The following is a 461,373-nucleotide window of genomic DNA, read 5'->3' as shown; positions in this document are numbered from 1 at the left end:
CGACAACACCTGCTAGAACAGCAAGATGTCCGCCTTTTGGTGACATCAGCATGAGAGCGATAATACTTCCTGGTGACGGCACAGCCTTTAAGCCTGCATTTAACAGGGTAAAGGTCAGAACGCCGCTCGCTCCCCCTGCAATCACCGCCAAAATGAGCTTTGGTTTCATTAAGATGTACGGGAAGTAAATCTCATGAATTCCTCCTAAAAATTGAATGACAATCGCACCCGGTGCAGACTGCTTTGCATTCCCTCTTCCGAAGAACATGTATGCAAGTAGAACACCTAAACCTGGCCCTGGGTTTGTTTCAAGCAAGAACAGAACGGACTGCCCTGTCTTCGCCGCTTGCTCTACTCCTAAAGGACCTAAAATTCCTTGGTTAATCGCATTGTTTAAGAACAAGACTTTCGCTGGTTCAATGAAAATACTTGCTAGCGGAAGCAAATGTGCATTCACAATGATATCTACACCTGCCGCAAGGGCTTTATTTAGACCAAGTACCACTGGTCCGATGGCGTAGAAGGCAATCGCGACAAGAATGGCACCTAAAATCCCTGCCGTAAAGTTATTCACAAGCATTTCAAAGCCCGATTTGATTCGATCTTTGAAGAGCTGATCAATTTTCTTAATCAAGTAACCGCCAAGTGGTCCCATGATCATGGCACCTAAAAACATTGGAATGTCCGAACCGACAATGACCCCAATCGTCGCAGTTGCACCGAGTACCCCGCCTCGATGGTCGTATACGAGTTTACCGCCTGTGTAACCAATTAAGAGCGGCAGTAAGTAGTTGATCATTGGGCCAACAAGTGAAGCTAATTGTTCATTTGGCCAATAGCCACTCGGAATGAATAAGGCCGTAATGAGTCCCCAAGCGATAAATGCTCCAATATTCGGCATAATCATGCCGCTTAAATAGCTTCCAAAGCGCTGTACTTTTACGCGGAATCCGCTTTTTTCCTGCATCTATGAAAACTCCTTTCTTCTTTCCCTTTATTTAGGGCTTTATAGGTCAAAAGATATAAGAACAAGTGTCAGTGAAGCCCTTAACCTTATCGTAAAACGCTTTCACTTTCCCTTCAATTGAAACTAAATGTCACTTTGTCACTTAGTGTGTGACAAAATTGAAATATGATGTGAATTCTCTGTCAGAGCATAGGACAAATAGAGTAAAAAAGTTGATGTGCCGTGGTTTTGACGCAAAATTCATTGGAATTTCACAACTTTCAAATCGTCACTTCTTGTTTCCTCTTCTTAAATCGAATAGGCTTATACATGATCAAACCTATTCAATCAAGAAATGTCTGCGCAGACATGACACAGAAAAAGTGAACCATCTTGCTGTTTGTTTCGTTTACCTTTTAGAGTGAGCGGTACAATAGGAGGAGCGGTTTTTTCTGTGACTCACAGTTTACTGCCGCTTTCTTTCTGATACATGAGACATTTTCATAGGTAGAAAGGCGGTTATACACTTGTTGAAACATAGTAAGTGGCTTCTGCTCCTTATCGTTACGTTTGCTTTTTTCATTCCAAAGGAAGCATTTGCCCATGCATACGTCGTCAGCTCGAATCCAGCAGCAAATGAAGAGCTGGAGAAGCAGCCTCCTTCGGTCTCTATCACATTTAGTGAAGGAATTGAAAGTGGATTTCATGCCATTAAGGTGCTAAATGCAAAAGGGGATCGTGTGGATCAAGGTGATACGGTCATCAAAGATCAAAAAATCATGGAAGCTGCTTTAAAAAAGGGTTTACCAAAGGGAATTTACACCATTCAATGGAATGCGGTATCAGCAGACGGGCACTCTGTCTCTGGCATGATCCCGTTTAGTATTGGCAAAGCGGATGGCGGTTTTGACCAATTAGATCAAGGTCAAACGAATGAATCCATCGATGTTGCCTCAACCATTGACAAAGCCTTTCTTTATACGTCGTTTAGCTTATTTCTCGGGACCATTTTGTTTGGACTGTTTTGGTTTAAAGCAGCCATTTCACCTGTATTAGCGAAACGAATGAAATGGCTTTTGACATTGTCACTGGTCATGATGGGCGGTGCACTCGTGTTCCAGCTGCCGATTCAAACAAAATCAGCAGCAGACGTGTCTTTTTGGGGAGCATTTCAGCCAGCGCTTTTACAAGAAACCATTGCATCGACTTCTGGCGGTAGTTTGTGGATGATGCTCATGGTGTCATTTGTGCTTCTAACCATTTGGAGCCTAGTTGCGATGAAAAAAGGGGATTTCACTTCTTTTCGGGTATGGTTGTTTCCACTGCTCCTATTCGCAGTACTTCTCTGGCTGAAGGCACAAATCGGACATCCAGCAGCAACGGATAATAAAATACTGACAACGTCACTTGATTTCATCCATCTCGTTTCTGCATCAATCTGGGTCGGTGGTTTAACAGCCATTGTGCTTTTATTGTTGAAGAAGTTGCCAAATGAAGATCAGCCGCTCTTACGGAATACGTTAACAGCGTTTCACCCTTGGGCACTGCTCTCTGTTGGACTCATTGTGTTTTCAGGATTTGTAAATGCGATCTTTATTTTGCAATCGTTTGATGCTCTTTTCGAATCAGCATACGGACGAACCTTTTTAATCAAGCTTGGCTTATTTATCTTGATGGGCCTTCTTGGGCTTGTCCATTACTTGATGCTAAGATGGGAAAAGAAACAGAAACAAAACGTTTCGTTACGAGCTGAGTGGATCATCGGAATCGCTATCTTGTTATTAACAGCTGTATTCACCAATATCCCGAGCCCTCCTCCGCCTGCACCTGAGCCGTTCTTCGGCGCAAACCAAGTGGAGCATCGTGACATTGTGTCCATGAGCATTACCCCTAATGCCCCGGGCAAAAACACATTCGAGGTCGCATTTACGAAGAAGGATGGACAAACGATTACTGATATTCAATCTGTGTCAGCCAAGATCCATAAAGTCACCTTATTCGGTGAAGAGAAACCGAGTGAATTTCAGCTGAAACGATTAAAAAATGGTCATTACTCTGCTGAAAACCTCTTGTTAAATGAAAAAGGTACTTGGAAAATTGACATCCATGCGTTAACTGGTTCTTTTGAAAATATTGATACCACATTTATTAGAAGAAACTAAAAGGAGTTCATACCATATGAAAAAATACGTTAAAGCTTTATTACCAATGCTTCTCGCTTCATTTTTATTGGCGATTCCTGTAAGTGCTCACGTCACAGTCAAACCTGATACGTCTGCGACAAATGCGTGGGAAACCTATACGTTAAAAGTTCCTTCTGAGAGTGACAGTCCAACGACTAAGGTAGTCTTGACAATACCTAAAGGCGTCGAATTCCAACAATATGAGCCAGTCTCTGGATGGAAAACGTCAACTGAAGAAAAAGATGGCAAGGTAACAAGAGTGACTTGGGAAGCAACGGGTAAAGGCGTGCTTGCCGGACAGTTCCAGCAATTCGTTTTTGTAGCGAAAAACCCTGAAAAAGCAGGCGAAGCTGCATGGGATGCGTATCAATATTATAAGGATGGAACGGTCGTTGAATGGACTGGCGATCAAGATGCTGATAAGCCGCATTCGATCACAAACATTGTCGCATCTAATACGGTAACGGATTCACATGGTCAAGAAAAACCAAAAGAAGAAAAGGCATCTGAAACAGCCTCCAATTCTTCTTCACCACTTGTGCTAGGGTTGTCCATTGCTGCTCTAGTCGTAGCACTGATTGCGCTTGTGCTTGCTTTTAGAAAGAAATAATTGATTCGTAAGCGATCGTTTTCACGGAAACGATCGCTTTGTTTCTTTCCACCTTGCCTGAACACGAGATGCAAGGCTTTGCCTGCAAGCTTGGACGATCAACCTCCATTTTCCCAACCTATTATTACCAATATAGGATTGAATAGGATGATGATGCATGCCATAATGAGACACATGACCACCTAGGAGGCTATAAGATGAACCATCTAATTATATTTGCTCATCCCCAGCAAAGCTTAAATCAAACCTTATTAGATCTTGTTGTCAGCACTCTTTTGAACAATGGTCATAAAGTGACTGTTCGTGATGTTTATGCTCTTGGTTTTTCACCAGAACTAAGCATCTTGGAAAAGGCTGCGATCAAACGGGGAGATGTCCCAATTGCCATTCAAACAGAGCAGAAGCTAATTCAGCAAGCAGATGTCCTAACGTTTATTTTCCCCATTTGGTGGACAGGCTTACCCGCTATGCTAAAGGGCTATGTAGAACGCGTTTTTTCTGAGGGCTTCGCTTATCAAATCAATGAGCATGGGGCTATTGAAAACCTGCTTCGGCACAAAAAAGGGGTCATTATCAACACGCACGATGCTCCAAGGACCTTTCTTGACTCTAACCGGATCGTTTCCGCTTCTCACCGAATGACATCAGATACAGAAGTCTTCAATTTTATTGGTGTTGAGCCTGTTGAACGACTTTTGTTCAGCAGCATGGAGCAGGCACCAGCAGATTACATCCACGACATTCTGAAAGAAACAAAAGAAACGGTGGAGCAGCTTTTTCCGCCGGCTGTTTAACATAAAAAAGACTGCCGAGATTCCTTATTCGGACAGTCTTTTTCACGTCTATTCGTCTAAACCAATGGATACATATTTGGTTTCTAAATAAGGTTCGATCCCTTCGATGCCGCCTTCACGGCCAATTCCGCTTTCTTTCATTCCTCCGAATGGTGCTTGAACAGCCGATGGGCCGCCATCATTCCAGCCAATAATCCCGTAATCAAGATTCTCTGAGATGTAGAGGCCGTTTCGATAATTTTCTGTAAAGAAATAAGCTGCAAGACCAAAAGGTGTATCGTTCGCTAATTCAATCGCTTCATCTAGCGTTTTGAACGTCGTAATCGGTGCCACTGGTCCAAAGGTTTCTTCATGCATGATGTTCATGGAAGGGTCCACATGTGTGAGAACCGTTGGCTGGACAAAATAATACGACTTGTCATCATCGAAATGCGTATCTCCGCCGACAAGGATTTTCGCCCCTTTATCGACTGCATCTTGAATTTGGCTGACAATTTTATCAAAGCCACGCTTGTTGATAATTGGGCCGATGGATGAGCCCTCTTCAAAGCCATTTCCCACTTTCAGCTTTTCGACCTCTTTGCTAAAGACTTGAGCAAATGCTTCATGAATGTCTTCATGCACAATTAAGCGGTTGGCACAGACACAGGTTTGTCCTGCATTACGGAATTTAGATGCCACTGCTTGTTTGATAGCTAGTTCAAGATTGGCATCTTTGTCTACGATGAGCGGGGCATGACCGCCAAGCTCCATTGATACGTGCTTGACTGTACTTGCACTGTTTTTGATCAAATGCTTTCCGACTGGCGTTGAGCCTGTGAACGTGATTTTGCGAATCAATGGACTATCTGTGAATATTTCACCGACTTCTTTTCCATCTCCAACCACCCATTGCAGGGCATCCTCTGGAATTCCGGCTTCGTGGCCTAATTTCACAAGTTCAATAGCCGTCAGCGGCGTATCTTCGGCAGGCTTCACAATAAAGGTACAGCCCGCTGCAAGTGCTGGTGCTGCCTTTCTCGTGATCATGGCTGCTGGGAAATTCCACGGTGTAATGGCCGCAACAGGTCCAACTGGCTGCTTTGTGACAAAAAGGCGTTTGTTCGTCGTATGTGACGGAATGGTTCTGCCGTAGATTCGTTTGGCTTCCTCTGCGTACCATTCAATATATCCAGCCGCATAAACGATTTCGCCTAATGCTTCTTGATACGGCTTCCCGTTTTCTTCCGTGATGATTTTTGCGAGCCTTTCTTTATGTTCAATCATGAGATCAAACCACTTGCGAATGATATTGGCACGTTCATGCGCTGACGTTTTTGCCCATGCTTTGAATGCTTGATGTGAGCGCGAAATGGCGTCTTCGATCTGTTCTTTTGTATGCTGAGCAACTGAAGCAATTTCTTCTCCTGTTGCAGGATTATACACTTTGAGTTCGTTTGTCATGCTCTACCGTCTCCTTCGTTCTTGGATTCATTACATATAGTATATACCCAATGAGTGCCCAACCTAAAAGCAATATCCATTCAGCTGGCCATGATAAGGAGGCCGGCATCCCTGGAAAATAAAATGAAAGAAACAGGAGACTCAGCCCGATGGCTAAAACGCCTGTCGTTCGCCAATACTTAATGCGGTACGGACGCTCAAGCTCTGGTTCTACTTTGCGAAGTCTCATAAAGGCAATGGACACAATTAAGTACCCGACGATGATCCCGACACCGCCTGCATTGACAATCCATACGAGAGCAGGGCGCCCTAATAATGGAGCGAAAAAGGCCAAAGCACCAAGAAATAAAATAGCATTTGTCGGCGTTTTATACTTTGGATGAATATACGCAAACCATTTGGAAATCATGCCTCTTTCCGCCATCGCGTATAGAATACGGCTTGCACCGATAATAAAAGCATTCCAGCTCGTCACAATCCCTGCTACACCGCCAATGACAAGCACTGTCCCAAATGCTTGATGACCGAGAAGCTGCACCATGGCATCTGCTGTCGCCAAGGAAGAGGCTTCAAGCTGTCCTTTTGATAGCCCCGCAGCTACCCCAAAGACAATTAGCAGATAAAATACGACCGCACTCACGATGGAGATAATTAGAATCCTCCCAATGATTTTCTTCGGCGCATTGATCTCTGCTGCTACTTGCGGAATCACATCAAACCCAACGAATAAAAAGGGGATCATGACTAAAACTGCCATGAGACCGCCAACCCCACCTTGAAACATTGGCTCAAGGTTTGCAAAATCTCCATTAAATGTCGCGCCACCTAAAAGAAGAAAGCCTGTTAGAATAATCGCTACAGTGAACACAGACTGAAAAATGGCCGCAGGCTTTGCCCCAATGTAATTCAGTGCAGTTAAAAACAATGCACCGCCAGATCCAATCAATACCCATGTAAAATAAACGTCCCATCCCCCTATATTCCATAGGAAACCAACATGCTGTGTTGGAATCACATAATCAATAACTGTCGGCAAGGCAACAGCCTCAAACGTAATGACGGACACATAACCAAACAATACGCCCCATGCTGAGACGAACGCTGATTTCATCCCAAATGCCCGCTGGACAAAGACGAGCCCTCCGCCTGTCTCTGGAATCGCAGACGAAAGCTCAGCATACGTCAGTCCAATAAAAATGACGAGAATACCGCCTATAACGAAGGCAATCACACTGCCTAAAAATCCAGCTGTTAAAATCCAATCCCCCGAAAGTACAACCCAGCCCCATCCAAGCATTGCACCTATGGATAAAAACAGTACGTCAGACTGCGACATGGTTTTTGCCATTTGTTGTTTTTGCATACAACCATCCCCCTTTGTTGTTTAGCGTGCTTTGAAGGCGTCCTCGATGATCCCTAGTCCTTCATGAAGCAGCTCATCTGTGATGACAAGTGGTGTTAAAAAGCGAATAATATTCCCATTAATCCCTGCCGTTAATAAGAGTAGTCCGTGCTTGTTTGCATAGGCTGCAATCGCTGCGGCTGTTTTCTTATCTGGTGTACGCGTTGTTTGATCTTCCACAATTTCAATGGCCGCCATTGCCCCTAACCGGCGGACTTCCCCAATGAATGGATATTTTGTTCTCCAATCATTTGCTTTGTCCTCAATAACTTGTCCAATGTGTTCAGATCGTTGATTGAGTTGTTCTGTTTCAATAATATCAAGAACCGCTAGTGCTGCCACACATCCTAATGGACTTCCTGCATATGTTCCCCCTAGCTCCCCTGGATCTGCCGCATCAAGCAGTTCTTTTCTGCCGACGACACCGCTCAGCGGCAGGCCAGCTGCAAGTGATTTTGACACCGTGATTAAGTCAGGCACCACATCAAAGTGCTCAATCGCAAAATATTTCCCTGTTCTCGCAAAGCCTGTTTGGATCTCATCTGCAACAAAGACAATCCCGTGCTGCTGACAGAATGAAGCGACATGCTGAACAAAACGCTTCGATGGTACAATGAATCCGCCCTCCCCTTGGACTGGCTCCATGACCACACACGCAACGGTTTCTGGTGCAACGGCAGCGACGAAGAATTGATTGAATTGATCAATGATGTACTCATCGTAGGCTGCATCGCTTAACCCTTCTGGCTTCTGATAGTAATACGGGTATGGCGCTTGATACACCTCTGACGCAAATGGTCCGAACCCAAATTTATATGGCTTGACCTTACTCGTCATGCTCATCGTCATATTCGTTCTGCCGTGGAAGCCTCTTGTAAACGAGACAACGGCCTGTCTTTTCGTATATTTACGTGCAATTTTCACCGCATTTTCAACGGCTTCTGCGCCTGAATTGAGAAAAATGGCTTTCTTGTCATGATCGCCTGGTGTGAGGCGGCATAGCTTTTCAGCTAATTCAATATACGATTCGTACATCATCACGTTGAATCCTGGGTGAATCAGACTGTCTGCCTGTGCTTTGACGGCTTCCACAACCTTTGGATGTGAATGGCCTACATTTAACGTACCGATAGCACCGGCAAAATCGATAAAACGTTTCCCATCGATATCGAACAGCTCGGCTCCCTTCCCTTTTGCTGCAAGATGACGGTTGCCATTACTCACGCCTCTTGCGACATATTGATCTCTTTTCCCCTGCCATTCCTCTGTTGAAAAACGGTTTGTTGTCGTTTGACTCATTGTCATCCATCCCCTTTATGTCTTTTTTATTATTCTGAATATTTTTTGGTATGATAGAAAGTACCAATATCATTTTTTTCATGGTACCAGAGAGGAAGGAATGACAAGATGCTGACAATTCAACTAGACCAAACAGGGGCAAACGGATTTATTTATCATCAAATTTACACGAAAATTAAAGGTGAAATTTTAAATCGAAATCTTCAGCCGCATGATCAATTACCTTCCAAACGAGAGTTAGCCGATACTTTAAATGTCAGCGTCAATTCAGTGAATGGCGCATATCAGCAGCTGCTTGCCGAGGGATATTTATATTCGGTTGAACGCAAAGGTTTTTTCGTGGAATCACTAGAAACGTTTCATGAATCAGGTCAGCTGAAATCCTCTACACTCCCAGCAGATTTAAAGGAAGAGCCGATTGCACGGGACGATTGGTATTCCTTTTCACATATCTCAGTCGATACCACTCATTTTCCCTTTAAAAGCTGGTTGAAAAGTGAACAAAAGGCGATCAGCCTCCACCAAGAAGCGTTTGGCGAGCTTCCACATCCACAAGGTGTGTACGAGCTTCGGGAAACGATTGCCCGGTTAATCGGGCTGGCAAGAGGAGTCAAATGCTATCCAGAACAGCTCATTTTAAGTGCAGGCACGCAGTCGCTTATCCATTCGTTATCAAGTATTCTTCCAGCCGATCAAGTATACGGGTTAGAAAACCCTGGCTATCGCCGGCTCTATCAAATGCTAAAAAACAATCATCACCGAATTGAAACGATAGGCATTGATCAAAAAGGAGTGCGGATGAGTGACATTCAGAAGAAAGAGCCGAATGTGTTGATCATTACCCCTTCACATCAATTCCCAACTGGGGTGATTATGCCAATTTCCCGGCGGATTCAGCTCTTAAACTGGGCAGCCGATGAGCATGACCGTTATATCATTGAGGATGATTATGACAGTGAATTCAAGTATGGGACTGACAGCATTCCAGCGCTGCAAAGTTTGGATCGATATGACAAAGTCATTTATATGGGGACCTTTTCAAAATCATTGCTGCCAGGCTTAAGGCTAAGCTACATGGTGCTCCCGCAGCATTTATTAAGACGCTATAAGGAAGAACAGCACTTTTTCATTCAAACGGCCAACCTTTTTACACAATACACCCTTCTTCATTTTATAAAGGATGGGGCGTATCAGCGGCATATTAAAAGAATGAATGGTTTATATGAGGAAAAGCGGAAGCAGCTCATTGAAGAGCTCGACACGGTTTTTGCTGACAATGTACGGATTATTGGGGAAAATGCTGGACTTCATTTTATCGCAGAGTTCCGCTCAAACCGCACGCAGCATGAGATTTTACAGCGTGCCAAAGAAAGAAAGCTGAAAATGTACGGGATGGACCGTTTTACCCTTGATGAGCAATTACCGGGGCATCAGGAAGGCTTTGTTCCACTCGTCCTCGGCTTCTCTCATATGCGGCCAGAGGATATTGAGCCGGCGGTAAAACGACTGTATGAGTCGATTTATGGGAAATAAAACAGCCAGCTGCTTTACTAGACAGCTGGCTTACCACCGCTCTTTATCTACGGCTAAAATGGATGACACGAGCCCAGGAAAAGCGGTCTCGATGTCTTGTTTTCTTAAAGAATAGTAGCGGTGTTTTCCATCAATTCTCACTTTCACAATGCCTGCCTCCCTCAGCACTTTGAAGTGATGTGACAGCGTGGATTTGGCAATATTTATCTCATACGTGCCGCATGTCCTCTCCCCCGTTTCCGCTAAACAGCGGACAATTTCTAAACGGACAGGATCAGCCAAAGCGTGCAGCACAGAAATCAGTCTCATGTCTTCTTGGGTTGGATAGATTGGATTATTCATACGATAAATGTATCGTATTTTGTGCCAACATACAATCTTCCTCACATAGTAACGATACATCCTTCGGAAACGACTATGACCATATACAAGCTTTCTTGTGAAGGGAAGGATCTCATTTGACACGAAAGAGATGGACTGACTTATGTATAATGTTACTCGCCATGTGCTTATATGGATGCCAATCCGTCCAGCATTCCGAATCTAAACCACCTAGTGCAGAAGAGATATTAGCTCTCGATGAACAGGCAGATTTATTTCAATGGGAAAAAACTGTCTATGAAGCAAATGTAGATTGGACCCATCAACTAACCGTCACTAAAGATCAGCAATTAGGTGTGATTCAGAAAACAGCTGCCGAACATTTTAATCACGGCACAGCTTCCCAGCTGAAAAAAGGGACAGCGATTTACTCTGTAAAGGAGCGAAAAGACCTTTTGATCGCTGAACTTAACGGACAGATCATCATATATGCCGCACATGCAGAAGGATAAAACACCTGTCATAAGATAGGTGTTTTTTAAGTTTCTTTTCTTGTCATAGGTCATTGGTTTTGTTATCATTGCAAAAGTGACCACTCGGTTTCCATTGTGACCATATGGTTTTGCCGATTCGGAAAGGACTTATGAAGATGAATGAAAAGCAAGAAGAGATTTTGCGGGTTTCGAAGAAATTATTTTCTCAAAAAGGCTATATGAGTGTCTCCATGCAGTCAATTGCCGATGCCTGTAAAATATCAAAAGCGTCTATTTATAAGCTGTTTGATTCAAAGGAAGCTCTTCTATTAGAACTGATTAAATACAATCAGTGCAAAATGAGAGAGATTTCTCAGATCATTCATTCAGAAACGACGCTGTCCAAAAAGGAAAAATTCACAAAGAAGATCAAGCTTGAGCTTGAAGAGTTTAAAGAGAATCATAAATTTTTGAATATGCTGTCCTTTGAAGCTTTTTCACAGCATTCGCCCATTGTGATTAAGCATTTACGTGAGACACGCTCCATTATCATGCAGCGGCACAGAGACATTATTTTAAGCACATATGGTGAATCTGTTGCGCCTTACGTCTGGGATCTTGTCATTGTCCTCAACGGATTAATGAGAGAATTCATTTTAATGCTGGCGATTGAGCGCAAGAACATCCAATTAGAAAATGCCGCCGAAATGATTATCGGCGTGATGGACCGTGTGTCGAAAAAGCCTTGCTCTATTGAGCCTGTGCTAACAGATCAGCTGATGGACTCTTATTTGCTTTCCACACAGGACGAATACGATGAAGAAAAGCTTGTCATCTCGTACTTAACGAAGATTAAACAAGAGCTTCACACACTGGTAAACGGGGAAGAAAAGGACGATTTCCTCTCTGCGTTTGAACTGCTAAGTGAAGAATTATCAAAGGACCAACCGAGAACCTTTTTAATCAGCTCACTACTCGATTATTTAGGCAAAAATAGCATTTTATCACAAAACGTGTCACAGCTGAAAAGCATCATCTTATAGATAAAGAAGGGATAACATGAACCAATCTACAACATCGTATAATCGATCTGTGATTGTGGGGATTTTCCTCGTTGGGGCATTCGTGGCGATTTTAAACCAAACGCTGCTCATACCAGCGATCCCACATATCATGGAGGAATTCAATATTGATGTCAGCAAAGGACAGTGGCTCACCACAGCCTTTATGCTGACAAACGGGATTCTCATCCCGATCACGGCTTTCTTAATCGAGAAATTTTCAAGCCGTTCTTTAGTTTTAACAGCGCTTAGCATCTTTACAGCCGGTACCATTCTTGCGTCATTTGCAACGAATTTCCCTGTATTACTTGCAGCGCGTATTGTGCAGGCAGCTGGCGCAGGGATTTTAATGCCGCTGATGCAAACGATCTTTTTAACCATTTTCCCGAAAGAAAAGCGCGGGCAGGCAATGGGCATGGTCGGACTTGTCATATCTTTCGCACCAGCTCTTGGACCGACACTTGGCGGCTGGATTGTTGATTCCTTCAGCTGGAAGTTCTTGTTCTATATTGTTCTGCCAATCGGTATCATTGATCTCATTCTTGCTTTCTTCTTAATGAAAAATGTAACGCAGCAAAGAGAGACACGTATTGATGTTTTATCTGTCATCTTGTCGTCCTTCGGTTTCGGCGGACTGCTTTACGGATTTTCTAGTGTTGGCACATACGGCTGGACAAGTGCCACTGTCCTCATTTCGTTGATTGTCGGCGCTGTGAGCTTGTTCTTCTTTATTCTGCGCCAGTCGAATTTGACAAGACCGATGCTTGAATTTGGTGTCTTTAAGTTTGCCATCTTTAGCTTAACGACCTTCCTTGGGATGCTTGTCTTTGCCTTATTGATTGGGACAGAGACGATTCTGCCGCTCTATACGCAGAATGTCAGAGGGTTGTCTGCTCTTGATACAGGACTGATCTTATTGCCTGGTGCTCTCTTTATGGGGCTCCTCTCACCGATTATTGGACGGATTTTTGATAAAGTCGGCGGAAAAGGGCTGGCTTTAGGCGGGTTTACGATACTTACCGTGACGACCTTGCCATTTATGCTGCTCACCCTTGATTCATCCATCGCCCTCATTACGGTCGCTTACACGCTTCGCTTAATCGGGGTTGGGATGATCATGATGCCGCTGACAACAGCAGGTATTAACTCTTTACCACCTCATTTGATCCCGCATGGGACAGCGATGAATAACACGATGAGACAAATGGGCGGTTCCATTGGGACAGCAGTGCTTGTCTCCATCATGAGCAGCTCTGCTGCAAATGCAGAATTGGCCAGCCCATTAAAATCAGCCGTTCATGGAATGAATACGTCATTCTTCATTTCTGGTCTGATTGCGGTCATTGGGCTTGTCCTCTCCTTTTTCTTAAAGGAAAAACGCAATAATAAAGTGATGAAGCAGGAGCTATCTTCCTCCTCATCTTCTTCATAAGAAAAAGAGCTCGGCATATTGCCGGCTCTTTTTTCATATACTCACGCTATACCGTCCTCTCAGAAAATACATTTGTATTTCTAGTGAAGAAAAACCTTGATAATTTGAAGAAAAGAGTTGATAATAGGAACTATTCAATTTGTGAGAAAATTTTTACTATAGGAGATGTATGCATTGAAGGTCGTTAAATTTGGTGGCAGTTCACTTGCATCTGGCAAGCAGCTGCAAAAGGTATTTGACATTGTAACAGCAGATCCAGCTCGAAAAGTAGTCGTTGTTTCCGCACCAGGAAAACGGCATTCAACGGATACGAAGGTCACCGATCTATTAATTAGCTGTGGTGAGTCATATTTACGTTTCGGCGAAGCACACGATTTACAGGAAGCCGTCATCAAGCGGTATGCCTCGATTGCGGATGAACTCGGGTTAAGTCATAACGTGATTGACACCATCCGGCAAGATCTAGATACCCTCTTACAGGCAGATACGTCTCATCCTGAGCGATATCTTGATGCCATCAAAGCTAGCGGTGAAGACAATAACGCAAAACTCATTGCCGCCTATTTCCGCTATCAAGGTGTCGAAGCTCACTATGTGAATCCAAAGGAAGCTGGTTTATTTGTGAGCGATGAGCCTGGTCAAGCGCAAGTTTTACCGGAGTCATATGATCATTTGTATAAATTAAGAGAGCGCTCTGGCATCATCATATTCCCTGGCTTTTTTGGCTTTAGTCTATCGGGAGACATTGTCACCTTTTCTCGCAGCGGCTCCGATATTACCGGTTCCATTTTGGCAAACGGTTTGAAGGCAGATGTGTATGAAAACTTTACAGATGTGGATGCTGTCTACGCTGTCAATCCAACGATCGTTCATGAGCCGAAGGAGATTACAGAGCTAACGTACCGGGAAATGCGCGAGCTGTCCTATGCTGGTTTTTCTGTGTTCCATGATGAAGCACTCATTCCGGCCTTCCGTGCAGGCATTCCTGTGCAGATTAAAAACACCAATAATCCCTCGGCAAAAGGCACAAAAATTGTGAACCAGCGGGATCATACAAATGGACCCGTTGTCGGAATCGCTTCAGACAGCGGATTTTGCAGCATTTATATTAGCAAATATTTGATGAACCGAGAAGTCGGATTTGGGCGTAAGGTGCTGCAAACGTTAGAGGAATATGGGCTTACGTATGAGCACGTCCCTTCTGGCATTGATGATATGAACATTATTTTAAGGCAGGATCAGCTGGAGGAGCAGCATATTGAACAAGAGCTACTCGATCGCTTAAAGCTCGTGCTTGATGCAGATGAGGTCGTGTTAGAGCCGAATCTCTCCCTCATTATGATTGTAGGAGAGGCGATGCGTCACAATGTTGGCACCACCGCAAGAGCAGCAAAGGCGCTGTCAAAAGCGAAGGTCAATATTGAAATGATCAATCAAGGATCTTCAGAGGTCAGCATGATGTTTGGCGTCAAAGCGGCTCAAGAAAAAGAAGCCGTTCAAGCGTTGTATGAGGAATTTTTCTCTATGTCTACCGTCCCGGTCTCTCTTTAATCAGCAGGCTGTCAGATCTCAGGGTCGGCAGTCTTTTTTGTTCTCACCTGATTCACATGGATTTGCGCATTAAAATGTATCTATTTCTCGTTTGATTTTGTATGATAGAGACAAACCAACTATTGTTCCGGCCTATGATCGGAGCTACAAGGAGTCCTAAAACAATGCCTCGTCAACAACTATTAAAACAGTTTCGCAATTTTCATGATGCTTCTACGAGTATTCTAAATATGATGAGTCAATTCACTGATGTGAATACACTGTTTATTGCTAAAAACGATCAAACCACCAATCAGATTGTCAAGGTGCTAAATCATGACGAGCAGCTTCTTGAAGAAGGAGAAGAAATTCCTTACGAGAAGACATTTTGCAAGCTGGCGGTTGATCATCAGGATACGCTTGTGATCCCTGATATATCATTGGATGATCGTTCTAAATACTTAGAAGTTACGAAACGTCTTCAAGGCGGATCATTCATCGGCGTGCCGATTGATTTTACAGATGGTACGAACTACGGAACGATTTGCGGGCTTGATTTAAGACCGCAGCAATTCACAGAAGAGCATGTGCATATGTTTGAAACGATGGCTTCTCTATTAAGCTACGTCCTCGAACTAGACCGTGCCAACCGGCAGATTCAGCAATTATCTGTACCGATCGTCCCAGTTGTTGACGGTGTCGCCGTGCTTCCTCTACTTGGTGATATCGAGGAGACACGTGCTCAGCATATATTAGAAACCATTTTACAGGAAAGCTATAGGCTGTCGCTCTCTCATTTGGTCATTGATGTATCGGGAACAAAACGCCTGAATGAACAGAGCATTCAATATCTGGTCAGCTATGCACAAACGCTGAGACTTTTAGGGATTTCGGCTGTTTTAACAGGGATTAAACAAGACCTTGCTTTAAGTGCGATTCAATCGAATATTTCATTTAAAGACATCACCATTCGGAAAGACTTGCCGCAGGCACTTGCTCATATTGGCTTGACGTTTACCAAAATGGATTAAGAAATGATATATACAAAAAGGGCTAAAATGATGTTTATTTTAGCCCTTTTTCTTCTTTTTCAATCATGCCAACAGCTGCAAATAAGAAGAATCGTTTCCGTCTTCAATAACTTGTACAATCTTCTGTGCATGTGAATCGTCAGTGACACTGTTTAATTTTTGCATGATGTCTTCTTTCGATAATGCATGGCCTGGTGCGCCCCGCGGAATATCGACTCGTTCGCTAATGATGGTGCCATCAGATAAGGTAAGCTTCACAATCGTAAAGCGACCTTTTGGGACTGCGTCTGGATGGGGTTCTATCGTTTGATCATATCCTCTGCTCACCCGCTTCATCCATGTGCGCATGTGTGATGGAATGGATTTTTTCGTAAAGTGATCCAGCGTGAGCGTCTGTCCAAACACGGCAAGTGCGATCACGTATTCGGCACTGAATCGTCCTTCTTCTCCAGTCGAAGGTGCCCGCTCAATAAGCGCTGCATCTCCGCCAGGCGGGAATAGGACCTCTACTTGTTTCACCTGCTCCGGTAAGAAAGGATGCTCTTTCATTAAGGATTGGATCGCATCGGCTGCATGATGCGCAGCTGAACAGAACGGGTATACTTTGAACCACAGCCCCGGCGAGACAATACGCCACGCTATACCATACCCCTCTAGTAAACGACTTTCCGCACGCTCCTGATCTCCATAGAGAGAAAAGAAACCAAGCGTGCCATCAAGAACCGTTTCATTCCCGCCGAAACCTGAACAAGCTAAATCCATAGACCAGACAGCTGTTTTAGCCGCTAAGCCGGCTTGTAATGGCTTCATATCAGAGCCGAACTGCTTTCGCATTCCGGCCGATTGCGCTCCAGCAAAGCCGATTGCCTTCGTCAGCTCTTCCTGCGAGACTTGTTTTAAATATCCAATGGCACATACTGCCGCAATGGCTCCAAGGGTTCCGGTATTATGCCAGCCCCGCTCATAATGCGCCTTGCCGATGGATTCGCCAAGCCTTGCCATCACTTCAACACCTGTGATGTAGGCTGCTAAAAATCGATCGCCAAACCCTTTGCCGTCTGATAGCTGTGATAGCAATGCTGGAATGATGACTGCACTTGGGTGTCCTCTCACATCTGAATGCACATCATCATAATCAAGGGCATGGATCAGGTAGCCGTTCAGCATGGCTGCGGATTGACGGCTGACCTTCTTCCCTTGTCCAATGACAGGAATTTGAGCTGCTCCGCCTTCTTGTTCCACCAGTGCCATGAGCTTTTGAATTCCTTCATCCTCTTTCGCAGCAAGCGCTGCTGCCGCAGCATCTAACAAACCATTTCGAGCCATTTCTACCGCCCTCTGGTCTTGAAGTGGATGAGCAGACAGTACAGCCTCTGCCAGTTGTTTTGTTAGTTCCATGATCGTGACTCCAATGCCCGAACAGCAAGCTCAGCAAAGAAGGCAGCGGCAACAGGAAGTGCGCCTTCATTTAATGTAAAGGCAGGGTGATGCCATTCCTCGGTACCGCTTGTCCCCATCCATACGAAAAAGCCTGGAATGTGTTCTTGATAAAGGGCAAAATCTTCTCCGCCCGGTGACTGCTCTGCCTGAACTACTGTGAGATCCAGTGCACTTGCCGTTTCTTCGACCACCTTTGTCAAACGATCGTCATTCAACACAGAAGGCAAATACGGATGCCATTTCACTTCACCTTTCGCCCCAAATCCCTCGGCAATCCCACTCACGATTTGTTTCATAAGCTCTGGAATCATCGCTCTTACTTCAGGCTCAAACGTCCGAACGGTTCCTTCCATCTCAACACGATCAGGAATCACATTCCATGAAGTACCACCTTGAATGCGTGTGATACTGACAACTGCATGATGCAATGAGCTGATGCGGCGGCTAACGATTTGCTGAAGAGCACTTGTGATCTGCCCGCTGATGGCAATCGGGTCCACCGTATGATTCGGAATACCGGCATGACCACCCGTTCCTTTTATATTGATTTCAAACCGGTCTACACTTGCCATCAACGCTTTTTCTCTAATGCCTATAGTGCCAACTGGCAGGTCAGGTTTGTTGTGCATACCAAAAATCGCATCCACTCCATCTAAAACGCCTGCCTCTATGACATGTTTCGCTCCTTGCGCGACTTCCTCAGCCGGCTGGAACAAAATGCGGACCGTTCCTTTGATCTCGTGTTTCCGTTCTTTTAATAAAAGAGCCGCTCCAAAGATAGAAGCTGTATGGAAATCATGACCACAAGCATGCATTTTCCCCGGTACCTTTGAAGAAAATGGTTCGCCAGATGCTTCTTCAATCGGAAGTGCATCAATATCGGCTCTCAGGGCAATTGTTGGTCCCTCTTGTTCTCCTTTGATTTCACAGACAACACCTGTTTGAAGAGCTGGAAAATCGAGTACGGTGATCCCTTCTTCTTTTAACCAGCTGCGCAGTTTTTTAGTCGTTTCATGTTCTTCAAATGCCAGCTCTGGATGCTCATGAAGCGCTCGGCGAATGTTAATTAAACGTTTGTTTAATGCTTCATTTCCTATTGATTTCACTGATACTCACCCCTCTAAAGAGTAAAAAGCAGCTTATGCTTCTTCAGCCGCTGCTTCTTTTTGGATAAATCGTTTTGTCCGTTCATTCTTCGTTTCATCAAATAGCTCAGTTGGTGTGCCCTGTTCAATAATATGACCATCCGCCATGAAAATCACATGGTCTGCCACTTCTCTTGCAAACGCCATTTCATGTGTGACGATGATCATCGTTGTTTCTTGAATCGCAATGGATTTAATGACTTGAAGCACACCTGAGACAAGCTCTGGATCAAGTGCTGACGTTGGTTCATCGAGTAGAATCGCATGTGGATCAACCGCTAATGCGCGGGCAATCCCAATTCGCTGCTGCTGTCCGCCAGATAACGTGACTGGATAGCTGTCAGCCTTTTGCTCTAACCCTACCTGCTTCAGCAGCTTCATTCCAATCTCATTTGCCTGCTGCTTCGTCATTTTTTTCGTCACAAGCAGTGATTCTGTGATGTTTTGCAGTGCTGTCTTGTTTTTAAATAGATTATAGTTTTGAAACACCATGGCCGTTTGTTGACGCAGGTGATGGGCTTCTTTTCGTGTATATTTAGACGCATCGAGCTTCGCATCGCCAATTTCAATCGTGCCTTCATCTGGTATTTCTAATAAATTTAAGCAGCGCAGCAAGGTGGATTTACCGGAGCCAGAAGGTCCGATAATGGCCACAACCTGCCCTTTTTGCACGTCGAGATTGATTCCGTCTAAGACGACAAGTTCGCCGAATGATTTCTTCAAATTGCTGAGCTTGATCATGTCCACACCTCCTTAATTCCGGTAAGGTTTGCTGATTTTTCGTTCAAATAGGTCTTGAAGGAAGCTATAAATGATGGTCATCACCCAATACACAATCCCTACGGCTAAATAGGTTTCAAAGTATTTATAGTTCGCCGATGCAATCATCTTCCCTTGTGCAAACATTTCTGCCACACCAATCGTAAAGGCAAGAGATGTTTCTTTTAAAAGACCGATAAAGGTATTCCCCGTCGCTGGAATCGCATTTCTAATTGCCTGCGGGAAAATAATTCTGACGTAAGACTGCCATCTTGTCATGCCGACAGATAGACAAGCTTCCAGTTGCCCTTCATCTACAGAATTGAGGGCCGCTCTGAAAATTTCTGCTAAGTATGCTGAGTTTTTAATACTTAATCCGATAATGACCGCTGTTAGGGCATCCATTGAGGTCATCGCAGGGAATAGCTGCGGAAGACCAAAATAAATGAGAAAGAGCTGAACCAAGGTTGGAACCGCTCTGAAAAAAGAAATATACAGCTTGGCAAATTGGTATAAAACAGGTATCCGGTTTTTCGTAATGAGCGCGAATACCACACCAATGATAATGGCAAATACCATGGAGACAATCGCCATGAAGATCGTTATCGGCAAGTATTGGATCAATGTCGGAAAAACGGTCACCATATACTGCCAATCAATTTTGTTCATGTCTGCTCTTCACCGCCGCTGTCGTTATTTTTTAATTGGCACTGTGACATCGTCTTTGAAATACTTCTCAGACAATTTCTTAAGTGTCCCGTCTTCTCTTAATTCTTTAATCGCTTTGTTAAATTCTTCTCTTAGCTTGTCATGCTTTTTATCTTTGGCAAATGGGTAGCCTACTTCTTCATACACAATTGGGTTGCCAACGATTTTGAGTGGCAGACCTGTTTTTTCAATTTGAGCAAGTAATACACTGCGTCCGTTGACATAAGCATCTACGCGGCCATTTGCCACTTCATTTAAGACACCGTCTTGCGTTTCATATGTTTTAATATTGATTTTTTTGTCCGGGTCTTTGCTTTCTAAGTTTTTGGCGTGGTTAGAGCCAAGAACCGCCGCCACTGTTTTTCCTTTTAAATCATCAAGACCTTTGATGTCGTTGTTGTCCTTTTTCACGATGATTTGTGTTCCTGCATAAGCGTACGTATCAGTGAAATTAAACGTTTGTTTACGCTCATCTGTGACTGCGACTTGGTTTGACACTGTATCCAGCTTACCAGATGTCAGCTGTCCCATGAGTCCGCTGAATTCACTCAGCTGCCAGTCTAGTTTGTAGCCGAGCTTTTTCGCAACCGCTTCAGTTACTTCGACATCGAAGCCAACAAGCTTACCATTGTCTTTATAGGCAAACGGATAGCTTTGTCCTGTGGCACCTACCTTTAATACTTTTTCATCTTTGCCTTCACCCTGATCGCCCCCGCCGCAAGCTGCTAAAACTGCCAGCATTGCTGCAAATAGAACGACTAGCCACTTTTTGTTTTTCATGTTCGTATACCCTTCTTTCCTTTTATGGTTGTGTGATATCTGATCTTAGTTGTTTTTTAAAATAAACCGTGATGTGCCCCTTGCCTAAATCCTTTTCTCCTGCTCTGACGTAGCCTTTGCGCTCATACATGTCGATGAGCCACGGATGCTTATCAGCTGTACCTAGAGATACGTATGGCACCTTCAAGGTATCCCTTAACACTTCGGTTTCCACCCATTCCAGCAAGACAGAGCCTGTCCCTTTTTTGGCGGATGGTTCTGAGGCAAACCACCAAATATGAGGGACGCCGAACGGGCCTGGCTGTTCTCCCCAAGGCATACGGAGCGACAAGGTGGATAGAAGCTCTCCGTTTTCTTCCATCACATAGCAAAGATTCTTTTGTACATTTTTCTGAACGAGAGCAAAATCAGCATGTGCTGCTTGGAACTGGATGCCGAGCTCACGAATTGGCTCATAGGCTCTTGTTGTCAGTTCAAGCAGTGCCTCTATATCTGCCTCTGTTGCCAGACGAAACGTGTATCCCAACGTTAGTCACCTCACCCTTATGTCGTGTAGCGATTTTTTGGCTCAGTTAATCCTAGATTTTCTCGTAAAGTTTGTCCTGTATATTCTGTTTTGAATAAGCCTCTTTCCTGAAGGATTGGGACGACGCGGTCTACGAACATATCCAGCCCTTCTGGCAATAGCGGCGGCATGACGTTAAAGCCGTCTGCTGCTTCTTCATTGATCCATGTCTCCATCACATCTGCGAGCTGCTGCGGTGTACCTATGAAAATATTATGACCACGAGAGCCGGCAACCGATTGATAGAGCTGGCGAATGGTCAGGTGATCCTTTCTCGCCATATTCATCACGAGATCAAAACGGCTTTTTACCGCATTTGACGTGCTTGGATCAATCTCTGGAAGCGGTCCGTCTAAAGGATACTGAGACAGATCAATCCCACCTAAGTAGTTTTGCAGAATGCTCAGCCCAATCTCAGGAACAATCAGCTCCTGTAATTCTTCATATTTCGCTTTGGCTTCTTCCTCTGTATCAGCAATAATCGGGAAGATGCCCGGCATGATGCTGACGTCCTCTCTAGCACGACCAGCAGCCTCTACTTTCTCCTTTAAGCTTTGATAAAATTCCTTCGCTTTTTTGAGATCGTTTTGTGCTGTGAAAATGAGTTCAGCTGTTTTTGCTGCAAGCTTTTGACCATCTTCGGATGATCCTGCTTGAATGATCACTGGCTGCCCTTGAGGCATGCGTGATACATTGAGAGGACCTCGTACTGAGAAGAACTCTCCTTTATGCTGGAGCTCATGAAGCTTACTAGATTCAAAGAATTCTCCCGTTTCCTTGTTTCTGACAAGGGCGTCTTCCTCCCAAGAATCCCAAAGACCTTTCACGACCTCGACGAACTCTTCTGCTCGCTCGTATCGTTTATGGTGGGCTAAATGCTCTTCTCCGCTAAAGTTTTTCGCTGTTTCTTCAATAGAAGATGTGACCACATTCCATGCCGCTCTTCCGCCTGATAAATGATCAAGGGAAGCAAACTGTCTTGCAATATGGAAAGGCTCACTGTATGTAGTGGATGCTGTTGCTGCTAAACCAATTGATGAAGTAGATTCAGCAATGGACGAAAGCAGGGTAAGCGGTTCAAATCTCGTCAGTACATTCGGATGAGAGGTCTGATTAATGGATAAGCTGTCGGCTAAAAAGAGTAAATCTAGCTTTCCTTCCTCTGCTTTTTTCGCTAATTGTTTAAAATAATCCAGGTTCATGGCTGCATCTGATACGGCATTCGGATGTCTCCAAGAGGCAACATGATGTCCAGTTCCTGCGATGAATACGCCTAGCTTGAGCTTCCTTTTCGGCTGTGACACTTGTTCTTCATCCTTTCTATATCCTGATGTATCAAACTGAAGTCCTCGTAAGATACATTTTTCTGATTGAATTAATCGGTTTTATCAATAAAAAAAGGGCAAATGTTGCGAAAAATGAAAAATAATTATTACTATATGCCCTTTTTACAGGATTGTCAACCGCCTTCTGAACCTCCAAAATTAGGGATTTCACCCGTTTATCACGGTGTATCGATTTCAATATTCCCAATGAGCCGATCTGTAGTATGTGTCATCAATTGGCTGCGTTCCAGCATGTTATGGGCGATCACGGAATGAGTGGAAGATATGGTGCGGACGGCAATCGCTTTTTGAGGAGATAAATTAATGATGTTATTCCGCAGCACACGGGCTGAGGCGGCTTGATCGATAAAGATCGCCGTCGGCTGTCCGATCGAACGATTTAAATAAAAGCGGTTATCTCCGATTTGTGGTGAACCGTTCTTAATATACATCACGACATATAAAGATGATTCTTCAAAGGAATTGTCTTTGATTTCTAATGGACCCGTCGTGCTGCTGTATACGGCGTAGTTTTGGTAGTGCTTAAAGCGATTTTGCCAAATGAAAGCCTTTGCATTTCCAGTGACACTGATCGTATACGAAGACCCTAGCTCTGGGTGTCCTTCTTGAATAAAGAGGTTGCCGTTAACTCCAGCTTCTCCTTCCTGCACCCAGATCCCTCTGCTGAAATCTTTAAATTGATTGTGCTGGATCAGGATATTCGTTCCTCTCACCATCGCTCCATCAATCACCGAGTAAATCGTATTGTTTGAAAAGACGACGCTATCCGACTGATAGATACGCAGCGCTGCGCTTCTTTGCCCTATATTCGTCCCCGATTCAATATGATTTCCTTCTATTAGAATACGGTTCGCCATATAAACGGACAAAGCCGCATCTTCAAATAGACTGATCTTATTCCCTGTAATGTGAACACTATCGCCCCTCACATCAATCCCTTTTTCAAATCCCTCAATCATATTGCCAATAATGATCACATTGTTTTCCGTTTGACCAAAAGAGACTCCTAAGCTCGTAATCCCAGCTTTTGTGACGCCTCCTCCTACTGCACGGATCAAATTGTTGGCAATGATGGTTTCGGTGGCAAAGCCATAGGAGATACTGCTGTCTGTGTGATTGCCTTCAATGATGACACCATAGCCGTTGAAGTTATAAATGGAGCTTGCGGCACCACCTCTTACAATGTTGTTTCGAATTTGAATATTCAGTGGTTCCTCCATATTAACCGCATTTTCTCCGTAGCCTTCAATATCAATGCCCATTCTCGGCTCGACTCCGTCAACTCCTGCTCTCTCCAGCAGGCAGTCCTCCACAATGACTCCATCACAGCCTGTAATCGAGATATTGTTTCGTCTTGAATCTGTGATGTGGCAGCCAGAAATGTGAATAGATGAAGCAGGCGAGTACGATTCAGCTTGTGATAATAAACCGTGGGGACTGACAATGATGCCGTCTCCCGTACAATTCTTGATTTGTACACGATTCACTTCCACATCAGAGGCCCCTTCAATACATATCCCAAAGCCCCATTCATGGGTTTTTCGTTCAGGGGGAAGCGACTTGTACACATGCTCATGGCGATCCCCTTCGATTCGCCCACCCCGGATGGTCACATGCTGAACCTTTCCTATATAAAAGGCCGCATACCCCCACGAATCATTTGGCCTCACCTTAATGACGGCATCCGGCGCCATCTCAATGGTCATATGACTTGGCACACGTATACCCGCACCCCGAAAAGGAAAAAATTGATCACCTCTGTACACAGCATCGATGACATACGTGCCGCTCGGCAGCCAGATATGGGAATACCCCTGCGCTTTCGTCCATTCTAAGCATTCATTGAGCCTCGCTGTACAGTCCGTTTTCCCATCCGCCACTACACCAAAATCTTGAACATTGACAACAGGTTTTTTTAGATCAGATTCATTCAATTCCCCCAATCTAAACCCCTCCTTTTCACACATGTCCTCTTGTCATCCTATGCATGTGTAAAAGTTTTGCTTGTACAATCCTTCAAATTTTAAATAAATTCTCCCAATATAACTTTCTGACCATTCTTACTTGAAAGAATTTTTCGTTTTTTGAGTCTTTACGCCTATTTAACTAACATTTTCCTGTTTTAGAATAGTTTTATATTGACACAAGAACTATACAAGAATATCATTTTTCTCATATCTCTTTTTTTAAGAAAGGATCTATGCCATGTCAACAATTGACCACGATAAAATTGTTAAAAGTGTTCCTCAAAAAGGTTTTTTTGGACATCCTAAAGGACTTTACACACTGTTTTTCACTGAATTTTGGGAGCGTTTCTCTTATTACGGCATGCGTGCACTGCTTATTTACTATATGTACACAGAGGTGACAAAGGGCGGTCTTGGTTTTGATCAGACGACAGCCAATTCGATCATGTCTGTCTACGGTGCGCTTGTCTATATGTCAGGCATTATTGGCGGATGGCTCGCCGACCGAGTATTCGGTTCGTCCAGTACGGTCTTTTATGGCGGGGTTTTCATTATGCTTGGACATGTCATTTTGGCTTTGCCAAGCGGTGCAACAGCGCTCTTTATTAGTATGGGGCTGATTATTATTGGGACAGGTCTTCTGAAGCCGAATGTTTCAAACATTGTTGGCGACTTGTATTCCAAAACAGACCCACGCAGGGATTCTGGCTTTAGTATTTTCTACATGGGGATCAACATGGGCGGTTTTATTGCCCCATTAATTGTCGGAACACTCGGTCAAAAAGTGAACTTCCACCTCGGATTCTCACTTGCTGCCGTTGGGATGCTTGTTGGTCTGATTACATTTGTGATCACGAAAAAACCGAATCTTGGTCTTGCCGGTACTTATGTAACAAATCCGTTATCAGCTACTGAACGCAAGAACTTCAAAATTTTCGGAACATTAATTGCCATTGTGCTCGCTGTTTTTGTCGTCATTGGCATTCAAACAGGCGCACTCACGATTAATCTATTCACTTGGTTTGTCAGTGTCCTTGGTGTGCTCATTCCGATTGTGTATTTCATCGTCATGTATTTCAGTAAAAAGACGAGCCCAGTGGAGCAATCCAGGGTTCTCGCTTATATTCCCTTGTTCCTTGCTGCGGTGATGTTCTGGGCGATTCAAGAACAAGGCTCAAACATTCTAGCCACATATGCAGATCAACGAACAAACTTGAATTTCCTTGGGATGACACTTGCCTCTTCGTGGTTTCAATCATTGAACCCAATCTTTATTGTGCTGCTGTCTCCTGTGTTTGCTTGGTTGTGGATTAGACTTGGAAAGAAACAGCCGTCTACCCCGATTAAGTTCTCACTTGGCCTTCTGTTTGCAGGATTATCCTTTATCATTATGATTATTCCTGCTTACATGTCTGGTCCGAATACACTTGTGAGTCCATTATGGCTCGTTCTGAGCTTCTTCCTCGTCGTGATCGGAGAGCTCTGCTTATCACCTGTTGGGCTGTCAGCGACAACAAAGCTTGCACCTGCTGCCTTCTCAGCGCAAACAATGAGCCTTTGGTTCCTTTCAAATGCGATGGCACAGGCGATCAATGCCCAAGTGGTCAAACTGTTTGATAAAGTGCCAGAAACCGTCTATTTCGGTATCATTGGATTGCTCGCCATCGTTTTATGCGGTGTGATGCTGCTCTTAACACCAGTGATTAAGAAAGCGATGAAAGGTATTCATTAAATAAAAAAAGAAGCCTCCCCATTGGGTTGGCTTCTTTTTTCTAGTTTAAAACCGGATCTCATCATCTCCATGAATTTGCAGCTTAAGCGGTTCACTTTTCGCCTGATGCTTTTTCACATAGCGGTGATAGACGACATACCCAATGATCATGAGAGGGACGCCGACATATAACCCGATGCGCTGCTCCTGATCAAAGGCAAGGCTGACCAAAACAATGGTGTTGAGTGTGATCGCAATAATCGGCAGCACCGGATAAAGAGGGGTTTTAAATTTTAAGTTTTCCAGCTTTCCACCTGCTTTAAGATATCTTCTGCGGAAAAGCATTTGTGATAAGGTAATGGTGATCCAGCCAGTCTGGGCACTCATGCCGGCAATGGACACGATCCAGGCAAAAACTGTTTTCTCTGCAAAGAACCCGGATAATAGCGAAATCCCTGTAAACAGGAACGTGAGCAGTAAGGCATTCATCGGAATACCGCGCTGATTCACGCGTCTAAATGCTTTTCCTGCCATTCCTTCTTTCGATAAGGAATAGAGCATTCTCGTCGATGCGTACAAGCCAGAGTTGGCAACAGATAATAAAGCGATGATAATGACAAAGTTCATGATATCTGCCGCAAAAGGAATGCCCGTTCTCTCAAATACAGTAACAAACGGACTTTGCAGCACACTCGCTTCCTTCCAAGGCACCATACCCGCTAAGACGAAAATAGATAGGACGAAAAAGACGAGTGTACGCCAAACAGTCTGATGAATTGAGCGAGGAACGGTTTTCTCAGGGTTTTCACTTTCTCCTGCCGCAATCCCGATCAGCTCTGTTCCTTGGAATGAAAAATTCACGGTGATCATCGTGACCACAACGGCAAGCAATCCATTTGGAAACAGCCCATCACTCACAAAATGACTGAAGTAAGGGGCAGGTTCACCGCTCGTTGTTTCAATAAAACCAAACATCGCCGCTCCGCCTACACCTATAAAAAGTAAAATCGCAATAATTTTAATGGTTGAAAAGAAAAACTCCGACTCCCCGAACGCTTTCGCCGACCGGGCGTTTAATAAGAAAAGACACAGTCCAAATATGAGACACCAAATCCACACATCCACTTGCGGAAGCCAGCGCCTCATCAGCTGTCCTGCTGATAAAAATTCTAGGGCGACCGTTGCTGCCCAGCCAAGCCAATAAATCCAGCCAACCGCAAAACCCGCTGCAGGGCTGACAAATTTCGTCGCATACGTATGAAAAGACCCCGACACAGGAAGTGCGACCGACAGCTCTCCAAGACACAGCATGGTTAAATACATAATCAATCCGCCCACAATATAAGAAAGAACGGCTCCAACTGGCCCTGCTTGTCCAATCGTATAGCCCGTTCCTAAGAAAAAGCCTGTCCCAATGACACCGCCAAGTGAAATCATAAATAAATGGCGGGAGGTCATCGCCCTTTTCAATTGCTCAGGCTGATTTTGTCCAACATCCACAATGATGCCCTCCTTCTTCTAAGATGATAACTTATCAAAACATGTCTCCATGTGATTCATTCCATTTTCAAAACAACCTACTAATTATACATCTTTTATAATAAATATGCTTCCTTCTATGGTCACTGTCTCAAAGTCTTTATTTTAATAATGTTCGCACAAATAAAAGATGAAAGGCTTTGTAGACGTGAGAGGTTTGAAAGAAACGGGTTGCGGGCATAAAGTTGGTGAGATTCGCTCAAGCTAGTTTCAAATGCTTTACTTTTAGGTTGCTTCTCTGTAAGATCATATGTTGTAAATACCAACAAGAAAAGTGGGGAATAAAATGAAAAAAATGTTCTTTGCCATTATGTTAGGCGCTTGTGTTGCATTGATCACGGCATGTGGATCTGGTGCAAGCGACAACGCGAATAAACAATCTGGGTCTAAGGAATCAGGTGACCTTTGGAAATCCATTCAGGATAAAGGTGTTCTGACGATCGGAACAGAGGGAACTTATGCTCCTTTCACATTCCATGACAAAAAGACAGATAAATTAACTGGCTACGATGTAGAAGTCATCACAGAAGTAGCAAAACGTCTTGACTTAAAACCTGAATTCAAAGAAACACAATGGGACAGCATGTTTGCTGGACTGAATTCAAAACGTTTTGACGTGGTAGCGAACCAAGTTGGTAAAACTGGACGTGAAAATCAATACGAGTTCTCTGATAAATACACAACGTCTCAAGCCATTGTTGTGACAAAATCAGATAACAACGACATCAAGAAACTATCTGATGTAAAAGGCAAAAAAGCAGCACAATCATTAACAAGTAACTACAATAAACTAGCTACAGATGCTGGTGCTAAAATTGAAGGCGTTGAAGGTCTTGCACAATCGATTCAATTGATTCAGCAAGGACGTGCTGATCTGACGTTCAATGACAAGCTGGCTGTATTGAATTACTTGAAAACAAGCGGGAACAAAAACCTAAAAGTTGCATTTGAAACAGGAGATCCTCAAGAAACTTACTTTGCGTTCAGAAAAGGCAGCGGCGAAGTCGTTGACAAAGTGAATGGCGCATTAAAAGAAATGAAAAAAGACGGTACACTTGCTAAGATTTCTAAGAAATGGTTTGGTGAAGATGTTACAAAGTAATACCCTAGGAGTCGTCATTCCTTGGGATCTTCTTCAGCAATCTTTTTGGCCAATGGTGATGCAGGGGATTTATTACACAATCCCCCTCGCCATCATTGCTTTTATTATTGGTATTTTTATCGCGCTTGTGACAGCACTTGCTAGAATGTCTAAAATCAAAGCCCTCAGATGGATTTTTTCCATCTATGTGTCGGCCGTTCGCGGAACGCCGCTTTTTGTGCAATTGTTTATTATTTTCTATTTCTTTCCGACATTTAATATCACACTGGATCCATATCCAAGTGCCATTATCGCTTTTTCATTAAACGTAGGTGCGTATGCATCGGAAATTATCCGTGCATCCGTCCTATCTGTTCCTAAAGGACAATGGGAAGCTGGTTATTCAATTGGGATGACGCATCGTAAAACGCTCGTCCGCGTGATTTTACCGCAGGCTGTGCGTGTATCGATTCCACCGCTATCTAATTCATTCATTAGCTTGGTGAAGGATACATCTCTTGCCTCCCAAATCCTCGTAGCAGAGCTTTTCCGTAAATCACAGGAAATTGCTGCGGCGAACTTGGATCAGATCTTGTTCATTTATATGGAGGCAGCCCTGATCTATTGGGTATTCTGCTTCATTCTATCGCTCGTTCAGCATCAAATTGAAAAACGACTTGATCGATATGTCGCAAGGTAAGGAGGGAACGACATGCTAACAGTCAAAGGTCTCAAAAAATCCTTTGGTGAAAATGAGATTTTAAAGTCAATAGATTTTACGATCAACAAAGGGCAGGTTGTAGCCATTCTTGGTCCATCAGGTTCAGGAAAAACAACGATGCTTCGCTGTTTAAATGCACTTGAAACACCAAATGGCGGCTCCTTTACCTTCGATGATTTCTCGATTGATTTTTCGAAAAAAAATAAATCAGCTGATCTACTGAAGCTTCGCCGGAAATCGGGAATGGTGTTTCAAGATTATCACCTGTTTCCACACCGCACCGTGCTTGAAAATGTGATGGAAGGTCCTGTTCAGGTGCAGCGCCGTCCAAAGGAAATGGTTCGAAAAGAAGCCATCCAGCTCTTGCAAAAGGTCGGTCTGGAAGATAAAAAGGATCTGTATCCATTCCAGCTCTCAGGCGGTCAAAAGCAGCGTGTCGGGATTGCCCGTGCACTTGCCATTCAGCCAGAGCTCATGCTTTTTGATGAGCCCACCTCTGCACTTGACCCTGAGCTTGTCGGGGAAGTCTTGAAGGTCATGAAGGATTTAGCGAAAGAAGGCTGGACCATGGCAGTTGTCACACATGAAATCAAGTTTGCCCAAGAAGTGGCAGACGAAGTGATTTTTATTGATGGCGGCGTCATCGTCGAACAAGGTCCTCCAGAGGAAATCTTCAAACGACCAAAGGAAGAACGAACAAAACAATTCTTAAACCGGATTTTGAATCCAGTATGATGAAAAAAGGCTGTTCTCACGTGATGAGAACAGCCTTTTTTTATATTTCCTTTTGCAGGCGAAGCGCCAGTAAATCTTGCAGGAGCAGTCTCGCTCCCTCTGGACTGATAACGACTCCACCCGATAGCACTTTGTTGGAGCCTGTCACTTCCCCTGTGACGATACAAGGTTTATCCTGCCAATACGGCTTCATGACAATTTGGTCTTCTTCTCGATAAATCTCCATAAAATCGCGCGGATGAATTTTCAACCGTTTTCTTATATCTGTCGGAAGAACAATTCTTCCAAAGTTATCTATATATCTTACATAGTCTTGATTTAACAAATTGACCCCCTCCTGCATCTCTAGATATAGGCGATTCCCTTTTTATCAAGGAATGAAGCGCTCTAATCGGTTAGTGAAAGGATAAGTTGCAGGCTGATCCAGTGGCTAAACACGCTTCCCATATATGATATATCTGTTTGGTGCAGGACCAATGAAAGAAAAAGGATAACATGTGGTGAGGATAAGTTCTTCCTTTTCCTGTTGCAATGTAATAATACTTTGATCATCTTTTTTCACAATCTTTGTTTTCTCAATTTCATAGGTAAATCGTCCATATGAAAGCTCAATGACGAGTTGATCCCCTTTCACCAGTTCTCCTGTTCGTCTAAACACAGTATCACGATGCCCAGATAAAACGATTTGTCCTTGTTCATTAGGTAAATAGCTTTCGTGATAATGACCAACGCCCTTTGCTAAATCCTCCGCTTCTGTTCCTTCTACAATTGGTAACTCAGCATTTAACTTTGGAATGTGCAAGAGCCCAATGATTTCACCAGCCTTCGGGACAAAAGGGGAATCTGTTTGCCCCTTTTGCTGGATGGCTGCTTGTGCAGACTGGAAAGATTGATCTACTTGCCTTTGCCCATCAACGATCCTCATATATCCTATCATCACAAGACAAATACCTGCTGTGATCAATAGAGTTGAGATGATTTTTTGAAACATGGACAATTATTCGTTTCTTTTTCTTCTTTTCCATACAATAAGGGAGGCACCTATTAGCACAAGTGCAAATCCTGCTAGTAAAAGGTTGTACATCGCTGTTGCAGTGTTCGGAAGATGATGACCAGGTGTATCCGGTTCTGAATGAGAAGGCTGTTCTGGATTCCCTGGCACCTCTGGCACATGCGGCGGTTCTACCGTTGTGGAGTTTTCAGGTTTGTCTGGTTCGTCCACATTCTCACCCTTCACAACTGCGATATTTTGAATGGTTTTACCTTCATATCCTTTAGCGATCTTCGCTTCAAAAGTAATCGTATGCCAGTCCGTATCTTTGATATCGCCAAATTGACCGGTTACTGTGCCTTTTGTGTAGTCTCCGTTGTCGTCATCTTTTGCATCTGTGACACCTTGTGCATCTACTTTTAATGACCCTTCGACATACTCAAGACCTTCTGGCAGTTGATCTGCGATGACTAGATCTTTGATGACACTATCTTCTACACTATTTTTTGTTTTGATGGTGTAAAGAAGGGTGTCGCCTACTTGAACTTGTTTTTCATCTGTATTACCTTTTGCTTTTTGAGAGATCTCAGATGTTTTTTCTGATTCAAGCTTTGGATCCTTTGGATCAATTTTTGTTTCGGTTGACGGCTCATCTGGCGGTGTGTTTTCGCCTGTTACTTTCGCTGTGTTTTGAATACTTTTACCTGATTGGCCTTTAGCGATCTTCGCTTCAAAAGTAACCGTATGCCAGTCCGTGTCTTTGATATCGCCAAATTGACCGGTTACTGTGCCTTTTGTGTAGTCTCCGTTGTCGTCATCTTTTGCATCTGTGACGGCTTGGTCATCTACTTTTAATGACCCTTCGACGTATTCAATACCTTCTGGCAGTTGATCTGTGATGACTAGATCTTTGATGACACTGTCTTCTACACTATTTTTTGCTTTGATGGTATAAAGAAGGGTGTCGCCTACTTGAACTTGTTTTTCATCTTTATTCCCTTCTGCTTTTTGAGAAATCTTAGATGTTTTTTCTGATTCAAGCTTTGGATCCTTTGGATCAATTTTTGTTTCGGTTGACGGCTCATCTGGTGGTGTGTTTTCGCCTGTTACTTTCGCTGTGTTTTGAATGCTTTTACCTGATTGGCCTTTAGCAACCTTCGCTTCAAAAGTAATCGTATGCCAGTCCGTGTCTTTGATATCGCCAAATTGACCAGTTACTGTGCCTTTTGTGTAGTCTCCGTTGTCGTCATCTTTTGCATCTGTGACGGCTTGATCATCTACTTTTAATGATCCTTCGACGTATTCAAGACCTTCTGGCAGTTGATCTGCGATGACTAAATTTTTAACGATGCTGTCTTCTTCAAGATTCTTTGTTTTGATCGTATAAAGAAGGGTATCTCCTACCTGAGGTGTCTTTTCATCTGTGTTACCTTCAGCTTTTTTCTGAATGCTTGCATCCTTTTCTGATGCTAGTTTTGGTTCACGAGGGTAAATTTCTGTTTTCGTTGTTGGATCATCTGGCGGCGTGTTTTCACCTGTTACTTCGGCTGTGTTTTGAATGTCTTGACCAGCCTGTCCCTTTTCAACTGTCACTTCAAACGTCACAGTGTGCCAGTCCGTGTCCTTCACATCGCCAAAATACCCCGTGACCTTTCCATCTGTGTAGTCACCGCTATCGTCATCTTTCACATCTGTGACGGATTCTCCATCAATCTCAAGAGAACCAGCGACATACTCCAACCCTTTTGGTAATTGATCTGAGATCACTAGATTTTCAACAAGACTGTCTTCTATCGTGTTCTTTGTTTTAATCGTATAAAGAAGGGTGTCCCCTACTTCTGGATGTTTCTCATCTTTGTTACCTTCTGCTTTTTTCTGCAAAACCGCTGATTTTTCTGATTCAAGCTTTGGATCACGCGGATAGATTTCTGTTTTTGTTGTTGGATCGTCTGGTGGTGTATTTTCACCTGTGACACTCGCTGTATTTTGAATGTCTTTACCAGACTGTCCTTTTTCAACCGTCACTTCAAACGTCACGGTATGCCAATCTGTATCCTGAATGTCACCGAATTGTCCTGATACGGTTCTGTTTGTGACATCCCCATTGTCTTGATCTTGCTCATCTGTCACCGCTTGTCCGTCTACTTCAAGTGAATTTGGCACATATGCTAATCCTTCTGGCAGTTCATCTGAGATCACTAAGTTTTTAACGAGACTGTCTTCTATCGTATTCTTTGTTTTAATCGTATAAAGAAGGGTATCACCGACCTCTGGATGCTTCTCATCTGTATTACCATCTGCTTTTTTCTGCAAGACGGCTGATTTTTCAGAAGTCAACTTCGGGTCACGAGGATAGATTTCTACATTCGTTGTCGGCTCGTCTGGCGGTGTGTTGCCGGTTGTGACACTCGCTGTATTTTGAATGTCTTTGCCTGCCTGACCTTTTTCAACTGTGACTTCAAATGTCACGGTATGCCATTTCGCATCTTTCACTTCACCGAACGTTCCAGTGACAGTTCCACCTGTCATATCACCGTTGTCGTCATCTTTTGTATCTGTAACTGGATTCCCATCTATCTGAAGAGAATTTGGTACATAAGATAATCCTTGAGGTAACTTGTCAGAAATCACAAGGTCTTCAATCACACTATCTTCAACAGCGTTACGGGCTTGAATGGTATACAGTAATGTGTCACCTACTTCTGGGTGCTTCTCATCTGTATTACCATCTGCTTTTTTCTGTAAGACCGCTGATTTTTCTGATTCAAGCTTTGGATCACGAGGATAAATTTCTATGTTTGTTGTTGGTTTGTCTGGCGGTGTGTTTTCCCCTTTGACATTGGCTGTATTTTGAATATCTTTGCCAGCTTGACCTTTTGCTACTTTCGCTTCAAATGTCACGGTGTGCCAATCGGTGTCTTTCACATCACCTATTTGACCTGTAACAGTACCGTTTGTAAAATCACCTTTGTCTTGGTCTTTTGCATCTGTTACGCCTGCGCCATCCACCTTAAGTGAGCCTGGCACATAGGCTAAGCTGCTCGGAAGATTATCTGATATGGTCAGATTTTTAAGAATACCGTATTGCACCGTATTTTTTGCTCTAATTGTATAAAGCAATGTGTCGCCTACTTCTGGATTCTTTTCATCTGTGTTGCCTTCTGCTTTTTTCTGTAAAGCAACCGATTTTTCTGATTCAAGGTTAGGTGGATATGGATCGAATTCGGGCTTCACACGTGAAGCTAAGTCGTAAGATAATGAATCACCTGCAGTGCCCATATATGTTGTACTTAATGTTTTCGCATCAAGTGTAAAAAGAGTAGAATGACCGATAGAGTCATCTTTTCCTGATTGTAATAGCATTTGTCCATTTGGCAAAAAGCTAATTCCTCGTACTCCTCCCTCAATAGGTTTACCATCTGCATTTGTGATTGGAATCACTCGAATGACTTCAGCTGTTTCAGGATTCATTTGCGCAATGGACCCACTGGTATTAGATGCGAACCAAAGATAGCCATCCTTATCGACTACAAGGTCTCCGCCAATGTCTCCGCCGATGCCAGGGCCAACGTCATAACCGGCAATTTTCTTGGCCGTTTTTTGACCAGTTGCTAAGTCGTACGTTGCAAGGTAGGGTTCTCCACCAACCGTATACGAATGAATATATTTACCGTTATAAACAACGGCATTAGGCGCTTTTCCGCCTAAAACACCTACACGCTCTGCTTGTCCAGTGGTCGCATTTATTTTATAAAGAACTGGCTCTCCACTTGCTGTCGTAGTTGCATACACTGTGTTTTCTTGATCATTCACAGCAACACCGTTCACTACAGACGAATTAATTCCCTTCACCTGTACACTAGCCTTTACGTTTGTTGGGTTTTGCCCATCAAGCTGATAAAGAACTAACTTCCCATTTCCAATCATGTAGGAATCTGTGTTATTGACAACCACCGTCCCAGCGGCTTTCGTAACAGGTGGTGAGACTGTTAATAAATTTCCAGCAATCAACACCAATATAAGAAATAATTGACTCGTTCTTTTTAATATATTCATTTTTTGACATCCCCTTTTCCCTGCTTTAATCATAATGGTATGTACCAGTTCACCTCCCACACTTTGGTAAAGAATATCAGTAAGATTTCAAAAGCCTCAACAGGACTAAATGACTATTTTCGACAAAAATAGACATTTTGAACTAAATACCTCCCGATGATTGATTTGCTTATGTTTTTCCAATAAAATAACCTTTTTCCATCCCGAAATTCCTCATCTATCTATTTTCCAAACAGGTCTTATGATGTGATTTACATACAATCCTTTCTATTTAAAGATAAATATTCTTTAATTGGGTGATGATTATTTTTTTGTCAGTATATATTGAATTTTTTTCATTTTATCTTAAAAAAAGGGAATGATTGGTTCACTTTGTTAAAAAAAACAAGTCGAAAGTCTTGCTCTTGTTTTGACCTTTTACGATGCGAAAAATTCTTTTTGTAAGTAAGCGATTACAATTGAGCAAAGCCATTTAAAGGGGCGTGGGAGTATGTTACGATTGAATTCGAGTGTTTAAGAAAGAAGGGAAAGCTTTTGAAGCGGGAACATCTTTTACGTTGGTTTTTTTATTTTGTTGGATTGATCGTACTAGCTTTTGGACTATCGCTGACAGTGAAAGGAAAGATTCTAGGCATTGGTCCTTGGGACGCTTTCCACTACGGACTGTTTCAGCACTTTGGACTCACGATTGGACAGTGGTCCATCATTATTGGTGCACTCATTGTGACACTAACATCTGTTTTTACGAAATCATTTCCAAAGATCGGCGCATTACTGAACATGGTGCTGATTGGTATGTTTATAGATTTCTTTAATGCGGTATTGCCTGCACCACATGGGTATTTACCCGCTTTATATGTGTTTATTACGGGCGTTGTGGTTTCAGGTTATGGTGTTGGCATTTATGTCTCAGCGAATCTTGGCGCCGGGCCAAGGGATTCATTAATGCTGCTCATCTCAGCGAAAACAGGATTGAACGTGCAGTGGGTGCGAAATGGCATTGAGCTAACAGTGCTTTTATTTGCATGGATGCTCGGCGGGCCGATTGGTGTTGGCACGATTCTGACGGCTATTTTTACAGGTCTCGTCCTTCGATTCTCCTTACCGCAATCGACACGGCTCCTGCAGCTGCTTATTACAAAAACAGCAGAGAAACCTGTTCAGACGCTTATCCGATAAGAACAAGCCATTCTACAAAAAGAATGGCTTTTCTTGTGTCAAAATAAATAAACAGATTTTTCTTATATTCATAAGAGGAAATCAACCCAACCCTTCCACTTCCTGTCATTTTGAGCTTTCGCTGAAAAGGAGGTCTGTTTCCCTTTTGTACGGCGCTCTCCAATGGTACAATCAATGTAAAAAATTAGAGGTTCATTATGAAGATTTTCGCTATCCAATTACAGCATTTAGATGACATCCATGCACGAAAACAAATCGATCAATTGAAACCCTTTGTTTCAGCTGAAAAACGTGCTGCGGCTGAGCGCTTTCGCTTTTTGGTCGATGCAAGAAGGACCTTGTTAGGTGAGGTTCTGGTTCGTCAGATGATCCATGATATGTACGATCTGCCTTTTGATGAGATCGTTTTTGAAACAGAGGGCAATGGCAAGCCTGTCGTCCGGCACATTCCTTCTTTTCATTTTAATCTTTCTCACTCTGGTGATTGGGTCGTATGCGCAATAGATGATGCACCTGTAGGTATTGATATTGAGGAGATCAAACCGATTGATCTAGCGATTGCTAAACGATTTTTTTCAGCAGATGAGTATGAGGATTTACTTTCACAACCGGCAGAACGGCAGGAAGCCTACTTCTTTCATTTATGGTCAATGAAGGAGGCCTTTATCAAGCTGACTGGAAAGGGATTATCTTATGGTCTTTCGTCCTTTACAGCCCGCCTGTCAGAGGATGGACAGGCGACGCTTGCATTACCTGATCATGAAGCGCCCTGCTTTGTTCAAACATACTCACTTGATCCTACCTACCAAATGGCGGTGTGTACACGAAAGCCTTCTGCGGCTGAACGTGTTGAGATACTCTCTTGTAGTGATGTACTGTCTCGTCTTTAATATCGCCCAATTTGCTGAAATGCTGTCTTTATCAAATCGACTCCACGTGTGATTTGCTCTTCTTTCACATGCCAAATGTTCAACTGAAGAATGGGGTCTTTTTGATAAGTCGACAGATAATGGCGGTCGATTGACTGAATGGAAACAGATGCCTTTTTCAGCTGCTGAATGAGCTGGTTCATCGGAATTGACCGATCGAAACGTACATGTGTATGAGTAGCTGGCTCCTCTTCTCCCAGTTGATAAGCGATTTGATCGCTTTTCAGGCATGTCACTAGTTGTTTGGATCGGTTGCGATAGGTCGCCCGCATTCTGTCTCGATGCCGTTCAAACATCCCGCTTTTTAAATATATTTCTAAGGCTGCCTGTGACAGCATGGAGCTGTCGATGTCAATGAGCCGTTTGTGTTCGCTAAAAGGTCTAATCAGTTCCTCAGGTAAGACGACCGCTCCTGTTCGAAGTCCTGGAAAGATGATTTTGGAGAAGCTTTTTAAATAAATGACCTTCCCCGCCTGATCGTACGAATAGATCGGGTCTCTTTTTGCGTCGAATTCTAAATCGGCTATGTAATCATCTTCAACGATATAGACGTCATATGTCTCGGCAAGAGCTGCAATCGCTCTTTTCTCCTGCTTTGACAAGCTCGTTCCAAGCGGGTTTTGAAACCTTGGCATCGTATAGAAAAAACGAATCTCCTCTTCTCGAAAGATGCGCTCCAATTCCTGAAGGTCAATTCCCTTTTCCGTCCGCTGAATCCCCCGTACAGGCAGTTGATTTTTTTCTAAATATTGAAGGTATAGATGATAGCCTGGCTGTTCGACTAATATGGTCTGTTTGCCATTCGGAAAAGGGATGGTGCTTAAAATGGATAACGCCAGCTGAATACCAGAAGTCATAACGATCTGTTCTGGATTTGCAAACACTTGATAATCCATTAATCGCTTAGAAATGATTGGCAGCAGCGAGGGTAATCCGTTGGCTGTGCCGTATATAAACAAGTCATTTTGATACAAATCGATGGCTTGGTTGATGCAGTGCTGGAAATCAACATATGGAAACACGACGGGATCAGGTGCAGATGAAGCAAAATCAATCCATGTGCTATCCTGTTTCCCCGCTGACTGCTTTGTTTTCACGACATAATAGCCACTTCTTTCTACAGAATACAGCAGATGTTCACGTTCTAATGTGTCTAGTGCTTTGATGACAGTGCTTTTACTCACTGCATATTGAGCCGCCAAATGGCGAATGGAGGGGATCTTCATGCCTGCATGGTATTCACCAGACGTCATCTTCTCTTTTAAGCTGAGAACAAGCTGATCATATTTCCTCACACCACTTCCTCCTTGTACCGGTACAGATATCATGTTCTCTTATTGTACACCTTAGATGATCCGATTACGATAGAAGAACAGAACCGGTCAATTCAACTGAAGCATGCATGCTCGTATAAGGAGTCAAATTGTGGACATTTCAAAACAAAAAGCGTATGCTGCCGCGATAGGCTACGCCACGATCATTGGTTTTTCATTTTTGTTTGTCAAAATTGCATTAGAATCAGCAAACCCGATTGATTTATTAGCACACCGCTTTACAGTTTCTTTTGCAGCCGCACTATCGCTTTATCCATTTTTACGAAAGAAGATCCGCCTCTCCATTCAATGGCGTGATCTTCTCTACATCGTACCGTTTTCCTTGCTTTATCCTGTGTTGTTTTTTGCTTTTCAAGTATGGGGGCTGATGTATACCTCTTCATCAGAGGCTGGTATTATTCAGGCAACGATCCCCATTCTGACGATGGTGCTTGCCGCGTGGTTTTTAAAGGAACGCGCGACATGGATCCAAGTGCTGTTTACCATTCTTTCTGTGTGCGGGGTGATGCTTCTCTTTGTCATGAAGGGAATTGATGTGAAGCATTCACACATGATCGGCTATGGACTGATATTACTTTCAGCCTTATCCTCCAGTGCATACAGTGTATTTGCCCGAGTGATTACACGGCGCTTCCATGTGATTGAACTCACTTTCGTGATGACATTCTTTGGATTTGTCTTCTTCAATGCCGCTGCGCTCATCCAGCATTCAGCAAACGGGACAATGCCGCAATTTTTCAGCCCATTTACACAACCATCCTTTGTATGGTCAATGCTCTTTTTAGGCATTCTTTCATCACTTCTCACGGCATATTTATCAAACTATGCCCTTTCTCAGCTTGAAGCGGCAAAGGTCAGCATCTTTAACAATTTATCTGCGTTTATTACAGTTGCCGCTGGGGTTCTCATTTTACATGAAACAATCGATTGGTATCATCTCATCGGAGGTGTGCTGGTCATTGGCGGAGTGATTGGCGGGAATGTGGTGAAAAAGCGGAATTCATAAGAAAAAGCGGTCCCTTTAAGGAGGACCGCTTTCTTTTAAAGTTTCATTAATTGTTGTTTGCTTGCAACGTCAATCACATGTCTCATCTGTTCTGCGAAGGGCTCGAGGTGTGTGTTGATATACATGTGCCCTCCTTCGAAATTGGTGCGTTCGATGGTTTTTGCCCATGGCAGCCAGCCATTTGCATCTTTCATGCATTTTTCATCTTTTGTTCCATTGAATAAATAAACGGGTGTTTCGATGATGGATTGATCTTTGTGCTGGAAGGTTTCCAGCGCCTGATAGTCTGCACGTAAGGACGGCGTAAAGTAATCCATCATTGGTTTGTTCTCTAATAATTCCTTTGGAATCCCGCCCATTTCGGCAATATGCTGAACAAATGCTTCATTCGATAAATGGGTCAGGATCTGTCGTTTTGTTTGCGGCGGCTGAATAGCCGAGATCACGACTGCTGCAGGATCGATTCCTTCCTTTTCTAGCAGCTGAGCCAGTCTATACACAACAAGTCCTCCCATGGAATGTCCGAACAGGATAAATGGGCGGTTCAAGTTACCCATGAGCCCTTCTTTGTATAGCTCAGCCAATCGGTCAATGCTCGTTTCGAGCGGCATGAGATTGGTTCCATGACCTGGGGGCTCTGCTGCTGTTACTTCGGCAGTGCCTTTTAGCTGTTCAAAAAGCGGGCGGTACGAGGCGGAATAACCGCCTGCAAAAGGAAAACAAATAAGTTGAATAAGGTCTGATTTTTTTTCAAAGGTTTTAAATAAATGGTTCATATGTTCTTACCCCTTTATCATCGTTTGAAGAATCCGTGCCAGTTCATCTGCCTGCGGCCTTTTCATCATGGTGACATGGTCTCCTTTGATGTGATAATACGAGCATGATCCTTTCGTATAAGCCTCCCAGTCTGAGAACTTCTTCTGAAAATCAATGGCGTGATCACTGCTTTGTACAATATAAAACGGCACATCGAATGGTTCTTTTTCTAATTCAATGGCTTGTGACATGATTGTATTATGCGTTTGCATTTGCAAATATTTATCTAAATACTGATCATTCATAAATTGATGAACCACTTCATCCTTTTCTGCCTCTTTGAGTATTTTTTGCTTCACTTCTTGGAAGCTCAGCCCTTGTAATGCTTCTGGCTGGATGCCGACAAGATTCCCCATTCCAAGGACAAGCGCAAGCATTTTCACTTCTTCTTCGTTCATATCCGCATGGAGCGCCTGATCTGCCTCATCTCTTAACACAGGGACGGTATCTAAAATGATGAGTCCTTTCGGCGCTTTTCCTGCATGGCAGAGCCGCTGATTCATTCCGTAGGCAAGGTGCCCGCCCATTGAATGCCCTGCTAGATAGTCAACACCAGGTCGATAGAAGGTCTCAATGGCTTCAACAAATATGGACACAAGCTCTGTGTAATGGAGGAATTGCGGTTCTTCATCCTCATATAAGCCAGGAGACTGCAAGGCGTACACAGCGCCTTGATGTGTCATCAGCTTAGCCACATCGATATAGCCCATCACCGTTCCACCGGCAGGCGGTGCAAAGAAAATCCTCGGTACGGCTGGATCGCCTTTTTTCAGCTCAATCACGTAGTCCTTTGGAGACCTTTCGACGTGCTCTCCGGCCTCTGGCATTGCGTCCACATGTGCGGCTAGCTGAGCCGGCGCTGGATGCATGAAAATCCATTTTGGATCCACACGAATCCCCTGTTCTTTTAATTTGGCAACAGCTTGGATACTCATAATTGAATCGCCGCCTAAATCAAAAAATGAGTCATGTATGCCTACTTGTTTGACACCAAGCACGTCCTTGAAAGCTGTGACAATCAACTGCTGTGTTTCGGTGACTGGTTTGTCATCCCCCTGAGAAAGAGAGATCGTTTCTGCTGGGTCTGGCAGTGCTTTTTGATCAACCTTTCCGTTTGTTGTAACTGGCATTTCGTCCATTACAATAAAGTAACTTGGAATCATGTAGCCTGGCAGGCTTTCCTGTAAAAATGCTTTCCAGCCTGGAACAGGATTCGCTCCGTCTGTGACAAGGTAGGCCGCCAGCCGTTTTGAGCTGCCATACGTTTTGGCGATGACTGTACATTCTTTTACTTGTGGATGCTTGAGGAGAGCTGTCTCTATTTCTCCACATTCAATCCGGTAGCCTCTAATTTTCACGAGATTGTCTTTTCGGCCGAGATATTCAATGGTGCCATCTGAACGCCATGTACCAAGATCACCTGAACGATACAGCCTGTCTCCCCCTAGTTCAGGGAATGGATTGTCTATAAACCGTTCATTCGTCCGCTCTGGATCATGAAGGTAGCCTTGTGCCAGCCCTGTGCCGCCGATATAAATTTCTCCTTTGACGCCTGCTGGCACTGGGTTGAGCGCATCATCTAGTATGACGACAGTTGAATTCGATACTGGGACACCAATCGGAACTGACCTTGCTCCCTCTGGCATGTGCGTGACTTGATGTGTTGTGGCTAAGGTCGTGTTTTCTGTAGGACCGTAAGCATTGATGAGTACACCCTCCATATGTGGCAGTGCCTTTCGTGCATGCTCACTAGACATCGCTTCTCCACCAACGAGTAATGTACGGTAGCCTGCTACACTTTTTGGATCGTGTTCCACCAGCCGATTGAATAAAGCGGTTGGCAGACAGTTGGCTGTCACTTGATGCACTTTGATCAGCCGTGATAATTCATCCATATTCAGTGCGGCATATTTCGGAATCAGAATGAGCTGACCGCCATTCAGCAGCATGCCCCACAACTCAAATGTAAAGGCATCAAAAGCATAGTTTGAGAGCTGAAGCATCTTATCATCTGGACCTAGTTTTATATAGTTTGTTTTTCGAACCAGACGGACAACTCCTGCATGGGGGAGCATGACGCCTTTTGGTGTACCTGTTGAGCCTGATGTGTAGTTGACATAGGCTAACTGGTCTTCTCCAATGATTGATTGTTCTCTTTGATACACTGCATCTGTTACTGGTAATGGCTTGTCCATCTCAATCTTTGTACCTGTAAAGTCTACTAGACGCTCTATTAAATGAGACTGAGTGATGATCACATCACTTTGCGTATCGCGAACAATGAGGCGGATTCGCGCATCTGGATATTCTGGTGACATTGGAACATATGCAGCACCAGATTTGACAATGCCTAGCACTGAGACAATCATGTCAAAGGAACGATCAAAAAGCATCGGTACAAGTGAACCTGGTCCAACTCCTTTTGATTGCAAGTAAGCAGCAAGCTGTGTTGCCTTCTCATCCAACTCTTGATACGTCATGTGCTCTTCCAAATAAGACAAGGCAATGCGGTGCGGATCACGCTGCACCTGTTCTTCAAACAGCTCTTGAATGGTGCGCTTTGGATATGGCGTAGCCGTTTGGTTTTTCCCTATGATCATCGCAGCCTGTTCCGCTTTGTCCATTAAGCAATAATCAGAAAATGTACGTTCAGGCTGAGCTGTCATACCATCTAGCAGATGAAGATAATAATTCATATAACGATGAATGGTCTCTTGATCAAATAAATCTGTATTGTATTCCACTTGGATCGACAGCTGATCCCCCTGTTCAAATACATGTAAGGTGAGATCAAATTTAGACACTGTATGATGAACCATCACATGTTCACTTGTCAGCCCTTTGAGATTGACATGGAGCGAATCTGTTACATAACCCATCGCCACTTGGAAAATAGGCGATCGACTTAAATCTCTATCTAATGAAAGATCATCGACAAGCTTATCAAATGGATAACGCTGATGCTCGAAGGCTTTTAATGTCATCTCCTTCACGTTTTCCATGACATCAGCAAACGTATCTGCTGTGGAGATATCCTGTCTCAGCGCGAGTGTATTCACAAACATTCCAACAAGCTTCTCTGATTGCTTGGCACCTCGCCCTGCGATCGGCGAACCAATGATGATATCTGTCTGTCCTGACAGCTTGTGAAGCAGGACGTAGTACGCTGACAGCATCGTCATGAACAGCGTTGTGCCCTGCTGCTTGGACAAAGCCTGCAAACGGCGGATAAGCGTATCTTCCAAGACGATTTGCTCTGTAGCGCCGTTAAATGTTTGAACTGGCGGGCGAGGACGGTCAAACGGCAGCTCTAACACCGGAAGATCACCTTGTAAATGATCGAGCCAATAGGCTTGGTCTACTTGATGATGCATTACTTGCTCATTTTCCCAATGGACATAATCTGTCCATTCGATTTCTAGCGCTGGGAGCTGCGGCGCTTCATCTGCAAGCAGCCCGTCATATGCCACTTCTAATTCCTGAATGAGCAGACTGAGCGACCATGCATCTGAAATGATATGGTGCTGCGCGCAAAGAAGATAAAATTCTTCATTGCCCATATCCACAATCGTCCACTGCGCAAGAGGCCCTCTTTCTAAATCATAAATGCGGTTCGCTTCTTGCTGAATAAGCTGCTTGAGTCTTCTCGTTCTTGTTTTTTCATTAAATAATGAGAAGTTCGCAACTGTGACAGATGGTGGAAGGTCTTCACGTATCATGTGAACCGGCTTGCCGCCAAGCGATTGAAAAGTTGCGCGTAGTGCTTCATGACGTTTCGTTAAGAGACCAATCGCTTTTGTTAACGCTTGAATGTGCAATTGTCCTGTCAGCTTCCAAGCACCTAATATATTGTAATGATGGCTCTTTTCCAATGTGGATAAGAACCAAATACGCTTCTGAGCATGTGACAGCTCATAGCTTGTTCGCTTTTCCAGCTTTGAAATATTGGCTTCCTGAACAGCAGGTGCCTCTTTGATGTCATCAACCATTTGCGCCAAATGTGCCAGATGCTTGCTTTCAAATAATATTTTTAAAGGCGCCTTGATTGAAAACTCATGATTGATCCGAGAAATGGTTTGAGTCGCCTTTAATGAATGTCCGCCAAGGTCAAAGAATTGATCCTCTTTGTACACACGATCAACGTCTAAAATGTCCTCCCATATGGCAGCAAGCATTTGCTCTGTTTTCGTTTCTGGCAATTGTTTTTCAAGGGGTTGTCCATTTTTGTGATGATTCAGCTTAACGGCTTCATGATCAATAGAGCCATCTAGTTTTTTCGGTATTTCCTGTACTTGCTGAATATCCCAGTCACCTTTTGTTCCGCCTGCGATATCTTCCACATGCACTTCTTTGCCAGGCTGAACTGTGTAAAAAAGCTTTTTCTCAAAAGTCGGTATTGGCGCTGGCTGAAGATACGCTGCGATTTCTGGATTGGCTCCATCTAGTCCGATAAATAGATGCGCTTCATTCAGCCGAGCACCTAGACATAATGAATGGAGACCTTGCTTCTTTCCAATCAATTGAAATCCCTTGCGGACGGTAAGGGCTGCGCCGGTATGCCCCTTAGACAAACCGAGATTATCCCACATACTAAAGTTTAAAGAGATCGCCCGTCTTCCTTCTTGAAAGGTGAGCGTGTGCGCAAGCCCATCTAAAAAGCTGTTGGCCGCAGAGTAAGCCCCGAATGTTGTACCGCCAAAAAAGCCATTTACTGATCCAAAAAAGACGAGTGGTACTGCCGGATCATGCTTGAAGGCTTCCTGCAGGACAAACGCTCCGTCTGCTTTCCCTGACAGTTCCTTTGTAAAATCCTCTTCTGACGTATGCGCCAATGTATACTTATCTGTATGCTGAAAATGCTCTGATACATTGCCAGCACCGGCTAAATGCAGCACACCCCGGATGGTTTGACCAAAATGTTTTTCTGCTTTGTAAATCGACCGCTCCACGTCAGCTAAATCGGTCACATCCGCTTGTACATAGATAACGTCACCGAGACTTTTTAGCTGTAAGAACGCTTCTTTCTTTTCCAAGCTGTCTTCCAAAGATGTCCTTCCAATCAATACAAGCTTTAGGCCAAATTGGAGCATCTGCTTAGACAGTTCAAATCCAATACCGCCGAGTCCTCCGGTCAGCAAATAAAGTCCTTCATATTCTAAAAATCCTTCTGTTTGAGGTGCGTTCATCATATTGACTTTTTCCAGCTTTGGTACGAGCCTGTGCCCTTTTCGGTATGCCACCTCTGCTTTTATATGAATCGCCGACAGCTCATCAGCAATGTGCTTTGCATCCTGCTCCACTTGCTCCGCTTCAATATCAATATGGGACACCTCTGCTCCTTCCCATTCTTGCGGGATGGTTTTTAATAAACCAACGAGCGACGTTTTCTCCACATGAAGATCGTCTTCAGGGCTTACAAATTGACCACCCTTTGTCACCACAACAAGCCGGACAGGCTCTTTGTTTTCTTGCCTCCATGCTTGATACAAGTACAAAATCGATTGATTGGACCTCGCATGCATTTCTGTGAACTGCGCAGGCTCAACAATGGCTTCTTTGTCTGCCACATTCCACAAATGGAGTATGCACCCTGTCTTTAATTCATCTGCTTCAAGTGCTGCAACGAGCCTGACATAATCCCCCTTGATTCTCGGGTTCATCTGGTACATCCCTTTGGACAGACGCAAAAATTCATGTCCTTTTTTCACAGAAACATAGGGCTGATTTCTTTTTTCAAAATGGGCGTAAAGTGATTGGTAAAGCCCTTTTTCATCCTCGAAAACGAGTACATGATCAGCAGCAGGCTGAGACGGACCAATATGCTCCTTTACCCAAGTGCGTTTGAAAAACCAATCTGGCAGTGTTTGTTCATTTTCAGAAGCAAGGTCCAGTGCCCTTTCAATGTCACGGAATATCCCTTCTTTTAGCGCCGCGCCTAACTGAGCACGTTGGATCTTTCCACTTTCTGTTTTCGGAAATTGGTCTTTTTTCACTGGAATGATGTGATCGGGCTCTATGCCAATTTTACGAATGATGGCCTCTCTGATCTGCTGAATCATCGTGATTTGTTCCTCTAGCGAATCCTTTTGTGTCACAAAGAAGACGGCAAGCGTGTCGTTGCTTGATTCGGGATTGTAGATGCCGTACGCAGCGGCAAAGGTGACTTCCACCCCGTCCACCTCTTCCACAACTGCTTCAATTTCGTAATTCAAATAGTTGGCTCCGTTGATGACGATGATATCCTTTTCCCGGCCTGTTAGAACAAGACGCCCTTCGTGGATAAATCCTAAATCCCCCGTGTGAAACCAGCCATTTTCCACAAATACCTCTTGATTGGCTTCCTCATTTTGATCATAGCCCATCATAATCGTCGGACTCTTCACCTGCAAGCGCCCGACCTGATCTTCTGGCAGCACATGATGATGCTCGTCTACAATCCGAATCCATACAGACGGAATCGGTGCACCGACTTCGGTAAACGTCATTTTGTGCGGATGATCTTGCGCCACGTATTGAATTTCACCTGTTAACGAAGTCTGATCAATCGTCAGCTGTCCATCCTGATCACCATGCCGCATGAATTTCTTTGATTGAACAATGGCTGAGGATGTTTCAGACATGCCGTACGCCGGCACCATCGCATGACGGCTTAATCCGTGCTGACCCATCATATGCATGAAGCGCTGCGTTACTTTTGGCACAACCGCTTCGGCTGCATTCATGATATAAGTCAGTGTGGAGAGATCCCAGCTCCCCTTGCGAATGTCGTCCTCATATTCATTCATCATCGCAAAAGCAAAATTCGGTGCCCATGTCCTTGTGACGCCGTATGTTTCTACCCAATCCAGCCACACCATCGGCCGCTCGATAAATTGATCAATGGATGGACTAATCTGCTGGCAGCCAAAGTAGACGTCATGCACATGAAACATGACAATGCCTCCTACATGATCAAGCGGCATCCAGTTAAGCGACACATCCTCATGCGTAAAGCCATTTGTCTGCTCAAAGGAGATGATTCGAGATAAAATACTTTGATGGTTGTGACGGATACACTTTGGCACACCCGTACTACCTGAAGAGAGCAGCTGAAGCACAGGCTCATCTGGCTCTGGCTCATAATGCTGTTCATCAGGTTCACACGAGAGCAATGTTTCGATTGTTAAAATAGGTATGTCTTTTGCCTCAAATGACTCACGCAGCCCAGCAATGTCCTCAGCACTTGCTTCATTCGTCATAATAAACGGTTCATTTTGCAGCCGAAACACGCCTTTCAGCTTGTTCACAGCTTGATTCGTTTCATCATAAACAGGCGGTACAGAAACCGGAGTCGGAATGATACCACCGAGAATACAGCCCCAAAACGCAGTGATGAAATCTTGATGATCTTTCAATTGTAGTAACACTTGATCGCCGTTTGTCAGGCCTGCTTTCCTTAAACCAGACAGAACCCGTTCTGCGTTTGTGAGTAACTCAGGATAGGATTGGGTCAACGTGCGCCCGCCTTCTTTGATGTAGGTCACCCCGCGGTCAGGTGACATAAAGGCTGATCGAATCAACACCTCTGTCAGTGTGACAGGTGTGCCTGGTTTTTTGATGACATCCCCGCCATACACAAGTGCAGGCGGCTTTTCATGAGAAGATGCTTGCTTTGTTTCGCCCTCTTCATCCTTCGAGATCGATTCGTTCCCTTGCGCACGCTGCCGATTAGGAAACAGATCATCTAGGTGATAAGGCGTTTGTTTTTCTGTCTGACTTTCAATGAGAGCAGCCGCTTCCTCTACTCCATCTATAGCTTTCGTACGATCTTCTATCTTTCTCAAACTCTCTTCATCAATGATGTCAATCGAAAGCAGTGCTTCTGTATCGACCGCTCCACTTTCTGTCCTTGGCAAGGAAGGCAATAAGACGAGAGCGGCTGGCACTTCATCAGGGTGAAGCGCGCCTGTCATTAGATCCTCTCTTGCTAGCGAAGGGTCCTTCGCCTGTGCAAATAGCACAAGCGAGAGGCTACCTTCTTCATTTTTCTTCGGGATGAATGCACATTCCTTTAACGGAAAATGAAGCATCACGACCTGTTCTAATGCTTTGAGATCGATTCGTTTTCCGTTGATTCTGACGATATGATTTGCTGCATGTCCTTTTCTTCTACTCATTAACATCGTTCTTCTCCTCCTACACCCAATCCAAAATCTGAATCTTGTTTTTTTCAGTCCAAACGCCGACATCCCCTGTCGGATAGAGGTATTCGCCTGTTTGATGTTTGAATGGATGCGGAATTTTATGCGTCTCCATCCAATCGGCAAGCTCTCCGCAAAGTGCCTTGATATCCTTTGCACCGATAAAAATATCTCCAGGAAATCCTACCGGCATGAGCTGATGCTCTTCGCTCAGAACATAGATTTCCGTCTCACACGAAGGATCATGAATAACTGAATAGACCTCTTCTTGATCTGGGTACAGCACGCTGACTTGTGCATTTTTCGCCCAATCGGTGATCATCCGCTCTTTTTCTTTATTTGTCACGATCGTGAAGGAAGAGAGTGGTGTCTCCACTTGTTCTGTCATGGCTTCAAGTGTATGGACCAGCTGCTGCATCAGCGATTGTATTTGTTTTTCTTTATATTGATTGAAGCGGTATGTGACCCGAAGCTCCAGCGTATCTCCCGGGACAGCCACAAGGGTCAGGTCATAGTTGGTTTCTTCATGACTAGCTATGTCTAAGATCCGTACACCATACGGCTCTACAGATTCAATCGGGTAGTTTTCAAACACGACAATGCTGTTAAACAATGATTCTCCATTCGAAATTTGGGTCATCTGCTGAATATCTGGGAGTACGGTATACTCGAATTCTCGCATGTGAAAAACCGTTTCCTGCGTCTGCGTAAGCAGTTCGGCAATGGTCCTGTCTGGTGTGATCGGCAAACGAAGCGGCAAGGTGTTAATAAAGAGCCCTGTCATGCTTTCAACCTCTGGTAAGTCCGCCGGCCGGCCAGATACTGTGACACCGAACATGACATCCTCTGAGCCTGAATGAAGGTGCAAGAGCAGACCCCATGCCGCCTGAATCAGTGTGCTCATCGTGACCTTCTGTGTCCCTGTCATTTTCTCCAGCTTCTGCTGCATTTCAGGCGTCAGTTTGATACTAATTTGATCAATACCTGCTCCTTCATCCGAGGCTTGCTCTCCGTCTCCTGGAAGTGGTGTGGCTTCCTCTACTCCTGACATATAATGTTTCCAGAACTCTTGTGCCTTCTCTTGATCCTGCTTTTGCAGCCACTCAATAAAATCTTTGTATGGACGCACAGCAGGAAGGTTCATCTCTCGTTCATCCACAAGCGAGCGATACATTGAAAAGGATTCCTCAATCAAGCCGAACAGGCTCCAGCCATCAATTAAAATATGATGAAAGCTAAAAACAAACGTGCAAGTTTTCTCGTCACGATGGAACAAAGCGATACGAATGAGCGGTTCAGCCGTATTTTCCAAATCAAAATCCTTTGAACGATCGGATTGTAAATAACGCTCAATAGTTTTCTTCTGATCCATTTCACTCAGGTGGCGCACATCGTGCTGAGTGAGGTGAATGCTTCCTTCTGATTGAATCAATTGGACAGGCTCCTTTAGCCCCTCCCAAGCAAATCTTGTCCGTAAAATCGAATGACGTTCCACAAGCAGATTCCATGCTTTTTCATAGGCTTCGCCGTCCGTTAAGCCTTCGAGTGTCATATGCACCTGACCAAAATACGCCTGTGATGCTTGATCTAACAGTGCATGAAACAGCATCCCTTGCTGCATCGGAGATAATGGATACACATCTACCACATTGTCTGGAAGCTCATCTATTTGCTTTTGCGTCAGCTGGACCATTGGAAAATCAGATGGCGTAAAGCCGCCTTTTGCCTCTACACAATGCGTCAAAATGCCCTCCATTTTTTCTTTAAATCGTTCAGGTAACTGACGCACCTCTTCCTCCTGAAGCAGTTCACGATTGATCATAAAATTCATCTGAAGCTGACCACTGACAACGTATCCGTACACATCGATCAAATGCTGTCTTTCTGCTTTTGGGTCATGTACATGTCCATTTCGTTCATCTGCTATATACAGATTTGCCTCACCATCTATTTGATCTAATTGTCCAAGGTAATTAAAGCTCACCTGCGGCGCTGCCGTTTTAAGTAAACGTGATGCGGTCATGTATTGAAGTAAGCCATAGCCGATCCCCTTTTGCGGCACAGCTCTTAAGGTTTCTTTGACATCTTTAATTTGTCTCTCAACATCGGTTTGAATAAAAGGAATAAAAATAGGATAAGAGCTTGTAAACCAGCCGACTGTCCGTGACAAATCCATCTGTTCAAATAAATCCTCGCGTCCGTGTCCTTCTAACGTAATCAGTAGTGGCTTTCCAACAGCTTGCGCAAGTGCTGACAGGAGTAAATCGTTGACCTCTGTTCGGTACGCTTGTGATGCGTGCCTTAGTAAAATGTCTGTTTGATCCTTCGTCAATTGAATAGTCAGGATCTCTGCATGTTCTTCTATATTGAAAAGCGCAGGTGGTTGAAAAGGAGAACCTTCTTCCTCTTGATTCATGATCTTTTCCCAAAAAGGAACCTGCTCTTGTAATTGATCGGTTTGTGCATATTCATAGAGTGCCTCTGCCCACTGCTGATAGGAAGCGGTTTTCTTTGCAAGCGTGATCTCCTGCCCTGCCGCAACCTGCTTTAACCCATTTAATACATCTTCCTGTATGATGCGCCACGATATTCCATCCATCACAAGATGGTGGGCTGCGATAAAGAGTTCAGACGTACGATCACTTGTCTGAAAAAGAATGGCTTTGATCACTTCTCCCCGCTCTAATGACAATGTTCCTTGACAAGCGCTTGTCTCCAAGCGAATTTGCTCTAGTGCTTCCTCGTGAGAAACATCCGTCAAATCAAAGAAAGTGAAACAAGGGATAATGCCAGGCGCACGAATGGTTTGAATCCATGTACCGTCTGCTGCTTTTGTATAAATGGCTCTCAGCATATCGTGATGATCGACAAGCTTTGAAAGAACTTGTGTTAACTGCTCGGGTTGTATCGATTGCTTGAATTCAATATGCGCTGATAGATTCCAATAATCTTGGTTTGTCATCGATTGTTCAAGGAACCAAGATTGGATTGGAAGCAGACGAACATTTCCTGTAACAGGTGATTGATCATAGGACACAGATACATCTGCTTTTTTCATAGCGCGTGCCAGCTGTGAAATGGTCTGTTTTTCAAATACATCTCTCGGCTGTATGATGTAGCCTTCCTGTGCTAGGCGTGCCACCATTTGTATGACAATAATAGAATCTCCGCCAAGCTCAAAGTAGTTATCATGAACACCGATTGAAGGAGTGCCAAGAAGCTGAGTCCACACCTTTTCCAGCACTCGTTCTTCCTCACTGAGTGCCTGATCTGCTGGTTTGTCTGCTTCTTCCTGTCTCCACACTGGCGGCGGGAGATGCTTTTGATCTACCTTGCCGTTTGGCGTGAGCGGCAGTTCCTCGAGCTCTATGAATAGGCTCGGTACCATATAATCTGGCAGTCTATCTTTTAACTTGCGGCGAAGGTCTTGCTGAGTCGATGCACCTTTTTGGACAAAGTAACCGATCAGGCGCTTATGACCACTCTCGTGCTGATGCGGAATAACCGCACATTCTACGATGTCTTCAACACTCAGCATAGCGGCTTCAATTTCTCCGCATTCGACGCGATGTCCGCGTATTTTCACTTGATGATCCATTCTTCCAAGGCAGTCGATGATGCCATTTGGGAGCCAGCGGCCCATATCACCTGTTTTATATAAACGCTCTCCTTTATGGAAAGGATGCGGGATAAATGATTGCGATGTTTTTTCTTCATCTCCAAGGTAGCCGAGTGCCAGCCCTGTTCCGCCAACGTAGATTTCTCCAATGACACCCTGCGGAACCGGCTGCAGCTGGTCGTCTAATACATAGGCTTGTGAATAAGCAATTGGCTGACCGATAGGAACGGTCGTCTGCCCTTCGTCTAATGAACGAATGTGATGCACACAGGAGAACGTCGTATTCTCAGTTGGTCCATAGCCGTTTAAAAGCCCTTCCGGTAAATACGGCAGTGCCTTGCGGATATGAGCAGCTGAGAGCGCATCACCACCGACCAATAATGCATCGAATCCAGATAAAGCTTCTGGATGTTCCTCTGTCAATCGGTTGAACAGCGGCACCGTCAGAAATCCTGTTGTGATCTTGTATGATGTCAGTGTATCAGCCAGTGTATCCATTGATAAAATCGTATTTCGATCGGTCAGGATCAGTCTTCCCCCGTTTAGCAGGGCTCCCCATATTTCATACGTAAAGGCATCAAAGGAGAAGCTGGCAATTTGTAAAATACGTGTATGTTCATCAAGGGTGACATAATCTGTTTCACAGACAAGCCGGATGACTGCTTGATGCGGGATCAATACCCCTTTTGGCTGTCCAGTTGATCCTGAGGTGTAATTGATATAAGCGAGTCCATCAGGTTTTAAGGCAGCAGGTATGAGTTCTGCTTCTGATAAAAATTCTTCATATCCTTCATCAAGACAAATGAGTTCGGTTTGACTGATGGACACCTTTTTCAGCCATTTATTTTTTGTCAGTAACAGCTGAATACCTGTATCCCTCAGCATATAATCAATGCGGGCATCTGGATATTCAGGATCAATTGGCACATAGGCGCCTCCTGCTTTCACAATCGCCAGCACCCCAAGAATCATTTCAGGCGACCTGTCGATAAGCAGCCCTACTGGTTCATGCGGCGTCACACCTCGCTGCTGCAGAGAAGCCGCAAGCCGGTCGACTTTCTCTTGTAACACACGATACGTCCACTGCTCTTCCCCGAATTCGAGAGCGATGGCATCGGGTGACTTTCTCACCTGCGCTTCAAACCGTTCAGTGATGAGAAGCGGGCCTGCAGGCTGATCTGTTTTGCCGCTCCATTCATAGAGCAGCTGATGCTTCTCTTTTTCTGGCAGGTAATTCATTTGTCTAATCGGCTGTGCTGGATTTTCACAAATACGCTCAAGCAGCTGCTCGTAGTACCGAAGGAACCGGTCCATCGTATCTTCAGAAAATAAGTCCACATCATACTCCAGTTTTAGTTGAAGACCCTCCGCTCCTTCAAAAACAAACAGGGATAGATCGAATTTGGCGGTATCGTTATCTTCAATGGCTAAAACAGATGTCGCCTCCCCCATCGGAGAAGCCTCAAGAGGCAGATTTTGCAAAACGAACATGACCTGAAACAGCGGCTGTTTGCCAGCCTCACGTACAATATTCAGCTCATCTACGACCATCTCAAACGGCACATCCTGATGCGCATAAGCGCCCATTGTTGTTTCTTTCACCCGTTCTAATAGGTCAGTGAAAGCAGGATTCCCGCTATGATCGATCCGAAGTGCCAGCGTATTGACGAAAAATCCGATGAGCTGCTCCATCTCCGTCCGATTTCTCCCAGCAATGACTGATCCAATCACAAACTCATCCTGTGAAGACAAACGGTGCAGCAAGGTAGAAAAGGCGGTCAGTAGCGTCATATAAAGGGTGCTGTCTGTTTTTTTAGAAAGAGCTGCCAGCTGCTCAGACAGCGACTTCGACAGGTGGTATTTTTTCGTTTTTCCCTTGTAGGATTGAACGGCTGGCCGCGGATAGTCATACGGCAAAACCAAATCTTCTACAGGGACCGCAAATTGCTCCTTCCAATAGGAAACCTGCTTTTGCAGCGTCTCTCCAGTCAAATACTCCTTCTGCCATAGGGCGTAATCCGCATATTGTATTGGCAGCGGCGAAAGATCAGGCTCTCTCTTGTCAATCATCGCTGTATACCATTCAGACAGCTCTCTTGCGGCAATCCCAACCGACCAGCCATCTGACACAATGTGGTGAATGGACATCAGCAGCAAATGATCTGTTTCCGACAGGCGAATCATTTTTACCCGAAAGAGCGGATCATCCTCTAAGCGGAAAGCTGTGCTTGCCTCTCTTTTTGCCCACTCAGCCACTTTTTGTTCTTTTTCTTCCTGTGACGTCAGATCTGATAGATCCACCACTTCAAGCTCTGGAAGGGTCATATGCTCATGGATGATCTGCACCGGTTCATCGCCGCTCATGGTAAAGGAAGTTCTAAGCGCCTCATGCCTTTGCACCATTTGCTGGAGACTGCGCTGAAGTACCTTCACATCTAAAGATCCAGTCACCCGAAAGGAAATTGTATTATTGTAAAATGGCAGATCAGGCTGTAATTGATAGAGAAACCACTGTCTTTGCTGGGCATAGGACATCGGAATCTTCTGACCCTTTGCCATTTTCCGCACCTGTACCGCTTCATCCACTTTTGCATGCGAATCGATCCATGCCGCTAATTCCCCAAGTCTCGTATGCTCAAAAAGAACAGCGAGAGGCACATCAAACCCCATTTTTTGTCTCACCGCAGACAGCATTTGCGTCGCCTTGAGTGAATGACCCCCGAGTAGAAAGAAATGATCACCACAGCTGATATTTGAGACATCAAGCAGTTCGGACCAAATGCTTGCCAAAAGTTTCTCCGTCTCCGTTTGAGGCGCTCTGTCCTCGGCTTCCTGGCCACTTTCCTCAATGAGTGCTTTAAAATACGGTTCATCCGGCATGCCATCCTCTGATTCTTTCCAATATTCCTCAGGAAATAGATGGACGGAATATTCACCAGATAGATGAGACTGCAAAGACGTATAAATGGACTGATACAGCCGTTCTTCAATGGCTTTTGTTTTGTCGGTTTTGAAAAAGACATACACGGCTTTCTCTGTTCGGCTCTTCGCATGGAGCATCTCTTGAATGTCCTGCTTCGACCGATCTAATCCCATATAAATGAGAGGTGCATCTGTCATCAAACATGCCAGCATCGTCTGCAAGCCCGCCCGCTTCGGAATCGGAAGATAGCCTCTTTCTTTTAACATGCCTTTGATCATCGAACCCTCGCTCATGCCGATCTCATCCCACATGCTAAAGCTAAAGCAGTAAGGCTTCACGGTAGATGTCAGCCTCTGATAATGAGCAAATTGTTCAACGAACTCATTGGCAGCGCAATAAGCGCCTACGGTCATCCCGCCCTTTAACGTTCGAGCTGATGAGCTAGAAAGAAATAAGACATTCTGACGTTTAGAAGCCGCTTCATGAAGCGCAATCGTGCCATATACCTTTGCTTCGTACATCGCATGTAAGGACGCAGACGACATGTCCGCAAGCAGCTCTTCTTGAATGATGCCAGCGAAATGAATCACACCATGCAGCCTTTTTCCATGAGCCACCTCTTGTCTCGAGATAAGGGCTTCAAGGGCTTTTGCATCCGTCAAGTCCACTTCTTCATAATGAACAGTGCCGCCGCGTTTTTCCGCTTGTTTCTCAAGTGAGGTCAATACGTCTTGCTGCTCCGCACTTAAAGCCTCTCGTGCCTTTCTTCCAAGCAGCACAAGATGCGCGTGATAGGATGTTAGAAGATGTTCACTTAGCATCCGTCCTATTCCGCCAAGCCCGCCTGTCATCACGTAAAGCCCCGATGATTCAAATGGCGGTTTTTTCCTCTTTTGTTCCCTTTCCAGATGAAGCGGCGCTATAAGAGGAATATAACGAACACCTTCGCGATAAGCAGCGACATGCTGACTTGTGCCATGGATGAGCTCTGTCATGATCGCCGATACATGAGAATGACCAACCGATTCTGTGAGAGAAAAATCAAGACATCGCACCTTGATAAACGGCCATTCATGCTGAACAGCTGTCATCAATCCCACTGTTGTTGCTTTTTCCACATGATGTACTTTGTCTTCTGGCAAATTCATCGCATGAGCGGAGACAAAGGTCATCTCTACAGGTTCCTCATAGGCGGCGATCGCTTTTGTTACATACAATGCACTCATGCTGCCAGCTTTCTGCGCTTCCTTCGCCATTGCCGCTTGAAGTGTGTCTTTCTTGTTTGTGTAGTTCCAAAGGTGAATGATTTGTTTCACCGAAACGCCATACGAACGGAGCGTCTCAAAGAGTTGTTCGTAGTCTGACGGCCGATTCGGGTGGATGATGAAGTGAGTGGGTGTGAGTTGTGTGAATGCTTGACCCGGTTCAACCGTGATATAGGTTTGTTCATGGTTTGAGAGGAATTTCAATTGATCTGCCAGCCCTAACTCATCTGCAAAGATCACCATGTCCCCTTCTGTTTGCTTTTCCGTTTCATGAAGCGGAGCGGGTGTCCACTTCTTTTGATAACTCCAATCAGGCAAGGTATGTTCATTTTCAAGTCTGATGTCCAGTTCCTTGATGATTTCGTCAAATTCACCTTCCTGCCACCTTGTCTTGAGCTGTGCCCTTTCTATTTTTCCAGAGCTTGTTTTCGGAAAGGCATGCTTCTGGACAGGAATAATCCTTGATGCATAAAGACCCATTTTTGTCGCAATATGGGTTTTAATGTGCTGGCTAGCCCTCATGATATAAGCAGGCTCATACAGCTTCGGTGTAAAAAAGAGAATCAGTTCATCGGATGCAGATGCCTCCATCCGCACGGAGCAAGCTGCCACAAAGCTTGTTTCTACGCCGGGTACTTCCTCTGCCATGGCTTCAATTTCATAGTTGTGATAATTTTTCCCGTTGATGATGATCATGTCTTTTTCTCTACCGGTTAATGTCAGTCTTCCTTCATGCAGAAAACCTAAATCACCCGTGTGGAACCAGCCCTCTGTTTGAAAAACCTCTTGATTCGCTTCGTCATTCTTGTAATAGCCCTTCATTGTCGTCGGCCCTTTGATTTGCACGCTGCCAATATGATCTTCGGGAAGAAGCTCATGCTCATGGTTAACGATACGAATCGTGATACCCGGAATCGGTTTCCCGAGCTCTGTAAAGCTGACGGTTCCAGTTTCGCGTGCCTCTGCTGGTCTTAGCTGCTCTGTCAGCGATGTTTCCTCAAAGGTCAGTACCCCGCTGTTTTCATCTCCCCGCTCAATCGCAAAAGAGAAGACCACGGCTGATGAGATTTCTGACATGCCGAAAGCTGGTCTGATGACGTCTCCTTTTAAGCCGTGCGGAGCGAGCAGGTGTAAAAACCGGTGAATCGTCTTCGGTACGACCGCTTCTGCCCCATTGATCATACAAGTCATAGCAGAAAGATCCCACGATCCCGAAGAGATTTCTTTCTCATAATCATTGATCATCGCAAATGCGAAGTTAGGTGCCCATGTCTTCGTTGCACGATAACGGTCCATCCAGTCAAGCCAGCGCAGCGGCTGAGCGATGAAGTCATCTGTTCTTGCTCGAATTTGCTCACAGCCTGTGTACACATTGACAAGATGGAACATGACAATGCCGCCAATATGATCTAATGGCATCCAGTCTAACGAGACATCCTCTTGTGTAAACCCATTGGCTGCCACTGTTCCTTTGACATTCGCCAGCACACTTCTATGAGAATGCTCTACGCATTTGGGCATCCCCGTACTTCCAGACGTTAAGATAAAAAAGACGGAATCATCGGGCGTGACTGGGTGTGCTTCTAGATCTCTTTCTAAAGTAAGCATTGGTTCAACGGATGCCACACGTAATTGATCTGTATGCCACAGTAAAGCCAAGCCTTGCACCTCATCAATCAGCGAGTCATCCGTGAGAATGAGCGGATGCTCCAGCAGGTCCCAAGCGTGATGAAGCTTCTTCACTGAGGCATTCATTTCCCGATAGGTCGGGGCTGCCGACACAAGTGTTGGGACAAATCCGCCTAACACACATGCCCAAAAAGCCGTGACCATCGCATGATTCGATGAAAATTGAAAGAACACAGGATCTCCTGGCTCAAGCCCTAGTGCCCTTAAACCCGTCAACACCCGCTCGGCATCCTCCTTTAACTGCGCGTAGGATTGCGTGAGCTCGTTTTCACTGTTGATGATATAAGTCAGCCCATTTGTTGTTTTGGCTGCCTCAGTTAGAGCGTCCTGCAAGGTTTGTGCTCCTGCACGAACATCTATATCCCCTCCATAGGAAATGGCTGGGGGCATGTCCGCTAAAGCAGGTGAAGCCATTTGCGTTTGTATCCATTCAGCTGCGGCCTCCTGCTCCATGTGTTGGTCTAGAAATAAATGAGAGAGGTGATATGGCCGTGGTCGAATGGTTTTTTCACGAGAAAAAACAGCGAAGCGTTCGATTTCGTTGGTTTGTAAAATGGTTTTCTGTACATCTTGTAAAATCGTATCCATTGATTCATGTACATTCGATTGGTTAATGGTTGATGGTTTCATATGAGTTCCTTCCCTTTTTTGTCAGGCAGGGCTGCCAGTGTGCACCCCTGCCTCATCTAAAGTTTACAAGACTGTTTCTCTATTTTTATGATGGACTATTTCTTTAATTAGCTGTGCATTTCGGGCGGCACATTCTTTGTTTTTGAACATGTCGGCGTGCTGACCATAGCCTTGAAATTGTCGATAAGCGCCGGTCGTTGCAGTTTCCCAATGTTCCATCCATTCTGGTATCGCAATGTGCTCTTCGGATTGGATAAAGTCAATGTTTGCTTGTATCTCTCCTTGGTTCACCCCCTTAACAAAAGTTTCATAGTAAGCCCTCGTTTTTTGAGCAAGCGCGTCTTGAATGAGCTCCGCTTGGGCAAGTTCACTTTGCTTCGACTGATGGACGATCGCTGCAATATCGTCATCAATGGATCGTCCTTCTAAATCACTTTCTCCTATTTTCTTATAGGAATCGATCATGATGACTTTTTCGACGGTCCGCCCTGCTTGTTCGAGCGATTGAACAAGCTCAAAGGCTAGGTAACACCCGCCAGAGTAACCCATCAAAGTCAGCGGTCCTTCAGGCTGAAGGTGCTGGATATGTTGAACGTATTGCGTGATTCGGTGATCAGCTTCAATAAAGTCAAAGGCGATCAAACGAACACCATCGAGCGTTTTTGCGGCTTCCTGATAGATAAAGCCATAGCCTGGTAATGGCGGTAGAGCAAAGACTGTTGGCGTTTGAGATTCATTGAATACAAGATAGCCGGCGGCTTCCTGATCCTGCTGTTGAATATAACGGCTGATTGCTTCAATGGTAGGCGCCTCAAACAGCAAATGAATAGGCATCTGAACATCGAATTCCTTTGACATCTTGGATAAAAGCGACATCGCTTTTAATGAATGCCCGCCAAGCTCAAAGAAATGGTCATCTGTGCTGATATCTTCTCGTTCAAGCACTTCCCGCCACATCACAAGTAGCTTTTGTTCTACCTCATTTACCGGAAGCTTCACATGACGGTTTCCTTGAGGCAACGCTGGCTTTGGCAGCTGACGTTTATCAACCTTTCCATTTGGCGTAAGTGGTATTTTCTCAAGTCTGATCAGGTCATGAGGCTGCATGTAAGCCGGAAGTTTTTCCTTCAACCCTGATTTGATCACATCCAGTTTATCCTTCCACTCCTCCTCACACGTCATATAGGCGAGCAGCCTTGTATGCTGCGTGTTATGCTGATCAGCTATAAGAGCCGCTTGTTTTACACCTGGATGCATGAGAAGGTGGGCTTCAATTTCTGTCAGCTCAATTCGGTGACCGCGAATTTTCACCTGCTCATCCACTCTGCCTGCATACTCAATCAAACCGTCCGTTCGAAAATAAGCCAAGTCTCCTGTACGATACAGCCTTTCTCCCGCAGCAAATGGATGCGCGATAAAGGCTTGTTTTGTCAGATCAGGACGATTCAAATACCCCTTCGCAAGCCCTTTACCACTCAGACAAAGCTCTCCGACCATACCAATCGGCTGAAGCTGCCTGTGCTGACTCAATATATAAGCACCCGTCTGGTTGAGCGGCTTTCCGATTGGAATCGAACGCGATTCCATCGGCAGAGCCTTATCGACTGGATAATAAGTGGCGAATACTGTTGATTCGGTTGGGCCGTAGACATTGATGAGTCTGCCTTTCCCCATGACAGCAAAGGCTTTCCTCACATGCTGTACCGATGCTCGCTCTCCTCCGAATAGCACCTTGCGCACACTACGCATCCAGTCGGTTTCTTCATCAACAAGGAGATTAAATAATGCCGTTGGAACAAACATGACAGAAATGTTTTCCCTTTTAATCAATCCCGTCAGCTCGCCCATGTTTAAAATGGTCTCTTTGTTCGGCAAGACAAGCTTCGCTCCGTTTAAAAGTGCGCCATACACATCAAATGTAAAGCCATCAAATACGCTGTTGGATAATGACAGCAGTGTATCTGTTTCTGAAATGGTTAAGTAGTTTGTATTTTTGACCACCCGGGCAATATTGGAATGGGTCGTCATGATGCCTTTTGGCTGACCTGTTGTACCAGACGTATACATGATGTAAGCCGTATCGTGTAAGCCTGCTTCAAGCGGCAGATTCTCTGAGCTCATCAGTGAAATTTCTTGATCATCTGCAAACAGATACTTTCCATCAAACGCAAGTCCCTTCACTTGACCGATAAAGGATGAGTGAGTCAGTAGATGCGTTGCCCCGCTGTCTTTAAGCATGTATTGAATGCGGCTTTCTGGATAATCGGGATCAATTGGCACATAGATTGCACCTGCTTTTAAGACAGCAAGTAGACTGACAATCAGTTCAGGCGTGCGGCCCGCTAAAATGGCGATGACCGTTTGATGCGTGACCCCATTTTTTTGCAAATGTCTTGCCAATCGGTTAGCTTGTTCATTCAGCTCCGCATATGTCATCGTGTGCTCACCTGCTGATAATGCGACCGCATTCGGCTGTTTGCGGACATTATGCTCAAACCATTTCGACAAATATAGCTGGTCATGCTCAAGCTCGGGCGCATTCCATTCCTCAAGAATCAGCTGCTTTTCCTGTTTCGTGACAAGTGTAAGTGTATGAACCGATTGATCAGGATGCTTGATCGCCTCGCTCATCAATAAACTCAGCTGCTCCTTTAACCGTTGAACAAATTGAGGATCAAATGCTTTTTTGTTAAAGGCCAGCTTCAATTGCAATTGTTCTCCTGGTGATGCCAGCAAATTGAGATCATAGTTCGATTTTTCATACACATTCATGTTTTCCACAGTAAATCCTAACCGCGCCTCTTGCTCGTCCTTCTTTGCGGCTGGGACATTTTCAAACACGACAATATGATCAATGAGTGGCTGATGCCCTGTCTTTGCCTGAATATCATAAATCGGAATATATTGATGCGGCTCGGCTGCAAGGGACTGCTGCTGCGTTTCTGACAGAAGAGAATGGAATGTCATGTCATCTGTCAGCTGAATTCTTCTTGGGATGACATTGATGAACAAGCCAACCATTCTGTCAACACCAGCCAAATCTGCCGGACGCCCCGACACAACCGTGCCAAACAGCACATCATTTGAACGCTGATATCTGCTCAGCAGAATTGACCAGACCGATTGCAGCACACTGCTTAACGTTGCATTTTGCTGGAACGCTAACTCTGATAAAGCAGCTGTTTCTCCCTTGCTCATCGACCATTCCAATTCGCCTAATTCATGTTCATTCGTTTGCTTTCTCTGTTCTTTAAAGGTAGATTGTCCATCAAACCCGGCTAATGATTGCTGCCAATATTGAAGTGATGCTTTTTTATCTTGTTTTTCAAGCCATTGAATATATTCTTTGTACGGTTTAACCGGTTCCAGTTTGTAAGGGATGTCATGTAAAAGGGCATGATAAATCGCAAATAACTCCTGCACCACAAGCCCAAAGCACCAGCCATCAAGAAGGATATGATGATAGCTCCATATCCAGCGATAGCTGGCAGGGCCCGTTTGGAAAACTGTTGCCCGCATGAGAGCATCCTTCGAAAGGTCAAATCCTCTCAGGCGATCCTGTTGTTTAAATGTCTCAAGACGTACAAGCTGTTCGTCTTCAGAAAGATTCTGCATGTCCACCACATCAAGCGTAAAAGGACGTTTCTTCAGCACAACTTGGACAGGGCGCTTCACTTTTTCGTGGAGAAATACGGTACGAAAAATATCGTACCGCTCCACGATGACGTTCATGCTTTTCTCAAGTAAGTCATGACGCAGTGTGCCCTTTACGTTCATATCCATTTGCTCTACATAAAAGCCCTTTTCTTGGTGATGGAGGGTATGAAACAGCATGCCTTCTTGCATCGGTGACAGATAATACATGTCTTGAACTTGATCCCTTTTAAATGAACTCATCTATTTCATCCTCCCTTCCCGTTTTTATGACTGATCTCATGTTGTTAGGTCAATTTCTCCTCAAGCATGTCAAATATATCGTCCATTTCATCCATTTCAAGGTCACCAGCAGAGAAATCACTTGGCGTAAATTCTCGTTCGTGCTGCGCTAAACAATGAGTCATGATGGATTGGATTTTTTCTTTTAGCAATGCCATGAACTGCTGTATCGTTTGTTCTTCATATTCATCTGTACAATAGGAACACGACATCATGAATCGATTATGTTGAACAAGACCACTGAGATTCAGCTTATAGACAGCTTCTGAATCAGGGCTTGCTTGTCGTCCCATATCATAGGCGGACGGTCTAAAGAGTTCTGTCGTCACTTCTTGATCAATCTGCCCCAGATAGTTCAAGCTGATTTCAGGTTGTACATGCTGTCCTGACGATTCAGTGGCTGTGAGGTATTTTAAAATCCCGTAGCCGATCCCTTTATTCGGGACACGCCGCAGCATCTCTTTCGTTCCTTTAATAGCCTCAGCTACGGTCTGATCCGGCTTTGCTTTCAGTACGACTGGGTACATACTCGTAAACCATCCAACCGTGCGGGAGACATCCAGCCCTGATAAAATATCCTCTCTTCCATGACCTTCAAGCTGCACATGTACATGGGATTCACCTGTCCACTCCTGAACGGCAAGACCGAGCGCACATAGAAGAATATCGTTCATTTCCGTTGTGTACGGTAGATGAATGTCTGTTAAAAGATGCTCGGTTTCAGACTCTGAAAGCTGCATCTGTACTGCTTTTGTTTGAGCAACTTTTCTTTTCGTTACTTCATGATCAACAGGTAAAGTGGTCATTGGCGTCCTGTCAATCTCATTCCAGTACTCACTTTGGCTTTTTAACGGCTTGGACTGTGCGTATCGTTCGATCGCCTCTGCCCATTCTTTAAAGGAGTGGGTTTTAGGCGGTAGGACGAGCGTTTGTCCTTGGGCTGCCTGTTGATAAAGAGACATAAAGTCCTCTAGTAAAATTCGGCATGAGACACCATCAATCACAAGATGGTGTGTCACGATAAGTAAGTGATCGCCATCTTTTGCACGGAAACAGATCACTTTCATGAGCGGACCTGTTTCGAGGTTCAGCTGACGCTGATACTCGTTGGCATAGGTGGAAATGGCTTTTTTCACGTCGTGCTCTTTAGAGACATCATGAGAAATAACCGCAATCGGTTCAGTGAGCTCCCGCTGATTGTATTGCAGGATGCCGCCATCCTCTTGCCTGTATACCATGCGCAGTGCATCATGATGTGAAAGTAATTTCTGCATCACTTGTTCTGTCATCAAAAGGTCAAATCCATTTGGCGCATGAAGCATCATCGAGAGATTCCAATGATGCTGGTCAGTGAATGTTCGTTCAAAGAACCAGCGTTGAATTGGAATCAACATGACTTCCCCTTCAACCGATGATTGGTCGGCTGTCAGTTGATCAGCTTCTTCGATATATGGGCGCAGCTCGGCAATGGTTGGGTACTGGAATAATAGCTTCATATCAAGCTTCCAGCCCGCTTGTGTGAGCCTGCTTGCCATTTGAATGCCTTTAATCGAATCTCCGCCAAGGAAGAAGAAGTGATCGTGAATGCCGACTTGGCTGACGCCAAGCACGTCTTCCCAAATGCCGCATAGTAGTGTTTCCACTTCGTCTCTTGGCGCTTCGTATGCTGTTTGGTTCGCTTCCATATCAGGTGCTGGCAATGCTTTCAGATCGACCTTGCCATTTGCCGTCATCGGCAGTTGGTCAAGCTTAATGATCCATGAAGGTACCATATAGTCTGGCAACGTTCGTGTTAGACTTTCTTTTAGGTCGGTCGTTTCTTCATCTGTGATGACGTAAGCGGCAAGGGCATCCTGTTCGCTGGCATCTTTGACCGTTGTCACAACTGCTTCTTTGACTTCTGCCAGCGCAAGGAGCTGCGCCTCAATTTCTGACAGCTCAATCCGGAAGCCGCGGATGTTGACCTGATGATCTTTTCTGCCGAGGTAGATCAGCTCGCCATCCTCTGTCCATTTCACTAAATCGCCTGTCAGGTACATGCGCTCACCTGGATAAAATGGATCTGGGACAAATCGTTTGTTGGTTTCCTCTGGAAGATTCCAGTACCCTCTTGCCAGTCCTTTTCCTGCGATCACAAGCTCACCCGGTACGCCTGGCGGCGAGAGATCATATAACGAACCCATAATGTAAAAACGGGTATTGGCAATCGCTGTTCCAATCGGAAGCGTGCCTTGATCTGGATCGATGATCCCGCTTGTCGCCACGACGGTGTTTTCTGTCGGACCGTAGTTATTCACGAGTTGATACGGAACTGGTTTTACCTGTTTCAGCTTGTCTCCGCCTGTTAGTAAGTAACGCAAGGAGTGATTGTCCATCGACATAAACTGCTCGCATAGCTGTGTCGGCAGGAATGCAATGGTGATATTTTCGTCATTGAAATACGCATTGAGCTTGATCATATCGAGACGAATCGCTTCATCAATGATGTGCAGCTCTGCGCCGGCAATCCATGTCGGGAACATTTCCCAAATGGAGGCGTCAAAGCCAAAGCCGGCATATTTAGCGATTCGATCCGCATTTGTCACTTGGAAGGCATCATTGTGCCAGAACGCAAGATTCACAAGGGACTGGTGCTCGACCATGACACCTTTCGGCTGTCCTGTCGTTCCCGATGTGTAAATCATATAGACGAGATCTGTTGGTTTGACATGAACCTGAATTTCTTGCGCTTCGCCTTCTACGGTATCTTCTATCAACAGGACATGACCTGCAAAGGAAGTTGGTGCAGTTAATCCTTTTTGCATGAGAAGAACCTCTGCCCCGCAGTCTTCCAGCATGTAGGCAATACGCTGATCCGGATAATCCGCATCAATTGGAACGAATGTCGCACCTGTCTTGAGGACGCCAAGGACGGCTGCCGTCATGTCAAGGGACGGACGGGTGAGAATGCCGACGCGGTCTCCTCTTTTTATGCCGTTTGAGATAAGCCTTGAAGCGACTGTATTTGCCCGATTGTTCAGTTCCTCATACGTCCAGCTCGTTCCGCGGAAGGTCGCCGCTTTTTGATGAGGTGTCTGGTATGCCTTAGCCTCAATCAGTGCATGAACCGTTTGATCTGACGGTACATGTAGCACAGGGCCTGACCATTCATTGATCAGCTCTTGTTTTTCCTCTTCATTTAAAATCGAAAGCGATGAAATTGGTTCATTTAGCTTCGCCAGCATCTCGTCTATGATTTGTTCATAATATCGACTCCAACGCTGAATGGTCTTCTTTTTAAACAGCGCCGTTGCATATTCAAAGCGTAAGCCCACTTTGTTCTTTTCTTCGAATATACCGAGCGTTACATCAAATTTTGCATGAACTGTCTCTTGCTGTTTTTGCGAAAGCTTGAGTCCATTTAGTTTCGGTAACGTCATATCACGGTCATCCGTTGTCAGCATGACACTAAACAATGGGTTGCGGCTAGTGTCTTTCGGAAGATCTAACTGTGCTACCAATTCCTCAAACGGAAATTCTTGATGTTCATAGGCTGATAGACTTCGATCTTTCATTTTTTCAAGCAATTGTGCTGTGGTTTCCTCGAGCTGCACTTCATGTCGAAGAGCCAGTGTATTCACAAACATGCCTGGAACCCGTTCGATTGAAGCATGTGTACGTCCTGCTGTGACAGCGCCTATGACGATATCTGTCTGCCCAGTTAATTTGGAAAGGAAAATAGCAAATGCCGTTTGCATGACCATGTTCATGCTTACACCTTTTTCAGCCATGAGTGCTTTAATGGTCTGCACCTTCTCAAGAGATAACCATCTATCGACTCGGTCTCCTTCAAATGACTGGACATGAGGGCGCGGAAAATCAAGTGGCAGTGCCAAATCTTCAGGTGGCTCTGCGTATTGCTCCAGCCAATATTGACGCTGTTTCTGGAGCAGCGCTTGCTGCTTTTCTTCCTGCTGCCACACCGCATAATCCTTGTAGTGCAGCTGAACTGGCGGTAACGTCTTTTTCTCATACAGCTCTGCCAATTCTTGAATGAGCAGACTGCGTGTGACACCATCTGCGATGATATGGTGCATATCCATCATGAACACATATTTTTCTTCAGAAAGCTTCGCCACCTTTGCCCTCATTAATGGTGCTTGATGTAATGAGAATGGGATGATGAATGCGTCTATGACAGGTTGCTCATGACCTTTCTCTACTTCAACAACCTCTAACGTAAACGGCACTCGGCGATACACTTTTTGAACGGGTACGCCGTCAATTTCTACAAAGGCTGTCCGCAATGATTCATGTCGTTCGATCAAGGCTTGCAGCGCTTCTTCTAGCTGCTTTACATCTAGACTGCCTTCCATCATCAATACGGCAGGCATATGGTAAGTCACTGCTTCTGGATGCAGCTGCTGCAACACATACATCCGCTTTTGAGCAGAAGAGACAGGATAGAAATCTTGCTTCTCCGCCGGCTGAATGGATGTCATGTCCGAGGAACCCACTTCTTCTAAATAAGCTGCCATCGCGCGTATCGTTGGCTTTTCAAAAAGGGCTTTGAGCGGCACATGCTTGTTCAGCTTGGCTTGCATTTTTGAAATGAGCACCATGCCTTTGAGGGAATGACCTCCCAATTCAAAGAAGTGATCATGCACACCTATTTGTTCAACCGCAAGTACTTCTGACCAAATATCGCAAAGTGTCTGCTCAAGTGCCGTTTTTGGTGCTACATGCACCGCGCGATTCATATGCACCTCGTGCGGAAGCGGCAGAGACTTCGCATCTACCTTTCCGTTTTGCGCGAGCGGGATGTGGTCGACTTTGACAAAGTACGTTGGGATCATATAATCCGGCAGTGTCTCCGCAAGCTTTTCTCTAAACGTCAGTGTTCCAATCGGTTCAGGCGACGTGTAATAAAGTGCAAGCTCTGGTAAACGGGACATATGAAGTACTTTGACATACACCTCTTGAATGGATAATCGTGCACGTGCGGCATGCTCAATTTCCTGCTTCTCAATACGATAGCCGCGGATTTTTACTTGATCATCTATTCTTCCGAGAAACTCTATGTCTCCATTTGCATGCTGTCTGACCAAATCTCCTGTACGATACATCCGTTCTTCAGAAAAATACGGATTTTCTAGAAAACGCTCTGCCGTTAATTCAGGCTGATTCAAATACCCTCTCGATACACCTTCCCCTGATATATAAAGCTCTCCAGGTGCGCCATAAGGAACGAGGCGCTGCTGACGATTGAGTACGAGCGCTCTTGTATGAGCAATTGGCTGCCCGATCACAGAGCGATCCTTGAGTGTGCCTAGCTCTTGCTTTGTGATCAGCTTGGTCACAGTTCCAATGGTTGTCTCTGTCGGGCCGTAGTGGTTCATCACAGCCACACATGGATGCTGCTCCATAAATGTCTCAACGTCCTCAGAGACAATCGGTTCTCCTCCAAGTATGACAAGGCGTAAAGCGTTAAATGCATGATCCTCCGAATCTGCCATCATATGAAATAAGGATGGTGTCATTTTGATATAAGTCAGCTCTTGTTCATCAATTAAACGCATGAGTCGTACCGGGTCTGTATACACATCTTCACGAGGCACATACAGGGTTCCTCCTGCCTTTAAGACAGGGAAAATGCTTGTGTAACCAAGATCGTATGCATAAGAAGAAAGAAGTGCCGTCCGATCGCATTCTTGCAATGTCACCTCATTTGTCAGCCAGTTAACGTAGTGTGATAGATTACGATGCGTGAGCTGAACACCCTTCGGTTTTCCTGTTGTCCCAGATGTGTAAATCACATACGAAAGTTGATTGGCTGATGCTTCCGGTAAATCTAACATGCGGCTTTGAAGTACTGCTTTTTCAACCTGCACGACCTGAATCGACTTGTGATGTTGATAGGACCCTGCAAGAGACTCATTTGTTACGATCACTTGTGCACCTGAATCTTCTAACGTGTAATTGATACGTTCCGCAGGGAAGGCCGGATCAATTGGCACAAATGCACCTCCTGCTTTCATCACACCAAGCATTGAAACGATGACATAGACAGAGCGATCAAGAATCAGCGCTACAGTCTTTTCTTTCTCGACGCCACGTATCTTCAGTTCACTGCCAAGCGCATTTGACATGTCTTCCAGCTCGCCGTAAGTGAGCTTCCGTTGATCATCCATCACCGCAATGGCATCTGGTGTTTCCTTTGCCTGACGTGAAAATTGGACGTGGAAAGGCTCATGATGATTTGTTTGCACTTCGTCTTTTTTCTCCAACCGCTCTATTTGCTCATGCTGTTCAAGAATAGGGAGCAAGCCGATCTGTTCCTCCGGGTGTTGGACCGCTTCATGAATAATCGCCAGAAGATGCGTTCCGAATCTGCGGACCGTCTCTTCTTTAAATAACGCCGCTGCATAGTCAAAGCTCAGCTTTAATGCTCCCTCTCGTTCAAATGCTTCTAGAGACAAATCAAATTTGACTGAGTGATGCTGTATGGCATAAGGCGAAATGTGCAGGTCGCCGAGCTTTAGCGCGGGAACCTCCATGTTCTGCATGTTAAATGACACGCTAAAGAGCGGGCTTCGGGTTGTATCACGATCTAACGGAAGACGTGCAATTAACTCTTCAAGCGGATAGCTTTGATGAGCAAAAGCATCAACACTCGTTTCTTTTATTTCTTCAAGCAGCTGTAAAAATGTTTTCGTTTGCTCTGGTTTTCCGCGCATCGCAACGGTGTTGATAAACATCCCCGGCATGTCCTGTATATCAGGATGTGTCCGTCCTGCAAAAGGGGAACCAACGATGATATCTTCCTGACCGCTATAGGTGGCAAGCAGCACCTGAAAAGCAGATAACAAGAACATGTACATGGTCGTATCTGTTTTCTGAAGCAGGTCATGAATCCGCTGAGTCGTCGCTTGATCACAGCCAAACATGAATCGTTCTCCTGAAAAATCACGTTCCGCTGGACGCGAGAAATCAGTTGGCAGCTCTAATACTGGCAAGTCTCCTTCGAATTGCTTCAGCCAATAGGCTTCATGCTCCTTCTGTTTCTCCGTCTCTTCTTCACTTAACTGCCAGACAGCGTAATCTTTATAATGAATGGCTCTTTCTGCAAGAGCTTCGCCATCATAGGCCTTCGCCAAATCTTGTATGAACGTCTTCATGGAGCTGCCATCTGTAATGAGATGATGTGCTTCCAAGACGAGAAGATGACGGTTTTCACTGACCTTCAACAACTGGGCTCGTAATAAAGGCGCAGCTGTTAAATCAAATGGTGATTGATGTTCAGAAAGAAATGCCTCCGCCTCTTCTTCCTTGATATCATGAACAGGAAGGTCAAATGCCGTCCATTCATTCACTCTTTGAACAATGTCTTCTCCATTCATATGAAAACTCGTTCTTAGAATTTCGTGCGTTTGGATCAACTGATCGAACGCCGATTTGAGCCGCTGATATTCGAGTGTTCCTTCAAGCGTTAAGACGATTGGAATATGATAATTTGTGCTGTCTGGTTCAAGTGTCTGCAAAATGTATAAACGGCGCTGAGCTGGTGATACCGGATATTCGGCCGCTTGCTCTGCTGGTAAAATCGGATGCCCCATTTCTTCTTGACCACCCTGATCGATATATGCCGCTAATGAACGAATCGTCGGCTTCTCAAAAATCACTTGAATCGGCATTTCCTTTTGAAACACCTCTTGAATCTTCGCAGACATCATCATCGCTTTAAGAGAGTGCCCGCCAGCCATGAAGAAATGTTCATCTACTCCTACCGTTTTTCCAAGAAGCTCCTCCCAAATTTGAGCGAGTGCCTTTTCTGTCTCCGTCTCAGGCGGAATGATTTCCTTTTTCTCCTGATACGCTTCGCCCGGCTTTGGTAAAGCTTTTCGATCTACCTTGCCGTTCGATGTGAGCGTAAAAGCCTCCAGTTTCATCACATGGTGCGGCACCATATAAGCTGGCAGCTCTTGATTAAATAAATCTCGCACTTCTTCTTCTGTCATTGTCCCTGTGAAGTAAGCGGTGATTTCCTTTTCATTTGAGGAAAACGAATGGACAAGCACAACCGCATCATCTATGCCCGCTTTTTGCTGAAGCACTGATTCAATTTCACCAAGCTCAATACGGAAGCCTCGAATTTTCACCTGATCATCTGTCCGGCCGAGGAATTCGATTTGGCCATCCGCGCCATACCGAGCCAAATCCCCTGTTCGATACAAACGGCCTGACGGCTTAAAAGGATTTGCCATGAATACTTGATTGGTCAAATCTGGACGATGGAGATACCCTCTTGCGACACCATCCCCGCCAACATACAGCTCTCCTGGCGCTCCAATTGGCTGCAATCGTTGATCATCATCTAAAATATAAGCCGACGAATGGTTAATCGGCTGGCCAATTGGAATTGGACCCGTTTCATCTCCTCTTACTTCGTAAATGGTCGAGATGGTTGTATTTTCTGTTGGACCATAGGCATTCAGCAAAACAAGTGCTGGATGATGCTGTTTCACAAGCTCCGCACTCTTCACATTGATCACGTCACCGCCTGTAATTAATGTGGTTAATCCTTTGAACATTTGTGGCCGCTGCTGAGCGAGCTGATTAAATAATCCAGTCGTTAAAAAGAGCGTCGTGATCTGATGTGTTTGGATAAATTGTTCAAATCGATGAATATCCAATAAAGTATCGCGGTCAACAGGATACAGCGTCGCCCCACCCAGCAGCGTGGTAAAGATTTCAAAGGTAATGGCGTCAAAGCTGACGGCCCCTGTATGAGCCATACGATCCGACTTATTCAAGCCTAATTTCTCCTGAGAGCAAGCCAATCTCACAATATGCTGATGCTCAATTTGAACCCCTTTTGGCTGTCCAGTTGATCCCGATGTATACATGATATACGCCAAGTGAGATGGAGACGTCTGGACTGATACATCCATGTGTGAGTGATGAGGCTGACTCGTCACATGTACAGCCTTGATCTGTTCATCAACTGGCGGCTGACTATCAGCATGAAGCAAAATAGATACGCCACTGTCCTCAAGCATAAATCGGATTCTTTCTTCAGGCTGCGAAGGATCAATCGGCACATAAGCTGCCCCTGCGTGCAGAACTGCTAAAATGGCAATCACCGCATCAGCTGATCGGTTCATATACACTGCAACAGCATCTCCTGGCTGTACGCCTTTCTCAATAAGACTGCCAGCTAAACGACTGATTTCTTGTCCGAGCTCCTCGTACGTGAATGTTTGATCGCCTTCAACTAATGCCAGATGGTCAGGCTGCGCCTTCACACGTTCATTGAGCAGCTCAGGAATAGACAGATGCTTCGGATAATCTCGCTCCGTCTGATTCCACGCTTTGATCTGCTGCTTCTCCTCTTCCGTGATACACGTCACGTCCTGAAGGCGTACTTCAGGGTTTTGGATGATTTGCTTCATGAGATTGGTTAGATGTTTCGATATGTTTTCAATGATCTTTTCTTCAAAAGCTATGGCGTTGTATTTGATTTTCAATGTCCATGTTTCACCTGGATACACAAGGATATTTAGGTCAAAATTCGTTTGTTCAAATCCGTCCTTTACATCAATGGAAAAACCAAGACGTGCAGACATGGTGTCACCAGACAGCTCCTGATCTAAAGGATAGTTCTCAAACCCAACCAAATGATCAAAGAGCTGCCCTCCAGCAGCTGTCTTCTGCTGAATGTCATAAAGCGGCATAAAATCATAGTTTTCCGCTTCCAGTGCATGCTGCTGAACCTTTTGAAACAGCTGTTTAAACGTCTGTTTCTGATCTAATGTCACTCGAACGGGTATCGTATTGATAAACAGCCCTGCCATGCGCTCAATTCCAGATACACTTGGAGGTCTGCCCGATACAACGGTGCCGAATGTGACATCATCAGCTGCATGATAGGTGCCTAAAAGAACAGACCAGACAGCCTGAAACAGGTTCGGGGCTGTCACTTGGCATTGTCTTGCTACATTTTGAATGGCTTGTACCGTTTGAGCATCCCATGTAAACGTCCATTCCTGATGGTCGTATTGTCCGTTCGCTTCTTTTTGCTGCAGCAGCCCTTGATGCTGAACCGCTCCATCTAGACGCTTCTGCCAATAGCTTTCCGCTTCTTGTTTATTTTGCTTTCCAAGCCACTGGATATAATCTGCATAAGGCTTACCCTGTGAGCGATCCGGCGTTCGACCGTTCCGAAAAGATTCATAGTAATGAAACAGTTTTTTCATTAAAACACCCATGGACCAACCATCCATGATGATGTGATGGTTGCTCCAAATTAGATGCCAATTTGTTTCATTTAGTTGAAAAACAGCGACCTTCAATAACAGATCATTTGTTAAATGAAATCCTTGCTTTCTCACTTGTTTTTTATATTGATCCAATACCTTTTGCTGCTCTTGATGATTCAAATGTGATAGATCCTCTCGATACACATCGAGATGACGTTCAGCAAGTACAACCTGACGAGGCTTTTGTAATTGTTGATAAACAAAGGCTGTACGGAGAATGTCATATGTCCGTATGAGCTCATTGAGACTTTTTTCAAAAAGAGCGTGATCAAATTCTCCGCTTATTCCAAGCTCAAGCTGTGTGAAATAAGAGGAGGAATTAGGGTCTAGCATGGCATGATACAGCATGCCATCCTGCATGGGTGTTAAAGGATATACCTTTTGAATCTTCTGCTTGCTCATATGTCCACCTCTTCGTTTGCTTAAAATATATCCATTAGCTTTTCAAGTTCATCCATCGTGAGATCTTCATCCCCTACATCACTAGGTGTCATCTGGGTTTCCTCCTGTGATACGCAATGTGAGATCAGCGCCTTCACATTCTTTTCAAGAAGGTCCTTGAATTGTTCCATCGTACGTTCTTCAAATTCAAGATGATGATAAGAAATCGTCACATGGAGCATGGCTTGTTCGACGAAACCAACAATATCAATTGCATGAGGTTTCTCTGATTCAGGACTCAGCGATTGTCCTGGATGCCACGTTGAGCGGCTTAACTCACCGCTGATCTGTTCATCAAACTGACCAAGATAGTTAAAGCTGATATGTGGCGCGAGCTCAAATGAGATATCGTCCTTCATCTTGTCAGGGGTTAAATATTTTAATATGCCATAGCCGACTCCCTTGTTCGGGATGTGCCTGAGTTCCTCTTTTAAATGCTTGATCTGATAAGAAAGATCGTCTGCATGCGACATATCCAGTAACACAGGATACATACTTGTAAACCAGCCAATCGTCCGTGATACATTGACCGCAGGGAGGATGTTCTCTCTTCCGTGTCCTTCAAGATGAATAAAGTGTCTGTCTTCACCAGTCCACTCTTTCATGGACAATCCGAGTGCTGTCAGCAAAATATCATTGATGTCTGTTTGATATGCTTCATGTACATCTGTCAGCAGACTGCGCGTTTCCTCCTCAGACAATGTAAAACGAATGGTCTGTGTATGAAGCATCCGCTGATCCTCCGTCACATGATCCTTTTGAAGCGGTGTAACAGAATGCGCAAGTACCTTTTTCCAATAAGCTCTTTCCGACAGCAACTCATCTGACATCGCGTATTCCGTAAGCTTCTGGGCATATTCTTGGAAAGAGTGTGTTTTTTCAGGAAGTGTCAGGATTTCCCCGCGCTTCGACTGTTCATAAAGAGCCATAAAATCTTCAAGGAAAATACGCCATGACACACCATCGATGACAAGATGATGTACAGCGAGCAGTAAATGATCCCCTTGATCCGTTCGGAAAATGGCTGGCTTTACTAAAGGTCCTTCCGCTAGCGATATACTCGCCTGCACTTCATTTGCCAGGTTTTCTACCTGCTGGATTTGCTGCGACAGTTCCCCTTGTACTTCTACCACATCAACAGCCACCAAATTTTCTTCGATTTTTCGATGACGCTGGATTACGCGTCCTTCTTCAAGCGGATACACCATTCGCAATGCATCATGATGGATCATGAGCTGCTCCAACACTTGCTGAACGATGGTTTCATCCAAGCCATTTGGCGCTTGGAGCATAACCGATTGGTTCCAATGGTGCTGATTCGTAAAGTTCCGTTCAAAGAACCAGCGCTGAATTGGTGTGAAAATAACTTCTCCTTCGACAGGTGATTGGTCGGCTGTCAGTTGATCAGCTTCTTCGATATATGGGCGCAGCTCGGCAATGGTTGGGTACTGAAATAATAGCTTCATATCAAGCTTCCAGCCCGCTTGTGTGAGCCTGCTTGCCATTTGAATGCCTTTAATCGAGTCTCCGCCAAGGAAGAAGAAGTGATCGTGAATGCCGACTTGGCTGACGCCAAGCACGTCTTCCCAAATGCCGCATAGTAGTGTTTCCACTTCGTCTCTTGGCGCTTCGTATGCTGTTTGGTTCGCTTCCATATCAGGTGCTGGCAATGCTTTTAGATCGACTTTGCCATTTGCCGTCATCGGCAGTTGGTCAAGCTTAATGATCCAAGAAGGCACCATATAGTCTGGCAACGTGCGTTTTAAGCTTTCTTTTAAGTCTTCTGTTTCATTCTCCGTGATGACATATGCGGCAAGGGCATCCTGTTCACTGGCATCTTTGACCGTTGTCACGACTGCTTCTTTGACTGAATTCAGTTCAAGAAGCTGAGCTTCAATTTCTGACAGCTCAATCCGGAAGCCGCGGATGTTGACCTGATGATCTTTTCTGCCGAGATAAATCAGCTCGCCATCCTCTGTCCATTTCACTAAATCGCCTGTCAGGTACATGCGCTCACCTAAATAAAATGGATCTGGGACAAATCGTTTGTTGGTTTCCTCTGGAAGATTCCAGTACCCTCTTGCCAGTCCTTTTCCTGCGATCACAAGCTCACCCGGTACGCCTGGCGGCGAGAGGTCATATAACGAACCCATAATGTAAAAACGGGTATTGGCAATCGCTGTTCCAATCGGAAGCGTGCCTTGATCTGGATCGATGATCCCGCTTGTCGCCACGACGGTGTTTTCTGTCGGACCGTAGTTATTAACGAGTTGATATGGAACTGGTTTTACCTGTTTCAGCTTGTCTCCTCCTGTTAGTAAGTAACGCAAGGAGTGATTGTCCATCGACATAAACTGCTCGCATAGCTGAGTTGGCAGGAATGCAATGGTGATATTTTCGTCATTGAAATACGCATTGAGCTTGATCATATCGAGACGAATCGCTTCATCAATGATGTGCAGCTCTGCGCCGGCAATCCATGTCGGGAACATTTCCCAAATAGAGGCATCAAAGCCAAAGCCGGCATATTTGGCGGTTCGGTCCGCGTTTGTCACTTGGAAGGCATCATTGTGCCAGAACGCAAGATTGACAAGAGAATGGTGCTCAACCATGACACCTTTCGGCTGTCCTGTCGTTCCAGATGTGTAAATCATATAGGCGAGATCTGTTGGTTTGACATGAACCTGAATTTCTTGCGCTTCGCCTTCTAACGCATCCTCTATCAACAGGACATGACCTGCAAAGGAAGTTGGTGCAGTTAATCCTTTTTGCATGAGAAGCACCTCTGCCCCGCAGTCTTCCAGCATGTAGGCAATACGCTGATCCGGATAATCCGCATCAATTGGAACGAATGCCGCACCTGACTTCAGGACGCCAAGGACGGCTGCCGTCATATCAAGGGACGGGCGAGTCAGAATACCGACACGATCTCCTCGTTTTATGCCCCTTGAGATAAGTCTTGAAGCGACTCTATTCGCCCGATTGTTCAGCTCTTCATACGTCCAGCTCGTTCCGCAGAAGGTCGCCGCTTTTTGATGAGGTGCTTCAAATGCCTTAGCCTCGATCAGTTCATGAACCGTTTGATCTGACGGAACGTCTAGGACAGGACCTGACCATTCGTTGAGCATTTTTTGCTGCTGCTTCGGTGATAATAGCTGCATTTGATCTAGCGATTGTTCTGGCGCTGATACCATTTGTTCTAATAAATGAAGGAAAAACTCCTTCCACTTTTCAATCGACGACTGTTGAAAGATAGAAGTATTAAAATCGAACACAAGCTCAATGTGATCAGCCGATTCGTTTCCAGTTAAGGTCAAATCAAATTTGGCGATATTCTCTTCGAATGGCTCCGGAACAATATGAAGTCCATCCATCGTTAAATTACGGATATCCGCATTTTCCATCGAGAACACCACATCAAAGATTGGATGACGGCTAGTGTCTCGAACCGCTTGTACTCGGTCTACCAATTCTTCAAATGGGTACAACTGATGCTCATTTGCCTCTAACACAAGCTGATGAACATTTGACGCAAATTCTGCGGCTGTCAGATGTCCTGCTGGCTTTGTTCTAAGTGCCAGCGTGTTCACAAACATACCAATGACAGATTGAATATCAGGATGAGTTCTGCCTACAATCGGCGAACCGATGATGATATCTTCTTGTCTTGATAGCTTGCTTAAAAGGGTACTGTAGCAAGTGAGTAGCACTGTATACGTCGTACTGTTGAGTGCTCTGACCAGCTCATCCAATTTCGCTTTAAGCGGCCCATTGATTGTAAATGAGACACGATCTCCTGCGAATGTTTGCACTTTTGGTCTTGGCAGATCTTCTGGGAGTGCCAGTACAGGCAGTTCTCCTTCTAATTGCTCCAGCCAAAACGCCTCTTCAGCTCTTTTTTGTGCAGCAAACGTCTCGCTTTTTGACCAAACCGCATAATCCTTATATTGAACAGGTAATTCCTCTAGCTTGTCTCCTCGATACAAGGCTGAAAGCTCTTCAATTAAAATGCCCACAGATGCACCATCTGAAATGATATGATGCATATCAATCAGTAAATAATGGACATTTACGGAAGCAGAAACTAGACCTACTCTGAGTAGAGGCGCCTTTTCTATATCAAAAGGACGGATAAAATCATTCATCAATTCCTGTATGTCTCTTCCGTTCCCTTCGATTGTCTCAATGTCTACGGAGATGTTTGGTTCAATCCGTTGAACAGGTTCATTCTGAACAAAATCAAAGCTCGTTCGGAATGCTTCATGACGATGGACAAGCTGTTCAATCGCTTTTTTAAATCGTTTTTCATCAAAAGCACCTTCTAGCTTTAAAGCAGCCGGCATATGATAGCTTTGCTCCGCATCGGTCATTTTCTCCAATACAAACAGTCTTTTCTGAGCAGATGTCACTGGATAATAGGCCGCTTCTTCTGCGATATCCACTCGCTTGATCTCCGTTTGATCCGCTTGATCAACCGCCAAGGCAAACGCCTCTAATGTCGGGGATTCAAATAAAGACTTCAAAGTGAGCTCCACATGCATCTCTTCATACAGCTTGTTCAGCATTTTCATGCCGCGTAGCGAATGGCCGCCGCATTCAAAGAAATGATCGTTCCTGCCGATTCGCGGCACTTCAAGAACTTCCTCCCAAATGCGCGCTACGTGATGCTCTGTTTCGGTTTGAGGAGGGAAATACTCATTTATCCCCTGCTCACTTAGGTCAGGCACCGGCAACGCTCGCCTATCTACCTTGCCGTTATTCGTAAGCGGAAGCTCGTCTAATTGCATGAAGAATGACGGCATCATATACACAGGCAGTTCACGTCCTGCTTGCTCGCGCAAATCAGTTAATGAGACGGATCCTTCGGCTGTAAAATATGCACATAATGTGTCATTTGGGGCTGCAATGACGACGGCTTCCTTTAATTGCGGATGGCGCAGCAGCTGATGCTCAATTTCTCCAAGTTCAATACGCTGACCACGAATCTTCACTTGATGATCGATTCGTCCAATGAATTCAATCTCTCCATTTGACAGCCAGCGGGCAAGATCACCCGTTTTATACATGACCTCACCAGGGCAGAATGGATTTTCCACGAATTTTTCACTTGTGAGTTTTGGCTGCCCATAATATCCTTTTACCAGTCCATCACCAGCGACACATAGCTCTCCTGCTACACCTGGCGGTTGCAGCTGTCCAAATTCATCTACAATATAAACAGCCGTTTGACTCACTGGCTTTCCGATTGGAATGGATAACGCCTGCTCCTCAATGTGATTCACTGGATAATACGTAGTGAAAATCGTACTTTCAGAAGGACCGTACATATGAACAAGCTTGCCTTCCCCTACCGTTTCAAGTGCAGTCATGACATGAGGTACGGAAGCACGTTCTCCGCCAAATAGAACTTTTCTGACGTTCTTTAGGCTGTCTTTTTTCATATCGATAAGTAAGTGAAAAAGAGCTGTCGTGATCATTAAAATACTGACTTTCTCCTTCTCAATCGCTCCAGAAAGCTCATTCATGTTTAAGATATGATCCTTTGGCAGAACAATCAGTTTCGCACCGTTTAATAAAGCACCAAACACATCGAACATAAATGCATCAAATACATAGTTTGATAGGCTCATCACCGTGTCTTCATGATGAATGGCAAGATAATTTGATTGCTTCACTGTTCTCAAAATGTTCCGGTGTGTCACCATATTTCCTTTAGGTTTTCCAGTTGTACCAGATGTATAGGTCAAATTCGCCAAATCCTCTGGCAATACCCGAATGTCTATATTGCTGTCTGATTGCTGAACAATTCCACGATCTTCTGTTTCGATGATGGTTCCCTCGAAAGAAGCAAGCACCAAACGATGGCGCAGCACTTGATGTGTCAGTAAGAATTGTGCACCGCTGTCTGTTAAAAAGTGCTTCACGCGTTCATCAGGGAAATCAGGATCAATTGGTACATAGACGCCGCCCGCCTTAAGTACAGCTAGAACAGAGAGTACCATCTCATTAGACCGTTCAAAGAATAAGGCTGCTTTCATCCCTCTTTCAAACCCATGTTCACGTAAATAATGAGCCAGCTGATTCACACGGTCATTTAGTTCTTGGTAAGAAAGAATCACACCTTCACATTGGAGGGCAGACTTATGACCGTGCGCCTGCACCTGTGCTTCAAACTGCGTCACAATGGTTTCTTCTGACGGATAAGGCGTCGGTAACGGATTCCACAGATTCAGTTGAGCTTCTGCTTCTTGTTCAGACAGTAATCGATAAGATCGAATTGCCTCCTCCGGCGCTTGAACCATCTGCTTCAGCAAATACATATAATGATGAAGCATCTGCTCGGCTGTACTTCGTTTAAATAGCGCCGTACTGTAATCGAGGACAAAGGATAACCCTTGATCTGACTCCATCGCTTGCAGCGTTAAATCAAACTTTGCAATATGGAAATTGGTTTCTTCGATTTCAACTTGCATTTCTCCTATATGCTGGGCTGATTCATGATCTGGCATGAGTGTAAAAACGGTATCGAATAATGGATGACGGCTAAAATCCCTTGGCACATTCAGTTTTTCAAGCAGTCGTTCAAATGGATATTGCTGATGCTCAAATGCATGCATCGTCTTTTCCTTCACTTGCTCGATCAACTGCGACATGGTTCCATTCGGATCAACCTCGGACCGCAAAGCAAGTGTCTGGACAAACATGCCAATCATGTCATCCAAGTCTGCATGCACACGCCCCGCCGCCGGTGTTCCAACCACGAATTCCTTTTGACCCGTGTACTTCGCAAGCAATGTATAGTAAGCAGAAAGCAGAACCGTATACAGTGTCGTATGGTGTTTTGCCGCTAGCTCCTGTAATTGCCGCTTTAACGTTTCATTGATTTCTTTGATCACACGATCCCCTGCAAACGACTGGACCGCTGGGCGCTGATAATCGGTCAGCAGCTGTAAAGCAGGAAGATCACCCGAAAATTCCTGCAGCCAGAATGCTTCTTCTTTTTGAAAATCTTGTTGTTCTTGCCAAACAGCATAGTCCTGATATTGAAGCTTCAATGGGTCTTTGACCGATCCCTCGTAAGCATCTGACAGCTCACGCAGCATCAAATCAATCGAAAGACCATCTGAGATCAGGTGATGCATATCGAAAAAGAGCAGGTGCTCCTGATCATCTAATGACTTCAGGCCAATGCGAAGAAGTGGTGCACACCCAAGGTCAAAGGGTCTGACAAATTGCTGCATATTTTCTTCCATCGTACCGCCTGTTAGCTGCTCTATTTGAAAAGGCACGGATGGAGCTACCCGTTGACGCGGAACACCTTTCAACGTATGAAAAGACGTACGCAGCATATCATGACGTGTGATGAGTTTTTCAAAGGCTTCCGTCAGCTTCTCTTGATGCAGCGTTCCTTTTAACCTCACAACAGCTGGCATATGGTATGCAGTGCTTTGCTCTAATTGACTCACCATATAAACGCGCTGCTGTGGAGGTGACAATGGGTAATGGTCTAAGGCAGGTGCTTTAGGTATCACCGTTTCAGAAGATGTTTCCGCTTGCTCAATGTAGGCAGCCAAAGCGGCAATGGTCTGCTGTTCAAATAAAACGGACAGCGGCACCTCCACCTGAAAATCTCGCTGCACATGTGTGAGTACAGTCATTGCTTTCAGTGAATGCCCCCCTCGTTCGAAGAAGGAATCATATATACCAATCTTCTCTTGACCAAGAATTTCTTCCCACAAACGTACAAGCTTCGTTTCGAGACCGTTTCTAGGCGCAGCATAAACAGCTTGAACGGCTTTATCACCTTTTAAGGCAGCAAGCGCACGACGATCAACTTTGCCGCTGACTGTGAGTGGAAATGCATCGAGCTCTTTGAAATAGAGCGGCATCATGTAAGCTGGTAGCTGATGTTTGATAGCGGCTTGAAGTATGTCAACTGACACATTTTCATGACGAGCTTGATAGTAAGCACTTAACGCCTTTCCCCCGTCCGCTTCTTCGACAACAAGTACGACAGCTTGATCCACTCCATCTACCTGCTCCATCACTGCTTCAATTTCGCCTGTTTCTATGCGGTAACCCCTTATTTTCACTTGATCATCCATTCTGCCAAGATAATCAATTGTGCCATCAGGAAGCCATCTGACTAGATCCCCTGTTCGATACATCTGCTCATCTGGAGAAAATGGATCTGCCGTAAATACTTTCTCCGTCAATTCAGGCTGATTCACATAGCCTCGTCCAACACCTATCCCTGCAACGCACAGTTCTCCAGCAGCCCCCTGTACCTGTAATTGATCATGGTCATTTAAAATGTAAAGACGGTGATGACCGAGCGGCTTTCCGATTGACACATAACGCTGCTGTTCAGAGGATTCGCGCAGCTCACTTAGTTCTAGGCGATGAACCGCCGCATCGACACACGTCTCAGTCGGACCATACACATTCCACAAAGTAAAATCAGGCTCACTCATCCGAACCGCTTCGATAAGAGAATATGCTGCTTTCGCAGGCAATGCTTCTCCCCCAACTAACATATGCCTCAAGGACAGCCCATCTAATTCCGCTGCAAGTAAAAGCTGCACATGCGCCGGTGTTCCGTCCGCTGCCTCAATTTGATGTTTTTTATAATAAGCCGCTAATTGAACACCATTTCTCGTTGTTTCTCGCGGGATGATATGAAGCGTATGCCCAAATAATAGCGCAGCAAAGATTTGTTTCACCGATGCATCAAAATGGAATGGTGCAAGAAGCGCCATTTGAAGCTCACTCGCCTCTTCATAAATCTCATGATGCAAGGCATGGACCAAATGATGCAGCTGAAGATGCTCAATCATGACGCCCTTCGGCTTTCCAGTCGTCCCCGATGTATAAATCATATAAGCCAAATCCTCTGGTACCGACTGATCTACAAGCTGAGGCAACAGTTCATCATCTAATGCGATTTGCTGCTGCACGACCATTTTTTCCGAGAGAGCACGGTATGTTGAAACGAACGATTCCTCTGTTAACACAATGGAAGCACCAGAATCCTCCACAATATATTGAATACGCTCCTCAGGTAATGCCGGATCAATCGGTACATACGCCCCGCCAGCCTTTAATATGCCGAAGATCGCCACCATAGCCTCTGCCTTTCGATCCATTAGAACAGCAACAGGCACATCACGCGAGACACCTTTCATTTGTAAAAAACGCGCCAGCTTTTCTGCCTTTTGAAACAGTTCTCCATAAGTAAATGCTCCATTTTCTGCTACAACAGCTGTTCGCTTTGCATACTTATTGGCTGTCTCATCAAACAGATGGTGAACCGGCTTTTCAGCTGGCTTTTCAAAAGGTTTTCTCTCAGATAATTGAAGCAGTTCCTTTTGTTCATCTGGTGGAAGTAAAGGGAGTTTCCCGATCAGTTGATCAGGCTGGGAGACCGCCGCTTCTAGTATGATTAAGAATCGATCAAACATCTGACTGATTTCTTCTTCGGTGAATACATCTGTACGGTAGTCCAAATCAATGGTCAATGTATCTGTATCCCAGCGGTCCTTTACATGAATGGAAATATCATTCATTCCGCTCCCGCTAAAAATCGGTTCAGTAATAAAAGACAGATTCTCTTTTTTCTGCCACTGCATGACCTGGTATTCTAAAGAAATATCAAAAAGGCGTCCTGTAAACCCTTCTCTTTCTCGCAAATCATTCATGAGAAGATTGTAAGGGTACTTTTGGTGACGCAAGATCTTCATTTGATCCGCCATGACCTGTTTGACGAAATCAAGAAATGATTGCGACCCCTGAACAGATGCACGCATCGGAATGGTGGAAACAAACATACCAATCATCTTCTTTTCTTTGGCGTTTGTTCGGTTGCCCATAAAGGTTCCAAGAACAACATCCCCCATGCCGCTAAAACGATGTAAATATACATAAACAGTGGACATAAACATCGAGAGCATACTGACTTTCTGCTCCTCACAAAACGCACGAAGTTTCTCCTTCAAAGAATCTGGAATATCCCCTGAAAATCGCTCCGCATGTAAACTCATCTCGTATCCCTTATGCGGTTTTAAAGAAGCGAAATCTGGAATATTGGCAAATTGCTCATTCCAAAAAGCTTGGTCTTTTTGAAATCGTTTAGAAGTTTCATAGCTTTGCTCACTCATGATATGGTCAACGAAGGAAATCTCCTCAACCGGTGAGATGTCTACCCCGTGCAGCATGTCCTGGTATAAGTCGATGATGCGATTTCCCATTAAGATAATGGAGATGCCATCCGCCACAATATGATGTGCTTTACAAAACAGCCAGCACTCTTGATCACTGATTTGAAAGACTGTAAATTCAATCAAGGGGCTGTCAATCAACGGCATCGGCTCACGGATTTGCTCATTCGCCCAAGCCCTCACTTTTTCTTCACCCCAGCCCTTTTCCATGCGAATCGGCTGTTCTTCATAAGGCTTGATATATTGAACAGGCTCCTCCTGCTCATGTCGATACACCAGCCTCAACCGAAGGGAGTCAGTTTGGCGAATGTACGCTTGAAGCACGTCAACGACCAAAGATGGATCTAAACCTGATACCGATCTCAATCTGGCGAATCCACCCAAATTAGAAATACTTGTACCTGGATAAAATCTTTCCGTGTAGAATACTCGCTTTTGCGCATGTGTTAAGGGGTAATATACTGTATTCATTTTCATCCTCCGCCTCTTCTATGTTTTCTCCACCAATGTGACACCCAGCACCCTCTATATCAAAAGAACCAAGTCTATTTCATTAAAATAGACAGAATACGGAAAGAAGCCCACCCCGAATAAAACGGAGGGACTCCCATTTTGATTCGGTAACCTGGCGACCTTAGTAAAAAAGCAACATTTACCTTAGGACATGGCTTTGCGTCTCTACGTTTCCATAGATTTGCCTTTTTCTTCTTTTCTTTTTAAATATTTTCTATATTACGTCCACTTTATATGAAATTATTGTTTTTTTCACCGAAAAATGGGTGTAAAGATTCATGCGTTATGCCGAATGAATCACATAATAATTTACGATATTTACCGAAAATAACTAATAATAGTTGCGTTCAACCGAAAAGAATCGACTAAATACCGCAAAAATTTCATGTTTTCCCTTAAATTTTGCAAATATGACCGAAAATGTAGGATAGAGGTCTCCTTCCACCCTCCACAATTTCTTAAATCTTAAGAACTATATTCCCTAAAAAATTGAAAATATTTACCGTAAAAACAACACAAAAAGAGCTGCCATTTCAAATGACAGCTCCCTTGTTTCTTCATTATATTTACATCACCTTAGACAGGCCAATTGTTTTTTCAATAATGAGCAACGCAATGATAGAAATGATAATAAATATGACAGATATCGCATTGACACTCGGATCAAAGGTTTGCTCAATGTAATTAAACGTCCTGACGGGAATCGTAATCGTTTGGGGAGAGGAAACGAACAAACTGATCGATATTTCCCCAAATGACGTCACGGCAGAAAATACCCCACCTGCAATAATTCCTGGCTTTATCAAAGGCAGCGTCACTCGAAAGAATGTGCGAATGGGTCCTGCGCCAAGATTCATTGAAGCTAGCTCAAGCCGCGGATCCAAATTCGAGACACTGACACCTACTGTTCGAACCACATAGGGAAAGCCAATGATGACATGACCTATGACAAGCGCCCACAAAGATCCCGTAAACCCCATAGCCGTAAACAAATAGAGCATGGCAATCCCTAACACTACTTGAGGAATCATAAGAGGTGACAAAATGAAGGCTTGAATCGCCTCTTTTCCCTTAAAGGAAAGCCTTGCTAAAGCATACGAAGCCATCGTGCCTAAAAGAACCGTGAGAGGCGTTACGATGAATAGCAAAATCACACTGATACGCAGAGACTCCATCCATTCTGGATTCGACACGACCTCTTGAAACCAACGAACAGAGAACGAAGTCGGCGGAAATTCAGGAAAGGCATTTGGACTAAAAGCAGATAGGACAATGACAAGAACAGGTATGGTCAAAAAGAGATAAACCAATGACCCAGCAGTCCAAATCAGGATGGAAAGCAAGCGATCACCTAATGATTTTTTACGCATGCATCCTCGCCTCCCAGCGCTTCAATAGATAGCTTAATAAACTGACCACCACAAGCACACAAACCAATAACGTAAAGGACATCGCTGCAGCAAGAGGCAAGTTATATACCTGCATGACCTGCTGATAAATAGACAGCGGTAGCAGCGGCTGCATTCTTCCGCCGACTAAGAGCGGAGTGATATAGCTCCCAGCCGCCAGCGAAAAGACAATAATAGCCCCAGTCACCATCCCTGGAATGGTCAATGGAAAGGTCACATGAAAGAAGGTTCGAATTCGTCCAGCTCCTAGACTCATAGAAGCCGATCGTAAATGACGGTCAATATCAGTTAAGCTCGTCGCGATAGGCAGCACTGCAAAAGGCAGCATGACCTGAACATAAGCAATAATCACCGCATTCATATTCCACAGCATAGAGAGCGGCTTCTCAATCACATGTAAATCTAATAACATGCCATTGATCAGACCATTTTGTGAAAGAAGGACAATCCATGCAAATGTCCGAATCACAACGCTTGTCAAAAGCGGCGAGACAAGTAAGATATAGAAAAATGCCCGCAGACGCGGATGAGGTGCCTTGACGAGCACGTATGCCGCAGGGTATGCCATCAATAAACAAATCACCGTTGTCTGTAAGGCTACCCACACTGTACTTCCAATCGCCTTCACATACGCATCTGTCGTGAACACATGAATATATTGAGAAAAGCTATACGTTTGTAATGTGTTCATCATTGAATCCACATCACGAAAACTGAGCACGAACATCATCACAAGCGGCGCTAGAAGAAATACAACAAGAAACAAACACGCCGGCAGCAGCATGAACCAATGAAATCGCTGATTCTTTTTCTTGATACGCATCACGTATGCACCTTCGAATCTAGGAAAACGATATCTTCAGGCTGCCAATTGATATGAATAGCTTCTCCAGCTTTCGGCAGCTCTGGAAATGCTGCATCAGAAGCATGAACAATCATTTCACCGCTATCGAGCCCCACCACCAAACGTAATGAGTGACCAATATAACTGACATCAGTCAGCACACCTGATACATGGTTGGACTGAATGTCTTCCCGCTCAGAAGATATGTTGATTCTTTCCGGACGGAGCATGAGTAAATGCTTCTCCTTCTTCTCTTGGTGTGCCGCTGCCTTTAATTGAACTTCCTGCCCGTTTGACTGGATTAAATGAGGAACGATAAATGCAGCTTTCGCTTCATCATAGACCGCCTCAAATAGGTTCACTTGTCCGATAAATTCAGCAACAAATCGATTGTTCGGCTGGCGGTACACCTCTAAAGGCGTCCCAATCTGCTGGATTTTCCCCTCTCCTAAAATCCCAACCCGATCAGAAAGACTTAATGCTTCCTCTTGATCATGGGTCACGAGAATGGTGGTAATTCCGACATTCCTTTGAATATTTCGAAGCTCTGTCTGCATATTTTTTCTTAGTTTTGCATCTAGGTTGCTGAGCGGTTCATCAAGAAGAAGAACAGATGGCTGAATCGCAAGCGCCCTTGCAATCGCTACCCGCTGCTGCTGTCCACCACTTAATTGATGCGGCATACGTTTCGCAAACGCTTCTAATTGCACAAGAGACAAACTCTCCATTACCTTCTCTTTAATTTCTGCCTTCTTTTTCTTTTGAACCTTTAACCCATACGCCACATTATCAAATACAGTCAGATGCGGAAAGAGTGCATAGCTTTGAAAAACCATACCCGTTTTTCTTTGATAAGGCGGTAAATTCGTCACATTCTGATCACCAACATAGACGACACCTTTTGTTGGCTCTAAAAAACCGCCAATGATGTTTAATAACGTTGATTTCCCGCAGCCACTAGGACCAAGAAGGGAGAAAAACTCTCCCTCATTCACCGTAAGACTGACATCGTTAAGAGCAATCTGCTCGCCGAAATGCTGGCTAATATGTTCTAAATGGATTCCACTCATACGATCACCTATTTTCCTCCGCCTAATACTTCGTTCCATCGATTTGTCCAATTGCCCAGCTCCGAAGTTGCTGTTTCGTAATCTACCCAAGTCAGCTTGCTATAATAATTCTCTCCAACCTTGACCTTCCCCTTAATCTTGTCACCGTATTTCACATCAGAATTCGACATGCCATAATAAGATACTGCCGAGAAAGCCTCTTGAGCTTCTTTTCCACTTAAATAGTTTAATAGTTTGTAAGCCGCTTCTTCATGCTGACTTCCCTTCGTTAAAGCCCAGCTCGCAACTGCTGCAACAGCGCCTTCTTTCGGATATGAGAAACCAATATTCATTCCTTCTTCTTCAAGTGCAAATGCTCGTCCATCCCAATATGGAACTGCTGCGACGTCACCACGTTCTAACAAGGTTTGAATAGACCCTGGATTGTCTGGAAAAGCAGCTACATGCCCTTTTAATTGCGAAAGGCTTTTAAAGGCTTTATCAATATCCTTAGGATTTGATTCTGTCCCCCCTTGAGCATGGACAAGCGCAGAGAAAAATTGCAGCCCGGCTGAATAAGTCGGGGATGAAATCGCTACCTTCCCTTTTAGCTGACTGCTCCATAGGTCTGTCCAGCTGTTTGGTTCCTGCTTTACGAGGTCTTTTCTATAAGCAATTCCAAGCTGACCCATACTAAAGCCTGCTGCATATTGTTTTCCATCAACAGTGAGCTTCTTTTGGACAGAACGGTAAAGTTTTTTGACATTTGGTGCTTGATCTTCATCGATAGGTGCAAGAACGTTTGCTGCAATGCCTCTTTGAATCGTATCAGGCTGTAAAATAAGCAGGTCATACGGTGGATTTTTACCATTTGACGCTTTTAATTTTGTAAACCATTCAGAATCCGCACCAGAGACGGTTTGGACTTTAATTCCCGTATCTTTTTCAAACTTTTCGAGGATCGGTTTGATATTCTTTTCCCAATCGCCTCCGTATACGCCAACGATTACAGTCTGCTGCTGTTTACCTTGATCCTGTCCATTCCCACCACAAGCTGTCAGCAGTAGAATCATTGACAGAACACCTGCAAAAATAGTGATTAATCTTCTTTTCATGATTCATTTCCCCCTTTTTGTCCATCCATATGACGAAGTGCTTGAATAATATCTTTCTTTGTTAACGGCTCATTTCTATGACTGAAATATTGATGAACTGCATGTTTATAATGTGTACGTTCATTGGCTGGGTAGGAACGCAGCCGCACAGCAAGCTCGCTGCTGGCTTCATCCGTCCATACTTTCTCATAAGCTTCTCTGTGTTCTCCAACATCCCACATGATATTAGCAGGATGATTACCCTTTTCACGAAGCAGATTCGTTTGCTCCTCATCAATCTTCCATTCATTTTGGTCTACATACACTTTAACGCCATATTGCTGCAGCGCTCTTTCTTCACTTAATAAACCTGCTTCCACTTCATGAAGGACTTTTTCTTTCTCTCTTGCAAATGGATTTCCCCAGCCGCCTCCACTTGGTGATATCAATTGCACAATTTCGCCTTTTTCAAGACGTAGAACATCTATTTTCGGCTGGTCTTGTTTTTCACCTTTTGCTGTGACTAGCTTGACCTCACCGATAGCTCCCGCGCGGCCGCCCATTAGCCCCCAAGGCTGAAACTTCATCCGTTCCATCCCTCGTGCGGTCACCATGGATTCAGGCTTGATCATTTCAAATTCCAAACCAATCGCATGTCCGCCTCTGTTTTCTCCTACTCCGCCTGTGTTTGGCAAAAGCTCATATCGGTGAACATGAATATCAATATGCTGTTCTAAACTCTCAATGGGTGTATTTTTCAAAAAGCCAGACGAATGATCAATACCATCTACTCCATCCGTTCCATTTTGAGCACCGCCGCCTCCGCCTAATGGTTCGACAACAGACATTTTCCTGCCACCTGTTTGATTATCAGGAACGGAGAGAACAACAATAGCTGATTGACCTGCACCTGCTGCCGGCACCGCCTCAGGTAACAGCTTACCAATGGCGCCTAGCACGACATTGAACAGCCGCATCGTAATTGAATGCCGAATACCAACAGAAGCCGGGTATTCTGGATGCACTAACGTCCCTTTAGGTGAAATCACTTCAATCGGATATGTGATTCCGCCATTAATCGGTATAAAGGGATCTTTACTAATAATGTAATTAATCAATCCTTGATATAGGAAGGAATGCTTCTGACCATTGGTGACAAGGTTAAAAGCTGTTTTCACTTGCGGGTCACACTCAGAAAAATCAAGTGTCAGCCGCTTTCCTTTCACCGTTAACTTGATTTTCAACCGGATCGGCACATCCGAGATCATATCATCATCTAAATAATCAGCGAATTCACTCGTTCCGTCCGGAATGGCTTCAATGACCTTTCCTGCACGAACCTCAGATTGTTTCAGGAGGTCCATCATTCCTTGTTTCACTTCATTTATTCCAAATTTCCCGATCATTTCTTTTAACCGAATTTCTGCTGTATTTACTGCAGCAATCATTGCATTGATATCCCCATCATTTAAATGACTGGCTCGGCTGTTGGCTCTTAAAAAAGTACGAACGACCTGATTCTCTTTTCCGCCTTCATAAATTTTCACTGGCGGTATTCTTAATCCTTCTTGATGAACATCTGTCGCTGTCGGTGAAATACTTGAGGGCACAAGTCCGCCCACATCACTTACATGAACAAAAGACCAAGCATAGCTGACAATTTCACCATCTACGAAAATCGGCTTAATGATATGGACATCTGGCAGGTGAGTTGCTAAACCATCTGTCGTATAAGGGTCATTTGTGATGATAATATCTCCTGGCTGCATCGGTCCGCTCTCTTCAATCGCCTTTTTAAGACTCAGCCCTAAAAAGATCGTGACACCCACTGTCTTCGGATAAACAAAGAAATCTCCAGAAGGCGTGGCTAACGCTGTCGCAAAGTCAGCTGATTCTTTGACGAAAGTCGTAAAAGACGTCCGCTCAATGACATGTCCCATGCCAGATGCAATTGCATTAAAATAACTACGCATCATCTCAAGCTTTGCTGGATCAGTTCTCATGTAAAGCCGCCTCCCTTGAAATCACCAAGTTCCCTGATTGATCAATGCTGCCTGCCCAATTTGGCAGAATCAATGTTGTCGTATCATCCTGCTCAATGATGGCAGGTCCATTAATGACAGAGCCTACTGACAAAGTATCTCTGTAATAAATAGCTGCTTCATATTCTTTTTCTTCCATAAAGATTCGCCTAAATTCATGTGGCTTCAAAGATTGTCCGCTGCTTTCATGAACAGTTGTGAAAGGCAGCGGCGGCGTCTCGCCTATGACTCGAACTCGTAAATGAGTAAACTCGATGTTCGCCTGATCATCTCTATGACCATATTGACGCTGATGTAGTTTGTGAAAGGCTTCAATGAGTTGATGGATATCTTGTTCTTGCTTCAGCCATTCAGCTGATAATGGTAATTCAATCTCAAAGGCTTGTCCTTGATAACGTGCATCTGCCAATAATAGAGTGGATGTCTGTTTAATATGCTGAATGTTCTGCTGACTGAACCAATCAGTCGCTTTTCGAGAAAGCATCTCATAATCTTTTTTTAGTTGATCTATCGAGTAGTCTTGTAAACATATTTTCTTCGACAGTACCGCATCATGAATAAAGTCTGCGTTCAGGGCACCTAATGCACATAATGTTCCTGGACTTGGAGGAACGACCACGTTTTTCGCATGAATTTCTCGCGCAAGGAAATTCGCTACAACCGGTCCTGCTCCGCCAAACGCTAGTAAACTAAAATCTCTTGGGTCAAACCCTTGCTGCTCCATGACATTGCTTAATTCTGTGTACATATTGGCGACAGCTACTTGAATCAGCTGGTCAGCCGCTTCTTCTACCGTTTTGTTGAGCTGATCAGCAATTGGCTGAAAGGCCTTTTCCGCCGCGGACAGCTGTAGTTGTAAATGTCCTCCGGCAAAACGCTCTTGATTGAGATAACCACATATGAGGAACGCGTCAGTTAAGGCGGCTTTCATTCCCTTTCCATACGAAGCTGGTCCCGGCTGTGAGCCAACTGATTCTGGTCCTGCTTTGAGAAGCCCTCCCTGATCAATCCATGCAACAGAACCCCCGCCTGCCCCTATTGAATACATCGCAACAGATGGAAGAATGATCGGAAAACCTGAAAGCTGATTTGACTGAGCCATTGTAGGCTGTCCATTTTGAATAATGGAGATATCTGCACTCGTCCCCCCCACATCAAACGTGATCAGATTGGATTCGTTTGCAGCGGCTGCAATTCTTGCCGCACCAATGACACCAGCTGCCGGACCAGAAAAAAGTGTTTTAACAGGTGAAGTTGCTGCACTTTCTGCATCCATTAAACCACCATTTGATTGTGTAATGTATGGAGAAATTGGTACACCTTCTTCTTTCAAACGGCTTTTCAATGTTTGTAAATACTGTTTCACCCTTGGTTGGATATACAAATTGACAACAGACATCACAGTACGCTCGTATTCTCTCATTTGGGGCCATAATTCAGATGAAGTAAGGACTTCTAATTGCGGATAATGGTGTTTGATATAGGCTTTTGCCTGTAATTCATGAACTGGATTTTGATAGCTATGTAAAAAAGAAATGACAATACCTGCTAGCCCTTTAGACATGACCTGCTGGACAGCCTGATCTAATTGCTGCAGATGGAGAGGTTTTTTGATCGTACCATCGTGTATCAATCTTTCAGAGATTGGATATACATGCTTTCGTGGTATCAATGGTTCTGGCAAACGAGAATTGAAGTCATAAGGAATGGGTAATCGTAAACGCTGTAGTGACAATATGTCTTGAAAGCCTTCCGTCACAAAAAGGGCCAAATCTGCTCCTTTTCTCTGCAATAATGTATTAAGACCGATTGTCATGCCATGTACGAGATATTGGATTTTAGCTAAATCAACACCTCTCTCTTTTAGAAGTTTTAGCCCATTGATAATTCCCTGAGCTGGGTCGTCAGTCACTGTGGGTGTTTTGAGTTCAGTTAGCGCCCCTGTTGCTTCATTCATCAGCGATAAGTCAGTAAATGTTCCGCCTATGTCTATGCCAAGCCGATAAGAGACATCCGCCATTTGTACTTCCCTCCTACAATGTAAATAGAACGATATTTTGATAAATTACGACATTTTTTGATATTTGACTCCATATTATTAAAGCATATCGGTCTAGTCAATTTTATTTTTTTAAAATTTCTGTGTGTTAAATTCTTGAAATTAGCCCAAAAAGCAGTGATAAAGCCATTTTGATAAAGCATAATCTTTTTATGAACTGAAAAATTAAAATTTTTATGAATTTTTACAAATGTGAAAAGCAAGAAAACGGATAAAAACCGTTTTTCGAACTTTAAAAGGCGTTTTTTCAAAACCAGGAGAAATTGGTAAGTAATTCTGCTATACTTCTGTTTACAAAATACGCAAACAAGAAAGAGAGCTAGCATCTATGAAACTTCTTAAAATCATTCTCTTGCTTTTACTGATCGTCGTTGGTGTAGCAACAGGCTATATTCAGCTGGAGCAAAGTAAACAAGAGACGACGAATTCATCTTATGACAAGACCATTCACTTCCCATCAGAACGTTACCCTGAAACCGCGAAGCACATAGAAGAGGCAATTGATGAAGGGCATTCATCCGTATGCACGATTGACCGTAAACATAGCGATGAACAAAGAGAACAATCACTTCATGGCATCCCAACAAAGCGCGGGTATGATCGGGACGAATGGCCGATGGCGATGTGTAAGGAAGGAGGAACAGGAGCTTCAGTCAAATATATTAGTCCTTCAGATAATAGAGGAGCCGGCTCATGGGTCGGTCATCAATTATCGGATGATCCTGACGGCACAAGAATACAATTTATCATCGATTAACGCCATTTCCCTTTTCTATCTAAAAAAATTTCCTCGTAACTGCATTCAGGTATTTCAAACATTTTTTTCATGCCGATAATCCTTAAGGAGGTTTATCCTACCTTATACCTAAAGGAGTCAAAAAGCATGAAGAAAAAGGGAAAACTGAGGCTTGGTGCCAAAATTTTGCTGATCTTTTTAAGTGTCATCATCATCTTTTCAGCAATTGTTGGTTATGTGGTGAATCGCGAAATGACAGAAAACATCAAGCACATGGCCACTGAAAAAGCAAAAGGTGATTTAAAGCTAGGCTATGCCTACCTAGATGAAAAAGTAGCAGGCTCGTGGCAGATAAAAGATGGAAAGCTTTACAAAGGGAATACCCAAATCAATGATCATGATACATTGGTCGACCATTTAGCAGAATACACTGATGATACCGTCACAATTTTCCAAGGAAATACCCGTGTCGCAACAAATGTCATGTTAAACGGAAAACGAGCTGTCGGTACACAAGTTTCACCAGAAGTGAAGGCCACTGTATTAGATAAAGGTGAAAACTATTACGGCACAGCAAATGTTGCAGGGAAAGACTACCAAACGGCTTATATGCCGATCAAAAATGATGCAGGCGAAACGATCGGTATTTTTTATACTGGCGCCAACCAAAGCATGATTTCACAAATGCTTCAGTCATTCTACATTCAATTTTTCATAGTTCTGTTGTTAAGCCTAATCGTTGCTGTGATCATTATTTCTATTTTCACAAAGCGGATTCAAACCCGTCTCAAGCGTATGGCTTCTGCCATTAAAAGTGCAGGTGAAGGAAATTTAACCATCAATGTGACAGATACAGCAGGCGACGAACTGTCTGATCTGGCTGATCATTTCAATAAAATGCGGGAAAAACTAAATCACACCATTCTTAATGTGATGAACACGTCTGAATTAGTGGCAACCTCATCTGAACAGCTGTCAGCTAGTGCAGAAGAAACAAGTGCAGCATCCGAAAAAATCACCCATAGTATTCAGGAAGTCGCTCAATCATCAGAAGAACAGTCAGCTCAAATGACAACAAGTGAGCACACGATGATTCAAGTATCTAACGAGTTGGCAAACATCACGGAAAATGCGGGGCAAATGGCTTCAAGAAGTCAATTTGCACAAGAAATCGCCCTAAAAGGTGTACAGAATATTGGGGAAGTAAACTCACAAATGACATCTATTGCAAAATCAATAGAGGAAAATGGGACAGCCATTCAAGCATTAGAAACACGTTCGGCTGAAATTGATCATATTTCCCATGTTATTACAGACATCGCTAACCAGACCAACCTGCTTGCTCTTAACGCAGCAATTGAAGCAGCACGAGCAGGCGAGCATGGGAAAGGATTTGCAGTTGTCGCAGACGAAGTAAGAAAGCTCGCTGAAGAATCTCAATCATCATCAAATATGATTTCCCATCTCATTTCTGAAATCCAAAAAGAGATGACTCATTCAACTAATGCGATTAAACAAGTAAAAGAGGAAGCGGCTCAAGGGACTGTACTTATTTCTCATACAGAAGAATCATTTATTGATATTCAGCAGTCAATGAGAGAAATGGCAGATGGTATCAAGCATTTATCTAGTGCATCACAAAAAATCGCAGCTTATACAAACGATGCGAAACGATCCTTTGCCACTATTACAGAAGGGGTTAAACTAACAAGTGAACATTCACAGCAAGTAGCCGGTTTAACAGAAGAACAATTTGCCGCAATGGAAGAAGTAACTGCTTCATCAGAAGCTCTTGCCCATTTAGCAGGAGATTTAAAAGCAATGGTTTCACAATTTCACATCTAGATTCCTCATATAGAAGCGCAAGACGGCGACAATCGTCTTGCTGCCTAACATTCTCTTCAAGAATCACTCTTTCAACCATTCACATTCCAACGAAAATCTATATATAAAGGAGTTTTTTAAATGAATAACTTAAACCAAGCCTATTCCCTATCTATCTCCTATCACCAAATCACCGTATACACCGGAAGCAAAACACCACCTGTGATTGACTGGTCAGATGATGACATTCTTCAAGGTTTCGCCATAGGAGATCACGGTGTATCCTTTGAAGGGGTCAACAACGGAAAAGCATCTGTTACCGTAACTTTAAATAGCAATATGCCCCCAGCTTCGGCTGATGGAACGATCACAGTGCCTTTTACGCATGCAAGCGATCAAGTTTATATCACAAGCGTCATGGCTCAGGTGCTGTCTTTCCCTATTCCAAAGGGAGACTATCAGCTCACCTGCTATACTTCACAGCAGGCTGATCAAGACCTTTATCATATGAATTTCCAAACGGTATAGGTCACGACTGATCGTACAAATCAAGCCACTTTTCCGCAAAGTCTACCGATTCTCTCACCGGTAATAAATATGAACTGGCAAGCCCGATTTGACCGTGATGATGAGTGCCTCCTGATAGAAGAAAGTCACGGCCGATCTGCTCAAATAGTTCTTCTCTTGTGATAATATCTTGGTATTCTTTCCATACCCTCCATCCATTTTCTAAGATGGGAGCTCCTCTTGTCATGAGGTCTTGCTGAGGGATGCGATATTCAGCCAGATGGAAAGCTGTCAGACTTTCAAAAGACGTACCAATCAGCAGCACCTGAGCCTGAACATCATACATGCGGGCTAGAGGCGAATGTTCTCCTAATCCAAAAGAAAGTGCGTGGTGTTTCAGAAGCTCATGTTTCTTTTTCCCCCAGGCCGTGAATGAAAAATGAGGATGATTGCTTCTCGCCACGCCCGGGTATTTCCAAAACGTTTCCGCTACCTTTCCCATTGCTGTTGGCATCGAGTAAGCTGGATCAAATGCAGGCATCGTGTCTTTGATTGATTTCCACCATGAAAAAGGAACAGGCGGATCGATCCAATCAGCGGGCTCAGAAAGCTCTAACGTTTGTGCCGGCATGATTAGTGTCCCCTCTTCTGTTAAGGTTTCCATCAATGCTTGTATGAGGGCAACAGCGCCTCCGTTTACCCATCCAATAGATGATAAAGATGAGTGAACACATAAAATCATGCCTTTTTTCACACCAAGTTGAACCAAGTCTGCTTTGATTTTTTCCTTTGTCACCGGTTCAGCTTGATTTTCGATTAATTTTTTCATCGTTTCCTTATCCTCCTGCGTCTCTTTTCTTACTGCTGAATGAGACGCTTAACCGCAATAGACAGTTTATAATTTGCGTAATTTGTCAGCTCCGTTAAAAACAGATCCAGTTCATCATGACTGGAGAAATGACCTTCAGCCATATAACAGCCCTCACCACTTATTTTAAATAAATTCTTGATCTCTTCCTGTCGGTCGAGAAAGGACAGAAGCGGTTCGTGATGATGACTGCGGGTATAGAGCTGCATAAATGTTTGAATGGTCTTTTGCGTCCGCCAGTCAATCGAAATGGTATATGCTTCAATCACACCCTCTTCTTCAAGCTTTAACACACGATTTGCAACAGCTTGACCCGTTAAATGAACTTTTTCACCTAGCGCTTTCATAGTTAATCGGCTGTTTTTTGAGAGCTCTTTTAATATATCCAAATCGGTTTGGTCTAACATTGGCTCACCTCTTTCAAAAATCAAGTCCTTCTGATGAAAGACTTTCATTACCCTCTGTCACATGGAACTCTTTTAATATACTGTAAACTTAAGCAGAAAAAAAGGAGGCCTTTTCATGAAAATCACACTCATTCGGAATGCTACTTTCTACCTTGAATATGGTCAGGCAACTTTCTTCATTGATCCCTTTTTAGCAGCAAAAGGAACATATCCACCGTTTCCTCATACAGCCAATCAACATTTGAACAATCCGATTGTTGATTTGCCTGTAAACATTGACATAGACAACATGCTACACCCAGATGCTGTCTTACTCACTCATTTGCACGTGGATCACTTTGATGACGAGGCGAAACAAAAATTAGACCAAGACCAACCCATTTATACGCAATCGGATAATGACAAAAAAGAAGTTGAAGAGGCTGGTTTCCAGCATGTCACATGCATTGAAGATGAAATAGACATTTATGGTGTTCATATTCAGCGGACAGGTGGACAGCATGGGACAGGAGAAATTGCAAAGCAGATGGGACAGGTCAGCGGTTTTATTTTCTCTCACCCTGATGAACCTACCCTTTACATTGCAGGTGATACCATTTGGTGTGATGAGCCGAAGGAGGTTATCAATACTTGCAAGCCAGATGTTATTGTGGTCAATAGCGGAGCTGCTCAATTTTTAGAAGGCGATCCGATTACGATGACGAAGGAAGACATTTTAGACGTTCACCGTTCTCACCCAACTGCACAAATTGTCGCTACTCACCTTGAGGCAGTGAATCATTGCTTACTAACAAGAGCCTCTTTACAAGCTTACATTCAGGAGCATCAAGCAGCACAAGCCATTTTTGTCCCAAACGATGGTGAAAGTCTCTCCTTCTGAATAGATTGATAAACAATAAAAAACCGGCACCTCGCTGCCGGTTTCATCCTTATGGTCGATGGTGCTGTGGTTTTTTCAGCAATGGCACAAATCCGTTGTTTTTCAAATGATTGTAATGCTCATCCATCCGTTTCGTAATATGTGTACCTTGTTCCTTTGTTAACACACCATATTGGACGTACTTCTCAATCACTTCTTTTCGTTTAGAAAGAATTTGCTGCTCAAGCGTTTCAATTTGTTTTTGTTGTTCTGTCGTTAGTTTTACTTGATGCGTTACTGGACGCTTTTCCATTTGGGGTGTTTCTCCATGAGCTGTTTCCATATAAAAACCAGACAACAGCATCATCGATAATATGATCAATCCACTTATTCTTTTCATCATTTTATTCCCTCCTTTATTCGCATTTATTTTGTGCGCACTTTCCTTTTTTATACATATTCCATCACACAAATTGCACATAATATTCTTACTTTTTCGCTTTTCTTCTGAAAACGTTGTCCTAACAGAAAAAGCGTGCTATGTTTTGTTTTGTATAAAAAATAGAGGAGGATTCTTAAATGAGTCGTTTTTATCATAGAAAATCGATCTGGGTAATGCTTGTTGTGTCTGCTTTCATACTTGTCTTGTCTGCTTGCAGTCAATCAGGCTCTTCTCAGTCTGGAGATTCAAAGTGGGATGAGATTCAAAAGAAAGGGAAAATCGTGGTTGCTACTTCAGGCACCCTTTATCCAACGTCATATCATGATACCGCTAATGGCAAGGATCAATTGACTGGTTATGAAGTGGAAGTGGTCAAAGAAGCATTTAAACGCCTTGATGTGAAAGTAGAATTTAAAGAAATGGGCTATGATGGCATGCTGAGCGCCATTAATTCTGGTCAAGTGGATGCCGCTGCAAATGACATTGACATCACAGATGACAGAAAAGATAAGTTCGCCTTTTCAACTCCTTATAAATATTCTTATGGCACGGCGATCGTAAGAAAAGATGATTTGTCTGGCATTAAAACGTTAAAAGATTTAAAAGGAAAGAAAGCAGCTGGTGCTGCCACAACGATTTACATGGATGTCGCTCGCAAGTACGGTGCGAAGGAAGTCATTTATGATAATGCGACAAACGAGCAATACTTAAAGGATGTCGCTAACGGTCGTACAGATGTCATTCTAAATGATTATTACTTGCAGACACTAGCTCTAGCTGCATTCCCGAAATTAAATATTACGATTCACCCTGACTTAAAATACATGCCAAACGAACAAGGGTTTGTGATGAAGAAAGACAACACAGAGCTTCAAAAAGAATTAAATCGTGTCTTAAAAGAAATGAAAAAAGACGGAACCATGAAAAAGATTTCCGAAAAATTCTTTAATCATGCAGACGTCTCAAAGAAAATAAATGCTGATGTCGAAGATGTCGACATTTCTAAATAAGGAGCCGCAAGCGTGGGAGATATTCATTTAGAATATATATTTAATCCTGCACTGGCAAAGGCGTCATTTCCATTTGTCATGAAAGGCATCTGGCTGACGCTGCTCATTTCCTTTGTGAGCATGTTTTTTGGCACCATTCTTGGCTTTTTTATTGCGCTTGCCAGAATGGCGAATACGTGGATGCTTTGGCTGCCTGCACGGCTGTATATCTCATTCATGCGTGGCGTGCCCATTCTGGTGATTTTGTTTATTCTTTATTTTGGATTTCCTTATATCGGCATTGAGTTTACAGCGGTCACTGCTGCCATTATTGGATTCAGCTTCAATAGCGCTGCCTATATTGCAGAAATCAATCGGGCGGCCCTCTCATCTGTTCCAAGTGGACAGGTGGAAGCTGCCAAATCACTAGGTCTCAGCTATTGGCAAACGATGCGCGGTGTCATTTTGCCTCAATCCGTCCGCATCGCACTGCCACCATTGACCAATGTCATGCTCGATTTAATCAAAGCCTCCTCACTGGCTGCGATGATTACTGTACCCGAGCTTTTCCAGCAAGCAAAGATCGTAGGTGGGCGCGAATTCGATTATATGACCATGTATATTTTGGTCGCCCTCATTTACTGGGGCATTTGCAGCGTAGTCTCATTGCTTCAGGACTTTTTAGAAAAACACTATGCAAAATATCTGTAACAAAAAAGAGCAGATCCAATCGACCTGCTCTTTTTTAGATTCAGCTTTAATGTATTAGCCATAACCACGCATATAACCCCAGTAAAGTAAGGATCAAGGTTGGGATGGTCAGGATGATTCCGGCTTTCATGTATGCACCCCAAGAGATATGGACGCCTTTTTTCTTAAGAACATGAAGCCACAGCAATGTCGCCAATGAGCCGATAGGGGTCATTTTCGGACCAAGGTTGGAGCCGATGACATTGGCATAAATCAGTCCGTCTCTCATGACGCCTGCTGTATCTGTATGACCGATTGCTATCGCATCAATCAATACGGTAGGCAGATTGTTCATGACAGAGGACAGCACTGCGGCAAGCACGCCCATAAACATCGTTCCCGCAAGCAAGCCATGCGATGCTCCTTGTTCGATCCATGCCGCCAATATTTCTGTGAGACCGACATTCTTCAGTCCATATACGACGACATACATGCCGATTGAGAAAAAGACAATGGACCACGGTGCTTCTTTTACGACACGTTTTGTCGCCACTTGCGGACTTCTTCTCGCCAGCCACAAGAAGACAAGGGCAATACCGCCCACAATGATGGAGACCGGAACCCCAATGAGTTCCCCTGCAAAATAACCGACAAGCAAACAGCCAAGCACATACCAAGACAAGCGGAACATGCGGATATCCCGGATTGCTGATGCCGGTTCCTTCGCCTGTGATACATCGTATGTTTTTGGGATAAGCTTTCGGTAAAACACATAAAGCACTAGCATGCTTGCTCCAAGCGACACAAGGTTTGGCACGAACATGTTTGCTGTATATTCTAGAAACCCAATATGAAAATAGTCGGCTGATACGATATTGACCAAGTTACTAATAACAAATGGCAAAGAGGTTGTATCTGCAATAAAGCCGCTCGCCATCACAAAAGGCAGGATCATCCGCTCATCCAGCTTTAACGCTCTCACTACAGACAAGACGATCGGGGTCAAAATCAGTGCCGCTCCATCATTCGCAAAAAAAGCAGCCACGACAGCGCCGAGCAATGTTAAATAAATAAACATGCGGACACCGTTCCCTCTTGCGGCTTTTGCCATATGCAGTGCAGCCCATTCGAAAAACCCAATTTCATCTAAAATTAACGAAATAATAATGATGCCAATAAACGCAAATGTTGCGTTCCATACTATCTGCGTCACTTCCCACACATCGCCCAGATGAACGACACCAAAGGCAAGTGCAAGAATGGCGCCTCCACATGCTGACCATCCAATGGTTAAACGTCCTGGCTGCCAAATGACAAGGATGAGGGTCAGGATGAAAATCAAAATGGCCAAGGTGACTGCTCCCAAAGGTGGCCCCCCTTTCATAAAATCCTTATCTATCATACAACGAAACACAGCCGTTGTATGCCATTTTCACATGAAAACCCGCAGGTGATCCCGGGCACCTGCGGATTCGATGACTATTGATCTTTTTTCATCAGCATTAATTCAATAAATAACTCACATCGCTGGCTGAAGTGACTTAAATCGATTGAGGTCATATCAAAGATTTGTTTCATTCGATAATTTAATGTATTTTGATGAATAAACAACTGCTCCGCGGCTGGCTTTAGCTTGCAGTTATTCAATAAGTAGACTTCAAGCGTTTTTAAAAATGAGGTTTGGCTGTCACGGTCTTTTTCTTTCAAACGTAATAAATCTGGATTGAAGTCATTTTTCTTTTTTTGATGACTGTAAATTGAGTCTAAGAACCGGAAAACCCCCAGATTCTCGTAATCATATGGAATCAGCTCTTGTCCCCCCACAATTTTCACAGCCTTCACGACCTCTATCGCTTCAAATCGACTTGTGCTCATTTTCATGACATCTCGATATTCTCTTCCCATTCCAATATACAATGGAGAAGGATGGGCATGCGCTTTCGATTGTAGATGAGCGATGACGTCAGCCGCAGTGGCTTTCGGTGAGTGCCGGTCTGACAAGCTGCCCAATATCACGACAATGTCGGCTTGAACGGAGTATACGTGATTCACCTTGTCTTCTAGCTGCAAATACGTCCGAATGACGTCCTTTACATCTTCTGCCGTCTCACTTTTGTTATCGGCAGCGTGTACGACCATGACAGTAAATACCGCTGGCAGCGGGATGCTTAAATTCTCAGCCTCCCACTTCAGTTCTTCTTCTGTATAAAAATGATCATCCATGACCTTTTTGAAAAATTCTTCAATCTTGCCTTCCTTTTTTTCCAGCTGTTTCTTATTCTTATAAATCACTTTTCCCACTTGAAAGGAAGCTTCATGCAAAAATTGCAGCTCCTCCTGCGTGAGAGAATCCTCAATGTCCTGCACCCAAATAAAGCCCACAACCTCTTGTTTGTGCTTGGCGCTCACAGCCACCCGCCGATTAAACCCGAGCTCGTCATGACCGCTCACATAAAAAGGCTTTGACTCCTTGTGAAGCCGCTCGATGACCCCTGTTTTCTTTAACCAATCGACTACAGACCCCGGACATTCCTTTGAGAAAATCGTTTGCTGATTGACTGGGTCAAACTGCTGAATGCTGTAAGAATTATAAGCAAGGAGCTGACACTCTGTGCTTTCTAAAATGACTGGTTTTTTTAAATACCCGCTAATAAATGCAATTAATTTATCGACATCAAAAAATGTATGAAGCTTTTCTAATATCTCTTCCATCCCGATTGCTCCCTGATTAAGTAATACATTTATCATACTTCTTTCCGGACAGATTTGCATAGAAACAAGTCGTAGACAAGCAAAAAAAGCATGAACCCGTGTGCACAGGTTCATGCTTTTCCAACTTAAAACATTTCACTAATCGTTTTTGCCTGCATGTGTAGAGCTAGGTAATCTGGACCGCCTGCTTTTGAATCGGTTCCTGACATTTTGAATCCGCCGAATGGGTGGTATCCCACGATGGCTCCTGTGCAGTTACGGTTAAAGTAGAGGTTCCCTACGTGGAACTCCTGCTTCGCACGGTTGATATGATCACGATTATTGGTAATGACAGCACCTGTCAAACCATATTCCGTGTTGTTGGCTACTTCAAGTGCCTCATCAAAGCTAGATACTTTCGAGAAGGCCAAGACAGGTCCAAAGATTTCTTCTTGCATCAAGCGAGATGTTGGCTCAAGATCCGCAAAAATGGTTGGATGAATGAAATATCCTTCCGAATCATCACTCGTTCCGCCAGTGACTAAGCGGCCTTCCTGTTTGCCAACCTCGATATAATCCGTGATCTTGTCAAAGGACGCTTGATCAATGACAGGTCCCATGTAGACATCCGCAGAAAGAGGATTCGCTGTTGTTTTCGTTTCTGTGATTTCCTTCACTCGCTCGATCACTTGGTCATACAGCTTCTCGTGGACGACTGCCCGAGATCCAGCTGAACATTTCTGACCTGAAAAACCGAAGGCTGATGTGAAAATGGCATTAGCCGCTAATTCGACGTCTGCATCCTCATCTACAACCACTGTATCCTTACCACCCATTTCAGCAATGACACGCTTTAAATGCTGCTGACCTGGCTGTACTTTTGCCGCACGTTCAAAGATACGTGTCCCTACTTCTCTTGAGCCAGTGAATGTAATCAGGCTTGTTTTCGGGTGATCGACTAAGTAATCTCCAACTTCAGCTCCGCTTCCTGGTACAAAGTTCACCACACCCTTTGGAAGACCTGCTTGCTCAAGCTCTTCCACAAAACGTGCCGCAATGACAGGAGTTGCACTTGCAGGTTTTAAGACAACTGTGTTCCCTGTAACGATTGGTGCTACTGTTGTTCCTGCCATAATGGCAAACAAGAAGTTCCACGGTGGAATGACGAGCGTCACGCCAGTTGGTGTGTATACGTATTGATTGTGTTCCCCTTCGCGGCTGTTCACTGGTTTGCCTTTCGCCAGCTCCAGCATTTGACGAGCATAATATTCAAGGAAGTCGATCGCTTCTGCTGTATCTGCGTCCGCCTCGTTCCAAGGCTTACCTGCTTCTTTGACAAGAAGGGCTGAATACTCATGCTTTTTACGGCGAATGCTTGCCGCAGCACGGAATATAACGCTGGCTCTTTCTTCTGGAGACGTATAGCGCCAAGTTTCAAATGCTTTCGCCGCAGCCTGAACCGCTTGTTCTGCCTCTTCTTTCCCGGCCTTTGATACGGTTCCAACAACTTCATCCTTTTTCGCTGGATTGATCGAGACAATTTGGTCTTTCGTTTCGATTCTTTCGCCATTAATCACGAGCGGATAGGTTTGACCCAGTGATTCTGTTACCTTTGCTAATGCTTGTTCAAACGCTTTACGGTTTTCTTCCTGGCTAAAATCCGTGAATGGTTCATGTTTGTAAGGTGTTGTCATCTTTGTCACGCTCCAGTTTCAAATTATTTTTTCGTCATTCCTTTTAAAGCAAAGGCAATGTTTGCCGGCCGTTCTGCAAGACGTCTCATGTAGTAGCCATACCACTCTCGTCCATACGGGGTATAGACCCTCATTTGATAGCCTTCCTTCACAAGTGCCTGCTGCGTTTCTGATCTCATGCCATACAACATTTGAAATTCGAATTGACTTGTCGGTATATTGTGTTTTTTCACAATATTTTTCGTGAACTCGATCATTTGATCGTCATGTGTCGCAATGGCTGTATAGTTCCCTGTGAGTAATTGCTTTTCGATCAGTTTCTTGTAATTCTGATCAACGTCTTTTTTGTTCGGATACGCCACTTCGGCGGATTCCTTATAGGCACCCTTTACAAGTCGTAAAAATGGTTGCAGCTCATTGAGGTCATCAAGATCCTTTTCTGTTCTGTACAAATACGCCTGCAGGACCGTACTAACATACTCATATTGAGATTTCATCTCTTTAAAAATGTCCAGCGTTTTTTGACAGCGCTGTTCATCCTCCATATCGATTGTCACCATGATACGGTGTTTTTCTGCCGTATCTAAAATACGTTTCATATTGCGATACACAAGGTCATCGTCAATATCCAGGCCGAGTGATGTCATTTTGAGTGACACATGGGAATTGAGTCCCGCCTCAGCAATCCGCTGAATGGTTTGAATACACTCATCCGTCCGCTCATTTGCAATCTCTGCCTTTGTGACAAACTCACCAAGGTGATCGACTGTTACAGCCATTCCTTGATCATTTAATCGTTTAATGACAGAGATAGCGCTCTCAAAATCTTTCCCACCGATGATTTTCTTAGATGCAACAGCACTTCCCCAATTACGAGCAATATGGTTCAAGAGACTGCTTTTTGACAAAAACAAGAAGAAATTTCTTGTGACCGACTCCATAAAGGGCACCTCCCACTCTTTGTAAGCTATGTCTTTATTGTAAGGCTCATAAGCTGTCCGCTACAATATTTGAAGATGACAAAAATTCTGACTTTTTTTGTGGTTTTATCACAATAAGAGATAAAAAAGAGCCTGCCGCTATCCGGCTGGCTCTTCCCTCCTACGCCCACACCTCATCAAGGGTAGACTGCAGCAGCTCATTTAATTCTTGCATCAGATTGTCTTTCGGTTGATTGTAGCTTTTCACCAATTCATCAAAACGCGCCAGCTCTTGATCAATAAATGGATGGACATGAGCGAGACGGTTCTCTACATCCATTTCTTCTCCGTCCATTTTACGTTTGAGCAGTTCGTGAATTTCTGCTAAAAGCGGGCCTTCCTCCACTAGCTCCTCGAGCAATTCATGAAAGTCCATCGGTGGAACTGTCCGGTAACGCTCAATCCACTGACAGGCAAGCAGCGGACGAAGCACATAGAAATACTTCTTGATTCGCACCTGCTCTCCTCGTAAATGCCGACTCTCATTCCGCTTCGCCATATTGAGGTAATGATACATCAAAGCCGCAGGGTAAAACGCTCGATCTTTTAATTCTCTTAGCTGCTTTGCCAAAGAGAAAGATTCAGCATAGATGATATCAGAAGACAGCCATTCCATAATGGACGGATTTGATTTATTGAATAGGCGCAGTGCCTTTCTAAGCTCCCAGCCGCTGATATCAAGCATGTCATCAATCGGCCGTTCAATGACATCACGATGCTCTTCCATCGCCCAATACCATTCTTTCCGGGGAACATATAAAAAACGAACATCATAATCACTATCGGTCGAGGGAAAACCCCATGCCCTGCTGCCTGATTCGACGGCAAGGCAAATCTTTACGTCATACGTTTTTTCAATGATTTTCAGCTCTTCCTTAATTCTCTCTCTCAAGCGTCCATCAACTCTTTCTATAGAATTCTGCATGACTTCTTCACGTTTTGGGAAAATACGAATAAGACATATATGAAAAAGGAGTTGGATCTAATGTCTATATCTCGCATTATGAAATGGATCACTGGGATTTTTGAAGCCTGCCTTGCCATCCCTGTGATCGGAGGTCTATTCGTTATCAGTAATGGCTATACACCGCTCATGGTCATGCTTATCCTGCATATTATCACACTCGTCTTATCGAAGCGAGACCAGGGACCAATGATTGGAAGCATCATCGGAATTGTCACATCCTGTCTTGCCTGGATTCCGATTCTCGGATTCATTCTTCATATCATCACTGCCCTTGCTCTCATTATCACCGCGTTAGTGCCTGATGAAAAAACGAGACAGAATACGAGCTATTAAAAAAGAGGCCCTCCTAGAGAGTGGCCTCTTTTCTTTTAATTCGTTAAATGCTTTTGTAAGAAGGCAAGCTTCTCTGTTTGAAAAGCCGGGATGTACTCGTGTCCAAAATAGCGGTACACCTTTAAATCTTTATCTGTTTCTAAATGGTTGTATACCGCAAACACAGTAGATGGGGGGGTGATTTGGTCGATCAAACCGATTGCCATCAACGTGGGCTGTTTCACCCATCCGGCTAAATTGATTAAATCAAAATAGCTTAACGTCTCAAATACCTTTTCTTCCGCTTCTGGATCGCTGTTTCTGCGAAAGTATGAATTGATTTCTAAATAAGGCTGCTCCAATGCCACATCCACTGCACGCTCGAAATTTGATAAGTACGGATAATCTGCCACGACGACCTTCGGAATGTCTGAAAGTGCTGCAGCTGCAACCGCTAGTGCACCACCCTGGCTGCCGCCCACCACGCCGATTCGGTGTTCATCCACTTCTGGGAAGGACTGAATCACGTCGAGCGCTCGAACCGCATCTAAATAAACACCACGATAATAGTAGGTCTCTTTCGATAAAATACCTTTTGTCATCCATCCCAGAGACTGCCCTGCTGGTGTCACTGTCTTATCTTCACTGCGGCCTTGACCGCGGACGAGCATGCCAAATGTCGCATAGCCATGCAGTGCCCAATTGACGATGTCATGAATGTCGCCGTCATAGCTTGCATTATAGCCATGAAAACGAACGAGTGCTGGATGCGGACCTGTTTGATCTGGTACCGCATACCAGCCTTCAATTTGAGATTGACCAAAGCTTTGAAACGTCAGGCGGTACACCTTAACGCCCTTTACTGGATAATCATAAGGTTCAAGTGCTGGCTCTGCCTCCACTTGGTTCAGTTCTTCAAGCGACGCCTTCCAAAAGTCTGAGAAATCAGGACGTGCTGTTTTCTTCGGTTTATACTTTTTTAGCTCATCTAACGGTAAATCAAACAATTGCATATCCTACTATCCCCCTTTGTTTTATTAGTTGTGTGTATCATATCACTGTTTTCTTGACGAAGAAAGACATTTTCATTACAAAAGACAAAACCTTCTGACATTTCTATTGGCAAAGAAGATTGAAACCTTTATGATAAAGAAACTGGCTTGAAAACTAGAGATTCTCAGTCAAAAAAATCGATCGATCCATTCATGGATTTCACATTCGTAATCATGAATAAAGGAGGAACCTGTATGAAAATCGCCCTTGTCCAGATGGACGTACAAATTGGAGAACCTGATGTGAACTTTCAAAAAGCAGAAGCATTTTTAGAAGAAGCGATCCGCGAGCAGCCTGATCTGATCATTTTACCCGAAATGTGGAATACTGGTTACGCTCTTGAAAAAGCCGATCAGCTGGCGGATGTAAACGGTGAACGAACAAAACAGCTTTTCTCTTCCTTTGCCCGTAAGCACCAAGTCGTTCTCATTGCAGGAAGTGTATTGAACAAGCGTACAGAAGATGAGAGGATCACCAACACGATGTATGGATTTAACCGCCAAGGTGAGCTTTTAGTCGATTATGACAAAATTCATTTGTTCCGCTTAATGGATGAGCACAACTATTTAACCGCTGGTGATCAGCTTGGTTTATTTGACTATGATGAGGATGTGAAGATCGGGGCGATGATTTGCTACGACCTTCGCTTTCCGCAGCTTTCCAGAACACTTGTCAACAAAGGGGCGAAGGTGCTTATCAATACGGCGCAATGGCCGTCAGCAAGAGTGGATCATTGGCGCAGCTTGCTTATCGCAAGAGCGATTGAAAATCAGTCATTTATGATTGCTGTTAACAGAACAGGCACAAGCAGAGACACTGAATTCCCTGGACACTCCATGGTGATTGATCCACTTGGCCGTATTCTGCTTGAAACAAGTCATGAGGAAGACATTTATTATGCGGACATTGACCTTCAGCTAGTGGATGAAGTGAGACAGCAGATTCCTGTGATGACAGATCAGCGTCTGGATATTTATTAAAAAGCAGGGTGCTCCCCTGCTTTTTGCATTTAATTAAACGTTTGTTTAAGCTTTTTGATAAAGGTCCATTAGGGCTTGAGCTGCATTCGTTAAATACCTTTCTTCCACATATGCAAACACAAGAGTGCGGGTTGGGCATGAATCAATTTTCAAATAAGTGACTTCGTTCCTGTCCTCTTGTGCCACCATTTTCGGCACAACTGTCACACCTAGTCCATTTTTGACCAATGCCTGCGCTGTTTGAATATGACTTGTTTCAAAGGTAATCTTCGGCTGAAAACCATGTTGAAGACATAGTTCCGTGACCACTTGCCGAAAGCCGTATCCCTCTTTCAGCATAATGAATGCTGCGTCTTCCAGAAGGCGAAACGGAACAGCCCCTTTCTGATTTGCTTGATTGATGATATCGTTCAATTCCGCCTGTAACCAAGGTTGAGCAGATGGCGGTACTGCAAGAAGAAGCGGCTCTGTCAGCATGTGTTTCGTTTTCAATGATTCATGCTCGACCGGCATAGATAAAATAGCCAAATCCAGCTGACCAGCCAATAGAAGTTTTTCTAGCTCACGAGGTGATTCTTCTATTAGTTGAACGTGAACATGGGGATACGTTTGACAAAAGGTTTTTAATAAACCAGGCAAGACATATCCCCCTGTGACAGCTGGCGCTCCAATGTTCAGCTCTTTCCCCACCTCATAAGCTGCTTCTCCCATTTCACGCAGCAAATCATCTCTTTCCTTCAAAATGTTCTCAGCCCTTTTAATGAACCGACTCCCTTGAGGGGTGGGTGTGACTTGTCCATACTTTCGAATAAATAGGGGGGTGTCTAATTCCTCTTCCAGTTTCTTTATTTGTTGGCTTAAAGAAGGCTGTGCAATGTGAAGCTGGTCCGCTGCTTTTGTAAAACTTTTCTGCCGGTACACTTCCATGACATATTCCATCATTCGTATATCCACTTACATCACCTCATAGGTTTTAACTATTCATGTCATATCTTTTATGTCTTAGACAAATAACAAAAGGAATTTTACGATAAAGAGACAACAAAGGGGGAGAAGAAATGAATCCATATGCTAAAGCTGAAAACCAATTCTCACAAAATGCCGAGAACTATCGAGATTCACCTATATTTTCAGCCGGAGAAGAACTGGAATGGATGAAAGCGACAGCAAATGCGAAGGGTCATGAGCATTTACTTGATATCGGCTGCGGAGCAGGGCATACCGTTTTTTCCTTTTCAGACATTATTTCTAAAGGGATCGGCATTGATGTCACGCAAAAAATGATCGAGGTTGCAGCAGCACTTGCAAAAGAACGCCAGCAGCTGGAACATATTACTTTTGAACGGGCAGCCGCAGAAGCATTGCCATTCGCTGATGAATCATTTGATATCGTGACGTGCCGGTTTGCCGCTCACCACTTTCCAAACCTTCCCGCAGCCATGTCCGAAATCAGCCGGGTCTTAAAAAAAGGCGGCGCATTTCTGCTCGTCGACCATTATGCACCTGAGAATGCGGCACAGGATTCATTCATTAATCAATTAAACAGACTCAGAGATCCTTCTCATGTGCGAGAAAGCTCTTTATCAGAATGGGAAGAGCTTTTCGCTGCCAACAAACTGACTCAAAAAGAGGTTCGTTACTGGGATCTGCAAATTGATTATCAGGACTGGATCACACGTGGACGCACACCAGAAAATGTCCAACAGGAGATCGTTTCCCATCTTCAAGCCGCAGACCCTGATACAAAGCAGCTATTTCAGCTTCAATTCGATGCACAGCAGCAGCCTATTTCCTTCTGCTTAAAAGCTGCACTCATTCAAGGAATCAAGAATTGAACTGATAGAAAAAGTCTACCTTCATCGGTAGACTTTTTTATTTCGAATATACATCTTCACTGTCTCACAGGTATTGCTTTTCATGTTCGTGACACGTCCCTCCTCACAACAAGGAGTGCTACATCGTGTTTCTATTATTATAAGATAAAAGAACGGAGATAGGTTAGGCATTTTAAAAATTGTACGTAGATCCTCTGAATAAAAAAAGAACCTACCCTCTTTGGAATAAGTTCTTCACTGCGTGCGTCAATCACGGTGCAATATCCTCTAATACTTTCTCACGCGTTTCGATCATTTTAAAAGCAAGAATTGCTCCCACTACAGTCACACTTGCGAAAAGAATAAAAATAGTTGAAACACCGCTCACCTCTAAAATAAAGCCTATCATAATAGGAGCAATCGCTGAGGCCAACCTAAGCCAAGCAGTAGCAAATGCCGTTCCAATCACCCTCATACGTGTTGGATAAATTTCAGGTGTATATAAATAGAGAAGAACTGTAATTGTCCCCATCATTCCGTAAGCAGCGGACCCTAAATAGATCACACTTTCTGGAGAACTCGCTCCGCTGATCCATAAAGCTGTTAATAAAGCACCTGTTACGATAAATGCAATGGTTGCCCAGCGCTTTCGTCCTACTTTATCAATTAAAAATGCACAAGCGAATACACCTACGGTCTGTAAAATATTTGTCAGAGAGGCTGCCCTTAATGAATCTCCAACTGGCAAATTGTAAACCGTATTATAAAGACTTGGTAACCAGTTATTTAAACCATTCGATACAAAGTAGGCAGAAAACCATAGTCCCCATACGATCAATGTTCTTTTACGGTAAAAAGTTGAAAAAAGCTCTTTCCAATCGCCCTTTTCAGTACTATTATATACTTGTTTTACAGGCATTCGTTTGTCAGTACTAGCTTCAATTTCTTCAATAATTCTTTCGGCCTCATCTAATCTGCCTTTCGAAATAAGCCATCTTGGAGATTCACGTAACATAAAAAAGAATACAAAGACGATTAGACCTCCAATGCCTCCAATTAAAAACATCCACTTCCACCCAAAGCTAGGTACAACAAATGCGCCGATTTGAGCTGAGATCATTAACCCTAAAGGAAAAATCATCTCATAAAGCATAAAAAATCTGCCTCTCCCTTGAGCCCGGGATAGCTCATTGATATATGAGGCTGCTACCGGCACCTCTCCCCCTACCCCAATTCCTTGTATAAAACGAAAAATAAACAGTGCCATAAAATTACCTGAAAACACACATGCAATACTCATGACAGACATGAGGAGTATAGTCCACTTTGCACTAAAAACACGGCCACGCCTTTCTGCTAACCATCCAAAGAAAATGGCACCAATCGCTTGTCCTATATAACCAGACCCAATAAGAAGACCAATTTGAGCAGGTGATAAACTCCACATGCCGATGAGAACTGGGAGAACAAACGCTAAAGACAGAGCATCAAAAGCATCAAAAAAGGTGGCAGATCCCATAATGATACGAGGCTTTAAATGCCATCTAGAAAAAGGTACACTTTCCATTCTCGTCAATAGTTGTGAAGCTCTATCAACAACTTGCCCATCATGAGAATTTGAATTTCCGCTGACTTCTAACGTCATGATATCTCCTCCTTATTAGAGGAAATGATGCAAAAGTACATGCCGAAGAGCGCTAAAGAAATCGCTTACATTTTAAATCAAGAGACATTCTAGAGCGTTCATACGAGTTTTCAGCATCTATCATTTCTTTTTTGGCGTTCCCGTGGTGCCCCGATCTATGTAGTACATAGGGAAGATATGTTCCATCGCCTCTAACTGTTCTCCTTCTAATACCTGTGTTAATAAAGAAACAGCTTTTCTCCCCATTCCAACTAAATCTACATGAACTGAAGATAAAGAAGGGGTTAGAAAACTTGCAATGGGCACATCATCGGCACCAACGACTGACAAGTCATGAGGTATGGACACATTTGCGTGATCTGCAGCTTTCATGACCCCCATCGCCAAAAAATCTGAAGAGCAAACAACTCCAGTCATGTGCTGGTTTCCTTGGAGAAATTGAGAAACCACTTCTACTACTTTTCCCCCATCAAATTCATCTAGCTCAAACACAAGTTCTTTGTTCATTGTTAACCCTAAATTTTTAAGTGTGCGCTCATATCCCTTGTAGTACCTCACACTATGCATCGAACTCATTGGACCATTGACCAGCCCAATGGTTCGATGACCTTTCTCAAATAAGGCCGTTACGGATTGACACACACCTTCTTCATCATCTGGCCTGACACATGGGAAAGGAGAATCCTCTAAGTAACTTCCAACAACAATAATGGGAATAGCTAAACTTTTTAACCAATCCATACTCAATTCTTCATTTCTTGGAGAAAATAAAATGGCACCATCTACAGCCTGTGTTTCAAGTAATCGCTGCTGCTGTATAGATGTAAATGACATCAACATATTGAATTCAGTTTCATCTAATTCCTTCGCAATACCATCTAAAATCGTCGAAAAAAATGGATTATTCAAAATATATGAACCACGCGGAACCACGACAGCTATATTGCCAGTCTTTCTTTTAACGAGCCCTCTAGCTCCTAAATTAGGGCGATAGCCTAACTCATCAATCACTTGTTTGATTCTTTCAGCCGTTTGAGCACCTACTCCTGGTTTACCACTTAATACTCTGGAAACAGAGGCGATAGACACTCCAGCTTTCAATGCGACATCTTTAATACTTACTGACACATTTCATACCTCCGGGAGTCTGTTGTTTTATACACTATTATAACCTGACTCACCTTCATCATGAAATCAATGGTCTGTTATCTACCGACGTTTTCCTTAAGCAAACCAACACTTTGAAGGCCCTGGCGAATTTCTTCTTTTTCCTCATCAGTTAAAGGTAATACCGGCTTCCTAGCAAGCGAGCTACTGATCAAACCTCGCTGATACATCGCTTCCTTCATGCGCAGATGAGAAGTAGATGAAGGTTCATCCATTTTATACACAGCATGCTTTAATTCAAAGATTCTATCGTAAACTTTATTAGCCGCTACAAGGTCTTTTTCTTCTACACATTTCACAAGTTCAGCGATCAAATCTGGCACGAAACAGCCGAAACCTACAAGTGCTCCATCAATGCCTTGAACCAATGTTGGCAATAAATATTCATCATGACATGTGAGTAACGATACATCTGGTGCATGTTTTTTCAATGCCCGTACATCGACCTCGTATTGTGCCATGTCTCTTTGACCAATTTTAAACGAAACAACATTCTCAATTTCCGACATTTCTAGTAATTGACTGGTTGTATATGAGGTTTTTGTCCATGTTGGATATTGATGGACAATGATTGAAATATCAATCGCTTCTGCAACATCTTTAAAGAATTGGACAGGTGATTCAGGCTGCATACCGAATCTTAGCCATGAATGTGGCGGCATGAGAAGTATACCTTCACCACCAGCTTCTTCAACGGCTTTTGCATGCTGGATCGCTTCAATTGTCCCTTCTGCAGAAACCCCAGAAATGACAGGTACTTCCCCTTTTAATTCGTCGGCTGCAATGCGCACTGCTTCAGCTCGTTCATGTGGCAGTAAAGTCATAATCTCGCCAGTATGTCCATTGACAACGATCCCGTTAATCCCTTTGTGATCCGCCACCCAACGGACAAGCTTACGAAAAGCAGGTTCATCAATTGAATAGTCATCTTTAAAAGGAATTAAGACAGCCGGGAATACACCGCTCCATTTTTCTTTATTTTTCATAAACAAATTCCTCCCCATTCGTTATAGTAAACGTTTACGGTAAGCGTTTACGTAAACTATCATAGAATGATATTGCCGGAGGTGTCAACATTATTTTTTAAAAATTATAATAATTCAAAAAACTATTGTTGAATTTTAGATACTATTTTATTTTTCCAAAAAATAAAATAAGGGATAAATTTTGTTTACCATATCAACCAAAAAAACCCTCATCTTCATGAACTGGTTGAAGTATGATACCTCTTTTTCCAAACGTCAACACACCAAAAAAAGGATAAATATATTTTACTGTCAAAACATCATCCTATCTACGAAGAAAAAGACATCAATAGAAAAAAGTCTACCCTAAATGGTAGACTTTTTTTATTTCGAATATAAATCCCAGCCAAGCTTGAGTGTGTCCACAATATAATTGGCGACTTCCTCAGCCTCTAAATGATCTGTTTCCACCCTGGAGTTATGAAGAGAATAAATCTCCCGGCGTTCTTCAAACAGCTCTTTCATTTCATCAAGCGTCCGGTTGTGAAGAACAGGGCGGTTTTCAATTAAAATATCAAGCCGCTGCTTCCAATTCTCCCAAGATAGGTCAAGGAAAAGAACCGTACAATGCTTCAAGCAGGCACGTTTGATTTCTTCCTGTTTGAATGCACCGCCTCCAAGTGAGACGATCTTGAGTTGTGTATGTTCGCATAAATCGACGATATAATCCTTTTCAGCCTGTCTGAAGAATGCTTCTCCTTTTTGCTGAAACATCTCTGGAATCGTCATGTTGTATTTTTTCTCAATCTCCTGATCGACATCAATAAAATCTCGATATAGCTTTTTGGCAACTAGCTGACCAATGGTTGTTTTCCCAACACCCATAAAGCCAATGAGAACAATATTCCGCTGTCTTACAGGGATTTCTCTATTGATTTTCATGATCGTGACACGTCCTCCTTACGACAAGGAATGCTACATAATGTTTCTATTATATGATAAATGGAGCGCGAAAAGATAGGCAATCTTAAAAATTGTGTTTGACGACGTAGCCGAGCTGTTCAGAAAGCCTCTGTGCCTGTTCTTTCACTTTTTGCTGCAGCTGGGGAATGACTTCTTCAGTAAACCGTTGGGTTGGACCAGATATGGATAAACAAGCCTTCACTTCCCCATGAATGTTAAAGACTGGTGCCGCTACTGCCGCAGAGCCTACCTCTCGTTCATCGATGCTGCAAGAAGTATACGTGTCAAGAATATGTTTACATTCCTTTTGCCAGTCATCTCTCATCACATGATCAGCCTCAGACGCTAATACTTTTTGTTGAAATTCTTCACTTTGAAATGCCAATAATACCTTTCCGCCTGCACCTGCGTATAACGGCAGCTTCTCACCAATTTTGACAAGATGCCGAATCGATTGCAGCCCTTCCGCTTGTTCAATACAAACCCTACTTGTTGCATCCAGTACATACAGGTTGACGGTTTCTTTTGTTTCATCACGAAGTGCGTACATGAGTGGTTTAGCCAGTTCTCTCAATTTAATGGACTTCCCTGCAATGTATCCAAGGAGATAAAGTCTTTGACCCAATCGATATTTCATTGTGTCTGGATTCTTTTCCACAAAATGATTCATTTCAAGTGCCTTGAGCAGTCTCGTTGTAGTAGACATTGCTAAATTCATCTCTTTTGAAATTTCCGTTAGCGTCAGCTCTTGACGTTCTTCACTAAAACAATAAAGAATATCCAAAGCGCGTTGAACCGTACGCAGTCCTGATTCTTCTTTTGACTTCTTATCAGCCATGTTCACTTTCTCCTTTTCCCCTTTGATTTCTTATCGACATAAACGATCGATTTTGCTATAATCCATTTTAAACGTTCCACTAAAAGAAAACAAATTCCACCAGTCGGAATAAAAACGATTGGAGAGGTTTGATGGAGGAGATATTTGAATGTACCTGCTCGTTTTTACACTTCTTATTAGCCTATATATTGTTCATCAACTATTTCCCGCTCCCATACTCTCCTATTTTGTTGGTCTGCTGGCCGCTGCTTCGCTCATCATTTCTTTTAAGAAAGCAAGTGGGCTTTATTTGAAAACAGGTGCTATGTTTCTCATGATTGGCTTGTTCTTATTTTTCTTATCCGACGAGCCATTGCACACGTTTTTTCTTCACTTTCATTCCATGCTAGGCTTGCTTTCTCTATTTTTCATGCTGCCTTTTATTCATTCTCTCATACATGTTGGACATTTCGATACACAATTAAATAAACTGCTCACACTGCATACAACGAGCACAAACCAGCTTTATCGCAAGAGTTCATTTGTCACTCATATTCTTGGCATGTTTTTAAATATCGCGACGATCCCCTTACTATATACATCGCTCAAACCGTCGCTGGATTCCCTAAAAGAACAAGTGAGACAACATCTTTATACACGTAACCTTTTAAGGTCATATGCATTATGTTTAAGCTGGAGTCCTGTTGAAGTGCTCGTAAGCGTCACCATTGATGCAACCAAACTCAAATATTATCAAATCGCACCCGTTACTTTTGGTTTAATGGTCATCGTGCTGGCGACAGATTGGATGCTCTTCTCTCGTCAAAGCAAACGATTCCCAAACATGGTTCAGTCCGCAGAAACAAACTCCAATCCTCGTCGAATTAAGCGAAAAACCCTTCAGCTTGCTTTCATGCTGCTGAGTTTTATGACAGCCGTCTCACTTGTCGATGCATGGATTGTGAAAGGCTATTTATTCGCTGTTGTGCTAACCATTATTCCATTTGCTCTATTATTCTCTTCTGTCATCAAAAAAAGAAAACAATATATCGCCGTCTCTGTCCCTCATTGGAAAGAAAGAACCCGTCAGCTCTCCAACTATATGTGTCTATTTTTAAGTGCTGGCTTCTTTGTCGATATGCTGCTTGCCACAAACAGTATGCAGCCGATTCAAGCATTTATTGTCAGTATATCAGACGATGCCATTTTGGTTTATTGTGTCATTGGGTTATATTTTCTGATCACCGCTCTTTGCGGTTTTCACCCGCTCGTCTCGCTTGCTTTGTTAGTCAGCATGATGGCACCTGTCATCCAAGAACTTCCTGCTCTTCCCATTGCCATCATGCTTATCGTTGCTGGAACATCAACTGTCATGTTTAGTCCTTTTAATGTTTCTGTCTCCCTGTTAGCTGATTTGATGAAGGTCAACCCTTACCGTATCACTCGCTGGAATATATGGTTTGCTGGCTTTTATATCAGCATGGGTATCGCATGTGCAACGATCATCACTATTATCTTTTATTCATAAAAAAGAGAACTCAACTTGGTTTGAGTTCTCTTTTGCTTTCTCACTCTGGTTTTAATTGAATACGTTCAATTTTCCCTACGATAAAAATGTACGACAATGCCCCGCCTAATGCGACTAAACTGACGAATAAAATACCCCCGTTGTATGAGCCTGTCGCCGACACGATGAATCCGATAATAAGCGGAGTGATGATCCCAGCTAAATTAGCAAAAAAGTTAAATACACCGCCAGCCAGACCAACCATTTCCCTTGGTGCCACTTCAGACAGCATCGTCCAAGAGATATTAGACAGTCCTTGTGCAAATGAAGCGATGGATAAAATGGTCAGCACAAGCGGAATATTCGTTGTAAAGTTCGCTAAAACAATGGTACTCGTCAGAAGCAAGCCAATCACTACCGGCAGCTTCCTCGCTACATTAACGGATACGCCCTTTTTAAGCAGCCAATCAGACACATAACCTCCAAACAATACCCCAAAGAATGCAGCAATATAAGGAAGAGAAGCCGCAAAACCTACCTTAAGAAATGCCATATTTTTCGCCTCTGCTAAATAGGTCGGAAACCATGTTAAAAAGAAAAACAGTGTAGACGCTACAGAGAATTGGCCAATATAGAGTCCAATCAATTTACGGTATTTTAGAAGGGCGGCAAAGTCTGCCCATTTCAGCTTCCCCTGTGATGCTACTGTCAGTCCATCGCCTTGCCGAATCAATTCTAACTCCTCTTCATTCATCTTCGGATGCTCTTTCGGTTCGTGATAATACTTGTACCAAAAGAAAGCAAATATGATACCGAGCGCACCTGCTGTAATAAAGACGGTTCTCCAATCGAAAGTCGTCATGATCCAAAAAAGAAGAGGTGTCGCAAATGCAAGACCCACATACTCTCCAGCAGTATAAACACCTGTCGCAAAAGCCCGTTCCCGCCTTGGAAACCATGTGGTGACAATGCGGTTATTCGCAGGAAATGCGGGAGATTCTGTAATCCCAATAAACAAACGACAGCCGAATAAAAAGGCAAAGCTGTTCGCAAACGCCTGCAGGCCTGTGAAAATAGACCAAGTAATGAGTGATATCCCATACGTTACCTTTGAGCCAAATTTATCGAGAATAAAACCGCCTGGTATTTGCATCGCTGTATATGTCCAGCTAAATGCTGAAAAAATGAGGCCTAATAAGGCAGGATTTAATTGCAATGAAGATTGAATAGCAGGTGCAACAATAGATACACTGGCTCGATCAATATAATTAATGGCGGTAATAAAAAACAACAGAATCAATATGCCAAAACGGGCTTTCGTTGGCTTCATATAAGCGGGCCGCAATTCATTCCCCTTCAGTTCTGAATGCACTTTCATAACCATCCTCCTTTGTTTCCGCAGCGTGCGGTTCGGTTGAGCGCCTTAAATAACCCCTTTTTCCTCCAATTGTTTACACTCTTCTTCTGTTAAGCCAAGCATATTTGTTAAAATCTCATAATTATGTTCGCCTAAATCAGGTGCAATGTGCCGGATACTTCCGGGTGTTTTTTCAAACTTTGGAATGATCCCAGGCACCTTTACTTTTCCAAGACGGGGGTGATGCACCTCGACGATATTCTCTCGTGCTTTAAATTGCGGATGCTCGAAAATATCCTGAATACTTAAAATTGGGCTCACAGGAACGCCATGAGTATCTAGAATTTCTAATACGTCATCCCTTGTTTTCGACGCGATCCATTGAGAGACGATCGCATCCATCTCTTTGTTATGCTTCAGCCTAGATGCATTGACCGCGAATTTTTCATTCTCTAATAAATCTAATCGATTCATCGCCTCTGCCAATCGATTGAAGGTCGAATCCGTACTCGTCACAAGAACCAAATAATGCCCATCCTTTGTCACATAGGTGCCGGCAGGGCTTGAATGACCGCTTAACCCCGGTGAACGCTCACGCACCTTCCCAAGCTTGTCATATTCTGCAACCAAAAATTCTAACATACGAAACACAGATTCATAGAGGGCCAAATCCACCATTTGCCCAGTTCCTTCTGAATGTGTATCTCTGTAATACATCGCTGTCACAGTAGCAAACGCCACATATATGCCTGCAATATAATCTGTTAAAGAAAAGGAAGGACTGACTGGATGCCGGTCTGGAAACCCTTGAATATATGTAAATCCGCTAAACGCCGTCGCAGGTGTTCCAAATCCGGCCTTGTCCTTAAACGGACCCGTTTGTCCATAACCCGATACACGAATCATAATTAATTGAGGGTTGATTTCTTTTAATACGTCGTAACCCACGCCCCATTTTTCGAGAGTTCCAGGGCGAAAATTTTCAATCAACACATCGACCTGACCTGCAAGCTTTTTAAAAATGTCTTTTGCTTCGTCTTTGTGCAGATCCAGTGTTAGAGATTTCTTATTCCGTGAGAGACCTGACCATCTAAGTGGTTCACCTTCTGCAAAAGGGCCAACATGCCGCAGCGTATCGCCTTTACCAGGAATCTCGACTTTGATGACCTCTGCACCAAAATCCCCTAGAAGCACCGCGCCATAGGGGGCAGCGATCATCGTAGAGACGTCTAATATTTTCATTCCTTCGAGCGGTGTATTCATATTCATTGCTTGACTCCCTTTCATTCAAGTGATGAAGGGCTAAATAACTTTCTATTTTAGCCCTTGTCATCTTTCTGATTGACCCGGAAGACCCTGATGATTCAAAAGGAGGGCTTACCGGAGCAGTTTGTTAATCCTTCGGAAGCTGCCCTTGCGGTGTGTAAAGCCAAATCAGCCATAAAGGTTCATCTCCTGTATTTACATGCTGGTGCGAGACACCGTCTGGAATGAACATGAAATCATTTTGTTTAAAGGACTGCCTTTCTCCATCACAAATGACTTCGCCAGATCCTTTAATCACATAATCAAATTCCTCTGAACCTGGGTGATTGTGCACTGAACTTGCTTCTCCCGGTTCAAAAATGGTGAGACCTGCCATCATATGCTCGGACCCAACAGTATCTGGTGTAATGGTTTGAAATACCTTTCGAATCATTTGCTCCTCTGGATGATCTAAACCTAACCATAATGGGTTCCCATCTTGAAACGGATTCAATACTTTAATTTTCATTGTTACTTCCTCCTCGTTATGTTTAATTCACGCTGACATGTGAGCGCTTTGAATTTGGTGAATAAATATCATTAATATTCCAATGTCCATCCGTAGGGACAGGATCATTTTTCATTGCTACATCGATGACGCAAGGCTCTTGAGATGCAATTGCTTCAGCTAAAGCTTCTTTGAATTCAGAAGCAGAGGTGATTTTAATCCCCTTCATCCCATAACCTCTTGCAATGGCAGCAAAATCCGGAGAATAGCTTTCTCCACCTTTTCTGAAAACAGTACCGTACGTCGTTTCATAGTGCGCCATTTGCAAGCCAGCTATTGTTCCAAACGCACTGTTATTCATCACAATCCACACAACAGGAATGTTCTCTTCAACGGCTGTTGCGAGAACGGATGGATTTTGACCGAATCCGCCGTCCCCAACGAGTGACACAACGACACGGTCAGGCTGGGCAATCTTTGCCCCAAGTGCGGCAGGTGCTCCAAATCCCATCGTTGCAAAGCCGCCTGGTGTTAGAATGGTCCCTGGCGTGAGCACAGGAAATTGCTGTCCGACCCCATTTTTATTCCAGCCAACATCCGTTGTAATAAAAGCATCTGGCGGTAATACTTCTCGCACTTCCTGCAAAATACGCTGCGGCTTCATTGGGAAGGATTCATCTTGAATGTTCTTCAGGTTGCTCGCCTGAAACTCCTTACGATATGCCGCAATTTCCTTTTTCAATTCAGGTCGATTTAGCACTTCTGGCAGTCTTTCTCTCGCCACTCGATTGAGTACAGTCAAGGCCTGCTTCAGATCAGCTACTGCTCCAATGTCAACAGGATAGTTACGTCCAATTTCATTCGGATCAATGTCAATATGAATGAGCTTGGTTGATGGGAAACGGAACGTATATTCTGATTCCCACGAACTCGCATCAGCTTCAGCAAAACGGGTGCCTAAAGCCAATATATAGTCCGCCGCTTTGCACTGATCATTGATAAATTTTGTCCCCCAAAATCCTGTCATTCCAAGGGTCATTGGGTGATCATCTGGCATGGCTCCTTTCCCCATCAAAGAATGGGCGACAGGGATACTTAGATGATCAGAGAATGCCTTTAATTCTTCAGCTGCGTCAGCTAGTAAAATGCCTCCCCCTACATATAAAAGCGGCCTTTCTGCCTGCAGCAATCGATCTAATATCCGATTGGCCGTTTGATCATCAATTGAAGGTTTTTCAATGGTCTGTGTATGATGGTTGATTTGTTCAAACAGGGACACATCTAGGTCTTTTGAGAACACATCCATTGGAACAGATATCAGCACTGGGCCAGGACGGCCGCTTTCAGCTAACTGAAATGCTTTTGATAAAATCTCTGGAAATAATTCTGGAATATCGACTCGCCATGCTCTTTTCACAAACGGCCGGTAAATTTCGTATTGAGAGGCATCGGAATGAAGATTGATCTCTTGATGTGGGTGCTTTCCGTAGTAATGACTCGGGACATCTCCTGCAATGACAACCATTGGAATGGAATCAAGTGCTGCATTCGCTACCCCTGTTGCCGCATTGGTGAGTCCAGGACCTAGATGACTGAGAACAACAGCTGTCTGTTTCTTTGCTCGCGCATAACCATCTGCTGCATGTGCCGCTATCTGTTCATGTCTGACATTTACAAATTGAATCGAGCTTTTTTCAAGCGCTGATAAAAAAGCAATATTCGTATGACCGCAGAGACCAAAAATATGCTCGACTCCCCGATTCTCTAAATACTGAATAACCTGTGTAGAAATATTCTTCTTCATGTTTCTCTCCTCTCACGGTGCAGCTATGAATCTGCTACTCTCTTATTCTTTGAAAAACAATAGATAGAACGCTGTTCAAATCCTGTATTGCCACTTGCCCGGGAGCTGAGCTTTCTTTCCCTACAGCAAAGGTCATGACAGATCCAAAAAGTCCACCAACCATTCTTGTAAAAGCCCCATATTCCCCCATTGCCATCGAAATAACGGGAATCGACAGCTGCTTGTTCGCATGGCTGGTCGCAGAGAGCAGTGTTAATGCATCCTCATAGGAATGCGGCATCACTGCAATCTTTGCGATGTCGGCGCCGACTGATTCTGCATTGACGAAGAGCTGCACGAGACGATCCAACTCAGGGGTACGCTGGAAATCGTGATACGACACAATCAAGGTGACCCCATTACTTTTAGCCGCCTGACTGACTTGCTGTAAATGTGTCACATCATGCATCAATTCATAATCAACGGCGTCCACAAGCTGTGTGGAACAAAGCTCGACAAGCAGAGAAACCTTCTCATTTTCTGAGAGTGATATACTTTCGCCGCCCTCCTTTTCAGAGCGGATGGTGAATAAAAATGGTATGCCCTTTGCCTTTTCTACCATTCCCTTAAGGGTTTCTATGACTTGTTCCTTGTCATGAAGGTGATGAAAAAAATCCGCCCGCCACTCTATCACATCAGGCTTCTTCTCAGTTAATACCTCGACCTCATGAAACAATTCTTCCTTTGTTTGCCCGATGAGCGGCGTACAAATCATTGGCTGACCGCCTGTCTGCACACTTTTTACCTTTTGCTGAAATGCATTCACATCCAAACGCCCCTTTCACAGACCCTGTGGAAGCACGATCATTTTGGTTTCGGTCATCTCCTCAATAGCGAAACGCGGACCTTCTCTTCCAAGACCACTTCGCTTAATTCCTCCATAAGGCCAATGATCCAGTCTAAAATTTGATGTCCCATTGATGACAACACCGCCAGTTTCAAGCTCTTTTGCTGCGTGTAACGCAACATCCAGCTGATTCGTAAAGATCCCTGCCTGCAAACCATATCGACTATCATTTGCTTCTTGAATTGCCTCCTCCAGCTCCGCATAAGGAAGAATGCTGACAACTGGGCCGAATACTTCCTCACAGACGACCTTGGCCTGTTTCGGAGGGTTCAGCAAAATAGCCGGTGTGATGCTCGCTCCATTTCTTTTTCCCCCACATAAAAGCTGTGCCCCCATACTCTCTGCCTCTTGTATCCATGTCTCAACACGCTGCGCGGCCTGTGCATCGACCATACAACCGATATCACTCTCACTGGACAGCGGATCTCCAACGACAAGCTGCTCTACTTTTTGTTTTAATACCTCAGTAAACGACGGCATTATTTCCTGATGGACATAAATTCTTTGAACAGAAATACAGCTTTGACCAGAATTACTAAAGCCTGTCTTGGCACAAAGGGATGCGGCTTGTTCAATATCAGCATCGTGATGAACAATCGTCGCGCCATTCCCTCCGAGTTCGAGCAATACTTTTTTTAATCCCGCAGAGGTTGTAATATGCTCTCCTCCGGCAGCCCCACCGGTAAAAGAGATGAGATTCGTTCTTTCATCAGTGACTAACTGTTTCCCAGCCTCGACCCCGCCAATCACAAGCTGCAAACTTGCCTCAGGGAACCCTGCTTCGAGAAGGAGTTTGACAAACGCTGTAGCAACAGCTGATGTTTGCGGTGCAGGCTTCAAAATAATGACATTCCCTCCCGCAAAAGCTGGACCAACTTTGTGACAAATTAAGTTGAGCGGTGCATTAAAAGGAGTAATCGCCAGCACAACTCCGACTGGTATTTTAAATGTCATGGCCATTGCTCCCTGCCCACGCGATGATACATTGCCTGGAATGGTCTCACCTACTAATCGATTCGCTTCTTCCGCCGACTGCGCTAGCGTCTCGATTGATCGTGAGACTTCATCTCTTGTATTTTTAAGCGGTTTGCCTAATTCTAACGAAATCAGTTTTGCGAAATGGTCTTTTTGTTCTTCAAGCAAGGTGGCTGCTTTCGTTAGAAGCTTTGAGCGTTCGATTGCCGATATTCCCGCTATTTGTTTTTTAGCATGCTGCGCAATAGAAAGTGCCTGTTCTATGTCTTCTGATGAGGCGAGATATGATGTACCGATCCTTTCTCCTGAGTAAGGATTGATGATATCTGTTTTCACACGATCGGTATCCATCCACTCGCCGCTTATATATGATAACGCTTTCAAACTGCTCAAATTTTCTCTCCCTCCTTCAAGTGCCGCGTTCCATGTCCTGCATAACGAACTAATCTTTCTTCGTTTGGACAAGGTCCCTTCACGAGGGCTCCCTTTGTCAGCTCCTCATATGCATGCGCCACGATGCCCATTCCTCTGGATAAGGAAAAAATGCCTTTTGCTGCTTCTGCTGGAATGTTTAATTCACATTGGATTGCAGCAGATACACCGTCTATATTCATCGTGATTTTCTTCCCTTTCAGGTGTTCAAGCTCATGTCTAATCGCTTCGGCTAACCGTAAATATATCCCACTGATAAGACCTTGCTGGACATATGTGTGACTTAGCTCATATAGACGTCTAACCCTCGGATCATCATCATGAAGCTGATGGCCGATCCCCGGGATTTTTTCCTTGCGAGTTAACCATGTGTGACATACTTGCTTGGCCGCAGACTGTATATCCTTTTGATCATCGTAGATCGCTTTGGCTTCGTATAACATACGCATGGCCTTCTCTCCGGCTCCGCCATGAATATCACCTAATAAATTCACCCCTGTTGCAACAGAGGAATTAAACGAAATGCCGCAAGTCACCGCCATTCTGGCAGCTGCAATAGATGGCGCTCTTGGTCCATGGTCCGCGCCTGCGACAAGAACACTTTCAAAAAGAGCTGCTTTTGAATCATCCAATAATTCACCAACAAGCAGTAAATAAAGCATTTGTGGATACGACAGTTCGCCAATCAGTTCTTCAATCGGATAACCTCGAAGTTCAATTGAATTTTTTTGAATATGACTAATCTCAGTTTCCCACCAAGCGCCTCCCTCTTTGTAGATTTCCAGTGCACTTCGATTTTTCATTGTGTCAATCATTCCTTTAGCTTCTTATTTGGAGGTGAACCACCTCTTTATTCCATTCAGTGGAATCTAATTTCACTTTTCGGAATGTGGTTTCATTGTAAGCGTATTCTTTTTCTTCGTCAATCGTTTTTTCTGAAAATACTGTAAATAGCAGTGAAATTAAGTGAATCGAACTAATTATGATTGTTTTTTTTGATCAAAAAAATCTTTATTTAGTTAAATGGACTTGAGTAGATCGTTCTACTAATTTAATGAATTTTTGGTTATTTTGTCAAACCCATTTAAAAATTCAACATAAAAAAACCTCTCCGTCTACTGGAGAGGTCGCTTTTTTATTTCCACCAGTCATCAAACATGGAAGCGGGTACTTGGCGTTTATGCTCTGATTGAACATAGCGCTTTTCAATCGCTTCTGCTGCTTGTTCTGACACGGGCTTACCTTCTAAGTAATCATCAATTTCATTGTACGTAATGCCTAGTTCTGTTTCATCCGTTTGCTGAGGTTTGTCATCAAGCAGATCGGCTGTCGGTTTCTTTAAGTATAGGCGCTCTGGTGCTTGCAGCGCTTCTAGCAGTGTCCGGCCTTGGCGTTTCGTCAGACCTGTGAGCGGGAGAACGTCTGCACCGCCGTCACCATATTTCGTGAAAAACCCAGTGACTGCTTCGGCTGCATGATCTGTACCAATGACAAGTAATCCTTCTTCTCCTCCGACAGCATATTGCGCGATCATTCGCATGCGTGCTTTGACATTCCCTTTATTAAAGTCAGACAACGGTCCGCCTGTGTCTTTTTGATATTGTTCACTGAATGCCGTCACGGCAGGCGCAATATCATATTTCCACGACTTGTCCGGCTGAATAAATGATAAAGCGAGCTGGGCATCATCTTCATCCTGCTGCACGCCATGCGGGAGACGAACCGCAATAAAGACTGCCTCTTCCTTTCCTTCTTGACGCAGTTCAGATGCAGCGAGCTGTGCAAGACGGCCAGCGAGCGTTGAATCCTGTCCGCCGCTAATCCCGAGAACGAATCCTTTCGCGCCGGTTTTTTTCAAGTAGTCCTTTAAAAATCCAACCCGTTTTTCGATCTCCTGCTTCGGGTCAATTGAGGGCTGCACATGCAACTCTTGGCTGATCTTTTTTTGCAAACTCATACACTTTTCCTCCTAAGCATCCTCTACATGAAGAGAACAGGTTTTACTCTAAATTCATTGATTTGACAACGTTTTTTGAATCTTCATTATACCATGTTTTCAGGAAGAACATTTTGTAAGACGTTCCCCTATTTCATCAATGATCAAACATTCACAAATGAAAAAGACCCCGTCTATACGGACTTGCCTTTTTTTCAATCAATTTCTACCCGTATAGATGTACAGCTTGCGCCATTACACTTCCCAATATCAGCAGGGCATGCGGATACGGCCACAATGAGATCCATTTCGGCTCGCAGACGAATGTAATCACCAGGAAGCGATTTTGGCTGCTCCACAGACAGCTTTCCTTTTTCATCAATGACTGTATTCATAAAGGCATTAAAAGGATAGTACATATCCTCCTTCGGAATCCCAAATGATTCGAAGGCAGTCCTTAAATTATCGTAGCATGTATGCATGACCTCTAAATGCGTCCGTCCGTATAAAAGCTGGTACATTTCTTGCCGGCAGGCGGGCATATATAAATCATGGCACCCGACTGTATCTTCAATGACCGTAAACATCGGTTTGTATAAATTAGAATAGAGCTTATCGCCTTTTTTCACTTTGGACGAAAATAGGCTGTCCATTGTCGCGCCTTGGTCAAATTTTTCATAAAAATCCTTTTCGTGATAGGCCATGACATCTGCTACTTGCTGGCCTTCAACATCAACCACCCGCATACATTGGCCTTTTCCTAAACGAAAGCCATGTCCATCCTTTGGTAAAATCACGTATTCTCCGTTCAACACCTGCACTCCTTTCCTTGACAGTATGCCCAAAACGTCCCCTTGATCATGTATAAAAAAAGGAGCCGGTCACAAGCTAATGTCATTGAAACAGAAAGGTGTTGCACATGCATTGAAAGAAGAACAATCTTTATCTTGGTGGCAGCTTTCTCTCATCGGAGTAGGCTGTACAATTGGCACCGGTTTCTTCCTTGGTTCCAGCATCGCCATTACAAAGTCCGGTTATTCCGTCTGCATTTCTTTTTTGCTTGCTGCGATCGGAACCTATCTTGTCTTTAAGCATTTGGCTGCAATGACAGCCGATAATCCTGATAAAGGGTCATTTTGTTCCTATGCTCGTAAAGCATATGGACGCTGGGCAGGGTTTAGCAATGGCTGGGTGTATTGGTTTGCAGAAATGCTGATTACAGGAAGTCAGTTAACAGCAATTTCTCTTTTTACCCGCCACTGGTTTCCATCTGTTCCGCTTTGGGTGTTTTCTGCGATTTATTCCGCTCTTGCTCTACTCGTGATTATCATAGGGCTTTCTTCTTTTCAAAAGACAGAAAATGTCCTTGCGGTACTGAAGACAGCGGCGATTTTTCTATTTATGATCCTTGCTGTGCTTGTGTTATTCGGTATTCTGACAGATCATAAACCAACCCTTCACCTCCCAAACAAAGATCACGAATGGATGCCGCTCGGTCCGCTTGGTCTTTGGAATGGATTGATTTACGCGTTTTATGCATTTGGGGGAATAGAAGTCATGGGGCTGATGGCGGTTCATTTAAAGGACCCGAAGGATGCAGCAAAGTCTGGACGCGTCATGCTGATCATTCTAGCGGTGATCTATATCGTCTCAATTGGTCTTGCTCTCTTGCTTGTCCCGGTGACAGCCTTTAATGAAAACAGCAGTCCATTTATTACATCATTAGAGCCATTTCATTTATCGATCTTTCTTCATATCTTTAATGGCATTTTCATTATTGCCGGCTTTTCGACATTGGTTGCCTCACTCTATGCAGTCACGACGCTGCTTGGCACGATGTCGGAGCATCAAGATGCACCTGCTTGTTTTAAACAAAAAGACCCATCTCATGTCAGATGGTCTTCAATTATCTTAACTGCTGCTGGATTAATTGTCTCGATTTTGCTTGCGCTCTTTTTGTCCAAACACATCTACGAGCATCTCACAACAGCAGCCGGCCTTACCCTTCTGTACACATGGGTATTCATTCTATTCTCAAGTAAAAAGCTATCAAAGCCATCCACTCGCCAAACGTGCGAAATGATTCTTGCACTGCTCCTGATTGGAGCCGCCGTTTCAGGCACATTAACTGAGGCAAGCGGAAGACCTGGCTTTTTTATCAGTCTTGGGATCATTGCAGTGATTGCCATCATGGTGCTATTTATGAGGAAAAAGTGGAAGCAGCAGGATCAGACCGCATCATAATTTCATCATGTTTTTTAATGCAGTAAATGGACATTTGGCGGAGGCTGGTTTCTCCGCCTCATCATCTGAGAGGAAATATTGTTTCCATTCCAGATTTTTCTGATCACCATACCACTTTAACGCTGGATGAACATCTACTTGATCATATGCCTTGAGCCTTTTCCGAACAAGTTTGCTCATTTTTTGCCCGAATGTGGTGGATCCGTTCATCTTCTCAAACACCCATCTTGGTTGAAATGCCCACATCACATAAGGAAAGTGACGACTTTTTCTGAGTTTGTGAGCCGGTGTTGCGCATAAAATAAAATAGGGTTCCCCATGAAAACAAAATTCCCATTCATGATTCTCAGGATCTGTCGGAATGTCCTTTGGCCATTTCATTTCATCCTTTTCATGCAATTGCTGAACGAGCGACCAAAACTGTTCCTCATACTCTTCGAGCGAATATTCCCTCAAATCCTGCGGTGTCTCAAAAAAGCAAACAAATGAGGCATATTGACCCGTTTCTTTCGAACAACTTTGATATTCTCTCAAGAGCTGGGCCAATTCATCAACCGCATCCTCTTCCCTCGGGTCACCAACAAACCCATACCGTAAATGATCAAGAAAAAACCCCTGTCTTCCGGGTACACATGGGAATGTATCTGCCTCATCCCCTACCATCTCTCCAAATTGCGTAAAAGCGTCCTGCTTCCATTCTTCTAGTGATCGTAGATTTTGATCAAGGCAACTTTTTGCATACAACTGGGCCATTTCCTTCCACCTCGTTTTAGCGTCTTCTCCATAGCCTATGAGAAAAAAAGGCTGTGGTGACTGTCCCTAAGCGACTTTCCTTGCGCATTCCAGAGGTGGATATTCTCATTCGAATTCAGCATGTATGTGCGTCTTTCACTCCATGCTGCATCTTTTAATAGAGCGCTTTTGTATCTTCCCTATGATCGGTTCTTCATCAAAAAGACAGAATCGAGCACCCAATAAATGAAGGCTGAGCAAAAGCTAAACAGATAGACTTTGTAGCTAATGAACACGACCAGTCCATAATCAATCCATAACGCTAACGCAGAACAAACCACCCACGCCGCAAGAAAATAAATAAGTAAGTCTCGGCCTCGGAACCTTCTAGGATACCGGTGTAAAACAAGCTGAATCGGTGTAGCAAACACCACATAAGCAATCAAAATGAGCAGACTCGTCATTTCCACATAACCAAAGCCTGATTCAGTCGGGATAAATAGCATGGTATATACGAATGTTGCTGTGATGACTGATAAGATCAGCATGCACACATAGTTGAAAACTGGAAGAAAAATACGCATGGCAAAGCTCCTTAAATCCATTTTATATCTCACCATTATTCAAGAATGTGTTATGTCTGTCAATCCTTACAAAAAAACAGACTGAATGTATCAGTCTGTTTTAGATTGTTGACAAAGGGCTAAAATGATCTTTATTTTAGCCCTTTGTCTTCTTTTCAGCGTGATAGAAAACCTTTGAAGTCTAGGAAGGACGAGTACCGGAGTGGAGCGAATTGAAGATTCGTGAGCACCGGCACGCAGGACTGACACCGAATGCGAGGGTTTGTCTACACGCTGAAACAGACTGAATGTATCAGTCTGTTTTTCCTACCCAATCAATGCCAGGATCCCTTGATAACCAAAATAGACGCCGAAACCAAGTAAAGATAAGCCTGCAAGCACGGATAAGCCATGTAAGACACGTTCACTTAAATAACGCCGAAACGAACTAGCAAGCAGTGCCATACTGAAATCCCAAATCAGCATGCCGATAAAAATAGCCATACTATACATGAGCAATTGGGATGTCCCATACTTTTCGATCGTATTGGCCAAAATACTGCCATAGATGCCAAGCCAAAATAAAATACTGAGCGGATTGGAAAGAGAAATGAAAAACCCCGTCATAAATGACTGACCCACCGAAGTGTTTCCTCCATCCTTTTTCGGACTCTCCTGCAAATTGATTTTACGCAGGCTCTCAATGCCGGTATAGGTCAGAACAAAAAAGCCGAACAGCCACAAAAAGGTTTTCACAAGAGGTGCGGTCAAAAGCTGGGCGACACCAAAATAAATGAGGAGCATATAGACAATATCCGCAGCCATTGCCCCCACACCAAAAATCCACGCGTGCCAAAATCCACTTTTAATCCCTCTGTCGATTTGAGCTGCATTGACTGGCCCAACAGGCGCTGAAAGTGACAACCCTAAAAAGATATAACCAAAAAACACCGCCACATAGACGTCCTCCTTTTGATGCTGACTTGTACATATTATTCAAACGTTCTATGGTTTAGTACAAGTCCTTTGCCATCTTTTCAGGTGGATTCAAGGAGACATTGGATATTGCTTAACGATCGGCTTTCAGCGCCGATTGTTGCGGCAGGACCGTTTCCTTTTTCGTAGCACGTTTCATTTGAATCGCAGCTGCAAACAGAAGAACAGCTAAGAAGGCGAAAACAAAGACGGCACTTGCTGCTCCTGCCCATTCAAGACTAAAGCCGATCAAGAAGGACAAGCAGGCTCCGCCTAAACTTGCGGCTGCAATAAAGTAACTCGTCGCCTCGTCGATCGCATTTTCAATCATTAATGCAGATGCAGTCAGTGCGATTGGGAACATACCAGCTGCACACAGACCGATGAAAAAGATGAGAAGCAGCTGCGCGGCGATGTGGGTTGTCAGGGCAAATACAACGAGCAGCAGAATCATGAGTGCTGCGCTTAGCTTTAAAAAACGCAGCGGGTGCAACTTATCAGCTTTTCTCGCAATGACAGTTCTGCCAATGACGATCGCTGTCCAAAAGGTAGAGACCGCAAAGAGACCCCAATTGTCTCCTCCCTTCTCCAGCATGATCGACGGTAAAAAGTTCGCAAAGTTCGTTTCAATCCCTGCGTAGAAAAAGGCAAAGCAAATCATGATCACCACAATGATTCGATTGTTTCGATCAACAAGTAAGGACGGTTTTCTTACCCCATTGGAAGGAGCAGTCATCTGTCCACTAGGCAATTTGTTCATGAAGGTAAGCCAGAGCATAAGGAAGAATGTCAGTGCACCGACTTGAAATAAAAACACATAGTGCCACGTCTGTTCATTGACAGTTAGTAAAATCACAAGTGGAAATAACAGTGCTCCTAACCCAAAGAAGACCTCCATGATGCTGATTCGCTTCGCACTGTTTGCCATCGAAATCACATACGCTCCGGCTGTTGTCTCAAGACTGCCTGCCCCGCTCCCAAGAAAAAAACCTGCCAGCACAAGTGTTGACCAGCCAGGAACCAAAAGCCCAAGCAGAAGTGACCCGATCATCAGCAAAAGACCCATGGTCAGAACAGCGCCGTAGCCTTTTTTCCTCACAAGGATGGGGGATAACAGAACCCCTGTCAAAAAACCAATAAACTGAAAAAAGATTAAAGAAGATAATTCCCCAGGACCCTTATCGTAACTAGACAGTAAATAAGGAGTTAAGCTGCCAAAAAACACATGAATGGTCCCAATAAAAAAATAAAAGACACAGCCAAAATAAAATACTTTTTTCATCTTTTCACTTCCTCTAAAAAGGAGCGGAGTTTTGACATCCTCCGCTCCACCTCTTTAATATGTCTGGGCAGACTCGACAGCCTCTTCCCTCTCGAAGCACGTATTAAGCGCTGCTTGCGCGCGATACCCGTCTACAAAATCAGCGACTTTCATATGAGATGGATATGGATCTGTATTCACCCAGTGCATCAGCTGATCACGGAACGTATCAGACCATCCGTAAAATTCGTTTGGCGGATCTGTCAGCAAGGTTTGCGGCATTTGATGACGCTCCACACACAAGCCATCGCTGATCTCATATTCGTTTTTCATGTTCGTATGGTATTTGAATACCTTGTCATGACCAACGACTTCTACACTAAATCCGCATTCCTCCGGCTGCGTACTTTTGGATGTGACCAAATGAAAGAACACTTGATTCTCCATCTGACCGAAAATTTCGGTATGATCATCCACCTGTACCTTTTTCTCTTCCTTTTCCTTTACATGCGTCAGCATCTTGGTATTTAAGGAGTCTTTCTTCATGTCACTGCCAAATAAGTACCAAAGCATATCAATTAAATGAATGCCAAGATCTCCTAATGCACCGCTCGTACGCAGACTCTCCCCGCTGTCTCTCCATGAAAATGTCTTTCTTCTGAGGGCACTGTTTTTCTTAAAATGAGTCCTGACAGTTAAAATCCGACCTAATTCACCATTGGCAATCAAATTCTTCAAAATATTCACAAAGGATAAGTAACGATAGTTAAAGCCCATACTGGCTTGAACCTGGAACTGTTTGGCTGTCTCCACCATTTCCTTCGCTTCCTTCAGCGACACAGCCATCGGCTTTTCACATAAAATGGGCTGTCCTGCTCTTAGTGCCTGAAGGGCATGGTCTTTGTGACAAAAATTCGGGGAAGCAATGATCAACCCATCAGATGCATCTGCTAAAGTTTCGATACTTGAATACACGCGTCCGCCATACTGTTTAATGAATCCCTGTGCAACTGACTCGTGTAAATCATAAACACCTGATAACTCTGCACCTTTGATCGTTGATAATGCTCTTGCATGTGCTTTTGCAATATTCCCTGCTCCAACAATTCCAATTTTCTTCATGAATGTGCCTCCTCATGTTTATACATCACTGTTTTCAGTGTTTCATAGATTCCTTTTGCATACCCATGATGACAAATTTGATGATGGTGCCGCTTGGCTTCGGCCGTCGCATTTTGGACGAGGAAACCGTGCGTGACGGATTGAAGCATCCGCAAATCGTTCCCACTATCTCCAAAGGCAAAGCCTTGACCTTTCGATAAATCATATTGCTTCAGCATAAAGCGGACAATTTCATCCTTCCCTGTGCCGACTGGTAAAAAATCGACATCATAGCAGTCAGCAGGGTCTCCTGCGAGCGGATTGCATTTGTTGATGTTGACCGCCACCCCGCGCTCTTTGGCAAGTGTTTGGATGAATGATAGATGATGAAGATCTGTCCGTTCATCCTGCTCCTGATAATAGAAATTCTTCTTATACCCTGAGCTGCCCAGCTGCGTTTGCGGTCTGAGATGAATTCCCTTTTCATGTATGGTTTCGAGGATGTCTTCAATTTTTTCATCTGAGAAGCCCTGTGCATCCAGCCGCTTCATCCACTCCGCATCTGGCTGTCCAAAACGAGCATCCGATGTATACACAATCTCAGTCCCTAAGTTCGACGCAATAAAATGCGGGAATTGATAAAAACCGCCTGTTTTCATTTTACTTGTGACAGAATCGAGGCTACTTCCCGTGACCCAGCCAAGCATGAGCTGTCCTGCTTCACTCTTTTCTGCCACAAAGGCTTCCAGCCGCTTGACATCCTCTCTCTGCTCCTCTGTCATTTCGTGAGAATAATAGGTTTCATCAAAGTCACAGAAGACGATCCACTTCGGATTATCCGGCTGATTCAGCAGCTTTTTATTGAATGGAAGACTTGATAACATGATGAACCCCCTCGATGACCTTCTCCTGATCTTGCAGCGGCATGCCTGGATACAACGGCAAGTGAAGTAATTCCTGTGCTGCTTTTTCCGTTTGTGGAAGTGTCGTTTGTTTATACTTTTGAGAAACAAGTTTTGTTTGATGCTGATGCGATAGAATCGGGTAATAAACATCCGTTTCTATGCCCATTTTCAGCAATTTTGCTGCAAGCTCATCTCGCTCTCCCTTCAGCACTCTAATCGGGAACAGATGCCAGACGTGGTCATCCGTTAGCTTCGGAAGCTTCAAGTATCCTTCTTCCTCAAGCGTTTGCAGCTGGTCAATGTATCGCTTTGCTAAGTAGAAACGTTTAAAGTTTTGTAATCCTAAATACTTCATACGTTCGAGTCCGATCGCTGCCTGCAAATTATCAATTTTCGAATTAAAGCCATAGTCACTGCGTTTGACATTTTTCTTTCCTACTTCAAAGCCGTGATAGCTGATCTCCATGCATTTCTCCGCTAAGGCTTCATCATTTGTCGCGATGGCTCCTGCCTTGCCGCAGACACCAAGATTTTTGTATGGATTAAAGCTGAGAACAAGCCCATCTCCATATGCTCCAAGGCCCGTGCTGCCGATCGCCTGACAGCCATCTTCAATGATTTTCAGCCCATGCTTTTTCGCAATCGCCGAAATGGCCTTCATATCCGCTTGTTTTCCATATAAATGAACCGGAAGAATGCATGCCGTTTGATCTGTGATATGCTTCTCTATTTCACTCGGTGCCAAGCAGTAAGTATCTGGATCAATATCGGCATAGACTGGAACAGCCCCAATCGCAAGCACTGCATTTTCTGTTGCAGCAAAGCTATTCGCTGGCAAAATGACCTCATCTCCTGGAGTGACGCCTGCTGATATAAGGCTGATCATTAGGGCATCTGTTCCACTTGACGTGGCAATGACATATTTCTTCCCTAAGTACTCAGCGAGCTGCTTTTCAAACGCCGGGATATATGGCCCTGAAGTAAAACGGCCAGAACTCAATACTTCTTTCAGCACCTGCATAATGTCATCGATCTCATCCTCTGAAATCAGTTTATCGACTGGCAGGAACGGTATCTTTTTTTCCTTATTTTGTTTATAATGGAAGAGAATTTTTTCCAATCCTGTGTGCCCTATATCTTGCTCGAGGAACGTCACCAGCTTTTCATTTGCTAGGTGCTTTTCAACTGAATCAGACTTTACTTGAACACCTTGATTGATCATATCCAGCAAAGGAAGATAATCCTTGCTTTTACCTGATATCTTCGTCAATATTTGCATTCCATTCCCTCCAATTAATCAATTCCATTTGTTAATATTTAACTTGTTTCACATTGTAAATGATGTTATCGATTTCAGAACAATAACTTTGTGTAAAGGATTTGTTAATATGTGTACAATTTATGAAATTGCCAAACGCTGCGGGGTTTCAACCACCACCGTTTCCAGAGTGCTGAATCATCATCCATATGTGTCAGAGGAAAAGCGCCAGCTCATTTTACAGGTGATGAAAGAAATGGAATATACACCGAGTTCAGCGGCTCGCACCCTTCGTTCACATCAGACAAAAACCATTGCTGTGTCTGTCCCGGCTGTGGACCATCCTTTTTTTGCACAATTCATTAAAGGAATTTCAAAAGAAGCACTGGATCAAGGCTATAAAGCCATCGTGCTTCAGACGTTTTATCAGGAATCATTAGAGCTTGAAGGGCTTCAATTATTAAAAAGAAGAGAAGTAGATGGGGTCATATTAGGGGCATTAGAAAATCCGTGGGAAAAGATCGAGCCATTTTTAACGAACGGCCCTATTGTCATGGCGAATGAATATCATCAAACAGCAGACATCCCGATTATTGGATACGATGAGCGGGAAGCTGCCTATAAAGCAGTTGACTACTTGATTCAGTCGGGGCGGAAATCGATCGGGTTTTGCTTTGATACAGAAAGCAGTGAAGCACAGAAACAAAGGAAACAGGGCTATCTCGATGCTCTTTCTGCACACGGCTTGCCGCTGCATGACGATTGGCTGTTCGGCGAGGCCTTCACCATTGAAGACGGTTTTCGCTTAATGGATGTCATCCATGACATGAAGAATGCACCTGATGCCATTTTCACCGGTAATGATCAAGTCGCAGCAGGACTCATTAAACAGGCCATTTCATATGGTTATCAAATTCCTCAGGATCTAGCGGTGATTGGCTATGACAATCAAGACATTTGCGAGGTGACGGCTCCAACGATCACCACAATCGACATCCCGATCGTAGAGCTTGGCCAGCGGTCTGTGCAGCAAATAATCGAGATCCTGCAAGACCAAAAACCATTACAGCGTGAACATATCCAGCTGCCTACCCGGCTCGTGACAAGGGAATCGACATAAACAAAAAAGACTAAGAGCTGTCTCAGTCTTTTTTGGTGACAAAGGGCTAAAATGATCTTTATTTTAGCCCTTTGTTTTCCTTTTTTCAGCGTGATAGAAAACCTTTGCAGTCTAGGAAGGACGAGCAACGGAGCGGAGCGAATTTGACATTCGTGAGCACCGGAGCACAGGCCTGACAAAGAATGCGAAGGCTTGTCTACACGCTGTGACTGAGAGCTGTCTCAGTCTTTTTTTAAACCTATATAAATTGAGCAAGAATGAATGTCCATACACACACTATGCCGAGCAGGATGAAGCTGTACTTCACAGTCTTTTGGAAGAGCTCAGATTCTTTACCTGTTTCTCCAACTGCTGCTGTAGCAATGGCGATAGATTGTGGAGAAATTAATTTCGCCATGACCCCGCCTGTTGTATTTGCTCCGATTAACAAACCTGCTTGAGAGCCGATTTGAGAAGCAGTAACTGCTTGAAGGTTACCGAATAAGGCGTTGTTACTCACGACAGATCCTGTAATAAACACCCCGATCCAGCCAAGCACTGGGCTGACAAGCGGGAACAAATCGCCTGTTTTGGCAAGTGCAAGCCCAATGGCTGAACTTAGTCCAGCGAAGTTCGCCAAGTTGGCAAAGCCCATGACAAAACAAATAGTGAGAACTGGCACCCAAAGCTCTTTCACTGATGCTTTTAAGCAAGCAGCGCCTTCTGTTAATGTAATATGTCTGCTAAACAAACCTGTCAGCATCACCGCAATCAGAATGGCAGTACCCGTTGCACTGATCACATCAATTTTAAAGATCGCATCAATAGGTGTTGCTGTTTGTGCAATTGGTGGTAATTTCACAATTTGCTGATGCAAAAATGGCATTTTTACTAAAATGGTTGTCCAGTTGAACGGGCCTCCTACAGCAAACAATGCTTTAAATGCTGGTAGACTCCATACCGTAATCACGGCAGTTAAAATATAGAATGGAGACCATGCTTTCAGCACTTCAACGCCGCGATACGTTTGTTTCTGTTCAATGTCTGGTGCCCCTTCTTCACGATAAATATGTTTCGGCTGCCATTTTCGAAGAAATAAAGCCAAAATCCCCATACTTGCTAAAGCTGAAATAATATTGGCAAGCTCAGGACCCATTGTCACCATTGTGACAGCTTGCAAAATGGCATAGCTTCCACTCACAACAAGCAAGGCAGGGAGCGTTTCTTTAATCCCTTTGAATCCGTCCACAATGAGAATGAGTAGGAACGGAATACAGAATGAAATAAACGGAATCGTAAACACAAGGGTTTGAGATAATGCAAGCGGCGTCATATTGCCCATTTGCGCCCCTGTAATGACTGGGATACCCACAGCACCAAATGCGCCAGACGCAGCATTGGCAATTAAGCAGAGCATCGCAGCTTTCAGCGGTTTAAACCCAAGCTCTGTTAAGAGAGCGGCACTAATCGCAATCGGTACACCAAACCCAGCGGCTCCCTCTAAAAATGCGTTAAAACTAAAACCAATTAATAAGAGCTGAAGACGTTGATCTTGAGAGATTCCTGCAATACTAGAACGAATAACATCGAATTTACCAGATTTCACAGCAATTTTATAGAGCCACACCGCCATGATGACGATATATCCAATAGGCCACAGCCCATTAGATATACCGAGCAGCACAGCAGATAATGCTTTTTCAATTGGCATATGAAAGAAGAAAACCGCTGTTACAAAACTGACGATTAAGGTAAAACAAGCGGCTAAAACACCTTTTAACTTAAATACGGTTAATGCAAGTAGGAAAAACAAAATTGGAAGCATTGCTACCAATGCACTCACGAACTCATTACCAAACGGATTATATATTTGCTGCCACATAGTGATTCATCCTTTTCTGCTCAGATAGGTTGCTTTTGATTAAAAATGAGGAGCCAAAATCTCTTTTAACACATTCACACTGTGCGCGAATTGTTCTTTTTCTGTATCATTCAGTGCAAGCTCTATCACTTCTGTTGCGCCATTTCGATTCACAAGGGCAGGTACACCAATGTAGACATCTTCTGCTCCGTACTCTCCATCTAAGTAAGTGCTGACAGTCAAAATACTGTTTTCATTGTGCAAAATCGCTCTTGTTATGCGGGCCAAACTCATCGCTACGCCGTAGTAAGTAGCGCCTTTTTTCTCAATGATTTGATAAGCGGCATGACGGACATTTTCCATCATCTCATCTAAATCTTCTTGTTTGTATTGATCATTTTTCTTCATTAATTCTGTAATCGGTACACTTCCGATATTCGCATGACTCCAAACAGCAAGCTCTGTATCCCCATGCTCTCCAATGATGTACGCATGCACATTGTGTGCCGCTGCGTCAAAGTACTCACTAAGCATGTATCTAAATCTTGCAGTATCAAGTGTAGTTCCACTGCCAATCACTCGCTCTTTTGGCAGTCCACTGAATTTCCAAGTCGCATATGTTAAAATATCAACAGGGTTTGTGGCGACTAAGAAAATACCATCGAATCCACTTTTCATCACATTGTCTACAATGCCTTTAAATATATTTAAGTTTTTTTCAACAAGGTCAAGTCTCGTTTCACCTGGCTTTTGGTTCGCTCCAGCACAGATACACACAATGTCCGCATCCTTACAATCCTCATAATCTCCATACCATGTGTTCACCGGATGCGGAGCAAATGCTTTCCCGTGGTTTAAATCCATGACGTCACCCATTGCTTTATCTTGATTCAAATCGATGACAACCAATTCATCTGTGATCACTTGATTTATTAATGTAAAGGCATAACTGCTACCTACAAAACCTGCTCCAATAAGTGCTACTTTGTTTACTTTTTCGTTTGTCATTTATCTCATCCTCCAGAGTAAAACTAGGTTGTTTTTCGTATGTGAAGTATTTCACATTCTTATTGTGCAACACTTCACAAACTTTTTCAAGGGGGTTTCTGAAAAAAAATATGTTGCGAATTTGTGAACACACTTATTGTGCTTTCAAAGCGCTGTCTCCATGCATATTTCCACAAGAAAAAAGCTGCCAAGCCATTGTCAGCAGCTTTATACATGTTAATAAGGTCCCCAATTGATCATCACGCCGATGCAAATAAAGACAAGGCCAATGACAAACCAAATGAGCGCAAGAGGCACCATAAAACGAAGCCACTTCACATAAGGAATACCACTAGCAGCAAGCACAGCCATGAGCACACCTGACGTCGGATTGATACAGTTAACCACCCCTTCACCAAGCATCACCGCTTCTACAGCGACCTGTCTTGTGATGCCCATTAAGTCAGCCAGCGGCGCAAGAATTGGAATAAAGACAACCGCTTCTCCTGATCCTGATGAAATCAAAAAGTGAAGAAGTGCACTCGCAATATACATCCCGATCGCACCAGCAATTGGACTAAATCCTGTCAGCATACTCGCCAAGCCATTAACCACAGTATCAAGCAGCTTACCGTTTTCCAAAATGACAGAAATGCAGCGTGCCATCCCAACAATGAGTGCGCCGTAAACAAGGCTTTGACAGCCGACAATAAACGTTTTCGCAATATCATTAGCTGCTAATCCGCCAAGCAATCCAGCAGCAATGGCCATGAAAATGAAGACTCCTGCCATTTCCTTATCGGTCCAGCCAAGCTGAAGCGCGCCATATAAGAAGCCCCCAAGAGACAATCCACACACTGCTAAAATCAGCTTATGCCTGCCCGTAAATGCAGGCTTGTCCACAGATTCTGCATCAGATCCGCCAAGTCCCTTCGCAGGAAACCATTCATCTCCAAGAAGACTTCCCTTCTCTTTATTCTTTAGGCGTCTTGTATATAAATAGATGTACACAATACTAGATATAAGAAAACAAAGATAAATAATGACACGCAGGCCAATGCCAGAAAAAATCGGCAGCTCTGCAATCGTCTGAGATAACCCCAGTGGAGATGGAGACAATATGGTTGCGTTAAACCCGGCATAACAGCCGATATAAATGACCGCAGCTCCTGCCACAGCATCCCATTTCAAGGATCTTGCCACAATGATCCCGATTGGAATAAATCCTATAACAGAGTTCACGACAATTCCGGTCGTTCCAAGCACTGAAAATAATCCTCCAACAATGCAAATAAACAATAATTGCTTTGTTTGAAATCTGCTGATGACATGGTGAATCATTCCGTTAATGGCACCTGTTTTCTCCAAAATGGCTATGGTTCCACCAGTAAATAGAATGAGAAAAATAATAGAAGAAGACCCTACCATCCCTTCCTGAATGGCTGTAAAAAAGCCCACTGGACTTACGGGTGATTGATCAATGCGGTGATAACTGCCAGGAACAGCTGTTGTAATTTCCCCTGACGTCTTTCGGTCAAATTCACCTGCTGGCACAAAATACGTTGCAACGGTACAAATGAGCGCAATGATAAATAAGAGAACATACGCATCCGGCATTTGAAGTTTTCTTTTTTGTTTCTCTGGTGGTAATACTGCTGCTGTTTTCATGTGTCAAAACCCCTTTGTCCCGATTGGAATTTCACTTAATTTTCTGAATAATCAAATGATGTGTTATATTATAAACACTGATGATATTTAAGATCAATATTATTTCACTAAAAGAATATTTTGACAGATTTTCTGTCAGCAAGGAGGCTATTCATGACAACTTTGACAAACGACATGCAGCAAACGGTGAAAGACATCTTTGATCACCTGCACGCCCACCCTGAAATCAGCTGGGAAGAAACGAATACGACGGCTTATCTTGAGGACTTATTAAAGAAAATGGGCTGTCAAACTCGAACATTTGACGACTGTACAGGAGTGATCGGTGAAATGGGAGAAGGTTCACCAGTGGTCGCTGTGAGAGCCGATATTGATGCACTTTGGCAGGAAGTAGATGGTGAGTTTCAAGCCAATCATTCATGTGGTCACGATGCACACATGACAATGGCACTCGGTACCTTCATGGCATTAAAAGAAAAGGAGCTCCCAAACGGCACCATCCGCTTCATTTTTCAGCCTGCTGAGGAAAAAGGCGGCGGTGCGCTGAAAATGATTGAAAAAGGTGTGCTAGCAGACGTTGATTACTTATACGGAGTGCATGTGCGCCCAATTCAAGAAACATTAAACGGACGCTGCGCACCTGCGATCTTACATGGATCGAGTAATCATTACATCGGCACAATTATTGGTGAGGAAGCCCACGGTGCACGCCCGCATCTAGGGGTCAACGTCATTGAAGTGGCTTCTACCCTCGTGCAAAGACTCGCGCATATTCATGTCGACCCAAGAGTTGCACATTCTGTGAAAATGACCAACCTACATGCTGGCGGAGGTAGTTCAAACATCATCCCCGGCAAAGCTTCTTTTACATTAGATGTCAGAGCACAAACAAATGAAGTGATGGATGAACTAGAAAAAGAAATTGAAAGAGCCGTACATGCTGTAGCGGATGCCTTTGGCGCTTCCATTACCCTTTCAACAGATCATCGTCTGCCTGCCGCTACCTTAAATGAGGAAGCCGTTCAGATGATGTCTCAAGCCATTGAAAAGATTTTAGGGAAAGAACAGCTTGATCCTCCGATCGTAACGACAGGCGGAGAGGATTTTCACTTTTATGCAGCAAAGGTTCCGCATATCAAATCCACGATGCTTGGTTTAGGCTGTGATCTAAAGCCGGGTCTACATCATCCGTATATGACATTCGACCGCTCTGCTATTTTTACCGGCATTGAAATTTTGACTGAAGCTGTTTATCAAACCCTTCAGCAGCATTCATCATAAAATCAAAAAACCACCCGTCTTTTCTTTAAACGGGTGGTCTGATTGTTTTACGCATTCAAATCTGTCATGGCTGGGACGTTGATTTCTTTTACACAGGATACCCTTGATAAATGAATCACACATCTCGCAAGCTCTACTATATCCTGTACAGGAATTCTCGTTTCATCATATAGAGCGATGGCTTTTTCGGCACCATCTTCATATGGTACCTCTGCCGCCAGCTCTCCTGGATTAATACAGGTGACAGATATTTTATCTTTTCTCACATGCTCTCTTAGTGCATTCACAATTCCGCGCAGGCCAAATTTAGATGCAACAAAAGAAACTTGCGGTAGGTTTGTATGATCAAGTCCCGCCGTCGAACCAATCACGATGATTTTTCCATTCTCCGATTTTCTTACGTGCGGAAGCAGTGCTTGGATGTAAGTAATCGTAGACGTGACGTTCACATTGATTAAATGAGCGATATCCTCTGTCTGATCGTGATCAAATGAATAATCATCTTCAAAGCCTCGTTTTTCCCATAAGCCGACGTTATAGATCAGGACATCAATGGTTTTGTCCCCCAATGCTTCGATCATGTATGGGATATGAGATTGGCTTGATAAATCAATTTTCAGCCAAATTCTATGTACACCGTCATCTAATTTCAAACTGCTCGGTTCACTTCGAGACACAATCCAAACTGTATCTCCGCTTGAAGGAAGACCTTTAACAAAAGCATCCCCTAATCCTTGACTTGCACCGAATATGATATAGTTTTTACTCATAGCTCCTCCTTCTACGTCTCATGAGCTTTCAGTCAGACAGTAGCTCATCTGTAAGCGTTTTATACCTCTATCATATAGGTTCTAAGATTTGGCTGCCTCTTTTATGCCTGTCTTTACTTTCGGTTACTTGATTTCCTTTAATTCCACTGGTAATGCGCGTTCCTCTATAAAGCATTGAACCATATCCATAAACAGTTCTTTCTTCTCAAACGTAAATGTATGTCCAATAGCGGGAACGACGACACCTGCTGCCTGCGGATGTGAATTCGTTATTTTCTTTGCTGATCGTTTCATGATGCCTTTTTCCTTTTCCCCCACTGTGACAAGAATTCGTGCCTTCGCTTGTTGAAACGTGTCTGGGAGCTTGTAATGGAGATTTTCTTGAAACATCGTCAGAAGGGTTTTCTTCTGCAAATTCTTCGAATCCGCCACATAGTGATTGAGTACATCGTTTGGAAGCCCCATTTTTTCAGCTTGGAGCTCGATAAACCAATCTTTCTTTAATAATGGATACGTAAGAGGTAAAAGAGGTCTCACCATCAAGTAAAGCCATGGCAGCGGCATTACAAGAGCACTATTGATGACGGCTATGTCTACGATGTCAGGCTCTTTTGATAACACCTCAACGGCAACCTGTGCACCTAGAGAGAAGCCAACGAGTATTACTTTATGTCCGTGCGTATGCTGCTTGATCCATGAGATGATTTCAAGAGCACTTTCTCGCATGGAAAAGGACTGTTCATCTGCTCTAGTCCCGTGACCAATGAGGTCAGGCGTATAGCATTCATACGCTTCTTTGAATGTTTTTATCTGCTCCTGCCACATCCAGCTACTTACTCCTCCGCCATGCAGGAAAATCATGATTGGCTTAACCATCATCGACAACTCGTCCACCTTCCTTATATATAAGAAAAAAGCAGCCGCTTTTTGAGCAGACTGCTTTTTCATATGCTCCCTTCTATTATAAGGGAACCTCATCATAATTGGCTATTTTTTCAAATCCTCAATCGAGTTGACGTTCTTCATATATGTCGGAACAACTAGACCCATGCGAAGACCTTTCATACTTGTGCCTAGATCATCATATTTCCCTTTAAACTTCGCTGCATACGTTTTATGCGTATTTGGCAGCCAAGCAGATAACGAGGCATCCGCACTTCCAGTTGCAATTGCTGTCCACATTGGACCTGCTTCCACCTGAGTCAAGGTCACTTTAAATCCGAGCTCACGCAGTACTTCTGCAGCAACATTGGTACTTGCAATCTCACTATCCCACGCAACGTAGGCAAGATTGACTTTGTCACCATTCGACTTTTTCACGCCTTTTGTCCATTTCGCTACTTGGTCTTTATGTTTCTTCACATATTTAACGGCGGCATCCTTTGGATTGATACCATCTTGGATATCCATCATGACTTCGCCCATGTCATCTTGAGACCATTTAAACTGACCAAGCATTTTGGCGGCATCTGGCTGATCTTTTGCAAACCCTTTACGTGAAATCGTATGAATCTCTTCCGCTTCACCGTAAGATTTCTTTGGGTCCTCTAAATATTTTAAATCATATCGAGAAAACATCCAGTGTGGATTCCAGCCAGTGATGATGATTGGCTTTTTACGGTCGTAAGATTTCTTGAGCGTTGCAGTCATGGCTGCACTTGATGCAGACACAACCGTCCAATCCTCTAAGCCGTAATCCTTTTTGGCTTGATCCGTTAGCGCCATAATTCCTGAACCGGGATCAATGCCGATAATGGTTTTATTCACCTGCTGTGCTGCACTCGCATTTGAGTCCGACTTTGCGCCACAAGCGGCTAGTAAAAAGACAAGCAGGGCGGTCATCCCAATGTAGAGAGACTTTTTCCACATTAAGCATTCCCCCTGGTTTTTTTCGTTTTAATGTTTTGTGTAATACGGTCAAGTGTAATTGCCACAATGACAATGGCAATACCTGCTTCAAATCCAATTCCTGTTTTCAGCTGCGTTACCGCACTATATACTTCTGAACCAAGTCCTGGTGCACCTACCATTGCCGCAATGACGACCATTGATAGAGCAAGCATGATACTTTGGTTAATACCAGCTAGGATGGTTTTTGTTGCAAGTGGAAGCTGAACTTTGAACAAACGCTGGAATGTCGTTGAACCAAATGCTTCTGTTGCTTCAATTAAATCAGCTGGTACTTGTTTAATACCGAGAATCGTCATACGAATCGTTGGCGGCATAGAGAAAATAACCGATGCCACAACTCCAGGCACAACGCCAATGTTAAAGAAGAAGATGGCTGGTAATAGATAAACGAATGCAGGCATTGTCTGCATTAAATCTAAAATCGGTGTCACAATTTTACGCACAGTTTCCTTCTGTGATGCCCAAATACCGATCGGAACCCCGATTACGATGGAAATGACCACAGCTGTTAAAACGAGCGCAAGGGTTTGAAGCATTGGATGCCAGTAGCCTAAATAGTCAATCAGCAAGAATCCAATAAGTGTGAAAAGAGCAATTCCTCTTGTACTGATCCACCAAGCAATGCCGGCAAAAATAAGGGTTAAAATAATGGATGGAATCACACCAAGTACTGCCACAATTCCATTTACTGTACCTGCTAATCCATTTGTGATGCCATCAAAGAAACCGCCAAACGTTAATGTTAACCAGTCAACAAATTGATCGATGTAATCCGCGAACGGAATTCTAGGTAAATCACTCATACTAAACATCTTATTCTACCTCCTGTGCAGAAGGCTCTTGTGTTTTAATTTCCTCAAGCTTGTTAGAAGACATGTTGATATACTCATCATTACCTGATAACGCACCAATTAATGCACCTCTGACCACAATACCCTTCATTCTGTTTTTCTCATCGACAACGGCAATTGGAATGTTTGCCGCATCAGACACTGCATCAAAGATTTCTGTCAAATACGTAGATTCCAATACTGTCGTGAATTCTTTATCAAGAACAGTTTCAAGCGATGCTCCCATTTCTGCCGCCTTTTTCGCTGCTTGTGCAGAAATAACACCTAATAAATGCTTTTTCTTATCAACTGCATAGATTGACGAAATTCCAAGGTTTTTCATGAGCGTGAGCGCAACACGTGCCCCTTTGTCGAGCTGGACTGTTTCTGCACGTTTCATAATATGACCAGCGGTTAATACTTTAGAAAGGTCGACATCTTCAACGAAACGTTCAACATATTCATTCGATGGGTTCATCAAAATTTCTTCTGGTGTTCCGATTTGGACGATATTCCCGTCCTTCATGAGCACAATGCGGTCGCCAATCCGAAGCGCCTCATCTAAATCATGGGTAATGAAAATGATCGTTTTTCCTACAGATGTGTGAAGCTCAAGCAATTCATCCTGCATGTCTTTACGAATTAATGGATCGAGTGCGCTGAATGCTTCATCCATCAATAAGATGTCAGGGTCATTTGCTAATGCACGTGCCAATCCAACACGCTGCTGCATCCCACCACTTAATTGGTTTGGATATTGCTCTTCAAAGCCTTCAAGTCCAACAAGCTTTAAAGATTCAAGCGCTTTTGAGTGGCGCTCTTCTTTGTCTACACCTTGTAATTCAAGACCATACTCTGTGTTCTCAAGAATGGTGCGGTGCGGGAACAATGCGAAGTTTTGGAAGACCATGCTGATCTTTTTCCGTCTGACTTCACGCAATTGATCCTTTGACATATTTGTTATCATATCCCCATCAATATATATTTCGCCGGAGGTTGGTTCGATTAACCTATTTAGCAGCCGCACAAGTGTGGACTTTCCGCTCCCTGATAGCCCCATGATGACAAATATCTCGCCGTCATACACATCAAAATTTGCTCGATTGACACCAACTGTTGCGCCGGTCTCTTTTAGGATCTCTCTTTTTGTTTTTCCTTTTTCAAGCATTTGAGTTGCTTTTTTAGCATTTTTACCGAAAATTTTAGATACATTATTTATCTTGATTTTGATATTTCTCTCTTCAGAATTCATATTTTCCCTCCAAATTAGCATCTTTATAACCGTAACATAAGCGTTATGATGCGAACAATCTTTAGAATTCGCTTATTTCCGCACAATATGTATGAATTCCATATAAGAGGTCTGGTGATTAGAGTTTATACGCCGTATTACTCGTAAATCCTATAGAATGCTTCATAAACAACATATTTTACGGGGTATTTCCTCTCATCAGACAATATTTTACTTGAAATTCCTAATTGTGCTAAAAAATAACTCAAATCCTCACCATAGCGGACTTTTTCAAACATGGGTGAACCATTCCCCTGAACAGGATTTACCCGAAAATGGTCACATAGAAACCTTTTTCATTCAAATTTTAATTAAAATATTAAAAAAACTGCCTGCAACTTTAGTTACAGACAGCTTATTTTTTAGGACTCTAGGGCAGCTCGCTTAATATTATCTTGCAATTCAAGCATACGCTTTGTTCCATCTTCGCGTAATCGTTTGTTTTCTTCTTCGATCTGTTTTGTCTCTTTCATCCCTTGTACAATCGTATTAAAGGAAGATTCGATCGTTTCAATGTCGATACTTGGACGTCCAGACAATTTGGCAATCTCTACACTTTGGCTTGAGATGTTTTCAGCATTTCGTTTCAGCATTTCATTTGTTCTTCTATCCAGCTCACTCATTGAATCAGCCACAAGCTTTTGTCTTTTCGCTGTCACAGCTTGAATGATGCCATTTTTAAAGATCGGAATCGTGATAATGAACGCTGAGTTGATTTTACCGATTAGTTTCGTATTCCCACGCTGCAGCAAACGAATTTGCGGTGCTGTTTGAAGAGCCACCATCCGTGCCATATCAAGGTCATATACACGCTCTTCCAACGCTTGAATGCCGTTACGAAGTGTATCAAGCTCCATTTGTGCGAGCTGGTTTCCACTAGCTGCTTTTTCTTCATAAGAAGGAACCAATTGCTTTAATTCCTCGATTTTCATTTGACCTGCAACGACATACTTTTCAAGCTCCATATAGTATTGAATGTTATGCTCATACATTTCTTCAAGCGTCACAGTCGATTTGGTCATTTCGTCTTTATATTTACTGATCTCTACATTAATTTTTTCAATCTCTGCACCGAGCGTTTGATATTTACTGAAAATCTTTTCAATCATGCTGCCGCCGCGTTTAAAGATTTTTGACAGTAAACCACCCTTTGGCTCGTCAAAATCATTTTTATCAAAACGATCCATAATTTTTCCAAGCTGCGTCAGCATCGTTCCTGAGTCAGTGACACTAGTTGAACGCATCATCGAAAGAATACGATCAGAGAACTTAGAGATTTCAACGGCCGGCTGTTTTCCGTATTCAAGCAGCTCCAGCTGATTTTTCGCATCGATCTGTCTCGCAATATTTTGCACTTCTGGTTCATTTCGAAGCTGAACGCGAATATCGTCTGCCTTCTCAATGGAGATTTCCTCTTTATCAATTGAAATGATGTCATTTCCGTTTGTATTTGTCATAAGCTTTGATCTCCTTATCTGTTTTTAATGGATTGAAATAATTTTCTAACGATGGACGGCTCTTTAAACTCCTGGTTCATAACCATCTCATCAAGCCAATGGGTATCAAATAATTGGTCATCTATATACCGCTCAATACACTGGTATCCCGCCGGATGATACACGAAGAGATCCACACCCATTTCATTTAGAAAAATCAGGGCAGCCGCATCAGAACGAGTCAGCTCACCATTATATTCCGTATGATATAAAATCACTTTCGGTACGGTTTGTGCATAATCAAAGGTTTGAATGAGTTCAATGAGCTCCTGGCCGATATGCAGTACCTGTTTGAATAAATAAATACGGACATCTAATTCAGTCTCATTGCCTTCTTTTAATAGCTTCGGATGCTGACAGATTCGAGATATCGCCTCTGCTATCGCACGCTGCGTCCCCTCATATAGATGAGAAAACTGCCACACGTTGCTTTTCATTAATAATTCAGGATCAATCTCTCCAGCAGACGAAAGGGCATGCTGATAATGAAATTGATAATTCGAAGACACTTCTTTCGTAAAAGGAAAATGGCGAATGGTCTTCGTCTCTTTCCATTCCATTAACGTGTGGATACGATCCCAGTATTCACGCTTGTCTCGTGTGACTCCCATCATTTTCGCAAAGAGGTTCGGAATCTGTATCGTGTCGCGGTCTGCTTGAAAATTAGGGCGGATAAAGGAACGTTCCTTTGCAATTAAAAACAGCTCATCATACGTTGTCTTCAGCGTAATAGAATGAGGAGTATGATCTCTGAATTGCCAAGGCTTATACAGCATTGAATCTTCCGTGTGGAGCACCTCTTCAAGCTCTCTTGTCGAGCGGTACGCCACCGTTGACTTCCTCTCAGGCTTTTCAGTAGGGAACGGTTCCAGCTTTGAAGTCCCCGGATACTGATCAATAAAAGTCAGCTTTTCTTCTGGATCTAGTTCGCGGAACGAATCCTCGCCCTCTGGATGAAATAGCACAACATCACAGCCAATCAGCATGACATAGTAAAGAAAATAAAGCTGACTTTTATTCGCCTCTCCATACCAAATGACAGCCGGCATTTTTTCTTCTATATTGACTTCCTTCAGCCATGGACCTAGATGATTATTTGAAAACTTCACTACATCCAGGAGTACCCGGCGGAAATCGGGATGCTGAAATCCCCCTTCATGCAGCTGTTTGAAATGCTCAAACACCTTGATCAATGAAAGGCGGATATGCCGGTTCATCACAGGGTTTGGATGGCGTACAATCAGCTGTTCACCATCTAAGAAAGCCACAAAGCGATTCACAGATAATCCCTTTTCTTCTTGGTTAATCAAATGAATGCGTTGAAGCGCTTGAAAATGCTCCGGCTCAATATGACGATTGAGCGTTTCACTTAAAATGTGAACGCCATCTGTTTCATATAATTCATGTAAATAAATAAAATAATCGGTTGCATCATGCGGAGTTCCAAGGACCCGGGCGGCGAGACGCGGCAAGGACAATGTATGCTCGTCCTTTACATAACCGTCTCTTTCAGGGAGCGGCTTTTTCAGCACGTTTTTCCAGGCTTCCTGCTCCGCCCGTGTTTGGTTAACATTGATTTCTTTATAACTCACGCCGCTCCTTCCTTTCTCCTATATTTTCTCGAAAGCTACTACTATCATATCATTCACCCTTCTACTTCTGCTATCGAATCGAAGGCTTTTTTGCGGTCGTCATCTGGTTCATGACACAAGCGGTGATTTCATCTGCTGCTGCCATGCCAGATGCTGCTGTCGGCTCAAGCAATGGATCAAAGTCGAGCACTTCTCCATGCCTTGGGGCAAAGCCCATATCTGCCTGACGAATGAGACCTGCATCTAAGAGGGAATCACCCGCACCGTATACATATTCAAGCTCCAGCCGCTCCTTTAGAAAAGCAACAGCATCCCACTTATTGAGCGGTGACGGAATAAAGTAAAGCTTCCGTCCTTGTAGAGACACCTGCCAGCCTCTCTCCTCGCCCCACTGCTTCAATTCAGCAAGTGGAATGCGAGACAGATACTCATCTTTCATAATCAAATAAAGAAATCTTCCCTCTGCTGTCCGGGTACGCTTCACCCATGCGGCAACTGGAAGTTCGGAGATGGCTCTTAGCATCTCTCTGACTGACATACACGCTTTGAGCCTCTCATCAACGATGACCTGCCAATTCTCAAGCGGCTTGCCGTGATGAAGGATACAGCCCCCATTTGTCGTGATGGCATACTCCGGTTTGAGCTCTTGCTGAAAGAAGGTGATCCGTTCATACTGAGCGGTCGTTCTTGTCGTCACTGGAATGAACCAGCCTAACTGATGAATCATCTGCAAAGACTTCTTCGTTTCAACCGACATATAGGAAAGCGGACGTTCATCCAGCATCTCAACTAAATCATAATCTCCTTCATACTCATACTGATCCAGCACTCGGTGTGAGTAAATCAGTGTCCGGTCTAAATCGCTGGCAAACGCACTTGTCTTCATGACGTCTGCTCCAGCGGACGAATGAGTCCACAGCACGTATAGGACATATTGGCATATTCAATGACAGGAACGCCTCTGTCCTCTGCCAAAAGCAAAATATGCTTTAGCTTCTCCTGAGACCCAGGCTGAATCAAGATTTTCCAAGGGATTCTTCTCAGCAGCACACGAGTCGTCTCACCAACACCCGGCTTAATCAAATGGGTGTTTTCAATTTGAAACTCCTGACCGATCGCTTCAATGGACGCCATCCCTCGCCAATCCGCAGGCATTCCGTGCGTGAGGATGGTTTCTGCTTTCTCTTCTACATTCGGTTCGAGGCTAGAAAATGCTTCTTCGATTGTATCCACATACAGATTGGATACATCCTCTTCAAGCAGCTCTTCATAATATTTTGCCCCATGGAAATCATCGGCATTGATCCAGCGGTTGTTTAGTACCGTACGACTAACAAGTCCAGATACAGTCGAATTCAGGCAAGCACTTGGAATGAGAAAATCCTCTCTCGTTCCGTAGACATGTGTACAATAGCCAGGATCAGCGAGTACAGCTAGTTCACTAGAAAGACGAATACCGTACTTTCTTTCAAAATCAATCACCGCTTTTTGGAGCTCTCTCGAAATCGCACCTTTTCCGGTCCATCCATCAATAAAGGCAATCTCATAGCCCGGATGTTCCTTGAGCATATAATGTAGCGCATTCTCATCTATTCCTCGATCACGAATAATCGAGATGCTGTAATGAGGCAGTTCAAGACCATATGTCTTTCGAATATATCGTTTGATAAGTACCCCGATCGGCGTTCCCGCTCTAGCCAAACTGCAAAGCACCGTTTGGAAGCCTCGCTTTTTCACAATCTGTTCTGCTACAACAGCTACTGCTTCTGCTACCTTCTCCTTACTTTCTTTCAGAGATTCATAGAATAAATCCATATAAGATTCGGTTGGTTTATATTCAATCGGCAGCATTTCTGAATAATGCGCACCACTCTGAATCGAACGTTCCCGCTCCTCTGTACTTTTCTCCATCTCAATGGATGATAAATCTTTGAGTAAGAAGGTTACATCCTGCTCTGGATAGCTTCCCATCTTTGTATACACATTAGCCATTCACCTTCACCTCGTCTGATAAAGTCACAATATGCACATGCTTCACATGCCGCTCGGCAAATAAATGAACAAGCGGAAGCAATGCCTCCTGAGAGACCTTTTTCTCAAAGAAGAGAAATACATCATCGTATTGACCTTTTGGTATGTTGTACACGTAATGCTGGATTCGAGCATCCTCTGGACTCACAAAGGTGAACCCGTTTTGAACAGCGTATCCATCCTTTTCAACCGGATGAATTGGGCTTCTCGTCGTTGAATGAAAGAGAACGCCCTCTCCCATATGTGCAGCCACTCTCATCGGCACATACATCAGCTCACCTGTTCCTAAACAAAGTGTCTGTTTTCCTTTGCGATCCTGCTTTAGTTGAAGCCCAGCCTCTGCAGCTGCTTGGTCGATGGCTGCCGTATCTGCTGCGTTTAAACCAAAACGACCCGTTTCATGTATATATGGCGAATGACCAGCCGAATTGGTTGCATGAGAACGTGCATATGGCTCTTGCTGAAAGAAAGATTGAAGGGAGTGAACAGAGAGACTTGGCAGATCCTTTTGCTCAGCTATCTCATACGAATAAGCTGGTTCATCGAGCGTTTTGCCTCGAAAAACCATTTGCCCTTTTAATAAAGACAATGAGGTGATGTGAATACCAAGCTCCTTTTCAAGCTCACACATGGCTTTCTCGTGCTCCTCTGTCCGCCAGTCTAAAATAGAAAGAATCGTGTAAGAATGCCGCGGATGCTTTGCATGAAGGTCCCGAATGATATTGATATTCGTACGGCCTGTCGTGACTTCATCATCTACTAGCACGATGGGACGGTTTGTGCGAAGTAATGCTTCGTCTGCATAACAAAGCTGATCCGTTGCATGCGAATGCTCTTCTTCAAATACCAATGAAGGATCAAGATCCAGCAGCTGTTCACGTGTCGTATGAATGTAAGATGCTCCTTCTAATACGTCATACACACCGTGACCAAGAGCTGTGGCTGTTTCTGCAAAGCCGATCACGATCGGCTGTTTTCCTGTTGAAAGCTTCTCTTTTTTGAGCGCTTCGTAGGCTTTAGTTAATACCGTGTGGTCATCCGTCTTGAGTGCTTCTACTAAAAGCTCTTGATATGGAGACGTCTTGCCTGTTTGCTCTTTGGCATACGCCATGGCTAAAAGTCCCGAGACAAGGAGCGGTTTTACTGGATGAACAGGAATGTGCTTACCGAGCACCTTACTAACGAATAAAAAGGCTCTTTTTTTGTTCACCCTTGCAGCCATGTCAAAAAGATGCTCTTTTTCTAGCTGAAGCGCACCTTCTTTGAGAACAAGCTCAACTTCCATATGTTCCAAGATGCTCAGCGTATGCGGCTTCTGTTTCTGTGAGTATGTCGATATAGCTTCTATTTTCATGAAACACCCCGTAAATATCTGACTTCATTAAAATGTGCTCTGCCCATCTGTAATGGGGCTTCGTTTCATTCATTTTATTAGAGAAGGTACTCTTTATTACGCCAACTGTGCCGTCTGCATGTTCAAGAATGCTTAATGCATCCATATACTCTTCCTTCGTCACAACATACATGCTTTGAACCGGCTTGAGATGTGTTGGATGAATGACCGTCTTTCCATGAATGCCGTTAGCCACATCGAGTTTTGTCTCCTTGAGTAAACCTTGTACGTCATCAAATTCAGATGAAGACGATTCACCACTCTTATGAGAAAGTGCCCGGATGAATGGCTTTTGTTCCTTTCGTGCAGGGCCAAAATGCTCCCACACAGCACCTGATACCACAAAGGAACGGCCAAAATAATTGATGATATCTGTGATCAGATCAGCAATCAAATTAATTTCATAAATGGTCGTGTCACGATCACGGCGAATCCCGTACAAACCGCAAAGATCTGTTGCCCCAATGCGAATATTCAAAATATATTCCTCGTCATTCAGCAAGATCTGCTTTAACTCTGACAACACCGTATATCTTGTTTCTTTTTCTAGTAAATCAGGTGTTTCCAAAATGGGCATCCCATAAAGTGTTGTCTGCGTTTGGGACGATGCCTGTTTCAGACTGTCCAAATAATCCTTCGCATTATGAACCGAGTACTTCGGGAACACAAAACCGGTAAGTAATTGAAGAGAGGAACCGAGCAAGTCTGCCATTTTGAGCAGCTGTTTCGGCGAACGAACGCGAATAAATATAAGAGGCAAATGTTCAGCCGTTTCAGGCGCATGCGTGACTTTCTCTTTGAGACTGGCCAGTTGTGCCACTAGATTCTGTTCAGCCATGTCCACTTCTTGATCACCGATGGCATCCTCCAAGCAAAATACAACAGAGCAAAGCGCTTCATATTTCTGCGACAGCAGCATATCTGCTATATCTTGTCTTGTCGCAGGCATATACAAAGTAGCACCTAATGCATGCGCAAGTACATGCCTCGGTGTCAGTGAATGCATCGCCCCCGGCCGCTTGAAAAAAAGATCGTGCTGCCTCGCCTCTGATAAAAAACGGAAATACCGCATGCTGTGCCACCTCCTGTTGTTTAGAGAAAATCAATAACCTGATGATTCAAAAAAGGATGGAGCCGCTAGTTCAACTCCATTCCTTTTTGATCGTCCTATTCTTCTTTTGAAGCCGCAGCTTCATTTGTCACATCTTGATGTTTCTTCTTATTGATTTTATGAACAATAAACGTTCCGATAAACGCTAGAATAATAATCGCAAAGAATGCAAGATGCGGAATTTCAATATGTGCAGCACTTAAGCCCATTTTGATAGCAATAATCCCGATGAGAATAAACGCGGTATTCTCAAGCTCTGGGATACGGTCAATGAGGACAAGGAATAACTGTGCTACTGTACGCATCATGAGAATGCCAAGCATTCCGCCTAATAGAAGAATCCATACTTCCTCAGATACAGCGAATGCCGCAAGAATACTGTCCACCGAGAAGGCAAGGTCCATAATTTCCACAGAAATAACGGTTGCCCAGAACACGCCAAATACGCGAATCATCCAGCCTTCTTTTTTCAATTCCTTCGCTTCGTCATCGCCGTCACCTAACCAGAAGTGCTTAATGACAAGCCATGCTAAATATGCAGCTCCGAGAACCTTAATCCACCAGAACTTAATAAGCAGCATCCCCACGCCAATGAATAGAAAACGGAAGAAATAAGCGCCAATTAATCCGTAGGTTAATGCCTTTTTACGCTGCTTTTCTGGTAAATGTTTCACCATGACAGCTAATACAAGTGCGTTATCTGCTGATAACAATCCTTCAAGCACAACAAGGGTCCCAATGAGCCCCCAAGAGACAGGGTTTGTTAATACCTCTGCCCACATATGCCAATCAAAAAACGAGGCATACGTGTCCAACATATGTTTCAAAATGTCCAACTGGTTTTCCTCCTATAAGTGTAGAAGCATCAGCAGGCTTTCGCCTGCTGTTATTCTTGATCGCTGTTTCTTTCTCACTTTGGAAAAGGCCCTCATATGAGTCATTGGCAGCGCCTCTTGAATTTTGTTTCTCTCGTTTATACTTCTAACCCATAATTTTGACAAAGAGCTGCAAGTCCGCCAGAGAATCCGCTTCCGATCGCGTTAAACTTCCAATCGCTTTCGTGTCGGTACAATTCACACACTACGACAGCCGTTTCAATTGAGAAGTCTTCCCCTAAATCAAAGCGAATCAATTCTTCCCCGCCCTCTTCATTTACAACACGAACAAATGCATTTGAGACTTGTCCAAAATTCTGGCTGCGCGTCTCTGCATCATGAATCGTCACTGTAATTCCGATACGATCAATGTTAGCAGGAATTTTTGAGAAATCAACGAGAATTTGCTCGTCATCTCCATCTCCTTCACCCGTCCGGTTATCACCTGTATGAGTGACACTGCCGCTTGGGTGCTGAAGGTTATTATAGAAAACAAAGTCTGTGTCTTGCTGACAACGATTGTTTGCATCCACTAAGAATGCCGAAGCGTCCAAATCAAATTCGGCTCCGCCAGAATATTTATTCGTATCCCAGCCAAGACCGATCATCACTTTCGTCAGTCCTGGGTTGGTTTTTGTTAAATCGACACGTTGTCCTTTTGAAAGCTGAATCGCCATATTCGTATCTCTCCTGTCTCCTGAAAATATGAAAACGGGTCGTTACCCGATATCTAAACCGAAGTCTGTTGCAATGCGGGCAAGTCCGCCTTGATAGCCCGATCCAACAGCCGAGAATTTCCATTCTCCGCCATGACGGTATAATTCACCTACAATAATCGCTGTTTCAATTGAAAAGTCCTCCGCCAAATCATAGCGAATGAGCTCTTCATTTGATGCTGCATTTAAAATGCGCACATATGCGTTCGTGACTTGTCCGAAATTTTGACTGCGCGCTTCTGCATCATGAATCGTGATGACAAATGAAATCTTCTCAATACTCGCTGGTACAGCTGATAAGTCGATGTTGACCTGCTCGTCATCTCCGTCACCTTCACCAGTGCGGTTATCGCCTGTATGTACGACACTGCCGCCACCGCCAGTTGTTTGATTGTAAAAGACAAAATCAGATGGTGAGCTTGCCTTACCTGCCGCATCTAAAAGAAATACACTTGCGTCTAGATCAAAGTCTTGTCCACCGTCATACTTATTGACATCCCAGCCAAGACCAACGACCACTTTTGTTAAACCTGGATTTGTTTTTGTTAAATCAATTTTTTGACCTTTCGCTAAAGAAATTCCCACTAGGAACCTCTCCCTTCTAATTAAATGTAGTTTCTCGTAATATCGGCAAGCTTCGCATCATTTGTACCGTCCCCAACAGCCGCAAACTTCCACTCATTCTCGTGACGATAAAGCTCTCCGACGATTAATGATGTTTTCCCTGCATACTCATCTTTTAAATTATATTTCACTAATTCTTGATTGTTTGAACGATCCACGATGCGAATGTACGCATTTTGAATCATACCAAAGTGTTGATTTCTTCTTAGTGCATCATAGATGTTCACAACAAACACCAATTTATTCACATTGCCCGGCACCTTGCTCAAGTTGACGAGGACTTGTTCATCATCTCCGTCTCCTTCACCAGTCAGGTTGTCACCTGTATGCTCGACACTGCCGCATTTGCTTTTCAAGTTGCCAAAATAAATCAAATCTTTATTTTCCGTAAACTTATCATTTTTCAGCATGAGCACTGAAGCATCACAATCAATATCAGCGCCGCCTCCGCCGCCAAACAGCTTTCCTAAAAATCCGCCGCCTTGTGATACAGGGTCCCAGCCAAGTCCAACTAGGATATTCGTTAGTCCTGCCTTCCCTTTTGTTAAATCAATACGTTGACCTTTTTCTAATGTAATCGCCAAATCAATCACTCCTCCAGCATAATAAAAATCTATTTATTAAGCGATGGACCCTATTAAAATCATCATACATGAAAATTCGACAAAATTCATGAAATGACATTGGAGCCTCTTACTCTTTTTTCTATTTACTAGTATATACGATCTACGTTCAAGATAGGTTTCAAACAGATGATATTTTTTTAACGAAAGATCCATGTTGAAAATGGTTCATGTCGTAAATGAAGTGTTTCATGTGAAACATTGTCGAAAATTCTTGTCCACAGCTCTTGCTGATAAATAGCGTATTGAAGTGGTTTCATATGTTGATATAGAAAAGATAAAGCATGAGATCAAAGGATAAACCCTTTCGTTTCCTTCCATCCGTGGATTTCTTTATACTTATATCCAACGTATTATCGAAAGGATGTTGATGATGCCATCACTTCACATATTAGATCAAGTCGCTATTCCCAAAGGTCAGACAGCGCAAGAGACATTGATTCACACAACGCAGCTGGCTCAGCTTGCGGAAACGCTTGGGTATGAGCGTTATTGGTTTGCTGAACACCACAGCACAAGAGGGCTCGCTAGTACAGCACCTGAAATATTAATGGCACATATTGCCGCTCATACATCGACCTTACGTACCGGGTCTGGCGGCATTTTACTTCCGCAGTACAGCCCCTTGAAAGTAGCAGAGGTCACGCGGCAGCTTGAGGCTCTGTATCCTGGACGAATTGAAATCGGTGTCGGTAAATCTCCGGGCGGGATTGAAAGGACGAGACTGGCTTTGACAGACGGCGTGCATAAAGACCTGTCTCAGTTTGACCGCCAGCTGAAGGATCTTCTATTTTTCTTATCAGACAGCCTGCCTTCTGGGCACCCGCATGCAGGGGTCAAGGCTTCTCCGCTTGTTGATGCTCGTCCGCCAGTTTGGCTGCTTGGTCTAGGAGAAAATAGTGCCGTGCAGGCAGCGGAACTTGGGATCAACTATATTTTTGGTCACTTTATCCACCCTGCACGTGGCAAACAAGCATTTGAGACGTATCGGTCTCACTTTTCTCCATCTGTCTTTTCCACCCATCCGCACGCTATGTTTGCCGTGTTTGTCATTTGTGGTGAAACCGATGAAGAGGCCGAACGGATCGCCAGCAGTACAGATTTATGGCTGCTGCGTGTTGAAAAAGGACTAGACAGCCGCGTACCTTCTATAGAAGAAGCCAGTACCTATCACTACACCTCGCAGGAAAAGAAAAAAGTGTTACTAAACCGCCAGCGGATGATCGTCGGCTCAAAGGCAACGGTGAAAGAGCAATTACTTAGCTTGATGGACCGCTATCAAACGGATGACATCATGATTTTAAACAATTCATTTGATCCGATCGAAAAACAACGCTCCTTCAAACGAATTGCCGAATTATTTTGAAGACAAAGGGCTGAAATAAAATCATTTTAGCCCTTTGTCAACGATCTGAAATGGGAAATGTAACATCAAGATGTCAAAATCCTTCCGCCTGTCATCTGATCGCAAATGTGTCTTCTAATCGTTAGCGAACTGTAAACGCATAAGGGGTGTACCTTTTATATAGTAGAGGTACATATGAAAGACACGTTTACGACGCTAGAAGGAAGGAGATGACAGGCCATGAATAAGAGACTCGAATGGGTCGATGCAGCTAAGGGGATTGGTATTCTGCTCGTAGTCATGGCACATGTGCCCATTCTAGATCCGCTCAAGCAATTCATTTACTCTTTTCATATGCCGCTTTTCTTTTTACTATCAGGCATGATGTTTCGATCATCCTCACGCCCTGCTCTGTCATTTATTCAGAAGAAAGCCAAGAGCTTACTCTTGCCCTATCTCTATTTCTCCATCATTACGTATGTTTTCTGGTTCACCGTTACTCGTTTTTTTGCCTTTAAGGGACAAACGGATATTGACCCTTTCGTTCCGTTTACAGGTATTTTTATATCCAATGCAGATGAAGCTAGACTCACGCATAACCCAGCCATCTGGTTTTTAACGACGCTCTTTTTAGTGGAAATGATCTTTTTCTTTATGTACCGTCTGACAAAAGGGAAACCTGCTGTCTTGATTTTACTGACCGTCCTTTGCGGAGGTGCTGGATATGCCTCAACCTTGCTTTTAGACCAAAGTCTGCCGTGGAATGCCAATGTCGCCTTGACGGCTGTTGTGTTTTATTCAATCGGATTTTTGACAAAGCAATGGTTTGTGGAATTAAAAACAGACCCAACCCTTCTTCTTTGTACAGGTCTGCTTGTACTGACGGCTTATATGCAAAGCTTTAATTCGCGGATTGATATGCGCGTGAATGACTATGGTGATCTTTTTCTTTTCTATGCATGTGCGTTGCTCGGTTCAGCTGCTGTGATTTATTTAAGTTTCAAATTCAAAACGTCCCCTATTTTGACGTATCTCGGTCGAAATTCCATTGTTATTCTTGTCTTGCAGTTTGCCGGCATCGATATCATGAAAGCATTTGTTTATTATGGACTTGGTATCAATATTGCAGATACAGCGCAGCTCTCTTGGACTCTCTTTTACACGATTGGGACATTGCTGCTTATGGTGCCGTGTATCTCCTTCCTGAGCAAGTACCCGATGCTGCTCGGCAAACCAGCCAAAGCCGCACACCGCTACGAACAAAAAACATCCGCCGGCTAATTGGGCGGATGTTTTTTTGGATTAATCATTGATTTGAGAAGGGTAAAGCGTCATTCCTCCATCTACAAATAAAGTGGTGCCTGTGATATACGAAGCTTCCTTAGATACGAGGAATGCAGCAGCGGACCCAATCTCCTTCGGTTCGCCAAATGCTCTCATCGGAATCTTTTCAAGCTGCTTTTGTTTTTTCTGTTCATCCTGCAAATCATCATTTGATTCGGTCGCCATTGTACCTGGTGCAATTGCATTGATCCGAATCCCTGCTTCTGCATAATCAAGAGCCAGCGTTTTTGTCATCATGTTCATTCCGCCTTTGGAAGTGGAATAATGAACATTGAACGGGCGCGGTATTTCCTGATGGACACTGGATATATTTAAAATAGACCCTTTGATTTCATGCTCCATCATATAGGCAATTGCGGCCTTTGCCCCTAAAAAGGCGCCTGTGATATTCACATCAATGACTTTTTGCCATTGCTTGAGCGTCATCTCATGCGGCATCGCTTCTTCACCATTAAAGCCTGAATTATTGACGAACACATCGACTGTTCCGAAATGCTCCAGTGCTGTATCCATGATGGATTGAATTCCTTCCTCTTTGGAGACATCTGCGTGTACTTTCACCGCCCTACCTCCGCGCTGCTGAATGGCTTGGACCGTTTCTTCAGCACCCTCTTCATCACCTTTATAGTTCACAACCACATTCATCTGCTCTTGTCCAAATCGTAATGCGATGGCTTGTCCGATTCCTTTTGAAGAACCTGTGACAATGGCTGTTTTCCCTTTTAAATCTTGATACATCTGTATTTCCTCCTATCACGTGCTTCATCTTGTTGATACACAATGGTTACCCATTTTGAAAAAAAGAAAAACACAATCCTCTGCAATCTTTGACTAAGAGGATTGTGCTGTTCATCAAGCTAAAAGGTGTTATAGACATTTTCACAAGTTTCAGCGGTTGGCTGATAAAAGCAATGAGACTTATACCTTGCCACAAACGGCTGATTGTACCATGTCGGTGGACAATTACCAGGCGGCTTAAAATACCAAAGGCTGAATTTTGCTGGCCAAAATCGTTCTCCGTTAATATTCCTCCGTGCAAGTGTTTTTTCTGTTTCTCGTGCTCGTTGATAAAAATAACCATGCGTGACTGCTTCAAATGCATGCTCCTGATAAATCATTTGTGGAATCGTACGCAGCCCTTTAAAGTCAGAGCAGTTGGCACGCAACCGGTTGATGCCCACATTTCCTACAAGCAGCATTCCTTGCTTCCCTTCACCTTCTGCCTCCGCTCTCAGCAGTCTGGCCATGAGGTCAATATCAGAGCTTGTCGCTCTTACCACTGCCATACATCCACCTCCATTCGTTTCTCTTTTATTTTATGTAGGGTTTCTGTGTAGATGACTGCCATTTTGAAGGGAAAAGGCACATTCCGTGTCGAGAGCCTGTCTAAACACCTCAACATTTTGCTGGACATATGTCTCTCTGCCAACAACACACAAACCTAGTGATCATGCACATTACAGGAAAAAATATTCATTACTATAGACTCACTTACAAGTCATAAAAATCCTTCTAATTGCGACACCAGCATCAAAAACAGTCATTTGAACCTATTCAACAATCCGACTCAAAACCTTAAAATATAAAATATTGAGTTTTTACAGGAGACATCAAATCATATTTTACAAGTTTCTCCTTTCAACTTAGTGTCATTTTTACTACTTGAAGCTGTGCGACCTTAGAAACGCACTGAAGTATTGACAGTACTTTCGCTTCATTCTACAGTAAAAAACATACAGTATTTTTCTTTTTGTGCAAAAAGAATGATATGAACTAAAGCTTTTCAATAAAATTCATCATAAACCCGAGGAGGAAAACACGTCATGTTTAAAAAGAAATTATCCCTGTTTCTTCTGATCTTATGTGTCACTGTTGTCGCTGCTGCTTGTAGTGGTGGAAAAGAAAAGTCAGCTGCAAAGGAAAAAGATACAAAATCTCTTGATGCAGCAGAGGTAAAGGTAGAAAGTGCTGAGTACACATTACCACCTCAATACGATACATCTGTACAGGATGATCAGTATGTACTAAAAGTGAACGTATCTGTAAAAAATATCAGCAAAGAGCCTCTAAATGTTGATAAAAGCAACTTTACGCTTTACCAAGATGACTCACAGGTGTCTACGATCTCTCCAGATGACTACAATGAAGTATTATCTTCAAGCTCTCTAAATGCAGACAAAGTATCAAAAGGCGGTCTTTTCTTTGTTGTTGATAAAGACAAAGACTATCAGCTTGTGTACAATGAGCCAGGTAGTGGTTCTAAAAAAGATGACAAAACACTAGAATTCGATATTAAAGGTAAGGACTTAATGAAAAAAGCAGATACACTTCAAGCATCTGCAAAAGCCCTTTCTTCTTATATTGATGTCATGATTTTCGGTAAGAATAACGACGAGTTCGAAAAACTAACAGGTGATAACAAATCAACTGTTGTCAACCAATTTGATAAATCATTCAAACAAGGCTACATCACGTCATCAGGTATTTCTTCTAGCTCAGCGAAGGACGAAAACCTTGATAAGCTTCTAAAAGCTGTGAAAGAAACATTAGCTGAAAAATCAAAAGTATCAACAAAAACAAAAGCGATCAGTGGTGATAAAGCTGTTGTGACTGTAACTCTTACACCAATTGATGCAAGCCCGCTTGTCGATCGTTTAAAAGAAAAAGCGACTGAGTTCTACAGCAAAAACCGTTCAGCTTCTTACGATGAAGCTCAAAAATACCTACTCTCGATCTACCCAGAAGAGTTCAAAAAATTAGGACCATCATCTTCTGAAGAAACAGTAGAAGTCAACATGAAGAAAAATGACATCGACCAATGGAAACTTGATTTGAACGATTACAAAACAAGCTCATTAGTTGAAAAGTTCATCAAGAACTAAGGAAAAACCCCCGATGCCGGGGGTTTTTTCTTATCGTTTTTCGTTTGATAATTACAGCCAAGAAAGTAAGATACGGTCTATTACGAGGGATTTTCTTTTGCTGCTTCATACTCTTTTATCACCTCAACCGGATCAACCGCATCCTCCTCTTGTGCGTATTCCTCTACATAAGGATCCATTAATTTCTCAAACTTTTGCTCATCGTCTACTAAAGCAACATACGTTTCATATCCTTCAAAATCAGATGGATATAAATGTGCAACGGAACTACCCGTTTCTAATGCCTTATCTATCGCTTTTCTTAATTCCAATAACCCTTTCCTGTTTCCCAAAATAAAAGCTTCAAAATGGTGTGTTTGTTGAGCATATATATTACATAGCTCTAGCACATCATCGTCTTCTGTTTGATAAGACATAAACGAATCACCTCTTTAAATAAATTAGGATAATAATGTAAGTTCCCCCTTCCATTATGCCATTCCTTTCACCCGATCGTGAATCTCTTTTATATAAATCTCTGGATATAAAAAACTTGCAGATAAAATCTACAAGTTTTTACTTTCTTTATTTCGCAAGCATCCATTTCTCTTGCATAAACAAGCTTCTCACGATGACAAACAAGATGACGACTGCGAGGGCTGAGGAGCCGAGTGTCAGAGTGACGGCCATCGGATCAATGATTCCAAACATCAATTGCTTACAGAGCGCATGAATATTGAGGAATGGGACAGCAAAGTAATACGTATCTAGCTGCGTAGCACCTGCTCTCATGGTAAAGAACATTGGGATCACACCTAATGTAATGATCATGGACATGTACGATTGCGCTTCTTTCACTGAGCTTGAAACGACACTGAGTAGCAGTTCAATCATTGATACCATGAAAGAGAAGATGATAAGCGCCGCAAACATGACGGCGATAATGCTCCACATTTGATCACCAAAGTTCAGTGCTTGTTTTAGCTTTTCTGTAAAGAGCAGCGTGGATAAAAGCAGCATGCCGATCGCCACAATTCCACTTAAAATCCCGAACATGGAGACAGCCAGCCATTTTCCGATGAGAATTTGGAGTCTGCTGGCAGGTGTCAGGAACAACGCTTCAATGGATTTTCGGTCTTTTTCACCCGCTACAATATCAAGCGCAGCTGGCAAAGCACCTGAGATGACGGAGGTCACCAAAATCATTGGAAGAAGAATCGACAAAAGCATAGAGGTCATGCCATTTTCTCCTTCATCGCCCTCTTCTACATCAACAGCCTGCACCTGAAATGGATGAACAACAGACGTATTGATTTGATCAGCGGCTAAACGCTTTTCTACGACTTGGTTTTGATACTGCTCCAGTAAGGATTGCAGCATTTGAACCGTTATCACCGAATCATCATCTGTTGTGTACCCATGAATTTTAATCGCAAATGATTGTTGATGCTGAAGCATGTCGTCTGCCTCTTTCGGCATTTCCAGATAAGCATTCGCCTTTCCATCTTTGACAGCTTGCTGCGGGTCATCAAATGTTTCAAGTGTGAGGTTTTTGACCTCTTTGATCATTTGATTCATTTCAGTTGGAAGCTTTTCATTCACTGCGACCGTATACGTTTTATCTCCTGGATCTGCAATCATGCTTTCATAAAAGAACACCAGTCCAAGCATCGTCAAAAGAGGTATCAGCACTGTTAAGAGTAGTGTTTTTCGGTCTCTTAGCGCATCTGTCATTTCTTTTAAAAATACGGTTTTCCACATTATGAAATCCCCCTAGCGAGCTTCGACATAAAGATATAGTTCAAGTCATCACTTTGTTCCTGTGTATATAATTCTGGAAGTGTCCCTTTATACACAAGCTCTCCTTGATGAATCATCATGACACTGTCACAAAGCTGGCTGACTTCTTCCATGATGTGGCTTGAAAAAAGGATGGTTTTATTTTGCTGCTTGAGCTGATGAATAAAGTCTCTGAAAATATTACTTGATGTAATATCCAAGCCTGTTGTCGGCTCATCAAATAAAATAATGTCAGGATCATGAATCAAGGTTCTGGCAATCGCCACCTTTTGTTTCATTCCTCTTGAGAATCCTTTCACCTTGCGATCCATGTATTGTCTCATCCCAAAACGCTTTGCCAAATCCTCTATTCTTGCTTTGATTTCATGCTGATCTAAGCCATACAATTTGCCAAAGTATTCAAGATTTTCTCGTGCCGTCAAACGATCGTAAAGCCCTGTCTCACCGCCAAACAAGACACCAATTCGCTTTTTCACTTCCGTTGATTCTTTCACCGTATCAAAGCCTGCGACAGTGACTGATCCGTGCGTAGGTTCTAATAATGTGGCTACAGCGCGTAATAATGTGGTTTTCCCTGCACCATTTTCTCCTAGGATGCCAACGACTTCCCCTTCCTTCACGGAGAACGTCATATGTTTCATCGCCTTCACGACTTTTTTCTTATCTTTAAACCAGCAGCTGCAATCGCTGAGAGTAATCATGTGGTTCGCCCCTTTCAACTTTCTAAGTCTATGATAGAAAAAATAACGCTTCCCTGACATAAAAATGTCGCGAAACGTCCTTTTTCTGTCTTGAAATGATCTATTTTAAAAAACAAATGATAAAATAGACAAATAATACGATGAGTCATAGGTGATTTTTATGATAAAAGTAGGTCTCGTTGACGATTACCGAGTAGATTTAGAAAAACTGCATGCCATTGTAGGCAGAATGGAGACTGTGGAGATTGTCTTTGTCACGCAGTCAGCAGAGGATGCTTACGAGAAGGTCAAAAAAGGAGATATTGATCTGTTGTTCGCAGACATTGAAATGCCCGGAATGTCCGGTTATGAATTAGCGGATCTCATTCACTCTCATGCACTGAATGTCGATGTTGTCTTTGTGACAGGAAACAGCGGATATGCGGTCCATGCGTTTGATTTAAATGTTCACGATTATATTATGAAGCCCTACCAAGCCGATCGAATTGCCAAATCCTTAGAACGCTACATGTCCACCAAGCAGGAGAAAAGCATTCATGGACGGCTTCTCATTAAACAGCAGTCAGATATTCATGTGCTGCAAAAGAAGGATGTCATTTTTGTTGAGCGAACAGGCCGGTCAACCACCATTGTCACAACAACAGGAGATATCCAAACATATCAGACATTAAACGAGTTAAAGGGCGATCTAGCTGAAAAAGATTTTATCCGCTCCCACCGATCGTTTATCATCAATATTCATTACATTAAGAACTTCTCGGCGTATGCCAAAAATTCATTTATCGTGTCTTTTGAAGGTACAGATAAAAAAGCCATGATAACCAAGCAGCAATTAGAATACTTTAAGAAATACTATTTTTAAGGAGAACGAACGTGAACGCTTTCTATCTTGGATTCCGCATGTATGCTCTCATATGGCTAGGTCTTGCGTTTCATGCAGCTGCTGAAGCTATTCTGCCGCTATCATCAGGAGTGCTGTGGCTCCTCACTTTTTGTGTGATTTGTCTTTATACATTTTTCATATACAAAAGGTTTTTGCCTCATGTGAGTGGTTATGTGATGTTGGGCGCTTTTGTGCTCTTTACCTGTGCAAGTCTTTCCCTTTTTCTGACGCAAGGAAATGGATGGAGCTCTCTTTTAGTTTTGATCATCATCATGACAACAGATATCCTTTCATTGAAGATGATGCAGACGGAGAAACGATTAAACGGGCGGCTTCAAGAGCTGATCAATGCAGAATCAAGAACCAATGAATTGCTGCTTGAGCTGCGCAGTAAACATCATGAAACAGCTAGACATTTAAATGCCTTTTCCGCGTCGAACGACGAGCACGAGATCAAGGATTTGATTCAGCAATACGTAAAACATTTCCCTTGGATGAAAGGAGAAAATGCCTATTTGGCCTCAACCCTGCATTCCTTTTTTCAACGGGCTGAAAAAGAGGACATTGCCCTTTCTCTAGACCTTCAAGCACCTTTTTCATCGCTTCCCTTTTCTAAGGCGGATCAGGTTAGTTTCACTGGAAACTTGCTTGATAATGCCCTAGACGCAGCGATTGAAGCGAAGCAAGCCGGGAAAGAGGGCAGCATCTCGATTGCGACCTCTATTCGGAGCGGGCTCTTTTTAATCCATTGTGAGAACAGCACAAAAGGAATGGAAAAACACGTGTTAGACCATTTGTTTAAAAACTTTGGCCGCTCGACAAAAGGCGGGGATCATCAAGGAATGGGGACGTATATCATTCATCAGCTTGTTGAAAAGGCAGACGGTACTCTTGATTTCACTTACCGGTCTCCACATTTGCGGCTTGTCATCAAAATCCCTCTCACGATGTCATAAAAAAAAGGTGCAGCTAAGCACCTTTTTTGATTAAGAGAAAATGTGGTCAATTTGATTGATTTCCTCTTTTGTTAATTGAACTTCGTTTGTTTTTAGGTTTTGCTGAACTTGCTCAGCTCGTTTTGCACCTGGAATAATGGCGTCGATGCCGTCCTGTGCTAAAAGCCAAGCGAGTGCAACGTGTGCCGTTTCGGCGTTCTTTGATTGTGCAATTGCCTTCAGCTTGTCTACTTTTTCGAGGTTTTGAAGGAACGCCTCGCCTTGGAAAAGCGGATCTTTTGCTCGAATATCATCAAATGTCGCATCCTTCGTAAATTTACCAGTCAACAAACCTGACGCCAACGGGAAATAAGGAATAAAGGAAATACGATGCTCGACGCAGTATGGGAGAAGATCCTTCTCTGCCTCACGTTTCAGCAAAGAATACTCTGACTGAAGCACATCTAAGTAGCCATCTCGATTAAAGGCTTGAAGCTGTTCAAAATCAAGGTTAGATGCACCAATGGCCCTAATTTTCCCTTCATCCTTCAATTCCTTTAATGTGCCTGCTACTTCTTCCAGCGGCGTCCGGCCGTCTGGGAAATGCATATAGTATAAATCAATATAATCTGTTTGCAGTCGTTTCAGGCTATGTTCGACCTGCTCTCTTAAAAAGTCCCGGCTGTTATCCAGCTCAATTTGTCCGTTTACTTCTTTATGAGCCCCCTTTGTCGCAAGGACAAGGTTTTCTCTACCGCCTCTTTTGGCAATAATCTCACCGATCAATTCCTCTGAACGGCCCAGCCCATAAATAAAAGCAGAATCTAAGAAATTGACACCTTGATCAAGAGCTGTCTCCACAAGCTCTCGTCCGGCATCTTCACTCAGGTTCGGGAACAAATTATGTCCACCTACCGCATTCGTACCAAGCCCTATCGGATTCACCTGTAAATTAGTTCGTCCAAGCGTTACCTTTTTCAAAAGCTCATCTCCCTTATCTGCTTAATCATCCTTATTTTCCCATGAATCCTTTACAACATTCAAGTATCCTGCTCTCTGAAGCAGCAACACCCTCATTTCAAGATTTTTACCTAAAAAACATTTAAAACTGATAATAAATCTATAAATTAATTCTTATTGACCGGTATATTAGACTTACGCATTTCCTTTTATTATTGGCTTTTGTGTAAATTCCTTTCAAAGATAGGGACTAAAACCTATTCCTCATCATGATTGAATTTCGATAGAATGAAAAGTGCAAATCGTCATAAGGAGATTTTCCCCTGTAACACCCGAATATACCATCCTATCTGTTTCTTTTTTCATAGTCAGATAGCGGGAATGAAATGACGAAAGAAAAGCAAAGGAGCATCAACTGTGAATCTTAAAAAAATAAGTGCACTCCTCATGATTTCGTTCGTGATGATCATCTCTGCAGCTTGCCAGAGCTCAGCAAAATCAAGTAACGCTGATCAAAAATCAACAAAAACAGCAGAGGTAAAAGTCGATAGCTACGAATATACGTTACCAGAAGACTCAACAACTACGCTAAGAGACAATGAATTGGTGCTAAAAGTCAACCTGACGATTACAAACAAAGGTGACAAAGCTCTATCATTATATAGCTCTGACTTCTCCCTTTATCAGGACGATGCAAAAGTATCTGATTTAAAATTTTACGGCAGTAAAGACCGTCTTGACCTCGGTTCATTGAACAAAGGAAAATCTCAAACAGGTGCTCTTTATTTCCTAGTAGACAAAGGGAAAAAATATCAGTTCGTGTACCAAGACAGCATCAAGAAAAACAGTGATTCGATTGAAATCAACCTAGATGGAAACAAAATATTGGATACAGCGAAAAAGCTGGATAACCCTGCAAAAGCGCTATCCGCTTATACGGATATCATTGTATTTGACAAAAAGAACGATCAATTTGCAGATTTAACAGGTGACAACCAATCCGATGTCGTGAATAAATACCACGATATGTTCGTAAAAGACTTCAAAAGAACTGCCGGCATGTACGGCAATGAAGTAAGTGACCGTGATATTCTGTCGATGTACAAACGGATTCAAGACACCATGAAGGATAAAACCAAAGTAGAAACAAGTGTAAAAACCATCTCTAATGACGAGGCGAAGGTTGTCGCTCAAGTAACAGGTATTGATGCCTCTAACTTAAAAGACAAGCTAGACAAGCAAAGAGATGAGTTTTACAACGGCAAGATCCGCTCTAAAGAAGAATTGTATAAGAAAAGCTTAAACTTGTACGCATCTGAATTCGAAAAGCTTCCCCCAGTCTCCAGCCCGGCTGAATACGAAGTGAAAATGAAACGTAATGGGGATGGTCAGTGGAAAATTGACCTTAACGATTATAATACATCACAGTACATGAGCGGTTTTATTAAAACAAGATAATCTTGAACTAAAAAAAGACGCTGGCCCAATGAAGGTGCCGCGTCTTTTCTTATGCTATACCGTCGCCTCTTGTTCTTCTTTCACCGCTTTTTCAATATCTTTAAAACGGCTCGATACAGTAGACGCACTAATGCCATACTTTTTCGCTATTTGTGCTTGAGAAAGCGGGGCATCGCTTGCAAGTGAATGAATGTAATATTCGATTCCCGCAGCAAATGATGCTGCTTTACGGATCACAGGTGATTTCTGATCACAATAGGCTTTCCACACAGTTAAAGCGCCATCAGTCAAGCTTTGGTCCCCGTGTTCCTTCATTCCGTCTTCAATCAGCTTAGCTGTTTCCAGTTGAACGTCACTCGCCCAGTCCATGCGATCTGCTGTTAGACCTGTATCGCCTTCTGTTTGAGCAGATGTTTCTGATTCTTCTACTTCTTGCTTTGCAAACATGCACTTCAACACGTCAGGGAATGATTCTCTCATAAATGTGTTGCGCGTTCCTCCATTTGCTTCAAATGCTTCAACAAGCTGACGAACTTGAAGAAGAAGCGTATCTGTAAACTCTTTCGCAAACATCGTATATTGAATGAAAAACTCTGCTTTTTCTTCAAATTGAACAGGGAATCCAAGCACGAGACTTCCCTTTTCAGGCAGCACTGTTTGATCCGGTTTTACATCTACTTCAACCTTTTCAGCTGTCACCATATTCTCAAAGTAAAGAGACTCGTCCGTTTTTTCATTTAATAAAAGCAAAGATGGCTCCATGTCTGTCCATGATTGAACCACTTGTTTTGTTTTCGGACGGGTAATATCCTCCGCTTTCTTTGTCAGGAATTCTTGGAAGATGGTTTCTTTCTGATCCGTTAATGGACGGAAGAAGATGCCCCATACACTCAAATGAAAGACTGAGATTTGTTGCGTTTCTTTATCCATATCTGCAAGAAAAGAAAACTCATTAATGAATTGATTGATGGCTCTCTGATGTTTAGAGAATGCGTAATTCATTAAATCCTTTTGAACTTGTACAGCTTCCTTAAACACAAGCTCAGACGTTTGTTCTCCGCCTGACTTTTGACCACAGCAATGTTTATATTTTTTTCCGCTTCCGCAAGGGCAGAGCGCATTTCGTTTAATTTTTCCCAAAATAAAACCTCCGACATTCTAGTCTAACCTCACTATTTTAACAAACGATTGCACAAGAGAGTTTTATTTTCAAGAAAAAAGAAAAATCAGAATGATCAGTTAAATAATAAAGATACTTGAAGATCACGACAGATCATAGGAATAGCGGTCTTTTTCTGTTTATTTTCTCCAATCATTCCAATAGATTTTCTTCAGCTCATTCCCTCAAATAACTGTTTTGCTTCAAAATAAAAGATTTGAACAAACTTCTTCGTATTGACTCTGCCAGTTGATCCTGCGGATGAAGAGGTTTTCTGCATTTCTTTCATTCTTTGGCTGACATCGGTAAAGTCAAAAAACTTCGACGCATAGTGCTCAAACTTAGGATTCGAGAAATCTGTTAATCCTAGTGAAGCAAAATGATTCAAGGAATGATGAATAGCGCGTCTAATCCGCTGCTCTGCCGCTTTCACTTCCCTCATCACTTCTACATCGGTCGCCCCATGATCCAGCTTCCTCTCCGCTGTTTTGATAAAGAGCTGCTTTAGCGGCGGGAAATTGACCTCATGAGAATTGGCTGACTGTGTTTCATATAAGTAGATCAGGATCTCTAGTAAATCCTTAGATCCGCTCTCTCCAACAATTCCTAGTTCGGATAAGAGAAATTCCCCCGCCTCTTTCATCGTCCTTTTCTTCAACCCAGCACCCGTTGTGCTATGAGAAGTCACTGGCTCTAACGGCAGCACATGGCGAAGGGAAGCTTGAATATCGTAAATCGATTTCTCCAGCTTGATCCGCTCTATGACTTTTCGAATCACACTGACGATCTCAATTCGATTGACAGGTTTATGAATATAATATTCGATCCCTAATTCATAGGCTTCTGCCATCATCTCTTTCGCCTCTACTTGGGAAATCATCATGATTTTACCTTTGAATTCAGGGTGAATATGACGAATCGTTTGAATGCCATCTCTAGCAGGCATTAAAAGGTCTATCAGAAGGATGTCTATTTTTTTTAGGTTCAATGAATGTGCTTCTAATCCCACTCCGTCATCGGCTTCATCCACGACCTCTCCCAAATCTTCATCTTCTATGATTTGACCTAAAATCGAGCGTATTGCACGATCATCATCTGCAATGAAAAATCGCATACACTCACCCTCTCTGTATTAAATTTTGTATAGGAAGGAGTAGCTGAAAAGCCGTTCCCTTTGTTTCTCTTTGTTCGATTTTAATTGTACCGCCAAGCTCTTTAACCAGCTCTTTCACATAGGATAAGCCAATCCCAGTTGATGGTGTTCCATATGCATCAAATTTAGAAGTATAGCCTGGATCAAATACTATTTCTCTCATTTTTTCAGGAATCCCCGGGCCATCATCTTCAATCCGAATCTCTATTTTATCATGATTTCCTTTCAATACGAGTGAGATCATTCCGTCATCCTTTATGGCTTCAACCGCATTTGCCATTAAATTATTAATGAGCGATAAGAAAATGAACACATGATAATCATGCAAATGAATGCCTCTTATATCAGATGTAAAGGAGATGTTTTTCCCTAGAGAGAGCGCATACTTTTCTTGAATGCGAAGGACAATTTGAACGAGCTCTTCCGCCTTCATATAGTCTTGCATATTTTCCTTAGAAATCAGCTTCGAAAGCCCAGCATAAATACGTTGATTGTCCTTTTTCACCTCATGGATTTCTCCTGCGAGCTTCAACAGCTCCTGACTCACTTTCTTCCCTGCTTCGTGTTCATGCAAGAGACGATAAAGCCTGTATGATTCTTGCGTAATATGCTCTGTATGTTTTAACGTTTTCTTTAAATGAACCGTTTCTTCATATAAATTTGAAATGACCATCATCATATGCTCATTTTGTTTCATGATCTGCTTCTCTCTTGATTGTGCCTCATACAGCTTCATCATATTAAAAAAGCTGATTACGACAAAGCTGTGAGCAAACGCAATGAGAAACATATCACTCAGCTTTGATAGCGTCATCGTCGTATCAAACACTAAAAATTGTACAAACAGTTCAACAAAATCAGCCACTAATTCAATCATGAGACCAATGATCCCAATAAAAATAGAACGCTGTTTAAAACGTCCCGTACGGACGGCAAAGAACAGGAATGCATATGTAAAATAGAAAAAGAAACTTGGGAATTGCTGATAAAATGATGCAGCGAGATCAGCATGATGCTGCATCAGATCTAAACCTACTCGAAAAAGCACAATGGCTGCGCCTGTTAAAAACCCGGGCAAGAACGGTCTAGATTTCCTTAAGAGTAATAAACAAAAGAAAAACGCAGGTGCCCCAAAGCTGATCCGGAACGTTTCATTCACAGGATAAAACTTCAGTTCTCCTGCAAGCGGCACAATAACCACCATAAAAATTAATATGAATGCGTCTTTTTTAACAAGCTGGTTTAAACTCAAATGACTGACATCCCTTCCCTTTTTGCATAGCCACAGTATACAAGGAGACTCTTTTCTTCACAACGTACAAAAAAATAATTTTCACTGCTCCTTCTTTCCTCAAAATCCTTTTTTATGACTATTCACCGAGGCGCCATGGTGACCTTTCAGCTATTCAGCATTTTGGTGATTGTCTACAATAATGGGAATTGTTTAGACAATGATCGACAAACCGATTTTTATTTGTAAGTTTTTCTGTAGATTTTCGTCAGATTGTGTAGTTTCCAAGATAAATTGAATGAACAATTTTAGTGAAACTATATGTAAGCGTTTTCTGAATTTTCACTAAAAACCCTTTTTGTTTTTTCGCCGCCAAAGCCTTCATTGAACATATATTTAGGTGTAAAGGAGTGGTACAAGCAGCGCATGACAAGTTCTTTGAAGATGTGTAACATGTTTTCGTGCCTATTTGATCGCATTTTTTGTCATCCGCCAATTCAATAGGGTACTTTTTGATTTTTGATTGGAGGAATCGTATGAAAACAGCAATTTCTAATAATACACAACACGCATGCCAGTCTTCTGTTGATCAATGGGCAGAAGAAATACGTCCGTATTACAAAAATGGACAGAATGCTGGCTACATTCCAGCACTCGGAAAAGTGAATTCCTCTCAACTTGGTATCAGCGTGATAGGCCCAGATGGATCATCTGTACGATATGGTGATTGGGACGTTCCCTTTACCCTGCAAAGTATCTCAAAAGTCATCAGCTTTATAGCTGCCTGTTTAGGAAGAGGCGTACCATACGTCTTGGACCGGGTAGATGTAGAGCCAACTGGTGATGCATTTAATTCCATCTACCGTCTTGAGATGCATAAACCAGGGAAGCCCTTTAATCCAATGATTAATGCTGGAGCTATTACCGTATCCTCCATCCTTCCCGGAAAGACTTCTACAGAAAAGCTAGCATATATTTTCGATTTAATCGAAAACTTAATAGGTAAGCGTCCCTCTGTTAATGAAGAGGTTTATCAATCAGAATGGGCAACTGCGCATCGCAACCGGGCACTTGCTTATTATTTAAAAGAAACCAATTACTTAGAATCAGATGTCGAGGACACATTAGAAGTGTACTTAAAGCAATGTTCCATCGAGGTTACAACAGAGGACATCGCCTTGATTGGACTGATTATATCAAGTGATGGCTATCATCCCTTTAAACAGGTCCAAGTCATTCCAAAGGATATCGCAAGACTAACAAAGGCATTGATGCTGACATGCGGCATGTATAATGCGTCTGGTAATTTTGCTGCTTTCGTAGGCGTTCCAGCCAAAAGTGGTGTGTCTGGAGGAATTATGGCTTGCGTTCCGCCAAGCGCAAGAAGAGAATTCCCATTTCAGACAGGCTGCGGAATCGGTATTTATGGTCCCGCCATTGACGATTGCGGAAATAGTATTACCGGTGTCATGATGCTGAAAAAGCTCGCAAAAGAGTGGGATCTCAGTATTTTTTAAAATGAACAGTCATGAATTCGAAGAGGTGATGTTATGAACGAAAAAGCTTTGCTATCTTATTTAACACATACAAATGATTTTATTTGGACTTATATTGTCATTGCTCTGTTACTTGGAGTTGGTGTCTACTTCACATATAGAACACGCTTCCTGCAAGTGAGAATGATTAAAGAAATGGTGCGTGTCCTGAAAGAAGGAAGAAAAGAAAAAGAAGGGATATCACCGTTCCAAGCATTTGCCATCAGTATGGCGGCACGTGTAGGAACAGGGAATATCACAGGGATTGCCATCGCCATTGCAATTGGTGGACCTGGCGCAATCTTCTGGATGTGGATCGTAGCCATTATCGGTTCTGCCTCAAGCTTTGTTGAAAGTACATTAGCCCAAGTGTATAAAGTGAAAGATAAAACAGGATTCCGCGGTGGACCTGCTTATTACATGGAAAAAGGGTTAAACAAGCGCTGGATGGGAATTTTATTTGCGATTCTGATTACAATTTCTTTTGGAATCGTCTTTAATGCGGTGCAATCAAATACAATTACTGTCGCTTTTGAAAACTCCTTTGGATTAGACCGTTTAACAGTCGGTATTGTGATGGCTGTTATTTTTGCAGCAATTATTTTCAAGGGAATCCAAGCCATTGCAAAAGCTTCTGAATACATTGTCGTTGTGCTGGCTCTAGCCTATATCGGAATTGCATTCTTTGTTATTGTGACAAATATCACTGAACTTCCTGGTGTCATCAGTACGATTGTGAAACACGCCTTCGGGTTTGAACAGTTTGCTGGCGGAACATTAGGCGGCGCATTATTACAAGGGATTAAACGCGGTCTTTTCTCGAATGAGGCTGGTATGGGTAGTGCACCTAACGCAGCAGCAACAGCTGTGACAAGTCACCCTGTAAAACAAGGATTAATTCAGGCGTTTGGCGTGTTAACAGATACATTAATTATTTGTACAAGCACAGCCTTCCTTGTCCTGTTCTCTGATGCATACAAAACAACGAACCTGCAAGGAATTGAATTAACACAGGCTTCACTCAGTCAGCACATTGGACCATGGGCCTCTGGATTCCTTGCTATCATGATTTTCCTATTCGCCTTTAGTACATTAATCGGTAACTATTACTACGGCGAAACGAACATTGAATTCCTTGGAGCCAACAAAGTTTGGCTTAACATTTATCGAATTGCCGTTATTGGAATGGTTCTTTTCGGTGCAGTTGCTACTGTTCCTCTCGTGTGGGGTCTAGCCGATCTCTTCATGGGACTCATGGTCATCGTCAACCTCATCGCCATCACCATGCTGTCTAAGGTCGCCTTTGCAGCATTGAAGGATTATACGAGACAGAAAAAAGAAGGCAAGGATCCTGTCTTTTATAAAAATGTCGTTCCAAACAATGAGAAAATTGAATGCTGGGACGACGAACCTGCTTCGTTGAAAAAGAATCGAATCGGTTAAATCAAAAAAGCTCTGGTCCTCTTGGGACTGACCCCATAAGATGAGACAAATAAAAAACACCTTCAAGTTTGAAAACGGATCGTTGTGATCCGAAAAAACATGGAGGTGTTTTTTCTATGGGGACAAGAGTGAGTTTCCCCTCTGATCAGAGCTTTTTTCTTTAGTTCAAAAATTCGAGTATGAGTTTGTTCACCACTTCTGGTTTTTCATGATTGATCCAATGAGAAGCATCATCGACAAAAATTAGTTGTCCATTTGGGCAAATCTTCATCGTTTCCTTCGCCAGCTTTCTGCTTAAAAACTTGTCCTCCATCCCCCAGATCATGCGAACAGGTACTAAAATGCGCTTTGATATCGGCTTTTCAAAGCCGCCCTTTTTGATGGCGCGGTACCAATTCAGCATTGAGGTCATGGCACCTGGCTGCGTCCAAGCCAGCTTATAGCTTGATACATCTTCCTTCGTGAACAAATGGGGTCTTGCAGTCAGCCCAATGGCTTCATCCAGCTTTTGAAAGTGATTTTCCTGAAGAGCTGCCTCTGGCACATTCGGAAGCTGAAAGAATGCGATATAGGAGCTCTTCTTCCACTGCGGGGGATAAAATGGAAGAACCTTCATCATCACCCGCGGATGCGGCATGTTGACAATGATTAGTTTCTCTACATATTGAGAACGTGTGGATGCCAAATGCCAAGCAACTGCTCCGCCCCAATCATGACCACACACAATCGCCTTTTGATTCGGACTAAGCGTCTTAATCAGCCCTACGATATCATCTCTCAGTTGATCTAATACATAGGATTCAATTCCTTCTGGCTTATCACTTAGATGGTAGCCCCTTTGATCAGGAACGACGACACGATAACCTGCCTCGGCTAGGGGCATAATTTGATTCTTCCAGCCGTACCAGAACTCAGGAAATCCATGTAGCAGTATAAGCAGCGGGCCATCCTCAGGTCCAGCCATTGCTGTGTGAAGTGTTACACCATTTGTTTGGATTGATTGAAATTCAATTTGCTCCATCCCTTTGCCACCTTTCTCCTTGTTCTTTATTCTTCCAACATAGCATATTTCCCATTTTTCAGAAAATAAAAGCACTCCCAAAAAAACCTTCACGAAGGTGAAGGTCTTGGTTTATTTCATATAATTCAGCACCCAGATCAACCCATTTTTGCGGTCCTGTACTTGCCCGTGAAGTGCGCCAAAGAACGTATCCTGTAATTCGACCAGTACATCTCCATCAGCTTCTAGCGCTTCATATACAGCCTTTAGTTCTTCTTCATTGTCAAACTGCATAATCAATCTGAGATTCTCGGGCTTTGGTGTGCGGTCAAACGTATCTGAAAAGTGAAGCAGCGATTCTCCAAGGTGCAGTTCTGCATGCAGCACACGGTCTTGATGTTCATTTAAAATATGAATATCACCGCCAAAAATCCCTTGATAATATTGAAGAGATTCCTTCACATCGTCTACCACAATATAAGGACTAACACTAATCATACCCCTCATCCTCCTCTTGTTCCGTCCATCTTCTCTTTTATAGCTTATCCCAAATCGTATGAAAAAAGGCACAAATCGTCAACGGATTTGCACCTTTTTCTCATGAAGATTTCGCTAATTCACTATGTTTGTTTGAATACGCTGCGTACATGACAACACCGATTAACAGCCAAACACCAAAGTAAAGCCACGTCCGGCCTGGTAAGTTGAACATAAGGAACAAGCAGCAGCCCATTGAAATAATCGGCAAGACCGGCACAAATGGAACCCGGAATCCCCTCTCAAGCTGCTGATGTGTCTTTCTCAAAATGAGGACAGATAAACTCACCATTGCAAACGTCAATAAAGCACCGATATTCGCTAAATTGGACAAGTCCTTTAAATCAATAAACCCTGAAATAACAGCTGTCATGCCGCCAATCATCCATATGCTTGCAACAGGCGTATCACTTTTGTTTGTTTTCGAAAACACTTTCGGCAAAAGACCATCTCGTCCCATCGCATAGGCAATTCGAGTTGCTGCATAATTATTGGCGAAAATCACAGCCATCAATCCAATGACCGCACCGACAGAAATAATACCGGCTACACTATTTTGATGTACACTTTGCAAGACATAGGACATCGCCTCTGTGACATTCAGTTTTGTATAGTGCACCATACCTGTCATAATCAAACAAACGACAATGTAAATGATCGTGCAAATGAGTAATGAGCCAATAATGCCAATTGGCAGGTTCCGCTGCGGATTTTTCACCTCTTCTGCAGAAGCAGAAATCGCATCAAATCCTAAGAAGGCAAAAAACACAGCAGCAGCACCAGCAATGACGCCTTCTGCACCAAACGGCATGAACGGCTGCCAATTGGATGGCTGTACATAAAACCCGCCTACTACAATGAAAAGAACAATAATACCGAGTTTCACAAACACCATGATATTATTAAATTTTTTACTTTCCTTCGTTCCTCTAGATAAGATCCACGCAATCAGTAAGGCAATGATAATGGCTGGCAGATTCATATATCCGCCTTGTTCCGGTCCCGCTAAAAATTGATGGGGGATTGAAATCCCAAACCCCTCAAGCAAGCTGTTGAAATAGCTCGACCAGCCACTGGCGACAGCTGAAGCAGTCAGCATATAAACGGACAATAACGTCCATCCCATTAGATGTCCGACAAGCTCACCCATCGTTGTATATGAATAAATGTACGCACTGCCGAATACAGGCAGTGCTGAAGCCATTTCTGCATAGCAAAGTGCTGCCAAACTGCACACAATCGCTGCGATGGCAAAGGAAAAAATGACAGCCGGCCCTGCATCATTAGCCGCTGTAATTCCGGTTAACACCATGACCCCCGTGCCGATCACTGCCCCTATACCAAGGAGCGTGAGATCGAGCCCGCCTAGCGTTTTCTTTACCTTTTGCTGCCTGCTCTGTTCTAACAAATCGTGAATGTGTTTCTTACGTAGAATATGTCGCAAACCCTTTCCCTCCAAAACGTTAGCAAAACAAAAAATCATTCAAATTTCATTATAGCAGAATAGGTACTACGCATTCACAACCAATTCACGTAAATCTTTCTTCATGATTTTACCAAGCTTGTTTTTTGGCAGCTCCTGTGTGAAATGAATGGAGGGCACTTTGTAATCTGCCAAACGTTCCTGGCAATAGTTCACCACATCTTCTTCGCAAAAATCGACAGAATCGTCTTTTACGATATACGCACTTGGCACTTCACCATATAATTCGTCTGGTACCCCAATGACAGCTGATTCAATCACACCTGGAATTTGATCAATGACCTCTTCTACTTGGTCAGGGTAGATATTATCCCCACCGTACAGAATCACATCTTTGTATCTCCCTGTGATGAAAAGAAAACCGTCTTCATCTAGATAGCCTGCATCTCCCATATGGAACCAGCCATCTTTCAGCACCTTCTCTGTAGCGTCAGGCTGATGATAGTAGCCTAGAAAATAGAATGGGCTTCTCATAACGACTTCGCCAATTTCTCCAGCTGGCAATGTCTCCTCTGTCTCAGGGTGCATGATTTTCACTTCTACATCCGGATCCACTTTACCTGCAGAGCCCATTTTATCCTCGCCCATCGCTGGATGCCACGCACTCACAACCCATGCTTCGGTACTTCCATAGCCATGCATCATCTGAATGCCTACTTCTTTGTAATCTTTAATTAAGCGTACCGGCACCTTCGTACCGCCAGAAATCGCAATTTCAAAAGATGAGAGATCGTACGAACCGCGTTTCATTTCTTCTAGCATGTACGTGTAAGCTGATGGGAAAGCCATCATGAACGTAATTCTTTCTTTCTCAATCGTTTCTAAAATGCGCTTCGGTGTTGCATCATGTAAGAAGACAAGCGTATATCCTTCAATCGCAGCTGCGATCAGGTGATTAATCGAACTCATATGATACAGAGGGTGACTCGCCAAGTACCGTTTTCCTTTCAGATCGAATCCTCGATTCCCATGTCTTGTTAAAAATTGATAGATTCGTCCATGTCCGACCATACAGCCCTTTGGATTTCCCGTTGTCCCAGAGGTGAATAAAATCATCGCTAGATCCTCTTCTGATACCTCTTCAGCAAGGTTACTTCCATCATTTGAAGCCAACATGTCTTCAAACAGCTGTGTTGTATTCGCATTGGCACCGGATTCCACCATCAGACAATCTTCTAAAGACACATTCACTGCCGCAATGATGTCACGGAATTCACGGTCAAAAAATAAAGCCTTTGGCTCTGCTTTTTTCAAAATACCTTCCAGCTCAAAAGAAGTAAGCTGCCAGCTAAGCGGAACTGCGACTGCACCTGCTTTAATGGCTGCCAGCATAATCGTTGAAAAGTGATGATGGTTTTGACAAATAAAGCAAACACGGTCCCCTTTTCGAATCCCCTTTTGATGTAAGTAATGAGCGAGCTGGTCAATACGCTTTGCATATTCTTCAAATGTATAAGACACACCCCCGCCAGTTACCGCTTCAATTTGTGAAGAGCGTTCCATTCTGTCGTTAAGTAATGCCTGTAATGTATTCAATATCTTCATCTCCAAACGTTTGTTTTACAATAGCCAATTTCCAGTGAATGGGTTGGCAGATTTTATCTCATTCACATTCTAAAATAAAACCAGCTGAAAGTAAAATCATTTCAATTTGGAATTGTTCTTTATATTAATTGATAATATAGGTAATTTTATAGCCGTCTTCCATTTTGGTTTAAATGATGATAACTATTATGATAAGATAGACCTAGTAATTGATCGGAAAATGCGAATGCAATAGGAAAAGAGGTATGGAGAATGCAACATTTCGAGCTAGAGGCAAGTTTATTAGACCATGCGCTGACAAAGTATTTAAAGGCGACGAAACAAATAGATGAAGAGAACATTCCGAAAAACGTCACGAATGTGAAAGGGTTTATTTTACGCATCATTTATCGTCATCAATCATGTACTGTGAAAAATATTCTGCAGGAAGTTTCATTATCTCCCTCTGCAACAACAACCGCTCTCAATCACTTAGAAGATGAAGGGATGATTATCCGCTCTCGAAATAATAATGACCGCCGCACTGTATGGATTGAACTCTCTGAATCAGGTGAACAAATTGCAAAACAAATGATCGACAACCGCCAGCTGCTTGTCAATCAGCTGTTCAACCACCTTTCAGAAGAAGATAAAAAAACATTTTTTGAATTAATCGAAAAAATGATGGACGAACCATTAAAGGCTTAGGAACATTCCTAAGCCTTTGTCCTCTTTTCAACCTTTGCAGTCTAGGAAGGACGAGTACCGGAGCGGAGCGAATTTAGATTCGTGAGCACCGGCACGCAGACCTGACACCGAATGCGAGGGTTTGTCTACACGCTGAGGCTTAGGAGGATTCCTAAGCCTTCTTTTTTATGGCTTTAAGATGACCTTTATACAATCATCCTTCTTATCATTAAATATGTGATATGCATGAGCGGCATCATCTAACGGCAATTGGTGTGTGATGATCGCTTTAGGATCAATTTCACCGGTTGTCACTTTTTGATAGAGCTTTGACATGTAGCCTCTCGCCGGGGCCTGTCCCATTTTCAGGGTGACGTTTCTTGCGAAAAAGGCACCTAATGGGAACATATTATATAGGCCGCCGTACACACCCGTCATCTGCACCGTTCCACATTTACGTACGGCTTTTGTGGCAATTTGAATCGGTCCGATCGTTCCACCTTGTAGCTTAAGTTTCTGCTCAATTTTTTCAAGCGGCGACTTCTTCCCGTCCATTCCCACACAATCGATCACAACATCGGCTCCACCTTTGGTCAGCTCCTTTAACGTTTCTCCCATGTCGGGATCTTCTGTAAAATCAAATACTTCTACGCCGCTCATCCGTTTTGCATGTCGCAGACGGTAATCAATGTAATCGACCGCAATCACACGGTCTGCCCCTTTTTGCCATGCAAATTGCTGTGCCATTAACCCAACAGGTCCACAGCCTAACACAATGACCGTATCACCTTTTTTCACACCGGCGTGCTCCACGCTCCAATAAGCAGTTGGAAGAACATCCGATAAGAACAGCAATTGTTCATCCTCCAGCTCACAATCATCTGGGATCTTAAACGGAGTGTAGTTCCCAAAAGGCACGCGTAAATATTCTGCCTGTCCTCCAGGGTAGTTCCCATATTTCTCACTATATCCAAAAAGTCCACCCGAATCGTAGTGCGGGTTTGAGTTGTCGCATTGGCTTTCTAAGTGGTGATGACAATATTGGCATTGACCACATGCAACGGTAAATGGAATAACGACACGGTCTCCCTTTTTTACTGCCGTGACATCCGGGCCAACTTCCTCCACAATCCCCATTGGCTCATGCCCAATCACATAGCCGATTGGGAGCGGGAAATTCCCCTGATACAAATGTAAATCAGATCCACAAATTGCTGTTGATGTAATTCGGATGATCACATCTTCCCGATCTTGAATAGATGGCGCATCTACTTTCTTCACTGCAATGCTATTTTTCCCCTGATAAGTAACAGCTCTCACATGCATTTCCTCCTTTAGCGAAAATCATCTGTACATAGCTTCACCTTGAATGGATGGTTCATGCATCAGATCAGGATTATTAAAAAACAAAAAAGCCCGTCGATCGGTTCGACAGGCACTTATACAATCATGTGTAACGCGTTACCTATTTATCCTTTTTCGATAAAGACCAAATCATATTGAGAGGAAGTCTCTCGATCAATCATCAAGTTCCCTTCTTGAATAAAATAAGGACATATACTCGGGCTTTGTGATTCTTCAAACTGCTCATACAACTGCTCAATCTTTCCAGGAAGCAGCAATAGCAAAAATTTATTAGAATGGGACACGAGTTCAGAAGAGTGAATTGTATCCGGCGGTATATAGGCAAAGTCACCCGGCATCAGGCATATATCTTCTCCGTTCAATTGCAGATTCATTTTTCCCTCAACGCAATAGAGTGCTTCTGTATGTACTTGATGATAATGCGGAGGAAAATACTTTCCCTTCGCGCCTTCAATCACAAAATGACTGAACCTGCCTCCAGTTGTTTCTGTTGTTGCGATCAGCTCATGAAGCTGACCATCAATAATGTATTGCTTCCCTTCACCAGCCTCTAATACGTAGGGCTGCACCGCCTGAGGGAGCTGACTATGAAATAAAACGGAGGGCTTAGTTGTATTTGACAGCTGCCGGATACCATGCATCAATATGATATCGCTTTCTTTTTCAGCTTGTTCAAAGCTGTCTGCATCGAAAGCATGATCGGTCATCGGCCATTCGTTCCGCTGAAGCCTTTTCCCAATTTGCTGATAGACATCTGTCATTTGTCCGCCCAATGTATATGAAATAAATCTTGTTTTGTGACTATGCATTCTGTAGCCATGGATCGTTTTGGGTGGGATATGAATATAATCGAAGGCTGTGACCATATATTTTTTACCGTCCAAGATCACTTCAAGCTTTCCTTCCAGCACAAAAATGGTTTCAAATAAGTGCTCATGACAGTGAAGTGGAAAATAAGCTCCTTTCCCACCTGTGATTAAGACAAGCTCAAACAGCTGATTCGTTTGATTTACTTCTGCCAGCACATGAACAAGCTGATTTTCCAGCCCATACAGCTTCCCTGAACCAGACACGGTATAAAAAGAGGTTCCTTCGGATTGCTTGATCGATTGCGGTTGCTCCGACATCCCATCACTCCTCATGACTAATTGACTATCTTTATTATATAGACCAATTGATATAATAGATAGACAATATGCGAGAGATTTTACTCTTCTCGCATAAATAAGTGTCTAAGGTAACATTTCACATGTTCTAACGGGGTCGTTTGTTTGAGTGCGGTGGTCATCGATAGACCCCCAATCACCATTGAATGAAGGAGCGAAGCCAGCTCATCCGCTTTGTTTTCTTCATATCCGCTGTTCATGAGCTTTTCTTTCACAAGCTTTTGCCAGCGGATCATTTCTTGCTTACATGCAGTATGAAGCTGCGTATGTTCTGGCTTGGATTCTGCCGCCAGCAAGACAATCGGAATGCCTCTTTCATTTTCTTGCTCCGCAAATCCCCGGATGATGTTTGTCATAAAGCGGTCGATGGCGATATAAGGATCATCCGAATAGGCAAAGCTTTCTTCAATTCGATTGATGACCTTTTGACTAATATATTCAACGGCTGCTATGGCTAGCTCTTCTTTTCCGTTTGGAAAATAATAATAAAGAGATCCTTTAGGCGTGCCGCTCTCTCTAATGATTTGATTCAATCCTGTCGCATGATACCCCTGTTTGCGTAAAAGAAGTGCGGCCGTTTGAATAATTCTATCCTTCGTACTCACGTGTGACACTCCTTTCCCTCCATAGACAAATGTCGTTTCAACGTATGAGTTGATTTGTTCCTTTCCAAATCGAGGATGTCTCCATCCCTGCTGCAAGCCGAAGCAGCCAATCCTCTTTCCCCTTAGGTGCTGTGACCTGTACCCCTAAAGGCATGCCCGCCTTAGTGAGATGAACAGGAACGCTCATAGAAGGCTGACCCGTTAAGTTGGCAAGCTGTGTAAATGGTGTGTAGGTCAGACTCTTTAAGAACATGTCATAAATGAGATCCTGCTGCGCTTGCATTGAGAGAGATGACACTCGTAAAAGTTCTGTGATTTCTTCTTTCGAATGCATCAACTCACCAACCTTAGGAGCTGAATAGGCAGTCGCTGGTGTCACAAAGAGATCATAGGTTTGATGAAATGACGCCATTTGTGCAGCCGCCATATCCCATGCATCAAGACTTTCTGTGTAAGCAGCAGCGGTTACATTCTTGCCAGCCTCTGCCAACACCCATGCCACGATGTCTGTTTCCTCCGGATTGACTGGACGTCCTAATGAACGATTCAAGGACGTGAATAGTGCAGACATTTCTCCGCTGTTCATGACGTAGTATTGCTGCATCAGATGAATTCCATCGATTGCAGGCCCTGCTTCTTCTACTTGGTGCCCTTGATCACTCAGCCATTTCACTGTTTGCTGCACCGCCTGCTTCGCTTCCTCACTGACCTTCGTACCAACTGGAGATTCTACACTGTAAGCAATTCGCATAGAAGATGTACGTTTCTCTAGATCTTCTTGATAGCTGCCGTCGTATAATGGCGTTTGAAAAGCCGCTTCAGGCTGAATGACTTGAAGTAGATCAAGAAGGGCTGCACTGTCCCGCACTGTTTTTGTAAGTGTAAAGTCAATGGATGCCCCTTGCCACTGCCTTCCTGCGCCTGGTCCTACCGGCGTTCTTCCTCTTGTTGGTTTGAGACCGAACAAACCTGTAAAGGATGCTGGAATCCGAATGGACCCTCCACCATCACTTGCTCCACCAGCAGGTACGATGCCGCTCGCAACAGCTGCTGCCGTCCCGCCGCTTGAACCGCCAGGAGAATAGTCAGGATGCCAAGGGTTCCTCGTTGGACCATGTAAAGCAGGTTCTGTTACATTTCTTAATCCGAATTCTGGTGTGTTTGTATGTCCCATCATGAGAAATCCAGCCTGCTTCAATCGCTGGACAAAGTGGGAGTCCGTTTTTGCCTTTACATCCTTTAATAATGCAGCTCCTGCTGTCAGCGGTTCATTTTCCAGCCCTTGCGATATATTTTTCAGTACAAATGGAACGCCCGCAAACGGCTGATTCATATGTAATGTCTTGATTTCTTTTAATAATTGATCTTGTCTTGTCTGAATCAACGCATTTAGTTCAGGATTGACCTCATTCAATCTAGCAAATGCAGCTTGTACAAGCTCGTCTGGCGTTACCTGCTTATTCCGTACAAGTGCCGCCAAGCCAATCGCATCATACGTCATATACTCTTTTACGTTCATCAGCATATCCTACTTTCTCTTATTATGTTCTCTCTATTGTCTACTAGATTTGTATGAATTTCAATTTCAGGTTACTTGTAAAAAAACTTTCTGACAAACAATATGATTCTTCTAACCATCCTTCTCATTTCTCCGATATAATAGAGAAAAAAAGACGGAGGTCATCGTATGCAAGGGGCTATCGCCTTGAAAAAGAAAATATTCGTAGTCATCGCGTTTCTTCTTGCGTTGACAACTGCCTTGCCTTACCATTCGCAGGCAGCTGCACCGCCAAAAGAAACAGATGTCATCATCGTCTATAAAAACCAAAAAGGAAAGCAAACAGCGATTGAAGAAAGTGAAAAAGTGAACGCACAGTACATACATCTTCCCGCTGTCGCTGTGACAGCAGATGAACAAGCGGTCACGTCACTCAAAAAAGACCCTAACATCGCGTATGTCTCAAAAAACATAAAGGTCAAACTCGCTTCTTCTACGATGAAAAAAACCGCTGCCTCTACGAATCAGGATGCATTGGTTCAAAAATCTTACAACCTGCAAAAGCTGAATGTAAAGCAAGCGATAAAAGAAGGCGTCACGGGGAAAAATGTGAAGGTAGCCGTTTTGGATACTGGTATTTCTCCCCATGAGGATTTAAAGATATCCGGCGGTAAATCATTCGTGAACTACACTTCCTCCTATAAAGATGATGAAGGACACGGCACACATGTCGCAGGAACGATTGGTGCCCTCAATAACGATTACGGCACAGTCGGCGTCGCTTCTGGCGCGAAGCTGTATGCTGTGAAAGTGTTAGATAAAAAGGGAGAAGGCGACTTGTACAGTCTGCTTCGAGGAATCGATTGGGCCATTAGCAACAAGATGGATATTATGAATTTAAGTCTAGGTTTTGAAGACAATATCCCTATTTTGCGTTCAGCAGTGGATGAAGCATACAAAAGAGGACTGCTTGTGGTCGCTGCAAGCGGGAATGATGGGAAGAAGAATCATATCAGCTATCCTGCCGCCTACAATAGCGTCATTGCCGTTTCTGCAACGACGGACAAAGACAAACTCGCTTCTATCTCAAATACAGGGAAAGGTATTGAATTTTCTGCCCCTGGTCAGAACGTCATCAGCACTTATTTAAAAAATGAATATTGGTATGCAACAGGTACATCACAAGCCGCACCGCATGTCACAGGCATGCTGGCACTGTTGAAGCAGCTTCATCCGAAGAAAACAAATGTTCAGCTTCGCACCTTATTGCGCAGCTATACAGTGGATCTTGGCGCAAAAGGAAAAGATCCACAATTCGGCTATGGCCGCGTGCAATATATACCACAATCAAGCTTTTTGAAGGCTGCGACTAGCGCTGTCAAAACAGCCGAAACTTCTAAAAAGCAGGCAGATGTCAATCAAGCCAAAACGAGAATTGGCCGACTCACTGCAAGTAAGCAAAAAACAGCACTCACTGAACGGGTGAAAAAGGTACAAGGAACCATTGATATCCGCTTGGCACGTGCAAAGGTTCAAACAGCCGAAAAAAGCAAAACACAAGGCGCCATTAAAAGCGCACAAGCGGCCATCAAAAAGTTAAACAAAGGCAAAGAAAAAACAAGCCTGCAAAATCGGCTCGACAAAGTCAAAAAACAGGTCGCCTATCAAAAGAAAGTGACAGACGCCAAACAAAAGGTCAAAAAAGCGGAAACCAAACGAACGAAGAAAACAAAAGCAGTAGCGCAAACCGCTGTCAAACAGCTAAAAGCTTCTAAAACGAAAACCAGTTTACAAAAACGATTAAACCGTATCAAGGTGTAACAGAAAAAACGATTCCTCGCTGAAAGGAATCGTTTTTTTCTATTTTAACAGCGGTGCAAACAAGCTGTGATGATATTTTCCATCAACATCTGCCCTCACTTGATCAAGTATGTTTTCTAACGAAGCCATCACACTCTCTAATGCTCGGTGCACTGAACCTTGTTCAAAATCCACTAAACTCTCTGGCAACTCATCTTCATCCAATACAAAAAAATCACCATTCGGAAGAACGAGAAGATCAACAATGAGGTCTTCAAACATGACCAGCTGGCCGTTGAACGATGTATTCCCCACAATATTAAAATAAGAACCTAGTTCCTTCCCTTGATCATCTCTCCAGAAATACATATTGTAAGGACGATCCTTCCAATAATAAGCGGTCGTATAGCTCCCTTTTGGAATCGTCAGAGCACCATCACCTGCCCTCATCGTAAACGTGTCTTCAATCTTGTGAAACAGCACAGCCTGCTGTCCCTGTGCGTCTAACAGCTGACACGTATGTTCCACAATCTTCTGATCGTATTTGATTTTTCTCTCGATTACTTCATCCCACCGATCCGCATGTAGCGAAAACACCATGTCACAACTCCCTCTTGCATCTAGATTCTCTCTTTCCAGTATACACCGATTTTTTTTGAAAAAATAAAGGGTTGCTGCATTCACATATGGAAGACCTATTGATGAGGTGAAATAAATGAACGGAATCACGATTCTTGAAAACCTTACACAGCTTGGACAAATCATCCTCATTTTTTGCGGCTATGCCCTTTATTGGCGGCTGGTGAAAACGAAGAGAGAACGAAAGCTTTCTCCTTATGAGCGCATGTTAAAATTCTTTGTTATGTTCGGTTTAATCTCGTGGGGGATATCATATTGGGCGCTTATACTGTGGGCGTAAATAAAAAAAGAAGAGCTGTCCATCGAGGACGTGCTCTTCCTTTTATTATGCGTGATGTGATGAACCAGCTGGTTGTTCTTTCTGGATGACATATTGATAGCTTTTAACATGCGTCCCATTTTGATTCACAAATTCTTTATCTAGTGCACGCTCAAAGCCCATTCTTTCATAAAGACGAATGGCAGCCTGCATTTTATCAGAGGTATGAAGGTACAGAACATTTTCGCCCCATGATTGCGTGAGCTCAATACTTTTACGTAACAATGACTCTGCAATTCCTTTTCCTCTGACATCGGGATCTACTCCTAAAAACCGGACGATGGCTGATGTAATGCCCATTTCGGGTTTGTCATACGCTTGCTCTGATGATCGGAACATTTGAAGCGTCCCTACGACCTGACCTTCAAGCTCCGCCACAAGCATCAGCTCCATGTTTGGATTATCTACAGCTGCTGCAAGCGCAGCAGAATAATTTTGCCAGCCTTCCTCTGTAAATTGAGGCTCATACTGTGAATAGGATTTGATTAGTACGTGTCTAATGGCCTCATGATCTTCTTTGACTGCTTGACGAATGATCAGCTCTTGCTGCTCCATGTCAGCACCTCCTGTTGTTTAATTGCCAGATATACGTATCATGCAAATACTGCATGTCGATGACCTTGTTCTTTTCTCTACTCATTCAATGTAAAGAGTCTCCTTCGAAAGATCAATTATTTTGCACGGAATCCTCTTTGAAAATTTCCATTGAAAAGGGACGCTCGATTCATTATGCTGTTTTGAGGAAGTATACGAGGAGTGTAATGTCATATGAGTTCTTTATCTTATCCCCAAGAATCGAAAAAAAACCGATTTCTCCTTGCTGCATTGCTTGGTTCTTTAACCGCCCTTGCACCGCTTGCAATGGATATGTATTTACCTGCATTGCCTCATATTGCACGAGATTTTGAAGCAAGCACTGCTTTGTCCCAATTAAGTCTGATGGCTTGTCTGATTGGACTCGCGCTTGGACAACTGATTGCAGGTCCTATTAGTGATACGATCGGCAGAAGAAAACCGCTGATGATCGGCTTAATCATTTTTATCGCCGCCTCTCTTTTATGTACGGTGGTCTCGTCGATTTGGATGTTCATTCTCTTAAGATTGATTCAAGGACTCGCTGGTTCAGCAGGCATTGTCATTGCACGAGCCATTGTGCGAGATCATTATGAAGGATCAGAAATGACGAAATTCTTTGCACTGCTCATGTTGGTCAACGGGGTTGCTCCGGCAGCGGCACCTATTGTGGGCGGACAGATGTTACGCTTTACCACATGGCAGGGTGTATTTGTTCTATTAGGCATTCTCGGGACCTTGATGCTGCTGAGATCTATTTTTTCACTTCAAGAAAGTTTACCTGCGGAGCGCAGACAGACAGGAGGCTTTCAACAGATTGTAAGTGCCATGAAAATTTTAGCGAGTGATCGTCTCTTTGTTGGGTATGCCCTCTCGCAAGGTCTTGTATTCGCAGCGATGTTTGCTTATATTTCTGGCTCACCGTTTGTGCTTCAGGAGCTTTTTCACCTTTCTCCACAAGGATTCAGTGCTGCCTTTGCAGTGAATAGTCTTGGGATCATCACAGCTGGACAAGTATTTGCCCGCGTCGCTGCTAAAATCGGCGAAGAGAAGGTTCTTCGCATTGGGTTGCTGACAGCTGCCTTAGGCGGCATCACCTTATTTTTGATGATCTCCATTGATGCTGGATTATATGGCATTCTCATTCCGCTCTTTTTTGTGGTCTCAAGCGTTGGAATTGTCGGCACCTCTGCCCCGTCTCTTGCGATGCAGCATCACGGCGCACATGCAGGAAGTGCAGCTGCCCTGATCGGTGTGGCACAAATGCTGCTAGGCGCCTGCATGACACCTCTTGTCGGACTAGCCGGAAGCCAAACAGCCTTTCCAATGGGCCTGATCATTATGCTTTGTGAACTAGGTGCACTTTGCTGTTATTTCTTCTTTGTAGCCAGAGCAAAAAAACCCGCATAAGCGGGTTTTTCAGATTGTCGACAAAGGGCTAAAATGATCTTTATTTTAGCCCTTTGTCTTCTTTTCAGCGTGATAGAAAACCTTTGAAGTCTAGGAAGGACGAGTACTGGCGCGGAGCGAATTTGACATTCGTGAGCACCAGCACGCAGGACTGACACCGAATGCGAGGGTTTGTCTACACGCTGAACCCGCATAAGCGGTTTTTCATTTATGGCTTGCTCCAATTGATAGTGCGGAACACATTGTTCTGGTCATTGTTGTGATATGCATCTAGGTCAAAGCCCGATAGTCCAAAACCAATTGCCATGATCATTCCTCCGGCAACGGTGAAGATGATCCCCCATTTGATGCATTGCTTTTTTAAATCATTCACATTCATATTCTCACGACCTTCTTTTTAAACATTCCCATGAATGCCTTAGTGGTTTGAACAGTCATTTGAACAAATAGCTTTGTCAAATACACCGTGGCCATGCCGCATAATAATCCGACACCTAATAGAAGAATACCAACGCCAATTTGCGTCACCACCACATGCAAACCGTCCTGAAAGATAAATGGAGAACCAATGATGCTCCAAAAACCTCCGAGCAGACCAACTAGCGTCACTGTACCTGTCACGAGCGGAATGCACCAAATCACCATATACACAGAAAGAATTAGTAGGAAGACTGTTGCTAGAATACTGCCCCATAATGGAAAGCCTAAAATGAGGATGGAGAGCCTTGTGGCTTTTTCTCCAAACGTCGGCACCTGAACGGTTTTAATTCCTTGTTCCTTCAAAATCCCTTCAGCGATGATGGCAGGCTGCCCGACTTGATCGACCGCTTCCTGTTCACTGTATCCATCTTCTTGATAATCCTCGATCATTTCATCGTAATACTCGATGAACCGGTCACTTTCTTTTTCGCCTAGACGATGCAGGTGCTTCTCTAAGCTGGCTAAAAATTCTTTTTTATTCATTGCCCTGTCCTCCAGAAATAAAGTCGTAAATCGCCATCACTTGATCCCATTCCGCTAAAAACTGCGCCATATGCTCACGGCCGCTTTGTGTCATCCGGTAGTATTTTCTTAATCGACTATTATGTTCCTGGGAATAGGTCTCCACATAATTGTTTTGCTCTAATCGCTTTAATATCGGATATAATGTCGATTCTGAAATCTCAATACAATGGGACATATCTTTAATCATTTGATAACCATAGGAATCGCCTTTCTTTAATACCGCCAGTACACAGAATTCCAGTAAACCTTTTTTTAATTGTGCATTCATGATTACAACTCCTAACCATTTATACTATACATTACATAGTATCATGTGACAAGAGGTATAAATATAAAAAAAAGACCCTTTTGGGGTCCTTTCGTTTTTATATATTCACAAATCCTTCTCCGAACACATCACGCACGTCATGGACAACAACGAATGCGTCTCGATCAATTTTCTTAATGATTTTCTTTAGACGCATAAGCTCTTGTTTTTGAATGACTGCATAGAGAATTTCCTTCGATTCCTTTGAATAATGACCGCGTCCGTTTAAAATCGTCACGCCTCGATCCAAGGTGTGATTGATTTCTTCGGCAATATCATCTTTGCATGAAGAAATGATCGTCACTGCCTTTTTCGTGTTAAGCCCTTCTATCACGAAGTCCATCACCTTTGTCGCCACGTACAGCATCACAATCGTGAACATTAATTTTTCCGCACCAATAATAAAGTAGGAAGCAAATACGACGATCAGATCAAAGAACAAGATGGCGTAGCTCACGTTCCAGTCTAAATACTTGTTGGCAATTCTTCCGAGTATGGCAGAACCCGCCGTTGTACCGCCTGCTCTTAGCACAAGACCAATCCCAATTCCGATAATGATTCCTGCGAAAATGGCCCCAATGATCAATTCGTGAACATTCACGACCCATGTTGTGGTCAGGTGTAAAAATAGGGAGTTACTTGCGACGGCAACCACAGTATAAATCGTCGTCTTCTTGTCCAAATATTTATACCCCACAAGTAGCAGAATGGCATTAAACACTAGGTTCGTCAGCCATGGTGCAATTTCAAACAAATAATAGAAAATGATGGACAGCCCCGTTACACCGCCTTCACCAAATTCAAGCGGAATGACAAACATGTTCACTGCGGCGGCAAATAAAAAAGAACCAATTAGAATCATTGCGATATCTTTTACACATTTTTTCAATTTCTTCTTTCCTCCTTTTTTAAGCATATAAAAAACCCTCTTTCTGCACGAAAGAAGACAGTCGTTGAACAAAAAAAATCAAAAGACAGGGCCTTTTGACGAAGCTTTCTGAAATGAACCTTTCCATAATATATATCTCTTTTTAGAGGCTGTCAATGACTTGGTTTTCTATTATTTTGACTGCATGTTTATGCATGGAAACCCGCATGTTTTCAGGGTTTTTCCGCGGTCACATGCTTTTTCCTCTCCTTGACAAAAACACTTTAGTCATTTAAACTACTGCCTCATATCATATCCATCATTTCCGACTAAAAAGGAGGGTGTTCCATTCGATGAATCCTATTCAAAGCCGTTTACAGGCTCACGCACCTTTAATTTTAGACGGTGCACTTGCAACAGAGCTTGAACGAAAGGGCTGCAATTTAAACGACAGTTTATGGTCAGCCAAAATACTGATTGAACAGCCAGAATTGATTCAGCAAGTACACTTGGATTACTTCCAAGCCGGAGCTGACTGTGCCACAACAGCGAGCTACCAAACAACGATTGATGGCTTCGCTGAAAAAGGCTATTCAAAAGAAGAAGCCATTGAACTAATGAAACGATCTGTCACTTTAGCAAAAGAGGCACGCGATCTTTTTTGGCAGGATGAAGCGCGTCGTAAAGGGCGGACAAAACCATTTGTCGCAGGATCTGTGGGGCCATTCGGCGCTTATTTATCTGATGGTTCAGAATATAAAGGAAATTACGGACTCACAGAGCAGGCACTCATTGATTTTCATAGACCAAGGATTCAGGCATTAGTAGAAGCTGGTGCAGATATTCTTGCGTGTGAAACGATCCCTTGTCTCATTGAAGCAACGGCCATTGCTAAGCTGCTGCAAGATGAATTCAGTGGTGTATCTGCTTGGATTACATTCAGCGCGAAGGACGACCTTCATATTAGTGAAGGAGATTTGCTCAGAGAATGTGTACAAGCACTGGAACCTTATGAACAGATCGCTGCTGTGGGTGTAAACTGTACGCCGCCGCAATTTATCTCTTCTCTCATTCAAGAGATGAAAAAGGGGACGAGCAAACCGATTGTCGTGTATCCAAACTCAGGGGAATTATATGATCCTGAAGAAAAGGTATGGAGCGGAGATACGCTTCAGCATACATTTGGTGAATGTGCGCATCAATGGTATCAAGACGGCGCGCATATCATCGGCGGCTGCTGCAGGACAACCCCAGAAGATATCACGGACATCTTAAAACTTACCACAGCATAGCACCATGAATCATCACACATACTTCTAAGCAAAAGGGCGGGAAGACATGGAACAAGCAAAAGATCAGTCACAACAATATCAACGAAAAATGACGAGCCGCCACCTGTTCATGCTTTCTCTAGGCGGCGTCATTGGAACAGGGCTCTTTTTAAGCTCTGGGTATACCATCAATCAAGCAGGACCCGCGGGAACGATCCTTGCCTATCTTGTCGGGGCATTAATTGTGTACCTCGTGATGCTCTGTTTAGGTGAGCTGTCTGTGGCAATGCCGGTTACAGGGGCCTTTCATACGTATGCAACAAAGTATATTGGACCCGGCACAGGCTATACAGTCGCTTGGCTCTACTGGCTGACATGGACAGTCGCGCTCGGATCGGAATTTACAGCGGCAGGGCTTTTAATGCAGCGCTGGTTCCCGGACACATCGGTTTGGATGTGGAGCGGTGTCTTTGCTCTTCTTATCTTTTTACTCAATGCGTTTACAGTGAAATTTTTTGCAGAATCAGAGTTTTGGTTTTCCAGCATTAAAGTAATGGCTATTATTCTCTTTATTATTCTTGGCGGAGCTGCGATGTTTGGCTTGATTCCGTTAAAAGGCGGTGAGGCCGCTCCGTTCCTTTCTAACTTCACCGGGGAAGGCGGTCTTTTCCCAAACGGCTTTTTACCGATTTTAATGACGATGCTTGCCGTCAATTTCGCTTTTTCAGGTACGGAGTTAATTGGGATTGCTGCGGGTGAAAGCGTCAATCCTGATGAGACCATTCCAAGAGCGATTCGCACAACCGTACTGCGTCTTGTCTTGTTTTTCGTTGGAACGATCGTGGTCTTAGCCGGCTTGATCCCAGTGGAAGAAGCCGGGGTGATCAAAAGTCCATTTGTTGTGGTGTTTGATCGCATCGGGATTCCATATGCCGCAGATTTCATGAATTTTGTCATTTTGACAGCGATCTTATCTGCCGCAAACTCTGGACTATACGCGTCATCCCGTATGCTCTGGTCACTTTCTGAGGAACGGACACTGCCTAAGAAACTGGCGAAGCTGACATCTAAAGGAATTCCTTTGAACGCACTGATTTTAAGTATGATCGGTGGGATTCTTTCTTTGTTCTCAAGTGTCATCGCACCAGAAACGGTATACCTTGTCCTTGTTTCGATCTCTGGACTGGCCGTTGTGATCGTGTGGATGGGGATTGCTGCCTCACAATTTATGTTTCGGAAACGTTTTTTACAGGAAGGCGGACAGCTCCATGATCTTTCCTTTCGAACCCCGCTCTATCCAGTGGTTCCGATTGCTGCCTTCTTCCTGTGTCTTGCCTCTGTGATTGGCATTGCCTTTGATCCAAATCAGCGGATTGCCCTTATCTGCGGCATTCCTTTCATCGCGCTCTGCTATGCTGCCTATTATGTGACAGCTTGGATTCAGAAAAAACGTGAAGAACCTGGTGTATAACGCCAGGTTTTTTTCTATCGTAAACAATTTGACAAAAAAGGATATCGCTAGTAAAAGAAGCGCACTTTGGTATATGATAGGAATCTATGATTTTCAGGATGAATCAAGGGAGTTGTCACTAATATGGAAATGACCATTACAAGAGCATTAAGTGAACTGAAAATGTTAGATAAGAGAATCAACCGAACCGTTGATGAAGCCGTACTTGGTGGATTGATGATCGGGAAACATATACAGCACGGGTTTCAACATCAAGAAGACATCGAAAAGAAGGCGAAGGCTGATGACCAATCGATTCAAGCATTAATCAAGCGCCGGAATGCCATCAAATCAGCCATCGTTGTGTCGAATGCGACGACAACGATTGATGTTGCGGGTGTCAGCATGACGGTGGCAGAAGCGATTGAACGGAAGACGTCGATAGAATACGATATTCGTTATTTACGGAAATTGAAAAAGGTGTACACAGAGCTAGTAGACAAAGCAGAACAAACCAATGAAGATGTGAAGAAGAGGCTCGACCAGCATTTAGAAACCTTGTTTGGAAAAGACGGAAAAACACAAGCGGCTGCCAACCAAGAGATCGTCAAGTCGTTCCTCGCTGAAAATGAGGCGACGATCATCGATCCGCTTCGTCTTCGAGTGAAGATTGAAAAGCTTTCGACCGAGATTGAGGATTTTCAAATGGAAGTTGATTTTTCCTTGTCAGAAAGCAATACACTAACGAAAATACAGATCGATTAATCAATTTTGTTAGTGAGCCGAAAATCGATAGAACTAAACACCTCCGAGGGAAAGGTCATTCCCTCCTCATCTGATCATCTCTGGATGATCCTTGATAAAAGCTCAAAGCTGAACGTTCAAGGATCAACGTTCAAGTGTAAAAGTTCTTATCCATCAAAGCTCAGAATTAAAAGGTAAACGCTCGATCGAATCTGGGAGTCACGGCTCATGAGTGTTTGTTTATCGACTCTTTCGGTTGCCGCCCAGCAGGTTTGCTAACAAAAAGAAAAGGATGTCACATGAAGACATCCTTTTTTCTATGAAAAAAAACGACAAGGCTTTCGCCAAGTCGCTTCTTCCAGCAGATTAGTAACGGGATGTATATGCCAAATGGTACACACTTGTGACATTTGAAGATAGCTTGATGTCGTTTGAAGTGAACGTCACTGGAACGATATCGTAGTAATGTGTAGACCAGCCTGCATTATTGTATGTTTGGTAGCCTGCACCTGCAGGAACTTGAAACGTCAGTGAAAATTGTCCATTTACGTCTGTTGTGCCTGTCGCTGTTTGGGCATATGATTTAATTGCTGCTTCAAAATAAAGCTGAATCGGCTGATTAGGCATGAGATTTCCACTTGTATCTTTTAGTGTTCCTTTAAACGTAGCTGGATAATAAGAACCCACGCGATATTTACTGCCATAGCCGTAATTCACTAATCCACTATCGGCTGCGGTGACACTTGTTACTTGAACGGAAGCTGGTACTGCCCCTGTTTCCTCTGCATGTGCAAAGGTTGGGAATACGAGAAGCAATGATAGAAAGAAAGCAAACATGATTTTTTTCATCGATAAATCCTCCTTTTTTTCCTGCTATTTTACTATCGACATTAATTGGTATTTTTCCAGTAACAAGCAAAAAAACTTCCCTTTTTTAGAAAGGGAAGCTCTCCTCTTACTTTTTCACAACAACAACCTTCACCGCTTTGCTTTCTCTTTTTCTCACATCAGAAGCGGTCACATACAAGACTGTTTTGGCTTTTTGCGGTTTTATTTGGGCAGTAAATGCGCCCTTGTTATTTGTTTTTACCGTTTTGATGACTTTCTTTGATTTATTTTTCACTTTAATGGTCAATCCTGCACCCGCAGTCCCTTTGACCGTTTTACTTTTAACCGTTACTTTGCCCACTTTCGGCTTAGCTGGTGCTTTGCCTTTTTTGACGACTGTTTTGAGCGTTGTAGCGGCCTTTCCTTTTGAAATCTTAATGTGAAGGACTTTGTTTTTGTTCTGATGCTTGATCTTCACGCTAAAGGTTCCATTTTTGCCTGCTGTGCCTTTTCCAAGCAGTGTTTTGCCTCTATACACAGAAATAGCAGCGCCAGCCTTTGCTTTACCTGTCACCTTTTGATGCTGATCCTCCACTTTGCTCACAGATGCGTTCAGTTCGACAGCACTTAAAGCAGCAAATGCATTCAGTCTGCCATGTCCTGTCATCCAATCGATCCCTGGAATTTTCGGATCGACAATTGGCTCATCGTTTTCATCATAGAAAACGTCATCTGTTCCATCAACAGAAGTAAAGGAGATGTTATCGGCTGTGCTTTGCAAGATATTCCTTACTTGATTCGGCTTCAAGGTTGGATTTTTAGAAAGAAGTAATCCTGCTGCCGCGGCCACATATGGTGTCGCCATTGATGTCCCGCTCAGGTATGAGACATTCCCATCTGGCATTAAGCTTGGAATATCAGATCCTGGTGCAGACATGCTCAGTCCTTTACCAAAGCTTGAGAATTCAGCGGCAATATCCATACGGTTGCTTGCGCCAATGGCCATTGCGTATTTTGATGTCGCAGGATAGCCCATTTCTGGAACGCCATCATTTCCACTCGCCACAACCACTAGTACATTTCTTTGAGCCGCATAGTTCATTGCATATTCAATTACCCGGCTGTAGTAGCCACCAAGGCTCATGTTGATGATCTTTGCGCCTTTATCTACTGCATGCTTAATTCCAAGTGCAATATGCTCTGTATCTCCAAAGCCATAGGCATCCAGCACCTTCACAGGAATGATGCCCGTATGTTGGTTAAGACCTGCCATCGAGTAATGATTATCGGCTTTTGCGGCAATGATGCCCGCCACATGCGTACCGTGTCCATTGTCATCAATCGCATCTTTGTTTCTTCCAATGAGATTCGCACCTAAGTCCGTACGAACAGTCCCGCTTAAATCAGTCAAACGGCTGTCTACACCTGTATCCACAACTGCAATTAATGTTTGCTTCATTTTGCTTGTGCCAATCAGTGTATTCATTTGTTCAAATTTGACGTCAGCGCCTTTTTTCCCGCTGTTTTGTGCACTGTTTTTCAGCGGCCACTGATAACCATACTGCGCGTCATTGCTCAGTGCACGATACGTTTGAACAGGCTCCGCAAATTCAACATTCGGCATGCTGGACAGCTTTCTTGCAGTGCTTTTGATGACAGCTTTGCCTGCTTTTAAAGTCTTTCCAGCTGATTCTTGCCCTGCTGGCACATCATAGACATACATTCCTTTAAATAAAGGACTGACTGACTGTGATGTCACACGGTTTTCTTGGATGCCATAGCTTTTCATCTTCTTTTTCGCAGATTGAAGTGTTTGGCCATCCTTTAATTTAAAAATGATCTTATTCGTTTTAACCTTCTCTTCTTTTACAAGCTTTTGTTTCTCTAATACATAACCAACTGATTTTCCTTCAAGCTGATTGATGCCAATTTTTTGACTGACGGCTTCTAATTCCTTTTTTAAATAAGCCGGACTTGCTTCTTTGAGCATATCAAAAAGGGACCTGATCGCCTGTTGTTCTTTTTCTGTTACGATATGACCACTAAATGCACCATTTTTCTCTACGTCATTTAGCAGTGACTTTAATGTCAGCAGATGATTGTATACCTTTTGCTGCTCATTTTTTTGTTTGATGAGTTTCGATTTGAGAAATGGCTTTGTTTTTTGAAGCACACGGCTCAGCTTCTGACCATTTGGTGTTTCATTAAAACGTTTATCTTCGATTGTACGAATCGATTGGAGAATTTCTCGCCCGTACTTTTTCTCAATAATAATGATGACAGGCTCATCGTCTTCAGGGAAAACGGGTTCAGAAGGCGGAAGGTTAGCTCCTTTAAACCCGATTGTATAAGCCGCATCCTCTTCCTCATCACGGCTGTCTTCCTCCGACCCTAAATAGAGCACTTTGACAAAGTAAGGACCTGCCCATGCATGCGGGAAGTCGATCTCTGTCTCTCCACTTGCAGTGTCCACACGATATCTCGAATAAGTGTCATCCTTCATCGCTCTGTCTTTACTTGGATAGACCGATACGGATAATACTTGTTTACTTTTCACAGAAATTTTCATATGTGTATGTTTTGCCACCTCTTGTGCTGATGGCGTGATTTGGTACCATGACTCTTCCATTTCATTCTGTAATGTCCCTGAGATGACTTCACCATTTTTTAACCCAATGGCTTCATTGACATTTGTTCCTTTACTGGCAGCTGCTGCCTCGTATCCAGGTAATGCCGCCATACAGAGAATGATGGCCATGAGTACGATCACACAGGATTTGACCTGCTTTTTGAACATGAAAAGACCCCCTTATCTTTTGTAATACCTTGGAAGAATATCACAGAAATGCATTTAGTAGAATCTGTTTTTTACATAATTAAACTCGTTTTAAGCTAGGATTTGAGATATACAGACAGCAAGACGAATAGCTTCATAAACTTTTTGCCATTTCAAACGGAAAATGATGCTATTTAACCATGTCGAAAAGTACATTACAATCAACTTGTAAGCGCTTAACAAACAAGAGAGAAGGGATCAGCTTGTTCCAAAAAGATCATGTTTTCACACAAGTAGACGGACGATCAAAGAATGAGATTTTACAATACATTGCCGAGAAAGCTGAAGACCTTCAGATTACAAACGATCAGGCGGGGTTATTATCAGATTTGTTGACTCGCGAAGACGAAGTCTCAACAGGACTTCAGCAAGGCTTCGCCATTCCTCATACAAAAAGCTCCGCTGTACAAACGGCTTCACTTCTTTTTTTAGAATTAGAACAACCGATTGAATGGGGCAGCTTTGACGATTTGCCCACAAGCTATTTATTTACACTGCTCGTTCCATTAGAAGAAGCAAACATCACACACCTGAAATTACTGTCAGGCATTGCGACAAGCCTCATGGAACCTGCTTTCATCGAAAAGATTCAACCAGGTCAAACCGCTGACTATTATTACGAAGTCATTGAACAACAATTGAAAGAGGGGATTACACAATGAAAATTGTCGGTGTCACTTCATGTCCAGCAGGGTTAGCTCATACACCAATGGCAGCAAAAGCGTTAGAAAATGCGGGTAAACAGCTCGGACACGAGATCAAAATCGAGCAACAAGGAATTATGGGACAGGTGAATGGCATTACACCAGAGGAAGCAAGACAGGCAGACCTTTGTATCATTGCCTCCAATCAGCATATCAACGATGCGGAACGTTTTTCAGGCATTCCCACAGTACGTGTCGAGATCGGACGCGCCTTAAAAAATGCCGAGCAAATCATCACAAAAGCTGTAGCACTTGTTGAAAAGAAAAAATCTGAATCTCAATAAACGTGAGCAATGCCATATAGAAAGGAGCAAAGCAAAATGAAAGCAAAATTAAAAGTCATTGAAGGCCATCTCATGACTGGTATTTCTTATATTCTTCCTGTAATCATTGGTGCCTCCCTTATCGTTGGTTTAGCAAAACTAGTCGGATTAGGGTTTGGTGTTTCAGATTTAAACGCCTATAAAGATGCTGGCGGCATACTGCACGGCGCCTATTTAATGGAGCAGGTTGGTTGGACAGGGATTGGCTTAATGAACGTCCTGCTCGCTGGATTTATCGCCTATTCGATTGCGGATAAATCAGGGCTTTCGGCCGGTTTCATCGGTGGTGCCCTTGCCAGCTCAACGAATGCTGGATTTATCGGTGCCGTTATTGCAGGCTTCTTCGCAGGATATGTCGCTCTTTTTGTGAAACGAAAAATTCAAATTAAAGGCTCCGCAGCCGGACTTGTTCCTCTGCTCATCTTACCGCTCATTACCGTTGGCTTAACTGGACTTCTCATGTCCGTTCTGCTGGGCGGGCCATTAGGTGCTTTGAACACAGCATTAATTGAATGGATCAAAGGCATGGTCGCTGACGGGACAAGCACACTCGCACTCGCTCTCATTCTAGGTGCGATGATTGGCTTTGACCTTGGCGGCCCAGTGAATAAATCTGCTTGGATGGCAGGTAACGCGCTCTTCCTATCAGGCGTCTACCTCCCTGCCATTCTCGTCAATATTGCGATTGTCATTCCGCCGCTTGGATACGGGCTTGCGACATTGATTCGAAAACGCAATTTCTCTCCAACCTTTAGAGAAGCAGGACGTGGCGGCCTTGTCATGGGCATTATCGGTATTACGGAAGGGGCGATTCCTTTTACCCTCGTCAATCCATTGAAATTGATTCCGCTCAATGTTGTCGCATGTGCTGCTGGTAGCGGGGTTGCTGCATTATTAGGTGTCCATGACATCATGCCGCCAATTGGCGGGCTATACGGCTTCTTCTCAGTCGGAAACTGGTGGGCTTATTTAATTGGAGCTCTCACTGGCGCACTCGTCATCGGTATTGGCGCCAACCTGCTTGTCAATTTCTCTGAGAAAAAAGAACCAAAAACGCCGGAACATGATCAGAAGCAGAAAGAAGAAGACGATTTTGACCTTGTACTAGAAGGATAATTTGAACAAAGAAAGGTGTCGTTACTCAATGACTGTTAATGTACATGTGATTCCACATACTCACTGGGACCGGGAATGGTATTTCACCACCTCCCGCTCCCGTATCTACTTAATGAAAAGCGTAATGGACATTTTAGACACTCTTGAAACAGATGAAAGGTTCCATTACTTCATGCTCGATGCCCAGGCCTCCTTACTGGATGATTACCTCAAATGGCGTCCAGAGGATGAGAATCGAATCAAAAAGCTCGTCACAGCCAAACGTCTCATCATCGGCCCGTGGTATACCCAAACCGACCAGCTCGTCATTTCAGGTGAATCCATTGTACGGAACCTGCAATATGGAATTGAACGCTGTCAGCAGTTTGGTCATGTGATGAAAGTCGGTTATGTCCCTGATTCCTTTGGTCAATCCGCACAAATGCCTCAAATTTACCGCGGCTTCGGCATTGTGGATACAGCTTTTTGGCGCGGCGTTTCAGACCATATGACGAATCACACTGAATTCAATTGGCAAGGGGCTGACGGCAGTGAAGTCTTTGCGGTGAACCTGCCATTTGGCTACTACTACGGTGGAAATATTCCCGAAAAAGATGAGGACTTACAAGTCTTTTTATCTGAAAAAATCGGTGCGCTGCAAGCAAAGGCAACCACAAAGAATGTCTATTTCCCAAATGGATTTGACCAGGCACCGATCCGCAAAAACCTGCCTGACTTATTAGAAAAAGCCAATGAACTGGACGAGCACCACTATCAAATCAGCAGTTTAGAAGATTACATTGCAGCAGTGAAAAAAGAGCGGACGTCTTTTGAAACTTTAAAAGGAGAGCTCATTCATGCGAAGCATATGCGGATTCACAAATCTATTTTTTCAACACGAGCTGATTTAAAAATCTTAAACAATCAAATTGAAAACTATCTCGTCAATGTGATGGAGCCTATCCTCACGATTAGCTATTCACTCGGACACGACTATCCGCATGATACGGTTCGTGATATTTGGTACCTCATGTTTGAAAATGCAGCACATGACAGCATTGGCGGCTGTAATAGTGATACGACGAATCAAGATGTCTTCTTCCGCTACAAGCAGGCAAAGGAAATTGCTGAGAACCTTGTGGACTTACACATGCGCCTCATCGCCATTCGACTGCAAACAGAGCAAGAAATCACGTTTACTTTATTTAATACACTGCCTTCAAAGCGTTCTGAAGTTATTGAAGTTGAAACCTTTATCACAGAACGTCCTTTTACACTAAAAGATGCCAATGGAAAAACGCTTCACTACACAGTAAAAAGCAAAACTGATGTCACAGATTATGTGCTGGCACAGCAAATTTCTCTTAACCCAAGTAAAGATGTGTACATGCCAAAACAAGTATGGAAAGCCGTTCTGCTGATTGAAGCCGCCGACTTACCGTCCGTTGGTTATACACAAGTCAGCATGGTTTTCGATGAATCAAGCGAATCTGTATGGGAACAAACAGAAGAACACGCGATTGAAAATACGTATTACCGCATTGCGGCAAATGACAATGGATCGCTGGAGATCACAGATAAACAAACTGGCCGGACATTCTCTGAGCAAATGATCTTTGAAGACAATGGAGACGATGGGGATTCTTACAACTATTCACCGCCGCGTGAGGATCTGTATGTGTCATCCAAGGACCTTTCTTCAGCAGACATCACAGTATCTAAAAGCGGCTTGCAAGAAGAGCTCACCGTCCAGCTTACTCTTACTGTCCCTTATGACTTAGAAGAGCGCTCTCAGCAATCAGTCACGACTTCACTCCCGATTACAGCGAAGGTAGCATTAAATAAAGATGAGCCTGTCATCCGTTTTCATGTCGATGTCGACAATCATGCGTTAGACCATCGTCTGCGTGTCCTCTTTGATACAGGCATCGCATCAAAGGTATCACTGAGCGATCAGCAGTTTGGAACCATCGAACGCCCAACAGAGCTCACGCAAGAGCTTGAATGGTGGAGCAATGAGCATTGGGAAGAAAAACCGATCACCATTGAACCGATGCAATCCTTTACTGCACTTCGTGATGAAGCATATGGTGTCGCTCTATTGACGGACTGCGTGAGAGAATATCAGATCACAGGAGAAGGCTACACAACAATTGCGTATACGCTTTTCCGCTGTTTCGGAAAAATGGGGAAAGAAAATCTTCTTTACCGTCCAGGACGCGCATCTGGTGAAAAAATTGTTGAGACACCTGACGCTCAGCTACAAGGTGCACTGTCGTTCTCATTTGGCATGCACTATAGCAAGGATGCTGTCAGCGAGGGGCACTTAGCGCAGCTTGCCAAGCGGTATACAACCCCAGTTCAATGCTACGAACGGGCAGACTTTTTAAACGGTCGTTTAATTTTCTCTTTCCGAGATGAAAAAGAAGACTTACAATCTACTTATAGCCTGCTTGACATTGAGACAGACGGAGCCATTCTAAGCGCTCTGAAAAAAGAAGAGCATGGAACAGGCATTGTCATCCGTCTCTTCAATCCATTTTTAACGCGTCAAACAGCCGCTTCAATCAATAGTTCATCTCTACAGCACGGAGAAACAGCGAATTTAGGCGAAACACCTGAAGGACATATACTCAAAGCACAACATGGATCATTACACATTGAACCGCTCACACCTTGTCAGGTACAAACCTACATTGTAAAGAAAAAATGAACATGTAGGGGCGGGGTCCATTTGGATTCCGCCCCTCTTTAATGGAGGGCATTGATCATGCGAATTGGAGGCATTGAAGCAGGCGGAACAAAATTTGTCTGCGGCTACGGAACAACAGATGGAACGATTGAACACACGACTTCCTTTGCAACAGGTAATCCAGATGAAACATGCCGGCAAGTAATCGATTACTTTACAAAGCATCCTGTCGATGCCATTGGCATTGGGGCATTCGGGCCTGTCGATGTAAAAGAACAAAGCCCAAGCTATGGGACGATTTTAGAGACACCCAAAACAGCCTGGCGCCAATTCCCTTTCCTTTCTACTTTAAAACAAGCCCTTGGACTCCCTATGAAGCTTGATACAGACGTGAACTGTGCAGCACTCGGGGAAGCCCGCTTTTCGGTTGAAGCAGAAAAGCCTGCTTCTTTGGTCTATATCACTGTTGGAACCGGAATAGGCGGCGGTGCCTATATTGAACACCGCCTCATTCACGGGTTGCTGCATCCAGAAATGGGTCATATCACAGTGCAGCGGCACCCTCATGATTCCTACGGTGGCTGCTGCCCTATACACCATGACTGTTTAGAGGGACTGGCATCAGGACCTGCCATAGAAGGGCGCTATCATACACTGGCACAAATACTGCCAGAGGATCATCCTGCCTGGTCACTTCATGCCTACTATCTCGGACAGATGACCGCCAATTTATTACTCACCCTTTCGCCAGAGCGCATCATTCTCGGTGGAGGTGTGATGAAACAGCCCGCTATGCTGCCGCTCATTCTTGATGAAACAGAAAAGCGGCTTCATGGGTATTTACAACTGCCAAAGCCTTTAAATAAAATTATCACCAAGCCATCCTTTGATGGATTATCAGGTTTAATGGGCGCCATCGCTCTTGGTACTGATGCCTTACAGGCGCAAGGAGCCGCGCAATGATGATGACGGCAGATCCTCGAACCTATCAGCTGATTCAGCAGCTATTTGAAACGAAGGGGTTCGTGAAGCTGGAGGAGCTCACTGCCTCTTTTCGCTTATCTGACCGCTCCATCCGTCATTTAATCAAAGAAGCAAATGAGCAATTAAAGGAAGCTGGAGCCAAGATTAAAACGATCCGCGGAAAGGGATACACCCTATTAACGAGTGACCAAGATGCCTTCCTGCTTTGGCTTCATCAACAAAAGCTTCCTGCCCGCTCTCTCGTCCCCGTCATGCCAGAAGAGCGTGTACGATTTATCATGAGGAAGCTATTGCTTCAACAGGATTACTTAAAAATTGACCAGCTGGCTGAAGAACTGTTCATCAGCCGCATGACGGTCAGCAGTGATTTGAAAAAAGGACGAGAGCTGTTAGCCCGTTACGGTATGACCCTTGTGTCAAAGCCTGGATTTGGCTTAAAAATTGAGGGAGACGAATTGCAAAAAAGAACATGCTATGCAGACTTACTCCTTGAAGAAGAGCCTGCACTTTCTCATATCACCGAGCGGGAGCAGCACCATTTTCCCGATATTTCTCTTGAAACCATTCGATCGATTGTCCTGACGAACCTGCATCAAGAGTCATTGCTCATTAAAGACATTGCCTTAAAAAACTTAGTCATTCACTTAGCAATTGCGATTCAGCAAACACGAAAAAACCAGCGGATACCCGCCAGTACCACTCGTACACAACGATCACCCGTCTTGATGAGAATTGCCCAAAAGATCATACAGCAGGTGAGTGACACCTTTCATGTCACCTTATCAGAGGATGAAACAGATTACTTAGTCATGCATCTATTGGCAAATCAAACGTGGAAAGAAGCCGCCCAGCATCAGACGACAGTGGAAGTTCAGCAGGCGGTTGCGGTCTTTCTACAGCACATTGAGAAAATGAGCGGACACCACTTTGCAGATGACAACATCCTGCAGCAAGACTTGATGCTTCATATGAAGCCATTATTAAATCGAATCCAATATGGCGTATCCTTACAAAATCCGCTGTTGCATGAAATCAAAACGTCCTATCCATACCCGTTTGATTTGGCTGTCAGCGGACTGAATGCCTTACAGCTGGTGCGGACGCCAAATGAAGATGAGGCGGCATATGTTGCCCTGCATATCGCTGCTTCTTTTGAAAGAAGTCAGCTCGATACCTCGCAAAAAAAGAAAGCCATTATCGTGTGCGGGTCTGGACTAGGGACGGCAAGACTGCTTGAAATTAAATTGAAGGCAGCCTTTCAGCACGAACTGGACATCGTCGAGCTTTATTCCTATCAGGATTATCTCATGAGCACCACCCTTCCCTGTGACGTCATCATTACAACCGTACCGATCGCATCAAAGGGAAAACCAGTGATACAGGTTAGCGCCTTTTTTGAACAACATGATGTACAGCGGGTGAATGAGGTCATTCATTTATTAAATGGACACGGGACTCCCTCGCAAGAACTGATGGCGTTTTTTCAAGAACGATTAACCTTATTGAACGCTGACCTATCCAGTAAGGACGAGGTATTAGACACACTATGCAGCCATTTAGAAACGTATCAGCTAGTATCGTCATCTTTTCGGTCCTCGGTGCTTGAGCGGGAGCAAATGTCGTCTACCTACCTTGGAAAAGGGATTGCCATGCCGCACCCGCTCATCACAAATGAAGGCACATCCTGCGTAGCCATCGCACACTTAAAACAGCCGATTGACTGGCAGGGAAACCAAGTATCACTTGTCTTTTTATTAGCCATTCATAAAGATGACGCAGCCTGCATGAATCAATTCTTTGAACAAGCCGTTGATTTACTGGATAATCCAAACCGCATTCACTCTCTGAATCAATCAAAAACATTCGATGAGCTGATGAATGCGTTGTTTCAATAAGATCAAACAAAAGGCCGCCCAGCTGTTGATGAGGCGGCCTTCGTGTGATTGAGAATCATCAATCGTATATGACATTTTTCCCTTCTTCACTTAATTTCTTTAAAGAGCTCAGCATATGATCGATTTCTTCATCGGAATGTCTTTCCCATGAACCTAATTCTGCGACGATTTTCAAAGGGGATTTCGACCGATAAGAACGTGTTGGGTTACCCGGAAATTTTTTGTCAGTCAAATTCGGATCATTTTCAAACTCGCCTAACGGTTCTACAACATAAATTCTCTCTTTCGCATCAGATCTTGCTAACTCAGCACCCCATTTGGCTGCGTTTAATGTTCCGGTGAAATAGATATGATTTGATTTTTGATCCTGATAATTCGATAAGTACTGCGGTTCAAGCAGATCTCCAATCTTCAATTCTGCTTTCGTCCCATGAAAAAATGGACCAGGGTCTAAAACTTGTTGCTTCTCGTTCATACAGCCACACCCCTTATCGTTTTTGACTTGCGTATAACAGTATACGGCCTGATCTGGGTAGAAAACAGTCTATAAATGAGATAACATTCGGGGTATAATGATAGTAGAGAGTAAGATGGGATTTGTAACCTCCAGAAAGTTAAAAAACAGCAAGAATACATACAAAGCAGTCTTATTAAAAGAGATAAAAAGCTATTAGAAGCCATAAGAGAAACAAGAAACTAAAAAATTAATTGCGACAACGGAGCAGAAGGAAAAAAGGGCAAAAAAATGTTGGTGACAGTTTTGGAAATAGCGTATTGATGCCTAGGAAGAATCTCTGAGCAGGATTGAAGAAGATGAGGATAAAGTAGCCAATGAGACGTTTGATGTTATAGCTGGTTGGCGTGTTGGCACATAATCAATTAAATTTTTCAGGAAGGGTGTAATGAGATGATGAAAGATAGAGATAAGATTTGTCATATATATGCTCAAAAAAGTTGGCATATGGATTCTTATATTATTGGTAATCGTGAGGGTTTAATAGAATTAAAGAGTGCTATTGACCAAGCATTGAAAAGTAATGTTGGTCAAGCTGAATTGTTTCCATCAGATTTAGAGGATTATACAACTTACGTTGCTTTAGTTGATGATAAAGAAGAGTTGGATTCACTTATTATGCCTTACATTGATGAGGATAATGATGATGAAAACTTGATACATCCAGTTGATATAGTTACAAGTCTTGAAGAGAAAAAAACCCCTGAAAATTAGGGGTTTTTTAGTGTAATATTGTTTCTCCTGGACTTGCTTTGTATTTCTTTGGTACTGATGCTCTGAGAGCATGGTGTATTTTATCTTTTGGAGCTACATGGAAATGCCAATACCAAGTTGAGGTTTTTGGTATTAAAGGGATTTTTCCATTGTCTACAGCAAATACTCTTGTTGTTTTTTTCTTTCCTTTGTGTAGGACGACAACTAAACTTCTAAGTTGTCCTTTATCATTTCTTACATCCCATTTAATTTTGTAATTTTTACCGAATCCTTTTATTCGATTTTTTAGATATTTAAGTGCAGTTCTTGCGCCTTTTGATCTGATAGCCATTAAAGCAACTCTTCCTACGGTCATTGCGATAGGTATGAAGAATACTGGTAGTGCTTGTGTTGTGATTTCACTCTGATTACTTTTGGAGTCAAGTTGTTTCATTCGGTTTTCTATAGCTAAAAATTCTTCATTGTTGAAATATTGATCGATCACTTTATTTTGTTCTGTCTCTGACATGTTTTCGAATTCTTTTTCTGTAAATGGAAGGTTTTCTATGTATTCCCCCATTTTCATTTCAAGTTCGTCTAATTCTTTGTTAGCTTGTTCATTTTGTAGAACTGTTGGTGTTACTAACGCTTCTAATTCTTGTGAATTGATAGAGTGTGTTTTTGCTGATGCTTCTGATGAAAATGGAGTCCATATCGATATGACAAGAGCTAGGGTAATTAGGGTTAAAAGTGTTTTTTTGAACATTTTGTTTATATTCCTCCTTTTGTATTAAATTCCAAAATCAAGGTTATCAAATCAAAATGAGTGTATCAATGGATTTAAGTTAGATTTAAGAGAATTACTTTTTGGTTGCGGTGTCCGCAATCATTTTTTTATTTTTTAAGACTTCGTTTTGATGAAAATTTCTGTAGTAGAATTCGTTCACTGTGGAGGTGAACATGATGACCATTGAAATTCATGTGATGGATGGACAAATGACACAAGCCGAAATGGATATGTTCCTAAACAATGGTGCACGATATTCCCACCACAATCTAAAGAAGCCCAAACTAAAAATATCGTCACTACAATAGCAAAAAAACTTGCTGTTCAGGCTCTTCACAAGTCAGGCACATATTTAGAAAAACCCTTTATTGAAAGTAATAGACAAGAAATATGCAAAGAAAGCTAAATCAGGTTTTTACAAAGTAGCGCAATTTTTATACAGGCAGGCCTTCCACCTGATGTAGCATTCGAAACAGCAAAATTTCTTTGGATTATAAAAGAAAGTAGTTTATTAGGCTGTTAAAATCAGGCTATCTTTTTAAAACAATTCGAACAATATAATCTTGCCAATAGAGTGAACGAAAAAAAGCCAACCACCCGCATAAGGTGATTGGCTTTTTTATTTGTTACTCCCCGATCTTCTCTCCATTTTGCTGAATTAATGTTTCATACCAGTAAGAGCTCTTTTTACGAATTCTCTTCAGGTCTTTTAGGTCAAATTCATCGCGATTCACGTAAATGAATCCGTAGCGCTTGGAGCATCCTTGGTGTGTGCTGATTAAATCGATTGCAGACCACGGGCAGTATCCGAAGACCTCGACGCCGTCTGTGATCGCCCATTTGATTTGTTCGATATGTTTTTCTAAATAATCAATTCGATAATCATCTTGAATCGATCCATCTTCTTCTAACTTGTCGAAAGCACCCAATCCGTTTTCCGTGATAATAAGAGGCAACTGATAACGGTCGTAAATCTCACGCATCGTTGATCGGAAGCCGACAGGGTCAATCTCCCAGCCAAACGCATTTTTACTTAGGAACGGGTTGTTGCCGCCTTTGTATACGCCATCTTCACCAGATTTCAAATGCTGGTCTCCGCCGCGCGCAAATTCATCCTTGCCATCTCCTTTACTCGCTTCAACCGTTTGAGATGTGTAGTAGTTAAAGGCAATGAAGTCCGGCTTCGCACTTTTCAAAATATCCATATCTCCCTCTTCAATCACAGGAAGAATGTCTTTTTCTTTCATGTACGCCCAAGCAAGGTTGTTATAACGGCCGAAGACTGCCATATCAAGATACAGCCAGTTGCGGATCGCATTGTAATTCGCCGCAGCAAGCACATCCTCAGGCTTTGGAGATGCCGGATAAATGAGCGCAATGTTTGGCGCTGGTCCAATTTTCGCTTCAGGCAACATTTGATGACAAAGCGTCATGGCTTTCGCCTGAGCGACGAGCATATGATGGTTCTGCTGATACAGTTCTTTTTTCGGATTTTCTAAATTTGGATCAAGTGTACCAAGCGCTGATCCATGTAAGATCATCATGTTTTGTTCATTAATGGTCAGCCAATAGTTTACCTTCTCGCCATACTCCTGAAATAGAACCTTTGCATACCGTTCAAACGCATCTACTGTCGCACGATTTGACCAACCGCCTTTTACTTGCAGTGCATGAGGCAGATCAAAATGATACATCGTCACGATTGGTTCAATATCATAGCGGCGCAATTCATCGATGAGAGAATGATAGAATTCAATCCCCTTTTGATTGATCTCCCCATCTCCATTTGGAATGATCCGTGTCCATGCAATAGAGAAGCGATAAGCCTTCAAACCCATTTCTGCAAACATCTTCACATCCTCTTTATAGCGGTGATAGTGATCGCTTGCGACTTTAAAATCTGTTGTTCCTTCAGGGTAACTTGCTCTCATATCAATGACAGATGGTCCTTTGCCATCCTCGTTCCACGCACCTTCTACTTGATAGGCGGATGTAGATCCGCCCCAGAAAAAGTCCTTTGGAAATGGTGCTAGTGTTGAATATCTCATAGTTTCTTCCTCCTCTTGATTAAACGAGATGTAAAAATGATTGTCCTGGTGTGATTTGTTTCTCTTCTGTTTCTATGATATCGCTAAACTCACCTGAATTGGTAATAATCACTGGTGTTGTGACGGACAGGCCGGAAGCTTGGATGGCTTCAATATCAAACTCCGCAAGCAATTCGCCCTCAGTGATGGTTTGCCCCTGTACGACCTTCGGGGTAAAATGCTGACCGCCTAATTGTACGGTATCCAGTCCAATGTGAATGAGCACTTCTGCTCCGCTTTCAGAAGTAAGACCGTACGCATGACCTGTTGGGAACACCGTTGTCACGACTCCTGATACTGGTGCAAACAGCTTGCCTTCTGATGGAATGATGGCTGCGCCCTTTCCTAGTGCACCAGATGAGAATGCCTTATCCTGTACTTTCTCCAGCTTGATTACCTCACCCTTTAAAGGACTTTTCACATGAGCTGCTTTGACCCCATGTTCGTTTTCCATTGTTGGTGCGGCAACCGGTGCTGGGGTTTCATCTTCATCTACTGGATCCTTAAATCCAATCAAATAAGTCAAGACGATGGATAGAACAAATGAGACCGAGATTCCGATGATGAACCCTGTAAACCCTTGTCCGTAGAAAATCGGAAGTGTCAGTAAACTTGGAAGCCCTGACGCAATCGCAATACTTTGTGAATAACCAATGATCGCACCGCCGACTCCAGCAGAGATAACGGCTGCAATAAATGGTTTTTTCAAACGAAGCGTGACCCCGTATACAGCTGGCTCTGTGATCCCAAACACGGCAGAAACCGCTGTCGATCCAGCCAATGATTTCAGCTTTTTATTCTTTGTTTTCAGCATAACACCGATGGAAGCACCGGCTTGTGAAAATACAGCTGGCGCAGTCGCCGGCTTGATATGATCTTTTCCGTGGACGGCAATATTATTTAAAATCACTGGCACTAGACCCCAGTGGATACCGAAGATCACAAGAACCTGCCATGCCATCGCAATTAAAGCACCTGCAAGTGTAGGACTAAAGGAGAATACTTTCAGCAAGACAGCGGCAATGCCGTTCCCTGCATACACACCAAATGGTCCGAATACAATGAGTGTCAGCGGAACAACCGTGACAAGTAAAATCAGTGGAGTAATAAAGTTTTTGACACTTTCATGAATGACTTTGTTAAAGAAACGTTCGATATATCCCATGACAAACACTGCCAAAATGATTGGAATAACCGTTGATGTATAAGACATTAAGACGACTGGAATACCGAAGAAGGTCACATCTCCGCCGCCTTTTGACAATTCTTGAATGGTTGGGTAAATGAGTGCACCAGCAATCGTCACAGCGACAAATGGATTTGCTTTAAACTTCCTCGCCGAAGTGAATGCGAGCAGTAATGGCAGGAAGTAGAACAAGCTGTCCGACGCAGCAAATAAAATTTGATACGACGTATCTTCAGGTGATAACCATTTTGCATTGATACAGATACCTAATAGACCTTTTAAAATACCAGCACCTGCCATGACACCGAGAAGTGGTGTAAAAATACCAGAGACAATGTCGACAAATTTTCCGAAAAGGCTCGTGCTCTCTCCACCTGATTTTTCAGATGAAGAAGTGGAATCCTCTAATAGATTTGTAAACTCCCCAATCTCTCGATAAACCTCTGGTACAGTATTTCCAATGACTACTTGAAATTGGCCGCCGCTTTCCATAACGGTCACAACGCCATTTAATTTTTCAATGGCTGCTTTGTCTGCTTTTGATCGGTCATTTAATGTGAAGCGAAGTCTTGTAGCGCAATGGACCAGTGAATGAACGTTTTTCTCTGTGCCAATGTGTTTGATAATGTCTTCTGCTAATTGACGATAACTCATACAAAAACCCCCTTTTTTTCAAAAAAATACGTTTTTGGGCAAAATAAAAACCTAAACGGGCACCAAAAATAGTCGCAACTTGCTATTGCGCTTTTTCAGTGAACGTTTAGGTTTTGCCTGCCGAACAGTCACAATCCTCTAAGACGATCATTGTGAAACCGTATTCTTTTATGTTTATGAGCAAATAGTACCACTCAGCTTTTCTCATGTCAACGCTTTCTTTTGAAAACTACCTTTATTTTTCTCGTTTGATCAATCGATTCAAATGAATGGATAGATACAGCATCTCCTCTGATGTGAGATCTCGGTGATAGGTTTGATAGACGTATTCTGCGATTTTCTTTGCACATTCGTATGCCTTCGGATATTTTACCTTGATCAGCTGATACAAATCCTGATCTTCGCTGACAAGCATTGTTTCGTTTATCAGACGCTGGACGAAAAAGCGTAAATGTGTGAGAAAACGATAAAAGTTGAGTGAGTCTTCATCAAATTCCATATTGAGATGATATTTCACAATGGTGAGGATGGCGTTTACTTCTTTTGTAATATTGACCGTTGTATTCATGTCCTCATTGAGCTCTGCATTAATGATATGCATGGCAATAAAGCCTGCTTCATCCTCAGGCAGTTCAATATGAAGACGCTCTTCAATCATTTCAAGACAATCCTTTGCCACAAGAAATTCATCTTTGTATAAGCGTTTAATCTCCCAAATGAGCGAATTCTCAATGAGATGATTTTTCTTCAGTCGTTCGATGGCGTAATGAATATGGTCTGCGAGCGATACATGCAGACTTTCGTTTAATCTTCGGTTCAGCTTTGTATGTGCATATTGAATCATTTCTTCGGTTACCTTGACCACATCATACGGAACCTCCAGAAGCAGCATTTTCATCCGCTCATGAACGGAATGATCCTCCAGGCGGAAAACTTTATCGATTAACGATTCGTCTACCGGATCCCCGGGCCGCCGCTGGAAGGCGATACCTCTTCCCATGACGACGATTTCTTTTCCTTGTTCATCTATCACACTAATGACATTATTGTTTAGAACTTTTTGTATCTGCAACCCCAAACACCTCCGTCTATGAACCACAATCTTCACTCAAAATATGCTCTCATCTTAACACAACTGTCAAATCACTTGGTGTTTTTATCTGACTTTTGCAATAGATTTCACCATAATTCTACCCCGTCATAGCTGGTCTGATCCTTCAATTGCCTGCATACAATACTCCAAGGAGGTGACCTTCAGTGAAGGCTTTTTTCTGGTCTGCATCATTTTTATTCATGCTTCTATTCACACTCGTCTTTCTAGGAATCGTGTTTTTGCTTAGTGGACAAGGTATGAATCTGCTTTGGAAGTATGTGCTCATCTCATTTGTCACAGCAGCCGTTTTGCGCGGTGTCACCACTTGGCTGAGGCAGCACGTGATGCATCATTTATCAAAATAAAACGGCTGCCCATAATATTCAGGCAGCCGTTCCTTTATTCTTTGGATGATGCGGCTTCTTGCGAAGAAGTACGCAGCTCATCATTGATTTTTTTCGCATCCTCTAGAAATTCTGTTTCAAATCCACTTTTGAGTGCCCACATATAAAATAGCAAGGAAACCACTGTAATAAGAGCCATATCCCAGCCATAATGAATGACGTTATAGCCGCCGAATTTGTCACTGCCCAGGCAGGAAATCGTCATCATCACAAGCAAGTACACGACCATCCAAGCACCCGCCTTGAAGTTGCGGCTGAAGCCTTTCCATTTCGCTTTTGCTTGATAGTAAAAATAGATCGGAAGACCGATGAGAATAATGAATAGCACCTGACCTGTTAACGGCCATCTCGCCCAATACAGCGTCAATGACGCAAAGACAAAGCCGAGAGGAGCAATGATGCTGAGTCCTTTTATTCGCAGCGGACGATATAAATCTGTCCCTGTCTTTCTCAGTGTCATGACAGTTACTGGGCCTGTCAGATAAGAAATAAGTGTCGCAACAGAAATGATTTCCGCAAGTACACCCCAGCCTCTAAATAAAAACAGAAAGATAAACGATACGGCTAAGTTAAAAAACATCGCTGGACGAGGCACGCCATAAATAGGGTGCAGACGACCAAGTACACTTGGCATGTATTTGTTTTTTTCCATTCCATAAATCATACGGGATGTCGTCGCCGTATACGTAATCCCTGTACCAGAAGGTGATACAAACGCATCTGCATATAAAATCAGAACCAGCCAGTTAATCCCAAGCGCAATGGCAAGGTCGGCAAATGGCGAATTAAAATTCAAATGACCCCATCCATTCACAATCATGGACGGATCGACAGCACCGATAAAGGCGATTTGTAAAAGCACATAAATCACAGTCGCAATCAAAATAGATCCAACAATAGCAATCGGAATGGATCTGCCTGGATTTTTCGCCTCACCCGCCATATTAATCGGGCTTTGGAAGCCATTGAAGGCAAACACAATTCCTGATGTCGCAACAGCTGTCAGCACACTCGCCCAGCCGTTAGGAGCAATACTTGTTCCAGAAGTAAAATTCTCACTATGAAAACCTACGAATAAGAGCGCACCAATTGTTAATCCTGGAATGACAATTTTAAACACGGTAATGAATGTATTCGCTTTTGAAAATAACCCAACGGTCCAATAATTGAGCAGAAAGTAAATCACAAGAAGCACACTGGCGACCATGAGCCCTTCTGTCGTCAACACCCCTTTTGTGACCAAATGGGTTGTCCACTTTGCCCATTCCCAAGGCCATGAGCTCATATACTGGACAGAAGCCACCGCCTCAACCGGAATGACGGAGACAATGGCGATCCAGTTTGCCCAAGCGGCAATAAACCCGATAAAAGAGCCGTGTGAATATTGCGTATATTTCACCATTCCGCCTGCCTCTGGAAACATCGATCCGAGTTCACTATAAGACAAAGCGATAAATAAAATCACGACCATCCCAATCAACCAGGATAAAATAGCAGCAGGGCCGGCAATTTGAGCGGCACGCCAAGCACCGAATAGCCAACCTGAACCAATGATTGAGCCAAGACCTACCATCATTAAAGCGAAAGTTCCCATTCTACGATGTAAATGATTCATGTTCATAACACCTTTCGATTAAATTACAAAGCATGTGCCTAAGTAAGCACCTTTCTTTCATTGCAGCTCACTTTTCATTCAATTGACAAATATTTCTTCAACTGAATCTTTACCCTTGTTCATTTTTTCGCCTGTTTTATTATCTCTCAATTCTCCATTTTCTGAAATAGTCGAACATGCTTATTTCTTAAGAAAGCGCTTTTTCAATGATTCAATCTATTAGACTGAATAACTACCTTTACCCTTATTTTGAAAAAAACTAAACAAAAAAGAAAGAGGAAATGAATCCCTCTTCCTTCTGAGCCCTATCATGAATAAAAAAAAGGATAAAGGGGGGTTCCCTCTATCCTTGTGAGATCGCTTGTTCTTGTTCAATCACAGCTAGTCTTTCTTGCACTTCTTCTTCAGACAGATTGTGCTGTTTCACATAAAGGTTACGTTCACTCGTACGACATTCATGGCTGCAGCTGCGCATATATTTATGCTCGCTTTCTTCTGTTGCAATCATTTTGCGGTTACATGCAGGATTTGCACAGTTCACATAACGCTCGCAAGGCTCACCAGTGAAGAAATCTTTTCCGACAACCACATGCTCTGTTTGATTCACGGGCACTGTTAAACGAGTATCAAACACATAGCATTGACCATCCCAAAGCTTCCCTTGAACTTCTGGATCTTTTCCATACGTGACTATTCCGCCGTCAAGCTGAGAGACATCTTCAAAGCCTTCACGCTTTAACCAGCCTGAGAATTTCTCACAGCGTACGCCGCCTGTGCAATACGTCAGGATTTTTTTCCCTTCAAGAATCTCTTTATTGTCACGAATCCACTCCGGTAATTCGCGGAATGTCTCAATATCAGGACGAACTGCCCCTCTAAAGTGGCCGACATCAAACTCGTAATCATTACGTGCATCTATCACAACGGTATCAGGTGATTGCATTTGCTCGTAAAATTCAACCGGGCTAAGATGCTTACCTGTTAATTCTAACGGGTTCACATCATCTTCAAGGCTCAGATTCACTAGTTCATTTCGATGGCGGACGTGCATTTTTTTAAACGCATGACCGTCTGCTTCGTCAATTTTGATCGGCATAGACGCAAAGCGCGGATCTTCCTTTAATGCTTGCATGTACTTGTCCGTTTGCTCAATGGTACCAGAAACAGTTCCGTTTATGCCTTCTGCTGAGATAAGGATACGGCCTAACAAACCAAGCTCCTTACAGAATGCTAGATGCTCTGCTGTAAACGTCTCTGGGTCCTCGATGGGGACATATTGATAGTAAAGTAAGACACGATATTGTTTTTCCATATATATAAACACCTCTTAAATTTAATCAAAACATACCGTTCTTTATCATACAGGAAATACATACCTAAAGGCAATGACAGCGGCTTAATTCCATAAAACGGAAGGGTCTTTCTTCTCATATTTGACAGAACTTTCTGTAAAATGAGATGATTTATCAAATATGATGTTGTAAAGGAGCAGAACGCAATGATACAGCCAGAAGATATCGTCAGAAGCGGTCCAAACCAATTTATTTCTCAAAAAGGCATTTATCATGAACTCGATTCACTTGTTTCTCCATCCTTCCGGTCACCCGCTGTCGTGACGGGATATGATTCATTTCATGCTTTTTCACAGTACACAAAGCTTCCGTCTCATTGGCCTGTTGTCCAGCACAAAGGATACAGTACACCCAATGCAATCACTCGAATTGCAGAAGAACTGAAAGAGGCAGATGTGGTGATTGGGATTGGAGGCGGCACGATTTTAGACACCGCCAAGTCAGTAGCAGAGGCTCTTCAAATTGAAGTGATCATGGTTCCAACCATCCCGGGGACATGTGCTGCATCTACACCGCTTAGCGTCATTTATGATGACAAGGGGAATTTCATGAGAGTCGATTACCATAAACGGTCCAGCTACCTCACGCTCATTGATCATACATTTTTGCTCTCTTCTCCTCTTTCCTACCTTCAAAGTGGGATTGGAGATACGCTGGCCAAATGGTATGAAGCGGAAGCCATTATTCGAAATGCAAAGGATTCCTTGCCGCTCATGGTGCATGCAGCACTAAAACAGGCGGTATACGTGAGAGATATTCTTGTTTCCCATAGCGAAGAAGCTGTCCACAGCTTGCAAACGGGTCAGCTTTCGCAAGCATTTGCAGATGTAACGGATACCATTATTACATTAGCTGGCACGGTCGGCGGCTACGGAGGACGCTACGGAAGAATGGCAGGAGCCCACGCCATCCATAACGGATTGACGTTTATTGAGGAAACGCACCATATGTTACATGGTCAAAAAGTGGCATACGGCATTCTTGTTCAGCTTGCCACAGAAAATCGAATGGGCGAAGTAGAAGAATTACTTGAGCTTTATGAAACACTCGGATTACCTAGAAATATGCGTGAGCTTGGCATCACAGCTCAGCTAGAAGAAGCCGCAAAAACAGTGGCAAGCCATGCTGCACGTATAGATGAAACTTTTTGCTTGATTGGAGACTATTCCAAAGAGCAAATGGTCGACGCCATTCAAGTCATTGAAACCGTATCAGCCTCGTAAAATCGTTCAATAAAAAGCACAGGCTTGCCACCTGTGCTTTTCTTTCGATTAAAAATCAAAGTTATCTGGATCTGGACCTGTGCGCTCATCTTCATTGAGTTGATCGATGACACCCATCTCATGTGCGGACAGCTCGAAATCGAAGACTTGTGTGTTTTCGATGATTCGGCTCTTCGTCACAGATTTTGGAATGGTGATAATGCCATGCTGCAAGTCCCAGCGAAGAATGACTTGAGCCACGGATTTGTCATGTTTTTTCGCAATATCCTGAAGAACAGGATGGTTCAGCAGCTTCCCGCTGCCTAATGGTGACCACGCTTCTACATGAATCCCTTTCTCCTTGCAGTAGTCTCGTAAAGGCTCCTGCGTCAGCTTTGGATGCAGCTCGATTTGATTGACCATTGGCACAACTTCTGCTTCTTCTAATAGATCATCTAGATGGTGCTGATGGAAGTTACACACACCGATGGCTCGAACGCGTCCATCCTTATACAGCTTCTCTAGTGCTTTCCAAGTTTCTTTATATTTGCCTTCAACTGGCCAATGAATTAAATAAAGGTCTAATACATCTAGCCCTAGCTTGTTCATACTTGTTTCAAAGGCTTCAAGTGTTGATTCATAGCCTTGATCACGATTCCACACCTTTGTCGTAATAAACAGATCATCGCGAGAGATGCCTGATTGCTGAATGGCTTTGCCTACCCCTTCTTCATTTTGATAGGCTGCTGCTGTATCGATGCTGCGGTAGCCCGCTTCAAGAGCGTCTGTGACTGCATTTACAGCCTCATCCCCATCTTTTACTTGCCATACACCGAAGCCTAGCTTCGGCATTTTTACTCCGTTTGCTAATGTGACTGTATCTGTTAATCCACTCATCAAACAAACCTCCGCTTCATTTTTGCTTACCAAGCACTATACCCGAATTTTCTATTGATCATGCATGAATTTTCGCTTGTGTTATTTGATATATTGTCCTATATCGACTTGATTGGCGTCAACGATTTGGTATTCGCTTGTTTGATCTTTCTTTTTAGAAAAATCATATGTCTCTAAAAAGCTTTGGTCATAAAAAGTCAGACCATAAGTTTCCTGTTCATTCTCGTACACTCTGATCCAATAAGATTCTTTTGAAGCTTTTTTGGCTTCGTTCATTTTCTTTAATTTCACATCTGAAAGTTCCTTCAACAGCTTTTGAATGTCTTCTTTTTTCTTCAAAACAGCACGTTCATTATCATGCTCAATTTGTATGGATGTCACTTTGTTTCGATCAATCGAGACCACATCATCAAAAGAGTATGTTTTAGCATGGATCATAAAATAAATACCCATTCCGATTAAAATAACGACAACTACACCAATGATCCACTTTTTCAACCTAACTCCTCCTTCTAATCACGCCACGCCTATTGAAACACCGAAGTCCAATCATCCTCCTCAGAGAACACTTGAATCCCGTGTTGTTTTAGCAAGGCGGACGTCACACCATCTCCAGCTTTTGTCTTGCCGTTAAACTCTCCCAAGTAAATCAGCTGGCTCCCGCAAGAAGGACTGTACTCTTTTAGCACAACCGCTGTTGCTTTCAGAGACTGAACCTGTTCCAGTGTCGCTTTTGCACCTTTTACATACATCTCTGTGACGTCAGTTCCATGAACATCGACAACAGAAGCTTGCCCTCGTAATACATTATGTCCATCTCCGCCAATGATTTCTGCCGGAGGTCTTGGCGTAGAAAAGCCGCCAAGCAGTTCAGGACAAACTGTCACAGCCTTTCCTTCCTGCACAAGCTCTTCGATTCGCTGATCTAATCGATGGCTACCATTATACCGGACCTTCAACCCAGCAAGACAAGCGCTGACCACTATCATGAATGTTCCTCACTATTTTTGCTGACTTTAAAATAAATACATAATGGCAAAAAATATATCGTGTTCACCAAAAAGGGCAGAGCACAATACAAAGCAGCAGCCCAAATCGACCCTTCAACTCCTGTGATACCAAAAAAATAAACAAATAATAGCAAGCTGACAAACAATCCCACGAACGGCATGATGAATACGTACTTTTTAAAATTTTCCATCATTTCTTTCCCCAAAGAAGCTCCCTCCCTTTTAACATGATCACGAATAACGTCAATATATGTTAATTTTACCATATAAAAAACCGAAATCATCTCATTTTCTACGATGGTTTCGGTTTTTTTAATCTATATTTTTTCTTTCCATGCCTTCAAAAAGCGCTCAATGACTTGTAATTCATCTTCATGAAACTGCTGGAGAAATTCTAAGTAGGACGCGACAGCTTTCTCATGTAATTCATCATGCAGTGCCGCCAATTGCGTGCCTTTCTCTGTCAATGAATAGTAGACAGATTTTTTATCCCCTTGCCGGTGGCAATAGCCCACCATGCCTTTATCAATTAGTTTTTTCACAGCCTTTGTAATAGCGGGCTTTGATAGTTTCAGTTGTTGAGAAAGAAATGTATTATTTGATTCGTTTGGATTGGCTTGAATCATCGATAAAATGTGAAGCTGTGTGAGTGTCCAATCTTGCTTGAGTGTATCAGTCGTGGTAATCAGTGGATCTGTTGGATCATTCCTTCTCTTTTCTCTATGAATAATCAGATCTTGAATCGCTTTTAATACAATCTGCTCTTTAGTCTCCATCTGAACCTCCACTCTTAACTGGTTAATAAAATGGTACTAATAATTAAGATAGGAGTCAAAAGAAATGTCAGTGTGATAAAAATAATAGGCCATCAGACCTGAAAATGGTATATGTACTTTTCTACTAGATGATCTATGATGTCACAGCTCCTCTTTCTTTTATTTGCTATAATTCATAGGGGATGACATCCAATTTTTGATGAAAAAGGTGAGCTAATGAAAACCGAACAACACATCGCCATTCGCCAATTAGAAGAAAAGATCCACCTGTTTTCTTCAGCTGTGGACGGAACCTTCCTCGCAACGGACGATTTCGTACTATCCAATACTCACATATCGACAGACACATTCAATTTGCTATTACCGACATCAGCGCAAATTAAAGATCCGCAAAAAGTGAAAGCAACCATCGAATACTTGCAGTCACAGAAACTATTATTTAGCACATGGGTGGATCACCGCTTGCTTCATCCTGATTGGACTGATTTACTAAAGGAATATCAGCTTGAAGAGGTTGAACGCAATACCATCATGATGCTTGAACAGACAGAAGGCATTGACCCAGCTACATCTTCACCACTTACAATCAAAGAAGTACTTGATGACCAGACACTGCTTGATTACAAAAATATCTTTATCGAGCTATTCAAAGAGTCACCGGAGGCTATCGCCTTAGAGGACTATTTCCAGCGTTTTTCGCTTGAAGCTATACAATCACGCGCTCGCATGTTCGTCGGATATGCAGACCACAAACCGGTCACAACAGGCTTATTACTCGAAGCAACCGATAGCTACGGTATTTATGATGTCATCACAAAGGCAGATCACCGCGGAAAGGGACTTGGCAGTGACATGTTTCATTACCTTCTGACCCAGACAGACAACAAACAGAAGCGCGTCCTGTTACAAGCATCGGCGGACGGCAAAAATATTTACCAACGTGCCGGCTTCCAACCAATCGGAGAAATGGTTGTTTTTGAATAGAGTAAAATAGAACATAAAAAAAAGCTGCCTATCATAGGCAGCTACAGATTGTTGACAAAGGGCTAAAATGATTTTTATTTTAGCCCTTTGTCTTCTTTTCAGCGTGATAGAAAACCTTTGAAGTCTAGGAAGGACGAGTACTGGCGCGGAGCGAATTTGACATTCGTGAGCACCAGCACGCAGGACTGACAACGAATGCGAGGGTTTGTCTACACGCTGAAGCTGCCTATCATTAGGCAGCTATTCAGCACGATGCTGACGATCCATATAAAGTGGTGGTCTCTTCAACGAAATCACCGCACAGCTAAAGGCAATCAGTACAAACACTGCACCGAACTTCGCCAGATCAACAGATGAACCGGTCATCGTAAATAGGACACCGCCAACCGCTGATCCAATTGAGATACCAATTTGCAAGGCCGATGTATTTAAGCTTTGCTGAATATCAGACGTCACAGGATCTGTTTGAATCAAATAGCTCTGCAAGGCAGGCGTTAATGCCCAGCTAAGAGCTCCCCATAGGACAACCATGATCATAAAGAGGACAAACACACCCGCTGTATAAGGAATGATAAACAACACAACCGCAAACGCAATTGTCACCAGCAAAATGGCTTTCCCTGAACCCAGCTTGTCACTAAGCCAACCGCCTAACCCATTCCCGCCAATAGATGCAAGCCCGAAGACCAAATAACAAATACTAATCCAGAACGGGGTCATATGCAGAACTTCCATTAAAAACGGAGTGAAATAAGAATAAAGCATATAATGACCTGCAAGCATAAACAAACTGATCAAGTGTGCACTAAAAATTTTCGGATGCCCTAAAGCACGAATTTGCTCTCTAAGAGGTGTCACTTTTTCAACAGGCATTTTCTCTAATAGGAAATAAATTAGCACCATCGATATCGCTGATAAAATACTGATTCCTAAAAACATCACTCTCCAGCCAAAGCTCTCTGTAATAAAAATACCGATCGGTACACCGAGAACAAGTGAAGAACTAATCCCAATAAAAATCAGACCTAATGCCTTCGCACGATGCGCTGGCTCCACCAACTTAGCAGTGATCGTCAATGACAACACCACCACTAGCGCTGTACTCATTGCGATCAATACCCTAGAGATCATGACAAGAGCAAAGGTCGAACTAAAATATGTGAATACATTCCCTATTGTAAACACCAATAACGCGATTAAATAAAGACGCTTTCGTTCAATTTTAGCTGTGGCAGTCAGCAGCACAGGTGCTGAAATGGCATACACAATGGCAAATACGGTGATAAGCTGCCCAGCTGTCGCAAGAGATACATTCAAATCCTCTGCAAGGCTTGGCAAAATGCCCCCGACCACAAGCTCAACTAATCCAACCGCAAAAGTAGAAACGGCTAATAAATATACTCTCCAGTTCATGTCTAACATCCCTTCTCTATATCATCGCTTTCACTTTTGATACAGGGTGAAGACAAACAAAAAAACCCTGATTACAAAAAAGGAAAGCACGCTTTTGTAATCAGGATTTATCGGATCCTGGTAGAAACCCTCAAACCATATTATTGAGGTTATACAAGTCTATTTTTTTCTTCAAATATAGTAGCATATGCTTACATAACTGGCAAGCTATAAAAATAGGAAATGACTGCAAATTCACGATCAAACAAAGCACTCAGAACAGCTTGAAAAGAAACCCCAGTACAACTTGCTTTCTCCTGCATTTACAGGTAAACTGATGAAAAATCAACGAACATTGATCAACGTAGATCTGGAATAGTAGCTTGAATTGACCTTTAACAGAGAGGGAACGGTGCTGAGAAGTTCCTACTGACATCTTCAAGTGAACCTGCCGATTTAGTTCTGTTTCATACAGCGGTTCATACCGTTATCATGATCGAGTGTAAAGCTGTGCTTTAAATTAGGGTGGTACCACCAGGAATGGTCCCTAACTTAAAGCACAGCTTTTTTGTTTTTTAAAAGGAGGAATATGCAATGTCAAAGAAACAATTTGTTGAAAAAATCACAAGCATGGAAGACGACTTTGCCCAGTGGTATACAGATGTTGTCACAAAGGCACGCCTCGTCGATTATTCAAGCGTCAGAGGCAGTATGATCATTCAGCCATACGGCTTTAAAATTTGGGAGAATATTCGGGACGAACTGGACCGCCAAATCAAAGAAACAGGGCATGAGAATGTGTATATGCCGCTCTTTATCCCAGAAAGTCTGCTGCAGCAGGAAAAAGACCATATCGAAGGCTTCGCTCCTGAAGTGGCGTGGGTCACACATGGCGGTGAATCCGAATTACAGGAAAGGCTCTGCGTCAGACCGACCTCTGAAGTACTGTTCGCTGAGCATTACAAAAACATCATTCATTCCTACCGTGATTTACCGAAGCTTTATAACCAATGGGCGAATGTCGTCCGCTGGGAAAAGACCACACGTCCATTCCTTAGAACGCTTGAATTCCTATGGCAGGAAGGACACACATGTCATGAGACGGAGCAAGAAGCGATTGAGGAGACAGAAAGAATGCTTCACATTTACGCTTCTCTTTGCGAAGAGCTCCTTGCCATTCCTGTCATTAAAGGGAGAAAAACAGAGAAGGAAAAATTCGCTGGTGCCCGCTTCACCTATACAGTTGAAAGCCTGATGCATGATGGAAAAGCGCTGCAAACGGCCACTTCTCACTTCTTCGGAAACGGATTTGCCAAAGCATTTGGCATTGAATTCTTAAACCGCGAAGGAAAGCTAGAGCATGTCCAGCAAACCTCTTGGGGCTTCACCACAAGAATCATCGGTGCCATGATCATGGTGCACGGCGATGACAGAGGACTCGTCCTTCCGCCAAACATTGCGCCAACCCAAGTGCGGATCGTGCCAATCGCCTCTCATAAAGAAGGTGTACTCGATCATGCCTACGAGTTGAAAGAACGACTCACCCGCATCGCACGTGCTGACATTGATGCAAGCGATAAACAGCCAGGCTGGAAATTCAACGAATGTGAAATGCAGGGCATTCCTCTACGTGTCGAAGTGGGACCAAAGGACATCGAAAAAGGACAGGTGATGCTCGCAAGACGAGACACTGGTGAAAAGCAAGCTGTCACATTAGATGCACTTGAACAAACCATCACATCCACGCTTGAAGATATTCAACGGACGATGTACGAAAAAGCGAAAGAACGATTACATGAAAAAACATCAAAAGCTCACACCATCGAAGACATTGAGCACATTCTTTCAGAAGAAAACCGATTGATTAAAGCCATGTGGTGCGGTGACGAAGCCTGTGAGAACGACATTAAAGAAAGAACAGGGGCGACCTCACGCTGTATCCCATTTGAACAGGAATCTGTCTCTGATACATGTGTCTGCTGCGGAAAGCCAGCATCTGATATGGTTTTCTGGGCAAAAGCTTATTGAGAATAGAAACGAAAGAGAAGCATCCCTCACGATGCTCAGGCTGTCGAGAAAATCTCGACAGCTTTATTTTTTCCCTTAAAGTTTCCATTCCCCCGTTTTATAATAGAGAAAAGCATACTAAAGGAAGGTGTTTTTTCTCATGTTCCACACTAGAAATTCTTCTCAGCACGAAGCCGAATTTGTATTGCTAGATCAACTGGTCGAAGAGGATCACCTGCTTCGTAAAATTGATCAGTACATTGATTTTTCATTTATCGTAGATAAAGTAAAACCGTATTATAGCGAGAATAAAGGTCGTCCTTCTCTTGATCCACTTATTTTGTTCAAAATGATGTTTATCGGATACCTGTACGGTATCCGTTCTGAAAGACAACTTGAAAAAGAAATTTACTATAACATGGCGTATAGATGGTTTTTAGGTTTAAACATCAATGACCCCGTTCCACATCACTCGACCATTAGTTGGAATCGTCGTACTCGATTTAAAGATACAACGATTTTTCAAGATATTTTTGACGAGATTGTGCTTCAAGCCATCAATCACGATATGATTGGAGGGCGCGTCCTTTTTACTGATTCAACCCATCTTAAAGCGAATGCAAATAAACATAAATATACAAGAAAAACGATCGAACAAGATACTCAGAACTATATGAAAGAATTAGATGTTGAATCACTCATTTTCCTCTTAAAGTAGGCTTGATTTTGCGGTATACCGAAAATTTACATATAGAGCGCATATGTTCGATTTTAGAATAGTTAGACATGTTAAAATATTGTATATAAATGGTTTTATAGGAATTTGAAGGGGGAATATATATGGGTGCTTCTATCACTTATGACGAAGTGGCGATCAAACTGAATGAATGGTATTCAACCATCAAAAAAGATCAAATAACTGATGCAGAATTTTTAAAAGCAGATGTTCAACGACTCTTTGACAGTATGGAAGAAAATCAAACCGTATTATTATATTTTAGTCTGCTGGATTTTCGACATGACTTAATGCTAAGTTACCTCAAACCTAAGTTATCTAGCCGAGAATTAGATGAATATATGGTTCAGATCAATGAGCAGAAACATAAGATTGATCAATCACTTCATGAAGACAAAGATCAAATTGAAAAGATGTTAGATTTTTATTTTTGGTTTTTTAAAGGAATGCACGAATTTAGGAAAAAGCAATTTGACGAGGCGATCAGTTCTTATAAATCTGCTGAAAAAGTTCTCCTGGATATTGAAGACCCTACTGAAAAGGCTGAATTTTACTACAAATTATCAGAAGTGTACTACCACATAGATCAGTATCAAATTTCTGTCATGTATGCACATAAAGCATTGAGTCTATTTACAGAGCAACCATTAATGCAAGAAAAAATAGCCTGGTGTTATTCAGTCATCGCTGGAAATTATCTGTCTAAACTACAATACGCTGATGCACTTACTTACTTTGAAAAATCCCATTCTTTTGCACAGCAGACGAAAAACGAATACCTTATATCCTCTACGATCTTTAACTTAGGCAAGTGTTATTTCCACTTAGAAAAATATACAGATGCCCTGTCCCACTTTGATACTTCTTGTGAACTTTTTGAAAAGAATGAAACATCACATGTTCCAAAAGCCTATTTTAACAAGCTATACACCCTCTTGAAATTAGGACAGGTTGTTCCAGCAGCCGAAACATATGAGAAAGGAGTCTCGGCAGCCCAACAACTGAATGACAAAATTTATGAAGAAGAAATGAAATTTTTATATTGCCTTTATTTTCAATCTAAGACACCAAATGCGATCACAGAGTTAAAACGTTGTCTTGACAATATACAAAGCAAAAATCTTTACGAAGATGTGTACCAACTAGCTTTTGAAGCTGCGCAATACTATAATAAAAGTAGGCAGTTGGAAATTGCTGTCGTTTTTTATGAAAGAGCACTTGAAGCAAAGTCGTTAATTCAAGGAGGGGAATTGTTAAATGTTGAAGAGTAGAATTTTTGTTCCCATCATGCTTGTAACTGTAGCATTAGCGTTACCAATTTTTCATTCTGCTGCTGTCTCACATGAAGTGGCTGACAAAGTGATTACATCGAGTGTAGGGAAAGAAGCTGGAAATACAATATAAGATCAAAGAAACGGTTCTGTGACATCCATTGTCATAGAACCGTTTTTTTAACTAACTGCTTTTGTAAACAACTTAAATCAGTGGTACGATACTGAAAAACATATAATTATTCATTAGGGTTCTTCTTTCAAGGGGGCAAGACAAATGTCTTTCTGGCTACTCACAACCATCCTTACAGTTATTATACTAGGTGTTTCTTTAATCTTTAAAAAAAAGAAGTCATCTTTCCAGTATGGATTTCCATCAGTTTTAATGCTGGTAAGTATCATCTTATTGCTCATAAGCTTTTTTGTGGGAGGATGGGAAGGTTTAGGGTTAGGAGCGATCAGCGTTTCTTTGCTGATTGCGTCAGTTATCGCTTTAATTATTACAAGCATTTTGAGTTATTTTAGTGGTATGAAACAAAAATAAAGCTCATGTTCGGGAACACAAGCTTTGACTGGTTATTATGCTCTTTTATAGCGATAATACATATATCGAATGATTTTTGTGATGACAGTGGTACACATGCATAAAAAGGTCATAGCCACTACCCAATACATATTCGACAGGTCGAATCCAGTATAGGCAAATATGAAGATGGTTGAAGTTATAAATGTGATAATTAGCACCACATGAATCTTCTTAAAGATTAAATACCCAATAATCCCCCAAACTAAATACAACAACGGCAATGTGAATAACACAAGACCCATGGGTTGAAGATAATGTAAGTTAATTTACTCCACTCTCCTCTACAGTTATCTTATAACTTCCATGCTGGTCATTTCCCAGTCTCTATCAGATTTTAGGGATATCTCCTTAGAGTCTTTGCTTTCAATATTATATTCAATAATTCTGCCAATAACTCCATCCTTATCTCTATCAAACATTCTTACCAATGCATAAATCTTGCCGTCTAAAATCTTGACCTCTTCTAAACGTTCGTCATCTGATTTAAAATTAAGTGGAATTTTTTCAGAAGATATCTCTTTGAGCTCTCTGTTGAAAGTCTTGACTTCTCCTTCATAGGAGACTATCGTGACTCTATCATTGTCTATATTTGTCTTGTAGATAGTGAATCTATCATCCATGACAATCTTTCTTTTCGTATCGAGAGTTTTCTTGTCGAGTACAACCAACATAGAATTTTTCTTACTATCAACATTATCGTTTACAGCAACCAACAATTCCTTATCGCTCAATGACTTCAAAGAATCATTGTTGTCAGGGAAGAAAACTGAGTCCATGTCTATCTCTTTTCGTTTTTCTTTATGATTTTTGGGGTCTATCGAGGAGGCTATAACGCTATCATTATTATTATTAATAATGGCATAAATTCTCCCATCTTCAAATACTGCCGAGGTCAACGACCCTTCAAGTTCAACCTGCTTCTTATTGTTGTCATCTTCATTCCAGTATACTAATTCTCCTACTAAGCCATCCTCTGTAAAGCCAACGTTAATGTCGTGTAGAACATACCCATTAGAGTAGTTAATAAAGAATGCACCCTCGTCTTCTGTAGATTTTGAAAGTGATTTTGTTTGTATATGTTTTACCTTTCCATTATTCTTATCTATCGATACATGATAATTAGACCTATTAGATGAGAAGTACATATTATTATCACTCTGAGTAGACGAAGTGAATCCCACGCAGTCTTTTAATGACACGCTTGATAGCTTACTCCCTGTATCGTTATAGTTTACTATCTCGCATCCCCTATCCATCGTCTTTGAATGAATTACAGCAAATTTACTATCTTTCATATTGCTCAGCTCTCCCTTAGAAGAGTCTCCCACAGCCTCTTCTTTCTTTGAACATGCTGTACATATTAATGCTATGGCACAAGCTGATAAAAAAAACTTAAAGTATTTCATTCAATCATCTCCTTTTAATCTTAAACAAGCAAAGCAATCGAGGGAATTCCCCGACTGCTTTCAACTTACTTTTTTTTATGATAAAAAATCTTCGTGTTGTTAGAGTTTACTAATTCCATTGGGGACACGACTAAATCGTTTTTATAATGGTCAATATCGTGACCTTGATTTTTCCAAGCTCTCCAAGCTAATTGAGAGCAATAGAATTTTTTTGTAGTTTTCTTGTCAAGCCAGTTCAAATTGTATGGCTTCTTTTGATTAGCTTGTTTTTCTGCATACTTAGCTGCATTTACATATTTGGTATTATTAGACTTCTTCACCCACAGCCCATATACCTTTTTTCTATTTCCCCAAGTATTATTATAGAATCTAACTCCATGCTGTTTAATAGGACTCCAAGCTTTGTGCCAAGATTCTACGGTATTTGTCTTAGTTCTCGACACAACAGCCGCATGTCCAAAGCCAATCGCCGAACTACCTGAGTCCAAGTCGTAGCTAACCAACACATCTCCTTTAGTTCCTAATGCCTTGGACTTTTTTGCATTGACGTTCATCTTATCTTTCTCTTCATTGTACTTAGGTAGATACTCGTCGATCACTCCATCTTTGATGTATTGATCGATATCTTTCTGCGACTCTTCGAATATAGCTTCTGCTTTTGCTTCCGTAGATACAGAGTCATACTCCTTTTTGCTCATCTCATAAAGCTCATTAATCTGTTCAGAGGTCATTCCCTCTGCTTTCATTTCTTCTATTTCTTGCTTGGCTCTTTCATTGTTCATAGAAGGGTATACCTCTTTCGCTTGCGCATTTCCCTCCAATCCAAACCCAGTGAATAATACAGATGCTGACAACAAGGATGTGACAATAACGTTTCGTTTTTTCATATTATTACCTCCAATTCCTTTTTTAGCGTGGTCCACATTTACCATAATAATGGTTAATATGGATCATGTAAACATTACTAGAATTTTAAGGATATTTTAATATCTGATCAATTGACATGTTAAATTTGAGTGAATTTTTACATTAAAAAAGAGACTACTCGTAATAGTCTCCCTTTGAACATAAAGGACGCTTTTTCTTGTCTTGATACCGAAATGTATGAGAAATTAAACATATATCCATTAATCACTGTGATTTCATTGACGATTACATAATTTGAAAAGTAAGAGGTGAATAATTATAACTTTACAAAAAATAACTTTTCTTAAAGATAAAGTGGCGTCCTATAATGAATATCCTTTTTGTGTTCCGGTAATAAAAAATTTAGATGAAATCAAAATCACAAACAATGTAACATTTTTTGTTGGTGAAAACGGATCAGGAAAGTCAACTTTACTAGAGTCTATTGCAGATAGTTGTGGTTTTAATATAAATGGTGGTGGCAGAAATAATTTGTATACTAATAATATAGATGAGACTACACTAGGTTCCTATTTGCGTTTATCTTGGCAACCTAAATTAACAAACGGTTTCTTTTTAAGAGCTGAATCTTTCTATAACTTCGCTGCATATTTAGATACTTTAAATCAAGAAAGCGGTGAAGATGTTTATGCTCCTTACGGAGGTACACCACTGCATAAGCAGTCTCATGGAGAATCCTTTTTATCTTTGTTTAATAATCGTTTTAACGGAAAAAGTGCTCTTTATTTACTTGATGAACCAGAATCTCCACTTTCTCCAGCAAGGCAGTTAGGATTATTGAAGATTATTCATGACCTTTCTACAAAGAGTAACTCTCAATTTATAATAGCTACCCACTCTCCAATTTTGTTAGGATATCCGGAAGCAACCATTTTAAATTTTGATGGAAAGAAAATAGAGGAAATACGCTATGAAATGACTGAGCATTATCAAATTACCAAATATTTTTTAGAAAACCGTACAGCTATGTTAGACCATTTGTTAAATGAAGATTGAATTTTTCAATTATTGCTTTAATTATTACCAGCCTTTTAAGAAATAAACCCCATTCTTAAAATGAGAATGGGGTTTATTTCTATTATACTCGCACTGATGTTGCAGGCTGTTCATCCCTTTTATCTACTCGATCCAGCATCTTGATGACTCGCTTGTAATAGCGCCCCGTTTCCTCTAGCTCTTCCCTTGAAACGTCAATTACTAGGACAGGTTTCTTTTTGTCTTGAGATTCAACCAAGACAATGTCACCTTGTTGTATCTGTCCTCTTAGTCTTTTGGGAATATGCCACTTGAAAGGCCTTGGTTTAACCTTCAATTCACCGTTCCTTCTCCAACAATGGAACGCTGTAATTGTATTTTTTTCATTGGTCATGTACACACACTCCCTCTGCGCTTTTACACTAAGGATAATAGAAATTCACACGCGAAACAAACAAGAATTACGCAAGTAGTTATAAATTTCAATTAATGTTACTATGTTGCAAATGTTAGTCGACATTAAATGATTGCCCAATTGGCTTTAGGAGGGATTTGTTATTTGTGGGCATTGAGATTCTCATTGTGATCTGTATTTCAAGTTCCACGATCGAAAAGAGATTACAAAACATTGAGAAACATAACGACATCATCATAGAACTTTTAAAAGCAAATGAGCAATAGAAAATATTCAAAATAAAAAAGCAGGCTAGCTCTCCCTGCTTCTTTTTCGTTCCTCATTTGCTTTAATTAACATTAAAGCGGATACCCCTAGAATGAGTAATCCTATTTCTTACAGATTGATTACTACCTCTACAAACAAATGATTCACCTCATTTCTTTTTTTTTGTGTTACCTATTGTTGCAAAGTCATATTCTACATACGCTTTGGCTTGATTCAAAGTTTCATAACCCTAATCAACAACAAACAATACGGCCGTTCCATCTTCGTATTCACTTAGTTGATGAGATACCCAAGATCCCGCACCTCGATTATCTGCTGGAGATATGTATTCTATATCGGCTCCTGCGCCGCCTTCTTCACACATTGCCATAGGGAACTCGTCTCGGTCATATCCTCTTTTTGTTGGTATGTTTTTCAGTGATTCTTCTCTATTTTCATCGGCACCTTCTCTATCAATCGTGCAGACATCTGAAGCTCCCTTCTTTATAGCATTTTTTTATGTGTCGTGCTGTTTCTGGATACTTATCAGCCGGAAACTTCAATTTCACATCATACTGAGCATCCTTCACGGTGCTTCTTTTTTGTTAAAAAGACCCAAACACCCATTGACCTAACCAGCACGATCCCCTATAATTCATATTAATATAATAGGTTTTTAAGACTTTAACTGGAGTGGTGATATATGAAGCGCTGGCCCTCACTGTTTGCCGAACGCTGCCCTAAATGTAAAACAGCATTAGAAGTCTCTAAGTCCAATGCCCTGCAAGGCAAAGTCGTGAAAACATGCCCCAACCTTCATTATCAAAAAGAGTTTCACCCAGCCCTTGAAACATATATCGAGCACGATGATGTCAAATAAAAAAGACCAACACGTTTGCTGGTCATTTCTTTATAATAAATCCAGCCAAATTTTGACCGCTGTCGCTGTAATCATCACAGCAAGTACCCATTGCAAGTAGACGGCATTGATTTTCTGACCGACCTTAGCACCAATCGGAGCGGCTATTAAACTTGCCAGCATCAGCACAACCGCAGGAAGAAGCATGACTTGACCCGTCAATATCTTTCCAGTCGATGCGCCTATCGCAGATAGAAACGTAATCGCAAGTGAGGACGCAATCGTCATCCGGACAGGAATTTTTAAAATAGACAGCATCACCGGTACCAATATAAATGCTCCACCCGCGCCTAGCACCCCGGAAACACTGCCAATCACAAAGGCTATACCTGCCGCAAGTCCTTTATGAAAAGTGACTTCTCCCTCTGCATCTGCACGCTGTCCCTTTTTTGGAATCAGCATGAGGACCACAGCCACAATTGCAAGCAATCCATAGACGAGATTCATCCCATTCTCTGGCATAAAGTGAGAGACATAACTGCCTAATAAGCTGCCCGCCAATATACTGCTCCCCATATATAAAATCAAAGTCCGATGTAAAAATCCGCTTTTACGATAGGCCAATACCCCACCTAGCGTCGAAAAAAGCACTTGGATGGCGCCAATCCCTGATACCTCGTGTGCCGATAGTGCCATCACACCGACCAGTGGCGGGATATATAGCAGCATAGGATAGTTGATCACAGATCCCCCGATCCCCACCATTCCTGATAAGAAGGAACCAATACATCCGATGATAAAAAGTGTAATCAAAAATGCAAAATCCACGCTGGTCTCCTCCTTTGCAAAAGGAAAAGGGGATCTTCAGCAGATACCCCTACATCCTTTAGGACCCTTTTCTCACCCAGAACTTCAGCACATGTCCTTCTTCCGTCTGCGTGATCAATTCATGTCCGCTTGACTTCGCCCATGCTGCTAAGTCAGCTTTAGCCCCTTTATCTGTTGCATGTATTTCTAACACTTGACCCTCCGTCAAGTCATTCATTTTTTTCTTCGTCCGAATAATCGGCATTGGGCATGCAAGCCCTGTGACGTCTAATATTTGATCTGATGTCATTTGATTGTTCCTCTCTTCTTATTTTATTGGACATTACCGAATCGCACAACGGTTTGGACCAATTTCCATTTCACGCTGCGCTTCATCATCTGGACTCAGCTTCCCCATATTGGTTTGACGAATGTCTTGATAGGCGTTTGGCTGTGCAGGCAGATTCTTCGTGACCATTTGTCTAAATACGTCATCATCTTCAATATTCAGTCCATGATTTTCTTCAAATAGAACGCCTAGCTCCTTCCAAACGCTTCCGTCTTCATTGACTTCATCCATGATCATAAAATGCGCTGGTAGCACAATCAATTCTTTCGAAAGTGCTCCATATCGGTCATAAAGTGTTTCTCTCAAATCACCTACCCAGTCCTCCGCCATTCCAGCGAGGTCAGGTCTTCCAATCGAATCAACGAACAAAATATCACCTGAAAGAAGATATTGATGATCCACGATAAAGGATGTTGACCCAATCGTATGCCCCGGTGAGTAAAGGGGATGAATGTCAATGGTAGCCGCTCCAATCGTTATGCGCTGCCCTTCTTCAAGTCGGTGATACTCAAAGATCACTTCTTCTGCATCTTTTGGCGGCAGCCAGTAGCTAGCACCAGTCTGTTCAGCCAGTTTCTTCCCGCCAGAAATATGATCTGCATGAAGATGAGTATCCAACACTTGGGTTATAGAGACATGATGTTTTTTAGCAAAACGGGTATAGACATCCGTCATTCTAGCTGCATCTACAATTGCGGCTTCTCCATTCGACATGATCATATAAGACAAACATCCCTTGCCCATTCGCACAAATTGATACAGCTCTCCACCGCCGCTTAAATCACCGATCTTCACTGGCTCTAGATGCTCACTCCACGCCTTCATACCGCCTTCTAAATAATGGACCGTTCTGCCCGCCTCTGACAGCATCTCCGCGATCATAATAGAGGAGCCTTCCTTGGCACAAACCACCAACACTTCACGATCATGAGGAATGTCATGCAAAATGCCCTCTACTCCTTCAAGGAGATCAAAATAAGGCACATTCATATGAACGATTGCTTCCCCTTCGATCTTCCAATCCTGAACATCCGCTTGATTTCGCACATCTAGCAAAAAGAGCGGTTCCTTGCTCACGATCTTTTTTGTTAACTGCTCTGCGTTCATCGCTGTTACCGTCATGTTTCATTCAGCTCCTATTTTTCAATCGCTCCTGTCCAGCTATTCATGCCTGGCACGATATTCATCAATTGATGAAATCCTTGTTCTTTTAACTTTTGCGCAGCTAATTCACTTCTTCTGCCTGAATGACAGATCAGGTAAATGTCCGTCTCCCGGCTCAATTCCTCCGCACGTTGTTCAACCTCACCAAGAGGAATATGAACAGCTCCTGGAATATGCCCCGCCTCGTATTCATCCAGCTCTCGCACATCTAAAATAAACAAAGATGGATCTTCTTTTACTTTCTGTTGAAAAGTCTCCAAAGACATTTCCGAAATCATGGACTTCCCTTCTTTCTCTTGTTCTCCGCCCTTACGAATCAAATGATGAAGCACCTGGCCTTCTACTTTTGTTCCTAAAAATTCGTGACCGGCACTTTTTGACCATGCCGCTAGATCCGCTGATGATCCTTTATCAGTAGCCTGCACTTCAAGTACGTCTCCTGGTAAGAGCTCATTCATTTGTTTTTTTGTTTTCACAATCGGCATCGGGCATGCCAGTCCTTTTGCATCTAAAATGACAGTTGGTTGCTGCATGTCATGTCCTCCTTCATATAGGGGTGGGGGTATATTTTGTTGCGCATTTAATACCAAGCATTCATGCCACCCTTGATGTTTGTAATCTGAGTAAATCCTTGCTTCTTCAATATTTTCGCTGCCTGCATACTTCTCATCCCGCTTTGACATATCACATAGACCTCTTCATTTTTCTCAAGCTGAGAAGCTCGATCCTTCAAATGAGGCAATGGAATGTTTTGAAAGCCTTTGATATGATTTGTTTGAAATTCACTAGGAGAGCGCACATCAATGAGCTGTTGACCTCTGCTTTTCAGCTTCTTTTTCATATGAGCTGCATCCATTTGCTTCACACCTCGAACCGGCAGAAAGCGGCTCACGAGTAATCCAATTACGATGATGAGTAAAATCGTCTGCACCATCCTGCTTCACCTCACTAGATAAATAAATTCACACGTCCAATTTCAGCCTCTGCTAAATATGCCGCTACACCAGCATATTGAATGTCATCTAATAATTCTTTCTCCTGTAATCCTAAAAGATCCATCGTCATTGTACATGCCACGAGGTTAATATCCTGCTCCTTCGCCATCTCAATGAGCTGCGGCAAGGTCATGGCATTGTGCTTTTTGATCACATGCTTAATCATTTTCGGTCCCATTCCCGCAAAATTCATCTTGGAAATCCCCATGCGATCAGCCCCGCGCGGCATCATCTTGCCGAACATTTTTTCTAAAAATCCTTTTTTCATCGGTACCATCTCATCCTTACGCAAGGCATTCAGTCCCCAAAACGTATGGAAAATGGTCACCTCATGATCATAAGCTGCTGCACCATTGGCAATAATGTAAGCTGCCATCGCTTTATCATAATCTCCACTGAATAACACAATCGTCGTGCGTTTTTTCTGTTCTTCCATTCTGCTCCTCCTTCAACAATTACCTATGGGGGTATATAAAAATAAAAAATATATACATATACCGGTAAGGGTATATTACATCAAGTAAAAAAATCCGTCAACCTCCAAAGGCTGAGGAATTTCTTACCGGCTTTTCACCAATAGCTCAACTGCCTCTTTCACAAGACCTTCCGTATCTTTGCCTTGTTCAAGACTTTCACGAACACATTGCTCAAGGTTTGTACTCACAATCACACCCATTGCCCGATCAATGGCATTACGTGATGCAGACAGCTGCGTGACCACCTCGCGGCAATCCTTGCCCTGCTCCATCATCGCAAGAACCCCTTTAATCTGCCCTTCAATCCGGCGAAGACGATTCTTCATCTGCTGATTATATTCCAATTTAATCACTCCTTTCTATTCTTTCTATGACAGATAGTATACCCTAAGAGGTATTTAGTCAAACGACTTATCCTTTTCTTTTATAGAAAACGAATGTGAAAAGAATTGCACATTCCACCATTTATTGATAAAAAGTAATTAATCAACGAATAAGAAATCATTGAAGAAAAGAGGGCAACCCATGACTTTACAGCATTATATTGGATCAGGCAAAGAACTGCCGCTTGGTACCATTGGTCAAAATCCTACCTATAAACCACTCTCTGAACTCAATATCGAATTGTTTGATAAAATACAAAAAAAGCACAAAACCTATCAAAAAGAAGATCCTTTGATAGAAGTATTTGAAACAGAAGAGGATTTCGAAGGCATTCACATTGATTATCTAGATCCTGTCTATGAAGCGGTAAGAAACAAATTCACGCATCCTTTTGTTTATGAATTGGACATCATTCATTCTCTTCGTGCACTTTTTCAATTCATTAAAAAAGAGCTGTCAACAGGAGAAACCATCGAAATCTATTCTTGTCTAAATGAGCTCGAAACGAAAGAAAAGGATGATCAATTGGATGTAGAAATTGACCTAAGCAAAAAACGGTTTGGAAAACACATCAATTTTAAAGGGATCGATGAACTGATTGATATGTTTGAATTAGAAAACCTACAATATGTACTGGTGAAGAAGTAGAGGAGAATTGACAAGTTACATCAAAATGCTGTGTTATTAGAGATTGTAGAAGCGTAACCTTGGTTAAGCAAAGATCATTTGAAGTTATTAATAGAAAAGCGAATATAATTGTAACAGGTAGTTGAAGGAACCAAAATCCCCTCAATTACCTCTTTGCAGATCATCGTAAACTTTTTCAAAAATCTCTATTGGTATTGAATACTTCGTTGTTTTATCATTACGGTAATTAACCACTATATCAATGTGATGTTGCTTTTTTTCAAATTCAATAATTGAATTCTCCCATCTATCTCGAACGGATATGACACAATTACCGTTTTTCTTTTCCTTTTTCTGATAAACATAGTCCATTTTATCTCTCCATTCTTATTATTTAGTATTAGATAGGTGAATTGACGTCACGTTTTAAATCAGTGATACCCAAGAAACATGAAGATAAAGAAGCTAAATGTGGTGAGTAAGTTTAAAAACGTATAAAGATAATTTCTACTATAAATACTTAATATAATACCAACTGGACCTAATAGATAATTCAATAACCATAATCCACTTCCATATCCAAATATCAAATTTGGGCTCCATAGTAGAACACCTATTACAAAGCATAGAAGTGATAACCGTCTCATTATTTTTTTAGACATTAGAACTCCTTCGAATTTTAAAATTGTAGGATGTTTATTCAGTTTCCAAATATATAAATAACCTATATTTTAACAAAATGATACACTTAAATAATGACTTAGTCTCTACTCCTTAAGAAATTTAAGATGAAATTAAACTAATGATGAAAAAGCAGGTGACCCATGCCAAACAACCAAACACCCAACCCACTCATCACTGAAAAATCGCCATACCTCCTTCAGCACGCCCACAACCCAGTTCACTGGTACCCGTGGGGGCAAGAAGCCTTCAACAAAGCCAAGCGTGAAAATAAACCAGTGCTTGTCAGCATCGGTTACGCCACTTGTCACTGGTGCCATGTCATGGCACACGAAAGCTTCGAAGATCAGCAAGTCGCTGACATCTTAAATGAGCATTTCATTTCGATTAAAGTCGATCGTGAGGAGCGTCCAGATATCGACTCGATGTATATGTCTGTTTGTCAGATGATGACGGGGCAAGGCGGCTGGCCGCTCAACGTATTTGTCACGCCTGATCAAAAGCCTTTTTATGCGGGGACGTATTTTCCAAAGAGAAGTGCTTACGGGCGTCCTGGCTTCATCGAGGCACTGACACAATTGCTGGACGCATATCACAACGATCGCGATCATATCGAATCATTGGCCGAGAAGGCGACAAATAATCTGCGGATCAAAGCAGCAGGGCAGACAGAAAGTACGCTCACTCAAGAGGCGATCCACAAAGCCTATTATCAGCTCATGAGCAGCTTTGATACGCTGCACGGCGGATTCGGCTCCGCGCCAAAATTCCCTGCACCTCATATGCTTTCATTCTTGATGCGCTATTACGAATGGACCGGGCAGGAAAATGCGCTATATGCAGTCATGAAAACGTTAGATGGAATGGCAAATGGCGGTATATACGACCATGTCGGTTCAGGCTTTTCTCGTTATTCAACAGACGAAAAATGGCTTGTGCCTCATTTTGAAAAAATGCTGTATGATAACGCCTTGCTGATGGAAGCCTACACAGAAGCGTATCAGCTCACTCAACAACCTGAATATAAAAAGCTTGTCCACCGCCTGATCCACTTTATCAAGCGAGATATGATGAATCCGGGCGGCTCCTTTTATTCAGCGATAGATGCAGATTCTGAGGGGAAAGAAGGACAATATTACGTTTGGTCAAAAGATGAGATCATGACTCATTTAGGCGAGGATCTCGGCGCATTATTCTGCGCTGTCTATCACATCACAGAAGAGGGGAACTTTGAAGGGGCGAACATCCCTCATACCATTTCAACCTCTTTTGATGACATTAAAGCCTCTTTTTCGATTGATGACCATACGCTACAGTCTAAGCTGCAAGAAGCCCGGCACATTTTACAATCTGTCAGACAGCAGCGACCTGCACCGCTTGTCGATGACAAGGTGCTCACATCATGGAATGCACTGATGGCCTCTGCGCTCGCCAAAGCAGGAAGGGTATTTGGTGCAGAGGAAGCGATCCGTATGGCGAAACAGGCGATGTCTTTTCTAGAAACACACCTCGTCCAACATGAGCGGCTCATGGTCCGCTATAGAGAAGGAGACGTAAAGCATCTCGGCTTTATCGAGGATTATGCGCATATGCTAAAAGCGTATATGTCTTTATACGAAGCGACCTTTGAATTAGAATGGCTGAAAAAAGCGACAGCCATTGCCGAGAACATGTTTGAGCTGTTTTGGGATAAGGAAAAAGGGGGCTTTTTCTTCTCAGGATCAGATGCGGAAGCGCTCATCGTTCGAGAAAAAGAAGTATACGACGGCGCCATGCCTTCTGGCAACAGCACCGCACTCAAGCAGCTTCTCATGCTAAGCAGACTGACCGGACGTCAGGACTGGCTGGACACATTAGAGCAAATGTTCAAAGCCTTTTATGTCGATGTCTCTTCCTATCCAAGCGGGCACACAGCGTTTCTGCAAGGGCTCCTCGGTCAATATGCAACGAAAAGAGAAATCATCATTCTCGGGAAAAACGGCGACCCCCAAAAAGAACAGCTTTTACAGGCGCTTCAAAAACGATTCATGCCCTTTGATATCATATTGACTGCCGAAACAGGGGAGGAATTAGCAAAACTTGCGCCCTTTACAAAAGATTACAAAACGATCGATGGCAAAACCACCGTGTATATTTGTGAAAACTACAGCTGCCGCCAGCCAATCACCAATATCGACGAAGCGATGGAACAATTATTCCACGATTGAGTCTGTCATAAGATGACTATGAGAAGACAAAATGAGGACAAACAGATAAAAAACATGTCAATCCGCTAACAAATTGTCTGTACGGTTTTATTTTTCCTAAAAAACGGTTAGAATGCGCACTAGATGTTCTCATACCGAAGGGAGAGAAAATGATGAAAAAGGTATCATACACACTCATCGCTTGTTTGTTATCTGTTGGGCTTGCAGCCTGCTCGTCAAACGATGCCAAACAAGATAAGCAAAACGACTCAGCTAAAAACAAGGAAACAACACAGGCTGACCAAAAAGAACAGCAAAAGCAAATGGAAGAGATGCAAAAGAAATTAGACGCACAAAAAATCGATGATCAAAAGGTCGTTGCGACCGTCAACCAAGACAAAATCACAGGTAATGAATATAATAGCGCTCTATCAACCATTCAAGGACAGCTTCAGCAATCTGGGCAAGACCCAACATCTAAAGAAGGCGCAAAAGCAGTTAAGAAACAAACCATTGATGCGCTCGTAGGTCAAGAGCTTATCCTGCAAGATGCTGAGAAGAAAGGCATCAAAGCCTCTGACAAGCAGGTAGATAAACAGCTAAAAGAAGAAAAGAAACAATTCAAAGACAACGCTCAATTTGAAGAAGCCCTTAAGAAAAGCGGACTCACAATGGATCAGCTGAAAAGTGACATTGCCGACAGCATCAAATACAGCCAGTATGTCGACAAAGAAATCAAATCAGCCTCCGTCTCTGAAAAGGATGTTAAAGCGTACTATGATCAATACGCAGATGAAATGAAAAAACAAAAGCAAAAAGCACCAGAGTACAAAGAGGTTAAATCACAAATTAAAAAACAGCTAGAATCTCAAGAAAAACAGAAAGAAGTACAAAAAGAAATTGAAAAACTAAAGAAATCTGCGAAAATTAATGTGTCTCTGTAACAGCTAAGAAAAATCCGCCATTGTGCGGATTTTTTTTCGTTACTTGATGAACTATTTTTCCAAAATAATGACAAAAGCCTCATCATAAACGTCTCTTCCATCCGATATGATGGGAGTACAAAAGAAAGCGTTATCAATTCTTTTGTCTCTTAAAAAGTACAAGATCAAACGCTGATCTCGTACTTTTGCTTCAGTCAATCGGACAACGACAAGAGGAGGATCTTTATGTTCAAATGGTTTAAACCCGCTCCGCATATCGACAGGCTCGATGATGCCAAGACAGATGAGACGTATAAGCGGCTGCGGCTGCAAGTCTTTTTAGGCATCTTTATCGGGTATGCGGGCTACTATTTGCTACGAAAAAATTTCGCTTTTGCTATTCCTTATCTACAGGAAGAAGGGTTCACGAAAAGTGAATTAGGCTTTGTACTCGCAGCTGTCTCTATCGCCTATGGCTTTAGTAAATTCATCATGGGGATGATCTCAGACCGCTGTAACCCAAGATACTTTTTAGCCACCGGACTCTTTCTTTCAGCCCTTATCAATATCCTATTTGTCTCATTTCCATGGGTGACGTCAAGTGTATGGATCATGTTCTTATTCATGTTTTTAAACGGCTGGTTCCAGGGCATGGGGTGGCCGCCATGCGGACGGACGATGGCGCATTGGTTTTCGGTTAGTGAACGCGGAACGAAAATGTCCATTTGGAACGTCGCTCACAATATTGGCGGGGGAATTCTTGCACCGCTCATCACCTTAGGGATCGTGCTGTTTGCGACGTGGAAAAGTATCTTTTTCTTCCCTGCCATCATTGCTATTATCGTCTCCTTCGTGATCATTCTTCTCGTCCGGGATACCCCGCAATCCGCTGGTCTTCCGCCAATTGAGGAATATCGCAATGACTATCCGGCACAACAATATGAAGATCAAGAAAAAGAATTAACAGTGAAAGAGATTTTATTTAAGTATGTACTCAACAATAAATTCCTTTGGTATATCGCCATTGCCAACGTCTTTGTGTACTTCGTCCGTTACGGTGTCGTGGACTGGGCGCCGACCTACTTAACAGAAGCAAAGGGCTTTTCACCAGAGCATTCGCGCTGGTCATATTTTCTTTATGAATATGCAGGCATTCCTGGCACATTATTGTGCGGCTGGATCAGTGACCGCTTCTTTAGAAGCCGCCGTGCACCAGCAGGCGTCCTCTTTATGGCTGGGGTGTTAATTGCGGTGCTTGTTTACTGGTTAAACCCTGCTGGCAATCCAATGGTCGATAACATCGCCCTCATCAGCATCGGCTTTTTAATTTACGGACCTGTCATGCTCATTGGACTTCAAGCCATTGACCTCGCTCCGAAAAAAGCGGCTGGCACTGCGGCTGGACTCACAGGCTTCTTCGGCTATATTGGCGGCTCTGCCTTCGCCAATGCGATGATGGGCGTCGTCGTGGATCATTACGACTGGACAGGAGGCTTCATTTTATTGGTTGGTTCTTGTGTGCTTGCGATTGTCTTCCTAGCGATGACATGGAATACAGGGAAGCGCGTAGAGCAAGCTTAATGAAAATCATATAAAAGATTCATATCCACCCAACATGCCCTTTACATCTATTTCTTATGATGAAGACAGTTACCGTTAAAGGAGGATAAAATATGAAGAAAAGTAGATTACTTGCTTTCGTGTTGCTCTCTTTTGCTTTACTGTCTATTGCGTGGGTGCCGGCCACCGTATCGGCACATGAACATCTTTTATCTCCAGATCGTATTCTAACCGTTGCACATCGCGGAGCATCAGGGTATGCACCAGAGCATACCCTGGCTTCTTACAAACTCGCCACAAAGATGAATGCGGATTACCTCGAACTCGACCTTCAAATGACAAAGGATGGACATCTCATCGTCATGCACGATGAAACCGTTGACCGCACCACAAACGGAACAGGCTGGGTCAAAGACCTCACACTTGCCGAAATCAAACAGCTTGATGCCGGTACTTGGTTTAATGAAGTCAATCCCGACAGACAAAATGCCAACTATATCGGACAGCGAGTCCTCACATTAGATGAAGTGCTGCGCTATTTCGGCAAACGAGAAAATTATTATATTGAAACAAAAAAACCAGACATCTATCCGCAAATGGAAGAAAAGCTATTGGCGACCCTAAAAAAACATCACCTCCTCGGGAAACACACAAGAAAAGGGCAGGTCATTATCCAATCCTTTAGTCAAGACAGCCTGCTAAAGCTACAGACATTAGCTCCACGCCTTCCAAAAGTACAGCTTTTAGACAGAACACAAATGACGTCCATCACAGATGATCAGCTCGATTTCATCAAATCTTATGCAGTGGGTGTCGGACCGAATTTTAGAGCATTGACACTTGAAAACGTACAACAGGTCAGAAGCCACGGACTCCTCCTCCACCCATATACGGTCAACAATGAAGCCGACATGACCCGTTTACTGCAATACGGCGTCACCGGTCTTTTCACCAACTTTCCAGATGTCTTTAACCGTGTAAAAGCTTCACTCTAAACAAAAAAAGCCTTGCGGTCCATCCCGCAAGGCCTTTGATTATTTTACCGTTTGATCAGAAGAAGCTGTTTCGATCGGCTTCCGTTTCCCGATCCCAAAAACATAGAAGCTAAGCGCTACTACAATTAAGAACCCAATTGCCACAATCAGAGAAATACGCGTATCCTGATTAATGAGCATAAATACAAGCACCATTAGTAAGAAACCAATTGTAAGATAATTAGAAAACGGAGCTAGCGGCATTTTGAATGGATGCTGATCAAGCGCAGATCCTTTCGCCTTTCTAAAGCCGATATGACTAATCAAAATCACAAACCACGGCACCATACCAGGAAGTACACTCGCACTATACACATAGACGAAAATGTTTGGTGGCGAAACATAATTGAGGACAACTCCTACCGCTAGACCAATCAGCACAGCGAATGTCCCAAAATACGGTACACCATTCTTCGAAATTTTGGTGAAGAAAGCAGGCGCCTGTCCATTCACACCTAATGTATAAAGCATACGTCCCGCACTGAAAATCCCACTATTACAGCCGGACATCGCTGCTGTAATGACGACAAAGTTAATAATACCAGCGGCTGCTGTAATCCCAATTTTCGCAAACGTCGCCACAAATGGACTGCCAAGGGTATTCAGCTGATCCCAAGGATACACTGTCACAATGACAAAGATCGCACCGATATAGAAAATCAAAATACGCCAGATGATACTTTTGATGGCATTGGTCAGCGTCTTTTCTGGATTTTGTGCTTCACCTGCTGTAATCCCAATCAGCTCTACACCCTGATAGGCAGCAATGACGAGCGACAACGCAAACAAGAATCCGGTAAACCCACCTGTAAAGAACCCGCCGTGCGCCCACAGATTAGACAAGCCAATAGGCGTCCCGCCATTTCCAAATCCAAAGAAAATAATGCCTAGACCTGCAATGATCATTAAAATAATCGTCACAATCTTGATCATTGCAAACCAAAATTCGAACTCACCGAACGATTTAACCGAAATCAAGTTGGCGGCTCCCAAAATAATCATCGCAATTAATCCTGGAATCCACGCTGGCAGCTCCGGAAACCAATATTTCATATAAGCGCCTACGGCAATAATTTCCGACATCCCAACAATGACCCACTGGAACCAGTTACTCCAAGCTGTCATATACCCCGCAAGCGGATGAATATATTGATGACCAAATGTAGCAAATGAACCTGTACTCGGTTCAACGTACAACATTTCTCCCATCGCACGCATAATAAAAAAGATAAAGATACCACATACTGCGTACGCGAGAAGAACCGATGGACCTGTCCATTGAATGGCCTTGGCTGACCCCATAAATAAGCCAACACCAATCGTGCCGCCAAGTGCGATCATTTGAATATGGCGGGCACTTAACCCTCTCTTTAATTCCTTTTGAGCCACTTTTCTTCCCCCTCATCAACAAACAACATAAAAAATAAAAATCAGAATGTTCATTCTGATTGAGAAACATCAATCTTTCGATGTATATTATCATAATAAATCTACCCTTAAAAAACAATTGTTTTTTTGAGAGAAACACTATTATCAAAATATTCCGACATAAAGAGATGCTCAAATTGTTTTATATTGATATATTGAATCAAGGGATGAAAGTCATTTCAAAGCTGATGACGTAATAAAAACTGACCGCCTCTTATATCAACCTCAAAGGATCGCAGTCCATTTTTATGCACCATTTTGTCCTTCTCTCGATGACAAGAAAAGTCATTCCGGAAAGCACCGGATCTTTTCTTTACATAACAAGTAAACCCATCATTTTCCGGTATCGTCACTTTAACATTTGCTCCAGTTGAAGTAGATTTAAGTGAATTTAGCATGTTTGTAGAATGAATCTGCATCCTTCTACCTGTTACATGCAGATCAACGTCAGAAAAGGCACCCGACAACTCAACTTTTGACGATGTGGCGTGCAGTAATAATCTTTTTGCGGTCAGTTGCCGACTAGAAATAAGCCCACCTACTGTCTCTAAATGGAGATGCTTGATTTCACCTGATAGCATTGCTTTTCCAGACGTTAAATGACAAGAGGCATTTTCCACCTTCAATCTCTCTGCCTGAAGATTTGCTCCTTTACAACGAATGGAAATGGACTGTAATTGTTGTTTAGGGAGAAAAATAGCGACATCAGTTTTATAAAGTTGAAGCCCAAAGCTGAGTATTTTTTTCCGTCTATCTTGAATGAACAATCGTCCATCTTTTACCTGATGATGCATCAAATAACGCTTTGGAAACACTTGATTGGTCGTTTGACGAATGATGAGATAAGGATGATCATGGTGTTGAATACACACCTCTCCGAGCAGCCAATCCAACGATAATTCTACGACCGATTCTTTAATTTGAATCGTATGCTCCATATGTCTCCCTCCTTGTATACTCGCTTATCTCGCTTGAAGCCGGGTCATGCGGCCCCATAACTCCAAGATCACAATGAGGACAGCGAGCATCATGACTCCTGACAAAATGAAATTCATTTGATCATTTCCATAAACAGCGATTAATACGTTTCCTAAAACAGCACATAGAACAATCGCAGTCAGAATGGTCATGAAAGTAGACCTCTTCATTACCCCCACTCTCATCGCAATCATGCCAACACCATTGATACAGCAAGTAAACACTAGGTACGATTTGATTACAGTGAACATCACATCAGCTGTCAGCGCATCTTGAACTATAGGGAAGAATGTTTCAGTGACACTAAACACAACAAATGAAGGAATGATACTACACAGCATGACAATTGTAGAAAAGCACAGCATCCAAACCATTCTCGAAAGGAGAGATGACTTCATACTTAATGAATGAGATTCATGTTCTTTCAATGCAGTCACTATTACTCGACAATACATCATGGCTGTGACGATCGAAAAAAAGATCATCCATACTATACTAGTCAACAAATAAATATTCGGATATTGCTGAAAACCTATTTCCTGTTCAACCTGTGCAACAAACGCGACAAAATAAATAAACACCAGCAGTACAATACTGATAATCATACTAGCTTGAATATAATGTTTCATATGACTTTTTCTTAGCTCAAGTTTTACGAAGTGAAGCATAAGGGATCCTCCTATGAAATGAATTTTGCTTTTGACTCTTTTCTGGCCATTTAGGTTCCAGGCTGATCATATCCACCAATCCCAGCATAATGCGCTGTGACCTTTTGAATAAATAGATCACTCACCACATCCACTCCGAGACCTTTCATCATCTTTTGTAAAAACAGTAAACGCTGACTAGTTTCCTGCTCATTACGAGCAAATAGCGTTGGGTTCAGCCATATATTGACGAGAAGCATAAACACTTCTGCCACTTCACCAGGAAAAGCAGTTGTCATCGAACCATCCTCAATTCCTTCAAGAATCAGCTGTTTGATTTTAAGCGCATCCTGATTGACGCCTGCCTTCATCCCTTCAACCACAAATTGCGGGTTTTTGATCTGGTCAACCAAGATCCCATCAATCGAATGAGATTTTGGATCTGCCACTAGCTGCTCTAAAATACGCTGCAGCTTCTCTTTTGCATGCGCTGCCACTGTATGCTCAATCAGATCTTCAAGCTTCTCAGTCGCATGACGAAATTGCCTCTCCATCACGGCACGTAATATTTCTTCCTTCGATTTGAAATGATGATAAATAGCCCCTTTAGACATGTTCAATTCTTGGATGATATCCTGCAAACTCGTCTTTTCGAATCCTTTTTCCTGAAACAGCTTTGTCGACACATCTAAAATTTGCTGGATTGTCTTTTCTGGATATTTATTTCTGGCCAAATAAAACGCCTCCTTTTACATACCGACCGTCGGTATGTACATTTGTATTTTTCATTATAAACTGTTCTTAAAGATTTGTATAGAATAAAAAAGAGACCGCTCACACGGTCTTCTCAAGCTATAAATTCACAGGAACATCCGGCAATGCCAAATCCTCACTTCCCCCACTATCTCAGGCACCCGCCTCATCTGTTCTTAATCATAAAACAAATCAACACGCCTGTTTTGATTCAATAACCTTGGGTAACTATACGATGTGGAGGGGGCATATCACTAACGGTGACTCTCGATGTTAGATAAAAATTCTCTAAAATCAGCTGCAATTTCCTTTGATTTCGTATGATGCAAATAATGGCCGCCTTTGAAAGTAACTACTTTGCCGTGATCTACATTTTTCAATAGCTCTTCATGCATTGATTTCCAGCTTGGTGTTTCTTTCTCCGTTTGATCCGCTAGATAGAAAACAACGGGGAGATTCTTAGGGAAATGTAATCGTTGAGCGTTTTTAAAATTGTTTCTAAAGTTTTCTGCCTCACTAGCTTGGCTTTCATCCATGAAATTTCGGAAGGTCAGCATTTTAATCTGATCTTTCGTTCGATCATCTACTTTAGGCATCACCAGTTGATCTGGATTCACTTTCAATAACAATCTGTAAAGGCCAGATTGATTGAGCAGTTGCAAACTGGAAACCGGCAATTCATCCGTTTCCTGCTTAGGAACACTATTATCAATTCCAACAAATGCTTTCACTTCTTTTTCATATTGATTCACATATTCTAATCCATAAATGCCAAAAATCGAATGCCCCATCAACGTATACTCATTAATGTTGAGCTTCTGCAAACATTCATGAATCTCATCTACAATGTTTTGACTTGTCCGTGCTTTATCTGTATCGTCACTTAAACCATAGCCAAATGGTTCAATTACTACGACTCTATAATAAGGTGATAATTCATCTACTAGCGGCTTAAAATCTAGCACTGGCGAAGCAGTTCCATAGCCTGGCAGAAGTACAATCGTTTCTTTCCCATCGCCTTGAATGAGCACATTCATTTGCTTCCCATCCACCAAGACCTTTTGCCCATAAGCTTCTATTTTCCCCTTCTCCCGTTCATTACTAATGAGGTTTACAAAATAAACAGTAGCTAGAAAAACAACCATGACCGTGATAATGGTACATATAGATATCAGCATGATTCTCAATATTTTTTTCATTGGTTTTCTCTTCCCTTCATGATGAAGAACTCTAGCCTACATCCATCGATGAAAATTAATATTTTCTTTCACAATAGATGATACCGATTGTATTTGCGCAAACACTTGATACATACATAAATGTAATGGCTATATAAAACCATTCTGTTGGAGATGAAAATTGATGGACTAAAGATTGAATGATAACAACTAATAGATAAGCTAAAGCAACACCTACAATAGAAAAACTTCCGGCTTTCGCTAAAATAAATTGACCCCGTTCATCCTGCTTATATTCACGGCTTTTCTTATATTGAAAGGCCGTACTTAAGATAGAAAGGATAATCAGAGAATAAAGTATGATCGTCGTCATCATCGTTGTTCCTCCTTGTCGACCTCTTGAAATACGTCATATAAATCAACTTCAAATGTTCTCGCAATTTGAAATGCTAGTTTTAAGGACAAAGAATATTTACCATTTTCAATCGCTGCCACAGTTTGACGAGTCATACCTAACTTCTCTGCCAAATACTTTTGTGTCCAGTCTTTTTCTGCCCGTAATACCTTAATTCTATTTTTAATCTCCATTTCAAATTCCTTTCTTAAAGGATGTTTTATTTAACATAATGTTAAAAATAATTAACATTATGTTAAATAACGATAACCTCTTTTCTTCTGTATGTCAATTTCACATGAATCAAAAAAATAAGAATCACCCATTTGAAAAATGCTTCCTCAAAATGAGTGATTCTCTATCAATGTTAATATGATATTTGCATTAAAATACTTTTCTTTGGTAAATAGCGGTCGAAAGTCCCCAAGACATGAGGTAGATCAACATGATGAGCACAGCTGATCCAGTATATAAAATCGGAATCGATACATTCATCACAAAATCAGTGATCACGCTGAAATGCTCTGCTAAATAAGCCATAATCGGCGGCCCTATACCAGATAAAATGATAAAGACAATGATCACTGCCGTTGAGATATAGCCGGGTTTCAGAATATAAAACAAAGGAAATGTAAACGCCGCAAACAGTAAAAACAGCCCGCTGCCAAGTGCGATATCCATCATCGTAAACAGCTTCCCAAAACTAAATAAAGCAGCACTTGTCAGCCCGATCGCAATCACCATAAAAAAAATGGCACCAAGATAACGTGATGCGATAATTTCTTTACGTGTATAAGGCAAAGAGTTTAATAGGATATTCGTTTCTGCCTTCTCATCGTACGCATATGTGTTAAAAGGTATGAAGAAACTGGCGACGAGAAACGTCAATGCCGGAGGCACATCCATGAAAATAAAAAACAAGATAAACGGAAGAAAAATAATCAGCTGTTTCTTTTGCAAAATCACATCACGCTTCATTAAATGAAACATGCTCTACACCGCCTTTCAAATAAAACATGATATCCTCAAGCGATGCCCGTTCAATCACAACATCATCTCCAAAAATATGCTTCACTTCACCAATACGATCTGTTAATGCTTCAAACCCTGCTGCTGTACGTTGAATATGGACAAAGGCTTTTTCAGTGTCTCGATCCAACAAATCCAAGCTTCCCTTCACAAGCGCATAATTCTCCGCTACCTCATGAATCGACTGTTGAAAGACCAATTTTCCATTTTGTATAAACGCTATATAATCCGCGATGCGATCTAAATCAGTCGTCATATGCGTCGAGAAAAAGATCGTTCGATTTCCATCAATCATCAATTCTTGTAACGTACCGAGCAGCTCTCTTCTAAAGACCGGATCCAACCCAGCAGTTGGTTCATCCATAATAATCAGCTCTGCATGATGCGATAGTGCAATCGCAAGTGACGCCTTCATTTGCATCCCTTTTGAAAATGTTTTGATCGCTTTATTCAGTGGCAGACCAAACTGTTCAATATATTGATAAAAAAGCTGGTCATCCCAGCGTTTATAGGCAGGTGCCACAATTCGTTTGATGTCTTTTAAATTCAATCCTGGGAAAAAAACGTTAGCATCGTAAACAAAGCCGATTCGTTCCTTAATCTCTTTTTCATGGGTGCGATAATCTAAACCGAAAATTTTAACCTCACCCGAATCTGGTTTTAACAAATTCATAATCATTTTAATCGTGGTCGACTTACCAGCGCCATTTTCTCCAATAAACCCTGTAACAAAGCCTTTTTTGACCTGTAAATCAAGATTCTGAACAGAAAAGTCCTTGAATCGTTTTGATACTCCTTTAAATTCAATTACATGCTCCACTCGTCTCACTCCTCATACAAGAACTTTAATAACTGCTGCAATTCATCAAAAGATAAGCCTAATTCCTTGCCGTTTGTGACAACCGCTCCAAGCTGTTCCTCAATCACCTTCAATTTTTTCTCTCTCATCACTTCTAGGTTTTGTTCCGCAACAAATGATCCCTTGCCTACAATTGAATAAATAAATCCTGCCTTCTCTAACTCTTCATATGCTCGCTTTGTTGTGATGACGCTGATTTGTAAATCCTTCGCCAGCTTTCGAATAGACGGCAGTGCCGCGCCTTCCGCCAGCTCACTCGTTAAAATCATCGATTTGATTTGATTCGTAATTTGCTCATAGATGGGCTCCTTAGAGTAGTTTGAAATCGTAATTTGCATATAAAAACCTCTTTTTTTCTGTACTGGTGTTTGGAACAAAATATTGTATATACACTATATATACATTATATACACACTAGGAGAATAATCAACCATTTTTTGATTGCAATTCAACTAAAAAAAACGCACAGCTCTTCAGCTATGCGGCCTTCCCCCAAAACATTTATCTCCAATACACCCATTTTCCCATCATCCACTCCACCGGACCTCTTCTCCATTTTTTCAAATAGAGATAGCTGATGAACAGCTGTGCTGTATAAAGTCCGACAGCCAGCAGCAGTCCAAACATTGACCCCATCTGTCCAAATAGACCAAGTCCATAAGAATAGAAAATCGTTGTACAAATGATCGACTGCGCCAAATAGTTTGATAGGGACAAACGACCAAGCCCTGCAAGCATAGCGCGATGTTTGTTAACAAACCAAATTACTAACCATCATAAAAACATAATAAAGGGTTTCAAAAGGAGAGAAATTAAGTTATTATGTACAAAAAGGGAAAAAGGGGATTTTATGTTATTTTTTAAGCGTTTTGTATATGGTTTTATTATTTTTCATTCGATATTTTTAAGTACCCTCTTTATATACAGATTTATAAATGGAGGAACAGGAGATAGTAATGAAATTTTCGTATATATTATTTTGCTACTATCGTATATACCATTGCTCGCCATTCTTAGTTATTTTATATTTTACTATACTTTTGGTTATTTCAGATTAAATCCAAAGCTTAAAATCTTTATTGTTGCTATATTAACATCTATTTTCATTAGCTTGTTTCTTGAACTACAACTTAATGACCGTTTTTTTACAATCAATTCTTTCATTTCCGCTTTTATCATGAGCTTAATTTTACCTATTTTTAAAAACAACCTCACTAAAACCAAGTGAGGTTGTTTCTTTTATATTTTAGTATTTATACTCATTCTAGCAGAAGGTGCTACAGGAAACAGATATTCAAATCCCTTATTAGATGCCTTAAAAAGGGTGATACTAATGTCTGTATACGGAATATATGCATACATTTCGTGACTTGGAGCTTGGTCTCTTGAGCCACTGACAGTAATTCTTCCATTTTTGTAAATGACAATGCCTGCTCTATAATTAATAGATGGTGTAACAAAACCAAAGTCATTAAAACCTACTGTTGCATCATGATCAATGACATAATAATTCATATTTTTATCTTTTTTTCCCTGTTTAAAAATAATATTTTTATCTGTTGGTTTCTGCTGTTTTTTAAATTTTCCGTTCTTATCATAAAGCCTTGTATAGTTCACATTCTTTTTGAATGTTGTTTTAGACCCATTTTTTGTAAATCTAACAGCCGTTTCAACCATTGTTCGATGAGTACCATTAGAAAAACTAAACGATCTATTATCCCCACCAAACTTATCTTTAGATGTTATTCCGCTAATTATCGAAGCAGCTGGTGCATATTTAGTTGGTATAAATGTCCGGTAATTCACACCTACTTGATTCGGATAATAATCAACAGGAGGTGTATATCCTGATGTACTCATCTTATCACTTTCTGGAATTTTAATAACTTTAATATATTCGTAAGGTCTGTAGTAATATGATTTAGCATCTGCAAAACCAATTGTTTGACCTCTATTACTCAACTCCGAATTAATTTCTTTGATTTCGGAATCACTTAATCTATGATACACCACAAACTTATATGAATATGTTTCACCACTTTTAATTTCTAAATCTTTAAAACCATTACTGGCATCTTTCGAGATAAGCTTATCATCTTTATATAGTTCTATTTTTCCACTAAAATTATCTTTAACATTTCCTCTTAATTTTAAATTGATCGAGTTATCGATAATAGTACTATCTATGTAGTCTTCATCATTCAAAGGATTTGCTACATCTTTTTCATCTTTTTCATCATTTGAATTCATCAGCTTCATCTTTTTATTAGCCAATGTTTTTGTATCTATCTTTATTACATCAATATTTTTGCCTTCTTTAAACCTTAGAATGTCATATTCTATAGGGGTATTTTCTTCTAAATCTTTATGGGTAAATTTAGGCTCTACACCTTTCCATAATAACTCACCATTGGAATATACCTCATAATTATCTCCATTATCTTCCCAATTCAGATCAATTTCATTCACTCTAGATTTAACATTTACTTGTGATGGTTCTAGTTCCTTTGCTTTTAAATCTTGAACAAAAAACATAAACGAAAACGCAAGTAACGCTAAGAAAATTAACTTATAGTTCAAAAGAATCCCTCCCTTAAACAAAACTAACATATAATAATATATAATACAATATTTTGTATAAAATTAATTTTTTTACTTTTAATAAAAGATCAAGGATTTTACTCCTTGATCTTGATGAAACGATATTATCTCCAAAACACCCATTTTCCCATCATCCACTCCACCGGACCTCTTCTCCATTTTTTCAAATAGAGATAGCTGATGAACAGCTGTGCTGTGTACAGTCCAACAGCAAGCAGCAGCCCAAACATTGATCCCAATTGTCCAAATAGACCAAGTCCATAAGAATAGAAAATCGTTGTACAAATAATCGACTGCGCCAAATAGTTTGAGAGAGACAAACGACCAAGTCCTGCAAGTAGACGTTTGAGGCCTTCGGCTGCCTTCGAATAGTAGAAAACAATAAAAGCTTGAATATACCCGATCGCCAGTACATAGCCACCGAGAATCATAACGAATTCACTCCAAGGCGCATCAATGAACGTCGCACATTTTAGCGCAAGCCCGACGACAATGACCCAGACCCAGCCTTTGCGATAAGCCATCCCTCGATCTTCTTCCGTGAGATGTCCTCGTTTACCAATCACCATACCTAGCAATGCAAACGGCCCCACCATCATCGTACCGAAAAGAAACCCTAGTATCGGCATAAGCGTAATGGTCACGATCGCCAGAATGACGGTCACAATCAGCATATCGTCTTCAACCGTAACCCGGCTGAGCAAAATATCCCCATATGCTCCCTTCGCATACACATCGGTTAAAAGTTCATCAGTCCCATAAACGAGCTTCATCATATATGGCACAACGACTAATGACAACGCACCTAACACACCCGACCAAATCAGCATTGTTTTAATCCGGCTGCTCAAAAACATCATCAAGAAAAACGTACAAGCTCCATAATAAAGAAGAATGTCACCATTCCAAATAAAGATGTAATGCAGCATCCCAAGAACAATCAGACCAAAACCACGGCGAACGACAATGGCATTCGTATTTAGTCCCTTGGCCTTCGTCGATTCAATCAGCTTGATAAAAGAATACCCAAACAAAAAGGAAAAAATCGGATAAAAAGACCCTTGGAACAATATTTCAGTCAGATAAACGCCGAATTCCTGCCCCCAAAAACTCGAATCAAACATTTTCTCAAAATCATAATCATATTGAAAATTAAGCATATTCACGATCAAAATACCTAATAAACTAAAACCACGTAAACTATCAATTAACTCAACCCTAGATCCCTTCAACACGACAGCTCCTTCGGAAAATATAAAAGCATATTTATCCTACCACACTTTTAAAAAATTGGTCTCTACACCCATGTAAAAACATGCGTTTTAAGGTAAATTTAATAAAAAAAACCTAGAATATACATTCTAGGTTTCATACGAATGAATTGATGAATGATGACTTTCTTCTTTCCGCATCACACGGTTCAAATAAAACAAAATCCCCAATCCCCAAAAAATCAACGTCAGCTCCCATTCTGCTGAAATCGAAAACCATTTCAGTATCATTAAAGCCAACAAAACCGCTCCAATCCCAGCGAAAAAAATGGCGTTTCTTTTTAATTCTTTGTTTGATTGAAACAACACTCTCTCCTCCCTGATACTTGCTAACTAATTGAATGTTTTTCTATCTTTTTCAATATTTTTTCCAAGCCGCTATCTCCCATTTTCCGATCTATTAAATTTCCCTCTTCATCTATAAGGCAAAAGCTAGGTAACCCTTGAATCTTATACTTTGCAACAATCTCATAATCCTGATCCAACACAATAGGAGCGGTCATATTTTTTTCCTCTGCATATTCTGAAACAACATCTGCCGACTTTTCATCTTCTGTATATGGAACATGGACACAGGTTAAATGAATACCCAACTGATTTACACGATATAGAATGTGGTCGGTTAATTCTTCACAATGCGGACAGTTGACTGACCAAAAATATAGAAGTTGCTGTCCCTCAGATAAACTCCTTTGATCTGAAGGAAAAATCCAAGGGAGGTGCTCAGGCCAATTGAGTTTTTGCGTTTCCACTATTTATCCCCCTTTTCCTTTAGCTGAAAAGCAATAATCTTCCCTAATGCTTCCTCTGCAGCAAAAGGAGTGACGCTGCCTGTTGGATTTTCTTGTTCTTGTTTTAAGCACTCGTACATGTTTTTTTCAATTTTTGATGGATCAATCCAAGAGATACACCATGATGCCCAGAAACAAGTAGGTCCCTCATAACGTTTAGCCAGTGCCAGAAGGAATGGCAAGCTAGGCTGTCCAATCCTCATGAGTGACATGGCAGCGGCCATTCTTGTATCCTCTTCTTCACTTTCTAATAGCTGCGCTAGTGGCTCAGCTGCTTCTCCCGCATCTGCTCCAAATTCACCAAGTACAGCTGCTGCAATGTTCCGCAGAGATCCTTTTTCTTTTAAAGCCTCAACAAGGACGGGCACTGCATCTTTTCCGAACTTTCTCAATTCCCCTATTGCTTGAACGATCGTTACTTCATTTGTATTTGCCAATTGTTGAACTGATTGAGACAGCTTATTTTCTGGTTTCATTGACAATCAACTCCTCTTTTTAATGAACCGCACGGTATCGATAACAAAGCACATAAAATCCTGCTCCAGCCACTAGGGATACAATTGTTGTCAACAAGCCATCAGTGATTAGATGAATGCTAATCATAACCATAGCACTAATCACAGACGCAAATAACAATGATCGATAATAGGCGGCCAAAGCAAAACTCCTTTCTCGTCTCAGGGGCTGCATAAAGGCAAAGAGCCGTATGGCCAAAAACCATATATAAACTCCTCCACCAAATAAGGTCCAATACAATACATCCTGAATCTCAATTAAATAAAGAAAAATCAAGTAGAACGCATACAGCCAAAAGGTTTGAAACACTTCTAACAGAATGATTTTTTGATATAAAGCGCCTGGAAAAAGGTAGAGCACTCCTGTTTGTGCGTGTCTTACAATCCCTGCATAATATGAACTAAAAAGAACGGATGCCGCAATGACGATCAAGAATAGATTCAGCCAATCTGAAAAATAAGTAAAGACAACATAGTAAGTACCAATTAACAGCATGGTAAATAGCACATGGAAGGTGATATATTTTTTTATCAGCAATAATTCAATCCAAAGAAAAGCCCAAATGCCCGTTAATGCCGGAAGTCCCCACCATGTCCTGCTCTTTTTTTGAACGATTGGACTTGATTGAATATGTTTCCCCTCAAATTCCTCCCAAAATACTGCTTCCTTGACTAAAGACTCCTTCATCTCTAAACGATGACTAGCCCTGTACATCATCGTGAAAGATAGGAACATCACTCCCACAAAAATGAAGAAAGAAAGGATGGAAAACTGTTCAATCATACGTCCAGCTTGAAACATCAAAGAATCAGCAAAGTTCATCAAAGAGGGCTGTTTCATCATCAACTGATTCAAAACAAGCAGTGCAAAGCTGAAAAACATCAATACAAATCCGAGTAAGAGCAGTCGCTTGTATACTCGAATGGTTCTAGCACAAGACACCGCAATCATCCAAGTTTCGACCAAACATAACAGCCCTGTCAGGATGAGTGATTTGCCAAGCAGAAACGGGTACTGCTGCGTCATAAAAAACAGAAGAAGATCCGCAGCCAAAGCAGAGACAATAAGAAGAGCACCTCGCCAGAAAAGGTGATATAACCATACACTGATGACAACTGTCCATAGAGAAGCGCCATTTCCATATAACCAAATGATATCGTTCATTTGACTAGGCAGACGATTTGTAAACAAGCCAAACCCCGTATAAAGAACAAACAAACAGACAATGATCCACCCAGCTGCAACCGCATTCCAATCACCCATACTTGAAACTGCGCTTAGCTGAAAACCAATTGCCGCAATGAAAAGAAGTAAGATCAGAAAAGGCATTTTCTTTTCTTGATTTTTACTGATCAAGCGCCTTTGAGATTTCATCCATAAAAGGAAGAGTGTGTTATTCACTTGACCACTCCCCCAGAAGTTGAATGACTTCTGCCCTCCACTCACTCTGTTCTTCCTTTAATTGAGGAACATCCATATTCTTCATGATGGCACCGTCTCGAATCAATACCACCCTACTGGCCGTATCGAGAACGAACTCCAGACTATGAGTCGACACAAAGACCGACCCACCTTGACTGCTTTTTTGTCTCAGCCAATCCGACAGCCACTGTTTTGATGGAATATCTAACCCGACAGTCGGTTCATCTAATATAAAAAGGGAGGCATCTTGAACAATGGCCCCTGCTAAGACGACACGCTGCTTTTGACCTCTTGACAGCCTTCCGCACAGTTCGTTCATCTTTTTTTCCATATGTACTTCTTTCAACGCTCCATATACCTTTTCCTTGATCTGTTTTAAGCCTTTATGATATCCTCGAGCACGGAATTGAACATGTTCAGCAGCCGTTAAGTCTGGATACAAATACGGCTGATCAGGAATAAGAGCTACTTGTTTTTGGACATGGGAATGACCAGGCGGGAAACCCTCAATGAGAATTTCCCCTCCATCTGGTTTATATAGCCCCGTTAAACACCGAATCGTTGTCGTCTTCCCGGCTCCATTAGGCCCGAGTAGCGCCACAACCTCACCTGCTTCGATGGAAAATGACAGACCCTCTATCCCATCACCATTGCTATATCGTTTGCTTATATTCTGAACCTCCATGAATGGCATCAAATCTCTCCCTTACTATTAGAGTGATGTATGCTGAGGCTTCTTGGTATGTATATATCTCTGAAATTTAAATTGCCACAAGGGCATACACACGAGCACCAAATTGTGAATGAAATGTGCCGCAAGTACACTAATAAATCCATAATTCACAAAAAGAAAACCAAGGAAACATCCAAAAGTGAAAAGGTGCGCCCAGCGGACCCATCTCGGATCATACCCTGTAACTTGATGCATGATTGCCCATAAAAAAGATGATAGTAAAATTGACAGCACAGTATTATTACTTAACCATAAAAATAAAGAAATCATTAAAAGTCGGTATATGACTTCTTCTCCTATAGAACTTTGCAGACTCATATTTAGCCCTTGCCTTAAAGTAAATCCAGACAAAAACATACTTCTATTTGATAATTCTGGAGATATACGTAATCGATTTATTTTCTCTAATAGATAAAAAATAAATGAAGTGATGCCTAGACTAATAAGTCCACCGCTAAGACCAATAAAAATCTGCTCACTAATTCGATCTAAAAATGCTAAACCTAATTTATTCGCAAGAGCCCCTCCTCCCAATGAACATATAAATACTACAAATCCTGTCAATAATCCTGCAAACATCGTGGAGAGTATTCCAAGTAATTTAACCGTATGAACACTCATCCTAGCATCATAAGCATTTACAATGGTTAACTGTATATCTTCTTTAATCGTGAGCGATTGTACTAAAACAATGATTAAACCTAGTAAAAGACTTAGTATGATTTGAGTTTGAACATCCATTAAGACTAAAACTAAAATAGCCACAACCATCGCAGCAGCTGATGCTAACATACCTGATATCCCAAAAGTAGATTCAACTTGTTCATCTCGTATTACTTTATTCATCTGATCTGTTAGAATCTCTGTATCTGTACCAATATAAGTAATTACACCTGATTGCATTTCAACTGTTATCTTAAGTCGAACATCTTCCTTTTCAGCAATATACCAATATGTTTTGACTTCACGAAAATCCTCTTCCTTTGAACCCGAACCAGTAGACTGTGTCTTAGCCCATAGTCCTGATGAAGAACAAGTTAGTTGATCCTTTAACCCTTCTGGTGATATTTTATTAGCTTTATTAGATAATGATGCTTGCCTAACATCTGCATAAAAAAATGTTACTTCATGCTTTGCGTTCACTCCTATTACAAAAGATTGATGTTCATGAACAAAGCGAACACGCCATGACTCTACCAAGCCCATTTCGTGAAGTATACGTCGATTTTTATTCAGTAAACCTAGATGATGTAGTTTATTCACGGTTTCATGGTCATACCAATAGACTGAATAAACATCCCATTCTTCTACATCCACGCCTACAAATTCTTTAATAAAGTCGATACTGACTTTTCTTGCCTCACTTTTATCTAAAAGATTTGATTCTATAGTTGATACTCTATACTTCATGAATAGGACAAGTCCTATCACTCCTAGAGCTGTCCACATAATGATAGTAAAACTATTCATGTACAGCTCCTGCTTTCATCTCATTTTCAAATGGAAGGTCTGGTTCTGAAAGTTCAACTTTCCCAATACATTTACAGTTTTTTGCTTCACATTTCAATTTCATTAGACGTGCTGGTGAGCCAATATCAGAAAATGAATCTGTTAGAATATGACCTAAAGAGATATCCTCTAATTGACAAGGTGTCACATACCCATCTGCCCTGATATACCAGGCCAGATAACCAGGCGTACAAAAATCAGTTGTAAAAGAACTTTCTTCGTGTTCCCAGTCTATTATATTCAGGTGTTGATCCCATTTATGACGTGCCTGCTGTAATTGACTTTGAACACGCTGTTCAAATGACTTCTCCAGTGCTTTAAAGTTCTTTGTAGCACGCCCAACGGATAAAGTCTTTCCAGCACGAAAAATGGCAGCATTTACTCTTGCACAATGATCTATAACCTCTGTAACTTGATCAACGTTTATTTCATTGATCGTCATTGCAACAATTACGGGGACATTCATTTCTGCTAAATGTTTGATCGTTTCCATACTCTCTTGAAAAGCACCTTTTCTTCCTCTTAAGGAATCGTGAGTTTCGCTCGTACCGTCAATACTAATTTGTACAGTTACATTGCCCAAATAACTAAGAAGTTCAACTTCTTCATGTCTCCAGTTTAGTCCATTGCTAAACACATTTACATTCGTAAATAATGAACTGGCTGCCATTACAATCTCTTTAAAACCTTTGATTAACTTTGCTTCTCCCCCCGTTAAAGTAACATCAGCTACTCCCTGGGCTGCTAACTTTTGCATCACTTCGATCCATTGAGAACATGTTAACTCATCGGGATAAGGCTTCCCAGAACTGGCATAACAGAATGAACAACCTAAGTTACAGGCATTGGTTAATTGCAAAGTACAGCTAATAGGTAAATAAGACTGTAGCGATCCAGAAAACTGAATGGGCTGATCCAATAACCCCTGTGTCCAAGCCTCTGTAAAAGGGTGGGCACTCAACTCTTCACGCAACTGATCAGCTGTCAACTCTTCTTTTTTAACGATCTCCCAAATACGAGCAGTTTTGCTTAAATCTTTATTCTTAGATAATAAAAATGCAAGTTGAGCGCCTCTTCCGCTCAATCTAAAATAATACATTGATTTTCTATCTATCATGACGGCCCCATGAGGCTGTAAGTGGATGGCTAATTCAGGTAACTCATATTTTGAAATTTGATTATTCGACATAAAAACACCCCTTTTTATAGAATAAGGAGTTAGCAATGTATGCATAACTCCCTATGTTACTCATTAAAGAGCTCGCATTGCAGGATGTGGAAGTGCACAAACACGTGTCATCGGTATACTCTTCGAGGCCCAGCACCCCATACATCCAGCAGCCTTTACAATTGACGTACCACCTGGACGTTTAAGGTCTTTTTTACTCACAGATTCCCATTCTTTTTGGTTTCGTTTCATAAGTAAAACCTCCTCTTAATTGTTGCATAGTGTCAATAGACCCATCTACCATGCACCCTGATATTACCATATGGAAAATGTCGAAGTAAGGGGAATTGTGTAAATAATTCTAAAAATAAACTTAAAAGGGATTTATAGTATATTATTTAGATGAACAATAAAAAAAAGATTGGCTGCGATACTCCAATCTTTTAGACAAACTTTGTAGTTTTTGTACTATTTTAACTTAATAACAAGCCCCGTCACCAAAAACCATCTCCTGACACGCCCACGCATCCACCTCTACCTTTAATGCTGGGGATGCCAATGCCACCACATAAATCATCGTCATACAAGGCAGATGATCACCTAAAAACTGCCCCATGATTCGTTTTCTGCTCTCCGCATCGAACTCTCCTACGAGATAAAATACTAGTTTCGTGATGTCCTCTACCGCCATGTCTGCCGCTTCTACGTTTCGTTTCACATTTTCTAATGCTAATTCGAGCTGCTCCAACGGACTCTCTGGGATGGTTCCATCAGCCTCCATCCCCACTTGACCTGATAGGGTTAACCACCGCTGTGGTCCTGTTGTTTCTATTTGATGAGTGTAGAGTGCAACTGGCGGGTGAATGGCCTCCGGATTACGTGATGTTTTCATTGATAAAAACTCCTTTTCTGAAAATACAGTCAATTTTTATCATCATATCAAACTTTCAACGGTATTCAGATTTTTATGCTCATAGTAAACCTGAAGAAACAATCGCAACCGCCTGCTATAATTCTTGTTTTCTAAAAAGAAACCATCCGATGAGAAAAAAGAAACCAATCAATACCGATACACCTAGAAAGCTTGTAAGCGCCTGATCCGAATAAGTTCCTCCATGAATCATCTCCTCGGCCGCACTTGTCACGCCTTTAGGCGCAAACTTCCCTAATGTATCCTCATAAAATGAAGGAACGGTAAATAAAATAAGGTTGATCAAAAGCGATACACCGCCAGCTGTGACGGAACGCGTAAAGAATGCCGAAGCACAAATGGTCGACACGACAATCAGCAATAAATTGGGATAATAAAGAAGTGTTCCTTTTACGACATTGCCCCAATCCACATGCCCAAATTGAATATCCACATAATAAACGGAAGCAAGCACCGCCACTACCAAACTAAACAAAGTCAAACAAGCATAGGCGCATATTTTCGAGACATAATAACTCATTCGACTGATTGGTTTCACCATAATCATCGCCGTCACCCCAGAGGCACGCTCTCCTGCGATCGTCCCCATCACGATCATAATTAGAATAAAAACGCCAAGCGAATCAAATTTACTCAATGCACTGGCTAAAGCCTCACCAGCGCTAGGCTCTGGTATATAAAATGTGGACCCTTCAGGTAGATTCGCTGATTTCGACAAAAGATCCGGCAGCATTTTGAGTGTAATAGGCTGTGTGATCATTAAAATCGTAAAAATGATCGGTACAAATAAGATTTTATAACTAGTGAATAACTCCCTAAATTCCTTTTTCAACATCATCATGCCGTCACAACCTTCATGAAAATATCTTCAAGCGTCAGCTTAGATAGTCGATATTGGAGAAGAACACCGCCAGTTTCAGTGATGAGCCCCGGCAGCTCCTTCAATGCTGTTTGCTGATCTTTGACTCGCACCTGATAAGCGTTTCCTATCTCCATGCATTCCTCCACCCAATCCCGTTCTTTTAACAAAGCCACTAGTTTCGTATTCTGTTGTTCTAATTGAAATTCAATCACTGGCTGAATATAGTCTTCTTTGATTTGTTTCATCGAAGAGGACATCTCAATTTCACCGCTGTTGATCATGATAATATGATCCGCCACACGTTCAATATCATCTAAAATATGGGTCGACATAAAGATCAGCATCTCTTGTTTCAGACGCTCAATCAAAGTCAGGACATCTTTCCTTCCCATTGGATCAAGTGCAGACACAGGCTCATCTAGAATAAGAACCTTCGGGCTGTTGATGAGCGCTTGTGCAATGGCGAGCCTTTGCTTCATCCCTCCGCTATAGCTGCCAATGGCACGATCCTTCGCCTCATATATGCGGCAAAGCTTCAACAGCTCCTCTGTTTTGGAGCGAATGATGTTTTTCTCTAATTGAAATAACCCGCCAACCCAATGCATCCACTCCTGCCCCGTCATATCCTGATAAAATGCAGGCTGTTGCGGACAATAGCCAATCACATGACTAATGTCATCCATGTCCTTTGTCACATCCATACCCGCCACCTTCACAACGCCAGACGTAGGACGAGCAAGCCCCGTCAAAATCCGAATCGTCGTTGTCTTCCCCGCTCCATTGGCTCCTAAAAAGCCGACACATCCAACCTCCCCAACAGAAAACGAAACGTTTTTTAAAATTTCATGCCGACCATACGATTTCGTCAGCCCATGACACTCCAACATATTCAAACGAACTCCCCCTTTTAAGAATGCTTACGACCAAAAATGAAATACGCAATAGGACCGACACTCGCCACAAACACAATCACCAAAGCCCAAACCCACTTCACCTCTCCTTTGATCCTCGATGGATCTCTTTTCAGCAAATCGAACAAACCAATCACCATCAAAATCGCTTGCAGCAAAATAAGAGGTAATATCATCTTCATATCCATCCACGCCACTCCCTTTTCAAACACCAATTTGTTTTGGTATTACTTCTTTTGACGACATGAAGAGGGAATTCGTTCAAAAGGATTTTATTTTTATCTATCTATCGGTCTATAAATATAAAAAAAGCCCAGTGAAGGTTATTCACTGGGCTTATATATATGTTTAAACACTTGCTCGTCGATTTTACTCTTTTCAACAGCTGAACACATCAATTTTTTACTCTTTTTAAACTCTAAATGCATTACATAGTAAAGTATTTTCACATAAAAAATTAAACTAAATTCAAAAATCTATTAAAATCTCCACTGTTTATTTTCTTTGAAAAAAATATAAATTCCTGACCTTTAGTTGGTTTAGAAATTGAATAATTCAAAAAGTACTTTAAACAATAGTAATTCTTATAAAGTTCTTTTATTTGATCAGATATATCATAAGTCAAAATCCAATATCGTCTATTCATTTCATTTTTTATGACTTTTGCTAGTTCTACATGATCATCGTGTGAATAAAAATTCGTGTATAAATCAGGTCCTTTATCATAATATGGTGGATCAAAAAAAGTTAGTGAATTTCGAGTTTGTTTTATTTCTTTTTTTATAAATTCTTTGGCATCATAATTACATACTCTTATCTGCTTTGAATAGGAAGAAATAAGTTCAATCCTTCTAATAATTGCTTGTTTATTAAATCTGCAATCAATTTTATAGTCACCTGTTTGATTTTTACCACCAATAACACCTGCTTTAATAATTCCAGATCTGTTCGTTCTATTCAAGAAAAGAGTAGATAGGGCTAGGGATAACTCATCAATACTATTTTTCTGTCCTTGAATTTCTTTTTGAATATACCACTGATCAATATTTATAGGTATATCAATTATACGTTTAATTAATTCTTCTGGATTATTAACAACTACATTCCAAAATGCATATATACTTCTATCATAATCATTGATAATGATTTTATTTACATCTCCATTTATTAATAAACGAAGAGCTACAGCTGCCCCCCCAGCAAAAGGCTCTATATAAGATGTAATATTATTAGTATTTACAAGATACCTTACATATTGATAAACTTTATCTTTCCCACCAGGATACCTTAGTGGAGAAACACTAGCCATTTTCGCCATCACCTCTTATGTTAAGAATGATTTAAATTAGAAAGAAGTTGATTTCACCTAATATGAAGGTCCATATGGAGATAATTATGAAAAACGGCTAGAATAGGCATAATTTCTAAATTTACTTTCTCTACTAAAACATTGTATACTGTTGCGTAACTATCATGAGTAATCAAATTTAAATAGTCATACAATTTATTAGTATCAATAGCACCTATTAAATTTTTTATAGCTTGATATTTTAAATGGTTTTCTCCTCGACATATTTCATGCAAATTTGATTTCTCAGAGAGTTTCTCTACTAAAAATTTTAGATTTTGCTTCGGATTACCGTGATTTTTTATTTCTTTACTATTCATTACTTCTTCAATAGATAGTTCCATCAATTGCCTTAAAGACGAAGCAATCATATATCTATAGTCTACTGCATTTTCCAAAGATTGTATCTCTTTTATCAACGTATCTACTGTATTATTTATCTTTAATTTTGCATCTCCTATTATAAATGAAGCAACTGATGTAAAGAATTCATTCTTTGGTTGATTTGTCTCAATTCTTTTGTTTGGAACTCTTACCTTTATTTCAATTCTTCTAGAGATAGATTCACCTTTATAATTTAATTTGGCTTGTACACTATAATCACCAATAGAAGCATCTCCAGAAAAGATATTGTTTCTGATGTAATTACTCTCAGTAGAGAAAATCACCTTATTTTTTAAATTCTCTCCGTTGGAGTCAGTTGCATTTTCAATTAACTCTAATAAATTGTAATCATTATATAAATAAACAATCTTTTTATTTGTTATCAAATTTAAAATCAATTTATATTGTTCTTCTTGTTTTGGGTTTCCTTCTGGGTTTCCTTCTGTCTCTTTTCCTTCTGGGTTTCCTTCTGTCTCTTTTCCTTCTGGGTTTCCTTGAGAAATAGGTTCTATTTCCTCAAAAAAATTAGAAGCCATTTCCGCAGTGTATACATCAGCCACAGTCGCATTTTTTGAAATGAAAAATTCTATCATTTCACATATTTTATTAAAGTGGACACTATCAGTTAAATCAACTTTTAAACCTCGATCTAATTGAAATATTCTTTTACGTATATTAGAATAGCCAAAAATTCTATTCAAGGTTGTAGCAAAGCTTCCTTTTTGGAGTTTATTGTACAGTTCTCTCTTTTCAGCAGTTTTCTCTAGTTTTTTATATATTAAATTTCCTAACCCTAATGGTTGATTAAGGTGTTGAGAATTGAAAGTGTCTTTTTCATTAGAATCCCAATTAATTTGACCCTTTCCATTTTGTTCTCCAGAGTGTAACTTTGCTACATGATTCGCCATAGATTTTGAATCAGTATATACTTGAACATTGAGTTTCAGCTTTTTAACATCAAAATTTTCTTTCATTATTTTTAAATTTTCATAGACTTTTGGATAATCGTTTTTTATAATTTCAGATGTATTATTATTTAATAACTTTAACGCTGTTAATCTTCTATTTCCATCATGAACTATAAATTCACCATCTTTTTTGAGTACAATGAAATTTTCAAGAACTATACCTGTCTCAACAATGTCTTCTATTAAAGACATTATTTTACCAGGCCCAACTTTTTTCAATTGAAAAAAAGTTAGAATTGCTTCTGCCTCACTTTTTACCTCTCTTGGAAACCTAGGATTTGTCATAGATAAAGTTAGATCAGTTATATACATTTCTTTTAATTGTGGCTGCTCATACATTTAAATTGACCCCTTTAATATGAAATCTACACATTTTTAAAACTTCAGTATTTCTCTTATATTTTACCAGGTGTAATATTTGAACAAAAAACTCCTCTAGATAATAATATCTAAAGGAGTTTTTAATTACAATATTTTTCTAAATTTAAATGAAAATTGACCTATCTCTTGTCTACTCCACCGTCACACTCTTCGCAAGGTTACGTGGTTTATCCACATCACACCCGCGGTGAAGTGCTGCGTAGTAAGCGATTAGCTGTAATGGAACAACAGATGCAAGTGGTGCAAGTGCTGGGTGTACAGCTGGAAGGACGAAACGGTCGCCTTCGTCTTCTAGGCCTTTTAGTGAGATGACACATGGGTTTGCACCACGTGCAACGACTTCTTTGACGTTCCCGCGAATGCTGAGGTTCACGTGCTCTTGCGTTGCAAGGGCAATGACCGGTGTGCCTTCTTCAATTAAAGCAATTGTGCCGTGTTTGAGTTCTCCACCAGCAAAGCCTTCTGCTTGGATGTAAGAGATCTCTTTTAGCTTCAGTGAACCTTCAAGGCACACATAGTAGTCAAGTCCTCTTCCGATAAAGAATGCGTTACGTGTTACTGTGAAGAAATCACGAGCGATTTGTTCCATTTCATCCTTTTGATCCACAAGGGCTTCCATTGCATTTGCTACAATACCAAGCTCTTTCACAAGATCAAAGTCAAGAGATTGACCATTTAATTCAGCTGCAACAGATGCAAGGATTGCAAGAACAGCGATTTGCGCTGTGTAAGCTTTTGTTGAAGCCACTGCGATTTCTGGTCCTGCATGAAGAAGCAATGTGAAATCCGCTTCACGAGAAAGCGTAGATCCTGGTACGTTTGTGATTGTTAATGCTTTATGACCAAGCTCTTTGACTTGAACAAGTACAGCACGGCTGTCCGCAGTCTCCCCAGATTGAGAAAGGAAGATGAACAACGGCTTTTTCGATAGAAGCGGCATGTTGTAAGAGAATTCACTTGCTACATGGACTTCTACAGGTACTTTTGCCCAGTCTTCAATATATTGTTTACCAACAAGTCCTGCATGATAGCTCGTTCCACAAGCCACGATGTAAATGCGGTCTGCTTCTGCTACTGCGCTTGCGATATCGCCAGCGACTGACAGCTTACCGTTTTCGTCTTGATATTCTTGGATGATTTTGCGCATGACAAGCGGCTGCTCATCCGTTTCTTTTAACATGTAGTGAGGATATGTGCCTTTCTCGATGTCGCTTGCATCTAGCTCAGCGATATAAGAAGGACGTGTCATGATATCACCGTCAAGGTTTTTGATGATAACCTCGTCTTTTGTGACAATGACCATTTCTTTATCCATTAATTCCGCATATTCGTTTGTTACTTGAAGCATCGCCATTGCGTCAGAAGCGACAACGTTGAAATCTTCTCCGAAACCAACCAATAATGGGCTTTTGTTTTTCGCCACATAGATTGTTTCTTTGTTTTCGTTATCGAAAAGAGCAATTGCGTAAGAGCCTTTTAGTTGAAGAAGCGTTTGACGGAAAGCTTCCTCTGTATCAAGACCTCTGTTCACAAATTGTTCGATGACTTGAACAACAACCTCTGTATCTGTGTCGCTTTTTAGTGTGACGTCTTGTAAATATTCGCGTGTCAATTGTACATAGTTCTCAATGACACCGTTATGAACAAGCGTAAAACGGCCAGAAGCACTTTGATGCGGATGCGCGTTTAGATGGCTTGGTACACCGTGTGTTGCCCAGCGTGTATGTCCGATTCCAGCTGAAGATGCTACGTTTGCATCAACAACTTCACGAAGCTCAGCGATACGTCCTTTTTCTTTGAACACATGCACGCCTTCTTCGTTTGCCACAGCGATACCTGCTGAGTCATACCCGCGGTACTCAAGCTTTTCTAAACCCTTTAATAAGATTTCCTTCGCATCATTCTGACCAATATAACCTACGATTCCACACATAAATATTCTTCCTCCCGTTCATGTGAAAGGGACAAAGAAAGCCTACTACAATAGAAGGGACATTTCTTCGTCCCTCTCTACATGTTTAATTTGGGAGATCATGTGTATTCCCTTTGTACAAAGAGTCACCTCTTTGCTTTAAAGAAACACTTACGGCTGTGATCTCTTCTTTGATCAGCCGGGAGGCATCCGCCGAAAATTCGATAACCTCCATCCTCGTCAACTAAGCATCTTTCGTCCGATCGCTTAGTTCGGGCGCTATAATTATAAGAGAGTTTCTGAACATCTACCCTGCCTTTCCTGATAGAATAAAAATCCAGTAACACAAGGATGATTGTACTATAAGGTCTGACCTCCGTCAATCACAATTTAGCCGGTGATCCCTTTCAAGAAAGTGAGACCTCCATACACTATATGCGATGAGGCTTGTCACGTTCTACCTTTGATGTGCTCTCCTATGTATGAAGACACAGTAAATTGCCCTCGCCTATAAGATTCGTACAAATCCATCCATTTATGACGTTTATTCGAAAAAAAAGCAAACCGCTGGTAGCGATTTGCTTTGCTATCTATTACTCAATACCCATTTCTTCCTTCACAACAGCGGTAATTCGAGTCACATATTCATCACATAGCTCTTTTGTTTTCGCCTCTGCCATGACACGTACAAGCGGCTCTGTTCCAGATGGACGAACAAGAATACGGCCGTCACCGTTCATCTCTTTTTCAACCTCTTGAATCACTGCTTTTACTTTTTCATTTTCTTCTACTTTATATTTATCAGACACTTTCACATTCACTAGAAGCTGCGGGAATTTCTCCATTTCAGCTGCTAGCTCTGACAATGTTTTTCCTGTTGCTTTGAGTGTGTTGACAAGCATGATCGCAGAAAGCATGCCATCACCTGTCGTATTGTAATCAAGGAAAATCAAGTGGCCTGATTGCTCACCGCCGACATTATACCCATCCTTTTTCATCGCTTCAACCACATAACGGTCACCAACAGCGGTTTGGATGCTCTTAATGCCTTGTTTCTCGAGCGCTTTATAGAAACCTAGGTTACTCATGACCGTAGACACGACGGTGTCATCCTTTAATCGGCCTTCGCCCTTCAAATAACGTGCACATATGTACATAATTTGATCGCCGTCTACAATATCACCTTTTTCATCGACAGCAATCAGACGGTCACCGTCACCATCAAACGCAAGACCAATATCTGCACCCTTCTCCTTCATAAAAGCAGAAAGCGCCTCTGGATGAGTTGAGCCTACACCATCATTGATATTCAATCCGTTTGGTGATGTTCCCATTGTGGACACATCCGCATCTAAATCCGCAAATAAATGTGTCGCTAGAGAAGAGGTTGCACCGTGTGCACAGTCAAGCGCCACGTGAATACCTGTGAAATCCTCGTCTGCTGTCTGCTTCAAGAATTGCAAGTATTTCTGACCGCCTTCGAAGTAGTCATTTACTGTTCCAAGATCCGCTCCAACTGGGCGTGGCAATTGATCGACCGGCTGATCCATCAGCTGCTCAATTTCATTCTCCTGTTCATCAGACAGCTTAAAGCCGTCACCGCCGAAGAATTTAATTCCGTTATCTTGAACTGGATTGTGAGAAGCAGAGATCATGACACCCGCTTCTGCGTCCATTGCTTTCGTTAAATAAGACACTCCAGGTGTTGAGATCACACCCAGACGCATTACTTCAGCCCCAATTGAAAGTAAGCCTGCAACGAGCGCTCCTTCTAACATATGACCGGATACACGTGTGTCTCGCCCAACGAGTACCTTTGGACGTTCTTTATCCTTCGTGAGCACATAGCCGCCAAATCTCCCAATTTTAAATGCGAGCTCTGGCGTTAATTCGCTATTCGCCACACCCCTTACACCATCAGTTCCAAAGTACTTGCCCATGTTTCAATCGCTCCTTTTTTACCATTCAAGAGGACGCTTCGTCCTCTTTTTTATCTTCTTTGATCCGCTGTCTTTGACTTGATTCTTTCTTTGCTTTATCTTGCGTGGATTCTTCTTTGCTTTTCTCTTCCTGATCATCGTCATCAGAAGATGGCTTCTTCTGATCATTTGTAGACGCTGGCTGATCTTCTGTCTCAGTAGAAGTCAATTTCACTTTGACCTTTGATCTCGATAATGTCCACGTCACATTTTGAGGACCGTTCACTTGAATTGTGACCTCATGTGTTCCTTCGTTCAAGTCCCCGACATTGATATAGGCTTCAACATCTGAAGCCTTTAGTTTATCAATCGCACTCTTTGATCCCTTTGCTGTTAACGTAAGCCGTCCAGAAGATGGGCTCACAAAATCAGAGGTGAGATCCTTGCTCAGACCTACGACAGAAATTGGTACATTATCGATCTTTTTTTCTTGAGCTGTAGCAACCTTCACTTTGATCTTCACCGTTTCGGGTGATACCTTTTTCACACCATCTGGCAGGGGAATATCGGCATCAATCTCCGTATCATCTTTGATCTTGCTTAGGTCCAGCTTGACGCCATCAATAAAATCAAGCGAATCCAGCACTTTTTGAGAGCCGTACACTGTGACCTCACTCGGGCTTGTCTCAATACTTGAGATACTGATCCCATCCGGCAAACTGCCAGTCCGCTCTATTTTAAACGGAACCTTTTTGCTTGGACTTGAGATGGGAACTGTAATATTCACAACAGACGGACTCAATTCGACTGGCAGCTCATTCCCACTGCTATCATACACAGTGAGCTTCGCTTCCTTTTCAATTTGCTGATCGACATCCTCTAGGTTCACAAATGCTTTAATGACAGAAATTTTGTCGATCACGTCTTTTGAACCTGTGACTGTGACTTTTTTCGGATTCACAATAGGCTGTTCAGGTGAATAGCCGTCTTTGATTTTATTTTGATTATAAAATTCGGTTTCAACAGGAAATTCTGCTGTTGTTTTTTCTTGTATCGTCACCGTCGTCACAGATGGGTTGATCGATAGCGTGAGTCCCTTTGATACATCTCTTGCCTTCAACTCCACTTTATGAGTACCTGTGGATAAATTCTGCATATCTGCATATATTTCAAAGTTCTTTGTTTGTCTTGCTGTTTTCACAGCACTCGTTGACCCTTTAATCGTCACATTGACTGTTTGCGGCACACCAGTGACGACGTACTTCTCGTCATCATAATACGCTTTAACAGGAATATCGGTTAAGGTCGCTTCATCTGTCGTCGATGTTGGGAAAAAGGATTCACCGATTTTTTTCGGCGTGGGCGCTTGCGCTGAATTGACTGCACCATACAGCAATAAAGCGAAGACCAATGCAAAAAGCTTTACGGCCCAGCGATTATTCAAAATCTTATCCATTTTTCTTGCCCCTCCAATACCATTTGGTCGAGGAAGCATCTTTGCTGTTCTTACTAAATTCAGCAATCAGCATTTCTTCAAGCGCTTCTTCTGTCAATTCTCGGTGGAGATCACCATTTCTCGCGACAGAAATGCCGCCTGTCTCCTCAGAAACGATGACGGTCAAGCTGTCTGTCACTTCGCTAATTCCGACTGCCGCCCGGTGACGCGTCCCTAGTTCCTTAGAGATAAAAGGACTTTCTGACAGCGGTAAATAACAAGCCGCAGCTGCAATCTCATCACGCTTCATAATGACAGCACCGTCATGAAGCGGTGTATTTGGAATGAAAATATTAATGAGCAGCTCTGAACTCACCTTTGCATTCAAAGGAATTCCAGTCTCTATGTAATCATTCATCCCAGTATCACGCTCAATTGTCAGCAGCGCGCCAATTCTGCGTTTTGCCATATAGTTAATTGCTTTTGTAATTGCCTCGATCGTTTTCTGCTGCTGTTCCTCTACAGGTGTCCCGCTTCTTGAGAAGAAACGGCCGCGCCCAAGCTGCTCAAGCGCTCTCCTTAGCTCTGGCTGAAAAATAATAATGATCGCAAGGAATCCCCACGTAATCGCTTGATCCATCAGCCATTGAAGTGTGTTAAGACCGAGATACGCACTTCCCATCCTGACGAGAACAATGACCACAATTCCCTTTAAAAGCTGAACCGCTTTTGTTCCGCGGATGACCATCATTAATTTATATATCACATACCAAACAACGAGAATATCAACAGCATTACCGAGGTACTGCAAAATAGGAATATCCCCTAAAGCCATTTCCTCGTCCTCCAGAATTTTCAGTTATTCTTCGTTTGATGCATTTTTGATAAAAAAAGAGCCTATGTGTAAATACATAGCGTGGCTATTATATCACATTTTGTTTCAGCAAGGAAAACAGTTGCCATATATGGCTGGCCTGCTAGCTCGCATACATTCTGACCTATAATATAGAAAAAGAGCAGCCCCTAAAGAGACTGCTCTCGACCCGTATAATTACTTTTGCTCCTCTGGTCCAATGACCCGCATCACATTTTGTGCTGTAGATTTCATTTTGTACCAAATCCAATCAAACACTTCATTAATTTCATTAATTTGACCAGTGACTTGTCCGGCAGAAGCAGTCAGCTGTTCCCCATTGACGACGGTGACATTTCCATCAACCTTGCCTTCTACAATCAGCTTGCCATTTTTGACAGTGACATCACCTTTTACGGTTTCCCCTTTAGGTACGGTCACTGTATCATTTACAACGACGAGATTCGGCTGCTTCGACACACTGAAATTATGATCCGTATTCCAGCTTGTAAACAGACTGCCTCCCATCAAAATGAGAAAGAGGGCAGCGGCCACCATCAGCGGATGAGCTTTGATCCATCTTTGAACCGACACACGCTTTTTTTCCTTTGGAAGACCTGCCATCACCTTTGCAGTGAAATCAGTCGGTGCTTCTATATGAGATGTACTCTGCACAAGCGCGATGGATTTCTCAATTTGTTGAAAATGAGTACGGCACTCCTCACACGATTGCAGATGGCTTTTTAATTCTTTTTCGTCTTGGGGCTCAATGTCCCCGTCTAAATACTGATGCATAAGCAGGACGATTTTTTCCTGACAGCTCATCAAAATCACCTCACTCAAAGGTCTCTCAACTGTTTCCGGAGAGCCTCTCTACCCCTGTGTATTCTCGTTTTCACCGTACCAACAGGTATATTTAGAATCTCACTAATTTCTTTTAACGAGAGTTCATCAATATACTTTAATACGATGACCGAACGATATTTATCGGGTAATCTTAGAATTTTTTGCTGAATGGTACTCGATAATTCAAGAGACACCACCTCTTCCTCTGGCAAAATGCCATCAGCAGCAATTTGAGAATACATATTCAATCCTTCTGTTCCTGCCACCTCTGCATCTAAATAATAATCCGGCTTTTTTTTGCGAATACGATCGATGGTCAGGTTGGTTGCAATGCGGTACAGCCACGTAGAAAACTTACGATTCACATCAAAGCTTTCAATATTCACATAGGCACGAATAAACGCCTCCTGTGCAATATCCTCTGCTTCGTGTGCATTCCCAAGCATACGGTAGCACAGCTGATAAATTTTGTCTTTATACAGGTCTACGATGTCTGCAAATGCGTTCTGGTCGCCTTTTTTCACTTGCTTAATTCTCTTTTTAATCATTGTGTCCATAGTATATTCAACCTCTGCCTTCACCGGTCTTTATGTATACGAACCTCTTTCCAAAAGGTTTCATTCTCCTCTAAAAAATAGTGTAACAAATTTTTGACAGCGTGTTACGCATATCCACTGGTAAAAACCTTAATATATCCTTAAATTTTCCGAAAATAAAAAAGAACGGGAACAAATCCCGCTCTACAATAGTTTTTCGCCCATTAACGATCCAATTAATGCAACAGCTGCTTCGGCTGTTTTATTTTTTTCATCCAAAACCGGGTTCACCTCAACAAATTCAGCTGAAGTCAAAATACCGGCTTCTTCTAAAAGCTCCATAGCAAGATGACTCTCCCGGTAGCTAATGCCGCCTGCCACAGGAGTTCCTACACCAGGACACTCGGCTGGATCTAATCCATCTAAATCAAGAGACAGGTGGACACCATCTGTTCTTTCCTTTAAATATGCAATCGCTTCCTCCATCACCCTTGTCATCCCTAAACGATCTATTTCATGCATCGTATACACTTTAATGCCTTTATCTCTAATCAACGCCCGCTCTCCTTCATCTAAGGATCGAGCACCAATTAAAACAACATTCTCAGGCTTCAATTTTGGAGAATAGCCGCCAATGTTCGTTAAATCCGCATGGCCAAGGCCAAGACTGACTGCAAGCGGCATACCATGTATATTTCCAGAAGGAGAGGTTTCCTCTGTATTTAAATCACCGTGTGCATCATACCAAATGACACCTAAGTTTTCATAGTGCTTGGATACACCAGCAAGTGTGCCAATGGCAATGCTATGATCACCGCCTAAAATGAGCGGGAATGAGCCTGATTGCACAATACTGTCAACCTTCTCAGCCAGCAGCTGATTCGCACCAGCATTCTCCGTTAAGTTTTTTAGCTTTTCACTTGTATATAAACCTTTTTCATCATCTCTTTGTTCAACCGGAATATCCCCGAGATCCTCCACATCAAATGAAAGCGATTCCAATTTTTCTTTTACGCCTGCACACCGAATCGCACTTGGTCCCATATCGACGCCCCTTCTCATTTGACCCAAATCCATCGGAACCCCGACAAGCGTGACCTTCTTTTGATCTCCCATATGTACATCCCCTTTCCGTTCATGCTTATATTTTACTTTCTCGGTGCCTTCTGACTCAACTCAACAATATTTTGAATAGTTATACATTCCGCCTGCCAACATAAAAAAGACACCTTTTTGAAAAAGGTGTCTTAACTGGGCTAGCTGGATTCGAACCAACGCATGACGGAGTCAAAGTCCGTTGCCTTACCGCTTGGCTATAGCCCAAGAATGGTGGAGGGGGGCGGATTCGAACCGCCGAACCCGGAGGGAGCGGATTTACAGTCCGCCGCGTTTAGCCACTTCGCTACCCCTCCACATATGAAATTGATAAAGAAAAAACAGTGCCGGCAAGAGGACTTGAACCCCCAACCTACTGATTACAAGTCAGTTGCTCTACCAGTTGAGCTACACCGGCATATGGTGGAGGATGACGGGCTCGAACCGCCGACCCTCTGCTTGTAAGGCAGATGCTCTCCCAGCTGAGCTAATCCTCCACATCAATGGTGACCCGTACGGGATTCGAACCCGTGTTACCGCCGTGAAAGGGCGGTGTCTTAACCGCTTGACCAACGGGCCAATTTGTCAAGTTTGACTGTTTCCGTGAAGCTGACAAAAGTTATTATATACAGGTTGTCCCCCTTTTGTAAAGGGGATTTTTATTTTTTTTATTTTCTAACTATTTACCTTTGATTAGCACCACTTTTTCACTGAAATATAATTTCAGTATTTAAATATAATGTTGAAATTTCATATCATACTGAATATACTGAAAATGAAGAAATAAGGAGGAATGTCGCATGCAGCCATCTCAATTGCGTTCTTTGACAACAGAATCAAGAAATCCTAACACAATGGGAATATCACAAGCAGATCCACTCGAAATGCTCCAAATGATTAATGAAGAAGATATGAAGGTCGCTCAAGCAGTCAACCGTGTCCTACCACATATCAAAACAGCAAGTGACTTCGCCTATGAATCCATCTCAAATGGGGGCAGACTCGTTTATTTAGGGGCCGGGACAAGCGGCAGACTAGGCGTGATGGATGCTGTCGAATGTCCCCCTACCTATAGTGTCTCACCTGATGTGATTGTCGGCATCATGGCAGGCGGAGACTCTGCTTTTTCACATGCTGCCGAAGATGTGGAAGACAGTGAAGAAGCCGGCAAACAGGATTTAGTACACATTCACCTGACATCAAAAGATACAGTCGTCGGTATCGCCGCCAGCGGTAGGACACCCTACATCATCGGCGCTTTAAACTACGCTAAATCCATCGGCGCAAAAACAGTAGCCCTCAGCTGTAATGAACAAGCAAAAATTAGCGAACTGGCAGACTGCGCCATTGAAGTCATTGTAGGACCTGAAGCCATCACCGGGTCAACACGAATGAAAGCCGCATCCGCTCATAAAATGATTTTAAATATGCTTTCCACCTCTGTCATGATCAGACAAGGAAAAGTATATGAAAACCTGATGGTTGATGTAAAAGTCAGCAATCATAAATTAAAAGAACGCGCCATCACCATCATTCAACATGTGACAAACGCTCCCTACGAACAAGCCGTGAAAACGCTTGAAGCGGCAGACTTAGAAGTCAAAACTGCCATCGTCATGCTCCAAACAAACACAGATAAGAAAACAGCCAAGGATTTGCTCAACAAAACGAATGGTCATATCGACAAAGCCATCTCACACCATCAATCCTAAAGGAGGCAGAGCTCATGTCAGCAGGTGGACTCACCCTACTACACACAATGAAAGCAAAGCTCCCCCAATCTGAAAAAATCATTGCAGACTATATCCTTGCCCATCCTGACAAAGTCATTAAAAGCACAGTACATGAGATCAGTCAGGCAGCCGGTGCAAGCAGCTCTGCAGTCATCCGCCTTTGTAAATCTCTCGGTCTAGATGGCTATCACGATTTAAAAATGCGAATCGCTGGAGACTTGATGCATAACGATAAACAAGGCTACCGTGACATCGAACAAGATGAACCAATTCAGTCCATTATTCAAAAAACAGCAGGAAACTCGATTCAATCGATTAAGGATACTGCTTCTATTTTAAATGCAGATGCGTTAGAAAAGGCTGTTCAATTACTGCTGCATGCAAACCAAATCCATTTTATCGGCGTCGGTGCATCTGGCATCGTCGCAGCGGATGCCCAGCAGAAATTTCTCAGAATCAATTATGCAGCGACTGCCTTCACTGACATGCACATCGCATCAACGGTTATCGCAAATGCAGGAAAGAATGACATCGTGTTCGGTATATCCTTTTCAGGAGAAACGTTAGACATCATTCAAGCCCTTCAGCTCGCAAAAGACAATCAAGTCAAAACCATTGCCTTGACGCATCCAGGTCAAACAAGCGTTTCTGCCTTATGTGACGTTCACCTATCGACGTCCGGTTCCAATGAAGCACCTTTTCGCAGTGCAGCCACTTCCTCTAGAATGGCACAGCTCTACTTAATTGATGTCTTGTTCCTCAGCTTAGCTTCCCGTCAATATGAAGAGACAGCGCAATATATTGACAAAACAAGACATGCCATCCGCTCCATGAAACGAAAAACAAAGGGGGATTCAACATGAGTCATCAAACGAAATATCAGCAGTTGGCGAAAGACATTCTTTCTCTCTGTGGTGGTTCTGAAAACATTTCTTCCCATACACATTGTATGACGCGTCTCCGAATTACACCGATTGACAATGAACAAGTTCAGATCAATGCAATCAAAGAACTCGATGGCGTCATTGGAGTCGTCGAGGCAGAAATGCTGCAAATTATCTTAGGTACTGGTGTCGTCAACCAAGTATCAAGTGCATTTGAACAACTGCTAAATGCCTCTGGCTCCTATGATTTAAACAACGAAGCACAAAAAAACAAGCAAGCCATTTCACAAAAGAACCGCACACCGTTCAAGCTGTTCTTGCGACGAATTGCCAGCATTTTCATTCCTATCATTCCAGCACTCGTTGCATCAGGTCTTATTACAGGGATTACAAAAGCAATCGTGCAAGCGGGCTGGCTTGATGAAAAATCTCAAGCGGCGATCATTTTAACCGTTATTGGTTCAGGCTTGTTCGCATATCTCGGTATATTAGTCGGAACAAATGCCGCAAAGGAGTTTGGGGGCTCTCCTGCATTAGGCGCATTAGCTGGTATCCTCATTATTAATCCAGCCTCCGCAGATATTATGCTATTTGGCACAAATATTCTACCAGGCAGAGGCGGTCTCATCGGTGTTCTTCTAGCTGCCATCTTTATGGCGCTTGTGGAAACAAGAATCAGACGCTTCGTCCCGCAATCACTTGATATCATCGTCACACCAACCATCACACTACTTATTACAGGCATTTTTACGTACGTTGTCTTCATGCCAGTCGGCGGATTTATATCTGATGCCATTACCTCAGGATTAACTTATCTATTAAATATGGGCGGAATCTTCGCTGGATTTATTCTTGGTGCGACCTTCCTTCCACTTGTTGTAACAGGACTTCACCAAGGACTGACACCGATTCATATGGAACTCATCAATTCCATAGGAGATGACCCGCTTTTGCCGATTCTCGCTATGGGCGGTGCAGGACAGGTAGGTGCCGCATTCGCCATTTATATGAAAACAAAAAAGAAAAAACTCAAAAGGGCCATCGCAGGTGGACTTCCTTCAGGGATGCTCGGCATTGGTGAACCACTCATTTTCGGTGTCACACTCCCACTAGGACGACCATTTCTCACCGCTTGTCTTGGCGCTGGAATCGGCGGAGCATTTCAAGCCTACTTCCAAATTGCAACGAAGGCGATTGGTGTATCAGGTCTCCCATTAACCTTTATTGTTCACACACATCAAATGCTTCTTTACTTAATCGGACTCTTTATTGCATATGTCGCTGGATTTATTTTCACCTACTTATTTGGTTTTCATGATGATATGGCTGTTGAATTTGAGGAAAAATAAGCAATAGGAGGTCTAACTCTTGAAGAAATACTTTCTCTTAATGACAAGTCTGCTCATGCTCCTTGGATTACCAGCACAAACATTTGCAACTAGCTCCCATCCTGTATCGTCTTTGTCTAAAACAGCACCTGAAGAATATCCCGTCTTAAAAAAGGCAAAACGACCGGAACAAGTTGGTTTTTCTTCTAGGCAGCTTAGGAAGGTTGATCACATGATTCAAAACGATATCAAAGCAGGGTTTCCAGGAGCCGCACTCATCATTATCAAAGACGGAAAAATCGTCCATCAAAAAGCCTATGGCTACAGGCAAAAATACGAAGGCACAACGGAACTCAAATCCTATAAGAAAATGAAAAAGAACACTCTGTTCGACTTAGCATCCAACACCAAAATGTATGCGACCAACTATGCCCTGCAAAAGCTTGTCTACGAGAAAAAACTGAATGTGAATGAAAAAATACAAGCCATCCTGCCAGATTTTAAAGATGAACCAGATGCAAAGGTAACCGGCAAAGATCAGCTCCGTATAAAAGATCTTCTGACCCATTCTGCCGGACTCCCTTCCAGTGTCTTATTTTATAGCAAAGAAGCAGCCGGCACCTTTTTCTCTCAAGATAGAAAGACAACGATGAAATGGCTGCCGAAGGTGCCTCTGCAATACAAACCAGGCACCCAGCACATTTATAGTGACATTGATTACATGCTGTTAGGCATGATCATTGAGAAAAAAACAGGCATGCCTCTTGATCAATATGTAGAGTCGACAATCTATCGGCCGCTAGGTCTCAAACACACAATGTTCAATCCACTGCAAAAAGGATTCAAACCGAGGCATTTTGCAGCAACCGAACGTTTAGGTAATTCGCGAGATGGTGTCATTGATTTTGAAAACATTCGCAGATACACCCTGCTAGGCGAAGTCCATGATGAAAAAGCATATTACTCAATGGCAGGAATTTCTGGTCATGCTGGACTTTTCTCTAACATATCAGACATGGCCGTGCTGCTCCAGCTCATGCTGAACAAAGGAGGTTATGGAAAAACAACCATCTTTGATCAAGCTTCTATCGATCTCTTTACAGCCTCTTCTGAGACAAACCCAACATACGGGCTAGGCTGGCGAAAAAACGGTCATACTGACATGGAATGGATGTTTGGAAAATATGCAAGTAACGAAGCCTATGGACATACTGGCTGGACCGGAACGATGACATTGATTGATCCAAAACATAATCTAGGTATCGTCTTGCTGACAAATAAGAAACATTCGCCTGTCGTTTCACCTGAAACCAACCCAAATCAATTTGAAGGTGACCTTTTCCCAACTGGCACTTATGGAAGCATCATGACCGCAATCTACGAATCTTTTAAGTAAAAGGAGGAATTCGATGTTAAAAGCACTTTTCCCCGCTGCTTTGGTTTTAGCTCTGCTAACCTCTTCCATTCCAACGGAAAAGGTTAGCTCTGCCCCTCTTTCAACCGCAAAACAAATGGTACAAAACATGTCTTTGGATGAAAAGATAGGTCAAATGCTTATGCCAGACTTTCGTAATTGGCAAACAAAAGATGAATCCGCACCTACAGGCTTAACAAAGATGAATAAAGAAGTATCCCATCTTGTAGAAAAATATCATCTAGGCGGTGTCATCTTATTTGCGGAGAATGTCGTTGATACGAAACAAACCGTCAAACTCACCCATGAATTTCAAAAAGCATCACCAAAGATTCCATTACTCATTTCAATTGATCAAGAAGGTGGAATCGTCACAAGATTACAAAAGGGAACACATTTCCCAGGAAATATGTCGATTGGTGCCTCTAGAAGCACGAAAAATGCATACGACACAGGGAAAATCATCGGTAAGGAATTAAACGCACTAGGGATCAATACAAACTTCTCTCCTGTGCTAGATGTGAATAATAACCCAAACAACCCCGTCATTGGTGTCCGTTCCTTTAGCTCTGACCCTGCCCTTGTCACAAGGCTTGGCCTTCAAACCATGAAGGGACTTCAAAAGGAGAAGACGATTTCGACACTAAAGCATTTCCCGGGACATGGTGATACAGCCGTCGATAGTCACTACGGCTTGCCGCTCGTAGAACATGATCTAGATCGTTTAAAAAAAGTTGAACTCTATCCATTTCAACAAGCCATCAACGCTGGTGCGGATATGGTCATGACCGCTCATGTTCAATTTCCCGCCATTGATGATACAACATATAAAAGCAAAAAAGATGGCGAGAACATTATGGTTCCAGCAACCTTATCGAAAAAAGTCATCACACACTTATTAAAAGAAGAGATGGGCTTTCAAGGTGTTGTCGTAACAGACGCCCTAAATATGAAAGCGATTGCAGATAACTTCGGACAGGAAGAAGCCGTAGTGATGGCCATTAAGGCTGGCGTCGACATCGCCCTCATGCCAGCACCAGTCACCTCTCTTAAAACTGAGAAAAACCTTGAGAATGTGTTCAATGCTGTAAAACAGGCAATTGTAAAGAAAGAAATTCCGATGTCTCAAATCAACGAATCTGTTGAAAAAATTCTTCAATTGAAGATCAAACGAGGCATCATTTCTTCCAAAAAACCTATCACCCTTGAGAAAAAAATCAAAAAAGCCACTCAAGTCGTTGGGAAAAAATCGCACCGGAAAGCAGAACAAAAAATGGCGCGTGAAGGGATCACCCTGCTTAAAAACAACGATAAGACCCTACCCTTCAAGCCTAAAAAGAATGATAAAATCTTGGTCATGGCACCTTACGAAGATCAAACAAAAGCCATGTCTGTCACAATTGACTCTCTGATCAAACAAAAAAAGATTAAACCTGTACGTATCCAATCATATGCTTTTGCGGATAAGACCTTCAACAAAGAAACAGCCAGACTCATACAAGATGCTGACTATGTGATTACCGGCTCATACGTTGTCCAAAATGATCCAGCTGTGAATGATGGTGTGATTGATGACAATGTACAGGACCCGAAAAAATGGGCTACTGCTTTCCCGCGTGCTGTCATGAAAGAAGCTGCAGCACAAAACAAAAAAATGGTCATCATGAGCCTAAGAAACCCTTACGATGCTGCAAATTTTGAGGAGGCGGATGCCTTACTAGCTGTTTACGGTTTTAAGGGCTACTCAAACGGACAATTCAACCAGCCAAATATTCCTGCTGGGTTAGAAGTTATATTTGGCACTGCATCACCTAAAGGCAAACTGCCTGTAGATATCCCATCTGTCACTCATCAAAATCAAACCCTATATCCATTCGGCTATGGACTCAACTTGAAAGGGAAACAGATCAAATAGGAGGGATTCTCTTGAAAAAAACAGCAAGCTTCATACTCGCAAGCATTCTCATTATGAGCACATTGACCGCCGCCTCCCCCGCAAGCCAAGAACGAACAGATACAAAAGGAAAAAAAGCAGCAGTCAAAACAGGGATTGAAACACTACTCTCAGGCAACCTTTCATGGTTAAAAGGGAAAAGGGTCGGCCTCATTACGAACCCAACTGGTATTGATGCAAATATGAAAAGCAGTGTCGATCTCCTATTTGAGCATCCAAATATTAAGCTTACTGCTCTATATGGACCTGAACATGGTGTGCGCGGCGATGCACAAGCAGGAGAAGGCGTCGAATCCTATACCGATGAAAAAACAGGTCTTCCTGTTTACTCCCTCTATGGAAAAACAAGAAAACCAACGCCTGACATGCTCAAAAATGTAGATGTCTTGCTGTTTGATATCCAAGATGTTGGCACTCGTTATTACACCTATATTTACACGATGGCCTATGCGATGGAGGCCGCTAAAGAAAACAACATTCCCTTTGTTGTCCTAGACCGTCCAAACCCTATTGGCGGACTAAAAGTAGAAGGCCCTGTATTAGAACCTGAGCACGCTTCATTTGTAGGGCTCTATCCAATACCATTAAGACATGGGATGACCACTGGTGAACTAGCAACATTCTTTAACAAAGAGTTTCATATCAATGCTGATGTCACAGTCATCAAAATGAAAAATTGGAAGCGTTCCATGACGTTTGATGACACGAAGCTACCGTTCGTCCTTCCTTCACCTAACATGCCGACAGCGGATAGTACCTTTGTATATCCCGCCACAGGATTAATTGAAGGCACAAATGTCTCTGAAGGCAGAGGAACAACAAAACCGTTCGAGCTCATTGGCGCTCCGTATATCAATAGCAATGAGCTAGCAGATCATCTAAATCAATTAAAACTAAAGGGTGTGAAATTTAGACCCGTATCATTCACCCCCACTTTTTCTAAACATGCAGGGAAGCTATCACACGGTGTGCAGCTATACGTCACAGACCGCTCTTCATTCGAAGCGGTAAAAACAGGATTATCCATCATTAAAGCCATACATGATTTATATCCAAAAGACTTTGAGTTCCTTCAAACAGGCAGCTTTGATAAACTCATCGGGAATGATTGGATCAAAGAAGAAATCAACCAAGGTACTTCTGTCAAACACCTCATGAAGCGTTATCATCACGACCTCAAATCGTTCGAAAAGAAACGGAAGAAATATCTCATCTATTAATTCGCAAAAAGACCTCCATCTCATAGGATGGAGGTCTTTTCATGATAAAGATTTAGTCACAGCAGGTGCCTTCAGCTCAAATCGATTGAGTAAAAAACCAAACAAGGCAGCAAGTACTTGCTGAAACAGCATGCCAATCACAACAGGGACAGCAACAGCAGGCGGGAAAAAGCTAATAGCAAGCACAGCCCCAGCACTAATATTTCTCATGCCGCCTGTATACACAATGGCCACAATTTCCCCTTGAGTACATTTCATCACCTTTCCAATCAACCACGCAAAAGCATACCCACTCATCGCAATGAAAAAGACAGTCGCTGCTTTGCTAAAAAATGCAGCATCCAGTTCACGCAAATATGGGGCGACAACAGAACTGTTAATCGATACGACAACAAACAAGCCTAATTTTGAAAAAGGAGCCAGGGTCTGACTCATTGTTTTCGTCACCGATGGCTTTGCATACTGACGAACAAGCATCCCTAAAATAGAGGGCAGCACCACCATACCGAACAGCCCTTTCATGATCGCCACCATGTCCATATGGACCTGTGTACCGACGAAAAGTGACAAGCTTACTGGAACAATCAATGGCGAAAGCAATGTATCAATTAAAATGATAGATAGCGTTAATCCGACATTCCCTTTATACATCGCCGCCCATATTAAACTAGACACACCTGTTGGAATCACCATCGCAAGAGTCAAACCGGTGATCGTCATAGAATCGCCCGCAAATATCAAATGCCCCGCTGACCAAGCATAAAAAGGCATCAGCACATGCAAAATCATAAACGATAAAATCAAAGGCAATGGGTGCATTACCGTATGCTTTAAAGCCGAAAAAGTAGAAGACAAACTCCCTGCAAAGGTCATAACAGCAAATACCCATGGCACCAAAAACGTAAAATCCTTTAAATAGGCCGCCAATAAAACACCGAATAACACACTAATAGGCGTAATAAGCGGCATCATCCGGCCGAGCACTTGGTTCAAACGCACAAGCATGCCGGCCACCTCCATCCTTCACTTTCTTACCTTTTCTATTGTAACAAACAGAAAGAACTTATTAAGAACCATTCGCCTGTTTCACAAGATTTCGACTTTGTGTATCCATTCCAACTACGTCTACTTGTACGCCAGCTGATTACACGTTCTATCGCTGGAGATCTTTCCCTGATGAACACTTGGATGAAGCGTCTTTTAGAACGATCAATCAAATGAAACATCGAATTGAATAAAGACAAACAAAAAAACCCCTATATAAAGGGGCTTTTAGATTGTTGACAAAGTGCTAAAATGATTTTGATTTTAGCACTTTGTCTTCTTTTTTCAGCGTGATAGAAAACCTTTGAAGTCTAGGAAGGGCAGCTACTTTTGCGGAGCAAATTGAACATTCGTGAGCACCAGCGCGCAGACCTGACAACGAATGCGAGGGTTTGTCTACACGCTGAAAGCCCCTATATAAAGGGGCTTTTGGTTTATTAACGTAATAATTGAAGTACGTTTTGTGGCTGTTGATTCGCTTGTGCAAGCATAGCTTGAGAAGCTTGAGAAAGAATGTTGTTCTTAGTGAATTCACTCATTTCTTTAGCCATGTCAACGTCACGAATACGAGACTCAGCAGCAGTTAAGTTTTCAGCAGATGCACCCAAGTTGTTAATAGTGTGCTCTAGACGGTTTTGTACTGCACCAAGTTTTCCACGTTGAGCAGATACTTGGTTAATAGCTGCATCAACAATACTTAGTTGAGTATCAAAACCAACATCAGTAGCATCTGCTGCATTATCAGCAAACTTTCTTACATCGATGTCTTTAATAGCTTGATTCGCTACAATCCCATTAGCATCTTTAACTCCCAATGCATCTGTACTCATTTTATCAATATGAACTGAAATTTGTTGAGTTGCGTTAGCACCGATTTGGAACACTAAAGCATTACCACTTGCTGGGACTGCAGGTGTACCGTTATCATCTGGATCATCTGGATCTCCCGGAATTGCCGGTGTTCCTGGGGTTCCTTTAAACGTACCATCTAATAATTTTTTACCGTTAAACTCTGTACGATTTGAAATTCCATCTACTTCTTCTTGTAAAGCTTCAATTTCATCTTGGATAGATTGAAGGTCAGACTCTTTATCCTGCGTACCAGTGTTTCCAGCTTGAACCACTAGTTCACGTACACGTTGAAGGATCGAGTGAGTTTCAGTCAATGCACCCTCAGCTGTTTGGATAAGAGAGATACCGTCCTGTGCGTTTTTAGATGCCATTTCTAATCCGCGGATTTGTCCACGCATTTTCTCAGAGATGGCAAGACCAGCTGCGTCATCTCCTGCACGGTTGATTTTGAGACCAGAAGAAAGCTTCTCCATGTTCTTTTGGCTCGCACCGTTGTTTGCAGATAAACGGTTTAAAGTGTTAAGTGCTGCGATGTTGTGGTTAATTCTCATTTCTTATTACCTCCATGTAATTTTTTTCGAGAGCTTATCTGTTAAGTCCATTTGGATGAGAAGCTCTTCCTTAGAATTTCCGATTTCTAAGGCATGTGTATAGTAGTAACGCAGAGCACCTTTTGGCTCTCTAACTTTACTACCATATGTAACACCAGTTATGGCAATAATCATGAAATCTCCTTCTATTGATGCTCACCATAACAATGAGTATTGTGTTACCTACTATAGACAGACCTACCACATATTTTAGTTTGTGGAAATTATTAATTTCACAAATTCGACACATTTAACAAGCATATAAGGATGATAAAATTTAACCAACTGCGTTTTATGGAATATTAAGTAAAATGAAAATAATATATTACGAAAACAGGAGGAGAAACATGATTAGTGTAAAACCGTGTGGATTTTCGTATACACTAGAATCACTCGATAAAGTAACAGAGAAAAGAAAAAGGATTTTAAGAGAAGGATTCACTTCAAAAGAAGAACAATGAAAGTTGCGAAAGCAAAAGAATTGCAGCTCCACGGATTTTCAAACGATGAAAAATAAACATCAAAAAAGCCCCTATTTTCTATGGTCAGGGGCTTTACTTTTTTCATTTTTTCAATGCTTTTTGAAGAGCTGCTTTTGTTTTCGATCCGTTCCATCTCTTATGTGGCACAACGTTGGCCAATGAAATGCCTTGCTCTGTCATCAGCTGGACGAATTAGCATTGTGCGTTCTCTCAACTACCTTTTCAAATTTAAATACATGGTGGGAGCGATTCGTAAAAAGGCACAATATAAGAAAATTCATTTGCATGATATGCATCATACTCATGCTGCTATGCTAATAAATCAAATCGGCAAAATACCTGGGTTTAATATCAAATCTGTCTCTCAGCGTTTAGGTCATGCGGAAGCTATAACAAACTTATTGCAAATTCGATAATTGGTCCCTAATTTGTCCCCAAGCAATTAAAAAAGGACATAAAAAAAAGCCTTCTCATCATCGAGAAACCTTGTCAGATCAACATTTAGAGGAAAGCTTCCAAGCGGGCTCGAACCGCTGACCTCTTCCTTACCATGGAAGTGCTCTACCTACTGAGCTATGGAAGCATGGCTCCGCAGGTAGGACTCGAACCTACGACCGATCGGTTAACAGCCGATAGCTCTACCACTGAGCTACTGCGGAATGATAAAGTAACTTCTTCCATTGGAAGGATATAAACAAAAAGCTTGGCGGCGTCCTACTCTCACAGGGGGAGACCCCCAACTACCATCGGCGCTGAAGAGCTTAACTTCCGTGTTCGGTATGGGAACGGGTGTGACCTCTTCGCTATCGCCACCAAACCTGATGGAGAGAATGTTCTCTCAAAACTAGATAACAATGTTCAAACTTCACATTAGAATATAGGTTAAGTCCTCGATCTATTAGTATCTGTCAGCTCCACGTGTCACCACGCTTCCACCTCAGACCTATCAACCTGATCATCTTTCAGGGATCTTACTTCCTTGCGGAATGGGAAATCTCATCTTGAGGGGGGCTTCATGCTTAGATGCTTTCAGCACTTATCCCGTCCGCACATAGCTACCCAGCGATGCCCTTGGCAGAACAACTGGTACACCAGCGGTGCGTCCATCCCGGTCCTCTCGTACTAAGGACAGCTCCTCTCAAATTTCCTGCGCCCGCGACGGATAGGGACCGAACTGTCTCACGACGTTCTGAACCCAGCTCGCGTACCGCTTTAATGGGCGAACAGCCCAACCCTTGGGACCGACTACAGCCCCAGGATGCGATGAGCCGACATCGAGGTGCCAAACCTCCCCGTCGATGTGGACTCTTGGGGGAGATAAGCCTGTTATCCCCGGGGTAGCTTTTATCCGTTGAGCGATGGCCCTTCCATGCGGAACCACCGGATCACTAAGCCCGACTTTCGTCCCTGCTCGACTTGTAGGTCTCGCAGTCAAGCTCCCTTGTGCCTTTACACTCTGCGAATGATTTCCAACCATTCTGAGGGAACCTTTGGGCGCCTCCGTTACATTTTAGGAGGCGACCGCCCCAGTCAAACTGCCCACCTGACACTGTCTCCCTGCCCGATAAGGGCAGCGGGTTAGAAGGTCAATACAGCCAGGGTAGTATCCCACCGATGCCTCCACCGAAGCTAGCGCTCCGGTTTCCAAGGCTCCTACCTATCCTGTACAAGCTGTACCAACATTCAATATCAGGCTGCAGTAAAGCTCCACGGGGTCTTTCCGTCCTGTCGCGGGTAACCTGCATCTTCACAGGTACTATAATTTCACCGAGTCTCTCGTTGAGACAGTGCCCAGATCGTTGCGCCTTTCGTGCGGGTCGGAACTTACCCGACAAGGAATTTCGCTACCTTAGGACCGTTATAGTTACGGCCGCCGTTTACTGGGGCTTCAATTCGCACCTTCGCTTACGCTAAGCGCTCCTCTTAACCTTCCAGCACCGGGCAGGCGTCAGCCCCTATACTTCGCCTTACGGCTTCGCAGAGACCTGTGTTTTTGCTAAACAGTCGCCTGGGCCTATTCACTGCGGCTTCTCGGGGCTTTAACACCCTAAGAAGCACCCCTTCTCCCGAAGTTACGGGGTCATTTTGCCGAGTTCCTTAACGAGAGTTCTCTCGATCACCTTAGGATTCTCTCCTCGCCTACCTGTGTCGGTTTGCGGTACGGGCACCTCTCACCTCGCTAGAGGCTTTTCTTGGCAGTGTGGAATCAGGAACTTCGCTACTAAATTTCGCTCGCCATCACAGCTCAGCCTTTACGGGAAACGGATTTGCCTATTTCCCAGCCTAACTGCTTGGACGCGGATATCCAATACCGCGCTTACCCTATCCTCCTGCGTCCCCCCATTGCTCAAATGGTGAGGAGGTGGTACAGGAATATCAACCTGTTGTCCATCGCCTACGCCTTTCGGCCTCGGCTTAGGTCCCGACTAACCCTGAGCGGACGAGCCTTCCTCAGGAAACCTTAGGCATTCGGTGGACGGGATTCTCACCCGTCTTTCGCTACTCATACCGGCATTCTCACTTCTAAGCGCTCCACCAGTCCTTCCGGTCTGACTTCACAGCACTTAGAACGCTCTCCTACCACTGTTCGTAAGAACAGTCCGCAGCTTCGGTGATACGTTTAGCCCCGGTACATTTTCGGCGCAGAGTCACTCGACCAGTGAGCTATTACGCACTCTTTAAATGGTGGCTGCTTCTAAGCCAACATCCTGGTTGTCTAAGCAACTCCACATCCTTTTCCACTTAACGTATACTTTGGGACCTTAGCTGGCGGTCTGGGCTGTTTCCCTTTCGACTACGGATCTTATCACTCGCAGTCTGACTCCCAAGGATAAGTCATCGGCATTCGGAGTTTGACTGAATTCGGTAACCCGGTAGGGGCCCCTAGTCCAATCAGTGCTCTACCTCCGAGACTCTTACCTTGAGGCTAGCCCTAAAGCTATTTCGGAGAGAACCAGCTATCTCCAGGTTCGATTGGCATTTCACCCCTACCCACACCTCATCCCCGCACTTTTCAACGTGCGTGGGTTCGGGCCTCCATTCAGTGTTACCTGAACTTCACCCTGGACATGGGTAGATCACCTGGTTTCGGGTCTACGACCACGTACTCATGCGCCCTATTCAGACTCGCTTTCGCTGCGGCTCCGCATCTTCTGCTTAACCTTGCACGGGATCGTAACTCGCCGGTTCATTCTACAAAAGGCACGCCATCACCCTTTAACGGGCTCTGACTACTTGTAGGCACACGGTTTCAGGATCTATTTCACTCCCCTTCCGGGGTGCTTTTCACCTTTCCCTCACGGTACTGGTTCACTATCGGTCACTAGGGAGTATTTAGCCTTGGGAGATGGTCCTCCCGGATTCCGACGGAATTTCACGTGTTCCGCCGTACTCAGGATCCACTCTGGAGAGAACAACATTTCAGTTACAGGGCTGTTACCTTCTTTGGCGGGCCTTTCCAGACCTCTTCGCTTATATCGTTCCTTTGTAACTCCGTATAGAGTGTCCTACAACCCCAAGAGGCAAGCCTCTTGGTTTGGGCTGTTCCCGTTTCGCTCGCCGCTACTCAGGGAATCGCATTTGCTTTCTCTTCCTCCGGGTACTTAGATGTTTCAGTTCCCCGGGTATGCCTTCTCATACTCTATGTATTCAAGTATGGATACTACTCCATTACGAGCAGTGGGTTTCCCCATTCGGAAATCTCCGGATCAAAGCTTGCTTACAGCTCCCCGAAGCATATCGGTGTTCGTCCCGTCCTTCATCGGCTCCTAGTGCCAAGGCATCCACCGTGCGCCCTTTCTAACTTAACCATTTCTTACTTTAGAAAGAATCACTATGTGTGATGAACTTTGCATTGCATTCAATGTGAATGTATTACTTATTGTTATCTAGTTTTCAAAGAACAATCCTGTCTCGCTAGAGACATGTCTTGAAGGAATGATCCTTCAAAACTAAACAAGACGAAAACGCACGCTGCTCCATATATCCTTAGAAAGGAGGTGATCCAGCCGCACCTTCCGATACGGCTACCTTGTTACGACTTCACCCCAATCATCTGCCCCACCTTCGGCGGCTGGCTCCATAAAGGTTACCTCACCGACTTCGGGTGTTGCAAACTCTCGTGGTGTGACGGGCGGTGTGTACAAGGCCCGGGAACGTATTCACCGCGGCATGCTGATCCGCGATTACTAGCGATTCCAGCTTCACGCAGTCGAGTTGCAGACTGCGATCCGAACTGAGAACAGATTTATGGGATTGGCTAAACCTTGCGGTCTCGCAGCCCTTTGTTCTGTCCATTGTAGCACGTGTGTAGCCCAGGTCATAAGGGGCATGATGATTTGACGTCATCCCCACCTTCCTCCGGTTTGTCACCGGCAGTCACCTTAGAGTGCCCAACTAAATGCTGGCAACTAAGATCAAGGGTTGCGCTCGTTGCGGGACTTAACCCAACATCTCACGACACGAGCTGACGACAACCATGCACCACCTGTCACTCTGTCCCCGAAGGGAAAGCCCTATCTCTAGGGTTGTCAGAGGATGTCAAGACCTGGTAAGGTTCTTCGCGTTGCTTCGAATTAAACCACATGCTCCACCGCTTGTGCGGGCCCCCGTCAATTCCTTTGAGTTTCAGTCTTGCGACCGTACTCCCCAGGCGGAGTGCTTAATGCGTTAGCTGCAGCACTAAGGGGCGGAAACCCCCTAACACTTAGCACTCATCGTTTACGGCGTGGACTACCAGGGTATCTAATCCTGTTCGCTCCCCACGCTTTCGCTCCTCAGCGTCAGTTACAGACCAGAGAGTCGCCTTCGCCACTGGTGTTCCTCCACATCTCTACGCATTTCACCGCTACACGTGGAATTCCACTCTCCTCTTCTGCACTCAAGTTTCCCAGTTTCCAATGACCCTCCCCGGTTGAGCCGGGGGCTTTCACATCAGACTTAAGAAACCGCCTGCGAGCCCTTTACGCCCAATAATTCCGGACAACGCTTGCCACCTACGTATTACCGCGGCTGCTGGCACGTAGTTAGCCGTGGCTTTCTGGTTAGGTACCGTCAAGGTGCGAGCAGTTACTCTCGCACTTGTTCTTCCCTAACAACAGAGCTTTACGATCCGAAAACCTTCATCACTCACGCGGCGTTGCTCCGTCAGACTTTCGTCCATTGCGGAAGATTCCCTACTGCTGCCTCCCGTAGGAGTCTGGGCCGTGTCTCAGTCCCAGTGTGGCCGATCACCCTCTCAGGTCGGCTACGCATCGTCGCCTTGGTGAGCCATTACCCCACCAACTAGCTAATGCGCCGCGGGTCCATCTGTAAGTGACAGCCGAAACCGTCTTTCATCCTTGAACCATGCGGTTCAAGGAACTATCCGGTATTAGCTCCGGTTTCCCGGAGTTATCCCAGTCTTACAGGCAGGTTACCCACGTGTTACTCACCCGTCCGCCGCTAACATCCGGGAGCAAGCTCCCTTCTGTCCGCTCGACTTGCATGTATTAGGCACGCCGCCAGCGTTCGTCCTGAGCCAGGATCAAACTCTCCGAAAAAGTACAAAACCGAAGTTTTGTTTTTCGTCAGTGTTTGACTGACTACCTATGATATAACATAGGATTTTTTATAAAAACTCGAATTAACAGGTACGTTTTGTCTTGTTTAGTTTTCAAAGATCATCTTCGCCGTTCTTAGCGGCTTTAATAATATAACATTTCGCTTCATCTTATGTCAATAACTTTTTTCAAGTTTATTTCCCGAAGCGTTTTGTGTTTGTCACTGTGTGTCAGCGACGATTAATAATATATCACGAAAACTTTCTATTGGTCAACGCCTTTTCAAAACTTTTTTTGAAATAGTTTTATCGTGCATCTCAAACCCTTGTCCTGCATACAATCAAGTAACAATCTCGGACAAGGCAGGAGTGTTTGAATTGAGTCGATTATATGTGTTGCCTATTAAACGGCTGAAGCAAATTGTCATTATTCTTGTAGCAGCCCTTGCAGCTGCAACCTTTTTTTATGTACAAAAGGCACCGCCGCTGTCGGTATTTAAAACAGAACACGGACCCCGAGCCATTTATAAAGGCGAGACTTCCTCAAAACATGTCTCCCTTACTTTTAATATCGGCTGGGGAGATGAGAAGGCAGTTCCTATTTTAAATGTCCTTCGAGAGTACGATATAAAGAACGCTACTTTCTTTCTGTCTGCTTCTTGGGCTGAGCGTCATCCTGATATCGTCAAACAAATTAGAGAGGACGGTCACCAAATCGGCAGCCTTGGCTATGCTTATAAAAATTATAGCCAGCTTGAAGATAGTGAAATCAAGCAAGATCTTGTCCGAGCACAAAATTCATTTCAAAAGCTTGGACTAGATGACATTCAACTATTAAGACCGCCAACTGGGCAATTTAACGAAAAAGCTTTAAAAATTGCCACACAGTACGGTTATACCGTTGTCCATTACAGCGTGAATTCACAGGATTGGCTGAATCCAGGCGTCGATCAGATTGTTCAGAATGTAAATGATCGAATGAAAAGCGGAGACATTGTTCTCCTCCATGCCTCAGATTCAGCAACCCAAACCGCTCAAGCCTTACCAGCTATTTTGAAACAAATCAAAGAAAAGAATTTAAAGAATGTGACGGTTGGCGAACTGATCTCCAATACCAAAACAAGGTCATCGGAAGTTAAGTAGCTTTTGCCTTTGAAAACCGCGGCATAGCTAATAACTGAAACGCATTACAGCCTAATAGCGGGAATAGCATTAAATACAGCCAGTCCTCTTCATTGACTCTGAGCGCCGGGAACCATTCTAGCGACGTGATGACGACCATGAGAAACATTGCGGAAACAAATGTTTTCTTAGAGGACTGCTGCTGTTTAAAGTACGCCACGATCAATGCGAACACACCGATAAAGACAGGCAGCCATAGGTATGGAAGAAATGATTCATTCTCCCCGAAAAACAAAAATCGCAAGTAAGCTAAATCAAACAGCACAAAGATCACCAAAAACAGCTGAATGGTATTCCATAAAGAATGTGACCGGAATATTTCTAGCGCAAACCGGTGCACCGTCAAAAAGACAACAAACCCCATCTGACTAATGACACTAAAAATCATCCCCACACCAATGAACCAAAATAACACAGATGCGATTTCTAGTATTTCAAACGATATAAAAAGCTTCTGATATTTCCCCCACTCCAGCGCAAAGCCTACCACGCTTGTAATGACCGCTCCAACAGCTAGCACAGAGAAGAAAAAACGAACTAAATCCCGACTTTTCATTGAATTGACCCAACCCCTATTTTTGTTATGTATAAATTCACGTGAAACATTCATATTAAAAGTAAGACATGTAACGAAAGGAGCCACAGTATGTCAAAAGGCATCTTGCGTATAATGAGCTGTTTTCTCCTTTTATCTCTAACAGCTTGTGCTCCCAAAACCCAATCCTCATCTAATATGGACTATGACGAAACAAAGAAAATGGTCGTCGATATATTGAAGACAGATGACGGTAAAAAGGCCATTCAACAGTTATTAAATGACGAGGCAATGAATGAAGCTTTGGTAATGGATGAACAAACTGTGAAAAAAACGATAGAGAAAACACTGACTTCTGATAAAGGCAAAGAGTTCTGGAAGAAGGTCTTTGAGGATTCTAAATTTGCCGAGACTTTCGCAAAATCCATGCAGCAACAGCATGAAAAGATGTTAAAACAGTTAATGAAGGACCCTGACTATCAGCAATTGATGATGGATATTCTCAAGGATCCTGAAATGGAAAAGAAATACGGTGAACTGGTGAAAAGCAAAGAGTTCAGAAAGCACTTAGAAAAAGTTATTACAGAAACATTAAGCAGTCCTCTTTATAAGAAGAAATTCGAAGATGAGCTTAAAAAAGCAGCATCTGAAAGCAGTGATTCCGGATCAAAAGGCAGCGAAGAAAGCGGCAGTTAAACATCACCCGAGTGGACATACATCCACTCGGGCTTTCATTATGCTTTTACTGCTAATTGTTCAATGACTTTATTCGCAATGTGTTGATACACTTCTCCTGTCGGATGACTCGCATCATAGACGGATGGAGCAAAATCCTCTTCATTCCAATCAGGCTGTCTTAAAGGAATTTGGCCAAGGACCGATACACGCAGCTCTTCTGCCAGCTTGTCCCCGCCCCCTTTTCCAAAGACATATTCTTTCTCACCTGTTTTTTTGCTTTCATAATAGCTCATATTCTCAACGACCCCTAGCACTTCGTGATCTGTTTGCAGTGCCATTGCGCCTGCTCTAGCAGCAACGAAGGCAGCTGTAGGATGCGGTGTTGTGACAATGATTTCTTTACAGCTTGGAAGCATTGTATGAATATCAAGCGCCACATCTCCCGTTCCAGGCGGAAGGTCTAATAGTAAGTAATCTAATTCTCCCCACTCGACTTCGTGGAAGAAGTTATTTAGCATTTTACCAAGCATCGGTCCTCTCCATATGACCGGTGCATTTTCTTCAACAAAAAAGCCCATTGAAATCACTTTGACACCAAAGCGTTCCACAGGAATAATTTTTTCCCCTTTAACCGTTGGTCTGACGGTGATTCCCATCATATCCGGTACACTAAAGCCATAAATATCTGCATCAATCAGTCCGACTTTTTTCCCTAGACGAGCCAGCGCTACAGCAAGGTTAACAGACACGGTGGATTTCCCAACGCCGCCCTTTCCGCTCGCTATCGCTAAGAACTCAGGCGGATTTTTAGAATTGAGCAGGTTTTCTTCCTCATCTTGTGAAGGCATAAACCTTTCAAGTGTTTCCTGAGGCAGTTCTTCAAAACGAAGTCCTACTGTGTTAGCACCCTCTGCTTTCAAGGCTTGTACGATGTCTTGCTGCAGCTTCATCTGCTCAGCAGTACCCGTTTTGGCAATAGCCACCTTTAAGCTCACATGGTCTTTTTCAGGCTTTAGGCTGATTTCCTTGATGGCATCCAGCTCACCAAGCGGTATATGAAGGAAAGGTTCGTCCATCTTCCCAACTAGTTTTCTCACATCATCTTGTCCGATCATAGCAGAACCTCACCCTTTATTGAATTCGTTTACAATCCAAGTATATCATACATATCCTTACAATGTCTGTCCTGTTTGCCTGCGTTCAAAAGGAAAAAGCCCCTTATTCAGGCGGCTCTTTTTGCTCTGTTAAATATCTTAAAATGCCTTTATAAATGGAGGCGGCTATTTGATCTTGATATTTAGGTGTTGCCAGCTGACCGGCCTCTTTCGGATTGGAGAGAAACCCAATCTCCACAAGAGCTCCTGGCTTTGTGACATTTTGCATTAAATAAATACCATTGATCCGCTTCGCCTTTCGATCTGTGTTTTCAAGATTATTGCGTAATTCATCTTGTATGAACTTCGCTGCCTTTTCATTCTCTTCATACTTTCCGTAAAAAAACGTCTGCGCGCCGCTCCATTTGTTCGATGGGATCGCATTTAAATGAATACTTAAATAGAGATCCGCTTCAGACTCATTGATGACTTTTACGCGGTTTCTTAAATCTTCCGCTTTCTTCCGGGCATATCCCTTTGTGTTCTTTGATGATAAATCAGAATCATCCTCGCGGGTCATGAGAACAAGCGCTCCCTGCTCCTGCAAATAGTCACGTATCTTCATGGATACATCCAGTGCAATCTCTTTTTCAAGCAGCTCTCCTCCTACAGCCCCGCCATCTGGACCGCCATGACCCGGATCTAAATAGATGATCTTGCCGCTCAGAGGCAAGTTCCACGATTTCCACGAATCATCATTTAGAAATTGAAACCTGAATAAGAATAAGAGGACAATAAACCCGATTAAAAACCCTGTCCATTTCAGCTTTCTTTTCATCCCTGTCCCTCCCATACACCATTATTTTATAGATATGGGACAAGGACTGGAAATATGCTTAATGCAGCCGAAGCTTATGCCTTTTTTCTGATTCTCGAAAGCCTTCCTGCCACCACACGCTTAAAAAATCCTTCGCAAATGGATACAGACACGACATCTTCCGCTCCATTCGGAACATATTTCCCCACGATTGCAAACACCCTACTAGCTCCTCAACCAGCTCATCTTCTTCATGAACTGACCGCTTCTTTATATCATCGAACGATTCACCGTATTTGCTCGACTCACCGTATCTCCCACCTGCTAAAAAAGCTTCAATGGCGAAATCGATGCAGCCATCACTCATAATCCCAGCTGGATCATCTGCAAATGGGAACAGCTTCTTCGTGAATTTCTCGGAAGCGACCGTCACCTGTTGAAGAGACAATGTACGCAACAGCTTCTTTTCAAGCGTGACATCTCGTTTTGTTTTCAATTGATAAAATGAAAGAACCTCTGCCATGGACTGAACTCCTTTTTTCTTTGTATTGTTCGTTGGTTTGAACAAAACATGCAGTTCAGTAAATGGAAATCAATGAGCTAATGGATTGGAAAATTGTGATAAGATGAACATTTATATATAGAAAGAATGGAAAAGGGGCAAAATCAATGAAGAAATGGATGTATATCCTGCTGCTACTAACAGTCGTCTTATCTGGATGCAGCAGTCAAGCGACCAAGCAGAAGAGCGACATAAAAGGAATAGAAGACATATCCTTAAAACAGCTTTCCAAGCACAAAAATTCTTACATTGGAGACAACGGAGCAATCGGCGCTATTTTATCAGATCTTCCAGGTAACGTGATTCGCGAGTATGAAATCGTAGATGAAAAAGCGCTAAAAGTGACATACGGCGTGAAAGAAAATGCCAATGATACAGAAGAACAATTTGATGCATTTTGGTTTGATAAGAAGGATACCATTGAAAAAAACTACTTATATAATGCATTGGCACTTTTTATTCTTATCGATAATGCTGAGCAAGTGACACTCAAGATGAACTCTAACGACAAACAATCCGTCACGTTTAAAAGACAAGAGCTAGAAAAAAAGCTGCCTCACTCATTTAAAGAGTATCAAGACGATGCAGCGCTTTGGCAAAAGGAACTGGTTGATGGAGTTGTGAAGTCAAAAGAGAAACGCCAAGATGTATACAAAACGTTTCCCATGAAGAAATAATAAAAACAGAGGAGTGTTACCCTCTGTTTTTTTAATAATTATGTAGTCAAAGCCTGCACCAATCGTTGTCGGAAGTTTTGATCCACTGCTGCAGTAAGCATAAATTCATTGAATACTTCCTCAATCCAGTGAGAATTGTTCGCTTTCGGATCATTGATAAATAGAGAGAGGGATATAGAGGATGTATGTGTTTTTCGATATAAAGCACCTGTGAAAACAAACAATGTTGCTCCGCCTTTATACCAAAGATATTGATCTGTTTCCTTTTTGAATGTTTCTCCCAGTACGATTTGGCTAAAAAGACTTTTTTCTTCTGTTGTTAACAGCTCATCCTGCAGACGTTTCATAAGTTGTGCATATTGATTCGTTGTAGACTTTGTCATCTTTTGCGTCAGTAATGATTGAATACGCAAGCTTAACAAGTTCTTTTTCATCAATTTTTCTTCTAACGCCTTTTTTTGCTCTTGGTTATTTTTCATGATATTAAAAATCTCAATCATCAGAGATTTGTATTGCTCATCAGTTACACCGCTCATTTTCTTTAATGCATCCCGCCGATGATTAGATACATAGGCTGGCCACAACAGCTTGGGTGTCAGCGGCATGAGTTCATCATGTTCTGTAAGACCCGCTTGTTTCATCCGATCATTGATCTTATCTAAGCCGAGCCGGTCAATCAAATAATCAGTACAAGCATTCGAACTGACTTGCATCATCCCTTTGGCAACATCTAATAAAGTTGCATGCTCAGAAAAATCGTTGACCTCCAGCCAGTATGTGTGAGCACCGCCATCGGTTCTATCAATATAAAACCGCTCTATGTCCGCCAATGCCACTTTTTCATCTAGCTTGCTGTCACCGCTAGAGACGGTTTTAACAAAATGAAACAAAACCATTAATTTCACCGTACTTGCAAGTGGTGTTTTTTGATTACCATTCCAATCTAATACCACATCTTCATTTTCAATGATTGTCGCTGATACGTCCTTTTTGTTTTTTGTGACAAATGTCAAAAGATCTTCCTTCGTTTTCTTCATATCTCTTTTATACAACAGGACATCAACCACCAAGTAAAGTATGACCACACCTAAGACAACTAGACCGATTTCGAGTAACATGTTTCTCCTTTCCAAATAACTAAGGATTTATATATTTAATATAACAAATATTTCAAATAAAGTCACAAAAAAGCAAAGGCAAATGAACCCTTCGCTTCTTGGTGTTCTTATTCATGGGGAGAGATGCAGCTTCATTCCTTCATGCGTGGCTTCAAACCCTAATTTTTCATAAAAACGGCGTGCATCCGGCCTCTGTTTGTCTGTTGTTAGCTGAATCATATGACAACCGCGGTCGCTTGCGTGCTGAATAGCCTTTTTTATCAACATCGTGCCAATTCCTTTCCCTCTATGAGACGAGGCCGGACGAACTCCTTCTATTGAAGCTCTCCATCCTCCTTGATGTGTAAGAAATGGCGTCATGGTCAATTGGAGAACACCTACAGCTTCTTCCTGATCACACGCAACAATGAGTTCAATATTTGGATCAGCATCTATTGAATGAAAGGCTTCGATATAGCTTTCTACCAATGGTTGCGTGTAACGCTCTCTTTTTTGACCTAACATATCATCCGCGAGCATAAAGACGATTTTATCGAGATCATCCAGCTTGGCTTCTCTGAACGTCAGTTGACTGAACCCCATTGAACACACCTCCTATGAAATTATTGACCAAAATACCATTGATGTGCGTTCTTATATAAGATATGATCAGCTGCTTTTTCATCAAAGAGCTGCTGAATCAACCCAACATCACCGTATTCAAATGGACGCTTTGCTCTTGTCGATGGAAGGTCTGTACCAAACATCAGTGCATCAGGATTCGTTTGATAAATTGATGTCAACGCATGTTCAACGTTTAAATCGACACGTCCAAAACCTGTTGCTTTTACCCGAACTCCTTTATCAACCAGCTTGAGCAAATGCGGCAAGCCTTCTTCTGATAAGCCTAAATGATCAATCGAAACGGCCGGCAGCCGTTCAAGCGTAGATGAAATTGCAGAGAGATGCTTAGCGTCTATGTAGAGCTCACTATGCCATCCCGCCAGCTCATACACCCTTCTCGCAAAATAATCGAGCTTCGAAATATCCTCCGAACCGCCACGCTTCACATTAAAACGTAAAGCCTTCACCCCATGTTGATCCAAATGAACAATCTCATCATCAGTTGCCGTAAAAGGTAATTGAGTCACGCCGCAAAAATCTGGGCCCAGTTCATCTAGCGCTTTCAACAAATAGCCTTGATCAAAGCCTTGAAATGACCCTGAGACGATGGCTCCACCTACAATCCCCAGATCAGCCGTCTCTCTCCTATAATCATTCACCACATAACTAGGGGGTGTATACCCTTGGTTTTCTTGAATGGGAAAATCAAAATCAATGATATGAAAATGTGCATCAAAGATCCTCATGCTTGGCGCCCCTCTTCTGCTTATTTGATCTGATTATATCAATAGCGAAAGCCAAGGGATATTTGGAATGACGAATTACTTCATATCATGAAAACTTATCAAGTTTTCCATTCCTCACTTAAGATGGCATAGTAAAACTCATCCCACCACTCATTTCCTTGTGGGATACATTTTTCAAAATATCCTTCTCTTCTCATCCCCATTTTCTCCATCACTCTCCACGATGGCACATTTTCAGGCTGACAAGTGGCAATGATCCGATGTAAATTCATTGTGTGAAAGCCATGATGCAGTACAGCATAGGCTGCTTCAGATGCATAGCCTTTGTTTTGATATACAGGATTGAAAACCCAGCCAATTTCATACGTGTGATCACCAAAGTAAGGATGAAATGCGATATGCCCGATGCATGTATGATCTTCTTTTAATAGGACAGCGACATACTTAGCATCTTCATGACGATTATTTTTGACAAATTCCTTCGCATCTACTTTAGAAAATACATCTTCCGGAATATACTTCATCACTACCGGATCAGATGTATAAGCATAGACATCCTGCCAATCATCATCAGCAAATGGACGAATGAGACATCTTTCTGTCGTTAGATTCATAGGACAACCTCCATCTTTTTTAACAAAAAACTTCTATACTCATATTTTATACGTATTCAAGAGGAAGAGACCAGTTATGATCTATCACATAAAAAGCACAAAAAAAAGCACCAGCACGAAGCTGATGCTTTTTTTATAAGGTTTGTTTGTAACAAACCTTTGTAAAACGTCCATACAATATAAAATTGATTAACGTTTTGAGAACTGAGGTGCGCGACGTGCGCCTTTAAGACCGTATTTCTTACGCTCTTTCATACGAGGGTCACGAGTAAGAAGTCCAGCACGTTTAAGTGATGTACGGTACTCAGGATCTACTTCTAGAAGAGCACGAGAGATACCGTGACGAATTGCTCCAGCTTGACCAGAGAATCCACCACCGTGAACAGTTACAAGAACATCGTAGCTGTTAGCTGTTTCTGTGATGTTCAAAGGCTGTTTCACGTCTTCGATTAAAGCAGCGAATGGAATGTATTCAGTAATTTCACGATTATTAACGACGATACGGCCTTCACCTGGAACTAAGCGAACGCGCGCTACAGAACTTTTACGACGACCTGTACCGTAATATTGAACCTGTGCCAAATTGTTAACCTCCCTTATAATTAACCGCGAAGTTCGTAAACTTCAGGTTGTTGTGCTTGATGTGGATGCTCAGAACCACGGTACACATTTAATTTTTTGAACATTTGACGGCCTAATGGACCCTTTGGAAGCATACCTTTGATAGCAAGCTCCAACATTTTTTCAGGGTAGTTTGTACGCATCTCAAGAGCAGTTCTTTGTTTCAAACCACCTGGGTGCATTGTGTGACGGTAGTAAATTTTGTCCGTCAATTTCTTACCTGTTAGTTCGATTTTCTCAGCATTGATGATGATGACGTGATCACCTGTATCAACGTGTGGTGTATAAGTTGGTTTGTGCTTACCGCGCAAAAGTGATGCTACTTCAGTAGAAAGACGACCTAGAGTCTTGCCTGCCGCATCAACAACTAGCCATTTGCGCTCAATTGTGCTTGCGTTCGCCATTGGTGTTGTACGCATGAGTTTCCCTCCTAAATAAATCAATGATTTTTCCTTGAATCAAATGCTACGTTCTATTTCAAAACACAAGATAAGTCTTCCGGGGCTTATTTGTGGGGTTGAAATACATACCATATGATATCTTATAACTTTCTGCTTCCTGTGTCAAGAACATGTTACACCTGGTTTAGTTGTCATAGAAAACTTCCCATAAATACAGTCCGTGACTAGGCGCAGTCTTGCCTGCCGCTTCGCGATTTCGGGCGGCAAGCATGGCTTTTATCTCATCAGGGTGGAATTTACCAGATCCGATTTCAAGTAACGTTCCAGCGATAATTCGCACCATGTTGTATAAAAAGCCATTTCCTCTCACACGCATTTCAAGCCCGTCTGAGACGTTTTTCCACTCGAGGGCGTAAATCTCCCTCACCTTGTCCTGAACCTCTGTATTGGCCGCACAAAAGCTTGTGAAATCGTGTGTGCCAATGAGGTGCCCAGCAGCTTCTCTCATTTTGTCTGCATCCAGCCAGTAAGGAAAGTGGCAGGCATACTGTCTCGTGAACACATTTTGGTGCGTTTCCGTTGAGACCTTATAACGGTACTCCTTCGAAACGACACTAAAACGTGCATGAAACGACTCATCCACTTCCTCAGCCTTTAGAACCCGGATGTCATCCGGCAGGAGACTGTTGAGGGCAAAAGGCCATCTTTCCATCGGAATCGAGAGCGGCGTGTCGAAATGGATGACCTGCCCCTTCGCATGGACGCCGCTGTCCGTCCGGCCAGAAGCCACGATCGGAATCAGTTCATCCTGTTTGTGCATTCTTGCAAGAGCCGACTCGATCTCCGTCTGAACAGTTCGCTGCCCAGGCTGCACCTGATAGCCTTTAAAATGTGTCCCATCGTAGGATACGGTACATTTGACCTTCATCTAGGAATCACCTAATTTCTCAGAAGCACAAGGAGTGCTGTTAACAGGATGAATAGGAGCAGTGTGAACGTGTCTTTCATGCCCCAGACAAGCTGACGGTATTTCGTCCGCCCTTCTCCTCCGCGGTAGCCTCTCGCTTCCATAGCGGTCGCCAGTTCCTCTGCACGCTTAAACGCACTGACGAAAAGCGGGACAAGTAAAGGAACGATGGCTTTCATGCGATCTTTAAGAGGTCCGCTTGTAAAATCAACACCTCTTGCCATTTGCGCCTTCATGATTTTGTCCGTCTCTTCTAGTAAAGTTGGAATGAACCGAAGAGAGATGGACATCATGAGAGCAAGCTCATGAACGGGCAGTTTGATTTTACGGAATGGGTGAAGCAGCTTTTCCATACCGTCTGTCACTTCTATAGGCGTTGTGGTTAACGTCAGAAGTGTCGTCATCATGATGAGATAGACAAAACGGAGAGAAATGAAAATCCCCTGCTTTAGACCTTCTTCATAAATATTTAAAAAACCAAAGTGAAATAGCAAGGCGCCATCCTTTGTCATGAAGATATGCAGTATGAAGGTAAACAGGACAATCCATAGGATCGGCTTCATTCCTTTGAGAATAAAGTATAGCGGCACCTGAGAAACCATCACCACAAGGAGGGTAAAGACACCTAAAAGCCCGTAAGTGATGTAATTATTAGCAAAAAAGACAATAAAGACAAAAAAGAAAATTGATAACAGCTTTGTCCTTGGATCAAGACGATGGACAAAGGATGAACCTGGCACATATTTGCCGATAATCATACTATCCATCATGATGTCGTGTCCTCCTGATAAAGAGCTGTTAAGGCTTCTGCCATTTCATCCATGGTCAGAAGCGGCCTTGAAAACGTAATACCCAGCTTTTCTTCTACAGTCTGCTGGAATTTAATCGTTTCTGGGAGGTCGAGACCAAACGAAGACATGTCTGTACGATTGGCAAACAATTCTCTCGGCGTACCTGTCGCCTTCACCGTTCCTTTATGCATCACAATCATTTGATCCGCATAATGAGCGGCATCCTCCATACTGTGTGTAACCAGAATCGTGGTGAGGTTTGCCTTTTGATGAAGCTCATAGAACATGTCCATGATTTCCTTACGTCCGCGTGGATCTAATCCTGCAGTCGGCTCATCCAGCACAAGCACTTCTGGCTCCATCGCTAGAACACCCGCAATCGCCACACGTCTCATTTGACCGCCACTTAGTTCAAAGGGAGATCGAGATAATAAGGATTCAGGAAGACCAACTAGCTTCAGCATTTCCTTCGCCTTTGCTTCTGCCTTCTCCTGAGGAACACCGAAATTCATCGGACCAAAGCAGATATCCTTAATGATCGTTTCTTCAAAGAGCTGATGCTCAGGAAACTGAAACACGATGCCTACTTTTTTCCGAAGTGACTTTAAATCCTTCTGCTTTTTATTGGCTTGTAAGATGGTATCCCCAAGCGCAATGCTCCCCTTCGTTGGTTTGAGCAAGCCATTTAAATGCTGCAGCAACGTGGACTTGCCAGAGCCCGTATGACCAATGACAGCGACATAGCTGCCCTCTTGGATGGAAGCATTGACATCATACAAAGCGAGACGCTCAAACGGCGTTTTCATTTGATAACGATGCTCTAATTCTTTGATCGTAATGTCCATAGCTCTTTCACCAATCCTTCTTGTGTCAAATGGGCATTTGCAAGCGGTACACCTTGCTGCTTCAATTGTTTGCTCAACCGATAGGAGAATGGCAGATCAAGTCCAATTTGAACTAGCTGTTCGTCTAGTTCAAATACTTCCTCTGGTGTTCCCTCGGCAAATTTTTTCCCGCCATTCATGACAATGACTCGGTCTGCCTTGGCGGCCTCGTCTAAATCATGTGTAATGGAAATGACTGTGACCGTCCCTTGTTCCTTCAATAGTCTAACAGTCTCTAACACTTCTTCACGGCCAATCGGATCAAGCATTGATGTTGCTTCATCCAAGATCATGATGTCAGGGCTTGCGGCAAGTACACCTGCAATGGCGACTCTCTGCTTTTGCCCGCCTGATAGATGGTGCGGCTCTTGATCAAGAAACTCCTGCATATTGACCTGTTTGACAGCCCAATCTACACGTTCTATCATCAATTCCCGCTCAACCCCGTTATTTTCTAAACCAAAAGCCACATCATCACGAACCGTTGAGCCAACGAATTGGTTATCTGGATTTTGAAAGACCATTCCGACCTTTTTGCGAATATCCCAGACACTCTCTTCTTTCAGCTCAATCTCTCCAACCTTGACCGTTCCAGCATCCGGTAAAATGAGCCCATTCAGTACACGGGCAAGTGTGGATTTACCTGAACCGTTATGACCAACAATGGCGAGCCATTCATTTTGATTCACATGCAATGACACTTGATCTAAAGCGGGCTTGTCCGCATCCTTGTGATAACGAAATACAATGTCCTTTACGTCAATTAATGTCTTCCCCATCTCTACCGGACCTCCTCTCAGCTCAACCTCTTCTTTGCTTCTTGCTAAAAAGCCGTAGTATCTAAAAAAGGGCATAGATCCAGTTATGAACTGTCCCGCCCTTTCTTAGATACACGCTATGTGATTAAACTAATTCAATGACAGCCATTGGTGCGCCATCGCCGCGACGAGGTCCAAGCTTCATGATACGAGTGTATCCACCTTGGCGATCTTCGTAGCGAGTTGCAACGTCAGCGAATAATTTTTGAAGTGCATCTTGGTTTGTTTCAGCGTTAGCTACTTCATTACGAATGTAAGCTGCAGCTTGACGGCGAGCATGAAGATCTCCGCGTTTGCCAAGAGTGATCATTTTTTCAACTACAGAGCGAAGTTCTTTCGCACGTGTTTCAGTTGTTTCGATGCGTTCGTTGATGATCAAATCAGTCGTTAGGTCACGAAGCATTGCTTTACGTTGTGCACTAGTGCGTCCTAGCTTTCTGTATGCCATGTGATGTCCCCTCCTTAGTTAGAGAATGCTGTATGAATAAAAAACACACGAAAATCCTAGTTCACAATGAAACTAGTCAATCGTCTTTACGAAGACCCAGTCCAAGTTCTTCTAGTTTCGCTTTCACTTCTTCAAGAGATTTACGTCCAAGGTTACGAACTTTCATCATATCCTCTTCTGTCTTGTTAGCAAGCTCTTGAACAGTATTAATACCCGCACGCTTCAAACAGTTGTAAGAACGAACAGAAAGATCAAGCTCTTCAATTGTCATTTCAAGCACTTTTTCTTTTTGGTCTTCTTCTTTCTCAACCATAATTTCAGCATGCTGAGCTTCGTCAGTTAACCCAACGAAAATATTCAGGTGTTCAGTTAAAATCTTAGAACCTAGAGCGATCGCTTCTTTCGGTCCTGTGCTCCCATCAGTCCATACATCTAGTGTTAATTTATCATAGTTTGTGATTTGCCCAACACGGGTGTTCTCCACTTGATAAGTCACACGAGAGACAGGTGTATAGATTGAGTCGATCGGAATCACACCGATTGGCTGATCGTCTCTTTTGTTTGCATCAGCAGGATTATACCCGCGACCTCTTTGTGCAGTTAAGCGAACACGGAAGCTCGCATTCTTGCCAAGAGTTGCGATGTGGAGATCTGGATTTAAGATTTCAATATCGCTGTCGTGTGTAATATCAGCAGCTGTTACAGTACCTTCATCTTGTACATCAATTTCAAGCGTCTTCTCTTCTTCAGAGTAGATTTTGAGTGCAAGCTTTTTAATGTTTAAGATAATCGTTGTAACATCTTCAACCACGCCTTCGATCGTTGAGAATTCGTGTAAGACACCATCTATCTGGATCGATGTTACAGCTGCACCAGGAAGTGAGGATAAAAGGATACGACGAAGGGAGTTCCCTAAAGTGGTACCATATCCACGCTCAAGTGGCTCTACGACAAACTTGCCATACTTGGCATCGTCGCTGATTTCAACCGTTTCGATTTTTGGTTTTTCAATTTCGATCATCTAATAAAACCCTCCTTCAAAACGTCGAAACCTCGAATAGAATCATATGAGATTCCATCCGAAATTCCTCATTGTTTAGTCCCGTATGTGCTCAGGCAACGAGTCGTGTATTCGTCTCATAAATAACTGTATCATAACCCATTATTGACAGGGACACAAAATCTATACAAACAAATTACACGCGGCGACGTTTTGGTGGACGGCATCCGTTATGAGGAACTGGAGTTACGTCTCTGATTGCAGTAACTTCAAGACCTGCAGCTTGAAGTGCACGAATTGCAGCTTCACGACCAGAACCAGGACCTTTAACAGTTACTTCAAGTGTTTTAAGACCATGTTCGATAGAACCTTTAGCAGCAGTTTCAGCAGCCATTTGTGCAGCGAAAGGAGTAGATTTACGAGAACCTCTGAATCCTAATGCACCAGCACTTGACCAAGAAATTGCGTTTCCATGAACATCAGTAATCGTTACAATCGTGTTGTTGAAAGTGGAACGAATATGAGCGATTCCAGCTTCAATATTCTTTTTCACGCGACGTTTACGCGTATTTTGTTTACGAGCAGCAGCCATTCTTTAACTACCTCCTTTACTTATTTTTTCTTGTTAGCTACAGTACGACGCGGACCTTTACGAGTACGCGCGTTGTTTTTTGTGTTTTGTCCACGAACAGGAAGTCCTCTACGATGACGGATTCCGCGGTAGCTTCCGATTTCAATTAGACGCTTAATGTTAAGTGAAACTTCACGACGAAGGTCACCTTCTACTTTAAGTTTGTCAATGATATCACGGATTTTACCAAGTTCGTCTTCAGTTAGATCGCGAACGCGAGTGTCTTCAGAAACACCTGCTTCTTTAAGGACTTGTTGCGCAGTCGTACGACCAATTCCAAAAACATATGTTAAAGAAATGACAACACGTTTATCACGTGGAATATCTACACCAGCAATACGAGCCATGATTTGGGCACCTCCTTGTTATTAGCCTTGTTTTTGTTTATGTTTTGGGTTTTCACAGATCACCATTACTTTTCCTTTTCTGCGAATAACTTTACATTTTTCACAGATAGGTTTAACAGATGGTCTCACTTTCATGTGTTTCCAACCTCCTTCTTCCGGAGTTGCTTTATTTGTAACGGTACGTAATTCTACCACGAGTTAAGTCATATGGAGATAATTCTACCGTAACTTTGTCTCCAGGTAAAATGCGAATGAAGTGCATACGGATTTTTCCTGATACATGAGCCAAAACTGTATGACCATTCTCTAGTTCAACTTTGAACATTGCATTTGGCAAAGTTTCTGCTACAGTACCTTCCACTTCAATTACATCGTCTTTCGCCATTCAAGTGTTCTCCCTTCTTCAAATCAGTAACTTGCTCTCTGACAAATGTCCAAATGAGTTTATCTCAATTGTCCATCTATCACCCGACCTGTTTTGAATATACTGTTCTGAACTTCCGGAGATACGCAACCATAAAAGGTTATATGATTGATATTTTTTCTTAGGAGAATGAAATTTACGCTTTTCTCCGTCTGCGATTAGTACATGGCAGCCACCGAACATGCCGATGACACCTGTATACTGATCTTGTTCTTTCCTTTGGACTATACAGACAACCTGCCCGATTTGGGCCTGAAAGGCTTCAGTGAAGACCTAAATCTTAGTCAGTATATCAAAACCTGTATCTGTAATCGCAATCGTATGCTCAAAGTGAGCACACTTTTTCCCATCAACCGTTACAACCGTCCAGTTATCAGCCAATGTTTTCACATATCGGCTGCCTGCGTTCACCATCGGTTCGATGGCCAACACCATTCCAGGTTTTAGCCGCGGGCCTTTGTTGGGCGGACCATAATGAGGAATTTGAGGGTCCTCATGAAGATCCTGTCCGACCCCATGTCCAACATATTCTCTAACAACTGAGAAATTCTCGTTTTCTACATACGTTTGTATGGCATGGGAAATGTTCGACAGACGTTCGCCTGGCTTTGCTTCCTGTAAGCCTTTATATAGAGATTCCTCTGTGACTTCCAGTAGTTTGCGGTCTTCATCACTGATTACCCCAACTGGATAAGTCCAAGCAGAGTCACCATGATAGCCATTTAACTTTGCGCCAATATCGATACTAATGATGTCACCATCACGTAAAACCCGTTTACCAGGAATACCGTGAACGAGTTCTTCATTCACCGAAACGCAAATGCTCCCGCGAAAACCATTATACCCTTTAAAAGATGGGATTGCACCCTGCTTTGTAATAAAACGTTCGGCAATTTGATCCAATTCTTTTGTCGAAATACCTGGTTTTATGTGTTTCTTCAGCTCTTCATGAGTCAGTGCGACAATGCGTCCAGCTTCTCTCATAATCTCAAGCTCGCGAGGAGTTTTACAGATAATCATTTATTTAATCCCCCAAGCAGGTCCTTGATATCTGCATATACATCGTTAATGTGTTTTGCACCATCAATGTTTGCAAGATATCCTTTTTCTGAATAGAAGTTCAGTAAAGGTTCAGTCTGCTTTAAGTTTACTTCAAGTCTAGTCGAAACGGTTTCTGCATTATCATCTGCACGTTGATAAAGCTCGCCTCCACACTTATCGCAAACATTTTCTTTCGCAGGTGGATTGAATACTAAATGATAGGTTGCTCCGCAATTTTTGCAAATTCTTCGGCCAGTCAGACGCTCCATCAATGCATCTTTATCGACTTTAATATTAATGACATAATCAATCGTTCTGCCAAGGTCCTTTAGAATGTCTTCTAAAGCTTCAGCCTGAGCGACTGTTCGCGGAAATCCGTCCAGAAGAAAACCTTGTTCACAATCATTTTTGCCAAGTCTTTCTCTAACAATACCGATTGTGACCTCATCAGGAACAAGCTCTCCTTTATCGATAAAGGATTTTGCTTCGAGCCCAAGTTGTGTCTCCTCTTTCATAGCAGCGCGGAACATATCTCCTGTTGAGATATGAGGGATCCCATAATCATCAACAATTCGTTCTGCCTGAGTGCCTTTACCAGCACCCGGAAGCCCCATTAAGACTAAGTTCATTTCGGATTTCCCCTTCCTCACTTAGAGAGGTTGGGCATGAGCCCAGCCCTCTGTTTTATTTCATAAATCCACGGTAGTTTCGTTTCACTAATTGGCTTTCAAGCTGTTTCATTGTTTCAAGTGCAACACCTACAACAATGAGAAGACTTGTGCCGCCAATTTGTGCAGCGGAAGGTAATCCAGCGAATTGAATGAAAAAGATAGGAAGTATTGAAATCACGGCTAAGAAAATGGCGCCCACAAACGTGAGTCGGTACAAAATGCTCGTAATTCTATCTTGAGTCATTTTCCCTGGACGAACTCCCGGGATATAGCCACCCTGCTTTTGCAGATTTTCAGCCATTTGTTCAGGATTCACTTGGACAAAGGCATAAAAATATGTGAAAGCAACAATCAGTGCTACATAAATCGTCATACCGATTGGCTTAGTATAGTCAAAGTTGTTGGTTATCCAAGTTGTCACATTATTGGTTCCGAAGAACGATGCGACCGTCTGCGGAGTAATAATGAAAGAAACGGCAAAGATGACTGGAATCACCCCTGCTGGATTCACTTTCAATGGAAGGTGCGTTGCTTGACTAGCAGACATTTGTGCACGGCCAGTTCCTTTTGAATATTGAATCGCAATCTTTCTCACTGCCATTTGAATGTAAATAACACCAATAACAATGACAAGAATAGCAATGACAATAAGGGCAATTTTCAGGATTTGCATGAACAACTGTCCATCTCCACCTACAAACTGCTGAGCGTACACTTGTTTTAATGTTTGAGGGATACCTGCGATGATCCCGGCAAAGATAATAATCGAAATACCGTTACCAACACCGTGAGCAGTAATCTGCTCTCCCAGCCACATTAAAAATGCTGTTCCCGCAGTGAGTACGACCGCAATTAAGAGGTACGTTGAAACACCTGGGTTTTCAATCAGCATGCCTCCTGCCATATTGTTGAATCCATATGACATTCCTAACGCCTGGATAAAACCTAGAACAATTGTAAAATACCTTGTGAATTGTGCTAATTTTCGGCGGCCAACCTCTCCTTGCTTTGACCACTCAGTGAACTTCGGAACAACATCCATCTGCAAGAGCTGAATGATGATCGAAGCGGTGATATACGGCATAATCCCCATTGCAAGAATGGAGAATTGGAAAAGTGCCCCGCCCCCAAACGTGTTGAGGATCCCGAAAACACTCATTTGATCCTGTGCCTGGAGAACTTCGGCGTTCACATTAGGCACAGGGATGAAAGCACCTATACGAAAGACGATTAACATTAAAAGAGTGAATATAATCTTATTCCGTATATCTTTCACGCGCATAAAATTGGAGATTGTCTTAAACAAGTTAGATCACCTCGGCTGTACCGCCAGCAGCTTCAATAGCTTCTTTCGCAGAAGCAGAGAATTTATTGGCTTTTACAGTTAATTTTTTTTCTAATTTACCGTTGCCAAGAATTTTTACTCCTGCTTTTAACTTGCTTATTGCACCAGTCTCTAGAAGAAGTTCAGGAGTTACTTCCGTTCCTTCGTCAAAACTGTTTAATCTGTCTAAGTTGATTACCGCGTAATCTTTACGGTTGATGTTTGTAAAACCACGTTTTGGAAGACGTTGGAATAAAGGCATCTGACCACCTTCGAAACCAGGGCGTACACCGCCGCCAGAACGAGCGTTTTGACCTTTATGACCTTTACCAGAAGTTTTACCGTTACCTGATCCAATACCACGACCAACACGGTTGCGTACTTTACGTGAACCTTCTGAAGGCTTCAATTCATGAAGTTTCATTTGGGCACCTCCTTATCGATTAAAAATGTTTTATTGTTCTTTAACAGAAACTAAATGAGACACCTTGTTAATCATGCCGCGGATCGCTGCATTGTCTTCATGTACGACTGTTTGGTTTGTTTTCTTAAGACCAAGAGTACGAACAGTGACACGCTGATCTTCTGGGCGACCGATTACACTGCGTTTGAGGGTAATTTCTAATTTATTTGCCATTAATGTTCCCTCCTTATCCTAACAGGTCTTCTACAGATTTTCCACGAAGCTTCGCAACGTCTTCAGCACGTTTAAGTTCACTTAAACCCTGAAGTGTTGCGCGGATCATGTTGATCGGTGTATTAGAACCTAGAGATTTAGAAAGGATATCAGCTAGACCAGCAAGCTCAAGAACCGCACGCACTGGGCCTCCAGCGATAACTCCTGTACCTTCTGAAGCAGGCTTCAATAGAACGTTTCCTGCACCGAATCGACCGATGATTTCATGTGGAATTGTAGTTCCAACCATTGGTACTTCAATTAAATTCTTTTTCGCATCTTCAACAGCTTTGCGGATCGCTTCTGGTACTTCTTGTGCTTTACCAGTACCGAAACCTACATGACCGTTTTTGTCACCGACAACAACTAAAGCTGCAAAACGGAAACGACGTCCACCTTTAACAACTTTCGCTACGCGGTTAACCGTAACTAAGCGTTCTTCTAACTCTAATTTGCTTTGGTCAATACGACTCATTCGGATGTGTCCCTCCTTCTTTTATTAAAATTTAAGTCCAGCCTCACGAGCAGCTTCAGCTAGAGCTTTTACACGTCCATGATATAAGTATCCTCCGCGGTCAAATACCACGTTAGAGATTCCTTTTTCAACAGCACGTTTGGCAACAAGTTCGCCAACTTTAGTAGCAGCTGCAGCGTCAGAACTATTCTCGATCTTTAACTCTTTATCAAGAGTAGAAGCACTTACAAGTGTTACACCGTTAACATCATCAATTACTTGAGCGTAGATGTTCTTGTTAGAACGGAAAACGTTAAGGCGAGGTCTTTCAGCAGTACCTGAAAGTTTCGCACGAACACGAGCGTGTCTTTTAAGACGAGTAGCGTTTTTGCTAGTTTTCGTAATCATCCGAGTCACTCCTTTCTTCACATTAAGCGATCTTACTTACCAGTTTTTCCTTCTTTACGGCGAACGAATTCACCTTCGTAACGAATTCCTTTACCTTTGTAAGGCTCTGGAGAACGGACAGCGCGGATGTTAGAAGCTAGAGCTCCCACACGCTCTTTATCGATACCTTTAATGACTACTTTCGTTTGAGATGGAACTTCGACTTCAACTCCAGCCTCAGGAACGATTTCAACTGGATGAGAGTATCCAACGTTAAGAACAAGTTTGTTTCCAGATTTAGCTGCACGGTAACCGACACCGATAAGTTCTAAACCTCTTTCGAAACCTTTAGATACACCTTCAACCATGTTTGCAATTAAGCTACGTGTTGTACCATGTAATGCACGGTGTTCTTTATGATCAGACGGACGGCTTACAGTTAAGACGCTGTCCTCAATTTTAATTTCCATATCAGGGTGAAATGTACGAGTTAGTTCACCTTTTGGTCCCTTTACTGTCACTGTGTTATCGTTGTTTGTCACAGTAACTCCTGAAGGGATCTCGATTAGTTTTTTACCTATACGAGACATACCAAGCACCTCCATTCATCTTAAACTTTTTTTACCATACGTAAGCAAGTACTTCTCCACCAGCTTGTTTAGCACGGGCTTCTTTGTCCGATAAAACACCTTGTGATGTAGAAATAATTGCGATTCCAAGTCCGTTAAGTACACGTGGTACTTCATTTGATTTCGCATATACACGTAAACCAGGTTTACTGATTCTTTTAAGACCAGTGATAACACGTTCGTTGTTTTGGCCATATTTAAGGAACATACGGATAATTCCTTGTTTGCTGTCTTCTACATATTCAACGTCACGGATAAAACCTTCACGCTTTAAGATTTCAGCAATTTCTCTTTTGATTTTTGAAGCCGGTACTTCTAGCTTCTCATGACGTACCATGTTCGCATTGCGAATACGAGTCAGCAAATCTGCAATCGGATCTGTCATAACCATTATTTAATAACCTCCTTCCCATTTATGGGGATTACCAGCTGGCTTTTTTAACGCCAGGAATTTGTCCTTTATATGCAAGTTCGCGGAAACAAATACGGCAAAGTTTAAACTTGCGAATTACTGAATGTGGACGTCCACAACGTTCGCAGCGCGTATACTCTTGAACTTTAAACTTTTGTTTGCGTTGTTGTTTCGCAATCATAGACTTTTTAGCCACGATTTCGCCTCCCTTTCATTGATTATTTCTGGAACGGCATACCTACTTGAGTTAATAGCTCACGTGCTTCTTCGTCCGTATTGGCAGTCGTAACGATAACGATATCCATACCGCGGACTTTTGTTACTTTATCGTAATCAATTTCTGGGAAGATTAACTGTTCTTTAATACCAAGCGTGTAGTTTCCACGACCGTCGAAAGATTTCTTAGAAATCCCGCGGAAGTCACGTACACGTGGTAAAGATACAGAAATAAGTTTATCAAGGAAATCGTACATGCGCTCTCCGCGAAGTGTTACTTTCGCACCGATTGGCATTCCTTCACGTAGACGGAATCCAGCAATAGACTTCTTCGCACGAGTAACGACAGGTTTTTGACCAGCGATAAACGTTAATTCTTCAACAGCAGTATCGATTGCTTTAGCGTTTTGAACGGCGTCACCAACACCCATGTTGATCACGATTTTTTCGATTTTTGGCACTTGCATTACTGATTTGTATTCAAACTTAGAAACTAATGCAGGTGTAATTTCTTTTACATACTTTTCTTTAAGGCGGTTCATGAGAAAGACCTCCCTTCCTTATTTACTATTTATCTAGAACTTGCCCAGATTTTTTCGCTACACGGACTTTCTTTCCGTCCTCAACTTTATACCCAACACGTGTCACTTCACCCGTTTTAGGATCAAGCGGCATTACGTTTGATACGTGGATCGGCGCTTCTTGTTCAGAAATTCCGCCCTGAGGGTTAGCTTGGGTTGGTTTAGAGTGTTTTTTCACAAGGTTAATACCTTCTACTAAAACACGGTCATTCTTAGGGAAAGCAGCAAGGATGACTCCTTGTTTACCTTTATCTTTACCAGAGATAACCACTACTTTATCGCCCTTTTTAACATGCATTTAATCGCACCTCCTTGAGTCGCGGATTGTATTCATTAAAGTACTTCTGGTGCTAGAGAAACAATTTTCATATAGTTGTTTTCACGAAGTTCACGTGCTACTGGTCCGAAGATACGAGTTCCACGTGGGCTCTTGTCGTCACGGATAATGACACATGCATTTTCATCGAAGCTGATGTAAGATCCATCGTTTCTGCGAGCTCCGCTCTTTGTACGAACGATAACTGCTTTCACAACTTCACCTTTTTTGACAACGCCTCCTGGTGTTGCTTGTTTAACCGTACAAACAATGACATCACCGATGTTAGCCGTCTTACGTCCAGAGCCACCAAGAACTTTAATCGTTAGTACTTCGCGTGCGCCAGAGTTGTCAGCTACTTTTAAACGAGTCTCCTGTTGAATCATTAATGTTACCTCCTTTCGGAAAAAGAAATCCGAACTTTATTAGATAATAACGGCTTCTTCGACAACTTCAACTAGACGAAAGCGTTTAGTCGCAGATAAAGGACGAGTTTCCATGACCTTTACGATGTCTCCGATTTTTGCTTGGTTGTTTTCATCATGTGCTTTGAACTTTTTAGAGTATCTTACACGTTTGCCATAAAGTGAATGCTTTTTGTATGTTTCAACTACAACAGTGATGGTTTTATCCATTTTGTCAGAAACAACACGACCTTGATACACTTTACGTTGGTTACGTTCGCTCATGTTTGCGGGGCCTCCCCTCTAATTATTATTTATTAGCAGCGATTTCTCTTTGACGAATCACAGTTTTCATGCGTGCGATTGATTTACGCACTTCACGAATGCGAGCAGTGTTTTCAAGCTGCCCAGTCGCTAATTGGAAACGAAGATTGAAAAGTTCTTCTTTAAGAGACTTTACTTTTTGTTCAATTTCAGCAGTGGTAAGGTCACGAATTTCATTAGCTTTCATTTGATTCACCACCAATTTCTTCACGTTTTACGAACTTCGTTTTAATTGGCAATTTGTGAGATGCAAGACGAAGAGCTTCACGAGCAACTTCTTCAGACACACCAGAAATTTCAAATAAAACTTTGCCTGGTTTTACTACAGCCACCCATCCTTCTGGAGCACCTTTACCGGAACCCATGCGGACCTCTAGAGGTTTAGCTGTGTATGGCTTAGAAGGGAAAATTTTAATCCAAACTTTACCGCCACGTTTCATGTAACGAGTCATAGCAATACGAGCAGCTTCGATTTGACGGTTCGTGATCCAAGAAGCTTCTTGAGCTTGGATACCGTACTCACCGAAATGTACTTCAGTACCACCTTTTGCACGTCCACGCATTTTTCCACGATGTTCTCTGCGATACTTCACGCGTTTTGGCAATAACATATTATTTTCCTCCTTCCGCAGTATTCTTCTTAGTTGGAAGGACTTCTCCACGATAGATCCATACTTTTACGCCAAGCTTACCATAAGTAGTGTCAGCTTCAGCAGTAGCATAGTCGATGTCAGCACGAAGTGTGTGCAACGGAACAGTACCTTCACTGTAATATTCAGAACGAGCAATATCTGCACCGCCAAGACGACCAGAAACCATTGTTTTGATTCCTTGTGCTCCAGCACGCATTGTGCGTTGGATTGTTTGTTTTTGTGCACGACGGAATGAAATACGATTTTCAAGTTGACGAGCGATGTTTTCAGCAACTAGCTGAGCATCAAGATCTGCTCTTTTGATTTCAAGGATGTTGATGTGTACACGTTTGCCAGTTAGGCTGTTAAGAGCTTTACGAAGTGCTTCAACTTCAGATCCGCCTTTACCAATTACCATACCTGGTTTAGCCGTGTGGATTGTGATATTTACGCGGTTTGCAGCACGTTCGATTTCTACTTTAGAAACAGACGCGTCAGACAAACGCTTGCTGATGAATTCACGGATTTTCAAGTCTTCATGTAAGAAGTCAGCGTAATCTTTTCCTGCGAACCATTTAGATTCCCAATCACGAATGACGCCAATACGAAGACCTACTGGATTTACCTTTTGACCCACGGATTATCCCTCCTTCTTTTCTGATACAACGATTGTAATGTGGCTAGTACGTTTGTTAATTGCGCTCGCACGACCCATAGCACGTGGACGGAATCTCTTAAGTGTTGGACCTTCGTCAACGAATGCTTGAGTAATCACTAGGCTGTTAGCGTCCAACTCGTAATTGTGCTCAGCGTTTGCGATAGCAGATTTTAATACTTTTTCAATAATTGGTGAAGCAGCCTTAGGTGTAAGGTTTAAGATAGAAACTGCTTCTCCTACTTGCTTACCTCGGATCAGGTCCATTACTAGACGTGCTTTACGAGGAGCAATACGGACTGTTCTTGCGACAGCTTTAGCTTGCATTTAAAAGCCTCCTCTCATTAGCGTCTTGTTTTTTTATCGTCACTAGCATGACCTTTGTAAGTACGGCTTGGTGCGAATTCGCCCAATTTGTGACCTACCATATCTTCAGAAATGAAAACAGGTACATGTTTGCGTCCGTCATAGACAGCGATTGTGTGACCGATGAATTGTGGGAAAATTGTAGAACGACGAGACCAAGTTTTTACGACTTGCTTTTTGTCAGTTTCATTCAATTTCTCGACTTTAGCCATCAAATGATCATCAACAAATGGTCCTTTTTTTAAGCTGCGAGCCATTGTGGAACCTCCCTTCGTGATTGAACTACGGTCCTAAATGAACCGTAGACAACCCCGTTACTTGTTTTTACGACGACGTACAATGAATTTATCAGACTTGTTGGTTTTCTTACGAGTCTTGAATCCAAGAGTCGGTTTGCCCCATGGAGACATTGGTGATTTACGTCCGATTGGAGCACGTCCTTCACCACCACCGTGTGGGTGATCGTTAGGGTTCATTACAGAACCACGAACTGTTGGGCGTACGCCTTTCCAGCGTGAACGTCCAGCTTTACCGATGTTAATTAATTCGTGTTGCTCGTTTCCAACTTGACCGATAGTCGCACGGCAAGCAGAAAGAATCATACGAACTTCTCCTGAGTTCAAACGTACAAGAACGTATTTACCTTCTTTACCAAGAACTTGAGCAGAAGTACCAGCAGAACGAACTAATTGTCCACCTTTACCTGGTTTTAATTCAATGTTATGCACAACTGTACCAACTGGGATGTTGATAAGTGGAAGAGCATTACCTGGTTTGATGTCAGATTCTGGTCCAGAAGTAACTTCAGTACCAACTTGGATTCCTTTCGGAGCAAGAATGTAACGTTTCTCACCATCTGCATAGTTTACAAGAGCGATGTTCGCTGAACGGTTTGGATCATACTCGATTGTAGCAACGCGTCCAGGTATACCGTCTTTATCACGTTTAAAGTCGATGATACGGTATTGACGTTTATGACCGCCACCTTGATGACGAACAGTCATTCTACCTTGGTTGTTACGTCCGCCTTTTCTGTGAAGCGGCGCAAGCAACGATTTTTCTGGTTTGTCAGTCGTGATTTCAGCAAAATCTGAAGTAGTCATGCCACGACGACCATTACTGGTTGGTTTATACTTTTTAATCGCCATTTTGAATTTCCCTCCTTCTTTTTAAGATTTACGCTTCAAAAATTTCGATTTCTTTGCTGTCAGCTGTTAATTTCACGATCGCTTTTCTGCGACGGCTAGTCATACCAGTGTAGCGTCCAACGCGTTTAGATTTCCCTTTGTAATTTTGAACGTTGACTTTCTCAACTTTCACTCCAAAGATTTCTTCAACAGCGTCTTTCACTTCTGTTTTGTTAGCTCTGACATCAACTTCGAACGTGTACTTCTTCTCTGTCATTAGATCAGCAGAACGTTCAGTAATGATAGGGCGCTTTAGAACATCACGAGGATCTTTCATTATGCAAGTCCCTCCTCTACTTTTTCAACCGCTGCTTTAGTGATCAGAAGTTTCTCGTGGTTGACAACGTCAAGAACGTTGATACCGTTAGCTTCAACAACTGTTACTCCAGGGATGTTACGAGCAGATAAAGCAACTGTTTCGTTTGCATCCGCAGTGACGATCAACGCTTTCTTCTCGACAGATAATCCTTTAAGGATGCCTGCGAATTCTTTCGTTTTCACTGCATCAAGAGTCAGATCTTCAAGAACGATGATGTTGTTGTCGATTACTTTAGAAGACAATACTGACTTGATAGCCAAGCGGCGAACTTTTTTAGGTAATTTATAAGAATAGCTGCGTGGTGTTGGACCGAATACGATACCGCCTCCGCGCCATTGTGGTGAACGGATAGAACCTTGACGAGCACGACCAGTACCCTTCTGTCTCCAAGGCTTACGACCTCCGCCACGTACTTCAGAACGAGTTTTTACTTTGTGAGTTCCTTGACGTAAGGAAGCTCTTTGCATAAGAATAGCATCGAATACTACGCTTTCGTTTGGCTCGATTCCAAACACAGAAGCGTTTAATTCGATTTCACCGTTAGTAGAACCGTTTTGGTTAAATAATGCTACTTTTGGCATGACTTGTTTCCTCCTTTCCTAAGAGAGTTATTTAGATTTAACTGCACTCTTTACAGTTACTAGAGATTTTTTAGCTCCTGGTACATTTCCTTTGATCAATAGAAGATTGCGTTCTGCATCAACTTTAACGATCTCAAGGTTTTGGACAGTGATTTGCTCTCCGCCCATACGACCTGGAAGAAGTTTACCTTTGAATACTCGGTTTGGATCAACAGGTCCCATTGAACCAGGACGACGGTGGTAACGTGAACCGTGAGTCATTGGTCCGCGTGATTGTCCGTGGCGCTTGATAGCCCCTTGGAATCCTTTACCTTTTGATGTTCCTGTTACATCTACGATATCTCCATTTGCGAAAATATCAACTTTGACTTCCTGACCAACTTCATACGCATCTAACTCCGCACCGCGTAATTCTTTTACGAAGCGCTTAGGAGCAGTTTCCGCTTTAGCAACGTGGCCCTTCTCTGGTTTGTTAGAAAGCTTTTCACGTTTGTCGTCAAAACCGATTTGGATTGCTTCATAGCCATCCGTGTCAGCAGTCTTCTTTTGAAGAACAACGTTAGCAGCAGCCTCAACAACAGTTACAGGGATAAGATCACCGTTTTCTGCGAATACTTGCGTCATACCAATTTTTCTACCTAAGATTCCTTTGGTCATTAGTCACACCTCCTATAATATGTGTTTTCTATTTGAATTAAAGTTTGATTTCGATATCTACACCAGATGGTAAATCTAAACGCATAAGTGCATCAACTGTTTGTGGAGTTGGATTCACGATGTCGATTAGACGTTTGTGAGTACGCATCTCAAATTGCTCACGAGAATCTTTGTACTTATGCACCGCACGAAGGATTGTGTAAACTGATTTTTCAGTTGGAAGCGGAATTGGACCAGATACACTAGCACCAGAACGCTTAGCCGTTTCAACAATCTTCTCAGCAGATTGATCAAGAATTCTATGATCATATGCTTTTAAACGAATACGAATTTTTTGTTTTGCCATTATTTTCCCTCCTTTTCGCCTACTTACGTTAGACAGTTCTCCGTGAGAAAAACCTGATCACCTTGCCATGGCAAAGCGGCCGGGTGTGTCAGCAACCTCTCACTTCATCGCAGTCAAAGACCAACATGCACTATTGTACCAAATTGGCCTGCGTGTTGCAATAATAAATCGGATAAATTTATGATTTGCACACTTTTCATATTATACAGGGGTTGAGCCTATAAATCAAGCTTTCCCTGAAGATGATGTACAGCCGTCTTTTTTATGGTACGAATAAATTCTTCTGGTTCTTCTAGATGCGGGGAATGTGCAGATTCTTTAAAGGTGAACCATTCTTTGACTGGTGCTGTTAATTGCTCAACATAAGGTTTTGATACAGCAGCTGGTGTAATCATGTCATATTCACCAATGATAAAGTAACAAGGTATTAATATAGTAGAAACTCGGTATTCAATGCTCTCATTCATCAATTCATTCCATAGCATGTCCTGACTAAGCTTCTGTCCTTTAAGGAAATTCCACTTATCTTTGAGCTGATATTCCTTACTAAAAAGAAATCCGCGTAGCATTTGAATCAGCGGCTTCCACCTATGTGTGAGACCTACGCTTCCGAGCTCTTTATATAGAGAGAACAGAGCATGAGCTGATATTCGTTTCCACGGAGGAGGCGTCAGTAATCGCAGGCAACAAGTAAACAACCGATTTCGTTCGCATTTCTCCAAAAGAAGCTTGTATGACACAATATCTTCTTTTATTACATCTACTACCTGACTAATTCCATAATAAGCGTGATATAGATCTGGGCGCTTATGTACTGCTTGTATGGCGATTAATGACCCCCATGAATATCCGGCGATGTACAATTTTGATTGACCTAGATATGAAAGGACTTTCTCTGTCAGTTCAATCGTATCTTCAATAAATTGCTGAATGGTCATAGAAGTATTGGGGAGGTTCTTTTGATAGGAAAGTCCCGCACCTCGCTGATCCCAATGAACAACTGTAAAATCGTGATTAAGTTCCTCATGAAATGAGTCGATATAGCTGATTTGAGCGGAGCCGGGCCCACCGTGTAAAAATAATAGAACAGGCTTCGCTTCACTTGTGTGATCTTCTTTGATCATAATCCATTGGTCAACCCCGCCGATTAACCATTTCTTCAAATATGTCTTCGCCATTCCAGTGATCCTCTCGGTTCCATTTAGATTCTATAGCTTATAGTAGCCGTTCTGATCTGGAAAAGCAAAAAAAGAGACCCTTTTGCAAGGAGTCTCTTTTAAATGTTTATTACTTAATGATATTTGAAACGACGCCAGAACCTACAGTACGTCCACCCTCACGGATAGAGAAACGAGTTCCTTCTTCGATAGCGATAGTAGAGATAAGTTCAACTTCCATCTCAGTGTTATCGCCAGGCATAACCATTTCAGTACCTTCTGGAAGATGTACGATACCAGTTACGTCAGTTGTACGGAAGTAGAACTGCGGACGGTAGTTAGCGAAGAATGGAGTATGACGTCCACCCTCTTCTTTAGAAAGTACATAAACTTCAGCTTTGAAACGGCTATGTGGAGTGATTGTACCTGGTTTAGCAAGTACTTGACCACGTTGGATATCTTCACGAGATACACCACGAAGTAGTGCACCGATGTTGTCACCAGCTTCAGCATAGTCAAGAAGTTTACGGAACATTTCAACACCTGTAACAGTTGTTTTACCATTGTCTTCTTGAAGACCGATGATTTCAACTTCGTCACCGACTTTAACTTGTCCACGCTCAACACGACCAGTAGCAACAGTTCCACGACCAGTGATTGAGAATACATCCTCAACTGGCATCATGAATGGCTTCTCAATGTCACGTTCTGGAGTTGGGATGTACTCATCAACCGCATCCATAAGTTCAAAGATTTTTGCTTCGTAATCAGCATCTCCTTCAAGAGCTTTAAGAGCAGAACCTTTGATAACTGGAACATCATCACCAGGGAAGTCATAGTCAGAAAGAAGGTCGCGAACTTCCATTTCAACAAGTTCAAGTAACTCTTCATCGTCAACCATGTCACATTTGTTAAGGAATACTACGATGTATGGTACACCTACGTTACGAGAAAGTAGGATGTGCTCACGTGTTTGTGGCATTGGACCATCAGCAGCAGATACTACTAAGATCGCGCCGTCCATTTGAGCAGCACCAGTGATCATGTTTTTAACGTAGTCAGCGTGTCCTGGGCAGTCTACGTGTGCATAGTGACGAGTGTCTGTTTCATACTCGACGTGTGAAGTTGAGATTGTGATTCCACGCTCGCGCTCTTCTGGAGCACCATCGATTTGGTCATATCCCATAGCTGATCCTTTACCAGACTTCTTATGAAGAACTGTTGAGATAGCAGCAGTTAGAGTTGTTTTACCATGGTCAACGTGTCCAATTGTACCAATGTTAGCATGCGATTTGGAACGGTCGAATTTTTCTTTAGCCATTCTAAAAATCCTCCTTAAAGGTTCATTGTATTTGGTATAGAGTGATAGAAAGTGAAGAGTTACCTCTCACTTTCTGATCTTCAATAGTAGTTATACTTTAGTTTAAAGGCAAAATCAATTATTCACCTTTATTTTTTTTGATGATTTCTTCACTGATGCTCTTAGGCACTTCTTCGTAGTGATCCATGTGCATAGTGAAAGTACCGCGTCCTTGTGTGTTAGAACGGAGTGAAGTTGCATATCCGAACATTTCAGAAAGTGGAACCATTGCGCGAACAACTTGAGCGTTACCGCGAGCTTCCATACCTTCTACACGTCCACGACGAGATGTGATATCACCCATGATGTCTCCCATGTATTCTTCAGGGATAACGACTTCCACTTTCATCATTGGCTCAAGTAGAACTGGGTTACATTTGCTGACAGCATTTTTCAATGCCATAGATGCAGCAATTTTAAACGCCATTTCGTTCGAGTCAACATCGTGGTATGATCCATCAAATAATTTAGCTTTGATGTCGATTAATGGGAATCCAGCTAATACACCATTTTCAAGTGAATCTTCAAGACCTGCTTGAATAGCTGGAATGTATTCACGAGGAACAACCCCACCGACGATTGCATTTTGGAATTCGAAGCCTGCGCCTTCTTCGTTTGGTTCGAATTCGATCCAAACGTGTCCGAACTGACCACGTCCACCAGACTGACGTACGAATTTACCTTCAACTTTTGCACCAGAACGGAATGTTTCACGGTACGCAACTTGAGGAGCACCTACGTTAGCTTCAACCTTGAACTCACGCTTCATACGGTCAACAATGATATCAAGGTGAAGCTCACCCATACCAGAGATGATCGTTTGACCAGTTTCAGGGTTTGTTTGTGTACGGAATGTTGGATCCTCTTCAGCTAGTTTAGCTAAAGCGATACCCATTTTATCTTGGTCAGCTTTTGATTTAGGCTCGATTGCTACATCGATAACTGGCTCTGGGAATTCCATAGACTCAAGGATAACAGTATCTTTCTCGTCACAAAGAGTGTCACCAGTAGATGTATCTTTAAGACCAACAGCTGCTGCGATATCCCCTGCATATACAGTAGAGATTTCTTCACGGCTGTTTGCGTGCATTTGAAGGATACGTCCAACACGCTCACGCTTGTTCTTAGAAGAGTTCTTCACGTATGAACCTGAAGCAAGTGTTCCAGAGTATACGCGGAAGAAAGTAAGTTTCCCAACATAAGGGTCAGTCATAACTTTAAATGCAAGAGCTGCGAATGGTGCGTCATCAGTAGACTCACGAACAACCTCTTCATTTGAATCTGGCAGGATACCTTTGATTGCAGCAACATCAGTTGGTGCAGGAAGGTAATCAAGCACAGCATCAAGTACAAGCTGAACACCTTTGTTTTTGAAAGCAGATCCAACAAGAACTGGGTAGAATTCAACATTCAACGTTCCTTTACGGATTGCAGCTTTCAATTCAGGAATTGTAATTTCTTCACCCTCAAGGTATTTTTCCATAAGCTCTTCATCAAGCTCAGCGACAGCTTCAATAAGGCTGTTGCGAAGCTCTTCAGCTTTGTCTTTATACTCAGCAGGGATTTCTTGTGCATCAGAGCGAGTTCCAAGGTCATCTTCGTAGAAGTATGCTACGTTATCTACAAGGTCGATGATTCCTTCGAATTGATCTTCAGCGCCGATCGGCAATTGAATTGCATGAGCGTTCGCTTGAAGACGATCTCTTAATGTGCCTACAGAGTAAAGGAAGTCCGCACCGGTTTTATCCATTTTGTTAACGAATACGATACGAGGTACTCCGTAAGTTGTTGCTTGGCGCCAAACTGTTTCAGTTTGTGGCTCTACACCTGATTGTGCATCAAGAACTGCTACCGCACCATCAAGTACACGTAAAGAACGTTCAACTTCAACAGTGAAGTCTACGTGTCCTGGTGTATCGATGATGTTTACACGGTAACCTTTCCATTGTGCTGTAGTAGCAGCAGAAGTGATTGTAATACCACGTTCTTGCTCCTGCTCCATCCAGTCCATTTGGGAAGCTCCTTCGTGAGTTTCACCAATTTTATGGATACGACCAGTGTAGTATAAGATACGCTCAGTCGTTGTCGTTTTACCAGCATCAATGTGAGCCATGATACCAATATTACGAGTTTTGTCTAAGGAGAACTCTCTTGCCATTGGGTAATTTCTCCTTCCTTATTAGGGAATAGTTTTTTTAGTTTGGTATAAATCCTACCAGCGGTAGTGAGCGAATGCTTTGTTCGCTTCTGCCATTTTGTGTGTATCTTCACGTTTCTTAACAGCAGCACCAGTGTTGTTAGCTGCGTCAAGGATTTCGTTAGCAAGACGCTCTTCCATCGTTTTTTCTCCACGAAGACGAGCGTAGTTTACTAACCAGCGAAGACCTAAAGTAGTACGACGGTCTGGGCGAACTTCTACAGGAACTTGGTAGTTAGCTCCACCTACACGACGTGCTTTAACTTCAAGAACTGGCATGATGTTTTTCAAGGCTTGTTCGAAAACCTCCATCGCTTCATTACCAGTACGTTCTTTGATGATATCAAATGACTTGTAGAGAATTGTTTGTGACTTTCCTCTTTTACCGTCGATCATCATTTTGTTGATCAAACGAGATACAAGTTTAGAATTGTAAATTGGATCTGGCAATACGTCTCTTTTTGCTACAGGACCTTTACGTGGCATCTGATAGCCTCCCTTCTCATTTAAAAGGATTTCTATCTGTCTCTCATCTCAATATCATTGTCAGTTGCCTGACTCCACTGATCTGATATCAACTTCTAAAAACCCTTATGTTTGTTTGTATTATTTACTTTGTTTAGGGCGTTTTGTTCCGTATTTAGAACGTCCTTGCATACGACCGTCAACTCCGGCAGTATCAAGCGCACCACGAACGATGTGGTAACGTACACCCGGTAAGTCTTTTACACGTCCGCCACGGATAAGTACTACACTGTGCTCTTGTAGATTATGTCCGATACCAGGAATGTAAGCTGTTACCTCAATCAGGTTAGACAAACGTACACGAGCATATTTACGTAGTGCTGAGTTTGGTTTTTTCGGTGTCATTGTGCCGACACGAGTACAAACCCCGCGCTTCTGTGGAGATGTTACGTTAGTGTGCTCTTTTTTGAAACTGTTGTATCCTTTGTTAAGTGCAGGAGACTTTGAGTTTTCAACTTTACTCACGCGTCCTTTGCGTATTAGCTGATTAATTGTAGGCATGTTGTTATTCCTCCCTTCGTTGCTTTTTTTATAACCCACATACCCAGGTGGTTCATTAAAAGGCAAAAAACAATGCTTTTGCATTTACACATGCAAAAACAAAACAAGTACGCTATAACATAATGGCAACAGCTGCTGCCCCAACTTCAATTCCGCAGGCTTTGCCGAGCTTTTTCATGGAATCTACCACTAAAATGTCTACACCCTTCTCTTGCGCTAGTTTTGTTACACTAGCTGTTAAAGCAGGATCAGCATCTTTCGCTACGACGATTTCCTTTACTGAATCTCGTTTCAGAGCTTTTACTGTTTGCTTCGTACCAATAATAATGGATTGAGCCTGTGATACTTTATCATAAGACATCGAATATCCTCCAAAGTAACAGGTTTTATTTTGAGCACCTTGGTTATATTATCATCATGGCAGAAGGATGTCAATATCATATGACAGATTATCTTGACATCCTTCACCATTTTTTGATGATTTTATAGGAATCTCACGAGAAAGATTACTCTACAGGCACCATATCGTCAGACGGTTGCACTTGTGAAACCGGCTTAACTTTACGGTAGTTTGGCATTCCTGTTCCAGCTGGAACAAGTTTACCGATGATAACATTCTCTTTCAAGCCAAGCAGTTCATCACGTTTTCCTTTGATCGCCGCATCTGTTAGGACACGAGTCGTTTCTTGGAAGGATGCTGCAGACAAGAATGAGTCTGTTTCAAGCGATGCTTTTGTAATACCAAGAAGAACTGGGCGGCCTGTTGCAGGGCGCTTGCCTTCGAATAGTACTTTTTTGTTCGCTTCAGTGAATTGATGTACATCAAGAAGTGTGCCTGGTAATACATCTGTATCCCCTGCATCAGCGACACGCACTTTACGAAGCATTTGGCGAACCATTACCTCAACGTGCTTATCTCCGATTTCTACCCCTTGCATACGGTATACTTTTTGTACTTCATGAAGCAGATATTCTTGAACAGCTGTCATGTCAGTCACTTTAAGAAGTTCTTTCGGATCGATCGAACCTTCTGTCAGTACTTGACCACGAGTAACTTTGTCACCTTCAACAACTTTCAGACGTGCATTGTAAGGAGCTGTGTAAGAGCGAGTTTCAACGTCGCCTTGAACCACAATTTCCTGCTGCTTGTCACGAACATCGTTAATTTCAGCAACGACACCATCAATTTCAGAAATCGTCGCTTGCCCTTTCGGATTACGCGCTTCAAATAGCTCTTGGATACGAGGTAAACCTTGTGTGATATCGTCTCCTGCTACCCCACCGGTGTGGAACGTACGCATTGTAAGCTGTGTTCCTGGCTCACCGATTGATTGAGCAGCGATGATTCCAACTGCTTCACCGACTTCAACGTCAGTACCAGTTGCAAGGTTACGGCCGTAGCATCGTTTACATACACCATGAGGCGTGTTACATGTAAATGCAGAACGGATCCATACTTCCTCAATTCCTGCTTCAACTACTTCAAGTGCTTTATCTTCATCAATTAGTTCGTTTTCGCCAACAATGACTTCGCCCGTTTCAGGATGAACAATTGGTTTTCTTGCAAAACGTCCAATTAGACGTTCTTCAAGTTTCTCAATAATTTCATTTCCTTCTCTAATGGACTTTGCCAAGATACCACGGTCTGTACCGCAATCTGTTTCACGGATGATAACATCCTGTGCAACGTCGACGAGACGACGCGTGAGGTAACCTGAGTCAGCTGTTTTAAGGGCTGTATCGGCAAGACCTTTACGCGCTCCGTGAGTGGAAATAAAGTATTCCAATACGGTTAAACCTTCACGGAAACTAGATTTGATCGGAAGTTCAATGATACGTCCAGCCGGGTTGGCCATCAGACCACGCATACCAGCCAGCTGAGTGAAGTTAGATGCGTTACCACGCGCCCCAGAGTCACTCATCATGTAGATTGGGTTGACTTCATCAAGGGACTTCATCAGTTTACCTTGGATGACATCTTTAGAAGAACTCCAGATCGAAATGACTCTCTCGTAACGCTCTTCTTCAGTAATCAAACCACGTCTGAATTGCTTCATGACGTTATCTACTTTTGCTTGCGCTTCTTCGAGGATCTTCTGTTTATCATCTAATACGACGATATCAGACACCCCAACCGTAATACCCGCTTTAGTAGAGTATTTGAAACCAAGATTTTTCATGCGGTCAAGCATTTTAGATGTCTCAGTGATATGGAATCTCTTAAAGATTTCCGCAATGATTTTACCTAAAATACCTTTTTTGAACGGCGCATTGATTTCTTGTTTCTCAATCGCAGCTTTGACATCTTCACCTTTTTCAAGGAAGAAGCGGTCAGGCGTTTTTTCTTCAATATTGCTCTTTGTCGGCTCATTCATGTAAGGGAATGATTCCGGTAAGATTTCGTTAAAGATTAGTTTTCCAACTGTTGTAATCAACAATTTAGAACGCTGTTCATCAGTGAATGTCACATTCTTCAACGAGTTAGCTGCAACAGCTACACGTGTATGAAGATGCACATACCCATTTTGATAAGCTAGAAGGGCTTCGTTCGTATCTTTGAAGATCATACCTTCTCCGATAGCACCTTTACGCTCAAGTGTAAGGTAGTAGTTACCAAGCACCATATCCTGAGATGGCGTAACAACAGGTTTTCCATCTTTCGGGTTCAAAATGTTTTGAGCAGCAAGCATTAAGATACGAGCTTCAGCTTGAGCCTCAGCAGATAATGGTACGTGAACCGCCATTTGGTCACCGTCAAAGTCAGCGTTGTAGGCTGTACATACAAGTGGATGCAGACGAATTGCGCGTCCTTCCACAAGTGTAGGTTCAAACGCTTGAATACCAAGTCTGTGAAGAGTCGGTGCACGGTTTAGTAAGACTGGATGCTCACGAATCACTGATTCTAAAACATCCCATACTTCCGGCTGCACGCGCTCAATTTTACGCTTCGCACTCTTGATGTTGTGAGCTAAACCTTTTTCAACAAGCTCCTTCATCACGAATGGTTTGAATAATTCAAGAGCCATTTCTTTCGGAAGTCCACACTGATACATTTTCAAATGTGGTCCTACGACGATAACGGAACGTCCAGAATAGTCAACACGTTTACCAAGCAAGTTTTGACGGAAACGTCCTTGTTTCCCTTTCAGCATATGAGAAAGAGATTTCAATGGTCTGTTTCCTGGTCCTGTTACTGGTCGGCCTCTACGTCCATTATCAATCAAGGCATCGACAGCTTCTTGAAGCATACGCTTCTCGTTCTGAACGATGATGCTTGGCGCGCCAAGATCTAATAAACGTTTCAGACGATTGTTACGGTTGATGACACGACGATAAAGGTCGTTTAAGTCAGAAGTAGCAAAACGTCCACCATCAAGCTGAACCATTGGACGTAATTCTGGCGGAATAACCGGAAGTACATCAAGAATCATCCATGATGGTTTGTTTCCTGAGTTACGGAAGGCTTCTAGCACTTCAAGGCGTTTAATCGCACGAGTACGACGCTGTCCTTGAGCAGTTTTCAGCTCTTCTTTCAGTGCATCTACTTCTTTTACAAGATCGATATCTTGAAGAAGTTTATTGATTGCTTCTGCACCCATAGCTGCTTGGAATGTATTACCGTATTTATCTAAATAAGCACGGAATTCCTTCTCAGAAAGAAGTTGTTTCTTCTCAAGCGGTGTGTTGCCAGGATCTGTCACGACGTATGAAGCGAAGTAAATCACTTCTTCTAACGCACGTGGTGACATATCAAGAACAAGACCCATACGGCTTGGGATACCTTTGAAATACCAAATGTGGGAAACTGGGGCAGCCAGTTCGATATGCCCCATTCTCTCACGACGGACTTTTGCCCGTGTTACTTCTACACCACAACGGTCACATACAACACCCTTATAACGAACGCGTTTATACTTTCCACAATGACATTCCCAGTCTTTTTGTGGTCCGAAGATACGTTCACAAAAGAGACCATCTTTTTCAGGTTTCAGTGTACGATAGTTAATCGTTTCAGGCTTTTTCACTTCACCAAAAGACCAAGAACGGATTTTATCAGGTGATGCGAGACCGATGTTCATATACTCAAAATTGTTCACATCTAGCAAGGGGCCTACCTCCCTTTTAATCTTCGGGTTATACCCTAGTCACTTGCTCTAATCGTTTCTGCTATTCTTTTGTGACTGCGTCACGTTCAAGATCGACAGGTGCGAGGTCTGCAGCATCTTCGTCATTAGATAACGCTAATCCGTCTGCTTTCTTCGTTTCCTCATCGTCTTCTAAATCTCTCATTTCTATCTCTTCTTCATCGCCAGATAGGATTTTGACATCCATACCTAAACTTTGAAGTTCTTTAATTAACACTTTGAATGATTCAGGGACACCTGGTTCAGGGACGTTATCCCCTTTGACGATGGCTTCGTATGTTTTCACACGACCCACAACGTCATCCGATTTAACTGTTAAGATCTCTTGAAGTGTGTATGCTGCACCGTAAGCTTCAAGTGCCCATACTTCCATCTCTCCGAAACGCTGACCACCAAACTGTGCTTTACCGCCAAGTGGCTGCTGCGTAACAAGTGAGTATGGTCCAGTTGAACGAGCGTGAAGTTTGTCGTCAACCATGTGAGCCAGTTTGATCATGTACATGATTCCGACTGATACACGGTTATCGAATGGTTCACCAGTTCGACCGTCATAAAGGACTGTTTTCGCATCACGGGACATACCTGCTTCTTCAAGCGTTTCCCAAACATCTTCCTCACGCGCACCATCAAATACTGGTGACGCAATGTGGATGCCAAGGTAACGTGCTGCCATACCCATATGAAGCTCAAGTACCTGACCGATGTTCATACGAGATGGTACCCCTAGAGGGTTTAACATGATATCAATCGGTGTTCCATCTGGAAGATACGGCATATCTTCTTCTGGAAGGATTTTAGAGATAACCCCTTTGTTACCATGTCGTCCAGCCATTTTGTCACCTTCAGAAATTTTACGCTTCTGAACGATGTATACGCGGACTAATTGGTTAACACCTGGAGGTAATTCATCTCCATCTTCACGGTTAAAGACTTTGACATCGTGGATAATTCCGCCGCCGCCGTGTGGAACACGTAGAGATGTATCACGTACTTCACGAGCCTTTTCACCGAAGATTGCATGTAATAGACGTTCTTCAGCTGTTAGTTCTGTTACACCTTTAGGCGTTACTTTCCCTACAAGAAGGTCTCCGTCTTTTACTTCTGCACCGATACGGATGATTCCACGCTCGTCAAGGTTGCGTAAAGCATCTTCCCCAACGTTTGGAATATCACGAGTGATTTCTTCCGGTCCAAGCTTTGTATCACGAGCTTCTGATTCATATTCTTCAATATGGATAGACGTGTAGACGTCATCTTTTACAAGGCGCTCACTCATGATGATCGCATCCTCGTAGTTATAACCGTCCCAAGTCATGAAGCCGACCATGACGTTACGTCCTAGAGCCAATTCACCTTTTTCCATTGAAGGACCGTCTGCAAGGATTTCTCCTTTTACGACTTCATCTCCAACACTTACGATTGGACGCTGGTTGTAGCAAGTCCCTTGGTTAGAGCGGACAAATTTCAGCAAGCTGTATTTGTCTAGGTTTCCTTTGACTTGTTGTCCGTCGACATCTTCATAGCGGCGAACCCAAATATTTTTAGCTTCAACACGTTCTACAACACCTGGGTAACGGCAGATGACAGCAGCACCAGAGTCTTTACCTGATACATACTCCATACCTGTACCAACAATCGGTGATTCCGGCTGCATCAAAGGCACAGCCTGACGTTGCATGTTTGCTCCCATTAGAGCACGGTTAGAGTCATCGTTTTCTAGGAATGGGATACATGCTGTCGCTGCAGAAACAACCTGCTTTGGCGAAACGTCCATGTAGTCAACGCGGTTTCGAGGAACAACGGTGTTTTCTCCTCTGAAACGAGCAATGATATTATCATCGATAAACGAACCATCTTCACCTAATATAGCGTTCGCTTGTGCTACTACGTAGTTATCCTCTTCATCCGCAGTTAAGTAATCGATTCTTGGTGTCACTTTACCTGTTTCAGGATCAACCCGGCGGTAAGGTGTTTCAATAAAGCCGAAACGATTCACTTTTGCAAATGAAGATAGAGAGTTGATCAAACCAATGTTTGGACCCTCTGGTGTTTCAATCGGACACATACGACCATAGTGAGAGTAGTGAACGTCACGAACTTCCATTCCTGCACGCTCACGTGTCAAACCACCAGGCCCAAGCGCTGACAGACGACGTTTGTGCGTCAATTCAGCAAGCGGGTTTGTTTGATCCATGAACTGAGAAAGCTGAGAGCTACCAAAGAACTCTTTGATAGAAGCGATCACAGGACGGATGTTGATCAGTTGCTGAGGTGTGATCGTGTTTGTGTCTTGGATCGACATTCTTTCACGAACAACACGCTCCATTCTGCTTAAACCAATACGGAATTGGTTTTGCAGAAGCTCACCTACAGAACGCAGGCGACGGTTACCAAGGTGATCGATATCATCTGTGTCACCTACACCATGAAGAAGATTGAAGAAGTAACTGATCGATGCAATGATGTCAGAAGGCGTGATGTTTTTCACAGCTTCCTCTACGTATGCATTCCCGATCACGTTGATCACTTGCTCGCCTTCTTGATCAGACGGTGCATAAATCTTAATAGATTGAAGTTCTACTTCATCTTCTACTACGCCACCATTTGGATAAAGCTTTCTAAATCCGATGCCGTTTTCTAAGTATGGAAGAACTTTATCAAGAACTCTTCTGTCTAAAATTTGACCTTTTTCTGCTAGGATTTCACCTGTTTCAGGGTCAACTAACGTTTCAGCCAATTTTTGATTGAACAGTCTATTTTTAATATGAAGCTTTTTATTAATCTTGTAGCGTCCAACATTTGCTAGGTCATATCTCTTCGGATCGAAGAAGCGAGAGTCTAGCAGGCTTTTCGCATTTTCAACAGTTGGCGGCTCTCCAGGACGGAGGCGCTCGTAGATTTCGAGAAGTGCTTTATCCGCATTCTCTGTATTGTCTTTTTCCAGCGTGTTGCGTAAGTATTCATTCTCGCCAATGAGGTCAAGAATCTCTTGATCAGAGCTGAAGCCGAGAGCACGCAAAAGAACCGTAACCGGCAACTTACGTGTGCGATCGATGCGTACATAGACTACATCCTTCGCATCAGTTTCGTATTCTAACCATGCGCCACGGTTTGGAATGACAGTCGCAGTAAAACCTTTTTTACCGTTTTTGTCTACTTTACCACTGAAATATACACTTGGAGAACGTACTAACTGAGAAACGATTACACGTTCCGCACCGTTAATGATAAAAGTACCTGTGTCTGTCATGATTGGGAAATCACCCATGAACACATCTTGGTCTTTTACTTCTCCAGTTTCTTTGTTAATTAAACGAACTTTTACTCTTAGTGGAGCAGAGTAAGTTACATCACGTTCTTTTGATTCTGCTACAGGATACTTAGGATCCCCTAGGCTGTAATCAATGAATTCAAGAGAAAGGTTACCAGTAAAATCCTCAATTGGGGATATATCTTGAAACATCTCTCTAAGACCCTCATCAAGAAACCACTGATAAGAAGAGGTTTGAATTTCAATGAGATTTGGTAATTCTAACACTTCGCTTATGCGTGCGTAGCTTCTGCGCTGGCGGTGTCGTCCATACTGAACTAGTTGACCTGTCAACTGATTCACCCCTCAAATCATGCGTATTATATGTGTAAAAAGTATTTCAGCCTTTCAAATGTCAGTAAAGAAATACTTTTACAAGACAAAAGAAAAAAGGGTTTCTAAAATAAGAAAACCACATCCAAAAACAAATTCCGATTTTATTAGTTTTCCCAAATATGCATAATTTATACAAAACAGTTGTTTTTTAAGCCTATTAAGCAAAATATACACATTGGCATTTTATAATGTTAACACAGCTAGGAAACTGCGTCAAACTTTTTTAGCTTTGATAATATAGTAGCCCTTTTTTTTCAATACAACTTCGACTTCTCCAAAGAGCTGTTCTAATTTCTCAATCGCAGATGGTCCGCCCTGCTTTTTCTGAATAACCACCCACAACTCACCTTCCGGCAATAAATGATCAGCACTTTTTTCAAAGATCGCATGTACAACTTTCTTCCCTGCCCGTATTGGGGGATTGGTCAGTATAGAGGCAAAAGCAGCTGATGAATGAACATTCGAGAACAAATCACTTTGATAGATGCGGACATTATCAACGCGATTATGTTTAGCGTTTTCCTTTGAAAGTTCGACTGCTCTTTCGTTCACATCAATCATATGAATGGTGCGGCTCGTCATTTCGTTTGCTAACGATAAGCCAATCGGTCCATAACCGCAACCGACATCTAAGATATCGCCATCCACGTCAGGTTCTTCAAAAGCTTCAATTAAAAGCCTTGAACCAAAGTCGACTTCTTTCTTAGAAAACACTCCACTGTCACTTGTAAAAGTAAAGGTACGGTTTCTCAAGGTGAAGTCCCATGTCTGTTTATTGCTTTTCACTGATGGCTTTTCCGTATAATAGTGGTCACTCATGGTGAATGGACCTCCTCTGGATTCAATCGTTTCAGGAGAATAGAAAAGAAAAAGCCCGCCAGTAAAAGCGAGCTTTCCCAAAAGATTAGGCGAAGATTACTTAACTTCTACAGAAGCGCCAACTTCTTCAAGCTTAGCTTTAAGTTCTTCAGCTTCTTCTTTAGCAATACCTTCTTTAAGTGGTTTTGGAGTGTTGTCAACAAGTTCTTTAGCTTCTTTCAAGCCAAGACCAGTGATTTCACGAACCACTTTGATAACTTTGATTTTTTGGTCTCCAGCACCAGCAAGTACTAGATCAAAATCAGTTTTCTCTTCAGCAGCGGCACCACCAGCTGCAGCTACAGCTACAGGAGCAGCAGCAGTTACGCCAAATTCTTCTTCGATTGCTTTTACTAAGTCGTTTAACTCAAGTACAGTTGCTTCTTTAACTGAAGCAATGATTTCTTCGATATTTAAAGCCATTTGTAATTCCTCCATTTTAAGTTTTTTACGTTAAGTACGCATTAAGCGCCTTGTTCTTCTTTTTGATCTGCAACTGCTTTAGTAGCAAGAGCAAGGTTACGAACTGGAGCTTGAAGAACGCTAAGCAACATAGATAGTAAGCCTTCGCGAGACGGAAGTTCCGCAAGAGCCTTCACTTCTTCTACAGTCGCTACGTTTCCTTCGATGACACCAGCTTTGATTTCTAAAGCTTCGTGGCTTTTCGCAAATTCGTTGATGATTTTCGCAGGTGCGATAACATCTTCGTTACTGAATGCGATAGCGTTTGGACCTGTTAAGAAATCGTTTAAACCTGTTAGTTCAACTTGTTCAACTGCACGGCGAGTCAAAGTGTTTTTGTAAACTTTGAATTCTACGCCAGCGTCACGAAGCTGTTTACGAAGTTCAGTCACTTCAGAAACTGAAAGACCGCGGTAATCTACAATTACAGTAGACATACTGTCTTTAAATTTAGAAGTAATTTCATCAACGACAACTTTTTTTGTATCGATTGCATTGCTCATGGTTACACCTCCTGTACATTGTTTGTGTAACACTTATACCGATCAGGCCATCACGTTCCTAACGAACGGTTCTCCATATAAAAAGCCTCCATTAAGACATGGAGGCTGTATATACAAGCATACGTTAACGTAAGACTGTGACATATACACCTCGGCGGGTTAATTAAGCCATAAGGCCCCTGCTGTCTACGGTATAAATGGACATATTCTATTTTACAACATTTTGATATTATCAAAATGATTGTGATAAGTCAAGATTTATTTTGCAGAGAAAGAAGATGGATCCACTTTCACACCAGGGCCCATAGTAGATGTAACAGAAACGTTTTTCACGTATACACCTTTAGCCGCTGCAGGTTTTGCTTTAAGGATTGTGTCATAGATTGTTGCAAAGTTCTCAACAAGCTTTTCGTCCTCGAAAGAAACCTTTCCGATTGGCGCGTGGATGTTACCAGCTTTATCAACGCGGTATTCTACTTTACCAGCTTTGATTTCATTGATTGCTTTTTCTACTTCGAATGTAACAGTTCCTGTTTTAGGGTTTGGCATAAGACCTTTTGGTCCAAGTACACGACCGATCTTACCAACTTCACCCATCATGTCAGGTGTTGCAACGATTACATCGAAATCGAACCAGCCTTGTTGGATTTTAGTGATGTAATCAGAATCTCCAACGTAGTCTGCTCCAGCAGCTTCTGCTTCTTTTGCTTTTTCGCCTTTAGCGAACACAAGAACGCGTTGAGTTTTACCAGTTCCGTTAGGAAGTACAACTGCACCGCGGATTTGTTGGTCGTTTTTACGAGGGTCTACGCCCAAACGAAAAGCAACTTCTACAGTCGCATCAAATTTCGCTGTATTTGCTTTTTTTGTAAGAGAAACAGCTTCAGCTACATCATACGCTTTAGTACGTTCGATTAGCTTAGCAGCTTCTACATACTTTTTACCTTTTTTAGCCATTATAAAAATCCTCCTTATGTGGTTTTAGCGGAATAACCTCCCACGAATAAGGGTTGCGAACTTGTCAAAACCAAACTCGCAACCCAACAAGACAATAAATTAATCTTCGATGACAATACCCATACTGCGTGCAGTACCTTCAACCATGCGCATAGCTGATTCAACGCTAGCAGCGTTTAAGTCAGGCATTTTTGTTTCCGCGATTTCGCGTACTTTATCACGCTTAACAGTTGCCACTTTATTACGGTTAGGTTCACCAGAACCAGACTCAATACCAGCTGCTTTTTTAAGTAAAACTGCAGCAGGTGGAGTTTTAGTAATAAATGTAAATGAACGGTCTTCAAAAACCGAAATTTCAACAGGAATGATAAGACCAGCTTGGTCAGCTGTACGAGCATTAAACTCCTTACAGAATCCCATGATATTAACACCGGCTTGACCTAGTGCAGGTCCAACTGGTGGAGCTGGGTTAGCTTTTCCAGCAGGAATTTGCAATTTAACAACTTTAACTACTTTTTTAGCCACGAGACACACCTCCTTAAAGTCCGTGATGTGGTAATAGGGGAATCCCCCTCCCACTCAACAACTTCATTCTTTATATGAATGACGAAATAACTAGCTAGCGATCTTGAGCGAACTCAAGACGTACCTTTGCTATATTACCACTTCTATACACTCATTTCAAGCTCTTTTGAATTACAATTTATCGATCTGCGTGAACTCAAGTTCCACGGGTGTTTCTCTACCAAACATATTAACGAATACTTTGACTTTGCTTTTATCATAATCAATCTCTTCGATAGAGCCTGTGAAGTTCGCAAATGGTCCGTCGATGACCTTGACCGTTTCTTTCAATTCAAAGTCGATTTCTGTTTTGCGTTCTTCAAGACCCATTCTCTTCAGAATGGTTTCAGCTTCGCCTGGCAAAAGCGCTGTCGGCTTTGAGCCTGATCCAGCTGATCCAACGAATCCTGTGACACCTGGTGTATTACGAACAACATACCAAGAGTCGTCAGTCATCACGATTTCCACTAGGACATAGCCAGGGAATACTTTCTTTTTGACAACTTTTTTCTTACCATTTTTAATATCTGTTTCTTCTTCTTCTGGTACAACAACGCGGAAGATCTTATCTTGCATGCCCATTGATTCAACACGCTTTTCCAAGTTCGCTTTTACTTTGTTTTCATAGCCAGAGTACGTATGCACAACATACCAATTCTTTTCCATTTCGTTCAGGACTATTTAGTCCTTCCCTCCCCACATTTCGTAATGTCTATTTGACGAATCTCGAGTACCGGTAAATATTTTCAAGCAATTGAAAAAACCCGTAAAACGGGTTTTTTGGCAAGTCATATTATGATCTATTATAGCACGTTCAGCAGACCATTATTCAAGTATTAATGAATTAATTCGATTAATTGTGAGATTCCTATATCAAGAAAAGAGAAAAAGATTGCAAAGAATACGACTGTTAAAATAACAGTGATTGTGTAACGAATCATTTCGTTTTTCTTTGGCCAGCTGACCTTCTTCATTTCTTTCCCGACACTTTTTAAGAAACTGATAATACGCATTGTAAAAGACCTCCACAGATTAAAGAACGCAAATCTTACTTCGTTTCTAAATGTGTTTTATGTGAATTACAAGTCTTGCAATATTTCTTAACTTCTAATCTTTCAGCTGCTGAAGCATCACTTTTCATTGTCGTATAATTGCGGCTTCCGCAGTCTTTACAGGCTAGAGTAATCTTTTTCCTCATATTTACACCTATTTTCTCGACATCATTTCCTTAGTACCTTATCACAGTGTCGAAAAAGCTGTCAATATAGGTTTGATTAGAGACTAATCTCGCGAAGCTCTAAATATTTCTCTAATTTTCTCTTTACTCTTTGGAGTGCGTTATCAATTGATTTCACATGACGGTTTAAATCTTCAGAAATCTCTTGATAGGATCTGCCATCAAGGTAAAGCACAAGAACCTTTCTTTCCAGCTCGCTTAGTAGTTCACCCATCTTCATTTCGATATCATCAAATTCTTCTTTGCTAATGATTAAATCTTCTGGGTTAAGCGCTTTAGCACCGGAAATGACGTCCAATAATGTTCTGTCTGATTCTTCATCATATATTGGCTTATCTAATGATACATAGGAATTTAACGGGATATGTTTTTGGCGAGTAGCTGTTTTAATTGCGGTGATAATTTGGCGGGTAATACATAATTCTGCAAAAGCCTTAAATGAAGTAAGCTTGTCCTCTCTGAAATCGCGGATAGACTTATAAAGTCCGATCATCCCCTCTTGAACAATGTCCTCTCGATCCGCTCCAATCAAGAAATAAGATCTTGCTTTTGCACGTACAAAATTGCGGTATTTCGTTATTAAGTAATCTAGCGCATCACTATCTCCGACATGAACCCTTTCAATGACTTGTTCATCTTCCAACTGGCAAAATTGCTCTCTGATGGATTTATCCTTGCTGTTGTTTAGATTCACTTCGATCCCCCCGACCGCACCTAGATAGAAATATTATACATTAATGGTTGAAATATCGTCAAGCTATTCTAGATTCCCACGCCGCCATTTTTCAAACGTTTTCAATACATCTTCTGACAATTCAATCTTAGATGCTGGTTTATCAGAAGTAATCTTTTTGACTCTCGTTTCAATCTTTCGTTCGATCACTTCAATCTCTCTTAAAAGCTCTCGGGCCGACTTTCGAAGAGCTCCTTGTCCAAAGATTGCCCATTGTTCTGTAAAGTCAGAGGTCGCCACATGAATCTGCGTCCGAATATTATTCAAATCCTGGGCAAGCTTTTCAATCCGCTCATCAGCTGTTTCATTCTCTCTCGTAAAGATGACCTCTACTCGGTGATTGATCCGCTTTTTTTCGATTCCTTTGACCATATGGGCATCGAATACGACAATGACTCGATACCCTGTGTATGCTTGATATTCTGCTAAATTTTGAATCAGTATGTCTCTGGCTTCTTCAAAGCTGTTTTCCTTTAAGTGCTGCAGCCGTGGCCAAGCACCTATCATGTTGTATCCATCGACTAAGAGGATGTCCATCTCTATTCTCCTAACGGATAACGTTTTCGATACACTTCATACATCAATAGACTAGCGGCAACTGACGCGTTTAACGAAGTGACCTTTCCGGCCATAGGCAGCTTAATCAGAAAATCACACTTTTCTTTGATCAATCGGCCAATCCCTTTTCCTTCACTGCCAATCACGAGAGCAAGCGGCATCGTGCCATCAAATTGTCTGTAATCCTGTTTGGCAGACGCATCTGTTCCCGCAACCCAGATTCCTCTTTCTTTCATCTCATCAAGAGCTCTTGAAAGGTTGGTGACTTTGGCAACAGGAATATGTTCAATTGCCCCAGTGGATGCTTTGGCAACGGTTGTCGTTAAGCCGACCGCTCTCCTTTTCGGAATCACAATCCCATGTGCACCTACAGCATCTGCTGTACGCATAATGGAACCTAAATTATGCGGGTCTTCAATTTCATCTAAGATAAGAAAAAATGGCTGTTCATGCCGCTGTTCAGCGATTTGATATAGATCGTCCAATTCTGCATATTCATATGCTGCTACTTGTGCAACGATTCCCTGGTGCTGACCTGTTACCATTTGATCAAGCTTTTTCCTCGGAACATACTGAATGGTGATATTTTGTTTTTTTGCGAGTTCAATGACCTGCTGGGCTTGTCCTTTTACAGTGTTTTCTGCCATCCAGAGCTTGTATAACTCCCGATCTGACTTCAGTGTTTCAATCACTGCATTTTTCCCAATCACATAATCATGTTGCTGACTCATTTGTCTTCCTCCCTGACGTTCCGATTTCAATCGCCTGACTAATCAGCTCTTCTAAGCGTTCGTCCTGCTTTTCAATAAATAAATAACCCATGAGCGCTTCAAACGCCGTACTATAACGATACGTTTGAACGTCTGTGTTTTTAGGCACTGTGCCTGATTTTGCATTTCTTCCTCTTTTCAGCACCGCTTCTTCTGCTTCAGTGAAAAAGCCTTGCTGCTGTAGCGTAAATAAAATAGCTGCCTGAGATTTAGCTGAAACAATTTTGCTTGCTCGTTTGTGCAGCTCATTTGGTTTTGTCGCCCCCGTTTGGAGGAGGTGATGCCTCACATAGACTTCAAAAATGGCATCACCCATGTAAGCAAGCGCAAGTCCGTTTAACTGTTTACCATCTTTCAGCTTTTCAAAATTCAACATGACCTATTCTCCTCTTTTCCAGCGAGTACCTTGAGGAGTGTCCTCCAATACAATATTCATGCTCTTTAACTGGTCACGAATTTGATCAGATAGCGCAAAATCACGATTTCTTCTAGCCTCATTGCGTTTTTCAATTAACGCTTCTACTTCTTCATCGAGCGTATGCTTTTCTTCTAAAGAGAATCCAAGAACAGACGTGATTTCTTGGAACAAGCCGATAAATGCCTTGATCACTTCCTCCGAAGTATGATCATTTTCCATATAATAATTCGCCTGTTTCGCAAGTTCGAATAAAACAGAGATCGCATTTGCCGTATTGAAGTCATCATTCATTTCAGAAATAAATGTCGCTCGCTGCTCTTCAACCTTCGCCAGCCATTCAGCATTGTCTTCTGTGATATTCGTGCTGCTCTCGAGGCGATGATGTAAATTGGCATACGACGTTTTGAGCCGGTTAAACGCACTCTTTGTACTCTCTAGTAAATCCATTGAGTAGTTAATTGGATGACGGTAGTGAACCGACAACATAAAGAAGCGAAGCACGTCAGGATCTTGTTCTTTCACAATGTCATGCACAAGCACAAAGTTGCCTAGTGATTTTGACATTTTTTCGTTCTCAATATTAATATATCCGTTATGCATCCAATACTTTGCAAAAGGTTTCCCTGTCAAAGCCTCAGATTGAGCGATTTCATTTTCATGGTGAGGGAAGGTTAAATCCTGTCCGCCAGCATGAATGTCGATCGTATCACCTAAATATTTTTTAACCATGGCCGAGCATTCGATGTGCCAGCCTGGTCGTCCTTCGCCCCACGGGCTATCCCATGAGATTTCTTGATCCTTTGCAGCCTTCCATAAAGCAAAGTCCAGCGCATCTCGTTTCTTCTCACCTACACGAATACGGGCACCTGTCTTCAGTTCATCAATCGACTGGTGAGAAAGCTTTCCGTAGCCTTCAAATGAGCGTGTGCTGTAATACACGTCGCCATCCGCTTCATAGGCGTAGCCCTTTTCAATCAATGTCGCAATAAATGCAATGATATCATCCATATTTTCCGTCACTCGCGGGTGAAGGTCAGCTTTTTTGCAGCCTAGTGCACTGACGTCTTCAAAGTAGGCTTGAATAAAGCGGTCAGCAATCGTCGGGACATCTTCCCCGAGTTCATTGGCTGCTTTGATGAGCTTATCATCCACATCTGTAAAGTTTGAGACAAAGTTCACATCATAGCCGCTGTATTCTAAATACTTACGTACAGTGTCATAAACAATAGCAGGCCTTGCATTCCCGATATGAATGTAGTTATAAACGGTTGGTCCGCACACATACATCTTGACCTTTCCTGGCTCAAGCGGGACGAATTCTTCCTTCTTACGTGTCAATGTATTATAAATATTGATTGTCATGATTGTTCTTCCTTTCTGCTCAATGAAGCCAGCTCACCTTTTAGCTTTTCCATTTCTCGTTCCAATTCTTTGAAACGATCGGAAATTGGATCTGGCAAATCTTGATGATTGAGATCACGATTGATTTTCTTACCATTTTGAACGACGACTCGCCCAGGTATACCGACAACAGTAGAATGGTCGGGTACGTCCTTTAACACGACCGACCCCGCTCCAATCTTGGCTCCTTTTCCGACTGTAATGGAACCAAGCACCTTTGCACCTGTCGCAATGAGCGCATCGTCTAAAATGGTCGGGTGCCGCTTTCCCTTTTCTTTCCCTGTTCCCCCTAATGTCACGCCTTGGAAAACAGTGACGTTGTCTCCAATTTCACATGTTTCCCCAATCACCACTCCCATACCGTGGTCAATGAAGAAGCGCCTGCCAATGGTTGCCGCAGGGTGAATTTCAACCCCTGTGAAAAACCGGCTGACCTGAGAAATGATCCGCGCAAGAAAGTACAGCTTCCGCTTATAAAATGCATGCGCGATACGATGAGCCCAAATCGCATGAAGCCCTGAATAGGTTAGCACTACTTCAATATAGCTTCTAGCAGCAGGATCTTGATCAAACACAGTATCAATATCTTCTTTCAGCATTTTGAAAAACACATGCTCCCCCCGTTCTTCCCCATCAATCTCTCTTCGGACTTGCTCTCTTTTTTGGACAAATAAAAAACGCCTCTGCCATATGACAGAGACGTTTTGAAAACGCGGTTCCACTCTGTTTAGAAAGCCCTCATTTCGCAGCCTTCTCAACTTAATCCCATAACGGAGGGTACCGCCCTTGCATACTAACGTACTCGTGTTCCTCAAGGGTCTTGAGGGTGCATTTCCAACGTCTGCCCATAAGTCTCTTTCAGCCGGTGAAGACTCTTTCTGTGATGGACGAAAACATTGTACTTCTCCCTCGCAACGATTTCCTTATATTTGTTTAATGCGGTTTAATACCGTTTCTTTACCTAGTAGTTCAATACTTTGCGGAAGTTCTGGGCCATGCGTTTGTCCTGTGACAGCCACACGAATTGGCATGAATAGTTTCTTGCCTTTATGCCCTGTTTCTTTTTGTACTGCTTTAATAGCAGCCTTGATTTCATCAGGTGTGAAAGATTCAAGTCGTTCAAGCTGACCAGCAAATGATGCCATGACTTCTGGTACTTGCTCCTCTGCTAGAACTTCCTTTGCCTCTTGATTATACTCAATTTGCTCCTTAAAGAACAACTCTGTTAACTCAACAATTTCTGCTCCATAGCTTAATTGTTCATGATACAGAGCAATCAGCTTGCGTACCCACGTGTTTTCTTCGTCTGACAGCTGCTCGCTTACCTTGCCTGCCTTTTGAAGATGCGGAAGCGTTAACGCAACAACCTGATCAAGATCAAGTGCCTTCACGTATTGGTTATTCACCCATTTTAGTTTATGCATATCGAACAGAGCTGGTGACTTAGAAAGTCGGTTTACATCGAAAATGTCGATGAATTGCTCTTTTGTAAACAGTTCTTCTTCGCCCACTGGAGACCATCCAAGTAGTGCAATGAAGTTGAATAGGGCTTCTGGTAAATAGCCCAAGTTTTTATATTGCTCGATGAATTGAATAATGGATTCATCACGCTTGCTTAATTTCTTGCGGTTCTCGTTCACAATCAGCGTCATATGTCCGAATAGCGGAACATCCCAGCCGAATGCATTGAAGATCATGATTTGTTTAGGCGTATTCGAAATGTGATCCTCTCCGCGGAGAATGTGAGTCATTTTCATCAAATAATCATCCACTGCTACAGCGAAGTTATAAGTTGGCGTACCATCTTTCTTCACAATGACAAAGTCACCGATGCCGTCTGTCTCAAATGAAATATCGCCTTTGACCATGTCGTCAAATTTGATAATTTCTCCTTTTGGCACTCGGAAGCGGATGCTTGGCTCTCTTCCTTCAGCAATCAGCTTGTCCTCTTCTTCTTTTGATAAATGACTGCATTTACCAGAATATCGAGGCATTTCACTGCGGGCGATTTGTGCTTCACGCTCTTCCTCTAGCTCTTCAGCCGTACAATAGCACTTATACGCCAAGTCCTTCTCTAGCAGCTCATCATAATACTTTTTATAAATATCATTACGCTCTGATTGTCTGTAAGGGCCGTAGCCGCCATCTTTATCAATGCTCTCATCCCAATCAATACCGAGCCATTGCAGGTGGCGAAGCTGGCTTTCTTCTCCGCCCTCTACATTACGCTTTTGATCCGTATCTTCGATTCGAATAATAAATTTGCCGCCTTGACTGCGTGCGAACAAATAGTTGAAAAGAGCCGTTCTAGCATTCCCAATATGTAAATGACCAGTTGGACTCGGTGCATAACGAACACGCACTTCATTTCCCATGAGTTTAACTTCCTTTCATCTGCATCATGTTGTCTGACACCAATTTTTTATAAACGTATTTTATCATCAAATCCCATTCTCATCAAAATGAGTTTTACTTTTTCTGAAGAAGCACAGTTGCCTGAGAGGCAATTCCTTCGCCTCTTCCTGTAAATCCGAGTTTCTCTGTCGTTGTTGCTTTCACATTCACCTGTGTGACATCTGCCTCAAGCGCTTCTGCAATCTTCTCACACATCGGTTGAATGTAAGGTGCCATTTTGGGCTTTTGCGCCATGATGGTGCAATCAATATTCACAAGTGTGTAGCCTTTTTCCTTTACTAGTGCCCACACATGTTGCAGTAATTTAAAAGAATCCGCATCCTTAAACTCAGGATCTGTGTCTGGGAAATGTCTGCCGATATCTCCTTCAGCAATCGCACCTAGGCAGGCATCTGCCACTGTGTGAAGCAGTACATCAGCGTCTGAATGCCCAAGCAGCCCCTTTTCATAAGGGATGGTGACCCCGCCAATAATCAAAGGTCTTCCCTCTGTTAATTGATGTACATCAAAGCCTTGTCCTATTCTCAACATGATCTAGTACCCTCTTTCCGCATCCATAATTGCCTTGGCAACCAATAAATCATCCGGTGTCGTCAGCTTAATATTGGTGTAATCTCCTTGGACAATATACACGTTTTCACCATGTAATTGTTCCACAAGACTGGCGTCGTCTGTTCCAAGGAAACCGGTCCGCTCTGCATATTCATGCGCCTCTTTTAAAATAGAATGACGAAAAGCTTGTGGGGTCTGGACTGCCCACAAGCTCTGACGTTCAATGGTTTGTTCCACTTTGCCTTCTTGAACGCGTTTGATTGTGTCTTTCACTGGTACCGCTACAACTGCGGAGCCTTTTTCAATCGCTGCTTTAACGAGCAAGTCAATCTGTGTATGCTTAATAAAAGGCCTTGCCCCATCATGAACAAGCACGATGTCCGCATCTTTCACAGCCTTTAATCCTTCGTATACACTTTGCTGACGTTCTTCGCCGCCAGTGACAAGTGAAACAGGCGTTTGAAAAGCGTGTACCTTGAGTAGCCTTTCAAAGTCTTGACGCTCCTCTTCATTGATCGCTAGGATCATGCGTTTGCATTGAGCATGAGCGTCAAACACCTTTAGTGTATGAATAATAACCGGCATTCTTTTCAGCTCAATAAAAAGCTTATTGCGGCCGGCCTTCATTCGTTTCCCCTGCCCCGCAGCCGGAATAACTACTTCATAATACATGTTCGTTCTCCCTTTAGAGCGCCTTCTCCAGAAGTTTTGGCTTCGCAAAAATCATTCTTCCAGCAGCAGTCTGCAGCACACTTGTGACGAGCACATCGATGTCTTTTCCAATGTAATTGCGTCCTTCTTCGACCACAATCATCGTACCGTCATCTAAGTAAGCAACACCTTGGTTATGCTCTTTCCCATCTTTAATGACCTGTACCTTCATTTCTTCCCCAGGCAGCACAACCGGTTTCACCGCATTGGCTAGATCATTGATGTTTAACACTGCTACTTTTTGAAGTTCGCATACTTTATTTAAATTAAAATCATTTGTCACAACAACACCTGAAGTTAATTTAGCGAGCTTCACAAGCTTGCTATCAACCTCTTGAATGTCTTCAAAGTCACCTTCGTAAATTTCAACTTTGATATCTAATTCTTTTTGAATACGATTTAAAATATCAAGACCTCTTCGGCCTCTATTTCTCTTTAATACATCAGAAGAGTCTGCAATATGCTGTAATTCCTCGAGCACAAATTGAGGAATGACCATGACGCCTTCTAAGAATCCAGTTTGACAAATATCTGCGATTCTTCCATCAATGATAACACTTGTGTCTAAAATTTTCAGCTTTTTATCTTCTATTTCAGGTTCATCATCGGCTGCTCCTTTTTTCTTGGTGACCTTTGCAGATCGGGAGAACAGCCCCATCATTTCATCCTTCTTCTTAAAGCCTACCTGAAATCCAAGGTATCCTAAAAAGAAAGCCAGGAAAATCGGAATAATGGTACCAAAAATATGATATGGGATATTGTTTAGCGGGATCACGTTTACAATAAGATATGCTAGAATAAGTCCAAATACTAATCCGAAACTTCCAGAAATAAGATCAGGAAGAGGCGCCTTTAATAGAGAATCCTCGATCCATTTCACCCAATTAACCACATAGCCTGTGCACCATTTGCCGATGATAAAGAACACAGCGGCTCCTATTAGTGCTGAAGAGTAAGCATTTGTTATGAAAGGTATGTCCTTTACATTTAACAGCAGAAATAACTCTGGAATGATAAAAATCCCTACAACTGCACCAAAAATGATAAAAAACGCCTGAACGATTCTTTTTAACATACCTTCACCTCCTTTATTTTTCATCTGTCAATCCACCCTCACCTGACATTGATATATGTTTAAGTTTCCTATCATAATCAATAGAAAACAAAAGCATCATTAATATACCCATATTCATCCATTTTTAACCGTGTTTAAGAAAAATTTCTCTTCTTACAGCTGCCGGTCGATATAATGTTTTTCTTGCAGCCTTTTTAATCCTTTTTTTATCTTTTTCGCTCTTACTTCTCCAATTCCTTCTACTTCATCCAAATCTTGTACATCCGCTTCCATAATTCGATCTAACACACCGAACGCTTCAACCACGTTTTCGACGATTGGCATAGGCAGTCTAGGGATTTTGTGAAGCAGTCTGTAACCTCTTGTGTACACATATTCGTCAATATTTGTAGAAGCTGGATACCCAAGTAACTTGTACAGAATGGAGTCATCTAAAAGCTCAAAGCTCGACATATCTTGGAGCTGTTTAAGCAGAACATATGGATCTTTAATCTTTTCTTTCACATAATCTTTAATAAATAAAGCCGCTTCCTGCTCCATATCTGTAATCAATTCATTGACTTGCAGACGGATCAAATGCCCTTCTGTTCCGAGCTCTTTGATATACATATTGATTTCATTTTTGATTCTGAGCACCATCTCGTAACGATGGAGCACGGATAATACATCACCGAAGGTCACAAGCTCTTCAAATTCTAGGGCGCTTAGCGTAGAAATGGCGTGATCTAAAATGGTTTTATATTTCTCAAGTGTTTGTATCGCTTGGTTGGCCTTCGTTAAAATAAAGCCAATATCTTTCAGCGTATAACGACGATTCCCTTGGTATAAGGTAATGACGTTCCTCCGTTCAGATATCGCAATGATTAAGCAGCCTGTCTGCTTCGCTACACGTTCAGCTGTACGGTGCCTCATGCCTGTTTCCGATGAATGGATCGTTGCATCTGGCATGAGCTGTGTATTCGCATACAAGATCTTTTGACCAGAATCGCTTAAAATAATGGCCCCGTCCATCTTAGCCAATTCATATAAATGTGCTGGGGAGAAGGCAGAGTTAATATGAAACCCTCCATCTACAACACTCTTTACTTTGTCGTTATAACCAACAACAATAAGCCCGCCAGTATTTGCCCTCAGGACATTTTCAATCCCAGCCCGAAGAGGTGTCCCTGGTGCCACAAACTGTACGATATCTAAGAGATCGAGTTCTTTCGCTCCTTTTTTCTCTTTTTCCATTTCTATGATCCCCCTAGTGAAATTCGAAGTGCCTCCGCTACATTTTCTACACCGACTAACTCAATCCCTCTCGGCTTTTTCCATCCATCTATATTCGCCTGAGGAATAAACATTCGCTTAAATCCAAGTTTCGCAGCTTCCTGCACACGCTGTTCAATTCTTGATACTCTTCTGACTTCTCCCGTCAGACCGACCTCTCCTATAAAACAATCCGCTTGATGCGGCGCTGCGTCTTTAAAGCTTGATGCAATACTGACCGCAATGGCCAAGTCAATCGCCGGTTCGTCAAGCTTCACACCGCCTGCGACCTTTAAATACGCATCCTGGTTTTGCAGCAGCAGTCCGACACGTTTTTCTAAAACCGCCATGAGCAGTGACACTCGATTATGATCAAGACCAGTGGCCATTCTGCGCGGATTTCCGAAGCTTGTCGGTGAAATTAATGCTTGTATCTCGACAAGAACAGGTCTTGTTCCTTCCATTGAGGCAACAACACACGAACCAGATACACCTGCCGAACGTTCTTCTAAGAAAATTTCGGATGGGTTTAATACTTCCGTGAGCCCTTCCTCTCTCATTTCAAAAATCCCTAGTTCATTCGTCGAACCAAATCGATTTTTCACCGCACGCAAGATACGAAACGTATGATGACGCTCGCCTTCAAAATAAAGAACCGTGTCCACCATATGCTCTAAAAGGCGTGGACCTGCGATCGAGCCTTCTTTGGTCACGTGACCAACGATAAATATTGGAATCCCATTTGTCTTGGCAATTTTCATCAGCTGTGCTGTACATTCTCTCACTTGAGATACAGACCCAGGAGCTGACGTAATATCGCTTTGATAAACGGTTTGAATCGAATCCACCACGACAAAAGCGGGTTTCATCTCTTGTATAGCAGACGTTATATACTCCATATCGGTTTCAGCCAAAACATGTAAAGAGGTGCTTTTTATGCCAAGGCGGTCCGCTCTTAGCTTCGTTTGTTTAATGGACTCCTCACCAGATATGTATAATACATTCTGATTTTTGTCTGAGAGCTGTGCTGATACTTGTAATAATAATGTGGACTTCCCAATCCCAGGATCTCCGCCAATGAGAACAAGAGAGCCTTTGACAATTCCACTTCCTAATACTCGGTTAAATTCTTCTAAATTCGTTTTGATTCGGGGTTCATCAGATGTTTCAATTGCAGATATAGGTGAAGGTTTTTGAATGGTTTGAACAGAATGATTAAAAGCACTTCGACGGTTTGCCGGCTCTTTGCGAACGACCTCTTCTGTCATACTGTTCCACGTGCCGCAGCCTGGACATTTCCCCATCCATTTGGCTGACTCATAACCGCACGATTGGCATATAAATTTTGATTTTGTCTTAGCCATAGATTGAAGAATACAACTCCTTATACTGGTCAGAAATAAGTAAAGGGAGGCATACACCTGACTGGTATGCCTCACACTTTTTTCTTACTATATTAGTTCGTAGCAGCCGTCGTTTTTACGACAATTTCTCCATCTTCCACATCTAATACGATTTGTTGACCTTTTTCAATATTGCCCTTCAGAAGCTCCTCAGAAAGTCGATCTTCCACATGCTTTTGAATCGCTCTTCTTAACGGACGCGCACCGTACTCAAGGTCTACACCTTCGTCGGCAATCTTCGCTTTTGCTGCTTCTGTCAATTCGATTGAAAGGTCTTGTTCTTTTAATCGTTTCGTCAATTGATCAGACATGAGAGACACGATCTCTTTTAGATGTTTCTTTTCAAGAGAATGGAAGACAATGATTTCATCAATACGGTTGATGAATTCTGGTCTAAACGCACGTTTCAACTCGCCCATCACTTTGCCTTTCATATCCTTGTAATTTTGACCTTCATCCTGCACATTAAAGCCAACATATTTATTTCGCTTCAGTTCACTAGCTCCAACGTTGGATGTCATGATTAAAATCGTGTTTCTAAAGTCAACAGTACGCCCTTTAGAATCAGTCAGACGACCATCCTCTAACACTTGCAGTAAGATGTTGAATACATCTGGATGCGCCTTTTCAATCTCATCTAAAAGCACAACAGAATAAGGTTTTCTTCTCACTTTTTCAGTCAGTTGTCCGCCTTCTTCATAGCCAACATAGCCTGGAGGTGACCCAACAAGTCTAGATGTAGAGTGTTTCTCCATGTATTCAGACATATCGATACGGATCATCGCTTCTTCATCACCGAAAATAGACTCTGCGAGTGCTCTTGCAAGCTCCGTTTTACCAACTCCTGTTGGGCCTAAGAAGATAAATGAGCCGATTGGACGTTTTGGATCTTTTAAGCCAGCACGCGCACGTCTCACAGCTTTTGCTACAGCGACAACTGCTTCATCCTGCCCAATTACACGAGAATGGAGTAATTGTTCCATATTTAGAAGCTTATCTGTTTCGGTTTGGGCAATTTTTGAAACAGGCACTCCCGTCCAGCTAGAGACAACCATTGCGATATCATCCACTGATACCTCTGAATTCTCCTGACCTTGCTTTTCTTTCCAAGATTTCTTTGTGACTTCTACTTTTTCACGCAAACGCTGCTCTGTATCGCGAAGAGAAGCTGCTTTTTCAAATTCCTGACTTTGAACAGCCGCATCCTTTTCCTTGCGTACTTCGTCTAGCTTTTGTTCTAGTTCTTTTAGGTTAGGCGGTGTTGTGAAAGAACGTAAGCGGACTTTCGACCCTGCCTCATCAATTAAATCAATCGCCTTATCTGGAAGGAAACGATCAGATATATAACGGTCAGATAACTTCACCGCCGCCTCAATCGCTTCATCTGTAATGGACACACGGTGATGTGCCTCATAACGATCTCTAAGTCCTCTTAAAATTTGAATACTTTCATCAACAGATGGCTGATCTACTTGAATTGGCTGGAAACGTCGTTCAAGCGCAGCATCCTTTTCAATATATTTACGGTACTCATCTAACGTTGTCGCCCCAATACATTGAAGCTCTCCACGTGCTAAGGATGGTTTGAGAATATTAGATGCGTCAATCGCACCCTCTGCTCCACCAGCACCAATCAATGTATGAAGCTCATCAATGAAGAGAATGATATTTCCTGCCTGACGAATTTCGTCCATGACTTTTTTCAAGCGATCCTCAAATTCACCACGATATTTCGTTCCCGCTACAACAGTTCCCATATCAAGCGTCATCACTCGTTTATCGCGCAGGATTTCAGGCACTTCATTATGAATAATTTGCTGTGCCAGACCTTCAGCAATGGCTGTTTTACCAACACCAGGCTCACCAATCAGCACAGGGTTATTCTTTGTTCTTCTGCTTAAAACCTCGATGACACGCTGAATTTCTTTGCTTCGTCCAATGACAGGGTCCAAGCTATCTTCTTTCGCAATCGCTGTTAAATCTCTTGCCAAGCTATCTAATGTTGGTGTATTTGCATTGCTGTTAGAGCCAGCGGCAGATGCACCTGTTTCATTGCTGCCAAGCAGCTGCAGGACTTGCTGACGTGCTTTATTTAAGCTCACTCCGAGGTTATTTAACACGCGGGCAGCTACACCCTCTCCCTCGCGAATAAGACCTAATAGAATATGTTCTGTCCCTACATAGGAATGACCTAGCTTTCTTGCTTCATCCATTGAAAGCTCAGTGACCTTCTTCGCTCTAGGCGTATAATGAGGAATAGCTTGAGACACCTCTTGCCCTCTTCCAATCAAGCTTTCGACTTCTTTTTGGATTTTATCTGAAACAAGGCCCAGTGCTTCTAACGCTTTTGCGGCGATGCCCTCACCCTCACGAACTAGACCAAGTAAAATGTGTTCAGTACCAATGTTCTTATGGCCTAGGCGAATGGCTTCTTCTTGTGCAAGTGCTAATACCTTTTGAGCTCTTTCAGTGAATCTTCCAAACATCATATCGTTTCATCCTCCTGTCCATTCCTATGCATTTCTAAACGCAGCCTTTCTCTAATAATCGCTGCTCGTTTTATATCTCGTTCATTTGGCTCCAGAGCTCCTCCTGAATATTGTTGAAGAAAGCCAGGCTGTGTCAAAATCATGAGTTCATTCAGTATATTACTTGAAAGCCCCTTAATGATACCTAAATCAATTCCAAGGCGCACATCTGACAAACACTTTGCTGTTTCCTTTGATTCAATCATACGACAATTGGACAAAATCCCTAACGAACGGTACACTCTGTCCTCAAGTTCAATTTTAGATGTTTGATATAACGCTTTTCTTGCAGATCGCTCTTGTTCAATGAGCTGAGCGGTCACACTATTTAAATCATCTACAATGTCTTCTTCTGATTGACCAAGTGTCATTTGATTTGAAATTTGAAAGATGTTCCCTATTGCTTCGCTGCCTTCACCATAAATTCCTCTGACTACAAGACCTAATTGATTAATCGCCGGAATAATCCGATTCATTTGTCTTGTGAGGGCTAAAGCTGGTAAATGCATCATGACCGAAGCCCTAATACCTGTACCTACATTGGTTGGACAGCTAGTTAAGTATCCTCGCTTTTCAGAAAACGCATAATCCACTTGCTCTTCAATCCAATCATCTATCTGGTTAGCCGCTTTCAGTGCATTGGCTAGTTGGAATCCTGGGAATAAGCATTGGATCCGAATATGGTCTTCTTCATTCAGCATCACACTGATTTCTTCATTTTCAGAAAGCAAACAACCGCCAAATCTTGATTCTGCTAAGTTTGGGCTAATCAAATGCTTTTCAACAAGTACCCTCTTTGCTAAAGGCTGTGTTTCATTCATTCGAATTAGAACAAAGTTTCCGATGTCCTTCACTTCCTGGCTAGCAAACTTTTGCTCGAATTGCTGGAGAACAGCTTCAGCCTCTTCCTGAGAAAACTGAGTTGGGAAACGAACATGCTCTAGATTGCGCGCTAGCCTGATTCGACTGCTTAGAACAATGTCACTTTCTGGTCCTTTTTGTTTCATCCATTGACTTAAAGCGTCTTGAATAAAATGCTGGAGCGACATGTTGTTAATCTCCCTCCCTCTGCTGAGATTGCTCATGCTCTAAAGCACGAATTTGATCTCGAACTTCCGCTGCTTTTTCAAACTCTTCTTGTTCAATTAACTGCTTCAGCTCTTGCTGCATCAACTCAAGTTTCCGGCGCACATGAAGACTGCCGGCAATCCGTTTAGGCACTTTTCCATGATGGACTGTATTTCCACTATGGACTTTCCGTAAAACAGGGTTTAGATACTGATCAAATGAACGATAGCATTCTGCACAGCCAAAACGGCCTGTTTTTCTGAATTGTTGAAAGGTTAAGCCACATTTAGGACATTGATCCACTTCTCTCGCTTCTTGAAAAATGGATGCTCCCTTATTCGCACTTGTGGTAAAGCTAGGATCAATATTCAGTAAGCCTGATAATAGGTTGTGAATCGAGAAACCTTGGTTTCCACTCATAGCATATGAATCACTGTTTTCTTTTGCACATTGTTCACATATGTGCATTTCCTGTTTTTCTCCATTTATAACTTTCGTAAAGTGAAAAGTGGCTGGTCTCTCATTGCATTCTTGACAAATCAATCTTTTCACCCGCTTTACTTTAATTTCAAAGCATTTAACATCGCTTTCATCATCCGAGCCCGTAATTCATCCCGTTCAGGTAAATCAATGTGCAAAACAGAACGGTCCATGACACTGATCATCATCTTTGCTTCTCTTTCAGATAAAATGTTATTTTCGACAAGACGCATGATGATATGATCAGAGGCAGCCTGTGATAAACGATGATATATTTGGGAAATAATATTGTTCAATAAGTCGACTTCATCATTCATTTTGACTTTAATGATGCGGATATAGCCACCGCCGCCACGCTTACTTTCAACGATATAGCCTCTCTCGCTCGTAAAGCGTGTATTGATAACATAGTTAATTTGTGAAGGTACGCATTGAAACTTATCTGCAATTTCATTGCGCTTAATTTCTAATATTTCTCGACCATTCTGATCCAAGACTTCTTTCAAATACTGCTCGATGATATCAGAAATATTTTGTGCCACTCCGCCTCCTCCTCCATTGACTTTGACTATATTTGACTTTAATCTTACTATAAATTTTTTCGGTCGATTTTTCAAGATAATCGCTCAACTAAGAATATTATTTCCACATTTATATGGTGTCAAACCTCTCAAAAACACAAAAAAGACCAGTTCCGTATGGAACTGATCCTTAGAAAAGCTTGGCGGCGTCCTACTCTCACAGGGGGAGACCCCCAACTACCATCGGCGCTGAAGAGCTTAACTTCCGTGTTCGGTATGGGAACGGGTGTGACCTCTTCGCTATCGCCACCAAACCTGATGGAGAGAATGTTCTCTCAAAACTAGATAACAATGTTCAAACTTCACATTAGAATATAGGTTAAGTCCTCGATCTATTAGTATCTGTCAGCTCCACGTGTCACCACGCTTCCACCTCAGACCTATCAACCTGATCATCTTTCAGGGATCTTACTTCCTTGCGGAATGGGAAATCTCATCTTGAGGGGGGCTTCATGCTTAGATGCTTTCAGCACTTATCCCGTCCGCACATAGCTACCCAGCGATGCCCTTGGCAGAACAACTGGTACACCAGCGGTGCGTCCATCCCGGTCCTCTCGTACTAAGGACAGCTCCTCTCAAATTTCCTGCGCCCGCGACGGATAGGGACCGAACTGTCTCACGACGTTCTGAACCCAGCTCGCGTACCGCTTTAATGGGCGAACAGCCCAACCCTTGGGACCGACTACAGCCCCAGGATGCGATGAGCCGACATCGAGGTGCCAAACCTCCCCGTCGATGTGGACTCTTGGGGGAGATAAGCCTGTTATCCCCGGGGTAGCTTTTATCCGTTGAGCGATGGCCCTTCCATGCGGAACCACCGGATCACTAAGCCCGACTTTCGTCCCTGCTCGACTTGTAGGTCTCGCAGTCAAGCTCCCTTGTGCCTTTACACTCTGCGAATGATTTCCAACCATTCTGAGGGAACCTTTGGGCGCCTCCGTTACATTTTAGGAGGCGACCGCCCCAGTCAAACTGCCCACCTGACACTGTCTCCCTGCCCGATAAGGGCAGCGGGTTAGAAGGTCAATACAGCCAGGGTAGTATCCCACCGATGCCTCCACCGAAGCTAGCGCTCCGGTTTCCAAGGCTCCTACCTATCCTGTACAAGCTGTACCAACATTCAATATCAGGCTGCAGTAAAGCTCCACGGGGTCTTTCCGTCCTGTCGCGGGTAACCTGCATCTTCACAGGTACTATAATTTCACCGAGTCTCTCGTTGAGACAGTGCCCAGATCGTTGCGCCTTTCGTGCGGGTCGGAACTTACCCGACAAGGAATTTCGCTACCTTAGGACCGTTATAGTTACGGCCGCCGTTTACTGGGGCTTCAATTCGCACCTTCGCTTACGCTAAGCGCTCCTCTTAACCTTCCAGCACCGGGCAGGCGTCAGCCCCTATACTTCGCCTTACGGCTTCGCAGAGACCTGTGTTTTTGCTAAACAGTCGCCTGGGCCTATTCACTGCGGCTTCTCGGGGCTTTAACACCCTAAGAAGCACCCCTTCTCCCGAAGTTACGGGGTCATTTTGCCGAGTTCCTTAACGAGAGTTCTCTCGATCACCTTAGGATTCTCTCCTCGCCTACCTGTGTCGGTTTGCGGTACGGGCACCTCTCACCTCGCTAGAGGCTTTTCTTGGCAGTGTGGAATCAGGAACTTCGCTACTAAATTTCGCTCGCCATCACAGCTCAGCCTTTACGGGAAACGGATTTGCCTATTTCCCAGCCTAACTGCTTGGACGCGGATATCCAATACCGCGCTTACCCTATCCTCCTGCGTCCCCCCATTGCTCAAATGGTGAGGAGGTGGTACAGGAATATCAACCTGTTGTCCATCGCCTACGCCTTTCGGCCTCGGCTTAGGTCCCGACTAACCCTGAGCGGACGAGCCTTCCTCAGGAAACCTTAGGCATTCGGTGGACGGGATTCTCACCCGTCTTTCGCTACTCATACCGGCATTCTCACTTCTAAGCGCTCCACCAGTCCTTCCGGTCTGACTTCACAGCACTTAGAACGCTCTCCTACCACTGTTCGTAAGAACAGTCCGCAGCTTCGGTGATACGTTTAGCCCCGGTACATTTTCGGCGCAGAGTCACTCGACCAGTGAGCTATTACGCACTCTTTAAATGGTGGCTGCTTCTAAGCCAACATCCTGGTTGTCTAAGCAACTCCACATCCTTTTCCACTTAACGTATACTTTGGGACCTTAGCTGGCGGTCTGGGCTGTTTCCCTTTCGACTACGGATCTTATCACTCGCAGTCTGACTCCCAAGGATAAGTCATCGGCATTCGGAGTTTGACTGAATTCGGTAACCCGGTAGGGGCCCCTAGTCCAATCAGTGCTCTACCTCCGAGACTCTTACCTTGAGGCTAGCCCTAAAGCTATTTCGGAGAGAACCAGCTATCTCCAGGTTCGATTGGCATTTCACCCCTACCCACACCTCATCCCCGCACTTTTCAACGTGCGTGGGTTCGGGCCTCCATTCAGTGTTACCTGAACTTCACCCTGGACATGGGTAGATCACCTGGTTTCGGGTCTACGACCACGTACTCATGCGCCCTATTCAGACTCGCTTTCGCTGCGGCTCCGCATCTTCTGCTTAACCTTGCACGGGATCGTAACTCGCCGGTTCATTCTACAAAAGGCACGCCATCACCCTTTAACGGGCTCTGACTACTTGTAGGCACACGGTTTCAGGATCTATTTCACTCCCCTTCCGGGGTGCTTTTCACCTTTCCCTCACGGTACTGGTTCACTATCGGTCACTAGGGAGTATTTAGCCTTGGGAGATGGTCCTCCCGGATTCCGACGGAATTTCACGTGTTCCGCCGTACTCAGGATCCACTCTGGAGAGAACAACATTTCAGTTACAGGGCTGTTACCTTCTTTGGCGGGCCTTTCCAGACCTCTTCGCTTATATCGTTCCTTTGTAACTCCGTATAGAGTGTCCTACAACCCCAAGAGGCAAGCCTCTTGGTTTGGGCTGTTCCCGTTTCGCTCGCCGCTACTCAGGGAATCGCATTTGCTTTCTCTTCCTCCGGGTACTTAGATGTTTCAGTTCCCCGGGTATGCCTTCTCATACTCTATGTATTCAAGTATGGATACTACTCCATTACGAGCAGTGGGTTTCCCCATTCGGAAATCTCCGGATCAAAGCTTGCTTACAGCTCCCCGAAGCATATCGGTGTTCGTCCCGTCCTTCATCGGCTCCTAGTGCCAAGGCATCCACCGTGCGCCCTTTCTAACTTAACCATTTCTTACTTTAGAAAGAATCACTATGTGTGATGAACTTTGCATTGCATTCAATGTGAATGTATTACTTATTGTTATCTAGTTTTCAAAGAACAATCCTGTCTCGCTAGAGACATGTCTTGAAGGAATGATCCTTCAAAACTAAACAAGACGAAAACGCACACTGCTCCATATATCCTTAGAAAGGAGGTGATCCAGCCGCACCTTCCGATACGGCTACCTTGTTACGACTTCACCCCAATCATCTGCCCCACCTTCGGCGGCTGGCTCCATAAAGGTTACCTCACCGACTTCGGGTGTTGCAAACTCTCGTGGTGTGACGGGCGGTGTGTACAAGGCCCGGGAACGTATTCACCGCGGCATGCTGATCCGCGATTACTAGCGATTCCAGCTTCACGCAGTCGAGTTGCAGACTGCGATCCGAACTGAGAACAGATTTATGGGATTGGCTAAACCTTGCGGTCTCGCAGCCCTTTGTTCTGTCCATTGTAGCACGTGTGTAGCCCAGGTCATAAGGGGCATGATGATTTGACGTCATCCCCACCTTCCTCCGGTTTGTCACCGGCAGTCACCTTAGAGTGCCCAACTAAATGCTGGCAACTAAGATCAAGGGTTGCGCTCGTTGCGGGACTTAACCCAACATCTCACGACACGAGCTGACGACAACCATGCACCACCTGTCACTCTGTCCCCGAAGGGAAAGCCCTATCTCTAGGGTTGTCAGAGGATGTCAAGACCTGGTAAGGTTCTTCGCGTTGCTTCGAATTAAACCACATGCTCCACCGCTTGTGCGGGCCCCCGTCAATTCCTTTGAGTTTCAGTCTTGCGACCGTACTCCCCAGGCGGAGTGCTTAATGCGTTAGCTGCAGCACTAAGGGGCGGAAACCCCCTAACACTTAGCACTCATCGTTTACGGCGTGGACTACCAGGGTATCTAATCCTGTTCGCTCCCCACGCTTTCGCTCCTCAGCGTCAGTTACAGACCAGAGAGTCGCCTTCGCCACTGGTGTTCCTCCACATCTCTACGCATTTCACCGCTACACGTGGAATTCCACTCTCCTCTTCTGCACTCAAGTTTCCCAGTTTCCAATGACCCTCCCCGGTTGAGCCGGGGGCTTTCACATCAGACTTAAGAAACCGCCTGCGAGCCCTTTACGCCCAATAATTCCGGACAACGCTTGCCACCTACGTATTACCGCGGCTGCTGGCACGTAGTTAGCCGTGGCTTTCTGGTTAGGTACCGTCAAGGTGCGAGCAGTTACTCTCGCACTTGTTCTTCCCTAACAACAGAGCTTTACGATCCGAAAACCTTCATCACTCACGCGGCGTTGCTCCGTCAGACTTTCGTCCATTGCGGAAGATTCCCTACTGCTGCCTCCCGTAGGAGTCTGGGCCGTGTCTCAGTCCCAGTGTGGCCGATCACCCTCTCAGGTCGGCTACGCATCGTCGCCTTGGTGAGCCATTACCCCACCAACTAGCTAATGCGCCGCGGGTCCATCTGTAAGTGACAGCCGAAACCGTCTTTCATCCTTGAACCATGCGGTTCAAGGAACTATCCGGTATTAGCTCCGGTTTCCCGGAGTTATCCCAGTCTTACAGGCAGGTTACCCACGTGTTACTCACCCGTCCGCCGCTAACATCCGGGAGCAAGCTCCCTTCTGTCCGCTCGACTTGCATGTATTAGGCACGCCGCCAGCGTTCGTCCTGAGCCAGGATCAAACTCTCCGAAAAAGTACAAAACCGAAGTTTTGTTTTTCGTCAGTGTTTGACTGACTACCTATGATATAACATAGGATTTTTTTATAAAAACTCGAATTAACAGGTACGTTTTGTCTTGTTTAGTTTTCAAAGATCATATTGGTGGAGCCTAGCGGGATCGAACCGCTGACCTCCTGCGTGCAAGGCAGGCGCTCTCCCAGCTGAGCTAAGGCCCCATAAAAGATGGTCGGGAAGACAGGATTCGAACCTGCGACCCCTTGGTCCCAAACCAAGTGCTCTACCAAGCTGAGCTACTTCCCGATCTTAATGGCGCGCCCGAGAGGAGTCGAACCCCTAACCTTTTGATCCGTAGTCAAACGCTCTATCCAATTGAGCTACGGGCGCTTATTGTATAATGCCGAGGGCCGGACTTGAACCGGCACGGTAGTCACCTACCGCAGGATTTTAAGTCCTGTGTGTCTGCCAATTCCACCACCCCGGCGTGGATGGTATAAGCGGAAGACGGGATTCGAACCCGCGACCCCCACCTTGGCAAGGTGGTGTTCTACCACTGAACTACTTCCGCATTACAGGATTTCTTTATTTTATTTGGCAATGCGGGTGAAGGGACTTGAACCCCCACGTCATAAAGACACTAGATCCTAAGTCTAGCGCGTCTGCCAATTCCGCCACACCCGCATGAAACATGGTGAGCCATGAAGGACTCGAACCTTCGACCCTCTGATTAAAAGTCAGATGCTCTACCAACTGAGCTAATGGCTCGCTTTAAAAGCGACTTGTCTATCTTACCATATGAAACTGGTGCCGGCAAGAGGACTTGAACCCCCAACCTACTGATTACAAGTCAGTTGCTCTACCAGTTGAGCTACACCGGCTTTATCTATCCTAACATTATGTAAGAATAAATATGGTGGAGGATGACGGGCTCGAACCGCCGACCCTCTGCTTGTAAGGCAGATGCTCTCCCAGCTGAGCTAATCCTCCATATTGTGTTGTCATTTCGAATGTCTCTCGATCCGACAAGTAGTATTATATAACGATAAGATATTGTTTGTAAAGACTTTTTTAAAATAATTTTTGAATTTATTTTAACGTTGTTTTTTTCATCTTTTCGTTAAGGCACCTAAAGAAGTTTACCACTTGTCTCATCATTTTAAAAGTCTTTTTTTCATTTTTTTATGTTTTTTTGTTAAAAAGCGCTCTAATAAAGCTTTATTGATGTGAAATGACCCTTTTCACGCTTTTTATATGCTTGTTTTCTTCAATATATCTTCTCATACAAATCATCTAGAGAAGGGATTCTTTTATTATTTTATTTTTCTGAGAAATCATTTTCGTGTAAAAATATCCGTAAATGATGCTGTTCTTTACTATCTTCAATATTAAAGTGTTACTTGGTTAACAAGTTAGTTATTGATTCTTTCTTGTTCTTACTTAGAGTGGGCGAAAAAATTAACTGAAGGGTGCTCTATGTTCTTTGGCAATACTCAGTTATCTAGTGTGTCTCTAAACAGCCCTCTGTATCTGGCTGCCAAAGAAAATTCTTATTGGCTGCTTTCTATGCTTTTGATCTTCATCCTAAACGAATTGAACAACCGATCCACACAACAACTGCGTTGTTCAATGAGAATACATGAAAGTGAGACGAACGGAAGGATCAATTGATCGATGAGGCTTACTACGTCATCACTTCTCACTTTACAAAGTGATTTAATAGAAGTAATTTTTTCAAAAACAAAAAAAACCAGTTCCGAATGGAACTGATCCTTAGAAAAGCTTGGCGGCGTCCTACTCTCACAGGGGGAGACCCCCAACTACCATCGGCGCTGAAGAGCTTAACTTCCGTGTTCGGTATGGGAACGGGTGTGACCTCTTCGCTATCGCCACCAAACCTGATGGAGAGAATGTTCTCTCAAAACTAGATAACAATGTTCAAACTTCACATTAGAATATAGGTTAAGTCCTCGATCTATTAGTATCTGTCAGCTCCACGTGTCACCACGCTTCCACCTCAGACCTATCAACCTGATCATCTTTCAGGGATCTTACTTCCTTGCGGAATGGGAAATCTCATCTTGAGGGGGGCTTCATGCTTAGATGCTTTCAGCACTTATCCCGTCCGCACATAGCTACCCAGCGATGCCCTTGGCAGAACAACTGGTACACCAGCGGTGCGTCCATCCCGGTCCTCTCGTACTAAGGACAGCTCCTCTCAAATTTCCTGCGCCCGCGACGGATAGGGACCGAACTGTCTCACGACGTTCTGAACCCAGCTCGCGTACCGCTTTAATGGGCGAACAGCCCAACCCTTGGGACCGACTACAGCCCCAGGATGCGATGAGCCGACATCGAGGTGCCAAACCTCCCCGTCGATGTGGACTCTTGGGGGAGATAAGCCTGTTATCCCCGGGGTAGCTTTTATCCGTTGAGCGATGGCCCTTCCATGCGGAACCACCGGATCACTAAGCCCGACTTTCGTCCCTGCTCGACTTGTAGGTCTCGCAGTCAAGCTCCCTTGTGCCTTTACACTCTGCGAATGATTTCCAACCATTCTGAGGGAACCTTTGGGCGCCTCCGTTACATTTTAGGAGGCGACCGCCCCAGTCAAACTGCCCACCTGACACTGTCTCCCTGCCCGATAAGGGCAGCGGGTTAGAAGGTCAATACAGCCAGGGTAGTATCCCACCGATGCCTCCACCGAAGCTAGCGCTCCGGTTTCCAAGGCTCCTACCTATCCTGTACAAGCTGTACCAACATTCAATATCAGGCTGCAGTAAAGCTCCACGGGGTCTTTCCGTCCTGTCGCGGGTAACCTGCATCTTCACAGGTACTATAATTTCACCGAGTCTCTCGTTGAGACAGTGCCCAGATCGTTGCGCCTTTCGTGCGGGTCGGAACTTACCCGACAAGGAATTTCGCTACCTTAGGACCGTTATAGTTACGGCCGCCGTTTACTGGGGCTTCAATTCGCACCTTCGCTTACGCTAAGCGCTCCTCTTAACCTTCCAGCACCGGGCAGGCGTCAGCCCCTATACTTCGCCTTACGGCTTCGCAGAGACCTGTGTTTTTGCTAAACAGTCGCCTGGGCCTATTCACTGCGGCTTCTCGGGGCTTTAACACCCTAAGAAGCACCCCTTCTCCCGAAGTTACGGGGTCATTTTGCCGAGTTCCTTAACGAGAGTTCTCTCGATCACCTTAGGATTCTCTCCTCGCCTACCTGTGTCGGTTTGCGGTACGGGCACCTCTCACCTCGCTAGAGGCTTTTCTTGGCAGTGTGGAATCAGGAACTTCGCTACTAAATTTCGCTCGCCATCACAGCTCAGCCTTTACGGGAAACGGATTTGCCTATTTCCCAGCCTAACTGCTTGGACGCGGATATCCAATACCGCGCTTACCCTATCCTCCTGCGTCCCCCCATTGCTCAAATGGTGAGGAGGTGGTACAGGAATATCAACCTGTTGTCCATCGCCTACGCCTTTCGGCCTCGGCTTAGGTCCCGACTAACCCTGAGCGGACGAGCCTTCCTCAGGAAACCTTAGGCATTCGGTGGACGGGATTCTCACCCGTCTTTCGCTACTCATACCGGCATTCTCACTTCTAAGCGCTCCACCAGTCCTTCCGGTCTGACTTCACAGCACTTAGAACGCTCTCCTACCACTGTTCGTAAGAACAGTCCGCAGCTTCGGTGATACGTTTAGCCCCGGTACATTTTCGGCGCAGAGTCACTCGACCAGTGAGCTATTACGCACTCTTTAAATGGTGGCTGCTTCTAAGCCAACATCCTGGTTGTCTAAGCAACTCCACATCCTTTTCCACTTAACGTATACTTTGGGACCTTAGCTGGCGGTCTGGGCTGTTTCCCTTTCGACTACGGATCTTATCACTCGCAGTCTGACTCCCAAGGATAAGTCATCGGCATTCGGAGTTTGACTGAATTCGGTAACCCGGTAGGGGCCCCTAGTCCAATCAGTGCTCTACCTCCGAGACTCTTACCTTGAGGCTAGCCCTAAAGCTATTTCGGAGAGAACCAGCTATCTCCAGGTTCGATTGGCATTTCACCCCTACCCACACCTCATCCCCGCACTTTTCAACGTGCGTGGGTTCGGGCCTCCATTCAGTGTTACCTGAACTTCACCCTGGACATGGGTAGATCACCTGGTTTCGGGTCTACGACCACGTACTCATGCGCCCTATTCAGACTCGCTTTCGCTGCGGCTCCGCATCTTCTGCTTAACCTTGCACGGGATCGTAACTCGCCGGTTCATTCTACAAAAGGCACGCCATCACCCTTTAACGGGCTCTGACTACTTGTAGGCACACGGTTTCAGGATCTATTTCACTCCCCTTCCGGGGTGCTTTTCACCTTTCCCTCACGGTACTGGTTCACTATCGGTCACTAGGGAGTATTTAGCCTTGGGAGATGGTCCTCCCGGATTCCGACGGAATTTCACGTGTTCCGCCGTACTCAGGATCCACTCTGGAGAGAACAACATTTCAGTTACAGGGCTGTTACCTTCTTTGGCGGGCCTTTCCAGACCTCTTCGCTTATATCGTTCCTTTGTAACTCCGTATAGAGTGTCCTACAACCCCAAGAGGCAAGCCTCTTGGTTTGGGCTGTTCCCGTTTCGCTCGCCGCTACTCAGGGAATCGCATTTGCTTTCTCTTCCTCCGGGTACTTAGATGTTTCAGTTCCCCGGGTATGCCTTCTCATACTCTATGTATTCAAGTATGGATACTACTCCATTACGAGCAGTGGGTTTCCCCATTCGGAAATCTCCGGATCAAAGCTTGCTTACAGCTCCCCGAAGCATATCGGTGTTCGTCCCGTCCTTCATCGGCTCCTAGTGCCAAGGCATCCACCGTGCGCCCTTTCTAACTTAACCATTTCTTACTTTAGAAAGAATCACTATGTGTGATGAACTTTGCATTGCATTCAATGTGAATGTATTACTTATTGTTATCTAGTTTTCAAAGAACAATCCTGTCTCGCTAGAGACATGTCTTGAAGGAATGATCCTTCAAAACTAAACAAGACGAAAACGCACACTGCTCCATATATCCTTAGAAAGGAGGTGATCCAGCCGCACCTTCCGATACGGCTACCTTGTTACGACTTCACCCCAATCATCTGCCCCACCTTCGGCGGCTGGCTCCATAAAGGTTACCTCACCGACTTCGGGTGTTGCAAACTCTCGTGGTGTGACGGGCGGTGTGTACAAGGCCCGGGAACGTATTCACCGCGGCATGCTGATCCGCGATTACTAGCGATTCCAGCTTCACGCAGTCGAGTTGCAGACTGCGATCCGAACTGAGAACAGATTTATGGGATTGGCTAAACCTTGCGGTCTCGCAGCCCTTTGTTCTGTCCATTGTAGCACGTGTGTAGCCCAGGTCATAAGGGGCATGATGATTTGACGTCATCCCCACCTTCCTCCGGTTTGTCACCGGCAGTCACCTTAGAGTGCCCAACTAAATGCTGGCAACTAAGATCAAGGGTTGCGCTCGTTGCGGGACTTAACCCAACATCTCACGACACGAGCTGACGACAACCATGCACCACCTGTCACTCTGTCCCCGAAGGGAAAGCCCTATCTCTAGGGTTGTCAGAGGATGTCAAGACCTGGTAAGGTTCTTCGCGTTGCTTCGAATTAAACCACATGCTCCACCGCTTGTGCGGGCCCCCGTCAATTCCTTTGAGTTTCAGTCTTGCGACCGTACTCCCCAGGCGGAGTGCTTAATGCGTTAGCTGCAGCACTAAGGGGCGGAAACCCCCTAACACTTAGCACTCATCGTTTACGGCGTGGACTACCAGGGTATCTAATCCTGTTCGCTCCCCACGCTTTCGCTCCTCAGCGTCAGTTACAGACCAGAGAGTCGCCTTCGCCACTGGTGTTCCTCCACATCTCTACGCATTTCACCGCTACACGTGGAATTCCACTCTCCTCTTCTGCACTCAAGTTTCCCAGTTTCCAATGACCCTCCCCGGTTGAGCCGGGGGCTTTCACATCAGACTTAAGAAACCGCCTGCGAGCCCTTTACGCCCAATAATTCCGGACAACGCTTGCCACCTACGTATTACCGCGGCTGCTGGCACGTAGTTAGCCGTGGCTTTCTGGTTAGGTACCGTCAAGGTGCGAGCAGTTACTCTCGCACTTGTTCTTCCCTAACAACAGAGCTTTACGATCCGAAAACCTTCATCACTCACGCGGCGTTGCTCCGTCAGACTTTCGTCCATTGCGGAAGATTCCCTACTGCTGCCTCCCGTAGGAGTCTGGGCCGTGTCTCAGTCCCAGTGTGGCCGATCACCCTCTCAGGTCGGCTACGCATCGTCGCCTTGGTGAGCCATTACCCCACCAACTAGCTAATGCGCCGCGGGTCCATCTGTAAGTGACAGCCGAAACCGTCTTTCATCCTTGAACCATGCGGTTCAAGGAACTATCCGGTATTAGCTCCGGTTTCCCGGAGTTATCCCAGTCTTACAGGCAGGTTACCCACGTGTTACTCACCCGTCCGCCGCTAACATCCGGGAGCAAGCTCCCTTCTGTCCGCTCGACTTGCATGTATTAGGCACGCCGCCAGCGTTCGTCCTGAGCCAGGATCAAACTCTCCGAAAAAGTACAAAACCGAAGTTTTGTTTTTCGTCAGCGTTTGACTGACTACCTATGATATAACATAGGATTTTTTTATAAAAACTCGAATTAACAGGTACGTTTTGTCTTGTTTAGTTTTCAAAGATCATTTTCGTTATCGCTCGTAAGCGACTTTAATATCTTAACATTTCGTATTGGTTAAAGTCAAGAAGTTTATTCAATTTCTTTTTTTAACCTCGTTGCTGTTTTGCGGCAACGAATAATAATATACCACCTTGATTCTTTCCTTGCAATAGTTTTTTTAAAAAAAGTTTCATTTTATGAAAAATAAAAAGCGCCATAGTTAAAATGGCGCTTTAATTGATGTATTAGCGGTTTCTCATTTGTGGGAAAAGCAGTACATCTCTGATTGATGGAGAATTTGTTAATAGCATGATTAACCGGTCGATACCGATTCCTAGTCCGCCTGTTGGAGGCATACCATATTCTAATGCTTCAACAAAATCGTCATCCATTAGATGCGCTTCGTCATTTCCTTCTTCACGTTCTTTTAATTGAGCTTCGAATCGTTCTCGTTGATCGATTGGATCGTTTAGCTCTGTGAATGCATTAGCATGTTCACGGCGTACGATAAATAGCTCAAAGCGATCAGTGAAGCGAGGATCTTCAGGATTTTTCTTAGCTAATGGAGAAATCTCCACTGGGTGTCCGTAAATAAAGGTAGGCTGCACCAATGTTTCCTCAACTTTTTGCTCGAAGAACTCATTGATGATATGACCTACTGTCATGTTTTTCGTAATTTCAATTCCGTGATCAGCTGCATGCTGTTTCGCTTCTTCTATAGACATCTCCTGCCAGAAGTCTACACCAGTTGCTTCTTTGACCGCTTCAACCATATGGAGTCTTTTCCATTCAGGCTTGAGATCAATTTCATCTTCTCCATATTGAATCGTGGTTGTCCCTAGTACCTCTTCGGCTATATGAGCAATCAGGTTTTCAGTTAGGTTCATGATGTCTTTGTAATCTGCGTAAGCTTCGTACAGCTCGATCATAGTGAATTCTGGGTTATGACGAGTTGATACACCTTCGTTACGGAATACACGGCCAATCTCGTATACTTTCTCTAGGCCACCGACAATGAGGCGTTTTAAGTGCAATTCAATCGCAATACGCATATAGAGCGGCATATCCAGTGCATTATGATGAGTAATGAAAGGACGTGCTGATGCACCACCAGGGATGCTGTGCATAGTTGGTGTTTCAACTTCTAGGTATCCTTTAGAATCTAAGTATCTTCTCATAGATTGAATGATCTTGCTTCGCATGATGAACGTCTGCTTACTTTCTGGATTTACAATCAGGTCAAGGTAACGCTGACGATAACGTTGTTCAACATCTTTAAGTCCATGATATTTATCAGGAAGTGGGCGAAGTGCTTTTGTGAGAACCTCAAAGCTAGTCGCTTTAATAGAAAGTTCTCCTACATTCGTTTTAAATACCGCTCCTGTTACACCGATAATATCACCTAGGTCTGAGCTTTTGAATAATTCGTAAGCTTCTTCTCCTACACTATCTTTACGAACGTAGATTTGAATTTGTCCTTCTAAGTCTTGTATATGCGCAAAGCCAGCTTTCCCTTTTCCACGCTTTGTCATCATACGTCCAGCGATTGTCACTTGGGCAGACTTTTCTTCTAAGTCTTCTTTAGAAAACTCATCGTATTCTGCAATAATTTGTGCAGATTGATGAGAACGGTCATATCGTTCACCGAATGGATCGATACCCTCTTCTCTCATTTTATTCATTTTGTCACGTCTGACCTGGAATTGGTCATTTAATTCTTCGTTATTAAGCCCTTCATTACTCATTTATATCACTCCAATAATGTATTTTGCAGAGAAAAGCAGAAAAACTGCCAGTACATGCACTAGCAGTGAGCTACAAAAAGAAAGATAGTCTTATCCTACTTTTATACTTTGAAGCTCTTTTGCCTCGGCTTCGATCGTAAAGTCATCAAGAACTTGTACAAGCTCCGCTCTCGTTTCGCTTTGATTGATTTGATTTCTCACGTCCGCATTGCCTCGGACACCTTTTAAGTACCATGCTGCGTGCTTTCTCATTTCTCTGACAGCCACATGCTCGCCTTTTAGATCAATAAGTCTGTCTAAGTGAAGCTTGCACACTGACATCTTCTCACGTACATTTGGCTCTTCTTTCAGTTCACCCGTTTCTAAATAATGAACCGTTCGATAGATCATCCACGGGTTTCCTAGTGCGGCTCTTCCGATCATGACAGCATCTACACCCGTTTCATCAAGCATACGTTTTGCATCTTGAGGGGTTTTAACATCTCCATTGCCGATGACAGGAATGGAAACAGATTGTTTGACCTCTTTTATAATATCCCAATTCGCTGTTCCTTCGTACATCTGCACACGTGTCCGCCCGTGAAGCGCAACCGCTTGTCCACCTGCTCGTTCAACAGCACGGGCATTGTCGATAGCGAAGATATGATCTTCGTCCCAGCCCATTCTCATTTTCACCGTAACAGGTTTATCTACAGCATCTACAACAGCAGAGACCATTTCATAAATCTTGTTTGGATCAAGCAGCCATTTCGCTCCTGCATCACATTTCGTAATCTTCGGTACAGGACAGCCCATGTTGATATCAATAATGTCCGCTGTGGTATTCTGGTCTACAAACTTTGCTGCTTCAACGAGAGTGTCTTTTTCACCTCCAAATATCTGAAGGCTCAAAGGCTTTTCCCGTTCATCAATGTATAGCATACCCATTGTTCTTGCATTGTTGATCAGGATCGCCTTGTCACTGATCATTTCAGCGCAGACTAAACCTGCTCCAAACTCTTTCACTGTCAGTCTGAAGGCAGAGTTGCACACACCAGCCATAGGTGCGAGCACCACTTTGTTTTTAATGTCGATATCTCCGATTTTAAACATCACTTCCCCTCCTTCCTTCTTCAAGAATTGGTGAAAGTTCTTCCACCGTTATATTTAAAGCATCTGCTATTTGATCAACCAATTGGTTTGTTGGTAATCGATTGCCTCGCTCAATTTCTCCTAAGACAGAGACAGAGATGCCCAGTCTTTTCGCGAACCCTTCCTGAGTATACCCTTTTAGCTTTCGGTATGCACGAATTCTTCTACCCCACATATCTTTTTCCATATGCTTACACCTTCTTGGTCTGTTACGGCATTTATTTGTACTTTGCCGATTTCTGGGCAAATCTCACTCATCGGAACGAGAACGAATAAACGTTCGTACATTCTAGGATGTGGCACTACAAGCTGTTCTGTTTCAATATTTTCACGATTATAAAGTAAAATGTCAAGGTCAGCCGTTCGCGGTCCCCATCTCACTTCTCTTGTTCTGCCTAACTCTTGCTCGATTTTCTGAGTAAGTGTCAGTAGTTCATGCGGACGAAGCGAGGTGGAAATTTTCACAGCCATATTTAAAAAGTCATCTTGGTTTTCGTAACCTACAGGTGTTGTTTCATATATAGATGAGATTGATTCTACTTGAACCTCTGGATGTTCGTGCAGTTTTTTGACGGCTTCTTTTAAATAGGTTTCCTTTTTCCCTATGTTCGAACCTAAAGCGATGTATGCGGTATTGTTCATGCGCGCGATCTCGTCATTTCAATGGCAACGGACTGATAGTGTCCTGGAATTGGCGGATCTGGTTTGATCACCTTCACTGTACATTCCTGAACTGTCGGGAAGTCCTTTAACACTTGGCTCGCAATTCTTTCTGTCAGTGTTTCAACGAGGTTGACTGATTCACCCTCTACAATGCTTTTGCAGATATGGTAGAGCTCTGCATAATTGATCGTCTCATTGAGGTCATCCGTTTGTCCGGCTTTACTTAAATCAAGTGAAGCTGTTAAATCCACACGGAACCGCTGTCCTAATTTATTTTCTTCTGCAAATACGCCATGGTAGCCGTAAAATTCCATTCCATTTACATATACTTTATCGATGATAAGCGCCTCCTTTATTCAACATGGCATCCATCATTTTTGCCATTCTTGCGATTTCTTTTACATCATGTACACGAACCATCGCACTGCCTTTTTGAATCCCAAGGCAGACCGTAGCCCCCGTTCCTTCAGTACGTTCTTCCGGTGGCAGGTCTAAGACAGCTCCGATGAATCGCTTTCGAGATGTAGCTAAGAGCAGTGGATACCCAAGGTGACAAAAATGTTCGAGTTCATTCATGACCATCAGGTTGTCCTCTTTATTTTTCGCAAACCCTACACCTGGGTCTAATATGATCATGTCATCACGGACACCCGCTTGTTTCGCAATTTGAACACTTTCTTTCAAATCTGCGATCATATCTGAAATTAGATGTGTATAGTTTCGCTCTGGCCGATTGTGCATTAAAATAATCGGCACATTGTGCTTCGCTGCCACATGCGCCATTTGAGGATCTGCCTTCGCTCCCCATACATCATTGATGATGGAAGCTCCGGCTTTCACTGCTTCATCTGCCACATGGGCTTTATACGTATCAATGGAAATCGGTACATCCAATTCTTTTGTGATCTTTTCAATGACGGGAATGACTCTTGAAAGCTCCTCTTGTTCTGAGACAAACGCCGCTCCAGGACGAGTCGATTCTCCGCCTATATCAATGATATGTGCCCCGTCCTCTATCAGCTGCGCTGCATGAGCCAGCGCTTTATCCACTTGATTAAACTTTCCTCCATCTGAAAAAGAGTCAGGTGTAACATTTAAAATGCCCATGACCAATGTCTTTTCTTCATAACTAAGGGTGTGGTGCTTGGCTTGTAAGATTTTAGGCTGTTTTATCACTTGTTGTGTCATTGTGTCCACCTACTCTTTATGTTCTAGACGTTCTTTAGTATATTGTGTTCTCAATTTCGTTGAGATGATCCGGCTGTTTTGGTGCAAGGAGATTTCCCCTATACTTCCGAAAGGCACAATCCCTTGAACAGAATTGGTCATCCATGCCTCATCAGCTGATAGCAAATGGGAGACCGGGTATCGCCCTACTTTTAGCGACGCCTCCATCGCTTGGAGTGTTTCGATACAATATCGACGAGTGACCCCATTTAAAATGCCTGTATCAAGTGACGGTGTATAAATCACATCGCCTTTTCGCCAAAATACATTGGAGGTAATGCCTTCTGCCACATCATTTTCTTTTGTTAAAAAGATGCCTTCTAACGACGGATCATTCCCCACTTCTCTTTTTGCGAGCAGGTTGTTCATATAATGATGAGACTTGAGGCGCCTTGAACCTTCCGGCGTATTTCTTCTCGTTTGAAGAATGGCTCCCTGCTTCTCATCTAAAATAGATTCGGGCCGGAATGGAGAGATCATGACAAACACGACAGGCTCTTCATAAGGATCTGCAGAAAATCCATTGCCTCTGCCTGCAGAAACATTAAAGCGAATTCTCGCATGACCACCGGCTATTTCGTTTTTATTTAGTAAGGTATGAATGATGTCGAGTACAAATGGTTTTTCTATTGTGGATTCGATGCAAAGGTCACCCAATGATTGATTGAGCCTTTCAAGGTGCCAATCTAACAGAAAGACTTGTCCTGCCAGGCTGGTAAATGTTTCGAATACACCGATGCCATATAGAAAACCATGATCAAAAGGAGAAAGAGTCGCGTCTTTCTCCTCTATATACTGACCGTTCAGATAAATGATCATGCGTTTACTTCATGCCCCTTTTTACGATAGGTTTCAATGAAATTTTTCAGCATTTCTTTTCCGAAGGACGTCATAATCGATTCAGGATGAAACTGTACACTTTCAATTGGTAGCTCTTTATGGCGAATGGCCATGAGCTCGCCTTCCTTTGTGCTGGCTGTTGCGACAAAGCACTCCGGCAGCGTCTCGTTTTTGACAATTAATGAATGATATCTCGTTGCGACGAGCGGATTTTGGAGTCCAGTGAAGACACCTTTTCCGTCATGTTCAATCTCTGACGTTTTACCATGCATTAAGCGCTCAGCACGAACGACATCCCCTCCAAAGACTTGCGCAATGGATTGATGCCCCAGGCACACACCGAAGATCGGAATACTTCCCGCAAAGTGCTTGATTGCCTCCATACTAATTCCCGCTTCATCAGGACTGCATGGCCCTGGAGAAATCATGAGAAAATCTGGCTCGAGTTCTTCGATTTCTTGAATGGTTACTTGATCATTCCGTTTCACAATCAATTCTTCTCCAAGCTCACCTAAATACTGGACCAGGTTGTACGTAAATGAATCATAATTATCAATCATTAATATCATGCTCTGCTCACCTCTAACTCAAAATAGTCTCTTCTTTGCTCAACTGTAATGCTTTTTTTACTGCATAGGCTTTTTTAATCGATTCTTTGTATTCGTGCTTTGGTACAGAATCGATGACGATCCCAGCACCCGATTGCATAAATGCTTTGCCTTCAGTGCAGTACGCCGTACGAATGACGATGTTAAAGTGCATATCTTGATTGAATCCAAACCAGCCTATAGATCCAGTATAAAGCCCACGCCTTGTCGGCTCAAGCTCTTCTATGATTTCCATTGTTCTCACCTTTGGAGCACCTGTAATTGTGCCGCCTGGGAATACAGCTCTCATGACATCTACTGCATCACAATCATCACGCAGTTCCCCTTGTACGTTGGATACAATGTGCATCACGTGTGAATATTTCTCAATCGCCATAAATTCGTTCACTCTTACTGAGCCATAAGTGGACACGCGTCCAAGGTCATTCCGCTCAAGATCCACGAGCATCACATGCTCCGCGCGTTCTTTTTCATTTTCAATGAGCTCTTTTGCCAGCGCTTGATCCTCAGCATCGTCTTTGCCTCTTGATCTTGTACCCGCAATCGGTCTTGTTTCTAATTGAGTCCCCTTTTTCTTAATCAGCAGCTCTGGAGATCCACAAACAATTTGGAAATCAGGCGTGTGCAGATAAGACATATAAGGAGATGGATTGACTTGACGTAACGTTTTGTATAAATCATAAGGGTGGGTGTGGAGCTGTTCATCTTGTCTGATGGACAAATTCACTTGGAACACATCACCGCTTGCGATATATTGCTTAATCTTCTCTACTGCTTCTCCAAAGGTTTCTTCGGTAAAAGGTGCTGCTGGTACACATTCTACAGAAGGTTCATGAACAGGTGATTGCGCTGATTCTTTTGCAGAGCTTGTCCACTTTTGCTTCGAATCTTCAAGTCTTTGATGAGTGACACTCACAGATTCCGCTCCCTCTGTGTGAGTGATCAGCCACAGCACGTTTTCTTCATGATCAAAGACTGCAACATCATTAAACACGAGAAAATAAAGGTCAGGTGTTTTCAGGTCATCAATGGACAGCATCTTAAAATGCTCGATATATCTAGCATAATCATAGCTTAAAAATCCAATCGCCCCACCTTGAAAATCAGGGTATTCCTCATTCGTTTCGGTTCGAAGGGTTTGGAACCAATCCGTAAACGCTCTAAATGGATCGCCTTCTTTGAACAGCACCTCATCTTGATAATGGATGGTTGTCATCCCGTCTTTTCCCTTCGCTTTAGCGATTGGGTGAATGCCAGCAATGCTGTATGAACCGCCGCGAGCACTTTCAAGTAGAACATGGTGTGTTTCGCCAGCAGTTAATTGTTCGTATCTTTTCAAGAATGCATCTTTCGTAAAAGGAATTTTGATGCCAATCGGCCTGCGTTGTGTCATGTTATCATCCTTTTTCATTTTCATTAATCTTATTGTAATGCAATCCAATTTATTTAGAAAATAGTATTTGCTTTCCATCTACAGATTTCATAAAAAAACCCCAGCAAATGCTGGGGTAATCGGTTTAATCGAATTGATAAAGAGGTGTGCTGAGGTAACGCTCCCCATTACTTGGGATGATTGCGAGAACCTTTTTCCCTTTACCAAGCTTCTTCGCTGTTTGAAGTGCTGCGTAAATAGCTGCTCCTGAAGAAATACCGCCAAGGATTCCTTCCTCTTTCGCTGCTTTTCTTGCAAGCTCAAATGCATCTTCGTTTTTCACTTGGATAATGCCATCATATACTTCCGTGTTCAAGATGGAAGGGATAAAACCTGCCCCAATCCCTTGGATTTTATGCGGGCCTGGCTTTCCGCCTGATAATACAGGAGAATCTGTCGGCTCTACCGCATAAAGCTGAATCGATGGGATGGCTTCTTTGAGGACTTCACCAGCACCCGTAATTGTGCCGCCCGTACCAACACCTGCAATAAATGCATCAAGCTCGCCGTCGAACTGTTCAAGAATTTCTTTTCCTGTAGTACGACGGTGAATCTCCGCATTGGCTTCGTTGTTAAATTGCTGAGGCATGAAGTAACCGTGCTCTTCTGCCAATTCTTCTGCCTTTTTGATGGCACCTTTCATTCCTTCTGCACCTGGTGTTAATACAAGCTCTGCACCATAAGCGCGTAAAAGGTTGCGACGCTCCTGACTCATTGTGTCTGGCATCACTAGAATTGCGTTAATTCCTTTAGCTGCCGCTACCATTGCAAGACCGATCCCTGTGTTTCCGCTTGTTGGTTCGATGAGCGTGTCGCCGGCTTTTAAAGTACCTTTCGCTTCAGCATCTTCGATCATCGCTAACGCAATACGATCTTTTACACTGCTGCCCGGGTTCATATATTCAAGTTTCAAGTAGACATCCGCACTGTCTTCATCTACTAAACGGTTTAATTTAACGACTGGTGTATTTCCTATTAGTTCAAAAACTGAATTTGCAATACGAGCCATCACTAACACCTCTATCTCCGAGTAATTTTATTGTATTAATATTAAATTATCAATTTCAAAAAATTTTGTCAATGCTTTTAGTCCTGCTCGCCATCGTAAAACCATGTGACTTTTGCTTCTTTCCACAGGGTTTTAACATTCGCCTTTTCACCTAGATCTTCCATGGCAATCTGCCTTTTGATCTGATTTTTGACTTCTTCATACGAGAAGGAGCGACCATCTAATTTTTCTTTCAATTGAATAATGGCATACCCGTTTTTGGTCTCGATCGGTTCTTTTGTCCATTGATCTGGCTGAAGCTTTTGAGCTTCCTGTATGTATAGGGCTGGGATACTTTCTTGTTCTTCTGTGACAAACCCAAGATCTCCGCCATATGGAGAGGTGTAGCGGTCAATGGAGCGTTCAGCTGCCACCGCTTCGAAGCTAGATCCGCCTTTTAGATCCTTCAATACATTTTCAGCTTCGCCCTTTGTCTTCACGACGATATGACGAATACGGTATGAATCATCATATTGATATAAGTCCTTGTTTTTTTCATAAAAGGATTTCGCTTCTTTTTCAGAAACGACAGCATCTCTCGTTAAAAGCTGCTCTAATAATATTTGATAACGAATCTGTTCTGTCCAGTCCTTTTCACTCGTATGTCCATCTTCGTAGAAATTATTTGATACCGCTTTAAGCATCAGCAATTCACGATTGATTTCTTTTGAGGACACCTCAAGCTTGTTTTCTTTCGCAAGCTGATCGACCACCTTCTGATTAATCATTTGCTCAAGTGTTGCCTTTCCATAGCGGTCTTCCATCTTCTTTAACCATTCTTGACGTGTCACCTTCTCTTTTCCAATCGACGCAATTTCTTCACCGCTCTTCCCGTTTGAAGAAGCCTGTGACATTTGCGACTTTGTTAATACATATGCAATGACAACGGCATTGATCATAAGCAACACGAGAATAAATGTCCATACCACTCTTGCTTTCAGTCTCATCTTTCGTCTCCTTTCCATTCTAAAAAGAAAACCCGCTGCTTAGAGCTTAGCGGGTTATTTCTTCACGTAGCTCTTCTAGCTCTTCTTTTGTAAATACATACGTTTCGTTACAAAAATGGCATTGAGCTTCTGCTTGTCCGTCTTGTTCAATCATGTCTTCAATTTCGGCTTTTCCTAGGCTGATAATGCCATTAGAAAAACGTTCTTTTGAGCAGTTACAAGAGAATTCGACAGGTACAGTTTCTAAAATTTGAGGTTTTTCTCCGAGTACTTCTTCTAAAATTTCTTCTGGTGCCATCCCTTTTTCAATGAGTTTAGAAATGGGTTCAATGGTTGAGAGCCGCTTTTCTAATCTTTCAATGACAGCATCTTCTGTTCCAGGCAGTAATTGAATGATGAAACCGCCTGCTGCAAGGATCGAGTTATCTGGATTGACCAAAACCCCTACACCTACAGAGGAAGGCACTTGCTCAGAAGAGACAAGGTAATAAGTGAAGTCATCTCCAATTTCACCTGAAACGATCTCCGTTTGTCCTGTAAAGTGATCTTTCAGCCCGATATCTTTAACAACACTTAACGTTCCAGATGTCCCGACTGCACGTCTAACATCCAGCTTGCCATGTTCATTTAAGTCAAAATGGACTTGTGGGTTTGAGACATATCCGCGCACCTGGCCCTTTGCGTTTCCATCAGCAATGATGGCACCGATTGGTCCACCGCCTTCAATTTTGACCGTTAGCTTATTTTCACCTTTCAGCATAGCACCCATCATGACTGTAGCTGTCATTGTTCTGCCAATCGCTGCTGATGCTGTTGGCCATGTATGGTGTCTTCTTTGTGCTTCGTTGATTGTATCTGTTGTGTTTGCAGCATATGCTCGGACTTTTCCGTCATATGCTAACGCTTTAACTAAGTAGTCCATTCGATTTTAAACCTCCTATAGTACACCGACACGATTACGTTCATAAATGAGTTGAAGTCCTTTTAATGTTAAGAACGGATCAACAATATCAATGCAGTCTGATTCATTTCCAATCAATGTGGACAAACCACCTGTTGCAATGACTTTCGGTGTTTGTTTCGCTTGCTGCTTCATCCGTTTCACTATTCCCTCGACTTGCCCAACATATCCATAAAGGATGCCGGATTGCATCGCACTGATGGTGTTTTTTCCAACAATGTGATCTGGACGGACAATTTCAATTCTCGGCAGCTTCGCCGCTCTTGTATATAAAGCCTCTGTTGAGATGGTAATACCAGGTGCAATTGCCCCACCCATGTATTGTTTTTGTTCATTGATAAAGCAGTAGGTTGTCGCTGTGCCAAAGTCTACGACAATGAGAGGTGCTCCATATAGATGAATCGCCGCTACTGCATTCACAATTCGATCAGCCCCAACTTCCTTTGGATTGTCACACATAATGTTTAATCCAGTCTTCATTCCAGGCCCTACAATTTGGGGAGTTATGTGAAAGTACTTCTCGCACATTCTTTCTAATGCAAACATCATTGGCGGGACAACAGACGAGATGATAATTCCTTCTATTTGGTCAAACATCAGCCCGACATAATCAAATAAAGACCTGATGGCCATACCAAATTCATCTTCTGTTTTATGACGGCTTGTTTCAATTCGCCAATGGTAGTTTAGATCGCCATTATGATAAACACCTAAAACGGTATTTGTGTTCCCTACATCTATCACGAGTAACAACTTCATCACCACTTTGAATAGTTTCTCAAAAAGAGCATTTTTCGACTTTCTATCATACCATACACGAATTGAGTTCCATTTGTAAACAATTCGAAACCGATCCATTCAGGAATCGAAATAAAAAAAGCTGCCGATGATCCCGGCAGCTTTCACAGAAGGAGATTAGATCTCCTCATCTTCTTCTTTTTTCTTGATGTTCACTTTCACATCATCGTTTTTCTCTTCGTCATCTGCGTATACACGCTCTGGAAGCTTTCCAGTTTCGTAAAGAGATTTAATTTGCTCAGCATCTAATGTTTCAACTTCTAGAAGAGCTTGTGCGATGATTTCTAGCTTATCTTTATTCTCAGTGAGAATTTGTTTCGCACGTTCGTAGCTGTCCTTGATGAAACGCTGAATTTCTTGGTCAATTTCGTAAGCGATCGCTTCACTATAATTCGGCTCGTTGTTAAAGTCACGGCCAAGGAATACTTGACCTCCTTGTGCTTGACCGAATTGAAGTGGACCAAGTTTATCAGACATACCGAACTCTGTAACCATTTTTCTTGCAATGCCAGTTGCACGCTGGAAGTCGTTGTGAGCACCTGTACTTACTTCACCAAACGTAATTTCCTCTGCAACACGACCGCCGAGCAAGCCGACAATTTTATCAAGAAGCTCTGGCTTCGTTTGGAAATAACGGTCTTCTCTTGGAAGCATGACCGCATATCCGCCTGCCTGACCACGAGGAACGATCGTTACTTTATGCACCATGTCCGCTTCGTCTAGGATAAGACCAATGACGGTATGACCTGCTTCATGGTAAGCCACGATATTACGTTCTTTCTTCGAAATGACGCGGCTTTTCTTCGCAGGCCCAGCGATGACACGGTCAGTCGCTTCGTCGATATCACGCATATCAATTTTCTTTTTGTTATGACGGGCAGCAACAAGTGCTGCTTCGTTTAGTAAGTTCTCAAGATCTGCTCCTGAGAACCCAGGTGTTCTGCTTGCAATGGCTTTCAAATTCACTGTATCATCAAGCGGTTTGTTTTTCGCATGAACCTTCAGCACTTCTTCACGGCCAATGACATCTGGGCGGTCAACCGTAATTTGACGGTCAAAACGTCCCGGACGCAGCAATGCAGGATCTAGGATATCTGCACGGTTCGTTGCAGCGATGATAATAATACCTTCGTTCGCACTAAAACCATCCATTTCAACAAGAAGCTGGTTAAGCGTTTGTTCACGCTCGTCATGACCACCGCCAAGACCGGCTCCACGCTGACGACCCACTGCATCAATCTCATCAATAAAGATTAAGCATGGTGCATTCTTTTTCGCATTTTCGAATAAATCACGTACACGTGATGCACCGACACCGACGAACATCTCGACGAAGTCAGAACCACTGATGCTGAAGAAAGGAACGCCTGCTTCTCCTGCAGATGCTCTCGCAAGCAATGTTTTACCTGTACCTGGAGGTCCTACTAGTAAAACCCCTTTAGGAATTCTTGCGCCAAGCTCTGCGAATTTACGTGGGTCCTTCAGGAATTCTACCACTTCTACAAGCTCTTGCTTTTCTTCATCTGCACCGGCAACATCTTTAAATTTCACACGTTTCTTCTCTTCTGTGTAAAGCTTCGCCTTACTCTTACCAAAGTTCATAACACGGCTTCCACCGCCCTGAGCTTGGTTCAGTAAGAAGAAGAACAGGATAAAGATGATGATGAACGGAATGATGGTTGTCAGAACTTGCAGCCATCCATTTGTTTCAGGTGCTGGTTCTACTTTTACATCTGTATTCTTTAGTGCACTGTAAATCTGGTCAACACCTTGACCATCTGGAACATGGGTAATGAAGTATTCATCTTTCTTCGCGCCATCTAATTGACCACGAATTTCATAAACCCCTCTTACAGGCTGAATGGAGATACTCTCCACTTTTCCCGCACTTAGATTTTGCGAAAATTTGCTGTAAGACATGTTCTCAGGCTTTTGATTAGGGGATCCTAACCAACTGACTACCCCTATCACAAGTAATAAAATAAGTATATAAAAAATCGTATTACGAAAAACCCGATTCATTCCTTACCTCCTCCCACAGTAAGCACAACTATGGTCAATAGTATCATAGAAAATCATTCCAATACAACCAATAACCTCATGTATACGTATGCTGATTAGCCTTCGTAAACAGATGGTTTTAACACTCCAATATACGGGAGGTTTCGGTAACGTTCAGCGAAATCCAATCCATAGCCGACAACAAATGCATCTGGCACTTCAAATCCAACATAATCTGCTTTGATGTCTGCTTTACGACCGCTTGGTTTATCAAGCAATGTCACAATTTTTATGGAGTTTGCTTTACGGTATCGGAAAAGCTCTACCAGATAGCTCAAAGTTAACCCACTGTCGATGATATCTTCCATAATTAAAATATCTCTTCCTTCAACAGAAGTATCTAGATCTTTTATGATCTTTACTTCTCCTGAAGATACGGTAGATTTTCCGTAGCTAGATACATCCATAAAATCAAGTTCTAAATATGTATCAATGTGTTTGATCAGGTCTGCCATGAATGGAAGAGCCCCTTTCAAAACACCAATAGCCAGGGGAAATTTACCATCATAATCGCTGGTTAATGTTGCACCCAGTTCCTTCACTTTTTGCTGGATCTCTTCTTCTGAGATCAAAACCTTTTCAATATCTTGTTTCATGCTTTTGCTTGCCCCCTACAAATTTTCATGCTGTCTATATTGTAATACAATGAGATCGCTGTTTGTCATATCAATTTCTTCAAAAACGGATTTTTTCAGACCTGGGATCCAGATGATTTGATGATCCGAGTCAGTGACGATCGGCCAGCTGTCTCTTTCTGCAAGAGGCACTTTTTTATCAATAAATATATCCTTCACCTTTTTTGATCCATTCATCCCTTTAAGTTTCATTCGATCACCATTTTTTCGTGAGCGAATGATCAAAGGGAAACGAACTTGATCTTTTTGAAGCAAGAAAAAATGGTTTCCGTTCCGTGCATCCTTCGGAACATGATTTGATACCACGATAGACTGCCCATTTGGAAGGAAAAGCTTCTCTCCAAGCTCACCCTTTAAGTGAAGAGCATAAGACTGGTCTAGTACAAGCGATCGTTCAAAGGTAAACATACAGTAATCATAAGACTTGACAGCTTGTAAACCTTTTGGCAAATCTAATGATCCAGACGGTTGTTCGGTATGAGATAACCAGTCCAAAGTCCCTAGAATATGCTGGTTTGAAAACGCTGATTGAGTGTTTTCATAAAGATAGTTTAATATTAGTTGAATGCCTCTTCTTTGTAAAGGCAAAGGCAGGTCAAGCAAAGGCTTCGTTTTGATCTTAATTTGCTTAGGCGATTGATTCGTTATCACTTGGTTCATTTGTTCCTTTGTTAATGCCTGCAAATATTGCTCATCTTCAGTCAGCATGTCACTTACAAACTGAAAGCTTTCATGTACATGAGGTGCCTCTTCTTTTAACACGGGAAGAATGTGTCTTCTTACCCGGTTTCTCAAGTAGTCATCTGTGTGATTGCTTTGATCAATGACATAGGGTATATGTTCTTTTTCACAAGCGGTCAGCACGTCATCCTTGGAATATCCAATGAGCGGCCGAATCAGCCATCCATCTTGATAAGGACGTTTTGCTTGGATACCTGCGAGTCCTATTCCAACTGTCCCTCTCACAAGCCTCATCATCATTGTTTCTACTTGGTCGTCGCCATGATGTGCAAGCGCTATAAATTGAGCGTTGTATTGCTCCATCAATTGACGAAAGAAAGCATATCTGCACTCTCTTGCAGCTGCCTGTTTGTTTAAGTGGTTTTCTTTTGCATATTGGGCAACTTGTATGCGGGCCGATTCAAAAGGTATTCCTTGCTCTTTGCAGTATGCCTCAACAAATGCCAAATCAGCAAAGGATTCTTCTCCTCTGAACATGTGATCTACATGGGCTGCAATCAGCTGAAAGGAACCTTTTCGACGTTTGTTTAGTTCGTGCAGTAAAAGCATGGAATCTGGTCCGCCAGAAACCCCGACAATGACTGTCGTATTTTCAAGGTAAACATCATGTTTTTTCAAAAATGATTCAATTCTATTCACAACTTCCTCCTCACAAAGAGCAGGTAATTTAAAGATATACATATCCTATCACTTTCAGTAGCTCCAAGCAAAGATGAAGCCTGCTTTTTTACAGGTCTATAGCAGGAACAAAACTACATATGCACAGTAAAGAGCAAGTACACTGCACACGATAAGAACAGTTTCAAAAAGCCCGCCTGATTTTTTGCGTACTGGTGTTCTTTTTGCTGCTGCAACTCTCGATCGTGAAGTCACCTGTTGATTTTGTTGAACAGCGGGCTTTTGCCCGTTTTTTTGCTGCTTCTTTTGACTCGCTTTTCTTGAAGCGATCAGCTGTCCTTCTTTCAGCATTGCACTCTTCATAGCCGCCGCTGATTGATATTTACCTTGTAGAGCAGCCTTTAACACCCGCTCATAACGCTTTAATAAAGGATGTCCTTCAATGGCTCTGTAAAGCTGCTTTTCCGGTTCTGCTCCTTTTTTGAATTCTTTCTTATACGCACAGTTCACCATCACCATACTTAAGGCAAACAGATCATAAGATGGCTCTGCCTTTCTTGTGCCGAATCCCCAATAGCCTCGATCAAAAAACTCGGTATACTCCTTGATTGCCCTGCCTGCTTTTGTCGTTCCCCCTACATCAATGCACCGGATCGCTGCCGGGGGACCTGACACGATGAGATTATCTGGCTTCAAGTCACCAAAAATCCAGCCTTCTTGATGTAAATGAGCCAGGTTAGATAAAAGCTGAACCATTAAAACAACGATCCACTCATCACCTTTTTGTTTTACAAATTCAAGTAGTAATGGGCCTCTGACATACTCCATCACATAAAAGGAACGCTTTTGAAGCATGCCGGGATAAATTGCATCATCCATATCATAAAAAGAAGGCCCCATGGTTTTCACAGGAGCCTTAGAAAAGGATTTTAATACATTGACTTCAGATGCAATGAGCATACTGTCATCACTCACTTTAAGGGCTACTTGACCATTTGGCGATTCGGCTAGATAGACAATACCGTTCGCCCCTTTTCCTAGCTCTTTTACGATGCGGTAATGATGGTGATGCCATTTCCCTTGAATCACCGTGCCTAACGGAATGTTAGAAGCCGAATTCATCATGCTCTTCCTTTGCTTCAAGCAGCCCTTTACGTGAACGAACTGATTTGAAATGCTGGAGTGCTTCTCGAAGCGCTGGTCCAGTTGGAGTAATTCCTCCCGTGGTCAGTTTCGGGAAAATAGATGACAGTGAATCGAATCGAGGCGTCCAATTCAACACAATTTCAGCATCTGAGTTTTTCCCGGGAAATATACACATTCCAAACTGATTTTCACCAATTCTTGAATTTAAACTAATGGAGAGGTCAATGAGTGCTTCTTTAACGGTCGGCAGCTTCGGTTTCATACTTGCACTTGTATCAACAAGCACAAGTACTTGAAGGTGAACCGTCTCTCCTAACTCATCGACTACTTCCATCACTTCCCCGCGCTTATCAGGCGGAAGCTCTTCAATTTCAGTGTCCTTACCAAGGATTTGCTGCAATTCTTTATTCACAACACCTTGCAAGGTTTGTGTCATCGCTTTTTTTGTAACCATTTGTACCGTTTGAGATAACTGCTGGACGTAGACAACTTGATGAATGCCTCCGCCTGCTAGAGCAATCCCCTCAACTTCTTTCATTGCTTCATGATCGTGTCTGTTTTCCTCCATAATGCCAATGACATTGACTGTAATCCCTTGTTCCTTTGCCAATGAGGCAATCGCAAGTGGATCTTCCCCGTGATTTGAGCAGCCATCTGTAATCAATAAGATTTGGTTTACGTGACCTTTTCGCATCTTCATTCCTCCTGGGATCGTAACTGAATGCTTTATATCCCCATCATCGCCAGAAGAAATTCATATTATACGATATTTCAAGAAATCTCTTGTTTCTCAAGATAGAATGTACCAGTCGGAATGGATGCCCATTTAGGCGTATTGTGATCAAGCCTGATGACAACAACCGTCATATCGTCATCAATTTGACCCGATCTTGTTCGAATGACCTCTTCCATTAATAAATCAGCAATCTCTTGCGGATCTTCTGTTTTAAAGCTTTTCATTTTGCGTTTCACCCAGAGATCATGATTTTCAATATGCTTTGGTCCTTCGAAAATGCCATCACTCATCATAATCAGCAGATCTCCTGCCTTCATCTGTTCACTCACAACCTCCACTTCAAATTCATCAATAATCCCGATCGGTAAGTTGCTCGCTTGTACTTTCATCACCTGATCACCCCGTTTAATAAAGCTGGGTGTTGAACCGATCTTAAGGAATTTACAGCTCGCATCCTGTAAATCAATAATGGATAAATCTAACGTTGAATAGATTTCATCTGTCGTTCGTAAAGATAAAATACTATTAATGGTTTTAATCGCCACTTTTTCATTGATGCCTGATGCCAATATTTTTTCTAACAGCTTAATCGTTTCATTGCTTTCAAAATGAGCCCTTGCTCCATTGCCCATTCCATCACTAATAGCCGCGGCATATTTGCCCGCACCCAGCTCCATCATGCTGTAGCTGTCTCCAGACACTAATCCTCCGCCTTTTGCTGCATGCGCTACGCCTGTAGCCACTCGATATGATTTTGCAGAGCCAAATACAACGTGGCAATAGCCTGTTGGGTGCTCTGCACACTGCTCTGCTTTGACTAAAATCTGTTCTTCTAAAATATCTGAGAGCATAGGGGCGATGATTTTTTCACATTCACCATGGCCCTGGCAATATGGGATTCTCATTTCAATATCGACATTCCCCTGCTCCAAGCTATAAATTTCTACTTGCTGAATTTCAATTCCAAAGTGCTGCAGTGCTTCTATCATCTGCTCTTCTTGAATAAAATGCTGTTCTCTTTCCCGTTTTATTTCCCGGGAAAAATCCTCCATCACTTGTGAGACACCCATCAGCTGTTCAGCTACCAGTCGTCTGCTGTCTTGGACTTTTTTCTTCAGAGTCTGGTTGGCTTTATAGTAAGCGATCTCCTCTTCAATCAATTCCTCGACATGTTTTGATTTTGAGCAGTGCTGGCTAAATTTCTTCTTCAATTTCCGGTTTTGCTCGTAGGTTTTTTCATCAGATTCATGCATAACTTGTTTCATCAGTTCATAGGTTGTATCAAAGTTCTGCACCCAGCATTTATTTTTCTTATAGCACGTTTGACAGGATCGTTCTGTGATCGTACTTAAAAAAAGATCTACATCCTCTTCCTGTTTCTTTTCTTCAGGAATGGAATCGTAAAATGTCGCAAAACTCTCAGACAGCGCATGAAATACGTTAGAAAATTGGTCTACCTTTTTTGCTGTCACATCTCGTACTTTCCGGGCGTATTGCTGCTGTTCCTGTACATGCTCTACCGTACCAGGAATATATTTCGCTACCTTAGAGGTCACTGATTGCGGCGTGAGCAAGAAGAGCGCAACCGCAATCAATGATTCATATAGCGTGGTTATGAGTCCTGCTGATCCTTCTCCGTACAAGGAAATAAGTAAGGAACCCACAATTAAGCCAATGGCTGCGCCTGCTTTCTTCCCCTCTTTCAGCAATCCCCCTAATAAACCTGAAAAGGCAAGAAGACTCATCTGATAAAGGTTTCCGATGTTAGCGAGACCGAGAATTAATCCAGTCACGACACCCACTGTACAACCAATACTCGCTCCTCCAATAAAGGCAAAGCTCAGCACTACATATCGTGACAAAATATGCTCTGCCTGCATTCCTTGAAATGTGATGCCTGCCAGACCTGTTAAAACTGAGGCAATCAAAATCATAAAGCAAATAATTTCTTCAACCTTTAAGGAGTGTTTGATTTTCCTGACTGTAAAAATCGGCAGGCTTTGAAGGAAAATCAGTGTCAAAATGAAGGCAAGTCCTGCTTCGACACCCGCCATGACGTAATCGTAGCTTTGCACAGCACCTTGCTCTAGGTAAACAAATGCTCCTCTGGTGATCAGCATTGACAGCACAATGACAACCGGCAATGTTTTCACTGGGTCTTTAATGATGAAAGAAACCACCTTGGACATAAGAAGGAATACGATCAGCGACGCAAACACAAACAATGCATTTTGAGGTGATATCGTCATGGCTCCAGCAAGTAAAGCGAGACAAGCAAGCATGGACTTATCTCTTTTGATAAGTAGCATCGAGCCAAAGAAAGGCAGAGCAAACGGCATAATTTCAGATAATATAAAGGCTCGTCCTAATAAAAAACCAAGAACGACATAAATAAACCCTTTATAGAAAAAAAGAGAATGCGTATGATGAAGAAACAGGTTTTTCATCTTTTTTAACCCTGCACTGATTCTTTCAAACCCCGCTCCTGTTAAATCAGTTCTTCTTTCTAGTTTTTCCATCTTTTCATCCCCCACCTGATATTCGTTGCTTGTCATTATAGCGAAGGTGAAAAAGAAATTTTGTCAAAAGAAGTTGTCGTTTCCATAAAACGTTCGACGCTTTATTCGTCAAAAAGGCATACTTTCATGAAAGTCGATGTCTTTCATCAGAATTTTACGAAGACACAAAAAAACAGCTTTCCTAAAGAAAGCTGTTTTCGAAGATGACCCGTACGGGATTCGAACCCGTGTTACCGCCGTGAAAGGGCGGTGTCTTAACCGCTTGACCAACGGGCCTTGCTTTTATGTTCTAATAAAAAGGATAGCGGCGGAGGGGATCGAACCCCCGACCTCACGGGTATGAACCGTACGCTCTAGCCAGCTGAGCTACACCGCCATAATAAAAATGCGCTAAGAAGCACAAGATCTATAATACAAAGGAATCGCTTGTCCGTCAATAGGAAGTTTTAAATTAAATGACGAAATCTCAAAAAATGTCGTATGGATCAAGAAAAAAAGCACCTGCGGACAGCAGGTGCTTTGTTGTGAAAGATATATAGAAAGCAGCAACAAGTTAACCTCTTCTTGCTCCGCGTCCCCCACGTTTTGATTCCGTGTTACGTTTTAAAGATGTTAAGCGGTCTTCACTATCTTTTAAGAATTTGTTCATTTTTTGCTCAAACGATTCCTTCGGACGGAAATCATTTCTGCTCGGTCTTGATTGTTGTTGTTGAGGACGATCTTTTGCTTTTTTAATGGACAAGCCGATTTTACCGTCTTTTTCAACGTTAATCACTTTCACTTCAACTTGTTCACCGACTTTTAAATGCTCATTAATATCTTTTACATAGTTATCGGCTACCTCACTGATATGAACGAGACCAGTTGAACCGCCTGGCAACTCCACAAAAGCTCCAAAATTTGTAATGCCCGTAACTTTCCCTTGTAACTTGCTGCCAACTTCAATCGACATAAAAAAAGTGCTCCTCCTTAGACTTATAAAAAAATCTCATTTGTTCAATTATACATAAACTGAATTTTAAGTGTCAACAAGGCTAATCGCTCTTATTGCCCACATCAAAGATTTTTTCGCCTTTTTTGGACATATAATAGTCTCGTCGTGCCAGTTCGAGTACGTATTCCTTGCTTTTCAGCTTTTTAATTTCATCAGAAATATCTTCCTGCTTTGTTTGTAATTGCTTTAATTCTTTTTCGAGCGCAACCTTCTTCTCTTCTTTTTCCTTTAATGAGGACGATTGCGACCAGAGGGCACTTGTCACCAAGACAGCAAACATGAGCACGATCACACCAAACACGGTAAGCCTTCTAAGGAGTCCACGGCGTTTGCGTTTTAAGCGTTGTGCTTGCTGTTCCATTTGTTTTTGGTAATCATTTTGAATTTGTGCGATATTTCTTTTTCTCTTGTTCAAGGTTGAAGGCCTCCTCTCTTACTTTGTCCAGAATTGTTTCCATTTCGTTTTGATGGTACCAGATAATTTCTTGGTCCCTTGTAAAATTCCTGCTCCTTTAGAGAAAAACAATCTCATTGATGTTCGCCATTTTTCGGGAATCCGATGAATAATGGTCACATTAAGTAACCAGATGAGCGGATAACAAACAATGGACAGCACCTTCCACACGAGCCGAAACGTAAAACGAACAAGACGTAAGAGCGAGTGGAACAAGAACAGTATAACACTTATGACCATTGTGACAATCCAACGGATCGGCTGGAAGACGATCGACATGACCAGCCTTTTAAGGATGAGAACGGTTTGATAAATACACATCGTGATAAATTTGAGAATGTTCATATACAGCTGTTTCATCAATGCCTGATACATCGAGAAACCTAGTGCAACGGCTAGAAAGATATAAAGCCTGAATTCTCCTTCATTTGTCAGCAGCAGAACATAAAAGAATAAGAGACCCTGTACCAGCCAAAAAAGGAGATCGTGTATAATCAAAAGCCATTTTGCTGTCTTTTCCCGATTCACAAACAGCTTGTACGTATCAAGCGATGCGCCCAGCCAGATGCCCATCGCTACCATCGAAAGCATCGTATAAAACTGGACTGTCAGCGTCATTTAAACAGCTTGCTAAAAAATCCTTTAGCTTTCTCCCCGTGCTGCTCATCTACATAAATTAAGTCAAAGACACGTCCTTTAATCGACACAACGCCTTTTTCGACGTCTAGGTTTTTCATTTGCAGATTTTCTCCACGGATAGCGAGAATCCCCATGACCGTCTCAAGCAGAAATTCTTCATTATCAAAGCTTTCCACCTGTTTGACGCCGGTAATATCTAAATGCTTTCTGTTTCGCATTGTGATATTGTGTTCCGCTTCTGATGACAACTTCGTGCCTTGAGGTTGATTATAATATTGATTCATTTATACATCCCCCATATCTCATACTTGCATTGTTACTGCATTGTATGTGACAGGAGGATCATTTAGAACAAGCCCTATTCTGCTGTTTTTTCTTCTTTTAGCACAGTATACATGCCAGCGGCTTCTTCTTTTTTCGTTGTGTCCTTTAACTCGTTGACTTGAACCGTCACTAGTTTTTGACCAAAACGGATTTTAAGCTCGTCTCCTTCTTTCACATCAGAGCTGGCTTTCGCCTGTGTGCCGTTAATCGAAATTCTGCCTTGATCAGCGACTTCTTTTGCCAATGTTCTTCTTTTGATTAAACGGGACACTTTTAAAAATTTATCTAGTCTCATGTATGCTCACCTCTTTCTATACGTTTGGCATCGTTCCATAGATCGTCCATTTCCTCTAGCGTTAAGTCCTCTAATGAACGTCCCATGTCCTTTGCTTTTTGTTCGATATGCTGAAAGCGACGCATGAATTTTGTGTTGGCGGAAGCGAGCGCCGTTTCAGGTTCTAGCTGATAGAACCTTCCAATGTTGACGAGAACAAACAAAAGATCTCCAAATTCGTCTTTCATCTGCTTCGTTGCACTTTCGTCCGGCTTCTCTGCCACTTCAACGAGAAATTCCTGCTTTTCTTCTTCGTATTTGTTCCAAATATCTTTCACATCTGTCCAATCAAAGCCTACTTTGGCGGCTTTCTTTTGGAGCTTATATGCCTTTGTTAATGCTGGAAGCGTCGCCGGGATGGATTGCAACATAGAGGCTGCCCGCTCCGGCTTCTCCTGCTGCTTGATTTTTTCCCAGTTGACGACCACTTCTTCTGCTTCAGAAACATTTGTGTCGCCAAACACATGGGGATGTCTACGAATCATTTTTTCTGTGACATGCTGGATGACGTCATCAATTGAGAAAAAGCCGTCATCTTCACCAATTTGAGCATGAAGTAACACCTGCAGCATCACATCTCCGAGCTCTTCCACCATGTGGTCTGGATCATCTTCATCTATCGCTTCAAGCAGTTCATAGCATTCTTCAATTAAATAGGGTTTAAGTGACTCATTGGTTTGTTGTTGATCCCATGGACAGCCGCCCGGACCTCTTAATGTACGGATGACGTCACGGAAGGTGTCAAATTGTTGGTAAAGCAGCTTTTCATCTTGAATCGGAGGCACATAAACACTCGTTAAGTTATTTATCGACACATCTCGATCAAGTTCAAATAAAGGAACGGCAGTAATCTGTTCCAGGCTGCTTCCAGCCGCAGTCACAATATAGACTTCATAATCGTCTGGAAGCTTTTCCATCAGCGTGAGTTTCACATTCGAAGCGGTGAGCTGATCATATACCTGACAAATGAGGACATGCTGGGTCAATTTCAGATCGTCCGCTCTCATATCTCCTGCATCAACGAATTGGAATCCCTCGATGGGGTCGATCTGCAAGGAGTTAAACGTCGCATCCAAAAAGCTTTGTCCACCAGCAACGGACACCTCAATCCCGCGCTCTTGCTGCTGAGAAACTAATAGCTGGACGGTCTTTTCAGCGACAAATGGGTGACCTGGTACTGCGTACACAATCTCCTTTTCCGCAGCCTCTGTAAATAAAATTTCCGTGATTTCCTGATAGACCGAATCAAACTGATCGTGCTTTTCATAAATCTCATCAAAAAAGGTCAGCGATGGAACCTCCTGCATCAACTCTGCGGTAAGCGGGTGGTCCTGCGTTCTCATAAATACTTCTTTCGCCTGCTTCAGCTGCTTGTATACACCGAGCGTCAGCTGATCCATGTCGCCTGCCCCAAGACCGACGACGGTAATCTTACCTGCCATTTTGATTCCCTCTCATCTGTTTAAAATATAAAATCTTTTCTCCTAATGGAATGAGTCTCCATTCCTCGTCCGTAAATACTTCTAGCTTAAGAATACTATATAAAAAGGCGAAACCACCAATAAAAACTGACGTCAGGCTCTCTAAAACGGAAAAAGGACGTTTTTCAAAGGGAATGACCCAAGAAAACAGTGCCTGATACCCTATTAAGACAATGGCCATGAAAGCGGCCGATAAAAGAATTTTCACTGGGAACAACTCTCTCAACGAAATCCATCCTTTATGCCTCAAATAAACGGCATTGAGCAGAGCGGCAGCAAGAAAACCGCACACGGTTGACCATGCGGCACCGTAGATGCCAAATAGCGGCACAAGTGCAAGCGTGAGTATCCATTTCACTAGCACACTGAGAAGCACCACAACAGCCGGATACACAGTATGCCCAAGCCCTTGAAGTAAAGCTGCTTGCGTAATCGCAATCGATGTAAATGCGATGGAAATACAGAATATTTGCAGCGCATCGGTACCTAAATCATTACGAAAAAGCATGGTATTGACTGACGAAAGAATACAAATCAGCCCAACTGCGGAACCAATCCCTAAAACTGACGTGGTTTTAAACGATGTACGTACTTTTTGCCTGATCGCTTCATGCTCTCCATTCCTCATGGCAGCAGATAAAAATGGCACAAGAGAGGTCCCGATGCTAATGGCAAACACTGTCCCTAGCTGTAAAAACGGCTGCCCTCGGTCATACACACCTTTTGCCGCCTTTGCCGCAGCTTCACTCAGTCCCTCACTGCGCAGCAACGCATACAGATGAAAGGCATCAATCATTTGCATCCATAAAATGAGCAATCCGCTGACACAAATCGTGAATGTATACAGCACCAAACTCTTCAAAACATCCTTTTTCCGAAGTGTCGCCCGCTTGACTGTCATAGGTGCAGAAGACTGTTTTCGGTAAGTCAGCCAAAGGAAAAGAAGCAGTATAAGCGAGGCCGCGCTTCCCGCTATGGAGGAGAAGACTGCACCCGCCCCTGTTTCATAAAGCGAATAGCCGTGCCTGACGAAATAGAAGGATAAAACAAGCAGGACGCCTACCCTGATGAGCTGCTCAACCAATTGAGAAACAGCCGTTGGAAGCATCATACCGTCACTCTGAAAAACGCCTCTCAGCATCACGGTAAGCGGCAGAAATAAAAACACGAAAGCACTCATTTGGATGAGCAGGATTAATTGACTGTCCGCCATAAGGCTCGCAATACTGCCTGCTCCTATGTAAAGACAAAGAAATAAGACCAGGCTCAGTAAAGTGATATAGACCAAGGATACCCTTGTAATAATTCGTCGATTCTCTTCCCCATGCTCACTCAAAAGCTTGGACACCATGACAGGAAACCCTGTGGTGCCGAGCATGATCGCAATACCGAGGAAGGGGTACACTTGCTGATAAATATAAAACCCTGTGTCTCCTACGATGTTCTGGAACGGAACACGATAAACGGCACTTAGTACCTTTGATAACAAGCCTGCGATGGTCAAAATCACCGCACCCTGGAAAAGCCAATGCGGCTGATTCACAGCATTTTTCATGGATGACTCCTTTAAAAATAGATCTACAGTTAAACGCACTCATTATATCATACGTGAATGAAAAGCCGTTTCTTTCTAAGGAGTAGACGGCACATTTCTCGTTTTGTTTCATTCCATATAAAAAACGCCGACAAAATCAAATGATTTCATCGGCATTCTTTCGTTTCATCAAAATGATATAGAATTATTAGACCTAGTGTTCCATTTGACGGGCTAGGAAGCCAGCTGCTGTTTCTGCCGCTTTATGTTCCACTTCCCCCATTGAACGCTCTTTAGAAAATAAGACGACGGCGCCAATCGGATCTCCGTTTGCAACAATAGGTGCAATGGTATAAGCAGATACGTCATCATCAATACCATCGACAAGTTGAATTTCTTTTTTGCTTTCTTCTAATACAGAATTGCGCTGGTCCATTGTTCGTTCAAGTAAATCACTGATGGATTTGTTTAAGTACTCTTTTTTCGAACTGCCGGATACAGCAATATACGTATCTCGATCACAAATCAGGATGGAATGACCCAAACTGTCGAATAATGCATCAGCATATTCCTTCGCAAAGTCTCCTAGCTCACTAATCGGCGAATACTTCTTCAAAATGACTTCTCCATCGCGGTCGACGAAAATCTCAAGCGGATCTCCTTCCCGGATGCGCAATGTTCTGCGAATCTCCTTCGGAATAACCACTCTACCTAGATCATCGATGCGGCGTACAATTCCAGTTGCTTTCATTCACTGCTGCCTCTCTTTCGTTTGATGATGTGTTGGGTGAATGGAGCAAAAGCGTCCACTTTATGCAACATTCACCACTTGACCCTGAGATTAGTATCCGTCACATCAACCGTAATATACACGAGAGACAAACAAATTTTTATGAAGATGGAATGGTTTCTTTTTTCACATCTTGAAGACCCCGAAGCATATTCAGAACGATTTCAAGCCATTCCCCTGTCTTCTTGCCTTTCGTTTGGACAGAAATAATTAGCTTGCTGCCTTCCATTCCTAAGCCAATATCACGGCCATATTTACTGCCGAGGGCAAATAATTTTTGACCGTCGATTTCACTGCTTGCTTGCTCTTCAAGGGTGAGCCTGACAATGCCTTTCTCCATCTTGATCAGTTCGACACGTTCCTGCACTGCGTATACTTTCATCGTCGCAATCGTGAACAAGTCCGCCACTTCTTGCGGATATTCACCGAATCGGTCGATCATCTCATCTTGAAGCTCTTTTCGCTCTTCAATTGATCCAATCGCTCTGAACTGTTTATACATCTCGATCTTTTGCTTCCCATCCGAAATGTAAGTGTCCGGGATGTAAGCATCGATTTGCAGATCGATTTCCGGTTCGAATTTATCTTGAGCCGTTGTATCGCCTCTTCTTTCCTCAATGGCTTCTTTCAGCATTTGAGAATAGAGGTCGAATCCAACAGAATCAATGAATCCATGCTGCTGTGCACCAAGTAAATTTCCTGCTCCTCGAATCGTTAAATCACGCATCGCAATTTTAAATCCTGATCCGAGCTCTGTGAATTCTTTAATAGCTTGAAGTCTCTTCTCTGCTACTTCAGAAAGAACTTTATCTTTTCGATACGTGAAATAAGCATATGCGACCCGATTCGAGCGTCCTACTCGTCCTCTTAGCTGGTACAGCTGAGAAAGCCCCATTTTATCCGCATCGTGGACGATGAGCGTGTTCACATTTGGAATGTCGACTCCCGTTTCAATGATGGTGGTACTGACCAATACATCTGATTCACCTTCAAGGAAATTGATCATCACTGATTCCAGCTCGTTCTCACTCATTTTCCCATGTGCATAGCTGACTTTCGCATCTGGAACTAACATAGAGATTTCATCTGCTTTTCGTTCAATATCCTCGACACGGTTGTACAGGAAGTACACTTGACCACCGCGTGCTAGTTCTCGCTCAATCGCTTCTCTGACTAAAGCGCCATTGTACTCGACCACATAGGTTTGAACAGGGAAACGGTTTTCAGGCGGTGTTTCAATAACCGATAAATCCCGTACGCCAAGCATAGACATATGCAGCGTACGCGGAATTGGCGTAGCCGTTAATGTCAGTACATCGATATTGGCTTTCATCTGTTTAATTTTCTCTTTATGGGTCACACCAAAACGCTGCTCTTCATCAATAATCAACAAACCTAAGTCTTTATAGACAATATCTTTAGAAAGCAAACGGTGTGTACCAATAACCATATCAATCGTTCCATTTTTCAACCCTTTTAACGTTTCGGTTGTTTCTTTTCTTGTACGGAAACGGCTCAGCTGAGCAATTTTGACCGGATAGTCTTGGAATCGGTCCATAATCGTGTCAAAATGCTGCTGCGCTAAGATGGTTGTCGGCACGAGTAGAGCAACTTGCTTCCCGTCAGCAATCGCTTTGAAGGCGGCTCGAATCGCCACTTCTGTTTTTCCGTATCCCACATCTCCACAAAGCAGGCGGTCCATTGGACGCTCCCGCTCCATGTCTTGTTTGATTTCATGAATCGAACGGATTTGATCATCTGTTTCCTGGTAAGGGAACGCTGATTCAAACTGGTGCTGCATCTCATGATCAGGCGAGAAGGCATACCCTTTGCTTGCCTCACGCTCTGCGTACAGCTTAATGAGATCATCTGCGATGTCCTGTACAGAGGACTCTACTTTTTTCTTCACACGTTTCCAATCGCTGCCGCCTAGTTTGTACAGCTTTGGTTCTTTACCTTCTGATCCAACATATTTCTGTACCTGATCAATTTGTTCAACCGGTACATAAAGCTTGTCGCTTCCTTGATAATGAATATTTAAATAATCTTTATGAATGCCGCCGATTTCAAGCGTTTCAATTCCTAAATACTTACCGATCCCGTGGTTAATGTGCACCACGTAATCGCCGACTTGAAGCTCTGAATAGCTCTTAATTCGCTCTGCATTGGTCAGCTTTTGCTTACGCGCCTGCTTCTTCACACGTTTCTTGAAGAGCTCGCCTTCTGTGATCACGGCAATTTTCGATAACGGCAGTTCAAAGCCTGTTTGCAGCTCACCTTGTAAAATATACACCTGCCCGCTTACAAGCTCTGCGTCCGGCTTGGCAAGAGCGGCTTCAATGTCATAATCATGTAAGACAGAAGACAGTTTGTCTGTCCGCTCTTCATCCGCACCTAAGAAGACAACTGTGTATTGTTGTTTTTTGTAGCGTTCAATTTCACTTGCAAGCACATTCATCTGCCCGTGGAAATTCTGCATTTGCTTACTAGATACATTGACGATATTTTGCGGATTTGTCTGCTGGACATGTCTCAGGAACAAGGAGTAGTACAGAATCGACCGCGATTGCTGATTGATCAGTTGTTGGAACGGGAAAGAAAGGGATAAATCATGAAGAATATTGCCTTCTTCAAGCAGGCTAATTGTCCAATCGGCTTCTTCCTGCTCAAGCTGTTCTTCCATCTCCTGAATCCTGCTAATTTCATCTAAAATAATAATCGTATCCTGTGAAGTGTAATCTAGCAAACTAGCAGGTTTTTCATAGAAATAGGACAGGTACTTCGTCATTTCCTGTGTCACGATACCCTCTAGCAGCTTCTCTCGATCAGCAGAAATATGTTGATGCAGCAATTCTTTTTGCTGGTCCGAGTTGAATTTCTTTAAGCTCTTCGCAAGTCCTTGATCAAGCTGTTCAATGGCTCTCACTCGTTCAGGCCCTCTCACAATCAGCTCTTTTGCGGGACCGATTTTAATTTCTTGAAGTGTTTCTAATGAACGCTGTGTATCCGAGTGGAACGTTCGAATTGAGTCTACTTCTGTATCAAACAGCTCAATACGAATTGGATGATCTTCCGTTAACGAATAAATATCAATGATTCCTCCGCGCACACTAAAATCTCCGGGCGCAGCAACCATTGACGTCCGGTCATAACCGATTTGTACAAGCTGTTTTGAAAACGCCTCCAAATCAATTTCTTCACCAAGCTTTAAATGGAACTGACTCTCCTTCCAGAGCTCAACTGGCGGAAGCATTCGACGCACCGCAGCAGCCGGGGTGACGATAATGGGGTTTTCTCCATTCGCCAGCCGGTTCAGAACATCTAGACGCTGTGCTCTGAGCTCAGGGCTTGCAACGGCAATTTCTGAAGCAATGAGTTCATTCACAGGATAAAGAAGGACCGAGCGATCTGACATCACACTGGCAAGATCATCTGTTACCTTCTGCGCTTGATACAAGTTGTGAGTCACAATAAACATTGGCCGCTTAAGTTCGTCTGATATAGCGGCTGTAAATAAAGATCTGACGGAGCCTGATAGTCCGGCGAGCAGCTGTTCTTTTAACCCTTCCTTTAGCCCATTAAAAATGGACTGAAAATCATCACTTTGTTTGATAAATGATTGTATATTTTTCATTTGGCTCCTCCTCCCTGCTTGTTTAAAACAGAAAAACGCTTTGGTCTATTATCTACACCAAAGCTTTTTATTGAATAAAGGTATGATACTGATGGTAATCAGGATTTCTTTCGAGCGCCTCTTGGCAATCCTCACAAATGGTTTGTACATGTAAATCACCATTTTCCCTATAAGAAATCATATCGTTTCTTTCCTCATTTGTTAAGTGATGAAATCCAAGTGCTTCACTTTGAACAGCGGATTCATCTAGACTGCCAACCTTTACACCACAGTGCCGGCAGTAATAATGCAAAGCCATACGTGATCCTCCCATGCTGAGATTTTATGATCAGTATGTGCTTTGCTTATCATTCTTATACCTTTTTGTTAAAATCATTCATCACTTCTAAAAATGGCTTAGTTAAAGCCGCCTCACAAGCTTCGACAGACGCCTGAATGGCTGATGCAATGTCAGGCTGCTCCTCTTCTGAAAAGCGTCCTAGCACGTAATCGACGACCTTCATGCCATTTTGAGGGCGTCCAATGCCAATACGGAATCGATCAAACTCAGGTGACCCTAAATGCTGAATCAACGATTTGATTCCATTATGCCCGCCAGCACTTCCTTTTGTACGCAAACGAATCCGGCCAGTTGGCAAATCAAGATCATCATAGATGACTTTCAAATGTTCAAGAGGAATATCATAGTAATCCATTAGCGGACGCACGCATTCCCCTGATAAGTTCATATATGTAAGCGGCTTTACAAGTAGAACCTTTTGCCCTGAAACAAACCCTGTTCCAAACAGTCCATTGAATTTTGACTGATTTAAAGGGATGTCCCATTTTTTCGATAATTCATCTATTGTCATAAACCCGACATTATGTCTTGTTTTTTCATATTCTTTTCCTGGATTACCTAATCCAACGAATGCAAGCATGAAACCAATAACCTCCTTTGTCACAAAGCACACGCCTAAAAAATGAGCCAATAGGATTGCCTCATGTAAAACGTATGAATTCTTTTCATTCTAGCACAAAAGACGCAACCGCGGGAGGGTTACGTCTCTAAATGACCAGTTATTCTCCATCGTTATCCTTTTCTTTAATGGCCTCAGGTTCTTTTGGTTCCTCTGCGCTATCTGGTTCAGGAACCTCTGATTGCTGAGGCGGTAAAATGGATGCCACGACTTCTTCTGGATCGTTATTCACTTGATATGATGACTGAACAGACAAATCAGCGACTGTTAGGACATCATTCACTTCTAAGTTTGTAATATCTGCTTCTATATGCTGAGGGATATCTTTTGGTTTCGCTGTAATGGATAGTTCAAATAGTGGCTGCTGAAGCACACCGCCATCTTTAACTCCTTTAGATTCGCCAATCAGTTGAACAGGTACATCCGCTTCAATTTCACGCTGTAAATCGACCACTTGGAAATCTGCATGGACAAGCTCATTTTTCAGCGGGTCTGTTTGTAATTCTGTGACCATCACAGATTTTGTTTCACCGTTCACGTCTAGTGTGATGATTGTATTCTTCCCTTCATCACGTAAGGTCTTTAATAAATCGATGCTGTCTAGTGAAACAGCCAGGTTGTCTGTATTTTTTCCGTATATGACACCAGGAACGTGTCCTGAATGACGGATTTTTTGCAGTGTGGAACGTTTGAAATCAGTTCTTTTATTTGCTTTTAAAGTTGCCATATTCAGCACCATCCTATTTCATTTTTGTCACTACTCTCATAATTACCCATAACCGAATCATTTTAAACCTATTTGCTGTGAATGATGATAGCAAAAAGACCCTAAGTGGATGCCTAGGGCCTTTTTTAATCAGAAAATTAGCTGAAAAGGTAGCTCACAGATTCTTCTTCATGTACACGGATGATGGCTTCTGCAAGCAAAGGCCCAACTGAAAGTGGAATGAATTTTCCAACTTTCTTGTCATCTGTTAAGTGAATACTGTTTGTCACAACTAATTCTTTAATTTTAGAATTTGTGATACGTTCTACTGCTGGTCCAGACAATACTGGGTGAGTACAGCAAGCATAGACTTCAGCCGCTCCATTTTCCACAAGTGCATTTGCAGCAAGTGTAATGGTACCAGCTGTATCAATGATATCATCGATGAGAATCGCCGTTTTGCCTTCAATGTTACCAATGATGTTCATCACTTCAGCAACGTTTGGCTTTGGACGACGTTTGTCGATAATTGCGATTGGCGCTTTCAGGCGATCTGCCATTTTACGCGCACGTGTTACACCACCGTGGTCAGGAGACACAACGACGATATCATTCAAGTTTTTCTGTTCGAAATAGTTTGTTAAGATTGGCACAGCCATTAAGTTATCGATTGGAATATCAAAGAAACCTTGGATTTGCGGCGCATGAAGATCAAGTGCAATGACACGTGTAGCACCCGCTGTTTCAAGTAAGTTCGCAAATAGCTTCGCAGTGATTGGCTCACGAGGTTTTGCCTTACGATCTTGACGTGCATATCCGTAATAAGGGATCACAATATTGACCGTTTTCGCAGAAGCGCGTTTTAGTGCATCTACCATAATGAGCAGCTCCATAATGTGCTCATTCACTGGCGCACTAGTGGATTGAATGACATAACAATCACAGCCGCGGATACTTTCTTCAATATTGATTTGGACTTCACCGTCACTAAAGCGTTTAACAGAGCTCTTTCCTACATCAACTCCGATACGATCGGCAATTTCTTTCGCAAGTTCAGGGTTTGAATTCAAAGAGAATATCTTTAAATTCGCATCAGCATAACGATTAGACATGGTAAACCTCCGGGTATTTGGATTATTTTTTATGAATATTTTTCACATAATCTTCTTTATTGACTTGTCTTGCTCTAGCGATAGACAATGCATCCTGCGGTACATCTTCTGTAACCGTTGAACCAGCTGCAACATATGCCCCTTTTCCGACAGTGACTGGTGCCACGAGATTAGAATTACAGCCAATAAAAGCGCCATCTTCAATCTTCGTTAAGAATTTGTTCTTCCCATCATAGTTGACTGTAATAGATCCACAGCCAAGGTTTACATCAGTTCCGACCTCTGCATCTCCAATATAGCTTAGATGAGATGCTTTGCTGCGGTCACCGAAAACCGTTTTCTTGATTTCGACAAAATTCCCGATTTTCACTTCATCGCCAATTTTCGACAACGGGCGAATATGAGCAAACGGCCCAATTGTCACATCGACTCCAACCTCACTATCGCAGACGACAGATTGCTTAATCACTGTGCGGTCTCCGATGATGCTGTCAACAATTTCAGTGTTTGGCCCAATAGTGGCGTCTGCACCGATTTTCACATTCCCTTTGATGACCGTCCCAGGATAAATCATTGTATCTTCACCGATCACTGCATCAGGTGAAATATACGTGTTCTCAGGATCAATCAAGGTCACACCATTCTTCATATGCTGATGATTAATACGTCGCTTCATGAATTGCTCTGCTTGTGATAGAGCGATACGATCATTGACTCCAAGTGTTTCTTCAAAATGCGGTGTTTGATATGCTGCAACCGTTTGTCCTTCATTCTTTAAAATTTCAATGACATCTGGCAAATAGTATTCGCCCTGTGCATTTTCATTCGACACTTGCTCAATCACACGGAAGAGATCTTCATTTGAAAAACAATAAGTCCCTGTATTAATTTCATTCACTTGACGTTCCGCATCATTCGCATCTTTATGCTCCACAATTTTCACGACAGCACCGGTTTCGTCACGAATAATACGACCATAACCTGTCGGGTCATCCGCATGTGCTGTTAAAATAGTGACTTTCGCTTGATGTTTTTGATGCTCGCTCAACATAGCTTCCATTGTTTCCGCTGTCAATAATGGCGTATCACCACAAATGACAATGGTTGTTCCCTTTTCCTGCGCAAGGAACGACTTTGCTTGCTTGACGGCATGTGCTGTTCCCAGCTGTTCTTCTTGAAGTGCATACTCACTTCTGTCTCCAAGCTGCTCTTTGACGTTCTCTGCTCCATGACCGACAATCGTCACTAGCTTGGCTAAAGAAAGCTTTAACGCTTCATCTGCCACATGCTCGACCATTGGCTTTCCGCAAACTGGATGAAGTACTTTGTATAGCTTTGACTTCATTCTCGTTCCTTTTCCCGCTGCTAAAATCACTGCGAACCGCTTATCCATTGATTGGCCTCCAATATCCCTATTATCCATAGAAAAATATATCCTAAATAAGGACTGATTTCAAGGATACATGAGGAAGTACAATATTTTTCTAACGGATGAAACATATAAGACACATGAGGAAAAACGCAAAAAAGACAGCATTTAAAAGAAAACATCCATTTTCTCTTAAAGCTGCCTTTTTAGGTTAACGTATCATTAAGAAGCTCCAGCTTCTTCATATTCAATTGTCTCTTCCTCTTCGCCTAAGCGATGATATTCATTTAATACAGCATCTTGGATTTTTCCCCGAGTACCTGAATTAATTGGATGTGCAATGTCGCGAAACTCTCCATCAGGCGTGCGTTTGCTAGGCATTGCAACAAACAAGCCATTGTTTCCATCAATCACACGAATATCATGAACAACAAATTCGTGGTCCAGCGTGATGGATGCAATCGCCCTCATGCGACCATCGGTATTCACGCGGCGTAATCTTACGTCAGTAACTTCCACAGTAGTTCACCACCTTTTCCCAATATAAAAGCATTACTTAGGTATTCAACGATTGTGGTGATTCTCCTGCTCTTTTTTTAAACTTTTTTTGAAATATCGGGATATTTATACATTTTTTGTCATCTTCGTGACGACGCTTACATTCTCTGCGCGAAAAAAAGACATCATGATGATGTCTTTTCCTGCATATGATGAAACCAAACGGCTTTCGTTACGATTGCCTGTTTACTTTACTAATGCAATCACTTCAATTTCTACGAGTGCATCCTTAGGAAGTCTTGCCACTTCCACACAAGAACGAGCTGGCTTATGTGTATGGAAATACTCACCGTACACTTCATTTACTTCTGCGAATTGTTCCATATCTTTGATAAAAACTGTTGCTTTCACGACTGTTTCAAAGGAAGCACCTGCTGCTTCAAGTACGGCCTTAAGATTACGGAACACTTGATGAGTTTGTTCTTTAATATCTCCATTTACAAAGTCTCCAGCTGCCGTTAATGGAATCTGCCCGGAGCTGTAAAACATGTTATTGACAATAATCCCTTGAGAGTAAGGTCCAATGGCTGCTGGTGCATGTTTGGTTTGAACAACTTTTGTCATATCAATCTCTCCCATTCAACTACATGTTTATCAATGCTTAAGCTTTCGAATGAAAAAACTCGTGGAAATTGCCTTCATTGATCTCAATGATCTTCTGCTTCATATCAATGGTTGAAAGCTTTAAAAGCGATACATACTCATCAACGAGACGTTCATCTACGCCTTCATCTTCTAAAAGAACACCGATCCCTGCAACATTTGCATTAAATTCCTCAAGCAAATTCACCATGCCGTTAATGGTTCCGCCAGCTTTCATAAAGTCATCAATGATCAGGACATTGGATCCTTTATCTAAGCTCCGCTTTGCAAGTGACATGGTTTGAATTCGATTAGACGAACCTGACGCGTAGTTAATACTTACAGTTGATCCCTCAGTTACTTTATTATCTTTTCTAACGATCACAACCGGCACATTTAAATAACCCGCAACAGAATAGGCAATAGGAATACCCTTTGTCGCAACAGTCATGACGACATCAATCGCACGATCTGCAAAGATGGTCGCAAATAGCTTACCGATTTTCGCAAGGATTGAAGGATTCCCTAAAACATCGGTTAAATATAAATAACCGCCAGGAAGTACACGTTCAGGAGTCGATAGAGCTTCTCCGATATCGTTTACCACGTCGTCTGCTTCTTTTAGGTGAATCTTCGGAATATATTTCACTCCGCCAGCAGCACCAGGTACAGTAAGCAATGTGCCTATTCCCTGCTGTTCGAAGGTCTGTTTGATAATCGTTAAGTCTTCACTAATGGAGGACTTCGCAGATTGATATCTTTCTGCAAAAAAAGTTAACGGTACTAGTACGTGCGGGTGGGCTAACAAATAATTTGTTAAGTCCACCAATCTGCCGCTTCGACGAAACTTCATGAACTTACCCCCAGAACCCGAATAATTTATGATAAATATAACTTAATATACGGATTTAATCAAGGGCATTTTGTTCGCCGATCATGCGGACAGCGTATACTTGATCACAAAACCCTCTCAGTCCGTTATATATTCTTTGTACCTTCGATTCATATTGAATCAAGCCAAATACTGTAGGGCCGCTTCCACTCATTAAAACAGCGTCAGCACCGAAACGTTTCATCTGTCTTTTGATCATATCTACTTCTGGATACATCTTTAATGTCACAGACTCTAGAACATTTCCGAGTGAGCCGCACATCTCTTTATAATCTTTCGCTTCAATCGCTTCAATCATACGCTTTACATTCGGGTGTTCTACTTTGCTTGCGTCATATTGTCTATAGACTTCAGCTGTAGATACCCCAATCACCGGCTTCGCTAAAATCACCCAGCAATGCGGCGGTGTCGCAATATGCTGCAGCTTTTCTCCACGTCCTGTCGCTAGTGCTGTGCCTCCGTGTACACAAAAGGACACATCTGAGCCGATCTCCGCTCCAAGCTCAGCTAGTTCATCTAACGTGAGGTTTAACTTCCACAAACGATTTAAGCCGCGAAGTGCTGCTGCTGCATCACTGCTGCCTCCAGCTAACCCTGCTGCGACTGGAATTGTTTTTGTGATGACAATGGATACACCTTTTTGAATACCGAACCTTGTTTTAAGTAATTTAGCCGCCTGATAAGCCAAATTACGCTGGTCATCTGGCACGAATCGATTATGAGATGATACACGGATTTCATCCTTGTCCAGCTCCGTCAGCTCAAGTCGATCTGCAAGGTCTATTGTTGTCATCACCATCTCCACTTCGTGATATCCATCCGGTCTTTTTCCATGAACATCAAGTGAGAGATTAATTTTCGCCGGTGCTTTTTCTAAAATACGCAAACATTTCACCTACTTCTCCATCTAAACATAAGTATCAATATTGTATCACATTTGATGGATCTGATGAATATAGGCTTTTACGCTGAGCACACTGACTTTTTCATCAAAAAAAGCCAGAGACACCCGAGGTATCCCTGACCGTTTTTCTATCGTTGATTCTCATCCTGAGCCATGTGCTGTTGAGCTAATTCAATGGCACGTTTGACCATATTACCTGCGTCACGCGCACGAATCTCTCCCCAGCCTCCATTTTTGACGGTATCATAAAATCCAAGATCCTTCGCCAGCTCGTATTTGAACTCATCTGACATAATGCCTCGGCGTCTACCCAAACGAAACAGCCCCTTTAGTCGAGAATTCGAATCAGTGCCACCGCTTGTGTGGCTTTCTTATTTTGTATCGAATCCTTTCTTTTACCCCTTTCAAAAAATGGACAGACTCCCATTCAGAAAAAAAGGCAAAACAAAAAGCAGTAAACAAAAAGTTCACTGCCCATTAATAGGCGACTGAGCTAGCGGTATCATCGAACGTTAATTCGACCGTCTCAGTCAGTATATCTGCATAACTATAAGAAACTCTTTCAAACGAATTCTCATCTTGATCTAATTGAATCACAAATACAGAAGGGTACGTTTCAGCTAAAATGCCCGAACGCTCAATTGTTTTACGGCGGCCCCCGTTAGCCTTTAACGTCAAACGTTTACCTAAGTTACCATCAAGCGATCTTTTGATGTCGGACAAAGTCTTCGCCATTGCATCCACCTCACTGAGATAATTATACAACAACGGCCCGTTTTTGTCAAATAAAAATTAAATTATATCAACGAACACGAGCCATTGTCAACAAAATAATTTTGACAAACTTCTACCTTTTCTCCTCCCTATTTTTCTCAATTTCCGGTGAATTATGTATCCTTTTGCAATTTCTTTTTGAACATAAAAAAAACCAGACTGAAATCAGTCGGGTTATGTCGATTCATGATCTCTTTTATATGGCATACCTACCCTTAGAACACCCTTCGTCTCGATGCCTCCGAGCCCTTTTTCTCTTGTTAATGTATTTCGGAGCACATCCCACACGTTGATTCGATCTACAAATGGAGTGAAGCTGATCTTCGCAACGATATAGACGGGGTCGAGCGCATGGATATTCACACGGGAAGGCGAGCTCGCAAAATTGGCACCTGCTTGGATCAATGATTCGAAATGAGATTGACAGGCACCAGCAAAGATCACAAGCTGATCTAAATGAGGGATTTTCCGTCTGGCTTTTTGAACCGTTTCAACGAAATGCCGAGAATGACGATATGCACTGATATCATGTACGCCGCCCTTTTGCTTGGAATACGCATCATGTCCTGTGATAACCAATATATCTGGCCGATATTGATCAATTAACGAGTCAATCATGCTTGGCATTTTCTTCTCATGGCAATGCACCCCATACACAGGTACACCAATTCGTTCATATACATCTAAGCATTTCTTTAAGTATGAAGCATCTCCATCTAAATGAAGGACCTTTCCAGGCATGTGAAAATACTGCTCCTGATGCTGATATTGTCCAGAAGTATAATACTCTTGTTTTTCCCGCAGCAGCTGATAATCCTGTCTTAGTAAATCGAGCGATTCATTGATTTTTCTTTCGTCATTTTTCTCTCTAGTCAGCTGTTCCTCTTTTTGAACCTTGACGAGATCTGACAACTTGGCATCAGCAATCAGCCTCACTTCATTCCCATGCAATATGGCGGTGGCTTCGTGCTGATCGGTCTCATCAATTCGAATAATTCGAAACAAAATATCCATTTGATAGGATGCCCTTGTCACCATATCTCCTATTTGAAATTGCATGCTTTTCACTCCACAATCAGGCTCATATCCTGTTGGTATCGTCTTGCGCTAAATATGTTCGTCTTTCATGGTGCTGTTCTTTCTAGCCTATGCCCGAACAAACGAAGTGGTGAAAAACAAAAGAAAAAAGCCCTTAAGACAGGGCTTTTTGTAAAACATTCGCCAAACGGGCAAATTCCTCAATGGATAATGACTCGCCGCGGCGCTTTCCATCAATTTCTGCTGTTTGAAGTGCTTCTTCAATGATCGCTTTATGTTGCTTTCCATCAGGTAAGTTGTTCATGAGATTATTCATCAATGTTTTTCGGCGCTGACCAAAGCTCGCACGGATCAATTGAAAGAAAAACTCATCATTTTCTACTGAGACAGCAGGCGTTTCACGAACGGTCAGCTTGATCACAGCCGAATCGACATTTGGCTGTGGAACGAAAACCGTTTTAGGCACAACCATCACCGTTTTCGCTTCCGTATAGTATTGAACTGCGATAGACAGCGAATTGTATTCCTTTGATGAAGGGACAGCGGCCATACGATCTGCTACTTCTTTTTGCAGCATGACTACAATCCCTTTCAATGGAAGGTTTTCTTCAAGCAGCTTCATAATAATCGGTGTCGTCACGTAATATGGAAGGTTGGCGACAACCATCACTTCTTTACAGTCAGCAAAATTTTCCTCGATGACCTTTCCCACATCTGCCTTTAATACGTCTTGATGAATGATCGTAACATTATCATATGGAGAAAGTGTATCGTTTAAAATGGGCAATAACCGCTGATCGATTTCAAACGCGGTGACTTTCTTTGCACGCTTAGCGAGCTGCTCGGTCAATGCACCGATACCAGGCCCAATCTCAATCACGCCAGTCTCATCCGTCACCTCTGCGTGATCGACAATACGATCGAGTATATTTGTATCAATTAAAAAGTTCTGCCCTAAGCTCTTTTTAAAAGAGAAACCGTATTTCTTCAGTATTTCCTTCGTTCTGATGGGTGTCGCTATATCTTTATTCATCGGCTTCCTCCTGCATGACGGTCTTTAAGGCCGCAATAAAATCATGTTTGGTTATTTGGAACATGTGAAGGCGCTTATGCAGCTGCTTCGCATTGGTATATCCTATATTTAATAGCACACCTAGTCGTTCTCGGCGGCGTTTCGATGATTCGCCTCCGATTAGGCCTGCGTCAAATAAGTCATCTAATGTAATGTCACTTTCCGTTACTTCCATTTCCTCATGGACATGGGCAAGGCATTCCCGAATACTGTCCAAGGAAGCATGCTCGACACCAATTCCTTTGTCCCGCTTCGCCTTCGCAAGATGTTTTGGCAAAAATGCGTGCTTACAGCCAGGAACCGCTTCTGCGATGGTTTTCCGGATCTTCTCCCCAGGGAAATCAGGATCAGTTAAAATAATGACCCCTCTCGTCTCCTGAGCAAGACGCACTTGTTGAATAACTGTATCGCCAATGGCTGATCCGTTTGTTTCGATCGTATCTGCATCAACTGCCATCTTCACTCTCGCAGTGTCGTCACGACCTTCCACCACAATGATTTCTTTGATTTTCATGTATTCCTCCGCTTGCAAAAACAATAAACAATTTTTGGTTAAAAAATGAAACCTTTCTTGCTGTTTTTGCGTCTAATTAATTAGAAAACAGTGCTTCTATTATAACCAAAAAAACAGAGGGTGCGCAAAGCCCTCTGTTCATATAAATGATTTGATGTGTTTATTTGAGTACTCTAATTTTCACTCGTTTATTTCCCCATTGATAAGCTGCCGACTTATTTGGGACGAACACATCAATTTTATTCCCTTTTATAGCAGATCCAGTGTCTGATGCAACGGCATATCCATAGCCTTCCACATACACTTTAGAGCCTAGCGGAATGACACTCGGATCAACTGCTATGACCTTTGCACCTGGATTTGATTTTAAATTATAGCCAGTTGACGTTCTGCCCGTACATCCAGCACAGCTCGCTGTATAGGCTGTCGACGCCACATAAAATTCTTTTCCTGACGATTCATTGCTTCTTGAAACGGCAGGTGTCGCTTTAGGCTCTTTTTGGGACTCTTGTGTACCAATGGCCACTAAACGATCCTTGCTATCTTTTTCAGTCACTTCTTTAATCAATTCTTTAGACACCACTTTGCCGTTTTCTTTCACAATGGCATAGTGCTTCTTCAATTTACCTTCTTCACCTTTTTTAAGCACCTTCTCTTTTCCTTTTTCAAGAGAACGATCCTTTTTATGTTTGGTATCAAAAGCAATTTTCTCTTCCACTACATCGGTGACTTTTTCCACCCGAGTGATCTGGATATCTGCGCTTTTATTAGAAATGTGACTATGTAACGCAGGTTTGATCTTATCGTGCTTCTTGAGCTTCAGCTCTTGTTGCTTTAAAAAGTCAGCGACCGTAGTCGAAGTGGTCCACACTTTTTTCTCTTTTCCTCCATCATTTACGCTGACCTGGAAGGCCTGCTGAACCACAAGATCCATATCCTTTTTAATCTTGTTATTCTTTCCTGGAGTTACTTGATCGTGCTTCCCAATATCTATCTTCTCATTCTTCAATAATGCTCCAACCGTCTGATCTGTTGTCCATATCGTTTTCTCTTTCCCATCTAGGGTCAGATGAACCGGTATAGCCGCATCATACACAATGTTCATGTTGTCTTCAATCTTTGTATTTAGACTTGGAGAGATATGATCCTCCGCCTTGGTCTTTATTCCAAGGTCTGAAAACAGCTGTGCTACTGTCTCTTCATGTGTACGAATTGTCTTCTCTTTACCATTAATTGAAATGGTAATAGACTGCTTAGTGAGCTCATGCGCACCGTAAGCCGTCCCAGTTCCAGCTAAAAGCAAGCAAACAACTAGTAATAAAACCTTGCCTTTTCCTAGCTTAACAGAAAACAGATTTTTCATTTTTTGTACGATGAAAAACGCCTCCTTCTCCTCGGAGAGATTATATAGAGTATCTCAAAACCTGTCAACCCTTCCACCCACTGTACAAAAATGCTCGATTGTAACCCTATTATGGGAGATTAATGGAAGGAAGGGAAGAAAGACTTATCGACAACTTATCCTATGAAGAGGCGTAAACGTGTAGAACATTTTCGTTATATTTCACAAATGGACAAGCTTAAACAAGGATTGACATCATATACTGTCAGTTTATACCGAAAACTTTTTTCGCATTTTTTGTGGTCAATTCAGCAAGCTCTTCAAAGCTTATTTCTCGTAACTCCGCAATTTGTTCTGCGATATATTTCACATAACTTGGCTCGTTGCGTTTTCCTCTAAATGGCGCTGGTGTTAAGTATGGGCAGTCTGTTTCAATCAAAAGTCGGTCACTTGGTATGTCTTTGACAACTTCCTTCGGTTTTTTGGCATTTTTAAATGTCACGGGTCCACCGAATGAAATATAAAAGTTCATATCCATACACGCTTTTGCGATTTCTAGGCTGCCAGTAAAGCAATGCATAATCCCTCCAACTTCAGCCGCTCCCTCTTCCTTTAAGATCGTCACGACATCTTCCGTTGCGTCACGATTATGAATAATGATCGGAAGATTCACTTCCTTCGCAAGAGCAATTTGACGTCTAAAGACTTCTTTTTGCACATCTTTTGGCGACTTGTCCCAATAGTAATCGAGACCCATTTCTCCAATTGCAACGACTTTTTCATGTTGAGATAATTCTTTGATCCACAGCAAATCCTCATCTGTCATATCGATGGCGTCGACTGGGTGCCAGCCAATGGCTGCATAGATGAAATCATACTCTTCAATTAATTCCATTGCTCTCGTAATTGTCGGGCGGTCAAACCCTACCACTACGATTTTTTCGACTTTTTCACTCTTCGCTCTTTCGATCACCTGCTCTAAGTCTTCATTATATTGTTCCGCATTTAAGTGGGCATGTGTATCAAATAACATCGTTGATTGCTCCTTTCGACAATTCTTCTAAAAAACAAAAGGTGTTCGACGAAATGTTACACGTGGAACACCTTTGTTGATTTATAAAATTTTTGTTCCATTTGCTAGAGATTGATCCACTTCAAGAACCTGCAATTTCCCGCTAGTTTCTCCAGTTAAAATCATTCCCTGGGAAATTTCCCCTCTGAGTTTAACTGGTGTGAGATTTGCTACACAGACGAGCTTCTTCCCTACTAATTCCTCAGGTTGATAATGCTTGGCTATCCCCGAAACAATTTGTCTCTTTTCAAATCCAAAATCAAGCTGCAGCTTTAAGAGACGATCTGCTTTTTTCACTGGGGCTGCTTCCAGTACCTGTGCGACTCGAAGATCAACTTTTGAGAAATCATCAAAAGCAATTTCTTCTCCTAGCTCAGGTAATTCTGTTTCTTCTATTTCTACTTTCTCTTCTTCTACCTTTGGTGCACTTCCCTGCATTTTCTCTTTAATATATGCTACTTCTTCTTCAACCTCTAAACGCGGGAATAAAGGCTCGCCTTTTTGTACCGTCGCTTGTTGAATCGCACCGAAAGATAGAATGCTATCCCAGCTTTTAAGCTTCTCTTCTTCAATGCCAAGCTGGAAGAAAATTTTCTCAGGTGTTTTCGTTAGGAAAGGCGTTAAGAGCACTGCTGTGATGCGGAGTGATTCTGCTAAATGATACATGACAGAATGCAGCTCTTTTCGTTTTGTTTCATCCTTTGCCAGCACCCAAGGAGCTGTCTGGTCAATATATTTATTGGTTCTGCTGATTAATGTCCAAACATTTGAAAGAGCCACAGAGAATTCAAGGTTTTCCATCGCTTCTTCATAGGCTTTGACTGTTTGCTCAGCTACTGCTTTAAGCTCCTCATCAAACTCATTAACTGGACCCTTATAGCTGCTTAATGTACCGTCAAAATATTTTTGAACCATCGCAACTGTACGGTTAAGCAAGTTACCTAAGTCATTGGCAAGGTCATAGTTTACACGTTCCACGAATCCTTCTGGTGTAAACACACCATCCGCACCAAATGGTACTTCACGAAGGAGGTAATAACGAAGGGCATCAAGACCGTAGCGATCTATTAATGTGACCGGATCTACTACGTTCCCTTTTGATTTAGACATCTTACCATCTTTCATCAACAGCCAGCCGTGTGCGAAAATTTGTTTCGGCAGCGGCAGATCGAGTGCCATCAGCATAATTGGCCAATAAATCGTATGAAAACGAACAATTTCTTTCCCTACGAGGTGCACGTTGGCAGGCCAATATTTTTTATATTTTTCATCCTGATCAGTACCGTAACCAATCGCAGTTAAATAGTTGAACAACGCATCAATCCATACATAGATGACGTGCTTTGGATTGTTTGGAACTTTAATTCCCCAGTCAAAGGTTGTTCTTGATACAGCTAGATCCTCTAAACCTGGTTTGATGAAGTTATTGATCATTTCATTCTTTCTTGATTCAGGCTGAATGAACGTTGGATTCTTTTCGTAATAGTCTAGTAAACGATCCGCATACTTACTCATACGGAAGAAATATGATTCCTCTTTAATTAATTCGACAGGATGTCCGCTGTCAGGGCTTTTCCCGCCAGTGACTTCTCCTTTTTCATTCCGCTCAACATCCACAAGCTGTGTTTCCGTATAGAATGTCTCATCAGGAATACTGTACCAGCCTTCATATTGGTCTAAATAAATATCGCCTTGATCAAGCAGCTTTTGAAATACTTGCTCAATGATTTTCGTATGTCTTTTTTCTGTTGTACGGATGAAATCATCATTGGAAATGTCGAGTTTCTTCCATAGTGATTGAATGTCTGCTACGACGGGATCTAAATATTCGATCGGTGTGATGTTTTGTTCTTCAGCTTTTTGCTGAATTTTTTGTCCGTGCTCATCTGTACCCGTTAAATACATCACATCATAGCCTTGAAGACGTTTATAACGAGCCATAGCATCCCCTGCTACTGTCGTATAAGCATGTCCAATATGTAATTTTCCGCTCGGATAGTAAATAGGTGTTGTCAGATAGAACGTTTTTTTCTTTTCCGGCATGTTGGAACCTCCTGCGTGTATAAATGTCAAAAACTCCCGCCCAATGGACGAGAGCGGTTATCATCATTACATGAAAATGTGTTAGATCCATTTATTAAATTTTGCACTTGTGCTTTCTCTATGATACCATCTTAGCCTTTAAGATCAAGCATATATACATAGAACAAGATGAAATGATCGAAAAAGATGAGTTTTTCGAAAAAAACGACAAACCTGTCGACATTTTGTCGAATATTGTCGTATGAAATCTATCTCCAGATTTACAATTGTCTAATTTAGGGCAAAAGTCTTGTTAATCTGAACTCGTCATTTCTCATATTTTCATAGAAAAAAGCCGCAAAATCCTTATAAATCAGTAGTTTCAAGGTCTTTTGACTTTAAGAGTCATATTTTACAAACAATAGTAAACAAAATGATTGACGATTTATGGAAACCTTGTTATGCTATGAATGTAAGGAATTTGTCGAATAATGACGAAGATAATATTATATTAAGAATAAGAACTCTTTGGGAGGAGAATGAAGATGAAATCTACAGGTATTGTACGTAAAGTTGACGAATTAGGGCGCGTGGTGATTCCAATCGAACTTCGCCGTACTCTAGGAATCGCTGAAAAAGACGCTTTGGAAATTTATGTTGATGATGAAAAAATTATCCTAAAAAAATATAAACCAAACATGACTTGCCAAGTTACAGGTGAAGTATCAGACGATAACCTTAAACTTGCTAATGGTAAATTAGTTCTTAGCCGTGAAGGTGCAGAGCAAATCATTAACGAAATCCAAAACCAACTTCAATCACAAAAATAAGTTTGATATAAAAAAGGTTCTTGCACCGTTTGCAAGAACCTTTCTTTATTGTTCAATATGATAGGCATCGTATATGGTGCGCTTTGGTACACCGCGTTCGACGGCTGCATGTTTAATGGCTTCCTTCGACGTTAATCCTTCCTCTATGTAATGGATTACGTGTTCCTTTTCAGATAAGGACTTCCACCAGACATCTTCATTTAGCTCTTCTTCATCTTGATCGTTACCTTGTACGACTAGACAGAATTCACCTCGGATTTGATTCTCTACCGCCCATGTCAGCACAGACTCTAAATCTCCACGAATAAACTCTTCAAATTTTTTCGTTAGTTCTCTCGTAATGGCGATATTCCGGTTGCCCCACACTTCCTTCATCAAAGTCAGCGTTTCTTTTAACCGATGAGGCGCTTCATAGAAAATGATTGTTTCTTGACGCTTCTTCAAAGCTTCGAGCTGTTTTTTCTTTTCCTTTTTTTGTCGGTCAAGAAATCCATAAAAGAAAAATGGCTGTGGCGTGATCCCTGAGGCAATGAGTGCTGTAAGTACAGCATTTGCTCCAGGTAACGGAACGACATAACCGCCGATATTCGTAAAGTCTCGGACCACTTCAGCACCTGGATCAGAAATTGTCGGTAAACCAGCATCGCTCACGAGTGCGATGTTTTTTCCTTCTTTTAACCATTCGATCAACTTGTGGCCGCTGCTGTCTTTGTTATGCTCATGATAACTCGTTAATGGCGTATCAATTTCATAGACATGACAAAGTTTTTTCGTTTGTCTTGTATCCTCTGCGGCAATATAGTCTACATCTTTTAATGTTTGTATGGCTCGAAACGTCATATCTTCTAAATTGCCAATTGGGGTTGGGACGAGATATAGAATGCCCATATCTGATTGACCATCAAAGCTTTTCTGTGTTTTCATGTGCCGCCTCCTTTTCAATACGCATTTCTTCTATATAAAGATCTTTCTTTTTCCGTGTCCACGTTTTGAAACGATATTCTTGCTGCATGGCTTCTCTTTTGGTTGCAAAACATTCATGATAATACAGCTCAACTGGCCGTCTTGCTCTTGTATACTTTGCTCCCTTTCCACTATTGTGGGTCGTCAGTCTTTTTTGTAAATCATTTGTATAACCTGCATATAGGCTGCCGTCTGCACATTTCAATACATAGAAATAATGATTATGCTTCTCCATACAGTATCGTCCTGATTTCCTCTGTATACTCTTGATCATCTCCATAAACAAAAAGAGGCGGGAGAATTTTCAGGTCTGGTTTTCCATCTTTTATCCCCTCTACTAAGATGGTATTGGCTTCCTTACCCTGTTTTGGATAAACAAATTGAATTCGTTTTGGCTCAATTCGGTACTTCTTCATCAATTCCACAATCTCAAGCAGCCGTCCCGGCCGATGAACCATCGCCAGTTTCCCTCCTTGCTTCAGCAGCGTGGAAGAAACGCGAATGACATCTTCTAATGTACAATGAATTTCATGCCGAGCAATGGCCAAGTATTCATTCTCATTGATTTCTTCTTTAGAAGGTGTCTTAAAATATGGTGGATTACATGTGATGACATCTACTTTGTGATTGCCGTAGCGTGCTGGCATATCATTCAGATCGCCATGAATCAGTTCTATCTGCTTTTCAACTTGATTATACGCCACACTTCTTTTTGCCATATCAAACAGCCGCTCTTGAATTTCGACCCCAGTAATGGAAGCCTTAGATCGAGTCGAAAGCAGCAATGGCACAATGCCATTTCCCGTGCAAAGATCAATGATCTCTCCTTTTTGGATAGGCACATACGCAAATTTTGCTAATAACACTGCGTCCAATGAAAAGGCGAAAACCGTTTTACTTTGAATAATTTTCATATCTTCGGCGAGCAAATAATCTAATCGTTCATCTTCTCTTAACGAAACCATGATGTATCCTTTCTTTTCCTGTGAAAAAGGCTTCCGATTCAGCGGAAGCCTTTTCTCATTTTTTATTTAAAAATGACAGACAGAACAAACAGTCTCCCTCTTTACGTATGCTTCCATAATGTACATTGCAAATATGGAAGCCCTCCTGATATAACCGAGCCAGATTATCATGACCTTCTCCTATATCAGAATGACCTGGTTTCTGAGCAGAATCATTCTCTGTCTCAGACGATTTGTCCCGATCGGACTGATCCAGACGTTCACGCAAGTGCTGATTCTCCATCTGCAGCTGATGATTTTCTTCAATCACTTCACCGATATGATTTTTCAAATCACCTAACTGGCGATAAAGAGAACCAATTTGTTCTTCTAAATTGATCACCGTATCAAATAGTTCCTTTTTATCCAAGGTGGCACACCTCGTTACTCAGTTGTTTGTGCAGATACAACGCCTTCTTGTAATAATTCTTCCCAAGTATATTCTACCACTTTTTCTTGCCCGGTTAATTCAACTTGCAAAATTCGTTCTAAAATGTTGAGTCCTACTACCTTTGCAGAGCCACTAGATGTTTGAATCGTTTCACCGATATCCGGCAATTGTTCTTTCGCTGTTTCATACTCATCATTCTCATATTTCAAGCAACACATCAAACGACCGCAAAGCCCTGAAATTTTTGTGGGATTTAGCGACAGGTTTTGATCTTTTGCCATCTTAATGGATACTGGTTCAAAGTCTCCTAAGAATGTCGAACAGCAAAGCATTCGCCCGCAAGGTCCTATGCCACCCAGCATTTTTGCCTCGTCTCTTACACCAATCTGGCGAAGTTCAATTCTCGTTTTGAAGATCGATGCAAGATCCTTCACTAGCTCACGGAAATCTACTCTGCCATCCGCTGTGAAGTAGAAAATGACCTTGTTTCGGTCAAATGTAAATTCAACATCAACCAGTTTCATTTCAAGACCGTGTTCACTTACCTTCTGAAGACATGTATCAAAGGCTGTCATCGCTGCTTCTTTGTTTTCCTCAACGATGAGTCGGTCTCGTTCGTCTGCTACACGAATCACCTTACGCAGAGGAAGAACGACATCGTGTTCATCTACTTTTTTATTAGCGATGACCACTTGTCCGTACTCAACTCCTCTGACCGTCTCTACAATGACACAACTATCATTTTCTATATGAAATCCATTAGGATCGAAATAATAGATTTTGCCCGCTTTTTTAAAGCGAACACCAATTACGTTGTACAAGCTTATCCCTCCTGCAACATCAACACCAATTGCTCCATCAGCCCTTGGGCATTCACGTTGGATTGAAGTCTCTTTTTCGCTTCTAATACAGCAAGGATCTGGTTCGTCACCATCTGCTGTGTGGAATGCAGCGCGTGCTGCTTCATTGTCTGGAATAAGTCTTGATAAATGACTTTATCTTCATTTCCTATTTGAATCGACAATACATCACGATATATAAATAAAAGCATATCCAGACCTGTTTCTTGAAGGTCTTTCTCTTTGAAAAAAGGCATCCATTGATCCTGTATATAAAAAAATGCATGTTCTTTTCGCTGGTGTAAGACTTCATACAATTTTATCACTTTCGCTCTAGACTCTGCAAACTGATCATTTCGACTTAATTCGAGTGCTTCTGCTAAATTGTTGGTTAAATTCGACAAAAGCCTTGCAAGATGCTGAGATACGCCTTCTTGTAATAGCTGCTGCTCCAAGGATTGTGGCTGCAGCGGCTGAAAGCTGAGCATCTGACATCTTGAAATAATCGTATCCAACATTTTATGCGATTGCTCAGTGATTAAAATTGCCATCGTTTCCCGGTTAGGCTCCTCTAGGAACTTTAATAAACTGTTCGCAGCATTAACCGTCATTTTGTCCGCATGAAGAATGATATACATTTTTCGGTGAGATTCCACACCTGCTTTTGTAAATTCCTCTTGCAATGCCTGTACTTGCGCTTTCTTAATTGATTGACCATCAGGCTGCACGAGATGTAAATCGGGATGGTTACCTGACTCAATCCTCTTGCAGTTTTGACAGGATTCACACGGTTTCACTCCTGATTCCAAGCAAAAAAAACTCTTAGCCAAAAGCATCGCAGCTTCCCGCTTACCAGTACCCTTTTTTCCTTCAAATAAGTAGGCATGCGCAAGTCGATCTTTATCAATACTATTAAAAATCAGCCGCATGACGCGCGGCTGCAAATCATTCATGTCATCCCAGCTAATTGCCATGTTATCACTCTCTATGTGTAAAGGTTAATCAATAAACCTTTTATTTCTCCAATACGTTCAAGCAAATCAATAGATGGCTTCTCTTGGTCCATCATATCCTCTGTTAATTCAATCAGCTTTTCATCTAATGCTTTGACTAAAGCGAGTGTACGCGTGTTGCCATAAATGTCAAAGCTTCTTGATGTTTCTATATTTAATCCATTATCGACTGTCTCTTTCACAAAGCGCTTCACAAGACCTTTAAACCTAGCCAAGTCCTTTAAGTTTCGTGACTTTGTCAGCTTTTTACCGAACACTTCGATATCACTCAGCATAACCGTCAGCTGCTCTAAGCGCATTTTGCCGCTTTGCGTCTCCATCGATGCTTTAAAAGAGGCAGATGTGTGGCTTCCTTTCATGCCTTGGAGTTCACGCTTTTCTAAAAGCAGCCGCATATCTTGATTAATTTTCACAGCAACCCATCCTTAGAATTGATGAAATTGTTCAACTGGCAGAATAAAGACAGTAGCTCCACCAACTTCAACCTCAACAGGGTATGGTACATATGAATCTGCGTTACCACCCATTGGAGATACAGGTGCAATCATTTGATCACGTTTACGGCAATTTTCTTTTATAAGCTGTAACGCTTTATCCACTCGGACATCATCACAACCAATGATAAAAGTCGTATTCCCAGACTTTAAAAACCCACCAGTTGAAGCTAATTTTGTCACGCCGAATTGATGTTCAGTCAATATTTTCAACAACTTGCTGCTATCTTGGTCCTGTACAACGGCAACAATTAATTTCATTTGATTGGCCTCCTTTGTTTTAGGCACAGGTGACATGCCGATGTCTTCCTCTATATTATAACAACGATTGGGAATGAGGTCATTTTTGATTTTTCTTTAATGTGTCCTGAATCACTCGAAGTACTTCTTCATAGACATCTTGCATTGGCTGAGAAGCATCCACTACATGGAATCGTTCTGGTGATTGCGCAATAAGTAGTTCATAGCCTTCTCTGACCAACTGGTGGAAATTCAGCGTCTCCATGTCTAATCGATTCTTTTCTCTTCCTTGATTGGCGTGAATTCGCTTTAGCCCTTCCTCAGGTGTAATGGAAAAGTAAATCGTCATTTGCGGCATCGTGCCATCAATAGCAAAGTCGTTAATTGATCTGACTTGGTCAATTCCAAGTCCTCTCGCATAGCCTTGATAAGCAAGAGAGCTATCAACAAAACGATCACACAAGACTGTCTCTCCGCGCTGCAATGCCGGTTCTACCTTTTCAGCCAAATGCTGCCTTCTTGCTGCTGCATACAGCAATGCCTCTGTTTTCGCATCCATTTTTGTATTTTTTTCATTTAAAATGACTTCACGGATCTGCTCAGCAATGTCAATGCCGCCCGGCTCGCGTGTCGCCATCACTGCATATCCTTGACGTTCCATTTCTTCGTACACTTTTCGTATCACTGTCGTTTTTCCGGCACCCTCTGGCCCTTCAAACGTAATAAACATACCACTCATAGTGTCTCCTCTTCTATATAAACATATAATTTTCTCTGATGAATGACCTGACTTGCTTGAATATGAACCTCGTGACCAAGCAAGCGGCTTAACGCCTCAATTTGTTCTTTTTCAATACGCTCTCCCTTAATCATCAAAGGAATTCCAGGTGGATAGGGAATAATGGATTCTGCACTCATCCGGCCTGCTGCATGTTCAAATGGGACAGCCTCTATGTCTTGATTTTGTACATCAGTCTCAATAGATATCGTCTCATTTTGGATATGTTTTTTTCTTTTGAGCAATGAATCACTTTGCTTAAGAGCCTGCTCAATCCGCTTGAAAGGAACGTTCTGCCTCTTTTCTAAGCTAAGTACAAGTAAAACCTGATGTTCGTCCGCAAGCTCTGGATGAACATCCACTGATTCAAGCACCTGCTTTAGTTCGTAACCAGTCAGTCCTTTTGTTGATCGAATGACGCATTTTAAAGGATCGGAATGTAGCGAGTCAGGTTCAACCACTTCAAGATGGGTCAGACGGTTGAACTGATCTTTCAGCTCTGTCAGTTCTTTCATGATTACATCCAATGTCCCTTTTCCTTTGATCTCCTCGACATAAGCTCTTGCTACATCTAATGAGGCCATAATTGGATAAGAGGGCGAACTACTTTGAAGCATCGTGAGCAAGGTTTTCAAACGCTTCGCATCGATTCGGTCCCCTTGAAGATGAAGATAGGAACCCATCGTCATTGCCGGAAGGGTTTTATGTGCTGATTGTACCACCACGTCCGCTCCATAGGAAAGAGCAGATGGAGGAAAGGCACCGGCTAAGACAAAATGCGCACCATGTGCCTCATCAACCAAAACAACCATACCTGCTTCATGACACATGTGAATCAGCTTTGATAAATCAGCTGCGTGTCCGTAGTAGTTCGGATAAGTCAAAACGATTGCCCGGCAATGAGGATGTTTTGCTATGGCTTTTCTCACTGTATCATCCGTCACATGTGTTGGAACGTGCAAGTGTGCGTCTATCTCAGCGTCTATCAAAATAGGCGTTGCCCCTGCAAGCTCGATCGCATGAAAGACAGACTTATGGCAATTACGCTGGACAAAAATCTCGTCTCCCGTGCGGCATGCTGTCATCACCATCGCCAAATTTCCGACTGTTGTGCCATTCACAAGGAAGAAGCTTTGACCTGAACCATATAGCTTAGTCAATAAATGTTCTGCCTCTTGGATGACCCCAGTCGGGTGATGAAGATCATCTAGGCCTTCAAGCTCCGTCACATCCAATTGAAGGATTGAAGCATAGTGAGACCGTGCCTCATCAAAAAAGACATCTCCATTGTGATGTCCTGGAACGTGAAAAGAATAAGGCTTCTTTTCCGCATGCTGTGCTAATGCTGTATATAAAGGTGTTCTCAAACAAATCGACCCTTTTCACTTTAACGATATCTTAAGTCTATTATAACGTTCAAACAAGTGAACCGAAAGATGGTTTCTCATTCCTTTATTGGATTCGCCAACTGCTGCTCTGCCTCATACATTCTGCTTTTCAATTGAGCTCGCTCTTGGCTTCCATGCTCTTTCACCTGTAATGTTTCCTGTAATGTTTCAGCTAATTGACGTTGAACCTTTTTCAACGTATCTATAGGGGCTAAAGATGCCTCTTCAAGAATCTGCCCCTGCTGTTTCGATACATTTTCATATGTTTTTTGGATTCGGTTCTCAAGAGCTGAATTGGCCCGCTGCTGAATATTTGTTAATGCAATCGACATTTGGTTGATCCATAGAGGAATAGATGCTGAAACAGTTGATTGAATGTGATTGGCCAATGTATGATTCGTATGCTGGATCATCCGAATTTGAGCATTACATTGCAATGCAATTTGCCGGCTTAACAGCAAATCATACTTTCGTTCCTTTAGTCTCTCCACATACTCTTCTTCATTGACTTCTTGACTCATCAATTGCTCCTCTAACGTCCGTTCAACAGAAAGTTGCGTTTCTGAAAGAGGCTGCTGCTCTAACGTTGTCATTTTCGCTTCAACCGCGGCAACCTGCATCGTCATCTCTTGAAAATAAGTTTGATTTTCTTCAAATAAACGCTCTAATAACATATGATCCGAGATTAATACACCTCTTGCATAACGAAGCCTTGCGGACAATCTCTCGATCTGTGATTTTGCATGTTGAAATCGTGATATGATCTCCTGAATAGATCGCTTATCCCGTTGAAACCATTTCAAAAAAAAGCCCTGTTTCTTTGGCACTAAATCCTCAGGCTCCACTACTTGCAGCTGCTGCAAAAAGGCTTCAAGCACGTCTCCTATTTGATCGATATCTTTTTTCTCAACATATTTCATCATCTGTTGTGATTGTTCCAATAGTCGTTCCTGCACACGTGTACCATAGAAAAGGAGCTTTTGCGGATTTTCAGGGATCTGCTGAGCTCGCTGCACAGCTTCTTTTTTCTCTTCATCAGATAAGGTATCAAACACCCGAAACTGAAGATCTGTATTGGAGGCAAGTGATGTTGTGGCGCGATCTTCCGGTTTCATCGAGTTTGACTCCTTTCATCTATTTCTTCATCATTTTATCAGCTACTTCAAGCTCAATATGAAGAGCCTCTATATCTCTTCCTAACACTTGCTGCAAATCATTCGTCAATTGCTTTTGCAGCTCTGTCAATGTCACTCGGGTTTGGCTCAATGTCATTTCCAGCTCATGACTACGATTAGGCTGATTATACAAGAGTGCATATTTCTCAGTTAGTTCAACGACAGAATCCAAGCTTTCAAAATAAAAACGCTGTGCATCATAAAATCGATTAGGCTCTTTTTTTGTTATTGTATAGATTCGTCGTGCAAGCCGAAAAACTTCATAATTATGTTTGATCGTTTGTACGTTTTTCACAGCAAATAAAGCTTTTTTTAAACGCACAAGCTTTTGTCCTGCTTCTTTTAAATGCTGTTTGATATATACATAATCACTACGAGACAGTCCATGTTTCTTTAAAAACAATTGGAAAGCAGTCCATCTGCTCCCCACAAACATCACGCCCCACCCAATCATCGCATACAGTATCGATAATCCAACATGATGATGGAAAACCCCTATACTGACGGTTAAAATCACAAGCGAAAAAAAAGTAGAGAGGATGGCCCATATAAATGTATAAAAGATTGATTTCATGTTCATCGACTCCTATGAATAATCAGGCTCTCTGTTTATCTTATTATGAATTACGGATGATGTCCAAACTAAGTTCCAAAAAACAAGCCCAATCCTTCATAGCTCATAAAAAAAGACCATCTAGTGGTCTATGAATACAAAGGCGGCGTATGAAGATTTTTAAGCTTTCTCACATAATCGGAATAGCTAGGATCCGAGGTCGATGTAGAAATTAACTTTCGCTCACAGTCGCGGCACAAAAACTGATGATATAAATAAATTCCCTTTGTCTTTTTCTCTTCACAAATCAAACAAATCGCTTCTCGCTCTTTTTTGCTCATTGTGACACCTCCACTTATAGCTTCAGTATGCCCTAGCGCTTTCAATTGTATACAAAATTAAGAATGTTTCAGATGGTAGTTTAGTATATGTATCCATGTCAAATCGGGTGTTTGTTCCTTTTCTTAAAAAACAAAAAAGACCAGTTCCGTATGGAACTGATCCTTATACAAGCTTGGCGGCGTCCTACTCTCACAGGGGGAGACCCCCAACTACCATCGGCGCTGAAGAGCTTAACTTCCGTGTTCGGTATGGGAACGGGTGTGACCTCTTCGCTATCGCCACCAAACCTGATGGAGAGAATGTTCTCTCAAAACTAGATAACAATGTTCAAGCTTCACATTAGAATATAGGTTAAGTCCTCGATCTATTAGTATCTGTCAGCTCCACGTGTCACCACGCTTCCACCTCAGACCTATCAACCTGATCATCTTTCAGGGATCTTACTTCCTTGCGGAATGGGAAATCTCATCTTGAGGGGGGCTTCATGCTTAGATGCTTTCAGCACTTATCCCGTCCGCACATAGCTACCCAGCGATGCCCTTGGCAGAACAACTGGTACACCAGCGGTGCGTCCATCCCGGTCCTCTCGTACTAAGGACAGCTCCTCTCAAATTTCCTGCGCCCGCGACGGATAGGGACCGAACTGTCTCACGACGTTCTGAACCCAGCTCGCGTACCGCTTTAATGGGCGAACAGCCCAACCCTTGGGACCGACTACAGCCCCAGGATGCGATGAGCCGACATCGAGGTGCCAAACCTCCCCGTCGATGTGGACTCTTGGGGGAGATAAGCCTGTTATCCCCGGGGTAGCTTTTATCCGTTGAGCGATGGCCCTTCCATGCGGAACCACCGGATCACTAAGCCCGACTTTCGTCCCTGCTCGACTTGTAGGTCTCGCAGTCAAGCTCCCTTGTGCCTTTACACTCTGCGAATGATTTCCAACCATTCTGAGGGAACCTTTGGGCGCCTCCGTTACATTTTAGGAGGCGACCGCCCCAGTCAAACTGCCCACCTGACACTGTCTCCCTGCCCGATAAGGGCAGCGGGTTAGAAGGTCAATACAGCCAGGGTAGTATCCCACCGATGCCTCCACCGAAGCTAGCGCTCCGGTTTCCAAGGCTCCTACCTATCCTGTACAAGCTGTACCAACATTCAATATCAGGCTGCAGTAAAGCTCCACGGGGTCTTTCCGTCCTGTCGCGGGTAACCTGCATCTTCACAGGTACTATAATTTCACCGAGTCTCTCGTTGAGACAGTGCCCAGATCGTTGCGCCTTTCGTGCGGGTCGGAACTTACCCGACAAGGAATTTCGCTACCTTAGGACCGTTATAGTTACGGCCGCCGTTTACTGGGGCTTCAATTCGCACCTTCGCTTACGCTAAGCGCTCCTCTTAACCTTCCAGCACCGGGCAGGCGTCAGCCCCTATACTTCGCCTTACGGCTTCGCAGAGACCTGTGTTTTTGCTAAACAGTCGCCTGGGCCTATTCACTGCGGCTTCTCGGGGCTTTAACACCCTAAGAAGCACCCCTTCTCCCGAAGTTACGGGGTCATTTTGCCGAGTTCCTTAACGAGAGTTCTCTCGATCACCTTAGGATTCTCTCCTCGCCTACCTGTGTCGGTTTGCGGTACGGGCACCTCTCACCTCGCTAGAGGCTTTTCTTGGCAGTGTGGAATCAGGAACTTCGCTACTAAATTTCGCTCGCCATCACAGCTCAGCCTTTACGGGAAACGGATTTGCCTATTTCCCAGCCTAACTGCTTGGACGCGGATATCCAATACCGCGCTTACCCTATCCTCCTGCGTCCCCCCATTGCTCAAATGGTGAGGAGGTGGTACAGGAATATCAACCTGTTGTCCATCGCCTACGCCTTTCGGCCTCGGCTTAGGTCCCGACTAACCCTGAGCGGACGAGCCTTCCTCAGGAAACCTTAGGCATTCGGTGGACGGGATTCTCACCCGTCTTTCGCTACTCATACCGGCATTCTCACTTCTAAGCGCTCCACCAGTCCTTCCGGTCTGACTTCACAGCACTTAGAACGCTCTCCTACCACTGTTCGTAAGAACAGTCCGCAGCTTCGGTGATACGTTTAGCCCCGGTACATTTTCGGCGCAGAGTCACTCGACCAGTGAGCTATTACGCACTCTTTAAATGGTGGCTGCTTCTAAGCCAACATCCTGGTTGTCTAAGCAACTCCACATCCTTTTCCACTTAACGTATACTTTGGGACCTTAGCTGGCGGTCTGGGCTGTTTCCCTTTCGACTACGGATCTTATCACTCGCAGTCTGACTCCCAAGGATAAGTCATCGGCATTCGGAGTTTGACTGAATTCGGTAACCCGGTAGGGGCCCCTAGTCCAATCAGTGCTCTACCTCCGAGACTCTTACCTTGAGGCTAGCCCTAAAGCTATTTCGGAGAGAACCAGCTATCTCCAGGTTCGATTGGCATTTCACCCCTACCCACACCTCATCCCCGCACTTTTCAACGTGCGTGGGTTCGGGCCTCCATTCAGTGTTACCTGAACTTCACCCTGGACATGGGTAGATCACCTGGTTTCGGGTCTACGACCACGTACTCATGCGCCCTATTCAGACTCGCTTTCGCTGCGGCTCCGCATCTTCTGCTTAACCTTGCACGGGATCGTAACTCGCCGGTTCATTCTACAAAAGGCACGCCATCACCCTTTAACGGGCTCTGACTACTTGTAGGCACACGGTTTCAGGATCTATTTCACTCCCCTTCCGGGGTGCTTTTCACCTTTCCCTCACGGTACTGGTTCACTATCGGTCACTAGGGAGTATTTAGCCTTGGGAGATGGTCCTCCCGGATTCCGACGGAATTTCACGTGTTCCGCCGTACTCAGGATCCACTCTGGAGAGAACAACATTTCAGTTACAGGGCTGTTACCTTCTTTGGCGGGCCTTTCCAGACCTCTTCGCTTATATCGTTCCTTTGTAACTCCGTATAGAGTGTCCTACAACCCCAAGAGGCAAGCCTCTTGGTTTGGGCTGTTCCCGTTTCGCTCGCCGCTACTCAGGGAATCGCATTTGCTTTCTCTTCCTCCGGGTACTTAGATGTTTCAGTTCCCCGGGTATGCCTTCTCATACTCTATGTATTCAAGTATGGATACTACTCCATTACGAGCAGTGGGTTTCCCCATTCGGAAATCTCCGGATCAAAGCTTGCTTACAGCTCCCCGAAGCATATCGGTGTTCGTCCCGTCCTTCATCGGCTCCTAGTGCCAAGGCATCCACCGTGCGCCCTTTCTAACTTAACCATTTCTTACTTTAGAAAGAATCACTATGTGTGATGAACTTTGCATTGCATTCAATGTGAATGTATTACTTATTGTTATCTAGTTTTCAAAGAACACGTTGGTGGAGCCTAGCGGGATCGAACCGCTGACCTCCTGCGTGCAAGGCAGGCGCTCTCCCAGCTGAGCTAAGGCCCCGATTTAATAGAAGATGGTGGGCCTGAGTGGACTCGAACCACCGACCTCACGCTTATCAGGCGTGCGCTCTAACCAGCTGAGCTACAGGCCCATCTTTCATATCGAAGATATGATGTTGTAGGATCTTTTGCAAGTTCCTTCAAAACTAAACAAGACGAAAACGCACGCTGCTCCATATATCCTTAGAAAGGAGGTGATCCAGCCGCACCTTCCGATACGGCTACCTTGTTACGACTTCACCCCAATCATCTGCCCCACCTTCGGCGGCTGGCTCCATAAAGGTTACCTCACCGACTTCGGGTGTTGCAAACTCTCGTGGTGTGACGGGCGGTGTGTACAAGGCCCGGGAACGTATTCACCGCGGCATGCTGATCCGCGATTACTAGCGATTCCAGCTTCACGCAGTCGAGTTGCAGACTGCGATCCGAACTGAGAACAGATTTATGGGATTGGCTAAACCTTGCGGTCTCGCAGCCCTTTGTTCTGTCCATTGTAGCACGTGTGTAGCCCAGGTCATAAGGGGCATGATGATTTGACGTCATCCCCACCTTCCTCCGGTTTGTCACCGGCAGTCACCTTAGAGTGCCCAACTAAATGCTGGCAACTAAGATCAAGGGTTGCGCTCGTTGCGGGACTTAACCCAACATCTCACGACACGAGCTGACGACAACCATGCACCACCTGTCACTCTGTCCCCGAAGGGAAAGCCCTATCTCTAGGGTTGTCAGAGGATGTCAAGACCTGGTAAGGTTCTTCGCGTTGCTTCGAATTAAACCACATGCTCCACCGCTTGTGCGGGCCCCCGTCAATTCCTTTGAGTTTCAGTCTTGCGACCGTACTCCCCAGGCGGAGTGCTTAATGCGTTAGCTGCAGCACTAAGGGGCGGAAACCCCCTAACACTTAGCACTCATCGTTTACGGCGTGGACTACCAGGGTATCTAATCCTGTTCGCTCCCCACGCTTTCGCTCCTCAGCGTCAGTTACAGACCAGAGAGTCGCCTTCGCCACTGGTGTTCCTCCACATCTCTACGCATTTCACCGCTACACGTGGAATTCCACTCTCCTCTTCTGCACTCAAGTTTCCCAGTTTCCAATGACCCTCCCCGGTTGAGCCGGGGGCTTTCACATCAGACTTAAGAAACCGCCTGCGAGCCCTTTACGCCCAATAATTCCGGACAACGCTTGCCACCTACGTATTACCGCGGCTGCTGGCACGTAGTTAGCCGTGGCTTTCTGGTTAGGTACCGTCAAGGTGCGAGCAGTTACTCTCGCACTTGTTCTTCCCTAACAACAGAGCTTTACGATCCGAAAACCTTCATCACTCACGCGGCGTTGCTCCGTCAGACTTTCGTCCATTGCGGAAGATTCCCTACTGCTGCCTCCCGTAGGAGTCTGGGCCGTGTCTCAGTCCCAGTGTGGCCGATCACCCTCTCAGGTCGGCTACGCATCGTCGCCTTGGTGAGCCATTACCCCACCAACTAGCTAATGCGCCGCGGGTCCATCTGTAAGTGACAGCCGAAACCGTCTTTCATCCTTGAACCATGCGGTTCAAGGAACTATCCGGTATTAGCTCCGGTTTCCCGGAGTTATCCCAGTCTTACAGGCAGGTTACCCACGTGTTACTCACCCGTCCGCCGCTAACATCCGGGAGCAAGCTCCCTTCTGTCCGCTCGACTTGCATGTATTAGGCACGCCGCCAGCGTTCGTCCTGAGCCAGGATCAAACTCTCCGAAAAAGTACAAAACCGAAGTTTTGTTTTTCGTCAGCGTTTGACTGACTACCTATGATATAACATAGGATTTTTTTATAAAAACTCGAATTAACAGGTACGTTTTGTCTTGTTTAGTTTTCAAAGAACTTGTTTACCGCTTCAGAAGCGACTAGAACATCATACCATATTTAAATTGTTGATGTCAACAACTTTTTTGTTATCATGTTATTTCGTTTCTTCGTCATCAGCGACGTATATTAATTTACCACCATAAGGGATCAAAGTCAACAATATTTCTCATTAAATAATAAATTTTTCAATTACGACTAAAGCTGCTACGCCTGGGATGCCCAATAGACCACTGATTCCACTTGTTACAGGGTTAATAGAGACATGTAATCCTAGACTCTCACCAAATAGATTGAGGCAAAATAAAAAAAGAGCACCTGCCACAAACTTTATTCCGATCAGCCCTAACCATTTGATGGGGTTCGCTTGAACACCTGACATAAACAACAATAGTACAGCAAGCAAAATTGACCCGATCACAATAACAGGTTCCATAATCCTCTCATCTCCTCTTCATATGAATAGTACAAGCATATGAGAGGACTATGTAAAATAGACCTGCTATCTCCAGTTGTTTAAACGTAAATTCCTCTTTTTCGCTTCTCTTAGATAGAAAAAGTACTTCGCTTGAGCAAGCTTTAATTCGAATAGAATGTCCGGTGAAGGCTCAACGCTATTTGCGACAAGCTTTTTTTGTCTGTTCCATTCTTCCTTTTGCTTAAAAAGCTGTTGAATTAATTTCTCATCGAATTCTTTTCGAATTGATTTTCTGCGAAGAAAACCCATGTACCGTACTTCTCCTTCCTACATCTCACGTCTGCCCTCTAGAGCTTTAGACAGTGTGACTTCATCCGCATACTCTAAGTCTCCACCTACTGGTAGTCCGTGAGCAATACGAGAGAGTTTAATTCCTGATGGTTTCAACAATCTAGAGATATACATGGCTGTAGCCTCTCCTTCAATGTTTGGATTCGTTGCAAGGATTACCTCTGTCACTTGATCGTCTTGCAATCTTTTTAACAGGTCAGGAATTTTAATGTCCTCTGGGCCAATGCCATCCATTGGTGAAATGGCACCATGAAGCACATGATATAAGCCGTTGTATTCTTTCATCTTTTCCATTGCGATCACATCTTTTGGATCTTGTACTACACAGATAACAGATTGATCTCTTCTTGTATCTTCACAAATATAGCAAGGATCTTGATCTGTGATATGGCCGCATACCGAGCAATTAGTTAAATTACGCTTTGCGTTAACAAGCGCCTTCGCGAAATCTAGTACGACATCTTCCTGCATACTAAGAACAAAAAAAGCCAGACGGACCGCGGTTTTCGGTCCGATTCCTGGCAATTTCATAAAGCTGTCTATCAGCTTTGATATTGGTTCAGGATATTGCATCTTCAGTTATTCCTCCTAGAATAAACCTGGCATGTTCATTCCTTTTGTGAATTGACCCATTGTTTCATTTGTTAACTCATCAACTTTTTTCAATGCATCGTTTGTAGCTGCAAGTACAAGATCTTGAAGCATATCGATATCTTCTGGATCAACAACTTCTTCATTGATTGCTACATCAACAACTTCTTTTTGTCCATTTACTTTTACAGTGACCATACCGCCACCTGCTGTACCTTCAAGGACTTTTTCTGCAAGCTCTTCTTGAGCCTTAGCCATATCCTTTTGCATTTTTTGCATTTGTTTCATCATTTTTTGCATATTTCCCATTCCACCGCGCATATGAACACCACTCTCTTTCATTTTTATTAATCTTTAATTTCTATTAAATCGGTTCCTACTAACTTCTTTGCTTCTGCAATCAATGGATCCTCTTCAGCAGAAGTCCCCTGACCATCTGCCTGTTCATCCGGCTGATGATCTCTTAAAAATTCTTCTCTTATTTTACCCCATTGAGCGTCAGGAACGCCAACTAATTCCACTCTTTTCCCTAACATAGACTCTAATAGCTGCTCAAGGTTGGTTCGAACACCACTTTTATCTTCAGCAACCATTTTACAGTGTATTTCAAACTTGAATTTTAAAACAAAGGCATGAGTAGCAGCAGCAACTGGTTCACTATCCGTTAATAGTGCAGCGTGAGACACCTTATTCTGCTGTTTCAAGTGGGCAAGGAGTTCTCCCCACTTACCTTTAATTTTTTCTAGCTCTGGACGTTTTGCCTCTTTTAGAATTTCGTGAATTCGACCGACAGGTGCACGGTATCCATTTTTGTTACTCGTTTGTGGTCGAGGTGCTTCCTTTTTTTCTTGAGGATGATGAGAATGAGACATTGGCACACCCTCAGCTCTTATCCTAGATAGCTCCTGTTCCAACCTGTCTATTTTATCCGTTAGCGTCGTTAAATCAGCGTTAGCATGAGCTTGTGATATTCCAGCCGTTGACTGACATAGCTTGACAACAGCTACCTCAAAGAAAATCCTTGGATGATTCGTCCATTTCATTTCTTGGTGACTTTTATTCAGCACTTCAATTGTTTCATATAGAAATTGAGGTGTCACACGATCCGAAAGCGTCACGAAATTTTCATCGACCTTTACCTTTTCAAGGACCCCTTCCAGATCTGGTGCTGTTTTATAAAGCAGCATATCTCTAAAGTAAAAAATCATGTCCTCTATTAATTTAGCAGCATCTTTCCCCTGCTGAAGTAATTCATTTAAGGTATCTAACGCCACGGCAATATTTTGATCAAAAATTGCTTCGGCTAGCTGACTAATGAATTGCTGAGAAACAGCTCCTGTAATGAGCAGCGCATCATCAATTGTCAGTTGCTTACCACTAAATGAAATTGCTTGATCTAAGAGGCTTAGTGCATCACGCATACCACCATCAGCTGCACTAGCGATAATCTCGAGCGAGCCCTCTTGGACATTTAGGCTTTCTGCATCTACAATTTTCTGCATTCTTCCAACAATATCTTTTGTCGTGATCCGTTTAAAATCAAATCTCTGACAACGAGATATGATGGTAAGAGGAATCTTATGAGGCTCTGTGGTAGCCAAAATAAAGATACAATGAGCGGGCGGCTCCTCTAACGTTTTAAGGAGGGCATTAAACGCCCCGATAGAGAGCATATGTACTTCATCTATAATATAAACCTTATATGTAACCGCCGAAGGAGCAAATTTCACTTTATCACGTATATCACGGATTTCATCTACTCCGTTGTTTGAGGCAGCATCTATTTCGATCACATCTGAAATCGAGCCGTTTGTAATCCCTTTACAGGCATCACATTCATTACAAGGTTCACTCACAGGTGACTTTTCACAGTTCACTGCCTTCGCAAAGATTTTAGCAGCGCTTGTTTTACCTGTTCCTCTAGGACCTGAAAATAAGTAAGCATGAGAAAACTTCTTCTGCAAAAGGGCATTTTGCAACGTTTTTGTGATGTGTTCTTGTCCAACAACATCCTCAAAAACTTGAGGTCTGAACACTCGATACAAAGCTTGATAACTCACAAATACGCCCTCCTCCATTTATCATCTTTTTTATTATACATGATGCACCGATCAATTCAAAAGCACACCTTTATTTTCTAATAAACGAAAATGATGATTTCAACTATAGTTTTTCTACTTTCTATGAACCAAAAACCTGTTTTCTAGATTTTCGAATTGATCTGCCACACCACGAGGAACACTAGTTCCCGCTGCGATTAATAAAAAACAAAAAAACTCTAAAAAGATTTTTTGGCTATTTGTATAAACAAAGCAGCTGAACTATTCTTTAAACAGCAACAAAAAACTCACCTAGATTAACTAGATGAGTTACATTTAATATTGATTTACCGTGCACCTTCTGTCGATTCGCTACCCCAAGCGTTACTTAAACAGTTAGCTCGGCCCAGGCAACCCTGCGGCACATGAGAGGTTTCACTTAATGCTGCTTCCTTCCGGACCTGACATGGTTCATGAATTCCCATTGCGCAGGACCCAGACGTCAACACCACTTATTTAAGGCAGACCTTGAAGTAAACGAACCTTGAGAAGGGATTCGGCCTCGCTAGAGCGGATTGCGAGTACAGGGCACCGCTACCTCCCCGCTTAGCACGGCAAAATGAATATTAAATTGTTAGTGACGCAGACATAAGTATACCTTCTTATAGCCGAAATTGCAAACGACATCCATTCATTTACTTTTGGCTTGTTTCTTTCGCTGACGGAGATTTCGGAAGAACTGACTTAACAGCTCACCACACTCATTTTCAAGTACACCACCAATGACTTCAGACTGATGATTGAACCGTTCATCATCCAGTAAATTCATTAAAGTACCTGCACATCCACCTTTTGGATCGTATGCACCAAAAACGACCTTTTTCACTCTAGAAAGGACAATCGCTCCCGCACACATAGGACATGGTTCAAGCGTCACATAAAGTACAGCATCCTCTAAACGCCAGCTTCCAGTCGTTTTACACGCTTCATCAATGGCAAGTAATTCTGCATGTGCAATTGAACGTTGCTCTGTTTCCCTTAAATTATGAGCTCGGCTCACAATTTGGTCATCAACAACGATGATGGCACCGATTGGTACTTCTCCTATTTGTTCTGCTTTTAAGGCTTCAGAAATAGCTTCTTGCATAAACTGTTCATCTCTCGTCATAGCTCGGCTCTCTTTTCATGTTTTTTAAAAGGATATTGAGGTTAACATATTAGCACAATCTTTTAAAGGGGGTCTTACTTTGTCAAAGCACCAAAAGGCACTGCTTATTATCGACATGATTAATAATTTTGATTTTGAAATGGGACATGTGCTCGCTGATAAAACAGAGCAAATGACCAATAAGATTTTAGCTCTTAAAGATCATGCTTTCAAGGAAAATTGGCCGATCATCTATATCAACGACCACTATGGTCTCTGGAAGGCTGATATTCAAGCTGTGATGGAAACATGCAAAAATGAAAGAAGCGCCCCTATTTTAGAGAAAATGGCACCATCTAAAGATGATTACTTCTTAATTAAACCGAAGCATTCTGCCTTCTATGGAACTGCATTAGAGACACTCTTAAATGAATTAGGTGTACAAGACATCATTTTGACCGGAATTGCAGGAAACATTTGCGTTCTGTTCACTGCAAATGACGCATACATGCGAGAATACAACTTAATTGTACCTGAAGATTGTATCGCATCAAATGACGACAGAGACAACGAGTATGCTTTAACGATGATGGAGAACGTTCTACTAGCAAAAATCACCACTGCTAAAGAGATCACGAATGAAAATCAAACATGATTTATCCATAACCCTCATAAATTGTTAGCAATAACAAAGGGGGCGTTGACTATTCAAATTTATGTTGTCAAAAGAGGAGATACTTTAAACGAAATTGCCATGCGTTTTAAAACAACAGTCAATGAAATCATCCGTACCAACGATATTGAAACACCAAATCAACTCGTCATTGGACAAACAATTGTCATTCCAATTAGAGGTCAATTTTATGAGGTCAAACAGAATGACACACTTTATCAAATTGGAAGACGATTTCGAATTTCAGTGGAAGAGTTGGCACGTGTGAATAGAATACGGCCTGAAGCGATACTTCCTATTCGCTTCTTGCTCTATATTCCTCAAAGACCGAAAAGGAACATTAACTCGAATGCTTACATTGAACCACGGGGAAATCAAGTCAGTGAAAACTTAAAACAAGCAGCTAGAGAGGCCTCTCCATATTTAACGCATTTAGGCGCCTTTAGTTTTCAAGCGCAAAGAGATGGAACACTGAAAGAACCACCGATAGATCAGCTACCTCAAATAGCCGCTCAGAGCAGAACCGTTTTATCCATGGTGGTGACTAACCTAGAGAATGATAAATTCAGTGATGAACTTGGGCAAATTCTTTTGAATAACCAATCTGTCAAAGCCACATTTTTAAATGAAATCGTTCGTGTTGCAAAAAAGTATCAATTAAAAGAAATCCATTTTGATTTTGAATATTTACGTCCCGCTGATAAAGATGCCTACATTCAATTTTTAAGAGAGGCAACAACCCGCTTCCATCAAGAAGGATGGACAATATCTGTTGCACTTGCCCCTAAAACAAGTAGTCAGCAAAAGGGAAAATGGTATGAAGCTCATGACTATGAAGCCATTGGGAAGATCGTCGATCATGTTGTATTAATGACCTACGAATGGGGATACAGCGGCGGCCCTGCGCAAGCAGTCTCTCCCATTGGACCTGTCCGCCAAGTCATTGAATATGCACTGACCGTTATTCCAGCAAATAAAATTGTTATGGGCCAGAACTTATACGGCTATGATTGGACGCTTCCTTACGTTCAAGGCGGCCCTATTGCTAAAGCTGTCAGTCCCCAACAAGCGATTGCAATTGCTAGAAATAATAATGCCTCCATTCTATATGACGAAACAGCACAAGCACCTTATTTTCGTTATACAGATGCCAATAATAAAGAGCATGAGGTATGGTTCGAAGACGCTAGATCAATTCAAGCAAAGTTCAACCTCATCAAAGAGTTAAACTTGAACGGAATTGCTTATTGGAAATTAGGTCTATCCTTCCCTCAAAATTGGCTCTTATTATCAGATCAATTCAATATTGAAAAAAGAACGACATCGTAATCCGTTCGCTCTATCTCTCGGCAGGGGTATGGTACAATATACATTGGTTTGACAACTTTATAGATAGAGGAGAACGCCTATGTATCCTGCCCCTTTTATTGCAGTGGAAGGCCCAATTGGAGCCGGAAAAACAACTTTGGCTACAATGCTTGCGAAGGAATTTCAATTTCCTTTAGTAAAAGAGATTGTAGAAGAAAATCCATTCTTAGATAAATTTTATGAAGATATGGAACAATGGAGCTTTCAGCTTGAGATGTTCTTTTTATGCAATCGGTTCAAACAATTAGAATCTATTCAAGAAAACTATGTGAATCAACAGCAGCCGATTGTCACTGATTATCATGTCTATAAAAATATGATATTTGCAGAAAGAACATTATCAAAAAAGCACATGGACAAATATAGAAAGATCTATCACCTGCTAACAGATGATCTTCCTAAACCAAATGCCATCATCTATATAAAAGCCAGCCTTCCTACCTTACTTGAAAGAATACAGATGAGAGGACGCTCTTTTGAAGAAGACATTGAACCGGCTTATTTAAAAACACTCATTGAAGATTATGAGCTGGCCATTGAACATTTAAAACAGACTGACCCAGGGCTTCCTATCATTACAATTGAAGGAGATCATACAGACTTCGTTTCCTCACAGCAAGATTACCAGCAAATTGTACAGAACATAAAGGAGCAAGTGCTATGAACAATATCGAAATACCAAAGGATGCAGTGATCACAATCGCCGGGACTGTTGGTGTCGGAAAATCAACTATGACTAAAACAATAGCGGACAAGCTAGGCTTTCAAACCTCTCTTGAAAAAGTAGATGATAACCCATATTTAGAGCCCTTTTATTCAGATTTCCAAAGATGGAGCTTCCATTTACAGGTCTATTTCCTAGCTGAGCGTTTTAAGGAGCAAAAGCGGATTTTTGAATCTGGTGGAGGGTATGTGCAAGATCGTTCAATTTATGAGGACACTGGCATTTTCGCAAAAATGCATGCGGACAAAGGTACGATGTCTGAAGTAGATTATGAAACGTATACAAGTCTATTCGAGGCGATGGTGATGACACCTTACTTCCCTCACCCTGATGTTCTCATCTATTTGCACGGGGATTTAAATCACATTTTACATCGTATTGAGGAACGCGGCAGAGAGATGGAAACTCAAACGGATCGAGCCTATTGGGAAGAAATGTATACTCGATACACGGAATGGATTGAACAATTCGATTTATGCCCAGTGATTAAAATTAACATTGAAGATTACGACTTACTTCATGATGAAAGCTCACTTGATCCCATTCTTCATGAAATAGCTTCTGTTATTCAAAAAAATCGCTCTAAAACAAAATAAAAAAACCGCTGCATTTCGCAAATGCAGCGGTTTGACAATTCCAATTTTTATGCTTGCGTTTCAATTCAACTAAGGTAAAAAATCAATATGGCGGAGGAAGAGGGATTCGAACCCCCGCGGGCTTTGACACCCCTGTCGGTTTTCAAGACCGATCCCTTCAGCCGGACTTGGGTATTCCTCCGTATCGACAAGAATTAATATACCATATCGTTTTATTTCAAGTCAACATCTTTTCGAAAAAAATTTCAATAAGTTATTTTGGTATGAGAATCTGCCCATAAAAAAGCAGCCATCGACGGCTGCTCTTGATCTATTTTGTATCCTGTCTAATCTCTTCAATAAAATGATTCATCTCTTCTTTAAACTCATTTAATGATTCAATAATTTTCGTAAAGTCTGTCACTTGTTTTGCTTGTTCATTTGTTGAACTGCTGATTTGTGAGATGTTTTCAGACAAAGTGCCAATGCTGTCTTGGATCTCTTTTAAGAAGGTATTAATGGTTTCAGCCGCTTCCTTTGAGCCATCTGATAATTTACGAACTTCATCAGCTACGACAGCAAACCCTTTTCCATTCTCTCCTGCTCTTGCTGCTTCAATTGCAGCATTTAGGCCTAGCAAGTTTGTTTGTCTAGCAATCCCGCCAATGGTTTTGACGACTTCTTCAATATTTGCAGATTTCTCTTCCGCTCTTCCTGCCTGTTCGCTTATTTCTAAACTTGTGGCAGCCAGCTCTTGTGAATGCGCAGCAATTTGCTCAATTCCACTTTGAAGTTCTTTCGCTACATCATTGATATGCTCCATGTAACCACTTAATTTCTTTTCACGATGATGTGAAAATGCCACTAAAAAAGAGCCAATTACTTTTCTATTTTCATCAAAAATCGGGTAACCTTTTACTGCAATTTCATAACCATATAAAGACTCTGGTAAATGACCGTCATATTCTTGTCCTCTTAATGTCGTCGCCACGTTTTGGTCTTCTGGGTTCAATGGGTCCCCAACCTTCATGCCAAAATCTATTGTTTTAGACGGATAGTAACAAAGCACCTTCTCTGTATCAGTGATGCCGAAAAGGATACTTTCATCTAGAACTTTTCTAATTAATTGAGCCATTTCAACATAATAGTCAAGCCTATTCAAGGTTATTCCTTCTTTCCTAGAAGCTTTTAGTATTTCTATCGGCTAAATTTAGGAAAACTGTAGGACTTTTGGGAAAAAGAAATAAGATGCCATAACGGCATCTTATTTCATGACTTCTTTATTTCCCATATAAGGACGCAGTACTTCAGGAATAATCACAGTGCCGTCCTCTTGTTGATAGTTTTCTAAAATGGCCGCCACTGTTCTTCCTACTGCTAAACCAGATCCATTTAATGTGTGCACATGCTCTGGCTTGGCTTTAGGCTCTGGACGGAATCGAATGTTTGCACGTCTTGCTTGGAATGCTTCAAAGTTACTGCAAGAAGAAATTTCACGATACGTATCTTGGCTCGGAATCCATACTTCGATGTCGTATTTCTTCGCAGCCGTGAATCCTAAATCTCCCGTACACATGCTCATGACACGGTATGGCAGGTTTAATAGCTGTAGGACTTTTTCTGCTTGATTTGTTAGTTTCTCTAATTCTTCATAAGAATCTTCAGGTCTTACAAATTTCACAAGCTCTACCTTATTAAATTGATGCTGACGGATGAGTCCTCGTGTATCTCTGCCGGCAGATCCAGCCTCTGATCTAAAGCAAGCACTGAACGCTGCATAATTGATTGGCAGCTGTTCCCCTTCAATTATTTCATCACGGTGCATGTTAGTAATAGGTACTTCAGCTGTTGGAATGAGGAAATAATCTTCTTCACGGATTTTAAAAGCATCCTCTTCGAATTTTGGAAGCTGCCCAGTTCCTGTCATGCTCGCTCTATTGACCATGTAAGGTGGAAGCACTTCAGTAAAACCAAACTCATCTACGTGCAAATCGAGCATAAAGTTATATAGTGCGCGCTCTAAGCGTGCGCCAAGCCCTTTATAAAAAACGAAACGGCTTCCTGTGACTTTTCCTGCGCGTTCAAAATCGAGAATGTTTAGTTCATCCGCTACGTCCCAATGTGGCTTTGGCTCAAATGAGAATGCCGGCTGTTCGCCCCATTTTCTCACTTCCACGTTGTCATCTTCTGTTTCCCCAACTGGTACAGTGTCATGAGGGATATTCGGAATAGAGAATAGGATGTGCTGCAAGCTTTCTTCTACTGTCCGTAGCTCATCATCCAGCTTCTTAATCTCATCTCCTACCTCACGCATTTCTTGAATAATGTGATCGGCGTCTTTCTTTTCTCTTTTTAGAACAGCCACTTGCTGTGATACTTCATTTCTTCGGCTCTTTAATTCTTCTGTTTTTCCGATTAGTTCTCTTCTTTTTTGATCCAGCTCACCAAACTTATCAAAATCCGCTAAATCTTCGCCTCGGTGTGCTAATTTTTCTTTGATTTGATCAAAGTCCGTGCGCAGTTGTTTAATATCCAGCATGTATAACACTCCTTTTTTTATCGAAAAATAAAAAGAGCCCTCATCCCATGAAAGGGACGAGAGCTCTCGCGTTGCCACCCTGATTGAAAACATGCAGAAGCATGCTTTCCTCTTTCCTCTGTAACGGTATCACCGTAAATGCTTACTTCACGTGTTTCAGCATTTCGCTCAAGGATGGATTCAGACTGCATCTTTCACCGATTCGCACCAACCATCGGCTCTCTGAGAAAGAGGGGCTTCTTACTATTTCCCGTCAACGCTTTTTCGATCTTTGATTGTGATTTTAATGTACTATAAGTTTTATCTCTTTTCAACCGTTTTATACAGCGAGCTTCGTTTTATAGGACTTCACCATTTCAACAAACAGCTGTGTTAACCGGTGGTCGTCTGTCAGCTCTGGATGAAAAGAACAGCCTAAGATATTGTTTTCCTTCGCCATCACAATCCTGCCATCATATTCAGCCATGATATCTACGCTCTCATCTGCGCTGATGATATGAGGCGCACGGATGAACACTCCTGTAAACGGCGCATCCAGTCCTTTTACTTCTAAATCTGCTTCAAAGCTGTCTACCTGTCTGCCAAATGAATTCCGTGCAACAGATACATTTAACAGTCCAAGATGAGTATCGTCTCGATCTTCTATATACTTTGCCAGCATAATCAAACCGGCACATGTTCCGAAAATCGGTTTCCCTTCTGCAGCGAACGCTTTGATCGGTTCAATGAATTGGTACGTATCCATGAGTCTTCTCATCGTCGTGCTTTCTCCACCAGGGATAATAAGACCGTCCACAGATGCTAGCTCTTCTGCTCGTTTGATGATCTTCCCTTCTGCAGCGCAAGCTTCAATCGATTGAATATGCTCTCTCACGGCTCCTTGAAGCCCTAGTACACCAATTGTTAGCATGTTCGTTTGCGCTCCCTTAATTACCAGCCACGCTCTTGCATACGCTCTTCTGGCAGTAGATTTGAGATTTCAATTCCTTTCATGGCTGTTCCAAGCTCTTTTGAAAGCTCTGCAATGAGACGGTAATCTGTGAAGTGAGTCGTTGCTTCAACAATTGCTTTTGCAAATTTCGCTGGATTGTCTGATTTAAAAATACCCGATCCAACAAATACACCGTCTGCTCCAAGCTGCATCATTAACGCAGCATCTGCTGGTGTCGCAACGCCTCCCGCTGCAAAGTTAACAACTGGGAGCTTGCAGTCTTTTTTGATTTGAAGCAATAATTCATACGGTGCTCCTAGGTTTTTCGCTTCTGTCATCAGTTCATCTTCATTCATTGATGCTACCTTACGAATCTGAGCATTGACCTTTCTCATATGACGGACAGCTTCTACAATGTTGCCTGTTCCAGGCTCCCCTTTTGTACGAAGCATAGAGGCGCCTTCTGCGATACGACGGGTTGCTTCACCTAAATCACGGCAACCACAGACAAAAGGTACTGTGTATTCATTTTTATTTAAATGGAATTCCTCATCTGCGGGCGTCAGCACTTCACTCTCATCGATATAATCAACACCAAGTGCTTCAAGAACACGAGCCTCGACGATATGGCCGATACGTGCTTTTGCCATGACTGGAATCGTTACTGCATTTTGTACTTCTTCTACGATTCTTGGGTCTGCCATACGGGCAACACCGCCGGCTGCACGGATATCAGCTGGTACTCGTTCTAGTGCCATAACTGCCACCGCACCTGCTTCTTCTGCGATCTTCGCCTGTTCAGCATTGACGACATCCATAATGACGCCACCCTTTTGCATTTCTGCCATTCCACGTTTCACTCGTTCAGTTCCCTTATTGCTCACAATAGTTTCCTCCCATTTGTCAATTCGATTGATTTACCCCTTTATCATACAAGCGAGACAGTATAACAATAAAGAGAATAGTATAACAATTCAATCAGCCGAAAAAATAGCTTAAACCCTTGTATATAAACGATTACCTGCTAAAAATATGTCATTCCTTCTTTGAAGTGTCATTTACATGCTATAATGCAACTATAACAATTCAAATTCATGTATAACAATTTTGCACTCAATGGAGGTTTCTCATGCATATTGATATCCATCGACATTCTGATACATCGCTTTCAAATCAGATTTACTTTTCAATCATTGATCATATCCAATCGGGTTTACTTCAACAGGGAGATAAGCTGCCAACTGTACGTGATTTGGCAAAGCAGTTGAATGTGAGTCTTGTCACGGCAGCAAAGGCATACACTCGGCTGAAGGACGACGGATATTTAACGACTGTGCAAGGAAAAGGAACGTTTGTGGATGAGCTTCAAAAGCAGTCAGAGATTCCGATTCCGTCATCTACCTCTTTTGATTGGCAGTTATCCATTCCGGATTATTTACCACGATCTCAATTTGCTCAGTATCACTATGTCGAAGAAGCGATCAACCTTTCTTCCTCTATGATCGATCCAGGGCTTTTGCCGAACCGTTATTTAGAAAAAGAAATGCAGCATGTCCTGGCCAGACATCCTCAAATCATGTCAAAGTATGGGGAAATTCAAGGGGATCTTCAGCTGCGGCAGGTCATTCAGTCTTTTTTAGAAAAGCTGGATGTGCCTTCAACTCCTGAGAATATCCTAGTAACTAGTGGTTCTCAGCAAGGGCTTGATCTGGTCGCACGTGCGTTTATCGGTCCTGATGATGTAGTTGTCATGGAAGCACCGACCTATCCAGGCGCCATTGATGTCTTTATGGGGAGAGGGGCAAGAATTATTACAGTCCCGGTTGATCATGAAGGAATGAACATGAAGCAGCTTCAAAGCATTTGTGATAAATATAAACCAAAGCTCATCTACACGATTCCTACTTTTCACAGTCCGACAGGCGCCAGTATGTCAATGAAACGCAGAAAACAACTTCTCTTACTGGCTCAAAGTATTGATTGTCTGATTGTAGAGGATGATCCTTATCGTGAGCTATATTTCGAAAAGAAGCCGCCTGCACCTATCAAAAGTCTGGATCATGATGGACACGTCATTTATTTACGAGGTTTAAGTAAAACACTTGCTCCAGGATGCAGAATTGGGATTATCACTGCTTCAGGCTCGATATTTAATCGTTTATTAGCTGCAAAGGCCAATAATGATTTAGGCAGCCCTCTTCTCACACAAAAAGCCATTCTGCCATTTCTGACTTCAAAGAAAATGATTGATCATACGAAAAAGCTGAGAACCGCCTTGAAGGTGAGACGTGATTTAATGATAGATGTGTTAACGAAGCACGCACCAAAAGATGTGACGTGGCAAATTCCTCAGGGTGGGCTCAATTTGTGGCTTAGCTTTCCTTCCTGGGTTGATACACGTGCACTGCTGCATGAGGCACGTAAACAGCAAATCACCTTTCTGCCTGGCTCTGTGTGCTATCCTGGAGAGCCGAAACAAAACTATATCCGCCTCAGCTTTTCTTATGTGAATGAAAAGGCACTGACCGAGGGAGTGGAAAAGTTATGTGGTATTTTTCAGCAAGCCTTGTCCACTCCTCAAAATCACAAACAATCGCTTTTCTTTTAACGATAAAAAACTGCTCTCATGCATAGAGAGCAGTTTTTTATTAGAACCAACCTTTTACTGTGTCAACGATTCCGCCCCAAATGCCAGCGAAGAATCCACCTACACCACGCATTGCAAGGATGAACCAGTTTGCTTTTTCATCGCCTGTTTTGGTTATAAGCTCAACACCTGATTGATCTTTATTCAAATAGCCGTAGTCCTTCTCATCACCAGAATAAGAAGTCGTCAGCATGCCTACCTTCGTTCCTTTTTTAATAGGAGCTTCGAGTTTTGTTTTCTCGATATTTACTTTTGCTTTAAAGCTCTTTTCGTCGCCATTTTTTACCGGCACAGAGAAAGCTTCTTTCGTAACGACAGGTACTTCTTTGTCTTTGCCTTTGTCGACTTCGATGTTTTCATGTCCTTTGATCTGTTGACCTTTTTTGTACATTTCTTTCATCGTGAAATTTTTAAACGCATAATCGAACAGTTTTTTCGCCACGTCAAAACGTGCTGTATGAAGATTACCTTTTGCATTCAAGATCACTGCGATGACACGCATGTCACCTTGCTTAGCGGTACCTGTGAAGCTAGAACCAGCTGAATCTGTAGAACCTGTTTTCAGACCGTCTACACCTTTGTATTCCTTCACAAGTCCTTTAAGCATGAAGTTCCAGTTAGGCATGTCCATTTCATCGTCTGTGCCTTCTCTGAACTTTGTTTTCGCAATACTTGATGTTTCAAGAATTTCTGAGTGGTCTTTGATGAGATGCTGTGCAAGCAATGCCATATCTTTCGCAGATACTTCACTTTCTTCATCAGGACCTGTACCTTTTGGCTGTTTGCCATGTAAGTCTTTATTTTCTAGTCCAGTTGCATTCACGAATTTGTAGTTTGTTAAACCTAATTCTTTCGCTTTTGCATTCATTTTTTCAACGAACTTCGATTCTGATCCAGCAATCACTTCTGCTAAGCCAATTGCTGCTGCATTTGCCGAATAAATAGCCGTTGCTTGATAAAGTTCTTTCACTGTATACGAGCCATCTTTTCTCAAAGGAACGTTTGATAAACTGCGGTCCTGAGAAATTTCGTATACATAATCATCTGGCGTATACGTTTGATCCCATTTCACTTTGCCTTCAGCAATCGCTTCTAGTAAAAGATACTCTGTCATCATCTTTGCCATACTTGCAATAGGTAGTCTTTGTTCTGCGTTTTTACTATAAAGGATCTTACCTGTAGAAGCTTCAATTAGGATCGCTGCTTTCGCATTCACATTGAATGGAGCTTCAGCTGCTTTTGCTTTGGACATTGGTGTAAATGCTGTCACAATCAATGCCAGTGCAAGGATAGAGACCATAAGCTGTTTCAATATCTTGCTGTTCAATCGTCATACCTCCGTTATCATCTTTTTTCGACATATTTCATATATATTTAATCCACAAGGGCTTATTTCAACACAACAGTATAAATTTTATCACAATAAAGACAAAAAAAATAGACAGAGTCATAGACCCTGTCAAATGTAATTTAACTGTCACAATTTATCAAGAAATTGTGTAGTTTGGTGATTCTTTTGTAATTTGTACATCATGTGGATGACTCTCACGAAGTCCTGCACCAGTCATGCGAATGAACTGTGCATCTTCTCTAAGAGAGCGTAAGTCCTGTGTTCCACAATAGCCCATACCAGAACGGATACCGCCAACGAGTTGATACACTGTATCAACGACTGGTCCTTTGTATGGTGTACGGCCTTCAATACCTTCTGGAACGAATTTTTTATTATCTTCTTGGAAGTAACGATCTTTACTTCCTTTTTCCATTGCAGCGACTGAACCCATACCGCGATAAACTTTGAAGCGTCTACCTTGGAAAATTTCTGTGTCTCCTGGGCTTTCAGATGTACCAGCTAGAAGGCTTCCAAGCATTACAGCATGTCCACCAGATGCTAGAGCTTTTACGATATCACCTGAATATTTAATTCCACCATCTGCAATAATAGCTTTACCATGTTTTCTTGCTTCTGTTGCACAATCATAGATCGCTGTGATTTGTGGTACACCAACGCCTGCAACAACACGTGTTGTACAAATAGATCCTGGTCCGATACCGACTTTCACAATATCGGCTCCTGCTTCAAACAATGCTTTAGTTGCTTCGGCTGTTGCAACATTACCAGCAATGATATTAAGAGAAGGATATGTTTCGCGGATTTTCGATACAGTGTTTAGAACACCTTGTGAATGACCATGTGCCGTATCAATGACAACGACATCCACATTGGCTTCGACTAATTTTCTCACACGAGTCATTGTATCGCCAGTGACACCAACAGCGGCACCAACAATTAAACGACCATGTGCATCTTTAGAGGAGTTAGGGAATTCGATCACTTTTTCAATATCTTTGATGGTGATGAGACCTTTTAACGTTCCTTCGTCATCTAAAAGAGGTAATTTTTCAATTTTGTATTGCTGTAGGATTTTTTCAGCTTCTTCTAACGTCGTACCGACAGAAGCTGTCACAAGTTCCTCTTTTGTCATCACATCGCTAATCTTCATTGAATAATCCGAAATAAATCGAAGGTCACGGTTCGTAATAATACCGACAAGCTTTTGATCTTCTATGTTATTTACAATCGGTACACCTGAAATACGGTACTTACCCATTAGGTGCTCTGCATCAAAGACTTGATGCTCAGGTGTTAAGAAGAATGGATTTGTAATAACGCCGCGCTCTGAACGTTTTACTTTATCCACTTGCTCTGCTTGTTGCTCAATAGACATGTTCTTATGAATGATACCAAGACCACCTTGACGTGCCATTGCAATCGCCATTTGTGATTCAGTCACCGTGTCCATTCCTGCACTGATAATTGGAATGTTTAGTTTTAATGTGCTTGTTAACTCAACTGATAAATCGACATCTCGCGGAAGTACTTCAGACTTAGCTGGAACAAGCAAAACATCGTCAAACGTCAAACCTTCTTTTGAAAATTTACTTTCCCACATTAGTAAATCCCCCTCTTTTCGGCAAAATATTATATGTAGATTATCAACTAGCAAACAGCATGTCAAGGAAGCAACAAACAGTTGCAATTTTTAGAAAATATAAAGAGAGTTGAGGAAGAAGATGAAAAGTTCAGGATGGAAGGATTTAAAACGTTTTTACTCACTCGAAACTTCCCAAAAGTTTCTATATCAACAATATGAGAAACGGAACATTCAAGATGCAAACCAGCAAGCCTATAAAAACTGTGAACGGTTTATTTATTTTTTAAAGCATGGCCATACGTTCTATGAACAGGCAGCTATCGCTCCACTCGAACTGAAGCCCATTTTATTGTTTTATGGAATGGCTCAGTTACTAAAGGCCTGTTTACTGACAGTTGATCCTCACTATCCTTCTCAAACCTCTGTTTTGGCCCATGGTGTAACATCGAGAAAGAGAAAGAAGCAGCACTACCGTTTTAGTGAAGATGAGGTGAAAATTCAACGAAATGGACTATGCATGCATGTGTTAAAGCATCTATTTCATTTAAATGGACTTGAAGATGAGCGATTTACGATGATTCATCTCCTTTCAAAGATACCGGAAATGAGTCATATTCTAGATTTTCAAAAACAGCCCTCAGCATTAGTGAAAGTGGAAAAGGCCAATGGGATGATGATTCAAGATCATATTCCATTGCTTTATAACATGTCTGCTGAACGCTTTATTGAATACTTTGAGTTTCATACAAGTTGGAAACTCAGACAGAGAGAAGCGAAAAAGCTGACGTTTGATGTATCTCTAGAAGAAAACCCAGCGCTCGCTACTCATCTTCATTATGATTTAGAAATGGATCAATGGTATATTCCGTCAACGCGTGATTCCTTTTTAGGGATTCCTGAGATCATCAGTCATTACTTATTAATGTATAACCTCAGTATGATTGCCCGCTACGAAACTGAATGGTGGTACGAGCTGCTGTCTCAATACATTAGTGATGATTACGTCATGATTGAACGCTACATGGAGATTGCCGAAGAGAAGTTTCCAGCTTATATCATGATGCTATTAGAAGAAAAAACAAAAAAGACCAGTTCCGTATGGAACTGATCCTTATACAAGCTTGGCGGCGTCCTACTCTCACAGGGGGAGACCCCCAACTACCATCGGCGCTGAAGAGCTTAACTTCCGTGTTCGGTATGGGAACGGGTGTGACCTCTTCGCTATCGCCACCAAACCTGATGGAGAGAATGTTCTCTCAAAACTAGATAACAATGTTCAAGCTTCACATTAGAATATAGGTTAAGTCCTCGATCTATTAGTATCTGTCAGCTCCACGTGTCACCACGCTTCCACCTCAGACCTATCAACCTGATCATCTTTCAGGGATCTTACTTCCTTGCGGAATGGGAAATCTCATCTTGAGGGGGGCTTCATGCTTAGATGCTTTCAGCACTTATCCCGTCCGCACATAGCTACCCAGCGATGCCCTTGGCAGAACAACTGGTACACCAGCGGTGCGTCCATCCCGGTCCTCTCGTACTAAGGACAGCTCCTCTCAAATTTCCTGCGCCCGCGACGGATAGGGACCGAACTGTCTCACGACGTTCTGAACCCAGCTCGCGTACCGCTTTAATGGGCGAACAGCCCAACCCTTGGGACCGACTACAGCCCCAGGATGCGATGAGCCGACATCGAGGTGCCAAACCTCCCCGTCGATGTGGACTCTTGGGGGAGATAAGCCTGTTATCCCCGGGGTAGCTTTTATCCGTTGAGCGATGGCCCTTCCATGCGGAACCACCGGATCACTAAGCCCGACTTTCGTCCCTGCTCGACTTGTAGGTCTCGCAGTCAAGCTCCCTTGTGCCTTTACACTCTGCGAATGATTTCCAACCATTCTGAGGGAACCTTTGGGCGCCTCCGTTACATTTTAGGAGGCGACCGCCCCAGTCAAACTGCCCACCTGACACTGTCTCCCTGCCCGATAAGGGCAGCGGGTTAGAAGGTCAATACAGCCAGGGTAGTATCCCACCGATGCCTCCACCGAAGCTAGCGCTCCGGTTTCCAAGGCTCCTACCTATCCTGTACAAGCTGTACCAACATTCAATATCAGGCTGCAGTAAAGCTCCACGGGGTCTTTCCGTCCTGTCGCGGGTAACCTGCATCTTCACAGGTACTATAATTTCACCGAGTCTCTCGTTGAGACAGTGCCCAGATCGTTGCGCCTTTCGTGCGGGTCGGAACTTACCCGACAAGGAATTTCGCTACCTTAGGACCGTTATAGTTACGGCCGCCGTTTACTGGGGCTTCAATTCGCACCTTCGCTTACGCTAAGCGCTCCTCTTAACCTTCCAGCACCGGGCAGGCGTCAGCCCCTATACTTCGCCTTACGGCTTCGCAGAGACCTGTGTTTTTGCTAAACAGTCGCCTGGGCCTATTCACTGCGGCTTCTCGGGGCTTTAACACCCTAAGAAGCACCCCTTCTCCCGAAGTTACGGGGTCATTTTGCCGAGTTCCTTAACGAGAGTTCTCTCGATCACCTTAGGATTCTCTCCTCGCCTACCTGTGTCGGTTTGCGGTACGGGCACCTCTCACCTCGCTAGAGGCTTTTCTTGGCAGTGTGGAATCAGGAACTTCGCTACTAAATTTCGCTCGCCATCACAGCTCAGCCTTTACGGGAAACGGATTTGCCTATTTCCCAGCCTAACTGCTTGGACGCGGATATCCAATACCGCGCTTACCCTATCCTCCTGCGTCCCCCCATTGCTCAAATGGTGAGGAGGTGGTACAGGAATATCAACCTGTTGTCCATCGCCTACGCCTTTCGGCCTCGGCTTAGGTCCCGACTAACCCTGAGCGGACGAGCCTTCCTCAGGAAACCTTAGGCATTCGGTGGACGGGATTCTCACCCGTCTTTCGCTACTCATACCGGCATTCTCACTTCTAAGCGCTCCACCAGTCCTTCCGGTCTGACTTCACAGCACTTAGAACGCTCTCCTACCACTGTTCGTAAGAACAGTCCGCAGCTTCGGTGATACGTTTAGCCCCGGTACATTTTCGGCGCAGAGTCACTCGACCAGTGAGCTATTACGCACTCTTTAAATGGTGGCTGCTTCTAAGCCAACATCCTGGTTGTCTAAGCAACTCCACATCCTTTTCCACTTAACGTATACTTTGGGACCTTAGCTGGCGGTCTGGGCTGTTTCCCTTTCGACTACGGATCTTATCACTCGCAGTCTGACTCCCAAGGATAAGTCATCGGCATTCGGAGTTTGACTGAATTCGGTAACCCGGTAGGGGCCCCTAGTCCAATCAGTGCTCTACCTCCGAGACTCTTACCTTGAGGCTAGCCCTAAAGCTATTTCGGAGAGAACCAGCTATCTCCAGGTTCGATTGGCATTTCACCCCTACCCACACCTCATCCCCGCACTTTTCAACGTGCGTGGGTTCGGGCCTCCATTCAGTGTTACCTGAACTTCACCCTGGACATGGGTAGATCACCTGGTTTCGGGTCTACGACCACGTACTCATGCGCCCTATTCAGACTCGCTTTCGCTGCGGCTCCGCATCTTCTGCTTAACCTTGCACGGGATCGTAACTCGCCGGTTCATTCTACAAAAGGCACGCCATCACCCTTTAACGGGCTCTGACTACTTGTAGGCACACGGTTTCAGGATCTATTTCACTCCCCTTCCGGGGTGCTTTTCACCTTTCCCTCACGGTACTGGTTCACTATCGGTCACTAGGGAGTATTTAGCCTTGGGAGATGGTCCTCCCGGATTCCGACGGAATTTCACGTGTTCCGCCGTACTCAGGATCCACTCTGGAGAGAACAACATTTCAGTTACAGGGCTGTTACCTTCTTTGGCGGGCCTTTCCAGACCTCTTCGCTTATATCGTTCCTTTGTAACTCCGTATAGAGTGTCCTACAACCCCAAGAGGCAAGCCTCTTGGTTTGGGCTGTTCCCGTTTCGCTCGCCGCTACTCAGGGAATCGCATTTGCTTTCTCTTCCTCCGGGTACTTAGATGTTTCAGTTCCCCGGGTATGCCTTCTCATACTCTATGTATTCAAGTATGGATACTACTCCATTACGAGCAGTGGGTTTCCCCATTCGGAAATCTCCGGATCAAAGCTTGCTTACAGCTCCCCGAAGCATATCGGTGTTCGTCCCGTCCTTCATCGGCTCCTAGTGCCAAGGCATCCACCGTGCGCCCTTTCTAACTTAACCATTTCTTACTTTAGAAAGAATCACTATGTGTGATGAACTTTGCATTGCATTCAATGTGAATGTATTACTTATTGTTATCTAGTTTTCAAAGAACACGTTGGTGGAGCCTAGCGGGATCGAACCGCTGACCTCCTGCGTGCAAGGCAGGCGCTCTCCCAGCTGAGCTAAGGCCCCGATTTAATAGAAGATGGTGGGCCTGAGTGGACTCGAACCACCGACCTCACGCTTATCAGGCGTGCGCTCTAACCAGCTGAGCTACAGGCCCATCTTTCATATCGAAGATATGATGTTGTAGGATCTTTTGCAAGTTCCTTCAAAACTAAACAAGACGAAAACGCACGCTGCTCCATATATCCTTAGAAAGGAGGTGATCCAGCCGCACCTTCCGATACGGCTACCTTGTTACGACTTCACCCCAATCATCTGCCCCACCTTCGGCGGCTGGCTCCATAAAGGTTACCTCACCGACTTCGGGTGTTGCAAACTCTCGTGGTGTGACGGGCGGTGTGTACAAGGCCCGGGAACGTATTCACCGCGGCATGCTGATCCGCGATTACTAGCGATTCCAGCTTCACGCAGTCGAGTTGCAGACTGCGATCCGAACTGAGAACAGATTTATGGGATTGGCTAAACCTTGCGGTCTCGCAGCCCTTTGTTCTGTCCATTGTAGCACGTGTGTAGCCCAGGTCATAAGGGGCATGATGATTTGACGTCATCCCCACCTTCCTCCGGTTTGTCACCGGCAGTCACCTTAGAGTGCCCAACTAAATGCTGGCAACTAAGATCAAGGGTTGCGCTCGTTGCGGGACTTAACCCAACATCTCACGACACGAGCTGACGACAACCATGCACCACCTGTCACTCTGTCCCCGAAGGGAAAGCCCTATCTCTAGGGTTGTCAGAGGATGTCAAGACCTGGTAAGGTTCTTCGCGTTGCTTCGAATTAAACCACATGCTCCACCGCTTGTGCGGGCCCCCGTCAATTCCTTTGAGTTTCAGTCTTGCGACCGTACTCCCCAGGCGGAGTGCTTAATGCGTTAGCTGCAGCACTAAGGGGCGGAAACCCCCTAACACTTAGCACTCATCGTTTACGGCGTGGACTACCAGGGTATCTAATCCTGTTCGCTCCCCACGCTTTCGCTCCTCAGCGTCAGTTACAGACCAGAGAGTCGCCTTCGCCACTGGTGTTCCTCCACATCTCTACGCATTTCACCGCTACACGTGGAATTCCACTCTCCTCTTCTGCACTCAAGTTTCCCAGTTTCCAATGACCCTCCCCGGTTGAGCCGGGGGCTTTCACATCAGACTTAAGAAACCGCCTGCGAGCCCTTTACGCCCAATAATTCCGGACAACGCTTGCCACCTACGTATTACCGCGGCTGCTGGCACGTAGTTAGCCGTGGCTTTCTGGTTAGGTACCGTCAAGGTGCGAGCAGTTACTCTCGCACTTGTTCTTCCCTAACAACAGAGCTTTACGATCCGAAAACCTTCATCACTCACGCGGCGTTGCTCCGTCAGACTTTCGTCCATTGCGGAAGATTCCCTACTGCTGCCTCCCGTAGGAGTCTGGGCCGTGTCTCAGTCCCAGTGTGGCCGATCACCCTCTCAGGTCGGCTACGCATCGTCGCCTTGGTGAGCCATTACCCCACCAACTAGCTAATGCGCCGCGGGTCCATCTGTAAGTGACAGCCGAAACCGTCTTTCATCCTTGAACCATGCGGTTCAAGGAACTATCCGGTATTAGCTCCGGTTTCCCGGAGTTATCCCAGTCTTACAGGCAGGTTACCCACGTGTTACTCACCCGTCCGCCGCTAACATCCGGGAGCAAGCTCCCTTCTGTCCGCTCGACTTGCATGTATTAGGCACGCCGCCAGCGTTCGTCCTGAGCCAGGATCAAACTCTCCGAAAAAGTACAAAACCGAAGTTTTGTTTTTCGTCAGCGTTTGACTGACTACCTATGATATAACATAGGATTTTTTTATAAAAACTCGAATTAACAGGTACGTTTTGTCTTGTTTAGTTTTCAAAGAACTTGTGTGTCACTCTCTTAAAGCGACCACTTAAATATATCATATATCTCTATCAACAGTCAACATTTTTCTTAAAAAACATTTTGTTTTTCTAAGAAGTTTTTACTGGGGAATGAGATAAAAAATAGAGCCTCTTTTTGCTCCTTTGAAAGATTAACACATATCTATGAAAAAAGCATTATAAATTTCAAAAAAAGTGATGTTTTTTCAAAAAAAATAAAGCCGGTGAAAAACCGGCTTTATTTTTACTCAGATTGCTCTTGATCTGACTCTATATTCTCTACGTTCTCTTCATTATCTTCATCGTCTTCTTGTGATTGTTCAACTAATGCCACTGTTGCGACATGTTCCTCATCACCAAGACGGATTAGGCGGACACCTTGAGTGACACGGCCTGTTGTCGAAATGTCTGAAACGGCCATACGAATGATGACACCGCTCCCTGTAATAATCATCAAGTCTTCTTCAGCTTCAGCATTGGTCGCCTTCACTGTGACAAGCGGACCATTGTTGTCAGTGATCTTGCATGTTTTAAGACCTTTACCGCCTCGAGTTTGAACACGATATTCTTTTTCAGGCGTTAATTTACCATAACCTCTTTCGGTTACGATCAATACGTTTGCATCTGGCTCAAGGATTTCCATTCCAACGACGATGTCATCCTCAGAAAGTGTAATCCCTTTGACCCCAGCTGCCGTACGTCCCATTTCACGAACATCTGTCTCGGCGAAACGAATCAGCATCCCCTTTTTCGTTCCAATGATGATTTGTTTTTCTCCATTGGTTAAACGAACAGCCATCAGTTCATCCTCGTCACGAAGGCTAAGTGCAATAAGACCGTTGTTTCGAATGTTAGCGAACTGAGACAATGTCGTCCGTTTTGATACACCGTGTCTTGTTGTAAAGAAGAGGTACGAATTTTCATCAAATTCGCTTACTGGAATAATGGCGTTAATCCATTCTCCCTTTTCTACTTCAAGAAGGTTAATGATCGGAATCCCTTTCGCTGTCCGTCCGAATTCAGGAATCTCATACCCTTTCGCACGATATACCTTCCCTTTATTAGAGAAGAAAAGAATCGTATCGTGGGTCGATGTTGAAATCAACTGTTCAACGAAATCATCTTCGTTGGTTCCCATTCCTTGGACACCTTTACCGCCTCTTTTTTGACTGCGGTATGTTGATGCAGGGAGACGCTTGATATAACCATTATGCGTCAGCGTAATCACGATGTTCTCAACAGGAATCAAATCTTCGTCTTCAATTGTTTCAATACCCGCTGTCACAATTTCAGTACGGCGCGTATCATTGAAGCGTTCTTTAATTTCTATTAATTCTTCTCTAATGATTTCAAGTACTTTCTCATTGTCTGCTAAAATGGCTTTTAATTCAGCAATCAAATCAACAAGTCCTTTATATTCATCTTCTATCTTTTCTCGTTCTAGACCAGTCAAACGCTGAAGTCGCATATCAAGAATGGCCTGTGCCTGTTTTTCAGACAAGCTATAGTTCTCCATCAAACCATTTCTCGCAATTTCTGCAGTTTGAGAGCCTCTAATTAAAGCAATGACTTCATCTAAGTGATCAAGTGCAATTCTCAGACCTTCTAAAATGTGTGCTCTTGCTTCTGCTTTACGCAGCTCATATGCTGTTCTTCTGCGAATGATCACTTTTTGATGCTCTAGATAATACTCAAGACATTGTTTGAGGGACAAGACTTTCGGCTGTCCATCAACAAGTGCTAATAAGTTGATACCAAAAGACGTTTGAAGTGTCGTTTGTTTATAAAGATTGTTTAATAGAACATGAACGTTTGCATCTCTACGCAGTTCAATGACAATACGCATACCATTACGATCTGATTCATCACGCAAGTCTGTAATGCCATCAATCTTTTTATCACGCACAAGATCAGCAATTTTTTCAATTAAACGGGCTTTGTTGACTTGGTAAGGAATCTCATTGATAACAATGCGCTGTTTACCACTAGATGTTTCCTCAATATCCGATTTTGCTCTTAATGTAATAGAGCCGCGCCCTGTCTCATACGCCTTCCGAATACCACTTCGGCCAATGATTTGGCCTGCTGTTGGGAAATCTGGACCTGGGATGATATCCATAAGTTCCTGTGTGGTCATTTCAGGGTTTTGACTGATAGCCAATACCCCATCAATCACTTCACCTAATTGGTGTGGCGGAATATTGGTCGCCATTCCTACAGCAATTCCTGTCGCTCCGTTGACCAATAAGTTCGGGAATCTTGCAGGCATCACCATTGGCTCTCTTTCACTGCCGTCATAGTTATCCTGATAATCAATGGTATCCTTAGTGATATCACGGAGGATTTCCATAGAAATCTTCGATAGACGTGCCTCGGTGTAACGCATCGCCGCTGCTCCGTCTCCATCGACTGAACCAAAGTTTCCATGACCATCTACTAACATATAACGATAGTTGAAGTCTTGCGCCATACGAACCATCGCTTCGTATACAGCACTGTCACCATGAGGGTGATACTTACCGATAACTTCCCCGACGATACGTGCAGATTTCTTAAATGGTTTATCACTTGTCATACCTAGGTCATTCATCGCATACAAAATTCTTCGATGCACGGGCTTTAATCCATCACGCACATCTGGTAATGCACGCGACACAATCACACTCATTGCATAATCTAAAAAAGACGTACGCATTTCCTGACTAATATTCACTTCGCGTACATTTGGTGTATGTTGTTCACTCACTATAAGAACCTCCCTTTACGTATCACATGAAATAAATTATGTGGGAGTAAAATATGTATTTATCTTCACAAGACTATTCTCCATTATATCAATAATCTCGTCTTTATACACATTTATTTACTAGAAAATCAGCGAAAACACGGAAAAACAGGACATTGGTTACACGCCCCTATTTCTTGAAAAACAACCTTATTCCAAACAAGAAATAAGGTTGTTCTCAGTAGGGATCTATCTAAATATCGAGGTTTTTCACGTATTGCGCATTTTCTTCGATAAAGTTTCTTCTCGGCTCTACTTTATCTCCCATGAGCATTTCAAATGTCTCATCAGCATCGATCGCATCCTCAAGTGTGACTTGAAGAAGTGTTCTCGCATCAGGGTCCATTGTTGTTTCCCAAAGCTGAGTTGCGTTCATTTCTCCAAGACCTTTATAGCGCTGAAGTCCAGGTTTTGGTGTTTGAGGCAATGTCTTTAGCAGCTCATCTAGCTGTTTATCGTTATACACATACTCAACACGTTTACCTTGCTGCACTTTAAATAAAGGTGGCTGCGCAATATACACATAACCGTTTTCAATGATTTCACGCATGTAGCGATAGAAGAATGTTAAAAGCAGCGTTCGAATGTGCGCTCCATCGACATCCGCATCCGTCATGATCACAACTTTGTGATAGCGAGCTTTCTCTAAATTAAAGTCTTCTCCGATTCCAGTCCCTAACGCTGTAATCATTGACCGAACCTCGTTGTTCGATAGAATTTTATCTAGTCGCGCTTTTTCTACGTTTAGGATCTTCCCTCTTAACGGTAAGATTGCTTGGAAGTGACGATCACGACCTTGCTTAGCAGATCCACCCGCAGAATCTCCCTCTACGATATAAAGTTCAGAGATGGAAGGGTCTTTAGAAGAACAATCCGCCAGTTTCCCCGGTAAGCTGGAGACTTCCAGTGCACTTTTACGTCTTGTCAGCTCACGTGCCTTTTTGGCAGCCATTCTTGCACGAGCTGCCATCACGCCTTTCTCCACAATTTTCTTTGCAGCATCAGGGTTCTCTAAGAGGAATTTCTCAAGTGCTTCAGAGAAAAGGGAGTCGGTAATGGTTCTTGCTTCTGAGTTACCGAGCTTTGTCTTCGTTTGTCCTTCGAATTGAGGATCTGGATGTTTGATGGAGATAATGGCTGTTAAGCCTTCTCGCACATCTTCACCGCTCAAATTCGAGTCTCCATCTTTGAATACGCCATTTTTACGAGCATAATCATTGATGACACGTGTCAGACCTGTTTTAAAGCCTGCTTCGTGTGTTCCGCCTTCATACGTGTTGATATTGTTGGCGAAGGAATAGATGTTGCTTGTATAGGAATCGTTATATTGTAATGCCACTTCAACCGTGATTCCATCTTTTTCACCTTCGATGTAAACGGGTTCTTCATGAACGACTTCTTTTGAGCGATTTAAATGTTCTACATAGCTCTTAATACCGCCTTCATAGCAGTATTCATTTCGTCGTTCTTTCCCCTCGCGTAAATCTTCAATAACGATGTTGACACCTTTTGTTAAGAAAGCTAACTCACGTACACGGTTGGCAAGTGTGTCGTAATCAAATTCAATGGTTTCAGTAAAAATTTCTGTATCTGGCACAAAATGAGTGGTTGTCCCTGTAACATCTGTTTCACCAATGATCTCTAAATCTCCAACTGGAACACCACGTTTGAATTGTTGATAATGAATTTTCCCATCACGATATACGGTCACGTCTAAGGTCGTAGATAACGCATTAACAACAGATGCCCCTACGCCATGCAGACCGCCAGATACTTTATAACCGCTGCCGTCAAATTTACCGCCAGCGTGAAGAACAGTCATAATAACCTCTACAGCAGGACGTCCCATTTTCTCATGAATCCCAACAGGAATTCCGCGGCCATTATCTTTCACTGTAATGCTATTATCCTTTTCAATTTGCACCGTAATATCTGTGCAATATCCAGCTAAAGCCTCATCAATACTGTTGTCGACAATTTCCCATACAAGATGGTGAAGTCCTTTTGCACTGGTTGACCCAATGTACATTCCTGGACGTTTTCTAACAGCTTCTAGTCCTTCAAGCACCTGTATCTGATTTTCATCATAACTATTATGTTGCTGTTCCATTGCCACGTACATTCACCTACACTTTTCTTAAACGATATATTTATATGAATTGAGCTTTTAGACTTCAATTTCAATCACAAATGAAGCACGTTTTTTGAGCGTGCTTGAGGAAAGAGGAGAGTAATAAACAGATTTAGTTGTGACGACGATGGATTTGGGTGTCCCTTGTGATAACGAAATGATTTGTCCTTCTTGTTTTAGGAGAAACTCTTCCACAACAGAAGACGACCTCATTTTGTAATCAACAATTGCGACAATCTCTCGTGTAGAAACAACACAATCATCACCTAAATGAATATACAAGACCCACACCTCATTTATCAGTCAATTACTTTTCCACTGGCTACTCTGAAAATTTCCGCTTCTTTCAAGGTGGCGTGATCGATGCCTTCAACACTTGTTGTGGTGACGAAGGTCTGTACACGTCCCTGAATGGTATGGAGCAAATGAGACTGTCTGTAATCATCAAGTTCAGATAAAACATCATCGAGTAGAAGAATGGGATATTCTCCGATCTCTTCGTGTATCAAGTCGATTTCTGCCAGCTTTAGTGAAAGAGCTGTTGTTCTTTGCTGCCCTTGAGAGCCATATGTCTGAACATCCCGACCATTCACAAAGAAAAGAAGGTCATCTCTGTGAGGTCCCCACAGCGTCACTCCTCGGTCTATTTCTCTGTCTCTTAGTTTCTGAAACGATTCTTCATAGCTATTCTTTATTTTCGACAAGTCTGACGCTTCTGATACCTCTATCGCCGTGTGGTATTGGAGCGTGAGTGTTTCTAGCTCTCTAGAAATGCCAAAATGCAACGGCTGCGCCCATTTCTCGAGCTGTTTCGTAAAAGTCAGTCGTCTTTTGACAACTTTCGCTGCCGCATCAATCAACTGCTCTGTTAAAACCTCCAGCATCGCTTGATCCTTTTGCTTTCTTGTCTGCAATTGTTTCAAGTAATGATTCCGCTGAGAGAGAATTTTTTGATAGAGCGATAAATCATGCAAGTAGACAGCAGAAACTTGTCCAATCTCCATATCGAGAAATCTTCTGCGGATTTGCGGGCTGCCCTTCACAAGACTTAAGTCCTCTGGTGCAAACATGATGGTGTTTAACGCACCAACATAATGACTGAGCTTCTGTTGTTCAATGTGATTGACCTTGCCCTTTTTCCCTTTTTTTGAGATCACGAGCTGCATTGGGAGTGGACCATTTTTTTTGATGACTCTACCTTCTATTTTAGCATAGTCTTGGTCCCATCGGATAAGTTCTTTATCATTTGACGTACGATGCGACTTTGCCATCGACAATACATAGATCGCTTCCATCAAGTTCGTTTTACCTTGGGCATTCTCACCGATCATGACATTCACCTTGTTGTCGAATTGAAGCTCGGTGTGTTCATAGTTTCGGTAAGAAGTTAACGCCAGACTTTGAATGTACATGTATTGTCACCCGTTTCTAATTCACAACTTGAAATGTGCCATAACCTTCTATCTCGACAACATCTCCTGGGTATAGTTTGCGTCCCCGTCTATTATCTGGCTCTTGATTAATGAACACCTCATGTTCACTTAAAAACCATTTCGCCATTCCGCCAGATTGGATGACTTCGGCTAATTTCAAAAACTGCCCTAATGTAATCATTTCTTTCTCAATGGTTATAAGATTAGGCATTGTATCGACCTCTTTCAATATCACTAATATCTAATTGTACTAAAAAACAAGACAAGAAGGAAAGGGGGAAAGCGAACTGGGATGAAAGAAAGCATGGTAAACGAGAAGAAAAGCTGCTGTGCACTCTCACAGCAGCTATTTTAGTTGAATTAATATGTTCTGACTGGAAGAATCAACTGCAAGATTGAATCATCATTTGGCGTGCGCAACAGGAAAGGTCTCATGGCACCAGTGAAGCTTACATGAATTTCAGTTCCCTCTAATACTTTTAACGCATCCAGCATATATTTTGGACTGAAGGAGATTTTAAGGTCCTCCCCTTTAATGTCATCTGCTTGAACCGTTTCGACTACTTTACCGATCTCAGGTGAATTAGAAGAAATCTCAAGGCTTTGTTCAGGATCAGCTGACAGCTTTACGACGTTATTGCGTCCTTCTCTTGCCAAAAGTGATGCACGATCAATGGCTTGAAGGAATTCCTTCGTGTTGACCACGACATCCGTTTTACTTTCCTGCGGGATCAGGCGAGCTGTATCTGGATAATTACCATCCAGCAATCTTGAGAAGAACAACACGTTTTGTGCTTTAAAGAGAACTTGAGTTTCTGTAATTACGATGCTCACAAGATCTTGTCCATCATCAAGGATTCTACTTAGCTCTGTTAAACTTTTCCCTGGAATCACGACATTGTATGAGCTTTCCTCGTCAATATCCAACTTCGCTTTTCTTAAAGCAAGACGGTGGCTATCCGTCGCTGTGCATATTAATTCACCTTTTTCTACCCTCCAGTTTACACCTGTCAAGATAGGTCGTGTTTCTGAGGTGGACACTGCAAAAACAGTTTGACGAATTAAGTTTTTAAGCAGGTCTGTCGGAATTTGAAATGCATGATGCTCTTCAATTTGCGGAAGATGCGGATATTCCTCAGCATCTAAGCCGTTTAAGTTAAATTCCGCTGAACCAGAACGGATAATGGTAAGGTGATTTTGTTCTACTTCAATTTCGACAGTAGCCATTGGCAGTTTCTTCACAATTTCACTAAAGAAGCGGGCCTGAAGCACAATACTCCCTGGACGATCAATCGTGATCACTTCTAAATCTCCATCTCTTTGAGAAATAAAGGATTCAATTGAGATATCAGAGTCGCTTCCTGTGAGAGAAACCCCCTCATCAGATGCAACAATTTTTATCCCTGTCAAAATAGGTATCGTTGTTCTAGAGGATACGGCCTTTAATACATCTTGGACACTTTCGACAAGACGATCTTTTTGAATCGTGAATTTCATAGTGGTCCTCCTAAATTTTCTTAATGACATGTATATATATTTTATTAATAAAAATCGTAGAAGTAATAGTAGGGCTTGTGAATATGTGGATAAGTCGGTAATAAGAAAGGAAAGACAGCCTATCCACATGTGGACAGACTGTGTATGACTATGCTCTAGTTATTCACATTTTCCCGTACTTATTATATCAGCTAGGTTATTTTAATTGTTCTTTGATTTCTTTCACATGCTGCTGAAGCTGTTCATCTTCAACGATTAATTTCGAAATCTTCTCATGAGCATGAATGACAGTCGTATGATCACGACCTCCAAATTCTTCTCCTATTTTAGGCAGAGAGGAATCAGTCATTTCTCTAGAGAGATACATGGCAATTTGTCTTGGATAAGCAACTGACTTCGTACGTTTCTTCGCTTTGAAATCCTCTAAGCGAATATTAAATTGCTGCCCTACAATTCTTTGAATATCTTTAATTGTAATGATCCTTGGCTTCGATGAAGGAATGATGTCCTTTAGCGCCTCAGCTGCTAGATCCGCATTGATATCTTTATTAATTAAAGAAGAATAAGCAACGACACGAATCAAAGCACCCTCCAGTTCACGAATGTTGCTGTCGATTTGATTGGCAATATAAAGCATGACTTCATTCGGAATGTCTAATCCCTCTGCTTTTGCCTTTTTTCGTAAAATCGCAATACGCGTTTCTAAATCTGGCGGGGTAATGTCTGTGATTAAGCCCCATTCGAATCGAGAGCGTAATCTGTCTTCAAGTGTCGGAATTTCTTTCGGCGGCCGATCACTAGAAATGACGATTTGCTTACTTTCTTCGTGAAGTGTGTTGAATGTATGGAAAAATTCTTCTTGTGTTTGTTCTTTTCCTGCTAAAAATTGAATATCATCTATCAAAAGCACATCGACATTCCGATAGCGATTACGGAAATCGACAGCTTTGTTGTCTCGGATTGAGTTGATAAATTCATTTGTAAATTTTTCAGATGATAGATAGACCACTTTGGCTGATGGATTATGGTCGATGACATAATGACCAATCGCATGCATCAAGTGAGTCTTTCCTAAACCAACGCCCCCATAAATAAAGAGCGGATTATATGCTTTTGCTGGTGCTTCCGCAACTGCAAGTGAAGCGGCATGCGCAAATCGGTTGCCTGAACCAATAACAAAAGTATCAAATGTATATTTTGGATTCAGCATATTTTGTGGAATATCGACGGGATCTTCTTTAGACATTTTTTTAATTGGAGACTTTGGCATAGCTTCCACTTCATCCTGATTTTGAGGAATAATAAATTTAATACTGAGCTCTTCACCTGTCAGTTCGTAGATGGTATCAGCAATTAAGTGAAGATATCTTGATTCCAGCCAGTCTCTAGCAAATTCATTTGGTGCGGTAATTGTAAGCGTATCACCTTGAAGAGAATGGGCTTTTGTCGATTTCATCCATGTCTCAAAACTGGGCTTGCTCAACTTTGTCTCTATTTTTAGAAGTGCTTTATTCCACAGATCCAAAATATTTTCCAT

401 protein-coding genes, 23 tRNA genes, 15 rRNA genes, 1 other RNA gene, 4 pseudogenes, 2 riboswitches and 3 other annotated features (1 of these 449 only partly in view) are annotated in these 461,373 nt (G+C 42.9%); of the genes and pseudogenes, 84 read left to right on the top strand and 360 right to left on the bottom strand.

Translation table 11 applies throughout. The annotated features are described in order from the left end of the window. Positions 1–967 carry the 5' portion of a PTS mannitol transporter subunit IICB gene (locus NSS78_RS02220; protein ID WP_212046378.1) on the bottom strand. The gene continues 476 nt to the left of window position 1, outside the view, so only the first 967 of its 1,443 coding nucleotides appear in the window; its start codon is at positions 965–967; its stop codon lies beyond the left edge, outside the window. A gap of 506 nt (positions 968–1,473) precedes the next feature. On the opposite strand from NSS78_RS02220, the gene NSS78_RS02215 reads away from it, so the two are divergent. The 3 genes from NSS78_RS02215 (at position 1,474) to NSS78_RS02205 (ending at position 4,533) form a co-directional block, all read left to right on the top strand. Next, positions 1,474–3,108, top strand: coding sequence for a copper resistance CopC/CopD family protein (locus NSS78_RS02215; RefSeq protein ID WP_212046377.1), 1,635 nt, complete (start codon positions 1,474–1,476; stop codon positions 3,106–3,108). 16 nt (positions 3,109–3,124) lie between these two features. Continuing rightward, positions 3,125–3,739, top strand: coding sequence for a DUF1775 domain-containing protein (locus tag NSS78_RS02210; RefSeq protein WP_003214390.1), 615 nt, complete (start codon positions 3,125–3,127; stop codon positions 3,737–3,739). Between the two features lie 197 nt (positions 3,740–3,936). Further along, positions 3,937–4,533 (top strand): NAD(P)H-dependent oxidoreductase, encoded by a 597-nt coding sequence (locus NSS78_RS02205; protein ID WP_137055609.1) that lies wholly within the window; start codon positions 3,937–3,939, stop codon positions 4,531–4,533. A 48-nt stretch (positions 4,534–4,581) separates the two neighbouring features. Here the strand turns inward: NSS78_RS02205 and NSS78_RS02200 are convergent, their stop codons facing one another. From NSS78_RS02200 to gabT, 3 genes are read right to left on the bottom strand one after another with little or no spacing between them, the layout of a single operon-like run. Beyond that, positions 4,582–5,976: an NAD-dependent succinate-semialdehyde dehydrogenase gene (locus NSS78_RS02200; protein ID WP_212046376.1), complete on the bottom strand. Its 1,395-nt coding sequence runs from the start codon at positions 5,974–5,976 to the stop codon at positions 4,582–4,584. Continuing rightward, the gene (locus NSS78_RS02195) at positions 5,951–7,339 is read right to left on the bottom strand and encodes an APC family permease (protein ID WP_044140510.1); all 1,389 of its coding nucleotides are present in this window, start codon (positions 7,337–7,339) and stop codon (positions 5,951–5,953) included. Before NSS78_RS02195 ends, NSS78_RS02200 begins: the two co-directional genes overlap by 26 nt. 21 nt (positions 7,340–7,360) lie before the next feature. Continuing rightward, entirely contained in the window at positions 7,361–8,677 is a 1,317-nt protein-coding gene (gene gabT, locus NSS78_RS02190; RefSeq protein WP_212046374.1) for a 4-aminobutyrate--2-oxoglutarate transaminase, read from the bottom strand. Between the two features lie 108 nt (positions 8,678–8,785). On the opposite strand from gabT, the gene NSS78_RS02185 reads away from it, so the two are divergent. Then, positions 8,786–10,210: a PLP-dependent aminotransferase family protein gene (locus NSS78_RS02185; protein WP_212046373.1), complete on the top strand. Its 1,425-nt coding sequence runs from the start codon at positions 8,786–8,788 to the stop codon at positions 10,208–10,210. 30 nt (positions 10,211–10,240) lie between these two features. Here the strand turns inward: NSS78_RS02185 and NSS78_RS02180 are convergent, their stop codons facing one another. After that, positions 10,241–10,552, bottom strand: a complete 312-nt coding sequence (locus NSS78_RS02180; RefSeq protein ID WP_212046372.1) for a metalloregulator ArsR/SmtB family transcription factor — start codon at positions 10,550–10,552, stop codon at positions 10,241–10,243. Between the two features lie 116 nt (positions 10,553–10,668). Here NSS78_RS02180 and NSS78_RS02175 point away from each other — a divergent pair, with 116 nt between their 5' ends. From NSS78_RS02175 to NSS78_RS02155, 5 genes are all read left to right on the top strand, one after another. After that, a complete protein-coding gene (locus tag NSS78_RS02175; RefSeq protein WP_212046371.1) occupies positions 10,669–11,043 on the top strand; it encodes a hypothetical protein in 375 nt (124 codons plus the stop codon). Positions 11,044–11,180: 137 nt separating this feature from the next. After that, positions 11,181–12,047 (top strand): TetR/AcrR family transcriptional regulator, encoded by an 867-nt coding sequence (locus tag NSS78_RS02170; RefSeq protein ID WP_226804653.1) that lies wholly within the window; start codon positions 11,181–11,183, stop codon positions 12,045–12,047. 16 nt (positions 12,048–12,063) lie between these two features. Next, complete coding sequence (locus NSS78_RS02165; RefSeq protein ID WP_050945497.1) at positions 12,064–13,497, top strand: MDR family MFS transporter; 1,434 nt, start codon at positions 12,064–12,066, stop codon at positions 13,495–13,497. A 174-nt stretch (positions 13,498–13,671) separates the two neighbouring features. Next, positions 13,672–15,048: an aspartate kinase gene (locus NSS78_RS02160; RefSeq protein WP_212046370.1), complete on the top strand. Its 1,377-nt coding sequence runs from the start codon at positions 13,672–13,674 to the stop codon at positions 15,046–15,048. Positions 15,049–15,212: 164 nt separating this feature from the next. Next, on the top strand, positions 15,213–16,058 hold the full coding sequence (locus NSS78_RS02155) for a GAF domain-containing protein (RefSeq protein ID WP_003213998.1): 846 nt from the start codon (positions 15,213–15,215) through the stop codon (positions 16,056–16,058). A gap of 63 nt (positions 16,059–16,121) precedes the next feature. On the opposite strand, the gene NSS78_RS02150 is transcribed toward NSS78_RS02155, so the two are convergent. The 8 genes from NSS78_RS02150 to NSS78_RS02115 all read right to left on the bottom strand — a co-directional run bounded on the left by NSS78_RS02150 (position 16,122) and on the right by NSS78_RS02115 (position 24,744). After that, positions 16,122–17,456, bottom strand: coding sequence for an MmgE/PrpD family protein (locus tag NSS78_RS02150; RefSeq protein WP_212046369.1), 1,335 nt, complete (start codon positions 17,454–17,456; stop codon positions 16,122–16,124). Then, positions 17,447–18,604 carry an amidohydrolase gene (locus NSS78_RS02145; RefSeq protein WP_050945494.1) on the bottom strand — a complete coding sequence of 386 codons (1,158 nt, stop codon included), beginning with the start codon at positions 18,602–18,604 and terminating at the stop codon, positions 17,447–17,449. Before NSS78_RS02145 ends, NSS78_RS02150 begins: the two co-directional genes overlap by 10 nt. 33 nt (positions 18,605–18,637) lie before the next feature. Then, positions 18,638–19,384 (bottom strand): amino acid ABC transporter ATP-binding protein, encoded by a 747-nt coding sequence (locus NSS78_RS02140; RefSeq protein WP_003214010.1) that lies wholly within the window; start codon positions 19,382–19,384, stop codon positions 18,638–18,640. 12 nt (positions 19,385–19,396) lie between these two features. Continuing rightward, positions 19,397–20,071 (bottom strand): amino acid ABC transporter permease, encoded by a 675-nt coding sequence (locus tag NSS78_RS02135; RefSeq protein WP_003214174.1) that lies wholly within the window; start codon positions 20,069–20,071, stop codon positions 19,397–19,399. Positions 20,072–20,095: 24 nt separating this feature from the next. After that, complete coding sequence (locus NSS78_RS02130; protein WP_212046368.1) at positions 20,096–20,890, bottom strand: amino acid ABC transporter substrate-binding protein; 795 nt, start codon at positions 20,888–20,890, stop codon at positions 20,096–20,098. Between the two features lie 22 nt (positions 20,891–20,912). After that, positions 20,913–21,416: a GNAT family N-acetyltransferase gene (locus NSS78_RS02125; protein WP_003214146.1), complete on the bottom strand. Its 504-nt coding sequence runs from the start codon at positions 21,414–21,416 to the stop codon at positions 20,913–20,915. A 17-nt stretch (positions 21,417–21,433) separates the two neighbouring features. Next, complete coding sequence (locus NSS78_RS02120) at positions 21,434–22,759, bottom strand: LLM class flavin-dependent oxidoreductase (protein WP_212046367.1); 1,326 nt, start codon at positions 22,757–22,759, stop codon at positions 21,434–21,436. A 200-nt stretch (positions 22,760–22,959) separates the two neighbouring features. Next, positions 22,960–24,744, bottom strand: coding sequence for a right-handed parallel beta-helix repeat-containing protein (locus NSS78_RS02115; RefSeq protein WP_212046366.1), 1,785 nt, complete (start codon positions 24,742–24,744; stop codon positions 22,960–22,962). A gap of 262 nt (positions 24,745–25,006) precedes the next feature. Here NSS78_RS02115 and NSS78_RS02110 point away from each other — a divergent pair, with 262 nt between their 5' ends. Then, entirely contained in the window at positions 25,007–26,500 is a 1,494-nt protein-coding gene (locus tag NSS78_RS02110) for a peptide MFS transporter (protein WP_044140493.1), read from the top strand. 45 nt (positions 26,501–26,545) lie between these two features. Here NSS78_RS02110 and NSS78_RS02105 read toward each other — a convergent pair whose 3' ends face one another. Beyond that, positions 26,546–27,937 carry an amino acid permease gene (locus NSS78_RS02105; protein ID WP_226805314.1) on the bottom strand — a complete coding sequence of 464 codons (1,392 nt, stop codon included), beginning with the start codon at positions 27,935–27,937 and terminating at the stop codon, positions 26,546–26,548. Between the two features lie 367 nt (positions 27,938–28,304). Here NSS78_RS02105 and tcyA point away from each other — a divergent pair, with 367 nt between their 5' ends. Genes tcyA through NSS78_RS02090 form a run of 3 tightly spaced genes read left to right on the top strand, consistent with a single transcriptional unit; the run spans position 28,305 to position 30,555 of the window. After that, a complete protein-coding gene (gene tcyA / locus NSS78_RS02100; protein ID WP_003213831.1) occupies positions 28,305–29,120 on the top strand; it encodes a cystine ABC transporter substrate-binding lipoprotein TcyA in 816 nt (271 codons plus the stop codon). Beyond that, positions 29,107–29,799 (top strand): amino acid ABC transporter permease, encoded by a 693-nt coding sequence (locus NSS78_RS02095; RefSeq protein ID WP_034325166.1) that lies wholly within the window; start codon positions 29,107–29,109, stop codon positions 29,797–29,799. Before tcyA ends, NSS78_RS02095 begins: the two co-directional genes overlap by 14 nt. A gap of 12 nt (positions 29,800–29,811) precedes the next feature. Continuing rightward, a complete protein-coding gene (locus NSS78_RS02090) occupies positions 29,812–30,555 on the top strand; it encodes an amino acid ABC transporter ATP-binding protein (protein WP_050945488.1) in 744 nt (247 codons plus the stop codon). 40 nt (positions 30,556–30,595) lie between these two features. Here NSS78_RS02090 and NSS78_RS02085 read toward each other — a convergent pair whose 3' ends face one another. The 3 genes from NSS78_RS02085 to NSS78_RS02075 all read right to left on the bottom strand — a co-directional run bounded on the left by NSS78_RS02085 (position 30,596) and on the right by NSS78_RS02075 (position 35,602). After that, on the bottom strand, positions 30,596–30,880 hold the full coding sequence (locus NSS78_RS02085; protein ID WP_050945487.1) for an AbrB/MazE/SpoVT family DNA-binding domain-containing protein: 285 nt from the start codon (positions 30,878–30,880) through the stop codon (positions 30,596–30,598). A gap of 105 nt (positions 30,881–30,985) precedes the next feature. Further along, positions 30,986–31,546 (bottom strand): class D sortase, encoded by a 561-nt coding sequence (locus tag NSS78_RS02080; protein WP_212046401.1) that lies wholly within the window; start codon positions 31,544–31,546, stop codon positions 30,986–30,988. Between the two features lie 6 nt (positions 31,547–31,552). Further along, the gene (locus NSS78_RS02075) at positions 31,553–35,602 is read right to left on the bottom strand and encodes an isopeptide-forming domain-containing fimbrial protein (RefSeq protein ID WP_309216119.1); all 4,050 of its coding nucleotides are present in this window, start codon (positions 35,600–35,602) and stop codon (positions 31,553–31,555) included. Positions 35,603–36,136: 534 nt separating this feature from the next. On the opposite strand from NSS78_RS02075, the gene NSS78_RS02070 reads away from it, so the two are divergent. Beyond that, positions 36,137–36,781 (top strand): YitT family protein, encoded by a 645-nt coding sequence (locus tag NSS78_RS02070; protein WP_044140485.1) that lies wholly within the window; start codon positions 36,137–36,139, stop codon positions 36,779–36,781. Between the two features lie 197 nt (positions 36,782–36,978). After that, positions 36,979–37,671, top strand: a complete 693-nt coding sequence (locus NSS78_RS02065; protein WP_050945484.1) for a 4'-phosphopantetheinyl transferase superfamily protein — start codon at positions 36,979–36,981, stop codon at positions 37,669–37,671. On the opposite strand, the gene NSS78_RS02060 is transcribed toward NSS78_RS02065, so the two are convergent. Continuing rightward, the gene (locus tag NSS78_RS02060) at positions 37,668–39,005 is read right to left on the bottom strand and encodes a PLP-dependent aminotransferase family protein (protein WP_212046362.1); all 1,338 of its coding nucleotides are present in this window, start codon (positions 39,003–39,005) and stop codon (positions 37,668–37,670) included. The two genes, NSS78_RS02065 and NSS78_RS02060, sit on opposite strands and share 4 nt — an antisense overlap. A 130-nt stretch (positions 39,006–39,135) precedes the next feature. On the opposite strand from NSS78_RS02060, the gene NSS78_RS02055 reads away from it, so the two are divergent. Next, positions 39,136–40,050, top strand: coding sequence for a DMT family transporter (locus NSS78_RS02055; protein ID WP_050945482.1), 915 nt, complete (start codon positions 39,136–39,138; stop codon positions 40,048–40,050). A gap of 35 nt (positions 40,051–40,085) precedes the next feature. Here the strand turns inward: NSS78_RS02055 and NSS78_RS02050 are convergent, their stop codons facing one another. The 12 genes from NSS78_RS02050 to NSS78_RS01995 all read right to left on the bottom strand — a co-directional run bounded on the left by NSS78_RS02050 (position 40,086) and on the right by NSS78_RS01995 (position 93,035). After that, a complete protein-coding gene (locus tag NSS78_RS02050) occupies positions 40,086–40,826 on the bottom strand; it encodes an alpha/beta fold hydrolase (protein WP_212046361.1) in 741 nt (246 codons plus the stop codon). A gap of 6 nt (positions 40,827–40,832) precedes the next feature. After that, complete coding sequence (locus tag NSS78_RS02045) at positions 40,833–49,028, bottom strand: non-ribosomal peptide synthetase (protein WP_327840408.1); 8,196 nt, start codon at positions 49,026–49,028, stop codon at positions 40,833–40,835. A 13-nt stretch (positions 49,029–49,041) separates the two neighbouring features. Further along, positions 49,042–59,172 carry a non-ribosomal peptide synthetase gene (locus NSS78_RS02040; protein WP_327840407.1) on the bottom strand — a complete coding sequence of 3,377 codons (10,131 nt, stop codon included), beginning with the start codon at positions 59,170–59,172 and terminating at the stop codon, positions 49,042–49,044. Between the two features lie 63 nt (positions 59,173–59,235). Continuing rightward, the gene (locus NSS78_RS02035) at positions 59,236–63,069 is read right to left on the bottom strand and encodes a non-ribosomal peptide synthetase (RefSeq protein WP_212046358.1); all 3,834 of its coding nucleotides are present in this window, start codon (positions 63,067–63,069) and stop codon (positions 59,236–59,238) included. Positions 63,070–63,113: 44 nt separating this feature from the next. Then, a complete protein-coding gene (locus tag NSS78_RS02030; RefSeq protein ID WP_327840403.1) occupies positions 63,114–73,808 on the bottom strand; it encodes a non-ribosomal peptide synthetase in 10,695 nt (3,564 codons plus the stop codon). A gap of 20 nt (positions 73,809–73,828) precedes the next feature. Beyond that, positions 73,829–84,535 (bottom strand): non-ribosomal peptide synthetase, encoded by a 10,707-nt coding sequence (locus NSS78_RS02025; RefSeq protein WP_327840401.1) that lies wholly within the window; start codon positions 84,533–84,535, stop codon positions 73,829–73,831. 145 nt (positions 84,536–84,680) lie between these two features. Further along, a riboswitch (cyclic di-GMP riboswitch) is annotated at positions 84,681–84,773 on the bottom strand. Positions 84,774–85,143: 370 nt separating this feature from the next. Beyond that, positions 85,144–85,947: an ABC transporter permease gene (locus NSS78_RS02020; protein WP_003214190.1), complete on the bottom strand. Its 804-nt coding sequence runs from the start codon at positions 85,945–85,947 to the stop codon at positions 85,144–85,146. Next, positions 85,940–86,809: an ABC transporter permease gene (locus NSS78_RS02015; RefSeq protein ID WP_137055264.1), complete on the bottom strand. Its 870-nt coding sequence runs from the start codon at positions 86,807–86,809 to the stop codon at positions 85,940–85,942. Before NSS78_RS02015 ends, NSS78_RS02020 begins: the two co-directional genes overlap by 8 nt. Further along, complete coding sequence (locus NSS78_RS02010) at positions 86,809–87,900, bottom strand: ABC transporter ATP-binding protein (RefSeq protein ID WP_137055262.1); 1,092 nt, start codon at positions 87,898–87,900, stop codon at positions 86,809–86,811. Before NSS78_RS02010 ends, NSS78_RS02015 begins: the two co-directional genes overlap by 1 nt. 8 nt (positions 87,901–87,908) lie before the next feature. Continuing rightward, a complete protein-coding gene (locus NSS78_RS02005; protein ID WP_003214282.1) occupies positions 87,909–88,994 on the bottom strand; it encodes an ABC transporter substrate-binding protein in 1,086 nt (361 codons plus the stop codon). Then, the gene (locus tag NSS78_RS02000; RefSeq protein WP_342468277.1) at positions 88,991–90,976 is read right to left on the bottom strand and encodes a hydantoinase B/oxoprolinase family protein; all 1,986 of its coding nucleotides are present in this window, start codon (positions 90,974–90,976) and stop codon (positions 88,991–88,993) included. Before NSS78_RS02000 ends, NSS78_RS02005 begins: the two co-directional genes overlap by 4 nt. Continuing rightward, complete coding sequence (locus tag NSS78_RS01995) at positions 90,966–93,035, bottom strand: hydantoinase/oxoprolinase family protein (RefSeq protein WP_342468276.1); 2,070 nt, start codon at positions 93,033–93,035, stop codon at positions 90,966–90,968. Before NSS78_RS01995 ends, NSS78_RS02000 begins: the two co-directional genes overlap by 11 nt. A gap of 367 nt (positions 93,036–93,402) precedes the next feature. On the opposite strand from NSS78_RS01995, the gene NSS78_RS01990 reads away from it, so the two are divergent. The 3 genes from NSS78_RS01990 to NSS78_RS01980 all read left to right on the top strand — a co-directional run bounded on the left by NSS78_RS01990 (position 93,403) and on the right by NSS78_RS01980 (position 96,162). Then, positions 93,403–93,831, top strand: a complete 429-nt coding sequence (locus NSS78_RS01990) for a NucA/NucB deoxyribonuclease domain-containing protein (RefSeq protein ID WP_003214307.1) — start codon at positions 93,403–93,405, stop codon at positions 93,829–93,831. A 126-nt stretch (positions 93,832–93,957) separates the two neighbouring features. Further along, positions 93,958–95,655 carry a methyl-accepting chemotaxis protein gene (locus tag NSS78_RS01985; protein ID WP_342468275.1) on the top strand — a complete coding sequence of 566 codons (1,698 nt, stop codon included), beginning with the start codon at positions 93,958–93,960 and terminating at the stop codon, positions 95,653–95,655. Between the two features lie 120 nt (positions 95,656–95,775). Beyond that, positions 95,776–96,162 carry a competence protein ComJ gene (locus NSS78_RS01980; RefSeq protein WP_268459597.1) on the top strand — a complete coding sequence of 129 codons (387 nt, stop codon included), beginning with the start codon at positions 95,776–95,778 and terminating at the stop codon, positions 96,160–96,162. A gap of 1 nt (position 96,163) precedes the next feature. Here NSS78_RS01980 and NSS78_RS01975 read toward each other — a convergent pair whose 3' ends face one another. Further along, positions 96,164–96,970: an AAC(3) family N-acetyltransferase gene (locus tag NSS78_RS01975; protein ID WP_137055254.1), complete on the bottom strand. Its 807-nt coding sequence runs from the start codon at positions 96,968–96,970 to the stop codon at positions 96,164–96,166. Positions 96,971–96,999: 29 nt separating this feature from the next. Beyond that, on the bottom strand, positions 97,000–97,416 hold the full coding sequence (locus NSS78_RS01970; RefSeq protein ID WP_003214483.1) for a winged helix-turn-helix transcriptional regulator: 417 nt from the start codon (positions 97,414–97,416) through the stop codon (positions 97,000–97,002). A gap of 115 nt (positions 97,417–97,531) precedes the next feature. Between NSS78_RS01970 and NSS78_RS01965 the strand changes: the two genes are divergently transcribed. Then, the gene (locus NSS78_RS01965) at positions 97,532–98,296 is read left to right on the top strand and encodes an MBL fold metallo-hydrolase (RefSeq protein WP_342468274.1); all 765 of its coding nucleotides are present in this window, start codon (positions 97,532–97,534) and stop codon (positions 98,294–98,296) included. 49 nt (positions 98,297–98,345) lie between these two features. Here the strand turns inward: NSS78_RS01965 and NSS78_RS01960 are convergent, their stop codons facing one another. After that, positions 98,346–98,675: a YckD family protein gene (locus tag NSS78_RS01960; protein ID WP_050943461.1), complete on the bottom strand. Its 330-nt coding sequence runs from the start codon at positions 98,673–98,675 to the stop codon at positions 98,346–98,348. 179 nt (positions 98,676–98,854) lie between these two features. Between NSS78_RS01960 and NSS78_RS01955 the strand changes: the two genes are divergently transcribed. Together NSS78_RS01955 and NSS78_RS01950 are read left to right on the top strand one after the other, a co-directional pair. Next, positions 98,855–99,727 carry a transporter substrate-binding domain-containing protein gene (locus tag NSS78_RS01955; protein WP_050943239.1) on the top strand — a complete coding sequence of 291 codons (873 nt, stop codon included), beginning with the start codon at positions 98,855–98,857 and terminating at the stop codon, positions 99,725–99,727. Between the two features lie 12 nt (positions 99,728–99,739). Further along, positions 99,740–100,417: an amino acid ABC transporter permease gene (locus NSS78_RS01950; protein WP_003214368.1), complete on the top strand. Its 678-nt coding sequence runs from the start codon at positions 99,740–99,742 to the stop codon at positions 100,415–100,417. A 46-nt stretch (positions 100,418–100,463) separates the two neighbouring features. On the opposite strand, the gene NSS78_RS01945 is transcribed toward NSS78_RS01950, so the two are convergent. The 5 genes from NSS78_RS01945 to NSS78_RS01925 all read right to left on the bottom strand — a co-directional run bounded on the left by NSS78_RS01945 (position 100,464) and on the right by NSS78_RS01925 (position 106,686). Next, positions 100,464–101,762, bottom strand: a complete 1,299-nt coding sequence (locus tag NSS78_RS01945) for an arsenic transporter (RefSeq protein ID WP_342468273.1) — start codon at positions 101,760–101,762, stop codon at positions 100,464–100,466. Positions 101,763–101,875: 113 nt separating this feature from the next. After that, a complete protein-coding gene (locus NSS78_RS01940; RefSeq protein WP_003214110.1) occupies positions 101,876–103,108 on the bottom strand; it encodes a helix-turn-helix domain-containing protein in 1,233 nt (410 codons plus the stop codon). 125 nt (positions 103,109–103,233) lie between these two features. Beyond that, positions 103,234–104,781, bottom strand: a complete 1,548-nt coding sequence (pruA, locus tag NSS78_RS01935) for an L-glutamate gamma-semialdehyde dehydrogenase (protein ID WP_058015278.1) — start codon at positions 104,779–104,781, stop codon at positions 103,234–103,236. Between the two features lie 23 nt (positions 104,782–104,804). Continuing rightward, complete coding sequence (locus NSS78_RS01930; protein ID WP_003214449.1) at positions 104,805–105,722, bottom strand: proline dehydrogenase; 918 nt, start codon at positions 105,720–105,722, stop codon at positions 104,805–104,807. Between the two features lie 160 nt (positions 105,723–105,882). Next, complete coding sequence (locus NSS78_RS01925; RefSeq protein ID WP_106029626.1) at positions 105,883–106,686, bottom strand: nucleotidyltransferase domain-containing protein; 804 nt, start codon at positions 106,684–106,686, stop codon at positions 105,883–105,885. Between the two features lie 60 nt (positions 106,687–106,746). Between NSS78_RS01925 and NSS78_RS01920 the strand changes: the two genes are divergently transcribed. Then, complete coding sequence (locus NSS78_RS01920; RefSeq protein WP_003213913.1) at positions 106,747–107,061, top strand: hypothetical protein; 315 nt, start codon at positions 106,747–106,749, stop codon at positions 107,059–107,061. A 35-nt stretch (positions 107,062–107,096) separates the two neighbouring features. Here the strand turns inward: NSS78_RS01920 and NSS78_RS01915 are convergent, their stop codons facing one another. Continuing rightward, positions 107,097–108,053, bottom strand: coding sequence for an acetylxylan esterase (locus tag NSS78_RS01915; protein WP_342468272.1), 957 nt, complete (start codon positions 108,051–108,053; stop codon positions 107,097–107,099). Positions 108,054–108,287: 234 nt separating this feature from the next. Between NSS78_RS01915 and NSS78_RS01910 the strand changes: the two genes are divergently transcribed. Then, entirely contained in the window at positions 108,288–109,073 is a 786-nt protein-coding gene (locus tag NSS78_RS01910) for a carbon-nitrogen family hydrolase (RefSeq protein ID WP_212046228.1), read from the top strand. A 45-nt stretch (positions 109,074–109,118) separates the two neighbouring features. Here NSS78_RS01910 and NSS78_RS01905 read toward each other — a convergent pair whose 3' ends face one another. Then, positions 109,119–110,015, bottom strand: a complete 897-nt coding sequence (locus tag NSS78_RS01905) for a LysR substrate-binding domain-containing protein (RefSeq protein WP_212046229.1) — start codon at positions 110,013–110,015, stop codon at positions 109,119–109,121. Positions 110,016–110,131: 116 nt separating this feature from the next. Between NSS78_RS01905 and NSS78_RS01900 the strand changes: the two genes are divergently transcribed. Beyond that, the gene (locus tag NSS78_RS01900) at positions 110,132–110,908 is read left to right on the top strand and encodes a class I SAM-dependent methyltransferase (RefSeq protein ID WP_212046230.1); all 777 of its coding nucleotides are present in this window, start codon (positions 110,132–110,134) and stop codon (positions 110,906–110,908) included. 250 nt (positions 110,909–111,158) lie between these two features. Here NSS78_RS01900 and NSS78_RS01895 read toward each other — a convergent pair whose 3' ends face one another. The 5 genes from NSS78_RS01895 to NSS78_RS01875 all read right to left on the bottom strand — a co-directional run bounded on the left by NSS78_RS01895 (position 111,159) and on the right by NSS78_RS01875 (position 116,465). Then, complete coding sequence (locus NSS78_RS01895; protein ID WP_106035951.1) at positions 111,159–112,532, bottom strand: MFS transporter; 1,374 nt, start codon at positions 112,530–112,532, stop codon at positions 111,159–111,161. Positions 112,533–112,652: 120 nt separating this feature from the next. Continuing rightward, complete coding sequence (locus NSS78_RS01890) at positions 112,653–113,660, bottom strand: LacI family DNA-binding transcriptional regulator (protein WP_003213988.1); 1,008 nt, start codon at positions 113,658–113,660, stop codon at positions 112,653–112,655. A 77-nt stretch (positions 113,661–113,737) separates the two neighbouring features. Beyond that, entirely contained in the window at positions 113,738–114,685 is a 948-nt protein-coding gene (locus NSS78_RS01885; protein WP_003213849.1) for a dihydrodipicolinate synthase family protein, read from the bottom strand. A 363-nt stretch (positions 114,686–115,048) separates the two neighbouring features. Then, positions 115,049–115,606 carry a shikimate kinase gene (locus NSS78_RS01880; protein WP_003214270.1) on the bottom strand — a complete coding sequence of 186 codons (558 nt, stop codon included), beginning with the start codon at positions 115,604–115,606 and terminating at the stop codon, positions 115,049–115,051. 85 nt (positions 115,607–115,691) lie between these two features. After that, the gene (locus tag NSS78_RS01875; protein WP_342468271.1) at positions 115,692–116,465 is read right to left on the bottom strand and encodes an IclR family transcriptional regulator; all 774 of its coding nucleotides are present in this window, start codon (positions 116,463–116,465) and stop codon (positions 115,692–115,694) included. Between the two features lie 148 nt (positions 116,466–116,613). On the opposite strand from NSS78_RS01875, the gene NSS78_RS01870 reads away from it, so the two are divergent. After that, positions 116,614–117,972, top strand: a complete 1,359-nt coding sequence (locus NSS78_RS01870) for a hypothetical protein (protein ID WP_212046231.1) — start codon at positions 116,614–116,616, stop codon at positions 117,970–117,972. A gap of 40 nt (positions 117,973–118,012) precedes the next feature. On the opposite strand, the gene NSS78_RS01865 is transcribed toward NSS78_RS01870, so the two are convergent. The 9 genes from NSS78_RS01865 to NSS78_RS01825 form a co-directional block, all read right to left on the bottom strand. Then, positions 118,013–119,329 carry an MFS transporter gene (locus tag NSS78_RS01865; RefSeq protein ID WP_050943265.1) on the bottom strand — a complete coding sequence of 439 codons (1,317 nt, stop codon included), beginning with the start codon at positions 119,327–119,329 and terminating at the stop codon, positions 118,013–118,015. A 45-nt stretch (positions 119,330–119,374) separates the two neighbouring features. Next, positions 119,375–120,577, bottom strand: coding sequence for a CoA transferase (locus tag NSS78_RS01860; protein WP_080984713.1), 1,203 nt, complete (start codon positions 120,575–120,577; stop codon positions 119,375–119,377). 124 nt (positions 120,578–120,701) lie between these two features. Continuing rightward, a complete protein-coding gene (locus NSS78_RS01855) occupies positions 120,702–121,082 on the bottom strand; it encodes a cupin domain-containing protein (RefSeq protein WP_003216877.1) in 381 nt (126 codons plus the stop codon). A gap of 22 nt (positions 121,083–121,104) precedes the next feature. Next, positions 121,105–122,865 (bottom strand): thiamine pyrophosphate-binding protein, encoded by a 1,761-nt coding sequence (locus NSS78_RS01850; RefSeq protein ID WP_335343258.1) that lies wholly within the window; start codon positions 122,863–122,865, stop codon positions 121,105–121,107. 34 nt (positions 122,866–122,899) lie between these two features. Further along, positions 122,900–123,676 (bottom strand): type I 3-dehydroquinate dehydratase, encoded by a 777-nt coding sequence (gene aroD / locus NSS78_RS01845; protein WP_050943268.1) that lies wholly within the window; start codon positions 123,674–123,676, stop codon positions 122,900–122,902. 9 nt (positions 123,677–123,685) lie between these two features. Further along, positions 123,686–125,119, bottom strand: a complete 1,434-nt coding sequence (locus NSS78_RS01840; RefSeq protein WP_212046233.1) for an aldehyde dehydrogenase family protein — start codon at positions 125,117–125,119, stop codon at positions 123,686–123,688. After that, a complete protein-coding gene (locus NSS78_RS01835) occupies positions 125,116–125,973 on the bottom strand; it encodes a citryl-CoA lyase (protein ID WP_080772930.1) in 858 nt (285 codons plus the stop codon). The genes NSS78_RS01840 and NSS78_RS01835 overlap by 4 nt, the downstream gene beginning before the upstream one ends. 320 nt (positions 125,974–126,293) lie before the next feature. Next, positions 126,294–127,115 carry an ammonia-dependent NAD(+) synthetase gene (gene nadE / locus NSS78_RS01830; RefSeq protein ID WP_044139266.1) on the bottom strand — a complete coding sequence of 274 codons (822 nt, stop codon included), beginning with the start codon at positions 127,113–127,115 and terminating at the stop codon, positions 126,294–126,296. 194 nt (positions 127,116–127,309) lie between these two features. After that, on the bottom strand, positions 127,310–127,906 hold the full coding sequence (locus tag NSS78_RS01825) for an urea carboxylase-associated family protein (protein ID WP_327840385.1): 597 nt from the start codon (positions 127,904–127,906) through the stop codon (positions 127,310–127,312). Between the two features lie 79 nt (positions 127,907–127,985). Here NSS78_RS01825 and NSS78_RS01820 point away from each other — a divergent pair, with 79 nt between their 5' ends. Further along, a complete protein-coding gene (locus NSS78_RS01820) occupies positions 127,986–129,338 on the top strand; it encodes an amino acid permease (protein ID WP_050943275.1) in 1,353 nt (450 codons plus the stop codon). Here NSS78_RS01820 and NSS78_RS01815 read toward each other — a convergent pair. The 7 genes from NSS78_RS01815 to NSS78_RS01785 form a co-directional block, all read right to left on the bottom strand. Beyond that, a complete protein-coding gene (locus tag NSS78_RS01815; RefSeq protein WP_050943464.1) occupies positions 129,333–130,091 on the bottom strand; it encodes a YqcI/YcgG family protein in 759 nt (252 codons plus the stop codon). The two genes, NSS78_RS01820 and NSS78_RS01815, sit on opposite strands and share 6 nt — an antisense overlap. Positions 130,092–130,270: 179 nt before the next feature. Further along, on the bottom strand, positions 130,271–130,654 hold the full coding sequence (locus NSS78_RS01810; RefSeq protein WP_342468270.1) for a UPF0715 family protein: 384 nt from the start codon (positions 130,652–130,654) through the stop codon (positions 130,271–130,273). Positions 130,655–130,960: 306 nt separating this feature from the next. Further along, positions 130,961–131,590 (bottom strand): LysE family translocator, encoded by a 630-nt coding sequence (locus NSS78_RS01805; RefSeq protein ID WP_212046235.1) that lies wholly within the window; start codon positions 131,588–131,590, stop codon positions 130,961–130,963. Between the two features lie 112 nt (positions 131,591–131,702). Then, complete coding sequence (locus NSS78_RS01800; protein ID WP_003216903.1) at positions 131,703–132,890, bottom strand: MFS transporter; 1,188 nt, start codon at positions 132,888–132,890, stop codon at positions 131,703–131,705. Between the two features lie 54 nt (positions 132,891–132,944). Then, positions 132,945–133,991 (bottom strand): Gfo/Idh/MocA family oxidoreductase, encoded by a 1,047-nt coding sequence (locus NSS78_RS01795; protein ID WP_212046236.1) that lies wholly within the window; start codon positions 133,989–133,991, stop codon positions 132,945–132,947. Continuing rightward, positions 133,988–134,854: an HAD-IIB family hydrolase gene (locus NSS78_RS01790; RefSeq protein ID WP_212046237.1), complete on the bottom strand. Its 867-nt coding sequence runs from the start codon at positions 134,852–134,854 to the stop codon at positions 133,988–133,990. The genes NSS78_RS01795 and NSS78_RS01790 overlap by 4 nt, the downstream gene beginning before the upstream one ends. After that, positions 134,829–136,154: a DegT/DnrJ/EryC1/StrS family aminotransferase gene (locus NSS78_RS01785; protein WP_212046238.1), complete on the bottom strand. Its 1,326-nt coding sequence runs from the start codon at positions 136,152–136,154 to the stop codon at positions 134,829–134,831. Before NSS78_RS01785 ends, NSS78_RS01790 begins: the two co-directional genes overlap by 26 nt. Positions 136,155–136,263: 109 nt before the next feature. Here NSS78_RS01785 and NSS78_RS01780 point away from each other — a divergent pair, with 109 nt between their 5' ends. After that, positions 136,264–137,253 (top strand): LacI family DNA-binding transcriptional regulator, encoded by a 990-nt coding sequence (locus NSS78_RS01780; RefSeq protein ID WP_137055227.1) that lies wholly within the window; start codon positions 136,264–136,266, stop codon positions 137,251–137,253. 238 nt (positions 137,254–137,491) lie between these two features. Here NSS78_RS01780 and NSS78_RS01775 read toward each other — a convergent pair whose 3' ends face one another. The 3 genes from NSS78_RS01775 to NSS78_RS01765 all read right to left on the bottom strand — a co-directional run bounded on the left by NSS78_RS01775 (position 137,492) and on the right by NSS78_RS01765 (position 141,748). Next, positions 137,492–139,114, bottom strand: coding sequence for an L-lactate permease (locus NSS78_RS01775; protein ID WP_003216990.1), 1,623 nt, complete (start codon positions 139,112–139,114; stop codon positions 137,492–137,494). 39 nt (positions 139,115–139,153) lie between these two features. Continuing rightward, entirely contained in the window at positions 139,154–140,101 is a 948-nt protein-coding gene (locus NSS78_RS01770; protein WP_003217251.1) for an L-lactate dehydrogenase, read from the bottom strand. A gap of 216 nt (positions 140,102–140,317) precedes the next feature. Further along, complete coding sequence (locus NSS78_RS01765; protein WP_137055223.1) at positions 140,318–141,748, bottom strand: YfcC family protein; 1,431 nt, start codon at positions 141,746–141,748, stop codon at positions 140,318–140,320. Positions 141,749–141,901: 153 nt separating this feature from the next. Here NSS78_RS01765 and NSS78_RS01760 point away from each other — a divergent pair, with 153 nt between their 5' ends. Next, on the top strand, positions 141,902–143,029 hold the full coding sequence (locus NSS78_RS01760; protein WP_106032920.1) for a M20 peptidase aminoacylase family protein: 1,128 nt from the start codon (positions 141,902–141,904) through the stop codon (positions 143,027–143,029). Between the two features lie 47 nt (positions 143,030–143,076). Here NSS78_RS01760 and NSS78_RS01755 read toward each other — a convergent pair whose 3' ends face one another. The 15 genes from NSS78_RS01755 to NSS78_RS01685 all read right to left on the bottom strand — a co-directional run bounded on the left by NSS78_RS01755 (position 143,077) and on the right by NSS78_RS01685 (position 158,253). Beyond that, complete coding sequence (locus NSS78_RS01755; protein ID WP_212046240.1) at positions 143,077–143,799, bottom strand: SDR family oxidoreductase; 723 nt, start codon at positions 143,797–143,799, stop codon at positions 143,077–143,079. Between the two features lie 123 nt (positions 143,800–143,922). Continuing rightward, positions 143,923–144,747, bottom strand: coding sequence for an alpha/beta hydrolase (locus tag NSS78_RS01750; protein ID WP_137055220.1), 825 nt, complete (start codon positions 144,745–144,747; stop codon positions 143,923–143,925). A gap of 39 nt (positions 144,748–144,786) precedes the next feature. Next, a complete protein-coding gene (locus NSS78_RS01745; RefSeq protein WP_003217117.1) occupies positions 144,787–145,668 on the bottom strand; it encodes a glycine betaine ABC transporter substrate-binding protein in 882 nt (293 codons plus the stop codon). After that, a complete protein-coding gene (gene opuAB / locus NSS78_RS01740; RefSeq protein WP_034620780.1) occupies positions 145,668–146,513 on the bottom strand; it encodes a glycine/proline betaine ABC transporter permease subunit OpuAB in 846 nt (281 codons plus the stop codon). Before opuAB ends, NSS78_RS01745 begins: the two co-directional genes overlap by 1 nt. A 10-nt stretch (positions 146,514–146,523) precedes the next feature. Then, positions 146,524–147,792: a glycine/proline betaine ABC transporter ATP-binding protein OpuAA gene (gene opuAA / locus NSS78_RS01735; protein ID WP_003216978.1), complete on the bottom strand. Its 1,269-nt coding sequence runs from the start codon at positions 147,790–147,792 to the stop codon at positions 146,524–146,526. Between the two features lie 401 nt (positions 147,793–148,193). Next, the gene (locus NSS78_RS01730) at positions 148,194–149,288 is read right to left on the bottom strand and encodes a toxic anion resistance protein (protein WP_003217200.1); all 1,095 of its coding nucleotides are present in this window, start codon (positions 149,286–149,288) and stop codon (positions 148,194–148,196) included. 14 nt (positions 149,289–149,302) lie between these two features. Then, complete coding sequence (locus NSS78_RS01725) at positions 149,303–150,919, bottom strand: YceG family protein (RefSeq protein WP_003217097.1); 1,617 nt, start codon at positions 150,917–150,919, stop codon at positions 149,303–149,305. A gap of 70 nt (positions 150,920–150,989) precedes the next feature. Next, positions 150,990–151,805: an HAD family hydrolase gene (locus NSS78_RS01720; protein ID WP_106032919.1), complete on the bottom strand. Its 816-nt coding sequence runs from the start codon at positions 151,803–151,805 to the stop codon at positions 150,990–150,992. Next, a complete protein-coding gene (locus NSS78_RS01715) occupies positions 151,802–152,911 on the bottom strand; it encodes a cysteine protease StiP family protein (RefSeq protein WP_212046241.1) in 1,110 nt (369 codons plus the stop codon). Before NSS78_RS01715 ends, NSS78_RS01720 begins: the two co-directional genes overlap by 4 nt. Beyond that, positions 152,904–154,235: a phosphoribosyltransferase family protein gene (locus NSS78_RS01710; RefSeq protein WP_212046292.1), complete on the bottom strand. Its 1,332-nt coding sequence runs from the start codon at positions 154,233–154,235 to the stop codon at positions 152,904–152,906. The genes NSS78_RS01715 and NSS78_RS01710 overlap by 8 nt, the downstream gene beginning before the upstream one ends. Then, positions 154,225–155,415, bottom strand: a complete 1,191-nt coding sequence (locus NSS78_RS01705) for an HpcH/HpaI aldolase/citrate lyase family protein (RefSeq protein ID WP_212046242.1) — start codon at positions 155,413–155,415, stop codon at positions 154,225–154,227. Before NSS78_RS01705 ends, NSS78_RS01710 begins: the two co-directional genes overlap by 11 nt. 95 nt (positions 155,416–155,510) lie before the next feature. After that, positions 155,511–156,290, bottom strand: a complete 780-nt coding sequence (locus tag NSS78_RS01700) for a TerC family protein (protein WP_012008834.1) — start codon at positions 156,288–156,290, stop codon at positions 155,511–155,513. A 137-nt stretch (positions 156,291–156,427) separates the two neighbouring features. Continuing rightward, positions 156,428–157,006: a TerD family protein gene (locus NSS78_RS01695; RefSeq protein ID WP_003216935.1), complete on the bottom strand. Its 579-nt coding sequence runs from the start codon at positions 157,004–157,006 to the stop codon at positions 156,428–156,430. A gap of 42 nt (positions 157,007–157,048) precedes the next feature. Beyond that, positions 157,049–157,630, bottom strand: a complete 582-nt coding sequence (locus NSS78_RS01690) for a TerD family protein (RefSeq protein ID WP_003217119.1) — start codon at positions 157,628–157,630, stop codon at positions 157,049–157,051. Positions 157,631–157,650: 20 nt separating this feature from the next. Beyond that, on the bottom strand, positions 157,651–158,253 hold the full coding sequence (locus NSS78_RS01685) for a TerD family protein (RefSeq protein ID WP_044139240.1): 603 nt from the start codon (positions 158,251–158,253) through the stop codon (positions 157,651–157,653). Positions 158,254–158,665: 412 nt separating this feature from the next. On the opposite strand from NSS78_RS01685, the gene NSS78_RS01680 reads away from it, so the two are divergent. Both NSS78_RS01680 and NSS78_RS01675 read left to right on the top strand, forming a co-directional pair. Then, positions 158,666–159,658 carry an LLM class flavin-dependent oxidoreductase gene (locus NSS78_RS01680; RefSeq protein WP_050943307.1) on the top strand — a complete coding sequence of 331 codons (993 nt, stop codon included), beginning with the start codon at positions 158,666–158,668 and terminating at the stop codon, positions 159,656–159,658. 219 nt (positions 159,659–159,877) lie between these two features. After that, entirely contained in the window at positions 159,878–160,918 is a 1,041-nt protein-coding gene (locus NSS78_RS01675; protein ID WP_342468269.1) for an acyltransferase family protein, read from the top strand. 21 nt (positions 160,919–160,939) lie between these two features. Here the strand turns inward: NSS78_RS01675 and NSS78_RS01670 are convergent, their stop codons facing one another. Beyond that, a complete protein-coding gene (locus NSS78_RS01670) occupies positions 160,940–161,719 on the bottom strand; it encodes a glucose 1-dehydrogenase (protein ID WP_050943311.1) in 780 nt (259 codons plus the stop codon). 119 nt (positions 161,720–161,838) lie between these two features. Beyond that, a complete protein-coding gene (locus NSS78_RS01665; protein WP_003217242.1) occupies positions 161,839–162,267 on the bottom strand; it encodes a cell wall hydrolase in 429 nt (142 codons plus the stop codon). Positions 162,268–162,804: 537 nt separating this feature from the next. Here NSS78_RS01665 and NSS78_RS01660 point away from each other — a divergent pair. Further along, the gene (locus NSS78_RS01660; RefSeq protein ID WP_003217128.1) at positions 162,805–163,863 is read left to right on the top strand and encodes a DUF4352 domain-containing protein; all 1,059 of its coding nucleotides are present in this window, start codon (positions 162,805–162,807) and stop codon (positions 163,861–163,863) included. An 80-nt stretch (positions 163,864–163,943) separates the two neighbouring features. Here the strand turns inward: NSS78_RS01660 and NSS78_RS01655 are convergent, their stop codons facing one another. The 3 genes from NSS78_RS01655 to NSS78_RS01645 form a co-directional block, all read right to left on the bottom strand. Then, entirely contained in the window at positions 163,944–164,279 is a 336-nt protein-coding gene (locus NSS78_RS01655) for a hypothetical protein (RefSeq protein ID WP_212046245.1), read from the bottom strand. Between the two features lie 148 nt (positions 164,280–164,427). After that, the gene (locus NSS78_RS01650) at positions 164,428–165,603 is read right to left on the bottom strand and encodes an ABC transporter permease (protein WP_212046246.1); all 1,176 of its coding nucleotides are present in this window, start codon (positions 165,601–165,603) and stop codon (positions 164,428–164,430) included. Continuing rightward, positions 165,603–166,343 carry an ATP-binding cassette domain-containing protein gene (locus NSS78_RS01645; protein ID WP_003217123.1) on the bottom strand — a complete coding sequence of 247 codons (741 nt, stop codon included), beginning with the start codon at positions 166,341–166,343 and terminating at the stop codon, positions 165,603–165,605. Before NSS78_RS01645 ends, NSS78_RS01650 begins: the two co-directional genes overlap by 1 nt. 160 nt (positions 166,344–166,503) lie before the next feature. Between NSS78_RS01645 and NSS78_RS01640 the strand changes: the two genes are divergently transcribed. Continuing rightward, positions 166,504–167,205, top strand: a complete 702-nt coding sequence (locus NSS78_RS01640) for a LytTR family DNA-binding domain-containing protein (RefSeq protein ID WP_106032912.1) — start codon at positions 166,504–166,506, stop codon at positions 167,203–167,205. A gap of 11 nt (positions 167,206–167,216) precedes the next feature. Next, positions 167,217–168,182, top strand: coding sequence for a GHKL domain-containing protein (locus NSS78_RS01635; protein WP_212046247.1), 966 nt, complete (start codon positions 167,217–167,219; stop codon positions 168,180–168,182). 30 nt (positions 168,183–168,212) lie between these two features. Here NSS78_RS01635 and NSS78_RS01630 read toward each other — a convergent pair whose 3' ends face one another. Further along, positions 168,213–169,142 (bottom strand): aldo/keto reductase, encoded by a 930-nt coding sequence (locus NSS78_RS01630; protein ID WP_113768651.1) that lies wholly within the window; start codon positions 169,140–169,142, stop codon positions 168,213–168,215. A 396-nt stretch (positions 169,143–169,538) separates the two neighbouring features. Here NSS78_RS01630 and NSS78_RS01625 point away from each other — a divergent pair, with 396 nt between their 5' ends. After that, a complete protein-coding gene (locus NSS78_RS01625) occupies positions 169,539–170,579 on the top strand; it encodes a DUF4352 domain-containing protein (protein WP_058015225.1) in 1,041 nt (346 codons plus the stop codon). 54 nt (positions 170,580–170,633) lie between these two features. On the opposite strand, the gene NSS78_RS01620 is transcribed toward NSS78_RS01625, so the two are convergent. The 3 genes from NSS78_RS01620 to NSS78_RS01610 all read right to left on the bottom strand — a co-directional run bounded on the left by NSS78_RS01620 (position 170,634) and on the right by NSS78_RS01610 (position 174,143). Further along, a complete protein-coding gene (locus NSS78_RS01620; RefSeq protein ID WP_212046248.1) occupies positions 170,634–171,719 on the bottom strand; it encodes an SEC-C metal-binding domain-containing protein in 1,086 nt (361 codons plus the stop codon). 191 nt (positions 171,720–171,910) lie between these two features. Then, positions 171,911–172,852, bottom strand: coding sequence for a response regulator (locus NSS78_RS01615; RefSeq protein ID WP_310025879.1), 942 nt, complete (start codon positions 172,850–172,852; stop codon positions 171,911–171,913). A gap of 4 nt (positions 172,853–172,856) precedes the next feature. Then, positions 172,857–174,143 (bottom strand): sensor histidine kinase, encoded by a 1,287-nt coding sequence (locus tag NSS78_RS01610; protein WP_282959903.1) that lies wholly within the window; start codon positions 174,141–174,143, stop codon positions 172,857–172,859. 515 nt (positions 174,144–174,658) lie between these two features. On the opposite strand from NSS78_RS01610, the gene NSS78_RS01605 reads away from it, so the two are divergent. Both NSS78_RS01605 and NSS78_RS01600 read left to right on the top strand, forming a co-directional pair. Next, positions 174,659–175,639 (top strand): glutaminase, encoded by a 981-nt coding sequence (locus NSS78_RS01605; RefSeq protein WP_008342152.1) that lies wholly within the window; start codon positions 174,659–174,661, stop codon positions 175,637–175,639. Positions 175,640–175,672: 33 nt separating this feature from the next. Continuing rightward, entirely contained in the window at positions 175,673–177,100 is a 1,428-nt protein-coding gene (locus NSS78_RS01600) for an alanine/glycine:cation symporter family protein (RefSeq protein WP_003216901.1), read from the top strand. Positions 177,101–177,260: 160 nt separating this feature from the next. Here NSS78_RS01600 and NSS78_RS01595 read toward each other — a convergent pair whose 3' ends face one another. The 4 genes from NSS78_RS01595 to NSS78_RS01580 form a co-directional block, all read right to left on the bottom strand. Then, entirely contained in the window at positions 177,261–178,121 is an 861-nt protein-coding gene (locus tag NSS78_RS01595) for an alpha/beta hydrolase (protein WP_212046250.1), read from the bottom strand. A 111-nt stretch (positions 178,122–178,232) separates the two neighbouring features. Continuing rightward, complete coding sequence (locus NSS78_RS01590; protein WP_003217104.1) at positions 178,233–178,598, bottom strand: VOC family protein; 366 nt, start codon at positions 178,596–178,598, stop codon at positions 178,233–178,235. Positions 178,599–178,698: 100 nt separating this feature from the next. After that, positions 178,699–180,081: an amino acid permease gene (locus tag NSS78_RS01585; protein WP_050943329.1), complete on the bottom strand. Its 1,383-nt coding sequence runs from the start codon at positions 180,079–180,081 to the stop codon at positions 178,699–178,701. A 66-nt stretch (positions 180,082–180,147) separates the two neighbouring features. After that, positions 180,148–181,656 carry an AMP-binding protein gene (locus NSS78_RS01580; RefSeq protein WP_106032908.1) on the bottom strand — a complete coding sequence of 503 codons (1,509 nt, stop codon included), beginning with the start codon at positions 181,654–181,656 and terminating at the stop codon, positions 180,148–180,150. A 261-nt stretch (positions 181,657–181,917) separates the two neighbouring features. Between NSS78_RS01580 and NSS78_RS01575 the strand changes: the two genes are divergently transcribed. Beyond that, positions 181,918–182,352: a MarR family transcriptional regulator gene (locus NSS78_RS01575; RefSeq protein WP_050943332.1), complete on the top strand. Its 435-nt coding sequence runs from the start codon at positions 181,918–181,920 to the stop codon at positions 182,350–182,352. 165 nt (positions 182,353–182,517) lie between these two features. Here the strand turns inward: NSS78_RS01575 and NSS78_RS01570 are convergent, their stop codons facing one another. The 4 genes from NSS78_RS01570 to NSS78_RS01555 all read right to left on the bottom strand — a co-directional run bounded on the left by NSS78_RS01570 (position 182,518) and on the right by NSS78_RS01555 (position 186,986). Beyond that, the gene (locus NSS78_RS01570; RefSeq protein ID WP_050943334.1) at positions 182,518–183,651 is read right to left on the bottom strand and encodes a zinc-dependent alcohol dehydrogenase; all 1,134 of its coding nucleotides are present in this window, start codon (positions 183,649–183,651) and stop codon (positions 182,518–182,520) included. A 149-nt stretch (positions 183,652–183,800) separates the two neighbouring features. Beyond that, positions 183,801–184,823 (bottom strand): quercetin 2,3-dioxygenase, encoded by a 1,023-nt coding sequence (locus tag NSS78_RS01565; RefSeq protein ID WP_309216181.1) that lies wholly within the window; start codon positions 184,821–184,823, stop codon positions 183,801–183,803. Positions 184,824–184,903: 80 nt separating this feature from the next. Further along, positions 184,904–185,467 carry a TetR/AcrR family transcriptional regulator gene (locus NSS78_RS01560; RefSeq protein ID WP_309216183.1) on the bottom strand — a complete coding sequence of 188 codons (564 nt, stop codon included), beginning with the start codon at positions 185,465–185,467 and terminating at the stop codon, positions 184,904–184,906. A 37-nt stretch (positions 185,468–185,504) separates the two neighbouring features. Further along, positions 185,505–186,986 carry an amidase gene (locus tag NSS78_RS01555; RefSeq protein WP_268459754.1) on the bottom strand — a complete coding sequence of 494 codons (1,482 nt, stop codon included), beginning with the start codon at positions 186,984–186,986 and terminating at the stop codon, positions 185,505–185,507. A 168-nt stretch (positions 186,987–187,154) separates the two neighbouring features. On the opposite strand from NSS78_RS01555, the gene NSS78_RS01550 reads away from it, so the two are divergent. After that, a complete protein-coding gene (locus NSS78_RS01550) occupies positions 187,155–188,786 on the top strand; it encodes a S8 family peptidase (protein ID WP_137055194.1) in 1,632 nt (543 codons plus the stop codon). A 39-nt stretch (positions 188,787–188,825) separates the two neighbouring features. On the opposite strand, the gene NSS78_RS01545 is transcribed toward NSS78_RS01550, so the two are convergent. Further along, a complete protein-coding gene (locus NSS78_RS01545; RefSeq protein WP_170966022.1) occupies positions 188,826–189,365 on the bottom strand; it encodes a DUF402 domain-containing protein in 540 nt (179 codons plus the stop codon). 115 nt (positions 189,366–189,480) lie between these two features. On the opposite strand from NSS78_RS01545, the gene NSS78_RS01540 reads away from it, so the two are divergent. Continuing rightward, complete coding sequence (locus NSS78_RS01540) at positions 189,481–189,684, top strand: hypothetical protein (protein WP_050943339.1); 204 nt, start codon at positions 189,481–189,483, stop codon at positions 189,682–189,684. Between the two features lie 45 nt (positions 189,685–189,729). On the opposite strand, the gene NSS78_RS01535 is transcribed toward NSS78_RS01540, so the two are convergent. Next, on the bottom strand, positions 189,730–190,278 hold the full coding sequence (locus NSS78_RS01535) for a GNAT family N-acetyltransferase (RefSeq protein WP_050943341.1): 549 nt from the start codon (positions 190,276–190,278) through the stop codon (positions 189,730–189,732). Between the two features lie 213 nt (positions 190,279–190,491). Between NSS78_RS01535 and NSS78_RS01530 the strand changes: the two genes are divergently transcribed. After that, positions 190,492–191,706 (top strand): multidrug effflux MFS transporter, encoded by a 1,215-nt coding sequence (locus NSS78_RS01530; RefSeq protein ID WP_268459757.1) that lies wholly within the window; start codon positions 190,492–190,494, stop codon positions 191,704–191,706. Positions 191,707–191,914: 208 nt separating this feature from the next. Here the strand turns inward: NSS78_RS01530 and NSS78_RS01525 are convergent, their stop codons facing one another. The 4 genes from NSS78_RS01525 to NSS78_RS01510 form a co-directional block, all read right to left on the bottom strand. Further along, positions 191,915–192,085 (bottom strand): hypothetical protein, encoded by a 171-nt coding sequence (locus NSS78_RS01525; RefSeq protein WP_170966021.1) that lies wholly within the window; start codon positions 192,083–192,085, stop codon positions 191,915–191,917. Continuing rightward, complete coding sequence (locus tag NSS78_RS01520) at positions 192,082–192,669, bottom strand: DUF1700 domain-containing protein (RefSeq protein ID WP_050943346.1); 588 nt, start codon at positions 192,667–192,669, stop codon at positions 192,082–192,084. Before NSS78_RS01520 ends, NSS78_RS01525 begins: the two co-directional genes overlap by 4 nt. After that, a complete protein-coding gene (locus NSS78_RS01515) occupies positions 192,662–192,979 on the bottom strand; it encodes a PadR family transcriptional regulator (protein WP_012008800.1) in 318 nt (105 codons plus the stop codon). The genes NSS78_RS01520 and NSS78_RS01515 overlap by 8 nt, the downstream gene beginning before the upstream one ends. A gap of 97 nt (positions 192,980–193,076) precedes the next feature. After that, positions 193,077–193,907: a YitT family protein gene (locus NSS78_RS01510; protein WP_034320763.1), complete on the bottom strand. Its 831-nt coding sequence runs from the start codon at positions 193,905–193,907 to the stop codon at positions 193,077–193,079. Positions 193,908–194,239: 332 nt separating this feature from the next. On the opposite strand from NSS78_RS01510, the gene mmuM reads away from it, so the two are divergent. The 3 genes from mmuM to NSS78_RS01495 all read left to right on the top strand — a co-directional run bounded on the left by mmuM (position 194,240) and on the right by NSS78_RS01495 (position 197,372). Continuing rightward, positions 194,240–195,178 carry a homocysteine S-methyltransferase gene (gene mmuM, locus NSS78_RS01505; protein ID WP_309216188.1) on the top strand — a complete coding sequence of 313 codons (939 nt, stop codon included), beginning with the start codon at positions 194,240–194,242 and terminating at the stop codon, positions 195,176–195,178. 46 nt (positions 195,179–195,224) lie between these two features. Then, complete coding sequence (gene mmuP, locus NSS78_RS01500) at positions 195,225–196,628, top strand: S-methylmethionine permease (protein WP_050943350.1); 1,404 nt, start codon at positions 195,225–195,227, stop codon at positions 196,626–196,628. Between the two features lie 123 nt (positions 196,629–196,751). Continuing rightward, positions 196,752–197,372 carry a hypothetical protein gene (locus tag NSS78_RS01495; RefSeq protein WP_003216967.1) on the top strand — a complete coding sequence of 207 codons (621 nt, stop codon included), beginning with the start codon at positions 196,752–196,754 and terminating at the stop codon, positions 197,370–197,372. A 345-nt stretch (positions 197,373–197,717) separates the two neighbouring features. Here NSS78_RS01495 and NSS78_RS01490 read toward each other — a convergent pair whose 3' ends face one another. Beyond that, a complete protein-coding gene (locus NSS78_RS01490; RefSeq protein ID WP_003217020.1) occupies positions 197,718–198,200 on the bottom strand; it encodes a hypothetical protein in 483 nt (160 codons plus the stop codon). 106 nt (positions 198,201–198,306) lie between these two features. After that, a complete protein-coding gene (locus NSS78_RS01485) occupies positions 198,307–200,976 on the bottom strand; it encodes a S8 family serine peptidase (protein ID WP_309216189.1) in 2,670 nt (889 codons plus the stop codon). A gap of 179 nt (positions 200,977–201,155) precedes the next feature. Between NSS78_RS01485 and NSS78_RS01480 the strand changes: the two genes are divergently transcribed. The 6 genes from NSS78_RS01480 to NSS78_RS01455 are packed head-to-tail and all read left to right on the top strand — an operon-like array spanning position 201,156 to position 208,708. Continuing rightward, positions 201,156–201,677 (top strand): PTS sugar transporter subunit IIA, encoded by a 522-nt coding sequence (locus NSS78_RS01480; protein WP_223251400.1) that lies wholly within the window; start codon positions 201,156–201,158, stop codon positions 201,675–201,677. Further along, positions 201,674–202,003 (top strand): fructose PTS transporter subunit IIB, encoded by a 330-nt coding sequence (locus NSS78_RS01475; protein ID WP_034620720.1) that lies wholly within the window; start codon positions 201,674–201,676, stop codon positions 202,001–202,003. Before NSS78_RS01480 ends, NSS78_RS01475 begins: the two co-directional genes overlap by 4 nt. 36 nt (positions 202,004–202,039) lie before the next feature. After that, on the top strand, positions 202,040–203,158 hold the full coding sequence (locus NSS78_RS01470; protein ID WP_003217114.1) for a PTS fructose transporter subunit IIC: 1,119 nt from the start codon (positions 202,040–202,042) through the stop codon (positions 203,156–203,158). Positions 203,159–203,186: 28 nt separating this feature from the next. Continuing rightward, entirely contained in the window at positions 203,187–205,850 is a 2,664-nt protein-coding gene (mngB, locus tag NSS78_RS01465) for a mannosylglycerate hydrolase (RefSeq protein WP_212046255.1), read from the top strand. 57 nt (positions 205,851–205,907) lie between these two features. Next, a complete protein-coding gene (locus NSS78_RS01460; RefSeq protein WP_212046256.1) occupies positions 205,908–206,792 on the top strand; it encodes an ROK family protein in 885 nt (294 codons plus the stop codon). Further along, the gene (locus NSS78_RS01455) at positions 206,789–208,708 is read left to right on the top strand and encodes a BglG family transcription antiterminator (RefSeq protein ID WP_327840344.1); all 1,920 of its coding nucleotides are present in this window, start codon (positions 206,789–206,791) and stop codon (positions 208,706–208,708) included. Before NSS78_RS01460 ends, NSS78_RS01455 begins: the two co-directional genes overlap by 4 nt. Positions 208,709–208,766: 58 nt before the next feature. On the opposite strand, the gene arr is transcribed toward NSS78_RS01455, so the two are convergent. Beyond that, the gene (gene arr / locus NSS78_RS01450) at positions 208,767–209,183 is read right to left on the bottom strand and encodes an NAD(+)--rifampin ADP-ribosyltransferase (protein ID WP_212046258.1); all 417 of its coding nucleotides are present in this window, start codon (positions 209,181–209,183) and stop codon (positions 208,767–208,769) included. Between the two features lie 432 nt (positions 209,184–209,615). On the opposite strand from arr, the gene NSS78_RS01445 reads away from it, so the two are divergent. Then, positions 209,616–209,936 (top strand): hypothetical protein, encoded by a 321-nt coding sequence (locus NSS78_RS01445; protein ID WP_223251399.1) that lies wholly within the window; start codon positions 209,616–209,618, stop codon positions 209,934–209,936. Between the two features lie 7 nt (positions 209,937–209,943). Here NSS78_RS01445 and NSS78_RS01440 read toward each other — a convergent pair whose 3' ends face one another. The 4 genes from NSS78_RS01440 to NSS78_RS01425 form a co-directional block, all read right to left on the bottom strand. Then, positions 209,944–210,681, bottom strand: coding sequence for a hypothetical protein (locus NSS78_RS01440; protein WP_212046259.1), 738 nt, complete (start codon positions 210,679–210,681; stop codon positions 209,944–209,946). 647 nt (positions 210,682–211,328) lie between these two features. Beyond that, positions 211,329–212,750, bottom strand: a complete 1,422-nt coding sequence (locus NSS78_RS01435; protein ID WP_137055180.1) for a glycoside hydrolase family 1 protein — start codon at positions 212,748–212,750, stop codon at positions 211,329–211,331. 19 nt (positions 212,751–212,769) lie between these two features. Next, on the bottom strand, positions 212,770–214,629 hold the full coding sequence (locus NSS78_RS01430) for a beta-glucoside-specific PTS transporter subunit IIABC (RefSeq protein ID WP_212046261.1): 1,860 nt from the start codon (positions 214,627–214,629) through the stop codon (positions 212,770–212,772). A 235-nt stretch (positions 214,630–214,864) separates the two neighbouring features. After that, positions 214,865–215,701 (bottom strand): PRD domain-containing protein, encoded by an 837-nt coding sequence (locus NSS78_RS01425; protein WP_251191195.1) that lies wholly within the window; start codon positions 215,699–215,701, stop codon positions 214,865–214,867. A gap of 185 nt (positions 215,702–215,886) precedes the next feature. On the opposite strand from NSS78_RS01425, the gene NSS78_RS01420 reads away from it, so the two are divergent. Then, complete coding sequence (locus NSS78_RS01420) at positions 215,887–216,087, top strand: hypothetical protein (RefSeq protein ID WP_088003784.1); 201 nt, start codon at positions 215,887–215,889, stop codon at positions 216,085–216,087. 34 nt (positions 216,088–216,121) lie between these two features. On the opposite strand, the gene NSS78_RS01415 is transcribed toward NSS78_RS01420, so the two are convergent. Both NSS78_RS01415 and NSS78_RS01410 read right to left on the bottom strand, forming a co-directional pair. Then, entirely contained in the window at positions 216,122–217,741 is a 1,620-nt protein-coding gene (locus NSS78_RS01415) for an APC family permease (RefSeq protein WP_327840332.1), read from the bottom strand. A 343-nt stretch (positions 217,742–218,084) separates the two neighbouring features. Further along, positions 218,085–219,053 (bottom strand): rhodanese-related sulfurtransferase, encoded by a 969-nt coding sequence (locus NSS78_RS01410; RefSeq protein WP_003217237.1) that lies wholly within the window; start codon positions 219,051–219,053, stop codon positions 218,085–218,087. Between the two features lie 189 nt (positions 219,054–219,242). On the opposite strand from NSS78_RS01410, the gene NSS78_RS01405 reads away from it, so the two are divergent. Further along, positions 219,243–220,316 carry an iron-containing alcohol dehydrogenase family protein gene (locus NSS78_RS01405; protein ID WP_212046294.1) on the top strand — a complete coding sequence of 358 codons (1,074 nt, stop codon included), beginning with the start codon at positions 219,243–219,245 and terminating at the stop codon, positions 220,314–220,316. 48 nt (positions 220,317–220,364) lie between these two features. On the opposite strand, the gene NSS78_RS01400 is transcribed toward NSS78_RS01405, so the two are convergent. The 5 genes from NSS78_RS01400 to NSS78_RS01380 all read right to left on the bottom strand — a co-directional run bounded on the left by NSS78_RS01400 (position 220,365) and on the right by NSS78_RS01380 (position 222,978). Beyond that, a complete protein-coding gene (locus NSS78_RS01400) occupies positions 220,365–221,192 on the bottom strand; it encodes an aldo/keto reductase (protein ID WP_012008778.1) in 828 nt (275 codons plus the stop codon). Between the two features lie 81 nt (positions 221,193–221,273). After that, positions 221,274–221,690 carry a DUF5301 domain-containing protein gene (locus NSS78_RS01395; RefSeq protein WP_050943373.1) on the bottom strand — a complete coding sequence of 139 codons (417 nt, stop codon included), beginning with the start codon at positions 221,688–221,690 and terminating at the stop codon, positions 221,274–221,276. Positions 221,691–221,719: 29 nt separating this feature from the next. Continuing rightward, positions 221,720–222,181 carry a DUF523 domain-containing protein gene (locus tag NSS78_RS01390; RefSeq protein ID WP_327840330.1) on the bottom strand — a complete coding sequence of 154 codons (462 nt, stop codon included), beginning with the start codon at positions 222,179–222,181 and terminating at the stop codon, positions 221,720–221,722. Next, complete coding sequence (locus tag NSS78_RS01385) at positions 222,178–222,408, bottom strand: hypothetical protein (RefSeq protein WP_050943376.1); 231 nt, start codon at positions 222,406–222,408, stop codon at positions 222,178–222,180. Before NSS78_RS01385 ends, NSS78_RS01390 begins: the two co-directional genes overlap by 4 nt. 111 nt (positions 222,409–222,519) lie before the next feature. After that, positions 222,520–222,978 (bottom strand): MarR family transcriptional regulator, encoded by a 459-nt coding sequence (locus tag NSS78_RS01380; protein ID WP_050943378.1) that lies wholly within the window; start codon positions 222,976–222,978, stop codon positions 222,520–222,522. Between the two features lie 216 nt (positions 222,979–223,194). Between NSS78_RS01380 and NSS78_RS01375 the strand changes: the two genes are divergently transcribed. Further along, the gene (locus NSS78_RS01375) at positions 223,195–223,962 is read left to right on the top strand and encodes a GNAT family N-acetyltransferase (protein ID WP_050943380.1); all 768 of its coding nucleotides are present in this window, start codon (positions 223,195–223,197) and stop codon (positions 223,960–223,962) included. 240 nt (positions 223,963–224,202) lie between these two features. On the opposite strand, the gene NSS78_RS01370 is transcribed toward NSS78_RS01375, so the two are convergent. Then, the gene (locus NSS78_RS01370) at positions 224,203–225,375 is read right to left on the bottom strand and encodes an MFS transporter (RefSeq protein ID WP_003217034.1); all 1,173 of its coding nucleotides are present in this window, start codon (positions 225,373–225,375) and stop codon (positions 224,203–224,205) included. A gap of 77 nt (positions 225,376–225,452) precedes the next feature. Continuing rightward, positions 225,453–225,552: riboswitch (purine riboswitch) on the bottom strand. A gap of 396 nt (positions 225,553–225,948) precedes the next feature. Here NSS78_RS01370 and proS point away from each other — a divergent pair. From proS to NSS78_RS01345, 5 genes and pseudogenes are all read left to right on the top strand, one after another. After that, the gene (proS, locus tag NSS78_RS01365; protein WP_137055172.1) at positions 225,949–227,382 is read left to right on the top strand and encodes a proline--tRNA ligase; all 1,434 of its coding nucleotides are present in this window, start codon (positions 225,949–225,951) and stop codon (positions 227,380–227,382) included. 139 nt (positions 227,383–227,521) lie between these two features. Further along, positions 227,522–228,049, top strand: a pseudogene (locus tag NSS78_RS01360) (transposase); the annotation flags it as partial. Positions 228,050–228,201: 152 nt separating this feature from the next. Then, positions 228,202–229,368, top strand: coding sequence for a Rap family tetratricopeptide repeat protein (locus tag NSS78_RS01355; protein WP_212046263.1), 1,167 nt, complete (start codon positions 228,202–228,204; stop codon positions 229,366–229,368). Further along, positions 229,355–229,501, top strand: coding sequence for a hypothetical protein (locus NSS78_RS01350; protein ID WP_170965961.1), 147 nt, complete (start codon positions 229,355–229,357; stop codon positions 229,499–229,501). The genes NSS78_RS01355 and NSS78_RS01350 overlap by 14 nt, the downstream gene beginning before the upstream one ends. 144 nt (positions 229,502–229,645) lie before the next feature. Further along, positions 229,646–229,912 carry a YesK family protein gene (locus tag NSS78_RS01345; protein WP_144523908.1) on the top strand — a complete coding sequence of 89 codons (267 nt, stop codon included), beginning with the start codon at positions 229,646–229,648 and terminating at the stop codon, positions 229,910–229,912. Positions 229,913–229,947: 35 nt separating this feature from the next. Here NSS78_RS01345 and NSS78_RS01340 read toward each other — a convergent pair whose 3' ends face one another. The 3 genes from NSS78_RS01340 to NSS78_RS01330 all read right to left on the bottom strand — a co-directional run bounded on the left by NSS78_RS01340 (position 229,948) and on the right by NSS78_RS01330 (position 232,247). Continuing rightward, a complete protein-coding gene (locus tag NSS78_RS01340) occupies positions 229,948–230,196 on the bottom strand; it encodes a DUF2651 family protein (protein WP_232532130.1) in 249 nt (82 codons plus the stop codon). 45 nt (positions 230,197–230,241) lie between these two features. Then, positions 230,242–231,360, bottom strand: coding sequence for a hypothetical protein (locus tag NSS78_RS01335; protein ID WP_212046264.1), 1,119 nt, complete (start codon positions 231,358–231,360; stop codon positions 230,242–230,244). 65 nt (positions 231,361–231,425) lie between these two features. After that, the gene (locus tag NSS78_RS01330) at positions 231,426–232,247 is read right to left on the bottom strand and encodes a septation ring formation regulator EzrA (RefSeq protein WP_212046265.1); all 822 of its coding nucleotides are present in this window, start codon (positions 232,245–232,247) and stop codon (positions 231,426–231,428) included. 298 nt (positions 232,248–232,545) lie between these two features. Between NSS78_RS01330 and NSS78_RS01325 the strand changes: the two genes are divergently transcribed. After that, the gene (locus NSS78_RS01325; protein WP_136945101.1) at positions 232,546–233,283 is read left to right on the top strand and encodes an AAA family ATPase; all 738 of its coding nucleotides are present in this window, start codon (positions 232,546–232,548) and stop codon (positions 233,281–233,283) included. An 82-nt stretch (positions 233,284–233,365) separates the two neighbouring features. On the opposite strand, the gene NSS78_RS01320 is transcribed toward NSS78_RS01325, so the two are convergent. Together NSS78_RS01320 and NSS78_RS01315 are read right to left on the bottom strand one after the other, a co-directional pair. Then, positions 233,366–233,656, bottom strand: coding sequence for a DUF5839 family protein (locus NSS78_RS01320; RefSeq protein WP_034620732.1), 291 nt, complete (start codon positions 233,654–233,656; stop codon positions 233,366–233,368). A gap of 517 nt (positions 233,657–234,173) precedes the next feature. Then, positions 234,174–234,513: pseudogene (locus NSS78_RS01315) on the bottom strand (NucA/NucB deoxyribonuclease domain-containing protein); the annotation flags it as partial. Between the two features lie 113 nt (positions 234,514–234,626). Here NSS78_RS01315 and NSS78_RS01310 point away from each other — a divergent pair. Further along, on the top strand, positions 234,627–234,803 hold the full coding sequence (locus NSS78_RS01310; RefSeq protein ID WP_003216908.1) for a hypothetical protein: 177 nt from the start codon (positions 234,627–234,629) through the stop codon (positions 234,801–234,803). Between the two features lie 30 nt (positions 234,804–234,833). On the opposite strand, the gene NSS78_RS01305 is transcribed toward NSS78_RS01310, so the two are convergent. The 7 genes from NSS78_RS01305 to NSS78_RS01275 all read right to left on the bottom strand — a co-directional run bounded on the left by NSS78_RS01305 (position 234,834) and on the right by NSS78_RS01275 (position 238,917). Continuing rightward, complete coding sequence (locus NSS78_RS01305) at positions 234,834–235,610, bottom strand: sulfite exporter TauE/SafE family protein (RefSeq protein ID WP_137055170.1); 777 nt, start codon at positions 235,608–235,610, stop codon at positions 234,834–234,836. A 58-nt stretch (positions 235,611–235,668) separates the two neighbouring features. Further along, positions 235,669–235,899, bottom strand: coding sequence for a sulfurtransferase TusA family protein (locus NSS78_RS01300; RefSeq protein WP_044139185.1), 231 nt, complete (start codon positions 235,897–235,899; stop codon positions 235,669–235,671). A gap of 33 nt (positions 235,900–235,932) precedes the next feature. Continuing rightward, the gene (locus tag NSS78_RS01295) at positions 235,933–237,060 is read right to left on the bottom strand and encodes an MBL fold metallo-hydrolase (protein ID WP_212046266.1); all 1,128 of its coding nucleotides are present in this window, start codon (positions 237,058–237,060) and stop codon (positions 235,933–235,935) included. Between the two features lie 14 nt (positions 237,061–237,074). After that, the gene (locus NSS78_RS01290) at positions 237,075–237,635 is read right to left on the bottom strand and encodes a sulfurtransferase TusA family protein (protein ID WP_137055166.1); all 561 of its coding nucleotides are present in this window, start codon (positions 237,633–237,635) and stop codon (positions 237,075–237,077) included. Positions 237,636–237,682: 47 nt separating this feature from the next. Beyond that, a complete protein-coding gene (locus NSS78_RS01285) occupies positions 237,683–238,036 on the bottom strand; it encodes a rhodanese-like domain-containing protein (protein WP_212046267.1) in 354 nt (117 codons plus the stop codon). Positions 238,037–238,050: 14 nt separating this feature from the next. Further along, positions 238,051–238,533 (bottom strand): DsrE/DsrF/DrsH-like family protein, encoded by a 483-nt coding sequence (locus NSS78_RS01280; RefSeq protein ID WP_012008766.1) that lies wholly within the window; start codon positions 238,531–238,533, stop codon positions 238,051–238,053. 123 nt (positions 238,534–238,656) lie between these two features. Beyond that, positions 238,657–238,917 carry a metal-sensitive transcriptional regulator gene (locus NSS78_RS01275; protein WP_003217059.1) on the bottom strand — a complete coding sequence of 87 codons (261 nt, stop codon included), beginning with the start codon at positions 238,915–238,917 and terminating at the stop codon, positions 238,657–238,659. A 181-nt stretch (positions 238,918–239,098) separates the two neighbouring features. Between NSS78_RS01275 and NSS78_RS01270 the strand changes: the two genes are divergently transcribed. Beyond that, positions 239,099–239,605 (top strand): hypothetical protein, encoded by a 507-nt coding sequence (locus tag NSS78_RS01270; protein ID WP_212046268.1) that lies wholly within the window; start codon positions 239,099–239,101, stop codon positions 239,603–239,605. A gap of 141 nt (positions 239,606–239,746) precedes the next feature. On the opposite strand, the gene NSS78_RS01265 is transcribed toward NSS78_RS01270, so the two are convergent. Continuing rightward, complete coding sequence (locus NSS78_RS01265; protein WP_050943391.1) at positions 239,747–239,956, bottom strand: hypothetical protein; 210 nt, start codon at positions 239,954–239,956, stop codon at positions 239,747–239,749. 452 nt (positions 239,957–240,408) lie between these two features. Here NSS78_RS01265 and NSS78_RS01260 point away from each other — a divergent pair. From NSS78_RS01260 to NSS78_RS01240, 5 genes and pseudogenes are all read left to right on the top strand, one after another. Further along, positions 240,409–240,900 (top strand): annotated as a pseudogene (locus NSS78_RS01260) (thioredoxin domain-containing protein); the annotation flags it as partial. 84 nt (positions 240,901–240,984) lie between these two features. After that, positions 240,985–242,472 carry a thioredoxin domain-containing protein gene (locus NSS78_RS01255; protein WP_335350033.1) on the top strand — a complete coding sequence of 496 codons (1,488 nt, stop codon included), beginning with the start codon at positions 240,985–240,987 and terminating at the stop codon, positions 242,470–242,472. A 152-nt stretch (positions 242,473–242,624) separates the two neighbouring features. Continuing rightward, on the top strand, positions 242,625–243,395 hold the full coding sequence (locus NSS78_RS01250) for a SurA N-terminal domain-containing protein (RefSeq protein WP_061406581.1): 771 nt from the start codon (positions 242,625–242,627) through the stop codon (positions 243,393–243,395). A gap of 225 nt (positions 243,396–243,620) precedes the next feature. Continuing rightward, positions 243,621–244,955 carry a glycerol-3-phosphate transporter gene (gene glpT / locus NSS78_RS01245; protein ID WP_050943401.1) on the top strand — a complete coding sequence of 445 codons (1,335 nt, stop codon included), beginning with the start codon at positions 243,621–243,623 and terminating at the stop codon, positions 244,953–244,955. Positions 244,956–245,047: 92 nt separating this feature from the next. Next, positions 245,048–245,929, top strand: coding sequence for a glycerophosphodiester phosphodiesterase (locus NSS78_RS01240; RefSeq protein WP_106032883.1), 882 nt, complete (start codon positions 245,048–245,050; stop codon positions 245,927–245,929). Positions 245,930–245,968: 39 nt separating this feature from the next. Here NSS78_RS01240 and NSS78_RS01235 read toward each other — a convergent pair whose 3' ends face one another. The 39 genes from NSS78_RS01235 to NSS78_RS01045 all read right to left on the bottom strand — a co-directional run bounded on the left by NSS78_RS01235 (position 245,969) and on the right by NSS78_RS01045 (position 278,205). Beyond that, positions 245,969–247,357, bottom strand: a complete 1,389-nt coding sequence (locus NSS78_RS01235) for an amino acid permease (protein WP_212046270.1) — start codon at positions 247,355–247,357, stop codon at positions 245,969–245,971. A 218-nt stretch (positions 247,358–247,575) separates the two neighbouring features. Beyond that, positions 247,576–248,334 (bottom strand): DUF4097 family beta strand repeat-containing protein, encoded by a 759-nt coding sequence (locus NSS78_RS01230; protein WP_212046271.1) that lies wholly within the window; start codon positions 248,332–248,334, stop codon positions 247,576–247,578. Positions 248,335–248,358: 24 nt separating this feature from the next. Beyond that, the gene (locus tag NSS78_RS01225) at positions 248,359–249,042 is read right to left on the bottom strand and encodes a bacitracin ABC transporter permease (protein WP_212046272.1); all 684 of its coding nucleotides are present in this window, start codon (positions 249,040–249,042) and stop codon (positions 248,359–248,361) included. 50 nt (positions 249,043–249,092) lie between these two features. Next, a complete protein-coding gene (locus tag NSS78_RS01220) occupies positions 249,093–249,725 on the bottom strand; it encodes a TetR/AcrR family transcriptional regulator (RefSeq protein WP_212046295.1) in 633 nt (210 codons plus the stop codon). 303 nt (positions 249,726–250,028) lie between these two features. Beyond that, positions 250,029–250,973 (bottom strand): alpha/beta hydrolase, encoded by a 945-nt coding sequence (locus NSS78_RS01215; RefSeq protein ID WP_212046273.1) that lies wholly within the window; start codon positions 250,971–250,973, stop codon positions 250,029–250,031. A 55-nt stretch (positions 250,974–251,028) separates the two neighbouring features. Further along, entirely contained in the window at positions 251,029–251,328 is a 300-nt protein-coding gene (locus NSS78_RS01210; protein WP_106051021.1) for a hypothetical protein, read from the bottom strand. Then, positions 251,325–251,540, bottom strand: coding sequence for a helix-turn-helix transcriptional regulator (locus NSS78_RS01205; protein ID WP_342468268.1), 216 nt, complete (start codon positions 251,538–251,540; stop codon positions 251,325–251,327). Before NSS78_RS01205 ends, NSS78_RS01210 begins: the two co-directional genes overlap by 4 nt. A 190-nt stretch (positions 251,541–251,730) precedes the next feature. Beyond that, entirely contained in the window at positions 251,731–252,336 is a 606-nt protein-coding gene (locus NSS78_RS01200; protein WP_212046275.1) for an ABC-2 transporter permease, read from the bottom strand. Beyond that, positions 252,314–253,195: an ABC transporter ATP-binding protein gene (locus NSS78_RS01195; protein WP_212046276.1), complete on the bottom strand. Its 882-nt coding sequence runs from the start codon at positions 253,193–253,195 to the stop codon at positions 252,314–252,316. Before NSS78_RS01195 ends, NSS78_RS01200 begins: the two co-directional genes overlap by 23 nt. 5 nt (positions 253,196–253,200) lie before the next feature. Further along, positions 253,201–253,572 carry a GntR family transcriptional regulator gene (locus NSS78_RS01190; RefSeq protein ID WP_050943421.1) on the bottom strand — a complete coding sequence of 124 codons (372 nt, stop codon included), beginning with the start codon at positions 253,570–253,572 and terminating at the stop codon, positions 253,201–253,203. A 163-nt stretch (positions 253,573–253,735) separates the two neighbouring features. Further along, a complete protein-coding gene (locus NSS78_RS01185; protein WP_268483238.1) occupies positions 253,736–253,972 on the bottom strand; it encodes a DUF418 domain-containing protein in 237 nt (78 codons plus the stop codon). Between the two features lie 501 nt (positions 253,973–254,473). Continuing rightward, positions 254,474–255,814 carry a hypothetical protein gene (locus NSS78_RS01180; protein ID WP_212046277.1) on the bottom strand — a complete coding sequence of 447 codons (1,341 nt, stop codon included), beginning with the start codon at positions 255,812–255,814 and terminating at the stop codon, positions 254,474–254,476. A gap of 125 nt (positions 255,815–255,939) precedes the next feature. After that, positions 255,940–257,067 (bottom strand): DUF418 domain-containing protein, encoded by a 1,128-nt coding sequence (locus NSS78_RS01175; protein WP_212046278.1) that lies wholly within the window; start codon positions 257,065–257,067, stop codon positions 255,940–255,942. Positions 257,068–257,196: 129 nt separating this feature from the next. Then, on the bottom strand, positions 257,197–257,412 hold the full coding sequence (locus NSS78_RS01170) for a hypothetical protein (protein WP_212046279.1): 216 nt from the start codon (positions 257,410–257,412) through the stop codon (positions 257,197–257,199). Positions 257,413–257,435: 23 nt separating this feature from the next. Further along, positions 257,436–257,858, bottom strand: coding sequence for a TlpA disulfide reductase family protein (locus tag NSS78_RS01165; RefSeq protein ID WP_212046280.1), 423 nt, complete (start codon positions 257,856–257,858; stop codon positions 257,436–257,438). Further along, positions 257,858–258,373, bottom strand: a complete 516-nt coding sequence (locus NSS78_RS01160; protein ID WP_106029700.1) for a HEAT repeat domain-containing protein — start codon at positions 258,371–258,373, stop codon at positions 257,858–257,860. Before NSS78_RS01160 ends, NSS78_RS01165 begins: the two co-directional genes overlap by 1 nt. Positions 258,374–258,392: 19 nt before the next feature. Then, positions 258,393–259,814, bottom strand: coding sequence for a sporulation killing factor system integral membrane protein (skfF, locus tag NSS78_RS01155; RefSeq protein ID WP_212046281.1), 1,422 nt, complete (start codon positions 259,812–259,814; stop codon positions 258,393–258,395). Further along, the gene (locus NSS78_RS01150; RefSeq protein WP_050943432.1) at positions 259,807–260,529 is read right to left on the bottom strand and encodes an ABC transporter ATP-binding protein; all 723 of its coding nucleotides are present in this window, start codon (positions 260,527–260,529) and stop codon (positions 259,807–259,809) included. The genes skfF and NSS78_RS01150 overlap by 8 nt, the downstream gene beginning before the upstream one ends. Positions 260,530–260,547: 18 nt before the next feature. After that, entirely contained in the window at positions 260,548–262,038 is a 1,491-nt protein-coding gene (locus NSS78_RS01145; RefSeq protein WP_212046282.1) for a type II CAAX endopeptidase family protein, read from the bottom strand. After that, on the bottom strand, positions 262,031–263,266 hold the full coding sequence (gene skfB, locus NSS78_RS01140) for a sporulation killing factor system radical SAM maturase (protein ID WP_212046283.1): 1,236 nt from the start codon (positions 263,264–263,266) through the stop codon (positions 262,031–262,033). Before skfB ends, NSS78_RS01145 begins: the two co-directional genes overlap by 8 nt. A 63-nt stretch (positions 263,267–263,329) precedes the next feature. Continuing rightward, on the bottom strand, positions 263,330–263,497 hold the full coding sequence (gene skfA / locus NSS78_RS01135) for a sporulation killing factor (protein WP_106029705.1): 168 nt from the start codon (positions 263,495–263,497) through the stop codon (positions 263,330–263,332). 226 nt (positions 263,498–263,723) lie between these two features. Next, entirely contained in the window at positions 263,724–264,137 is a 414-nt protein-coding gene (locus NSS78_RS01130; RefSeq protein ID WP_212046284.1) for a RidA family protein, read from the bottom strand. Between the two features lie 115 nt (positions 264,138–264,252). Beyond that, a complete protein-coding gene (locus NSS78_RS01125) occupies positions 264,253–265,017 on the bottom strand; it encodes an ABC transporter permease (protein WP_212046285.1) in 765 nt (254 codons plus the stop codon). After that, positions 265,014–265,931: an ABC transporter ATP-binding protein gene (locus tag NSS78_RS01120; protein ID WP_212046286.1), complete on the bottom strand. Its 918-nt coding sequence runs from the start codon at positions 265,929–265,931 to the stop codon at positions 265,014–265,016. Before NSS78_RS01120 ends, NSS78_RS01125 begins: the two co-directional genes overlap by 4 nt. A 14-nt stretch (positions 265,932–265,945) precedes the next feature. Continuing rightward, a complete protein-coding gene (locus tag NSS78_RS01115) occupies positions 265,946–266,137 on the bottom strand; it encodes a PLD nuclease N-terminal domain-containing protein (RefSeq protein ID WP_212046287.1) in 192 nt (63 codons plus the stop codon). 269 nt (positions 266,138–266,406) lie between these two features. Continuing rightward, positions 266,407–267,258 carry a DNA adenine methylase gene (locus NSS78_RS01110; RefSeq protein WP_212046288.1) on the bottom strand — a complete coding sequence of 284 codons (852 nt, stop codon included), beginning with the start codon at positions 267,256–267,258 and terminating at the stop codon, positions 266,407–266,409. Between the two features lie 53 nt (positions 267,259–267,311). Then, the gene (locus NSS78_RS01105) at positions 267,312–268,988 is read right to left on the bottom strand and encodes a ParB N-terminal domain-containing protein (RefSeq protein ID WP_342468267.1); all 1,677 of its coding nucleotides are present in this window, start codon (positions 268,986–268,988) and stop codon (positions 267,312–267,314) included. Positions 268,989–269,160: 172 nt separating this feature from the next. After that, on the bottom strand, positions 269,161–270,963 hold the full coding sequence (gene glmS / locus NSS78_RS01100) for a glutamine--fructose-6-phosphate transaminase (isomerizing) (RefSeq protein WP_008360582.1): 1,803 nt from the start codon (positions 270,961–270,963) through the stop codon (positions 269,161–269,163). 572 nt (positions 270,964–271,535) lie between these two features. After that, positions 271,536–272,882: a phosphoglucosamine mutase gene (gene glmM, locus NSS78_RS01095; protein WP_044139154.1), complete on the bottom strand. Its 1,347-nt coding sequence runs from the start codon at positions 272,880–272,882 to the stop codon at positions 271,536–271,538. Positions 272,883–272,907: 25 nt separating this feature from the next. After that, on the bottom strand, positions 272,908–274,317 hold the full coding sequence (locus NSS78_RS01090; RefSeq protein WP_137055135.1) for a YbbR-like domain-containing protein: 1,410 nt from the start codon (positions 274,315–274,317) through the stop codon (positions 272,908–272,910). Beyond that, positions 274,310–275,131 (bottom strand): diadenylate cyclase CdaA, encoded by an 822-nt coding sequence (cdaA, locus tag NSS78_RS01085; RefSeq protein ID WP_003217057.1) that lies wholly within the window; start codon positions 275,129–275,131, stop codon positions 274,310–274,312. Before cdaA ends, NSS78_RS01090 begins: the two co-directional genes overlap by 8 nt. Before the next feature lie 216 nt (positions 275,132–275,347). After that, positions 275,348–275,974 (bottom strand): anti-sigma-W factor RsiW, encoded by a 627-nt coding sequence (rsiW, locus tag NSS78_RS01080; RefSeq protein ID WP_034664492.1) that lies wholly within the window; start codon positions 275,972–275,974, stop codon positions 275,348–275,350. A gap of 14 nt (positions 275,975–275,988) precedes the next feature. Further along, positions 275,989–276,552 carry an RNA polymerase sigma factor SigW gene (sigW, locus tag NSS78_RS01075; protein WP_034664426.1) on the bottom strand — a complete coding sequence of 188 codons (564 nt, stop codon included), beginning with the start codon at positions 276,550–276,552 and terminating at the stop codon, positions 275,989–275,991. A gap of 183 nt (positions 276,553–276,735) precedes the next feature. Beyond that, positions 276,736–277,647, bottom strand: a complete 912-nt coding sequence (gene rocF, locus NSS78_RS01070) for an arginase (protein ID WP_050943445.1) — start codon at positions 277,645–277,647, stop codon at positions 276,736–276,738. Positions 277,648–277,782: 135 nt separating this feature from the next. Continuing rightward, positions 277,783–277,854 (bottom strand) — tRNA-Gln (locus tag NSS78_RS01065). Between the two features lie 4 nt (positions 277,855–277,858). Further along, positions 277,859–277,943, bottom strand: a tRNA-Tyr gene (locus NSS78_RS01060). A 28-nt stretch (positions 277,944–277,971) separates the two neighbouring features. Next, a tRNA-Thr gene (locus NSS78_RS01055) sits at positions 277,972–278,044 on the bottom strand. Positions 278,045–278,047: 3 nt separating this feature from the next. Next, positions 278,048–278,123, bottom strand: a tRNA-Val gene (locus tag NSS78_RS01050). 7 nt (positions 278,124–278,130) lie between these two features. Then, a tRNA-Glu gene (locus NSS78_RS01045) sits at positions 278,131–278,205 on the bottom strand. A 221-nt stretch (positions 278,206–278,426) separates the two neighbouring features. Between NSS78_RS01045 and murQ the strand changes: the two genes are divergently transcribed. Genes murQ through NSS78_RS01015 form a run of 6 tightly spaced genes read left to right on the top strand, consistent with a single transcriptional unit; the run spans position 278,427 to position 286,159 of the window. Beyond that, positions 278,427–279,338, top strand: coding sequence for an N-acetylmuramic acid 6-phosphate etherase (gene murQ / locus NSS78_RS01040; RefSeq protein WP_226804580.1), 912 nt, complete (start codon positions 278,427–278,429; stop codon positions 279,336–279,338). 14 nt (positions 279,339–279,352) lie between these two features. Continuing rightward, positions 279,353–280,222, top strand: coding sequence for a MurR/RpiR family transcriptional regulator (locus NSS78_RS01035; protein WP_050943449.1), 870 nt, complete (start codon positions 279,353–279,355; stop codon positions 280,220–280,222). Further along, entirely contained in the window at positions 280,219–281,592 is a 1,374-nt protein-coding gene (locus NSS78_RS01030) for a PTS transporter subunit EIIC (RefSeq protein WP_309216235.1), read from the top strand. Before NSS78_RS01035 ends, NSS78_RS01030 begins: the two co-directional genes overlap by 4 nt. Positions 281,593–281,611: 19 nt before the next feature. Continuing rightward, positions 281,612–282,967, top strand: coding sequence for a penicillin binding protein PBP4B (pbp4b, locus tag NSS78_RS01025; RefSeq protein ID WP_309216236.1), 1,356 nt, complete (start codon positions 281,612–281,614; stop codon positions 282,965–282,967). Positions 282,968–282,980: 13 nt separating this feature from the next. Continuing rightward, positions 282,981–284,900: a glycoside hydrolase family 3 protein gene (locus NSS78_RS01020; protein WP_253621921.1), complete on the top strand. Its 1,920-nt coding sequence runs from the start codon at positions 282,981–282,983 to the stop codon at positions 284,898–284,900. A gap of 11 nt (positions 284,901–284,911) precedes the next feature. Then, a complete protein-coding gene (locus NSS78_RS01015; protein ID WP_342468266.1) occupies positions 284,912–286,159 on the top strand; it encodes a DUF1343 domain-containing protein in 1,248 nt (415 codons plus the stop codon). 39 nt (positions 286,160–286,198) lie between these two features. Here NSS78_RS01015 and NSS78_RS01010 read toward each other — a convergent pair whose 3' ends face one another. The 3 genes from NSS78_RS01010 to NSS78_RS01000 all read right to left on the bottom strand — a co-directional run bounded on the left by NSS78_RS01010 (position 286,199) and on the right by NSS78_RS01000 (position 288,780). Further along, positions 286,199–287,164: a bile acid:sodium symporter family protein gene (locus NSS78_RS01010; RefSeq protein ID WP_309216240.1), complete on the bottom strand. Its 966-nt coding sequence runs from the start codon at positions 287,162–287,164 to the stop codon at positions 286,199–286,201. 476 nt (positions 287,165–287,640) lie between these two features. Next, positions 287,641–288,606, bottom strand: coding sequence for a flagellin Hag (hag, locus tag NSS78_RS01005; RefSeq protein ID WP_212046753.1), 966 nt, complete (start codon positions 288,604–288,606; stop codon positions 287,641–287,643). 6 nt (positions 288,607–288,612) lie between these two features. After that, positions 288,613–288,780, bottom strand: coding sequence for a hypothetical protein (locus NSS78_RS01000; RefSeq protein ID WP_212046752.1), 168 nt, complete (start codon positions 288,778–288,780; stop codon positions 288,613–288,615). Positions 288,781–289,186: 406 nt separating this feature from the next. Here NSS78_RS01000 and NSS78_RS00995 point away from each other — a divergent pair, with 406 nt between their 5' ends. Continuing rightward, the gene (locus NSS78_RS00995) at positions 289,187–289,543 is read left to right on the top strand and encodes a hypothetical protein (RefSeq protein ID WP_327840228.1); all 357 of its coding nucleotides are present in this window, start codon (positions 289,187–289,189) and stop codon (positions 289,541–289,543) included. Positions 289,544–289,637: 94 nt separating this feature from the next. Here the strand turns inward: NSS78_RS00995 and NSS78_RS00990 are convergent. From NSS78_RS00990 to NSS78_RS00970, 5 genes are all read right to left on the bottom strand, one after another. Then, positions 289,638–289,710: transfer RNA gene (locus NSS78_RS00990), tRNA-Thr, on the bottom strand. A gap of 1 nt (position 289,711) precedes the next feature. Beyond that, positions 289,712–289,786 (bottom strand) — tRNA-Asn (locus NSS78_RS00985). Positions 289,787–289,828: 42 nt separating this feature from the next. Beyond that, positions 289,829–289,944 (bottom strand): 5S ribosomal RNA (gene rrf / locus NSS78_RS00980). Positions 289,945–290,005: 61 nt separating this feature from the next. After that, positions 290,006–292,936: ribosomal RNA gene (locus tag NSS78_RS00975) — 23S ribosomal RNA — on the bottom strand. A gap of 182 nt (positions 292,937–293,118) precedes the next feature. After that, positions 293,119–294,667 (bottom strand): 16S ribosomal RNA (locus NSS78_RS00970). Together the 16S, 23S and 5S rRNA genes with 2 tRNA genes alongside form the textbook arrangement of a ribosomal RNA operon. Positions 294,668–295,044: 377 nt before the next feature. Between NSS78_RS00970 and pdaB the strand changes: the two genes are divergently transcribed. Further along, positions 295,045–295,809: a polysaccharide deacetylase family sporulation protein PdaB gene (gene pdaB, locus NSS78_RS00965; RefSeq protein WP_050945808.1), complete on the top strand. Its 765-nt coding sequence runs from the start codon at positions 295,045–295,047 to the stop codon at positions 295,807–295,809. Here the strand turns inward: pdaB and kbaA are convergent. Next, positions 295,802–296,404, bottom strand: a complete 603-nt coding sequence (gene kbaA, locus NSS78_RS00960) for a KinB-signaling pathway activation protein (protein WP_003217204.1) — start codon at positions 296,402–296,404, stop codon at positions 295,802–295,804. The genes pdaB and kbaA overlap by 8 nt on opposite strands. Positions 296,405–296,494: 90 nt before the next feature. On the opposite strand from kbaA, the gene gerD reads away from it, so the two are divergent. Next, positions 296,495–297,079, top strand: a complete 585-nt coding sequence (gene gerD / locus NSS78_RS00955; protein ID WP_003217144.1) for a spore germination lipoprotein GerD — start codon at positions 296,495–296,497, stop codon at positions 297,077–297,079. Positions 297,080–297,117: 38 nt separating this feature from the next. Here the strand turns inward: gerD and NSS78_RS00950 are convergent, their stop codons facing one another. The 3 genes from NSS78_RS00950 to NSS78_RS00940 form a co-directional block, all read right to left on the bottom strand. Then, entirely contained in the window at positions 297,118–298,176 is a 1,059-nt protein-coding gene (locus NSS78_RS00950; protein ID WP_309218038.1) for a P-loop NTPase, read from the bottom strand. A gap of 103 nt (positions 298,177–298,279) precedes the next feature. Continuing rightward, positions 298,280–298,993: an N-acetylmuramoyl-L-alanine amidase CwlD gene (gene cwlD / locus NSS78_RS00945; RefSeq protein ID WP_017359175.1), complete on the bottom strand. Its 714-nt coding sequence runs from the start codon at positions 298,991–298,993 to the stop codon at positions 298,280–298,282. A gap of 58 nt (positions 298,994–299,051) precedes the next feature. Beyond that, on the bottom strand, positions 299,052–299,495 hold the full coding sequence (locus tag NSS78_RS00940) for a DUF2521 family protein (protein ID WP_309218036.1): 444 nt from the start codon (positions 299,493–299,495) through the stop codon (positions 299,052–299,054). Positions 299,496–299,641: 146 nt separating this feature from the next. On the opposite strand from NSS78_RS00940, the gene NSS78_RS00935 reads away from it, so the two are divergent. Beyond that, a complete protein-coding gene (locus NSS78_RS00935) occupies positions 299,642–300,211 on the top strand; it encodes a DUF4825 domain-containing protein (RefSeq protein ID WP_327840905.1) in 570 nt (189 codons plus the stop codon). Positions 300,212–300,249: 38 nt separating this feature from the next. Here NSS78_RS00935 and NSS78_RS00930 read toward each other — a convergent pair whose 3' ends face one another. The 135 genes and pseudogenes from NSS78_RS00930 to metG all read right to left on the bottom strand — a co-directional run bounded on the left by NSS78_RS00930 (position 300,250) and on the right by metG (position 413,513). After that, the gene (locus tag NSS78_RS00930; protein WP_327840902.1) at positions 300,250–301,329 is read right to left on the bottom strand and encodes a serine hydrolase; all 1,080 of its coding nucleotides are present in this window, start codon (positions 301,327–301,329) and stop codon (positions 300,250–300,252) included. A gap of 111 nt (positions 301,330–301,440) precedes the next feature. Continuing rightward, positions 301,441–301,911 carry a GNAT family N-acetyltransferase gene (locus NSS78_RS00925; RefSeq protein WP_327840900.1) on the bottom strand — a complete coding sequence of 157 codons (471 nt, stop codon included), beginning with the start codon at positions 301,909–301,911 and terminating at the stop codon, positions 301,441–301,443. Positions 301,912–301,931: 20 nt separating this feature from the next. Continuing rightward, positions 301,932–302,678, bottom strand: a complete 747-nt coding sequence (locus tag NSS78_RS00920; RefSeq protein ID WP_327840898.1) for an amidohydrolase family protein — start codon at positions 302,676–302,678, stop codon at positions 301,932–301,934. Positions 302,679–302,776: 98 nt separating this feature from the next. Further along, positions 302,777–303,292 (bottom strand): GNAT family protein, encoded by a 516-nt coding sequence (locus tag NSS78_RS00915; protein ID WP_212046748.1) that lies wholly within the window; start codon positions 303,290–303,292, stop codon positions 302,777–302,779. A gap of 189 nt (positions 303,293–303,481) precedes the next feature. Continuing rightward, positions 303,482–303,874, bottom strand: a complete 393-nt coding sequence (gene rpsI / locus NSS78_RS00910) for a 30S ribosomal protein S9 (RefSeq protein ID WP_003217273.1) — start codon at positions 303,872–303,874, stop codon at positions 303,482–303,484. A 20-nt stretch (positions 303,875–303,894) separates the two neighbouring features. Then, a complete protein-coding gene (gene rplM / locus NSS78_RS00905; RefSeq protein ID WP_003217042.1) occupies positions 303,895–304,332 on the bottom strand; it encodes a 50S ribosomal protein L13 in 438 nt (145 codons plus the stop codon). A gap of 166 nt (positions 304,333–304,498) precedes the next feature. Next, positions 304,499–305,242: a tRNA pseudouridine(38-40) synthase TruA gene (gene truA, locus NSS78_RS00900; protein WP_342468265.1), complete on the bottom strand. Its 744-nt coding sequence runs from the start codon at positions 305,240–305,242 to the stop codon at positions 304,499–304,501. Positions 305,243–305,253: 11 nt separating this feature from the next. Further along, complete coding sequence (locus tag NSS78_RS00895) at positions 305,254–306,051, bottom strand: energy-coupling factor transporter transmembrane protein EcfT (RefSeq protein ID WP_044139647.1); 798 nt, start codon at positions 306,049–306,051, stop codon at positions 305,254–305,256. Continuing rightward, entirely contained in the window at positions 306,048–306,917 is an 870-nt protein-coding gene (locus tag NSS78_RS00890; RefSeq protein WP_342468264.1) for an energy-coupling factor ABC transporter ATP-binding protein, read from the bottom strand. The genes NSS78_RS00895 and NSS78_RS00890 overlap by 4 nt, the downstream gene beginning before the upstream one ends. After that, positions 306,893–307,735, bottom strand: a complete 843-nt coding sequence (locus NSS78_RS00885) for an energy-coupling factor ABC transporter ATP-binding protein (protein WP_008356549.1) — start codon at positions 307,733–307,735, stop codon at positions 306,893–306,895. The genes NSS78_RS00890 and NSS78_RS00885 overlap by 25 nt, the downstream gene beginning before the upstream one ends. Before the next feature lie 124 nt (positions 307,736–307,859). Beyond that, positions 307,860–308,222 (bottom strand): 50S ribosomal protein L17, encoded by a 363-nt coding sequence (rplQ, locus tag NSS78_RS00880; protein WP_003216944.1) that lies wholly within the window; start codon positions 308,220–308,222, stop codon positions 307,860–307,862. A gap of 76 nt (positions 308,223–308,298) precedes the next feature. Continuing rightward, a complete protein-coding gene (locus tag NSS78_RS00875; RefSeq protein WP_003217009.1) occupies positions 308,299–309,243 on the bottom strand; it encodes a DNA-directed RNA polymerase subunit alpha in 945 nt (314 codons plus the stop codon). Positions 309,244–309,418: 175 nt separating this feature from the next. Further along, positions 309,419–309,814 (bottom strand): 30S ribosomal protein S11, encoded by a 396-nt coding sequence (gene rpsK / locus NSS78_RS00870; protein WP_003217231.1) that lies wholly within the window; start codon positions 309,812–309,814, stop codon positions 309,419–309,421. A gap of 20 nt (positions 309,815–309,834) precedes the next feature. Continuing rightward, positions 309,835–310,200, bottom strand: coding sequence for a 30S ribosomal protein S13 (rpsM, locus tag NSS78_RS00865; RefSeq protein WP_003217023.1), 366 nt, complete (start codon positions 310,198–310,200; stop codon positions 309,835–309,837). A gap of 21 nt (positions 310,201–310,221) precedes the next feature. Next, positions 310,222–310,335 carry a 50S ribosomal protein L36 gene (gene rpmJ, locus NSS78_RS00860; RefSeq protein WP_003156543.1) on the bottom strand — a complete coding sequence of 38 codons (114 nt, stop codon included), beginning with the start codon at positions 310,333–310,335 and terminating at the stop codon, positions 310,222–310,224. A 31-nt stretch (positions 310,336–310,366) separates the two neighbouring features. After that, complete coding sequence (gene infA / locus NSS78_RS00855) at positions 310,367–310,585, bottom strand: translation initiation factor IF-1 (protein WP_003217190.1); 219 nt, start codon at positions 310,583–310,585, stop codon at positions 310,367–310,369. After that, positions 310,563–310,870: pseudogene (locus tag NSS78_RS00850) on the bottom strand (RNA-binding protein). Before NSS78_RS00850 ends, infA begins: the two are co-directional and overlap by 23 nt. A 27-nt stretch (positions 310,871–310,897) precedes the next feature. Next, the gene (gene map / locus NSS78_RS00845; RefSeq protein ID WP_003217210.1) at positions 310,898–311,644 is read right to left on the bottom strand and encodes a type I methionyl aminopeptidase; all 747 of its coding nucleotides are present in this window, start codon (positions 311,642–311,644) and stop codon (positions 310,898–310,900) included. Beyond that, the gene (locus NSS78_RS00840) at positions 311,641–312,294 is read right to left on the bottom strand and encodes an adenylate kinase (protein ID WP_012008711.1); all 654 of its coding nucleotides are present in this window, start codon (positions 312,292–312,294) and stop codon (positions 311,641–311,643) included. Before NSS78_RS00840 ends, map begins: the two co-directional genes overlap by 4 nt. Positions 312,295–312,349: 55 nt before the next feature. After that, on the bottom strand, positions 312,350–313,642 hold the full coding sequence (gene secY / locus NSS78_RS00835) for a preprotein translocase subunit SecY (RefSeq protein ID WP_012008710.1): 1,293 nt from the start codon (positions 313,640–313,642) through the stop codon (positions 312,350–312,352). Position 313,643: 1 nt separating this feature from the next. Then, entirely contained in the window at positions 313,644–314,084 is a 441-nt protein-coding gene (gene rplO / locus NSS78_RS00830; protein ID WP_003216888.1) for a 50S ribosomal protein L15, read from the bottom strand. A 30-nt stretch (positions 314,085–314,114) separates the two neighbouring features. After that, positions 314,115–314,297, bottom strand: coding sequence for a 50S ribosomal protein L30 (gene rpmD / locus NSS78_RS00825; RefSeq protein ID WP_003217067.1), 183 nt, complete (start codon positions 314,295–314,297; stop codon positions 314,115–314,117). A 13-nt stretch (positions 314,298–314,310) separates the two neighbouring features. Next, positions 314,311–314,811 (bottom strand): 30S ribosomal protein S5, encoded by a 501-nt coding sequence (gene rpsE, locus NSS78_RS00820; RefSeq protein WP_003217179.1) that lies wholly within the window; start codon positions 314,809–314,811, stop codon positions 314,311–314,313. Positions 314,812–314,835: 24 nt separating this feature from the next. Next, positions 314,836–315,198 carry a 50S ribosomal protein L18 gene (gene rplR / locus NSS78_RS00815; protein WP_003216951.1) on the bottom strand — a complete coding sequence of 121 codons (363 nt, stop codon included), beginning with the start codon at positions 315,196–315,198 and terminating at the stop codon, positions 314,836–314,838. A 32-nt stretch (positions 315,199–315,230) separates the two neighbouring features. Further along, on the bottom strand, positions 315,231–315,767 hold the full coding sequence (gene rplF / locus NSS78_RS00810) for a 50S ribosomal protein L6 (RefSeq protein WP_003217186.1): 537 nt from the start codon (positions 315,765–315,767) through the stop codon (positions 315,231–315,233). Positions 315,768–315,798: 31 nt separating this feature from the next. Beyond that, on the bottom strand, positions 315,799–316,197 hold the full coding sequence (gene rpsH / locus NSS78_RS00805) for a 30S ribosomal protein S8 (RefSeq protein WP_003217040.1): 399 nt from the start codon (positions 316,195–316,197) through the stop codon (positions 315,799–315,801). Positions 316,198–316,228: 31 nt separating this feature from the next. After that, the gene (gene rpsN / locus NSS78_RS00800; RefSeq protein WP_008356542.1) at positions 316,229–316,414 is read right to left on the bottom strand and encodes a 30S ribosomal protein S14; all 186 of its coding nucleotides are present in this window, start codon (positions 316,412–316,414) and stop codon (positions 316,229–316,231) included. A 22-nt stretch (positions 316,415–316,436) separates the two neighbouring features. Beyond that, a complete protein-coding gene (gene rplE, locus NSS78_RS00795; protein ID WP_003217159.1) occupies positions 316,437–316,976 on the bottom strand; it encodes a 50S ribosomal protein L5 in 540 nt (179 codons plus the stop codon). Positions 316,977–317,001: 25 nt separating this feature from the next. Beyond that, complete coding sequence (gene rplX, locus NSS78_RS00790) at positions 317,002–317,313, bottom strand: 50S ribosomal protein L24 (protein WP_003217151.1); 312 nt, start codon at positions 317,311–317,313, stop codon at positions 317,002–317,004. A gap of 35 nt (positions 317,314–317,348) precedes the next feature. Next, positions 317,349–317,717 (bottom strand): 50S ribosomal protein L14, encoded by a 369-nt coding sequence (gene rplN, locus NSS78_RS00785; RefSeq protein ID WP_003216882.1) that lies wholly within the window; start codon positions 317,715–317,717, stop codon positions 317,349–317,351. 39 nt (positions 317,718–317,756) lie between these two features. After that, complete coding sequence (gene rpsQ / locus NSS78_RS00780) at positions 317,757–318,020, bottom strand: 30S ribosomal protein S17 (protein WP_003216906.1); 264 nt, start codon at positions 318,018–318,020, stop codon at positions 317,757–317,759. A 25-nt stretch (positions 318,021–318,045) separates the two neighbouring features. Beyond that, complete coding sequence (gene rpmC, locus NSS78_RS00775; RefSeq protein WP_003217155.1) at positions 318,046–318,246, bottom strand: 50S ribosomal protein L29; 201 nt, start codon at positions 318,244–318,246, stop codon at positions 318,046–318,048. Beyond that, positions 318,236–318,670: a 50S ribosomal protein L16 gene (gene rplP, locus NSS78_RS00770; protein WP_003217039.1), complete on the bottom strand. Its 435-nt coding sequence runs from the start codon at positions 318,668–318,670 to the stop codon at positions 318,236–318,238. The genes rpmC and rplP overlap by 11 nt, the downstream gene beginning before the upstream one ends. 1 nt (position 318,671) lies before the next feature. Then, on the bottom strand, positions 318,672–319,328 hold the full coding sequence (rpsC, locus tag NSS78_RS00765) for a 30S ribosomal protein S3 (protein ID WP_003217241.1): 657 nt from the start codon (positions 319,326–319,328) through the stop codon (positions 318,672–318,674). A gap of 3 nt (positions 319,329–319,331) precedes the next feature. After that, positions 319,332–319,673, bottom strand: a complete 342-nt coding sequence (rplV, locus tag NSS78_RS00760) for a 50S ribosomal protein L22 (RefSeq protein ID WP_007496316.1) — start codon at positions 319,671–319,673, stop codon at positions 319,332–319,334. A gap of 17 nt (positions 319,674–319,690) precedes the next feature. After that, positions 319,691–319,969 carry a 30S ribosomal protein S19 gene (rpsS, locus tag NSS78_RS00755; RefSeq protein WP_003216920.1) on the bottom strand — a complete coding sequence of 93 codons (279 nt, stop codon included), beginning with the start codon at positions 319,967–319,969 and terminating at the stop codon, positions 319,691–319,693. 57 nt (positions 319,970–320,026) lie between these two features. Continuing rightward, a complete protein-coding gene (gene rplB, locus NSS78_RS00750) occupies positions 320,027–320,860 on the bottom strand; it encodes a 50S ribosomal protein L2 (protein WP_003217065.1) in 834 nt (277 codons plus the stop codon). A 28-nt stretch (positions 320,861–320,888) separates the two neighbouring features. Then, on the bottom strand, positions 320,889–321,176 hold the full coding sequence (gene rplW / locus NSS78_RS00745) for a 50S ribosomal protein L23 (RefSeq protein ID WP_003217016.1): 288 nt from the start codon (positions 321,174–321,176) through the stop codon (positions 320,889–320,891). Then, positions 321,176–321,799 carry a 50S ribosomal protein L4 gene (rplD, locus tag NSS78_RS00740; RefSeq protein ID WP_003217216.1) on the bottom strand — a complete coding sequence of 208 codons (624 nt, stop codon included), beginning with the start codon at positions 321,797–321,799 and terminating at the stop codon, positions 321,176–321,178. The genes rplW and rplD overlap by 1 nt, the downstream gene beginning before the upstream one ends. A 27-nt stretch (positions 321,800–321,826) precedes the next feature. After that, positions 321,827–322,456, bottom strand: coding sequence for a 50S ribosomal protein L3 (gene rplC / locus NSS78_RS00735; protein ID WP_003217069.1), 630 nt, complete (start codon positions 322,454–322,456; stop codon positions 321,827–321,829). 37 nt (positions 322,457–322,493) lie between these two features. Beyond that, the gene (gene rpsJ, locus NSS78_RS00730) at positions 322,494–322,802 is read right to left on the bottom strand and encodes a 30S ribosomal protein S10 (RefSeq protein ID WP_003156464.1); all 309 of its coding nucleotides are present in this window, start codon (positions 322,800–322,802) and stop codon (positions 322,494–322,496) included. Between the two features lie 218 nt (positions 322,803–323,020). Continuing rightward, positions 323,021–323,980: an alpha/beta hydrolase gene (locus NSS78_RS00725; protein ID WP_327840894.1), complete on the bottom strand. Its 960-nt coding sequence runs from the start codon at positions 323,978–323,980 to the stop codon at positions 323,021–323,023. Between the two features lie 109 nt (positions 323,981–324,089). Next, positions 324,090–325,280 carry an elongation factor Tu gene (gene tuf / locus NSS78_RS00720; RefSeq protein ID WP_003217109.1) on the bottom strand — a complete coding sequence of 397 codons (1,191 nt, stop codon included), beginning with the start codon at positions 325,278–325,280 and terminating at the stop codon, positions 324,090–324,092. A gap of 118 nt (positions 325,281–325,398) precedes the next feature. Beyond that, positions 325,399–327,477: an elongation factor G gene (fusA, locus tag NSS78_RS00715; RefSeq protein WP_050945820.1), complete on the bottom strand. Its 2,079-nt coding sequence runs from the start codon at positions 327,475–327,477 to the stop codon at positions 325,399–325,401. 54 nt (positions 327,478–327,531) lie between these two features. Next, positions 327,532–328,002, bottom strand: a complete 471-nt coding sequence (gene rpsG, locus NSS78_RS00710) for a 30S ribosomal protein S7 (RefSeq protein ID WP_003216884.1) — start codon at positions 328,000–328,002, stop codon at positions 327,532–327,534. 120 nt (positions 328,003–328,122) lie between these two features. After that, positions 328,123–328,542, bottom strand: a complete 420-nt coding sequence (gene rpsL / locus NSS78_RS00705; RefSeq protein WP_003216962.1) for a 30S ribosomal protein S12 — start codon at positions 328,540–328,542, stop codon at positions 328,123–328,125. A 112-nt stretch (positions 328,543–328,654) separates the two neighbouring features. Continuing rightward, the gene (locus NSS78_RS00700; RefSeq protein WP_003216985.1) at positions 328,655–328,903 is read right to left on the bottom strand and encodes a 50S ribosomal protein L7ae-like protein; all 249 of its coding nucleotides are present in this window, start codon (positions 328,901–328,903) and stop codon (positions 328,655–328,657) included. Positions 328,904–329,048: 145 nt separating this feature from the next. Continuing rightward, positions 329,049–332,648, bottom strand: coding sequence for a DNA-directed RNA polymerase subunit beta' (rpoC, locus tag NSS78_RS00695; protein ID WP_050945821.1), 3,600 nt, complete (start codon positions 332,646–332,648; stop codon positions 329,049–329,051). Between the two features lie 61 nt (positions 332,649–332,709). Further along, the gene (gene rpoB / locus NSS78_RS00690) at positions 332,710–336,291 is read right to left on the bottom strand and encodes a DNA-directed RNA polymerase subunit beta (RefSeq protein ID WP_003217223.1); all 3,582 of its coding nucleotides are present in this window, start codon (positions 336,289–336,291) and stop codon (positions 332,710–332,712) included. Between the two features lie 255 nt (positions 336,292–336,546). Next, on the bottom strand, positions 336,547–337,152 hold the full coding sequence (locus NSS78_RS00685) for a class I SAM-dependent methyltransferase (RefSeq protein ID WP_034620762.1): 606 nt from the start codon (positions 337,150–337,152) through the stop codon (positions 336,547–336,549). A gap of 96 nt (positions 337,153–337,248) precedes the next feature. Continuing rightward, positions 337,249–337,614 carry a 50S ribosomal protein L7/L12 gene (gene rplL, locus NSS78_RS00680; protein ID WP_003216952.1) on the bottom strand — a complete coding sequence of 122 codons (366 nt, stop codon included), beginning with the start codon at positions 337,612–337,614 and terminating at the stop codon, positions 337,249–337,251. A 41-nt stretch (positions 337,615–337,655) separates the two neighbouring features. Beyond that, a complete protein-coding gene (gene rplJ, locus NSS78_RS00675; protein WP_003217048.1) occupies positions 337,656–338,156 on the bottom strand; it encodes a 50S ribosomal protein L10 in 501 nt (166 codons plus the stop codon). 69 nt (positions 338,157–338,225) lie between these two features. Continuing rightward, positions 338,226–338,366: a sequence feature (ribosomal protein L10 leader region), on the bottom strand. A gap of 48 nt (positions 338,367–338,414) precedes the next feature. After that, positions 338,415–339,113, bottom strand: coding sequence for a 50S ribosomal protein L1 (gene rplA / locus NSS78_RS00670; protein WP_003217271.1), 699 nt, complete (start codon positions 339,111–339,113; stop codon positions 338,415–338,417). 99 nt (positions 339,114–339,212) lie between these two features. Beyond that, positions 339,213–339,638 carry a 50S ribosomal protein L11 gene (gene rplK, locus NSS78_RS00665; RefSeq protein ID WP_003216956.1) on the bottom strand — a complete coding sequence of 142 codons (426 nt, stop codon included), beginning with the start codon at positions 339,636–339,638 and terminating at the stop codon, positions 339,213–339,215. Positions 339,639–339,809: 171 nt separating this feature from the next. After that, positions 339,810–340,343, bottom strand: coding sequence for a transcription termination/antitermination protein NusG (nusG, locus tag NSS78_RS00660; RefSeq protein WP_003217197.1), 534 nt, complete (start codon positions 340,341–340,343; stop codon positions 339,810–339,812). 170 nt (positions 340,344–340,513) lie between these two features. Beyond that, positions 340,514–340,690, bottom strand: coding sequence for a preprotein translocase subunit SecE (secE, locus tag NSS78_RS00655; protein WP_003216942.1), 177 nt, complete (start codon positions 340,688–340,690; stop codon positions 340,514–340,516). A 35-nt stretch (positions 340,691–340,725) separates the two neighbouring features. Further along, positions 340,726–340,875: a 50S ribosomal protein L33 gene (gene rpmG, locus NSS78_RS00650; protein ID WP_012008694.1), complete on the bottom strand. Its 150-nt coding sequence runs from the start codon at positions 340,873–340,875 to the stop codon at positions 340,726–340,728. A gap of 76 nt (positions 340,876–340,951) precedes the next feature. Continuing rightward, positions 340,952–341,608, bottom strand: a complete 657-nt coding sequence (gene sigH / locus NSS78_RS00645) for an RNA polymerase sporulation sigma factor SigH (RefSeq protein ID WP_003217132.1) — start codon at positions 341,606–341,608, stop codon at positions 340,952–340,954. A gap of 63 nt (positions 341,609–341,671) precedes the next feature. Next, entirely contained in the window at positions 341,672–342,184 is a 513-nt protein-coding gene (gene rae1, locus NSS78_RS00640) for a ribosome-dependent mRNA decay endonuclease Rae1/YacP (protein WP_003216949.1), read from the bottom strand. A 2-nt stretch (positions 342,185–342,186) separates the two neighbouring features. Next, positions 342,187–342,936: a 23S rRNA (guanosine(2251)-2'-O)-methyltransferase RlmB gene (gene rlmB / locus NSS78_RS00635; RefSeq protein ID WP_342468263.1), complete on the bottom strand. Its 750-nt coding sequence runs from the start codon at positions 342,934–342,936 to the stop codon at positions 342,187–342,189. Next, complete coding sequence (locus tag NSS78_RS00630) at positions 342,920–343,351, bottom strand: Mini-ribonuclease 3 (protein WP_003217007.1); 432 nt, start codon at positions 343,349–343,351, stop codon at positions 342,920–342,922. The genes rlmB and NSS78_RS00630 overlap by 17 nt, the downstream gene beginning before the upstream one ends. 3 nt (positions 343,352–343,354) lie before the next feature. Continuing rightward, entirely contained in the window at positions 343,355–344,755 is a 1,401-nt protein-coding gene (gene cysS / locus NSS78_RS00625; RefSeq protein ID WP_003217177.1) for a cysteine--tRNA ligase, read from the bottom strand. Beyond that, complete coding sequence (gene cysE, locus NSS78_RS00620) at positions 344,752–345,405, bottom strand: serine O-acetyltransferase (RefSeq protein WP_012008691.1); 654 nt, start codon at positions 345,403–345,405, stop codon at positions 344,752–344,754. The genes cysS and cysE overlap by 4 nt, the downstream gene beginning before the upstream one ends. Before the next feature lie 81 nt (positions 345,406–345,486). Next, positions 345,487–345,718, bottom strand: a binding site (T-box leader). After that, a complete protein-coding gene (gltX, locus tag NSS78_RS00615; RefSeq protein WP_003217162.1) occupies positions 345,718–347,169 on the bottom strand; it encodes a glutamate--tRNA ligase in 1,452 nt (483 codons plus the stop codon). (Overlaps the previous feature by 1 nt.) 94 nt (positions 347,170–347,263) lie before the next feature. Next, positions 347,264–347,740, bottom strand: coding sequence for a 2-C-methyl-D-erythritol 2,4-cyclodiphosphate synthase (gene ispF / locus NSS78_RS00610; protein WP_003216928.1), 477 nt, complete (start codon positions 347,738–347,740; stop codon positions 347,264–347,266). 3 nt (positions 347,741–347,743) lie between these two features. Beyond that, positions 347,744–348,433 (bottom strand): 2-C-methyl-D-erythritol 4-phosphate cytidylyltransferase, encoded by a 690-nt coding sequence (ispD, locus tag NSS78_RS00605; protein ID WP_003217158.1) that lies wholly within the window; start codon positions 348,431–348,433, stop codon positions 347,744–347,746. 13 nt (positions 348,434–348,446) lie between these two features. Then, positions 348,447–349,547, bottom strand: coding sequence for a PIN/TRAM domain-containing protein (locus tag NSS78_RS00600; RefSeq protein ID WP_003217214.1), 1,101 nt, complete (start codon positions 349,545–349,547; stop codon positions 348,447–348,449). A 153-nt stretch (positions 349,548–349,700) separates the two neighbouring features. Further along, positions 349,701–350,780, bottom strand: a complete 1,080-nt coding sequence (gene disA, locus NSS78_RS00595) for a DNA integrity scanning diadenylate cyclase DisA (protein WP_284906141.1) — start codon at positions 350,778–350,780, stop codon at positions 349,701–349,703. 2 nt (positions 350,781–350,782) lie between these two features. Continuing rightward, positions 350,783–352,162, bottom strand: coding sequence for a DNA repair protein RadA (gene radA, locus NSS78_RS00590; RefSeq protein ID WP_034620767.1), 1,380 nt, complete (start codon positions 352,160–352,162; stop codon positions 350,783–350,785). A 92-nt stretch (positions 352,163–352,254) separates the two neighbouring features. Beyond that, on the bottom strand, positions 352,255–354,690 hold the full coding sequence (gene clpC, locus NSS78_RS00585) for an ATP-dependent protease ATP-binding subunit ClpC (RefSeq protein ID WP_003216969.1): 2,436 nt from the start codon (positions 354,688–354,690) through the stop codon (positions 352,255–352,257). Beyond that, the gene (locus NSS78_RS00580; RefSeq protein ID WP_003217181.1) at positions 354,687–355,778 is read right to left on the bottom strand and encodes a protein arginine kinase; all 1,092 of its coding nucleotides are present in this window, start codon (positions 355,776–355,778) and stop codon (positions 354,687–354,689) included. The genes clpC and NSS78_RS00580 overlap by 4 nt, the downstream gene beginning before the upstream one ends. Positions 355,779–355,782: 4 nt before the next feature. Further along, positions 355,783–356,340, bottom strand: a complete 558-nt coding sequence (locus NSS78_RS00575; protein ID WP_212046628.1) for a UvrB/UvrC motif-containing protein — start codon at positions 356,338–356,340, stop codon at positions 355,783–355,785. Between the two features lie 14 nt (positions 356,341–356,354). Further along, positions 356,355–356,819, bottom strand: a complete 465-nt coding sequence (locus NSS78_RS00570; protein WP_003217184.1) for a CtsR family transcriptional regulator — start codon at positions 356,817–356,819, stop codon at positions 356,355–356,357. A 177-nt stretch (positions 356,820–356,996) separates the two neighbouring features. Continuing rightward, positions 356,997–357,112 (bottom strand): 5S ribosomal RNA (rrf, locus tag NSS78_RS00565). A 61-nt stretch (positions 357,113–357,173) separates the two neighbouring features. After that, positions 357,174–360,104: ribosomal RNA gene (locus NSS78_RS00560) — 23S ribosomal RNA — on the bottom strand. A 182-nt stretch (positions 360,105–360,286) separates the two neighbouring features. Continuing rightward, positions 360,287–361,835, bottom strand: a 16S ribosomal RNA gene (locus NSS78_RS00555). A 127-nt stretch (positions 361,836–361,962) separates the two neighbouring features. Beyond that, positions 361,963–362,038, bottom strand: a tRNA-Ala gene (locus NSS78_RS00550). An 8-nt stretch (positions 362,039–362,046) separates the two neighbouring features. Continuing rightward, positions 362,047–362,123, bottom strand: a tRNA-Pro gene (locus tag NSS78_RS00545). Between the two features lie 7 nt (positions 362,124–362,130). Then, a tRNA-Arg gene (locus NSS78_RS00540) sits at positions 362,131–362,207 on the bottom strand. 11 nt (positions 362,208–362,218) lie between these two features. Further along, a tRNA-Leu gene (locus NSS78_RS00535) sits at positions 362,219–362,304 on the bottom strand. A gap of 12 nt (positions 362,305–362,316) precedes the next feature. Next, positions 362,317–362,388, bottom strand: a tRNA-Gly gene (locus NSS78_RS00530). 30 nt (positions 362,389–362,418) lie between these two features. Next, positions 362,419–362,501: transfer RNA gene (locus NSS78_RS00525), tRNA-Leu, on the bottom strand. 8 nt (positions 362,502–362,509) lie between these two features. Continuing rightward, a tRNA-Lys gene (locus tag NSS78_RS00520) sits at positions 362,510–362,585 on the bottom strand. A gap of 37 nt (positions 362,586–362,622) precedes the next feature. Beyond that, positions 362,623–362,698: transfer RNA gene (locus NSS78_RS00515), tRNA-Thr, on the bottom strand. 33 nt (positions 362,699–362,731) lie between these two features. Then, positions 362,732–362,807: transfer RNA gene (locus NSS78_RS00510), tRNA-Val, on the bottom strand. Positions 362,808–363,598: 791 nt separating this feature from the next. Next, positions 363,599–363,714: ribosomal RNA gene (gene rrf / locus NSS78_RS00505) — 5S ribosomal RNA — on the bottom strand. A 61-nt stretch (positions 363,715–363,775) separates the two neighbouring features. Further along, positions 363,776–366,706: ribosomal RNA gene (locus NSS78_RS00500) — 23S ribosomal RNA — on the bottom strand. Positions 366,707–366,888: 182 nt separating this feature from the next. Then, positions 366,889–368,437, bottom strand: a 16S ribosomal RNA gene (locus NSS78_RS00495). Positions 368,438–368,781: 344 nt separating this feature from the next. Further along, on the bottom strand, positions 368,782–370,281 hold the full coding sequence (gene lysS, locus NSS78_RS00490; RefSeq protein ID WP_003217915.1) for a lysine--tRNA ligase: 1,500 nt from the start codon (positions 370,279–370,281) through the stop codon (positions 368,782–368,784). 90 nt (positions 370,282–370,371) lie between these two features. Further along, the gene (gene dusB, locus NSS78_RS00485; RefSeq protein ID WP_003217922.1) at positions 370,372–371,373 is read right to left on the bottom strand and encodes a tRNA dihydrouridine synthase DusB; all 1,002 of its coding nucleotides are present in this window, start codon (positions 371,371–371,373) and stop codon (positions 370,372–370,374) included. Further along, complete coding sequence (locus NSS78_RS00480) at positions 371,366–371,599, bottom strand: helix-turn-helix transcriptional regulator (RefSeq protein ID WP_342468262.1); 234 nt, start codon at positions 371,597–371,599, stop codon at positions 371,366–371,368. The genes dusB and NSS78_RS00480 overlap by 8 nt, the downstream gene beginning before the upstream one ends. Continuing rightward, positions 371,551–372,054 carry a 2-amino-4-hydroxy-6-hydroxymethyldihydropteridine diphosphokinase gene (folK, locus tag NSS78_RS00475; protein ID WP_342468261.1) on the bottom strand — a complete coding sequence of 168 codons (504 nt, stop codon included), beginning with the start codon at positions 372,052–372,054 and terminating at the stop codon, positions 371,551–371,553. The genes NSS78_RS00480 and folK overlap by 49 nt, the downstream gene beginning before the upstream one ends. Further along, positions 372,051–372,413 carry a dihydroneopterin aldolase gene (gene folB, locus NSS78_RS00470; protein ID WP_034620891.1) on the bottom strand — a complete coding sequence of 121 codons (363 nt, stop codon included), beginning with the start codon at positions 372,411–372,413 and terminating at the stop codon, positions 372,051–372,053. Before folB ends, folK begins: the two co-directional genes overlap by 4 nt. Further along, a complete protein-coding gene (folP, locus tag NSS78_RS00465; RefSeq protein WP_342468260.1) occupies positions 372,406–373,263 on the bottom strand; it encodes a dihydropteroate synthase in 858 nt (285 codons plus the stop codon). The genes folB and folP overlap by 8 nt, the downstream gene beginning before the upstream one ends. 9 nt (positions 373,264–373,272) lie before the next feature. Beyond that, a complete protein-coding gene (gene pabC / locus NSS78_RS00460) occupies positions 373,273–374,121 on the bottom strand; it encodes an aminodeoxychorismate lyase (RefSeq protein ID WP_342468259.1) in 849 nt (282 codons plus the stop codon). Further along, a complete protein-coding gene (gene pabA / locus NSS78_RS00455; protein ID WP_342468258.1) occupies positions 374,118–374,711 on the bottom strand; it encodes an aminodeoxychorismate/anthranilate synthase component II in 594 nt (197 codons plus the stop codon). Before pabA ends, pabC begins: the two co-directional genes overlap by 4 nt. Before the next feature lie 13 nt (positions 374,712–374,724). Beyond that, positions 374,725–376,143 (bottom strand): anthranilate synthase component I family protein, encoded by a 1,419-nt coding sequence (locus NSS78_RS00450; protein ID WP_339160930.1) that lies wholly within the window; start codon positions 376,141–376,143, stop codon positions 374,725–374,727. A 124-nt stretch (positions 376,144–376,267) separates the two neighbouring features. Beyond that, positions 376,268–377,191 (bottom strand): cysteine synthase A, encoded by a 924-nt coding sequence (gene cysK, locus NSS78_RS00445; protein WP_003217917.1) that lies wholly within the window; start codon positions 377,189–377,191, stop codon positions 376,268–376,270. A gap of 77 nt (positions 377,192–377,268) precedes the next feature. Next, positions 377,269–378,171, bottom strand: a complete 903-nt coding sequence (locus NSS78_RS00440) for a peptidyl-prolyl cis-trans isomerase (protein ID WP_223251241.1) — start codon at positions 378,169–378,171, stop codon at positions 377,269–377,271. 52 nt (positions 378,172–378,223) lie between these two features. Beyond that, complete coding sequence (gene hslO, locus NSS78_RS00435) at positions 378,224–379,099, bottom strand: Hsp33 family molecular chaperone HslO (RefSeq protein ID WP_212046557.1); 876 nt, start codon at positions 379,097–379,099, stop codon at positions 378,224–378,226. A gap of 15 nt (positions 379,100–379,114) precedes the next feature. Continuing rightward, entirely contained in the window at positions 379,115–379,891 is a 777-nt protein-coding gene (locus NSS78_RS00430; protein WP_050945788.1) for a type III pantothenate kinase, read from the bottom strand. Between the two features lie 162 nt (positions 379,892–380,053). Further along, positions 380,054–381,958 carry an ATP-dependent zinc metalloprotease FtsH gene (gene ftsH / locus NSS78_RS00425; protein ID WP_034620893.1) on the bottom strand — a complete coding sequence of 635 codons (1,905 nt, stop codon included), beginning with the start codon at positions 381,956–381,958 and terminating at the stop codon, positions 380,054–380,056. Between the two features lie 95 nt (positions 381,959–382,053). Then, on the bottom strand, positions 382,054–382,593 hold the full coding sequence (hpt, locus tag NSS78_RS00420) for a hypoxanthine phosphoribosyltransferase (protein WP_003217950.1): 540 nt from the start codon (positions 382,591–382,593) through the stop codon (positions 382,054–382,056). 15 nt (positions 382,594–382,608) lie between these two features. Further along, positions 382,609–384,012 (bottom strand): tRNA lysidine(34) synthetase TilS, encoded by a 1,404-nt coding sequence (gene tilS, locus NSS78_RS00415; RefSeq protein WP_212046558.1) that lies wholly within the window; start codon positions 384,010–384,012, stop codon positions 382,609–382,611. A 96-nt stretch (positions 384,013–384,108) separates the two neighbouring features. Then, positions 384,109–385,113, bottom strand: coding sequence for a protein kinase family protein (locus NSS78_RS00410; protein WP_212046559.1), 1,005 nt, complete (start codon positions 385,111–385,113; stop codon positions 384,109–384,111). Beyond that, entirely contained in the window at positions 385,097–385,831 is a 735-nt protein-coding gene (locus NSS78_RS00405; RefSeq protein WP_003217969.1) for a VWA domain-containing protein, read from the bottom strand. Before NSS78_RS00405 ends, NSS78_RS00410 begins: the two co-directional genes overlap by 17 nt. Positions 385,832–385,908: 77 nt before the next feature. After that, positions 385,909–388,392, bottom strand: a complete 2,484-nt coding sequence (spoIIE, locus tag NSS78_RS00400) for a stage II sporulation protein E (protein ID WP_003217965.1) — start codon at positions 388,390–388,392, stop codon at positions 385,909–385,911. Between the two features lie 204 nt (positions 388,393–388,596). After that, a tRNA-Glu gene (locus NSS78_RS00395) sits at positions 388,597–388,668 on the bottom strand. A gap of 26 nt (positions 388,669–388,694) precedes the next feature. Further along, positions 388,695–388,768, bottom strand: a tRNA-Met gene (locus NSS78_RS00390). A gap of 177 nt (positions 388,769–388,945) precedes the next feature. Beyond that, on the bottom strand, positions 388,946–389,344 hold the full coding sequence (locus NSS78_RS00385) for a S1 domain-containing RNA-binding protein (protein ID WP_003217901.1): 399 nt from the start codon (positions 389,342–389,344) through the stop codon (positions 388,946–388,948). Positions 389,345–389,426: 82 nt separating this feature from the next. After that, entirely contained in the window at positions 389,427–389,801 is a 375-nt protein-coding gene (locus tag NSS78_RS00380; RefSeq protein WP_003217952.1) for a septum formation initiator family protein, read from the bottom strand. Positions 389,802–389,819: 18 nt separating this feature from the next. Further along, entirely contained in the window at positions 389,820–390,458 is a 639-nt protein-coding gene (gene yabQ, locus NSS78_RS00375) for a spore cortex biosynthesis protein YabQ (RefSeq protein ID WP_003217942.1), read from the bottom strand. Then, entirely contained in the window at positions 390,455–390,763 is a 309-nt protein-coding gene (gene yabP, locus NSS78_RS00370; protein ID WP_003217974.1) for a sporulation protein YabP, read from the bottom strand. Before yabP ends, yabQ begins: the two co-directional genes overlap by 4 nt. Positions 390,764–390,837: 74 nt before the next feature. Next, positions 390,838–391,098 (bottom strand): RNA-binding S4 domain-containing protein, encoded by a 261-nt coding sequence (locus NSS78_RS00365; protein ID WP_003217975.1) that lies wholly within the window; start codon positions 391,096–391,098, stop codon positions 390,838–390,840. Continuing rightward, the gene (mazG, locus tag NSS78_RS00360) at positions 391,095–392,579 is read right to left on the bottom strand and encodes a nucleoside triphosphate pyrophosphohydrolase (RefSeq protein WP_050945791.1); all 1,485 of its coding nucleotides are present in this window, start codon (positions 392,577–392,579) and stop codon (positions 391,095–391,097) included. The genes NSS78_RS00365 and mazG overlap by 4 nt, the downstream gene beginning before the upstream one ends. Further along, positions 392,569–394,173, bottom strand: coding sequence for a polysaccharide biosynthesis protein (locus NSS78_RS00355; RefSeq protein WP_003217981.1), 1,605 nt, complete (start codon positions 394,171–394,173; stop codon positions 392,569–392,571). The genes mazG and NSS78_RS00355 overlap by 11 nt, the downstream gene beginning before the upstream one ends. Positions 394,174–394,366: 193 nt before the next feature. Further along, complete coding sequence (gene spoVT / locus NSS78_RS00350) at positions 394,367–394,903, bottom strand: stage V sporulation protein T (RefSeq protein ID WP_003217990.1); 537 nt, start codon at positions 394,901–394,903, stop codon at positions 394,367–394,369. A gap of 139 nt (positions 394,904–395,042) precedes the next feature. Further along, complete coding sequence (mfd, locus tag NSS78_RS00345) at positions 395,043–398,576, bottom strand: transcription-repair coupling factor (RefSeq protein ID WP_212046560.1); 3,534 nt, start codon at positions 398,574–398,576, stop codon at positions 395,043–395,045. Positions 398,577–398,643: 67 nt separating this feature from the next. Further along, on the bottom strand, positions 398,644–398,874 hold the full coding sequence (locus NSS78_RS00340; protein WP_003217967.1) for an anti-sigma-F factor Fin family protein: 231 nt from the start codon (positions 398,872–398,874) through the stop codon (positions 398,644–398,646). 55 nt (positions 398,875–398,929) lie between these two features. Continuing rightward, entirely contained in the window at positions 398,930–399,496 is a 567-nt protein-coding gene (gene pth / locus NSS78_RS00335; protein ID WP_212046561.1) for an aminoacyl-tRNA hydrolase, read from the bottom strand. A 139-nt stretch (positions 399,497–399,635) separates the two neighbouring features. Continuing rightward, complete coding sequence (locus NSS78_RS00330; RefSeq protein ID WP_003217956.1) at positions 399,636–400,262, bottom strand: 50S ribosomal protein L25/general stress protein Ctc; 627 nt, start codon at positions 400,260–400,262, stop codon at positions 399,636–399,638. A gap of 137 nt (positions 400,263–400,399) precedes the next feature. Further along, positions 400,400–401,353, bottom strand: coding sequence for a ribose-phosphate diphosphokinase (locus NSS78_RS00325; protein ID WP_003217907.1), 954 nt, complete (start codon positions 401,351–401,353; stop codon positions 400,400–400,402). A gap of 22 nt (positions 401,354–401,375) precedes the next feature. Continuing rightward, a complete protein-coding gene (glmU, locus tag NSS78_RS00320) occupies positions 401,376–402,746 on the bottom strand; it encodes a bifunctional UDP-N-acetylglucosamine diphosphorylase/glucosamine-1-phosphate N-acetyltransferase GlmU (RefSeq protein ID WP_003217924.1) in 1,371 nt (456 codons plus the stop codon). 198 nt (positions 402,747–402,944) lie between these two features. Next, entirely contained in the window at positions 402,945–403,241 is a 297-nt protein-coding gene (gene spoVG, locus NSS78_RS00315; RefSeq protein WP_034324487.1) for a septation regulator SpoVG, read from the bottom strand. A gap of 225 nt (positions 403,242–403,466) precedes the next feature. Further along, the gene (gene ridA, locus NSS78_RS00310; RefSeq protein ID WP_003217959.1) at positions 403,467–403,844 is read right to left on the bottom strand and encodes a 2-iminobutanoate/2-iminopropanoate deaminase; all 378 of its coding nucleotides are present in this window, start codon (positions 403,842–403,844) and stop codon (positions 403,467–403,469) included. 37 nt (positions 403,845–403,881) lie between these two features. Continuing rightward, positions 403,882–404,715, bottom strand: coding sequence for a pur operon repressor (gene purR, locus NSS78_RS00305; RefSeq protein ID WP_003217919.1), 834 nt, complete (start codon positions 404,713–404,715; stop codon positions 403,882–403,884). Between the two features lie 55 nt (positions 404,716–404,770). Then, positions 404,771–405,640: a 4-(cytidine 5'-diphospho)-2-C-methyl-D-erythritol kinase gene (gene ispE / locus NSS78_RS00300; protein ID WP_034620899.1), complete on the bottom strand. Its 870-nt coding sequence runs from the start codon at positions 405,638–405,640 to the stop codon at positions 404,771–404,773. A 146-nt stretch (positions 405,641–405,786) separates the two neighbouring features. Continuing rightward, a complete protein-coding gene (locus NSS78_RS00295) occupies positions 405,787–405,972 on the bottom strand; it encodes a small, acid-soluble spore protein, alpha/beta type (RefSeq protein WP_012008653.1) in 186 nt (61 codons plus the stop codon). Between the two features lie 163 nt (positions 405,973–406,135). Then, entirely contained in the window at positions 406,136–406,393 is a 258-nt protein-coding gene (locus NSS78_RS00290; RefSeq protein ID WP_003217979.1) for a Veg family protein, read from the bottom strand. A 213-nt stretch (positions 406,394–406,606) separates the two neighbouring features. After that, the gene (gene yabG / locus NSS78_RS00285; RefSeq protein ID WP_034620903.1) at positions 406,607–407,491 is read right to left on the bottom strand and encodes a sporulation peptidase YabG; all 885 of its coding nucleotides are present in this window, start codon (positions 407,489–407,491) and stop codon (positions 406,607–406,609) included. 133 nt (positions 407,492–407,624) lie between these two features. Beyond that, positions 407,625–408,503, bottom strand: a complete 879-nt coding sequence (rsmA, locus tag NSS78_RS00280) for a 16S rRNA (adenine(1518)-N(6)/adenine(1519)-N(6))-dimethyltransferase RsmA (protein ID WP_050945795.1) — start codon at positions 408,501–408,503, stop codon at positions 407,625–407,627. Further along, the gene (gene rnmV, locus NSS78_RS00275; protein WP_012008650.1) at positions 408,496–409,056 is read right to left on the bottom strand and encodes a ribonuclease M5; all 561 of its coding nucleotides are present in this window, start codon (positions 409,054–409,056) and stop codon (positions 408,496–408,498) included. The genes rsmA and rnmV overlap by 8 nt, the downstream gene beginning before the upstream one ends. Positions 409,057–409,216: 160 nt before the next feature. Then, positions 409,217–410,419, bottom strand: coding sequence for a G5 and 3D domain-containing protein (locus tag NSS78_RS00270; RefSeq protein ID WP_106030286.1), 1,203 nt, complete (start codon positions 410,417–410,419; stop codon positions 409,217–409,219). Positions 410,420–410,663: 244 nt separating this feature from the next. Further along, complete coding sequence (locus NSS78_RS00265) at positions 410,664–411,431, bottom strand: TatD family hydrolase (RefSeq protein WP_050945797.1); 768 nt, start codon at positions 411,429–411,431, stop codon at positions 410,664–410,666. 81 nt (positions 411,432–411,512) lie between these two features. Beyond that, positions 411,513–413,513 (bottom strand): methionine--tRNA ligase, encoded by a 2,001-nt coding sequence (gene metG, locus NSS78_RS00260; RefSeq protein ID WP_212046563.1) that lies wholly within the window; start codon positions 413,511–413,513, stop codon positions 411,513–411,515. Positions 413,514–414,031: 518 nt separating this feature from the next. Between metG and NSS78_RS00255 the strand changes: the two genes are divergently transcribed. Then, positions 414,032–414,322, top strand: a complete 291-nt coding sequence (locus tag NSS78_RS00255; RefSeq protein ID WP_087975202.1) for an AbrB/MazE/SpoVT family DNA-binding domain-containing protein — start codon at positions 414,032–414,034, stop codon at positions 414,320–414,322. A 45-nt stretch (positions 414,323–414,367) separates the two neighbouring features. Here NSS78_RS00255 and rsmI read toward each other — a convergent pair whose 3' ends face one another. From rsmI to tadA, 25 genes are all read right to left on the bottom strand, one after another. After that, on the bottom strand, positions 414,368–415,246 hold the full coding sequence (rsmI, locus tag NSS78_RS00250) for a 16S rRNA (cytidine(1402)-2'-O)-methyltransferase (RefSeq protein ID WP_342468257.1): 879 nt from the start codon (positions 415,244–415,246) through the stop codon (positions 414,368–414,370). Beyond that, positions 415,224–415,520 (bottom strand): GIY-YIG nuclease family protein, encoded by a 297-nt coding sequence (locus tag NSS78_RS00245; protein ID WP_003217970.1) that lies wholly within the window; start codon positions 415,518–415,520, stop codon positions 415,224–415,226. Before NSS78_RS00245 ends, rsmI begins: the two co-directional genes overlap by 23 nt. Next, the gene (locus tag NSS78_RS00240) at positions 415,507–416,250 is read right to left on the bottom strand and encodes a tRNA1(Val) (adenine(37)-N6)-methyltransferase (protein ID WP_268459713.1); all 744 of its coding nucleotides are present in this window, start codon (positions 416,248–416,250) and stop codon (positions 415,507–415,509) included. Before NSS78_RS00240 ends, NSS78_RS00245 begins: the two co-directional genes overlap by 14 nt. A gap of 55 nt (positions 416,251–416,305) precedes the next feature. Next, positions 416,306–416,659, bottom strand: coding sequence for a DNA replication initiation control protein YabA (gene yabA, locus NSS78_RS00235; protein WP_003217957.1), 354 nt, complete (start codon positions 416,657–416,659; stop codon positions 416,306–416,308). Between the two features lie 14 nt (positions 416,660–416,673). Next, entirely contained in the window at positions 416,674–417,501 is an 828-nt protein-coding gene (locus NSS78_RS00230) for a stage 0 sporulation family protein (RefSeq protein ID WP_003217932.1), read from the bottom strand. Positions 417,502–417,503: 2 nt separating this feature from the next. Then, complete coding sequence (gene holB, locus NSS78_RS00225; RefSeq protein WP_327840476.1) at positions 417,504–418,493, bottom strand: DNA polymerase III subunit delta'; 990 nt, start codon at positions 418,491–418,493, stop codon at positions 417,504–417,506. 11 nt (positions 418,494–418,504) lie between these two features. Further along, positions 418,505–418,945: a DUF327 family protein gene (locus NSS78_RS00220; protein ID WP_003217911.1), complete on the bottom strand. Its 441-nt coding sequence runs from the start codon at positions 418,943–418,945 to the stop codon at positions 418,505–418,507. Positions 418,946–418,957: 12 nt separating this feature from the next. Continuing rightward, positions 418,958–419,287: a cyclic-di-AMP receptor gene (locus NSS78_RS00215; RefSeq protein ID WP_012008640.1), complete on the bottom strand. Its 330-nt coding sequence runs from the start codon at positions 419,285–419,287 to the stop codon at positions 418,958–418,960. Between the two features lie 79 nt (positions 419,288–419,366). Then, positions 419,367–420,005 carry a dTMP kinase gene (tmk, locus tag NSS78_RS00210; RefSeq protein WP_003217977.1) on the bottom strand — a complete coding sequence of 213 codons (639 nt, stop codon included), beginning with the start codon at positions 420,003–420,005 and terminating at the stop codon, positions 419,367–419,369. Further along, complete coding sequence (locus NSS78_RS00205; protein WP_212046566.1) at positions 420,002–421,411, bottom strand: aminotransferase class I/II-fold pyridoxal phosphate-dependent enzyme; 1,410 nt, start codon at positions 421,409–421,411, stop codon at positions 420,002–420,004. Before NSS78_RS00205 ends, tmk begins: the two co-directional genes overlap by 4 nt. A 77-nt stretch (positions 421,412–421,488) precedes the next feature. After that, the gene (locus NSS78_RS00200; protein ID WP_212046567.1) at positions 421,489–422,547 is read right to left on the bottom strand and encodes a toxic anion resistance protein; all 1,059 of its coding nucleotides are present in this window, start codon (positions 422,545–422,547) and stop codon (positions 421,489–421,491) included. 19 nt (positions 422,548–422,566) lie between these two features. Next, entirely contained in the window at positions 422,567–423,181 is a 615-nt protein-coding gene (locus tag NSS78_RS00195; protein WP_212046568.1) for a 5-bromo-4-chloroindolyl phosphate hydrolysis family protein, read from the bottom strand. Between the two features lie 128 nt (positions 423,182–423,309). Further along, the gene (locus NSS78_RS00190; RefSeq protein ID WP_003217973.1) at positions 423,310–423,501 is read right to left on the bottom strand and encodes a sigma factor G inhibitor Gin; all 192 of its coding nucleotides are present in this window, start codon (positions 423,499–423,501) and stop codon (positions 423,310–423,312) included. A 171-nt stretch (positions 423,502–423,672) separates the two neighbouring features. Further along, positions 423,673–423,788: ribosomal RNA gene (gene rrf / locus NSS78_RS00185) — 5S ribosomal RNA — on the bottom strand. A 61-nt stretch (positions 423,789–423,849) separates the two neighbouring features. After that, a 23S ribosomal RNA gene (locus tag NSS78_RS00180) occupies positions 423,850–426,780 on the bottom strand. A 98-nt stretch (positions 426,781–426,878) separates the two neighbouring features. Next, positions 426,879–426,954, bottom strand: a tRNA-Ala gene (locus NSS78_RS00175). A 14-nt stretch (positions 426,955–426,968) separates the two neighbouring features. After that, positions 426,969–427,045: transfer RNA gene (locus tag NSS78_RS00170), tRNA-Ile, on the bottom strand. A 95-nt stretch (positions 427,046–427,140) separates the two neighbouring features. Continuing rightward, positions 427,141–428,689, bottom strand: a 16S ribosomal RNA gene (locus NSS78_RS00165). 276 nt (positions 428,690–428,965) lie between these two features. Continuing rightward, positions 428,966–429,229 (bottom strand): pro-sigmaK processing inhibitor BofA family protein, encoded by a 264-nt coding sequence (locus NSS78_RS00160; RefSeq protein WP_003218084.1) that lies wholly within the window; start codon positions 429,227–429,229, stop codon positions 428,966–428,968. A gap of 66 nt (positions 429,230–429,295) precedes the next feature. Beyond that, the gene (locus tag NSS78_RS00155) at positions 429,296–429,520 is read right to left on the bottom strand and encodes a YaaL family protein (RefSeq protein ID WP_003218088.1); all 225 of its coding nucleotides are present in this window, start codon (positions 429,518–429,520) and stop codon (positions 429,296–429,298) included. Positions 429,521–429,538: 18 nt separating this feature from the next. Further along, on the bottom strand, positions 429,539–430,135 hold the full coding sequence (gene recR, locus NSS78_RS00150) for a recombination protein RecR (RefSeq protein ID WP_050945828.1): 597 nt from the start codon (positions 430,133–430,135) through the stop codon (positions 429,539–429,541). Between the two features lie 15 nt (positions 430,136–430,150). Continuing rightward, entirely contained in the window at positions 430,151–430,474 is a 324-nt protein-coding gene (locus NSS78_RS00145) for a YbaB/EbfC family nucleoid-associated protein (RefSeq protein WP_008342011.1), read from the bottom strand. Positions 430,475–430,500: 26 nt separating this feature from the next. After that, a complete protein-coding gene (gene dnaX, locus NSS78_RS00140; RefSeq protein WP_212046730.1) occupies positions 430,501–432,213 on the bottom strand; it encodes a DNA polymerase III subunit gamma/tau in 1,713 nt (570 codons plus the stop codon). A 329-nt stretch (positions 432,214–432,542) separates the two neighbouring features. Next, positions 432,543–432,807: signal recognition particle sRNA large type (gene ffs / locus NSS78_RS00135), an RNA gene on the bottom strand. A gap of 76 nt (positions 432,808–432,883) precedes the next feature. Continuing rightward, complete coding sequence (gene tadA / locus NSS78_RS00130) at positions 432,884–433,360, bottom strand: tRNA adenosine(34) deaminase TadA (protein ID WP_003218102.1); 477 nt, start codon at positions 433,358–433,360, stop codon at positions 432,884–432,886. Positions 433,361–433,439: 79 nt separating this feature from the next. Here tadA and NSS78_RS00125 point away from each other — a divergent pair, with 79 nt between their 5' ends. The 4 genes from NSS78_RS00125 to NSS78_RS00110 all read left to right on the top strand — a co-directional run bounded on the left by NSS78_RS00125 (position 433,440) and on the right by NSS78_RS00110 (position 436,700). After that, positions 433,440–433,994, top strand: a complete 555-nt coding sequence (locus NSS78_RS00125; protein ID WP_003218117.1) for an isochorismatase family cysteine hydrolase — start codon at positions 433,440–433,442, stop codon at positions 433,992–433,994. Between the two features lie 45 nt (positions 433,995–434,039). Next, positions 434,040–435,341, top strand: a complete 1,302-nt coding sequence (locus tag NSS78_RS00120) for a glycoside hydrolase family 18 protein (protein ID WP_003218116.1) — start codon at positions 434,040–434,042, stop codon at positions 435,339–435,341. Between the two features lie 79 nt (positions 435,342–435,420). Then, the gene (locus tag NSS78_RS00115) at positions 435,421–436,044 is read left to right on the top strand and encodes a deoxynucleoside kinase (protein WP_003218080.1); all 624 of its coding nucleotides are present in this window, start codon (positions 435,421–435,423) and stop codon (positions 436,042–436,044) included. Further along, entirely contained in the window at positions 436,041–436,700 is a 660-nt protein-coding gene (locus NSS78_RS00110; RefSeq protein ID WP_012009062.1) for a deoxynucleoside kinase, read from the top strand. Before NSS78_RS00115 ends, NSS78_RS00110 begins: the two co-directional genes overlap by 4 nt. 88 nt (positions 436,701–436,788) lie before the next feature. On the opposite strand, the gene NSS78_RS00105 is transcribed toward NSS78_RS00110, so the two are convergent. From NSS78_RS00105 to pdxS, 5 genes are all read right to left on the bottom strand, one after another. After that, positions 436,789–436,881 (bottom strand) — tRNA-Ser (locus tag NSS78_RS00105). Between the two features lie 129 nt (positions 436,882–437,010). Beyond that, on the bottom strand, positions 437,011–437,841 hold the full coding sequence (locus NSS78_RS00100; RefSeq protein WP_003218096.1) for a methyl-accepting chemotaxis protein: 831 nt from the start codon (positions 437,839–437,841) through the stop codon (positions 437,011–437,013). Positions 437,842–437,943: 102 nt separating this feature from the next. Beyond that, positions 437,944–439,218, bottom strand: coding sequence for a serine--tRNA ligase (serS, locus tag NSS78_RS00095; RefSeq protein ID WP_065097774.1), 1,275 nt, complete (start codon positions 439,216–439,218; stop codon positions 437,944–437,946). Between the two features lie 49 nt (positions 439,219–439,267). Then, positions 439,268–439,484, bottom strand: a binding site (T-box leader). 53 nt (positions 439,485–439,537) lie between these two features. Further along, complete coding sequence (gene pdxT / locus NSS78_RS00090) at positions 439,538–440,128, bottom strand: pyridoxal 5'-phosphate synthase glutaminase subunit PdxT (RefSeq protein WP_212046731.1); 591 nt, start codon at positions 440,126–440,128, stop codon at positions 439,538–439,540. 20 nt (positions 440,129–440,148) lie between these two features. Beyond that, on the bottom strand, positions 440,149–441,033 hold the full coding sequence (gene pdxS / locus NSS78_RS00085) for a pyridoxal 5'-phosphate synthase lyase subunit PdxS (protein WP_212046732.1): 885 nt from the start codon (positions 441,031–441,033) through the stop codon (positions 440,149–440,151). Between the two features lie 245 nt (positions 441,034–441,278). Between pdxS and NSS78_RS00080 the strand changes: the two genes are divergently transcribed. Then, positions 441,279–442,757: a PLP-dependent aminotransferase family protein gene (locus NSS78_RS00080; protein WP_212046733.1), complete on the top strand. Its 1,479-nt coding sequence runs from the start codon at positions 441,279–441,281 to the stop codon at positions 442,755–442,757. Positions 442,758–442,797: 40 nt separating this feature from the next. Here the strand turns inward: NSS78_RS00080 and NSS78_RS00075 are convergent, their stop codons facing one another. Together NSS78_RS00075 and guaB are read right to left on the bottom strand one after the other, a co-directional pair. Next, positions 442,798–444,123 carry a D-alanyl-D-alanine carboxypeptidase family protein gene (locus NSS78_RS00075; RefSeq protein ID WP_212046734.1) on the bottom strand — a complete coding sequence of 442 codons (1,326 nt, stop codon included), beginning with the start codon at positions 444,121–444,123 and terminating at the stop codon, positions 442,798–442,800. A gap of 160 nt (positions 444,124–444,283) precedes the next feature. Beyond that, on the bottom strand, positions 444,284–445,750 hold the full coding sequence (guaB, locus tag NSS78_RS00070; RefSeq protein WP_003218109.1) for an IMP dehydrogenase: 1,467 nt from the start codon (positions 445,748–445,750) through the stop codon (positions 444,284–444,286). 121 nt (positions 445,751–445,871) lie between these two features. Between guaB and NSS78_RS00065 the strand changes: the two genes are divergently transcribed. Next, on the top strand, positions 445,872–446,840 hold the full coding sequence (locus NSS78_RS00065; protein WP_226804552.1) for a YaaC family protein: 969 nt from the start codon (positions 445,872–445,874) through the stop codon (positions 446,838–446,840). Positions 446,841–446,851: 11 nt separating this feature from the next. Here the strand turns inward: NSS78_RS00065 and rrf (NSS78_RS00060) are convergent. The 12 genes from rrf (NSS78_RS00060) to dnaA form a co-directional block, all read right to left on the bottom strand. Continuing rightward, a 5S ribosomal RNA gene (gene rrf / locus NSS78_RS00060) occupies positions 446,852–446,967 on the bottom strand. Positions 446,968–447,028: 61 nt separating this feature from the next. Further along, positions 447,029–449,959: ribosomal RNA gene (locus NSS78_RS00055) — 23S ribosomal RNA — on the bottom strand. A gap of 98 nt (positions 449,960–450,057) precedes the next feature. Next, positions 450,058–450,133 (bottom strand) — tRNA-Ala (locus NSS78_RS00050). 14 nt (positions 450,134–450,147) lie between these two features. Continuing rightward, positions 450,148–450,224 (bottom strand) — tRNA-Ile (locus tag NSS78_RS00045). A gap of 95 nt (positions 450,225–450,319) precedes the next feature. Beyond that, positions 450,320–451,868: ribosomal RNA gene (locus NSS78_RS00040) — 16S ribosomal RNA — on the bottom strand. A gap of 366 nt (positions 451,869–452,234) precedes the next feature. Next, on the bottom strand, positions 452,235–454,736 hold the full coding sequence (gyrA, locus tag NSS78_RS00035; RefSeq protein WP_003214767.1) for a DNA gyrase subunit A: 2,502 nt from the start codon (positions 454,734–454,736) through the stop codon (positions 452,235–452,237). 232 nt (positions 454,737–454,968) lie between these two features. Continuing rightward, positions 454,969–456,885 (bottom strand): DNA topoisomerase (ATP-hydrolyzing) subunit B, encoded by a 1,917-nt coding sequence (gyrB, locus tag NSS78_RS00030; RefSeq protein WP_034620352.1) that lies wholly within the window; start codon positions 456,883–456,885, stop codon positions 454,969–454,971. A gap of 57 nt (positions 456,886–456,942) precedes the next feature. Beyond that, on the bottom strand, positions 456,943–457,188 hold the full coding sequence (locus NSS78_RS00025; protein WP_003214686.1) for an extracellular matrix/biofilm biosynthesis regulator RemA family protein: 246 nt from the start codon (positions 457,186–457,188) through the stop codon (positions 456,943–456,945). Positions 457,189–457,205: 17 nt separating this feature from the next. Next, the gene (gene recF, locus NSS78_RS00020; RefSeq protein WP_003215341.1) at positions 457,206–458,318 is read right to left on the bottom strand and encodes a DNA replication/repair protein RecF; all 1,113 of its coding nucleotides are present in this window, start codon (positions 458,316–458,318) and stop codon (positions 457,206–457,208) included. Positions 458,319–458,334: 16 nt separating this feature from the next. Then, positions 458,335–458,550 carry a S4 domain-containing protein YaaA gene (gene yaaA, locus NSS78_RS00015; protein WP_003215257.1) on the bottom strand — a complete coding sequence of 72 codons (216 nt, stop codon included), beginning with the start codon at positions 458,548–458,550 and terminating at the stop codon, positions 458,335–458,337. Between the two features lie 149 nt (positions 458,551–458,699). Next, positions 458,700–459,836, bottom strand: a complete 1,137-nt coding sequence (dnaN, locus tag NSS78_RS00010; RefSeq protein WP_050944677.1) for a DNA polymerase III subunit beta — start codon at positions 459,834–459,836, stop codon at positions 458,700–458,702. Positions 459,837–460,032: 196 nt separating this feature from the next. Continuing rightward, entirely contained in the window at positions 460,033–461,373 is a 1,341-nt protein-coding gene (gene dnaA, locus NSS78_RS00005; protein ID WP_268494328.1) for a chromosomal replication initiator protein DnaA, read from the bottom strand.

Origin of the sequence: Bacillus sp. FSL W8-0920 (genome assembly GCF_038593215.1) — a bacterium.
In the GTDB taxonomy this organism is placed as follows: Bacteria; Bacillota; Bacilli; order Bacillales; family Bacillaceae; genus Bacillus; species Bacillus pumilus.
Note: the sequence above shows the minus strand (reverse complement) of the source record. Positions and strands in the feature narration are given on the sequence as shown.

Excerpts from the sequence above, each read along its gene's own strand:
- NSS78_RS01910 (WP_212046228.1), top strand. The coding sequence starts at position 108,288 with ATGAAAATCGCCCTTGTCCAGATGGACGTACAAATTGGAGAACCTGAT.
- NSS78_RS01295 (WP_212046266.1), bottom strand. The coding sequence starts at position 237,060 with ATGACGGTAACAGCGATGAACGCAGAGCAGTTAACAAAAAAGATCGTG.
- NSS78_RS02140 (WP_003214010.1), bottom strand. The coding sequence starts at position 19,384 with ATGATCAAGCTCAGCAATTTGAAGAAATCATTCGGCGAACTTGTCGTC.
- NSS78_RS01895 (WP_106035951.1), bottom strand. The coding sequence starts at position 112,532 with ATGACGTTAGAAGTCAGCGGAAATTCAAATTCTCATGATGGGCAAGTT.
- rpsQ (WP_003216906.1), bottom strand. The coding sequence starts at position 318,020 with ATGAGCGAACGTAACCAACGTAAAGTGTATCAAGGTCGTGTTGTTTCT.
- opuAB (WP_034620780.1), bottom strand. The coding sequence starts at position 146,513 with ATGAGTGATTTACCTAGAATTCCGTTCGCGGATTACATCGATCAATTT.
- NSS78_RS01250 (WP_061406581.1), top strand. The coding sequence starts at position 242,625 with ATGAAAAAGGTATCATACACACTCATCGCTTGTTTGTTATCTGTTGGG.
- NSS78_RS00215 (WP_012008640.1), bottom strand. The coding sequence starts at position 419,287 with ATGAAATTAATTGTTGCCGTTGTACAGGACCAAGATAGCAGCAAGTTG.
- NSS78_RS01880 (WP_003214270.1), bottom strand. The coding sequence starts at position 115,606 with ATGAAAATCAATAGAGAAATCCCTGTAAGACAGCGGAATATTGTTCTC.
- NSS78_RS01470 (WP_003217114.1), top strand. The coding sequence starts at position 202,040 with ATGAAAGCAAAATTAAAAGTCATTGAAGGCCATCTCATGACTGGTATT.
- NSS78_RS00940 (WP_309218036.1), bottom strand. The coding sequence starts at position 299,495 with ATGGCAGAGGTTCTTTCATTTTATCAATTGAAAACAAAACGAGATGTC.
- NSS78_RS01640 (WP_106032912.1), top strand. The coding sequence starts at position 166,504 with ATGATAAAAGTAGGTCTCGTTGACGATTACCGAGTAGATTTAGAAAAA.
- NSS78_RS00600 (WP_003217214.1), bottom strand. The coding sequence starts at position 349,547 with ATGTTAAAAAGAATCGTTCAGGCGTTTTTTATCATTTTTGGTGCAGTT.
- NSS78_RS01110 (WP_212046288.1), bottom strand. The coding sequence starts at position 267,258 with ATGGCTAGTGTTTCTCCACTAAGGTATCCTGGTGGGAAAGATAAAGTT.
- NSS78_RS01770 (WP_003217251.1), bottom strand. The coding sequence starts at position 140,101 with ATGACAAACGAAAAAGTAAACAAAGTAGCACTTATTGGAGCAGGTTTT.
- NSS78_RS02205 (WP_137055609.1), top strand. The coding sequence starts at position 3,937 with ATGAACCATCTAATTATATTTGCTCATCCCCAGCAAAGCTTAAATCAA.
- NSS78_RS01665 (WP_003217242.1), bottom strand. The coding sequence starts at position 162,267 with ATGGCAGTGGTAAGAGCGACAAGCTCTGATATTGACCTCATGGCCAGA.
- NSS78_RS01145 (WP_212046282.1), bottom strand. The coding sequence starts at position 262,038 with ATGAATAGTTTTACTATCATTATGTGGACAGCTCTAGGAGTGATAGGA.
- NSS78_RS01030 (WP_309216235.1), top strand. The coding sequence starts at position 280,219 with ATGAGTCATCAAACGAAATATCAGCAGTTGGCGAAAGACATTCTTTCT.
- NSS78_RS01400 (WP_012008778.1), bottom strand. The coding sequence starts at position 221,192 with ATGAGTGGATTAACAGATACAGTCACATTAGCAAACGGAGTAAAAATG.
- NSS78_RS01020 (WP_253621921.1), top strand. The coding sequence starts at position 282,981 with ATGTTAAAAGCACTTTTCCCCGCTGCTTTGGTTTTAGCTCTGCTAACC.
- NSS78_RS01115 (WP_212046287.1), bottom strand. The coding sequence starts at position 266,137 with ATGGATATGAAGATGATATTACCTCTTATTTTGCTGCAAGCGATTTTG.
- NSS78_RS01605 (WP_008342152.1), top strand. The coding sequence starts at position 174,659 with ATGAAAACAGCAATTTCTAATAATACACAACACGCATGCCAGTCTTCT.
- NSS78_RS02000 (WP_342468277.1), bottom strand. The coding sequence starts at position 90,976 with ATGAGAACTGATCCAGCAAAGCTTGAGATGATGCGTAGTTATTTTAAT.
- NSS78_RS01230 (WP_212046271.1), bottom strand. The coding sequence starts at position 248,334 with ATGGAGCATACGATTCAAATTAAAGAATCGGTCGTAGAATTATCGTTG.
- rplL (WP_003216952.1), bottom strand. The coding sequence starts at position 337,614 with ATGGCTTTAAATATCGAAGAAATCATTGCTTCAGTTAAAGAAGCAACT.
- NSS78_RS01780 (WP_137055227.1), top strand. The coding sequence starts at position 136,264 with ATGTGTACAATTTATGAAATTGCCAAACGCTGCGGGGTTTCAACCACC.
- rpsS (WP_003216920.1), bottom strand. The coding sequence starts at position 319,969 with ATGGCTCGCAGCTTAAAAAAAGGACCATTTGTTGATGATCATTTGATG.
- NSS78_RS01525 (WP_170966021.1), bottom strand. The coding sequence starts at position 192,085 with ATGAATGTGAATGATTTAAAAAAGCAATGCATCAAATGGGGGATCATC.
- pabC (WP_342468259.1), bottom strand. The coding sequence starts at position 374,121 with ATGATCATTTATCTGAACGGTCAGTATATAGAGGAGAAAGACGCGACT.
- rpmJ (WP_003156543.1), bottom strand. The coding sequence starts at position 310,335 with ATGAAAGTGAGACCATCTGTTAAACCTATCTGTGAAAAATGTAAAGTT.
- dusB (WP_003217922.1), bottom strand. The coding sequence starts at position 371,373 with ATGTTTAAAATCGGAGATATCGACATTAAAAACAAAGTGGTGCTCGCA.
- NSS78_RS01965 (WP_342468274.1), top strand. The coding sequence starts at position 97,532 with ATGAAAATCACACTCATTCGGAATGCTACTTTCTACCTTGAATATGGT.
- NSS78_RS01885 (WP_003213849.1), bottom strand. The coding sequence starts at position 114,685 with ATGAAAAATAAAGAAAAATGGAGCGGTGTATTCCCGGCTGTCTTAATT.
- NSS78_RS01375 (WP_050943380.1), top strand. The coding sequence starts at position 223,195 with ATGAAAACCGAACAACACATCGCCATTCGCCAATTAGAAGAAAAGATC.
- NSS78_RS02015 (WP_137055264.1), bottom strand. The coding sequence starts at position 86,809 with ATGCGTATCAAGAAAAAGAATCAGCGATTTCATTGGTTCATGCTGCTG.
- NSS78_RS00340 (WP_003217967.1), bottom strand. The coding sequence starts at position 398,874 with ATGGCTTTGCATTATTACTGCCGGCACTGTGGTGTAAAGGTTGGCAGT.
- NSS78_RS01865 (WP_050943265.1), bottom strand. The coding sequence starts at position 119,329 with ATGAAAGTGCATTCAGAACTGAAGGGGAATGAATTGCGGCCCGCTTAT.
- NSS78_RS01760 (WP_106032920.1), top strand. The coding sequence starts at position 141,902 with ATGACAACTTTGACAAACGACATGCAGCAAACGGTGAAAGACATCTTT.
- NSS78_RS01600 (WP_003216901.1), top strand. The coding sequence starts at position 175,673 with ATGAACGAAAAAGCTTTGCTATCTTATTTAACACATACAAATGATTTT.
- skfA (WP_106029705.1), bottom strand. The coding sequence starts at position 263,497 with ATGAAACGAAACCAAAAAGAATGGGAATCTGTGAGTAAAAAAGACCTT.
- NSS78_RS01650 (WP_212046246.1), bottom strand. The coding sequence starts at position 165,603 with ATGTGGAAAACCGTATTTTTAAAAGAAATGACAGATGCGCTAAGAGAC.
- NSS78_RS01755 (WP_212046240.1), bottom strand. The coding sequence starts at position 143,799 with ATGAGTAAAAACTATATCATATTCGGTGCAAGTCAAGGATTAGGGGAT.
- glpT (WP_050943401.1), top strand. The coding sequence starts at position 243,621 with ATGTTCAAATGGTTTAAACCCGCTCCGCATATCGACAGGCTCGATGAT.
- NSS78_RS02075 (WP_309216119.1), bottom strand. The coding sequence starts at position 35,602 with ATGAATATATTAAAAAGAACGAGTCAATTATTTCTTATATTGGTGTTG.
- NSS78_RS01440 (WP_212046259.1), bottom strand. The coding sequence starts at position 210,681 with ATGTTCAAAAAAACACTTTTAACCCTAATTACCCTAGCTCTTGTCATA.
- NSS78_RS01350 (WP_170965961.1), top strand. The coding sequence starts at position 229,355 with ATGTTGAAGAGTAGAATTTTTGTTCCCATCATGCTTGTAACTGTAGCA.
- rlmB (WP_342468263.1), bottom strand. The coding sequence starts at position 342,936 with ATGAGTCAGCAACATGATTATGTGATTGGGAAAAATGCAGTGATTGAA.
- NSS78_RS01695 (WP_003216935.1), bottom strand. The coding sequence starts at position 157,006 with ATGGCGATTCAGCTTTCAAAAGGACAACGTGTCGATTTAACAAAAACC.
- ridA (WP_003217959.1), bottom strand. The coding sequence starts at position 403,844 with ATGACAAAAGTTGTTCAAACCAAACATGCACCAGCAGCCATTGGACCT.
- rplQ (WP_003216944.1), bottom strand. The coding sequence starts at position 308,222 with ATGGCATACAGAAAGCTAGGACGCACTAGTGCACAACGTAAAGCAATG.
- NSS78_RS00245 (WP_003217970.1), bottom strand. The coding sequence starts at position 415,520 with ATGGAGAAGCATAATCATTATTTCTATGTATTGAAATGTGCAGACGGC.
- NSS78_RS01455 (WP_327840344.1), top strand. The coding sequence starts at position 206,789 with ATGATGATGACGGCAGATCCTCGAACCTATCAGCTGATTCAGCAGCTA.
- NSS78_RS01750 (WP_137055220.1), bottom strand. The coding sequence starts at position 144,747 with ATGAAAAAGCAGTCTGCTCAAAAAGCGGCTGCTTTTTTCTTATATATA.
- NSS78_RS01590 (WP_003217104.1), bottom strand. The coding sequence starts at position 178,598 with ATGATTAGTGTTAGTCCTTATATTGTGGTAGACGATGTGAAGGAATCT.
- NSS78_RS00925 (WP_327840900.1), bottom strand. The coding sequence starts at position 301,911 with ATGGGGTTCAGTCAACTGACGTTCAGAGAAGCCAAGCTGGATGATCTC.
- rplF (WP_003217186.1), bottom strand. The coding sequence starts at position 315,767 with ATGTCTCGTATAGGTAAAAAACTAATCGAGATCCCTTCAGGAGTTACT.
- glmU (WP_003217924.1), bottom strand. The coding sequence starts at position 402,746 with ATGGATAAGCGGTTCGCAGTGATTTTAGCAGCGGGAAAAGGAACGAGA.
- NSS78_RS01495 (WP_003216967.1), top strand. The coding sequence starts at position 196,752 with ATGGAAATGACCATTACAAGAGCATTAAGTGAACTGAAAATGTTAGAT.
- NSS78_RS01210 (WP_106051021.1), bottom strand. The coding sequence starts at position 251,328 with ATGATGACGACGATCATACTTTATTCTCTGATTATCCTTTCTATCTTA.
- NSS78_RS01390 (WP_327840330.1), bottom strand. The coding sequence starts at position 222,181 with ATGATAGTGGTCAGCGCTTGTCTTGCTGGGTTGAAGGTCCGGTATAAT.
- rplD (WP_003217216.1), bottom strand. The coding sequence starts at position 321,799 with ATGCCAAAAGTAGCATTATTTAACCAAAACGGTTCTACTAACGGTGAA.
- NSS78_RS01705 (WP_212046242.1), bottom strand. The coding sequence starts at position 155,415 with ATGCGGTATTTCCGTTTTTTATCAGAGGCGAGGCAGCACGATCTTTTT.
- dnaA (WP_268494328.1), bottom strand. The coding sequence starts at position 461,373 with ATGGAAAATATTTTGGATCTGTGGAATAAAGCACTTCTAAAAATAGAG.
- NSS78_RS01330 (WP_212046265.1), bottom strand. The coding sequence starts at position 232,247 with ATGAAAAAACGAAACGTTATTGTCACATCCTTGTTGTCAGCATCTGTA.
- NSS78_RS01765 (WP_137055223.1), bottom strand. The coding sequence starts at position 141,748 with ATGAAAACAGCAGCAGTATTACCACCAGAGAAACAAAAAAGAAAACTT.
- NSS78_RS01480 (WP_223251400.1), top strand. The coding sequence starts at position 201,156 with ATGTCGAAAAGTACATTACAATCAACTTGTAAGCGCTTAACAAACAAG.
- pruA (WP_058015278.1), bottom strand. The coding sequence starts at position 104,781 with ATGACAACACCTTACAAACATGAACCATTCACGGATTTTAGCCAGGAA.
- yaaA (WP_003215257.1), bottom strand. The coding sequence starts at position 458,550 with ATGCCTAATCTTATAACCATTGAGAAAGAAATGATTACATTAGGGCAG.
- disA (WP_284906141.1), bottom strand. The coding sequence starts at position 350,780 with ATGGAAAAAGAGAAAAAAGGAGCGAAAGAACTCGATCTCTTAGATATC.
- NSS78_RS00190 (WP_003217973.1), bottom strand. The coding sequence starts at position 423,501 with ATGAGCAAAAAAGAGCGAGAAGCGATTTGTTTGATTTGTGAAGAGAAA.
- NSS78_RS00995 (WP_327840228.1), top strand. The coding sequence starts at position 289,187 with ATGGTCAGGGGCTTTACTTTTTTCATTTTTTCAATGCTTTTTGAAGAG.
- NSS78_RS00915 (WP_212046748.1), bottom strand. The coding sequence starts at position 303,292 with ATGAATCTAACGACAGAAAGATGTCTCATTCGTCCATTTGCTGATGAT.
- NSS78_RS02035 (WP_212046358.1), bottom strand. The coding sequence starts at position 63,069 with ATGAGTTCATTTAAAAGGGATCAAGTTCAAGACATGTATTATCTGTCA.
- NSS78_RS01130 (WP_212046284.1), bottom strand. The coding sequence starts at position 264,137 with ATGAAAACATCACGTAATCCGGAGGCCATTCACCCGCCAGTTGCACTC.
- NSS78_RS02150 (WP_212046369.1), bottom strand. The coding sequence starts at position 17,456 with ATGGAACTAACAAAACAACTGGCAGAGGCTGTACTGTCTGCTCATCCA.
- pdxT (WP_212046731.1), bottom strand. The coding sequence starts at position 440,128 with ATGCTAACAATTGGTGTACTAGGGCTTCAAGGAGCCGTGAGAGAGCAT.
- rplC (WP_003217069.1), bottom strand. The coding sequence starts at position 322,456 with ATGACCAAAGGAATCTTAGGTAGAAAAATTGGTATGACGCAAGTATTC.
- map (WP_003217210.1), bottom strand. The coding sequence starts at position 311,644 with ATGATTATCTGTAAAACTCCTCGCGAGCTTGAGATTATGAGAGAAGCT.
- NSS78_RS01475 (WP_034620720.1), top strand. The coding sequence starts at position 201,674 with ATGAAAATTGTCGGTGTCACTTCATGTCCAGCAGGGTTAGCTCATACA.
- NSS78_RS01280 (WP_012008766.1), bottom strand. The coding sequence starts at position 238,533 with ATGGAAGAACAGAAAAAACGCACGACGATTGTGTTATTCAGTGGAGAT.
- NSS78_RS01810 (WP_342468270.1), bottom strand. The coding sequence starts at position 130,654 with ATGCGTATTTTTCTTCCAGTTTTCAACTATGTGTGCATGCTGATCTTA.
- NSS78_RS01930 (WP_003214449.1), bottom strand. The coding sequence starts at position 105,722 with ATGGAGTCGGTCACAAGAAATTTCTTCTTGTTTTTGTCAAAAAGCAGT.
- NSS78_RS01185 (WP_268483238.1), bottom strand. The coding sequence starts at position 253,972 with ATGCTTGCAGGGCTTGGTCGTTTGTCCCTATCAAACTATTTGGCGCAG.
- gltX (WP_003217162.1), bottom strand. The coding sequence starts at position 347,169 with ATGGGAAATGAAGTGCGTGTTCGTTATGCACCGAGTCCAACTGGTCAT.
- NSS78_RS00930 (WP_327840902.1), bottom strand. The coding sequence starts at position 301,329 with ATGTTACTCGAAATCGGTCTAGTTGTCTTAGGTGTGGTCATACTTTAC.
- NSS78_RS01320 (WP_034620732.1), bottom strand. The coding sequence starts at position 233,656 with ATGACCAATGAAAAAAATACAATTACAGCGTTCCATTGTTGGAGAAGG.
- NSS78_RS01775 (WP_003216990.1), bottom strand. The coding sequence starts at position 139,114 with ATGTGGCAGCAAATATATAATCCGTTTGGTAATGAGTTCGTGAGTGCA.
- NSS78_RS01565 (WP_309216181.1), bottom strand. The coding sequence starts at position 184,823 with ATGTCGGAGCAACCGCAATCGATCAAGCAATCCGAAGGAACCTCTTTT.
- NSS78_RS02155 (WP_003213998.1), top strand. The coding sequence starts at position 15,213 with ATGCCTCGTCAACAACTATTAAAACAGTTTCGCAATTTTCATGATGCT.
- NSS78_RS01205 (WP_342468268.1), bottom strand. The coding sequence starts at position 251,540 with ATGGAGATTAAAAATAGAATTAAGGTATTACGGGCAGAAAAAGACTGG.
- NSS78_RS00630 (WP_003217007.1), bottom strand. The coding sequence starts at position 343,351 with ATGTTGAATTTTGAAAAGCTGAAAGATGGTAAACAGTTAAACGGACTT.
- gerD (WP_003217144.1), top strand. The coding sequence starts at position 296,495 with ATGTCAAAAGGCATCTTGCGTATAATGAGCTGTTTTCTCCTTTTATCT.
- NSS78_RS01815 (WP_050943464.1), bottom strand. The coding sequence starts at position 130,091 with ATGGCCCAGTTGTATGCAAAAAGTTGCCTTGATCAAAATCTACGATCA.
- purR (WP_003217919.1), bottom strand. The coding sequence starts at position 404,715 with ATGAAGTTTCGTCGAAGCGGCAGATTGGTGGACTTAACAAATTATTTG.
- rplA (WP_003217271.1), bottom strand. The coding sequence starts at position 339,113 with ATGGCTAAAAAAGGTAAAAAGTATGTAGAAGCTGCTAAGCTAATCGAA.
- NSS78_RS02170 (WP_226804653.1), top strand. The coding sequence starts at position 11,181 with ATGAATGAAAAGCAAGAAGAGATTTTGCGGGTTTCGAAGAAATTATTT.
- NSS78_RS02210 (WP_003214390.1), top strand. The coding sequence starts at position 3,125 with ATGAAAAAATACGTTAAAGCTTTATTACCAATGCTTCTCGCTTCATTT.
- NSS78_RS01850 (WP_335343258.1), bottom strand. The coding sequence starts at position 122,865 with ATGAAGAAGAATATTTCTACACAGGTTATTCAGTATTTAGAGAATCGG.
- NSS78_RS01105 (WP_342468267.1), bottom strand. The coding sequence starts at position 268,988 with ATGTATGAGCAGCCACAATTAAAAGAAATGTATATAACTGATCTAACT.
- rplB (WP_003217065.1), bottom strand. The coding sequence starts at position 320,860 with ATGGCGATTAAAAAGTATAAACCAACCAGTAATGGTCGTCGTGGCATG.
- NSS78_RS00240 (WP_268459713.1), bottom strand. The coding sequence starts at position 416,250 with ATGGTTTCGTTAAGAGAAGATGAACGATTAGATTATTTGCTCGCCGAA.
- mmuM (WP_309216188.1), top strand. The coding sequence starts at position 194,240 with ATGAATCCTATTCAAAGCCGTTTACAGGCTCACGCACCTTTAATTTTA.
- NSS78_RS01255 (WP_335350033.1), top strand. The coding sequence starts at position 240,985 with ATGAGCAGCTTTGATACGCTGCACGGCGGATTCGGCTCCGCGCCAAAA.
- NSS78_RS00840 (WP_012008711.1), bottom strand. The coding sequence starts at position 312,294 with ATGAACTTAGTCTTAATGGGGCTTCCGGGTGCTGGTAAAGGCACTCAG.
- NSS78_RS01125 (WP_212046285.1), bottom strand. The coding sequence starts at position 265,017 with ATGATGATGTTGAAAAAGGAATTTAGGGAGTTATTCACTAGTTATAAA.
- NSS78_RS02045 (WP_327840408.1), bottom strand. The coding sequence starts at position 49,028 with ATGTTAATGAGTAGAAGAAAAGGACATGCAGCAAATCATATCGTCAGA.
- NSS78_RS01300 (WP_044139185.1), bottom strand. The coding sequence starts at position 235,899 with ATGACATCAGATCAAATATTAGACGTCACAGGGCTTGCATGCCCAATG.
- truA (WP_342468265.1), bottom strand. The coding sequence starts at position 305,242 with ATGAAGGTCAAATGTACCGTATCCTACGATGGGACACATTTTAAAGGC.
- nadE (WP_044139266.1), bottom strand. The coding sequence starts at position 127,115 with ATGAGTTTGCAAAAAAAGATCAGCCAAGAGTTGCATGTGCAGCCCTCA.
- NSS78_RS01660 (WP_003217128.1), top strand. The coding sequence starts at position 162,805 with ATGTTTAAAAAGAAATTATCCCTGTTTCTTCTGATCTTATGTGTCACT.
- NSS78_RS01795 (WP_212046236.1), bottom strand. The coding sequence starts at position 133,991 with ATGAAGAAAATTGGAATTGTTGGAGCAGGGAATATTGCAAAAGCACAT.
- rpsJ (WP_003156464.1), bottom strand. The coding sequence starts at position 322,802 with ATGGCAAAACAAAAAATTCGTATTCGTTTAAAAGCATATGATCATAGA.
- radA (WP_034620767.1), bottom strand. The coding sequence starts at position 352,162 with ATGGCTAAGACAAAATCAAAATTTATATGCCAATCGTGCGGTTATGAG.
- NSS78_RS00890 (WP_342468264.1), bottom strand. The coding sequence starts at position 306,917 with ATGGACATTACGATCAAAGAATTAGAGCATCGTTATCAAATGAAAACG.
- NSS78_RS00365 (WP_003217975.1), bottom strand. The coding sequence starts at position 391,098 with ATGAGACTAGATAAATTTTTAAAAGTGTCCCGTTTAATCAAAAGAAGA.
- NSS78_RS02135 (WP_003214174.1), bottom strand. The coding sequence starts at position 20,071 with ATGAACAAAATTGATTGGCAGTATATGGTGACCGTTTTTCCGACATTG.
- cdaA (WP_003217057.1), bottom strand. The coding sequence starts at position 275,131 with ATGGCTTTAGGGGATATTCCTATTTTGCAGTACCTCGGTAATGCTGTT.
- pth (WP_212046561.1), bottom strand. The coding sequence starts at position 399,496 with ATGCTTGCATTCGTTGGATTAGGTAATCCAGGAAAAGAATATGAAAAA.
- NSS78_RS01710 (WP_212046292.1), bottom strand. The coding sequence starts at position 154,235 with ATGGAAGTTGAGCTTGTTCTCAAAGAAGGTGCGCTTCAGCTAGAAAAA.
- rplR (WP_003216951.1), bottom strand. The coding sequence starts at position 315,198 with ATGATTACGAAAACTAGCAAAAACGCTACTCGTCTTAAAAGACACGCT.
- NSS78_RS02185 (WP_212046373.1), top strand. The coding sequence starts at position 8,786 with ATGCTGACAATTCAACTAGACCAAACAGGGGCAAACGGATTTATTTAT.
- NSS78_RS00115 (WP_003218080.1), top strand. The coding sequence starts at position 435,421 with ATGTATCCTGCCCCTTTTATTGCAGTGGAAGGCCCAATTGGAGCCGGA.
- NSS78_RS01900 (WP_212046230.1), top strand. The coding sequence starts at position 110,132 with ATGAATCCATATGCTAAAGCTGAAAACCAATTCTCACAAAATGCCGAG.
- NSS78_RS01090 (WP_137055135.1), bottom strand. The coding sequence starts at position 274,317 with ATGGATAAGATTTTGAATAATCGCTGGGCCGTAAAGCTTTTTGCATTG.
- rpmC (WP_003217155.1), bottom strand. The coding sequence starts at position 318,246 with ATGAAAGCTAATGAAATTCGTGACCTTACCACTGCTGAAATTGAACAA.
- gabT (WP_212046374.1), bottom strand. The coding sequence starts at position 8,677 with ATGAGTCAAACGACAACAAACCGTTTTTCAACAGAGGAATGGCAGGGG.
- NSS78_RS01980 (WP_268459597.1), top strand. The coding sequence starts at position 95,776 with ATGAATAACTTAAACCAAGCCTATTCCCTATCTATCTCCTATCACCAA.
- NSS78_RS01995 (WP_342468276.1), bottom strand. The coding sequence starts at position 93,035 with ATGGCGGATGTCTCTTATCGGCTTGGCATAGACATAGGCGGAACATTT.
- NSS78_RS00265 (WP_050945797.1), bottom strand. The coding sequence starts at position 411,431 with ATGTTATTTGATACACATGCCCACTTAAATGCGGAACAATATAATGAA.
- hslO (WP_212046557.1), bottom strand. The coding sequence starts at position 379,099 with ATGGACTACTTAGTTAAAGCGTTAGCATATGACGGAAAAGTCCGAGCA.
- NSS78_RS01520 (WP_050943346.1), bottom strand. The coding sequence starts at position 192,669 with ATGAATAAAAAAGAATTTTTAGCCAGCTTAGAGAAGCACCTGCATCGT.
- tmk (WP_003217977.1), bottom strand. The coding sequence starts at position 420,005 with ATGAGTGGTATGTTTATTACGTTTGAAGGGCCAGAGGGTGCCGGAAAA.
- clpC (WP_003216969.1), bottom strand. The coding sequence starts at position 354,690 with ATGATGTTTGGAAGATTCACTGAAAGAGCTCAAAAGGTATTAGCACTT.
- NSS78_RS01335 (WP_212046264.1), bottom strand. The coding sequence starts at position 231,360 with ATGAAATACTTTAAGTTTTTTTTATCAGCTTGTGCCATAGCATTAATA.
- NSS78_RS01355 (WP_212046263.1), top strand. The coding sequence starts at position 228,202 with ATGGGTGCTTCTATCACTTATGACGAAGTGGCGATCAAACTGAATGAA.
- NSS78_RS02010 (WP_137055262.1), bottom strand. The coding sequence starts at position 87,900 with ATGAGTGGAATCCATTTAGAACATATTAGCCAGCATTTCGGCGAGCAG.
- NSS78_RS01720 (WP_106032919.1), bottom strand. The coding sequence starts at position 151,805 with ATGAAGACAAGTGCGTTTGCCAGCGATTTAGACCGGACACTGATTTAC.
- NSS78_RS00110 (WP_012009062.1), top strand. The coding sequence starts at position 436,041 with ATGAACAATATCGAAATACCAAAGGATGCAGTGATCACAATCGCCGGG.
- NSS78_RS01410 (WP_003217237.1), bottom strand. The coding sequence starts at position 219,053 with ATGGAAAAACAATATCGTGTCTTACTTTACTATCAATATGTCCCCATC.
- NSS78_RS00325 (WP_003217907.1), bottom strand. The coding sequence starts at position 401,353 with ATGTCTAATCGTTATGCTGATGCGAATTTAAAGATATTCTCTTTGAAT.
- NSS78_RS00920 (WP_327840898.1), bottom strand. The coding sequence starts at position 302,678 with ATGAGGATCTTTGATGCACATTTTCATATCATTGATTTTGATTTTCCC.
- yabP (WP_003217974.1), bottom strand. The coding sequence starts at position 390,763 with ATGAATCAATATTATAATCAACCTCAAGGCACGAAGTTGTCATCAGAA.
- NSS78_RS02090 (WP_050945488.1), top strand. The coding sequence starts at position 29,812 with ATGCTAACAGTCAAAGGTCTCAAAAAATCCTTTGGTGAAAATGAGATT.
- NSS78_RS00255 (WP_087975202.1), top strand. The coding sequence starts at position 414,032 with ATGAAGATGAAATCTACAGGTATTGTACGTAAAGTTGACGAATTAGGG.
- NSS78_RS00885 (WP_008356549.1), bottom strand. The coding sequence starts at position 307,735 with ATGGGGAAGACATTAATTGACGTAAAGGACATTGTATTTCGTTATCAC.
- holB (WP_327840476.1), bottom strand. The coding sequence starts at position 418,493 with ATGGCAATTAGCTGGGATGACATGAATGATTTGCAGCCGCGCGTCATG.
- skfB (WP_212046283.1), bottom strand. The coding sequence starts at position 263,266 with ATGTCGAATAATCAAATTTCAAAATATGAGTTACCTGAATTAGCCATC.
- NSS78_RS01545 (WP_170966022.1), bottom strand. The coding sequence starts at position 189,365 with ATGGTGTTTTCGCTACATGCGGATCGGTGGGATGAAGTAATCGAGAGA.
- NSS78_RS00875 (WP_003217009.1), bottom strand. The coding sequence starts at position 309,243 with ATGATCGAAATTGAAAAACCAAAAATCGAAACGGTTGAAATCAGCGAC.
- NSS78_RS00065 (WP_226804552.1), top strand. The coding sequence starts at position 445,872 with ATGAAAAGTTCAGGATGGAAGGATTTAAAACGTTTTTACTCACTCGAA.
- murQ (WP_226804580.1), top strand. The coding sequence starts at position 278,427 with ATGCAGCCATCTCAATTGCGTTCTTTGACAACAGAATCAAGAAATCCT.
- NSS78_RS01875 (WP_342468271.1), bottom strand. The coding sequence starts at position 116,465 with ATGGCTGATAAGAAGTCAAAAGAAGAATCAGGACTGCGTACGGTTCAA.
- NSS78_RS00330 (WP_003217956.1), bottom strand. The coding sequence starts at position 400,262 with ATGGCAACTTTAAAAGCAAATAAAAGAACTGATTTCAAACGTTCCACA.
- NSS78_RS02095 (WP_034325166.1), top strand. The coding sequence starts at position 29,107 with ATGTTACAAAGTAATACCCTAGGAGTCGTCATTCCTTGGGATCTTCTT.
- rpsL (WP_003216962.1), bottom strand. The coding sequence starts at position 328,542 with ATGCCTACAATTAATCAGCTAATACGCAAAGGACGCGTGAGTAAAGTT.
- NSS78_RS00935 (WP_327840905.1), top strand. The coding sequence starts at position 299,642 with ATGAAGAAATGGATGTATATCCTGCTGCTACTAACAGTCGTCTTATCT.
- infA (WP_003217190.1), bottom strand. The coding sequence starts at position 310,585 with ATGGCGAAAGACGATGTAATTGAAGTGGAAGGTACTGTAGCAGAAACT.
- NSS78_RS01800 (WP_003216903.1), bottom strand. The coding sequence starts at position 132,890 with ATGAAAAAAGTATTTTATTTTGGCTGTGTCTTTTATTTTTTTATTGGG.
- NSS78_RS01990 (WP_003214307.1), top strand. The coding sequence starts at position 93,403 with ATGAAACTTCTTAAAATCATTCTCTTGCTTTTACTGATCGTCGTTGGT.
- mfd (WP_212046560.1), bottom strand. The coding sequence starts at position 398,576 with ATGAAAAATATACAATCATTTATCAAACAAAGTGATGATTTTCAGTCC.
- NSS78_RS01290 (WP_137055166.1), bottom strand. The coding sequence starts at position 237,635 with ATGCAGCAACCAACTGTCATTTTAGATGCAAAAGGACTGGCATGCCCG.
- rpsK (WP_003217231.1), bottom strand. The coding sequence starts at position 309,814 with ATGGCTGCTGCTCGTAAACAAAATACGCGTAAACGTCGCGTGAAAAAG.
- NSS78_RS01340 (WP_232532130.1), bottom strand. The coding sequence starts at position 230,196 with ATGGGTCTTGTGTTATTCACATTGCCGTTGTTGTATTTAGTTTGGGGG.
- NSS78_RS00895 (WP_044139647.1), bottom strand. The coding sequence starts at position 306,051 with ATGATGGATAGTATGATTATCGGCAAATATGTGCCAGGTTCATCCTTT.
- NSS78_RS01460 (WP_212046256.1), top strand. The coding sequence starts at position 205,908 with ATGCGAATTGGAGGCATTGAAGCAGGCGGAACAAAATTTGTCTGCGGC.
- NSS78_RS01985 (WP_342468275.1), top strand. The coding sequence starts at position 93,958 with ATGAAGAAAAAGGGAAAACTGAGGCTTGGTGCCAAAATTTTGCTGATC.
- NSS78_RS01485 (WP_309216189.1), bottom strand. The coding sequence starts at position 200,976 with ATGTTCAAAAAGCAGGTCAAATCCTGTGTGATCGTACTCATGGCCATC.
- rplO (WP_003216888.1), bottom strand. The coding sequence starts at position 314,084 with ATGAAACTTCATGAATTGAAGCCTTCAGAAGGTTCACGTAAAGTACGC.
- NSS78_RS02165 (WP_050945497.1), top strand. The coding sequence starts at position 12,064 with ATGAACCAATCTACAACATCGTATAATCGATCTGTGATTGTGGGGATT.
- NSS78_RS02005 (WP_003214282.1), bottom strand. The coding sequence starts at position 88,994 with ATGAAAAGAAGATTAATCACTATTTTTGCAGGTGTTCTGTCAATGATT.
- NSS78_RS01680 (WP_050943307.1), top strand. The coding sequence starts at position 158,666 with ATGCCATCACTTCACATATTAGATCAAGTCGCTATTCCCAAAGGTCAG.
- folP (WP_342468260.1), bottom strand. The coding sequence starts at position 373,263 with ATGACACAACAAGTGATAAAACAGCCTAAAATCTTACAAGCCAAGCAC.
- NSS78_RS01380 (WP_050943378.1), bottom strand. The coding sequence starts at position 222,978 with ATGGAGACTAAAGAGCAGATTGTATTAAAAGCGATTCAAGATCTGATT.
- NSS78_RS01595 (WP_212046250.1), bottom strand. The coding sequence starts at position 178,121 with ATGGAGCAAATTGAATTTCAATCAATCCAAACAAATGGTGTAACACTT.
- NSS78_RS01540 (WP_050943339.1), top strand. The coding sequence starts at position 189,481 with ATGAACGGAATCACGATTCTTGAAAACCTTACACAGCTTGGACAAATC.
- NSS78_RS00160 (WP_003218084.1), bottom strand. The coding sequence starts at position 429,229 with ATGGAACCTGTTATTGTGATCGGGTCAATTTTGCTTGCTGTACTATTG.
- NSS78_RS02030 (WP_327840403.1), bottom strand. The coding sequence starts at position 73,808 with ATGAGCAAGCAGAAGATTCAAAAGGTATATCCTTTAACACCCATGCAG.
- NSS78_RS01670 (WP_050943311.1), bottom strand. The coding sequence starts at position 161,719 with ATGTATCAAGATTTAAAAGGGAAAACAGCCATTGTCACAGGTTCTTCA.
- nusG (WP_003217197.1), bottom strand. The coding sequence starts at position 340,343 with ATGGAAAAGAATTGGTATGTTGTGCATACGTACTCTGGCTATGAAAAC.
- NSS78_RS01970 (WP_003214483.1), bottom strand. The coding sequence starts at position 97,416 with ATGTTAGACCAAACCGATTTGGATATATTAAAAGAGCTCTCAAAAAAC.
- NSS78_RS01200 (WP_212046275.1), bottom strand. The coding sequence starts at position 252,336 with ATGTTTCATTTAATGAAGCGTGATGTGATTTTGCAAAAGAAACAGCTG.
- proS (WP_137055172.1), top strand. The coding sequence starts at position 225,949 with ATGTCAAAGAAACAATTTGTTGAAAAAATCACAAGCATGGAAGACGAC.
- NSS78_RS00200 (WP_212046567.1), bottom strand. The coding sequence starts at position 422,547 with ATGAAACCGGAAGATCGCGCCACAACATCACTTGCCTCCAATACAGAT.
- NSS78_RS01430 (WP_212046261.1), bottom strand. The coding sequence starts at position 214,629 with ATGAGTTATCGTCAATTAGCAGAAGACATTATCAAACACATTGGCACA.
- rnmV (WP_012008650.1), bottom strand. The coding sequence starts at position 409,056 with ATGAAAATCAAAGAAATCATTGTGGTGGAAGGTCGTGACGACACTGCG.
- serS (WP_065097774.1), bottom strand. The coding sequence starts at position 439,218 with ATGCTGGATATTAAACAACTGCGCACGGACTTTGATCAAATCAAAGAA.
- ispD (WP_003217158.1), bottom strand. The coding sequence starts at position 348,433 with ATGTATTATGAAGTAGTTATTCCGGCTGCGGGGCAGGGGAAACGAATG.
- folK (WP_342468261.1), bottom strand. The coding sequence starts at position 372,054 with ATGAACAATACCGCATACATCGCTTTAGGTTCGAACATAGGGAAAAAG.
- NSS78_RS01285 (WP_212046267.1), bottom strand. The coding sequence starts at position 238,036 with ATGGTGCAGACGATTTTACTCATCATCGTAATTGGATTACTCGTGAGC.
- NSS78_RS01715 (WP_212046241.1), bottom strand. The coding sequence starts at position 152,911 with ATGGCTAATGTGTATACAAAGATGGGAAGCTATCCAGAGCAGGATGTA.
- NSS78_RS00385 (WP_003217901.1), bottom strand. The coding sequence starts at position 389,344 with ATGTCGATTGAAGTTGGCAGCAAGTTACAAGGGAAAGTTACGGGCATT.
- recR (WP_050945828.1), bottom strand. The coding sequence starts at position 430,135 with ATGCAATATCCTGAACCAATATCAAAGCTGATAGACAGCTTTATGAAA.
- NSS78_RS01270 (WP_212046268.1), top strand. The coding sequence starts at position 239,099 with ATGACTTTACAGCATTATATTGGATCAGGCAAAGAACTGCCGCTTGGT.
- NSS78_RS01225 (WP_212046272.1), bottom strand. The coding sequence starts at position 249,042 with ATGCTTCACTTCGTAAAACTTGAGCTAAGAAAAAGTCATATGAAACAT.
- NSS78_RS02025 (WP_327840401.1), bottom strand. The coding sequence starts at position 84,535 with ATGAATACAGTATATTACCCCTTAACACATGCGCAAAAGCGAGTATTC.
- rae1 (WP_003216949.1), bottom strand. The coding sequence starts at position 342,184 with ATGGACATCCTCTTAGTCGATGGATACAACATGATAGGTGCTTGGCCA.
- NSS78_RS01955 (WP_050943239.1), top strand. The coding sequence starts at position 98,855 with ATGAGTCGTTTTTATCATAGAAAATCGATCTGGGTAATGCTTGTTGTG.
- NSS78_RS01445 (WP_223251399.1), top strand. The coding sequence starts at position 209,616 with ATGATGAAAGATAGAGATAAGATTTGTCATATATATGCTCAAAAAAGT.
- tcyA (WP_003213831.1), top strand. The coding sequence starts at position 28,305 with ATGAAAAAAATGTTCTTTGCCATTATGTTAGGCGCTTGTGTTGCATTG.
- guaB (WP_003218109.1), bottom strand. The coding sequence starts at position 445,750 with ATGTGGGAAAGTAAATTTTCAAAAGAAGGTTTGACGTTTGACGATGTT.
- NSS78_RS01870 (WP_212046231.1), top strand. The coding sequence starts at position 116,614 with ATGTACCTGCTCGTTTTTACACTTCTTATTAGCCTATATATTGTTCAT.
- NSS78_RS01240 (WP_106032883.1), top strand. The coding sequence starts at position 245,048 with ATGAAGAAAAGTAGATTACTTGCTTTCGTGTTGCTCTCTTTTGCTTTA.
- rsmA (WP_050945795.1), bottom strand. The coding sequence starts at position 408,503 with ATGAATAAAGATATAGCGACACCCATCAGAACGAAGGAAATACTGAAG.
- rpsM (WP_003217023.1), bottom strand. The coding sequence starts at position 310,200 with ATGGCTCGTATTGCTGGTGTAGATATTCCACGTGATAAACGTGTTGTC.
- rplN (WP_003216882.1), bottom strand. The coding sequence starts at position 317,717 with ATGATTCAACAGGAGACTCGTTTAAAAGTAGCTGACAACTCTGGCGCA.
- kbaA (WP_003217204.1), bottom strand. The coding sequence starts at position 296,404 with ATGAAAAGTCGGGATTTAGTTCGTTTTTTCTTCTCTGTGCTAGCTGTT.
- NSS78_RS01000 (WP_212046752.1), bottom strand. The coding sequence starts at position 288,780 with ATGATTATTGCCATAACTGGTGTTACATATGGTAGTAAAGTTAGAGAG.
- rplV (WP_007496316.1), bottom strand. The coding sequence starts at position 319,673 with ATGCAAGCTAAAGCTGTCGCAAGAACAGTCCGTATTGCTCCTCGTAAA.
- sigW (WP_034664426.1), bottom strand. The coding sequence starts at position 276,552 with ATGGACACAATGATTAAAAAGAGAATTAAGCAAGTGAAAAAAGGCGAC.
- NSS78_RS01265 (WP_050943391.1), bottom strand. The coding sequence starts at position 239,956 with ATGGACTATGTTTATCAGAAAAAGGAAAAGAAAAACGGTAATTGTGTC.
- NSS78_RS01920 (WP_003213913.1), top strand. The coding sequence starts at position 106,747 with ATGTCTATATCTCGCATTATGAAATGGATCACTGGGATTTTTGAAGCC.
- NSS78_RS00725 (WP_327840894.1), bottom strand. The coding sequence starts at position 323,980 with ATGGCGAAGACATATTTGAAGAAATGGTTAATCGGCGGGGTTGACCAA.
- NSS78_RS01215 (WP_212046273.1), bottom strand. The coding sequence starts at position 250,973 with ATGAAAAAAATATTGAGAATCATGCTGATATCTATATGTACCATTATC.
- NSS78_RS01530 (WP_268459757.1), top strand. The coding sequence starts at position 190,492 with ATGAGTTCTTTATCTTATCCCCAAGAATCGAAAAAAAACCGATTTCTC.
- NSS78_RS01345 (WP_144523908.1), top strand. The coding sequence starts at position 229,646 with ATGTCTTTCTGGCTACTCACAACCATCCTTACAGTTATTATACTAGGT.
- rsmI (WP_342468257.1), bottom strand. The coding sequence starts at position 415,246 with ATGAAAACACAGAAAAGCTTTGATGGTCAATCAGATATGGGCATTCTA.
- rpmD (WP_003217067.1), bottom strand. The coding sequence starts at position 314,297 with ATGGCAAATAAATTAGAAATTACCCTCAAACGCAGTGTAATCGGTCGC.
- NSS78_RS01645 (WP_003217123.1), bottom strand. The coding sequence starts at position 166,343 with ATGATTACTCTCAGCGATTGCAGCTGCTGGTTTAAAGATAAGAAAAAA.
- lysS (WP_003217915.1), bottom strand. The coding sequence starts at position 370,281 with ATGAGTAATGAAGGGCTTAATAACGAAGAATTAAATGACCAATTCCAG.
- NSS78_RS00405 (WP_003217969.1), bottom strand. The coding sequence starts at position 385,831 with ATGCGAAAAGGTCACGTAAACCAAATCTTATTGATTACAGATGGCTGC.
- rpsG (WP_003216884.1), bottom strand. The coding sequence starts at position 328,002 with ATGCCACGTAAAGGTCCTGTAGCAAAAAGAGACGTATTGCCAGATCCA.
- NSS78_RS01960 (WP_050943461.1), bottom strand. The coding sequence starts at position 98,675 with ATGAAAAGAATAAGTGGATTGATCATATTATCGATGATGCTGTTGTCT.
- ftsH (WP_034620893.1), bottom strand. The coding sequence starts at position 381,958 with ATGAATCGGGTTTTTCGTAATACGATTTTTTATATACTTATTTTATTA.
- rsiW (WP_034664492.1), bottom strand. The coding sequence starts at position 275,974 with ATGAGCTGTCAGGAAAAAATCGTCCTGCTTATGCATCAGTATTTAGAC.
- tadA (WP_003218102.1), bottom strand. The coding sequence starts at position 433,360 with ATGACGAGAGATGAACAGTTTATGCAAGAAGCTATTTCTGAAGCCTTA.
- NSS78_RS01915 (WP_342468272.1), bottom strand. The coding sequence starts at position 108,053 with ATGCAATTGTTTGATTTACCGTTAGATGAGCTAAAAAAGTATAAACCG.
- rplX (WP_003217151.1), bottom strand. The coding sequence starts at position 317,313 with ATGCATGTTAAAAAGGGCGATAAAGTAGTGGTTATCTCTGGTAAAGAT.
- NSS78_RS00290 (WP_003217979.1), bottom strand. The coding sequence starts at position 406,393 with ATGGCGAAGACTTTGTCCGACATCAAAAGATCGCTTGATGGTAACTTA.
- spoIIE (WP_003217965.1), bottom strand. The coding sequence starts at position 388,392 with ATGGAAAAACTAGAAAGAAGAACTGATTTAACAGGAGCGGGGTTTGAA.
- NSS78_RS02040 (WP_327840407.1), bottom strand. The coding sequence starts at position 59,172 with ATGAAACCATCAACCATTAACCAATCGAATGTACATGAATCAATGGAT.
- NSS78_RS02180 (WP_212046372.1), bottom strand. The coding sequence starts at position 10,552 with ATGAATAATCCAATCTATCCAACCCAAGAAGACATGAGACTGATTTCT.
- arr (WP_212046258.1), bottom strand. The coding sequence starts at position 209,183 with ATGAACGAGAAGCAACAAGTTTTAGACCCTGGTCCATTTTTTCATGGG.
- NSS78_RS01855 (WP_003216877.1), bottom strand. The coding sequence starts at position 121,082 with ATGAAAATTAAAGTATTGAATCCGTTTCAAGATGGGAACCCATTATGG.
- NSS78_RS00700 (WP_003216985.1), bottom strand. The coding sequence starts at position 328,903 with ATGTCTTATGATAAAGTATCACAGGCTCAATCCATTATTATTGGTACG.
- yabG (WP_034620903.1), bottom strand. The coding sequence starts at position 407,491 with ATGCAATTTCAAATAGGAGATATGGTGACAAGGGCATCCTATCAAATG.
- NSS78_RS02130 (WP_212046368.1), bottom strand. The coding sequence starts at position 20,890 with ATGAAAAACAAAAAGTGGCTAGTCGTTCTATTTGCAGCAATGCTGGCA.
- NSS78_RS01975 (WP_137055254.1), bottom strand. The coding sequence starts at position 96,970 with ATGAAAAAATTAATCGAAAATCAAGCTGAACCGGTGACAAAGGAAAAA.
- NSS78_RS02195 (WP_044140510.1), bottom strand. The coding sequence starts at position 7,339 with ATGCAAAAACAACAAATGGCAAAAACCATGTCGCAGTCTGACGTACTG.
- NSS78_RS01415 (WP_327840332.1), bottom strand. The coding sequence starts at position 217,741 with ATGAATCATTTACATCGTAGAATGGGAACTTTCGCTTTAATGATGGTA.
- NSS78_RS01820 (WP_050943275.1), top strand. The coding sequence starts at position 127,986 with ATGTCATTGAAACAGAAAGGTGTTGCACATGCATTGAAAGAAGAACAA.
- NSS78_RS02110 (WP_044140493.1), top strand. The coding sequence starts at position 25,007 with ATGTCAACAATTGACCACGATAAAATTGTTAAAAGTGTTCCTCAAAAA.
- NSS78_RS01925 (WP_106029626.1), bottom strand. The coding sequence starts at position 106,686 with ATGCAGAATTCTATAGAAAGAGTTGATGGACGCTTGAGAGAGAGAATT.
- NSS78_RS00580 (WP_003217181.1), bottom strand. The coding sequence starts at position 355,778 with ATGTCGCTCCAGCATTTTATTCAAGACGCTTTAAGTCAATGGATGAAA.
- NSS78_RS02065 (WP_050945484.1), top strand. The coding sequence starts at position 36,979 with ATGAAGATTTTCGCTATCCAATTACAGCATTTAGATGACATCCATGCA.
- NSS78_RS01190 (WP_050943421.1), bottom strand. The coding sequence starts at position 253,572 with ATGCAAATTACGATTTCAAACTACTCTAAGGAGCCCATCTATGAGCAA.
- NSS78_RS01655 (WP_212046245.1), bottom strand. The coding sequence starts at position 164,279 with ATGTCTTATCAAACAGAAGACGATGATGTGCTAGAGCTATGTAATATA.
- dnaN (WP_050944677.1), bottom strand. The coding sequence starts at position 459,836 with ATGAAATTCACGATTCAAAAAGATCGTCTTGTCGAAAGTGTCCAAGAT.
- rplM (WP_003217042.1), bottom strand. The coding sequence starts at position 304,332 with ATGCGTACAACACCAATGGCGAACGCAAGCACAATTGAGCGCAAATGG.
- gyrB (WP_034620352.1), bottom strand. The coding sequence starts at position 456,885 with ATGGAACAGCAACATAATAGTTATGATGAAAATCAGATACAGGTGCTT.
- NSS78_RS00080 (WP_212046733.1), top strand. The coding sequence starts at position 441,279 with ATGCATATTGATATCCATCGACATTCTGATACATCGCTTTCAAATCAG.
- cysS (WP_003217177.1), bottom strand. The coding sequence starts at position 344,755 with ATGACAATCAATATTTATAATACATTGACACGTAAGAAGGAAGAATTC.
- NSS78_RS01150 (WP_050943432.1), bottom strand. The coding sequence starts at position 260,529 with ATGCCATTCATGGAGGTTCAGAATATAAGCAAACGATATAGCAATGGT.
- NSS78_RS00155 (WP_003218088.1), bottom strand. The coding sequence starts at position 429,520 with ATGGGTTTTCTTCGCAGAAAATCAATTCGAAAAGAATTCGATGAGAAA.
- rpsE (WP_003217179.1), bottom strand. The coding sequence starts at position 314,811 with ATGAGTCGTATTGACCAAAGCAAATTAGAGTTAGAAGAACGCTTAGTT.
- rplW (WP_003217016.1), bottom strand. The coding sequence starts at position 321,176 with ATGAAAGATCCTCGTGATGTTCTAAAGCGCCCTATCATTACTGAACGT.
- glmM (WP_044139154.1), bottom strand. The coding sequence starts at position 272,882 with ATGGGCAAGTACTTTGGAACTGATGGTGTAAGGGGTGTGGCGAATAGC.
- NSS78_RS02050 (WP_212046361.1), bottom strand. The coding sequence starts at position 40,826 with ATGAACCATTTATTTAAAACCTTTGAAAAAAAATCAGACCTTATTCAA.
- mazG (WP_050945791.1), bottom strand. The coding sequence starts at position 392,579 with ATGGCAGGTAAGATTACCGTCGTCGGTCTTGGGGCAGGCGACATGGAT.
- NSS78_RS01010 (WP_309216240.1), bottom strand. The coding sequence starts at position 287,164 with ATGCTTGTGCGTTTGAACCAAGTGCTCGGCCGGATGATGCCGCTTATT.
- rpmG (WP_012008694.1), bottom strand. The coding sequence starts at position 340,875 with ATGAGGAAAAAGATTACTCTAGCCTGTAAAGACTGCGGAAGCCGCAAT.
- yabQ (WP_003217942.1), bottom strand. The coding sequence starts at position 390,458 with ATGACGCTGACAGTCCAGTTTTATACGATGCTTTCGATGGTAGCGATG.
- NSS78_RS00410 (WP_212046559.1), bottom strand. The coding sequence starts at position 385,113 with ATGAATTCGGCTTCTAACATTCCGTTAGGCACGGTGATTCAAGGGAAA.
- NSS78_RS01745 (WP_003217117.1), bottom strand. The coding sequence starts at position 145,668 with ATGTGGAAAAAGTCTCTCTACATTGGGATGACCGCCCTGCTTGTCTTT.
- NSS78_RS01310 (WP_003216908.1), top strand. The coding sequence starts at position 234,627 with ATGAAGCGCTGGCCCTCACTGTTTGCCGAACGCTGCCCTAAATGTAAA.
- NSS78_RS01555 (WP_268459754.1), bottom strand. The coding sequence starts at position 186,986 with ATGAACGTAAAAGAGTATATGACGTATGATGCGATTGGCTTGGCGGCA.
- ispF (WP_003216928.1), bottom strand. The coding sequence starts at position 347,740 with ATGTTGAGAATAGGACAAGGCTTTGATGTACATCAATTAACAGAGGGA.
- recF (WP_003215341.1), bottom strand. The coding sequence starts at position 458,318 with ATGTACATTCAAAGTCTGGCGTTAACTTCTTACCGAAACTATGAACAC.
- rplE (WP_003217159.1), bottom strand. The coding sequence starts at position 316,976 with ATGAACCGCCTTAAAGAAAAGTATGTAAAAGAAATTACACCTGCATTA.
- NSS78_RS00950 (WP_309218038.1), bottom strand. The coding sequence starts at position 298,176 with ATGATCGGACAAGATGATGTGAGAAAACTAGTTGGGAAGATGGACGAA.
- NSS78_RS01370 (WP_003217034.1), bottom strand. The coding sequence starts at position 225,375 with ATGAACTGGAGAGTATATTTATTAGCCGTTTCTACTTTTGCGGTTGGA.
- NSS78_RS01160 (WP_106029700.1), bottom strand. The coding sequence starts at position 258,373 with ATGAAACCAGAAAATAAGCTGTCTCAATCAGTTCAACAATTGGCAAAT.
- cwlD (WP_017359175.1), bottom strand. The coding sequence starts at position 298,993 with ATGAAAAGAAAGCTGAAATGGACAGGGTTTTTAATCGGGTTTATTGTC.
- hag (WP_212046753.1), bottom strand. The coding sequence starts at position 288,606 with ATGAGAATTAACCACAACATCGCAGCACTTAACACTTTAAACCGTTTA.
- cysK (WP_003217917.1), bottom strand. The coding sequence starts at position 377,191 with ATGGCTCGTATTGCAAATTCAGTTTTTGAACTAATAGGAAATACACCA.
- NSS78_RS01790 (WP_212046237.1), bottom strand. The coding sequence starts at position 134,854 with ATGTTATCAAGTCTTCCATTCAATAAAAAGCTGCTGAATCAGCCGGAT.
- NSS78_RS02020 (WP_003214190.1), bottom strand. The coding sequence starts at position 85,947 with ATGCGTAAAAAATCATTAGGTGATCGCTTGCTTTCCATCCTGATTTGG.
- secE (WP_003216942.1), bottom strand. The coding sequence starts at position 340,690 with ATGCGTATTATCAGTTTCTTAAAAAGTGTCGGGAAAGAAATGAAGAAG.
- NSS78_RS00145 (WP_008342011.1), bottom strand. The coding sequence starts at position 430,474 with ATGCGCGGTGGAATGGGAAATATGCAAAAAATGATGAAACAAATGCAA.
- metG (WP_212046563.1), bottom strand. The coding sequence starts at position 413,513 with ATGCCGGAAAAGAAAAAAACGTTCTATCTGACAACACCTATTTACTAT.
- NSS78_RS00450 (WP_339160930.1), bottom strand. The coding sequence starts at position 376,143 with ATGACACAACGCAGGCCGATTGGCATCAAAATTCCTTTTACGAAAGAT.
- tuf (WP_003217109.1), bottom strand. The coding sequence starts at position 325,280 with ATGGCTAAAGAAAAATTCGACCGTTCCAAATCGCATGCTAACATTGGT.
- pabA (WP_342468258.1), bottom strand. The coding sequence starts at position 374,711 with ATGATATTAATGATTGATAATTATGATTCATTTACGTACAACCTGGTC.
- glmS (WP_008360582.1), bottom strand. The coding sequence starts at position 270,963 with ATGTGTGGAATCGTAGGTTATATTGGTCAGAATGATGCGAAGGAAATC.
- hpt (WP_003217950.1), bottom strand. The coding sequence starts at position 382,593 with ATGAAACAAGATATTGAAAAGGTTTTGATCTCAGAAGAAGAGATCCAG.
- NSS78_RS01615 (WP_310025879.1), bottom strand. The coding sequence starts at position 172,852 with ATGCGATTTTTCATTGCAGATGATGATCGTGCAATACGCTCGATTTTA.
- NSS78_RS01535 (WP_050943341.1), bottom strand. The coding sequence starts at position 190,278 with ATGGAGCAGCAAGAGCTGATCATTCGTCAAGCAGTCAAAGAAGATCAT.
- NSS78_RS00480 (WP_342468262.1), bottom strand. The coding sequence starts at position 371,599 with ATGGAAAAAGATATGTGGGGTAGAAGAATTCGTGCATACCGAAAGCTA.
- rplJ (WP_003217048.1), bottom strand. The coding sequence starts at position 338,156 with ATGAGCAATGCAATCGATACAAAAAAAGTTGTCGTTGATGAAATTACT.
- NSS78_RS00685 (WP_034620762.1), bottom strand. The coding sequence starts at position 337,152 with ATGAGTGACCACTATTATACGGAAAAGCCATCAGTGAAAAGCAATAAA.
- NSS78_RS01490 (WP_003217020.1), bottom strand. The coding sequence starts at position 198,200 with ATGAAAAAAATCATGTTTGCTTTCTTTCTATCATTGCTTCTCGTATTC.
- NSS78_RS00195 (WP_212046568.1), bottom strand. The coding sequence starts at position 423,181 with ATGAAATCAATCTTTTATACATTTATATGGGCCATCCTCTCTACTTTT.
- rplP (WP_003217039.1), bottom strand. The coding sequence starts at position 318,670 with ATGTTATTGCCAAAACGCGTGAAGTATCGCAGAGAACATCGTGGAAAA.
- NSS78_RS01435 (WP_137055180.1), bottom strand. The coding sequence starts at position 212,750 with ATGAGATATTCAACACTAGCACCATTTCCAAAGGACTTTTTCTGGGGC.
- mmuP (WP_050943350.1), top strand. The coding sequence starts at position 195,225 with ATGGAACAAGCAAAAGATCAGTCACAACAATATCAACGAAAAATGACG.
- spoVT (WP_003217990.1), bottom strand. The coding sequence starts at position 394,903 with ATGAAAGCAACTGGAATTGTACGCCGCATCGATGATCTAGGTAGAGTG.
- NSS78_RS01575 (WP_050943332.1), top strand. The coding sequence starts at position 181,918 with ATGCAACATTTCGAGCTAGAGGCAAGTTTATTAGACCATGCGCTGACA.
- rpsH (WP_003217040.1), bottom strand. The coding sequence starts at position 316,197 with ATGGTTATGACAGATCCGATTGCAGATTTGCTGACTCGTATTCGCAAT.
- rocF (WP_050943445.1), bottom strand. The coding sequence starts at position 277,647 with ATGGGAGATCAAAAGAAGGTCACGCTTGTCGGGGTTCCGATGGATTTG.
- mngB (WP_212046255.1), top strand. The coding sequence starts at position 203,187 with ATGACTGTTAATGTACATGTGATTCCACATACTCACTGGGACCGGGAA.
- NSS78_RS01940 (WP_003214110.1), bottom strand. The coding sequence starts at position 103,108 with ATGGAAGAGATATTAGAAAAGCTTCATACATTTTTTGATGTCGATAAA.
- NSS78_RS01905 (WP_212046229.1), bottom strand. The coding sequence starts at position 110,015 with ATGATGGAATATGTCATGGAAGTGTACCGGCAGAAAAGTTTTACAAAA.
- NSS78_RS02105 (WP_226805314.1), bottom strand. The coding sequence starts at position 27,937 with ATGACCTCCCGCCATTTATTTATGATTTCACTTGGCGGTGTCATTGGG.
- NSS78_RS00355 (WP_003217981.1), bottom strand. The coding sequence starts at position 394,173 with ATGAAAAATGCTGTGAATCAGCCGCATTGGCTTTTCCAGGGTGCGGTG.
- NSS78_RS02080 (WP_212046401.1), bottom strand. The coding sequence starts at position 31,546 with ATGTTTCAAAAAATCATCTCAACTCTATTGATCACAGCAGGTATTTGT.
- NSS78_RS00270 (WP_106030286.1), bottom strand. The coding sequence starts at position 410,419 with ATGAAAAATCTGTTTTCTGTTAAGCTAGGAAAAGGCAAGGTTTTATTA.
- NSS78_RS02200 (WP_212046376.1), bottom strand. The coding sequence starts at position 5,976 with ATGACAAACGAACTCAAAGTGTATAATCCTGCAACAGGAGAAGAAATT.
- NSS78_RS01730 (WP_003217200.1), bottom strand. The coding sequence starts at position 149,288 with ATGACAAATACAAACGGAAATGACATCATTTCAATTGATAAAGAGGAA.
- NSS78_RS01860 (WP_080984713.1), bottom strand. The coding sequence starts at position 120,577 with ATGAATATGAATACACCGCTCGAAGGAATGAAAATATTAGACGTCTCT.
- NSS78_RS01035 (WP_050943449.1), top strand. The coding sequence starts at position 279,353 with ATGTCAGCAGGTGGACTCACCCTACTACACACAATGAAAGCAAAGCTC.
- NSS78_RS01675 (WP_342468269.1), top strand. The coding sequence starts at position 159,878 with ATGAATAAGAGACTCGAATGGGTCGATGCAGCTAAGGGGATTGGTATT.
- opuAA (WP_003216978.1), bottom strand. The coding sequence starts at position 147,792 with ATGAATTCTGAAGAGAGAAATATCAAAATCAAGATAAATAATGTATCT.
- NSS78_RS01550 (WP_137055194.1), top strand. The coding sequence starts at position 187,155 with ATGCAAGGGGCTATCGCCTTGAAAAAGAAAATATTCGTAGTCATCGCG.
- NSS78_RS01785 (WP_212046238.1), bottom strand. The coding sequence starts at position 136,154 with ATGCAAATATTGACGAAGATATCAGGTAAAAGCAAGGATTATCTTCCT.
- fusA (WP_050945820.1), bottom strand. The coding sequence starts at position 327,477 with ATGGCAAGAGAGTTCTCCTTAGACAAAACTCGTAATATTGGTATCATG.
- NSS78_RS01515 (WP_012008800.1), bottom strand. The coding sequence starts at position 192,979 with ATGAATGCACAATTAAAAAAAGGTTTACTGGAATTCTGTGTACTGGCG.
- NSS78_RS01835 (WP_080772930.1), bottom strand. The coding sequence starts at position 125,973 with ATGATTGACACAATGAAAAATCGAAGTGCACTGGAAATCTACAAAGAG.